Source organism: Rhizobium sp. BK251 (genome assembly GCF_004345245.1).
Classification (GTDB): Bacteria; Pseudomonadota; Alphaproteobacteria; order Rhizobiales; family Rhizobiaceae; genus Rhizobium.
Genome location: NZ_SLUQ01000004.1, coordinates 112,262 through 573,634, shown reverse-complemented (window position 1 = coordinate 573,634; position 461,373 = coordinate 112,262). Strand labels below are relative to the sequence as shown.

Sequence of the window (461,373 nt, the reverse complement as noted above, 5' to 3'; positions counted from 1 at the left end):
CGTGCGGTCATGATGTTACTGTCCCATTCCCAGAATCTTGCCGACGGTAAAGATGTCCTTGTCGCCCCGGCCGGAAAGGTTCATCAGGATAATCTCGTCCTTGCCCATCTTCGGCGCGCGCTTGATGACCTCGGCCAGCGCGTGCGAGGGCTCTAGCGCCGGGATGATGCCCTCGAGGCGCGTCAGCAGCTGGAACGCCTCCAGCGCTTCGTAGTCCATGATCGGCACATATTCCGCACGGCCAATATCGTTCAGCCAGGAATGCTCCGGGCCGATGCCGGGATAGTCGAGGCCGGCGGAAATCGAATGACCTTCCTTGATCTGGCCGTCTCCGTCCTGCAGCAGATAGGTGCGGTTGCCGTGAAGGACGCCGGGCGAACCCGCCGTGATCGAGGCGCAATGCTCGTCACCCTGCAAGCCCTTGCCGCCTGCCTCGACACCGACGATCTTGACGCTCTCGTCATCGAGGAAGGGGTGGAAGATGCCGATGGCGTTCGAGCCGCCGCCAACGGCCGCGATCACGAGGTCGGGCAAGCGGCCCTCGGCGGCAAGCAGCTGCTCCTTCGCCTCGGTGCCGATGACCGACTGGAAGTCGCGCACCATCTCCGGATAGGGATGCGGACCGGCAGCCGTGCCGATCAGGTAATATGTCGTTTCAACGTTGGTGACCCAGTCGCGCAGCGCCTCGTTCATGGCATCCTTGAGCGTGCCGTGTCCGGCCGTCACCGGCTTGACCTCGGCGCCGAGGAGCTTCATGCGGAAGACGTTCGGCGCCTGGCGCTCGACATCGGTCGCGCCCATGTATACCACGCAGGGGAAGCCGAATCGGGCGGCTACGGTCGCCGATGCGACGCCGTGCTGGCCGGCACCGGTCTCGGCGATGATGCGCGTCTTGCCCATCCGCTTGGCGAGCAGGATCTGGCCAATGCAATTGTTGATCTTGTGAGAACCGGTGTGGTTCAGCTCCTCGCGCTTGAAATAGATCTTGGCGCCGCCAAGATGCTGCGTCAGGCGCTCGGCGAAGTAGAGCGGGCTCGGGCGGCCGATATAGTGAGCGCCGAGATCCTTCAGTTCCGCCTGGAACTGGGGATCGTCCTTGGCTTTGTTCCATTCAGCCTGCAGATCAAGGATCAGCGGCATCAACGTTTCGGCTACGAAACGACCGCCGTAGATGCCAAAGCGGCCGTCCTCATCGGGGCCGGAGCGAAAGGAATTTGGTTTCGGCGTCTGGTTCACTTTAAGCTCCCTGATGCCTGCTCGGGGGCGCAGGCCTCTGCAACGGCGTCGAAAAACTCGTCGATCATGGCGACGTCCTTGATACCCGGAGAACTCTCGACACCGGATGAAATATCGATCGCACCCGTCCTGGTCTCGGCCAGAGCGCGGGCGATGTTGTCCTTGTTCAATCCCCCCGAAAGCATGTAATCCACGCTTTCGTCAAGCCAGTGCATCAGCGCCCAGTCGAAAGACACGCCGTTCCCGCCGGGTAATTCCGAGCCCTTGGGCGGCTTGGCATCGAAGAGAAAGCGGTCGGCAATGCCGATATAGGATTCCACGCGCTTCAGGTCATTCTCGTCGCGCACTGGAAGCGCCTTCATGACCTGCACGTTGTGGATTGCCTTGATCGTCAGCACCCGCTCGGGGCTCTCGTTTCCGTGCAGCTGCAGGATGTCCGGCCTGAGAAGCGTCATGATCTCGTCAAGATCGTCATTCGTCGGATCGACGGTGACGGCCACGATCTTGGCCCTGCCGCGGGCCGCCTCCGCCAGCTTTGCGGCTACGTCCGGCTCGATATAGCGAGGGCTCTTCTCGAAGAAAATGAAACCGATATGGGTCGCGCCTCGCGCGAGCGCGCGCTCGATGGCCTCGGGGCTCTTCAACCCGCATATCTTGATGTCGAGTGTCATGGCAGCGAAGTGACACGAAAAGCAAAAAGAGTCGAGCCAATTTACAACAGACGAGCCCGCGGCGGGAGCTGATTTCGTCTTTCAATCGAAATCGATGGCATGGAGCTGGCTGCCGTGACGTTTCAGCCAGGCCTTGGCCTCTTCCATATGTGGACAGAGCTTCCTGCACAGCGCCCAAAAGCGCGGCCCGTGGTTCATTTCCTTGAGATGAGCAACCTCGTGAGCGGCGAGATAATCGATCACCGATGGTGGCGCCATCGCGATGCGCCACGAGAAACTGAGATTGCCTTCAGACGAACAGGAGCCCCAGCGGCTGCGGGTGTCCTTCATGGCGATCGAACGAACCGGCTTGCGGATCGCCCCCGCATGATGGGCGACCAGGCGCTCGAGATCGGCCCGTGCCTCCTTCTTGAGGAAGGTGGCGACCCGTTTTCCGAGATGTTCCGGCAGGCCGCTGACGCGAAGCACCGCCTTGCCGTCGATCGTGGAGACTTCCGTCAGTCCGCGAAGGCTGCCGCTATGCTCGATGCTGTGCATGACGCCCCGGATAGGCACCTCGCCGCCATCGTGAAGTCGGCTCTCCGTCGAGAACTTCGCAAGCTTGGTCAGGAGCCATCCCTGATGACGGTCGAGGAAAGCATTCACTTCCCGCACCGCCAGCCCCGTCGGGATCGTCATCTTCAACGCCCGTCCACCGGGCTCGATCCTGAGGGTAATGCGTGTTGCCCGGTCATGCTGGCGGATGGTCAGGGGCATCGACCGGCCAGCGACGTCGAGCGTGCGGCTTTCCGGTGCGGCCGGTTTCCTTGAAGTCCGGCGAGGCTTGGACAAAAGCGGGAACATGACAGGCTTTTATATGATTCGGTGTCTCATCCGCGAAGGAAAAACCGGCATCGAAAGGATGCCGGCCTCAAAAAGCCATGTCTGCGGTTACGGCGTGGAGAATTCCGGGGCCGGACCATTGTCGTCGCCGTCGCGCTTGCTGTTGCGCCCGCGCATGAAGCGGTCGAACTCTTCCTGATCCTTCGCGCGGCGCAGCTCGCGAACATAGTTGTCGAACTCGGCACGCATTTCGTCCAGCTTACGGCGCTCTTCCTCCAGCCTCTCCAGTTCGGCCTTGCGCCAGTCGTCGAAGGCGACGTTGCCGGTGGAGAAGTGGTTGCGATAGCGGCCCTTTGAACGTCGGCAGCTGGAAAAGAAGCCGTCAGCGCTCTCGTTCACGTCCTTCTTGAACCCTCTCAGGCGTTCGCCGAACATGATATAGGCAAGCATGGCAAGTCCCAGCGGCCAGAAAACCACGAAGCCGAGTATCATCAGGGCAATGGTAGCCGGAGTCCAATCCGGCCGAAGCAATGCTGACTGGTTCATCGTGAGGTATCCTCGCTCTTGGCGCCCGGCTGGATGCCGGAGCGCTGAAATCGATGTGGTTACCCCTACCCCGAGCTTCAAGACGATCGCGCTTGAAATCGGACAAGCCACTGAATCGCAATCGCTAATTCAGTATCACCTAAAGGCGCGCTTGCCTCAGGCGGACTTACCGCCCTTGATGACCTGCTTGACGACCGCCTTGCCAGAGCGCGCGTGCTGCTTCGCAAAGGCCAGGATGCGCGGCACGATCTCACGGCGGAAGCGCGAGCCGTTGAAGACGCCATAGTGACCGACATCCGGCTGCAGATAATGCATCCGCATGTGGTCCGGAATATTGATACAGATCGTATGGGCAGCCTGGGTCTGGCCGACGCCGGAGATGTCGTCGTTCTCGCCTTCGACGGTCAGCAGTGCGACATTGCGGATGGCGGTCGGATCGACCCGGTTGCCGCGATGCATGAGTTCGCCCTTCGGCAAGGCGTGCTTCATGAAGACCATGTCGACCGTCTGGAGGTAGAATTCGGCTGTCAGGTCCATGACGGCCAGATACTCGTCATAGAAATCGCGGTGCTTTTCTGCCGGCTCACCGTCGTTCTTGACGAGGTGCATGAAGAAGTCCTTGTGGGCGATCATGTGCCGGTCGAGGTTCATCGACATGAAACCCGAAAGCTGGAGGAATCCAGGATAGACCGGACGCATGAAGCCCGGCTGCGGCCAGGGCACGTTCATCACGACATTGTCCTGGAACCACTCGAGCGGCTTCTGCTTGGCAAGCTGGTTGACCGCGGTCGGATTGATGCGCGTATCAATCGGTCCACCCATCAGCGTCATCGAGGACGGAACGAGCGGATCACGCGCGTCTTCCATGATGGCGGCAGCGGCAAGGACGGGAACCGAGGGCTGGCAGACGGCGATGACATGGGTGTCGCGGCCGAGGTGGTGCAGCATCTCGATGACGTAGTCGATATAGTCCTCGAGGTCGAAGTTCCCCTCTGTCACCGGGACCATGCGAGCATCCATCCAATCGGTGATGTAGACGTCGGCGCTCGGCAGCAGCGCTTCGACGGTGCCGCGCAGCAGCGTCGCATAGTGGCCCGACATCGGTGCGACGATCAGGAAGCGCGGATCCTGGCCGTGGCCGGAAGGAAGGCTGCGCTCGAAGTGGATGAGATTGCAGAACGGCCGGCTCCAGGCGATTTTCTCGTGGACGGAAACGGTCTTGCCGTCGATCGTCGTCTCGTTCAGTCCGAACTCCGGCTTGCCATAACGGCGCGTGCTGCGTTCGAAGACTTCGAGACTTGCGGCCATCGTGCGGCCCACGACGGTGTGAGAAACGGGATTCAGCGGATTGGCATAGGCCATCCGCATAAGGTCCGCTGCGGCCCGAAAGGGCGCAAGGGCAGCGTGGTTCAGTTCATAAAGCTGATAAAACATGGAAAGCGCTACCTTTCTGAATAGTGCAAAGACAACGCCGCTTTCGGTGAGCGTCAAATTCTCAGAGCATTGGTCTGCCAGACTAGCATGTTTTTGTTGCAGGGCAATAAAGCCCCCGTCGCTTCGTCATACAAAGACAGGCGTAATCCGATTTGCGGAATAAGAATGAATCAAGGAATTCAATGTTCCCTAAAGACGGTAACTTTTCGTTTTGCAACGAAAGTTCGAGTGCGGATGCGAAGATCGCCCAGGCCTTGAAATGCTGCATGGCAAAGCGCGCGTCACTCCTCTCGACGGATAGGATCTACTAGAACAGTTCCTCTCTTGCCGGTCCGAGCGGCACGATACCGTTAGGATTGAGCGAGGCGATGGAATAGTAGCCATGTTTGATATGGTCGAGGTTCACCGTCTCGGCAACTCCGGGCCAGTCGAGCATCCGGCGGCAGAAGGCGCGCAGGTTGCGATAGTCCGACAGCCGGCGCAGATTGCACTTGAAGATGCCGTGATAGGCGCTGTCGAAGCGGACAAGTGTGACGAAAATCCTGATATCGCTCTCGGTCGGATGGTCGGCGAAGAGAAACGCGCGCCCCTCCATCTCCCGCTCGACCTGGTCGAGGCAAGCAAAAACATCCCGCACCGCTTCCTCGTAGGCGCCTTGCGTCGTGGCGAAGCCGGAGCGGTAGACACCGTTGTTCAGAACGGGGTAGATCCGCTCGTTGAAGGAGGTTATCTCCTCGCGCTTGTTAGCCGGGTATAGGTCGATCGCATCGCTTGCGAGCTCGCCGAATCCGACGCTCATCATCCGCAGGATATCAGCGGATTCATTGTTCACGATCGTTGCCGTCTTCTTGTCCCAAAGGACGGGAACGGTTGCGCGGCCCGTGAAATGGGGATCGGCCTTTGTATAGATTTCATGCATGTAGGTTGCGCCGCCGACATGGTCGAGGGTTGCGCCGGGGTAGTCGCCAAACCGCCAGCCCTGCTTGGTCAGGACGGGCTCGACGACGGATAGGGAGATCACGTTTTCCAGGCCCTTGAGCTTGCGACCGATGAGGGTCCGTGATGCCCACGGGCAGATCAGAGCGACGTACAGATGATAGCGGCCAGCCTCGGCGGCGAAGCCCCCCCTGCCCGTCGGGCCTGGTGAACCGTCGGGTGTGACCCAGTTGCGGAAGCTGGAAACCTGACGGATGAAGCGCCCCTGTTCGTCCTTGGCCTGAACAGGCTGCCAGTCCTCGGTCCATTTTCCGTCAATCAGCAAGATTTCGTCTCCTTGCGCTGAGCTCCGCTTATCCGGGACTACTACCCCGTTTTCCCGCGCGCGGGAGGTCCGCATTCTGGAAACACTGCGTCAACCGGACCGCAGTGAGGGCCCAGTTCGCGAATGCCCTCGGGCAATGTTCCACGTGAATCACCGGAGCGATCCACGTGGCATCGGATCAGATATCGAGGTTTGCAACGCTCAGCGCATTGTCCTGGATGAATTCGCGTCGCGGCTCGACCTCGTCGCCCATCAGGCGAGCGAAGAGACCGTCGGCGTCGGTCGCATCATTGACCCTTACCTGCAGCAACGAGCGGACGTTCGGATCGAGCGTCGTTTCCCACAGCTGCTCTGCGTTCATTTCGCCGAGACCCTTGTAGCGCTGCATCGTCAGCCCCTTGCGGCCGCTCGCAAAGATCGCGTCGAGCAGTGCGCGCGGACCGGGGATGTCGAGATTGCCTTCGCGCCGCACGAGTACCGGCGGGGTGCTGTAGACTTCCTTCAGCTTCGGTGAGAGCTGGTCGATATGGCGTGCGTCCGTGGAGCCGATCAACGCCATGTCCAGCGTGATGACTTCCCTGACGCCTCGGACCATCCGCTCGAAGCGCGGTCCGCCCTCGTCGGTGATGCTTCCCGTCCAGCCGCGCTCCGTCTCCTCGGCAATGATGTCGAGGCGTCGCGCGACCTCGGCTGTGAGCTCCGCTGCCCGGCTCGAATCGCTGATGGCGTCGGCATTGAGCGCACCGGCGATTGCCGCCTGCTCGAGGACTGCGCGATTGTAGCGGGAGTGGACGTTGTCGAGCAGAGCCCGCAGCCGCAGTGCGTCAACAATCACTTCCCGCAGATCCTGGCCTGCGCGAACTTCGCCCGAACCCATCTGCAGCGTCGCCTCATCGAGGCCCTGGCTGATCAGGTACTCTTCCAGCGCCTGCTCGTTCTTCAGGTACTGGACGGACTTGCCGCGCGCGACCTTGAAGAGCGGCGGCTGGGCGATGAAGAGATGGCCACGCTCGATCAGCTCCGGCATCTGACGGAAGAAGAAGGTGAGCAGCAGCGTGCGGATATGAGCGCCGTCGACGTCGGCGTCCGTCATGATGATGATCTTGTGATAACGCAGCTTTTCGGCGTTGAACTCGTCCTTGCCGATGCCGGTACCAAGCGCGGTGATGAGCGTGCCGATTTCCTGGCTCGACAGCATCTTGTCGAAGCGCGCGCGCTCGACGTTCAGGATCTTGCCTCGAAGCGGCAGGATGGCCTGGTTCTCGCGCGATCGACCCTGCTTGGCCGAACCGCCTGCCGAGTCGCCCTCGACGAGGAAGAGTTCGGATTTGGCGGGATCGCGCTCCGAGCAGTCGGCGAGCTTGCCAGGCAGCGAGGCGATGTCGAGCGCGCCCTTACGGCGCGTCAGTTCGCGGGCCTTGCGGGCGGCTTCGCGGGCGGCGGCGGCCTCGACCACCTTGCCGACCAGGATCTTGGCTTCGGCCGGATGCTCTTCAAACCAGGTGCTCAGTGCCTCGCTGACAAGGCTCTCGACCACCGGCCGCACCTCGGAGGAAACCAGCTTGTCCTTGGTTTGGGAGGAGAATTTCGGATCCGGCACCTTCACCGAAAGGACTGCTGTCAGGCCTTCCCGGCAATCCTCGCCCTGGAGCGTCACCTTTTCCTTTTTGGTGATGCCCGAACTATCGGCATAGGAAACGACCTGGCGCGTCAGGGCCGCGCGGAAGCCGGCCATATGGGTGCCGCCGTCGCGCTGCGGAATGTTGTTGGTGAAGCAGAGCACGTTCTCGTGGTAGCTGTCGTTCCACCACATCGCCACTTCGACCGTGATGCCGTCCTTTTCGCCACGGATGGCGACAGGCTTATCGACAAGCGGCTTCTTCGCGCGATCGAGGTAGCGCACGAAGGCCTCGAGCCCGCCGTCGTAGAGCATCTCTTCCTGCCTGACGTCCGAGTGGCGCTTGTCGGTCAGGAGGATGCGGACGCCGGAATTGAGGAAGGCAAGTTCGCGCAGGCGATGCTCAAGCGTGCCATAGTCGAACTCGGTCATGGTGAAGGTTTCGGTGCTCGGCATGAAGGTGACTTCCGTCCCCGTCAGGTCGATGACATCGCCCGTGACCTTCAGCGGCGCGTCCGCCACGCCGTGGGTGAAGCTCATCTCGTGGATCTTGCCCTGGCGCCTGATCTTCAGTCGCAGCCATACCGACAGCGCGTTGACGACGGAGACGCCCACGCCGTGCAGGCCGCCCGAAACCTTGTAGGAATTCTGGTCGAACTTACCACCCGCGTGCAGCTGGGTCATGATGACCTCGGCGGCCGAAACGCCCTCGCCCGTATGGATGTCCGTCGGAATGCCGCGTCCGTTATCGGTAACCGTCACCGAGCCATCAGGATTGAGCGTCACGGTAACGATATCGGCGTGACCTGCCAGCGCCTCGTCGATCGCATTGTCCACGACTTCGTAGACCATGTGATGCAATCCCGAACCATCATCCGTATCGCCGATATACATGCCAGGCCGTTTGCGAACGGCGTCAAGGCCCTTCAGAACCTTGATGGAATCTGCGCCATACTCGGCGCTTGCGCCGTTTTCAATCGCGGATGGATCGGTCATATTTTTGAGGTCTTTCCATTTTGACAGAAACAACGCGGCGAGCCTTGCGAATCACCGGTTTTTCCAGTTCGGAATATAGGAAGTTTGAAGGAAGTTCCAAACGCCCGCCCCTGGAATTAAGGCATAAAACAGGGGATTAAGGCGCTTTTCAGCCCCCCTTGGCGGCATTTTCCAGAAGCTTCGAAAGTTCCCTTATGTGGCGCGCATCGAGATGGCGTATCTGGCTCGCAAGACGGTTGGCGAAGGCCGTATATTCCGGGGCCAGACCCGAGGTGTCGATGACCACGCGGGGGTCCGAAGCGCGGGCAAGAAGGAACAATTCCTCGGCTTCATCCCAGATGATGTTGAAGTAGCCCGCGATGCGCTGAAGCAGGTCGAAACTCGGGGTTCCGCGCTTGCCGTGCTCGAGGGCGGAAAGATAGGCCGGCGACACGCCGATCGCGGCGGCCATTTCCTTCTGCGAGACACCCTTGCGCTGCCTCAGCCTGCGGACCGCTTCGCCGAAAGGAGTCATAGCCTGGCTCCACGTTGCCGCGACAGGCGGATGTAGAGAGCGCCCTCGCCGCCGTGATGATGCGCAGCCGTCTCATAGGACGAGATCAGGAAGCGGAATTCCGGTTTCGCGAACCACAGCGGCACGGCCCGTTTCAGTGCGCCTTCGCTGCCCATGGAGCTTCCCTTGCCGGTGATGACGAGCACGTGCCGCAGGCCACGCTCGTGCGCACGCACCAGGAATTCGAGCAGGATGGCGTGCGCCTCGCTCTGTATCAGCCCGTGCAGGTCGATACGGGCTTCGAGAGCCAGGCGCCCCTTGGCAAGCTTGCGCTTCACCGGGCGCTCGAAGGGATGATGTTGTCCCGCCGGTTGCTTCTGTCCGGTCGGCATCGCGGAACCGCCTTCCTCCGCAACGGGTGAGGCCTTTTGCCGTTCCGGAATTATTTCCGTTTCCACCTCGACCAGGAAGGCGTCCAGGGCTTGCATTTCGCCCTTCTTGTCGGGCAACGGATGAGTGCTGCGGGCGACCTTGCCCCAGAGAACTCGTTCCTCCGACGAGAGCTTCCTGTCCTTTGCCATCAGCCGAACCTCGCGGCTGCGGCCTTCGGAATGAGAATGTAGAAATCGGCCTCGTTGCGCACCGTGCCGGCCAGTTCGCCGGCAGCGTCGCCCGAGCCGGTGAAGATGTCGCCGCGGGCCGGCCCGACGATCGCCGAGCCCGTGTCGAGCGCCAGCATCAGCCGCTGGAACGGCCTGCCGCCGATATGCGTCAGGCTCTCGGCGCGGATGAAGAAGGGATATCCGAAGGTGTGGATCAGTCGATCGACAGCAAGGGACCGACCGGCGACCAGCGCCACCTTGGCAGCCGCGACGGGCCCCGTGTCTTCCTCCTGGAAAGGAGTCTCGCGGAAAAAGATATAGGAGCGATTGTGCCAAAGCACCTCGTCCACCTTGTCGGGGTGGGCTGCGAGCCAGGCGCGGATCGCCTGCATCGAGATCCGGGCGGGGTCGATCTCGCCGCGTTCGATCAAGTGCTTGCCGATGCCGGAAAAGGGATGGCCGGCCTTGGCTGCGTAGGTGATCCTCGCCCTGCGCCCATCGGGATAAGCAAGGCGCGCGGCTCCCTGGACGTGGACAAAGAAGAGATCGACCCTGGATTTCGCCCAAGCAATCTCCAGCCCGCGTCCCTGGAGATAGCCTTCGTCGATCGTTCGGCGGTCGGGATATTCCGAGATCACTCCGTCGCGAAGAAGCCCGAAAACATAAGAGGGGTCGAATTCCGCCGGGCGGTTATTGTCGTCGATATCGACGAGGTCATCGGGTCGACGGTAGATCGGAAAGCGAAAATTCACGTCCGGCCCGTCCGAAACCTCGATCTCCGGCTCGTAAAAAGCCGTCACCAGACCGCGTTCGCCATCCTTTCGGGCGATCAGAAAGGGCTGGCAATTCCGTTCAAAGAAGGCGCGCGCCTCATCGGCGCTTTGGGAATTGAGATCTCTTGCCGCCTCGAGCAATGGCAGCAAGTCGTCGGCGGTCAGGCCGAGAGCGCCGGTCCTATAGGGCTTTACGCCGGCAATATGGCGGCGACAGGCCTCCAGAGCGCCAAAGAGATCGGAGGGATCATCATCGTTCCACCCCTCCATGTCTGCGAAGCTGACGGGACGGAGGGAAAAATCCAAAAGTGGCCCGGCGCTCATTGTTCCGATTCGGTCGCCATCAATTTCCAGTTGGGATCGCGAGAACGGGTATCACGCACAAAGATCCAGAGGTCGTTGACCTCGGCGACCGACTCGGCATCACCCTCGATGAGCGTGCCGGCCTTGTCATATGTCGCCGATATCAGCTGCGAGGCCACGCGAACGGTGATCTGCGCCTCGCTACCGCGGACTTCGACATTGCTGATCTCGGCCTTGTCGATTCCCACAAATGTGGACTTCACCGTCTCGCCGCGAGCCTCGCGCTCGGAAATAGCAGCGTCGAAGCCGTCGAAGACTTCGCGGGAAAGCAGGTTTTTCAAAGCCTTCCGGTCGCCGTCGGCAAATGCCATGACGATCATCTCATAGGCCATGCGGGCGCCGTCCACGAATTCCTTCGGGTTGAAGGCCGGATCGACCCTGCTGAGGTTGCGCAACGATTCGTTAAGCGGCGTTCCGGGTTTGGCGAAGGAGTCGACTGCAGCGAAGCGGTCCTCCTCCTCACCTGTCGAATCACGGCGCGGCAAGGTGACGACCTTGCCGGCTTCGGCGCCATCCGGCGCACCGGCAGCATCGCGCGGGCTGAAAATATCGCGTGGAGGCTTCTCATTTCCCGTGCGGCGGCCGAGGACGCTGCGGAGCTGGAGGAAGATCAGTACCGCCGCCACCAGAAAAAACAGAGTGATGAAGTCATTAGAACCCATGTCGTCCCGCAACCGCTGTTAACATTTCCCGTTTCTACTCCCATATAGTCCGCATATACCAATCATTCAAATAGCCTTGCCATATCTTTGGCGAGCATGATGAAAAAGGCCCGAAAGCGGGCCGCAGACCGATAGGACGGACCGATGCGCTTCTCACTCTTTCCGATCGCCGTGATGCTGATGCCGCTGGCCGAGATCGCGGGCTTCGTTATCGTGGGCCGTGCGGTCGGCCTTTGGGCGACACTCGGCCTCGTCATTCTGAGCGTCTTCGTCGGAATCGCACTTCTGCGCCTGCAAGGACCTGGCATTCTGCGCCGCATCGCAGTCGAAAGCCGCAACGGCGCCGTGCCGGGTCGCGACATCATCCATGGCGCGATGATCGTGATTGCCGCCTTCCTCCTGATCATCCCTGGCTTCCTGTCCGATATACTCGGTATTCTTCTCTTCATTCCGCTCGTGCGCGACCTCGCATGGAAGCATTTGAGCCGCCGGATCGTTATACTGGGCTCCGCCGGACCGTTCGGCAATGCCGCTCAGTGCGGACCGGCCAGTCGGGAGGGAGGCAGCGGGCCGGTGGTCGATCTCGATGAAAGCGACTATCATCGCGAGGCAAACAAGAAGAACTCGCCCTGGTCGGACCGGAAGCAGATCGAGGATTGAGGCGCTTCGCACCCGTCGCATGCCAGGGCGGCGCCGCAAGGGTTGTAAGCGCCGATACGAGATGTTAGATGGCGGCACACCATAAAGCCGCGAGGAAAAGCCTATGGCCAATGAAAACACAAACAATGGCGCCACGAGCCCAAGCCTGACAATTCTTGCCCAGTACACCAAGGACCTTTCCTTCGAAAATCCTGGTGCTCCGCGCTCGTTGCAGGCCAGGGACAAGGCGCCGGCAATCAACATCAACGTCAATGTCAACGCGAACCCGCTGTCGGAATCGGATTTCGACGTCGTGCTTTCGCTGACTGCCGAAGCCAAGGATGGCGACAAGATCGTCTTCCACACCGAGCTCGTCTACGGCGGCGTGTTTCGCATCACTGGCTTTCCGCAGGAGCACATGCTGCCGGTTCTCTTCATCGAGTGCCCGCGCATGCTCTTCCCCTTTGCGCGCCAGATCATTGCCGATGTCACGCGCAATGGCGGCTTCCCGCCGCTGATGATCGACCCGATCGATTTCGCGCAGATGTTTACGCAGCGCGTCGCCGAGGAACAGGCTCGCGCAAAAGTTCAGGCTGTGCCGAACTGATCAAGTGCAAAAGCCGAACAGAGTTTCGCCCGGGCCAAAAGCCCGGGCTTTTCAATTCTGCCGGCCATATTTCGCCCAGATGCCCTTCTCGCCCAGCTTTGCAACAAGCGCATCATGAGCCGCGCGCTCGATCGTCGTCAGACGTGGCGCGAGGGGCTCCGGCCGAACCAGGATCGCACCGGCCGCATCGTCGTCCACAGTATCCACTCCCGCCCGGTTTGCGCTGACCGTCGCCAGACCGAGAGCGGTCTGACGACCGCCGATCATCTCGATATAGACCTCGGCAAGCAGCTCCGAGTCGAGCAAGGCGCCGTGCTTGGTGCGATGCGAATTGTCGATACCATAGCGGCGGCAGAGCGCATCGAGCGAGTTCGGCCCCATTGGATGCTTGCGACGGGCAAGCGAAAGGGTATCCGTCACCATGTCGGGCAGGATCGGTGGAAGCCCGAGCCGGGCGAATTCCGCGTTTATGAAGCCCATGTCGAAGGTCGCATTGTGCGCGATCCACTTCGCGCCTTCAAAGAAGCCAAGCAACTCCTCGACAATGTCCGCGAAGGGCGGCTTGTCCTTCAGGAACTCGTCCGTGATGCCGTGAACGGCAAGCGCATCCGGATGAACCTTCTGGTCGCCGGGACTAACGTAGAGATGGAGGCTGCGTCCCGTCGGGAAATGGTTGATGAGTTCGATACCGCCGATTTCGATGATCCTGTCGGTCCGACTATCCAGACCTGTGGTTTCCGTATCGAATATGATCTCACGCATTCCGAGGCGTTCCTTCCATTGTCCGGCGCCGCAGATCCGCCAGGATGTTGCGCACCTCCGCTCGCGCGGCCGCGATGCCGTGACCGGTATCGATGATATAGTCGGCCCGCGCCCGCTTTTCCGCATCCGGTGTCTGGCGGGCGAGAATCATCTGGAATTTTGGCTCCGTCATGCCCGGTCGCGCAAGCACACGCTGCCGCTGAATCTGTGGATCACAGGTGACGACGACGATAACGTCGACCCTTTCGACCGCGCCCGTTTCGAAAAGCAGCGGGATATCGAGCACCACTATGTCGGCAGCCGCGTCGCGCTGCTTGCTCAGGAACTCCTGTTCGCGGCGGCGCACCAAAGGGTGGACGATCGCCTCGAGCCGCTGGAAGCCGTCGGCCCTTGTCGCCAGACGTTCCGAGAGTGCCTTGCGGTCAACCGCGCCGTTCGTCGTCGTCCCCGGAAAGGCCCGCTCGATCAGCGGCGCCGCCTCGCCGGCATAGAGATCGTGAACCACCGCATCGGCATCGTTGACGGGAACCCCCTCCTCCGCAAAGAGCTTCGCGGTGGTCGACTTGCCCATGCCGATGGATCCAGTCAGGCCGATGCGGATCATGGGTGTCTATCCATATCCGCGATGACGAGGCTACGCAGCGCCTCGTCTACAACCGGTCTCCTGCCGAACCATTTTTCAAAACCAGGTACAGCCTGATGCAGGAGCATGCCGAGACCGTCGACGATCGCAAAGCCCTGTTCTTCTGCCTGGGAAAGCAGCGGCGTCTTCAGTGGCACATAGACGATGTCGGTGACGACTGCCCCGCTCATCATCGGCGAGAAATCTATGCTCGGGACTTCACCACCATCCATGCCGAGCGATGTTGTGTTCACGAAAAGGCCGGCGCCGGCCATCACTTCATTGAGCGCGCCGACGGGATGCGCGTGAACATGCGGACCAAATCGGTCCGCCAATTCGCGGGCTCGCTCAACCGTCCGGTTGACGACGTGGATATCATTGACGCCGCGATCGCGCACCGCCTGGATGACCGCGCGGCTTGCGCCACCGGCGCCGAAGATAACTGCCGAGCTGGACCTATCCCAACCGGGGCTGCGTTCGTCGAGATTGGCAACGAAGCCGCGTCCGTCCGTATTCGTGACGCTGAGCCGGCCGTCTTCCAGCCAGAGTGTATTGGCAGCCCCGAGCTCTTCCGAAAGTTCGTCCGGTCGATCCGCTAGGCGGAAGGCGGCCTCCTTGTGCGGTATCGTGACGTTGCCGCCCCGGAATCCGGCGGAGCCGTCCTTCAGCGATGCGATGAATGCGGGGAAATCCGCCGGCGACACCTCATGGGCACGGTAGGTACCGGCCAATCCAAACTTGCGCAGCCAGTAGCCATGGATCAACGGCGAACGCGAATGCTTGATCGGGTAGCCTGTGACGAAGGCGTGCGGCAGGCCGGATGTTTCACGTGAATCATCCATCAATCATATCCAGTTCGCGCAGCTTCCCGAGAAGCGGAAGCATCGGCAGCCCCAATATCGTGAAGTAGTCGCCGTTGATCGCCGAAAACAACTGAATGCCCTCGCTCTCGAGCTGGTAGGCGCCGACGCTGGCAAAGGCCTTCTCCCCGACACGGCTGAGATAGCGGCCGATGAACTGACGGGACAGCGGTCTCATCGTCAGTTCCGCATGGGAGAGATGCTCCCAGATGATGTCGCCGTCCTTTGCCAGGGCGATGGCACTGTTCAGGCGATGCGTCTTTCCCGAAAGTGCCAGAAGGTGGTTTTCCGCCTCCATCAGATTCTGCGGCTTGTGGAAAACGGTCTCGCCGAGAGACATCGTCTGGTCGGAGCCTATGACGAGCGCGCCGGAAAAGCGATCGCTCACTTCCTTGGCCTTTGCCTTGGCGAGCACCAGGGCAACCGCATCCGGTGTCGCTCCATCGCGCTCGAGCGGCGCCTCTATCGCCCGCTCATCGATTTGCGCGCGCACCGCCGCAAAGGCAAGGCCGGCATTTTCCATCAGCATCCGGCGAAAGGGACTCGAGGAAGCAAGGATGAGGGACAGCGTCATGAGATCTCCAAAGCGATTGCTGCTCGCATGCGCCTAGCGCAGCTTGGGCCGAAGCGCAACGATCGCCGCAGCCGTTTCCTCGATCGACCGCCGGGTGACGTCGATGATCGGCCAGTTGTGACGTGCGCAGAGTGAGCGGGCGTATTTCAGTTCCTCGGCGATCGCGGCGCGATCCGTATAGTGACCCGTGTCAAAACCCGTCACCGTTCCGAGAATGCGGTTCTCACGCACCTGCGAGATGCGGTCTGTCGTCGCGACGAGCCCGACGATAAGCGGCTTTGTTGTTGCGAAAAGGCCTTCCGGGAGCGGCACGCCAGACACAATCGGTATGTTCGCAGTCTTGATGCCACGATTGGCGAGGTAGATGCTGGTCGGCGTCTTCGACGTGCGGCTGATGCCAATGATGACGACGTCGGCGTCATTATAATCGTCGGGCATCTGGCCGTCGTCATGATCCATAGTGAAATTGAGCGCCTCGATGCGAGCGAAGTAATCGGCATTCATCACGTGCTGGGCACCCACGCGACGGCTCGAGCGTGCACCGAGATGGGTCTGGAAGACGTTCATCACCGGCTCGAGCACATTGACGCAAGGCACACCCATCTCGCGGCAACGCTCATCGATAAGATCGGCAAGCTCCCGGTCAACGATCGTATAGAGGACGATACCGGGCTCTTCGTCGATCGCCTGAAGCACAGGCAATAGCTGCCTGCGATTGCGAACGAGCGGATAGACATGCTCGATCGGCTGGCTCGACTGGAATTGCGCGGAGGCCGCACGGCCGGCGGAGATGAGAGTCTCGCCGGTAGAGTCAGAAATCAGATGCAGATGGAAGAAGTTCGTCCGGTTCTCCACGCTATTTTCCGTCATCTGTTGATAAGGCGGGACGAGGAGAGCTAATGGCCGGCCGCCTTCCAAGGCAAGGGGAAAAGTCGCGGTTTTTCCACATTCGCGATTTTCGGGACGGCGGCACGAGGACTTTTCGTAAATGTGGAAAGCTTTTGTCTTTCCGTTATCTGTCCACAGCCTGTCCCCAGGCAGCGTCAATTTGACCATCATTTAAAGCTCGGAAATCAAACGATAAATTCTATCTTCACCTGAGTTAGCGCAAATTCACGCTTTTGCATTCGACGAGCGTCTGCAATCAAGGCTTCTGGGGATGGGACGTGGTCTGATTTTAATCCTTGATAGACACCGACTCTAAGAAATAGAAACCTTTTAAATATCCTTTGTTTTATTTAGGGAACGACGACTTGAGTGGAATTCGCCGGAAGGTAATCAGGGTGCTGGAAGGAGAGAGCCTTGCGGTGCCGCCGGTCTGGCTTATGAGGCAGGCGGGACGCTATCTTCCCGAATACAGGGAGACGCGTGCGAGGGTCGGAAGTTTCCTCGACCTCTGTTATTCGCCGGAGCATGCGGTCGAGGTCACCCTCCAGCCGATCCGCCGCTACGGCTTTGACGCCGCCATTCTCTTCTCGGATATTCTCGTCATTCCTGATGCCTTGAAAAGGAATGTGCGTTTCACCGAAGGCCATGGGCCGGAGCTCGATCCGATCGATGAAGACGGAATTCGTGCATTGAAGGCCGACGGCGTGCTCACACATCTCGCACCTGTCATGGAGACTGTGCGGCGCCTGCGCGCCGAGCTACCCGAGGAGACCACTCTTCTCGGCTTCTGTGGAGCACCCTGGACGGTCGCGACCTACATGATCGCGGGCCACGGAACTCCCGACCAAGCGCCTGCGCGCCTCTTTGCCTATCAGCATCCGCAGGCATTCCGGCATCTTCTCTCCATCCTTGCGGAGATTTCTGCCGATTATCTCGTTGCTCAGATCGATGCGGGTGCCGATGCCGTGCAGATATTCGACTCCTGGGCCGGCGTGCTGGGAGAGGAAGAATTCGCAGCCTTTGCGGTGGAGCCGGTCGCCCGGATCATCGCGTCGGTCAAGTCCCGTCGCCCGAAGGCGCGCGTGATCGCCTTTGCCAAGGGTGCCGGCTACATGCTGAAGAATTATCGTTCCGGCACGGGTGCTGATGCGATCGGCCTCGACTGGTCCGTGCCCTTGAGCTTTGCGGCGGAACTCCAGCGCGAAGGGCCGATCCAGGGAAATCTTGACCCGATGCGGGTGGTTGCCGGCGGCAAGGCGCTTGAACACGGAATCGATGCGATCCTCGAGCATTTGGCGCAAGGCCCGCTGATCTTCAATCTCGGCCACGGCATCACGCCCCAGGCGGATCCCGAGCACGTGAAGATGCTCGTCAAGCGCGTTCGCGGGTGGAAGGGCTGACCGATGGCGGGAGAAACAGGCAACGCGCGTCCAGGCGCCTATGCGCGCCGAAGGGCGATGGTTGCGCTCGCGATCTTCCTGTTGCTTGCGATCGGCGTTTTCCTGTGGCGCCGGGACGATCTCTATCTCTGGGCCAAGGCAATCCACATTATCGCCGTGATATCCTGGATGGCGGGTCTTTTGTATCTGCCGCGGCTTTTCATCTACCACGCTGATGCCGAGGTTGGATCGGTTCAGTCCGAGACCTTCAAGCTGATGGAACGGCGGCTCCTGAAGATCATCATGAACCCGGCGATGATGATAAGCTGGATTGCCGGGCTCTATCTTGCCTGGTCCGTTTATGGTTTCCAGGGCGGTTGGCTGCATGCGAAGATCGGCCTCGTCGTGATCCTGACAGGAATCCACGTTTTCTTTTCCCGCGCCGTCGACGCTTTTGCCCGCGACGAGAACCGCCGTTCGGCGCGCTATTGGCGGATCGCCAACGAGGGCCCCACACTGCTGATGATCGCTATTGTCATTCTCGTCGTGGTCAAACCGTTCTGAAGATTGGCCAAGTAGCTAATTTTAGGTGATTTCGCGCACCCCTCTTGCGGGCGTCAAAACGAGTCGCTATTTTCCGCGCATCTCATCTTCGTGGCATGTGTGTAAATTCAGTCGTCTGCGGACCCCCTCGCAGTACCGAATAATCGCCAACATCGCCTTTCCCCCTTCCAGAATAGAGTACGGTCCCCCTTCATGGCTGAAATGAAGCTTCAAGAACTTAAGAACAAATCCCCGACCGATTTGCTGGCGTTTGCCGAATCGCTCGAGGTCGAAAACGCCAGCACCATGCGCAAGCAGGAGCTGATGTTTGCCATCCTGAAGATGCTTGCCAGCCAGGATATCGAGATCATTGGGGAGGGTGTCGTTGAGGTTCTGCAGGACGGATTCGGTTTCCTGCGTTCTGCCAATGCAAACTATCTGCCAGGCCCGGACGATATCTATATCTCGCCTTCGCAGATCAGGCGCTTCTCGCTGAAGACCGGCGACACGGTCGAGGGCCCGATTCGCGGCCCGAAGGAAGGCGAGCGCTATTTCGCCCTCCTCAAGGTCAACACGATCAATTTCGACGATCCGGAAAAGATCCGCCACAAGGTTCATTTCGACAACCTGACGCCGCTCTATCCGAATGAGCGCTTCAAGATGGAACTTGATGTCCCAACGTCGAAGGACCTCTCGGCACGCGTCATCGATCTCGTCGCCCCGCTCGGCAAAGGCCAGCGTGGCCTTATCGTGGCGCCCCCGCGTACCGGTAAGACTGTCCTTCTGCAGAACATCGCTCATTCGATCACGGCCAACCATCCCGAATGCTATCTGATAGTCCTCCTGATCGATGAGCGTCCCGAGGAAGTGACGGACATGCAGCGCTCCGTGCGTGGCGAGGTGGTTTCCTCGACCTTCGACGAGCCGGCGGTTCGCCACGTGCAGGTTGCCGAAATGGTGATCGAAAAGGCGAAGCGTCTCGTAGAGCATGGCCGCGATGTTGTTATCCTGCTCGATTCGATCACGCGCCTCGGCCGTGCCTACAACACCGTTGTTCCTTCTTCGGGCAAAGTACTCACGGGTGGTGTCGACGCGAACGCGCTGCAGCGCCCGAAGCGCTTCTTCGGTGCGGCCCGCAATATCGAGGAAGGTGGCTCTCTGACGATCATCGCGACCGCGCTGATCGATACCGGCAGCCGCATGGACGAAGTGATCTTCGAAGAATTCAAGGGCACCGGTAACTCGGAAATCGTTCTCGACCGCAAGGTAGCGGATAAGCGCATCTTCCCGGCGATGGATATCCTGAAGTCCGGTACGCGTAAGGAAGACCTCCTCGTGCCGCGCCAGGACCTGCAGAAGATCTTCGTGCTCCGGCGCATCCTCGCCCCGATGGGCACGACCGACGCCATCGAATTCCTCATGGACAAGCTGAAGCAGACGAAGAACAACCAGGACTTCTTCGATTCGATGAACACGTGATCTTTGCCGCCCGCGCACCTATAGATGCGCGGGCGCTTTTGACGCTCGGCTTGATAGTGGCCGAATCGATTCGGACTCGAACCGAATCGCGAATTCTGCGCTAAGACGCTGATTTCGTTGAACGTCGGACCCACACAATGTCTTTTACCTCGCACTCTGATACGATTTATGCGCTTTCCAGTGGCGCTTTGCCGTCTGGTGTTGCTGTGGTTCGCATCAGTGGCAAAAAAGCGCTTGCAACGGCGGAACTTCTTTGTGGGTCCGTTCCCGCGTCACGTCAGGCAGCATTGCGAACGATTCGGACTCGTAACGATATCATTATCGATCGTGCACTCGTTCTTCCCTTTCACGGACCGGCCTCCTTTACAGGAGAGGACTGCGTCGAGATCCATCTGCATGGCGGTCGCGCCGTCGTCCAAGCACTGCTTTCGGAACTCGCGAGCTTTGATGGGTTGAGACTAGCGGAACAGGGTGAGTTTTCCCGCCGCGCGCTCGAGCATGGCAAGTTGGACCTGGTGCAGATCGAGGGCTTGGCCGACCTCATCGCCGCCGAAACGGAAATGCAGCGGCGCCTTGCCGTCGAGCAGGCATCCGGCGGATTGTCGACGCTCTACCATTCCTGGGCGGACCGGCTGACGCGCGGCCGCGCGCTGATCGAGGCGGAGCTGGACTTTTCCGACGAGGACGACGTGCCCGGCTCGGTGTCCGAACAGGTCTGGAGTGACCTGCGTGGTCTGCGCGTCGAACTCGACCAGCATCTCCAGGGCGCTTCGGCCGGCGAGATCATCCGGGATGGCCTGAAGATTGTCATTGCCGGGCCGCCCAATGCGGGCAAGTCGAGCCTGATGAATGCACTTGCGCGCCGCGAGGTAGCGATCGTCACGGACATTGCTGGCACGACCCGCGACATTCTTCAGGTGGAACTCGATATCGAAGGGTTTGTCGTCAAGCTCTACGATACTGCGGGCCTGCGAGCTTCCGCGGAGACGGTCGAGCGGGAGGGCATACGCCGCGCCCGAGAGGCGATAGCATCAGCGGACCTGATTCTCGCCCTTGAAGAGATTGGCACGAGTCCCGTCCTGGATGAGGCGCAGCTGGCTCGGCAAGGCGCCAAGGCCTTCCGGATCGGAACGAAGCTCGATCTGCATGTAGAAGGCGACCAGGATGCCTATGACATTGCGATCTCCACCGAGACCGGAGCTGGCCTCGCCGGCCTTCATGCCTTGATAGCCGAGGAGTTGCGCAGTCGCATAAGTGGCATGTCTTCGGCGTTGCCAAACCGCCTGCGGCATGTGCAGAATCTGACTGATGCACGCGCTGCAATCGAGATGGCCCTCAGCGATGAAAATGCCGGACTTGACGTGCGAGCGGAGCACCTGCGTCTTGCCGGCGACTCGCTTGGACGCATCACTGGTCGCGTCGACGTCGAGGGGTTGCTTGATGTGATCTTTTCGGAATTCTGCATCGGGAAATGATTCACGTGAAACACACGTAGGCTGCGTTGAGCTCGAGCGCGGCTGTTTCACGTGAAACGCCTTGACAGATGCAATTTATCCGGCGATGACCGAGCCACTTGCGGAGCAGGCGATATGCGTAGCGAAAACAAATACGACGTTATTGTTATCGGCGGCGGCCATGCTGGTTGCGAAGCTGCGGCTGCGGCCGCACGACTCAGCGCGCGCGTAGCGCTGGTCACGCACAAGCGAAGCACAATTGGCGTCATGTCTTGTAACCCCGCCATCGGTGGACTCGGCAAGGGTCATCTTGTCCGGGAAATCGATGCTATGGACGGGCTGATGGGCCGCGTCGCGGATGCCGCCGGCATCCAGTTTCGGATGCTCAACCGCAAGAAGGGTCCAGCGGTGCGCGGGCCGCGCACGCAGGCTGACCGGAAACTCTATCGCGAAGCAATGCAGGCCGAACTTGCGGAGATTGCGAATCTCGAGATCATCGAGGGAGATGCTTTCGACCTCGGCCTCGCAGGTGACCGTGTGAGCGCGGTCATCATGAAGGATGGCCGCGTATTGGAGACCGGTGCTGTCGTCCTGACAACGGGCACATTCCTGCGTGGGCTTATTCATATCGGCGATGAGAAGATTCCTGCGGGCCGCGTCGGCGAGGACCCTTCTGTCGGGTTGTCGGCCACGCTCTATGGCTTCGGATTGCGGCTCGGCCGTCTGAAGACGGGGACGCCCGCGCGTCTTGATGGCAAGACGATCGATTGGTCGGCTGTCGGGCGGCAGGGCGCGGACGAAGATCCTATTCCATTCTCCTTCATGACCGATCGTATCGTGAATCCACAGATCGAGTGTGGTGTTACGCGCACGACGGCCGCCACCCACAAGATCATCAGTGATAATCTCGCCAGATCGGCCATGTATTCGGGGCAGATCGAGGGTGTAGGCCCGCGCTATTGTCCCTCGATCGAGGACAAGATCGTCAAGTTCGGCGAACGCGACGGACACCAGATATTCCTCGAGCCTGAGGGTCTCGACGACGATACGATCTATCCGAATGGCATCTCGACGTCGCTGCCGGCGTCGATCCAGGCAGAATTCATCAGAACCATTCCGGGTTTGGAGCGCGTGGCGATCCGGCAGCCGGGCTATGCGATCGAATATGATCATGTCGATCCGCGGGAACTCACCCCTGCCCTTGAAGTCAAGCGAGTCCCAGGATTGTTTCTGGCCGGCCAGATCAACGGTACGACCGGATATGAGGAGGCGGGTGCGCAGGGTCTGGTGGCGGGCCTAAACGCAGCGCTTGCGTCCTGCGGCTCGGCGCCTTGCCATTTTAGCCGGACATCGTCTTATATCGGCGTGATGATCGACGACCTGACATCTCGTGGTGTTGCTGAGCCCTACCGGATGTTTACGTCCCGAGCCGAGTATCGCCTGTCGCTTCGTGTCGATAATGCCGACACGCGCCTGACGCCCTTTGGCCTGGCGCTCGGCTGTATAGGTAAGGCACGGTCTGATCGATATGAGGCGCACAACTTAGCGCTCGAACGCGGCCGTGAGCTGCTGAAGGCGCGGAGTCTTACACCTTCTGAAGGTGCGAAAGTGGGCCTGCATATCAACCAGGACGGGCAACGTCGCAGCGCCTACGACCTTCTGTCCTATGCGGAGCAATCGGTCGAAGGCCTGTCCCAGCACTGGCCTGAGCTGAAATCATTGGACAAGCGTGTCGCGTCCGCATTGGAGATCGAAGCGTCGTATGCCGTCTATATGCAGCGACAGTCACGCGACATCGCAGATGCGCGTAGAGATGAAGATAGAGTGCTACCGGGCGACTTCGACTTCGGCTCGCTTGCAGGTCTCTCGAATGAGCTGAAGCAGAAGCTGACCCGGGCTCGTCCCTTCAATATTGCCCAGGCAAGCCGGGTCGACGGGATGACGCCGGCGGCGATCTCGCTGATTCTCGCCTATTTGCGCAAGGGTGATGCGCAATTTCAGCAGTCGGCTTAATCTGCAACAACGCTGGAGAGTCCCTGTATGGAGTTGAACGGAGTACGTGTTTCACGTGAAACACAGGCGCGACTACAGCATTTCGCAGAGCTTTTCCAGAAATGGGCCCGATCAATCAATCTTGTCGCGCCATCCACGCTGCCGGATCTCTGGCAGCGGCACATCGCAGACAGCGCTCAGATTTTCCAGCTTCGTCCGGCGCCGGTGACCTGGATTGACCTGGGAAGCGGGGGTGGTTTTCCGGGCGTGATTACGGCGATTTTTCTGGCCGAACTGGGCTCCGGCTGGGTTCATTTGGTGGAGAGTAATCGGAAGAAAGCTGCATTTCTGCGTCAGGCTCTCAGCGAGACCGGCGCCCGCGGCTCGGTCGAGGCCATGCGGATCGAGGAGGCGCAGCTGCAGCTGCCGGCCTGTGATGCGCTTTCTGCCCGTGCCGTCGCTGAACTCGATCTCCTGCTCGAATATTCGGAGCCGTGGCTTAGCGCAGGAAATAATGCCACCGGCTATTTTCACAAAGGCCGGGATTACGCCTCCGAAATCGAAAAGACGCGTGGCCGCTGGGATTTTGATCTGGTAGAACACAGAAGTGTGGTCGACGCGGATTCGGTCGTTTTGGAAATCCGGAATTTGCGGCGCGGCAGTCAATCTTGATCGGATGGCGGCGATGGTAGGCGAAAAGAACCGGATTATCACTATAGCGAACCAGAAGGGCGGCGTTGGAAAGACAACGACCGCGATTAATCTGGCGACGGCACTCGCGGCGATAGGTGAGCGGGTGCTTATCGTAGACCTGGATCCGCAAGGCAATGCGAGCACAGGCCTGGGGATTGAACGTCGCGAGCGCAAGCTTTCGTCCTACGACCTTCTCATCGGGAGCCATGGCGTACTCGATGCGGTATTGCCGACCGCCGTGCCGAACCTTTTCATCATTCCATCGACCATGGACCTCCTGGGCATCGAGATGGAAATCGCACAGCATGGCGATCGTGTCTTCCGTCTAAAGCGCGCACTATCTGAGGCGGCCGGCTTCGACTATGTGCTGGTCGATTGCCCACCTTCCTTCAACCTGCTGACGATGAATGCAATGGCGGCGGCGCATTCCGTTCTCGTGCCGTTGCAGTGCGAGTTCTTTGCGCTGGAAGGGCTGAGTCAGCTTCTGGAGACGGTCGACCAGGTTCGACGGACGGTTAACCCGAATCTCGATATCCAGGGTATCGTCCTCACCATGTTCGATGCAAGAAACAACCTGGCGCAGCAGGTCGTCAGCGATGTGCGCACGCATCTTGGTGAGAAGGTATACCACACGTTGATTCCGCGCAACGTACGCGTGTCGGAGGCGCCATCCTATGGCAAACCGGCAATCCTGTACGACCTGAAATGCGCGGGCAGTCAGGCTTACCTGCAACTCGCCTCGGAAGTCATCCAGCGCGAGCGCCTTCGTCGGGCCGCCTGAGAGCGGCTTGTCGGTTCTAAGTTCGAGAAAGGGAAGCGATGAACGATGATATGTCGAAGCGGCGGCTCGGCCGCGGATTGGCTGCGCTGATCGGCGAGATGGACCAGACGACTCCGGTCGATACCGGCCGGTCGCTGGTAAGTGCCGATCGCCTTGTGCCCATCGAATTCGTCAGCCGCAACCCCCGCAACCCTCGTCGCCATTTCGATGATAGCGAGCTACACGATCTGGCGAGCTCCATCCGACAGCATGGTATTGTCCAGCCGATCGTCGTGCGCACAATTGGAACCGAGCGTTACGAAATCATAGCCGGCGAACGACGTTGGCGTGCGGCACAGCTCGCGGGGCTCGTCGAGATTCCGGTCATCGTCCGCGATGTCGATGACAAGACTGCGCTGGAGATCGCAATCGTCGAGAACGTGCAGCGTGCCGATCTGAATGCGCTGGAAGAAGCGCTCGGCTATGAGCAGCTCATCGCAGAATACGGCTACACGCAGAACGATCTCGGGGAGATCATCGGCAAGAGTCGCAGCCACGTGGCGAACTCGCTTCGTCTGTTGAAACTCCCTGATCCGGTTCGGGATATGCTCGCTGCGGGCAGCCTGTCGGCCGGTCATGCGCGCGCCCTGGTCTCAACCTCTGATCCCGCGGCGCTCGCCCGCACGATCGTTTCCAAGGGCATGTCCGTGCGCGACGCGGAGAGACTTGCGCAGCACGATATCAAACAGCAGAGTGCGCCACAGATGATGGCCCCCGCGCGCGACCAGAAGGATTCCGATACCTTGGCACTTGAACGCACCCTTTCGGATGCACTTGGGCTCGAGGTGGCGATTAATCACAAAGGCAGCGGCGGACAGGTCCGGATCAACTACAAGTCGCTCGAACAGCTTGAGGAGATTTGCCGGCTACTTGAACGGCACTGAATCGCGCAAGCGCGTTTGTAGTTGCGGTAGCCAATATCGACCACCTCCCCGCTGACCTGCGGCTGGTTTGGTCAAGCCCCGCTCTTCCTGCCGGATTGAAGAGTTGTGGAGAGCAGCGTTTGGAGTGCGATACTGTCCTCCAGGCTCTGACGTTTGCGGGTGGATAGGATCGCGGCCTGCAGGCGGTTCATCTCCCTTGCAATTGCCGGGGACGTCCAGTTTCGTAGCGCCTTCTCGAATACGGGCTTCCTGCGGAAATGCAGATGCCGACCGAGCGTCTGCATCACCTGGCCGGGCTGGAGGCGCTTCTCGTCCATCTCCGCACGCATGACGTCTAGCAACTGAAATTGCCTAAGGCAGCCGCGCAGGACCAGAAAGACGGCGGTCTTGGAGGCGATAATCTTGCGCATTGCTTCGGTAAAAGCCGCCGTATCTCCCCCCAGGATCGCGTCGACAGCGTCATCCACCGAGACGGCGCTCGCATCGCCGATGATTTCGGCCACATGCTCCTCTTCGACGATCGCAAGACCGCGACCGTAGAGCGCCAGCTTCCGTATCTCGTTCCTGGAGGCGATGCGGTCGCCACCGAGCGATTCCAGAAGCCGTTCGCGTGCGGCAGGGCTGATGCGGAGGTTCTCGGCGGCAAGTTCGGCGTCTATTAGCGCGTTGAGGGCGCGAGCATCGTCGGCATAGCAAAGTATCGCCACGACCGTGCGAGCGCTTTCGGCGGCTTTCCGCAGCCCCGATGTCTTCTTGAGGTCGCCGGCCTCGATGACGAGAAAGCTGCCCTCAGGCGGGTTCGCGGCAATTTCCTGAAGCGAATCGATGAGCGCTTTTTCGTTTGCTGCTCCCCGAATCCAGATCAACCGATCGCCACCGAAGAGGCCGAGCGCGTTCACCTCGTCGAGCACGCGTCCGGGCTCTTTCTGAAGGTCGGAAGCCTCCAGCTTTATGACGGAAAAGGGATCGCTGAGCGAGACGCCAGTCTTCGCCGCAATCATACCGGCGCGTTCGGAGACAAGGCCACGGTCCGGACCATAGATGACGAAGATCCGGTAGCTCTGCGTGGCCTTCTGCAGAAATCCCTCGAACTCGTGGGATTTGATTTCGGTCACCGCCCTGCCCTACCGGCCGAGGGCGGCCGCGATATCCGCTCCGACGAGGTCGGCGACTTCGCGGGCCGCGCGGTTTTCACCATCGCGAATTGCGCGGAGCTTGGCGAATTCCTGGACCGGGAAATCGACAAGCGAGATCGCGGAACGGTTACCCGCCTTAATAACCTGCCCGTCACTTGCACGTCTCAGTGTGTAGTCGGCGGTTACGGTGACGCGACCAGCCAGCGATGTGTCCGAGGATTGGACGTAGAGTACGCCGGCTGCAACCGAGCTCACGCGAAGATCGACATTGTATTCGGCCTTCACCGGTTCGCCGGCGCCGCGTCCGGTGAGGAACACGAGCCGGTTGCGCACCTCCTGCCCGACGCGCGAAGCGGGATCGGAGAAGGAAACTGACGACAACTTGCCCGCGACACCATTGGTCTCCGAGTAAAGCGGGCGAACCTGGCAGGCCGAAAGCGCAAAGCCGAGCGCCACGATCGCCACCATTCCCAGCGCGCGGCGCGCCTTCACAGCAAAATCAGACGACAATGTTTACAATCCTTTGCGGAACCACGATGATTTTCTTCGGCGCCTGACCGTTCAATGCATTCTTCACCGCTTCGAGGGAAAGCACTGCCGCCTGCACGGCATTCTGATCTGCGTCGCGCGCGATTGTCAATTCGGCGCGCTTCTTGCCATTGATCTGCACGGGCAGCATCACCTCGTTTTCGGCCACCAACGCCTCGTCGAAGACCGGCCAGTCTGTCTGAGCCAGCAGTCCCGTGTTGCCGATCGTCGCCCAACATTCCTCGGCCAGATGCGGTGTCATCGGCGCCACGATCTGGATGAGGATCTCCGCAGCGTTGCGAACCGCAGCACGATAGGTGGCGTCTGCATCGCCCGCAGCCACCTTGGCGAGCGGCCCGGCCAGCGTGTTGACGAGTTCGTATATACGGGCGACCGCCTTGTTGAACGCAAGCTTGTCGTAGTCGCCCTGAACGGCCTTGAGCGTCCTGTGTGCTGCCTGCGAAACGGCGAGTGCCTCGCCATCCTTAGCCGGATTCGGCTCGACATCGGACAGGCCTTCCGCGGCGTCCGAAATCAGCCGCCAGACGCGCTGGGTGAAACGATGTGCGCCTTCTACGCCTGCCTCGGACCAGATCACGTCGCGGTCTGGCGGTGAATCCGAAAGCACGAAGAAGCGTGCAGTGTCGGCGCCGTAGGAGGCGATGATGTCGTCCGGATCCACGACGTTCTTCTTGGATTTCGACATCTTCTCGATGGAGCCGATGTGGATCTCTTCGCCCGTCGACAGGTGGACGGCGCGGCGGCGTCCCTCGATTTCGTCGATGCTTATTTCGTTCGGCGGGATCCATTCTCGGGTCATGCCTTCGCCGCGGCTATAGGTCTCGTGGACGACCATCCCCTGTGTAAACAGGCCCTTGAAGGGCTCGACCGCATCGACATGGCCCGTTTCACGCATCGCACGCGTGAAGAAGCGAGAATAGAGCAGGTGAAGGATCGCGTGCTCGATGCCGCCAATATACTGGTCTACCGGCAGCCAGCGGTCAGCGGCGGCCTTGTCTGTCGGCTGGGTCTCCCAGGGCGCGGTGAAACGCGTGAAATACCAGCTCGAGTCGACGAAGGTATCCATCGTGTCCGTCTCGCGGCGGGCATCCTTGCCGCAGTTCGGGCAGGAGACATGGCGCCAGGTCGGATGGCGATCCAGCGGATTTCCGGGCTGGTCGAAGGTGACGTCATCCGGCAGCTTCACCGGCAGGTCCTTCTTCGGAACGGGTACGACGCCGCAGGCCTCGCAATGGATGACCGGGATCGGGCATCCCCAGTAACGCTGGCGGGAGATGCCCCAATCGCGCAGGCGGAAATTCACCTTGCGTTCGCCCTGCGGCTGGTTGCCGATCATGGTGCCGGACAGCTTGTCGGCCACGGCCTCGAAGGCCGCGACTGTATCCATGCCGTCGAGAAAGCGCGAATTGATCATCACGCCGTCGCCATCATAGGCAACGTCGCCGACGGTGAAGCTCGCCGCATCGGCATCCCTGGGCATGACGACTGGGACGACCGGAAGATCGTATTTCCGGGCAAAGTCGAGGTCGCGCTGATCGCCGGAGGGGCAGCCGAAGATCGCGCCGGTGCCATAGTCCATCAGCACGAAGTTCGCGATGTAAACCGGCAGCTGCCAGGAAGAATCCAGCGGGTGGACGACGCGGATGCCGGTGTCCATGCCCTTCTTCTCGGCGGTCTCCAGCGCCGCGAGCGAGGTTCCGGCGCGGCGGCACTCCTCGGCGAACGCTTCGATAGCCGGATTCCCGGCCGCTGCTTCCTTGGCGAGCGGATGATCGGCCGCAATCGCCAGGAAGGAGGCGCCAAACAGCGTGTCGGGCCGCGTGGTATAGACGTTAACCTCACGTGTTTCGCCCGGGGCGGTCTCGGGCACGATCTCCCAGCGGATCGTCAGTCCCTCGGACCGGCCGATCCAGTTCTTCTGCATCAGGCGGACCTTCTCCGGCCACTGGTCGAGCGTCTCCAGCGCATCCAAGAGATCCTGGCTGAAATCGGTAATCTTGAAGAACCACTGCGTCAGCTCGCGCTGCTCGACGAGTGCACCTGAGCGCCAGCCACGGCCGTCGATCACCTGCTCGTTGGCGAGAACGGTGTTGTCGACCGGGTCCCAGTTGACCTTCGACTGCTTGCGATAGACGAGGCCCTTATCGAGGAAATCCAGGAACAGGTGCTGCTGGTGCTGGTAGTAGGCCACATCGCAAGTGGCGAACTCGCGACTCCAGTCGAGCGACAGGCCCATGGCCTTCAGCTGGGCCTTCATCGAGGCGATGTTCTGGTAGGTCCAGGTAGCCGGATGTACGCCGCGCTCCATGGCGGCGTTCTCTGCCGGCATGCCGAAGGCGTCCCAGCCCATGGGATGGAGGACGTTGAAGCCGCGCGCACGCTTGTAGCGCGCTACGACGTCGCCCATGGCGTAGTTGCGCACATGGCCCATATGAACGCGCCCGGAAGGATACGGAAACATTTCTAGCACGTAGTACTTTTCGCGCGGATCGGCGTTGTCGGTAACGAAGACCTTTTCCTCGTTCCACTTTTCCTGCCAGCGAGGCTCGGCATCGCGCGGATTGTAACGTTCGGTAGCCATTGTAATCTTGTTTCCGGAAATCAGGGGAGGATTGGCCGTGACCTTCATCATGAAACACCCGAAGCGTCAAGTTTAGAGGGTCGCGGAAGCGTTCAAACTTGGCCCTGGAAGCTGGATTCGGCGGCGGAGGGCTTGGCAAGCGGCGAGCGTCTGTCTAGTTCGTTGTCGATTGAAATTCGGTATTTGAATTGGGACGGCGACAATGGAACTTCAAGATCGGCTGGACGAGGTAAGGGCGCGGATCTCGACGGCGGAGCGGCAGTCCGGGCGCAGTCCGGGCTCGGTGCAGCTGGTCGCGGTCTCCAAGACCTTCGATGCCGACGCCATCCGCCCTGCGATCGTGGCCGGGCAGCGCGTCTTCGGCGAAAACCGCGTCCAGGAAAGCCAGGGCAAGTGGCCGGAACTCAAGGCCGAGACGCCGGAGCTTGAACTGCATCTCATTGGGCCGTTGCAATCCAACAAGACGGCCGAGGCGGTTGCGCTCTTCAATGTGATCGAAACGGTCGACCGCGAGAAGATCGCCCGCGCGATCGCCGAGGAGATGGAGCGCCAGGGCCGCAGCCTGCGCCTCTACGTCCAGGTCAATATCGGGCATGAACCCCAGAAGGCTGGCATCGCACCCGCTGATACGGTCGAGTTCGTCCGCCTCTGCCGCGAGGAGCTTGGTCTTTCGATCGAGGGATTGATGTGCATTCCTCCAGCCGAGGAAAATCCGGGCCCGTATTTTGCCCTGCTTGCAAAGCTCTCGGCGCGTTGCGGTCTCGACAAGTTGTCGATGGGCATGTCCGGTGATTTCGAGACCGCGATCGCCTTCGGCGCAACGAGCGTGCGGGTCGGTTCGGCCATCTTCGGCGCGCGCTGACGCATCGCCCCTTCGTCTTAGGGCTTTCGTCGGGCTTCCTCGCGCCATACTCCTCACCTAGACTGCCGGCATCGGGAGATCGGCCGGCGGAGTTCTGTGGGAGGAGCGCATGCAGAGCAGATATCATCAGGTCTATTCTGCCTGGAAGGAGGATCCTGACGGCTTCTGGCGGGAGGCAGCGGCAGCGCTCGACTGGTTCCGTCCTCCGCGGGAAGTGTTCACCAGCAGCGAGGGCGTCTACGGGCGATGGTTCGCGGGTGGCAAGACGAACACCTGCCATAATTGCCTCGACAGGCATGTGGCGGCGGGCCGCGGGGCCGACAACGCCGTTATCTTCGACAGCGCCATGACCGGAACCAAGGCAGCCTGGACCTACGCCGAGGTGCTTGCGGAGGTGAAGGCGATCGCCGCGGTCCTGCTCGGACTTGGCGTCACTCAGGGCGACCGCGTCATCATCTATATGCCGATGGTGCCGGAGGCCGTGTTCTCGATGCTTGCCTGCGCCCGCATCGGCGCGATCCACTCAGTCGTCTTCGGCGGCTTTGCCGCCCACGAGCTTGCAACCCGTATCGACGATTCCGGCGCGAAGCTCATCGTCACCGCAAGCTGCGGGCTAGAGCCGGGGCGCGTCGTCGCCTACAAGCCGCTTGTCGAACATGCGCTGGAGCTCGCGGAAAACAAGCCGGAGCATTGCCTCGTTCTCCAGCGTCCGCAACTCACTGCCGAGATGGTCCCCGGACGCGACGTGGATTTCGCGGATGCTGTCGCCGCCGCAAGGGCGGAAGGCGCCGACGTTGCCTGCGTGCCGGTCAGCGCCGAGGACCCGCTCTACATCCTCTACACATCCGGCACGACCGGCCAGCCGAAAGGCGTCATTCGCGACAATGGCGGCCACATGGCTGCGCTTCTCTGGTCCGTGACGAATATCTACGGGTTGAAACCCGGTGAGGTGTTCTGGACCGCCTCCGACATCGGCTGGGTGGTCGGCCATTCCTATATCGTTTACGGGCCGTTGCTTGCGGGTGTCACTACGGTGATCTTCGAGGGAAAGCCGATCGGCACTCCGGACGCCGGCACCTTCTGGCGGGTCGTCGACGAGCACGGCGTCAGCGTGCTCTTCACCGCGCCGACAGCCTTTCGCGCCATTCGCCGGGAGGACCCGGAAGGCGAGTTCATCGGCCGCTATCCCATGGAGAGGTTTCGCGCGCTCTTCCTTGCCGGCGAGCGTGCCGATCCGGAGACACTCAAATGGGCGGAGTCGAAACTGAAGGTCCCGGTGATAGACCACTGGTGGCAGACGGAAACGGGTTGGGCGATTGCCGCGAACCCCGCCGGCCTCGGTCTCCTGCCCGTCAAGCACGGCTCACCGACCGTGCCGATGCCGGGCTATGATCTCGACGTGTTCGACGACGAGGGCCATCCCGTCGCGCGTGGCGTGCTTGGCAATATCGTCGTTCGGCTGCCGCTGCCGCCCGGCTGCTTGCAGACCTTCTGGCGTGCGGACGAGCGTTTTCGCAGCGCGTGTCTCTCGGAATTCCCGGGCTACTACAAGACGGCCGATGCCGGCTACCTCGACGAGGACGGCTATGTCTTCGTCATGGCGCGCACCGACGACATCATCAATTGCGCCGGCCACAGGCTCTCGACCGGCGCCATGGAGGAGGTCTGCAGTCGGCATCCGGATGTGGCCGAATGCGCGGTCGTGGGCATCTGTGACGCCATCAAGGGCCAGGTTCCCTGCGGCTTCGTGGTCCTGAAGAAAAATGTTTCCCGTGAAACATCGGCAATCGGCAGGGAGATCGTCGACCTCGTGCGCGAGGAAATCGGCCCTGTTGCTGCCTTCAAGACGGTCGTCGTGGTCGAACGGCTGCCGAAGACACGCTCGGGCAAGATCCTTCGCGGCACCATGCAGAAGATTGCCGACGGCATGCCCTGGAAGATGCCGGCGACAATCGACGATCCAGCGATTCTGGACGAAATCGGCGCTGCGCTGCGTGCCCATGGACTGAGCGAGCTGCCCGCCTAGGCTCTGTCAAAGAAAAGCCCCGGTCCAGGTTTGGCTGGCCAGGGCTTCAAAAGCGCGGGGATCGCGGGAAGATCAGTATTGATCGTCCTCGTCTTCGTCCCGGGTCGTGGACTTCAGCGACTTCAGCTTGGCGAAGACGGCGTCGGCGTCGATTTCCTTTTCCTTCTCCTCCTCGCGCTCGAAGCCTGTCGGAAGCTTCTCGGTCTCGTGCGCGGATTGCAGCGTCGCGCCGATCTCGGCGGCGGTCGGCAGCGGCCGGCCCTTGGCAGCCTTCTCGACTTCCATGTCCAGGTCGATCTGGCTGCAGAGGCCGAGCGTCACCGGGTCCATCGGCGCCAGGTTGGTGGAGTTCCAGTGAGTGCGGTCGCGGATCTGTTCGATGGTCGACTTCGTCGTGCCGACGAGGCGGGAGATCTGCGCGTCCTTGAGTTCGGGATGGTTGCGCACCAGCCAGAGAATGGCGTTCGGACGATCCTGCCGCTTCGAGACCGGCGTGTAGCGCGGACCGCGGCGCTTGGATTCGGGCACGCGGACCTTCGGCTCGGAAAGCTTCAGCTTGTGGTTCGGATTGGCCTCGGCGCGCGCGATCTCGTCGCGGGAGAGCTGGCCAGTCGAAATCGGATCCAGGCCCTTGATCCCCTGCGCCGCCTCGCCATCGGCAATTGCTTTGACCTCGAGCGGATGCAGCTTGCAGAACTGGGCGATCTGGTCGAAAGACAGTGCCGTATTGTCGACGAGCCAGATGGCAGTCGCCTTCGGCATGAGCAGTTGTTGAGCCATGGATATAGTCCTTCTGTCGTCCGCGCCGGTGTCGCGGTCGGTGGGTCTCACCACATTTTTCCGGGAATTAGCGCGCTATATAACCCCTGTGCCACAGAAATGCAAATCTTCATGGTGAACTGACCTTTGTCTAATTGCTGACCGGCGACGACCTGCTATGAATCGTCGGTGAGACACGCCGCGACCCATTTCGAAAGGCCGGCGATCCAGTTCTGCGAGGAGGAGTCCATGTCGGAAAAAGTCTATCCGGTTCTCAAGCCGGTGAAGAGCCGTGCCCTGATCGATCACGCGAAGTACCTGAAATGGTACGAGGAAAGCGTCGAGGATCCGGACAAGTTCTGGGGCAAGCACGGAAAGCGCATCGACTGGTACAAGCCCTACACGAAGGTCAAGAACACGTCGTTCACCGGCAAGGTCTCGATCAAGTGGTTCGAGGATGGTCTCACCAACGTCTCCTACAACTGTATCGACCGCCACCTGAAGACGCATGGCGAGCGTGTTGCGTTCATCTGGGAAGGCGACAACCCCTATATCGACAAGAAGGTCACCTATAACGAGCTTTACGACCATGTCTGCCGACTCGCGAACGTGCTGAAGAAGCATGGGGTCAAGAAGGGCGACCGCGTCACCATCTACATGCCGATGATCCCCGAGGCGGCCTATGCGATGCTGGCCTGCGCCCGCATCGGTGCCGTCCATTCGGTTGTCTTCGGTGGCTTCTCGCCGGATGCGCTGGCCGGCCGCATCGTCGATTGCCAGTCGACCTTCGTCATCACCTGCGACGAAGGCGTGCGTGGCGGCAAGCCCGTGCCGCTCAAGGAGAATACCGACACGGCCATCGACATCGCCGCCAAGCAGTTCGTCATCGTCAACAAGGTCCTGGTCGTGCGCCGCACCGGCGGCAAGACCGGCTGGGCGCCCGGCCGAGACCTCTGGTACCACCAGGAAGTCGCTACCGTTAAGCCCGAATGCCCGCCGGTGAAGATGAAGGCGGAAGACCCGCTCTTCATCCTCTATACCTCCGGCTCGACGGGCAAGCCGAAGGGCGTGCTACACACCACCGGCGGCTATCTCGTCTATGCCGCGATGACCCATGAATATGTCTTCGACTATCACGACGGAGACATCTACTGGTGCACGGCTGATGTCGGCTGGGTTACCGGGCATTCCTACATCGTCTATGGCCCGCTTGCGAACTGCGCGACCTCGCTGATGTTCGAGGGCGTGCCCAACTTCCCGGATCAGGGTCGCTTCTGGGAGATTATCGACAAGCACAAGGTCAATATCTTCTACACCGCGCCGACAGCAATCCGCTCCCTGATGGGAGCCGGCGATCATTTCGTGAAGCGCTCCTCGCGCTCCAGCCTGCGTCTTCTCGGTACTGTCGGTGAGCCGATCAATCCGGAAGCCTGGGAGTGGTACTACAATGTCGTGGGCGATGGGCGCTGCCCGATCGTCGATACGTGGTGGCAGACGGAAACCGGCGGCCACATGATCACGCCGCTGCCGGGCGCCATGGACCTCAAGCCGGGCTCTGCAACCCTGCCCTTCTTCGGGGTCAAGCCGCAGCTGGTCGACAACGAGGGGAAGGTGCTGGAAGGTCCGGCCGACGGCAATCTCTGCATCACGGATAGCTGGCCTGGCCAGATGCGCAGCGTCTACGGCGATCACCAGCGCTTCATCCAGACCTACTTCTCCACCTACAAGGGCAAGTATTTCACCGGTGACGGCTGCCGGCGCGACGAGGACGGCTATTACTGGATCACCGGTCGCGTCGACGACGTGCTGAACGTCTCGGGCCATCGCCTCGGCACCGCAGAGGTGGAATCGGCGCTCGTCTCGCATCATCTGGTCTCGGAGGCCGCGGTCGTTGGCTATCCGCATTCGATCAAAGGCCAGGGCATCTATTGCTATGTGACGCTGATGGCCGGACAGGAGGGCTCGGAGGCGTTGCGCCAGGATCTCGTCAAGCATGTCAGGACCGAGATCGGCCCGATTGCATCGCCTGACAAGATCCAGTTCGCTCCCGGTCTGCCGAAGACTCGCTCCGGCAAGATCATGCGCCGTATCCTGCGCAAGATCGCCGAGGACGATTTCGGCTCGCTCGGCGATACATCGACGCTTGCCGATCCCGCCGTCGTGGACGACCTCATCGCCAATCGCCAGAACAAGGCGAACGCCGCATAAAGTCTCTAGAAACGCCGCTCCGGTCCGCCGGGGCGGCTGCTATTCGTCGCCGGCGCAGGCCACTTTCGGCTTGCGGCCGCCGTCATAGGGCCGGACATAGCCTTCCGAAAGCAGATCCTGAGCCGGATTCCGGCCATCGCCCGTTCTGATATCGGCAAGGATGCGCCCGAAATACTTGTCTCCCGAAATCCTGGTCAGCTGCACTTGCCTGGAGGCCGCCACGAGCTGCTGCAGCTCATCACGGGCACGCAGGCCGGCATTACGGACTTCCTCGCATCGCGAATGGATCTCCGGCGCGTCGATGTCACGCAGGCGCACATAGACCTCGATCGTCTGCTGCGGCCAGGGCATCGCCTCCACCAGCAATGTGTCGCCGTCGATCACCCGCACGATTTCCGCCGAAACAGGTCCCTCGATCTCGTCGCTCGCAAGGGCAGCGGACGAAATCAGCAGTGATAACAGAACGAGAATCGAGAGTGAGCGGGCCATGAAAGGAATAAATTCCGATCTCGGACGGAAGTCAATAGGAATATTTACTTATGTATTAAATCGACATTCGGGATTTTCGCAATATCCCGTTCAGAACACCGTGAACTTCGCTCCGCGCGTATCGAGTTGCCGTGTGCAGACGGCTCATGTCGATCGGTCCCTAGACTTCCCTATCAACCTTCCGGAACTGTTTCGCGCCCTTCTTGTAGTCGGCGCGAGGCGCCGTCGACGGGGTCGCCGTCAAGGCGACATCGAAGCATTCATCGAAAAAGAAGAGGCGCCAGCCAGGAACGGGAGGGGTATTGCTTTCGCCATCCACTTGAAAGGCGTTCATCGCCGGCTTGAATGCGGTCGTGGTGCCTACCGTATGAACTTCGGCGATTCTGGGCAGGCCTTCATATGTCAGGGAGATGCAGACACCCTTATCAAGCGCTTCGATCGCGAGAGCCTTGTTCTGCGCCGCCTGGGCGATGTTTTTGGGTTTGTACGACTTGATCTTCTGAGCAGGGGAACCGCTCCACGAGAATGTATTTCTAGCCAACTGCAATCTCCTGACTCGCCCGGAAATTCCCAACTACCCGATTCTCGATCGCGCTTGCTCAGAAATCGATCGCTCGCCCGTTGATCTCGTAGTCGCCGAAGCGCGAGGGCTCGGCGCCACCGCGTCCGCCGATCTCCGGAGGCAGATCCGCGGGCTTGGCATTTTTCCTGCGCTCTTCGGCCTCGGCCAGCGCGCGCTTAGCGGCAGGCGACAGCGGTTTGCGGGCGGCGGCTGAGGGCAGATCCTCTTCGCTCGCCTGGGTATTGTCGTTGTCCGCTGTCTGCATTGCGCTCTCCACCTGGAAAATATTGAAAACGAGTGGCGAATAACCAAATCATAGTGCGGCGGCGCTGCAATTGAAAAGCCCTTCGCCGAAAACGGGAGATGGAGACACCGATGAACCTCGTTCGCACTGCCATGTTGCTTGCCTTCATGACGGCCCTGTTCATGTTCGTCGGCTTCCTGATCGGTGGGCGCGGCGGCATGATGATCGCCTTCCTCATCGCCGCCGGCATGAATTTCTTCTCCTACTGGAATTCGGACCGCATGGTGCTTTCCATGTACCGCGCCCAGGAGGTCGACGAGCGCAATGCGCCCGAATTCTACCGGATCGTGCGCGATCTCGCGCGCAATGCCGGCCTGCCGATGCCGCGCGTCTATCTCTACGACAATCCGCAGCCGAACGCCTTTGCGACCGGCCGCAATCCGGAGAACGCCGCGGTCGCGGCCTCTACCGGGCTTCTGAGCGCGCTGACGCCCGAAGAAGTGGCGGGCGTGATGGCGCATGAGCTCGCCCATGTGCAGAACCGCGACACGCTGACCATGACGATCACGGCGACACTTGCCGGTGCGATCTCCATGCTCGGCAATTTCGCTTTCTTCTTCGGCGGCCATCGCGAAAACAACAACAATCCGCTCGGTTTCATCGGCGTGCTGGTGGCCATGATCGTGGCGCCGCTTGCCGCCATGCTGGTGCAGATGGCGATCAGCCGTACCCGCGAATATTCCGCCGACAGGCGCGGCGCGGAAATCTGCGGCAACCCGATCTGGCTAGCCTCGGCGCTGGGCAAGATCGCCCGCGGGGCCGCGCATGTGCCGAACTACGATGCCGAGCGCAACCCGGCCACGGCGCATATGTTCATCATCAATCCGCTCTCGGGCGAACGCATGGACAACCTCTTTTCCACCCATCCGAATACGGAAAACCGGATCGCCGCGCTGCATGACATGGCGCGAAATTTCAGCGGCGGGTCGACGGCGGCGGTCCGGCCTGTTAATCCGGTGCGCAAATCGCGCTCGGTGCCCAATGCAGGCCAGGGTGGCGACGGTTCGCAACCCCCTAAAGGTCCGTGGTCTTGAATTCAGACGGCAAAGCCAAGCCTTTCCACAAGAGCAGAAGACACAAGCCTGCTGAAAGGCCACCGCAGGCGGCCCGTGAGGAGAAGCCAGGCTTTGCTGCGCGCGCGACGGCCGCGAAGATCCTTGCCGCCGTTGTCGACCGCAAGACGTCGCTTGACGGCATGCTCGATGCGGAAGGCGGCAATCCGGCGTATCGCGCCCTGGGCGAGAACGACCGCGCGCTGGTGCGGGCGATCCTGAATTCGGCCCTGCGTCACCTGCCGCGCATCGACGCGGCGCTCGCCTCGCTGCTCGATTCACCCCTGCCGGAGGGCGCTCGCGCCTTGCACCACCTGCTGACGGTCGGTGCCGCGCAGATCCTCTATCTCGACGTCCCGGATCATTCCGCAGTCGACCTTGCCGTCGAGCAGGCCAATCAGGACCCGCGCAACAGGCGCTTCGCCGGCCTCGTCAATGCCATCCTGCGTCGGCTGGGCCGCGAAAAGCAGGACGTTCTCCGACGCATAGCCTCCGTGCCCGCCACGCCTGATTGGTTCATCGAGCGCCTGGAAGGCGCCTATGGACGCGAGGCGGCACTAGCGATCGCGGAGGCGCAGCTCGAACCGGCGGCAATCGACATCACGGTCAAATCCGATGCCGAGGGCTGGGCGAGGAGGTTGAACGGTGTCGTGCTGCCGACCGGCGGCGTGCGCCTTGCCGCCTTCGAAGGAGGGATTCCTGCTCTGGAAGGCTACGACGATGGCGAATGGTGGGTTCAGGATGCGGCTGCCGGCATTCCGGCACGGCTCTTCGGTTCGCTCACCGGCAAGCGTGTCGTCGATCTTTGCGCTGCCCCGGGCGGCAAGACCGCCCAGCTGATACTCGCCGGCGGCGAGGTGACGGCGCTCGACCAGTCCGCGACGCGCCTGAAGCGGCTGGAGACCAATCTCGCGCGCCTGCAGTTGAAGGCGCAGACCATGGTCGCCGATATGGCGAAATACCGGCCGGACGAGCTCTTCGATGCCGCGCTCCTCGACGCGCCCTGCTCTTCCACCGGCACGACCCGCCGCCATCCGGACGTGCTCTGGACCAAGGGCATGGCAGACATCGAAAGGCTCGCGGCATTTCAGGAACGGCTGCTGCGGCACGCCCTGACGCTGGTCAAGCCCGGCGGCCTTGTCGTCTTTTCCAACTGTTCGCTGGATCCGCTGGAAGGCGAGGACGTGGTTGCCCGCGTCCTTGCCGATTCGGACGGCGTCGAGCGCGTTCCCGTCAGGGCCGAGGACTGGCCGGGCCTCGAGGACGCGATCTCCCCGCTCGGAGAATTTCGCACCACGCCGGCGATGCTGCCGCTTGGCGAAGGCATTCCATCCGGTCTCGACGGCTTCTTCGCGGCGGTGCTGCGCCGTACCCGCTAAGGCAGGACACGCTATCGCGTATTCCAAAAAGCTCATAAATTGCATCGAACGGGGCGCGGACGGGCCGTCGTTTACGACTTCTTAACCGTCAGAGATAATAAAAAATAAACCATGCAGATTTTCGGCAGGCGGTTATCCGGTTTGTACGTTCGGGAAGCCTGGCGGCGCATCGTTCGCCGCGTCGCGCTCCTGCGCCTGCGTCTCTTCCGCCACACCGTCCGGGCTCCGGAGCGGCTGATCGTTGCGCCGACAGACTTGCGCAGCATCGATCCTTTCGTCGCCGACGAAATCCTGGCCGACCGTTTTCCGCTCGCAGGCCGCCTTCTCGAAACACATGGCAAGTCGCCGTTCTCGCTGAGCCTGCCCTCGCGCACCTTCGCAAGCCGGCTGCACGGTTTCGGCTGGCTGCGCCACATGCGCGCCAACAAGAGCGAGGCGGCTGCGGCCGCGGCACGCTCCGTCGTCAACGACTGGATCGCCATCCATGGTCGCCGGGTCACCGGTATCGCATGGGAACCGGATGTCGCGGCCCAGCGCCTTATTGCCTGGCTTTCCCATTCGCCGGTGCTGCTGCAATCGGGCGATCGCGGTTTCTATCGTCGTTTCATGCGTTCGCTTGCCTTCCAGGTGCGCTATCTGCGGCGAATCGCGCCGGTGGCGCCGGATGGCGAAGTCCTCTTCCGGATCCGCATCGCGCTCGCAGTTGCCTCTGTCGCGATGCCGGCGCGCCCTTCCGTCATCCGCCGCGCCGGACAGGATCTCGACCGAGAGATCGACCGGCAGATCCTTGCCGATGGCGGCCATATCTCGCGCAATCCACGCGTCGGGCTTGAACTGCTGCTCGATCTGCTGCCGCTTCGCCAGACCTATGTGAACCTTGGCCATGACGTGCCGGTGCGGCTCATCCCGGGCATCGACCGCATGTATCCGGCGTTGCGCTTCTTCCGCCACCAGGACGGCGATCTCGCGCTCTTCAACGGCGCCACCTCGACGCCTGCCGGCGAATTGCTCTCGGTGCTGCGCTACGACGAGACCGGCGGCCAGCCCTTCAAGGCGATGCCGCAGACGCGTTACCAACGACTTGCCTCCGGCAAGAGCGTCGTCATCGCCGATACCGGCCCTCCCGCGCCGGGTGGCCTCTCGGCGACCGCCCATGCCGGCTGCCTCTCCTTCGAGATGTCCTCGGGCCGACATCGTCTGATTGTCAATTCCGGCTCGCCGAAGTTTGCCGGCCGCCGCTACGCGCAGATGGCGCGGGCGACCGCCGCCCACTCGACCGTTACTCTCGACGACACCTCGTCGAGCCGCATTACGCAATCGGCTTTTCTCGGCCACGTCATGACTGAAACCGTTCATTCCGTGACCGTCGAGCGCGGCGAGACCGAAGATGGGCGTGATTCCGTCAAGGCGTCTCATGACGGCTATCTGCGCAGCTTCGGTATCGTTCATGAGCGTGAGTTGACGCTGAATGCCACCGGCACGATCCTCACCGGCCGCGACCGACTGGTCGCCGAGGGTGAGCCGAGGCCGAAAAAGGGCGTCCAAGCGACTGCCCGCTTCCACGTGCATCCGGCGATCAACCTGCAGCAGACGGAGCGCGAATCCGTGCTCCTGACCACGCCGGATGGCGAGACCTGGCTCTTCTCCTCTCCGGGCAATGACGTCGTTGTCGCCGAGGATGTGTTCTTCGCGGATGCCTCCGGCATCTGTGCGTCCGAGCAGATCGAGATTGCCTTTTCGCCCGAGGCAAAGCCTGAAATCCGCTGGTTTTTATCGCGGCGCTCCTAGAGTTCTGTTTGCTCCGCGGCCAAGCTGTGCTAACGCGGCGGCCATAGCTTTGGCGTCCTTTGGTGGATGCCTCCCGCATGGCGAACCGGAGAAAGTTCATGGCCGTCGTTTCCAAGAAAATCCCTGCCCCGGACAAGGTCGAAATCAAGACCGCGCTGCTTTCCGTCTTCGACAAGAGCGGCGTCGTCGAGCTTGCACGCGTACTTGCCGAAAGGGGCGTTCGTCTTCTGTCGACGGGCGGCACGTATAAGGCGATCGCGGCTGCCGGCCTTGCTGTGACCGACGTTTCCGATGTGACCGGCTTTCCCGAGATCATGGACGGCCGCGTCAAGACGCTGCATCCGAAGGTCCATGGCGGGCTGCTTGCGATCCGTGATGATGCCGATCATCAGGCGGCGATGAAGGCCCAGGGAATCGAGGGCATCGATCTGCTCGTCAGCAATCTCTATCCTTTCGAGGACGTGCGCGCCGCCGGCGAGGATTACCCGACCACCGTCGAGAACATCGATATTGGCGGGCCGGCGATGATCCGCGCCTCGGCAAAGAACCATGCCTACGTGACGATCCTCAGCGATCCGGCCGACTACGCCGAACTGCTCGAGCAGCTTTCTGTTCATGACGGCAGGACCGCCTATGCTTTCCGCCAGCAGATGGCGGCCAAGGCCTTCGCGCGGACCGCGGCCTATGACGCGATGATTTCGAGCTGGTTCGCCGAGGCGCTGAAGATCGACACGCCGCGCCACCGCGTCATCGGGGGCGTTCTCAAGGAAGAGATGCGCTACGGCGAGAACCCGCACCAGAACGCGGCCTTCTACGTCACCGGCGAAAGGCGCCCCGGCGTCTCAACCGCCGCGTTGATCCAGGGCAAGCAGCTTTCCTACAACAACATCAACGACACCGACGCAGCCTATGAGCTGGTTGGAGAGTTCCTCCCGGCGAAGTCGCCGGCGGTCGCCATCATCAAGCACGCCAATCCCTCCGGCGTTGCGACCGGCCCGAGCCTTGTCGAAGCCTACAAGCGGGCACTCGCCTGCGATCCGGTTTCGGCCTTCGGTGGCATCATCGCGATGAACCGGATGCTCGATGCCGAGACGGCCGAGGAAATCGTCAAGCTCTTCACCGAGGTCATCATTGCGCCGGAGGTTTCCGAGGAGGCAAAGGCGATCGTTGCGAAGAAGCCGAACCTGCGCCTGCTCTCGGCCGGCGGCCTGCCCGATCCGCGCCTGCCCGGCCTGACGGCGAAGACCGTTTCCGGTGGCCTGCTGGTCCAGAGCCGCGACGACGGCATGGTCGAGGATCTGGAGCTGAAGGTCGTCACCAAGCGCGCACCGACGGTGCAGGAGCTGGAAGACATGAAGTTCGCCTTCAAGGTGGCAAAGCATGTGAAGTCGAACGCCGTGGTCTATGCCAAGGACGGCCAGACGGCCGGCATCGGCGCCGGCCAGATGAGCCGTGTCGATTCTGCCCGCATCGCCGGCCTCAAGGCCGAGGAAGCAGCCAGGGCCATGGGACTTGCCGAACCGCTGACGCGTGGCTCTGCAGTGGCTTCGGAAGCGTTTCTTCCTTTCGCCGACGGCCTGCTTTCGATGATCGCGGCTGGCGCCACCGCGGTCATCCAGCCGGGCGGCTCGATGCGCGACCAGGAGGTCATCGACGCGGCAAACGAGCACAATGTCGCGATGGTCTTCACCGGCATGCGCCACTTCCGCCACTGAGCCGAGGGCATACCCCCCGGCCGGCCTCAGGCGGGATCGGCCGGATAGGGCGTCCTGACAAGCAGGATAAGACCGGCTGCCAGGAACAGGATCAGTGTCGCCATGCCCCAGCGGGCAGAATCGCTCCAGTACGTGACGAGCGAGAACAGCAGCGTCGCCATGAAGCTCGTCGCCCGGCCGGAAAGGGCATAGATACCGAAATAGCGGCCGGCTTCCGCAAGGCTGACGCTTCTCGCGAGGTAGGAACGCGAGGACGCCTGCACCGGCCCGAAGGCGATGCCGATCAGCAGGCCGAAGAGGATGTAGGCCTTTTCCGCGGCCGTGCCGAAGAGGTCGCCGGAATCGACCGTCGAGAGCGGCATCAGCCCGAAGAACGTGAAGCCCGGTCCGGTGGAGATGATGCCGATGGTGGCGATCAGCAGCAGCGCGAGGCTGATCAGCACCATCGTCTTCGAGCCGAGCCGGCGATCGAGCCGCCCGGCAATCAGGCAGCTGAAAATCGCAACGATATTGAGGATGATGCCGTAAAGGCCGATCTCGATGGTCGCCCAGCCGAACATGCCGGCGGCGAAGGCTCCTCCGAGGATCAGAAGGCCGTTGACGCCGTCCTGGTAGATCATGCGGGCGATGAGGAATCTGAAAATGCCGGTGCGGTGCCTGAGTTCGCCAAGCGTCGAGCGCAGTTCGGCCAAGCCGGCCCTGATCGCGGGGGCGAACGGCTTGCCGTGGGGCGAATCGGGCGTGAAGAAGAACATCGGCAGGATGAAGACGAAATACCAGGCCGCTGAAATCGGCCCGGTGATGCGCGCATCCTCGCCGAGGTGCGGATCGAGGCCGAAGAGCGGCGTGATCCCGAGGATCGTCCGTCCAGTTTCCGGATTGGCAGCAAGCAGCGTCACCACTGCGATCAGCACGATCATGCCGCCAAGATAACCGAGGCCCCAAGCGGTGTTCGAAAGACGGCCGACCTCCTCCTTGGCGACGAGGCGCGGCATCATCGAATCGTTGAAGACGATGGAGAACTCCGCCGAGATGGAGGCGAGGACCATGAAGATGACCGGATAGATGAGCGGCGAGCCGGGCGCTGCGAACCAGAGGCAGCAGAGGCTTGCGATCTTGATCACCGCGAAAAAGGCGATCCACGGCTTTCGTGCGCCCGACTGGTCGGCGATCGAGCCGAGCACGGGCGAGAGCACGGCGATGATGATCGAAGAGACCGTCGCCATGTTGCTCCAAGCCGTCTGGGCCGAAACCGGATCGTCTGTCAGCCGCGCCACGAAATAGGGGCCGAAGATGAAGGTGGTCACCACCGTAAAGAAGGGTTGTGCTGCCCAGTCGAAAAGCATCCATCCCCAGATGCCCCGCGCCGGCACCTTGGCCGGCGTCTCCTCCGTGGCGGTCGAAACGTTCAAGTTACGCCTCTCTGTTGCGCTGGTACCCGTCTCAGGCGGCGCTGTCGCGGGCAAGATCGCTCAGCAGTCCGGCTGCAACGGTTATGCGGGCAAGGTTGGGATCGCCGCTTCCGCTGAGGCCGGAAAGCTCCTCGGCGATGCGGTTGATGCGGATCCGGTCGCCGGCGTGCCAGGCCTGGACCGGCTGCTTCTGCTGGCGGTGGTTGCTGAGCGCCGAGATCACGATGTCGCGCCGTGCGCCGGCGATCTGGTCGAGGCTGCGGGCCAGCGCGAGGTTTTCGTAGTGGTCGGCGGTGATGATACGGTTACCTGCTGAGAGCAGGCGCCCGATGCGGAACGTGCGCGACACGGTAAAATAGCTTTCAGCTGCCCGGGTCAGTGTCTCCTCGGTGCGCTCGGCGATCTGCATGATCTCCGGCACCAGCGCGAATGCAGGCAGGGTCGAGATGTCGGCGGCAAGCTTCTCCGGCACGCCCGCTTCCTGATATTCCGCCTGTCGGGCGGAGAGGTCGGCGGCGACCTCCGGCGTCGTGTTGCTGACAAAGACCGGGCGAAGCTTCTTGATCGTCGCATGCAGTCTGCTCACCGTCGCCCCGAGGTCGGCCTTCGCGATGCCGGTCTTGAGCAGAAGCCGGGTCAGTACGGTGAATGTCTGGCCGATCTCGCCATAGATGCGGTTCTGCATCTCGCCGGAAATACGTCCGTCCAGCGCATCCGTCTCGTTCCACAGCCGGGTAAGGTCGAACCCGTCGCGGGCAACGATCGCTGCCTTGACGACCTCTGCCGCCGAGGCGGCGGTCGCGTCCATCATTGCCACGGCAAAGCCCGGACCTCCGCGGTTGATCGCTTCGTTGGCGAGCGCGGTCGCTATGATCTCGCGCCGCAGGCGATGGCTTACGATATCGGCCGCATGCGATTTCTGCATCTTCGCCGGGAAATAGGCCGAAAGCGTTGCCGAGAAATAGGGATCGTCTGGCAGGTCGCTTGCGACCAGCGCATCGAAGAGCACGATCTTGGCATAGGAGAGCAGGACGCCGATTTCGGCACGCGTCAGCGGCTTGCCGTTGGCATAACGCTCGGCGAGCGTCTGTTCGTCGGGTAGCGTCTCCACCTTGCGATTGAGCTGCTTCTTGGATTCAAGCACGGTCATGAAGCGGCCGAGCTGCAGCCCGTTTGCGGTGCCCTTGCGCTCCGTCAGCGAAATCGCAAGTGACTGGAGGTAATTGTTGCGCAGCACCAGCATTGCCACCTCGTCTGTCATCGAGGCGAGGAGCTGGTCGCGTTTCGTCCGGCTCAGGCGTTCCTCGCGCATGGCGGAGGCAAGCGCGATCTTGATGTTGACCTCGACGTCGGAGGTGTTGACACCGGCCGAATTGTCGATCGCGTCGGAATTGCAGCGTCCGCCCTTGAGCCCGTAGGCGATGCGGCCCTTTTGCGTCACGCCGAGGTTGGCGCCCTCGCCGATCACTCGCGCCCGCACGTCGTCGGCAGTGACGCGGATCGGATCGTTGGCGCGGTCTCCGACTTCGGAATCGGCTTCACCCATGGCCTTGATGTAGGTGCCGATACCGCCGAACCAGAGCAGGTCCACCGGGCTTTTCAGGATTGCCGTGATGATCTCGAAGGGAGTCGCCACCGTCTTGTCGATGCCGATCGCGGCCACCGCCTCCGGCGTCAGCGTCACGGATTTCATCGAGCGGGAGATGATCATGGCGCCCTTCGAAAGCGCCTGCCTGTCAAAATCCTGCCAGCTCGATCGCGGCAGGTTAAAGAGGCGCCGGCGCTCGGTTAGGGCTTTGGCCATGTCCGGGTTGGGATCGATGAAGATATCGCGGTGGTCGAAGGCCGCAACGAGGCGGATCTTCGGCGAAAGCAGCATGCCGTTGCCGAATACGTCGCCCGACATGTCGCCGACACCCGCAACGGTGAAGGGAGTGGTCTGGATGTCGATGTCCATTTCCCTGAAATGGCGCTTCACGGTTTCCCAGGCGCCGCGGGCGGTGATGCCCATCTTCTTGTGGTCGTAGCCCGCCGAGCCGCCTGAAGCGAAGGCGTCGTCCAGCCAGAAGCCAGCTTCCTGCGCCAGCCCATTGGCGGTGTCGGAAAAGGTCGCCGTGCCCTTGTCGGCGGCGACTACGAAGTATGGATCGTCGCCGTCGATCCTCACCGTATCGCTGGGTGGCAGCAAGCCGTTGACGTCGATGTTGTCGGTGATCGAAAGCAGCGTGCGGATATAGGTCTTGTAGGCCTCACGTCCCGCATTGAAAATCTCCTCGCGGCTGCCGTTGGCCGGAAGCCGTTTGGGATAGAAGCCGCCCTTAGCGCCGACGGGCACGATCACCGCGTTCTTCACCTGCTGCGCCTTGACGAGACCAAGCACTTCGGTGCGGTAGTCCTCGGCCCGGTCGGACCAGCGAATGCCGCCGCGGGCGATCGCGCCGAAGCGCAGGTGGACGCCTTCCACCTCCGCGCCGTAGACGAAGATCTCCCGGAAAGGGCGAGGTTCCGGCAGCCCGTCCAGAAGCATCGGATCGAGCTTGAAGGCGAGCATTGCCTTCGGCGTGCCGTCGACATTGTGCTGGAAGTAGTTGGTGCGCAGCGTCGCATCGACCGCATTGACATAGCGGCGCAGGATGCGGTCGTCGTCGAGGCTCGGCACGTTGGCCAAGGCGGTCTCGATCTGCTGGTGGTGTTCGGCAAGCTTCTTGACCCGAACCTTTTCGGAAAGCCTTGGGACCAGCGTGTCATGGAAGAGCCGGAAGATCGCGGCGGCGATCTGCGGGTACTTGTCGAGCGTGACGGCGATGTATTCGTGCGAATAGGCGATGCCGGCCTGGCGCAGGTAGCGGGCATAGGCCCGCAGCACATTGGCCTCGCGTGCCGTCAGATCGGCCGAGACGATCAACCTGTTGAAGCCGTCATTGTCGATCAGTCCGGCGAAGGCCGCGAGAAAGGCTTCTTCGAGAGCCGGCCCATGCCGGTCGAGGTCGATCATTTCGCTGCCGCGAACTTCGAGCTCCATGTCATGCAGGACGACAAGCGCTGCCGCACCTTCCTTGTTCGGCACATCGATATCGAAGGTCTGCTCGCTGACCACGTTGAAGCCGAGATTTTCGAGAAGCGGCACCCGGCGGGAAAGTGCAAGCTGCCCGCCGGCATGGAAGATCTTCAGCGAAAGCACGGATCCTTCGCCCTCACGGCGATAGAAGGCGATGCGGATCGGCTCGCTCGTGGCGCAGGCGGCGATGTCGGGCAGGTCGGCAACGGTCTCCTCGGGCGTGAAACTGTCCTGGAAGGCGGGGCTCACTGCGATGCGGGGTGCCCCCGGCCCTGCCAGGAGCTCGAAGCGATCGTCCCAGCGTGCCGTGATTGTGCGGATTGCCTCTTCGAGCTTGGCCTGCGGGATGCGCGGCGTCCTGCCGCCCGTGCGGCCTATGATGAAATGCACGCGCGCAACGCCGCCTTCCGGGAAGGCCGGGTAATAGGCGGAGAGACGGCCGTCATAGACGGTCTTCAGGTAGGCGCCGATCTTTTCGCGGACGTTCGAATCATATTCCTCGCGCGGTACGTAGACGATGACGGAAACAAATCGGTCGAAATGGTCGATGCGCGGCAGTGCCCGAACGCGGGGCCGGTCCGTGAGGTCGTTGATCTGCTCGCAGAAGGCAGAAAGCAGGCCGGCGTCGATCTGGAAGAGGTCGTCGCGCGGATAGGATTCGAGCGTGTTCTGCAGCATGCGGCCAGAGTGGCTCGTCGGGTCGAAGTCAAAATGGTCGACGACCTTCTGCACCTTCCAGCGCAGCAGCGGGACCTCGGTAGTCGAACTCGTATAGGCGGTGGAGGTGAAGAGCCCGACGATGCGCAGCTCGCCCGTCACCCTGCCCTCGGCGTCGAAGCGCTTGACGCCGATATAGTCCATGTAGGCGCGGCGGTGGACGATCGACTTGACGTTCGCCTTGGTCACGATCAGGAAATCCGGCCCGTCGAGGAAGGCCAGGATTTCCGGCGTGGTCGTCACCGCGTCCTTGCCCTGCCTCAGGACGAGTACGTCGGGATTGGAAAGGATGCCGAGACCGGCGCCCTTGTCACGCTCGATCCTCGCATCCGTCCCCTTGCCGGAATAGACATACTCGCGCATGCCGAGAAAGGTGAAGTTGTCGTCGCGCAGCCAGGAAAGGAAGGCGAGCGCCTCGTCCCGGTCGGGCTTGCGGCGTCCAGCCTCATGGGTCGAAAGCTCCTCGATCACCGTGTCCAGCCTGGCGATCATCGGTTTCCAGTCGGAAACGGTCACATGCACCTGTTCGAGAACCGTAGAGACGCGCCTGATCAGCTCGTCCGCCTGGTCCGCTGTCAGGGGGGCGAGGTGGAGCTGGATGTGGCTGACGCGCCGGGCGGGATCGCTTTGCCTCTCCGCGGAATAGAGTTCAGGCTTCTTTCCGTCTTCCAGGACAAGGATCGGATGCACCGCCATGAAGAGATCGCGATAGGTGCTGGTGACCTCCCCCATGACAGATTCAAAGAGGAACTGCATGTTGTGGTCGGTAACCGTCAGGATCGAGACGGGGATTCCCTCGGGCTCGACATCGGCGATGGTCGCGATGCTGACGCGCGGAGCGCTGCCGCTCCAGGCAGCAAGTTCGCTCGCTGTGTGGACGGCCGAAAGTGCGAGCATTTCCGGGGTATAGCGCTCGAGGTCGTCGCTGCTGGCGCGGCTGAAAAGAATGCCCGGATCGAGATAGCCATCCCCCGTTGCCGCGGCAATCTTGCGCGCCGCTTCGATCTGTTTTTCCCGTTTCGGGTTGCTCTTGCCGGCCATGATACCCCCCTATGCTGATTTGCGGCAGGTTAGCAGAACATTTCGGGAAAAAACCTGCAAAAAGAGGCTCTTTGCGACGCGATTTGAAGCTTTGCGCCCGGTCTTTCGAAAGAATCCTGCGTGCGGCGCGGATTCGGCCCGGAAATCGATGGAAATCGCAGCCAAAAGCCCGAACCGATGCCGCCAGCCTCACGTTTTCATGGCTTCATGAAGAGCGGTTGACAGATGGCCCGCAAAAGGAGGATCAACGCAGCATTCGAAATCGGAATTCAGTCCATGTCGGAAAATGCCCCTGGGGCCGTCATCGCCATCTCCAGTCATGTCGTCCGGGGAGCGGTCGGCAACCGTGCCGCCGTCTTTGCACTCGAAACCCTCGGCCATCCGGTCTGGGCGCTGCCGACCATCGTGCTTCCCTGGCATCCCGGGCATGGCCGCTCGACGCGATTGACCTTTCCGGAGGCAGATTTCGACCATGCGATTGATGATCTGATCAGGGCGCCCTGGCTTGGCGAGGTCAAGGCAGTGCTCTCCGGCTATTTCGGCAATGCCGCCCAGGCGCGTTCCGTCGCGCGACTCGTATCCGCGCTGCGCGAGCGCAACCCCGATTTCCTCTATGTCTGTGACCCCGTTATGGGCGATCTTGGCGGCCTCTACGTGCCCGAGGCGACCGCCGAGGCGATCCGTGACCATCTGATCCCGCTTGCCTCCCTTGCGACACCCAACCGCTACGAGCTTGCCTGGATGGCCGGCGCGCCGCTGGAGAGCAATACGGCGATCATGGAGGCTGCGCTCGCGCTCGGCCCGGCGCGCATGCTCGTCACCTCGGCCGTCCCGATGATGGCGGGCGGCACGGGCAACCTCTATCTCACCGGCCGCCATGCGCTTCTTGCCGAACACCGCGTGATCGAAAATCCACCGAACGGCCTCGGTGACCTGCTTTCCGCCGTTTTCCTCTCGCGCCTGCTGTCCGGCATGGAGGAGGAACGCGCGCTCCAGCTTGCGACGGCAAGCGTCTACGAAATCCTTGCTCGCACTGCCAAACGCGGCGGCGACGAGCTGACGCTTGCGAGCGACGCATCGAGCCTCTCGACGCCGATGGCGATGGTGCAGATGCGCCGGCTCGTCCATCCGGCCCAGAAGCTCAAAAGATAAAGGCTATGAAATAGAGTGCGGGCGGTCGCGGCCCTTTCGCACTGCAACAGTTGATCTCGGCCGCCTTGCGGGGTAATCCAGAGTCATGCAGCGTTTCCCCACGACACTCCTCGAAGGTTACCGCAACTTCATGAGCGGGCGCTATGCCGACGAGCGCGAGCGCTATCGTCGTCTTGCAGAGGATGGGCAGAGCCCCACGACCTTGATGATCGCGTGCAGCGATTCCCGCGCCGCCCCCGAATTGATCTTCGATGCCGGACCGGGCGAACTCTTCGTTATCCGCAACGTCGCCAACATGGTGCCACCCTACGAGCCGGACGGCCACTTTCACGCGACCTCGGCCGCGCTCGAGTTCGCAGTCCTCAGCCTTAAGGTCAGCGACATCGTCGTCATGGGACATGGGCGCTGCGGCGGCATCCGCGCCGCGCTCGATCCGAATGCGGAACCGCTGTCGCCCGGCGACTTCATCGGCCGCTGGATGTCGCTCGTCAGGCCGGCTGCCGAGCAGATCCAGAGCAACGATGTCATGACGGCTTCCGAACGGCAGACGGCGCTGGAGCGGGTGTCTATCCGCAACTCGCTGGACAACCTGCGGACATTCCCTGAAATCAAGGCACGCGAGGATGCGGGCAAGCTTCAGCTTCATGGCGCCTGGTTCGACATCTCGACCGGCGAACTCTGGGTGATGGACGCGGAGACACGGGATTTCATCCGCCCGGATCTCTGACGATCGGGCGGCGCTGCAGCCGCATTAGGCTCTTTCGGAATGAGAGGCCGGCAGGTCCCGCCTGCCGGATGCCTTTTGTTTATCCGTCGATCTGCGCGCCGATATAGGCGATCGCCTGCTGATAGACACTCGCGGCGTTCCAGCCCTGGATTGCCGCGAAGTTAGGCTCGCCCGGCTGGTAGCCCTGTCCCGGCTGCCATCCGTGCCCACGCAGGAAGTTTGCGGTCGAGGCCAACGCGTCGGCACGCGAGCCCACCATGTCGACCTTGCCATCGCCGTCGCCATCGGCGCCGAAGCGAACGACATTGCGCGGCAGGAACTGCGTCTGGCCGATCTCGCCGTGGGCTGCCCCGCGGGCATTCGGGTTCAGGTAGCCTTCCGAAACAAGCTGCAGGGCCGCATAAAGCTGGTCGGTGAAGTAGTCCGAGCGGCGGCAATCATAGGCAAGCGTCGAAACCGCCGAGAGCGTGTGCTCCTTGCCCATATAGCTGCCGAAGCCCGTCTCCATGCCCCAGATCGCGATCAGCGGACCGGCCGGCACGCCGAAACGCCGTTCGATCGAGGCGAACAGCGCCTGGTTGGAGCGCTTCATGCTCTTGCCGCGAGAGATGATCGTTGCCCCGCCGCGTTTCTTCATGAATGCGTCGAAGGAGAGCTTGAAGCTCTTCTGCCCGCGGTCGGCGCGGATTGTGCTGACGTTGTAGTTCACATTGCTGAAGGCCCGATCGAGAACCGACCGGCTGACGCCGTTCGCCGCAGCCTCTTGCTTGAAGTCGGCCACCCAGGCGTCGAATCCTGAGCCTGTGTTGCCGCAACGGGCGCCTTGCGCCGCTGCCGTGGTACTGAAAAGGGCGGCCATGGCCGCTGCGGCCAGAGCTGTTCTTGTCATGCGCATGAGAATCCCCGAATGTTCATAGCTTGACGACCAAGAACCATGCCAGTCCCGGGCGGGTCTGTCACGATCACGTTTTGGCGAGGCTGCATTTCGCTGCTGCAGTGTCCGGAAAGGCCCGCCGATCAAGGGAAGTCCCGCCCTCCGGAATGCCGGAGCCGGCGGGACCACTTTATTTTTGCAATGGTTTACAAAGCGTGTCAGGCGGCCTGCTTGCGCGGCTTGATGAGGCCGCGGTTGATAAGGAGCTCGGCGATCTGAATGGCATTCAGCGCGGCACCCTTGCGCAGGTTGTCGGAAACGACCCACAGGTTGAGACCGTTCTCGACAGTTGCGTCCTCGCGGATGCGCGAAATGAAGGTCGCGTCTTCGCCGGCGCTCTCGTAAGGGGTGATGTAGCCACCGTTCTCGTGCTTGTCGATGACGAGGCAACCCGGTGCGTCGCGCAGAATTTCGCGCGCCTGATCGGCGGTGATCTCGTTTTCGAATTCGATGTTGACCGATTCGGAATGGCCGATGAAGACGGGCACGCGTACAGCCGTGCAAGTGACCTTGATCTTCGGGTCAAGCATCTTCTTGGTCTCGGCGAGCACCTTCCATTCTTCCTTGGTGTAGCCGTCCTCCATGAAGACGTCTATGTGCGGAATGACGTTGAAGGCGATGCGCTTCGTGAACTTCTTGTTCTCGATCGGATCGGCGACGAAGACGGCGCGCGTCTGGTTGAAGAGCTCGTCCATGCCGTCCTTGCCGGCGCCGGAAACGGACTGATAGGTCGAGACGACGACGCGCTTGATCTTGGCGAAGTCATGCAGCGGCTTCAGCGCGACGACGAGCTGGGCGGTGGAGCAGTTCGGATTGGCGATGATGTTGCGCTTGGAAAACTGCGTGACGGCATCCGGGTTTACTTCCGGAACGATCAGCGGCACGTCGGCGTCGTAGCGCCATGCCGAGGAGTTGTCGATGACGACGCAGCCCTGCTGGCCGATCTTAGGCGAGAACTTCTTGGAAACCTCGCCGCCCGCCGACATCAGGCAGATATCGGTGTCGGAGAAGTCGTAGTTCTCCAGGTTGGAAACCTTCAGCGTCTTGTCGCCGTAGGAAACCTCGGTGCCCTGGGAGCGGGCCGAAGCGAGCGCCACGACCTCATCGGCGGGAAAACCACGCTCGGAGAGAATGTTGAGCATTTCGCGCCCGACATTTCCGGTCGCTCCCGCGACGGCTACTTTGAAACCCATTTCTCAAGCTCTCTTTCTCTTCTCTCCTCGTCCGGTGAGGGGGGAGCCGCGATCAAATCGCAGCGTCCTGTCCCCGACCGAGCCGGGGAGAGAGCGGCAGGCCAGAGACGTCAGACGGTTTTCGTCGTCGTTTTGGCCTTGGTTTTGGAAGAAACCGGAAAACAGAAATCCAGCCCGGCAGCGTGTGCCTGGACAGCGCATTCGCCAACGGCATGTTCGCAACGAAGCATGGACTGGTCCTTTTCCGCCGCTGGTATTAGAAGGTTTTCAGAAAGAGTCAAGCCAATTGGCCGTGTTTGCTGGCGCTTCCGCGCAAGCCGTCGAAGCCGATGAAGCGCTACCCGCAGGCAAAGAAAGTCGAGTAATTTCCGACCACCGCAACTCCTGCGTATCGCATGTTAGGTCGAAGCAGGTTCGTGTTATGGGCCGGGGAATTCCTCCATCCCGAAAAGAGATGCTGTGCATTTTGATATCTGATACCGACGTTTTCCGTGCATACGCCACTGAGACCAGCAGCTTTGGCTTGGGCCGATCTCTCGCGGAAGCCATTGTGGTTGATGGTTCCACGGGCTGCCTGATACTGGCTATGTTGGAGGGCCAAGGCTTTCAACGTGGCATTTTCGGCCAGGGGAGATAGGCCGCGGCTCGTCCTGTAGGAATTGATGAGGGCCAGTGTCTGGGGGCCGAAATCGACCGTCGGGGCCGGCAGCTGCGCCGCACTTGTGCATCCCGAAATCAGAACCGCAATTGCAACCGTCTGCAGAATTTTCATTTTCGGATTTCCCCCTCTTGCCCCGCAACGGTTCGCGCGTGGCGGACCTTCCTCTTAACACAACGCCTGAAAGCTTCAGAGTATCCGGCTCACCTTTGCCAAGGCAATCCTGGGCTGCAACCTTCTCGGACCATAGGCTTGAAGGGTCGTATGGGCATGTCTGCGGCAATTCGCGCGGCGGCATTAGACTAAAGTCATAATCCCAAAGCCGCTCTCTTTCTCGTGCCCATTTTCTGTCACATTTGGCGCAAGCGCGTCGTGTCGATGGCGGACCCGGAGGAGAGTAGGTCGCGGCGCGCGCCGATTCATTCTGTGGAGGACAGACAATGGCAAATGTCGCAAGCGTCGGGGGCTCGAAGGCCGGTCCGATGACAAGCGAGGAGAAGAAGGTCATCTTCGCCTCATCGCTTGGTACCGTTTTCGAATGGTATGATTTCTATCTTTACGGATCACTCGCCGTCTATATCGGCGCCACCTTCTTCAGCCAGTATCCCGAAACGACGCGCAACATCTTCGCGCTGCTCGCCTTTGCCGCGGGCTTTCTCGTGCGCCCCTTCGGCGCGTTGGTCTTCGGTCGCCTCGGCGATCTCGTCGGCCGCAAATACACCTTCCTGATCACGATCCTGATCATGGGCCTGTCGACCTTCCTCGTGGGCATCCTGCCTGGCTCGGCGTCGATCGGCATCGCGGCTCCGATCATCCTGATCGCTCTGCGCCTGCTGCAGGGCCTCGCCCTCGGCGGCGAATATGGCGGCGCGGCGACCTATGTGGCCGAACATGCACCGCATGGCCGGCGCGGCTATTTCACCTCCTGGATCCAGACGACGGCGACGCTCGGCCTTTTCCTGTCGCTGCTCGTGATTCTCTTCGTGCAGTACTGGCTTGGTTCCACCGAATTTGCCGCCTGGGGCTGGCGCATTCCGTTCTTAGTCTCCGTCGTTCTTCTTGGCGTGTCCGTCTGGATCCGTCTGAAGATGAACGAATCGCCGGCTTTCCAGAAGATGAAGGCAGAGGGTAAGGGCTCCAAGGCGCCGCTGACGGAAGCCTTCGGTCAGTGGAAGAATGCCAAGGTCGCGCTGCTTGCGCTTTTCGGCGCTGTCATGGGTCAGGCGGTTGTCTGGTATTGCGGACAGTTCTACGCCCTGTTCTTCCTGCAAAACATCCTGAAGGTCCAGGCGCAGTCGGCGAACATCATGGTCGCCGCATCGCTGCTGATCGGTACCAGTTTCTTCGTCTTCTTCGGCTGGCTCTCGGACAAGATCGGCCGCAAGCCGATCATTATGGCGGGCCTTCTGCTGGCGATGCTCACTTATTTCCCGCTGTTCAAGGCCATGACCAACTTTGCCAATCCGGCACTCGCTGAGGCGCAGGCAACGGTGCGGGCGACTGTCACCGCGGCACCGGGCGACTGCAAGTTCCAGTTCAACCCGACCGGTACGGCAAAGTTCACCACGTCCTGCGATATCGCCACCTCGTTCCTGACCAGGAACTCGGTACCCTATGATGTCGTGGACGGTCCGGCCGGCTCGGCAGCAACCGTGAAGATCGGCGACCAGACGATCACGGGCTATGACGCCGTTGCCGCCGGTGCCGATGCGAAGTCGCTTAACACCGCCTTCGAAAAGAGCATCTTCATTGCCCTGCACGATGCCGGTTATCCGCTGGTCCGGGGCCCTATCAAGGTTCCGGATTCCAAGCTCGACGCTTTCGTCGCCGCCAACCCGGAACTCGGCCTTGATCCGACGGCCGTTCGCGCCGGCGAAAAGACCACGATGACCGCCGACCAGCTCGTCGCGGGCAAGCTGTTGACCGCCGATGAAATTACCGGCGTCAACGACATGGCAGTCTTCACGATCGCCAATGGCGGCGCCTTCACCATGGTGGCCGACCCTGCCCGTGTGAACTGGACAGGCGTCATCGCCGTGCTGACGGTCCTCGTCATCTACGTGACGATGGTCTACGGGCCGATCGCTGCCCTGCTGGTCGAGCTGTTCCCGACGCGGATCCGCTATACCGGCATGTCGCTGCCCTATCACATCGGCAACGGCTGGTTCGGCGGCCTGCTGCCGGCGATGGCCTTCGCCATGAGTGCTGCGGCCGGTGATATCTACTACGGCCTCTGGTACCCGATCGTGTTTGCGGGCATCACGCTCGTCATCGGGATGCTTTTCCTGCCGGAGACCAAGGATCGCGACATCCACGCGATGGATTGAGAACTGCAGGTCCTGAAAAACCTAAGCCCGGCGCTGAAAGGCGTCGGGCTTTTCTTTTCCACGGAAGCCCTAGGTCCACGAAAGCGGGCGGCGCGGTAAGGGAAAACCGTCCGGACCGGTTCTGAACAGCAGACCCAAGCGGGCACAGACGATCGCGATCATCAGCGAGAACCAGCCGCCGAGGGCGAGGCCTGCCGCGACGTCGCTCGGATAGTGCGCCCCGACCATGACCCTGGTCATGCCGAGCCAGAGGGCACAGGCGAGGAAGAGAATGCGGTAACGCGGGAAAAGCAGCGCAAGGGCAGCGAAAAAGGCTCCGATGGTCGTCGCATGGCCCGAGGGAAAGCTCTGGAAGGAGGCATTCGAGAAGGGCGAGAAGCCGAAGATGCCAAGATCCTCGAAATGCTGCGGTCGCGCCCTGCCGATGACGCGCTTCAGGAGATTGGCGAGGAGCCCGGAGAGGGCGATCGAGACAAGGAGATAGGCGCCGATGCGGCTGATTTGCACGGCCTGGCAGCGGTAGCGCACCGAGCGCAGTAGGTGACAGGCGGCCCAGCCCTCGAAGAAGAGGAAGGCGCTCACACAGATGATCCAGCCGGATTCACCGAAATCTGTCAGCATTCGACCGAGCCGGTGCACAGGCGCGGCGATGTCCCTGGCGCCTACGGCGGCATCGAGCAGCATCATCGAGATGAGGACGACGTTTACCGTCACGAAAAGACAGGTCCGCCATCTGAGGGGCGCCATGTCGCGCTGTACTCGCCGCCGCCGTCTATCGAAAGACGCCAGTATCCCCTGCATCTGAGTTCCCATGATTAGCCCGGATGAATATCCGCTGAGAGCTATCAGGGTGATGCGACAATGGTTTTACAACCGTCCCGCCGTCGCTTCAGAAGATTCGGTTGAGACGTGGCATCGGCCAGCCGTTGAGGCCGACGGAAAAGACCAATCCAAAGCGGGCAAAGACAATGGCGGTCGCGAAGGCGAACCACGCGCCGAGCGCAAGGCCGGCGGCAACATCGCTCGGATAGTGTACGCCGATGATTACCCTGGTCGCGCCGAGCCAGAGGGCAAGGCCGAGGAAAAGCAGGCGAAAGCGCGGAAAGAGGAGCGCTAGCGACATGAAGAGCGCGCCGACATGGGCGGAATGAGCGGAAGGAAAGCTCATGTAGAGGAAGTCGCCATCGAAGGGACGGAAACCGAGCACGCCCTCCGTGTTGTAGAGCGGCGGCCTTGCCCGCCCGATCGCGAACTTGAGGATATGCACGACGATGCTCGCGAGGAGCACGGAAAGCCCGGCATAGGAAGCCATCTGCCGGAGGTAGGCCATGCGCAGCCTGCGCCGGACGTTGGAAAGCCGCCTGCTGACGAGATAGCCGGTGACAAGGACCGTGCATGCGGCGGCGAGGATCCAGGCGAGCTTGCCGATATCGGTTACATAGCCGGCGATCGAGATCAGCGGCGGCGGCAGTTCTTTTGCCGTCTGCCCGAGCGGCATGTCGAAGACGAAGAAGGCGATCGCGACGATATTGATCGTCGAAAGGGCGAAGCCGCGCCACGGGACGCGCCGGTGGATCGTCCGGCGGGCGTTATAGCGCCGGGAAAGCTCGGTCCAGAATCTGGGCTTGGCGTAGGCGATGTCCGTCATGGGCTCCCGTCGTGGAATGGCTGTCGGGACCGACATAGGAGCGCGGGGCGGGGAGTTCAATGAAAAGAGCCCCCGGACGTGGAATCCGGAGGCGCTAAAAACTGTTTCACGTGAAATGTCAGGCGGAAAGCGCCTTGAATTCCGAAAGGATGGCGTCGCCCATCTCGGTGGTTCCAACCTGCCTGGCGCCGGCGGCCATGATGTCGGCAGTGCGAATTCCCTTGTCGAGCACGTTGGCGACCGCCTTTTCCAGCCTGTCGGCTTCGGCGACCATGTTGAAGGAGTAGCGCAGGCACATGGCGAAGGAGGCGATCATGGCGATCGGGTTCGCGAGGCCCTTGCCGGCGATATCCGGTGCGGAGCCGTGGACCGGCTCGTAGAGGGCCTTGCGCTTGCCGGTCTTGGGGTCCGGTGCGCCGAGCGAGGCCGAAGGCAGCATGCCGAGGGAGCCGGTGAGCATGGCAGCGACGTCGGAGAGCATGTCGCCGAACAGGTTGTCGGTGACGATGACGTCGAACTGCTTCGGATTGCGCACGAGCTGCATGCCGCCGGCATCGGCCAGCATGTGCTCGAGCTGGACGTCGGAATATTTCGCCTTGTGCGTTTCCGTCACGACCTGGTTCCAGAGCACGCCGGACTTCATAACGTTGCGCTTTTCCATCGAGCAGACGCGGTTATTCCTGGTACGCGCCAGCTCGAAGGCGACCGCGGCGATGCGCTCGATCTCGTAGGTGTCGTAGACCTGCGTGTCGATGCCGCGCTTCTGGCCGTTGCCGAGGTCGATGATCTCCTTCGGCTCGCCGAAATAGACGCCGCCGGTGAGTTCGCGCACGATCAGGATATCGAGGCCTTCGACCAGCTCCGGCTTGAGGGAGGAAGCATCGGCCAGCGCCGGGTAGCAGATGGCGGGCCTAAGGTTGGCGAAGAGCTCCATGTCCTTGCGCAGGCGCAGGAGACCCGCTTCCGGGCGAACTTCATAGGGAACGGCATCCCACTTCGGACCGCCGACCGCGCCGAAGAGAACGGCGTCCGCCGCCATCGCCTTCGCCATGTCTGCCTCGGAAATGGAGGCGCCATGCGCATCGTAGGCAGAACCGCCGACCAGGCCCTTGTCCGTCACGAAGCCGGCATTCATCGCCTCGTTCATGAAGTCGATGATTTTGCCGACTTCGGCCATGGCTTCAGGGCCGATGCCGTCGCCCGGCAGGAGAAGGAGATTGCGCACTGTCATGGGGAAACCCTTTGCGATGAGGATCAAGCTGCGGCGTTCTTAGACCTGCAAATGGGCCTTTTCAAGCGAAGGACTGGTCAAAGCGGTACGCTTTACGTCGCAGCGCGCGGCTTTGCCGCGCAATCAGCGTGGTTGACCGCAGTGGCTTCCGGGAGCAGAAATGCGTCTTCCTTTAACCGCTCCCTGTCTTTCCGGATTCCCCGATGCCAGTCTCTGCCCTTCATCTTAATACACCTCTCCTGCGCAGCGACGCATCCTACAGCGCGAGCGGCAGGCCGCTCTGGCTGAAGATGGACGCGCTGCAGCCTTCCGGCAGCTTCAAACTGCGCGGTGTCGGACGGCTCTGCCGGCATGAGATCGAGAACGGCGCGCGCGAGATCTTCTGTGCCTCCGGCGGAAATGCCGGTATTGCGGCGGCTTATGCGGGTCGTGCGCTTAAAGTGCCCGTCACGATCGTCGTGCCGGAAACGACCTCGGAGGAGGTGCGCGGATCGATCGCGGCGACGGGCGCCTCGGTCCTCGTGCACGGCTCGGTCTTCGACGAGACCAACGCCTTTGCCGTCAAGCTCGCCGCGGAGCGCAAGGCCGCCTATGTGCATCCCTTCGACCATCCCCTGCTCTGGGAGGGCCATGCCACGCTGATCGACGAGGTCGTGGCAGAGGGCGCTGCCTTCGACTGCGTCATTACCAGCGTCGGCGGCGGCGGGCTGATGGCCGGCATCGTCGAGGGCCTGCGGCGCAACGGGCTTTCGCATGTCCCTGTCATCGCGGTCGAGACCGAAGGGGCGGCGTCGCTGAATGCAAGCGTGCTTGCCGGGGAGCGCGCCACCCTGCCGGCGATCACCTCGATCGCCAATTCTCTCGGCGCCCGGCAGGTGGCGGAGCATGTCTTCGAGCTGACGAAGACCCATCCGATCGAGAGCGTGACGGTAAGCGATGCTGCGGCCGTTGCCGCCTGCCTGAAATTCGCCGATGCGCATCGGGTGCTGGTCGAACCCGCCTGCGGCGCGGCACTCGCCGTCGCCGACGTGCATCCCGAACTCGTCGCACGCTTCAGCAATCCGCTGGTCGAGGTCTGCGGCGGCATCGGCGTGTCGCTCTCGAAGCTGGTCGCCTGGAAGGAACGCTTTCTCTAGGCGACCGGATAACAAAAAGCCGGGCGATTGGCCTGGCTCAGACTGCTGACAAACTCTTTACTGACCGGATTTTTGTGATCTGACGGTGCTTCAACCACTGTCGTCATCCCGGCCTTGAGCCGGGATCAAGTGCGATCAAGTCCTTGATCGCAACAGACTCTTCCGCGCGATAGACATCGCGCCGCTGGATGCCGGATCAAGTCCGGCATGACGGAAAAGGATGAGTCGGCTTTCAACAAAGACCTTTGTCAACAACCTGAGCCGAGCGATTGGCTCGGCTTCAAGGATCTGCGAAAGGCCCGAAAGATCACGCCCAGGGGCGTGCGGCGGCATTCGACTTTTCGAAGCTGTCGATAGACGAGGCCTTTTCGAGGGTCAGGCCGATGTCGTCGAGGCCGTTCAGCAGGCAGTGGCGCTTGAACTCGTCGAGCTCGAAGGCGATCGATCCGCCGTCTGGGCCGGTGATTTCCATGTTCTCGAGGTCGACGGTCAGGACGGCGTTCGACCCGCGTGACGCGTCGTCCATCAGCTTGTCCAGCTCTTCCTGGCTGACCTTGATCGGCAGGATGCCATTCTTGAAACAGTTGTTGTAGAAGATATCGGCAAAGCTCGTGGAAATGACGCAGCGGATACCGAAATCGAGAAGCGCCCAGGGCGCATGCTCGCGCGAGGACCCGCAGCCGAAATTGTCGCCGGCGACGAGGATCTTGGCGTTCTGGTAGGCCGGCTTATTCAGCACGAAATCCGGGTTCAGGGTCCCGTCCTCGTTAAAGCGGGCTTCCGCGAAGAGGCCCGCGCCGAGGCCGGTGCGCTTGATCGTCTTCAGGTAATCCTTCGGAATGATCATGTCCGTGTCGACATTGACGACCGGAAGAGGTGCTGCGACACCGGTGAGTTTCACGAACTTGTCCATTGGATCCTGCCTTCGATTACGCTTGATCAGACGAATTGCCCTGCAAATAGAGCAAATCCGTGTGAAAATGAAGGAAAATCTTGGGGCCTTAGAGGTCGATGATCGTGCCGCGGCCGTCGTTCCAGACGCGCATTTCGCGCGGCTGCCGCGCCTTGGCTCGAACCGGCACCGGCTTCATCCGCAAGGAAAGCGCGCGTCCGACCATGAGCACGGTAAGAATACCGCCGACGGCGAATGTCAGCGAGACCGTGAAAAGAGCCATGACGGCAAGGATGGTGAGGCCGGCAAAGGCAAGAAACAGGGAACGGATGCTTTGCATGATCGAAAACCTTTCTTCGGAAAGGATGTGGCCCTTCCATACCCTGTGTGCAAGGGAAGCATGGCATTTTGTTGTCTTGCCCCACCCGGCAAAGCTTGGCACAAATTGTCGCATGACCCGCATTGCCCCGCCCCGTTCCGATCGCCTGCGCCGTTCGGTGCTCAGTGTCCCGGCCATCAATCAGCGTGCGCTCGAGAAGACGCATGAGCTTGATTGCGACGCCGTGATCTTCGATCTCGAGGATTCCGTGGCGCCCGATCGAAAGGCCGAGGCCCACGAAAACCTGAAGGCCTTCCTTTCCGGCAAGCCGCTCGAAGGCAAGGAGAGGATTATCCGCATCAATCCCCTCTCCTCGCCTTTCGGACGTGAGGACATGCAGCTCGTGCTCGATCTCGTGCCCGATGCCGTTCTCCTGCCGAAGGTGGACGAGCCGCAGGATGTGATGGCCGTGGCCGATCTGCTGGCCGAAGCCGACATGCCGGAGGACCTGCGCATCTGGGCGATGATCGAGACGCCGCGGGGCGTGCTGAATGCCGCATCCCTTGCCGAGGCCGGGCGTACGCCCGGAACGCGGCTCGACTGCTTCGTCGTCGGCCTCAACGACCTGCGCAAGGAGACGGGCGTCCTGCCCCAGCCGGGCCGGACCTATCTCGTACCCTGGCTGATGCAGGTGGTATTGGCGGTCGGGGCCTATGGCCTCGATGCGATCGATAGCGTCTTCAACGATTTCAAGAATGTCGAAGGGCTCGAGGATGAATGCGAGCAGGGCCGGGCCATGGGCTTTGCAGGCAAGATGCTGATCCATCCGGCGCAGATCGACGCCGCCAACCGCCATTTCGGTCCGGACGAGGTCGCCCTTGCCGAGGCGCATGCGATCATCGCTGCCTTTGCCGATCCCGCCGCCGAAGGCCTGAACGTCGTCAATATGAACGGCCGCATGGTCGAAAGGCTGCATCTTGCCCAGGCAGAAGGACTGGTCCATAAAGCCCGCCTGATCGCAGCGCGCCGAACGGCGAGACGAAAGACGACGTAATGAAACTCTACCGCTTCCTGACCGGTCCAGACGACGCTTCATTCTGCCACAAGGTGACCGCCGCCCTCAACAAGGGCTGGTCTCTTTCGGGCACGCCCACCTATGCCTTCAATGCGGCGACAGGCGAGATGCAGTGCGGGCAGGCGGTCGTCAAGGACGTCGAAGGCAAGGACTACAATCCCGAGATGAAGCTGTCCGAACAGTAAGTGGACGGGGCTGGGTTCAGCGGGCGGCTGCTTCCTCGGCGCTTGCCTCTATGCGCTCCATGTCCTCGTCGCTCAGGCCGAAATGGTGGCCGATCTCGTGGATCAGGACATGGGTGATGATGTCGCCCAGCGTTTCCTCGTTTTCCGCCCAATAATCGATGATCGGACGGCGATAGAGCCGGATCCGGTTCGGCATTTCACCGGTCTCCACCGTGAAGCGCTCGGAAATGCCTCGCCCCTCGAACAGGCCGAGCAGATCGAAGGGTGTCTCCAGCGCCATGTCCTCGAAGACGTCGTCGTCGGGGAAATCCTCGATAATGATGATCAGGTTGGTGGTCAGCGAGCGGAATTCTTCCGGCAGATGGCTATAGGCTTCCATAGCCAGCGATTCAAACGCATCGATCGTCGGTGCGTGGCGGTCCGCCCAATCCTCGCTCTGGTCAACCTTGGCCATGAAAACTTCCTTCCGTTGCCGCCCATATAGAACCTTTGGAGAGGATTTTCGAGAGCGGAATCAAACAGAGGAATAAATTCACAAAAATGATTGTTGACTCTTCCGCCAAGCTCTGGAATCCATAAGAACATAACAGGAACATTAGCAGATGGAGTGAACGTCATGGCGCGGACGGCCTTGGCGCGCGAGCAGCTTTTTGCGCTCCGCGAAACCATCGCCAGGCTTGAAGGAAAGCCGCTGCCGGCGCTTGCAGCGGCCGAAAGCCAGGCCTTGGCGGAGGAGGAAAAATCGGGAAAGGCGGATGCCACCCCTCGCCTGCCCTTCGGCATCAGCCTGCTTGACGAGGCATTGGAGGGCGGCTTGCCGCTTGATGGCATCACCGAGATCCGCTCCGGTCTGCTGCGGGACGCCGGGGCTTCGAGCGGCCTTGTCCTGGCGCTCGCTTCCCGGCTGCAGCATCGCGAGGGGGGTTCCGGCCAATTTCTGCCCGTTCTCTGGATCGCCGACAGGATTTCCATGATCGAAGCCGGGATGCCCTATGCGATCGGGCTTCGGGATTTCGGCCTGAGACAGGATCATTTCCTGCATGCCGCGCCGCGCAGGCTCGAGGAGGCGCTCTGGCTTGCGGAGGTCGCCATCGAAAGTGGCGCCTTCTGTGCGACGATCCTCGAGGTGTGCGGCAATCCGGCCCATTTCGGGTTGGCGGAGAGCCGCCGGCTCAGTCTGCGTGCCAAAGCTGCCGGCCGGCCCCTTTTCCTGCTGCGGCAGGCGGGAGAAGAGGAGGCAAGCAGCGCCTCCTTCCGTCTTTTCGTTCGACCCGCGCCGGCCGGTCTCAGGCCTCTTCCGGACGGATCGAGGCTTGGCGGCAGCATCGCCGGTCCGGCCTTCCGTCTGACCCTGGAGAAGAGCCGCAATCCGGCTCCCCTCTCCCTTATCCTGGAGTGGAATTCCCATGACCGTCAGTTTGTCCTCGTCGACCGTGCAGAGCACGCTTTCCCTTCAGACGAGCAGCCAGCGCATCCTGGCGCTCAGCCTTCCGCACCTGCCCACCGATCGGGTCGCCCGCAAACGATGGGGGCTCTCCTGGCGTTTGAACGGGCGTCCTGACGAACCACCGATCGTCTGTTCAGGCCGCATCGACAATGCCATGCGCCTGACGGCGCTGGACGAACTGGCCGACGCCCTGGGCCTCAGGAAGGAACAGGGCGTTGCGGAAGCGCGCGCCATGTATCCGACGCTCGATATCGTGGAAGAGGATCTGGTTGCCGACCGGCTGCTCCTGGAGGCCATTGCAGACTGGTGCGATCGTTATACGCCGCTCGTGGCAATCGACGGCCGCGATGGGCTTTTCCTCGACATCACCGGCTGCGCCCATCTTTTCGGTGGCGAAAAGGCACTTCTGAAGGACGTCCTGTCCAGACTTTTCCATATGGGCTTCGATGCGAGGGGGGCGATTGCCTCCTCGCCGGGGCTTGCCTCCGCCATCACTCGCTTCGGCAATGGTGGCGTCGTGGGGGACGATGAGGCGGGGCAGGCGCTGGCGCCGCTTCCTGTCGCAGCACTCCGGTTGGACGAGGACACGGTGACGGCCCTGAAGAAGCTCGGTCTGAAGCGTATAGGTGACATGATCGACGCACCGCGTGCCCCGCTGGCGCGGCGCTTCGGCACAACGGTGCTTCTGCGACTCGATCAGGCGCTCGGCCATGACGAGGAACCGATATCGCCGCGGCTTCCGATCGCGGAGCTCTCGACCGAGCGGCGTCTGATCGAACCGATCGGAACGGAGGAGGATATCCTTGCCGTTGCCGGCCAGATCGCCGTCTCTTTGAAGCCGTCCCTGGAAGCGCGCGGGGCCGGCGGTCGCGCCTTTGAGCTCGTCCTCTTCCGCGTCGACGGCAAGGTGCTGCGCATTTCCGCTGCGGCTTCGCAGCCGCTGAGGGATCCGGTGCGGATCGCCCGCCTCTTCTCTGAGCGGCTGACGGCCCTCCATGACGATCTCGATGCCGGTTATGGCTTCGAGATCCTGCGGCTCAACGTCTTGCGACACGAGGCCTTCGATGCCGTGCAGGGGGATTTCGACGGCAACCGCCAGAAGGATGTCTCGCTTGCTGCCTTCGTCGACCGTGTCTCGGCCCGTCTCGGTCCGGATTGCCTGCAGTCCTTTCAACTGCGCGAGAGCCATGTGCCCGAGCGGGCGGTTGTCGCCTTTGCCGCCATAGAGAGTTCTCCCGCACGTGGGAAGGCCGAGGAAGACAGCATCTCCTTTTCGCGTAGTGAACGGCCCCTGCGGCTCTTTGCAAGGCCCGAACTGGTTGATGCTCTGCTGGCCCAGGTGCCGGACGGTCCTCCGCAGAGCTTTCGCTGGCGACGCATGCAGCATCGTGTCGCCCGAAGCGAAGGCCCGGAGCGGATCGCCATGGAGTGGTGGCTCGATGGCGAGGATGCCCCTACGCGCGACTATTTCCGGGTCGAGGATGATATCGGCCATCGATTCTGGATCTACCGCCAAGGGTTCTATGGCCAGGAGCCCTCCCCCCGCTGGTTCATCCACGGTGTCTTCGCATGAACCCGGTCCCGTCATTTTGCGAGATAGGCGCAAGGACGAATTTCTCCTTTCTCGAGGGAGCCTCGAGGCCGGAGGAGATGGTCATGCAGGCAGCGAAGTTGAAGCTCGGCGGCCTCGGGATCGCGGACCAGAACTCGGTCGCCGGCGTCGTGCGAGCGCATGCGCAGGCGCAGCAGCTTGCCGAGAAGTATCGGAAAAGGCAGTCCGGAGAGGACGATGGCAAGGACGAGCCGGTTCTCGAGCCGATCCGCGTCCAGCCTGGGGCCAGGCTAGCCTTTTCCGATGGAACGCCCGATGTCCTGGCCTATCCGAAGAACCGGCGCGGGTGGGCCAATCTCTGTCGCCTGTTGAGTGCCGGCAACCTGAAGCCGGAGGCGGAGAAGGGACACTGCATCCTGGCTGAGGCGGATCTCATGGAATGGGGAGACGAGATGATGCTCGCCCTTGTCCCCGACCGCTCGGTTGTCGATGATCCTGCCGGTCAGCAGGCGCTGAAGGACCGCCTGCAGCGCTACAGGGAGCGGTTTGAGGCTGCCTTCCATATGGTTCTCGCCCCGGCCTATGACGGGCGCGACAGGCAGGTCTTTGCAGTGATTGCTACGCTCGCCGGCCAAAACCGCATTCCGCTGGTCGCGACCAACCTGCCCCTTTACCACCATCCCGACCGAAGGCCGCTGTCTGATATCGTGATTGCGATCCGCGAGCATGTCCAGATCGCGGAGGCGGGGTTCCTGCTGGCGCCCAATGCCGAGCGCTACCTCAAGGATCCGCGGGAAATGGCGCGCCTCTTCCGCGACTATCCGCAGGCGGTCGAAAATAGCGCGCACTTCTTCGGCAGGCTTTCCTTTTCACTTTCGGAGCTGGAGCACAATTATCCGCCCGAGAACGATCCGGGCGAAACGCCCTACGAGACCCTGGAGCGCCTGACGAGGATTGGGGCCGTGGCGCGTTATCCGAAGGGGGTTCCGGAAAAAATTGCGACGCAGATCGACTATGAACTCAATCTCATCCGCGAGAAGAATTACGCATCCTATTTCCTGACGGTTCATAGGATCATCCATCATGCCCGCTACGACCTCGGCATTCTCTGTCAGGGCCGTGGGTCGGCAGCGAATTCCGTCATCTGCTATTGCCTCGAGATCACCGAGGTCGATCCTGAAAAGAGCACCCTGCTCTTCGACCGCTTCATTTCGATGGACCGCGATGAGCCGCCGGATATCGACGTCGACTTCGAGCACGACCGGCGCGAGGAGGTCATCCAGCATATCTATGGGAGATACGGCATCGAGCATGCGGGGCTGACGGCCGGTGTGACCACCTACCGCACCCGTTCGGCCGGCCGTGAGGTTTCCAAGGCCTTCGGGCTATCGGAAGATATCCAGTCTGCGATCGGCAGCCTGGTCTGGGGATGGTCCGAGGACAATCTGTCGGAGCGGGATGCGAAGGCGGCCGGGCTCGATCTCGCCGACCCGGTGACGAAAAGTGTCCTCAAATACGCCTCCGAGCTTCTCGCCTTCCCGCGGCACCTGACCCAGCATGTCGGCGGCTTCGTCATTACGAAGGATCGCCTCGACGAGGTTGTCCCGATCATGAAGACGGCAATGCCGGGCCGTTACATGATCGAATGGGACAAGGACGATCTCGACAACGTCAAGATCCTCAAGGTCGATATCCTGGCGCTCGGCATGCTGACCTGTCTCCGGAAGGCCTTCTCGATGCTCGAACAGCATTACGACGTGAAGAAGACCCTCGCCGATCTCGGCAACAGGGAGCATGGCGACGAGGGCAAGCCGGTCTATGACATGATGTGCCGGGCCGACACGGTCGGGGTCTTCCAGATCGAAAGCCGGGCGCAGATGAGCATGCTGCCACGGCTGAGGCCGAGGCTATTCTACGATCTCGTCATCGAGGTGGCGATCGTGCGGCCGGGACCGATCCAGGGCGATATGGTGCATCCTTATTTGAAGCGACGGGAGCAACGGGACAAGAACATTCCGATCGAATATCCGAGTGATGAGCTGAAGGCGGTCCTGAAGCGGACACTCGGCGTTCCGCTCTTCCAGGAGCAGGCGATGCAGATCGCAATCACGGCCGCGGGCTTCAAGCCGGCTGAGGCCGACCGGCTACGGCGCGCGATGGCGACGTTCAAGCGAACCGGCACGATCGGCAATTTCGAGGACAGGTTCATCTCGGGGATGGTCTCCAGGAATTATACCCGCGAATTCGCCCAGCAATGCTTCAACCAGATCAAGGGCTTCGGCGAGTACGGCTTTCCGGAAAGCCATGCGGCTTCCTTCGCGCTGCTCGTCTACGCGTCTTCCTGGGTCAAGGCCTATTACCCCGATGTCTTCTGTGCGGCGCTGCTGAATTCGCAGCCGATGGGCTTCTATGCGCCGGCGCAGCTGGTGCGTGACGCACGTGAGCATGGGGTGGAGATCAGATCGGTCGACATCAATTCATCCGACTGGGACTGCCTTCTCGAAGACACCGAATTCGACCGGGGCGCGGTCGATTTCCGGCATTCAGAGATGCGAAGCGTCATCAGGACAGAGAGGGCCGTTCGCCTCGGTTTCCGGCAGGTCAAAGGCCTCTCCGAGGACGACATGAGGATGCTCGTCGATAATCGTGGCCCAGGCTATCGTTCCGTCCGCGATCTCTGGCTGCGATCCGGTCTCGAAAAATCCGATATCGAACGGCTGGCGGATGCAGATGCGTTTACCTCCATTGGCCTTTCACGGCGCGAGGCGCTCTGGGCGGTCCGGGCGCTCGATGCGAAGAGTGCGGCCGAAAAGCTGCCCCTGTTCGATCGGGTCGAGCATTCCGAAATCCAGGTCGAGCCGGCAATGCGCCTACCGGAAATGCTTCCTGGAGAACAGGTCATCGAGGACTACCGTTACCTCTCGCTTTCGCTCAAGGCGCATCCGGTCTCCTTCCTGAGGGAGGAGTTCCGCAGAGACGGAATCACCCGGAATGTCGATCTCCTCTCCGTTCCCAATGGCCGGGTCGTCATCATCGCCGGCCTCGTGCTGGTCCGCCAGCGTCCGGGCTCGGCAAAGGGCGTCATCTTCATGACGATCGAGGACGAAACGGGCGTTGCCAATGCGATCGTCTGGAAAAAGGCGTTCGAGCGCTACAGATCGATCATCATGGGTGCGCGGCTGGTGAAGATCCGTGGCAGGCTGCAAAGTGAAAGCGGCGTCATCCATACTGTCGTCGATCATATCGAGGACATGACGCCGACACTCGGGCTGCTGCAGCGCGAAGCACGCCATTTCGGCGTCAGCGAGCGGGCAGACGAGACATTGCGGCCGACCGCGGACCACAGGCAGAAGAAGATCGCGGCAGAAATCGAGCGCAGGGTGATCGAAAGGCGGATCGCCGGCGGGGACAGGGACGGCGGGGAAGAGACGTCCAAGGTCATGCCGAGGGGGCGAAATTTTCATTGAACGCCGCATCGAAAGCATGTCTCACATCGAAGTGACGGGCTGCGACAATCCGGTTCCCCGATTCTTTCTTGACAATCGCCATCTTCTTTACGAAAACAAGATAGCATATGTCATGTTTTGATGGACTGAGTTCGCATGCTGGTCTGCAGTTGTAATTACATCACCGACAAGGAAATCAGAGAGGTCATATACGAGCTTCTCGATGCCGACTGTTGGCAGCTGATTGTCCCGGCAAAAGTCTATCATGCCATGGAAAAGCGCGGTCGCTGTTGCGGCTGCTTCCCGAATGTCGTCGATCTGATCATACAGACAACCGAAGAGTATCACGCCCGTCGCCACTCGACGGAAGCGGAAATATTTGATTTCATGTCCCGCCTCAGAAAATTCCATGAGGAAAATAGGAGAGCGGACATTGAAAGGCGACAAAAAGGTCATCGAGCGGCTTAACGAGGCCCTGTTTCTCGAACTCGGCGCAGTCAACCAGTATTGGGTACACTACCGCCTTCTCGAGGACTGGGGGTACACTAAGCTTGCCAAGAAGGAACGCGCCGAATCGATCGAAGAAATGCATCACGCCGACAAGCTTGTCGCCCGCATCATCTTCCTCGAAGGCCATCCCAACCTGCAGACACTTGCGCCGCTTCGCATCGGCCAGAACGTCAAGGAAGTCCTCGAGGCTGATCTTGCCGGCGAGTACGACGCGCGCAATGCCTACAAGAAGTCGCGCGACATCTGTCATGAGGCCGGCGACTACGTCTCCATGAAGCTCTTCGAGGAACTCCTGGCCGATGAGGAAGGCCATATCGATTTCCTGGAGACACAGCTCGACCTTCTCGACAAGATCGGCGAGACGAAGTACGGCCAGCTGAACGCCGATTCCGCCGACGAAGCGGAGTGATTGGAGCCAGGCTTTTTGAACCGGCCGATCTCCGCTCTTGAGTTCGGCCGGCCTCCCCGCCCCCACTGATGCCGACGTGGTCCGCTATCGCGTTCCTTCGTTGCAGCAGCGTTGCACGTTGGCCGACCGCTAATCGCCCGCATGCTTTTGAAATGCCACGCGACGACAAGAGGTCGGCGTCGCAGAATCCATCCTGTGGCTCGCCGAGGTATTGGGCAGCGCCGCGCTCTCCCTACATCCGCCTCGGAGACCTCGGCCAAATTTCGAGAGGAAGGCCGACGTTGGGATGCGGCGCTTGAACGGAAGACACGGGGTTATTGGTTTCGGCAGGCAATCAGACTGGCTTTGGGGGAACAACAGGCTTGCCAACCGCTCGGAATGACAGGATGATCCCCTGGTCCGTGTAACTGGCGAATTCAGACGGGGCACCGTCGGGGAGCACGGAGCATAAGAGCCGCTCGCCTGGGCATCCTCCAAATCGAAAGGATGCATGTCCATGTCCACAACTACCGCTCTATTGGGGATTCTCGGCGCTCTCCTGATCGGGGCGATCAGCCCCGGCCCGAGCTTCGTTCTCGTCTCCAGAATCGCCATCACCGCATCTCGCCTCAACGGGCTTGCCGCTGCGCTCGGCATGGGACTTGGCGGGGCCTTGTTCGGTACTCTGGCGCTCGCTGGACTGAGCGCTTTGCTGCTTCAGGTCGAATGGCTCTACATGACGCTGAAGCTCGTTGGCGGAGCCTATCTCGTCTATCTCGGCGTTCGTATCTGGCGAGGGGCAAGCGTTCCGCTCCCGGTCGATACGATCACGACCTTCGAGAGAAAATCGCTCTTCCGGTCATTCGCCTTTGCCTTCGCCACGCAGGTCAGCAATCCGAAAACCGCTGTCGTGTATGGAAGCATCTTCGCGGCGTTGCTGCCGGCTTCCCCACCGCATCGGCTGCTCCTTGCCTTGCCGCCGATGATATTTGTTGTCGAAGCATCATGGTACGCGCTCGTCGCGCTCGCGTTTTCGGCCAGAAAGCCGCGCGCCGCCTACCTCCATTCCAAGAACTGGATCGACCGGACCGCGGGTGCCGTCATGAGCGCGTTGGGCTTTCGGCTGCTCGTGGAGGGTATGCGGGTGCGGCATTCCTGAATTTTGAAGCCCGACTTTTGCGAGATGGCAGCATAGGGTGCCGCCCTTCTCGAGTAACGGAGTTGCCAATCTTGCAATTGACGATGCAGCGCCTATCCCCGCGCCTGCGCGTGGAGCCGCCGAAGGATACGTCCGCTTGGCAACAGGGATGAGCCCGCCGGTCTTCGCCGATGGCAGAGCCGCGCGAGGCGCGACAGCCGGCCGACAGATTGATTGCCGCTGGCGCTCTGAAACCTCTATTCAGCCGTCTTCAGGCCAGCGAGATGGTGGAATTCAGCGACCACCTGCTCGTAGACGGCGCGCTTGAATGGGACGATGAGCGTGGGCAAATCCTGCATCGGCTTCCAGCCCCAGGCGTCGAATTCACGCTCATGGCCGCCGGGCGGAGGGTCGATTGCGATCTCGCTCTCCTCGCCCTCGAAGCGGAAGGCGAACCAGCGCTGGGTCTGGCCCCTGTATTTGCCCTTGAGACCGATGCCAACGAGATGCGCCGGAAGATCGTAGTTGATCCAGTCGCGCGCCTCCGCGAGCAGGCTCACGGTCTTCATGCCCGTCTCTTCGTAAAGCTCGCGATAGGCAGCCTCCAGCGGATCCTCGCCCGCGTCGATGCCGCCCTGCGGCATCTGCCAAAGCTGCGGCGAGCCGTCATATTCCGAATTGCCGACGGGCACGCGCCGGCCGGTCCAGACCAGCCCAGTACGGTTGAGCACCATGATGCCGACACAGGGACGGTAAGGCAGGTCCTCGGCTTTAACAGTTGTGTTCTTGCTCATCAGATCTCTCGCTTCAGGGTCTTTGCGGATCCTCGGCCAGGGCCGAAACGGCGACGATCTCTATGCCGCGCAGCCTTGCTTCCTCGCTCCACTCGTTGATCGCGTCAAGGCTTTCGTCGAAGGCGGAGGCAACACCGATCGCCTGGCCGTTGCGCCGCGCGATGCGCTCAAGCTCGTCGAGCTTCTTCATGATCGCGTCGACATCCAGCTGGCCGTCCAGGCGGACATCGGCAGAGGCATGCGGCGTGTCGACCGCCTTTGCCAGCGTTGCGCTTTGCGATTGTGCCGATGAGCCGTCATCCAGGAAAAGGAGGCCGCGCTTGCCGACGTCGCGCATTACCGGCTCCAGCTTGTCGACGTCGGAAAGCAACCGCCCGCCCATATAGTTCATGATACCGGTATAGTTGGTGATGCGACCCATCGCCTTGTGCAGGTTTTCGAGATTTGCAGCGGGCGCAGCCGAGGTCAGCAGCGTCTCCGGGCCAGGATTGTTATCCGGGTAATCAAATGGTTCCAATGGCACCTGCAGCAGGATCTCGTGGCCGGCACGACGCGCCTCCTGCATCCACCGCTGCAGGCTGTTGCCGCTCGACGCAAAGGCAAGGGTGATTTCCTCGGGCAGCTGCTTTATTGCGCGCTGCGTGCCCGTCTGGCTGAGGCCGAGGCCACTTACGACAATGGCAATGCGGGTGCCGCGCGCGCCAGACCATGGTCGCGCATAGCGGTCCATCGGGCGGCGGCCGTCGGGACCGACGACCGGGAGGCTGCCATAGGGCGACTCTTCCAGCAGGCTCGCGTCGGGGACGGCCGCCATGCGTGGATCCTGGCCGACCTCCCTGGCGTCGATAACAACAGGTCCGCCTCCTGCGCGCGGGCGGGGGCTGAATTTCGTGACAACCGAGCCGTCCTCCAGCTCCGTTCGCTCGACATTCGCGCCTGAGCGCGCATCGGCCAAGGTAGGGCCGGCCGTTGGAATAGCCGGTTTGGTCTGGGTCTCAGCAGTGGCGGGTGGTGTCGGAAGGCCCTCGGACGGTGCCGTAGGCGTGGCCCTCTCCGGCGTGCCGGGGGCAAAGGCCGTATAAAGTGAAAAAGCGCCGATGGCGATCAGGCAGAGACTGGCGATGACGCGGCTAAGCCGGAATATTCGCAACCCAGCAGAACGAGGACCGCGATTCTGGCCCAGCGGCGCATGCAGATCCGTACGCAAATTTTCCGCCCGCCCCAATCGGAAAGCAGTAAGCCCGCGCTGCGCCGGATCCGGGATCCGACACAGCGCGGGCTACCATTACTTGGTTACGACTGCCTTGTCCGGGTTCGGCGGGAAGGCCGGGTCGGTCTTCTTGCCGCGGAGCAGGTCGAGGGCATAGTTCAGCTGGACGTCATCCTTCGGATCCGGCGGCACGTAGGCGACCGAGCCCGAACCGGCATCCGTCTCACTCTGGCCCTTGATATGGCCGCGCAGGCTGGATTCGCCTTCGGTGACGAGCTTGCCCTTCAGTTCATCCGGCAGTGGCTCTTCAACCTTGATGTCCGGCGTGATGCCCGTGCCCTGGATCGAGCGGCCCGACGGCGTGTAGTAGAGCGCCGTCGTCAGACGAAGGGCGCCGTTCTCGCCGAGCGGGATGATCGTCTGGACCGAGCCCTTGCCGAAGGACTGCGTGCCGAGGACCGTGGAGCGGCGCAGATCCTGCAGCGCGCCGGCAACGATTTCCGAGGCCGAGGCCGAGCCGCCGTTGATGAGGACGATGACTGGCTTGCCATCCGTCAGATCGCCCGGACCAGCGTTGAAGCGGCGGGTTTCATCCGGATTGCGGCCGCGCGTGGAGACCACCTCGCCGCGCTCCAGGAAGGCGTCGGAAACATTGATCGCCTGATCCAGAAGACCACCGGGGTTGAGGCGGAGGTCAAGCACATAGCCCTTGAGCTTGTCGGCCGGAACGTCCTTCTTGATCTTCTCGATCGCCTTTTCGAGATCGGGATAGGTCTTTTCGGTGAACGAGATCACGCGCAGATAACCGACGTCATCATCGACACGCGACTTGACGGCGCGGACGGCCACGATGTCACGCACGATCGTCAGTTCGATCGGCTTGTCGGCACCCTTGCGGATCAGCGTCAGCTTGATCGGCGTGTTGACGGCGCCGCGCATCTTTTCGACCGCATCCTCGAGCTTCAGGCCGCGCACGGACTGGCCATCGATCTCGGAGATCAGGTCGCCGGCAAGAACGCCGGCCTTGGCTGCGGGGGTGTCATCGATGGGCGTGATCACCTTTACGAGGTCGTCTTCCATCGTCACTTCGATGCCGAGGCCGCCAAACTCACCCTTCGTCTGGGTGCGCATGTCTTCCGCGTCCTTGGCATTCATGTAGCTGGAGTGAGGGTCAAGCGAGGTGAGCATGCCGTTGATGGCAGCCTCGATCAGCTTGTCCTCCTGGGGCGGGGTCACGTACTGGGCGCGGACGCGCTCGAAAACGTCACCGAAGATCGACAGCTCCTTGTAGGTGGAAGCGCCCGCCGCTTCTGCTGGCGCACCCGCCGAATATATTACGCTCATCGCGGTCGCGCCCATCAGTGCGCCGACGAGAACAAGAGAAGCCCTACGTATCATTGCGTGCCTTTCCAGTATCTTTGGCGGTCCACCAGGGTCGGGAATCGACTGGCTTACCGTCTTTTCGAAATTCAATGTAAAGCGTTGGCCTGTCGGTTTCCAGCGCCAAAGCGGTTGCGCTTGCTACTCTTTTCGCTCCCATTGCAGCGAGCGGCTCGCCGGCAAAGACGAACTTTCCCTGACGGGTCATGATCGTATCCATTCCCGAGAGCACAAGGTGATACCCGTCGCCCGCGTCCAGAATGATCATCTGACCATAACTGCGAAACGCGCCGGCAAACACCACCAGACCATCCGCGGGAGCTGTTACGAGCGTGCCGGGGCTGGTGGCAACGGTCGTGCCCATCGCCGCGTGTTCGGCTCCGTCCGCGTCGCCAAACTGGCGGAGGACATCGCCGGTCACCGGAAGCTCCAGCTTCGCTCTCAGTTCACCGAACGGATATGCGGGCGCAATGCGGTTTTTATCGGGCACGCCGCTCTCCGCCAAGGCCTTGGCCTGGGCCCGCTGTTCCTCGCTCTGCAGGCGTTTGCGCTCTTCTTCCGCACGCGCTGCGGCGGCAGCATCCCGCACCGAGGAAATCTCGCCTTCCAGCGATGCGATGAGCCCTTCGAGGCTCGTGGCCTGACCCGCGAGCTCCTCCGAGCGCCTGCGTTCGGTATCGAGCTGCGCGGTGTTCTGCCGGCTCAGCCTGTCGTTTTCGGTAAGCAGCAGATCCATCCGCCGCTCCTCCTCCAGGCTGTTGGTCATCGTGGTCGTCAGGTCGGCCTTTTCCTTGGAAATTGCAGCCTGAACGTTGGCAAGCTCGTTGAGATCGGCGGCAAGCTTGTCGGTCTCCTTGCGGATGCCGGGCACGACGGCGCCGAGAAGAATGGCGCTGCGCACGGAACCGAGCGCATCCTCGGGTGTGACGAGAAGGGCAGGTGGGGGATTGCGTCCCATGCGCTGCAATGCCGCAAGCACTTCGGCGAGCAGGCCACGCCGCGAATGCAGCGATTGGCGAACCTTGTCCTGCTGCACACCGAGCGTCGCGAGCCGCGTTTCGCTTTCGAGGACCTGCTTTTCCATGGTCTTGCGTCGTGCGGCGGAGTCGATCAGCGCCTGGCGAATGTCCCCCGTGTTCTTCTCAATGGAAGCAATGCCGTCCTGCAACTCTTTCATCTTGTCCGAAGAGAGGCTGATGCTTTTCGACAACGCCTCGAGATCGGCGCGTGTCTGGTCCCGCTTGCGGGACAGTTCAGCCGCCGGATCGGCCGGCGCGGGCTGCATATCGTCGGTGGTCGGGGTGGCAGAGGAGGGGATGTTCCCGGTCTCCTGCGCGCGCGCCAGCGGCGCATCGAAAACCGAGCCTGGAACGAGCAAGGCAACCGCGCCGAGGCATGCCGCAAGATGCGGCAGGAACAGGCGCGAGACCTTGGTCGGAGCAGGGTTCATTCAGGCCTTCCGGCGGAGCGGGTTCGAAGCGCGCGAAGCCTAAGCTGATTTGCTGTGCTTAGCCAAGAAAGATCGCCCATTTCGCCCCTGCGTTCAAAACACGGCTCTGTGAATGCGGGCAATCTGCGACATTTCTATGCCCGGTGGTAGGGATGGCCAGAGAGAATGGTGACGGCGCGATAGAGCTGTTCACAGACCAGGATACGCACAAGCTGATGCGGCCATGTCATCTTGCCGAGGCAGATCGTCTGATCCGCTTCCTGATAGAGAGATGGATCATGTCCATCGGCGCCGCCGATGGCGATCATCAGGTCGCGCTTGCCCTGGTCTCGATAGGTGGCGAGAAGGTTAGCGAAAGCCTCGCTGTCGAGGGCCTTGCCGCGCTCGTCAAGAAGGACGAGCACGCCATTTTCCGCCTGCGCCTTCCGCAGCATGGCAGCTTCGTCTCGCTTTCGTGTCTCGGAATTACCGGCACGGCTTTCGGCCACCTCGGCGACCCTGGAGAACTCTAGGCCGACCGCGGGTGCGGTCTTGGAAAACCTGTCCAGATAGCGGGCCGCAAGATCCTTTTCAGGGCCGGATTTCAACCGTCCCACTGCAAAAAGGCCTATCCGCATCTCCACTCCCGCGCGTGCCGTTACGAGGCCGCAAGGCACCTCTGCGGCCGGACTTCGCCATCCGACCTGATCTTCACCGCGCGGTTCCGGAAAAGTGCTTCCGCGGAGACCGACTAGTGCAACGTGCCCTCATCGATATCCGGCGCAGCCCACATCTTTTCGATGTTGTAGAACTCGCGGATTTCGGGTCGGAACACATGGACAATGATGTCACCGGTGTCAAGCAATACCCAGTCACCACCTTCCAGGCCCTCGACGCGGGCGTTGCCAAGGCCCTCATCCTTCAGGTCGGACATCAGATGGTCGGCTATCGCCAGGACATGCCGGTTCGAGCGTCCGGAGACGACGACCATGTAGTCCCCCAGCGCGGACTTTCCGGCGATGTTGATGGTGACGATATCTTCTGCCTTCGAATCCTCGAGACTTACGAGGACGGCGTGCAGGGCGCGGGCGGCGGCATCAGCGCCACGTTCCGTGCTCTTCGGGATGACGACTGGCGTCCTTCCCTTGGCGTGTACTGTTGTCAGCGTTCTTCCTTTCTTGGATAACAGAACATGCGCGTCTGTGATTTGGACATCTTCCAAATCACCTCAAAGATAGGCACCAATCCATTAACCTTTCAAGACGCCCATTCGGCGGATCCTACGACAAACGGTCATTTCGTAAAAAAGCACAGCGTTTTTCATCGCCGGTGACGATTTTTGGCGCGGGCGGAGGCAGGAATGTGGTGGTTGAGTGCCACATCGGCCGGGCAACGGTGTACAGGCGAAGAAATGCAGCGTAGATTCGCCTCAGCATCAATCTGATTTCTCACCATGCACAAGGCCCAGCAAAGCGATCTTAGACCTGTCCTGCGCATCAGCTTTCCCGGCGAGGACCGCCTGGGGCGCGGCAAGATGGAGCTCTTGGAACATATAAAGGATACCGGCTCGATCTCCGCGGCGGGCCGGGCGATGGACATGTCTTACCGGCGTGCGTGGATGCTCGTCAGCGAGATGAACCGCATGTTCCAGGAGCCGGTGGTCGAATCGCAGCGCGGCGGCCAGAAGGGCGGCGGCGCGGCGCTGACGGTTTTCGGCGAGGAGTTGGTTCAGCGCTTTCGCTCCATGGAAAGGACCGTGCGCTCCGCAATCGCCAACGACCTCGAATGGCTGGACGGCAAACGCAATCACAGCTTCACGCCCAAAGAAAATCCGGGCGAGCATGTCGATCCGTAAGATCTTCTAGGATTCCAGTGCGACGGTCTTGATGATCGCAAAGACAGGCTTGCCCTCTGCCAGCTCGAGCCTTTCGCAGGAAAGAGCGGTGATCAGCGCGAGAACGAGGTCGCCACCGCAATCGACTTGCACTTCCGCGGTGCCGTCCGGGTCGATCTGGATGCGCCGCACGCGACCCTCCAGAATGTTGAGAGCGCTAAGTCCGTCCGGACGCGTCGTCGCGAGCATGACATCGCGTGCCGGAATGCGGACACGAACGATCCGGCCTGGTGCGAGGCCGGCGACCGGAACGGAAAGCGTGGCGTTCTTCAAGCCCACCGTCGTCAGGCGATGCCTCTCGTCGAAGCCGCGAACCACGCCTTCCACCACCGCGCCCGCGTCGCGGCGATCACCTCCGTGAAGCAGGGCCGGCCGGCTCAGCACGTCGACGGCCGGGCCGATCGCCTCGACCTTGCCGTCGTTCATGAAGACCACCCGGTTTGCAAGCCGCGCCACCTCGGCGACCGAATGGCTGACATAGATGATCGGAACATCCATTTCGTCACGCAGCCGTTCGAGATAAGGCAGGATCTCCGCCTTTCTCGGATCATCGAGAGCGGCGAGGGGCTCGTCCATCAACAGCAGGCGAGGGGAGGACAGCAGAGCGCGGCCGATCGCGACGCGTTGCCTCTCGCCGCCGGAAAGCTTGGCCGGTCGGCGATCGAGGAGGGGGGCGATGCCGAGAAGGTCGACGATATGCGGGAAGCTCGTCAAGCGGTCGGCCGCCGGCGCGAACCAACGCCCGTAAGCGAGGTTCTGCTGCACGGTCAGATGGGGAAATAGCCGCGCCTCCTGGAAGACATAGCCGAAGCGGCGGCGGTGCTTCGGAACAAGGATGCCGGCCTGCGTGTCGGTCAGCACTTCGCTGCCCAGGGTGATCCTGCCGCGATCCGGTTTGGTCAGGCCGGCGAGTATGCGCACGACCGAGGTCTTGCCGGAGCCGGAGCGCCCGAAGAGCGCGGTCACGCCGCGGTCCGAGGCGAATTTGGCCTCAAGCACGAAGTCGCCGAAGCGGTGGCTGATATCGACCGCAAGCATCATTCGATATCCATGCGCCGGCCCACGAGGTAGGCGAGGAATTCGGAGGCGAGCAGCGCGGCCATCGAAATGACGATAGCGACGATCGTCAGGCGGAGCGCGCCGAGGTCGCCGCCCGGCACCTGGGTGAATGTGTAGATGGCGGCCGACAGGGTCTGCGTTTCGCCCGGAATGTTCGAGACGAAGGTGATCGTGGCGCCGAACTCACCCATCGCCTTGGCGAAAGCGAGGATCATGCCGGCGATGATGCCGGGCAGGGTGAGGGGCAAGGTAACGGTCAGGAAGACCCAGAGCGGGCTGGCACCAAGAGTGCCTGCGGCCTCCTCGAGCTTGCGGTCGACGGCTTCGAGCGAGAGCCGGATACTGCGTACCATCAAGGGAAAGCCCATGACCGCACAGGCGAGGGCGGCACCGGTCCAACGGAACGAGAAGACGATGCCGAAATATTCATCCAGGAAAGCGCCGATCGGGCCGCGCCGCCCGAAGAGGATAAGGAGAATGAAGCCGGTGACGACCGGAGGTAGGATGAGCGGCATGTGAATGAGCCCGTTCAGCAGCGACTTGCCCCAGAAGCGGCACCGGGCCAGCAGAAGGGCGGCGGCGATGCCGAAAGGCAAGCTCGCGATCATGGCGACGATCGAGACGCGCAGGCTGAGCAGGATTGCCGTCTGCTCCTCGGCGCTTAAGCCTAGCCAGTCCAAACTTTCCGCCCCTGAACGTTTCCTGTCGACGCAAAAGGCCCGCCGCAAGCGGCGAGCCTTCGAAGCATTACGGTGCCTGCTGCCCGGTTCTCATTTGAGAACGGTGAAGCCCTGTTTTTCGAAGAACGGCACAGCCTTAGCCGATTTTACGAAATCGAGATAGGCGGCCGCCTCCGGGTTCTTGCTCTCGGCTGTGATCGCGATCGGATAGATGATCGGCGGATGCGAGTCTGCCGGGAAGGTGCCGACGACGGTGACGCCCGCATCGGCCGCAGCATCGGTCTGGTAGACGATGCCGTAGGGGGCCTCGCCGCGCGAGACGAGGGCGAGGGCCGCACGCACGCTTTCGGCGCCGGCTACCTTCTTTTCGACGGAGGACCAGACGCCAAGCTTCTCAAGTGCAGCCTTGCCGTATTTTCCGGCAGGGACGCTGTCGACGGCTCCCATGGCGAGGCGGCCGTCGCCGAGAAGGGCGGCAAGATCGAAGCCCTGCTTGATATCGACGGGCTTTGCCGCGTCCTTGGTTGCGACCAGCACGATGCGGTTACCGAGGAGATTGGATTCGGTGCCTGCCTTGATGAGCTTCTTGTCGCTAAGGTACTTCATCCAGTCGAGGTCGGCGGAGATGAAAATATCGGCCGGTGCGCCGCCCTCGATCTGCTTGGCGAGTGCGGAGCTCGCGGCGTAGGAGGTCGTGGTCTCCTTGCCCGATTCCTTCTGCCACTCGGCGTTGACCGCATCGAGTGCGTTCTTGAGGCTCGCTGCGGCGAAGATCGTGACCTTTTCCGCAGCTGCTGCAGGCGTCGAAAACGCGACTGCACCGAGGCAGAGTGCGGAGATGGCAGCCGTTGCCCATTTCAACCATTGGCGGCGCTGGATATGCATTTTGTCCCTCCAAAATTCGTAGTATTTACAGGAATATATCGAAGCCTGCATTTTGGCTAGGGATGTATATGCAAAAATATAACCGGGAGCGTGCCGTTCCGATCGAAGGGGCGGCGATCGGGAGTATCTGGCAGGCGTCCGTCTCGACTCTATGCAGTCGTGTCCGACACCAGCATGCGGCTGTCGCGGCCAAGACCTTCGATCGTCTCCCACCAATCGCCCAGGGTGTCCATGAGAGGCAGCAGCCTTTCTCCGGCCGGGGTCAGGTCGTACTCGACGCGAAGCGGGTAACCCTCGAATACGGTGCGCTGGACGATGCCCGCATCCTCAAGCTTGCGCAGCTCCAGCGTCAGCATCTTGTGCGAGATTGTCGGGTTGTCTCGACGGAGGTCGCTGAAGCGCTTGGTGCCCTGTTGCAGGTAATAGACCAGCAGCGTCGGCCAACGGCCGCTGAGAACCTGCATTGCTTCTTCGATCGGGCCTGGCGTTCATCAACACTGGGTTTACCGGCGCGTTTGGCCCGCTCTGGGCGGCGATGGAAATGGTGCCGCCCAATCCGCCGATGCAGTCGGCGCTGAAGGAATGGGGTCGCGAACGCGTGGTCGAGCGTCATGACAGGCTCGAAGAGATGATCGGAGACACGAAGTTCGTCATCGCCGATCGTCCGACTCTTGCGGATGGCGTCCTGATCGGTGTTGCGCGCTGGCTCGATTTCCATGGCGTTGCCGGCAAGAACCGGTGGCCGAAACTTGCCGCGCTGAGGGAACGCATCGAGGCCGATCCGGCTGCCATCTATGCGACCGCGCTGGAGAGCGGGGAGAGGGGGCCGAAAAGCGCCTCCTGCCTCGGCCATGTAGAGCTTGCAGACGTCATAGAGCGGTTTGGCAGCTAGCAATTGCCGCGCGGGCACGGACCTAGGTCTTCTGCCCGCGCGCTTCGATACCGCATCAACAGGCGGCGACCCTAAGCGCTTTCAACCGCACCACGAAGCTTGTGCAATTCCCGTTCTTGCGCTCTCCATCTGACGATGTTGGATGCCGAGTCCGCCAGCGTGGCAAGCGCGTTCCTGTCGTCAGCCTCTAGCACCCTAGGGATCCGATCGATCACGCAGATCGAACCCAACGCGAAGCCTCTTTCGTCCCGAACGGGTGCGCCGGCATAGAAGCGGAAATTGTGAGGCTGGCCGAGAGTAGGGTTTGTTACAAACCGCGGGTCCTCAGCCAGATTCGAAAGAACGGTGAGCTGATTGGCGATAAGCGTGTAGTTGCAGAATGCCCATTCCCTCGGCGTCCGGTCGCCATCAAAACCCGTCTTCGACTTGAACCATTGCTCCGATGAGGTGAGCAGCGTGAACATTGCGATCGGCGCCTGCAGGACTCGAGCCGCAAGCTCGATCAGGCGGTCGAAACTTTCCTCTCCCGGCGAATAAAGCAATCCGGACGCTTCAACGGCGCGCAGTCGCTCGCCTTCGTTGGCCGGCACCGGATAGGGCAAGGTCTTCGGCGGAATCTGGACGGAGCGCTTTTTCATATTGTCGAGAATGGCTTTGACGATGGTTTCGATTTCTTCGGCAAATGCGAAGACGACATGCGGTTTCAGGGCCCGGCTCTCGCTGGCCGCCCCCAGCCCTTCCTCCGTCCGCAAGACGATCAGCGACCTTGCCAGCAAGGGATCGCCTTTCAACTCCTCCAGCAGATTGAGGCGGGTGCGGTCGCCATCATCCTCGATGACTATCACGTCCGGCAGCGTTTCACCGATGCGCACCGCCGCTCGTACCGGATCCTCGACCACTTCGACAGTCAGCCCTGCCCTTTCGAGGGCTTCCCAGCCGGACGCATTGCCTGGCCTTGCGAGCACGAGCGCCGTCGCGCGCCCGATGAGATGGTGCGGTTCCCTGTTGTCGATCAGCGCCGCGACGGCCGAGTGCGGAATCCGGCGATGTCCGCCCGGCGTCTTCCAGGATGGCAGCTGGCCGCTTTCGACCCACAGCTGCGCCGTCCGTACGGACACGCCGAGCAGCCTGGCGGCTTGAGCTGTCGTGAGGATGTCGCCCAATTACACCTCCAAAACATCGCCGATAGCACGGGCGGAAAAAATGTCAAAATCACTTAAAAGTGACAAAAATGATAAAATTGATACTTGTGATATAATCGATAATTTTGGAGCCTAGCCTTGTTCGAAACGCTCCCAATCCTTGAAGGGAACCCCAGATGGAAAAGCAATCGACAACACCCCTAGCTTCCAAGACAGCGACCGCGCTGCGTCCGCTGGGCGCGGTGGAACAATACTTCTGGCTCAGCGACCAGAACAGCCCCAAGCACTTCGCAATGACCCTCCAGGTATCCGGCGAGACGACAATCGATTGCTGGCGAGAAGCCATGGATGCCGTTCGGGTGCGACACCCCCTGCTGCGCGCCATGATCGCGCGCGATATACTGGGTGTGCCGACCTATTACGAACTGTCTGCACAGCCCCTGCCGCTGCGTGTTATCACCGCCGAGGCTCCTCACGACTGGGAAGCCGCGGTGTCCGAGGAGTTGATGAACCCCTTTCCCATCGCGGGGGTACCGCTGGCAAGGGCAACGCTCTTCCACTCCAGGAATTTTTGCACGCTTGTCTTCACTGCGCATCACGCGGTTGCCGACGGAATGTCGGTCGCGTTCGTCCTTCGTGACCTCCTCACCGTACTTGGTGGCGGAAGCCTCCCGTCATTGCAGCTTGCCGCGGCGCAGGACATGATCGCGGCCCAGTGGGCTCCACAGGCTGACGTATCCGATGCCGCGCCCCCACCAGCCCCGCGCCGGATGCTCGACAGAACCGGCACAATGCCGGTGGTATCGGCGTTGCGGCTGTCGGGGGAATTGACGAGCAGCGTTCGTGCGACGGCAAGACGACATGGCACGACCGTGCACGGCGCCGTCCTGGCGGCCGTGATCCTCGCCGGGCGTCGGCTTGACGGCGATTGGGGCGAACGCCCAGTGCGCGCCATCTCACCGGTCAACCTTCGGGGCGTACTTGGGCTCGAGGACGACTGTGTCGTATCGATCGTCTTTCCTGCGAGCGACTATGATCCCGCGGGTCGAACTTCAATTTGGGAGCTGGCTGCCGCTATCAAGACGGACCTTGCGGAGACGAAGTCCCGGCGAGGCGTGCTTGGCACTTTCGGAGTGTTCAAGCAGATCATGGCGACATCGCCTGGCGTATCGGACATTGCCAGGATCGAACTCCAAGCCTGCGCATGCGATATGATGCTGTCCAATCTTGGCGAGGCACCATTCAAGGCCACCTACGGCTCCGTGCGCTTAGAAGCTCTGTGGGGGCCTTCGGTTTTTGCCGGCATCGAGGGAGAGCAGATGATAGGGGCTGCGACCGTCAACGGCAGACTTCATCTCCTCCACACCAGCTTCACGCCGATAAGGTCATTGCTGCAGACGGCCAGCGAACTGCTGGAGGAAGCCATCGCAGAATGATGAAACGGCGGCTCAAGTCGAGAGCGAGCTCCTTGGACAGTATTGGCAGCAGCCATGGATATGATGGAGAACGCCAGAGAGGCTCCAGGGCGCATCGGATGTGCGCAGATGCGGCCGCCTGTCCCTCGAAAGCAGAATTTTTGGGCACAGCCAAATACCAGGATTGCATCCGGCGCATTGCTGCATTGCAGTATGAGCGGTTTATTATCATACAAATTCTGGTAAAACAAAATCATCGAAGCGGCGATCTCCTCCTCCCAAAGCCGCTTTGATTGGATCGGTAACACTCCTCCTCCCAGTTACCGATCAGGTTTGAAGCCCGACGGATCCTCCCCCGTCGGGCTTTTCCCATTCCGGGGGCTTCATTTTTCTGACCCAGCTGTTTTGAAGCTTGCTATTCCGCGGCCGGGCGCATGCCGGGCTTGCCTGTCGCCTTGGCATCGCGCAGTTCCGTCGAACTCAGGGCCGATCGCGGGCCGTGGATGAAGGTCCAGGCCGGCGCCTTTTTCTTCCAGAGAATTTGCGCATCCTCCTCGTCGACCCGGGCGAAATCGAAGGTCTTCGCCATCTTGGCGGACAGGAAGGAAAGCGTCGACCTGGGCCGGTCGATGACGGCGATCGGAAAGGTGCGGGCGATCTCCTGCCACCGTTGCCATTTGTGGAAGGAGCCGAGGCTGTCGGCGCCCATGATCCAGATGAAGCGGACCTGCGGGTTCCGCGCCTTCACCCTCACCAGCGTATCGGCGGTGTAGGTGACGCCGAACGCCGCCTCGAAGGCCGTCACCTTGATGCGCGGATTTCTCGCCAGCTCCTTGCTGAGCGCGATCCGCTCGGCAAGCGGGGCCAGATGACTGCGGCTCTTCAGCGGATTGCCGGGCGTGACCATCCACCAGAGCTGGTCGAGCCCCAGGCGGCGGATCGCGATTTCAGCGACGAGCGCATGGCCGGCATGCGGCGGATTGAAGGATCCGCCGAATAGGCCGACCACCATACCGCGTTCGGCATGGGGCATGCGTAGATAGCGGCGAGGGACCTCTTGCATGGGAGCGTCAGGGTCGGGTCTGGCCGGTGCCGTGCACGCGGTACTTGAACGAGGTCAGCTGTTCGACGCCGACCGGCCCGCGCGCATGCATCTTGCCGGTGGCGATGCCGATTTCCGCTCCCATGCCGAACTCGCCGCCATCGGCGAACTGGGTGGAAGCGTTGTGAAGCAGGATTGCCGAATCGATCTCCGTAAAGAAACGCTCGACCACCTTCGGATCCTCGGCGATCACCGCCTCGGTATGGCTCGAGGAATATTTCTGGATGTGGGCGATGGCGCCGGAAATGCCGTCGACGACGGCAACGGAGATGATCGCGTCGAGATATTCGGTCGACCAGTCTTCCTCTGTTGCGGGCTTCAGCCCCGGCAGCACCTTGAGGACGGTCGCGGATGCGCGCACCTCGCATCCGGCATCCGTCAGCACCGTAACGAGCGGCAGGAGGTGGGTCCCGATAGCCGCGCTGTCGATCAGGAGCGTCTCGGCGGATCCGCAGACGCCGGTGCGGCGCATCTTGGCATTGACGATGATCTTCTTCGCCATGTCGAGATCGGCGGATGCATCGACATAGACGTGGCAAAGGCCTTCCAGATGGGCAAAGACGGGAACGCGGGCCTCGTTCTGCACGCGGGCGACAAGGCTCTTGCCGCCGCGCGGCACGATGACGTCGATTGCACCCTCAAGGCCGCGCAGCATGGCGCCGACCGCCGCACGATCGGTCACCGGAACGAGCTGGATGGCGTGCTCTGGAAGGCCGGCCGCCTTCAGTCCCTCGACGAGGCAGGCATGGATAGCACGCGATGAGCGGCTGGAATCGCTGCCGCAGCGCAGGATGGCGGCATTGCCTGCCTTGAGGCAAAGCGCGCCTGCGTCCGCCGTGACGTTCGGCCGGCTTTCGAAGATGACGCCGATCACGCCGAGCGGCGTGCGGATGCGCTCGATCTTTAGGCCATTCGGTCGATCCCAGGCGGCAATAACCTCGCCGACAGGGTCTTTCAGCGAGGCGATGGTGCGGATTCCTTCGGCCATCTCGGCGATGCGCTTGTCGTTGAGGGTCAGGCGATCGATGAAGGAGGCGAGTGTATCCGTGCCCTCCATGTCCTTGAGATCCCGGGCGTTCTCAGCAAGTATCCGGTCCTTGTGAGCCAGGATGGCATCGGCCATGGCATGCAGGGCCTTGTTCTTGCTTTCGGTAGAGGCGAAGGCCAGCGGTCGCGCGGCGGCCCGTGCCTTGCGGCCGATATCGTTCATCAGGGCGTCAATGTCGGGGCTCTGCGCGACGGCATCAAGCATGGGCTGCGTCCTTCTCCTGCTTCTCCGACTTCGAATTCGACGGACCGGTCATGACTAGGTCATCGCGATGCACCATGGCCGCCCGTCCCGGATAACCGAGGATGGCTTCGATCTCGGAGGATTTGCGGCCGGTGATCTGGCGTGCTTCCTCGGCATCGTAACCGGCGAGGCCTCTCGCGATCTCCCGTCCCGAGGGGGCGATCACGGCGATCGTATCGCCGCGGCCGAACAGGCCTACAATGCGCCGCACACCGGCGGGCAGGAGGCTCTTGCCGGCGCCGAGGGCGGCAACGGCGCCATCATCGACATGAAGTTCGCCGGCAGGCTGCAGCTGTCCCGCGATCCAGGTCTTGCGGGCCGTAACGGGCGTGCCCGAGGGCGCGAACCAGGAAGAGCGGGCGCCGCCTTCGATGGCGCTCAGCGGACGATCGGTCTTGCCGGATGCGATGATCATGGCGCAGCCCGCGGTCGTCGCGATCTTGCCGGCGTCGATCTTGGTGCGCATGCCGCCGCGGGAAAGCTCGGAGGCCGCGCCACCTGCCATCGCCTCGATTTCGGGCGTGATTTCGGCAATCGTTTCAAGGAATTGTGCATTGGGATCGAGATGCGGCGGAGCTGTATAGAGTCCGTCGATATCCGAAAGCAGGATCAGAAGGTCGGCGCCGGTCATGGTGGCGACGCGGGCGGCGAGGCGATCATTGTCGCCATAGCGGATTTCGCTCGTCGCGACGGTATCGTTCTCGTTGATGATCGGCACCGCGCCGATCTTCAGGAGCTGACTTATGGTGGCGCGCGCATTGAGATAGCGGCGGCGCTCCTCGGTGTCGCCGAGCGTCAGCAGGATCTGCCCTGCGACAATACTGTCCCGCGACAGGCTCTCCGACCAGGCACGCGCCAGCGCGATCTGGCCGACTGCCGCGGCTGCCTGGCTCTCCTCCAGCTTCAGTGCCCCTTTCGGCAGGTCGAGTACCGATCGGCCGAGCGCGATGGCGCCTGAAGAGACCACGAGCACGTCGACGCCGCCCTGCTTCAGTGCCGCTATATCGGCGCACATCGCATCGAGCCAGGCCTTCTTCAGCCCAGTGCTGCGGTCGACGAGCAATGCCGAGCCGATCTTGATGACGATGCGGCGATAGCGAGCAAGCGGCTTGCGGCTCATGCTTCCAAGTCTCCCTCCCGGTCGCCTTCTTCCGTGGTGACCACATCGCGATGGCGCGTTTTCGGCGCCTTGGCGGGTCTTTCCCCAGTTTGCGCCGCCACGATGATATCGCGCAGCGCCCTCAGCGCCTCCGTCATTCCCGCGCCGGTCGCGGCGGAAAGGACGAGCGGCGTCCTGCCGCAGGCACGCGCGAGCTCGCGCTTCTTCTTTTTCAGCGTTTCCTCGTCCAGCACGTCGATCTGGGAGAGCGCGACGATTTCCGCCTTCTCGGTGAGATCCTGGCCATAGGCCTCGAGCTCGTGCTTTACGGTCTTGTAGGCCTTGCCGACCTTCTCCTCCTGGGCGGAGACAAGGTGGAGCAGGACACGCGTACGCTCGACATGGCCGAGGAAGCGGTCGCCGATGCCCACACCTTCATGAGCGCCTTCGATGAGGCCCGGAATATCTGCGAGAATGAATTCGTGGCCGTCGATCGTGGCGACGCCGAGATTCGGATGAAGGGTCGTAAATGGATAGTTGGCTATCTTCGGGCGGGCGCGGCTCACTGCGGCGAGGAATGTGGACTTTCCAGCATTGGGAAGCCCGACGAGACCGGCGTCGGCGATAAGCTTGAGCCTCAGCCAGATCGTCTTTTCCTCGCCCGGCAGGCCTGGATTGGCGCGCTCCGGTGCCTGGTTCACCGAGGATTTGAAGTGCGCGTTGCCGAAGCCGCCATTGCCACCGGCGGCAAGACGGAAACGCTGGCCCTCCTCCGTCAGGTCGATGATCAGGGTCTCCTGGTCCTCTTCGAAGATCTGCGTGCCCACAGGCACCTTGAGGGTGACATCCTCGCCGTTCGCGCCGGTACGGTTCTTGCCCATGCCGTGCGTGCCGATCTTCGCCTTGAAATGCTGCTGGTAGCGGAAATCGATGAGTGTGTTCAGGCCGTTGACGGCCTCGACCCAGACATCCCCGCCGCGGCCGCCATCGCCACCATCCGGGCCGCCGAACTCGATGAACTTCTCCCGGCGGAAGGAGACGCTGCCTGCGCCGCCGTCGCCCGAACGGATATAGACTTTTGCTTCATCGAGAAATTTCATGTTGCTTCCAGTACAAGGTATTCAGCTTCGCCTCGATATCGCCGTGCAGCAAGGAGGTCAAAGACTATCGCGAATTGCGCGAGCTATAACATAGGGCGCAGCTTCGGTCTTGATGGCAAATTCGCCAGGCTGAGACATCGCCGGCGATGCGGCGATGTCTCCTTTCGTTCATGGTCTCATGCGGCCTGCTGCTGGCGCAGCGTCCCCGGCCGCAGCATGGTCTCGATATGAGGAACCATGGTGTTGCGCGAGAAGCTGTAGATCTCGCCGCAGCCGGTGATCCGAAAACCGAGCCTTTCCTGGATTTTCAGGGAAGCCTGGTTGTCGGCAAAGACGCCCGAATGCACCACGGTATCCGGCATCCGCCGGGAAAAGCGCTCCAGGGCGGCCAGTGCTGCCTCGGTCATGTAGCCGCGGCCCCAGTAGTAGCGGTTCAGCCAGTAGCCGAGATGCCAGCGGCCGTGCCGGAGTTCGATGGCGACGAGGCCGATGTGGACATCGTCGCCAGCCGTGATGGCAAGCGCCCAGTCGCTGGTGACCCCGGCTGCCCGCGGGACGAGCCAATCGAGCGCATCCTGCCGGTCGTAGGGTGCCGGCACGCGGCTCAACATCCGAGTAACGGCAAAGTCCGACAGCGTTTCGGCGATGCAGTCCGCATCGCCGAGGCGGTGCGGACGCAGCGTCAGCCGTGCCGTCGAGATGACCGGGCAGGGGCCGACCGAAGGCGGCCTTGACTGCTTCCGCTGGAGGAGAGCCGTACTCATGACATGCTCCCCCAGCTTCTCAACGACATCCAGGTCTTGCGGTCGAGCCGGTACCATTCCACCGGCACGTTGCTGGCAAGCGCGAGTGACGCCGCCAGCCCGGAACCCTGGAATTGGAAGCCGCACTTCTGGATGACGCGCCGCGAGGCGACGTTCATCACCCGGCAACGGGCATCGATCTGCTCGACCTGCTCCCGTGTGCGGAAGACCATGTCGACCAGCGCATGCGCCGCTTCCGTCATGTAGCCCTTGTTCCAGAAGGGCTCGCCGAGCCAGTAACCGATCTCGACTGTCTGCTGGTCCGCAAGCGGCTCAACGCCGCAGCAGCCCATGAAGGCACCGTTTTCGGCCTTGGTAATCGCATAGACGCACTTGCCGATCCCGCCATTTTTCGTGCGACGCACGAAGTCGGCAGCATCATTGGCGGTATATGGGTGCGGCATGCGCGATACCATTGTGGCGACTTTGGCGTTGTTGGCGAGATGGGAAAGGGCGTCGATGTCTTCCTCGTGGGGCGCGCGCAAGACGAGCCTTTCCGATAATAAGACAGGGCAATCGGTCCTTAACCGCTCCGGCCTCAGCCGTTCCTTGGGAGACCGTGATTGGTCTTCCCTCAACATTTCGCCTTGCATGGTTCAGTCCTCCTTCGTTGGACAAGAAAAAAGGGAAGATGGCGCCCCATCTCCCCTTTTTTCTGACTGAACCTGGTATGGCCAGCCGGGTCGATGAGACGCCGGCTGTTTTAAAGCGCTACCGGCTTATTCCGCTGCTTCGGCTTTCGGCATTACAGACACGTACACGCGGCCATTGGCCTTCGTACGGTAGTTCACATTGCCGGCCGCAAGCGCAAAAATGGTGTGGTCCTTGCCGAGGCCGACATTGGCGCCCGGATGCCACTGCGTACCGCGCTGACGCACGATGATGTTGCCTGCGATGACGGCTTCGCCGCCGAACTTCTTCACGCCAAGGCGCTTGGATTCGGAATCACGACCGTTGCGCGACGAACCGCCAGCTTTTTTGTGTGCCATTGGTGTTCTCCTTTAAACCCTGAAATCCCGTGATCGATTACTTGGCAGCCACGATGTCCGTGATACGGACGACAGTGTGGTGCTGGCGATGGCCGCGCGAACGCTTCGAGTTCTGGCGGCGCCGCTTCTTGAAGGCGATGACCTTCTTGTCGCGGTTATGCTCGACCACTTCTGCCTTGACGGAAGCGCCCTTGACGAAGGGAGCACCGATCGCAGCGTCGGCGCCTTCGCCGATAACGAGGACTTCGGTAAATTCGATGGAGTCGCCAGCGGTGGCTTCAAGCTTCTCGATGGTCAGCACGTCGTTTGCCGCCACACGGTACTGCTTACCGCCGGTCTTGATGACTGCGAACATATCTTTTCCTTTCATGTTCGATCCGGATCTGCTCGCCGGAAGGCAAGCGTCCGTCTTTTTATCAGTCGAAGTTAAGCAGAAATTCCAAAGAGTTGATGCTTCGAAACAAGTCTGCCGGTGAGGCCTCGCACGAGCGCGAGGCAAGCAGGCGCGGAGTGATCCACGTCTATTGCCGAGCCGAGATACGTGAGCGGCAAAAAACTGTCAAGGCAAAAGCATGACATCGTTACAATTTCGTCTTGCCAGTCCGTCGTTTGATCGCTAAGGAAACGCCCGCGCCGAACAAGCGCCGACCAAAGACTGCGGAGAGGTGGCAGAGTGGTCGAATGCACCGCACTCGAAATGCGGCATGCCTGCAAGGGCATCGTGGGTTCAAATCCCACCCTCTCCGCCATAAGCTCTCTACCATCATATGTGTCGATTGTGCCGCGAGCTGGCGCGCGACGGCAGATGCGTCAAGTAAACTTGTAGGACGCAGCACCGGTTCCGGCGAGCTGGCCGCGGTCGACGATGAGGTATTCCGGGCGTATGGGACGGCCTTCGAAGAAGTCCTGCAGGATTTCCAATGTGCCGGCGGCATAGCGGGCCTGTCCGGAAAGCGAGGAGCCCGACATGTGCGGCGTCATTCCCTGGTTCGGCATCGTCCGCCAGGGATGGTCGGCAGGTGCGGGCTGCGGGAACCAGACATCGCCGGCATAGCCGGCCAGCTGCCCGCTCTCAAGGGCGCGCACGACGGCATCGCGGTCGCAAAGGGCGCCACGGGCGGTGTTGATCAGGTAGGTGCCGCGCTTCATCAGGGCAAACATCCTGTCGTCGAACATCTTCTCGGTCGACGGATAGAGCGGCATCTGCAGGTTGACGACGTCGCAGACCTTGACGAGTTCCTGGGGCGTCGCGTGGTAGGTGAGGTTCAGTTCCTTTTCGACATCGGCCGGGAGGTGGTGCCGGCTGTGATAGTGGAGATGGACGTCGAAGGGCTTCAGCCGCTTCAGGACGGCAAGGCCGATGCGGCCGGAGCCGACCGTGCCGAAATGCATGCCTTCCAGGTCGTAGCTGCGGCTGACGCAGTCGGCGATATCCCAGCCGCCCTTGTTGGCGATCTCATGGGCGGGCAGATAGTTGCGCACCAGCGATAGCACCATCATCACCACATGCTCGGCGACGCTGATCGAGTTGGAGAAGGTTTCCTCGGCAACGGTGATGCCGTGTTCGGCGGCGGCCTTGAGGTCGACGTGGTCAGAGCCGATGCCGGCGGTCAGGGCAAGCTTGAGCTTCCTGGCCTTGGCGATGCGCTCGGCCGTCAGATAGGCCGGCCAGAAGGGCTGCGAGATGACGACGTCGGCGTCCGGCAGATGACGGTCGAATTCCGAGTTGGCGTCCTCCTTGTCGCTGGTGACGATGAGCTCATGGCCGTGGGCCTCGAGATAGGGTCGCAGTCCCAGTTCGCCGGACACGCAGCCGATGAGTTCGCCGGGCTTGAAGCCGAGCTCTCCGCGTGGGGACGGCACGGTCTGGCCGTTCGGATAGACGCTGATCACGGGGATGTCGTCGCGGGCGTATTTCGGCGGATAACCGGTCTTGGGGTCCGGATAAAGGACGCAAAGTATCTTTGCCATCGGGGACTCCTTCGGTGAGATGGGATGTGGGTGGACGGCGGACGCGGCGAAGCTCGGGGCCATGCTTCTCTGCAGGTCGCGCGCCAGGTGGCAACGCCGAACGGACGAACGCTGTGGCTACCGGCCTTGCTGGGGAAGCAGAGGCGCCAGCGTCAGGCATTCCGCTCGAATGCCGTCGCAGTAACTATATTCGGGTTCGTGCGAGGCAAGCCGTCCCGGTTCATTTTTGTCGGATATCTGCCTGGACCTCGGAGGCTGCCGCCACCGCATGTTCAGCCGCCGCCGCCGCGCTTGACGATCGGAGGCCTCCCGACCGGGCTGGCGAAATCGAGGCGCGGAAGATTGGCGTGGCCCAGATGCCCGCAGAACCATCGGCCCAGACTATTGGGTCGGCGCCTCCGTGCTCAGCAGCGTGCGGACCAGGGCGGACTGGCTGCGCACGCCCGTCTTGTCGAAGATGCGCTGCAACTGGGTGCGCAACGTGTTGACGCTGACGCCAAGCAGATCCGAGGCGGCTGCGAGGTCATGACCATCGACGATCAGGCGAGCGAGCCGGGCCTGTGCCGGCGAGAGGTTGAAAACCTCCCGCGCGTTGGCGATCCGGCGTTCAACCGTCTCGGCGTCGCCGAAAGAGACAAGCGCCCTGCCATCCTCGAGCAGGACCCAGCAATAGAGCGGCACGCCCACAGTATCCTCACCAAGCGCCACGGCCCAGGACTGCTTCGGGACGACGTTCAGCGGGCGTTGGCTCTGCAACTCGTGGAAAGCAAGGCGTACCGCGTCTCGCAGCGCGCCGTCGCGTTCACGCCGCCGGGCACGCAGGCGTCCGGCGGCGACCACAAGTCCCGGATAGTCGCGCATGCGCTCCCGCGCCAGCTGGTTCGTCCATAGGACCCGCGCGTCGGCATCGACCTCTATCAACGGGCAGCTCGCCTCCTCTACGGTGCACTCCATCATCACCATGCAGCCGATCTTCCAGGCGCCGTCGACCCTGTGGAGGATCCGAAGCTGGCGCTTTCGATCCTCGCCGGTGTCGCTGCCGATCTGATCGTAGGTCACCCAGGCCATGTTCCCGTCGACGACGACGTTAACCTTTTCCCAGCGGACGCGCTCCGCGAAAGCGTGTTTCTCCGGGAACCGTTCGACGATCTTCCTGATCCGCGCAGCGATCGGGTCCCACCCCTCGTCCACGCGCACGCCGAGCGAGGCCCATGCTTCCATACGGCGGGTCTGCGGCGACTGCACCCAGTGGTCAGCCCACGCCTCGAAGTCCCGTTGCAACCAGGCCTCCGTCTCGGCGCGGATCGCCGCCAGGATCGCCGCCCGGTCAGCCTCGCTTTCGTCCATCGCGCGGTTCCCTGTGGCAACGGATGGCAGCATAGCATGGTCAACCTGGTGATACATGATGGCACCTCATGCCAGGGCGATGCCGGCCAGCAGCAGGATCGTGCCGCCAGTCGTGCCGATGAGCCCAAGCAGCCGCAGCTTCAGACGCGGCAGGGTAACCTGATCTCTGTAGTACCGGTCCTCGGCCGAGGCGCTCATCGGTGGAGGGCGGCGGTCGCGCATGTGCGCCGCGACGAGACTCTGGAAGTCCATCTGTGCCTCCCGGTTCGGAGCTTCATCTGGCTCATCCTCGCACGCATCCGGGCCGGGCTCTGTCATGCAGGCGGATGACATCAAGCCGACTCCCGGCTTGGCGCAATGGAGAGGCCATGCGTCGTGCGCGGCGAATAACAGACGGTCGGCCTACAGACGGCCTCGGGAGATGCCGTGGCCGTACTCTCCCGAAACCTTGCGATCTATGCTCTCGCCAATTGCGTCCGCCTGTGGCGCACAAAACAAAAGGGATCAGTCGCCCCGCGAGGCGACTGACCCCTTGTGCGCGCCGGTCAACGGCGCACGGGTTCCGCTTCCCCGTCAGGCTTATCGGGCAATGCGGTGAATTAGTTCTGCGTGAGCGTCTGCGTGTAATGGCCGAGCCTGCTCTCGATCTCGCTGTTGCTTTGCAGTCCCATTTCCATGAGCTGCTTGATCTTGCCCTGCGCCTGGGGGCGCTGGACGGACGTGATGAACGCATCCCATCCGGCTCCGATCTCCGGATCGGATGGCAGGCTTGCGAAGTCAACGAGCCTCTTGGTGTCGGCGATAGCCGCGCGGTCGAACGACGCAATTCGCGTGGCGAGGGCGTCCACGAAGCCATCAAGCTGGTCATCCGGAAGCGAGCGATTGACGTACCCATACTTCTCGGCAAGATCGCCGTCGATGTCGTTGGCGCCGAGAAGTATTTCCAGTGCTCGTCCGCGACCCATCAGCCGTGGCAGGCGAGCCATCGGTCCACCGCCCGGCACAAGCGCGGCGCCAACTTCCCATTGAGACAGGATCGCCTTTTCGCGGCTTGCAAAACGCATGTCGCTGGCCAGCGCCAGTTCGCTTCCGACGCCGGTTGCCCTCCCGCGGATCAGGCTGATCGAGACGACGGGAGCGCGGGAGAGGCGGACCAGCATGTCGGGAAGCGGATGAAGACCGGTCGGGCCGGAGGGCAAGCCCGTGGAAGCCGACAGCGGCGGAACGAAATCGTAGTGCGTGAGGAAGAACCCCGGAACCGCACTGTCGAACACGACAACCTTGAGGTCCGGATCATTCTCGATCGCTGTGATCACCTCGTTGAGCTGCGGTATCGTTTCCGGCCCGAAGATATTGAACGGCGGATTGTCGAATGTGACGCGCCAATAGGAGGGCGACCGACGCTCGACCCGTATCTCCTTCTTTGCCGAGGAAGTCGTGCCTTCCGCGGAAGGCGCCGGGGCTGTCGAGCTCTTGGAGACTACGGTGGTGCCCGAATTCGAGCTGTCCGCCATCGCCGGCATGGCACCTGCGACGGCCGCCAGAAGAACCGCCGCCGACAAGACGCCGGCCTTGCGTTTTCTGGCGAGAACCGGCAGTCCGGTCGTTTCTGTCCTTGCAGCGGCGGGCTTCGTGTTTTCCGATTTCATGGTCGTTCTCCTGTCTGATTTGCACGGTTCAACGTCGCGTGGGTTCACGCGCGGCGGATCGGTTGGACGATCTGCCGTCTCGGGAGGAGTGCGGGCGGCGAAGCGCCCGCTCATGTCAGATGCCTTGACGCAGTGGCTTGAACGCGGTCCGCAGGTCGGCGGTCAGGAGCGTCGGCTGCTCCCAGGCCGCGAAGTGGCCGCCCTTGGGAGGCCGGTTGTAGAAGATGAGCTTCGGATAGGCGCTCTCGGCCCAGCTCTTCGGCGCCTGGTAGATCTCGTCGGGGAAGGCGCTGACGGCGACCGGGATCTTGATGCCGCGCGGGTCGAAGAAGCCGCCCGACGGGAAATGTGCATTGTCCCAGTAGAGGCGGGCCGAGGAGATCGCCGTGTTCGTCAGCCAGTAGAGGGTGACGTTGTCGAGGATGTCGTCCTTCGTCAGGCCCTCCGGCTTTCCGTCGAAGACGCGGGCGATCATGGCATAGCTGCGGATGTCATGGTCGAGCATCCATGAGGCAAGCCCGACCGGTGAGTCGACGATGCCGTAGAGCGTCTGCGGCCGGTTGTTCATCTCGATGGCGTAGCCGAGGCCATTCTTGTAGAAATCATCGAGCTGCTCATAGGCGCGCTTTTCGTCGGGCCCAAGATTGGCGGGCGGGGTCCCGGCGGATAGCGCCTTCGCGATATCGGCTGGGACGGTGGCCGCCATGTTGGTGTGGATGCCGAGAAGACCAGCGGGCTCCTGGACCGCCATCAGTTCAGTGACGGCATTGCCCCAGTCGCCGCCCTGGGCGACGTATTTCGTGTAGCCGAGACGCTGCATCAGCACAGCCCAGGCCTTGGCGATGCGGGGTGGGGTCCAGCCGGGTTCGGTCGGCTTGCCGGAGAAGCCGTAGCCGGGAAGCGACGGGATCACCACGTGGAAGGCATCGGCTTCGCTGCCGCCATGCGCCGTCGGATCGGTCAGCGGCTCGATGATCTTCAGCTGTTCGATGATCGAGCCCGGCCAGCCATGGGTGATGATGATCGGCAAGGCGTTCTCATGCTTGGACTTCACATGGATGAAGTGGATGTCCAGCCCGTCGATCTCGGTGACGAACTGCGGGTAGGAGTTGAGCTTCTTCTCGATCTTGCGCCAGTCGTAATCCGTTGCCCAGTATTCGGCGAGCTTCTGGATGGTGGCGAGCTGCACGCCCTGTGTGTGATCCTTGACCGTCTCACTATCTGGCCAACGCGTCGCCGCGACACGCTGGCGCAGGTCCTCGAGCTGTTCCTGGGGGAAGCTGACGTTGAAGGGACGGATCGATGCGTCGGCGGCTGCTACGGCGCCCATCATGCCGGGAATCAGGCTGAGCGTCGCGGCTGCAGCAGCGGTGGCGAGCAGTTCGCGCCGCGTCGGCGATAGCGATATTGCTGACATTTGGACCTCCTGTATCCAACCGCCAGTTCGCAGGCGGTTCCGGTTGAGTTCTGGATAGCTGCGGGCCTGCTTTGCCCGACGATGAGAGTTTAGGCCGAGTTGAGACCCGGGGCGAGTTAAGCTCCTTGAGGAAATCTGAAATGTTCTGAAGTGGTGGGAGTGCCGTGGGAACAAGACTGCCTGGGGCGCGCCTGATGATGAGGTTCGCCCATTGTCCTTGCCCGCACGCGGATGCTTGATTAGAGTATCGCCATCCTGAGCAACTGGGACTGTTAGTGCCTTGGGGCAGATCGAACCACGCGTGCTGGAGTCCCGAGGATGGGAAGTTGATCTCGCAAAGCGAGAGCTGCGGGCGCATGGTTCGGCGGTTCCGATCGGCAGCCGTGCCTTCGAGATCATCGAGACGCTCGTGGAGTCGGCCGGCGAACTGGTGACCAAGGACGATCTGATGAGGCGGGTCTGGCCCGGTCTCGTCGTCGAGGACAATACGGTTCAGGTCCATATATCCGCGATCCGCAAGGCGCTCGGCACCGATCGCAGCATGCTCAAGACGATCTCCGGCCGCGGCTACCGGCTGCTCGGCGACTGGACCATTCGGCAGGAGGCTTTGCCGGCACAGCCGCATGCGCCCGAGAGGGTGCGGTCGGCAGCGCATCCTTTCCTCACCAACGTTCCGATCGCGGCCTCGGCTCTTGTCGGCCGGGAGACGGCAGCCCAGAACCTCCGAGATCTCGTCTCCGCATACCGGGTGGTGACCCTGACGGGGCCTGGCGGCATCGGCAAGACCGTGCTCGCGTCGGAAGTTGCCCGCAGCCTGTTCCCGACGCTGGGAGGCGATGTCCTCTTCGTAGAGCTGGTGTCTCTGGCGGATCCCGATCTGGTGCCGTCTACGGTCGCTCACGTCCTCAATCTGCAACTGCAGGGGGACAAAATCTCGCCGGAGCTGGTCGCGCGGGCGATCGGCAGCAGGAGGGTGCTCCTGGTCCTCGACAACTGCGAGCACGTCATCGACGCTGCGGCGACGATGGCGGAAATCGTCGTGCGCATGTGCCCGAACGTGACGGTGCTTGCGACGAGCCGGGAGCTGCTTCGCATCGATGGCGAGTTCGCCTATCGCGTACCGGCGCTGGAAGTGCCGACACAGGATCTGGATGGTTCTGGTACTCTCCTTCAGCACAGCGCCGTGCAGTTGTTTGTCGCGCGGATGCGGTCGCTGCAGGCGGATTTCCTGCCGGGAGGGGACAAACTCCCCGCAATCGTCGCGATTTGCCGGCACCTCGACGGAATCCCGCTCGCCATAGAATTCGCCGCCGCCCGGGCCGCAACGCTCGGCATCCAGCAAGTCGCCGGGCGTCTGGACGATCGCTTCGTGCTGCTCACCGGCGGCCGTCGCACCGCGCTGCCGCGGCACCAGACACTGCGTGCCGCACTGGACTGGAGCTATGAACTGCTGCCCGAAGCGGAACGTCGACTGCTTCGGCATCTCGCGATCTTTCCGGCAGGGTTCACGCTCGATGCGGCTACCGCCATCATGAGCGACACGGAATCGAGCGTTGCACTCGGCATTTCAAATCTGGTCTCGAAATCCCTTGTGGCATTGGACGGATCGGAGGCCGCTCCGCGCTGGCGACTTCTCGAGACGGTTCGCGTGTATTCGCGCGAGAAACTGGTGGAGAGCGGAGAAGACGGGCGGGCGATGCGCCGACTCACGGAGTTCTGCCTGACCTTGTTTGCTCCGTTCGCCAAGGAAAGTGAGCTTCAGACGGCCATCGACGATCTGGGCCGCTATCGCCGTGAGGTTGATAATCTTCGTGCGGCGCTGACCTGGGCTTTCTCGCCAGGTGGCGATGGCGCGCTTGGAGCCGAGCTCGCTGCCACAGCAAGCGATTTCTGGGTCGCCATGTCTCTGGTCGCGGAGGCGAGCGAGTGGGCCGAAAAGGCGCTCGCCCAGATTGGAGACGCCGGCGGAACCCGTGTCGAAATGATCTTGCGATGCGGCCTCGGCTTTGCCCTGATCTATACTCATGGGATGAGCGCCTACGCCCGCGAGGTTCTCACGAGGGCGCTGACTCTTGCGCGCGAATTTGAGGATTTCGACTATCAGCAGCGTGCGACCTGCGGTCTCTGGCTCTTTTCCGCCCGCTCCATGGCTTTGAACGACGCGCTCGCCTTCGCCCGCGAATATGAACAGGTCGCCAGAGGTCGTGACCTCCAATCCCGTGCGACGGCGGCCTGGCTGGTGGGCATCCCGCAGACCTACGTGGCGGCGCATACCGAGGCGAGCGAACGGCTTCAATGGGCAGCCGACCAGTATCCTGCCGCGAGCCGCGGTCTCGACATGATGCGGCTCGGCGCCGATGTGCGCACGTCGGCGCTTGCTCACAACACGGTCAACCTGCTGTCGAAGGGCTTTCTGGAGGCCGCCTCGCAGACGGCAGGAAATACGATCGAAGAGGCGCGCGAAACGAATCAGCCGTTCGTGCTATGCGTTGCCCTCGCGTGGGCAGCCGGCTTCGTCTCGTTGAGCCTCGGTGAGCTGGACAAGGCCAGGGACTATGGCGAGGAACTCATCGATCACGCCTTCAAGCACGGGCTGCGGCCGTTCTACGCGGCCGGCCTCTGCGTGAGGGGCAGCCTTGCGGCAAGGCTCGGCGAACCCGAAGCCGGGGTCGGCTCGCTTCGCTCCGGCCTCGCTGAAATGCAACAGGCAAAATATCTGCTGTTCTACCCGTTTTTTCTGGCGGAGCTGGCTTCCGCGCTGGGCGCAATCGGTCGTTTCGATGACGGCCTCGTCGAAATCGACGAGGCATCGCGCTTCGCGATGCAGACGGGCTATCGGTGGTACATGCCCGAAATCCTGAGGATCAAAGCCGCGCTGCTGATGCAGCGCGGTCCCGACGACGTGGCGTCGATCGAGGATTTGTTCAGGCAGTCGATGAGGCAAGCCGCCGCGCAGCGGGCGGTCTTTTGGGAACTTTCGGCAGCGACCAGCCTTGCAGAGCTTTTGCAAGGTGAGCGCAGAGACATCGAAGCGGCTGCGCTGCTCTCTCCGGTATACGATCGCCTCACGGAGGGTTTCTCCGCATCAAGAGTGAAGCGGGCCAGAGCCTTGCTGGATCGATTGGCGATCTGAAGAGCTGCTGCCATTCCGCCGAGACTTAGGCGGCACGGCTCGGAAATCGCTGCGGTCATTGTGTGAGGGTGAAGAGACCGGCGGCCCACCCTGCAGTCGGCCCCTGCTTACCCCTGCGATCATCTGTCTCATCAGGGTCGCGTGGTGCCTGAAATTGCTGAATTCCCTAACGGTGAGACAGAGGTATACGGCTTGATTGTAACCGGTCCGTCCCGGGCCCATACGCTGCGCGCGGCCGGACCGCTGCCCCACCGGTTTCGACACTGGTTTTTTGCGCAAATTTTGCCGCTGACGCCTCCTTCCTAGCGGAAGTCGCAGAGGTATGGTTGCCAGCGTTTTCCCGAGTGCTGTTGCAGAGCGCCGGTCCCACGACGGGCGCTGGTCGTCGCCCTTGACTTGATGCGGCGAGGCCATAGACTCTTTGAGCAGTGTCTGGAAATCCACCGGAGGCGCTTAGATGAATATGGACCTCTCGCGACGCAGCTTCTTGAAGCTTGCTGGAGCGGGCGTCGCGGCAACGTCTCTTGCGGCTATGGGCTTCGAAGAAGCCGAGGCTGCCGAGGCTGCGCATGTGCGGCCCTTCAAGCTCACAAACACCACGGAAACCCGCAATACCTGTCCCTACTGCTCTGTCGCCTGCGGCATCATCATGTATTCGAAGGGTGACCTTCGCAAAGGCGAGACGGCGGATATCGTCCACATCGAGGGCGATGTCGATCACCCGACGAACCGCGGCACACTCTGTCCCAAGGGTGCGGCGCTCAAGGACTTCGTGAAGTCCCCGACCCGCCTCAAATATCCGATGCTGCGCAAACCCGGTTCCGACCAGTTCGAGCGCATATCGTGGGACGAGGCCTTCGATCGCATCGCGCGTCTGATGAAGGACGATCGCGACGCCAACTTCGTCGCAAGGAATGCGGCCGGCGTGCCCGTCAACCGCTGGACGACGGTCGGCATGTTGGCGGCATCCGCCACCACCAACGAGACGGCCTGGGCGACCTTCAAGTTCGCCAAGGGTTTGGGAATAGTCGGTTTCGATAATCAGGCACGCGTCTGACACGGCCCCACGGTGTCCAGTTTGGGCCCAACATTTGGCCGTGGCGCGATGACGAACGCCTGGACCGACATCAAGAATACCGACCTCGTTGTCGTCATGGGCGGCAATGCCGCCGAAGCACATCCCTGCGGCTTCAAGTGGGTCACTGAAGCGAAAGCGAACCGTGGTGCCAAGCTGATCGTCGTCGATCCGCGCTATACCCGCACGGCATCCGTATCTGACTACTACGCTCCGATCCGGCAGGGCACTGACATCGCGTTCCTGAACGGCGTGATCCGCTACTGCATCGAGAACGACAAAGTCCAGTGGGAATACACAAAGGCCTTCACCAATGCGGCCTACGTCGTCAAGGACGGCTATGGCTACCAGGACGGCCTGTTCACCGGCTATGACGAGGAGAAGCGCGACTACGACCGCTCGACCTGGGACTACGTCATAGGCGACGACGGCTTCGTCGTGACCGATCCGACGCTGCAGAATCCGCGTTGCGTCTGGAACCTGCTGAAAGTGCATGTGGATCCCTACACGCCCGAGATGGTCGAGCGCATCTGCGGCACGCCGAAGGACAAGTTCGTCAAGGTCTGCGAGATGATCGCGGAATGCTCGACGCCGACAAAGACGATGACGTCGATGTACGCACTCGGCTGGACGCAGCATTCGTCCGGCTCGCAGAACATCCGCGCCATGGCGATGTTGCAGCTCATCCTCGGCAATATCGGCGTGCGCGGCGGTGGCATGAATGCGCTTCGCGGCCATTCCAACATCCAGGGACTGACGGACGTCGGCCTGATGTCGCACCTGCTCACCGGTTACCTCACGATGCCGACCGAGAAGGAAACCGACTTCAACACCTACATGTCGACGCGGCAGTTCAAGCCGCTCCGCCCCGGACAGACCAGCTACTGGCAGAACTACAGGAAATTCATGGTTTCCTTCCAGAAAGCGATGTGGGGTGATGCGGCCCGCGCCGACAACGACTGGGCTTACGACTACATCTCCAAGCTCGACGTACCGTCCTACGACGTGCTGCGCGTGTTCGAACTGATGTATGACGGCAAGGTCAACGGCTATCTTTGCCAGGGCTTCAATCCGATCCTGGCCTTCCCGAACCGCGCGAAGGTCACGAAGGGGCTGTCCAACCTGAAGTGGCTGGTCACCATGGATCCGCTCGAGACCGAGACGGCTCGGTTCTGGGAAAACCATGGCGACTTCAACGATGTCGACACGGCCTCGATCCAGACCGAGGTGATCCAGCTGCCCACGACCTGCTTTGCGGAGGAGAATGGATCCCTGACCAATTCAGGCAGATGGCTGCAATGGCACTGGGCCGGTGGTACGCCGCCGGGCGAGGCCCAGCACGATACCTATATCCTTGCCCAGATATTCCTGAGAATGCGTGAACTTTATCGCAAGGAAGGCGGCGCCTTCCCCGATGCGGTCCTCAATCTCTCCTGGGAATATGCCGATCCGAACGAACCGACCGCGGAAGAATTGGCCAAGGAGATCAACGGCCGTGCGCTCTCCGATCTCATGGATCCCGCCGACCCGACGAAGGTGCTCGTGCCGGCCGGCAAGCAGGTCGTCAATTTCTCGCAACTGCGGGATGACGGATCGACCATGTCCGGCTGCTGGATCTATTCGGGCAATTTCAACGAGCAGGGCAACAACATGGCCCGGCGCGACAATCATGACCCGGACGACACCGGCGCCTATCTCGGCTGGACGTTTGCGTGGCCTCTGAACCGCCGCACCCTCTACAACCGCGCGTCGGCGGATCTGGAAGGCAAGCCGTGGGATCCGAGCCGCAAGCTGCTCGAATGGGATGGCACCAAGTGGACGGGCTACGACGTGCCCGACATAGCGCCTAATGCAAAGCCGGGCGATGTCGGACCGTTCATCATGAACCAGGAAGGAACCGCCCGCCTGTTCGCCCGCGGCCTGATGCGCGACGGTCCTTTCCCGGCGCACATGGAGCCGTTCGAATCGCCGGTCGCCAATGTCTTCAATCCGAAGATGCGCGGCAACCCGGTCGCGCGCGTGTTCGAGACGGATGCGGCGCAGTTGGGTACGTCCGACGAGTTCCCGTATGCGGGGACATCCTATCGCCTGACGGAGCATTTCCACTTCTGGACCAAGCACAACCGGGTAAACTCGGTGCTGCAGCCGCAGTTCTTCGTCGAGATCTCGGAGGAGCTGGCACAGGAGAAGAACATTCCGAACGGCAGTTGGGTGCGCGTATGGTCCAAGCGTGGCTCGGTGAAGGCTATCGCCATGGTCACCAAGCGAATCCGGCCGCTCATCTGCGACGGAAAGCCCGTTCATGTCGTCGGCGTCCCGCTCCATTGGGGCTTCACTGGATCGGCGCGAAAGGGCTTCGGTCCCAATTCGCTGGCCGCCTTCGTCGGTGACGCCAATATCGAAACCCCGGAGTCCAAGGCTTTCCTGGTCAACATCGAACCGACCACGCCGCCCAAGGACAAGGAGGTAACAGCATGATGGACAGTCCGCGCACTGCCGTCAGCAATCCGCCGGTCCAGCCGATGGAAAGCAATCTGACCGAGCGTGATCTCATCCGGCGCTCGGCCACCAGCGAGCTGGCGCCGCCGGAACGGCACCTGACGCCGGTGGCGAAGCTGATCGACGTCTCGAAATGCATTGGCTGCAAGGCCTGCCAGTCGGCCTGCATCGAGTGGAACGACACGCATCCGGACATCGAGGAGAACGTGGGGACCTATATGAACCCGCACGACCTCACCGCAAACATGTTCACGCTCATGCGGTTCACAGAATGGGTGAACCCGGAGACGGACAATCTGGAATGGCTGATCCGCAAGGACGGCTGCATGCATTGCGCCGATCCGGGCTGTCTCAAGGCCTGCCCTTCGCCCGGCGCGATCGTGCAGTATTCGAATGGCATCGTCGACTTCATCCACGAGAACTGTATCGGCTGCGGCTATTGCGTGAAGGGCTGTCCTTTCAACATTCCGCGTGTCTCCCAGGTGGATCACCGCGCCTATAAATGCACGCTCTGTTCCGACCGTGTCGCCGTGGGTCAAGGCCCCGCCTGTGCCAAGGCCTGCCCGACGCAGGCGATCGTGTTCGGTACCAAGGACGACATGAAGAAGCATGCGGAACAACGCATCGCCGATCTCAAGTCCCGCGGCTACCAGAACGCCGGCCTCTACGATCCGCCGGGTGTCGGCGGCACGCATGTCATGTATGTCCTGCATCACAACAACATGCCGCATATCTATGCCGACCTGCCCGACAATCCGAAAATCTCGCCGGTCGTTCAGGCGTGGAAAGGCGCCAGCAAGTATGTTGGGCTTGCCACGATGGGCGTCGTCGCCGCCGGCGCCATCCTGCACGGCATCTTCGGCAAGGCGAACAAGGTCCAGCGCGAGGATGAGGAGAACGCGGAACATCTGGTCGAGCGGGCGACGGACCACAGGGAGAACACCTGATGGCTGAGACGAACGACACACAATCCGGAGACACGATCCACCGGGGTCCACCGGTCACGGTTGGCCGCTACGGGCCGATCCAGCGCGTCAACCACTGGATCACCGCGACGAGCCTTATACTGCTCCTCCTGTCGGGGCTCTCGATGTTCCACCCGTCGCTTTTCTTCCTGACGGAGCTCTTCGGAGGCGGCCAGAACACACGCATGCTGCATCCGTGGATCGGCGTCGTGCTGTTCGTCAGCTTCTTTATCTTCTTCTTCCAGCTATGGCGCGCCAACCTGCCGAACCGGGTCGACGTCCAGTGGGTCTCGCAAATCGGCGATGTGGTCGCCGGCCATGAGGAGCGCCTGCCGGAGATTGGAAAGTACAATGCAGGCCAGAAGTTCATCTTCTGGGGCATGGCTTTCTTCATCATCGTGCTTATCGCAACCGGCCTCATTATCTGGGACCAGTATTTTGGCGGGCTGACCTCCATCGGCGTCAATCGGGTCGCCGTCCTGGTTCATTCGATGGCTGCCGTCCTTATCATCCTGCTCTTCATTCTCCACGTCTATGCGGCGATCTGGACGCGGGGTACGCTTCGCGCAATGACGCGCGGATCCGTCACCGGCGGCTGGGCCTGGCGTCATCATCGCAAGTGGCTGAAAGAACTGGCTGGACGCGGCAAAATCGATCCTGCAGAGTAATAGTACTGGAAGCTGTGGCCGGTCGGCCCGCGAGGTAAAATGTCAACATCGTCGCCCCTCCAGCCCGATCCATCGGTAATCGGAGGCATATCGAAGGCAGCCTTCGCCTTCCTGCCCAGCCCGGAGCGATTGTTTTCCGAACGCGCCAAGCGCCTTGACGTGCTGGCGCAGGGCAGTCGCCTGGCACCCTATCTGGAATTCCTGGCGGGGTTGTCGCGCATCCAGGCCGAACTTGCATCAAGCCTGCCGCCGGTCGAAGCGATCCCCACCCAGCAGGTGGAGCGAGCAAGGGAAAGCGCGATGCCGCCTTTGGATCGCCTGGCAATGGCCGCGCAGCCTGGCTACCGGCAGACGATCCGGAACTTTCTCGAGGCTGCCGAAGGGCTGGCCAAACCCGCGGCTGCCGCGGCTGCTCTCGAGGAACTGCGTGCGGCGGATGCGGAGACGATGGATTGGATCATCGGCAATGTCATGGCCGATAGCCTGCCCGCGGAAAGCCTTGCACATCACCTGTACCTTTACGCGGCAACGCAGGTTCATGCCTCCAGGATCGCGGCCCGCCTCGATGCGGCTCGCCTCGTGCCAATTCGTGTCGGTATCTGTCCAGTCTGTGGCGGCCGGCCCGTGGCGTCGATGGTCGTCGGTGTTCCAGGCTCGGAGGGCGCGCGCTACGGCTGTTGTTCGTTCTGCATGACGCGGTGGAACGAGGTCCGGATAAAATGCCTGGCTTGCGGTTCGACGGAAGGCATTGGCTATCGGGCGGTTGAGGTCGCCGAGGAAGATGCAACGGTAAAGGCGGAAGTCTGCGACACCTGTCACAGCTGGGTCAAGATCCTCTACCAAAACAAGAATCCATCGCTCGAACCGATCGCGGACGATGTCGCGAGCGTCGGCCTCGACATGCTGATGAAGGATACCGAATATCGACGAGCGGGCTTTAATCCCTTCCTGATGGGCTATTGAGGAGATGGGGATGGACGAACTCAGAGCGCTACCGTCCGTCGACCAAATGCTCAAGGCGCCGGCATGCTCGCCGCTCGTTGAGCGATACGGCCGCTTGGTCGTGACGGAGGAGCTGCGCAAGGTTCTGGCGGAGATCCGCGCCGCCGCGCGCACCGGAACTGCGATTCCGGACGGAGCGGATATCTTGGCGTCGCTCATGAGCCGCATCGAATATCGCGACCGCTCGAATCTCCGCCCACTCTTCAACCTGACAGGGACCGTGCTTCACACCAATCTTGGGCGGGCTTTGCTGGCGGAGGAAGCCATAGCGGCCGCCGTCGATGCCATGCGCGAGGCGGCCGCACTCGAGCTTGATCTCGATACCGGCCGGCGCGGCGAACGTGACAGCCACCTCCGAGAGCTTCTCTGCGAACTGACCGGCGCGGAGGACGCCACCATCGTCAACAATAACGCCGCTGCCGTGCTGATCGCCCTCGGTACCATCGGGCAAGGGCGGGAGGCGATCGTTTCACGTGGCGAATTGATCGAGATCGGCGGAGCTTTCCGCATGCCTGACATCATGGAACGGGCCGACGTTACGCTTGTCGAGGTGGGCACGACCAACCGCACGCACGCGCGGGACTATGGCAACGCAATCCGTCCCGAAACGGCGCTGATCCTCAAGGTGCATACATCCAATTACCGCATAGAAGGCTTCACGGCAGAGGTGCCGGGCGCGGAGCTGGCGGAAATTGCCAGAGAGGCGGGCATTGCGCTCCTGAACGACCTGGGATCGGGAACGCTCGTCGATCTCACGCGCTTCGGGTTGGCAAAGGAGCCCACCGTTCGAGAGGCGGTTGCCGAGGGCGCGGATCTCGTCACTTTCTCCGGCGACAAGCTGCTCGGCGGCCCCCAGGCAGGCTTCATCGTCGGGCGAAAAGATCTGATTGCTCGGATCAACCGCAATCCGCTGAAGCGCGCGCTGCGTGTCGACAAGATCAGGATCGCCGCCATGGCCGCAACGCTGAAGCTTTACCGCGATCCCGATCGTCTGGCCGAGCGCCTGCCAACGCTTCGGCTGCTAGCGCGTCGGCAGGACGAGATCAGAGCGCAATCGGAAAGGATCGCACCGGCGGTTGCACGGGTTCTGACCGTTCACGGCTATTCGGTGGAGACCTGCATCTGTCACAGCCAGATAGGTTCCGGGGCCCTGCCGGTCGATACCATTCCGAGCGCAGGGTTGAGGATCACCGGGAAAACTGGTGGAGCGCTTGAGAAGCTCGCGGCCGCCTTTCGCGGCCTGCCGCGCCCGGTCTTGGGACGTTTGCAGGAGGGGGCATTGGTCCTGGACTTGCGCTGCCTTGTCGATGAGACAGGCTTCATCGAGAGCCTGTCGCAAGTGGCGAACCATGGGCTGGCTTGACCGCTTCCGGCGAGCGAGGCAGGAGCCTGCCGAGGATGCCATGGGCAGGGCGCTCGCGGCTGCGAACACCGGCGACTATGAGACCGCGCTCGCCATCTGGGAGCCGCTTGCCCGTGCCGGTGTCGCGCGCGCCCGGAACAATATCGGGGCTTGCTTCGCAGAAGGTTTGGGCGTTCCACGCGATCGGATACTTGCCCTCAAGTGGCTGACGCTTGCTGCGGAGGCAGGCGATCCCGTCGGTCAGCGCAACTATGCCGCCTTCCACATGCAGGGCGTCGATGGCACCGATGCCGATTACAAGCTTGCCGCCGAGTTCTATCGCAAGGCCGCCGAGCAGGGAGATGCGCCCGCGCAGGACATGCTGAGCTGGATGCTTCTCGAAGGCGAGGTTGTGCCGCCCGATCCGATCGAGGCTCGTCTCTGGGCAGAGCGTGCGGCCACATCCGGCATCGCCGCCTCGATGACTCGCCTCGGCATGCTCTATCACAATGCCATCGGCGTCGATCGGGATGCCGTTCAGGCAGCCTATTGGTGGGAAAGGGGTGCGATGCTCGGCGATGCCGACGCACAGGCGATGCTCGGCGCTGCATGCCACATGGGCACCGGGATCGCTGCTGATCGCGTGGCGGCGCTCGCCTGGCTCCTGCGCGCAAGGGACGGCGGCAGTCCTCTTGCCGAACCGTTCATCGGGCCGGTGGGCGATGGCCTTTCGAAGGATGAAATCACCGAGGCCGAACGGCGGGCACTCCTGCCGCTTCCGGGAGGCGCCCCATGATCATCGGCACGGCCGGCCATATTGACCACGGAAAAACGTCGCTGGTGAAGGCGTTGACTGGCGTCGACACCGATCGCCTCAAGGAGGAAAAGGCGCGCGGCATCACGATCGAACTCGGCTTCGCCTATACGAAATTCGCCGAGACCATAACCGGCTTCGTCGACGTTCCCGGCCATGAGCGCTTCATACACACGATGCTCGCGGGCGCGGGCGGTATCGACTACGCTCTTTTGGTCATCGCCGCCGACGACGGCATCAAGCCGCAAACGCTCGAGCATCTGGCAATTCTCGACCTTCTGGGGATCAAACGCGGCATAGTCGCGCTGACCAAGGCCGATCTCGCCGATCCGGAACGGCGCGATGTTCTCGTTGCCGAGATCGGAGATATGCTTGCGCCGACAGGTCTGCGCGGGGCTGAAATTGTTCCGGTCTCCGTAGTGACTGGAGAAGGAATCGGACTTCTGAGGGAGAAGCTCGCCGAGGCGGAGCGCCAGACGGTCGCCGCCAGTGCCGATGGACGCTTCCGGCTGGCCGTGGATCGCTGCTTCACGCTTTCCGGCGCCGGGACGATTGTGACCGGGACCGTGCTTTCGGGATCGGTCGCGACCGGTGACCAGGTGATGGTCTCTCCCCCGGGCCTGCATGCGAGAGTCCGGTCGATCCATGCCCAGAACGAGCCGGCCGAGCGCGGCGTGGCAGGACAGCGATGCGCCCTCAACCTCGCCGGAGAAGGTATCGCGAAGGAGAAGATCGCGCGGGGCGACATGATCGTCGATCCGTTCCTCCACGCGCCAACGGACAGGCTGGATGCGGAATTGTCGGTATTGGCAAGCGAGCCGAAGGCGATTGGACAATGGTTTCCGGCCCGGTTCCATCACGCCGGCGCGGAAGCCGACGTGCGCATCGTGCCATTGCAGGAGGCGTTGGAGCCGGGGCGTTCGGGTTTGGCGCAGCTCGTGCTCGACCGGCCGATCGCCGCCACGGTAGGTGATCGCTTCATTCTGCGTGACGTTTCCGCGCAGCGGACAATCGGGGGTGGCCGGCTGGTCGATCTGAGGCCGCCTGCGCGCAAGCGCCGCTCGCCGGAACGGCTGCAGCGTCTAGAGGCCGCAGGGCAGCCCGCGGCGGCGCAAGCGCTCGAGGCACTCCTGAATGCCCCACCCTATCTCGTCGATCTTGACGCTTTCGAACGCGACCGCGCACTTGCGGAAGATCAACTGGTGGCGATCGTCGAACAGGTCGGAGCAGTCGTCATTGCGAGCTCCTCGGCCCGATATGCACTTTCCGCCGGGTTTCGCGCCAAGTTCTGCGATCAGGTCGCAGCCGAGCTTTCAACGTTTCATGCCCTGAACCCCGACCTTCAGGGAATTGGCCGCGAACAGCTGCGCATGAAGCTGACGATCCGGCTGCCGAGTCCGGCCTTCGTCGCCGCCTTGCGGGCGGATGCCGCGGCGAGACGGATCGTGCTGGAAGGGTCTTTCGTGCGCCTGCCAGGGCATGAGGTGCGGCTTACCGAGAAAGAAGAGGGGCTTCTCGAGCTGATCGATCCTCACCTGCGGGGCGATGGGCGATTTCGGCCGCCGCGCGTGCGGGACTTTGCGGAGATGCTCGGTGCCGACGAGAAGGAGGTCAGGCGGGTGCTGAAGCTCTGCGCGCGGCTCGGGCGCGTCGACGAGATACGCCACGACCATTTCTTCTTGCGGTCCACGACCGCGGAAATGGTCGAGGTGATAAGGGATGTCGCCACTCATGCCGAGCATGGGGAATTTGCGGCGGGCGCCTTTCGTGATCGTATCAACAGCGGTAGAAAGGTGGCGATCGAGATCCTCGAGTTCTTCGATCGCCAAGGGATAACGCTCCGGCGCGGCGATGTCCGCCGCATCAACCCGCACAGGCTCGACCTTTACGGTCCGTCTCCTGCAGATGCCGGCCAAGGAGGAGATTCGTCCCCGGTGGGGCGTCCGGACTTCAAATCCGGGTGGGGCAGCGATGCTGTCCTGGGTGGGTTCGACTCCCATTCTCTTCCGCCATCCGGAGAGCGCTCGTGACCTCGCCATCTGCAACGACCGATTTTGACGACTGGATCGTGCGGACATACGCGGAGGCCGGTTCCTTCACGATGCTGTTCGTCCTGCTTCGCATCGGCGAAATACAGGTCGATCTCCTCCGCTCGGCCTACCTGCATGTCGTCGGCGACGAGCTCCGCTGGGAGGAGATGGCCGGCCTTCTCGAAAGTGCGGGCGTGGCCTGGTCGGGCGCCGTCTTCTTTCGTGCCGGACATGAGGGCCTCGTCGAAGATGGCGCAGCCAAGGCCCGCTTGTCGTCGCTGGTGCGCAAGCTGAACGAAGATCGATCCCTGATCCGCGAAGGCGAATTCTTCAATCGAGACGGGCTGCGCCTGATGATAGAGGAGATCAAGGCGCACTGATCCCGGCCACTCGGTGGCGCGTCCGCAATCGAACCTTAGGCGACGACTTCCTTCGATGTTATCGAATAGGCGAAGGTCTTCGGGCTGAGGCAATCGACCTCTCCGCGCGATGTGACTGCGGCCGGATACATCAGGAAGCCTTGGCGCTCGCTGCCGCCGGGCAGCACGAGGTCGCGGGCGCTGTTGTAGGAAACCCAGTTCATTTCCCAGTTGCCGAATGCCTTGCGACGGAATGCCTCCACAGCCGCGTTTTCGAGCGGGAGCTTTTCCTCAAGGACGACCTTGCGCACGTCCGCCGGATCGACGGCTACCCAGCCTTCCGATTCGAGGTAGAATTCCGCGCGGCAGTGCTGTGCCTTCGTTATATCGCCGCTGCGCCCGAGGCTCTTGAAATCGTCCGAGTCCGCCACGCGGATGCCGAAGACATCGCGTGCGGGCAGGCCAGCCGCCCGCGCAAGCGCTACGAAGAGGCTGCTGATATCGGCACACTTGCCGCCGAAGTACCCGCTTTCCAGCATGTCCTTGACGTTGCCCACGCCGCAGCCGGCCACATTCGCATCTCGGAACGTATTGTCGATGACCCAGTCGTAGATGGCGCGAGCCCGGTCCTCCGGCTCTGTGCGGTTCCCGACAATGTGCATGGCCGTCGTCTGGACGATACCGTCGGTCGGCATGCTGGGCGTGCTGCGAAGCTCGCGCTGCAGTTCATCCTGCGAGGCCGGAACGCGATTGGCGGGTCCGCGGTCGCGGGTCGAAACGCGTTGCACGACTTCGATTGACCGATCCTTATCGCCCGGCCACGTGGCGTGAAGAATGCTCGCGCCCGATGCCGGATCCTCTTCGATTGCGATGCTTTCGCTGCTTGAAACCCAACGAGGCTGGTCCGCCTTCTGGTAGTCTCCCGCCGACTGGATGATCGGCAGCCAAAGCTGGGCCGGTCCTTCAACCTCCTGGAGCTTGACGGACGTCGTCACGTCGAACGTGCGCCATGAGCCTTCGGGCTTCGCGAGGTTCTCCGCTGCATGGGCCGCGCCTGAACTGCGCGAAATCCATGCGGCCGCGAGGCCGGCTGCTGCGGCATTCTCAAGAAATCGGCGGCGGTTGATCATCGAACTGGCTCCTCTGCGCTGCATGGCTGAGATGCGTCATATGGGTCAGGCAAAAGATCAGATAGCGCAGTGAGCTCATGTGAAAATGGCGGCCGCACGCTTTTTGGCGGTCAGCATCGCTGCTGGGCAGCGGATGGCGGTGCCGGATTGTCGCTCTCCGATTCCGGCGCCATCGTGAGGTCAAGTCCCCTTGCCGTCGGTGGTTGCCAGGTGGTCGATGCGGCCGTCGCACCGGAAGGGTTCGTGCCGATATGCGCGCCGCCGGTTCCGCCGGTCCAACCGCTCGTGCCGGCATTGTGCGGCGCCGTGCTGTCCGTATTGCCCGGAACCGGGTCGGTGGCCGGCTCCGCCTTGCCAGCATCGACGCATCCCGTGGGCTTCGGCATGTCCTGCGCCAAAGCCGGCGAAAGTGCCAATGTCATCGGGGCAAGTGCAACGGAACCGATGATGAGGTGTCTCATTCGCATTGCAACCTCCTTGCAGTCGATCGGGGAACTGGTCCCGCGTTGCTCAGGTTTCCACCATGACACGAGAGGGGCCGGTCTCTGCGGTGCCGACGATGCTCGCCAGCGGATAGCCTGACGTCCGCGCCGACCCGACCACGTCATCGGCCCGATCGGCGGCACATGCAATCAGGAGGCCGCCGGATGTCTGTGGGTCGGCGAGAAGCATGCGCTGCCAGTCGGGCAGGCCGGGCGGAAGGTCTATATCCTTCTCGTAGCTTACCCAATTCCGGCCGGAGGCGCCCGTGACATAGCCTTCCCGGGCCAATTCTTCGGCCCGGGACAGAAATGGAATGGCGTCGAGCTTGAGTTTCAGGCACACCCGCGACGCCTTTGCCATCTCCAGCGAATGTCCGAGGATGCCGAAGCCCGTGACGTCGGTGATGGCATGGATATCGGGGTCCTCAGAAAGCTCGGCACCGAGGCGATTGAGCAGCGTCGTCGATGCGAGCATCTCGTCATAGGCTTCGGCAGAAAGGGCGTTCTTCTTGATCGCTGCCGAATAGATGCCAACGCCAAGGCCCTTCGTGAGGATCAGTGCATCCCCCGGTTTGACGTCGCTGTTGCGGCGGACCCTTCCGGGTTTGCAGATCCCGATCACTGCCAGACCGTAGATCGGCTCGAGTGAATCGATCGAGTGGCCGCCGGCGATCGGGATCCCGGCCTCGGCACAGATGGAGGCGCCGCCCGCCAGGATCTTGCTGATGGTTTCCGGCTCCAGCTTGCTGATCGGCATGCCGAGGATCGCCAGGGCTAGGATCGGGCGCCCGCCCATGGCATAGACGTCAGAAATGGCGTTCGTGGCCGCGATGCGACCGAAATCCCGTGGGTCGTCGACCATCGGCATGAAGAAGTCCGTCGTCGCAATGACGCAAAGGTCTTCATCCAGCTGCCAGACCGCGGCGTCATCGGCCATATCGTTGCCGACCAGCAGCTGGCTGAATCCGCGGGCTTCCGGCTGGTCCGCCAGGAGCTTCTGCAGGACGGCGGGCGCAAGCTTGCAGCCGCATCCGCCGCCATGGGCGAGATCGGTGAGTCGGAAGGCGGGCTTTTCCATCGACATGCTCCCTGCAGCGCAATCTGACTGAGAACTGGGCTCCAATGGAAGAAATAAAAGCCCTCCGGCGATCTTCAATGCCCGCGGCGCGATGACCCAGGTCGACTACAAGATGGCAAGATGGATGCCAGGCTTCGGAAGGGTGCGGATGAAACGGACCAGCGGCCGGCCGGCAGAGGAATCGGCGAAGATGCGTTTATTGCGGCCCGAAGGCTTCCCGGAGGCTTACGCTCTTGCGTTCGCGAAGGTCGAGGTCGGCCTCGATGTGCGATATGTGGTGAACCATGAGGCGGCAAGCCTCGTCGGCATCCTTGCGCTCGATCGCGGCAACGATGTCGCCATGCTCCGAATGCCCGCAGCTTGAGACGGTCGACTGCCCGTACAGGGCGATCACCAGCGAGGAGCGGGCGACGAGTTCTTCCATGAAGCGCTGCAGGATCGCGTTGCCGGCAATCTGCGCGACCGTGAGATGGAAGTCGCCGGAGGCCTTGATCTCGGCGCGGCGGGCCGGCTGGCCGCGCTCGCCCATCAGGCGGCCTTCCTCCAGGAGCAGCTGCTTGAGGTGCTGGATTTGCGAGGGTGTGGCGCGCGCTACCGCCTCCCGCAGGATGCCGGGCTCGAGAAGGCGTCGCGAGGCGAAGATCTGGCGCGCTTCATCGGGCAGCGGATAGGCGACGAAGGCGCCGCGGTTCTTCTCGACGCTGACCAGGCCCTCATAGGACAGAGCCTGCAGTGCAGCACGGGCAAGGGTGCGACTGACACTGAAGAGACTGCCGACGTCGCTTTCCGAAAGCTTCGTGCCCGGAGCAAGACGCCGTTCGACGATCGCATCACGGATCGAATCTCTTATCTGCGGAACCCCGGCTTCGCCGGATTCGTCGGTCGCTTGAAACACGCTGGAGGAGCACTTTATCTGTTGAATACCACGATAGGGCGGATGATATCGGGCTTCGCCGTAAAAGTTAACCGGAATTTGCGCGCAAACCACGGCGAAATTGTATACGATTTTCTGCATTAATTGAGCACAAACGCCTATTCAATGTGCATGACCAACGATTGCCGCTAAATTAATCTCCGGTGCCTGTCGACGAATCTTGGCGGTTTCGCAAGGGCTTGGCTCAATCGGCGGAAACTGGCACGCGAGATGCATCATCTTTCCCGAACAGGGGAAGACAGAATGTCGAAAGCGGCTGAGATCGATATAGCGTCCGTTTCCAAGGTCTATGGCTCGACGACCGCGGTTCACGCGATCAGCCTGAAGATCCCGGCGGGTTCCTATTGCTGCTTCCTCGGCCCCTCGGGTTGCGGCAAGACCTCGACGCTGCGCATGATCGCCGGACATGAGACAATTTCGTCGGGCGATATCCGGCTCGGCAACGTGGTCGTCACTGATTTTCCGCCCGCCAAGCGCGGAACGGCGATGATGTTCCAGTCCTACGCGCTCTTTCCGCATCTCGATCTCGTCGACAATGTCGCCTTCAGCCTGAAGATGAAGGGGGTGGAGAAGGACGAGCGCCGGGCCAAGGCGCTGGAAATGCTGAAGCTGATGCAGATGGAGGCCTATGCCACCAGGCGCCCGGCCCAGCTTTCCGGCGGCCAGCAGCAGCGCGTGGCGCTGGCGCGTGCATTGATCACCGATCCGGAAGCGTTGCTGCTCGACGAGCCGCTTTCTGCGCTCGACCCGTTTCTCAAGATCCGCATGCGGGCAGAACTCAAGAAGTTGCAGAAGACCCTCGGCATCACCTTCGTGCATGTGACCCACAGCCAGGAAGAGGCGATGGCGCTCGCCGACATCATAGTCATCATGAACGACGGCAAGATCGAGCAGGCGGCGGCACCGCGCCAGGTATTCGAGAAGCCGGCGACCGCCTTTGTCGCGCGCTTCATGGGCGACCACAATGTTCTCTCGGGCCGGGTGACGGGGAACGAGGATGGCGTGCTGACGCTTGTTGTTCCAGAGGGCCAGAGCTTCTCGGTGCGTGGAGAGGGCAGGGCCGTCGGCGAGGCGGTGGATATCGGCATCCGTACCGACAAGGTCCGCCTAGATGCACCCTCCGACAAGACGCTGGGCTTTTCCGGAATCGTTTCGAACATCGAATATCGGGGCTCCTCGGTGAAGATCACCGTGCTTGGAGCCGGCAGCGACGACTTCACCGTGATCGTGAGCGATGCCGACTACTTCAGGAAGCCGGTATCGGTCGGCGATGCGGTCTCGTTGAGTTGGGCCCTGGAGGACGCCGTCCTCCTCGGCCGTGCATGAAATATCGGCATCAAGAAAAGGGGAACTGACATGACCACAGAAACCAAATCCACCGACAAGGCGCAGAAGGGCATATCCCGCCGCTCGCTCCTCAAGACGGGCGCGGCCGCCGTCGGCGCCGTTGCCGGTTCCGGCCTCATCACCGGCTTTCCGACGATCTGGGCGCAATCCAACATCACGCTCCGCCAGTTCGGTACGGGCGTTTCGAACATCAATGCGATCGCCGAGAAGTGCAAGGCCGACCTCGGCATCACGCTTGAGATGACGGCAACGGACTCCGATGCCGCTGCCCAGCGCGCCGTTACCCAGCCGGACAGCTACGACGTTGCCGACATCGAGTACTGGATCGCCAAGAAGGTCTATCCGACCGGCGTCCTGCAGCCGATGGATACGTCGAAGCTCAAGTATTTCGACAAGATCGTGCCGCTCTTCATCACCGGCAAGCTGAAGTCCGACAGCGTGATCGCGCAGGGTACGGCGCCTCACACGGTCGGCTTCGTCGAAGCTCAGGACTCCAAGACCTTCGCCAAGGAACCGACGCAGTGGATGACGATGGTTCCGACGATCTACAATGCCGACACGCTCGGCATCCGCCCCGACCTCGTCGGCCGCGAGATCAGCACCTGGGCCGACATCATGGATCCGGCCTTCAAGGGCAAGACATCGATCCTCAACATCCCGTCGATCGGCATCATGGATGCCGCGATGATCATGGAAGCCACGGGCAACATCAAATATGCCGACAAGGGCAACATGACGAAGGAAGAGATCGACAAGACGATCGAATTCCTGATCAAGGCAAAGCAGGACGGCCAGTTCCGTGCCTTCTGGAAGAGCTTCGACGAGAGCGTCAACCTGATGGCATCCGGCGAAGTCGTCATCCAGTCCATGTGGTCGCCGGCCGTCGCCGCAGTCCGCTCGAAGGGCATCGCCTGCAAATACCAGCCGCTGAAGGAAGGCTATCGTGCCTGGGGCGGCGGGCTCGGCCTTGCCTCGCATCTCAAGGGCGCACAGCTCGACGCGGCCTATGAGTATATCAACTGGTACACGTCCGGCTGGGTCGGCGGCTATCTTAACCGCCAGGGCTACTATTCGGCTGCAATGGATACCGCCAAGGAATTCATGTCCGCCGACGAGTGGGGCTACTGGATCGAAGGCAAGCCGGCACAGGGCGATATCCTTTCCCCGGAAGGCAAGGTCATGGAGAAGGCCGGCGCCGTTCGCGACGGCGGCTCCTTCGAGGAGCGCATGGGGCACGTCGCATGCTGGAACTCCGTCATGGACGAAGACCGCTACATGGTCCGCCGCTGGAACGAGTTCATCGCGGCCTGACGGCAAGATCGGCAGGCGGCGAGGAAGCCTCCGCCGCCTGCCACTACCGCTTACCCGCGCGGGCCAAGACGCAACACTAGGCTCGCGCGGTGCCAGGCAAGGCAATCCCGCGGAAGATTCCGGAGATCAGACATGGCCACGATCGCTTCAGAGCAAACGGTGCCGGCATCGGAGTTGGCCAAGCGTCACCTCCGGTTCGCCCCGTCGGCGATTTCCTACCTGCAATCGACGCCGCTCGTCCTGATCCTCGGCTTCTTCTTCATACTGCCGATCGCCATGATCGCGGTCGTCAGCTTCTGGGACTATGATTTCGCGGGGCTCTATCCCGCTTTTCTCACTATGAACTACACGGAAACGCTGGGTTCGTGGGTCACATGGAAGACTTATCTCAATACCCTGAAGTTCACGGTCATCGTCTGGGCGCTGACGCTCCTCATCGGCTTCTGGGTCGCCTATTTCCTGGCCTTCCACATTCGCAAGACGAGCACGCAGATGATCCTCTTCCTGGTCTGCACCGTGCCCTTCATGACCTCGAACATCATCCGCATGATTTCCTGGATCCCGGTGCTCGGGCGCAATGGTCTCGTCAACACGACGCTCGTCGAAATGGGGCTGGTTCCTCGGCCGATCGAATGGCTGCTCTACTCGGATTTCGCCGTCGTGCTCGCCATGGTGCATCTCTATACGCTTTTCATGGTGACGCCGATCTTCAATACGCTGATGCGCATCGACCGTTCGCTGTTCGAGGCAGCGCGTGACGCGGGCGCCAGCGGATGGCAGGTCCTCTGGAACGTCGTCATCCCGCTGGCGAAGCCGGGCATGGCGATCGGCACCATCTTCGTCGTGACGCTGGTTATGGCCGACTTCTCGACGGTGCAGGTGATGTCCGGCGGCCAGAGCGCGTCCGTTGCGCTGATGATGAAGAACCAGATGTCGTTGCTGCAGTATCCGGCAGCGGCGGCAAATGCCGTCGTCCTGCTGGTCCTCGTCCTTCTGATGGTCGCGGCGATCCTGCGCGTCGTCGATATCCGCAAGGAGCTCTGAGATGTACCGTGAGAAGCGAAGCCTCGAATTCTACGTGCTTGCCGTCTTCTTCACGATCTTCGTGCTCTTTCTCTATGGCCCCTTGTCTGCGATCGTCATCCTTTCCTTCCAGGGGCCGGACGGCGGCCTGACTTTCCCCTTGAACGGGGTTTCGGTCCACTGGTTCTTCAATCTCTTCGAAAAGCAGGCCGTCGGCGATTTCGGCGCATCCTTCAGGCGCTCCTTCACGCTCGGGCTCATGGTGATGGCCGTTACCGTCGTCGTGTCGCTGCTTGCCGGCCTCGCCTTTCGCAGGAAGTTCCGTGGGGCAACGGTGTTGTTCTACGCGACGGTGGCGAGCCTCGTCGTTCCCTCAATCATCATCTCGCTCGGCATCGGCGTCGTCTTCCAGCAGACCGGCCTCAAGCCCGCCTGGTATTCCTCGGCCTTCGGGGCACATCTGACCTGGACGCTGCCCTTCGGCGTCCTGATCATGTTCGCCGTCTTCAACCGCTTTTCCCCCGCCTACGAGGAGGCGGCACGGGACCTCGGCGCCAGCCCCTGGCAGACCTTCCGGCATGTCGTGCTGCCGATGATCGCGCCAAGCCTGGTTGGCGTCGGTCTCTTCGGCTTCACGCTCTCCTATGACGAATTCGCCCGCACGCTCATGACATCGGGCACCTACAACACGCTGCCGCTCGAGATCTACGGCATGACGACCAACGTTACGACGCCGGTCCTGTATGCGCTCGGCACGGTAACGACACTCTTCTCCTTCACCATCATTCTCGTCGCGCTCGGCATCATGACGATGCTGAACCGGCGGCAAGCCAAGATAGGCTGACATGCACCTCCTGCTCATAAATCCGAACACCACGGTCTCGATGACACAAAAGGCCGCGGCGGCGGCCCGGACCGTCGCGGCTTCCGGGACCGAGATCATAGCCGCCACGTCGCGCATGGGGCCGGCCTCGATCGAAGGGCACTATGACGGTGCGCTCGCGATCCCGGGCCTGCTGGCGGAGCTGAGGGAACGGCGGGCTTCGGGTTATGATGCGGCGATCGTTGCCTGTTTCGACGACACCGGGCTCGAAGCGGCACGAAGCTTTTCCGATGTGCCGGTTGTCGGCCTCTGCGAGTCTGCCGTCGCGACCGCCGGGTTTCTGGCGCAGCGCTTCACGGTCGTCACGACATTGGAGCGGTCGCGGGTGCTGATCGAAAACCTCGTCCGTCGCTACGGCATGGGCGAGCGGGCGAAGGTTCGGGCCTCGGATATTCCGGTGCTCGCGCTGGAGGACGTGGCATCGGGCGCTATCGGCAAGCTCAGGGCGGAAATCGAAAGGGCGCTCTCGGAAGACGGTGCCGAGGCGATCGTGCTCGGATGCGCAGGCATGACGGATCTTGCGCGCGAACTGCAGGCGATCTACGGCGTGCCCGTGATCGATGGGGTGGCGGCGGCCGTGAAGCAGGCAGAGGCACTGGTTTCGCTTGGCCTCTCCACCAGCAAGCGTGGTTCCTATTCCGCGCCCCTCCCCAAGCCGTTTGCTGGAGCGATGCGCGAATTCGCGCCCCAGCCGGCGGGCTGAAACCCCTAGATACGCTCGCCGGACGGAGCGCTCCGCCGGCGGGATTCTTCTAACGTGATTGGACTTCCTTAAGACCCGGAGTCATCATCCTCAAGGGTCGGTGTAGGTATTGGCGCGGAACAACCATCGTCTGAATGGGAGTCCAAGATGAAGTATCAAACACTTGAGCAATTAAGGTCTGTCGCGGAAATCGAAGACTATCCGGGGCGGACAATGTCGCGCAGCGAGCGCCTCGTCCGCTGGGCGGAACTTCTTGAGCGAAATCCCCATTGGCGCCTCTCGACGCTGCATCAGACGGAGTACCAACCTCCGGATATGCGGGAAGCGATGCGCAGCGACGATTCGCCGATTTCGGTTGCTTTCAAGGATCCGGTTCTTAGGGCGGCCGGCCTTGCGGACGACAGCTATGGCGAGGCAAAACGCTTCTTCGAACTCGATGACTGGCAGTTGCACGAAGTCATCTGCTATTGCCATTTCGGCGCGACCGTTGCGGCCTCGACTGCGGCGTCCCAGATTCGCGCAATCCTTGCTCCAAAGCGGGCAAGCCTGTTTGAAGTATTGCGGCGGATGCTGGTCGGTTAGCTCGGCTTGCCGAGTTGCTGCCCGCGATGAGAGGCGGTTCGTGAGCGAGCCGCGGCTTTTGCGCGGGAGGATTCCGGTCTGGCAGACGTCCGTTTCTTTAGAGCGTCGCTCGCTCTGTGCGACGCCGGTTAATCATTGACCTAATTTTCCCATTGATCGCTTGGCCTCTTGCGGTTCGGCCGTCGCGCGTGCCGCCGACCGGACCGCTTGGCATTCGCGTCGGATCGAGCGGGCTAACGATCGTCCGCGCCCGTTGATCGGGCCGGCGCGTCGTCGGGATGACCCCCATCATCAACCGGTGGCGTGAGTTGAGGCGGCGGCTTGTGGCCGCGGTAGAGATGTTCCGATATGGAGCCCATCCCCGAACGCGTCATGATCTCATAGGCGATACGCCGGCCGAGCGGATTGTGGAGGCGCACCACTGTTGCGCCGAGAAATTCCGTCTCGCTGTGCTCGAGCGCCTCCAGATGCGGCGCCTCGTCGATCACGGCGCGATAGAAATCGTGAAACTCGCGCTTGCAGACATAGGTCTTGTATTTCGTCATGCAGAAGGCGCGAAACTCGTCGTTCTCCCGCAGGAAATCGGAAACGCCGACCGTCACCTCCGGCCAGCTGGGATTGAAGGTGTCATCGAAGGCGATGACGCCGTGGGGAGCGAGGACTGCACCGGCAAGCGCACTGTCGGCGGCGAGATGCGGCAGCATATGCCCGCCGTCGATGCTGAAAAACCTTACCCGGCCCACCTTCTCCAGGATATCGGCCGGTACGACCCTGCCGCTGTCGCCGGCTATGACGAGTTCCTCGTCGACCGGAAGGCCGAGCTGCGCACCGTTTTTCAGGAATCCCTTGTACTGTTCCGAGACGCCGTCCTCGGCATCGCCTATCTCGAAGAGGTCGATGGCCACGACCTTGTTTTCAGGAGCCGTGATCTTTCGCAGAAGGAAATAGGAGCGGCCGTAGAAGACGCCGATTTCTGCGACGCCCCCTTCGAGCCCGAGGCTCGTCTGCGTTTCGAGCAGGGAGAGAAATACAAGGGCGTCCGGCAGATCAATATATCCCTCGATCCGCTGCAGATCATGGAAGATGAACTTTCGGATGTTGGACATATCAGCGGGCGCCCGTGTCAGCGAAGGAAGATTTTTTATATAGCGTTTCGCTAAATTAGAATGTTTATTTTACCATAGTGTCAACCCGGCCTGCACGGGGATTCGGGTTTCGATCGTAACTGTTCGCCGTCTGCTCGCGTCCCGATCGACATAAGCTGTGTGGTTGCAATACTTGCGTGCGGCGGCCGGACCCGCGAAGAAACGCGAGACTTGGCGCAAAAACTCTGTCTGGTACGCCAACGATCTTTGCACTAAGGTGACCGAATTGAAGCGATGATATTCAGTGCTATCAGTGTTTCCATACGTATTGCGGTGATTGATTTACAATACCGAGGTTAGAAATTGGCGTCAGGAAGAACAGATATACATCGCAGGACCCGGAGAGCGACGGAATCCGCCGGGTTTGACGGCATTGACATCGACAATATCGTCGCACTCTTCCGCCGTCGCTGGAAACCGATGTTCGCCTGCATAGCGGTCGGCATTCTCATCGGCCTGATCTACAGTCGCGTCGCAATTCCCTTGTATTCCGCCCAGGCGACGCTCTTCCTCGATGTCAGCAAGGGCCCGTTGATCAACAGATATGCCGGACAATCCGAAACGCCGGAGGAAACCGACGGCGGCCTCCTGAGCGAGCTTGAAGTAATGCGCTCGAAGGTGATCGGCGGCGCCGTGGTGGACAAGCTGAACCTGACGCAGAACGAGGAGTTCATGTCGTCCCGGGATTCGCTTCTCGATATCGCGATTGGCTGGCTTTCAGGAACGGGGTCCCAGCCTGAAACGGATCCGGCGCGTCTGCGCCAGAATGCCATCGCCAAGCTTCAGGACGGAGCAACGATCACGCGCGTGGCGCAATCCTATATCTTCGACCTGCGTTTTGCGTCGACCTCGCCTGAACTTTCGGCGAAGATCGCGAATGCCCTTGGCGAAGCCTATGTCGCCGACCGCGTGAATTCGACCTATGAATCGATGAGCCTGGCCGGCAACTGGCTGCGGGAGCGGGTGGAAGACCTGCGCGAGAAGACGCGCCAGGCGGACCTTGCGGTGGAGCGGTACCGTTCCGCGAACGGCCTGGTCAGAACCGGAACCGAGCTGCTATCCGACCAGCGGCTGCAGGAGTTGAGCACCGCCCTAGTCGACGCGGGCACCGAAACAGCTAAAGCGCGGGCCAAGTATGAAAGCCTCAAGGCGGTCATAGACTCCGGCCGCGCGGACATCGTCGTGAACGACGTGCTGCAGGACTCGATTTCGAAGCAGCTCCGCACCAAGTACCTCGACGCCTCCAAGCGTGAGGCGGATATCTCGAAGAAGTACGGTGCCGATCACGTTCAGGCGGTCAGGCTGCGGCAGGAGATGCAGGACTACGCCCGGCTGATGTTCGAGGAGCTGAACCGTGTGGCCAATGGCTATCGCAGCAGTCTCGACATGGCCCAGTCGCACGAGAACGAGCTTGCCGCGACGCTCGCCAAGGCGACGGGCAACAGCGAGAATGACGACAGGAACAACGTCGAGCTGCGTGAGCTCGAGCGCACCGAAAACACATACAGGAACATGTACCAGATATTCCTGGACCGCTACCAGGAGTCGATCCAGCAGGAATCCTTCCCGGTCACGAATGCCAGGATCATCTCGTTTGCAGAGGCGCCGGAGAGGCCGAGCTTTCCACGCCTCCAGCTCGTGCTTTTCATGGCGGTGATCTTCAGCGGAACGCTTGCAATGGTTCTCGCAGCCTATCTCGAGACGCGCCGCAGATATTTCCGCAATGAGAAGCAGGTCGCCGATGAGCTCGGCCTCGATTTCCTTGGAACCGCGCCACCGGTCTCCGCCAAGGGCGGCAGCCTCGGCACCTATGCCGCCGATAACCCGTTCTCGCCCGTTTCGGAGACATTGAGGAGCGCCAAGATTGCCGTCGATCTCTTCCTGGGCGCGAAGTCTCCGAAGGTGATCGGGATCGTCTCGGCCTTCGCGGGTGAGGGCGCCTCCTGGATGGCCAGCAACCTTGCCTCACTTCTCGCCAGCCAGGGCGACCGGACGCTCCTCATCGACTGCGACCTGCGCAACAAGAGCGCGACGCGCATGCTCATGGCGCATGCGCGCGCCGGCATCGTCGAGGTTCTCTTGGGTCAAGCCAGGCTGGCTGACGTCGAGACGCTCCATCCGACGGCGAGGTTCCGATTCATTCCGGCCGCCCTGAAGCGTCAGCTTCCGAATTCGTCGCAGCTGCTCGCCTCGCCGATGTTCAAGCAGCTGCTTTCGCAGGCCCGGACGGGCGTCGACTACATCATCCTGGACCTGCCACCCATCTCGGCTGTCGTCGATGCCCGCGCGGTCGCCAACGAGGTCGATCTTTTTATCCTTGTCGTCGATCAACCGCGTACCGAGCGTGCGTCGGTGCGTGATGCGCTTGCACAATCTCAGGTGGTGGCCGAAAAATGCGTCGGCGTGATCCTGAACAAGGTCGATGCGCGGAAATACGAATCACGCGAACGCTCAGACGAGACGCTGCAGGGTCGCGATATGCCTATAGCGGCCGAATAATCATCGATTTTGCAAAGAAATTGCCGGACAGCGTGGGCGGTGTTGTTACCGTTTAATCGCATTTTGCACTGCACCAAAATAGAACCGAACAGCAGCGGGATGCAACTTCGCAAGTTGTAAGTCGATCTCTTGTGACGCCCTCAATTGCGCTTGATAATACTCTCGTTCGTCGGCGTGTTGCAGATTTTCGACTTTAGACAATCTATCAATAATATACTTGGATTTCATGTTGCGCCGCGATAAGCATCATGCAAAGTTATGCCATGGAATTCTTATGGAGCGCTGCAGAAAAGCTTATGTCGATGTCTGAACGCGTAAGCCATATGGGTAAGTCGTCTAAAGAGTGATGCTGTCGTAGACTTGCGGTGAGGGATCGAACATGGTGGCATTTCTCACTGAGATCGAGGATTCTGCGCCGCGCATGGTTGTGTGTTCTTGCACGTTTGGCGTGTTGTCGAGCGCGTTCGGGAGGAGATAGGCGCTCAACGTCGCCGACTGAGTGCGGGCGGTATCGAAATTGCGGAATGCTTCCGCAGAAAGGTGGCTTTCCGTCGGTGGGTATATGATGGGTATTGGGGTGGGGACCAAGTATATCTTCAGATAAGCTTTGCCTTTCGGGGCATTCGCTTCCGGTGTCGAGTCGCTTTTCGTGTGTTTGTCTTAATGATTGTAGCTGAAGAGAGTCAGGGGTCCATCGAATGAGCAGTATCAAGAGCAACGGCAAAGTCGCACTGATTACCGGGGTGACCGGCCAGGACGGCGCTTATCTTTCGGAACTGCTCCTTGAAAAGGGATACAGGGTCCACGGCATCAAGCGGCGGTCGTCGTCTTTCAACACGAACCGCATTGAGCATCTCTACGAAGATCCGCATGTCGAGGATCCGCGCTTCATCCTCCATTTCGGCGACATGACGGATTCGACGAACCTCATCCGCATCATCCAGGAGGTTCAGCCCGACGAGATCTACAATCTCGCGGCGCAGAGCCACGTGGCAGTGAGCTTCGAAACCCCCGAATATACCGCAAATGCGGATGGCATCGGCACGCTGCGCATTCTTGAAGCGATCCGCCTGCTCGGCCTTGTAAACAAGACGAAGTTCTACCAGGCTTCCACATCCGAGCTCTACGGCAAGGTCCAGGCCGTTCCGCAGAGCGAGACGACGCCGTTCTACCCGCGCAGCCCCTACGCTGCGGCGAAGCTCTATGCCTACTGGATCGTCGTCAATTATCGCGAGGCCTACGGGCTGCACGCTTCCAACGGTATCCTGTTCAACCACGAGAGCCCGATCCGCGGCGAGACCTTCGTGACGCGCAAGATCACGCGCGCGGCCGCCGCCATCCACCTCGGCATCCAGGAAAAGCTCTACCTCGGCAATCTCGACGCAAAGCGCGACTGGGGCCACGCCCGCGAGTACGTGCGCGGCATGTGGATGATGCTGCAGCAGGAACAGCCCGACGACTATGTGCTTGCAACCGGCGAAACGTACACGGTTCGCAGCTTCGTGGAGAAGGCATTTGCTAGGGTCGGGACGACCCTCGAATGGAAGGGTGAGGGCGTCGACGAAAAGGGCTACGACACGACGACAGGTCGACCCGTCGTCGAAATCGATCCGGCCTATTTCCGCCCGACCGAGGTCGATCTCCTGATCGGCGACCCGACCAAGGCTCACGAGGTGCTGGGCTGGACGCATGAGACGAATCTCGACCAGCTCGTCAACGAAATGATCCGCGAAGACTTGAAGGTCATGGCCCGCAACGTTCCCCTTCCCGCAAACAACAAGGGCCTGGCCCATGCCTGACGCGATCTACGATCTCTCGGGCAAGAGAGTCTGGGTTGCCGGCCATAGGGGGATGGTCGGCTCGGCGATCGTTCGACGGCTCGCGCAGGAGAATTGCACTGTGCTGACTGTCGACCGGCGCGAGGTGGATCTGACGCGCCAGGACCAAGTGGAAAGCTGGCTCGACAAGACGCGCCCGGATGCGATCTTCCTGGCGGCGGCAAAAGTTGGCGGCATTCTTGCAAACGACAGCTATCCCGCCGATTTTCTTTACGACAACATGATGATGGAAGCGAACATCATCCATGGCGCCCATGTGGTCGGCGTGGAAAAGCTTCTGTTTCTCGGCTCGTCGTGCATCTACCCCAAGTTCGCGAACCAGCCGATCGTCGAGGAGGCTCTCCTTACCGGGACGCTCGAGCCGACCAACGAGTGGTATGCGATTGCCAAGATCGCCGGGATCAAGCTTTGCCAGGCCTATCGCAAGCAGCATGGCAGAGACTTCATCTCGGCCATGCCGACGAATGTCTACGGTCCCGGCGACAACTTCGACCTGAAGTCGAGCCATGTCGTCCCGGCGCTGCTGCGCAAGGCGCATGATGCCAGGATGTCCGGCTCCAGGTCCGTCACGGTCTGGGGAACGGGCACGCCGCGCCGCGAATTCATCCATGTCGACGATTGTGCGGATGCCTGCGTGCACCTCATGAAGGTCTATTCCGATGCAGTGCACGTCAATATCGGGTCGGGCAGCGACGTGACGATCCTCGAGCTGACCGAATTGGTCTGCAAGGTCGTCGGCTTCGAAGGAAATATCGTTCATGACCTCAGCAAGCCGGATGGAACGCCGCGCAAGCTGATGAGTGCCGAACGCCTGCGTGGGCTCGGCTGGTATCCGCGTATTTCGCTCGAGGACGGCCTCGCCGATGCCTACCAGGCGTTTCTGGACGGCAATTACGCCGAACGCGTGCAAGGAACGGCAGCGTGACGCAGCCGGCTGTCGCCCCTTCGCCGGAATCCATCGTGATTCCGCGGCAGGTCGCTTCCCAGCCTACTAGCCATAGCATCCTCATATACGGCATGAACTATGCACCCGAGATGGCGGGGGTCGGCCGCTACACCGGCGAGATTGCCGAGCACCTGGCGGCTCTTGGTTCGCAGGTCACGGTCGTGACATGCCCGCCGCATTATCCCGGCTGGGCGGTCCCCAAGGGATTTCGCAACCGCTATGGCCGGGGCACGGAGGGCGGCGTCAGGGTGTACCGCACGCCTCTCGTGCTGCGGCGGCGCATGGGCGGTGTCTGGCGGCTGATCGCGCCGCTGACTTTCGCCCTGAGTTCGGCGCCCGTTGTCTTCTGGCAGATCCTCAGGCGGCGACCCGATACGGTGATGTGTGTCGAGCCGACGCTCTTTGCGTCACCTGTCGCACTGCTTGCCGCTTCCCTCGTCGGCGCCCAGACCGTCCTGCACGTGCAGGACCTCGAGGTCGACGCGGCCTTCGCTGTCGGCCACCTCGGAAAGGCGAAGTGGCTGGCGGGACTTGCCTATGGCTTCGAACGGCTCGTCCTGCGCAATTTCGACAGGATCATCACGATCTCGGAGCGCATGCGGCAGAAGCTCGCCGAAAAGGGCATTGCGGCCGAAAAACTGGCGGTGCTACGCAATTGGGTAGACTTGGAACATATCTTTCCATTGGAAGGCGATACCTCTTACCGCGACGAACTTGGCTATGCCGCCGGTGATTTCATCGTGCTCTATTCGGGCAATATCGGCGCCAAGCAGGGGTTGAATGTCCTCCTCGATGCTGCGGAGCGACTGTCGGTTTCGCGACCTCATATCAAGTTCGTGATCGCCGGCGAGGGGCCGGTCAAGGACGATCTCGTCAGTCAGTATGGACATCTTCCCAATCTGCGCTTCCTTCCTTTCCAGCCCTATGCCCGGCTGAACGAATTCCTGAACATGGCCGATCTTCATGCGCTTCCCCAAGATAGGGGGGCGGCCGACCTAGTGCTGCCCTCGAAGCTCGGCGGCATGCTTGCAAGCGGCAAGCAGATCGTCGTGACGGCAGAGCCGGAAACGGAGCTCGCGAACTTCCTCGGAGGTTCGACGATCCTGATTGCGCCGGGAGATGCAGAGGAGCTGGCGACCGCAATCGAACGAGCGGCCCGCGGTGTCGTGCAAGACAGGGCGGAGCTGCGGCTGTCGCTCTCCCGCCGGCTTTCGAAGAGCATCGGCATCGCCGAATTTGCGGCGCTGGTAGGAGCCGTGCCTGCGCGCGAATAGGGCTCCGTCCTTCGGCCGGTACCTGTCCTTGCGACGGATGGAGAGAGTAGAGATGTCGTGCAGGAGGCAGAACGTGTTGCAAGAGGGCTCGCCTGGATGAGCGCCACTATCTTCCTTTGGGACAATCTCGGGCCGCCTCACTACGACAGGCTGGAGTCGGCACAGATGTACTTCGGCCCGGACCGAAAGGTGATCGGCGCCGAGATATTCGGCGACAGCAACGAGTATGACTGGAAGAAGGGAGCGGGTGACAGCGCACGGGTGGTGACGCTTTTCGAGGAGCGGTCGGCCTTCGGGACACTGTCATTTCTCAAGAAGCTGGCCGGTCTCGTGCGCCGAGCCAAAGCGCGGCATGTCTTCGTCTGCAACTACGACCGAGGCTATATATTGCTTGCTGCCGCACTGCTGCGCCTGATGGGGCGGCGGGTCTACCTGATGATCGACTCGAAGTTCGACGACAAGCCGCGCCAGCTCTCCCGCGAAATATTGAAGGCGATCTATCTGCTTCCTTATAATGGCGTGCTCGCCGCGAGCGACCGATCGCAGGACTATTTGCGTTTCCTCGGCTTTCGATCCGAGCAGATCCGGGCAGGATACGACACCATCGACGTCGCCCGCCTCCGCGCCCAGTGCAGCTTTTCAGTCCCGGCTTTTGCCGAGCGACCCTTCGTCATCGTTGCACGGCTGGTGGCCAAGAAGAACATTCACACCGCGCTGAGGGCGTTTGCGCTCGCTTTCCGGCAAACGCGAGAGAGGCGGCTGAAGATCTGTGGCTCCGGCCCTCTCCTGGAGGAGTTGAAGGCACTCGCCGCGGAGCTTGGCATCGCGGATCTCGTTGAGTTCACCGGCTTCCTACAGACCGAGGCGATCTCGGATGCGGTGGGGCAGTCCCTCGCTCTCGTCCTGCCGAGCACGGAGGAGCAGTTCGGCCAGGTTGTCGCCGAGGCGGTGGCGCTGTCGATCCCGGTCATGGTTTCGCTTGCCTGCGGCGCCCGCGACGAACTCGTCCGCAACGGCGTGAACGGCTTCATCTTCGAACCGACGAATGTCGAAGGGCTTGCCTATCTCATGAAGCTGATCGCCCGCGATGAACTTCTGTGGCGCGAAATGGCCGAGAATTCGAAGTCCTTCCTGCCGCTCGCGGATAGCGCTCGCTTTGCTGAGGCTGCCGCCAAATTCGTGCAGATGGAATAGTCGTGAGTACCTTTGGCTAAGGTAATGACCCAATTGGATTATAAGTCGACCGGAAAAAACATGATAGATATGGGTTGTTAGGAAGTAACCTTAAGAGCAGGAAGCGTAATAGCAAGATCGACGGAGTTAGCGGCCCCAATTACTATCCGAAAATCCGACGGCAATAGGGATCGACGGCAAAGAAATATGAACAAGAAGTTATCGGTCTGCTTTTCGATAGCCACTATATCCCGCAATGGGGCCGGCGTTGCCGAGTCCGCGCGACTGCAATCTCTCTATCTCGAGAAAGACAATTCCACCGAAATCTCCGTCGTCACGCTCAAGGACGAGCACTTCAGCACAGACGCTCCCTATTGGAATGGCGTGTCGATGACCTCGCATCGGGCGTGGGGGCCGAGCATTCTCGGTTTTTCGCCTCTTGTGTTTTTCTCCCTTCTGCGCGAGAGACCCGATCTCGTCCATGTCCACGGCATTTGGCAGTTTCATTGTCTGTCGGTGTGGTTCTGGTCAATTCTGACCGGAGGCACCTATGTTGTCAGTCCGCACGGCATGTTGGAGCCCTGGATCCGCGCTCGTTCGCCGCTTCTGAAGAAGCTCATCTCCAAGCTCTATCATGATCGCTTTCTGCGGGCGTCCGATGCCATTCATCTTCTGACGGCAAAGGAGCGGAAGGATGTGGCGGAGTTCCTGACCGATCAACCGGTCAAGATCATCCCGAACTACGTGCTACCCATCGAAAACGACAAGCAAAGGCCATCCTGGTGGCGGCCAGGCTTCGACAATTGCAGGATCTTCCTTTTCTTCGGGCGTATTCACGAGAAGAAGGGTTGTCGCGAACTTTGCGATGCCTGGGAGGCGCTCTGTGCCAGCGACAAGACGTTCAGGGAAAGCTCGCAGCTTGTGTTCTGCGGTTGGAACGACGGCCTTGCCGGTTTCGAGCAGAGGATCGCGGCGCTGTATGCCCGCTTCGGGAATATCCATTTCCCGGGACCGCAATACGGTCTGGACAAGAACCGGTCGCTTTCCAATGCGAGCGTTCTCGTGCTGCCCTCGAAGAGCGAGGGCCTGCCCATGACGGTGCTCGAGGCGTGGAGCGCAGGCCTGCCCGTAATCATGACCGAGGAATGCAATCTGCCGGAAGGTTTCGCGGCCGGTGCCGCGCTGAGGACACGAACGGATGTAATATCCCTGAAGCAAAGCCTGAAACAGGCCTCGGGGATGGAACAAACCGATCTGGCACGCATGGCTGCGAACGGCAAAGCGCTGGTTGCAGACAAGTATTCCATTACAAGCGCGGGCCGAGCTTTGCTCGATCTATACGAGGATGCCCAGCAACACCGCGCTTCCAAAACAGTCACATTGTTGCAACGCAAAAAAAACTATTGAATTCGTATGTGAAGTTTCAAATAGATAGATTGATTGCAATTAATACTTTTGGACTAGCCTGGCCCGAAGGAATGAGTGAATGAAAACTGTCTCCGTTATCTATCATTTTTTCCCGCACTATCGTGCGCCAATCATGCGAAAGCTCGCGGCCAGCAAGAAATACAATTATGAATTTTATGGAAGCCTGCATAATACCAGCGGTATCAAGGTCTTTTCTGGCGACGAGAACATAAAGATCAACCCGATCGAATTCGAGCTTCGCGGCTCGCGGTGGGTCCTACGCGGTTTCATGAAGGCAGTGCTGAAGAAGGACGTCGAAGTCGTGATCGTGCACGGCCACCCGAACATGCCGGCGAGCTGGATCATCTCCGTCGTGGCGAGGCTCACCGGCCGCAAGATCATCTACTGGGCCCATGGCTGGCTCTACAAGGAAGTTTTCTGGAAGAGAATTATCCGCAACCTGCACTTCTCGCTCGCAAATGCCGTGATGACCTATGGCGAAAGGGCCGTCACGGTGGCGAAGGAGACCGGATACTGGCGCAACAACATATTCCCGATCGGCAATTCGCTGGATTGGGACAAGCGCTGTGACATCATCGACGACATAGCGAGCCAGACGCAGTATCGCGGGGAGATGACCCGGAAATATTTCGGCTCCGTGGAGCGGCCGCTTATCATCTGCTCGGCGCGGATCACGAAGGAATGCCGGCAGGACATACTGATCGCCGCCGCCCAGATGCTTAAGGATCGCGGCAGGGAGATCAACATACTCCTGATCGGCGATGGGCCGGAGAGACGGGCGATCGAGACGATGGCGCGCGATTTCGGCGTTTCGGTCTATTTTTTCGGCGCCTGCTACGACGAGGAAGTCGTCGGGCTGATGACCTATCACTCCGACATAACCGTTTCGCCGGGCAAGGTCGGGCTGACGGCAATGCAGAGCATGATGTACGGCACGCCGGTAATCACCCACAACGACTTCGACAAGCAGATGCCGGAATTCGAGGCAGTGAGGCAGGGGGTCACGGGCGACTTCTTCGAATACAACGATCCCTCCGACCTGGCGGACAAGATCGAGGGGTGGCTCGCAAGGGCGACGGATCGTGAGGACGTGCGAAGGGAGTGCTTTGCCGAGATCGAGCGGCGCTGGACCCCCGAGAAGCAGATGCAGATGATCGAGCATGTCATCGATTCCGTCGTCGGCGAGTACCCGGTCGGAGAGATGGTGCAGTCCGGCAGCCGCCGCGACTCGGAGCACGTCCTGTGATCACGGCACCCTCGGCACCAGGCAGAGATGTCGCCGGCTGCCGGCTCGACACGGAAGCGGCGGTGGGTGATCGCCCGGGTGGAGCAGCATCGCGGCTGGATCGCGATCCGTCCGAGGCAACAGCGTGACAATTCTGGATGCCAAGCTCTACAAACCGCGCGAGGGAGGTCCGACCTTTCCCCTCAAGCATCGGCTGACGCGGCTTGCCTGGGGGATCGTGTGGAACGGACTCGGAACCTGGACACCGGTTCCCTTCCATGGCTGGCGCCGCTTTCTGCTGAATGCCTTCGGCGCACGCATCGACCCCACGGCGAAGGTCTATCCGCATGTCCGGGTCTGGTATCCGCGCAATCTCGCCATGGCACGCTTCTCCTGCCTCGCCCGCGACGTCAATTGCTATTGCATGGATACGATCACTCTCGGCGAATACGCTCTCGTTTCGCAGGGCGCGCATCTCTGCGGTGGCACGCACGACGTGGACGATCCCGATTTCCCGCTGATCGCGAAACCCATCTCAATCGGCGACAATGCCTGGGTGGCGGCCGAGGCTTTCGTCGGGCCTGGTGTCACGATCGGCAGCAATGCCGTTCTCGGTGCGCGGGCGGTCACGGTGAAATCGCTTGCCGAGGGCATGATTTATGCCGGAAACCCCGCCCGCCCCATTCGTGCACGATCAACAGCAGGCTCCGATGGCTGATATTTCAATTCTCATTCTTACCTACAACGAAGAGAAGCATATTGCCCGCGCGCTGAAATCGGTGGCGCCTTTTGCGAAGCAAGTTTTCATCGTCGATTCCTTCTCTTCCGACGGCACCGTTGAGATCGCGCGTTCGATGGGGGCTGTGGTCCTGCAAAACAAGTTCATCAACTATGCCAAGCAGTTTCAATGGGGGCTGGATAACGCCCCGATCGACACCACCTGGGTGATGCGGCTTGATGCGGACGAGATCATCGAGCCCGATCTTGCGAAGGAAATTGCAGAGCGCCTGCCGCTCTGCGGGGAGGACGTGGCCGGCGTCAACTTCAAGCGCAAGCATATCTTCATGGGGCGGTGGATCCGCTTCGGCGGCCGCTATCCGCTCATCCTGACGCGCATCTGGCGAAGGGGGCAGGGCCGCATCGAGGATCGCTGGATGGACGAGCACATGATCGTGTGGGGCGGCCGGACCGTGACCTTCCAGGGAGGGTTTTCCGACTGCAACATGAACGACCTGACCTTCTTCACGGAGAAGCACAACAGATACGCCACTCGTGAGGCAATCGACGTAATCAACCAGCGCCGCCGGCTGTTCGCGCGCGATGTCGACCTCTCGTCCGACGAAACCTCCTGGCAGGCGGCGATCAAGCGTTTCATCAAGGAACAGGTCTATAACCGGATTCCATTCCAGGTCAGCGCGCTTCTCTATTTCCTCTATCGATATTTCATCCAGCTAGGCTTCCTCGATCGTACCGAGGGGCTGATCTATCATTTCCTGCAGGGCTTCTGGTACCGGTTCCTTGTCGGTGCGAAGATACTGGAGCTTGAGCGCTCGATCGCTCATCTTGAGGACGCCGGACAAATCAAGGTCGAGCTGAGCCGGCTCACGGGCCTCAGGATCGAGTAACGGACCGGCGCTTCAGCCTATTGCGCCCTGCCGGCGAAAGGCAGCGTCGAGATCGTCTGCCGGGTTTCCTCGATCCTGGCCGGAAGCTCTTTTAGCTTTTGCAATGCCTGCGCTTTCGCCGGAATCGATTGCAGTATGGCTGGAAATGTATCGGCGCCATCGATCTTCAGGTTGTCAGCTTCCGTGCCGAGCCCGGCGTTCGCGGGCGGCTCGTAATAGACGAAGGGAACGGTAAGGCTGAGATTGTGCGAAATGGTGTTGTTGATCGGGCTTCCCGGCCGATCGGTTAGCAGCGAAGCGAGGCCAGGGTAACGGCTGGCATAGATCGGGCTCTCATAGGGGACTTCCTCGAGACCGTTCCAGTAGGCGCCGCCCGGCTTCACCATGTCGGCCTGCCAAGTCGTTCCGCGCGAGTCCATCCACACCGGGCTCTTCCGACTGAGGAAAAGGTTGTCCTCGATGACGTTGTCGCGGCCGCCGCCGAGGAGCACGGGATCATCGACATTCTGAAAGACGTTGCGGGAGACGGTTGTGCCGGAGAGTTGGTCGTCGAGATAGACACCCATCACCTGCCCCGGGCCGATCCTGTTCCTGATGTCGTAAAGATAGTTGCCGGCGATGACCGTGCCGCGGCTCGTCCAGTTCCTGCCGGCATAGATCGCCCCCGCGTCCTCGGAGTTCGTCACCAGGTCATGAAGCACATTGCCGCTGATGGAGTGGTTGTTTCCCGAAAAGATGATGCCGGCATGGGGACCGTCGGAAATCTCGCAGGCTTCGATCGTCTGGCCCACGCCGAAGAGACGGATGCCGGGGCGATAGGTCGGCATTTCCTGTCCGAACCGACTTACCTTCGAGTGGCTGACGCTGTGGCCGGCAGGCGCAAGTGTATTGCGATTTCCGCCTGAAAGCTGGATGCCCGAATAACCGGTATCATCGACGACACACCTGTCGATCGTGACGCGCAGCCCGCCCTCGACCAGGATTCCGTCGCCGCCGGTCTTGCCGACAAAGCAATTCGCAAGCGTCACGTCGCGGGCGTTCTCGATCAGGACCGCGGGCCCGATGGATTTCTCGAAGGCGACACCCTCGACGCGAAGGTTGGTCGCATTCGTAACGTGCAGCAGGGATTCGGCAAAGGCTACCTGCAGAGATTGCTCGGCCTCGCCGGCACCGGGTATGTAGAAGACGCGCTTGCCTTCGCTGTCGAGATAATAGGATCCGGGCGAGGACAGCGCATCGGCAACATTGAAAAGGTAGTAACGGGCGCTGTCGCGGGGGGCGTTGACCGGGGCAGCAAAGCGGAGATTTCGCCCATCCACAACCGTGGCCGATGCCGCCTCGAACCACCAGTTCCACGTCCAATAGCCGGCAATCCAGAGGTTGGCCTCGCCGCCGATATCGGTTGCGCTATCGGGAAGACGAAGTTCAGCCTGCCCGTCTCCGCGATCGCTGATAGCCGGTTTGGTGGCATAGCCGGAAGCCGGCCAGCGCGAGGGCTGAAGCCGCCGGCTTCCCTCGAAGAGGAAGAGCCTGCCACGGGGAATTTCCTTCAGCGAGTCCTTGGGCTGGAGGGCCGGCGAGATCCTATCCCATTCGCCTGCAAGGCTTGCCTGCCGGATCTCCGGCAGGAACCGCGCGGGCAGCCGACCGACAATCTGTGATCCATCCTGCTGAACTGGCGCCGTTGCAAGCTCCAAACCGCCGCTGATCACAGAGCCGCCCTCGGGTGCGCCCTGAATGACCAGCGGCGCATCCGCACGACCGGAATCGGCGGCAGTCAACGTTATGGGCCGGTCGAGGACCAGCTGGCGGGGAAGCTTGATGATAATCGTGTCCGTGGGTGCGGCGCTGCGATGCTGCCTTGCTGCCTGGAGCGCATCCTGGATGTCTTCAGCGGTGGCTGCCGGAGAGACCGAAATTTCGAAATCCGCCGCTGTGGCGACGGACGAAAGGCCCGAAAGCAAAAGGCAGAGCGCTGCGAGCGAAGATCGCAAGACCACCACGGATCACCTCCACGCGAAAGTTTTCCCAAGAAAAGCAAGTCGAAGACGATTCTCGCAAAACAATGACGTTGAAATGCAAAATGACAAACTGCTTTCTCGAATCTGATGGAAGCGTCTTCAACAGTCCCGACGCATCATCTGTTGTCGAACTGATTCCATACTTTGTAGCGGGAATGATTCAAACCTAAGAGCTACGAAATTCGCGAAGCAATACTGATTGGATTCAATGCGGCAAGATACCGATCTTGGATATGCTGCGATCTGCGCGGAACTCGAAATTGTTACCGGATTGCGCGAGCAGTCGTCCCGACGAAAGGAAGGCTGTGATGGCAGGCGGAAGTCGCGCCGAGAACCGAGGCGCGACAAATAGCGGTTGAGTTTTGGGATAGCTATCGCGAATAGATCCTGGTGATGTGACGCGATCATTTCGAAATATTCCACACCAAAAATGGATGTGACGTGTCTATACTGCACTGCAACTAAATATCTGGCGCAGCATTTGACTTTGCACTAACATCGCACCTGCGTCGTGCAGGCGTTCATCGGGGATCAATGACCATCGCGGACTTGAAGGCCAAGGGAAACAACATGTGGATCGGCATTCAATCTTAGGGAAGCGCATGCAAGCCAGACCTGCGACGGACAAAGAGAGAATCGTCATATTCAGCAGGACCGAGAACGGTCACCGATCCTCCTATATACGCTTTGTCAGCAGCCTTATTCCCTGCCGGCGCGGCACGATCCGCGACATGATCTTTTCGCGGGCGCCCGTTTTCTTCCTGATGATCGAGGATTCCTTCGAGCTCTATACGGCAATTGCGTTGTGGCGGGCGTGCCTGGGGCGCAGGACTGCGGGCATTCTGATGCGACCGAAGCCGGCGCTGGAGGGCCGGAGCGTGAGACTGCGCATCAAGCGTGCGATGTTGAAGGTGCTGAAGCGCGTTCCCTTCGTCCGCACGATGACGATCGTGCCGTTCCCGGTTCAGCCCTCCTTCGCTGCCATTGCCGACGACTGGATCTATGATTTCCAGCTGTGGGACCTCGGCGAACGGGAAAGAGAGATCATCTCCGTCCTGCCGAAAGGCGATGCGCCACCACAGATGGATGGCCTCTTCAGTTCCGTGCGCGGGGCCGGCGAGGGCAAGCCGATCGTGTCCGCGCTCGGCATCCAGGACCGGCGCAAGGGCTTCGACATCTTCGCGCGCGCCTTTGCGGATGACGAGCAGGTCCGGGCCCGGTTCCATTTCGTATCCGGCGGGCGGGTCGCAACGGACCTCCAGCCTTCCGCCGACAGGCTGCGGAATGCCGGCGGCTTCGTCATCGATCGTCACGTCTCCGATGACGAGCTCGTCGAGCTCTATGCGGCAAGTGACGTCGTATGGGCCCTCTATGCTGCAGACTATGACCAGGCTTCCGGCATCCTCGGACGCGCGGCGCAGCTCGGGATCCCCGCGATTGTGCGCACCGGCTCGCTGTCGCATCGCCTTTGCGAGATCGAGAAGCTTGCGCATCTCGACGCCTCCGAGCAGACGCTCGATCGGCTTTCGTCCTTCCACCCGCTTCGCGACGAGGCGGCAGGCCGGGCGGTAGCGGCGCGCTTCCGGGCGATCAGCGTTCGTCATCTCAATGCCGCGCTGGGGTTGCCGGTCCCGGAGGCGGGAGCCAGATGATCCCTTCGCACCTCAATCTGAAGAAGAACGTCATTTTCGCGCTGATGGCATTCGGCGTGAATATTGCCCTCGTCTTCGTCGGATATCGGCTGATCATCATGCAGGGGGGCATCGAGGCCGTCGGCGTTTGGTCGACGCTTTTTGCCTGGACCTCGCTGATCCGCATCGGCGATGTCGGCATGGCGAGCGCGACGTTGCGGTTTGCGGCAATGCACGACTTGGAGTCGGAGCTTTCCACCATTCGCGACTACATCGAGACGGGGATCATCTCGAACTGCCTGCTGTTCGGGCTCCTGGCCATCGCGGGCTATGCGGTGATGAACACGCAGCTATTGCGACTGATCGGTCCTGCCCATTTCGAGGAGGCGCGGCGCATCCTCCCCGTCATGTTCCTCGGCTTCTTCCTGATGAATTCGGCCAATGTCATCCTCGGCTCCGTTCAGGGCTTGCACCTGGGCTTTGTCAATTCGCAGCTGACGGTCGTCGGAAATATCGTGCAGATCGCGGCCGTCTTCGTCCTCGTGCCGATGTTCGGTCTTCTCGGCCTCGCGTGGGCGCAGGTCATCCAGTACAGCGGCATGGCGATCGTCGCCTGGATCATCGTGCGCAGCAGGATCGGCTCGAGGGCTATCATACCCTTGGGCTTCAGCATGCCGGCGTTTCGTGAGATGCTCGGCTTCAGCCTGAAATCGCAGGCGGTGAATGTCTCCGACGGGCTGTTCGAGCCGCTCTCCAAGATCCTCGTCAGTCATTTCGGCGGCCTGCACATGCAGGGCCTGTACGAGCTTGCCTATAAGACGCTCTGGCTGCCGCGGAACGCCGTTATATCGGGCGTTTCCGCGATGATCCCAACGCTTACAAATCTCCTGAAAACGGACCCGGCGAAGGTTCCGCCGCTCTATCGGCGGTCGGTGACCTATGCCGCGCTTGCCGTCCTGGCTCTCAGCCTCGGCCTTGTTGCCGCTTCGCCGCTCATCTCGTGGATCTGGATGGGTCATGTCGAGATCGACTATACCTATTTCGTCGCCATTTTCGCTGTCGGCGTCGTGCTCAACGCCCTGGGCGCGCCGGCATACAATCTCGCGATCGTCACGGGCCGGCTCGCCAACAACATCACCGTAAACCTGCTGGTTCTTGTGACTCTCGGGCTGGCGGGCGTGCTTGCCGGCAGTTTCTTGCCGGCCCACGCGCTCGTTGCAGTGATCGCCGCAAGCATGGCGATCGGCGGCATTGCCATCAAGACCAGGAACGAGCGGCTGATAGCCTGGGCCGGAGAGCGGGGGGCGGTGGCGCATGTCTGATGCTCAGACCACGCAAAAGCAATACCCGCTGCTTGACATCCTGCGCTTTGCGGCCGCGCTTCTCGTCGCCACGCATCACCTGGTCGGCACGAATACCAAGGATGATTTCTGGCGCCATTTCCTGCCGACGGGTTTCGAGGCGCGGCCCTATTATTCCCACGTCAACGAGATCTGGTTCATCGGCTATGTCGGCGTGGAGATCTTCTTTTCGATCTCGGGCTACATCATCAGCGTCAGTGCGATGAACAGCCGTTCGGCGCCCGACTTCTTCAAGAAGCGCCTGCTCCGCATATTGCCGGCCCTGTGGATCTGCACTGTTCTCGCGACCCTGCTTTATGTGACCTATGACGTCCTTCCAATGGCGGAGATCGTCACGCGGTTCCTGCGATCCATGCTGCTGATGCCGTTCGGCCCCTATATCGACGGCGTGCTCTGGACCATCATTGTCGAAATGGCGTTCTATGCGGCCGTGTGCATATTCATCAGCTTCGTGGCACGGGAGAAGATCGCACTGCTCGGCTATGCGCTGATTGGTGCATCCGCGATCTACTGGACCGCGGTCACGCTGTTTCCTGGCCTGGAGACGCAGCTTGTAATGCAGATCGCACGCCGGACGCTGCTCGAGCACGGCGCCTTCTTCGGCGTCGGCATTCTCCTTTCGGTTTGGAGCCGGCGCCCCTACCGCAATTGGAGCCTGGTCTTCCTGGTCATCGCCGCAATACCAACCTACCTGCAGATCCGCGCCTCTGTTCAGCATGTCTACGTGGACCTCGGCGACTTTGGTGCCACGCTGGACGTCTGGAAGCCGTACCTGTTCTGGCTGCTTTCCGCCGTCCTGCTCTACATCAGCACGGTGCTTGCCGATGCCGGATACTTCCGGGGCAACTATTCGGCCGTGCGTAAGATCGGTCTGATGACCTATCCTCTGTACCTCATTCACTACACGGTGGGGCACTTCTTCTATGCGATGCTTGTGCGGTTCTTCGATTTTGCGCCCTTCGTCAATTCGCTGCTCGCGATTGTCCTGGTCGTGGCGCTATCGTTCTTCATCGCGCGGTATCCGGAGAAATATCTGAGGCGGCTGCTTCAGGGACCGTTCGATGCCCTCTTCACCCGTTTCGGCAGCATTCTCGTCTTGTCCAGCCGATACAGGAAGACGGTCTAGTGGGCAGGGCTGCAGTTTGAGAGTCAGGAAGACATGATTAAGATCGAGACCCTGGAGAAGATCCTGATTTTCCTGGCGGCCGTGGCCGTCCTTTGCCTGCGGCCCTCGGTAGTCGGCGAGGTCTATTCGACGCTCAGCTGCGCGCTGCTTGCGGCCGTGACGGTGGCGCTCTTCATCGTGGCGCTGCACCTGCAGAGGCCGCTCGTTCTGGAGAAATATTCGGCGCTGCAGCTCTCGGTCCTTGTCTTCATCTTCTACTATGTCCTGCTGAAGGCCGTCATCTTCATGCCGACCTACAATTCCGTCACGGAATTCAAGGCGCTCTTCATCTTCCTGTCGCTCGCCGCCGCTGCCCTGTTGCTGCTATCGAATCGGCGCTACGCGACGATGTTCTTCGACTATTTTTGCATCATCCTGATCGCCAGTTGCGCCAGCGTGGTGATAAGTGCGATGCTCTTCGTCGTCGGCTTCCAATCTTACCAGATCACCTTTGCGCATCTGACCTACACCTATTCAACCGGCGGCGACATCGTCTTTCCCTTTACCTTCATCTTCCCGAGTGCCACCACTTGGCTCGGCCCCATTCCCAGGATGAGCGGCATCTTTCGCGAGCCCGGCGTGTTTCCGGTCTATGCCTGCTGGGCGGCCGCCTACGCCTTCCAGCGGGGTTGGATCTTGCCGATCTCGCTGGTCTGCCTGTTCTCGGCGATTGTTTGCCTGTCCTCGATCGGAGCGCCTCTCGCCTTCTACACCGGTGCGATGATCCTGCTGCTGCGCGTCGGGTTCCGGCCGATACCGGCCCTCCTGACGATCGTCGTGCTCGGGCTTCTGACATGGCAAGCTGTATACTACTCCGAGTATTTTGGCATCGCAGCCAAGATCAATTCCGGCAGCGGTTCGTTCGAGGAACGCCAGTATCTGGCGGCCGCCGCGCTCGACGCGCAGGACCTGATCTTCGGCGACGGCTTCGGCTTCAGCATTTTCACGACAGGGCCCATCTCGCTCGTGGCGGCCATCCGCGTCTTCGGACTTGTCTACTATTCGGCCTTCATCCTGACCTACATTCTGGCGGCCGCGGCCAATTTCCGTTTCTGGCTTATCGGGCTCGTGCCGGCGATCGCGACGGTAATGGTCGCCCAGCCCGTCTTCCGGGAGCCTGCGTTCATCATCCTCATGCTCTCGGTCGCGGTCTTCGTGCCGCTGCCGCAGAGGAAGGCGGCGACGCGCAGTGCGACGCCGGCGCCCGGTATGGCAGCCTCGGGTCGCTCCTGATATTCGGAAGCTTTTTGACGAGATTGTTGCAAGCGGCCAGCTGAAATAACGAATTATCTCGATATCCCGATTTTGGTCCTTGCTGATAGACATCAAATACTGCAGTGAAAACCGAAATATATTTCATTGGCGTATTATGCTATCAAAGATTGTATCGATTTTTTTAATTCAAGATCACGGATTGATTGCTTCTCGCTTTCTGTTCTTCTGTACGATCATAATTTCTTTGATTTTTCTTGGTTCCGTCAATGGAATACCATTCCTTATAGTTGCGATCGGCGTATTTGTGAACGCGGCGCTTGCCGCGACGCTTCATCCGCGGTCGCCCGGGGGCGAGTGGCTCGTCCATCTGACGCTTGCGGTTCTTCTCGTGCTGACCGCTTGGATCCTGTTTCAGACAATCCACCTGCCCCTTGCTTTGCCAGTCAATGACGCGTGGCGCGACCTGCCGGCAATCATGGGCCTGTCGGCAAACACTATCTCGGTCGCGCCGGCGGATACCGTCGTGTCTCTGCTGCGTGTCACGATGCCGATGGCCGCCTTCCTGACGGCCTTCCTGATCAGCAGTTCGGACGAGCATGCCATGCAGATCATCCGCAGGCTTGGGGTCATCGGCGGCATGGTCGGCATCTTCGGTCTCGGGCAGTTCCTGTTCTTTCCGCATATGCTGCTCCTCGGGGAAAAGCAGCACTATTTCGACAGCCTCACGGCCGTCTTCACCAACCGGAACACAGCCGCAACTTTTCTCGGCCTTGCGACGCTCATTCTGGTGACCCAGGCCTGGGAGAGGCTTCGGGGCGACACCCATCCGGTGGTGACCAGACCCGCTCGGATGCGTCCGAATTCGCCGCGCAGCGGTCTGGCGATCGGCACTATCCTGTACCTGCTTGCTCTGGCCTGCACCTTTTCCGCACTGATGTTGACGCGATCCCGGGCAGGCGTGGCCAGCACTTTCGTCGCGCTCCTCTACCTTCTCCCCTTTCTTGCCGGCAACTGGCGCCCCAGGGGCCCTGACCGCCTTCTGCCGCGGGATTTTGGCGCATGTGGGCGATATCTTCTCATGGGGCTGGCCGCCCTCGTCACGCTGCTCGGAATTTTGGCTTTCGCGGGCCAGCCGCTGCTACGCACGCTGACCAGGGGCTTCGAGGATGGCCGGTTCTGCGTCCTGCCCGGCGTTCTCGATGCGCTTTCGGCGCACTGGGTCACCGGCACCGGCTTCGGGACATTCACGAGCGTATTTCCCGGCTATCGCGATCCCGCCTGCGGGATTGCCGGGGTATGGGATCGCACCCACAACTCCTATCTCGAAGGATTCCTCGGGCTCGGCTTCGTGTTTCCGCTGGTGCTCTTCGCCGGGCTCGCGACCTTGCTCCGCGTCCTGCAGATCGGCATGGCCGAGAGGCGCAGCCTTCGTCACTATCCGGCGCTCGGCATCGCCTCGCTCATCCTCGTCGCGCTTCACTCCGCGCTGGACTTCTCACTGCAGATCCCGGGCTTTGCGCTTTACTTCTCTGCGCTGATGGGCGCGATCGCCGCCATCTCGCTCGGGCGGCACGGAAAATCGCAGGGATTTAAAGATAGCCCGGCCGAAATTCAGTCATGGTGACCTTCCGTGGAGTCTTTCCGCATATATGCGCTACGTCTTAACTATAATATGGTGAATAAATATATAAAGCTGAAGAGATTTTGACAGTTATATTAACGATATTGTGGTTTCATTGCCACAATAAGAGTCATAATCAAGTTTTGAAATCATTGTTCGACAGCCAGTTTGTAGAAATTGCCGACACCATAGGATAATTCCCTGAGGGGAAAATGGAACGGGCAATTTATGAAAATAAATATCTTTGGCCATAAAGCATATATTGCTGTGCTTTTGACTTTGCTTTCAAGCTGTTCATCGCTTCCCCGGTCTGGACCGGATGGTAAGCTGGTGGATGGTGGTGCAGCAGTCAAAGTTACGACCAAAGATCGTAAGGTCGGCATAGATTATGCTCTCGTCGATCTGAGCAAGAACACGCTGCAGTATTTCGACGAACCCGGCGCCGGTTCCTTCCGCGGCAGCTTCGGTGGAGGGCAGGGCGCCCCCCCGGACATTCCGCTCGGCTATGGCGATATCGTCCAGGTGTCGATATTCGAAGCGCAATCCGGCGGTCTCTTCATTCCGACCGACGCAGGCAGTCGTCCGGGCAACTACATCACCCTGCCGAACCAGACGATCGACCGGGGCGGCACGATCAGCGTTCCCTATGCCGGTCGAGTGACTGCGGCGGGGCGCCTCAAGGAGCAGGTCGAGCGGGATATCGAGGAACGGCTTGCCAACAGAGCGATCGAGCCGCAGGTGGTCATCACAACCGTTACCGGAAATTCGAGCGAGATCGCGGTGCTTGGCGATGTCAAGAACCCGATCAAGATCGAGCTCACGCCGGCGGGCGAGCGAGTGCTGGACGCCATCTCCCAGGCTGGCGGGCTGACCGGGCCGGGGCTCGAGACGACCATCACGCTCCAGCGCCAGGGCAGAACTTCAACGGTCGCCTACGACACCCTGCTCAACAATCCGAGGGAAAACATCTATCTGGCGCCGCGTGACACCGTCTTTGCCGACCACGAACGCCGCACCTTCGTGGCATTCGGCGCTGCCGGCCTCAACGGCCGGTTCGACTTCGAGGATTCGAACCTGACGCTCTCGGAGGCCATCGCTAAGGCCGGCGGGCTGCGCGACGATCTGGCGGAGCCCTCTCAGGTCTTGCTCTATCGCCTCGTCGATCGCAAGACGTTGCAGCGCATGAAGGTCAACACTTCGCGCTTCGCGGGCGACCGGATCCCGGTCATCTTCCGCGCCAACATGAGGGATCCGGCGGGCTTCTTTACCACGCAGAAGTTCGCGATGCGGGACAAGGACGTCCTTTATATCTCGAACGCGAGCTCTATCGAGCTGCTCAAGTTCCTCGATATTGCCAACGCGATTACGTCGACGGCGTCTGGAACAAGTTCCGACATGGTATCTACGAGAGATTCGTTCCGCGATATCGGCGATTGAGTTATAGCCCGTCATAATTAAGCATAGGCGCGGCAGGCTATAACGAATCGTTGAGTTTGTCTTTTCGCTCGTGTAGTCGTTACTTATTATTAACTACTTTCCGCATGAGGTTAATTTATGACAGGTTCCCGGAAGGTGCACAAATACGGTGCGGGTATTCTGCTTTCAATGCTTATATCCTTGACGACCGGGTCCCCTGCTCATTCACAGAACGCAACTGCAGCGGGTTGCTTTCAGCAGCCAGCGCAACTTGGCGAGGCCGAAATCAGCGCGTTCATGTCGTCCCCGTCCCGGCTTCTCAATGACTATGCCGGCGGCCTGCCGCTTTCGACGCGTGTGCGTGCGCTTGCGGGCTCCAGCATGACGACGGTGGACGCGCTGCTTTCGCTCGCCGCCACGGCCTCGAACGAGCAAAAGGCTGCAATCGGCGCAGGCCTTGCGCGGGCTTCGCGCGCCTGCGTCGTGTCGATGCCGGAATATGCGGCCCAGATTCAGCAGAAGGTTGCCGGCTCCGATCTCGGTGATCTGGTTACGGCCTTTATCGCCGCCTCGGATGACGTTCAGACGGCGGCGCTCGGCGCACCCGGCGGCCCGGCAGGCGCTGCGGGCATCGGCACCGGTGGTGTGGCAGGACCGGGTTCCGCCGGCGCGGGAGGCGACGACGGTACACCGACGCAGGGTGGCGGGGACTTTTCAGCCGGCGGCGGCGGAAGGTTCTTCAGGACGGTGGCTGAGTCGGTCAGCCCGTAAGAGGGCCGGCCGTTTATCGCTTGGGGGGTGAGTTATACGAAACACTTCCTATCAAGGAGGCAGTAGTGTTATCGCCTGGCAAGATTGTTACCGAATCCGACGAGGTGTGGGGCGAAGGATCGCGTCGTGAAGTCCTTGACTTCGATCGACTGATCTCGGTCGCCCGTCGCCAGTGGCGCATCGTCCTGGTCTCGGCGCTCGTCTTTGCCCTGCTTGGGGTGGTCTATATCCTGACGGCGGTGCCGAAATTCACCTCCGAAACCAGCGTCCTGATCGATCGCGGCACGAGCGGGCTCGTCAACGAGCTCTCCGATGCCGGCGTTTCCGTCGACGATGAAGGAACGGTCCTCAGCCAGGTCGAAATCCTGAAGTCGGATACGGTTGCACTTGCTGTCGTCGACAAGCTGAATCTGGTTAATGATCCGGTTTTCATGGCGCCGTCCGTGTCGATCTTCAGCCTCGTGAAATCGGTGCTGGATTTCAGGACATGGTTTGCCGATGCCGTGGAAGACGAGGCCGAGGCCAAGCGGCAGCGCGCCGCGGGCATTCTCCAGACCAACATGGCTGTCTCGCGCATTGGCCGCTCCTATGTGCTGTCCATAAGCTATACGTCGACTTCGCCGTCGCTTGCAGCGCATATCGCCGCCGGCCTTGCGGATGCTTATCTGGTCGACAAGCTCAATTCGAAGTACGACGCCACGCGCCGGGCCAGCGACTGGCTGCAGGAGCGCATCGACGAACTGAAGCAGAAGGCGCTGGACTCGGACCTGGCGGTGCAGAAGTTCAGGGCGGCAAACGGCCTCATATCGGCCAAGGAAGGCCTGCTCGTCAGCGACCAGCAGCTATCGGAGCTGAGCAGTGCGCTTATCGTCGCCCAGGCCGATACGGCCCGGGCAAGGGCGAAGTACGACCGCATCAAGGCGATTATCGATTCCGGCCGCACCGATGCGATCGTCACCGACGTGCTCGACAGCTCGATTTCGAACGATCTCCGGCAGAAATATCTCGAGGCCTCGAAGCGCGAGGCCGAAATATCGAGCCGTCTCGGGACGGAGCATGTGCAGGCCGTGCGCCTGCGCGGCGAAATGCAGGAATACCAGCGGCTCATGTTCGAGGAGCTGAACCGCATCGCGGAAAGCTATCAGAGCGAGCTTGATGTAGCACAGACGCGCGAGAAATCGCTGAGCGACAGCGTCTCCCAGGCCACCAATGTCTCAGCCAATGCGGGCGAGATGCAGGTGCAGCTCAGGGAACTCGAGCGGGCGGCAGAGACCTACAGGAACCTCTACCAGACCTTCCTGACCCGCTTTCAGGAAGCGACGCAGCAGCAGTCCTTCCCGATTTCCGAGGCGCGAATCATCACCGCGGCAACTGAGCCGCTGCGTCCGAGCTCCCCGCAGAAGCCCCTGGTTCTTGCGTTCTCGATCTTTCTCGGCCTTATTTGCGGCAGTGGCATCGGAGCCTATCGCGAATTCCGGGACCGCTTCTTCCGTACCGGCGAGCAGGTCCGCGACAGCCTCAATCTCGAATATCTGGGTCTTGCCCCGCTCGTCGATACGGCGGCGCTCTCGCTTCCGGCGACGACGATCGAGCATCCGCGCAGCCTGCGGCGCGTCAACGCCATTTCAAGCTATGTGGTCGATCATCCGCTTTCGGCATTTGCCGAGACGATGCGAAGCGCAAAGATCGCGATCGACCTCGATACCGGCGATCGGAAGAGCAAGGTCATCGGCATCGTGTCGAGCCTGCCGAGCGAAGGCAAGTCGACTATCGCGACGAATTTCGCAGAGCTGCTTGCCATGCAGGGCGCGCGCACGCTGCTGATCGATGCCGACCTTCGCAATCCAGGAACGACCCGCGCGATCGGCCGCCATGCGGAAGTCGGTCTGCTGGAGGCTCTCCTTGAGCACCGACCGATGAAGGAGCTGCTGCTGATCGACGAGAGGACGAAACTTGCGTTCATTCCGGCCGTCGTGAAGCGTCGCGTGCCGCATTCCTCGGAGCTCCTGGCTTCGGCGGCAATGAATGCACTGCTCGACGAGGCTCGCGCGATTTTCGACTATGTCGTTCTTGATCTTCCGCCGCTGGCTCCGGTCGTCGATGCGCGCGCCATCTGCTCGAGTCTCGACAAGGTGGTCTTTGTCATCGAGTGGGGTCGGACATCGCGCAAGATAGTCCGCAGCACGCTCTTCTCCGAACCCGACCTTGCCGAGAAATGCGCCGGCGTCATTCTCAACAAGGTCGATATTGAAAAGATGAAGCTCTACCGGGCCTATGGCTCGAGCGAATACTATTATTCGCGTTATTCCTCCTACTATCATGATGGCTGACGGACGACCCTTTCTTTCCACCCGCTCGATTCCCATCATCGTCTTCGCTCTTCTCACGGCCGCCTTCGCAGTGGCCGCGACGATGCAGTTGGGCGTGCTGGTCCGCTACGGTCACATGTCTGCGCTGGCTGAGCGGCTGGAGAAGAGCGAGAAGATATCCGAGCCGTTGATCCACAGCTATGCATTGCAGGCTGCCGACATTGTCACCGACGGGATCTGCACCTCGGACGTCGTCATGGCCGGTGCGACCGTGGTGCTCGCCGACCTGGACCGGCTGGATCCCGTTGCCGATTATGATCGCTGGGCCGCGGCCCTCGAGGCCGCCGATCGCTATTTCCGGCATGCCGTCTCCTGCTCACCCACCAATGGCAACTTCTGGCTCCGGCTGGCGATGGTAAGGCAGGCGGTCGCCGAGCGTCCCGAGGAGATAGCACGGCTGATGGAGCAGTCGGTTCGCTGGGCGCCGGCAGAGGCCGATATCCTCGTCGGGCGCTTGGTCCTCTGGAACAAGGTCGGTCCTGCGACGCTACTGGCCTCGAAGGCCTTGGTGCAGCACGATCTCGATACGCTGCTCCGTTACGGAGATTCGAGCGAGCTTGCGCCCGTAATTAGGACCGTGAGGAAGAACCTGCTGCCCTATGTCCATGCGATCGTGCTTCTCCTGCCTTCGGACAGGGTCGAGCTGCTCGCGAAGGCAGGTGTCAGCCTGAGCACGCTTCAGTAGCGCCTGCTCGTTAGGCAGCTGCGCATCGGGAGGACTATTGCGTCTCCCGATGCGGCGAGGATGAGCACGCCTAGTGCTGGTTGGTGCGCGTGTGCCAGCCCCAGGCTGAGCGGATGATGTCCGTGAGGTCGTAGCGGGGGACCCAGCCAAGCACCTGGCGCGCCTTGTCGTTGTTGGCGACGAGCGTGGTGGAATCGCCTTCGCGCCGACCGACATACTCCGTCGGGAAAGGGCGGCCTGAGACGTCGGCGATCGTGCCGATCAGTTCCTTGACCGTCGTGCCGGTGCCGGTGCCGAGGTTGAGCGCGACGGACTCGCCGCCGCCGAGAAGATAGTCGACCGCCCGCACATGGGCGTCCGCGAGATCAAGCACGTGAATATAGTCGCGTACGCAGGTGCCGTCGCGGGTCTCGTAGTCGGTCCCGAAGACCTTGAAGCCCGCGCGCCGCCCCAGCGCTGCCTCGATAGCTAGCGGGATGGCGTGCGTTTCGGGGGTATGCCACTCGCCGATGCGGCCCTCGAAATCGGCTCCCGCGGCATTGAAGTAGCGCAGGATAACAGAGCGCATGTCCTTGTAGGTGCCGTAGTCCTTCAGAACCTGCTCGATGATCCACTTGCTGCGACCATAGGGATTGATCGGTGCCTGGCCGTGCGTTTCATCCATCGGCACCCGTTCGGGCAGGCCGTAGGTCGCACAGGTCGAGGAAAACACGAAGCTGGTGATCCCCGCCGAAAGAGCAGCGGAGAGCAGCGTCAGCGAGCCGACGACATTGTTATCGTAGAAGCCGGCCGGATTCTTGACGGATTCGCCGACCTCGATCAGCGCCGCGAAATGCAGGACCGCGGCGGGACGATATTTCGCGAATACCTCGTCCAGGCGCTGCCGGTCACGGATGTCGCCCTGCTCCAGCGGACCCCATTTCACGAACTCGCCATGACCATTGGAGAGATTGTCGTAGACGACAGGCTCATATCCCTGGGATGCGAGCTGCAGGCAGGTGTGGGAGCCGATATAGCCAGCACCGCCAACCACGAGAACCGTTTTTTCAGACATCGATACCTCAATCTAAGACAGGGGGTTGTCTCCAGGCCCTGCGTCCGCCTGCGGGCACACAGACGGTGCCCCATGCGAACGAACGGCCGGCCCGATGAAGAGCCGGCCCTACCGGGTATCGTCAGCCAAATGCGCGGTCAAACACTTTCGACGCTGGTCGTGCCGATGCCGGTATATTTGAAGCCGTGGCGCAGGACCTCGTCCTTGCGGTAGATGTTGCGCAGATCGACGAGAACGGGGCTGCGCATCACCGATTTCAGGCGAGCCAGATCGAGCGCGCGGAACTGGTTCCACTCGGTCACGATCACCAGGGCGTCAGCGCCTTCCGCCGCCTCGTAGGGGCCTTTCGCATAGTCGACATCCTCGATGATCTTGCGGGCATTCTCCGTGCCCTCGGGATCGTAGCCGCTGACCCGCGCCCCGCCATCCTGCAGTGTTTGGATGATCGCAATCGCCGGGCTGTCGCGCATGTCGTCGGTGTTCGGCTTGAACGTCAGGCCGAGGACGGCGATTTTCTTGCCGCGGATCTCGCCGCCGACGGCCGCGATCACCTTCCGCCCCATGGCACGCTTGCGGTTGTCGTTGATCGATATGGTCGCCTCGATGAGGCGCAGTGGGCTCTCGTAGTCCTGTGCAGTCTTGGCCAACGCCAGCGTATCTTTCGGGAAGCAGGAGCCGCCATAACCCGGTCCGGCATGCAGGAACTTCGAGCCGATGCGGCCGTCGAGGCCGATGCCACGCGAAACTTCCTGGACGTTGGCGTCGACGCGCTCGCAGAGATCGGCAATCTCGTTGATGAACGTGATCTTCATCGCAAGGAAGGCATTGGCGGCGTACTTGATCAGTTCGGAGGTGCGTCTTGTCGTGAAGACCAGCGGTGCCTGGTTCAGATAGAGCGGCCGGTAAACCTCCGTCATGACATCGCGGGCGCGATCGTCATTCAGGCCGATGACGATGCGATCAGGCCGCTTGAAGTCCTCGATAGCTGCGCCTTCTCTCAGAAATTCCGGATTCGACACGACAGCGATATCGGCATTCGGATTTGCTTCACGCACAATGCGCTCAACCTCGTCGCCGGTTCCAACCGGCACGGTGGACTTCGTGACGAGCACGGTAAAGCCGGTTATGTGCGCGGCGATTTCGCGCGCAGCAGCATAGACATAGGAGAGGTCGGCATGTCCGTCGCCGCGACGGGAGGGCGTGCCGACCGCAATGAAGACCACGTCCGCGTCCTTGACGCTTGCTTCGAGGTCCTGGGAAAAGGCAAGCCGTCCGGACCTGGCATTCACCTCGACGATCTGGTCGAGGCCGGGTTCATAGATCGGGATGCGTCCCTGGCGCAGCGCCTCTATCTTTGCAAGATCCTTGTCGACGCAGATGACGTCATGACCGAAATCCGCAAAGCAGGCGCCGGACACGAGACCGACGTAACCCGAACCAATCATTGTAATACGCATGTCTTCCTCAACGGCCCGACTACAGCAGGTTATATTGCATTGCAGCAAACATCTTGGTAATAGTGTGTTTCAACAAAAAGACAATCGCTAAGATTCGCAAGTTGATTTTGTGCCGGCAGCATGATCGGAGGCGATAGTAAATCTACCGCATGGCGCCGAAAAGTCTTGTTTTATGCGTGTGGAGACGCGGCGGCGGCAAAGTAATAGTCAAGGTTGCGTTAGATGGGCAATGTTGATCCACTTTCCCGCGAGGTAATGCGTCAATATTAACCGTTCCGATGGCGGAATCTGCCGGTTTCCCGGCAATTGCGTCGTTCATTTCAAGGCAGCGCTACAGATGGCAAAAGTCACTGTGAAGTCGTCAATAATCGCATCGGTTTATTATCAGCCGGAGTCGAAATCGCTCGACGTGAACTTTATGGACGGTCATACGCGGATTTTCTATCAGATACCGGAATCGGTGGTTCACACCCTCGTCACATGCGATTCCCCGGGCACCTTCTACATGAGCAATATTCGCGGCGCCTATCCGCAACAGTAGGATTTGGGTCCGGAAATTCCCGCGCCGGCCGACAAGGCTTGGCTCCCGCCTCTGCTTCACTGATCATCTGTGACTTGAAATCCGAGGCATAACCGCCCTACATCGCTCTTGCCGCCTGATTTGCGCGCGCCCGGTACGGGCCTGCGACGGAGTCGTCAATGACCAACGATCGGATCACACATGCTTCAGCGCAATGAGGACGATGACCAGGCGCTGGTCGATCGCATGCAGCGCGCCGCGTTCCAGTATTTCCTCAATTTCACGAATCCCGACAACGGGCTCGTGGCAGACACGTCGATCAAGGGCAGCCACTGCAGCATCGCCGCGGTGGGCTTCGCACTTTCGAGCTATCCGGTGGCGGTTGAGCGCGGATGGATGGATCGCACCGCGGCCGCCGACCGCGTCGTCACCGCATTGCGCTTCTTCGCGGACAGCCACCAGGGCCGCGAGCGACATGCAAGCGGCTATCGCGGTTTCTACTACCACTTCCTGCATATGGATACCGGGCATCGGGCCTGGAACAGCGAGCTTTCGACCATCGACAGCGCGCTGCTCTTTGCCGGAATGCTCACGGCTGCCGCTTACTTCGACGGAGCCGAGGAGACGGAGCAGGAGATCCGCACGCTTGCATACATGCTCTACGGTCGAGCGGACTGGCATTGGGCGCTCCACGAGGGCGGGACGATCAGCATGGGGTGGAAGCCGGGAAGCGGTTTTCTGCGCTGGAGTTGGCAGGGCTATGACGAGGCGATCATACTCTATGTCCTCGCGCTTGCCTCCCCAACGCATCCGGTGACGGAAGCAAGCTATGCGGCCTTTGCTTCGACCTATTCCTGGATGCCATTCCAGGACGGCCACTATCTCTATGCCGGTCCGCTTTTCATTCATCTTTTCTCGCACGCCTGGATCGATTTCCGCGAAATCAGAGACCGGGCCATGGCGGAGAACGATAGTGACTATTTTCGCAACACGCAGCGCGCGATTGCCGTGCAGCGCGATTATGCGGAGCGTAATCCAGGCAATTTCCTAGGCTATAGCCGCGACATCTGGGGGCTCAGCGCCTCGGATGGGCCGCCGCCCGTCCGTCGCATGCGTGGATCGCGCCAGGCGAATTTCCTCGGTTACGCGGCCCGAGGCGCTCCCCTCGGTCCCGACGACGGCACGCTCGCACCTTGGGCGGCGCTTGCCTGCCTTCCCTTCGATCGCGAGGCGTCCCTCTCCGGCCTGAAGGCCTTGCTTTCAGCCTATCCCGACCTTCTCTATGACGGACGTTTCCCGGGCGGTTTCAACCCGACCGTCAAGAGTGCGCGCGTGGAAGGGTGGGTGGACGACCGGTGCGTCGCAATCGACCAGGGCTTGCTGGTGATGATGGTCGAGAACGAGCGTTCCGACCTGATCTGGAGCCTCATGCGGCAATCGCCGGTCATCAGGCTTGGCCTCGAGCGCGCCGGATTTACCGGCGGATGGCTTGCGGAACCTCTCGCGATCGAGAACGAGGAGACTGCGGCGCAGGCTAGCCGGTCATCCTGAAGATATGCGGCTTGCCGACCACTGACAGTTCGACCTCGTCGCCGACCGAGGGCAGCGAAATGCTCGAGCTCCTCACCATGAACGGTGGTTGCGACGCGGTTCCCGCACCGTTGCCTTCCAGCAGCGAAACCGTAACGGTGCATATCGCGCCGCCGAATTCTATATCCGAAATCGTGCCGTAGCAGCCGGACCGGCTTTCGCCGCCGACGGCCCGCGTCAGGCGGATCTGCTCGGGCCTCAGCATGATCTCGGCCCTGCCTCTCGTGCCGTCCGTATCCGCATCGAGGCGACCAAGGGCGCAGTCGACGAAGCCGTCGCCGAGTTCGGCCGGTAGAATGATGACGTCGCCGAGGAAGGCAGCCGTTTCCCGGTCGCACGGGCTGAGGTAGAGCGTCCGCGGCGGGCCGGCCTGTACGAGCCTTCCCTCGCGAAGCACGGCGACCTGATCGGCAAAGGAAAGCGCCTCTCCCTGGTCGTGCGTGACCAGGATCGTCGTTATGCCTGCAGCCTGGAGCACGCGGGCGACGGCCTTGCGCATGTTCTCGCGCAGGCCCGTGTCGAGGGCGGAGAAGGGCTCGTCCAGCAGCATGAGACGCGGCTTGCGGGCAAGAGCGCGAGCAAGCGCGACACGCTGCTGCTGGCCACCGGAAAGTTGATGCGGCCGCCGCTCGATCATCTCCCGATCGAGCTCGACCATCTCGAGCAGTTCCAGGACCTGCTTCCTTCGATCGGTCGCGCCGCGCGCGATCCCGAAGCCGATATTGTCGCCGACGCTGAGATGCGGAAAAAGTGCGCCATCCTGCGCTACGATCCCGATGCCGCGCCGATGGGCCGGAATTCCCAGCGGACCTTCCGCAAGGACCTCGCCGTCGAGCGAGACCTGGCCGCTGTCCGGCTGCTCGAAGCCTGCGACGATGCGCAGGAGCGTCGTCTTTCCCGAGCCTGAGGGCCCGACGATCGCAGTACGGCTGCCGCTTGCAATCTGAAGCTCGATGCTGTCGAGAGCAGCAACTGGTCCGTAGCGCTTGCTGATGCCCTTGATGGTCAGGAATGTCATTGACCGGCTGCCCGTTTGGATTGTGCGTAGAGCGTGAGAGTGAGCGGCAGCGACAGGACGACCATCAGGAAGGCATAGGGTGCCGCTGCGACATAGTCTATCTCGCTGGTCAGCGACCAGAATTTCGTGGCGAGCGTCTCGATGCCGTTGGGCGAAAGCATCAGCGTCGCCGTCAGCTCGTTGGTGATGCCAAGTGCCGCCAGCGCCACGCTCGCGGCAGCACCGGGAGCCGCAAGCCGCATGGTGATCTGCCGCGCGGCCTGGCCCGGGGTTCGCCCGAGCGCCATGGCGGCCCGCTCCAGCTCGACGGGAGCCTGCGCGATGCTGGCGCGAAGACCGACCATCGCCCGGGGCAGGAAGAGCAGCACATAGGCGACAAGAAGCGTTGCGAAGGTCTGGTAGAGCGGCAGGATGAGGCGGACCGTGATCGTCACCAGCGCAAGTGCGACGATTACGCCCGGAAGTGAGCCTACATAGTAGTGGCATGCCTCGAGGATGCGCTGTACGCGGCCGGGCGCACGCACGGAAAGCCATGCCATCGGTGCGGCCGCAATCGTCGTCAGGATGCCGCCCGCGACTGCGAGAACCATCGTCTGAACGAAGGCATTTCCGACCGTGTCGAGCCGCCAGGCACCGAGACCGCCAATCGCAAGCCAGCGCGCGAGCGTGACGAACGGAACGCCAAGTGTAAGTATCGCGGTGATGAGCGGGATCAGGAGGCAGGGCAGTGTCATTGCACCAAGCCGGCGCGGGGCCGCCGGTCGTGCGGCACCCGAGCCGACACGGGCGTAGCGTTCGTCGCCGCGCAACAGCACTTCGAGCGCAAGCAGGAAGAGGCAGCAGGCAACGAGCACGCCACCCAGCATGTTGGCGGCCGGGCTGTTGTAGGCGGACTGGAACTGGTCGACGATCGCGGTCGAAAACGTGTCGAAGCGGATCATGACGAAGAGGCCGTACTCCGCCAGCAGATGCAGCCCGATCAGCAGCGAGCCGCCGCATACGGCAAGCCTGAGCTGCGGCAGCACGGCGCGGAAGAATACCTGCCAGGGGCCGAGGCCGAGCGAAGCCGCCGCATCCTCGATCGCCGGGTCCAGGCGGCGGAGTGCCGCCGCGACGGGCAGATAGAGAAACGGGAAATAGGCGAGGACGGAGACGAAGACGCCGCTTGCGAGACCGTGCATGCCCGGCAGCAGGCTCACCCAGGCATAGCTGTGGACGAAGGCGGGAACTGCGAGTGGGGCGACGGCGAGCCCCGACCAGAAGCGCGCGCCGGGAATGTCGGTCCGTTCCGTCAGCCAGGCAAGCGCAACCGAAAGCACGATCGCGATTGGAATGGTGCACACTTCGAGCAGGACGGTGTTGATCAGGAGTTCGCCGACACGCGGGCGGAAGACGAGGGCGACCACCGTGTCCCAGCCGACATCGAAGGTAATCCCAATGATGAAACCGAGCGGGATAAGGCTGAGAAGCGAAACCAGGCCCGCAAGCACAAAGACAGGGCCGTAGCGAAGTCGGTTGCGCACCAGACCGATCACCGGGGCCGGCCTCGGACCCGTTGCACCACCGGTCGATGCAAGGAATGTGTTTTTCTGCAGCAAGGCCGGATTGCCTTTTATACGCCGGAACTGGAAGGCACCCGCCATGGGCGGTTGCCGGATATTCGAGATGCCGTACGTTTTTCTTGAGCCAAAAGCAATAGTTTTGGCCGGCCCGCGCCGCAGCGTGAGGGCTTAGAGAAGCCCTGCCGCGGTCATCAGATCGGTGACCTTCTTGCTGTTGAGCTTGGAGGCTTCGACCTTCGGCGCGTCGAGATCCGCGAGCGGCACGAGCTTCGGATTGGACTCCGCGCCGTTGCCGACGGCATATTCGTAGGAGTCGCCGTCCTTCAGGATCTGCTGGCCAGCCTTGCCGGTAACGAACTTGAGGAACGCCTGGGCGTCCTTCATGTGCTGGCTGGACTTCAGGATGCCGCCGCCGGAAACGCTGACAAAGGCGCCCGGATCCTCATTCTTGAAGTAGTGGAGAGCGACATTCTTGCTGTTTTCACCCGTCTTGGCCTGATCGCCGAACCAGTAGTAGTGATAGATGATCGCGCCTTCGATCTCGCCGGCGTTGACCGCCTTCATCGCAACGCTGTTGCCCTTGTAGGGAGTTGCGTTTTCCTTGAGTGCCTTCAGCCAGGCGGCGGTCGCCTCCTCGCCCTTGAGCTCCAGAAGCGCGCTGACGATGGCCTGGAAGTCGGCGCCAGCAGGTGCGGCGCCCCAGCGGCCCTTCCAGTTCGGATCGGCGAGGTCAAGCATGGATTTCGGAAGCTTGTCTTCGCTCAGCTTGGTCTTGTCGTAGGCAAAGACGGTCGTACGGGCGGCAACGCCGGTCCACATGCCGTCGGCAGGGCGATAGTTGTCGGGAAGCTGGGCCAGCGTATCGGCGTCGATGGGTGCGAAGAGGCCCGCGCCGTCGACCAGCGTCATCGCCGGGGAGTTCTCGGTCAGGAATACGTCGGCCGGGGAGGCATCACCCTCCTGGATGATCTGGTTGGCGAACTGCATGTCGCTGCCCTGGCGCATCGTCACCTTGATGCCGGTTTCCTTGGTAAAGGCATCGATCCAGGCGCGGCCGAGGCTTTCGTGCTGGGCGTTATAGACGACGATGCCCTCGGCATCCTGAGCATGGGCTGCGCCGGTGGCCAGCGACGTCGCTGCGAGAAGCGAGGCGGCAAGCGCAAATGCACGGGAAAGACGGCTGGGGAAATTTGTCATTAGGCCCTCCATGGCGGTTTCACCCGGGTCCCCAGGGTGATGGCAGCCCGTATATTTTTCTTGATTGCCGATTTCAAGTTTCGATTGTAAGCCCGCCATCACAAATACTTGAAAATATTGGTCAAGTTTAGAAGCGTTCTAGGTCTTCCGTCGCAGTATCGGTCTCGACAATAAGTGCCGGGCCATCTCCCAAAGCAAAAAAGAGGGCGATGACGCCATGGCGCATCGCCCTCCTTGCCGAAATGCGGCGATTATTCGACGTCGAACTTCACGCCCTGTGCCAGCGGAAGAGTCTTGCCGTAGTTGATCGTGTTCGTGGAGCGGCGCATGTAGGCCTTCCAGGCATCCGAGCCGGATTCACGGCCGCCGCCGGTCTCCTTCTCGCCGCCGAACGCTCCGCCGATCTCCGCGCCGGACGGGCCGAGGTTGACGTTGGCGATACCGCAATCCGAACCCTGCGCCGAGACAAAGGTTTCCGCCTCGCGCATATCGTTGGTGAAGATCGAGGACGACAGGCCTTGCGGCACGGCGTTGTGCAGTTCCAGCACCTCGTTGAAATCGCTGTACTTCATGACGTAGAGGATCGGCGCGAAGGTCTCATCGACGACCGGGCCGGTCTGCGACGACATCTCGACCAGCGCCGGGCGGACGTAGAAGGCATCGGCCGAACCGTTTTCAACGCGCTCGCCGCCAGTCACCTTGCCGCCGGCAGCCTTGGCCTGCCCGAGCGCCGACTGCATCTTGTCGAAGGCCTGCTTGTCGATCAGTGGACCGACCAGCGTGCCGGTTTCAAGCGGATTGCCGATGGTGACGGAACCGTATGCCTTCTGCAGCCGCGGCACGAGCTTGTCGTAGACGCTGTCATGGACGAACAGGCGGCGCAACGTCGTGCAACGCTGGCCGGCCGTACCCATGGCGGAAAACGCGACACCGCGCAGCGTCAGGTCGAGATCGGCCGTCGGGCAGATGATCGCGGCATTGTTGCCGCCGAGTTCAAGGATGGCGCGGGCGAAACGCTGCGACAGGCGGGGACCGACGGCGCGGCCCATGGCCGTCGAGCCGGTCGCCGACACGAGCGGCACCTTGGTGTGGTCGACGAGCACTTCACCGATATCGCGGCCGCCGATCAGCAGCGTCGAGAGGTTGGCTGGCGCCGAGCCGCCTTCGGCGACAAAGCGCTTCAGCGCCTTCTCGAACAGCGCCTGGACGGCAAGCGCCGTCAGTGGCGTCTTTTCCGATGGCTTCCAGGCGGTGGAATTGCCGCAGACCAGCGCCAGCGCCGCATTCCACGACCAGACGGCAACCGGGAAATTGAAGGCCGAGATGATGCCGACGACGCCGAGCGGATGCCAGCTTTCCATCATCCGGTGCTCGGAACGCTCGGTGGCGATCGTCAGGCCGTAGAGCTGACGGGAAAGACCGACCGCGAAGTCGCAGATGTCGATCATTTCCTGCACTTCGCCAAGGCCTTCGGAGGTGATCTTGCCGACTTCGATCGAGACGAGGCGGCCGAGCGCGACCTTGGCACTGCGAAGCTCCTCGCCGAGCAGCCGCACCAGCTCGCCGCGCTTCGGCGCGGGAACGGAGCGCCATTCGAGGAAGGCCTTGTGGGCAGCGTTGATGGCGGCCTTGGTCTCGGGAACCGTATGCTCCTTCAGGCGGCCGATTTCCTTGCCAGTGACCGGCGAGGTGACCGAAAGCGTGCCGCCGGAATAGCGGCCGGCATCGACGCCAAGGTTTTCGAGAAGCTTGGCCGTTTCGGTGGCCAGATCCAGGGTGGCGATGGTCATTGTCGTGTTTCCAACTCTATTGTTCTTAGAAGCGGGCATCGGCGAAGTGGGCGACCTGAGCGCCGGCTTCGTACCATATTTCCTTCAGCGCACGAAAGCTTGGCTCTTGCGGCGTGGTCACTGGCAACGGCATCTCGGCTTCCGAAAGCCTGTCGAGGATGTGATCGGCGAGTGTCTTGCCGAAAACCGTGCCCGGCGCAATACCCCGGCCATTGTAACCGGAAAAGCCGACGACGTTCTGCGCAAACTTGTGGAGGCGCGGCAGGGCGTTGTCGGTCATGCCGATCTTGCCGTACCACTCGGATTCGAATTCGACCGCGCCGATCTGCGGGAAAAGCTTCTTGAGCGACCGCTTCGCCCAGGCCCTGTGCACGGCAAGCCCGGTGTTGCGGAGCGCGCCGACGCTGCCGAAGACCAAGCGGCCGGCATCATCCATGCGGAAGGAGGAAAGAATCTCCTTCGTATCCCAGACGCCTTCGCGACCCGGCAGGATCGAGCGGCCGAGATTGTCGCCGAGCGGCACGGTGGCGAAATTGAAATAGGGCAGATGAACCTGCTCGGCGCGCACCTTCTCCCATGGCCCGGTGCTGTAGGCATCCGTTGCCACGATGATCCAGTCCGCCGCGACCTCGCCCCTTGGGGTCGTGACGGTCCAGCGGTTGCCGTTCTGTGTCGTCGAAACGACCGGGCTCCCGGCATGAAGGGTTGCGCCCGCCTTTGCGACGGCATGGGCAAGGCCGCGCGCATAGGCAAGTGGCTGCAGCGTGCCCGCCCGCATGTCGAGCAGCGAGCCTGCATAGGCATTGCCGCCGACGCGCCGCGCGGTCTCAGCTGCATCGAGCAACGTCACGGGCGCGCCGCGCGCACTCCATTGTTTCGCTCTCGCCTCGATTTCCTTGAGACCGTCGTCGCCGACCGCGCAGTGCAGCGTGCCGTTTTTCGCAAGCTCGCAGGCGATGTCGTGCTTCTCGATCAGCTCCATGACGAGGCGCGGCGCGTTACCGAGGAGGTCGAGAAGCCGCTCGCCGAAGACCGGTCCCAAAATACCGGGGAGGTCGTCGGGCATCACCCACATGCCCGCATTGATCAGCCCGACGTTGCGGCCGGCGCCCCCGAAGCCGAAGTCGACAGCCTCGAGCACGATGACGCGACTTCCCGCTTCAGCGAGATGCAAGGCCGCCGAAAGGCCGGTATAGCCTCCGCCGACGATGACGACATCCGCCGCCTGCGCGCCTTCGAGCGGCGGGGCTATGGGCGCGGGAGGCGCGGTCTTCTCCCAAAGGCCGTGGGAGCGGGGATCACTCAGCATTCGTCGGTCCTGTATCTTCAAACACGCCATTCTAGCGCCGCCCGCTCGCTTCAGGAAGCGGGCGGATCAGGCCACTGTCTTCAATTCGACGCCGGCAAGGCCGAGGGCCTCAAGTGCGGCACGAAGCGATTGCGCCTCGCGCTCGGCATAGAGGTCAAGCTCGTCGCTGACAGTTGCGCCAAGTGCTGCCTCGAAGGCTGCGCGATTGGAGCGCGTGGCGTAGTTCTGCTGCTGGTCGGTGCCGAGGTTCGACTGGAAGATGCCCGCAGCGCTGACCGGCAGGAAATCCTCGTAGACGATGGGGTCGAAGGCAACGTAGCCGCCGGCGATCAGGCTTTCGGTATTGTTCGGCAAAGCACCTCGGGCAGCCGCCGCAACGCCCTCGGTAGTTGCTGTGTAACGGAAGAACGCGAGCCCCTGGCGCCGCAACTCGTTCCAGCTGTCCGGCAATTCGCGGAAGCGGGCGGAAAGCTCGGTATCGTAGTCGCCGGCCTTGGCGCCGCTTGCTCCGACCTGTACCTCGCCACGCACCGAAGCGAGGAGCTTGTCATAGAGCGCGCGGCCCTTGCGTGTCAGCGCCACGCCACGCTGCTCGATCTCGCCGAAGCGGGCCGTATGCGTGCCGCGTGTGCCGTCTGCTTCGCCGAGGAAGCTGATCGGCTCCTCCAGCGCCTTGAAGCTCGTCTGCCGCAGCAGGATATCGCAGGCGCGGCGCGGCGGTCCCTCGATCACCGCCTTCGGCGTGATACCGCGCTCCGGCATGCGCCGTTGCACCATGTCGATATCGAGCGTCCTCGGCGTCAGGTGGTTGATATGCGGGCCCTTGAAGCTGACAACATCGGCAATCAGCCGGTGCGCGTCGTGCAGCCGCTTGTAAGTCTCGGCATCGACCGTCGCCTCGCCATGCCAGCGGAAGGTTTCGAGCGCTTCATTGACGAAATCTTCTGCCTCCTTGCCGGAAAGACCGCCCTGATGCTCATGCCGCTCGATCAGCTCGATGGCACGCGGCGTGAAGATCGAACGGCGGGCGAGGATCGCTTCCGCCTCGGCGCGTAGCGCTTCGTCCTCGATCAGTTCCAGTCGCAGAAGGGAGGTGAAGACGCGGAACGGATTGGCGCGTAGCGCCGCATCGGCGATCGGGCGGAAGCAGGTGGAATGCACCGGCACGCCCGCGACCGAGAGATCGTAGTAGCCGACCGCCTGCATGCCCATCACGGCAAAGAGCCTGCGCATCGTGTGAAGTTCGGCCGCCGTGCCGAGCCGGATCGCGCCATGGCGCTCGATGTCGATGCGGTCCAGTTCTCCTGCGTTTTCGAGCCGCCTGCGCATCTCGGGCTCGCGGGAGAGCACCTCGGCATTCACTTCCGCCACCAACTCCATCAGCGTGCCGTATTGCGGGACCTCGGTGCGGTACATCCGCGACATGGCCTCGGTGAAGAGCGAGCGGATATGATCCGTGGAGACATGCGCCGTCGAGATGGGGGCAGTAGACATCGAAGACTCCGATATTCATTCCATTTCATCAGGATAAGCGTCTTTACAGGGGCGCAATGCTGGTGAATATCGACATTTCTGAAACAGCTCATTCTCAAATGGAATGATCCATGCTTACTGCCCGGCGATTTCTGCCTTCGATTTCCCTGCTTGCCGCCTTCGAGGCGACGGCGAGGCTCGGCAGCGTGACGGCGGCGGCCAGAGAGCTCGACCTGACGCAGAGCGCCGTCAGCCGCCAGATCAAGGCACTGGAGGAGCAGCTCGGCGTCGAGCTCTTCGTCCGCGAGCGCCAGACGGTCCGCCTCACGCTGGCAGGCGACGCCTATGCCCGCGAGATCCGGGAGGCGCTGCGGCGCATCTCCAGCGCCTCGCTCAACCTGCGCGCCAATCCGCATGGCGGTACGCTGAACCTGGCGATACTGCCGACTTTCGGGACGCGCTGGCTCGCTCCGCGCCTCGGCCGGTTCCTGAGCGCCCATCCAGGAGTGACCATCAACCTCGTGACGCGGCTTTCGCCTTTCGACTTCCGCCTCGACTCGATCGATGCCGCGATCCATTTCGGCCATCCACACTGGCCGGGCGCGGAACTCACTTTCCTGATGTCGGAGCGGACGGTGCCGGCCTGCAGCCTCGCTTTCAAGGTCGAGCATTGTATCGAGACACCGAACGACCTGCTTTCCGTTCCGCTTCTCCACCTCACCACCCGGCCGGATGCTTGGGAGCGGTGGTTTGCCGGCAACGACGTCGTCTTTGAGAGCGTGCACGGGATGCTCTTCGACCAGTTCGCCATGGCGGCGCAGGCAGCGATGGCCGGCCTCGGCGTCGCGCTTCTGCCGACATTCCTGATCGGCGACGAACTCGGCCGCGGCGAACTTGTCGCCGCCGTCGACAGAGAGGTGGAGAGCAGCGAGCGCTATTATCTCGCCTCCTCGACGGAGCGGGCGGACTATGCGCCGCTCGCTGCCTTCCGCGACTGGATCGCCGCAGAGGCGGCCGCGGACATGTAGCGACAACGGAACGACTTGCTAAGGCAGCCGGCTTTCGACCATAGTGCGGCGTCTTGAAATCCTCTGCAGGTAAGTCCCATGAAGCCCATCTTCGTCCAGCTCCAATGCGCCCCCGGCAAGACCTATGAGGTTGCCGATGCCATCTACGAGACCGAGCTGGTCTCGGAGCTCTATTCGACCAGCGGCGATTACGACCTGCTGATGAAGGTCTACATCGAGGAAGGCCAGGACATCGGCAAGTTCATCAATGACAACATCGCCAGCATTCCGGGCATCGTGCGCTCGCTGACGACGCTCACCTTCCGCGCCTTCTGAGCCGAAGTAGAGCCGGTTAACCTTCCGCATCGGTCTTCGAGGCCCTTGGGCCCTCCATAAACTGCTTCTTAACGCCGGCGGTGCTCCTGTCAGCGACGGGTGCGGATTTCGTCGCGTTGCCCCGCGCAGCAGGAAGGTTGGCGATGACAGTGCTGGAAAGGCCGGCTCCGACAAGGCAGCAGAGTATCGCTTCGCGGCCGCTTGTCGTGCAGGTCGTTCGCCAGTTTCTGCCGAACCGCGGCGGGCTCGAGGATGTCGTTGCCAATCTCAGCCGCCAGTTGCTGGCGCGGGGCTATCGCGTGCGCGTGGTGACCTGCGATTCGCTGTTTACCGCGCGGAGCGTGAAGCTGCTGCGGCATGAGACCATCGATGGCATCGAGGTGGTGCGCATCCCCTGGTCGGGGTCGAGCCGCTATCCCTTGGCACCCCAGGTACTGCGACAGATCAGCGATGCCGACCTCGTCCATGTGCATGCGATCGACTTCTTCTTCGATGCCCTTGCCTGGACCCGTATGTGGCACGGCCGACCGATGGTCGCGACCACGCATGGCGGCTTCTTTCACACGCCGAAATACGCGGCGATCAAGGCTCTCTGGTTTAACAGCCTCACACGCGCCTCCGCCCGGTCCTATCGCCAGCTTGTCTGCTGCAGCAATTCCGATCATCGGCTCTTTTCCAGGATCGCCGGCGATCGCGCGGTCCTGATCGAGAATGGTGCGGACACCGAGAAATTCGCCGACGCCGCCTCGCGAGTGCCTGTCCGCCGTATTGTCACGATCGGCCGCTTCTCCGAAAACAAGCGGCTCGAGCGCCTGCTCGACGTGATGAAACGACTCGCGACCCGCGGGGAGAGCTGGCACCTCGACATCGTCGGGAGTGCTTCCGATCTCAGCGAGGCGGAACTTCACCGGGAAATAGCCGAGCGGGGATTACGGGGCAGCGTTTCTTTGCATGTTTCACCCGGCAACGACACCATTCGCGACATCATCGGCAAGGCTTCGCTCTTTGCCTCCGCGTCGGAATATGAGGGGTTTGGGCTTGTTGCCGTGGAAGCGATGAGCGCGGGGCTCCTCCCTGTCCTGCACGAAAACGAGGCCTACCGCAGCCTTGCCGAGAGGCACCGGCCGATCCGGCTCGCGAATTTTGGCGATGCGGAAGCCGCCGCCGGGGTACTCGTTTCCGCCTACGATGCTCTGGTCGCGGAGGGTAGTGCGCTTCGCCGTCAACTGACACAGGAAGCCGCAGCCTATTCATGGGACAGCGTTGCCGAGCGCTATGTGGCTGTCTACGAGGCCGCGTTGGCGGGTGTCGAGCGTTAGGTCGCTGTCTCGTAGATCTTGAGATGCGCCTTGGCGATCTCGCTCCAGTCCCGCGCACGCAATTCCCTGGCAAGGATCTCCGGCGACAAGATGCGCTCGACATCATTGTGGGCGATGCGCGTGATGGTGGCCGCGGCATCATCCGGCGCCTGCACCGGGTGCGTGACCACGGAGAGCCATTGCGGCGTCAGCTTCGAGTGGGTCGTCAGGACGCTGACGCCATGGTCGAGGCAGGCAAGGGCCGAACCGCGCTTGTTGGAGACTCCATCCGGGAAGGGCAGGAGTGCCAGCGTGGCCTCGCTCAGAGCAGTCGAGACATCCTCGGGCGGCATGTTCAGCCGCAGGCGGATCGCGTGCCTTTCGGCAGAGGCCTTCACCATGTCGACAAAGGTAGCGTCGGGTTCCACCAGCGCACCGATGATCTCTGCCTCGACCGGAACGGCCGCCGCGCGCAAGCGGGCGACGGTATCGAGGAAGAATTCGATGCCCTTGTTGCGCGAGATCTGGCCGAAATAGACAAGGCGCTCGACAGCCGGCTTGCCGGCCCGCGTCGAGGTTCTTGCGATGTTGTTGCCGATCGGCAGAACGGCAAGCCGGCGCGCCGCCAGGGGGAAGTAACTCCGGAACAGCGTCATCTCGTCCTGGTTGGAAAAGATGATCCGCCTTGAAAGAAGGGCGGTCGGAAGGAAGATCAGTTTCCGCAGCAGATTGAACAGGCGGAACTCGTGCAGCGTCACGAAGGTGTTCGGCAGGAGGAGGGGCAGGAAGCCCGGCGAGATCGAACGCCCGAGATGCAGCGAGGGATATTGCATGTGGAAGACCGTGCGCCGCTCCCTCCCGTATTTTCGTCTGACGGTGAGGAATTCGCTCCAGGACCACTGGTCAAGAAATTCGACGCGCGCTTCAGCGCCAGCGCGCTGCAGGGCTTCGGCCAGTCGTTCCGTGTAATCGGCGACACCGCACATTTCGCCTTTCGCAGAGGCGACCAAAAGAACAATTCTCAACCCGGATCACCACAGACGTCAGCGCGAGGATTGATGGACCATCGGCGGTCGCCGCTTAAGGTTCGGTAAATCGAACGAACGGCGCGGGCGGCAGGGTAAATGCATGGTGACGAATTTACCTGAATTTTCGAGTCGTCTTATGTGCAGAAACATTAAGTTTTCTCGAATAGAAGCGGGGTTCGGGGAAGATCTTGGCCGGCGACACGCTTGACGACCCGCAGCATCTGAGGACGAGACGGACCTTCCATGGCCAAGAGCATCATGGCGAATTCGGCACTGAACGCGGCAGCGGGCATGACCACGCTGCTGACCGGATTCTTCAGCTCCATCGTTGCCGCCCGCCTCCTGGGTCCGGAAGCGAACGGCATCATCGCCTTCTCACTGTGGCTGGTAACGACCGGCGCCCTCGTCGCAGAGATCGGGACCGGCATCACGCTGCTGCGCCTGCTGCCCCAGCTCAAGGTCCAGGGCTATTCGACTGCGGAGCGACGGGGCTTTGCGGCCTATCTGGTGCAGCCGACGATCATTTCCACGCTCGTCCTGCTTCTCGGCTACATCGCATTCTACTGGGAAGGCGAGAGGCTGCACTGGGCAACGAGCGCGCCGTCGATCATCTTCATCACCGGCGTCCTCTTCCTCGTCCAGTCGATCGGCGCCTATACGAAGAACTACCTGATCGGCGAGCAGCAGCTCGGCACGTTCTTCAGGCTCACCGTCGCAAGCTCCGTGCTGCAGATGGCGACGGTGCTGCTCGGTGCGATCTTCTTCGGCGTCGGCGGCGCGCTGACCGGCTATATTCTCGGCCAGGTGCTGATGTTCGCCTATACGCTCCGGATCGCCGCCGCCGCGCGCAATTCCTGCGGCATCGGTGTCTCCTACCTTGTCAGCACCTCCTTCATCCTGTCCCTGGAATACATAAACAGCTCGATCTTCCTCAATCGCATCGAGCTGCTGTTCCTGCAGAAATACTGGGGCGTCGAAGCCGTCGGCTTTTATGCAGTCGGGCTCTCGCTCGCCAATCTCGCTCTGCAGCTGCCGACCCAACTGAGTGGCAGCCTCCTGCCGTACTATTCCGAGAAGATGCACTCGCATGCGACGGGCCGGCTGCCGGTCAGCGTCTTCGAAGGGGTCGTGCGCAGCATTGCCTACATCACGCTGCCGATGAGTTTCGGCCTCGCGGCCATTTCCGGCAATCTCGTCGTTGCGATCTTCGGCCAGCCCTTCGAACCGAGCGGCGGCATGGTGGCGCTTCTCTCGCTCACCGCTGCTCCCTACGTCTTCATGCAGATCTGCACACAGTATCTGTATTCGATGGGCCGGATCCGCGAACGGCTCATCGTCGGCGGCATTGCAAGCGTCGTCATGGTGGTCGGCTGTCTTGCGGCCGTGCCGTGGTATGGCGGCGAGGGTGCCGCGGTCGTGCGTCTTGCAGCCTTTACCGTCATGTGCGGACTGATGGTCCGTCAGATGGAGTTCGAAGGCTCGATGCGCGGCATGTTCGTGACCATGCTCAAGGTCGGCGCAGCCTCCCTGCTTTCGGCCGGTGCCGCCTACGCATTCGTCCATCTGCTGCCGCATGTCGCGGGCCTTGCGGCCGCGATCATCGCCGGCGCGCTCGTCTATGTCGTGGCACTCCGGCTCTTCAATGCCGTGCCCGAAGAGGACATCACCGTCATGAAGGCGATCGCGTCGCGTCTGCCGAAAGCGGCGCACCCGGTTGCCAATCAAGCGCTGGCGCTGCTTGCGCCGCGCCGAGCCTGAAAGGAGACAGCGATGGCCGCCAAAGGCGCCGCCATTAGTGAGGGCGTGGAAAAGCGTGGGAAAGCTGCTGCGTTGCCGGTCACATTCGCCAGCACAGTCGGGCTATTCACGCCTTCGCAGGTGCCGGCCTCGACCGCCGTGCTTTTCCTCAGCCCCTGGGGTTTCGAGGAGATGTGCACGCGCAAGTTCTGGCGCATCCTTGCCGAAAACCTCGCCGATTGCGGTATCCCGAGCCTGCGCTTCGACTATGCGGGCACGGGCGACGCACTCGATGTGTCCGACTATTCCGCCGGGCTGGACGTCTGGCGCGGCACCGCAATCGATGCAGCCAGGCTGCTGCGCTCGCTCTCCGGCTGCAAGCGCCTCATCCTTGTCGGCCAGGGACTCGGCTGCGCGATTGCCTCCGACCTCGCCCCGCGTCTCGATGACGTCGCAGGTATCGCCTTCCTCGCTCCCGTCGTTTCCGGCCGGCACTATCTGCGGGAGCTTTCCATTTGGTCGAAGATGGTCGATGAAAGCATTGGTCTTGCGGAAAACCAGCGGGAGACGGGTGGTGTCTCCGTTGCGGGGCTCAGGATGCCGGATGCGATCGCCGCCTCCGTTCGCAAGCTTGATCTTCTTTCCACCGATAAGCTTCCGGCTGCCGATTGCCTGGTCGTGGAACGTACCGACCGACCCTCGGACCGCGGTCTTGCAAGCCACCTCGAGGCCCTCGGCGCAAGGGTTACCTCGATCGAATACAAGGGCTACGGCGATCTCGTCTCCAATCCGTCGATTGCCGCGATGCCGCTCGAGACCGGCGCCGGCGTGGTCGAATGGGCGCAATCCATTGCAGTGCAGGCGGTGCCGGCCCACGTCGCGGGCAGTGCTGTCACGAGGCCGCTCGCGCTTGTCGGGGATGGTTTTTCTGAAACGCCGCTGCGTTTCGGCAAGGCAAACCGCCTCTTCGGCGTTCTATGCGAACCGGCCGGCCCGAGGCGTGGAGCCACTGTCATCTTGCTCACCACCGCCTATGACCGCCATGCCGGCTGGGGGCGCTCGTCGGTCCTGATCGCGCGGCAGCTGGCGCTGGAAGGTATCGCCTCGCTGCGCTTCGACAATGCCAATGTCGCCGATAGCCCTCCCAATCCGGCTGCGCCGGATCAGGTCCTCTATGCGAGCGAGCAGAACGGGGAAATCACCGAGGCCTTTGACCTGCTCGAGGCGCGCAACCTCCTGCCGGCCATGCTCGTCGGCCGTTGCAGCGGCGGTTATCTCGCTTTCCAGGGCAGCGTCATGGACCCTCGCACCAATGGTCTGGTCGCGGTCAATCCTTACGTGTTCCATTGGGACGAGACGCGATCGGTGGAAGATTCACTGCGCGCTGCACCGCGCTCGCTCGAGACCTACGGCCAGAAGTTCCTCCAGCTCGAAACGCTGAAGCGCCTGTGGCGCGGCACGATCGATGCGAAGACAGCGGCGCGCAATATCGTCAAGGTCGCAGTCCGGCGTTTTGCACGACTCCGTCGTCCGTTCCTCGACACTTTCGCGTTCCTCTCGAAAGAACGCAGTGCGATCATGGGCAGCTTCCAGCTGCTTGCGGCGCGCAAGGTGCGCGTATCGCTGATCTACAGTGCTCATGACGTCGGGCTAGAGCAGTTCAGCCTTCATTTCGGCCCTGAAGGCGCAGGGCTGCGGCGTTTTTCGAACACCCGCTTCACGCTCGTTCCCGATGCCGATCACAATCTGACGCAGGCCCATGCCCAGGCGATCTATCTGAACGAAGTCCGCGCCATGTCACTCCGCATCGGCGCCGGGCACGAGGCTGCGGTGAGCGAGGCGCCGAGCACCGTCATATCTCGAAGATACGCGCGCTAGCGAGAGTCCTGACCTGCCCAGTGGGCGCAGCGTCCGGCTGCGTCTCCGGCCTGCGGAGCAACTCGATCCGTTTCACGGTGCCCGGCGCCAGGTGGAACCAGTCGTCGGCAGGGCGATAGCCTTCCACATCGACATGCACCGATTGCGCCAGCTTTTCGGTCCTGACATCGAGGAACCAGGTCTCGCCCTCGCACGAAAGCGACGTTTCGAGAGGCGTGTCGTGCAGGGCCTCCGCACGGCCCAGCGGAAAGTAAAACGCCTCGGCCACCACAGTTCGTGTGACCAGCGAATGCAGGCGCGCGATGGTCACGTCGTGCGAAGGCGGGCCGAAGCGGAAGGCGTAGGTGGTGTCGAAAAAGGCGCCGAAGAGATCGGTGCTGGCCAGCTTTTCCTTGGTCCTCGGCGCCAGCGAGAGTTCCCGCCTGCCGCTGACGACCTGCTGCTGGCCGGCCCTGAGGCAGACGATTTCCAGCTCGGCATCGAGCGGATCGGCACTCTCGTTGATGACATGGATGTCTAGGCCGTTTGTTCCTTCATCGCTCAGGAGTACTTGCTGCGGTCGGAAGGCTCGGCGCATCGCGTACCAGGCGGGTTTGGGCTCGCCGGTCGAGTCGATAATTCCCCAGCCCGGGCCGGGCAGAAGGTCCTGCAGCGTCCAGACCAAGGCCCCGTTGCAGCTCGATCCGTCGCGGCGCCACTCGGCATAGACTGCCTCGATGACTTCGGCCGTCACGGCGCGGGAAAAGTCCAGATAACGAGGCCCTTCCTGGCGCCGCAGGCGGGCGGGATCGAGGCCATAGAGGTCCTGGAGATAGTGGTCGCGGATATCCTCGAAATCCCAGGATGCGCCGCGGTCGCGGGGCACGCGTGCCTTCCATAGCGGGCTATGCACGGCTGGCGCGGCAAGGTGGCGGTCGAGGGTGCGCTGCTGCGGCACGTGGGCGAAGGCCACGCTTTCTGCGGCGAAGCGCACCTCGGCGCGACGGACATCCTCCAGCGGCCGGCAATAGGCACCGACGCCGTAATAGTGCGTCACGCCCGCATTCGGCGAGAACGGCATCGCGCCGCCATAGGGCGAGTTCGGCACGTAGGGAACATCGGAGCGCAGTCGCCCGGCAATTTCCGGCAGGATTTCGTCCGGAATCGCACCGCCCCAGAATTGCGCGGGCAGGCCGAACATCGCCGCCTGCTGATGGATTTCGCTGCCGCCGCAGAGGACGGCTAGGGAAGGCGACGGCCGGACTGCTTCGAGGAACTGTTCCGCCTCCGCCTGGACATGACCGAGAAAGGCCCGGTCGGTCTTTGGATAGTCGAAGTTGGCAAACATGAAGTCCTGCCACACCAGAAGCCCGAGTTCGTCGCAGAGCCGATAAAAGTCCGGCGTCTCATAGGCCATCGTGCCGCCGACGCGGATCATGTTCATGCCGGCGGCCGCGGCAAGCTCCAGCCATCGCGCGTAGTCCTCGCGACCGCCCGGCAAGCCCACGATATCCGGTGTCGTCCAGACCGCACCGCGGCAGAAGACCCGCTCGCCGTTGATGAGGAGGGCGAAGTCCTGCCCGTCGGCGCCGGTATCGACGGCGATGTGACGGAAGCCGGTGCGTCCGACGAAATGCTCCTCCCCGTCGACGACCAGCGTCACGTCGTGGAGCCGCGGCGTGCCGTGGGTATGCGGCCACCAGAGTGCGGCCTCAGGCAACTTCAGGATCGCGGAATACTGGCCGTCGCCGATCCTTTCGAAGCTTTGCTGCCGGTCGTCGCAGCGCAATATGAGCGTGGGGTCCTCGCGTCCGGTACGCAGCGACATGTAGAGGCAGCGCTCGCCTTCGTCGGTCACCACGGCGCGCCAGCTGAGCTGGCGGAGCACCTCCGGGCCGGAGCGCAGAACCGTGACCGGCCGCCACGGGCCAACGGCGTCAATCTCGGGGCACCAACCCGGCATGTGACCGAGCAGCGTCGTGCGCACGGTGCGCAGTCCCTGCGGGGTGATCATCTGAGGCCGCCAGCGGGCGCGCGGGCCGGGTTCGGCAAGGCGTGGCTCCAGGGCGCGAAAGCAAAGGACCAGATCGTCACCGCCGGCGAGGGTGACCGGCACCTCATGGCTCATGAACATGCTCTCGGAGGAGAGAATGAGCTGGCCGTTCAGGAAGACCTCGCAAAGGGTCGCGAGCCCCCGGAAGCGAAGCACAGCCTCGCCCGCCTGCTCGTCGAAGAGCCGGCAGAAATACCAGGCATCCTTGCCGTTCAGCGGTTCGGGATTGTCCCGGTCGAATTGTCCGGCCCGCTCCAGCGCGGCCGCAACCGTTCCCGGCACCGGCGCTGGAATGAACTGGGACGACAAAGGCACGTCAGCCGGCAGGGCGCAGGCGCCTGCCTCCGTCAGGACGAGGTTCCATCCCTCCGTCAGCGCAGTCTCCGTCGCGCCGATCTCTGTCGCATTCCCCCACATCGCCATACTCCCGCCTTCTGCGTCGCGCGCAATTCAGCGCGCAAAGGACGCAGCCAAAGTTTGAATCCGCACATGTTGCTGACCGAAAACTGGACCCAGTCTTCGGCTCAATGCACGAGAATCACTCCCCCAGCGAAGCCGCCAAGGCATCCCATGCATCGGCGGCGGGATCAAGCGCCGTTCGCAAGGGCTCGAATTTCCGGCGGGTAATGGCGCGTGCGAGCTGGAATTGCACCGATTTTGCGGTGTCGGAAATGCGCCGGGCGGCCGTGGCGGCCCTGGCATGGTCCGGCGAAAGCCAGTCGAGATGGCTTGCAGCGAGCTCGAAATTGGCACCGAGCTGGCGAAGCGTGTTGAAGGCATATTTGTGGAAGAAGCCGAAGGGACGCTCGGCGATCCGCTCGACCTGCTCCGGAAAAATCTCGGCAAAGGCGCGTACGGGATTGGCGGACGGCCGGCGCGCTGAATGGAAACGGAAGAGGCGCTTGGCTGTCGCGCGAACATGATCGGCGTCAGCCGGTCCCGCGGGAAGCTTTGCGAATTCCGTATAGGGTAGGTAGGGCGCATCCTCGGCGGTCAGATGGCTTTTGAACAGACCGTCGAAATCATCGCCTTCGAGGCGAAAGAAGCCGGCATTGTGGAAATAATCGAGTTGCCGGTTTGCGGTGTCGAGCCGGTTGATGGCGATGGTCGTCTTGCCATGCTCCTTCCGGTAGCCGACGCCTTGGGTGTCCGGCATGTAAAAGGAATCCATCTCGACAAGGCAAAGGCGCCCGCGGCCGATCTGCTCCTGGATGTGGCTCTCGACGCGGTCGTAAATTGCGAGTTCGGTGCAGCGGATGCCGTAGAGCGCTTCGAGATCCTCGAGCGGCACCTTGAAGAAGGTGAACTGGTCGCCTTCGAAATCCTGCGTGAGGGTGAAGCCCAGCATGGCTTCCGGCGGCATGCCGAGCGTATTCAGGACCTCGATCCAGAGATCGAGGTAGCAATTGGTCTCCGGCCACATGCGCTCTCCGGAATGGAGGGCATGTGGACGATAGGATTCCGGATCGATGGCCGGGAAGACGGATGGCATCGATCCACTCAGCCCCAGAGCGCCTTGCGCACCTTTTCGGGCCACTGCTTTACGTCCAGGCCATGATGATGGAACAGCGCCAGCGCGATGCGTTCGAGGCCGAAACCGACGCAGGCCGTGTGGGCGACGCTGCCGTCCTCGAGGTTCAGGCCCCACTTCTGGCCGAAGGCGTCCTGGTGATAGTTGAAGCTCATGCAGGCGGTCGGATTTGCGGCCGAGGTGATCGGGATGAGCAGCTCGAACTTCAGGTTCTGGTCGCGCTGGTTGTTGGCCAGCATCTTGCCGGCGCGGCCGAAGAAGGGGTCGTTGGCAACGTCGATGATGACCTCGAGGCCGACGGCCTTCATCATCTCCAAGCCCCGGTCCATCCAGCGTTGGCGGAACTCGGTGACGTGGCTTTCCGTGCCCATGCAGACATATTCGCGCATCCGGAAGAGCTGTTGGCGCGCCGGGTCCTTCGACGGCTCATGACGGAAGCAGTAGGACTGCAGGTCGTAGAGGCCGCCGTTCTTCGGGAGTGCGCCGCGCCGGGCGACTGTCGGATAGAGTGGATAGCAGGCGGCCGGTGTCAGCACGATATCGGTCGCTTCCTGGTTCTTCGTCCAGTCGTCGCCGACCTCCATGCACTGCAGCAGGCTCATATGGTCGAGCTCGCTGCCGCAGAAGCTGTGCACGGTGCCTGCAAGCTGCGGGAAGCTCTTCATGTAGCCGCTCTTTTCGAAGAAGGCGCGGTTCATGCCCGGCGGGAAACGCATTGCCTCGGCGCCATCCGCGCCGCCGAACGTGTCGATCAGGCGCTCGAATGCGGAAATCACGTCCTCGAACTGGCCGCCACGGCCATAGAGGCCGTCAACGCCGGTATCGATCAGCAGACCTGCCTCGAAGAGGCGGTCGAGAAATGAGGTTTGCATATCCATGGCTTGTTACCCCAGAAGGCTCGTATCTTGCTTGTGGACGAGCAGCATCGTCGACGTGTTGGCGAGGATGCGGTCGTTCGAGATCATCAGTTGCGCGGAATGCGCATCGCGCAGATGGCGTCCGAGGCTGTAGGGCGTACCGTTCTTGTAGCCCACGATGCCGCAGATCAGCATGGTCTGGTTGATGATCGGCAGGATCATCTCGGAGGAGGCGATCTTGACGTTGTTCATAGCCACGGCGAAGGCCATGGAGGATAGCTTGTCCGGGTCGGCTTTCGCCTCCTCGTAGACCTTGAGGCCGGCGACGATGTTGGACTTGACCACCTGAAGCAGGCTGGAGACTTCCGCGAGTCGTAGCGCGCCCGGTGGTGGCACGCCCGGCGCCTTGCGTGCGGCGGCCCGCACGAAGGACTGCGCCCGTGCGACGGCGTCGGTCGCGATGCCGTACCAAACGGCACTCCACAGAAGATGAGAGGTAGCCAGCATCGATTGCGCGGCAATCTCGACAAAGGGCTTAGGCAGGATCTGTTCCGCCAGCGCCTCTCCCTTGAACAGGAAGCCGTCCGAGCAGGTGCCGCGCATGCCGAGCGTGTTCCAGGCATGCGTCTTGTCGAGCGTGTACTGGTCCTTGAGAAAGGCCGTCAGCACCTGGTCGGAAGAGGCTGCCTGCGGGTTGGCTCGCGAGGTGATCAGGATCGCATCGGCATGGGCGCCATAGGAGATCACGGTCGCGTCCTTTTCGAGCCGGCAGGTCGTGCCATCGACCTCGATCGCGCAAATGCTGTTGCGGAGGTTGCCGCCGATGCCGCCTTCGGTGGTGGCCGAGGCGAGAAGGAGCTGGTGTTGCGCAATCCGCTGCATGAAGCCGCGATGCCAGCCGCTGTCGGCGCCGTGTTCGACGAGGCTCGATAGCTTGATCTGGTGCATGGCAAAGACCATGGCGCTCGCCGCGCAGGCCTGGCCAAGAAGCGAGCAAAGCTCTGCGATCTCAGTGACCGAAGCGCCGTCGCCGCCGAGTTCGGAGGGGATCTGGATGCCGAGCAGGCGCTCGGCACGCATCGCATCGACCGCCTCGCGCGGGAAGCGCCCGTCCACATCGACCTCGTCCGCATGCCTTGCGGCGATTGCGGCAACCCGGGCGACCCGCGCCGAGAGGCCGCCTTCGGCGATCGTCACCGAGATATTCATCAAGCGACCTTCCGGCCGGCCATGATGATGTTCACGGTCTTCTCGATTGCGGAGATGCTGGCGAAGGACTTGCGGTTCAGCAGATTGTCGGGAAATTCGATGTCGAAGGCTTCCTCGATCCCCAGCATTAGCTGCACGGAAGCAAAGGAGGAGAGCCCGGCCGCATAGAGGTCCGCATCGTCGGCTATCTGGTCAATCGCGACCGGCAACCCGCCGAACTTGGCCACCAAACCACGGATCGTCTCGTTCATCCTTCATTCCTCCAAGATTTTCATGATCCTGACAGGCATGCACTGCCCTATCCTGGAGAGGCTTGTACCGAGGAAAGCAGAAAATTCCGCTAATCGTTGTAGTTAAATATGAATAAGTAAAATATGTTAAATCTTATCCGCGGCGCGGCCTCGTGCGCGCGTGGCAAGCCGAGCCTCGGCGATGTGCTTGATTGCTTGAGTTTGCGGGGCTTTAACCGGATTTCGCGGGTGCAGCACTTGGTATCGCTACAATACAGCAACGGCGCATCAATGCGCCACCAATTGCACAGAAATATCAACTTCAGATTGTGTTCGGCGCGGTTTGCGGTCACCCCTGAGGCGGGTAGGGGTGCACGCCACCGCGATAGTCGGACACGGAATAGCAGCCTTCCCCTGTTCGGCTGATCGCGCCCTCGCCGATCACCGCCTTGCCGTGTCCACCGGGAATGTCGAGGATATAGGTCGGCTGGCAGAGGCCGGATATGCGGCCCCGGAGTGCGGCCACGATCGTCTGGCCCTCTTCGATCGTCAGCCGGAAATGGCTGGTGCCGGGTGCAAGATCCGGATGGTGCAGGTAGTAGGGCTTGATGCGGTTCTCGACGAAAGCCCGCATGAGGTCTGCCAGCACCGCGGGATCGTCGTTCACGCCCTTCAGCAGCACCGACTGGCTGACCATGACGATGCCCGCGTCGACCAGCCTTGCGCAAGCGGCGCGCGCCTCGGCGGTCAGCTCCCGCGGATGATTGGCGTGAAGCGCCACGTAGAGTGTCTTGCCGCTCGCCTTCAACGCGTCGATCAGTTCCGCATCGATCCGCTGCGGATCGACGACCGGCACGCGCGTGTGGAAGCGCAGCACCTTCACATGCTCGATACCGGCAAGTTCGCCCACGATTTCGGCAAGGCGCCGCGGCGAAAGCACCAGCGGATCGCCGCCGGTGAGGATGACCTCCCAGATTTCCTCGTGTGCACGAATGTAGTCGAATGCGGCGGCGAGGGCGGCGGCGTCAAGCGTGCCGAGCCCCTGCGGGCCGACCATTTCGCGGCGGAAACAGAAGCGGCAATAGACGGGGCAGACATGGACCGCCTTCAGCAGCACCCGGTCGGGATAACGGTGAACGATGCCCTCGACGGGGCTATGGACATGGTCGCCGATCGGATCGGCGCGCTCCTCCGGTGCCACGACGAGTTCGGCCACATCGGGGACGAACTGCCGCGCGATCGGATCCTGAGGATCGTTGCGATCGATGAGCTTTGCGACCGTCGGCGTCAACGCGATAGCATAGCGCGCCGCCACATCCTGCAGCGCCAGCCGTTCGGCTTCCTCGATCAGCCCGGCGCTTGAGAGGTCGTCGACGCTCTTGATCGAACGCATGAGGTTCATCGGCCATACTCCGCGACCGGCGCCCACAGCACCTGGTCGACGCGCGAGGCACCTGTCGCCAGCATCACGAGCCTGTCGAAACCGAGCGCGATGCCGCTCGCCTCCGGCATGACTGCCAGCGCCTCGAGGAAATCCTCGTCGAGCGGATAGCGTTCGCCATAGACGCGGTTCTTCTCGGCCATCTCGATTTCGAAGCGATGGCGCTGTTCAACCGCATCGGTCAACTCGCCGAAGCCGTTGGCAAGCTCGACGCCGCAAGCATAGAGCTCGAAGCGCTCGGCAACGCGCGGATCGTGCTCTGAGGGGCGAGCAAGGGCGGCCTCCGAAACCGGATATTCGTCGAGGATCGTCGCGCGGCCGAAGCCGAGACGGGGCTCGACCTTTTCGACGAGGATGCGGCTGAAGATATCCGCCCAACCGTCGTCGTCCGCAACGCGGATCCCGGCGCGCCCGGCCTCCGATGCCAGCCGCGTCCGATCCGTCGATCCGTTGGCCGCGATCGACGCCAGCAGGTCGATGCCGGCGAAGCGTTCGAAGGCCTCGGCGACACTGACGCGTTCAGGTTCTGCAAAGGGGTCGATCTCGAAACCGCGATAGGTGAACTTTCGCGCCTTCGCCGTCTCGGCGGCTAGGGCGAGAATGCCGGCGCAATCGGCCATCAGGCTCTCATAGGTCTCGCCGGTGCGATACCATTCCAGCATCGTGAATTCGGGGTGATGCAGCGGCCCACGCTCGCGGTTGCGATACACATGGGCAAAGCAGCTTATCCGCGGCTCGCCTGCCGCCAAGAGCTTCTTGCAGGCGAATTCCGGTGAGGTGTGGAGGTAGAACGGCTCGGCCTGCCCATCGGTCGTCACCGCGAGTGTCGAAAAGGCGTGCAGATGCGCCTCGTTGCCGGGGGAGACCTGCAGCGTTGCCGTGTCCACCTCGATGAAGTCCTCGGCGGCGAAATAACCACGCAGTGCCGCCTGGATGGCGTTGCGCCCGATGAGGAAGGGGCGACGGTCGGCATGGACTGCCGGCGTCCACCAGGGAGAGGCTTTCGCGCTCGGAGGGTTCATCGCAAGCTTTCTTCGTCGGATCGGCCGGGATGGGGTGGCAATTTCAGCGATTTTAGTTTAGTTCCGCCCCCAACGAAAAAACAATCGCGTCCCGGAGGCCATTTCGCCAGTCCTCTACGACGCCGAAAGCCGAGTTACAAGGAAGTCTTATGGTCAAGGTCATCGCCTCTTCGGTCCGCAAGGGCAACGTGCTCGATGTGGACGGCAAGCTTTATGTCGTTCTCACGGCGCAGAACTTCCATCCGGGCAAGGGCACGCCGGTCACCCAGGTCGACATGCGCCGCATCGTCGACGGCGTGAAGGTGTCCGAGCGCTGGCGTACCACCGAGCAGGTCGAGCGCGCCTTCGTCGAGGACGTGAACTTCCAGTTCCTCTATGAAGACGGCGAAGGCTTCCACTTCATGAACCCGGAGAGCTACGACCAGGTCGTCGTCGATGTCGATACCATGGGCGACCAGAAGGCCTTCCTTCAGGAAGGCATGACCTGCATCCTTTCGATCCATGAGGGCGTACCGCTGGCGATCGAATTGCCGCGCCACGTCACGCTGGAAATCGTCGAGACCGAGCCGGTCGTCAAGGGCCAGACGGCGTCGTCTTCCTACAAGCCGGCAATGCTTTCGAACGGCGTGCGCACCATGGTGCCGCCGCATATCGATGCCGGCACACGTGTCGTCATCGCGACGGAAGACAATTCCTACGTCGAGCGCGCCAAGAACTAAGTTGCGTTGCCTGCAAAATTCGAGCGGCCCGAAGCCTCGCGCTTCGGGCCGCTTTCGTTTGATGAACGCGTTACCGGAAACGAGCAGTTGACCCGGCCCTTGGGCTCGCTCCCATAAGGATGTGGTCAACGAACAACGAGGTGATTCGTGAGCTACTCCGCACAGTTCTTCAGCCCCTCCGAAGCCGCCAGACGGCTCGGCGTTTCCCCCCAAGGCCTTGCGCCTCTATGAGCAACGCGGGCTGCTCGTTCCGGTGCGCACGTCGGCCGGATGGCGCGCCTACGGTCCCGCGCAAATGGCAAGAGGCGCCGAAATTGCCTCGCTGCGCGCACTCGGCCTCAGTCTGGCGCAGGTCGGCCTCGTGCTGAAGGGCAATCCGCAATCCATGGAATCGGCGCTGACGGTCCATCAGGCGGCGCTCGAAGAGCGCATAATCGAACTCTCCGCCACGGTCGCCAAGGTGCGAGCGCTGCGCACCGAAGTCGCCGCCGGTCGGACGGTTGATGCCGGAGATCTGATGCGGCTGATGCGGCAGAAATCTGAGATCGGCACGACGTTCAGGCTTCCCTGGCCGTGGGGTGGCGAGGAATTCGAGCTGCATGACATCCGACCGCTCACCTACATTGTCGGCTCGCTCGGCAGCGGCAAGACGCGGCTTGCCCGCGCTATCGCCGAGAATTTGCCGGAGGCGCTATTTCTGGAGCTCGACCGTTTCCAGGACGAGGCGGCACAAGCCCGTGCAAGGCTAGAGGCGGACGCCGCGTTGGCTCAACGGGTGGAGGAGGTCATGGACTGGCTTATAGAGGAAGGCGCCACGATCTCGCCGCCGCTCGTCGCTCTCGTCGTCGCGCTGGAATCCGATAGCGGTTCAGCGCTGGTGATCGACATGGTCGAGCATGGGCTCGACCAATCCTCGCAGGAGGCCGTTGCCGCATATCTGCGTCATCGCAGAACGGATTCACGGCCGCTTTTCCTGATGACGCGCTCCTGCGCAATTCTCGATCTGAATGACGTCTTGCCCCAGGAGGCGATCATCCTCTGCCCGGCCAATCACAGTCCTCCGGTCTTCGTGGCACCCTATCCCGGAGCGCCGGGCTATGAAGTCGTCGCCTCGTGCCTGGCTCCGCCTGAGGTGCGCGCCCGCACGGAAGGCATGATCGCGTCGCGGCCGCAGGTGGCTTGAAGCGACCGCGGCTGCTGTTGCGCTGGTCTCGTCGATTCAGAGGTGCGGGTTGCGCGGCCGGTACTTCTTTACCAGTCGCTGGTTGATCTCCTTGGCGCCGGGCATGTTGGCACTCAGATAGACCGGCGGATCGCCCGCCTTGGCCAGTTCTGCCGCCACTTCGGCGAAGATCGCGTTGAGGACGGTCACGCCGATCGCCGTAGAAACCGGACCGACCTTTAGATCGCTGCCGGGCAGGCCGATTACCGCGTCGCCCGGCGGCAAGCCGTTGTCGAGGACGATGTCGGCGATATCCGCCAGCCGCCTGCGGCCATTTGCGGCGGCCGTGGAATAAGCGACGGACGTGATCGCAATCACTGTCGCGCCTATCTCGCGTCCGTAGTCGGCCGCCTCGATGGGCGCCGCGTTGACACCCGAATTGGAGGCGATGACCAGCACGTCGCCCGGCTGCATCCCGTAGCGCTCGAAGACGGGTCGGATGAGTCCCTCGGTGCGTTCGTAGACCGAGCTGATGACGGCACCCTCATGCAGCATCGCCGAGCCGACGAGGACAGGGATGGTGAAGGCGAGGCCGCCGGCGCGGTAATGCACCTCCTCCGCCAGCATGTGCGAATGGCCGGTGCCGAAGACATAGACGCGACGATCGTTGCGCGCCGCCTCGCATATTGCCTGCGCCGCGCGCGCCATCGGTTCCGCCAGCGTGTGCTGCAGCGACTGCAGGCGGCCAATGATATCAGCGAAATAGGTCTCGGTGATCGAGCTCATGCCGGTTTCTCCTATTGGCTGGCTGGTCAGGCGGATAGTCGGCCGCTGATCCAGGTCGCCTTCACCTCGATGGCGTCGTTCAGATGCACCAGATCGGCGCGGGCACCGGGCAGCAGATGGCCCCGATCGGAAAGACCGAGGAACCGCGCCGGATAGGTGGTCGCCATCCGCAGCGCCTCGGCGAGCGTCAGCTCCAGATAGGTCACGCCATAGCGGATGGTCGAGGCCATGTCGACGTCCGAGCCGGCCAGCGTTCCATCGGCAAGCACGAGCTTCGAGCAGAAGCCGCCCTTCTCCCGCCGCACGGTCCGGCCGTTCAGCGTGAAGCTGTCCTCCTTCGAACCGACCAGCGACATGGCGTCGGTGACGAAGAAGAGCCGTGCCTCGCCGCGCTTGGCGCGAAGCGCAGTGCGCAGCGCCTTCGGGTCCACGTGATGGCCGTCAGCGATGATGCCACACCAGACTGCAGGGTGGTCGATCGCCGCCCCGACGAGGCCGGGTGCGCGGTGGCCAAGCTGGCTCATGGCATTGAAGAGATGGGTGACGCCGCGCGCGCCGGCATCGAAGGCGGCATCCGCCGCCACGCTGGTGCAATCCGAATGGCCGATGCTGACGATCACCCCGGCCTCGCTGAGCGCCTGGACCTGGCGAGGCGTGACCTGTTCGGCGGCCATGGTCACGAGCAGCGCGCCGATCGCCTCGCGCGCCCGGATGAAGGCCTTGACGTCGCGGTCCTCGACGGGCCGCATGAGTTCGGCGAGATGTGCCCCCTTGCGAGCCGGAGCGAGATGCGGTCCTTCGAGATGCAGCCCGGCGACACCGCGATCGGCCTTCACCGCCTCGACCGCTGCCTCGATTGCCGCCGCCGTCGCCTCACCGGTGTCGGTGATCAGCGTGGGCAGCAGCGAGGTCGTCCCGTAGGGCCTGTGGCCCTCGGCGATCATGTACATCGAGGCCGGCGAAGGCTCGTCGTTCAGCATCCGGCCGCCGCCGCCATTGACCTGGGCATCGATGAAGCCGGGCGAAAGCACGCCGCCTTCGAGACGAACGACTTCGGCGCCGGGCGGAACATCGTTCGCAGCGGCAATCGCCTGCACGCGCCCGCTGCCGACGACGAGAACGCTATCGTCATGGAAGCGTTCGCCGTCGAAAATGCGTGCGCCCGAAAAGACCTGGTACGTCATCAGACGGTCTCCGTGACCTTGAGGAGATTGGCCGGCTTGTCGGGATCGAAGCCCTTGCGGCGGGTGACCGCCTCGATGAGGCGATAGTAGCAGAGCAGGGCGACGAGCGGGTCGATGAGGCCGTTGCCAGTCGAGGGCATGTGCAGATTGACGCCGGCGAGCGGCTGGGTCGAGAAGGGTACTGTGGTGGCGCCGAGGCCCCGCAGACGCTCCAATGCCTTGGCGTTGTTTTCAAAGGCCGCATCGTCAGGAGCGAAGGCGACGATCGGGAAGCCCGGCTGCACCAGCCGCATCGGGCCGTGCATGAGTTCGGCAAGCGAGAAGGCTTCCGCATGCAGCCCCGCCGTTTCCTTTGCCTTGAGAGCGGCCTCCAGCGCGATCGCAAAGGCCGGGCCGCGGCCCGATGTATAGAGCGAAGAGGCGTTGAAGAGCACGTCCTCCGCCGCGCTGGCGTCGATGCCTGCGGTGGCGGCCAGTGCCTCGGGGAGCTTGTCCAGTGCTGCCTTCAGGTCGTCCTTGCCGGAGACCGCCGCCGTGACGGCGCTCAGGGCGGCGACCGAGGCTATGAAGGATTTCGTGGCCGCGACGCTCTTTTCCTGGCCGGCGTTCAGCCCCAGGACGATATCGGCCTGCTTGGCAAGCGGGCTGTCGGTGACGTTGACGACGGCGATGGTGGTCGCGCCGCCGCGCTTGGCGGCCTGCTGCAAGGCGACAATGTCAGGGCTTGCACCGGATTGCGAGACCGTGAAATGGATGCCGCCCTTAAGACTGAGTTCTGCGCCGTAGACCGAGGCAATGGAAGGGCCGATCGAAGCGACCGGCACACCACAGGCGATCTCGAAGAGATACTTGAAGAAAGTGGCTGCGTGGTCGGAAGAACCGCGCGCTGCTGTCGTGACGACAGGCGGGCGGGCGGACGCAAACAGCCTGGCGATCTCCGCAAGGGCCGGTCGGTCCTTCTCGAGAAGGGCGGCGACGACCGCGGGCGACTCGCCGGCTTCCGTCAGCATCAGGGACTGGGTCTCACTCATAGCTCATCTCCAATTCTCAATTCTGCAACGAAATCATAAGCATCGCCACGATAGTGCGAGCGGGTGAACTCGACGACGCGCTGGTCCTCCAGCCGCGAGACGCGTTCGATAAGGAGCGCGGGTGCGCCGACCTTGACGTCCAGCATGGCGGCTGACGACGGATCGAGCGTCACGGCGGTGAGCCGCTGCAAGGCCCGTACGGGACGGTATCCGTTGCCGGCGAGCGCGTCGTAGAGGGAGCCGTCGCCGGCAGCATTCTCGCCCAGGAACTTGACGGGAATGACGGCACGCTCGATTGCGAGCGGCAGATCGTCGGCAAGCCGCAGCCGGTCTAGCCGCAGCACTTCCTCGTCAAGGCCCAGGCCGAGGAGGAAGGCCTCCTCCGGCGAGGGCTTGCCGATGGCTTTCGACAGGATCCTGGCAGATGGCGAACGGCCGCGCGAGCGCATGTCCGCAGAGAAGGAGGAAAGCCGCCAGAGCGACTGCTCGATCCGCTCTACCTTCTGCGAAACAAAGGTGCCGCTGCCGTGACGGGATTCCAGCGCGCCGGACGTCATGAGTTCGCGATAGGCCGTGCGGATCGTGACGCGACCGAGCTGCAGAGCCTCGGCAAGATCGCGCTCCCCCGGCAAGGCGGCGCCCGGCTTCAGCAGGCCCTCGTCGATCAGGCCTGTCAGCGCCGACGCGAGGCGCTTGTAGAGCGGCCCGTTCGAACCGCCTTCGGCAAGGCCTCGCCCTCTCAGCTCCGCTATCAAACTGGTTCTATCCATGGAAAGATAATAGAACCTATTTAGTACCAGTTTGCAAGGAGGTTCCGAAAAGAAAAACGCCGCCCTGAGGGAGCGGCGCTGGTCGGAAGGGCTAAAAGAGCGTGAGGCCTGCCTGGCCTGTCGACCGCCTCAGTTTTTCGAGAAGATGTAGTCCGTTTCCTGCCGCAGCACTTCGCCCGGACGAAGCACGGCGTTGGGGAAGCCCTCGTGATTGATGGCATCCGGCCAGACCTGGGTTTCAAGGCAGAAGCCGGCAAACGGGCCGTATTTGCGCCCATCGTGTCCGGGAACCGGGACGTTGAGCTTGAAGCCTGCGTAAAACTGGACGCCCGGCTCGGTGGTGCGGACTTCCAGGGAAACACCGGAACTGACGCTGCGGGCGAGGACCACCGAACGCTTGGCGGTGCGTTCCGGCGAGAGGCAGAAGTTGTGGTCGTAGAGCATCTGCTCGCCGTCGACGAAGCGCTTCATCGGCGACATCTCGCGGAAATCGAAGCCGGTCCCGTCCACAGGGCGAACCTCACCGGTCGGAACCTGCTTTTCGTTCGTCGGCAGGTAGTGGTTTGCAGCAATCATGATGTCATGGTCGAGCGTGTCTTCGCGGTCGCCCAGATTGAAATAGGCATGCTGGCAGATATTGGCGAGCGTCGGCTGGTCGGTCGTCGCCTCGTAGTTGACTGTCAGCTCGCCATTGCCATGGACCCAGTAGGTTGCCAGGATCGTGCAGTTGCCGGGATAGCCGGCGCGGCCGTCGGGATCGACGATCTTCAGCACGACGCGGTCCGGGTCGTGTTCGACGATCGTCCAGTTGCGCTTGGCCGTATTGTCCTTGCCGCCATGCAGATGCGTGACGCCCTTTTCGTTGAGTTCCAGCTGGTAGGCCTTGCCGTCGAGCGTGAACTTGCCGTCGCCGATGCGGTTGGCACAGCGGCCGGGCGTGGCGCCGAAATAGGAGGAGTGAGCGGGATAGCTGTCGAAGTCGTCGAAGCCGAGCAGCAGCGGCGCGGCGTGACTCTCGAGCCTCAAATCCTGGATCACGGCACCCCAGGTCATGACCTTTGCCGTCAGGCCACCGCCCTTGATCTCAACGCGATAGACGGGTTCGCCCGCTGCCGTGTGTCCGAAAACTTCCCGTTCCATCGTGCTCTTGGTCATGTCTCACCATCCACTGCTTCATCGAAATCGCAAGGCTGGAACGTGCCTCCATTCGCCGGAAACCGCAATCGGTCCGTCGGGAAAAATGATTGAGGCCGCCGCCTTGCGGTTCCCACAAGACAGCCTGTTCAAGACAGGTGAACTACCTCAGGCCTTGGTTCCGATCTCTTCCAGATCATAGGGCGTCGTCTGGTAGATCTCGTTGATCCAATTGCCGAAAAGGAGATGCGCATGGCTGCGCCAGCGGTTCTGCGGCTGCAGCGCCGGATCGTTGTGCGGGAAATAGTTGTGCGGCATCTTGATCGGCACGCCAGCGTTGACGTCGCGAAAATATTCGTCGGCGAGCGACGTGGAATCATATTCGACGTGGTTGAACATGTAGAGCCGGTTGCCCGCGGTCTCCTGGACGAGGCATATCCCCATCTCGCTCGATTCCATCAGGATCTGCAAAGCCGGCACCTTTTCGATGTCCGTGCGGCGAACCTCCGTCCAGCGCGACACGGGAACGGCGAAATCGTCCGAGAAGCCGTTCAGATAGATCGAAGAGGGCTTGAGGTTCTGGTGCCGGTAAACGCCGAAGGCTTTCTCCTTCAGCTGATACTTCGGCACACCGTGGAAATGATAGACCGCCGCCATCGCACCCCAGCAGACATTCATCGTGGAATGCACGTTGGTCGTGGTCCAGTCCAGGATCTGCTGCATCTCCTTCCAGTAGGTGACCTCTTCATAGGGCAGCGTCTCGATCGGCGCGCCGGTGATGATGAAGCCATCGAACTTGCGATGCCTGACCTCCTCCCAGGTCTCGTAAAAGGCGAGCAGGTGATCCTCGGAGGTGTTCTTGGCCTTGTGGCCGCCGATACGGATCAGCGAAAGCTCCACCTGCAGCGGCGAGGCGCCGACGAGGCGCGCCATCTGCACCTCCGTCTTGATTTTGTTCGGCATGAGGTTCAGAAGCCCGATCTGCAGCGGACGGATGTCCTGGCGGATTGCCACCGTTTCGGTCATGACCCGCACGCCTTCGTGGGCGAGGGTCTCGAATGCGGGGAGCGTATCGGGGATCTTGATGGGCATGGCATCACTCGTTCAAAAACAAAAAACCGGCGGCGATAAAAATCGCTACCGGTCCGCACGCGGCCCTTTAGCGACTTATTTAACGTGGCTGCAAGCCGGCCGGCCAAATCACCACGGAGTGCATTCAATAACCCCAGATGGCCGGAGAATCAATCGCTACCTCTTTGAGTGGCGCAGGGCCGCCCTTCTACGCCGGAAAAAGGCCTTGTGTTCTCGCTCGCATATGGCACTCTTCCCCCAGAATCTGGGTGTTCGCGGCGGGTGATTCTCGACTGCGGCGAATGACAAAAGAAAAATAGAGCCCGCCCGGACGTGGCTTGCCGATGGCCAATTGAGAACGTTCCCATTTCGAGCGGTTTCGCGTCCGATGGGCCTGAGTGCGATGCGCGCTTGAGGCATGGCTGCGCGTGCGCGGGTTTGGCGGTCGTCCGCCCCGCGAAATATCAGGGCGGTATTTCCCAAGCGCGCGGCGGGCCGGTGCGCTATATGAAAGAGGAGATCATTGGTCCCGCGTAGGCAAATTGGGACCGCCGGGTAATCAGAAGAAGACTGGGAACGGGGAGGACCGTTCGTTGAAATGAAGGCGCGTGGTGCTTACCTGAGGCCCTGTATGGGGCGGGCTGGATGAGCCGGAAGCAGCGCCCCGCCTTGCCGGCAGGAGTGCGACGACAAGCGCTCCGCCGATGCCCGGGAAGGAGATAGCCTTCGGCGGCCCAAGGGATCGCCGAGCCGCGTGACGCGGCGAGAGATTTCAGCCTGGCGGACATTTTCCGTCGTGCCTGTCCGGCTGACTGCAGATTCCGCGGATGGACAACACCTTCCGCCGTGATATCTGATGGGAATAGACGTACGGGAAAGTGTTCATGGCAGATGAGGTGCAGCAGGTAAGGCCGAGTATTCAGGGAGCAGATAGGGTCGGCTACGACCTCAGTCTCCTCGATCGGCTCAAGGTTATGTTCTCCGCGTTTTGGGCCTCCGAGGTGCGCCACAAGGTTCTTGTCCTTTCGACAACGCTTTTGGCAATCATCCTGGCTACAGCCTACGCGCAGGTCATCCTCAACCAATGGAACGCGCCCTTTTACGATTCTCTCGAGCGTCGTGACCTCGGGGAATTCTTCTACCAGCTGCAGGTCTTCGGCCTGATCGTCGGCTCCCTTCTTCTTCTGAACGTCGCCCAGGCGTGGCTCAACCAGATGACTTCGCTCTACATGCGCGAAGGGCTGTCTCGGGATCTCGTCGACCAATGGCTGCAGCGCAAGCGCGCCCTTCGCCTTGCTTCCTCGGGCCTTATCGGGGTCAATCCCGACCAGCGTCTCCATGAAGATTCCCGCAACCTGGCGGAAAGCACGACGGGCCTCACGATCGGCCTCGTGCAGTCGACGATCCTGCTCGTCAGCTTCATCGGCGTACTCTGGGAGCTTTCGGCCGATTTCGTGTTCCATGTGTGGGGCGAGAGCTTTTCCATCCCCGGATACATGGTCTGGGCAGCCATCCTCTATGCGGGGTCAGCCTCGATCCTCAGCAAGATCGTCGGCCAGAAGCTGGTGAAGCTCAATGCCGACCGCTTCTCGCGGGAAGCCGAGCTCCGCTTCTCGCTGATGCATGCCAACGAGAACATGCCCTCGATCACGATTGGCCGCGGCGAGGAGAACGAGCGGCGGCGCATCAATGGCGACCTCAGTTCCGTGCTCGCCGTCATCCGCCGCCTTGCCATCGCCAACACCAACCTGACCTGGGTTTCGGCGAGTTATGGCTGGCTGGTGCTGATCGTGCCGATCCTGGTCGCGGCGCCGGCCTATTTTTCCGGCGGCCTGACCTTCGGCGAGCTGATGATGTCGGTCGGCGCCTTCAACCAGGTCAACACCGCGCTGCGCTGGTACGTCGCCAATTTCGGCCCGATTGCCGAATGGCGCGCGACCCTGATGCGCGTTACCGATTTCCGCCAGGCGCTTTTGGAGATGGATGCCGGAATCCATTCGAAGGATGCGATCGTCTACGAGGATTCCCCGAAGGGTACACTGACGCTCAAGGATCTCAGCATTTCGGCAAAATCCAGCGAAGGCCTGTCCGAAGGCGGCTTCCGGTTTCGCGAACATGACGTGTCGATCAAGACCGGTGAGCGGATCATGGTCAACGGCGACCACAGCGTGAATCGGAAGCTTTTGTTCCAGGCGCTTGCGGGACTCTGGCCCTGCGGCGGAGGAACGATAGGGCTGCCTCCTGCCGAAGACATGCTCTTCATGCCGCAGGTCGCCTATGTTCCCGGCGGCACGTTGCGGCAGGCGATCGCCTTTCCGAACGACATTAGCGCCTATGGCGATGCCGAAGTGCTCTCGGCGCTGGCCAAGGCCGGTCTCGGCCGGCTGAAGGGACGGCTGGATACGCGGGCCCGTTGGGACAAGATCCTCGACAACGACGAGCAGAAGGCCGTCGCCTTCGCGCACCTCATACTCGCGAAGCCCCGTTGGGTCATATTCGACGAATTCCTGGAAGGCCTCGAGCCCGAGTTCCAGAGGGCTCTTGCCGAGCTGCTCACTGAAATGCCGGGTACGTCGATGATCTATATCGGCCGCTCGGAGATCTATCTCGAGGTCCTGAAGCCGCGCGTCCTGCATCTGGAGGCGATCCCGGCAGAGACGGAAAGAAGGGTCGGCAGCCTCGTCTAGGCCGCCGACACCAAGCACATAATCGTTTAGGCGGCCACGTCCCACACGGGCGCAAGACCATCGGGACTTACGATTCGGCCATTCCCGTGCGCCAGTGCGGAGACCGCCGCCATCTCTCCGCTTGTCAGCGTGAAATCGAAGATGGCGAGATTTTCCGTCGCGCGCGCTTCCGAGACCGTCTTGGAGAGCACGGCAATGCCCTGCTGTACGACCCAGCGCAACACGATCTGCGCGACCGATCTGTCGTGGGCTGCCGCAATCTCCCGCAGCACAGGCTCGGCGAATACCTTGCCGTCAGCCATCGCATAATAGGCCGTCAGGGACATCCCCGCCTCGCGGGCGGCGGCAATGACGGGCGACTGGTCGATATAGGGATGATACTCGATCTGGTTGGTGACGAGCGGTGCAGGGCTCAGGGCGACGGCTTCGTTCATCAGCGCCGTGTTGAAGTTCGAAACGCCGATGTGGCGGACCTTACCTGCGTTGCGAACCTCGTTGAGTGCATCGATCTGCTCTGCAAGCGGAACCGCCTCGTTTGGCCAATGCAGGAGAAGCAGGTCGACATAATCTGTCTTCAGCTTCTTCAGGCTCTCATCCACCGAGGAGAGGAAGGCCTTGCGAGGATAGTTGTCGACCCAGACCTTGGTGGTGAGAAAGAGGTCGGCGCGGGCGATGCCGGAGCGCAGGATGCCGTCGCCGACCTCCGCTTCGTTGCCGTAGATCTGGGCTGTATCGACATGACGGTAGCCGGCCTTCAGCGCGTGGGATACCATTCTCTCGGTATCCGGGCCGGATACGCGGAAGGTGCCGAAGCCGATCGCGGGAATAGTAGCGCCGTTGGCGTTTATGAAGTTCATGGTCTTTCCTTTCATGTGGCGATTGGTGTGATTCACTCGGCGGGCTGGGCGACGAAGCTGCCGGAGCGGCGGTCAAGCGCACCGCTCCAGAGCGTGAGGAGGAGGGCCACGGCGACGAGAATCGCGCCGACCCAGGGAGTTGCACCGAGGCCGAGGGAGGACTGGACGATCAGTCCGCCGATCCAGGCGCCTGCGGCAATGCCGAGGTTGAAGGCCGCGATATTCAGCGCCGAGGCGACGTCGACGGCCGCCGGTCGATACTGGCGGGCAAGCTCGACCACGTAGAGCTGCAGGCCGGGCACGTTGGCGAAGGACAGGAAGCCGAGCGCGGCAAGTGTCGGGATCGTCAGCCACGGCGAAACGGCGGTGAAGCTGAAGATGACGAGCACCAGCGCCTGCAGCATGAAGAGGCCTGTCAGCGCCTTCACGGGACTGCGATTGGCCAAGCGGCCGCCCACGACATTGCCGATTGCGATCGCAACACCGTAGAGCACGAGGATCAGGCTGACGCTCGAGGCGGCAAAGCCGGTGACTTCCTCGAGGATCGAGGCGAGGAAGGTGAAGGTGACGAAGGTGCCGCCATAACCGAGCGCGGTCATCGCAAAGACCATCAGCAACCGGCCACTGCCGAGCACGCGCACCTGGTCAAGGAGACTTGCCGGTGGCGCCTTCTTGAGGGTTGCGGGCAGAAGGATGGCAATTCCGGCAAAGGCGACGAGGCCAAGCACGGCCACGGCCGCGAAGGTCGAGCGCCAGCCGAAGGTCTGGCCGATGAAGGTGCCGAGCGGCACGCCGGTCACGATCGCGACGGTCAGGCCCATGAACATCATGGCGATGGCCGAGGCGCGACGGTTCTCCGGCACGAGGTCCGCTGCGATCGTCGAACCGACCGAGAAGAACACGCCGTGAGCAAAGGCGGAGAGCACGCGGGCGACAAGCAGCGGCGCGTAGCCCGGGCTCAGCGCCGCCATCGCATTGCCGAGTACGAATAGGGCCATGAGGCCGAGCAGCAGCGGCTTGCGCTCGATGCGCCCGGTGAGCGCGGTCAGGATGGGTGCGCCGAAGGTGACGCCGAGGGCATAGACGCTGACGATAAGTCCCGCCAGCGGCAGCGTGATGTGGAGGTCGTTTGCAACGGTCGGCAGAAGGCCGACAATGACGAATTCGGTGGTGCCGATGGCATAGGCCGCGATGGTCAGCGCGAAAAGTGCGGGCGGCAGGCCCAGAGATTTTCCGGCCATGATCAAACTCCGTAAAAACCGGGTTTCGGTCGAGGCGGCCCATGCCGTCTCATTCGCCAAGCAATATGGTTCGGATAGATTGGCTTGATAATCGGGTGGAATAGAACGACACTGGTGAAGAAAATTCACGTCGGAAAATGGCCATGGACAATCGCGCTGGCGAAATGGAAATCGTCGTAGAAGCGATCAGGCAGGGAAGCTTCGCGCTTGCAGCCAGGCAGCTGGCTCTCTCTCCCTCGGCGGTGAGCAAGACGGTGACCCGCGTCGAAGAGCGGCTCGGAGTGCGGCTGCTCATGCGTTCGACCCGCGCGCTGCAGCTGACCCCGGAGGGTGAGATCTATTTCCGCCAGGCGCAGCGTATTCTCGCCGACATAGACGAGACCGAGCGCATGGTGGTTTCCGGCGGGAAGGCGGTGCCGCGCGGGCGCCTGCGTGTCAGCGCCACCGTTGGTTTCGGCACGCGGTTCGTCGTGCCGCTGGTGCCGCAGTTTCTGGCCCGCTATCCCGAGGTGGAGCTCGACCTTTCCCTCAGCGACGGCGTCGTCGACCTGATCGGAGAGCGAACCGATGTCGGCATCCGGGCGGGCATTCTGAGCGACTCCGGCCTGAAGGCCCGCAAGCTGATCGAGAGCCAGCGCGCAGTCATCGCCTCACCGGCCTATCTGGAGCGCCACGGCCTGCCCAAGCGTCCGGAGGACCTCGCATCCCACAATTGCCTCGGCTTCAACTTCAGCCAGGCGATGAGCCTCTGGCCTTTCCGAGATCCGGCGACGGGAGAGCGCCTGGAGATCCCGGTGCACGGCAACTTCCTGGCAAATAGCGGTGCCACGGTGCGGCAGTTGGCGCTGGCTGGGCTCGGTATCGCCCGCATCGGCCAGTTCCACGTCCAGGACGATATCGACAGCGGCCGCCTTATCAACCTACTCGAGGCCTTCAGCCCCGGCGACAAGGAGCCCGTGCATGCGGTTTTCCTTGGCCATGCCCACCTTGCGCTGCGCATCCGCGCCTTCGTCGATTTCCTGGTCGATCACATCGCAAAGCGGGCCCGTGGGAGCTGAATGGGGGCGGACGCGCTCCATTCCGGCCTTGCGGGATACGCGGAATCATCGCGCGAAACGGTCGAATAGTGCGAGAAACCGTCACGTGGCTTGCCGAGCAGGCGAATCATGTTCTATTCGTTGCCATCCCCCAAGGCGCGCCTTGCGCATTCCCCCAAGGATCACTGCATCATGGAAATTTTCACGTCGGCCGGATTGCTAGCACTTTTTCAGGTCATCGCGATCGACCTGGTGCTCGCCGGAGACAACGCCGTTGTCATCGGTCTTGCCGCAGCGGGCCTCCCGCCCGTACAGCGCAAGAAGGCGATCCTGGTCGGCATCGTGGCCGCAACCATCCTGCGTATCGCGCTTGCGAGCGTTACGGTCCAGCTCCTGGAGATCATCGGCCTGCTTCTGGCCGGCGGCCTTCTGCTGTTGTGGGTGTGCTGGAAGATGTGGCGCGAATTGCGGGAAAGCGCAGCCGCACATGCAGAGGGCGCCGGCGACGAGTCACTGGCACCGAAAAAGACCTTCTTCCAGGCGGCGGTCCAGATTGTGGTTGCCGACGTCTCCATGTCGCTTGACAACGTGCTGGCGGTTGCGGGCGCCGCTCGCGAACACCCGACCATCCTCGTGATCGGTCTTGTCTTCTCGATTGCCATGATGGGCGCGGCCGCCAACATCATCGCGCGCCTTCTCAACCGCCACCGCTGGATCGCCTATGCCGGTCTCGCGATCATCCTCTATGTCGCGCTCCACATGATCTATCGCGGCGCGGTCGAGGTATGGCCGCATCTCATGCCGGTGGTCGCCTCGCTCGCGAACTGAATTCCACCCGAGGCGGCAACCCGGTATTCCGATCTCACATCGGAGGCGCGACGCCGTTCTTGCCGACCACGAGCTGGGTGGCGCTCATCGTGCCATCTGCGCCGCGCTCGGCCTGCATGAAGACGGGCGCGCCCGGCTTGAGGTCGGCCGAGGAAGCGGGGGCGAGGGCCACGATAGGCGCGCTGGTGGGGATCGTGATCTTCTTCTCCTTGCCCTGGTAGGCGAGCGTGATCGTGTGTCCTGCGACGGCCTTCACCGCATTGGCGACGGTGGCGTTGGTCATGGTGCTGTTCGGCTTAAGGTCCCAGGGGCGGCTTCCTTCGCCCGTGCCCTTCATCGAAGCCGGAAATATCACGACCTCCAAGGCCGCGTCGCCCGTGGCACCAGGCAGCGACGCGATGCCGACGAAGTCTCCCGGCTTGATGTCATCGGCGGAGGCCTTCCGGACGGTACCGACCCTAAAGCCGGACTTGAGGGCCACCGCCGCGGTCGTGCCCTCGCGCGTCTTGACCGTCAAGGTGCTGCCGGCGAGGTTTTCGATCGTGCCGCGCACGCGCACCCGCTGCGCATTGGCATCCTGTGCCTGTGCGGCCGGCAGGGCACCGAAGGTGACGAATGCACCAAGGGCGAGGGCGACGGCGGTCTTCGAGAAACGCACTGAGAGCATGGCTGTATCCTCGTGTGGAGTGCCGGAGGTGAGATGGCCGGATCGACGGCAATCTATGCGTGGGCCGGCAGACTGACCAATCAAGGAATGGTGAGTTTCCAGGTGCGAAGGGAGCGGTTTTCGCTATCCTTCGAGTTCCTCGCGCAGCATCTCCAGTTCCAGCCACTCCTCTTCCATCCTGAGGAGCCCTTCGCGCAGCTTTTCCATCTCCGCCGCAAGCCGGTTGAAGGCAGCCGGATCCTTGGAGAAGAGGTTGGGATCGGCCATCTTCTTCTCGCGGGCCGCGATTTCGCCCTCGGCCTTCGCCATCTCCTTCGGCAGGTTCTCGAGAGCGAACTTCTGCTTGAAGGAGAGCTTGGCCTTGCTCTTCTGTGCATCGCCCGGAGCTGCCGGCGATGTGGCCCTCGGCTTCTCTGCGGTTCTCTCGGCCTTCTTCCGTTCCTCGATGGCGCCGCGGCGCTGGGCGAGCATGTCGGAATAGCCGCCGGCATATTCGATCCAGCGGCCATCCGGGCTCTCCGGATTGGCCGGCGCGATCGTCGAGGTCACGGTCCGGTCGAGAAAATCACGGTCGTGGCTGACAAGAATGACGGTGCCTGCAAAGCCCGCGACGATTTCCTGCAGCAGGTCGAGCGTCTCGATATCGAGATCGTTGGTCGGCTCGTCGAGGATCAGGAGGTTGGTCGGGCGCGACAGGATGCGGGCGAGCATCAATCGCGCGCGCTCGCCGCCTGAGAGGTTCCTGATCGGCGTACGCGCCTGTTCCGGCTGGAAGAGGAATTCCTTCATGTAGCCCGTCACATGGCGCTGCTCGCCGTTGACGAGGAGGTTCTCGCCGCGGCCGTCGGTGAGATAGTGCGCGAGCGTTTCTTCCGGGTTCAGGTCCTCGCGCTTCTGGTCGAGCGTGGCGATCTCCAGATTGGTGCCGAGCTTTACGGTACCGCTATCAGGCGCAAGCTGCCCGGTCAGCATCTTGAGCAACGTCGTCTTGCCCGCGCCGTTCGGCCCGACGAGACCGATGCAATCGCCGCGATGGACGCGGATCGAGAACGGGGCGACGATGATCCGCTCGCCATAGGCCTTGGTGATCTTCTCAGCCTCGATAACGAGTTTGCCGGATTCCTGGGCGTCGGATGCACTTGCCTGCACGGAACCCTGCGGCCCCTTGTGGCCGCGATATTGGGCCCGCATGCCCTGCAACTCGCCAAGGCGGCGCATATTGCGCTTGCGCCGCGCGGTGACGCCGTAGCGCAGCCAGTGTTCCTCGCGCTCGATCGCCTTGCCGAGCTTGTGCTGTTCCAGTTCCTCGGCTTCGAGGACCTGGTCGCGCCAGGCCTCGAAATACCCGAATCCCTTGTCGAGGCGGCGCGACATGCCGCGGTCCAGCCAGACGGTGGCCGTGGAAACCTTTTCGAGGAAGCGGCGGTCATGCGAGATGAGGACGAGAGCGCTGCGGGTCTTCTGCAACTCGCCTTCCAGCCATTCGATGGTCGGCAGGTCGAGATGGTTGGTGGGCTCGTCGAGGAGCAGAATATCCGGCTCCGGTGCCAGCACGCGGGCAAGAGCCGCACGGCGTGCCTCGCCGCCCGAGAGCATCGTCGGGTCTTCCTCCCCTGTGAGCCCGAGATGGGACAGGAGATAGGTGACGCGATAGGGATCGTCACCGGGGCCAAGGCCCGCCTCGGCATAGGAGGCGACCGTCTTGTAACCGGCGAAATCGGGCGCCTGTTCCAGATAGCGGATCGTGGAGCCGGGGTGACGGAAAACTTCGCCCGACTGCGCTTCGACCAGGCCGGCGGCAATCTTGAGGAGCGTCGACTTGCCGGAACCATTGCGCCCGACCAGACAGATCTTGTCCCCGGGCTCCACCTGCAGGTCTGCGCCGGCAAGCAGCGGCGTGCCGCCGAAGCTCAGGAAGATGTCGTCGAGTTTGAGGATCGGGGGTGCCAAGATCAGGCTCCAGTCATGTCATAGGGGCGGGCGAGCACGATCGCCCGGCCGCTTGCAAGCGCAATGCGCACCGTGCCTTCGGCCACATTGGAAATGGTGCGGGAAGAACCGAAGGGCAAATGGAAATCCTCAAGCGGATAGCGGGCGTTCGTTATGAAAAGGCCGGAAAGCTCGCTGAAGCCGAGGATGGAAAAGAGCGAGCCTGCAGGCAGGACAAGCTCGGTGCTGCCGGGAAGGAGCGGCGTCGCCTCCTCCTCGCCGGAGGTCATCATCACGTCGTAGCCCTGCTCGGCGAGTTCGACGCCATAGAGCAGGTGCTGAAGCGCGTGATCGGAACGCTCGCCGCCGAGCGCGCCGGCAAGAATGAGGTGCCTTGCACCGCGTGCGATAGCCTCCGAAACTGCAATCTCGCCATCCGTAGCGGCCTTGGCAATAGGATAGGGCTGGCGCGGGACCTGCGGAAAGGCATCTCGGAGATCGGGCGTCGTCGAATCGAAGTCGCCGACCCAGAGTTCCGGCACCACGCCGAGCGTTACCGCATGGCGCATGCCGCCGTCGGCAGCAATGAAGCGGCTGTTCTTGACGGCGGCGTGCAGCCTGTCGGTCAGGCTTAGCGGGCCGCCCAGAAGAATGGTGAAGCTGGATTGGCTCATGCGCATTGCCCATAGCGCAAACGGGGGGTGAAGGGGAAGAGGCGTCGGGGCCAGCACCCAGTGTCAGAAGCGATAGGTGCGTTCGAGCAAGATCAAGGCAGCCGCACTTTTCGTCAGCCGGGCGTATCCTTGTCGCGCGACTGGAAAATCGCCTCGTAGCCGTCGATAAACTTTTCGAAGAGCACCGCGAAGTGATCGACCTCTTCCTGTGGCCAATCCTTGACGACCTCCGAAACGAGGGCGAGCTTCTGGGCCTTGATCTCCGCCATGAGCTTCTCGCCGAGCGGCGTCATCACCACCACAATGCGGCGCGCATCCGCTTGCGAAGCCTCGCGGCGGAGAACGCTGCGGCCCACCATGTCGGCAACCACCCGACTTGCCCGCGACGGATCGATGCGCAGCATCTCGGCGATTGTGCCGACCGTTACCTCGCCGCAGGGGCGCGCACGGCGCACGGCATCGAGCACGTCGAGATGCGACAGTTCGAGGCCGGGAGCGGCATTCTGGATTGCCATGCGCCCTATCAGGCGCCGTCCGGTCATCAGCCGCATGCGCGTCATGCTGTGGCCGATGCGGGGTACGCCTTCATCTTCAGGCTCCGCGGTTTCTGCCGCGCGTATCTTGGTCAGGGTCTCATTCATGGCCGAACCATAACAGAGACGGAGCGGAAATAGAATATGCCAATGTCAATAATGTGATATTGACAAATATGTGCTATTGTCACATAAATGTACTTACAACGTCGGAATTACAATCCATGAACATGCAAGTCGCTGCCGTGCCGCTCGTGGCGGATCCCCGTCGCAGGCTCATCCTCTTCTTCTTCCTGATGACCGCCATGTTCATGGCGACGCTGGACAACCAGATCGTCTCCACCGCGCTGCCCACTATCGTCGGCGAGTTCGGGCATCTCGAGCGCTTCGGCTGGATCGGCTCGGCCTATCTTCTCTCGCTCAGCGCCGTCATGCCGGTCTATGGAAAGCTCGGCGACCTGTTTGGCCGCAAATACGTGATGATGACGGCAATTGCGATCTTCACCGTCGGTTCGGCCGTCTGCGGCCTCGCGGTGTCGATGAACACGCTGATCGCAGCGCGCGTGCTGCAGGGGCTGGGCGGTGGCGGCATCCTCGTTTCGATTTTTGCGGTCAATGCAGATCTCTTCGAGCCGCGTGAACGCGCCCGCTACCAGAGCTATTCGAGCCTCGTGCTGATGGCCTCCGGTGCGATCGGGCCCGTCCTGGGCGGCACGATGAGCGATCTCTTCGGCTGGCGCTCGATCTTTCTCGTCAACGTGCCGATCGGCTTCATCGTCCTTGCCGGTCTCTTCACGATGCTGCCCTACAGAAAACCGCACCGTCGGCCGAAGATCGACTATGCCGGGGCGATCCTGCTTGCCTTGACGACCACCTCGATCGTGCTGGCGGCCGACGGCAGTGAACTCTTCGGATCGCTCCTGTCTCCGCAATGCCTCGGCATCATCGCCTTCGGCGCCGCCTGCGCCGCGGCCTGGGTTTTCGTAGAGCGCCGCGCGCCGGAGCCAATCGTACCGCTTGCGCTCTTCCGCAACCCGACCTTTGGCCTGCTTCTCGGTATCTCGGTGATGAGCGGCGCAGTCGCAATCGGCATGGTCAACTATTTCGCGCTCTTCCTGCAGACGACGACGGGGCTTTCGCCCTCTATGGCCGGCCTGCTCTTCATCCTGCTTACCGGCGGCATCGTCTGCGGCTCGCTCACGGCCGGCCGCGCCATCTCGATGACAGGTCGCTACAAGCCCTTCGCGATCGCCAGCCTTACCTGCAGTGCGATCGCCTTCGCGGTGCTGAGCCAGGTCCCTGTCGGCACGCCCGTCATCCTGATCGGTCTGTTGATGATGATGCACGGCATCGGCATCGGTCTTGCACAACAGGTACCCGTCATCGGCGTGCAGAATGCCGCCTCGGCCGGCGATGTCGGTGCCGCGACCGGAGCGGTGACACTGTCGCGCATGGCAGGCGCCTCGATCGCCATTTCCATCTACGGCGCAATCATCGCCTCGAAGCTTTCGAACGTCGGCGTCTCGATCGCCGGGGTCGCCAATATCGAAGAGCTGACACCGAAGATGATGGCGGCCCTGCCTGACGCAACGCGGGAGGCGGTGGCCGGCGCCTACGAGGCTGCTTTCTCACCCCTCTTCCTGACGGCATCGGCCATCTGCCTCTTCGGGCTCGTCATGGCGCTTGCATTGAAGCCGGTCCAGCTGCCTCGCACCCAGGAAGCGAAAAGGCCCGACAGCGCCGCCGCATAGGCGGCATCGGCTGCCTCGCTGCTCGACCTTGCCTCTTGTCATAATCGGCGCACCCCGTTAGATGTTCGAATGCTCTAACGGGGTGCCCGATGTCTGTTTCACAGTCGTCCGGCTGAGAGGTTTGTCACAGACCAACCCGCGGAACCTGATCCGGTTAACACCGGCGGAGGGATTAGACGCGTGATATCGCACAGCGCCCTTTTCTCCGTTCAACCGAAACACATGGAGGAGGCGCAATGCCAGCCCGACCGTTCAAGACAATTCTTTCCGGAATGCTGCTTGCCGCGGCGACGATGACGCTTTCGGCGGGCGGCGCTGCGGCCGCGGGCAAGACGCTCACGGTCTATACCTACGAAAGCTTCACGTCCGAATGGGGTCCAGGCCCGAAGGTGAAGGAAGCCTTCGAGAAGACCTGCGATTGCACGGTCAATTTCGTCAGCGTCGCCGACGGCGTGGCGTTGCTTTCACGGCTGAAACTGGAGGGGGCTTCCTCGAAGGCCGACGTCGTTCTCGGCCTCGACACCAACCTCGTCACCGAGGCGAAGGAGACCGGGCTCTTCGACGCACATGGCATCGACGCCAGCGCCGCCAAGGTTCCCGGCGGCTATTCGGACGACGTCTTCGTGCCCTATGACTACGGCCACTTCGCCGTCATCTATGATACCGAGACAATCAAGAACCCGCCGACGAGCCTCAAGGAGCTGGTGGAAGGCGATCCGTCCCAGAAGATCGCGATCGAGGATCCGCGCACTTCGACGCCCGGTCTCGGCCTGCTGCTCTGGGTGAAGTCGGTCTACGGCGACAAGGCGCCGGAGGCCTGGGGCAAGCTCAAGGGACGCATCCTGACAGTCACGCCCGGATGGTCGGAGGCCTACGGCCTCTTCACCAAGGGCGAGGCGCCGATGGTGTTCTCCTACACGACATCGCCCGCCTATCACATGGTCGCCGAGAATACCGAGCGCTATCAGGCCGCTGCCTTTTCCGAGGGCCACTATATCCAGATCGAGGTTGCGGGTCTCATGAAGAACGCGCCAAGCAAGGACCTGGCGCGGGATTTCCTGAAGTTCATGGTCACGCCGGCATTTCAGGACACGATCCCCACCAATAACTGGATGATGCCGGTCTCCGCCACGTCCGAGCCGTTGCCGGATGCCTTCGGCAAGCTGGTCAAGCCGGAGAAGACCTTCCTCATGAGCCCGCACGAGGTGGCCAGGAACCGCAAGGCCTGGATCGACGAGTGGCTCGCGGCCATGAGCATGAATTGATGCTGACTGCGGCCGAAGACAGGAGCGCCATTGCCGGCGGGGCTTTCAGCCTCGTCGGCATCGTGCTCTTCATCGGCCTTGCAGTATCCGCGCTGCTTCTCTTCGGCGGTGGCCTTTCGCCCGGTGACCTGCTTGGCGATCCCTATATCCTGCGCGTGGTGCGCTTCACGCTGCTCCAGGCCGTTCTCTCCACTCTGCTTTCGGTTGTCCTCGCCATACCGGTGGCCCGGGCGCTGGCGCGTCAGCCGCACTTCCCGGGCAGGATCTGGATCGTGCGGTTGATGGCAGTGCCGATGGGCCTGCCCGTTCTGATCGGTGCGCTCGGTCTCATCGGGATATGGGGTCGACGCGGCATGCTGAATGGCGGGCTTGCCTATCTCGGCCTTTCCGAGCCGATTAGCATCTATGGGCTTTCGGGAATTCTGCTTGCTCACGTCTTTTTCAACCTGCCGCTCGCCTGCCGGCTGATGCTTGCCGGGCTGGAGCGCGTGCCTGCCGAATACTGGTTGGTCGCGGGTGGGCTCGGCATGCGGCCTGTCGCCGTCTTCCGCTTCGTCGAATGGCCGGTGCTGCGCCATCTCATACCCGGCATCGCCGGGTTGATCTTCATGCTTTGCGCGACGAGCTTCACGCTGGTGCTCATCCTCGGCGGTGGGCCGGCGGCGACGACGATCGAGGTCGCCATCTACCAATCGCTGCGGTTCGACTTCGATCCCGGCCGCGCGGTCGCGCTCTCGCTGCTGCAGATCCTCGTGACGGCGCTCATACTCGGTGCAATGACCCTGCTCCCGGCGCCGGCCGACCACGGGCTGACGGCCGGCAAGGCAGTGCGGCGGCTCGACGGAAGGACGGTTGCCGCGCGGGCGAGGGACGGCGCACTCTTGCTTGCCGTCCTGCTCTTCATCGGTTTGCCCTTGGCCGCGGTTGCGGCCGCCGGCCTGAAGGCCGATCTCCTGAAACTCGTCGCCGAGCCGATTTTTCGGCGCGCGGTCTGGACCAGTCTCGGCATCTCGCTCTTGGCGGCCTTGCTCTCGCTTGCGGTCGCCTTCGCGGTGATCCGCGCCCGGCACGCGATTGCTGCGCGACGCCGCATCGGCCGGGGCTCGCGGATATTCTCAGGCTCGCTCTCGGCCGCCTCGTCGATCGTCCTGCTTGTGCCGCCGGTCGTGCTTGGCACGGGCTGGTTCATGGCGCTGCGGCCCCTTGGCGACGCCACGCCATTCGCGCCAGCGTTGATCATCTGCATCAACACGCTCATGGCGCTTCCGTTCGTCGTCCGCGTGCTGCAGCCCGCCTATGCGGTCCACCGGTGCAGGACCGAGCGGCTTGCTGCAAGCATCGGCCTTGCGGGCTGGTCGCGGCTGAGGCTCGTGGATTGGCCGGGCCTCAGGAAACCCTTCTTCATGGCGCTTTCCTTCGCGATGGCGCTCTCGCTCGGTGACCTTGGCGCCGTTGCCATCTTCGGTTCGGACGAGCTCGTAACGCTTCCCTGGCTGATCTACAGCCGCATGGGCAGCTATCGGACCAATGATGCCGATGGTCTTGCCCTGATTCTTGGCCTGATATGCCTGCTGCTCACCATTGCCGGCACGGCCGGGCAGACAAGCAGGGAGGACGGCGATGAGCGTGGCTGAGGCGGCCGGTATCACCATGCGCGGGGTGCGGCTGCGGCTTGGGACCCACGTGTTCGACTTTGACTGTGCGCTGCCGGCCGGTGCCGTGACTGCCGTCACCGGTCCCTCGGGCTCGGGCAAATCCACGTTCCTGAATCTCGTCGCCGGTTTTGAAGAGCCGGAATTCGGTAGCATTTCGATTGCCGGGCAGGACGTCGGCAAGCTGCATCCCTCCAAGCGACCGGTCTCGCTCGTCTTCCAGGATAACAACCTGTTCGCTCATCTCGACCTCTTCACGAATGTCGGCCTCGGCATCAACCCGTCGCTCAGGCTTTCCGCCGACGACCGGAAGAACGTGTCGGAGGCGCTTGCGAGGGTCGGGCTCGGCGGTTTCGAAAAGCGCTTGCCCGCGACACTTTCGGGCGGTGAACGGCAGCGTGCCGCCTTCGCCCGCGCGCTCGTGCGCCATCGGCCGGTCCTCCTGCTCGACGAGCCCTTTGCGGCGCTCGACCCCGGTCTGCGCGCGGGTATGGCGGACCTGCTTCTCGAACTGCACCGGGAAACGAAGAATACAGTCCTGATCGTCTCGCACGATCCCGACGAGGTGCGCCGCATCGCCGACCATGCGATCTTCATCGATGGCGGAAGCATCAGGCTCTCCGCGCCAATCCGTCCATTTCTGGAGCATGACGACATCGCTGCGCTAACGGTATTTTTGCGCCACTGAGAGATATGTCGAGATTTGGCGCAACTTTCGCCATATTTTCGTTGTTGCGAATAACGGCGGAATTACAATGATATTCTTGCTAATATAAAGCGCCGCTATATTTAAGACAGAGTCTCGCTATGCAACAGGTGCGGAGATCGGCTAAAGCGGAGGCCGAGCCATCAGTGCGGAGCGAAGGAGCGACCGGGGTGGGCGCAGATATTGAATAGAAGCGGCAATGAGCGGCGCAGGCCGGTACCGGAATGGCACATCAGCAGGACAGGTTGGAATAAGGCACTGGATAGGCTGAAGCGCTCGAGGCAAGAGAGTTGCCCTCGCCGGGCCTCCCGCCGCCCGATCTTTGCTCGTATCCGTGTTTTTACCCTGACAGCGCTCGCCGCGACCGGGCTCAACAGCTGCCAGTCGCTTCTCGACCAGTCCTACCAGCCGACCGTTGCGCCCTCGAGCAATCCCCAGATCGTCGAAGAGGTGCAGAAGAACGATCCGCGTGCCCAGATGGGCGCCCGGGAGCATCCGCGCATCGTTGCGAGCTATGGCGGTGAATACAAGGACGCGAAGACAGAGCGGCTCGTGGCCCGCATTGCCGGTGCGCTCACCAGCGTTTCCGAAAATCCGAGCCAGTCTTATCGCATCACCATTCTTAACTCGCCGGCGATCAATGCCTTCGCCCTGCCGGGCGGCTACCTCTATGTGACGCGCGGCCTTCTGGCGCTCGCCAATGATGCCTCGGAAGTCGCAGCCGTGTTGTCGCACGAGATGGGGCACGTGACGGCCAATCACGGCATCGAGCGGCAAAAGCGGGAAGAGGCGGAGGTAATCGCAAGCCGTGTGGTGGCGGAGGTGCTTTCCAGCGATATCGCCGGGAAGCAGGCGCTCGCCCGCGGCAAGCTGCGGCTCGCGGCCTTCTCCCGCCAGCAGGAATTGCAGGCCGATGTCATTGGCGTCCGCATGCTCGGCGAGGCAGGCTACGATCCCTATGCGGCGGCACGGTTCTTGGATTCCATGGCCGCCTACAGCCGCTTCATGGCGGTCGATCCGGAGACGGACCAGAGCCTGGACTTCCTTTCCAGCCATCCGAACTCTGCACAGCGCATCGATCTTGCCCGCAGTCACGCGCGCGCTTTCGGGCAGGAGGGCAAGGTCGGCGACGCGGGGCGGAACTACTATCTCGACGGCATCGACGGGCTTCTTTACGGCGACAGCCCCGAGGAGGGTTATGTGCGCGACGAGACCTTCCTGCACGCCGGTCTCGGCATCCGTTTCGACGTGCCCCCGGACTTCCGCATCGACAACAAGGTGGAGGCGGTGCTTGCAACCGGCCCCGGCGAAGTGGCGATCCGCTTCGACGGCGTGGCGGACACGCAGAAGCAGAGCCTGACCAACTACATCTCCAGCGGCTGGGTCACGGGCCTCGACCCCTCGACAATTCGTCCGATTTCCGTAAACGGCATGGAGGCGGCAACGGCGCGTGCGTCGGCCGACCGCTGGGATTTCGACGTCACGGTGATCCGCAACGGCGAGCAGATCTTTCGTTTCCTGACGGCCGTGCCAAAGGGAAGTGCTGCTCTTGAGCCGACGGCGAACGTACTGCGGTCAACCTTTCGCCGGATGACGCCGCAGGAGATGGCGTCGCTGAAGCCCTTGCGCATCCGTGTGGTCACGGTGCGACCGGGCGACACCATAGCAACGCTTGCCGCACGGATGATGGGTACCGACCGCAAGCTCGATCTCTTCAAGCTGATCAATGCGATGCCGGCCGCCGCCTCAGTGGCACCGGGCGACCGGGTGAAGATCATTTCCGAATGAGAAAGCCCCGCTGGGCGGGGCTTTCGTGTCTCAAGGGCGCAAGGGACACCGCCTCAGGCGTGTGAAGCCATCTGCGGATCGGCCGATACGAGTGCGGAGCGAAGCTTTTCCAGAGCGCGGCTTTCGATCTGGCGCACGCGTTCCTTGGAAATGCCGAGGTCGGCACCGAGCTCCTCCAGGGTTGCGCCGTCTTCTGCGAGCCGCCTTGCGCTGATGATCTTCATCTCACGCTCGTTCAGGTGCTTCAGCGCCGAGGCCAGCCAATTGCGGCGGCGTTCTCCGTCGATCATGTTGGAGACTTGTTCGTCGGGAAGAGGATCGTCGCTGACGAGGAAGTCCATGCGCTCGGCACTCTCGGCGTCGCCAAGTACAGACGGCGCCTGCAGGGATGCGTCATTGCCGGAAAGGCGCGCGTCCATGGTCTGCACATCCGCGAGGCTGACACCAAGAGCCGCCGCGATCTCCTGGTGGATCGACTGTACGGTCAGCTGGCTGTCGCCACGGGCGAGCTTGGCGCGCAGGCGGCGGAGATTGAAGAAAAGAGCCTTCTGGGCCGAACTCGTCCCACCACGAACGATCGACCAGTTGCGCAGGATATAGTCCTGAATAGACGCGCGGATCCACCAGCTGGCATAGGTGGAGAAGCGCACGTCGCGCTCGGGCTCGAAGCGAGCTGCAGCCTCGAGCAGGCCGACATAGCCTTCCTGAACGAGATCGCTCATCGGCAACCCGAAATTGCGAAACTTTCCGGCCATGGAGATCACCAGCCGCATATGGGCCATGGCGATGCGGTTGCGTGCATTCCTGTCGTCGTGGTCCTTCCACCGGATGGCGAGATCGTGCTCTTCTTCCCGGGCCAGATAAGGAGCGGCCATTGCAATCTTGATCATGCGCCGGTCTGCGGACATGTTCTTCATACCATTCTCCTTCTTGTCCGACGACGGACAGCCATGCGGGCGCATGAAAACGCTTCCGCACATTGCTGCGTGGACGTACTTGAAAAGTGAAATGCAATCGGAGCCCTAAGACCCCCGAACCATTTATGGTGTCAGCGCAGTTTCGATAAAAACCATGCGTGCGTATTGGATATTCGGATCACGAAGAAGGTCGGAATCGCAATGCATGTTCCGGTCCTATTTCAGGTTCAACGGCCAACAGGTCCGCCGTGGGAGCGTTTCCTGCCGCGGGTCCGCAGATGTGATCAATAAACGCAGCAGCTCGGGAAAAGTTCCAAAGAAAAACCCGGCTCGATGGCCGGGTTTTCAAAGAAGTTGGTCCTGGAAAGATCAGGCCGCTTCGTCCTGGGATTCGTCTTCCTCGACGACCTTGCCGCGCTTGGGACCCTTGTTGAGATTGGTCTCGACAAGGCGTACGGCTTCCGTCTCGGACATCTTGTTCACGGCTGCGATTTCGCGGGCCATGCGATCGAGGGCAGCTTCATAGAGCTGGCGCTCGGAATAGGACTGTTCTGGCTGATTTTCCGCGCGATAGAGATCGCGAACAACTTCAGCAATGGCAATCAGATCGCCTGAATTGATCTTGGCGTCATATTCCTGAGCGCGGCGCGACCACATGGTACGCTTCACGCGAGCTTTCCCCTGAACGACCTTTAGAGCGCGTTCGACGAAATCCGTCTCGGAAAGCTTGCGCATGCCGATGCTCATGGCTTTTGCCACGGGAACCTTCAGGCGCATCTTGTCCTTCTCGAAGTCGATTACAAAAAGCTCGAGCTTCATGCCCGCAACTTCCTGTTCTTCGATAGCGGTGATGGTGCCTACGCCATGAGCCGGATAAACGATTGCTTCGCCGGTCTTGAAACCATGACGTGCTGAAGGCTTTTTCTGCTGGGTTGTCATTCGATTCAAAAACTCCCTGTTACGCACCCGGCCTAAGCCGGGGCCGGGTCAGTCAGGCCCGGATGAGACGGGGGTACCGTCGGGTGACCTCATCCTGGTCCGTCCAGATATGGCAACAACAAACACGCTTATCGCGATCAGAGACCCGACAACTCAAGGCTTTGATATGTCACGGAAACCGCGTGCGGATTTGTCTATTGCTTTCGTGGTGGTTTGGGGCATGCAACATGCCGCAAATGGATCAGTGTCCAAAACCTACCATAAAAATATGAGGAAATCAATAATTTGGTTTGAGTGAGTCGCGCGCGCAACAACCCGCGCACCATACGCCTCATTCAGAGATATGTGCGACTACACTTCACTATTTCCTAATTTACCGCATTACGCAACGTAGGGAAACGAAAATATCAATCGCCGGAACCGGGGTTCGGAGAGAAGTACTTGTCGAACTTGCCCTCTTCGCCATCCATCTCCTTGGCCTCGGGCAAAGGATCGCGCTTGACAGTGATGTTGGGCCAGATGCTGGCGTATTCGGCATTGACCTTCAGCCACTTGTCGAGACCCGGCTCGGTGTCGGGCTTGATCGCCTCGGCAGGACATTCCGGCTCGCAGACGCCGCAATCTATGCATTCATCCGGATGAATAACCAGGAAGTTTTCGCCTTCGTAGAAGCAGTCGACAGGGCAGACTTCAACGCAATCGGTGTATTTGCAGCGGATGCAATTGTCGGTCACGACATATGTCATGAAGCACTCCAGGACGTATCTCTTGTGTCGGGAAGGGCAAGCTGGAACCTCGCGCCTTTCCCTTTTGGCCGAATGCGGCGCACACGACCTTCAGGGCCGATGCGCCCTCCGGCGGATCGCTTGTGAGGTATCGGCTTTGTCCGCTGAATTCAAGGAGAAACAATCCCGAAATCGCCGGGAAACGGGGAGAGTTTTCCATGCTGCGGGGTAAAGCGGCAGCGGGTTGCTATTCATCGTCCGGGATCAGCCGGTCGATGGCACGGCGATCCTTCTTCGTGGGGCGCCCGGCGCCAGCTGCGCGGGTCGCCTGCTCGTAGGGGGTGAGGCGTTTTGTCTCATCCGGCGGGGGGCTCAGGTCCTCGTAGAGAAGCCGTGCTTCTTCGAAAGGACCACGTCGTGTCCCGGGGGCGCGGACGACGAGAACAAGATCGCGGCGCTCGAGCACGAGTTCGATCCGGTCGCCGACCTTGACCTGCTGGCTCGGCTGCAGAGCGCGCTCGCCATTGATGCGCACATGGCCCGATTGGATGTGGGCCTGTGCGAGCGAGCGCGACTTGAGCATGCGGGCGAAGAACAGCCACTTGTCGATACGCTGGCGCGAACCGGTTGATGGCTGTTTTTCGTCGGCCATGGCTACTTCTTCATCTGCTCCTTGAGCGCAGCGAGCTTGGCGAAGGGCGAATCCGGATCGATCGGCTTTTCCTTGCGCGGAGGCTTGGCCTCGAAGCGGAGGGGCTGCGAGTTGCCACGACCGCCATTGCGGTCGTTGCGATCCTTGCGATCACCCCGATCCTGCCGCTCACCTTGCTGCTCGTTGCGGCCGCCCTGATGACGCGGCTTGCCGCCATCCCTGCCAGGGCGCTGGGAACGCTCGTCGCGTCCTTCTCGCCCTTCGCGCGCGGTTTCGCCTTCCTGGCCACCATGGCGGCGATTGCCTTGCTGGCCCTGGCCGCGGCGATCGCCGGGGCCGCGCGCCTGACGCTGGTTGTCGGTGCGGCCGCCAAGGCGCCATAGAAGAACCGGCTTTGGCTCGGCGATCTCTTCAGCAGCAACCTCTGAAGTCGCCGTGTCTTCGAGGGCGACAGCTTCCGCAGAGGCGGCTTCTGCGACAGGTGCGGGAGCTATTTCGGTGGCCGGCTCGTCCGAGCCGGCGTCGGCGTCGTCGTGCTCGGTCGTTTCGCTCGTGGTAGCTTCGGCTGCCTCGGTTGCGGCCGGGGCGGCGGTCGCGTCCTGCTGCGCGAGGAATGACGAAGCCTCTTCGGCCTTCACCTGGTCGGCGCGATAGCCGAGGCCCTTGAGGATTTCTTCCATGTCCTCCAGCGTTGCGCCGAGGATCGAAAGCATTGCCGTCGTTGTCGTGAAGCGGCGGCCGTCATAGGCACCGTCCGGACGCGAGGCCTGGCCCGGCTTCCACTGCAACAACGGACGGATGATATCCGCCAGGCGTTCAAGGATGTCGATGCGCACCGCCCGCTTGCCGAGGAAACGGAATCCCGCAAGCTTGTAGAAGGTGCGTTCGAAACTCGGATCCGTGACGACCGACGTGCGGCCGGCAGCAAGGACCGGGATCAGATCGCCGTAGCCCGGCTTGTCGAGGCCGTCGTTCTTCAGCGCCCAGAGCAGCGTGATGAGCTCGGCCGGAGCCGGCTTCAGAAGCGCGGGCACGAAGATGTGGTAGGCGCCGAAGCGCACGCCATAACGGCGCATCGAGGCGCGCGCATCCTGGTCCAGCGACTTCACTTCCTCGGTGACGTCGCGACGGAAGAGAACGCCGAGGTTCTCGACCAGCTGGAAAGCCAGCCCCTTGGCGAGCCCCTGCAGGTCCTCGGCGCGCGACAGGTCGTCGAGCGGCTTCAGGACCGTGCTGATATGATGATTGACGAAGCGTTCGAGCCGCGCGGCGACATGATCGCGCGCATTGCCGGTGAGCTGCTCATCGGCAAAGAGGATCAGGCGCGGGCGCATGATATGGTCGCTTCCGGCCAAACGGCCGACCGGATCGCCGAGCCAGCGGACGAGGCCGTCAGCGCTGATCGCCAGATCGCTATTGCCCGCGGCATGGAGACGCGCAGCGCGCGCCTCGAATTCCAGGGCAAGCGCCTTCTGCGATGCGGTCTGCACAGCCTTCGCGTCCGGTCCCTCGGCGCCCGAGATGGGCGTGAACCGAAACCCGGTCAATTGTCCCACATGATGTCCTTCCACAAAGACATCACCATTCACACTGATTTCAGCTTCCAGCATCGCATTCTCTCTCAGGCGCTTCATGAGCACAGATGTCCTGCGATCAACAAAGCGTTTCGTCAACCGTTCATGTAACGCATCGGACAATCGATCTTCGATTTCCCGCGTCTTTTCCTGCCAGTGTGTCGGATCGGCAAGCCAGTTCGGCCGGTTCGACACGTAAGTCCAGGTCCTTATCTGCGCGATTCGCGCCGAAAGCGTGTCAATTTCGCCATCGGTTCTATCTGCGCGATGCACTTGCTCCGCCAAAAAGTTCTCATTCACCGTGCCATACCGCACGAGGTCGGAAAAGAGGGTGGAGATAAGATCGGCGTGTTGTGCAGGCGCAATGCGTCGATAGTCGGGAAGAGCGCAGGCTTCCCACAGTTTTTCTACGCGCTCCGGGGTCGTCGCAAGATCCTTGATTTCGGGATGATGCGACAGGTGCTCGAGCGCCTGCTGATCGACCGCGGGAAGGGCGCGTGTCAGCCCGGCAACCCGCGGAGGTGCCTCAAGGCTTTGTCGCAGTGCGGAGAGGGACGAGAAATCGAAATTCTTGGTGCGCCATTGCAGCACCTTGACGTTGTCGAACTCGTGCGCCTCGATGCGATGCACGAGTTCGTCGTCGAACGGGTCGACCTGGCCGGTGACGCCGAAGGTCCCGTCTTTCAGATGACGTCCGGCGCGGCCGGCGATCTGCCCGAGTTCGGCCGGGTTCAGGTTTCGGAACTGATAGCCGTCATATTTGCGGTCCTGGGCGAACGCAACGTGGTCGACGTCGAGGTTGAGGCCCATGCCGATGGCATCGGTCGCAACGAGATATTCGACGTCTCCGGCCTGGTAGAGGGCAACCTGGGCGTTGCGCGTGCGTGGGCTGAGCGCGCCGAGAACGACGGCGGCACCACCGCGCTGGCGACGTATCAGCTCGGCGATCGCATAGACCTCGTCAGCCGAAAAGGCGACGATGGCAGTGCGCTGCGGGAGGCGTGTGATCTTCTTCTGGCCGGCATAGTAGAGTTGCGACAGACGCGGCCGCTCGACGACCGTGATGCCCGGCAGGAGATGCTCGAGGATCGGGCGCATGGTGCCCGCCCCGAGAAGAAGCGTCTCGTCGCGGCCGCGCAGATGCAATATCCGGTCGGTGAAGATGTGGCCGCGCTCGAGGTCGCCGGCGAGCTGCACCTCGTCGATCGCCACGAAGGAGGCGCGGGTTTCGCGCGGCATGGCCTCGACGGTGCAGACCGAAAACCGCGCATTGGGGGGCGAAATTTTTTCCTCGCCGGTGACGAGCGCCACATTATGGGCACCCACCTTCTCCACCACCCGGGTAAAGACCTCACGGGCGAGCAGCCGAAGCGGCAGGCCGATCACGCCGGTGCCATGCGCCACCATGCGCTCGATCGCATAATGCGTCTTGCCGGTATTTGTCGGACCGAGCACCGCGGTCACGCCGCGACCGCTCAATATCTTGGTCTCAGATGTCAGGGTCATTCGTACGTTCAAGGATGGGTGTGCGAAGGGCTCAGGTCAAGTCGGCTGTTTCCGGATGAAAGTTCAGAACACATGGCCAGCGCGGCGGGCAAAGGCAAGGGCCGATCCAAAAAAGCCTGTCGATCGCCAGGAAAAGTCGCCGATTTTCGCCATCCCGGAGCGCGATTCCTGAAGGCAATTCACGAATCGGAACAGTCTGCGAACGAATCGGAGACGAATCGCTGACTCCGCCTGATTCAGGATTTGTTCACCGCTATATATTGATCCAGATGCGAATTCTGGCACCACATGCTGAATCGGGATTTTGAAGCGAAGCTGCAACCTCTGATTCCTCCGCTTCTCAAAAACGAGTCAAGCCCATTGAATCTCTTTTGGTGTTAACCCCTTGTCTATTCGCTGGAAACTCTTGAAGGATCCGGCCTGCATTCCGCGGCCGGCTCCCAAAGCGACGGAAATCGCTTGCGAATCCTAGATTGCATTCCGTCTTTCTGTCGCCTGCCACAATATCTAGTGCCGGCAACTCGTCCGCTCTGCCTCATAGCGTTCGGACGAGACTTAATGCGTTGATCCGCACGCGGTGCGGGGTCGGACGTCCTCTCGATGCACTTCGGTTTGCCTGCGCGGCGATTGGTTAGCGACCACTTCGAAGCCTGCGATGCGGCGCGGAGACCTCATCAGCTAACGGCGATTAACGTTCCGATCAAAAACGGAACGAATCGCTTACGAATCGCGGACATGGGTGTCTTCCTGATTTGTTCACGCCCAACCTATTGTAGGAAAAAGATTTTTTAACCATAGGCGCGTTTTCGCAGCGTCTCTGCTGCGTAACATTGCGGCCGTCGTTTCGGCCGCGTTTTCCCGCGATCGGTATCAGAAACGGCATGTCAAATGACACGCGCAAAATTTCGGCCGGAACAAATTTCCGCGCAGCATGTTTCTTGCAGCAAGTCATCTATCAGCGAATACGGGAAGGAAGACGCGCGATGCTCGGCACAATATTACTGATAATTCTCATCCTGCTCCTGATTGGCGCACTGCCGAACTGGGGTTACAGTTCCGGTTGGGGTTACGGTCCTTCCGGGGGGCTGGGCCTTGTGGTTGTGATCCTTCTCATTCTCATATTAATGGGGCGCATCTGACCAAAGGACTACTCAGTAAGAACCATCAAAGGGAGACACAGGCATGAAAAAAGTTATTCTCATCTGCGCCCTTGTCGGCTCGCTCGCGTCGTGCACGGCGACGGAGAAGGGGACGGCGATCGGCGCAGGTTCGGGTGCTGTGATCGGCGGCCTCGTGACAGATAGTTGGGGCGGTGCAGCAGTCGGCGCCGTTGCGGGCGGCGTTGCCGGCGCCCTGATCGGAAGGTCGACCGAGCGCAGCGGCTACTGCGTCTATCGCGACCGGAACGGCCGCCGCTACGAAGCGCGCTGCCGATAAGACGAGACGAGTTCGTGTTGTTACGGAGGCGGGCGTTAGCGCCCGTTTTCTTTTTGACGCCTCGGGATGCAATCGGGAACGTCAACGCCACGTTGACAATGGGTCATGAAAGTCAAATCTACCGCGCGGGAAATGCGTGGCGCATATTGAGTTCGATGAACAACGGGAGCCGTGACGAGAGGTCCGGCGAGCCGAGCCACAAAGGAACGCCCAAATGCTGGAAGCTGTCCTCAATAGTTTAACAGTCGTTCTCATCGCCTCAGCCTTCTTCACGACCGCGCTTGCAGCCGTGCGCGGCAGGGATGTCCAAGACAAATCGTTGCAGAAAGTGCCAGTCAGAGTGAGTTCGCGACGTCGCCAGAATGGCTGATGCGATGCGGCAGCCACCACGGGGTTGAAATCACTGTGTCTGGATTCCCATCTCATTCATGCAAGGCATCGCAACATCAGGATGCTTGATGCAAAGGATCGAGACGATGACCAGGATTTTGGCCGCAACGGCAGTTTTCGCCCTCATTGCCAGCCAGGCGTTCGCAAGCCCCTATGAGGGTAACTTCTTTCCGGAACTTCCGTCCCCGCCTCAGACCAGGGACGTTCAGCCAGACCGCAGCATCAATACCAACAGCATCGCGAAGCCGCCGCTTCGCAAGGGCGCTACCAGGCCTGCCAAAGGCACGGTCTGGCCGAACGGCGAGCGTAGCCGAGACATGGGCGAATAGCGGCCGCGCCTGCTGAATCGGGCGCTGGCCGCCTTGTCGCAAGGGTTGCCTAGACGAAGAGCTGGCCGCCGTTGGCGCTGAGCGTTGAACCCGTGACAAAACCGGCCTCGTCCGACGCAAGGAAAACGACGCAACGCGCCACCTCCTCGGGTTGACCGAGCCGCCCGACGGGTATCTGCGGGAGGATCCGTTCCTTGAGCACGTTTTCCGGCACGGCGAGGACCATTTCCGTGGCGATGTAGCCGGGGCAGATCGCGTTGACGGTGATGTTCTTGGCAGCACCCTCCTGTGCGAGCGCCTTGGTGAAGCCGAGATCGCCGGCCTTCGCCGCGGAGTAGTTGGCCTGGCCCATCTGGCCCTTCTGGCCGTTGATCGAAGAGATGTTCACGACGCGACCGAAGCTGCGCTCGCGCATGCCCGACCAGACGTGGTGCGTCATGTTGAAGAGGCCGGTCAGGTTGGTGTTGATGACCTCCTGCCACTGCTGCGGCGTCATCTTATGGAACATGGCATCGCGCGTGATGCCGGCATTGTTGACTAGGACGTCGACGGGGCCGAGATCGCTCTCGACCTGGGCTATTCCCGTGCCGCAGGCCTCGTAGTTGGAAACGTCCCACTTGTAGACCGGGATTCCGGTTTCCTCGTGGAAGGCGCGAGCCTTCTCGTCATTGCCTGCGTAGTTTGCCGCCACCGTGTAGCCGGCATCCTTCAAAGCCGTGGAGATCGCAGCGCCAATGCCGCGCGAGCCCCCGGTAACCAACGCTACCCTGCCCATATTCCGCTCCCCATTTTGTTACTTCTTGGTGCCTGGACCGGCCGCGTTCCTAGCCGAACGAGCGCCGGGATCGTATGTGGCGCGGCATCTCCTGCCGCGCTACGCATTGAAGCACGGATCACCGGCCGTTCAAAGAGCCTCGAAGCACATGGCGACGCCCATGCCGCCACCGATGCAGAGCGTGGCGAGGCCCTTCTTTGCGCCGCGGCGCTTCATCTCGAACAGCAGCGTGTTCATGATGCGCGCGCCCGAGGCGCCGATCGGATGGCCGATTGCGATCGCCCCACCATTCACGTTGACGATCGACGGATCCCAGCCGAGGTCCTTGTTGACGGCGCATGCCTGGGCTGCGAATGCCTCGTTGGCTTCCACCAGATCGAGATCGTTGACCGACCATCCGGCCTTCTCCAGCGCCTTTCTCGAGGCCGGGATCGGCCCCGTGCCCATGACCTGCGGATCGACGCCGGCGGTTGCCCAGGAAACGATGCGTGCGAGCGGGCGAATGCCGCGGCGCGTGGCCTCGGCCTCGGTCATCAGCACGGCGGCGGCGGCACCGTCATTGATGCCGGAGGCATTGGCGGCTGTGACGGAGCCGTCCTTGTCGAAGGCTGGTCTCAGCTTGGCCATGGCGTCAAGCGTGGCGCCGTGGCGGATGTATTCGTCGGCGTCGACGGTAACGTCGCCCTTCCGGGTCTGGATCAGGTAGGGCACGATCTCGTCCGTGAAGCGGCCGGCCTTCTGTGCCGCCTCCGCCTTGTTCTGGGAAGCGACGGCGAACTGATCCTGATCGTCGCGCGTAAGCTGCCACTGACGGGCGACGTTCTCGGCAGTAACGCCCATGTGATAACCGTAGAAGGCATCGGTCAGGCCGTCCTTGATCATGGTATCGACCATCTTCAGGTCGCCCATCTTGGTACCGCCGCGCAGATGCGCAGCATGCGGCGCCATGGACATGGATTCCTGCCCACCCGCAACGATGATCTTCGCATCTCCGGTTGCGATCTGCTGCATGCCGAGCGCGATGGCGCGCAGGCCGGAACCGCAGAGCTGGTTGACGCTCCAGGCGGTCGCCTCCTTGGGTACGCCCGCCTTCATGGCGGCCTGACGCGCAGGATTCTGGCCCTCGGAGGCCTGGAGAACCTGGCCGAGGATGACTTCGTCGACTTCGGCGGCATCGACGCCGGCACGCTCGAGCGAAGCCTTGATGGCAACGGCGCCGAGTTCGTGCGCAGCCACCGTCGCGAACGCTCCGTTGAATGACCCTACGGGCGTACGGGCTGCGCTGGCAACGACAATTGAAGGATTGCTCATCGGGGTCTCCTCGTTTCCCACCTCATATGAGTGAAACCTGTCAAAGCTTGCTGCGCGAGTCAAACGCCAAGAAGGAGGGAGCGATTTCTCGGAATGGCCCGCAGGCGAAATTCATGCGTCTTTGAAAGGAGTTGCCGCGCCGCACAAAGAGATTGTCACAGCCCTTCTTTTGCGTTTACAGTCTGTAATGGAGGAGCATCCATATAATCAGACGGGGTGAGGAAGACTGATATGGCGAAGAATAACGGCCAGATCGTAATCAAGAAATATGCCAATCGACGCCTCTACAATACAGGCACCAGCACCTATGTGACGCTGGATGACCTGGCGGAGATGGTGAAGAAGGGGGACGAATTCACGGTTCAGGACGCAAAGAGCGGCGAAGATATTACGCACTCGGTCCTGACGCAGATTATTTTCGAGCAGGAATCGAAGACCGGGAACACGTTGCTGCCCATCTCCTTCCTGCGTCAGCTGATCGGCTATTACGGCGACCAGATGCAGATGGTCGTGCCGAGCTTCCTCGAGCATTCGATGCGTGCCTTTACCGAGCAGCAGAGCCAGATGCGCGAGCAGATGAATCGCGCCTTCGGCGAAACGCCGCTCGCCAAGAACCTGCAACTGCCGATGCAGATGGTCGAGGATCAGGTGCGTCACAACACCGAGCTCTTCCATCAGGCGATGCAAATGTTTTCACCCTTCATGAAGCCGGCTGCCAAAGAAAGCCGCAAGGCGGAGGCGAAGGATATAGACGAGCTCAAGGAGCAATTGCGCGCATTGCAGAACAAGCTCGACAATCTCTGAGCAGCAATCCCGGGCGCCGAGAGCAGGATCACTGCAACTCGGCGGCCCTTCGCAGGATGTCCAACCTATAATCCGATGGAAACGTCGCGTCCGGCCGAGCGGATCGAGACGGCAAAGCCGCCGACGACATCGATGAATGCAATGATCATCAGGATGAAGAAGACCTGGGTCGCAGCATCCTGCACAAGCAGAAACTCAACCAGGAACGCGACGAAGACCAGCATCGACAGCATGTGGTTGGCAAGGGAACCGTTGCCGTTGCGCGTGGCCTTCAGGATTTCGAAGAGAAGCACGACGAGCGCGATGACGATGATGAGGTCGCCGAACGCCATGCTCCACATCGCGCCCGAAAGCATGGGCAGCACCAGGACGTCGTTGTGGAGTGCCGCAATTCCCCCGCTCCCCATCAAGCCAAGCATGGCGAGATTGTAGAGCGCAAGCGGAATAAGCATGATCGGAAATGCGGCCATCATCTTCGCCAGGTCCCCTGAATAATCCGACTGGAAGTATTCGGATTAATTCATAGCTAAACCCGGCTAGCCTGCAAGAGCAGGAACGCCAAAAAGAAAGGCCGGCAAAGCGCCGGCCTTCTACCTGTCCCGCCTATTTCAATGCCCAGCTATCAGCCGTTTTCCTTCGGCGTCAGCACCTGACGACCGCGGTACATGCCGGTCTTCAGGTCGATGTGATGCGGACGGCGCAGTTCGCCGGAATTCTTGTCTTCGACGTAAGTCGGAGCCTTCAGAGCGTCAGCCGAGCGGCGCATGCCGCGCTTGGACGGGCTCGTTTTTCTCTTCGGTACAGCCATTCTCGTTACTCCACTTGACGGGCAAAACATGAGCCCCGGCCAGACTGGCGGCCGAAACGGGCATGCCTCTATTTCGGAAATTTGGCGGGCTTATACATGCCTTACCGGGCTTTGACCAGTACCCCGGCGCATTTTTTGCATTTAAGACGCTGCCGGTCCGCTCACGCTTCGTCCTCGGGAACGATCCAGGGCTCGGCACGGCTTGCCGCCTCCCATTTGCGCCAGGCGGGATGCGTTTTCATCGCCGTCATATAGGCAAGCGTGTCGACGGACTGAGCGACATCGTAGACATCGAGACGGTTGACCACCGGGGCAAACATGGCGTCGGCGGCCGAAAAAGTGCCGAAGAGGTAAGGACCGCCGGAGGCTGCCCGTCTGGTGCGCCAGATCGTCTCGATGCGGGCGACATCGTCCATGACGCCGTCCGGAAGCTCGATGCGACCCTTCGGGCGCCGAATGTTCATCGGGCAGGCGTTGCGCAGTGCCCTGAAGCCGGAAAGCATCTCCATGGAGATCGACCGCGCGACGGCCCGGTCACCGCGATCCTGAGGCCAGAGGCCGGCCTGCGGGAAGAGTTCGGCGACGTATTCGATGATGGAAAGCGACTCCCAGATGCGCAGCTTTCCGTGGTGCAGCACGGGCACCCGCCCTGTGGGCGAAAATTCTCTGAAGCGCGGGTTGCCCGCCGGAAAATCGAATGGGGTCAGCACTTCCTCGAAAGGAATGCCGCAGGCTTCCATCGCGATCCAGGGACGGAACGACCAGGAGGAATAGTTCTTGTTGGCTATGTAGAGTCTCAGCTGATCCATCGGCCCTGCCCCTTCCGATCCTCGCGACGACCCCAAATCCATGGCAGAAAATCAGTTCAGCGACCAACAAATATTGGAAGTTCAATCATCAAGACATTTGATGTAGTCGCCGGAATTCTGCGCCCGTCTCTCGATGACGGACGCAAGCCGCCGCAGGCCGCGTCCGGGCTTGCCAGCGTTTCTATCGAACGGATTGGGCAGCGAAACGGCGAGCAGCGCCGCCTGCCGACGCGAAAGCTGCGATGCCGGCACGTTGAAATGATAGCGGGCCGCGGCGTCGACGCCGTAAACGCCCGGACCCCATTCGGCGATGTTGAGATAAATCTCCATCATGCGCCGCTTGGTCCAGACGAAATCGGCGGCGACGGCGAGCGGCAGCTCAAGCCCCTTGCGCACGAAGGAGCGGCTGTTCCACAGAAAGAGGTTCTTGACCGTCTGCATGGGAATGGTGCTGCCGCCGCGCGTTGCCTCCCCACCCATCGTCTCCTGGACCAGCATGCCCAGCTCCTCCCAGTCGACGCCGCCGTGGAAGCAGAATTGCCCGTCCTCGGACATCATCACCGACCGCACCAGCACGGGGGAGATCTCATCGAGCGGGACCCAATTCCGATCGTAGCCGCGCAGGAGGACGAGGTCGCGGATCATCAGCGTCGAGATCGGGTGCACGAAGGACGGAAAATAGAGCGGGATCAGAAGATAGGGCAGGAGCAGCAGCCCGATGACCGCGATGGCGATCCGGCGCAGGCTTGGCGATCTGCCGAGCCAGGCCCTCGCGCCGCGGCGTTCGGCCATGTCCGTCTCTCCATGTGCTTCTGGCGCTATATCCAAATTCCTGGCCCACGATATCCCAAGACTTCATAACGTCTGTCCGTTTCCATTGCCAGTGAGCAAGGCAAAACTTATCCGTCGGACAGACAAATCCATTGCCACTCCCCAGCCGCCATGCCAAACAGCGCGCATGGACACGGCGGCAGGACAATTCCAGGAACGGATGAGGCGCGCGGCGGCGGACGTCGAGGCGCTGCTTGCCGGCCTGCTTTCGGACGACACGCGCGCCTGCGAGGTCGTTCGCCCGCCCTATCTGCTTGCGGCGATGCGGCACGGCGTGCTGAACGGCGGCAAGCGGCTGCGTCCGTTTCTTGTCGTCGAGAGTGCTGCGCTTCTCGGCGGCGTTCGCGATGCTTCTCTGCGCGTCGGCGCGGCGCTCGAATGCGTTCACTGTTATTCGCTGGTGCACGACGACCTGCCTTCGATGGATGACGACGATCTGCGGCGCGGCAAGCCGACGGTCCATGTCGCCTTCGACGAGGCAACCGCCATTCTTGCAGGCGACGCGCTGCAGACCTATGCCTTCGACCTCATTGCGTCGCCCGAGACGCAGTTGCCCGACAAGGCCAAGACGGAACTCGTGCTGGCGCTTGCCCAGGCGGCCGGGCTTGGCGGCATGGTGGGCGGGCAGGTGCTCGACCTTGCTGCGGAGAAGAAGACGCCGGACGAGCAGGGGATCATCACCCTGCAGGCGATGAAGACGGGCGCGCTCATCCGTTTTGCCTGCGAGGCCGGCGCGATCGTCGCCGGCGCGGGGCAGGAGGATCGACTTCGCTTGCGAAGCTTCGGTGAAAGGATCGGGCTTGCCTTCCAGCTGGCCGACGACCTGCTCGACCTGACCGCCGATACGCAGACCATGGGCAAGGCAACGGGAAAAGATGCCGCACGCGGCAAGGGCACGCTTGTTGCCTTGCACGGGCAGGTGTGGGCGGAGGCAGCACTTTCGCGCCTCGTGCAGGAGGCCGAAGAACTTCTCATGCCTTACGGAGACCGGGGTGCAGTCCTAGTCGAAACGGCCCGTTTCGTCGCCAACCGCAGAAACTGAACGCTCATGAGCAAGTACTGGTCGCCGATCGTCTCCACGCTGAAGCCCTATGTTCCGGGTGAGCAGCCGCGCATTGCCAATCTCGTCAAGCTGAACACCAACGAAAGCCCGTACGGACCGTCCGAGAAGGTCTTGAGTGCCATCCGTAGCGCGGCCAATGCCGACCTAAGGCTCTATCCGGATCCGTTGGCCGTTTCGCTACGCGAGGCGATCGCTGCCCGCCACGGGCTGGACGCGGAGCAGGTCTTCGTAGGTAACGGTTCGGACGAGGTCCTCGCCCATGCCTTCGTCGCACTATTGAAGCACGACGCGCCGCTTCTCTACCCGGATGTCTCCTATAGCTTCTATCCGACCTATTCCCGGCTCTTTGCAATCGATGCGGTCGAGGTTCCGCTCAATGCAGACTACCGCATCGACATCGCCGATTATCAGCGCCCCTGCGGCGCAATCATACTGCCCAATCCCAATGCGCCGACCAGCATCGGCTTGCCGCTTGCAGAGATCGAGCGGCTTGTCGTGGCGCATTCGGAGCAGCCGGTCGTCATCGACGAAGCCTATGTCGATTTCGGCGGTGAAAGCGCTATTGCGCTCGTCCCGAAATATGCAAACCTGCTTGTCATCCAGACCTTTTCAAAATCGCGCGCGCTCGCCGGCCTGCGCGTCGGCTTTGCGATCGGCCAGCGGCCGCTGATCGAGGCGCTGGAGCGGGTCAAGGACAGCTTCAATTCCTATCCGCTCGGCCGGCCGGCACAGGCCGGCGCCAAGGCAGCGATCGAGGACGAGGAATGGTTCGAGGAAACGCGCGGCAAGATCATCGCCTCGCGCGCCCGCCTGACCGGGGAGCTGGTCAACCGCGGCTTCGAGGTGCTGCCGTCCCAGGCGAATTTCATCTTCGCGCGCCACCCCGCCCATGCGGGTGACGCCCTGATGAAGGCGCTGCGCGATCGTGCGGTATTGGTGCGCCACTTCGCCAAGCCGCGCATCGCAGACTTCCTGCGCATCACCATCGGCACCGATACAGAGTGCACGCGGCTGATCGAAGCGCTCGACGAGATCCTCTGACATTTGGCAAGCGTCAGCCTTCGTGGCCTTGCAAGCTTTTTAGTTTATGACCGGGAGGCTGGACCTATTCGGCAGCCGTCTTCTGGCCGAAACGCTTCTCGATATAGTCGATAACGAGGGCTTCGAAATCAGAGGCGATATTCGGGCCGCGCAGGGTCATCGCCTTCTTGCCGTCGATGAAGATCGGTGCGGCGGGCGTTTCACCGGTTCCGGGCAACGAGATGCCGATGTCGGCGTGCTTGCTTTCTCCCGGACCGTTGACGATGCAGCCCATGACGGCGACGTTCAGCGCTTCGACACCCGGATATTTCTCGCGCCAGACAGGCATGTTCTTGCGGATGTCGTTCTGAATGTTCTGGGCCAGTTCCTGGAATACCGTCGAGGTCGTGCGTCCACAGCCGGGACAGGCCGCGACCACAGGCACGAACTGGCGGAAGCCCATGACCTGCAGCAGTTCCTGGGCTACCTGGACCTCTCGGGTGCGGTCGCCGTTCGGTTCCGGCGTCAGCGAGACGCGGACCGTATCGCCGATGCCGTGCTGAAGCACATAGCCCATCGCAGCGGAGGACGCGACGATGCCCTTCGTGCCCATGCCCGCCTCGGTAAGGCCGAGATGCAATGCGTGGTCCGAGCGTTCCGAGAGCATGGAATAGACGGCGATGAGATCCTGGACCTGGCTCACCTTCGCCGAGAGAATGATGCGGTTGCGCGGCAAGCCCATCTCTTCGGCCAGGTTCGCCGAGATTAGGGCAGACTGGACGATCGCCTCACGCGTCACCTGACGAGCCGACAGCGGCGATCCTTCGGCCTGGTTCCTGTCCATCAGCGCCGTCAACAGGTCCTGGTCGAGCGAGCCCCAGTTGACGCCGATGCGCACCGGCTTGTCGTAGCGGATCGCCATTTCGATGATCTCGCCGAACTGCTTGTCCTTCTTGTCCTTGAAGCCGACATTACCGGGATTGATGCGATATTTCGCAAGCGCCTCGGCACAGGCCGGATGGTCGGCGAGCAGTTTGTGGCCGATATAGTGGAAGTCGCCGATAAGCGGCACATCCATCCCGAGGCGCAGCAGACGCTCGCGTATCTTCGGCACGGCCGCTGCGCTCTCGTCGCGATCGACGGTGATGCGGACCAGCTCCGAACCTGCCCGGAAGAGCGCGGCCACCTGTGCGACGGTCGAGTCCACATCGGCGGTGTCCGTGTTGGTCATCGACTGGACCACGACCGGGGCGCCACCGCCGACGATGACGCCGCCGACATCGACCGCAACGGATGCGCGGCGCGGTTTCGGATCGAAATCTGTTGCTGCAGACATGGGGGAGCCCTTGGTCGCCTCTAATCAAGTGCCATTCAGGTGGATCATGGCCAAGGCCTTGTCAACCGTCCAGCCGCCAATTTTGGCCCGGCGCCCGTCAGTGACTGACGGAGCCGGAACCATCGGCATAGCGGGCGAGCCCGGAGAATGCCAGGACGACAAGAAGCAGTACCGGTAGCGCCATGAACACCGCCGAAAAGCCGGTGTGCTCGGCGATGAAGCCGATCGCGGACGGTGCAACGAGGATGCCGGAATAGCCCATGGTCGTGACCACCGAGATGCCGATGCCGGGTGCAAGGCCGGGGATATTGCCCGCAGCCGAAAACGCGATCGGCACCATGTTGGAAATGCCGATGCCGCAGATGGCGAAGCCGATGATCGCGAGTTCCGCGCTTGGTGCGACGGCTGCGATCAGCATGCCGGTGATCGCGAAGGCGGTGCAGACGCGGAATGTCTTCACCGCGCCGAAACGGTCGCGCACCAAGTCGCCGGCAAAGCGCATGGCCGCCATGGTCAGCGAGAACGCCGCGAAGCCGAAGCCGGAGAGCGCCACCGAGGCACTCATCTCCTGCCGCAGGTAGAGGGCGCTCCAATCAAGCACGGCACCCTCCGGGATCATGCAGAAAAGCGCCATCAGGCCGAGCAGCCACGGAAGCGGCACCAGCGGCAGACCTGACTTCGCCTTCTCCTCGCTCGGATGCGGATGATCTGCAAGGACCATCGGCCAGGCCGCGGCGAGCACCAGTACGGCAAGTACCGTAGCGAGCACGGAGTGACCAAGCACGCCCCAGCTCGCGATAAGCAGCCCGCCGAGCGCCGAACCGATGAGGCCGCCGAGGCTCCAGAACGCATGGCAGGAGGACATGATGGCACGGCGCATCGAGCGCTCGACCGAGACCGCGTTGGCATTCATTGCCACGTCCATGGCGCCGATGAAGCCGCCGAAGAGGAAGATGGCAATCGCACCCGTCCAGACGTTCTGAACAAGCGTGAGCGCGAGCAGGCTCGGCAACAGAAGCACGCCCGTGACCTTCGCGACGCGGCTCGATCCGTATCGCGCGATCTGCGCACCGGCCAGCGGCATCATGATCAGCGATCCGATGCCGAAGACGAGGATCATCAGGCCAAGCTCGAACTTGGTGAGTTGCAGGCGCTCGGCAAACTCCGGGATCTTGGGCGCCCAGCAGCCGACCATGAAGCCGTTCACCAGGAAGAGCAGCGAGACGGCAATTCTCTCCCTCGGAACAAGGGTGCGCCGGGCGGCGGGCGCGGTGTGCAGGTTCTGGTCCATCATCCCTCCCAGGGGTCTTGGTGGCGACCGGCGAACGGCCGCATCAATCTTCAATTCAGTTCACGTCGCTTGCGACGACGACGTGGCAGCCGCGCTTCCGATATGCCTCCAGCAGAGGCTCGTCGCTCTGGCTCTCGACGATCAGGATATCGCAGCGCTCGGCCGGGACGACCGCATAGGGTGCAGCCGTGCCGAATTTCTCGGCCGTGGCGGCAATGAGGATCCTGCGGCTGCGCGAGGCGGCAAGCCGCTTGAATTCGGCATCCTCGAAGCCGAAGGTCGTGACGCCGGCGTCCAGGTCGACGCCGCAGGCGCCGAGGATGCAGAGATCGGGCGAAAGCAGCTCCATGTCTCGCATCGCGCGCGAGCCCACGGCCGCGCTCGCCTGGCGGTCGATCCGGCCGCCGATGAGAATGACCTCGATTTCGGGACGGTCGAGCAACGCGGCCGCAATCATCGGCGCGTTGGTCACGGCCGTTAGGGCAATGTCGTCAGGCAGGGCGGCTGCGACTGCCAGGTTGGTGCTCCCGGCATCGAAGAAGACAGTGGAACCCGGCGCTATCTGGGTTATGGCAGCGCGGGCAAGTACGGCCTTGCGGTCCGGCGCCACCGCCATGCGCTGCTTCAGGTTGCCGCGCGCGGAAGAGACCGGCAACGCCCCGCCATAGACGCGTTCGCAAAGGCCGGCGGCCGCCATCTCGCGCAGGTCGCGGCGGATCGTATCCTCCGACACGCCGAATTCCTCGGCGAGTTCGGCAGCAAGGACGCGTCCCGACGTAAGCAGCCTGTCGCTGATGACGCTCTGTCGTTCCTTTAGCAGCAATTCCTGTCCCGACATCCTTCCTCCGTGCATCACTGTGCGTGATCGTGCATAAACGTGCATAAATCGATACACGTTCATATGCAAGGGTGCTTAACTCAAGTTTTTTAACGGGGCGCAATAATCGCAAAACCACGGCGTGCCGGGAAATGAGAAAAATATTCGCAATTGCCCGTTTCTTTCGCAGTATTCTACGCTTCATCTGCATCAATTTTCTGCGATTGATGCGGGCATCAACCGCATCAGTAACGGAAAGAAAAAATGAACTGGTTCAAGATCGTCACTGCCGCCGCCCTGCTCCAGGCCGCCGCGCTTCTCCCGGCCCAGGCTGGCGAGAACCTCAACGCCATCAAGTCCGCGGGTGTGCTGAAGATCGGTACGGAGGGGACATACGCGCCCTTTACCTATCATGATGCGAGCGGCAAGCTGGTCGGCTTCGACGTCGAAATCGGCGAGGCGGTTGCCCAGAAGCTGGGCGTGAAGGCACAGTTCCTGGAAGGCAAGTGGGACGGCCTGATCGCCGGCCTCGACGCCAATCGCTACGACACGGTCATCAACCAGGTCGGCATTACCGAAGCCCGCAAGCAGAAGTACGACTTCTCCGAGCCCTACATTGCCTCGAAGGCGGTGCTGATCGTTCGTGCCGACGACGACAGCATCAAGGGCTTCGCGGACCTGAAGGGCAAGAAGGCGGCACAGTCGCTGACGAGCAACTTCGGCAAGCTGGCGACGGAATCCGGCGCCGAACTCGTCGGCACGGACGGCTTCGACCAGTCGATCCAGCTGGTGCTGACCAAGCGCGCCGATGCCACGGTCAACGACAGCCTCTCCTTCCTCGACTTCAAGAAGCACAAGCCCGATGCGAATGTGAAGATCGCCGCCGAGCAGGAAAATGCGGACTATTCCGGCATCATCATCCGCAAGAACGAGCCGGAACTGCTGGACGCGATCAACAAGGCGCTCGCGGAGATCAAGGCCGACGGCACCTACCAGAAGATCGCCGACACCTATTTCGGCACCGACGTATCGAAGTAAGCGTCATTCGCGGCGGTTCCGTCCGCCGCGACCTTCCTCTATAAGGGTCTAACGCGCTCAGGGGCATCTCCTGGGCGTGTTTTGTCGCTGAAAGGTGCAAGCCCGTGCCGCACTGGTTCCAATTGATGGCGGATGCACTGCCCTCCCTGCTTTGGGCAGGGCTGGTGTTCACCATTCCGCTCACGCTGCTTTCCTTCGCCTTCGGGCTCGTTCTCGGCCTTCTGACCGCTGTTGGGCGGCTTTTCGGCCCTAAGCCGGTAGCCGCCATCGCCCGCTTCTACGTCTGGGTGATCCGTGGGACACCGCTTCTCGTCCAGCTGTTCGTGATCTTCTACGGCCTGCCGAGCATCGGCATCCTGCTGGACGCTTTCCCCGCGGCCCTGATCGGCTTCACGCTGAACATAGGCGCCTATAGCTCCGAGATCATCCGCGCGGTGATTTCCTCGGTTCCGCGGGGGCAGTGGGAAGCGGCCTATTCGATCGGCATGAGCTGGCGGCAGGCGATGAGCCGTACGATCCTTCCGCAGGCCACGCGCGTGGCCGTGCCGCCGCTCTCGAACACGTTCATTTCGCTCGTCAAGGACACCTCGCTTGCCGCCGCCATCACCGTGCCGGAGCTTTTCCAGGCGGCGCAGCGCATTGTCGCGACCACCTACGAGCCGCTGATCCTCTACATCGAGGCGGCGCTGATCTATCTTGCGCTGAGTTCCGTGCTCTCGGCGCTGCAGGTGCGGCTCGAGCGCCGCTTCGGGCGCTACGGCGGCATGCTGGAGGCAAATGCATGATCGAGCTTTCGCATATCGAAAAGCGCTTCGCCGATGTCGTCGTGCTCAGGGACATCACACTCAGGATCGGGGAGGGAAGCGTCACCGCGCTCGTCGGTCCTTCTGGCGGCGGCAAGAGCACGCTGCTGCGATGCATCAACCTGCTCGAGGTTCCAACTGCCGGCCAGATCCGCCTGGGCGAGGAGAAGATGACATTCGTGCCAGGTCAGAAAGCTAGCTGGCAGGCGATCCAGAGGATTCGCCGGCAGACGGGCATGGTCTTCCAGAACTTCCAGCTCTTTCCGCACCAGACCGCGATCGAAAACGTCATGGAAGGGCTGGTCACGGTGCTGAGATGGCCGGCCGCGCGGGCGCGCGAACGCGCCATGGAACTGCTGACCAAGGTGGGCATGGCTCACAAGGCGGATGCCTGGCCCTCGACGCTTTCTGGCGGCCAGCAGCAGCGCGTGGCCATCGCTCGGGCACTTGCGCCTTCGCCGCGGGTATTGCTCTGCGACGAGCCGACCTCGGCGCTCGATCCGGAACTTGCGGCGGAAGTGGTCGACGTCCTTGCACGCCTGGCCAGCGAAGGCACGACCATGGTGATGGCGACACATGACCTTCGCCTTGCCTCGAAGATTGCCAACGAGGTGGTTTTCCTGGAGGCTGGAGCGATCGTCGAGACGGGTTCGGCACGCAACATCTTCGGCGCGCCGGAGCGTGAGCGCACCAAGCGCTTCATCTCGACGCTGAACTCCGGCCTCAGCTACGAGATCTGATCGACGTCGCCAGGCCCGTTGCGCCGGCGGACCGCGGGGGCACGTGTCCCTGCGATCCGCGCGTCCGTTGATCCATCTTCTCCTCAGGCCTGATCCTCGCCCGTCACGGCCAGCGCCTGCATGTCCATCCAGGCGGGTTCGAAGACGTGGCCGTCGGGATCCTCGAAACTCCGGATATACATGAAGCCCATGTCCTGCGGTGCACGACAGTCGGCCTTTCCGCCGGCGGCGCCGGCCGCTTCGGTGATCGCGTCCACCTCCTCCCGGCTGTCGCGCGACAGCGAGATCAGCATCGCGACCGCGTCACGCGCCGTCGCGATGGGTTTGGCAGCGAAGGTCGAAAAGTAGTCCCGCGTCAGAAGCTGGAACGTGATCGTGTCCGACCAGACCATCGAAGAGGCTTTTTTATCGCTGAACTGCTCGTTCTTCTCACAGCCGATCGCTTCGTAGAAGCGGGTCGAGACGGCGAGATTGCTTACAGGCAGATTGATGAAGATCATCTTGGGCATTGCGGTTTTCCTTCCGGACTTTGAAGAGCGAGATCGGGTTGTACAAGCTCCTGCACGATCGTCTCACTGGGGTGAATGCAGACCAGTTCCAGCCGTCCGGAACCGACATTCTCGAAGCGATGGGGAATATTGGCAGCGGCGACGACGACGTCTCCCGCGAAGGCACGCGTCTTCTCTGCCCCCACAGTGAATTCGACCTCGCCCTTTCGAACGATCCAGGTTTCCGAATAGGGATGCAGATGCAGGGCCGAACCCTGTCCCGGCTCGTTGTCGATCAGGAAGAACGACACCGGTCCGCCGAGGTGACGTCCCTCGTATCGGACGGTACGGCTTTGACCGAGCCGCGGTTCCTGATGGCGCTGGATATGGAACATCCTGTCCTCCCTTGAACATCTCGTATCACGGCGAAAGTATCTTCATGAGAAGATACATGATCCAAAACTATCTTCCCGTCAAGATATATCTCTTCTCGCCAAGATATCTTTGCGAGCCAGGATCGTGAAGCGTATGCTCAGACTTCACAATGGGCAGTCGGAGCAGTGCATGGAAGATCGAACAGGCGGACGGGGCGAAAGCGGGACGGAGGATCATGTGGACCGGTTGCGCCGTCAATGGGAGCGGGAACTGCCCGATCTCGACACGGAACCCATGGCGATCCTTGGCCGAGCGTTCCGGCTTGGCAACCTGGTGCGTCCCAGCATCGAGGCGACATTCGCCGGCCTAGACCTCGACCGGGGAGAATTCGACGTGATTGCAACGCTGCGCCGCTCCGGCCCGCCTTACCGGCTGACGCCCACCGAGATGTATTCCTCGCTGATGATCTCGTCCGGCGGTCTGACCCATCGGCTGGACCGCCTGGAAAGGGCAGGCCTTATCCGCCGGGAGAAGTCATCGCACGACGGGCGCAGCGTGCAGGTGGCTCTGACCGAGGCCGGCGTAGCGCGTGCGGAGGAAGCCTTCCGCAAGGACATGGCGAGCGAGGCCGTCTTCCTTGACGGACTGGATGATGCGGAGCGCGCAACGCTCGCGGGCCTGCTTCGCAAGCTGGTCGGTCGCATCGAGCGCGCATCCGTGCAAGACGGGGAGCCGAACGCCGGCGCGACCTGACGAGTCAAGACGACGCGGCGTCATCAGGCTCGACGGCCGTCCGGCCTCCGGGATTGCTTCAACCTTAGCCGTAGACCAGCAGCAGGTCCTTCGCGTCGATCTGGTCCCCGGCGCGGACGAGGACCTCGGTGATCGTGCCGTCCTTTTCGGCGTGCAGGGCCGTTTCCATCTTCATCGCCTCGATGGACAACAGCACGTCGCCAGCCTTGACGTTCTGTCCGGGCGTGACGGCGACGGTCGAGATGACGCCCGGCATCGGCGCGCCGAGATGCGCGGCATTGCCGGTCTCGGCCTTGCGGCGCGCGATGCTGCTTGCGGCACGGTTGCGATCCGGAACCTTGATGAGGCGCGGCTGGCCGTTGAGCTCGAAGAACACCTTGACCATGGCCTGCTCGTCCGGCTCGCTTTTTGCCTGGTGCAGGATGACGAGGCTCTTGCCCTTCTCGATTTCCGGCAGCAGCTCCTCGCCGGGTGAGAGCCCGTAGAAATAGGCCGGCGTCGGCAGTACGCTGACCGGGCCATAGGTCTCGGCGGCGAGTGCGTAATCGGTGAAGACCTTGGGATACATCAGATAGGAGGCGAATTCGAAATCGCTGACGGCGCGGCCGAGTTTCTCCTCGATCGCCTTGCGCTCGGCGTCGAGGTCGGCGTCCGCAAGCAGCGAGCCCGGACGGTCCGCATAGGGCTTTTCACCCTTCAGCGCCTTGCGCTGCAGGCCTTGCGGCCAACCGCCAGGGGGCTGGCCGAGATCGCCCTTCAGCATGGAGACGACCGATTCAGGGAAGGACACTTCCTTGTCCGGATCAACGACGTCCTCGACTGTCAAGTCCTGGCTCACCATCATCAGCGCCATGTCGCCGACCACCTTGGAAGACGGTGTCACCTTGACGATATCGCCGAACATCTGGTTGGCATCCGCGTAGGCCTGCGCCACTTCGTGCCAGCGCGTCTCGAGGCCGAGCGAGCGGGCCTGCTCCTTGAGATTGGTGAACTGGCCGCCCGGCATTTCGTGCAGATAGACCTCGGAGGCGGGCCCCTTCAGGTCGCTCTCGAAGGCGGCATACTGGTTGCGCACCGCCTCCCAATAGAAGGAGATGCGACGGATCCATTCAGGATCGAGCCCGGGATCGCGTTCCGAGCCGCTCAGGGCCTCCACGATCGAGCCGAGGCAGGGCTGCGAGGTGTTGCCGGAGAAGGCATCCATCGCCGCATCGACGACGTCCACACCGGCATCGACGGCGGCAAGCACGGTGGCCGCCGAAATTCCGGATGTATCATGGGTATGGAAGTGAATTGGCAGGTCGGTCGCCTCGCGCAGCGCCTTGAAGAGGACACGCGCCGCAGCCGGCTTCAGAAGGCCTGCCATATCCTTGAGCGCGATCATGTGCGCTCCGGCCTTTTCCAGTTCACTCGCCAGCGCCGTATAGTACTTCAGATCGTACTTCGGGCGGGCGGAGCTCAGGATATCGCCCGTATAGCAGATCGCCGCCTCGCAGATCTTGTTCTCCTCGGCGACCGCGTCCATCGAGACGCGCATGTTGTCGACCCAGTTCAGGCAGTCGAAGACGCGGAAGACGTCGATGCCGCCCTTGGCCGCCTGTCTGACGAAATATTTGACGACATTGTCGGGATAGTTCTTGTAGCCGACGCCGTTTGCGCCGCGCAGCAGCATCTGCAGCAGCACGTTCGGCGCAGCCTCGCGCACAAGCGCAAGCCGCTCCCAGGGATCCTCCGTCAGGAAGCGCATGGAAACGTCGAATGTCGCACCGCCCCAGCATTCCAGCGAAAAGAGGTTCGGCAACGCGCGGGCATAGGTGTCGGCGACACGCGCGATGTCGTAGGTACGCACGCGTGTTGCCAACAGCGACTGATGGCCGTCGCGCATCGTCGTGTCGGTTATCAGCACGGGCTTTTCGGCCCTGACCCATTCGGCGAATTTCTTCGGCCCGAGTTCGTCCAGCTTCTGCTTGGTGCCCGGCACGATATCGGTCGCGATATAGGGCACGACGGGCTTTGCCGCATCCGCGCTCGGCTTCGGCCGACCCTTGGCCTCCGGATGGCCGTTGACGGTGACGTCGGCGAGGTATGTCAGGAGCTTGGTGGCGCGGTCCTGGCGCCGGACCTGCTGGAAGAGCTCCGGCGTCGTGTCGATGAAGCGGGTGGTGTAGGAATAGTCCTTGAACTTCGAATGCGTAATGATTGCTTCGAGGAATGTCAGGTTGGTCGCCACGCCGCGGATGCGGAATTCGCGCAGAGCCCTGTGCATGCGCGCAATCGATTCATCCGGCGTTGGTGCCCAGGCGGTCACCTTCACGAGCAGCGGGTCGTAGTAGCGGGTGATCACCGCGCCCGGATAGGCCGTGCCGCCGTCCAGGCGGATGCCGAAGCCCGATGCCGAGCGGTAGCCGGTGATGCGGCCGTAATCGGGAATGAAGTTCTGCTCCGGATCCTCGGTCGTGATGCGGCACTGCATCGCGTGGCCGTTGAGCTTGATGTCTTCCTGCTTCGGAACGCCCGATTCCGGCGTTCCGATCGCGAAACCGTCGAGAATGTGTATCTGCGCCTTGACGATATCGATGCCGGTGACGACTTCGGTCACCGTGTGCTCCACCTGGATGCGCGGATTGACCTCGATGAAGTAGAACTTCCCGGTGTCGGCATCCATGAGATATTCGACGGTGCCGGCGCCGATGTAGTTTGTCGCCTTGGCGATCTTCAGCGAATAGGCGGCAAGCTCCTGGCGTTGCGCCTCGGTGAGGTACGGAGCGGGTGCGCGCTCGACGACCTTCTGGTTGCGCCGCTGGATGGAGCAGTCGCGCTCGAAGAGATGCACGGCATTGCCATGCGTGTCGCCGAGGATCTGGCTTTCCACGTGGCGCGCGCGCTCGACCAGCTTCTCGAGATAGACCTCGTCCTTGCCGAAGGCGGCCTTGGCCTCGCGCTTCGCCTCGATGACCTCGCGGGCGAGATCCTTCGGGTCGCGGATGGCGCGCATGCCGCGGCCGCCACCTCCCCATGAGGCCTTCAGCATCACCGGATAGCCGATTTTTTCGGCAAGCTTGGCGACTTCGGCCATGTCGTCCGGCAGCGGGTCTGTCGCCGGCACGACGGGAACGCCGACCGAAATTGCGAGATTGCGGGCCGCGACCTTGTTGCCGAGCTGCCGCATGGTGTCGGCCTTCGGGCCGATGAAGATGATGCCGGCCTTGTCACAGGCATCGACGAATTCCGGGCTTTCCGACAGCAGCCCGTAGCCGGGATGGATTGCGTCGGCACCGGAAAGCTTGGCAACACGGATGATCTCATCGATCGAAAGGTAGCTCTCGATCGGCCCGAGATCTCGCGTCAGGTGCGGGCCACGGCCAACCGGATAACTTTCGTCCGCCTTAAAGCGGTGCAGTGCGAGCTTGTCTTCTTCCGCCCAGATCGCGACCGTTTTTATCCCGAGTTCGTTGGCTGCACGGAAGACGCGGATTGCGATTTCGGATCGATTGGCAACAAGTATTTTGGAAATGGGCAAGACGCTCTCCTCGCGACGCGGAATGTGGTTTGCTGCACCCGCGAAGGAAATTTTTAGCGCCTTGTCACGGAAAGTTCAATTTCCCCCTGCCGCGCTCCGCGATTTTGTTTTAGCGGCTATGAAATCAGCCCGTAACGGAAAGCGAAGGCCACCACCTGCTGCCTGTTCTTTGCCTTGAGCTTGTCCTGGATGCCGTTCATGTACCAATCGACGGTGTGGTTCGAAATCTTCAGGAGCTTGCTGATTTCCATCGAGGTCAGGCCGTCGGCGAGATAGTGCAGAATCTCCATCTCGCGACGGGTGAGCTGCGTGTCGATGGCGGAGGCATCCTCCATGATCGCGGACTCGCCGCGAAGGTCGAGCATCCGCCAGAAGACCTTCTTGGCGACCGCATCGAAGAGCGTCGTTTCCGCCGGAGAGAGATCGACCACGGTCCCGCCGCCGATCGTCATGTTGCCAAGCAGGCCGTTGCGGCCGTGGATCGGGAAGATGTAGCCGTCGATCAACCCGTGATTGCGCGCATCGATCATCATCTGCTCCATGCGCCGGCGATGCGGGTCCGTGCGGAAGGCAACCACCGTGTCCCGCCAGCGGAAAGGGCGCTGGGCACGGGCGAGATAGCGGATGGTCGGATCGATGACCACGTATTTCTTGGAGATATAGACCTGGGGCCATTTCTCCGGCCAGCGGCCGGCAAGCACAAGGCTCATTGGGTCGGTGTTCGGCTTGGGCTGCCTCAGGAGGCCATAGAAATCAAACTTGTACGACCTGATGACGCGCTCCAGCTCCGCCACCAGCTTCTCCGCCGTGTTGCACTCCTCAACCACGACAAGCAATTGTATCAAGGAATGGATATTCACATATACCCCCTACTGGATTGCGCTTTTTCGTCCGCCCGCGACATCGCCGTCAAAGCAGCCCCACGCCCGACGGCACAAAAGTATACTTTCTCGGTCAAAATTTTTATAGCTAGCTATACATTAACATCCTACATCCCAGCAATTGCCCTGCGGTAGCAGGTCGGCTTCCTGTACACAACCATTGTAGCTCCGATACTGTCATTCGCTCAGTGCGAGCGAGCGCCATCCTCAATTTTTTTACCGGGAGCCTGGGCAAGCCAATTCGTTAATCGCAGGTTCAGGTAACAAATTGTAGCATCGCACCATCGGAATTTCGCAGATGCACAAGAGGTATCGAAGTGTCACTGTTCAAGGTCTATGCAAGAGCTTTGAGGTATCTTGGCGCGTACAAGCTCCGGGTATCCGTGGTCGTGATCGCGAACATCATCCTGGCCGCCATCACGATCGCCGAGCCTATCCTGTTCGGCCGCATCATCGATGCCATTTCGGGCAAGGGCGAGGTCAAGCCGATCCTCATCATGTGGGCCGGTTTTGCCGTCTTCAACACGATAGCCTTCGTGCTCGTGGCGCGTGAGGCCGACCGCCTTGCGCATGGTCGCCGCGCGACCCTGCTGACAGAGGCTTTCGGCCGCATCATTTCCATGCCGCTCGCCTGGCACCATCAGCGCGGCACGTCGAATGCGCTGCACACGCTGCTGCGCGCCTGCGAGACGCTGTTCGGCCTTTGGCTGGAATTCATGCGCAACCATCTTTCCACGGCCATCGCGTTGGTCTTGCTGGTACCGACGGCCCTGGCGATGGATCTCCGCCTTTCTGCCGTCCTGATCCTGCTCGGCATTGCCTACTGGATCATCGGGCGCGTCGTCATGAGCCGCACCAAGGATGGCCAGGCTTCGGTCGAAAGGCATTATCACACCGTTTTCTCGCATGTGAGCGACGCGATCAGCAACGTTTCGGTCCTGCACAGCTACAACCGCATCGAAGCTGAAACCAGCGCTCTGAGGTCGTTTGCCGACCGTCTGCTGGCGGCCCAGTATCCTGTTCTTGATTGGTGGGCGATTGCAAGTGCGCTCAACCGCATGGCATCGACGATCGCCATGATGGTCGTGCTGATCATCGGTACCGTGCTTGTCCAGGCTGGCGAACTGCGCGTCGGCGAGGTCATCGCCTTCATCGGCTTCGCAAACCTGCTGATCGCCCGGCTCGACCTGATGCGCCAGTTCGCGACCCAGATATTCGAGGCACGCTCCAAGCTCGAGGACTTCTACGCGCTCGAGGACTCGGTCCGTGAGCGCGAGGAGCCCGCCGGCAGCGGCGAACTCAACGAGGTCAAGGGCGCCGTCGAGTTCCGCAACGTCTCCTTCGGCTTCGCCAACACGTCGCAGGGTGTCCATGACGTTAACTTCTCGGTCAAGGCTGGCCAGACTGTTGCCATCGTCGGCCCGACGGGTGCAGGCAAGACGACGCTCGTCAATCTGCTCCAGCGCGTCTACGATCCGCAGAACGGCCAGATCCTGGTTGATGGCGTGGATATCACGTCGGTCACGCGCAAGTCGCTGCGCCGGCATATCGCAACCGTGTTCCAGGATGCCGGTCTCCTGAACCGCTCGATCAGCGAGAACATCTGCCTCGGCCGCGAAGGTGCCACCGAGGAGGATATCATGCGGGCGGCAGAGGCTGCGGCGGCATGCGACTTCATCGAGAGCCGCGAAGACCGCTACAACACGCCGGTCGGCGAGCGCGGCAACCGTCTGTCGGGCGGCGAGCGCCAGCGCATCGCCATCGCCCGCGCGATCCTAAAGAACGCACCGATCCTGGTGCTCGACGAGGCAACCTCCGCGCTTGACGTGGAGACCGAGAACCGCGTCAAGGCGGCTATCGACAACCTGCGCCAGAATCGCACGACATTCATTATCGCACACCGTCTGTCGACCGTGCGCGAGGCCGACATGGTCCTCTTCCTGGACAGCGGCCGGATCGTCGAGAAGGGCAGCTTCACGGAACTCAGCCAGAGCAATGGCCGGTTTGCAGCCCTGCTGCGCGCAAGCGGCATCCTGACGGACGACGAAGTCCGCAAGGCGCATACGGCGGAAACCGAAGCCGCCTGATCCGGCGACGGTACACATCGAATATCAGACCACCATGCGCCGGGGGAGCAATGCTCTCCCGGCTTTTTGATTGTGCTTTCCGCCTCGCGGGCGATACTTCTGAGGCTGAGCCACGGAAGCGCGCCGATGCAGAGCTTTTCGGATCAAGCTGTCTCGGGAAGAATACCGCGACGCTAGAGGAGGGAGTGAGATGGCCGTCAGGCGTATCGTAGCCAATATCGCCGCGCCGGACATCGCCGCGGCCAAACAGTTCTATCAGGACATCCTGGGTCTCGACCTTCTGATGGATCTTGGCTGGATTGCCACCTTCGGCTCCGGCCGCATTGCCTCTGTCCAAGTGAGCATTGCCACCGAGGGCGGATCGGGAACCGTGGTACCGGACATCTCGATTGAGGTGGACGACCTGGAGGGCGTCCTTGGAGCAATGCGGACGGCAGGGTTCCGGATCGAGTACGGGCCCACCAACGAGCCCTGGGGTGTCAGGCGCTTCTACGTGCGCGACCCCTTCGGCAAGCTCATCAACATTCTTGTTCATCGCTGAGGGGCAAAGAAAACCGCCGTCCGGCTGGTGCGGGACGGCGGCATAGGGGGCTGGCTGGATCAGATCGAGAGTGCCTGCCTCAGACCTTGGGCGCCTGCATTACCGGCGCGGCCGGTCGAAGCGGCGACCTTCGTCGACCCGGACCGGAACGGTGACGGCGCCTGGTTCGCCGCCAAGCGGCCGCTCGCCGCGGCTGACGGCACGCTTCTGCTCCAGATAGGAGGCATAGGCGAGCTGGACCATGATCCCTGCGATGACGAAGAGCGGGCCGACAAATGGGTTCTTGTTGGTGATGTAGAGCGCCACCTGGCCGACCATCGCAAGGATGGTACCTGCGACGAATATGCTCAGCGAATGCCGGCCGAGGACGGCAAGCGGATTGCCGGGCGGTCGGCGCAGGAGCCTCGAGAGGCTCGGAATGCTGACGACGAGATAAGCGAGCGACAGCACGTGCAGCAGGCGCGGCAGCGACAGGAAGGTCTTGTCGAAGCCGGTTATGACGACAGGCAGGCCCAGTGCGGCGAGGCTCTCTCCGGCGCTCCAGAGCTGTCCGGTGACCCAGACCAAGGAAAGCGTGACGTAGCCGGTCGCAAGGATGAAGAGGATCGGGTGCTGTGGAAGGCGTCCACCCTCGCGGACATGCATCACGGCGACGATGCCGATCGCAAAGAGGAACTGCCAGGAGAGCGGGTTGAGGAACCAATCGCCCGAGATCAGCATGTTGTGCGGCGCGACGCGATAGATGCCGGCGAAAAGCCAGAGACCACCCGAGACGGTCAGCAGCAGCAGCGGGCTGATCGATCTCAGCCCGAGCATGATCGGCACCATCAACAGGAGCGCACCATACATGGGCAGGATGTTGTTGTAGCCGATCTGATGCCCCAGCAGCAGCAGCGCCGGGATGCCATCCTTGAGATTGGTCAGTACGGCCAGGATATTGATCTCGACCAGGAGGCCCGGCCGCTGGAACAGCCACGCCCCGCAGATGAACAAGGCCAGCGTTATGAAGGTCGTGATCATGTGGGCGAGATAGAGGGTAAAGGCGCGTCTTGCCGCCTTGATGGCCGTCGTCAAGCGCTCGCCCGGCCGGAAACGCCGGCCGTAGGCGAGGCCGACGGAAATGCCGGAAATAAGCACAAAGGCCTCGGCGGCATCCGAGAAGCCGAAATTCTTGGTGGTCAGATATTCGAAGAGCTGACCGGGTACGTGATTGATGAAAATTGTTATGAGAGCCAGTCCGCGAAGCACGTCGAGCCGAGTGTCGCGTGCCGCATTCGTCCCGATCTGGAGGCTATTCTGGGCAGCGGCAGTGGGCTGGCCAATGGTTTTTGCCATTCGTCATCTCCTGTTCCGGTCAATGAATGCACCTGCGGCCAAAGGGTTCCCCCTCTGGCCGCTGCGATCGATAGGAATTCAGCGCTGGAAAGTGACGCTAACCGATCGGGAAACCGTCTCCAGGATTGGAGACGAAAGTGCCGTTGACGGTCAGACTATAGCCGGCCGGGTCGGGCGATTTTGAGACGGAAATGCGGTATTCCCGTCCTGCAAGCTGGAGTTCGGCGGCAAAGCCATCCCACTCCCCGGGGATGGCTGGGCGAACATGGAGCCGGCCGTCCTTGACGCGGATGCCAAGGAGACCCTCGACGGCCGCGCGATAGAGCCAGCCGGCCGAGCCCGTGTACCAGGTCCAGCCGCCCCGCGACGTAAGGTCGCCATGGCCGTAGACATCAGCCGCGATCGCATATGGCTCGACGCGGTAGAGATCGGCGGCGGCCCGGTTGTGCGCGTGGTTTATCGGGTTCAGGAGCTTGAAGCATCTCCAGGCGTCGTCGCCCCGGCCGAGTTCAGCCAGCGCCATGACGACCCAGGTGGCCGCATGGGTGTACTGTCCGCCGTTTTCGCGCACGCCCGGCGGATAGGCCTTGATGTAACCCGGGTCCCTGTTCGAGTTGGCGAAAGGAGGCGTGAAGAGACGGATGATGCCCGCCTCCTGATCGACCAGCTGCGAAAGCACCGCGTTCATCGCCGTCGTGGCGCGAGCGGGATCGCCTTCGCCTGACAGCACGCTCCAGGACTGGGCGATGGAATCGATCTGGCACTCGAGGCTCTCCTTCGAGCCGAGCGGACTGCCATCGTCGAAGTAGCCACGCCGATAGTGGCCGCCGTCCCAACCGGCAGTCTCGAGCGCCTTCTTCAACACATCGAGATGCGCGGTCCAGCGGTCGACGCGACCCTGGTCGCCGCGCTCCCTGGCATAGGGAGTGAAGCTGCGCAGTGCGCCGGCAAGGAACCAGCCGAGCCAGACGCTCGTGCCGCGACCCTGGAGGCCGACGCGGTTCATGCCATCGTTCCAGTCGCCGCCGAGGAAGAGCGGCAACCCGTTCTCACCCTTGCGGTCGATTGCGAGATCAAGGGCGACAGCGGCGTGCTCGTAAAGGCTCGCCTTGTCTTCCGAGAGCTCGGGTCGATAGAAGGAATCGTGCTGTCCCGGCAGAAGCGGCGCGCCTTCCAGGAAAGCGAGCTGCTCGTCGAGGAGGGCCTTGTCGCCGGTCGTCGTGCAATATTCGTGGATCGCATAGGCAAGCCACACAACGTCGTCGGAAATATGCGTCCGCACGCCGGCACCGGTACCCGGCAGCCACCAGTGCTGGACGTCGCCTTCGCGGAACTGGCGCGAGGCGGCATTCAGGATCTGGTTGCGGGCAAGCTTCGGATCATGCAGCAGGAAGGCCAGCGTATCCTGAAGCTGGTCACGGAAACCGAAAGCGCCGCTCGCCTGGTAGAAGGCCGTGCGAGCCATGATGCGGCAGGCCAGCGCCTGATAGGGCAGCCAGACATTGACCATGTGGTTCAGCGCCTGATCCGGCGTCGATATACGCAGACGGCCCGTGAAGCCTTCCCAGAAGCTGCGATTGGCCTGCAGGATGGCGTCGAAGTCATCCTTGCGGATATCCGCGATCAGAGCCTGTGCCTCCTCCGTCGATCCAGTATCGCCGAGGAAGAAGCAGATGTCGCGTTCTTCCTCGGGAGCCAGGACGATGTCGATCGCAAGGCCCGCGCACGGGTCGCCGTCGATCTCCAGCGAGCCGGAAAGCGGCGCGGCGGAAGCGACGGACTGCGGCAGCTGGATAGTGCCGAAACGCCCGATGAATTCGCGTCGGCTGGACGTCACGCTCGCAGGTTTTTCGCTCGCCGCGAAGAAGGAGACGCGGCCGAAATAGTCGATGCTGTAGGGGTTGCGGGCCATCAGGGCGCCGGATTCCTCGTCCTGCGTGGAGACGATGAAGGGCACCGTCCTCTGTGGATTGCTGCCGAGAATCCATTCGACATAGCCGTAGAGGCGCAGGCGTCGGGCACGTTGGCCGGTGTTGCGCAGTCGCAGCCGCTGGAGTTTCACAGGCCGCTTGCGATCGACGGTCTGAGTCAGCTCAAGTGCGATATCGTCCTGAACGCTGGAGAAGACCGAGTAGCCCAGCCCGTGGCGCGCTTCGAAGCGCGTGGCGGGATTGCGCGAAAGCGCAGCAAAGGGTGTCAGCACCGCACCGCTTTCGACGTCGGCCACATAGATCGCCTCGCCCGGACGGTTGATGACAGGATCGTTCGTCCATGCGCTCAGCTGGAAATCGCGCGAGTTACGACTCCAGGTGAAGCCGGAGCCTTCCGCGGAGACATGGAAACCGAAGTTCTCGTTCGAAATCACGTTGATCCACGGATGCGGGGTCGACTGTCCTCCAAACAGGCGAACGGTGTATTCGTGCCCGTCTCTTGCGAAGCCGCCATAGCCATTCCAGAAGTCGAGGTCGCCGGCTTCCTCGAAGGAGGCGGCCGCGAAGGTGCGAGCGTCGGAAAGAATAGGCGCCGGACGGCGCGTTTCCTCGACGGCCTGTTCAACCTGCTTTGCCGGTGCCACCAGCGAAGCCGCGCGGTTGATCTGGTCGACGATCTTGCCGTTGCGCGCGTGGAAGGTGGCGCGCGAGGCGGCCATCAGCGCGTGATAGGTCGATTCCTCCATCAGATCCTTGCGCACCGCGAAGATATGCTGGCGCAGGCCGTCGGCCTGGCCGAGGCGACGGACGTTCTCGCACATGGCGTCGAGCGCATGCTGCATGTCCTGCGCATAGGAGGACGCGCGCTCGTTCATGATGACGAGATCGGCGGTGACGCCGCGCGAGCGCAGGTACTCTGCCGCGAGCAACGCCTCGCGGGCGATTTCGAGGTCCATGTCATCATTGATGCGCAACATGAAGATCGGGAAATCGCCGGATATCGCAAGCGGCCACAGGGCGGATTGCGACTGAAGCCCGGCCAGGACGGTTGCGCCATCGGCGCGAAGATGCATGTCGGGATAGACGAGATAGCGCGCAAGGTTCTGGAACGCGGCCGCCTGCTGCGAAGTCACGCCGACATGGCGCATCTGCACCTGCGTACGCGTCCAGGCGTGGACGAGTTCGTGGCTGAAGGCATCCGGATGGCGGTAGCGGTCTATCGCCTTGTCCAATTCGTTGCGGCCGGGCGCAGCGATCGTCCAGAAGATCACGCTGACCTTCTTGCCGGCGGGCACCCGCACGGTGCGGCGCAGCGAAAATACCGGATCGAGCGTGAAGCCGTCGGTTCCGGAGAGCGTTGCGCCCGGATCGAAGGCTGCCGCTTCCGCAAGGGTCCTGCCGCGACCCAGGAACCGGCGCCGATCGGTCTCGAACTCGGTGTGACGGGTCGTTCCGGCGTTGTCGACAATGAGGTGGGCGATCACCATGTCGGGTTCGTTCGGATCGCGCTTGTTGCGCTCTGCCCTGATCACGTCACCGCGACGGCCGATCTCGGTCTTCACGAACATACGCGCGAAGGCCGGATGCGCATTGTCGGTGTCATCAGTGGTGATCACTGGCTCCAGATAGGAGGTGACCTCGATGAAGCGGTCTTCGGCGCCCATGTTGAGTAGGGTCACGCGGCGGCCTTCGGCATCGTGTTCGGTGGCGACGATGCATTCCATCTCGCTTGTCAGGTCGCCGACGGTCTTGGTGAACTCCGCCTTGTCATCGGTGAAGAGGACCTTGACCTTCTCGCCTGCAATACTGCGCGGTTCTGCCGCCGCCGACCACCATTCGTTCGTGGCGGTATCGCGCAGGAAGACGAAGCTTCCCCACCGATCTTCCGTGGGATCCGGCTTCCAGCGAGAAACGGACTGGCCGTTCCATCGCGAATAGCCGGCACCGGTCGCCGTCAACATAGTGGAATAATGGCCGTTCGACAGGAAGACGAGCTCGCGGTCCTGCATGGCGGGATCGTTGATCTTGCGAACTTCAGCACGCAGCAAGTCGTCCTGGATGCTCGCCGGAGCGTCGGATTCGTGCTTGGCGCTCATGACCGGGATGTCGCGCGGCGCCTTTTCCTGCAGCAGAAGCTCGGCAGCCTCGATCACAGGATCGGAGTGGAAGAGCTCGCGCAGGTGGCCGTTGAAGGCGACGTTCGCAACCGCTGCAATCGACATGCCGTGGTGGTGTGCGTAGTAGTTGTAGACGACTGCGCTTCTCTTGCCTTCCGGAACGCGGGTCGGCGTGAAATCGACCGCGTCGTGGAAGCCGTACCTGCCGAGGGCGCCGAGTTTGCGCAGGCGCTGCAGGTTTTCCAGCGCACCTTCCGGATCGTACTGGCTGGCGAGCAGCGAGGCGTAGGGTGCGATCACCGCATTTTGTCCCAGTCCGCGCTTCAGGCCGAGCGAAGGCACGCCGAAATTGGTGTACTGGTAGTTCAGCTGATGGTCGCGGGCGTTGAAGGCTGCTTCAGAGATGCCCCACGGAATGCCCAGACGGCGCGCGTAATTCATCTGTTCGATGACGATCAGATTGTTGGTCTGGTTGAGGATGCCGCCCTGGCGCTCCTGCATGACGAGCGGCGGCATCAGGTATTCGAACATGGAGCCCGACCAGGAGATAAGCGCGCCGCGCGAACCGACAGGCACGACCTGGCGGCCGAGACGATACCAGTGCTCGGTCGGCAGATCACCCTTGGCGATGGCAAACAGGCTGGTCAGGCGCGCCTCGGAAGCGAGCAGGTCGTAGCAGGCAAGGTCGAGCTCACCGCTGTCGACACGGAAGCCGATCGAAAGCAGGCGACGTTCCGGGCGGAAGAGGAAGCCGAAATCCATCGAGAAGGCCAGGTCGCGGGCGCGATCGCGCAAGGCGGCGAGGCGGGGGCGAAGTGCGTCGATGTTGGCAAGATCAAAGACGCTGTCGGCGATGTGTGCTTCGCAGGCCTTGATGAGCGAGGCGGCCCAGCGGGTCACTTCGCCGCTCTGGGACGACTTGACCTCGTGGTCGAGGTTGGCGGCAAGCTTCTCGATGTCGCGCGCAAGCACCGAAAGATTGATGATGCGGATCGAGGCGAATTCATGCTCGCGCTTTACGGCGGCGAGCGCATTCTGGAAGCCGATGATGCGCTCCTCGAGGCGGCGGCGCAGCGGGCGCACGGTCTTGCGGTCGTCCGGCAGGGCGTCGAGCACTTCCTGCAGGATGCCGGAAATGTCGCCGATGCCATCGAGATTGCCCTGCATGTGTGCCGAGGGCGCCTCGGCCCAGTTTCGGCAGGCCGACGAAACGGCGATCAGGTGGCCCGCAAGGTTGCCGCTGTCGACGGCCGAGACATAGCGCGGGCCGAGGGGCTGCAGGCTGTCGGTATGGTACCAGTTCAGCAGGTGCCCGCGGAACTTCTCCATGCGTTCAACGGTCGTGATCGTCTGTTCCAGGCGTTCGATGGTCTCCTCGAAGGAAATCCAGCCGAAATGACGCGCAGAGACGACCGACAGAAGGTAGACGCCGATGTTGGTGGGCGAGGTACGGGTCGCCACCGTCTGGTGGGGCGTTTCCTGGACGTTGTCCGGCGGCAGGTAGTTCTGCTCGGGAACGACGAAGGCCTCGAAATAGCGCCACGTCCTGCGGGCGATCTTGCGCAGTTCGAAGGATACGCTTTCGGGAACGACGAGCCGGTCTTCAGTCTCCGCCGACTGGCTGACGTACCAGGCAACGGCCGGCGAGAGGATCCACAAGACGGCGAAGGGAATGCCGACGAGGAAGGCGTTGTCGCCGGGAAGCGCTGCGAAGGCGAGCGCCAGGAGGGCCAGCGCCGGGGCGTGCCACATGACGCGGTAGTAGCCGAGCACCGTGGTCTGAGCGCTTGCCTGCACGCTTGCGGCGGTGCGCCACTGCAGCATCAGCTTGCGGCTGACGAGCAGGCGATAAAGCGAGCGGCCGATGGCGTCGGCCATCATGCAGGCGGAATCGGCGATGAAGACGATACGCAGCGCAACCTGCGCGTTGGCGGCACGGATGTCCGACCAGACGGTATAGAGATGCGCGCGTGCCACGATATCGCTGGTGCGCGGCACGATGCCGGAAATGAGCGACAGGGTCGGAGCCACGAACAGGCAGAAGATCAACAGGATCTGCCAGACGAGCGCCGCCAGCGGTCCCATGAAGTACCAGCCGAGAACCGAGGCGAAGAACCAGGCGATCGGGGTCAGCGAACGGCGCAGGTTGTCGAACATCTTCCAGCGGCCGAGGGCAGAGACGCCGCGTGCCGGATTAAGGATATAAGGCAACAGCTGCCAGTCGCCGCGGGCCCAGCGATGCTGACGCGAGGCCTCCACTTCGTAGCGGATCGGGAAATCCTCGACCAGCTCCAGGTCGGTCACGAGAGCACAGCGGGCCATGGAACCTTCGAGAAGGTCATGGCTGAGGACGGAGTTTTCGTCGATCCGGCTCTTTAGCGACGCCTCGAAGGCATCGACGTGATAGAGGCCCTTGCCCGTGAAGGTGCCTTCGCCGGCAAGGTCCTGATAGACGTCCGAGACGGTGAACACGTAAGGATCGAGACCACGATTGATCGAGAAGACACGCTGGAAGACCGAAGCATCCTTGCCGGTGGTCAGCGAAGGCGTCACACGCGGCTGGAGGACGCCGTAGCCGCTCTCGACGCGGCCGGTCTTGACGTTGATGACGGGTCGGTTGATCGGGTGATAGAGCTTGCCGACGAGCTTGGTGACCGAGTCGCGCATCAGGCGGGTGTCGGCGTCGAGCGTCATGACATATTGGACGTTCGGGGGCACCATGTTGGCACCCGGCAGATAGGTCGTGTCCTTGTCGCCGCGCAGCAGCATGTTCAGCTCGTGCAGCTTGCCACGCTTGCGTTCCCATCCCATCCAAACACCTTCGGACGGGTTGTAGAGGCGGCGGCGGTGCAGGAGATAGAAGCGCGTCTTGCCATCAAAAGCGTAGCGGGCCGAAAGATTGGCAATTTCCCGCTTGGCGTAATCCAGCACCTCGAGATCGGCGTCGCTCTCCTCCAGGCTCGAATCCGGCCAGTCGCTCAGAAGCGCGAAATAGATCTCTCCGTGCGGATTGGCGAGATAATGGACCTCGATATTGCGGACCAGCTCGTCGACGCTGTCGCGGTTGGAGATCAGGCAGGGGACGACGAGCAAGGTGCAGGCGTCGTCGGGTATGCCTTGCTTGAATTCGTAGCCGACCAGCCTTGTCGGTATGACGAAGAAGGTGGCGAGCGTATTGAAGAGGCCTGTCGCTCCTTCTGATGCCGGAAGGGAGAACATCAGAAGCAGGACGATCGTTTCGGCGGCGCCCATGCCGGCATGGACCATGAACCAGCCGACGAGAGCCATAGCGAGGATTGTGAGCAGCACGACGGGGGCTGCCACAGCTAGCCAGTTCAGCTTGCGCACCACCCGCACGCAGCGCTGGATAATCGTCGGGCGGTAGCCGATCGCCTGCTCCAGTTTCGGCCGGTGCATGCCGACGAGGAAGCCGCCGACATTGGGCTCATGCGGCTGCGGTTCCGTTGACTGGCGTGCCGCCTCCGTCAGGTCGATGGCAACCTGCGTCGTCTCCATCTCCGTCTTCGTCGATCGCTTGGCGAGCCGCTCGATCTGCTTTCGGTAAGTGTTGCGCGACCCTGAATCGAGTGCCGCGTAGTCCGTCTTCTCCCAAAGCAGCTTGTCGACGTGGCTGACTTCCTCGACCCAGACCGACCATTCCGTGTCGTCTATCTCGCGCAGGCTGCGGATGATGTTGCCCATCGTCACGTTGCCGGACGACAGCCGGTTGTGCTCCGCCATCGTGGTTTCTTCGGCGTCCGTGCCGGCGCGCTCGAGCCGTTCGTCGAGCCAGGAAATGGCGAGGCTCGATGTCTGCGAGCCGTCGCGCAGCCGATAGAGGAACTGCGTCGCGAAGGTGTTGTCGTTGGCGAGCGATTCGAGCGTCTTCAGGTATTCGGCGCATCTTGCCGGGTCGCCGAGGCGGATCAGTTCGTCGGCCGCCTCATTCGCCTTGCGCCGCATCCAGCGGCTGCGCTCGACGCGGCTGGAAATGCGCCGCAGATTCTCGACCAGGATGTAGCGAACAAGCGAGGGAAGGGCCCAGAGTTCGCCGATCTTCAGCGTCTCATGCGCCTGGAAGCCATCGACCAGCGCGGTCAGGCTTTCGTGCGATACGGTACTATGCGTATGGGCAACGTAGAGCCAGGCGAGCACCATGGTTCTCGGTATGCGCGTACCTTCGAACTCGACCGTCGGCAGCTCGCGATAGAAGCGCCGGGGAAAGTCGCGCCGGACCTCCTGGATCGCCTCTTCGACAATATAATGATTGTCGAGCAGCCATTCGGCAGCGGGCGTGATGGTTTCGCCGGCCTCGACATCCGCGGCGGTGGAGCGGTAGACCCGAAGGATCTCCTTTTCGTTCTCCCGATGGCGCGCGAAGAAATCAAAGGCCTTGAAAGCAGGAAGTCTCGTGACTTCACCGAGGGCGACGGACTCCCCGACCGCCTTCATGTCTCCAATTGTCAGGTAAGTGGAACGGATCGAATCGTTATGATCGATCTGCTTCGCCTCAGTATCGCGCTGCGTGGTATTCGGCATCAAATCAAGAGACATGGGGTCGGTTCTGTATCCAAACAGGTTTATTGGCGGTCGAGCCTAGCCTTTTGCACCGTCAAACATGACTGCCACATGAATGAGCCTTTTCGTACCTTTCTCAGGCTGGAAACGGCGGACGCGGGACCGTTCACGGGACAAATAGATCTAAGCGTAGAATGCACGTGGCTTGGTCAGGAGCATGGCAAATTTTAGCCACGATCCGCAAAGCAATGGCGAAAACTTGGACACCATCCCGACAATTCGAGTCAAGGCATAAAGATGGGCGAGGTTAGGTGAGAACGGATATTAGCCCCATCGGCGCAGTGTCATGGGGTGGAGTGAGGGTGCAATCTCGGCGGAATGCCATGCCGCATGAAAAATCCGGCGGCTCTTAAGGCCGCCGGATCCTGAACCTGGAACTGTTCGTGTCGTCACGCCCGACGCATAAGGCGTGCGACGATGGATATGATGAACAGCACCAGGAACAGGAAGAAAAGGACCTGGGCGATCGATGCCGATACTCCGGCCACGCCGCCGAAACCAAGGACGCCGGCAATGAGCGCTACCACGAGGAATACAAGCGCATAGTAGAGCATTGTGATCTCCTTACTTTGATGAGCGTTAAACGAAGAGTGTTTGCGGTTGGTTCCATCAACCTGAAAAAATCATTGCGATTCAACGGGTAAAAGGAAGGGCGCATGGGAAGGCCCCGTGCGCCCGGCGGCGGATCAAGTGGCTGGTGCCACACGCCTACTTTCAGGGGATCGGCTCAATGCCGACAGCGCAGATCCCGATAGTGGGACTGCGAGGTTTCCGGCCCTGACCGTCAAACGACGTGAAAGACGTAAAGGAGAATGATGATCGGAATCGGGATACCGAGCAGCCAGAGTAAAATGCCTCTCATGATCTGTTTCCTCCAACAGTTGCTTGAAGAAGGAATGTCGTCAAAGGCTGATTGTTCCCGGGATGCTCGCGCGAAAATCTTGCGAGCCTCAGGAACGGGACCGAAACCGTTTTGGATCAGTGTGGAAATTTGCGGCTCAACCGCTATTCGGCCCGGTCATCTATGCCGGGCATCCAGGGCCATTAGGGGGCAAAGGCGCCCTTAGCCGACGAGACCGCAAACAATCGCGGTGACGAAAAGAAACGCACCAGAAAAAAGCGCTACGTGAAATACTGTACGGAACCGCTCCCGGGCCGTTGCCTGAGCACCTGCACGGCGGCTGGACGAAGAACCATGATAACGGTTTACATGAGCACTCGAGATACCTAGATCCGCCATGTGTTGCCTCCATTGTCCTTGTTTTTTATGTGCCCGGCGAGCCGGAAGCACCTTTATCGACAGTCTATATATTCTCTATCTGATAGGTAGAGATAAATTTCCCTCAACCACTCGGCTGGGAGAAAATTTGACCTTCGCTAGGCAGCGGGAGATAAGCTCAGCACAAGATCCGCCACGCCCAAAGAAGCGACCGTTCTGCAATGCTCTCGCGAGGTGCGGGCGTTTCCTTCGTGGTGATCTGACGCCGACTCTGCTCTTCCGGCAGAGCAACGCTTGACTGTTGCAAGTGTTCCGGACGGCCAGGAGGAATCAGGTAGCCCATGGTCATGCCGCCCTGGAAAAACATCCTCACCTCCTGATCACGAAAGCTAACAGTCGTTAACAGGATCATGACAGATCGACGTTGACTGTCAATAGTCTATCGCTTTAGTCGTCTTTTAAGGTGGCGTTAACCATGAAAAAGGCGGGTCAGCTGACGGTTTCCGCGGGCGCTCCCCGACGCACGAATCCCTTGCTCGCCAGCATGAGATTGCGCGTATACTCCTCGGAAAGCGCACCTTTTGCGAGGTTCTCCGAGGAAAGCCGTTCCACGACGGCGCCGTTGCGCATCACCGCCAGGCGCTCGCACATATGCGTGATCACGCCGAGATCGTGGCTTACCATCACGAATGTCAGGTTTCGCTCGGAGCGAATCTGCTCGAGGAGATTGAGCACCTCCGCCTGGACGGAAGCATCGAGCGCCGAGGTCGGCTCGTCGAGCAGCAGGATCGAAGGTTCGACGATGAGCGCGCGGGCAATCGCGACGCGCTGGCGCTGGCCGCCGGAAAGCTGGTGCGGATAGCGGAAGCGGAAGCCATTACCGAGCCCGACTTCGTCAAGCGCACGCGAAATGCGCCGCTCGCCGTCGGCGATGCCATGGATTGCGAGTGGTTCGAGCAGCAGCCGGTCGACCGTCTGGCGCGGATGCAGGGAGCCATAGGGATCCTGGAAGACCATCTGGACGCGCCGGTAGAATGCCTTGCTGCGCCTGGAGCCGACGAGCGGTTCTTCATGGATGCTGATGCTGCCCCCGCTGACCGGCGCAAGCCCTGCAACAGCGCGCAGCAGCGTGGATTTGCCTGACCCGGATTCGCCGACAAGGCCGAAGGATTCGCCGGTCGACACCTCGATGTCGACATCCTTCAGCGCATGGAAATGGTCGTAGACGACGCTCAGATTGTCTATGGCAAGCGCAGCTGTCATGAAAGCCACTCCGGCTTGCGGTCAAGGACCGGCAGTGGATGACGGCTCTCGCCGATCTGCGGCATGCAGTTCAGGAGGCCTTGGGTATAGGGGTGCTTCGCGTTGGCGAGTTCGGAAGCGGCGATTTCCTCGACGATCCTGCCGGCATACATGACGATGACGCGGTCGCAGAAGGAAGAAACGAGCCTGAGATCGTGCGAGACGAAGATCAGGCCCATGCCGCGCTCGGCGACGAGCTTGTCCATGATACCGAGCACTTCGAGTTGGACGGTGACGTCGAGCGCCGAGGTCGGCTCGTCCGCGATCAGCAGTTCAGGCCCTGCGATCACCATCATCGCTATCATGACGCGTTGGCCCATGCCGCCTGAAACCTCATGCGGATGGAGGTCGAAAACGCGCTTCGGATCACGGATCTGAACGGCTTCCAGCATGTCGAATGCCCGTTCGCGCGCTTCCGCCTTCGTGACCTTCTCATGCGTGCGCAGCGTCTCGCAGATCTGACGGCCGATCGTCATCACCGGATCGAGTGAATATTTCGGGTCCTGCAGGATCATGGCAATGCGCTTGCCGCGTAGCGCACGTCGCTGGCTCGGCGACGCGGCAAGCAGGTCCATGCCAGCAAAATCGAGGCGATCGGCGGAGACGATGCCGTGAGACTGGGTGAGCCCCATGATCGCGCGTCCGGTCTGGGATTTGCCGGAGCCGGATTCGCCGACGATGCCGAGCCGCTCGCGCCCAAGGGTGAAGGAGACACCGCGCACGGCCTCGATGACACCGGTGCGCGTCGGATAGCGGACGCGGAGGTTCTCGACGGTGAGAAGCGCGCTCATTGGCCGCTCTCCTTCGGATCGAGCGCGTCACGCAGGCCGTCGCCGAGCAGGTTGAAGCCGAGGCTGACGACCAGGATGGCAATACCGGGCATGGCCGCGACCCACCATTGGTCAAGGATGAAGCGGCGGCCGGAGGCGATCATCGCGCCCCATTCCGGTAGCGGCGGCTGCGCGCCGAGGCCAAGGAAGCCGAGGCCCGCCGCCGTCAGGATAATGCCAGCCATGTCGAGCGTGACACGGACGATCAGCGAGGATATGCAGAGCGGCATGATGTGCCGGAAGACGATGCGCAGCGGCGATGCGCCCATCAGCCTCACCGCGGAGATATAGTCCGAACGACGAACCGTCAGCGTCTCGGCGCGGGCTATGCGGGCATAGGGCGGCCATGAAGTGATGGCGATCGCGATGATCGCGTTCTGGATACCCGGACCGAGGGCGGCGACGAAGGCGAGGGCGAGCACCAGCTTCGGAAAGGCGAGGAAGATGTCGGTGATGCGCATCAGCGTCGCATCTACCCAGCCGCCGGCATAACCAGAGACCGTGCCGATGAGGAGGCCAATGGGTGCCGCGATGATCGCGACAAGCACGATGACCAGCAGCGTCAGCCGAGAGCCGTAGATGAGGCGCGAATAGATGTCGCGGCCCTGATCGTCGGTGCCGAGGAGATAGCCGTCCGTGCCCGGCGGCAGAAGCCTGGCATTTTTCAGGTCGCCGATAACCGGCGAATGGGTTGCCAGCACGTTGGCGAAGACGGCAATCAGCAGGAGGGCGATGATGATCGCCAGGCCGAGCAGCGCCAGCCTATTCTCAGAGAATTGCCGCCAGGTGATGTAGGCACGCCCGAGGCGTGCCTGCATGCGCGATTGAGGACGATCGGAAAGCAGCCATTCGCGGCGGCTCATCGGCGCCTGTTGTGTAGCGGGAGCCGTCATTTGCTGCGCGTCCTCGGGTCAAGCGTCCGGTAGAGCAGATCGGACAGCAGGTTGATGCCGATGAAGACGGTGCCGATGACGATGGTGCCGCCCAGCACCGCGTTCATGTCCGCGTTCTGCAGCGAATTGGTGATGTAAAGGCCGATCCCCGGCCAGGAAAAGACCGTCTCCGTCAGGACGGATCCCTCGAGAAGCCCGGCATAGGAAAGCGCGATGACCGTGACGAGCGGGACTGCTGCATTGCGCAGTGCATGCGTCCAGATCACCCGCGTCTCCGACAGACCCTTGGCGCGGGCCGCGACGATATATTCCTGGGAGAGCTCGTTCAGCATGAAGCTGCGCGTCATGCGGCTGATATAGGCGAGCGAGAAATAGCCGAGCAGCGACGCCGGCAGGATGATGTGCCGGAAGACATCGTAGAAGACGTCCCACTGGCCCTGCATGGCGCTGTCCAGGAGATAGAAGCCGGTGACCGGCGTGAAACTGTATTCATAGACAATGTCGATGCGGCCCGGGAAAGCGACCCACCGCAGCTTGGCGTAGAAGATAACGAGCGCGATCAGAGCGAGCCAGAAGATCGGCACGGAGTAGCCGACGAGGCCGATGACGCGAACCACCTGATCGGTGAAGCTGCCACGACGGACGGCCGCAAGCACACCGAGGGGCACGCCGATCGCTGCGCCGATGATCGTTCCAAGCGTTGCGAGCTCGATGGTGGCCGGGAAGACGCGGCGGATATCGGTCATGACAGGGTTCGTCGTCAGCACCGAATTGCCGAAGTCTCCGGAGAGGATGCCCTTCAGATAGATGTAGAACTGCTGGTAAAGCGGCAGGTTGAAGCCCATTTCCTCGCGCACGCGCTCGACGACATGGGTCGGCGCGCGGTCGCCGAGGATGGCGAGCACTGGATCGATCGGCACGACGCGGCCGATGAAGAAGGTGACGGCCAAGAGGCCGAGATAGGTGGTGACGGCGGCAAACAGAAAACGACCGGTCGCCTTGGCAAAGGAAGCGGCACGGCCCTTTCGGGGCCGTGCTTCCTGTCTGGTTTCGAGTACGGTCACGGCACTAATCCTGCCGGATCATTCCTTGCCGATCGGGCCGACGTAGTTGGTGTCGAAGCTCGGTCCAAGCTTGAAGTCCTTCAGGCTCTTGCGATAGCCGGCAACTTCGATCTGCTGGAAGATGACGACGAAGGGGCTGTTGGCCAGGAACTTCTTCTGGACGTCTTCGTACATGGCGGCGCGCTTGGCGGCGTCACGCTCCAGCAGAGCAGCCTTGGTCGTCTTGTCGAGCTCCGGCGCTTCCCACGTGTTGCGCCAGGCGAGCGTCTTCACCGTGCCCTCGTCGGAATTGTCCGGGTTGGAGGTGAAGGTGTCGGCGTTGGAGTTCGGGTCAAAATAGTCCGAGCCCCACTGGCCGATATACATGTCGTGCGTACGTGCACGGAACTTGGTCAGCGTCTGCTTGCCGTCGCCGGGGATGATCTCCAGCTTCACGCCGGCCTGGGCAAGCGTCTGCTGCATGGATTCGGCGATGCCGGTTACCGGCTGCGTGTTACGAACGTCCATGGTGACCGAGAAGCCATCCGGCAGGCCAGCCTTGGCGAGCAGTTCCTTGGCCTTGGCCACATCGAGCTTGTAGGGATTGTCGTTGAGTGCACCGAGCTGGCCCTCGGGCAGGAAGGTCTGGTGGATCTCGCCGATACCCTTGATGAGGGTCGCGCCGATCGCGTCGTAATCAACGAGATATTTGAAGGCTTCCTGGACTTCAGGCTTCTTCAGGTTCTCGTTCTTCGAGTTGAGACTGACGTAGTAGACGGTGCTCTTCGGCGCGCTGGTCGTCGCGAGCTCGGCATTCTTCGAAATCGCGTCGAGATCGCCGGGCTCCAGGTTGCGGGCGATGTCGATATCGCCTGCCTCAAGCGCGAGGCGCTGGCCCGAGCTTTCCTTCATATAGCGATAGATGACGCGGGCGAGCTTCGGCTTTTCGCCGTAGTAGTTGTCGTTGCGCTCCAGCACCACGACTTCGTTGGCGCGCCATTCACGCAGCTTGAAGGCGCCCGAACCGGCATAGCCGGTCTTCAGCCACTCGTTGCCGAAGTCGTTGTCGTACTTGTGCTCGGCGTCCACGTTGACAGGCTTCACATGGTCCAGGACCAGTTTCTTGTCGACTACGGAAGCGACGGTTGCAGTCAGGCAGTTCAGCACGAAGCTCGGTGCATAGGCCTTGTCGACGGTGAAGGTGAAGGTGGTCGGATCGGTGGCCTTTGCCTTTTCGGTGACATTGTCGCCGGTGAGGCCGAACTGGGTGAGGATGAAGGCGGGGCTCTTGTCGAGCTTGACGGCACGCTCGAAGGACCATGCGACGTCCTCGGCGGTGATCGGGTTGCCCGAGGCGAACTTCAGGTCGGGCTTAAGCTTGAAGGTATAGGTCAAGCCGTCATCGGAAACGGTCCAGCTCTCGGCGAGATCGCCCACGATCTTCGACGTGTCGTTCATGTCGAGACGCACGAGCAGGCTGTAGGTGTTGCTCGTCACTTCTGCGGTCGAAAGCTCGAAGGCTTCACCTGGGTCCATGGTGATGATGTCGTCGATCGCGAAGCCTTCGACGAGCGTGTCGGCCGGCGTCACAGCGAATGCGGCAGGCGCTGTCATCATCAGCAGCGACATGGCGGCGCTTGCGGAAAGAATGCGGACGGTGCGGCTGACTTTATTGATGATCATTTTTGTTCCCCTTTTATTTGAATGCCTATCTGTAACTCTGTTCAAGCGGCTCCGGCGACGTTCTCCCTCCACGCCGAAGCCAGGATGCGAAGCCAGTTCTCCCGGGCCAACTTCGTCAAATCCGCGTCACCATATCCAACGCTTTTGAGGGCGGCAATCAGCTTTTGGTTGCCGGCGGCGTCGCCGATTTCCTCGGGTATCGTGGCTCCGTCAAAGTCCGATCCGAGAGCGACATGATCGATGCCAATCCGCTCGACGAGGTAGTCGATGTGGCGGATCATGTCTTCCAGAGGCGTTGCCGCATCGGAGCGGCCGTCGGCGCGCAGCATGGCGGTTGCGTAGTTCACGCCGACGAGCCCGTTGCTCTCTCGGATCGCATCGAGCTGCCTGTCGGTCAGGTTGCGGGCGACGGGCGTCAGCGCATGGGCATTGGAATGGCTCGCGACCAACGGCTGGTCGGTGGTCTTAGCCACGTCCCAGAAACCCTTTTCGGTGATGTGCGCGAGATCGATGAGGATACCGAGCCGGTTGCATTCGCGCACGAGGGCGAAGCCGGCTTCCGTCAGGCCCGGGCCGGTATCCGGCGTCATCGGATAGGCGAAGGGCACGCCATGGCCGAACACATTGTTGCGGCTCCATACGGGGCCGAGGGATCGCAGGCCGGCGGCATGGAATGTTTCCAGGGCGGCAAGGTCGGGATCAATCGCCTCGCAGCCCTCGATATGCATCACCGCCGCGAAGATGCCGCTGTCCATTGCCCTGCGGATGTCGCGGGTCGAGCGGCACAGACGCCATGCGCCAGCCCGGTCCAGCCTCAGGGCGATGGCCGCCATTTCAAGGGCTATATCGAGAGAGGGGCTGCGCTCGAGCGGAGCGGCAAGCGGCGTCGCATAGTGACCGCGAAAATCCGGATCTGCAAAGACGAGGTCCCCGGAGGGAACGTAAATTGCGCAGAGACCGCCGGCGAGCCCACCTGCTCGGGCCCGGGGACCATCGATGTGCCCGGCTGCCGTTCCTTCCGCGAATTCGGCGATTGGGTCCGAACCCTCGCGCATATGCGTCCAAAGTCTCAGGAGAACGTCGTTATGACCATCGAATACGGCTTGCATGTCTTATCCTGGCAGGGGCTCAAGCGAGTAGATGAAAGGCGCCAGAATAAGCACGATGAGAGGATTCGCCAGACCTATTTTTTAGTAGGTTCACTGGTCGGCGCCGCAGACTCAAAAACGCCGCAGGCGGGGTAAGCCCCGCCTGCCACTGATATTCGATGGGCTCGCGCGTCAATGTTTTGCGCGTTTCTTCTGTCGGTAGACGTCGATGACAACGGCCGCGATGATGATGATGCCCTTGACGATCTCCTGGTAGTAGGCGTCGACCCGCAGGAAGGTGAAGCCGGAAGTCATCACGCCCAGGATGATCGTGCCGATCACCGTGCCCGTGATACGGCCAACGCCGCCGGTCAGCGAGGTGCCGCCGATGACCGTGGCGGCGATCGCGTCCAACTCGTACATCACGCCCATGCCCGCCTGTGCGGTCTGGGCGCGCGCCGCCGTGACGACGCCGGCCAGACCCGCAAGCAGGCCGGCGATCGCGTAGACCTTGATCAGGTGCGCCTCGATGTTGATGCCGGAGACGCGCGCAGCCTGAACGTTCGCGCCGATCGCATAGGTGAACTTGCCGTAGCGGGTGTAGCGCAGCGCGATGTGAAAGATCAGGGCGACGACAAGAAAGACGACCACGGGCCAGACGCCGGTGCCGATGAAGTTGAACTGGTCGGTCAGTCCGGAGACCGGTTGGCCCTTCGTGTACCATTTGCAGACGCCGCGTGCCGACACCATCATGCCGAGCGTGGCGATGAACGGAGGGATTTTCGTCCGCGCGATCAGCTGACCGTTGATGTAACCGGCGGCAAGCCCGATGAGCAGGCCGACCCCGATCGGAATGAAGAAGGGCAGATCGGTGAGAGACGGATAGAGGGCGCGGGGCCAGGTAGATGCCTGGGCAAAGCTCGCCGCGATCATTGCCGTCATGCCGACGACGGAACCCGAGGAAAGGTCGATACCGCCGGTAATGATGACCTGCGTGACACCCACGGCGATGATGCCGATGACGGAAACCTGCAGGATCATGATCGTCAGGCGCTGCGGATTCATGAGGAAGCTCTGGCCGATGAAGATCCAGCCGAGGACCTCATAGACGAGCGCAATGCCGATCAGCACCAGGAAGATGTTGAACTCCGGGGGAACCCTTCGGCGCCTCGTTCGCGTTATCAGCGGGGCGGTGCTCTCCGCAGCTTTCGTACTCATGTCATTCCTCCCTTTCGTGAGGGCCTGCGCGCGATCACTGCGCAGCCAGTTCCATCACCTTGATCTGGGTTGCTTCGGCGCGGTCGAGAAAGCCGGTGACCCGACCCTCGTGCATGACCATGATGCGGTCGCTCATGCCGAGCACTTCCGGCATTTCCGACGAGATCATGATCACCGCCACGCCGTTGCGCGCCATCTCCGTCACCAGTCGATGAATCTCCGCCTTGGCGCCGACATCGATGCCGCGCGTCGGCTCGTCGAGGATCAGGATGCGCGGATTGGTGAGCAGCCAGCGACCGATCAGCACCTTCTGCTGGTTGCCGCCCGATAGGTTCTCGACGCGCTCGTCGAGGTTCGGCGTCTTGACGCGCAGTTTGGCCGCCATGTCCTCGCAGGTCGCCTCGATAGCGCTTTCCTGTACGAAGCCGCCCTTCACGAACTTGTCCTGCAAGACCGCGATCTGCATGTTCTCAAGGACGTTCAGGATCAGAAGACAGCCGGTGTCCTTGCGGTCTTCGGTGAGGAACGCCATGTGGTGCTGGATGGCGACCGTCGGCGAAGTGATGTCGACCGGCCTGCCGTAGAGCTCGATGCTTCCCGAACTAGCGGGTGTGACGCCGAACAGCGTTTCGGCGACATTGGAGCGGCCGGAGCCGACCAGACCGGCGACGCCGAGGATCTCGCCGGCCCGCACATCGAAGGATACGTTCGAGAAGATGCCCTTGAGGGAAAGGTCCTTCACGGAGAGGACCACGTCGCCAATCGGCACTTCCTCCTTGGGGAACATCTGGGTGATCTCGCGGCCGACCATCATGCGGATGATGTCGTCGCGGGTCACATCGGTCGATGCGTGCGTGCCGATATATTTGCCGTCGCGGAAGACGGAGAATTCGTCGGCGATCTCGAACAACTCATTCATCTTGTGGGTGATGTAGACGATGCCGATGCCGCGCGCGCGCAGGTCCCGGATGATCTGGAAGAGATGGTCGACCTCGTGCTCGGTGAGCGCCGATGTTGGCTCGTCCATGATGAGGACGTCGGATTTGTAGGAGACTGCCTTGGCGATCTCGACCATCTGGCGGTTCGCGACCGAGAGGTGGCGAACCTCGATATCCGGATCGAGCGCGATGTTCAGCCGGTCGAAGAGTTCCTCGGTCATGCGGTGCATCGCACCGTGATCGATGAAACCGAAGCGGTTCTTCGGCTCGCGGCGGATCCAGATATTCTCCGCAACCGTCATGAAGGGCATCAGGTTCAGTTCCTGATGAATCATGGCAATGCCGTTTTCCAGTGCATCGAGGGGCGACTTCAGGCGGATATCCACGCCCTTGAGGTGCACCTCGCCCTTGTCCGGCGTGTAGATGCCGGCGAGAATCTTCATCAATGTGGATTTGCCGGCGCCGTTTTCGCCCATCAGGGCGTGCACGGTGCCGCGCTTCAGCTTGAATTGCACGTCGTCGAGGGCGACGACGCCGGGAAACTCCTTGCGGATGCCTTCCGCGGCCAACAGGAATTCGGCGTTGGGAATAGCGCCGCTTTCGCGCACTGCTGCCATGGTGGACGGGCTGACGGCCATCTCAGTTCCCTCCCGGAACACGTCTCAAAGCGGGGATGCGGGCGCGAGCGCCCCCATCCCCGGTCTCGCAATCAGTTCTTCGCGACGAAGTCCTTGACGTTGTCGGGCGTGACGAGCTGGAAGGGGATGTATACCTTCTTCTCGACCGGTTCGCCCTTGACGAGCTTCAGAGCCGTGTCCACCGCGCCCTTGCCCTGGCCGGCGGCGTCCTGGAAGACCGTTACGTCGAGGTCGCCGGCCTGCATCGCTGCGAGCGCATCCTGCGTGGCGTCAACACCGCCGATGATCACGGTGTCCATGCCCCTGCCGGCCGCCTTGAGAGCCTGGATGGCGCCGATCGCCATCTCGTCATTGTTGGAGATGACGGCGTCGAACTCGATGCCGCTGGAGAGCCAGTTGGTCATCAGGTCCGAACCTTCCGTGCGCTGCCAGTTGGCTGTCTGCTCTTCGACGATTTCGATGCCCTTGCATTCGTCCGTCGCCACGACGTCATGCACGTCCTTGGTGCGCATCCGGGCAGCCTGGTTCGAAAGTTCGCCCATCAGGATGACGGCCTTGCCCTTGCCGCCGAGCAGCCGGCAAATTTCCTTCGCCTCTAGGGTGCCGGATTCAGCTTCGTTCGAAGCAACGAAGGCTTGCTTGTCCGGAAGGCTGTCAACGTTGACAGGTTCGCGGTTGACGTAGACGAGCGGTATGCCGGCGTCGGCGGCGATCTTCGACATTGCGGTCGTCGCGTCCGTATCAACCGGGTTCACGACGATCGCGTCGACGCCCGCGGCGATGAAGTTCTGGATCTGGCTCTGCTGCTTTGCGACGTCGTTCTGGGCGTCTTCGATCTGCAGCGTCACGCCGTTGAGGGTCTTTGCGTAGTCGGACATGCCGTTGCGCAGAACCGTCAGGAAATTATCGTCGAACTTCGACATCGAAACGCCAACCGTCTCGGCGTGAGCGGCCGTCGACAGGACGAGCACCATCGCGGTGCCCAAGAAAAACTTCTTCATTTTATCTCCTCCACAAGCGGTGTCCGGCCCACCTCCAATTGCCGGATCCCGCCGTCGAACGGCGGGCAAAGTCTGTACGATCAAGCGCCACTCCCCGGAGCGTCGAGATCGAAACGGAACAAACAAACCGAAAAATTTGTCTCGCGGAATATTCATTCCATTTTCTGGCGCGAACGTCAACCCTGTTTGGAGTCTAAGGCACTGCCGGACCTGCCGGACGGACGAAAATAAGATCGCGGCAGATAGGGTGCGCTCCCTCCCGTTGTAACTGATCTCAGCGTCGCCTATCTGCATGCCGCAGAGGGAAACCTCGCCGTCGCGAGGCTGGTCGAGCCCTCCGACGCGGCTCTTCACTTTGGGGAAAACAACCATGTCCATTTCGATGTACCGCATGACCGTGCCGGTCTTTCAGCGCGGCCTCGCCAATCTTGCCGTCTATCTGGACAAGGCCGAGGCGCATGCGAGGGAAGCGGGTGAAAACGTCGACGCGCTGGTCGCCGTGCGCCTGGCCCCCGACATGCTCGGGCTTGCCGGGCAGTATCAACGGGCTACCGACACGGCGAAATTTGCTATCGGTCGTCTGACGGGGATTGAGGCACCTCGTTTCGAGGACAACGAGGCGACGGTCGCGGAGTTGCGCGAGCGTGTCAGCAAGGCAAGGAATTTCCTCGCTTCAGTGGCGCCGGAGGCTTTCGAGGGCAGTGATGCGCGGGAAGTGACGATCTCGCCCGGTGGCACCAAAACCGTGTTGCGCGGTGACGAATATGTGCTGACCTTTGCCCTGCCGAACTTCTTCTTCCACGTAGCGACGGCCCACGCCATCCTGCGCCACAAGGGCGTCAGCGTCGGCAAGATGGACTATCTTGGCAGCTTCGCCTGAGATGCTTCAGGGCCGGTAACTGACCGGCCCCTTCTCGGTAAGCTCCGTATAGGCGAGCGTCTGGTCGAGATGCCGGGCGCGCAGCGACAGGAGCTTCTCGGCATATTCCAGCCTGACGGCCGCATAGGCCGGGTCGGTGGCGCGGTTTTCGAGCTCCATCGGATCGTTCTGGAGGTCGAAGAGCAGGGCCGGCAGGCCGGCGAAATGCACGTATTTGAAGCGGTCGTCGCGAATGACGGCGAGATTGCATTGGTTCGACCGCAAGCCAAAGTGCCGCTCCGCCTCGCCATTGGCGATGTCACGGAAATCGAACTCCCAGAAGGCCGCGTCGCGCCATTGCGACGGCTCCTGCCCATCCAGAAACGGCATCAGCGTGTCGCCGTCGACATGGTTGCCCGGTGCTGCGCCGATATAGTCGGAGAGCGTGGGGAAGATATCGGCCGCGCTGGTGAACCGATCGATCTGGTGCCCGGCGGAGGAAGCGCGTTTCGGATCGCGAATGACGAGCGGCACGTGATAGCTTCCGTCGAAAAAGCCTCCCTTGCCGAGAGACCAGTGGTCGCCGGCCATCTCCGCATGATCGGAGGTAAAGACGATGAGCGTATCCTCCCAGGCGCCGCTATCTTTCAGCGCCTGCCAGATGCGGCCGAGCTGCGCGTCGACCTCGGCGATCATGCCGTGGTAGATCGCGCGGATCGCCGCAAAATCCCCTGCATCCCAGTCGCCGGCCGGGCCTTGCGCGCCATGAATGAAGCTCGACTTGTTCAGGCCCTCAATCGCGTAGGCGAGATAAGGATGTGCGGCAGCCTCGGTCTCGCGCTTTGGGGCCCGTGCGATGGTCCCGTCCGTGGACGGGTCGAACATGGTGTTATAGGGCGCCGGAACGGAAAAGGGTGGGTGCGGCCTCAGGAACGAGACATGGGCAAACCATGGCGCATCCTGTTCGCCGAGCCAGCGAATGAACTCGCCGGTCATGAAGGCGGTCTGGGTCTCGTCCTTGGAGTAGGCGGGCGCCTTGTTGGAGATTTCGCCCGGCCGAGCGCCGACTGGAATGTGGATATCGCGGCTCGTGGCATCGGCATGGCCGCGCTCGCGCAGCCAGGAGAGCCACTGCTTTTCATGCTCGGGCAGAAGCTGGCGCGCCGTGAAGCCGGGCAGGACGCCCTCGTAGGTCGTCAGATGCGGGTCGTTCGCATCCATGCCGCGCGGATCGGGCGCAGTGTCGGTATAGCCAAAAAGGGTCGGGTCGTAGCCGGCGCGTCGCGCCGCAAGTGCCAGATTGTCGAAGCGTGCGTCGAGCGGCGAGCCGTTGCGGCAGACGCGATGGTTCATCTGGTAGAGGCCGGTATAGAGCGTCGCGCGGGCCGGCGAGCAGGGTGCGGCACCGGCAAAGTGCCGGCGGAACAGCACGCCCTCGCGGGCGAGTGCATCGACATTCGGTGTCTTCATTCTGGGATGGCCGACGGCCGAGAGGCAATCTCCGCGCCATTGATCCGCGGTGATAAGCAGAATGTTCGCCATGCGTAGTCCTCTTCGCCGAATCCCGTCAATCCGCGAAGGCTTAGACGAGTTGGACGACCGGAGGAAGACGGGCACGCTTCGAGCGGGATCAACCGGCGTCAGGAATCGAGAGCAAAAGCATCGCTCTCTCCAGGGACGAGCTCAAGCGGCCAGATCGTGTTGCGGGCACCCTTCGGATAGGAATCGGCATAGGCGGGCATCGTGGCAAGCAGGGTTTCGGCGAGCTCGACGCCGAGATCACGCAGCGACATGCGAAAGCAGGTGAGCGTCGGCTGCAGGAATTTCGCGCGCGGTTCTTCGCGGAAGCCGATGACCGCGAGATCACGGCCGGGCACGATCCCTGCCTCGACGAGACGGCGATAGAGCCCGATGGCCATCAGCTCGTAGATCAGGATGATCGCGGTCGGTTTTTCCTGGATCATCAGGAGCTCGTGTCCGGCCTGATAGCCTCCCTGCTCGCTGGATTTTACACGGATTACAAGCTCCGGATCGTAGTCGATACCGTGCCTCTCCAGCGCCTGCCGATAGGCGTCGACGAAAACGTAGCCGAGATTGATGTCGGTCGACGGTGCGGCGATCGCGATGCGGCGATGGCCCTTGGCAACCAGCCGGTCGACAGCGGAGGTCGCGACACCCTCGAAATCGAGGTCGATCCAGGTGTAGCTGTCGCCGCCGGAGGAACTGCGGCCAAGCCCGACGAACGGAATCTTTGCTTTGACGAGCAGGTCGATGCGCCGGTCTATCCGCTGGGTGGCGGAGATGATCATCGCATCGACCACCCGCCGCGCCACCATGCGCTTCAGATATTCGTAAGGGTCTTCGTCGCTCGGGCAAGGAAGCATGACGAGATCGAGGTTGTGGCGAGCGAGCACGGTCTGCAGGCCGCCGGTGACGCCGAGAAAGAAGTTGTCGCTGTTCTCGACCGTCTCCTTGCTCGATTCGATCATAAGGCCGATGACATTGGTCGTCCCCTGCCGGAGGCTGCGCCCGGATTGGTTTGCGACGTAGCCGAATTCCTCGGCGGCGGCGAGGACGCGCTTGCGCGTCTCCTCGTTCACATCCGACTTGCCGTTTAGCGCACGTGAGACGGTCCCGATCGAGATGTCGAGATGCTTGGCAAGCTGACGGATTCCCTTCATCTGTGGCAGGCGCTCCTCCTGAGGATTTCTACTCCTTTATTGCCATAGGAAAACGTTTACGGAAAGTGTCCCCATGGAGCGGTGGATCGCCAACTGCACCCGATTGTGCCTTGCGGTCACGACCAGGGAAGATTCTTTTTTGCCCGGCCGGTGGCTGCATCAGGCAAAGACCCGGCGATAGCAATGATTTACATCGCAATTTCGATATATCGAGCTGCTATTGACAGCAGTAAACGTTTCCGATTAGTGTCGTAAACGTTTACGGTAGCGCTTTGGGAGGAAAACTGAAGCGCCCTGCTGGAGGAAATCGTGAAATTCAATGCCGTTCTCTGCGGGTGCGGAGCTATGTCCAAGGGCTGGCTGCGCGCCATCAAGGAAAACCAGACCCTCGCCGAAGCGATGGAGGTCAAGGGTCTTGTCGACGTCAATCCGGCGGCTGCCGAAAAGCTCGCCGCGGAATTCGGTCTCGGCGATGCCGTCATCGGCAGTGACCTTGCCGACGTAATTGCGAAGACCAAAGCCGACATCGTGTTCGACGTCGTTATCCCCGCCGCCCGTTTCGACGTCGTTTCGACGGCACTCAAGGCGGGTTGCCACGTGCTCAGCGAGAAGCCGATGGCGACCTCGCTTGGGGAAGGCGCGGCGCTCATCGATCTTGCGGCCGAGACCGGCCGGATCCACGCGATCATCCAGAACCGCCGCTTCATCTCGGGCGTCCGGCGCATGCGCCGCTTCGTCGAAAGTGGTGCGATCGGGGAACTGACCGGCATCCATTGCGACTTCTTCATCGCTCCGCATTTCGGCGGTTTCCGCGAGGAGATGGACAACGTGCTGCTCCTCGACATGGCGATCCACACCTTCGATGCGGCCCGCTTCGTCGCCGACAAGAAGCCGCTCGCTGTGTATTGCGTCGAGAAGAATCCGAAGGGTTCCTGGTATCGCCACGGCGCGACTGCCAATGCCACCTTCGAATTCTCGGACGATGTCGTCTTTACCTATCGCGGCTCCTGGTGCGCCGAAGGCGAGCGCACGAGCTGGGAGAGCCAATGGCGCCTCGTCGGCTCCAAGGGAATGCTCACCTGGGACGGTGGCGATACCTTCAGCGCTGCGGTGGCAGGGCAGGAGCCCGGACTTCTGCACGGCTTCTCACCGGTCGAGGTGCTTTCACCCGCCGACGAACAGGAAACGCATGGCCATGCCAGCGTCATCGCAAGCTTCGTTGAAGCGATCAGGACCGGCAAGCGGCCCGAGACCGCCAGCTCCGACAATATCAGAAGCCTAGCCATGGTCTTCGGCGCAATCGAGAGCGCCAAGACAGGCAAGCGTATCGAAATTTCAGCATAAGGATCGAGATCGTGAGTAACCCAGCAAAGTCCATTCGCATCGGTACCATGGTCAGCGCCACCAAGGGCGGCGCCGACAAGCGCATTTCCCAGATCGCAGACCTCGGTTTCGAGAGTTTCGAACCCTTCTTCTGGCAGACCACCAACGGGCAGGATATTGCCGAGCTCGGCAAGCGCTGCGTCAATGCCATCGGCGACCGCGACATCACGATTTCGACGCTCGGCATGTTCGGCAATCCGCTCGAGGACACCGAGATCGACCAGCAGACGCTGCAGGGCTGGAAGGACTGCATCGACAACGCCCATCATTTCGGGGCCACCTGCGTTGCGGGCTTCACCGGCCGCATCCGCAACAGGCCACTGACCGACAGCCTGCCGCGCTACCGCAAGGTCTGGAGCGAGCTTGCCAAGCGCGCAGCCGACAAGGGCGTCAAGATCGCCTTCGAAAACTGCGCCATGGATGGCAACTGGGCGACCGGTGACTGGAACATCGCGCACAATCCCGACGCCTGGGAGCTGATGTTCAACGAGACGCCGGACGACAATATCGGCCTCGAATGGGAGCCGTGCCACCAGATGGTCTATCTGATCGAGCCGCTGCCGCAGATCCGCAAATGGGCCAAGAAGATCTTCCATGTGCACGGCAAGGACGCGACGATCCGCTGGGATGTCATCAAGGAGCACGGGATCTTCGGCAAGGAGAAGTTCGTCTTCATGCGCACGCCGGGCTTCGGCGACAGCAACTGGACGGACATCATCTCCGAGCTGCGGCTTGCCGGCTGGTCCGGTTCGATCGACATCGAAGGCTGGCACGACCCGGTCTACCGCGATGCGCTCGAGATGACCGGTCAGGTCCACGGGCTGAACTACTTGAAGCATGCCCGGGGCGGCGATTTCGTCGTCGATCCGGTCTGATGAAATCGCAGCCGGCGAGGAGGTATCGCCGGCTTCCGACAGGATAACCACCAAGGAGGAGAACCATGGGTATCCGCAAATTCGCAATGATAGGCGCCCTCGCGCTGGCAGGCGTCTCGCTTTTCGGTCTTGCCGCCAAGGCGGAAGACGTGACGCTGACGCTCTGGTCTCTGGACAAGGACATCCAGCCGGCACCGAACCTCGTCAAGGAATTCAACGCCCAGAACAACGGCATCAAGATCGAATACCGTCTGATCCAGTTCGATGACGTCGTCACCGAAGCGATGCGCGCCTACGCGACGGGCCAGGCACCCGACATCATCGCGGTCGACAATCCGGAGCACGCGCTGTTTTCCTCGCGCGGCGCCTTTCTCGATCTCACCGACATGATCTCGAAATCGACGGTCATCAAGCCGGACAATTATTTCCCCGGTCCGCTGAAGTCGGTCGAGTGGGACGGCAAATACTACGGCATTCCTAAGGCGACGAACACGATTGCCCTTTACTACAACAAGGACATGTTCAAGGCGAAGGGCCTCGACCCGAACAAGCCGCCGCAGACCTGGGACGAGCTCGTCGAGGATGCGCGCAAGCTGACGGATCCGGCCAAGAACGTCTATGGCCTGGCATTCTCCGCCAAGGCGAATGAGGAGGGCACCTTCCAGTTCCTTCCCTGGGCGCAGATGGCTGGCGGCAGCTACGAGCATATCAATTCCGACGGTGCCGTGAAGGCGCTCGAGACCTGGAAGACCATCATGGACGAGAAGCTTGCCTCGCCGGATACGCTGACACGCGGTCAGTGGGATTCGACCGGCACCTTCAATTCCGGAAACGCGGCCATGGCGATCTCGGGTCCGTGGGAACTCGACCGCATGATGAAGGAAGCCAAGTTCGACTGGGGCGTTGCGCTGCTTCCGGTCCCGACGGAAGGCGCCGAGCGCTCGTCGGCCATGGGTGATTTCAACTGGGCCGTCTTTGCCAGCACGAAGCACCCGGCCGAGGCATTCAAGGCTCTCGAATTCTTCGCCTCGCAGGACGACAAGATGTTCAAGAACTACGGCCAGCTTCCGGCCCGTTCCGACATCACCATTCCGGCGACCGGCGAACCGCTCAAGGATGAGGCGCTCAAGGTCTTCATCGAGCAGCTGAAGTATGCCAAGCCGCGCGGCCCGCATCCGCAATGGCCGAAGATCTCCAAGGCGATCCAGGACGCCATCCAGGCTGCCCTGACTGGCCAGATGAGCCCCAAGGACGCGCTTGATCAGGCTGCCGAAAAGATCAATGCCGTGCTCGGCTGATCCCCCAGCATAACCGGATGGCTCCTGGGCCATCCCGTCATTTCCTCCCGACGGGAGCTGTCTTGAGGCGGAAGCGCAGGGCAGCCCCGTTCGGAGTATCGGAGGACCGATGAAAAGGATTCTTTCCAGCGTCAGGGACGGCCGCGGCTTCGATATCGCGCTTGTCGCCTTTCCGCTCGCCTTTCTATTCGTCATGGCGGGCCTGCCGCTCATCTACAATGTCGTGATGAGCTTCCAGGAGGTCGACATGTTCAGCCTCGGGACCTTCTCGCGTCCTTTCGTCGGCTTCAAGAACTATACCGACCTCTTCGCGCAGCCGGAAACCTGGCCGATTTTCCGCAACACCGTGATCTTTGTCGTCGGGTCCATTGCCGGCCAGTTCCTGATCGGCTTCGGCCTGGCGCTGTTCTTCTGGGTCAACTTTCCCGGCGCGTCGTGGCTGCGCGGGCTGTTTCTGGTGTCCTGGGTCATGCCCGGTCTCGTCGTCGGCGCGATCTGGAACTGGATTCTTTCAGGCGATTTCGGGGTCCTGAATTTCATCCTGAAGGAAAGCGGCATCATCAGCAGCAACATCTTCTGGCGCTCGGACCCTCATTTCTCGCTCTATGCCGTGATCATCGCCAATGTCTGGCTCGGCACCGCCTTCAACATGATCCTGCTCTCGGTTGGTCTTTCCGGCATTCCCGGCGATCTCTACGAAGCGGCCGAACTCGACGGCGCCAATGCCTGGCAGCGCTTCTGGACGATCACGCTGCCGATGATGCGCTCGACGATCGGCGCCATTGTCGCCCTCGGCCTGATCTTTACGCTGCAGCAGTTCGACCTCTTCGCGGCGATCACGTCAGGCGGACCGAACAATTCGTCCAACGTCACGCAATACTGGGCCTGGGATCTGTCCTTCCGCCAGTATGATTTCGCCAAGGGCGCGACGATCTCCGTTATCATGATCGTGTTCGTCATGTTCGCCTCTGTCGTCTATGTCCGCTCGACACGCCATGAGGTGCGCGGATGACCGAGACAATGCGCAACCGCCTGATGCTCGCGATCGCCATTGTCATGGCGGCGATCTACCTCTTCCCCCTCTACTGGATGTACATCACGGCGCTGAAGAGCGGCTCCGAGATGTTTGCCACACCGCCTAGCTTCTGGCCGAGCGATCCCCAATGGGGCACCTACGGCTATGTGTGGGAAAGTCGCGGGATGGGGCGCTATCTCTGGAACTCCCTGGTCATCGCGCTCGGCTCGGTGACGCTCATCACCGTACTTGGCGTCGGCTGCGCCTACGTGCTGGCGCGTTACCGCAACATCTGGGTCGATATCGGCCTCTTCCTCATCCTGATGCTGCAGGTTCTGCCGGCATCGCTGATGGTGACCCCGATCTTCGTCGGCTTCTCGCAGCTTGGCATGCTGGACTATCCGCGGCTCGCCGTGGTGATCTCGATTGCCGCCAAGAGCATGCCCTTCTTCGTCGTGCTGGTGCGCGCCACCTTCATGGCGGTGCCGATGGAACTCGAGGAGGCAGCCCTCGTCGACGGCAATTCCCGCGTCGGCGCTTTCTTCAACATCGTGCTGCCGCTTGCCCGCAACGGCATCCTCGTCAGCGCCATCCTCATCTTCATGCAGGCCTTCGGCGAATTCGTCTATTCGAAGTCGATGATCCAGGCGGCCGAACTTCAGCCGGCGAGCGTCGGCCTCAATTCCTTCATGGGGCCGAATACCAATGAGTGGAACAACATCATGGCCTACGCCACGATGTATGTGACGCCGATCCTTGCCATCTTTGTTCTCTTGCAGCGCCGCATCGTATCCGGCCTCACCTCTGGAGCCCTCAAATGACCAATCAGATCGAGCTCAGCGGCGTCAACAAGCATTACGGTGCGTTTCACGCCCTGAAAAACATCAACCTGTCGATCGCCAAGGGCACGTTCGTCGCCCTGGTGGGTCCGTCGGGTTGCGGGAAGTCCACTCTTCTTCGCTCCCTCGCGGGCCTGGAAACCATCACCGAGGGCGAGTTGAAGATCGCCGGCGAGCTGATGAACAATGTGCCGCCGCGCAAGCGCGACGTCGCCATGGTCTTCCAGTCCTATGCGCTCTATCCGCACATGACCGTCGAGGAAAACCTGACCTACAGCCTGCGCATACGCGGCGTCGCCAAGGCCGAGGCGAAGAAGGCGGCCGAGGAAGTCGCCGCCACCACCGGGCTTTCGCGCCTCCTGAAGCGCTACCCGCGCGAGCTTTCCGGCGGCCAGCGCCAGCGCGTCGCCATGAGCCGCGCGATCATCCGCCATCCCAAGGCCTTCCTCTTCGACGAGCCGCTGTCGAACCTCGATGCGGCGCTGCGCGTCCACATGCGCAAGGAGATCCGCGCCCTGCATGATCGCCTGCATGCAACCTCGGTCTATGTCACCCACGACCAGATCGAGGCCATGACCATGGCCGATCACGTCGTGGTCATGAGGGAAGGCGTCATCGAGCAGCAGGGGCAGCCGCTGGATCTATATGATAAGCCGGCTAATAAATTTGTCGCGGGCTTCATTGGTTCGCCGGCGATGAACTTCATTCCGGCGACGGTCAATGAAGATGGAAAGAGCCTCTCGCTCGATCTTGGCACCATCCGACAGAAGGTCGCGATCGACCACCAGCTCCAGCCGGGACGCAAGGTCACGGCTGGGATCCGGCCTGAGCATATCGGCACGACCGGTGCCGGGCAGGGCAGTTTCGACGTTCCGATCGCGGTGGTCGAATCGACGGGCTCGTCTACCTTCCTGACTGCTGCGACGACGCCGGAGCTGACGATCGTAGAGACGGGCCGCGGGAAGGTCCATGCCGGCGAGACGATCGGCCTGATCGTCGAATCCTCGCAGCTGCATCTCTTCGATCAGACAAGCGGCATGCGAATCTAAGACCAGAGGCCGCAGAGCCCAGGCGTCGTCAGCCTGCGGTCGGCGGCGTGACGCCCAGCCGTTCGGCATGAGGCCGGAGCGAGGGCATGATGGCAGGAAAGAGCGGTACGCCCTCTGCCTGCGCTTTGCGCTTTTTGGCAAGGCCGTTTTCGCCGGGAAGGCGGACACGCGCCACGCCCGGGCGTGGAGGATTGTCGTGGCAGGCCGCTGCCAGCCAGCCGGTCTGCTTCAGGAACGCCTCACGGCCGCCAAAGGCATCGGGATCGAAGACCTGCACGGTGACGGCGGCGCTCGTCCCCTTCGGCGAATCCGCACGGCCATAGCCGGCGAGACCCTGCGTAAAGGCTTCCACATGCAGTGCCATCCCATATCCCTTCTGGCCATGGTCCAGCCCACCGGTCGGCAGCAGCGTGCCGCCGCGCTCGATCGCGCGGGGATCGCGCGTCGGATTGCCGTTCTCATCCAGCAGCCATTCGTGCTCATACTGGCGGCCGTCGCGGATGAGACGTTGCGCCATGTTGACCGTGGTGATCGAGGCGCTGATATCGATGAGGATCGGATCTCCCGGCGTCGGGATGCCATGGGCGACCGGGTTCGGCGTATAGATGCCCCGGGTGCCGCCGAAAGGTGCGACCTGAGCGCCGGATGGGCTGGAGCTTGCGATACTCACCATGTAGCCTCGATCGGTTGCGATTGTGAGGTAGGCGGCAAGGCAGCCGATATGATGGCTGTCGGCGATGGTGACGGTTGCGGTGCCGAATTTCGCGGAGCGCTCGCAGGCAAGCTTTACCGCCTCCGACGTCAGCCACGCCCCGGGGAGCCGCTGGCCGTTCCAGGCGACCGCGGGGCCCCGATCCGAGATAACCTCCGGTGCCCCCGAGCCCTTCATGACGCCATCGGCGATACTCTGCAGATACCAGCCGGCAAGGGCGAGGCCATGGGTCGTGTGGCCCATGAGGTCCGCTTCGACGAGATAGCGGGCAACGGACGTTGCCTTGTCCTCATCGAGGCCCGCCGCGGAGAACAGCGATTTCGCGAATGCTTCCAGCGCAGTGGCGGAATAGCGAATGTCGGAAACGGCGTTGTCGGCCATGGAGACCTCCTCTTGGCGTCGGATGGTGTTCAGCGAGCGAGGACGCGGGGTGCCAATTCCTCGCCGCACAGCGTCGCCAGTACGTTTTCGGCGGCCATGACGGACATGGCGCGCTTGGCGTCCAGCGTCACGCCGGCCACGTGCGGGGTGACGATCGTGTTGGCCAACCTGAACAGCGGATTGTCCTGGTCGGGTGGTTCGACGGCAAAACTGTCCAGACCCGCTCCCGCAAGGTGTCCGTCCGTCAGGGACTCGATCAGCGCCGCCTCGTCGACGACCTCGCCGCGTGCCGTATTCACAAGATAGGCGCCGCTCTTCATGAGCCTGATGCGGCGCGCATCGATGAGATTGCGTGTTTCGGGCGTAAGCGGACAGTGGAGGCTGACGATATCGGCTTCGGAAAGCAGCTTGTCGAGGTCTGTCTCCCGTGTGACGCCGTTTCGAAAGGCCTCCGCAGGCGTATGCGGGTCAAAGGCGGAAATCCGCATTCCAAGGGCCGCCGCCATGCCGGCAAGCGTCTGGCCAATGAAGCCGTAGCCGACGAGACCGAGGCGCTGACCCCGCAGTTCGCGGCCCTGGTACTGGCTCTTGTCCCAGACGCCGTCACGGATGAGGGCGTCCTGTCGCGAAAAATCCTTCACAAGAGCCATGATGAGCGCCAGCGCGTGCTCGGCGACCGAATGACCGTTACTGCCCGTCGTCATCGAGACGGGGATGCCGAGTTGGCTTGCCGCCCGCAGGTCGATGTCATTGGTGCCGACGCCGTGCTTTGCGACGTGCCGCAGGCGCCCGCCGGCCTGCATCTCCTCTGGTCCCAAAATCTCCGCAAGCAGGCGGACGATAACCGCCGCCGGCCTGTGTTGTGTCATCGCCGCGATCACGGCCTGCCGGTCGAGATAGGGTTTTGTCGCGATGACCGCGACGCCTGCATCTTCGAGAATTGCCCGGCCCTCGGGGGCGAGCTCTCCGCCCAGAACCACCACCGTTTCCCTCATTGCCGGTCCTCCTCGAAGATGCAGGGTTGCGCCCTCCTCAAGAGAGCTCGGGTGCTTTCGCCTGTTGCCTCGGCGACTTCGCCATCAGCCGTGCATAGGCGATCGCCGAAAGCATGTTGACGTGGTTCGCCTTTCCGGTGCCGGCGATGTCGAAGGCCGTGCCATGGTCGACCGAGACGCGATCGATCGGCAGGCCGAGCGAGACGTTGACGGCGGTTTCGAAGGCGACGAGCTTGATCGGGATATGGCCCTGGTCGTGATACTGGGCGATCACGAGATCGAAGGCGCCGTTATAGGCCCGCGCAAAGACCGTATCGGCCGAGATGGGGCCAACGACATCGATGCCCCTGGCTCTTGCCTGCTCGACGGCGGGCGCGAGAAATTCCATGTCCTCGGTGCCGAAAAGCCCGTTCTCGCCGCAATGCGGGTTGAGCCCGGCGACGGCGATGCGCGCCTTCTTGCCGAGACGCATGAAGTGGTTGTGCCCGGCCTCGATGGTGGCGAGCACGCGCTCGGTCTTTGCCCGCTCGATTGCGCCCCTCAGCGACACATGCGTCGAGACGTGGATGGTGTTCAGGCGCTCGGAGGCAAGCAGCATGAAGGAGCTTTTGGAGCCCGTCAGATGCGCGAGCAGGCCCGTATGGCCATCGAAATGATGGCCGGCGAGGTTCATGGCCTCCTTGTTGATCGGCGCGGTGACGATGACGTCCGCCTTGCCGGTCATGGCAAGATCGACGGCACGGGAGATGTATTTCACCGAGGCGTCGCCCGCGATCGGACTGACCTTGCCGATTTCCGGTAGCGGCGCGCCAAGCGGCACCTCGTCGACGGCAATGGTGAGTCCGTCATCGGAAGCCGAGGGCGCGAAGCGCAGGTCGATGCCGGTCGCGCGACCCGCGCGCTCCAGGGCTTCGGTATTGCCGACGATGACGAAATCACGCCGTTCCTGCGCCGGCATCGCCGCCAGCGCCTTGACGATCACCTCCGGGCCGACGCCGGCCGGGTCGCCCAGCGTCACCGCCACTTTCGCATTGCTCTGCATCAGTCGTGCTCCTCTCGAAAGGCCAGCGATCTTAGAACGCTGCCTCGTAGATCGAACGGATATCATCGCGCGACAGGTCGCGCGGATTGTTGTCAAGCAGCCGGCGGATGGCAAAGGCATCGTCTGCCATCGCATCCAGATCGCTCTCAGGCACGCCAAGGCCGGAGAGCTTCATCTCGATACCGAGATCGGCGCAGAAAGCGTAGGCGGCATCGAAGACGGACTTGATGTTCTCCGAGGCAGGATAGCCGAGAGCTTCCATGATCGCCTGTGTCTTTTCCGGCACGGACGGGGTGTTGAAGGCCAGAACATGCGGGAAGATAAGCGCGTTGGCCGCGCCATGCGCCACGTGCCAGCGCGTTCCAAGCGGATAGGCAAGTGCGTGGCCGCCGGCTGTGTTGACGGGACCGAGGCAGAAGCCGCCATAGAGGGAAGCAAGCGAGAGGCCAGCACGCGCTTCGGCATCGGATCCGTTCCTGACGGCACGGGCAAGATACTTTCCGACGAGCCGCGTGCCCTCGATCGCATAGATGTCGATCATCGGATGCGCCTTGCGATTGGTGAACGCCTCGACACAGTGGGCCATGGCATCGACGCCGGTCGCCGCGGTCGTTCGCGCGGGAACCGTGAATGTGAGTACCGGATCGACCACGGCGATGTCGGCGAGCATCAGCGGGCTTTCAACCGCGAGCTTTGCCATCGTCGAAGGATCGGTAATGAGGGCGCGAATGCCGGCCTCGCTGCCCGTGCCTGACGTCGTCGGCACCTGGGCAAGGGCTACCTTGCGGGGTCCGCGGACCTTGTTCGGTCCGACGACCTCATGCAGCGTCTGGGAGGAGCCGGCGAGAACGGCAGCAAGCTTGGCAAGATCCATGGCGCTGCCGCCGCCGAAGCCGACAATAAGATCCGCATTGACTGCCTCCGCTGCGGCGAGCACGCGGTCGAGATTACCGATATCGGGTTCGGGCGTGACTTCGGAAAAGACCGAAACCTCGCCGCGAAGCTCGAGCACATCGATGCGGGAAGCGTTGAAGGCATCGGAGATCACCAGTGTGCGGCGACATCCCTTGTCAGTCGCCCATTTGCCCAGCCGGCCGGCGGTACCCACTCCGAATTCAATCAGCTGCGGCCGGACGATCGTGATAGGCGAATCCAAACTGACCATTAGAGCGGCCTCCCGATATAACGGCGGATCGCAGCCGCCAATGATGTAAAGTTGTTATATCAAGCAGAGCTTTTTGACAAGAATGAAGGCCGATTTTTCTTACCATGAGCTTCGAAATTCATGGCAGTGAAGTCCTTGGAAAGCGTCAAATATCCAGTAATGTATTGATTTTGAAAGAATAATCAGATCGTTGCAGGCGGCTAATTTCCAGCGCAACGCAAGATGGCTTGAAGACGTTTATTTGTAAACAAAGTCAGTCCAAACGGGGCTTGGCCAGGCGCATGTGCGCCCAGCCGTTTCGAAAGTCCTTACTAATGCTATCTTGCCTCAAGCGGCTGATTTTGCTGGCAAACGCACGTATTTGATCGCCCGGCGATAGTAGGTATAGGCGATGTGCAATGCTCCATCCGGACCTTCGATGATTGTCGGATAGGAGAATTCCCGATTGACCATGTCTTTCGAGTTGTTGCTGAGGCAGTAGCCGTCGCCGGTGTCCAGATCGATGCGCCGCCCGAAGGTCTTGCCGCCATCGCTCGAAACTGCAAGGCTGAGCGGCGCGCGCGGCACTCCCCAGACGGCCTTGCGCCCGACAGGCTGCATGACTGCCGGCTCGGGGGCCTTGCCATCCTCAATTTCGTCGTAGAGGGACAGGCGCCGCGCGTCGGAGGTCGCTACATTGCTGTGATTGTAAACCATTGCAATTCTTCGATCTTCAAGCATCGTCGCCTGGATCGAGGAGTTGTTGTTCGGCAGATTGACGGGTTCCGGCGCGCTCCAGCTTTGGCCATCGTCTGTCGATGAAGACGACAGGACATTCTCCGAATAGCGATTGCGGAAGAAGGCAACCATGTTGCCGTTGTCGGACTTCAGGATGTTCATGTGCACGGCGCCGAGACTGCCCGGCACGTCACGCATCTGCCACGTCCTGCCCTGGTCGCCGGAGATCAGGACGCCGGCCGTATCGGCATCTCCGCTCCACCGCTGGCCCGGCAGGCTCACACAGCGGAACGTCGGCAAGAGCCAGTGACCCTTACCATTGACCACGATCGGCTGGCGCACAAAGGTTCCGGGCAGGTCGCAAAGGACCCGAGTTGGGCCGAATGTCTCGCCGCCATCCTCGGAGATACGACATTTGACAATCGCGCCGTCCTGGTCGCCGGAGGTCTGCGAGGTGTAGAGCAGCCACACGCGCCCGTCCGGCGCGTTGAAAATCAACGGGTTTTGCTCGGACTTGGCCTGATCGTCGGACATCTTCTCGGGCTTGGACCAGCGATCGGAACCCTGGCGAAGCCGCGACATGTAAATTGAGATGTCGCCCATCCCCTCCATCGTGCCGCCAAACCAGACACAGGTCAGCGTGCCATCCGGCAGGAAAGCGAGGTTTGCCGCATGGTTCTGTATGCAGGGAGAGGGCAGGTAGGCGTCCCGGCGGCCGGGCTGTGCATCATTGGCCTCGAGCATGCCCGTCATTCGGGCCGGAACGGCTTCTGGCGACAAACCTGTAAAATTCATGACGCCCTCCTTCACTGCAGTTTTGCGTAGCCTTCGGCAAGGGCGGCATATTCGGTGTCGCTGATCGGCATCAATGGCGGCCGCGTGCGCTTCCAGACGGGATTGCCCGTCTTCAGGCCGACCATGGCCTTGATCGTCGGGATCTGCACATAGGAGTTCGACAGCGTGCGATAGGCGGTGATGCGCGCCTGGGCTGTCTCGACGGCGGCGGCATGGCTCTCGTCATGGACGTGGTCGTAGACCGTGCGCAAGGAGTCGGCGACAAGGTTCGACGTGGCGGTGATGCAGCCCGCGCCGCCGGCCTTCAGGAGCGGCAGCAGCAGCGGATCGGCGCCGCAGAGGACCGAGAATCCCGGACACTCGGCGATGATCGCCTGCATGTTATTGAAATCGCCGGCAGATTCCTTGATGCCAACGACAGTCTCGGGAAATGCCTTTATCAATCGGCTGATCAGCGGGATCGACAGCGGAACGCCGGAGACCTGTGGGATATGATAGAGGATGACCTGCAGGCGGTTGTCGCCGAGCTTCTCGAAGATCTGGGCGTAGGAGGCAAAAAGACCTTCGTCGGAAACGCCCTTGTAGTAGAAGGGCGGCAGCATGACCACTTTCGTCACGCCGAGCGACAGCGCGTGCCGCGTCAGCTCCACGGTTTCAGGAATGGCCGCAACGCCGGTGCCCGGCAGGAGCTTGTCGGCCGGAACGCCCGCCTTCAATGCGGCCTCAAGCATCGCACGGCGCTCGGCGCTGGAGAAGGAGTTCGCCTCTCCGGTCGTCCCCAAAAGTGCTACGCCGTGACATCCTTCCGTGATGAGGCGATGGCAATGTTCGGTGAAAAGTCCGAGATCGGGGCTGCCGTCGGCATTGAGAGGGGTGGTGGCGGCGCTGAAAACGCCTGTAATCCGGTGCTTGCTCAACTTATCCTCCTCTTCATGCCGAGGGGTCTCGGCAGGTCCTATCATGCCGTATTCACCGCAATAAGGCCAAGTTGTCAATCTTACAACTTTGGCCGAAACAAGTCGCAATTGAAAAACCATTGATATTTAACGATAAATATTTTTGCCCTCACGTTGTCCGGTGTTTTTCGTTATTTTTGATTGACAGATTTACAATATCGCGCAACTCTCCAGATCATGATGCGTCTCCTCGGGGAGGGTCTTTCGAGCGGCGCACTGCTTGCTACGGAGGAGAAAATGACAATTCGCAATGACGATACCATTTCGCAGATGTCGCGACGCGATGCCCTGAAGCTCGGGCTCGCCGCCGGCGTCGGCATCACCCTTTTCGGCCTGAACGCACGCATCGTCATGGCGCAGGACGGTCAGGTCCTGAAAGCCATCAACCCTGCATTTGACCAGGATTGGTCGCCGCTGCGCGGCGGCGGCAGAACCTTCCGCTGGAATTCGTTCTGGTGGGCGTCGCCGATGTATTTCGACGCCGCCGGCAAGATCCAGCCCTATGTCTTCACGAGCTGGGAATCGCCAGACAACAAGGTCTGGACCTTCAAGATCGACCCGAAGGCGGTCTTCTCCGACGGCAGCAAGATCACCGCAGCAGACGTGAAGGGTTCCTGGGAAGTCGCTTCGATGCCGAATTCCAAGAGCCAGCGCGCCGACCAGGTGTTGAGCCACGTGCAAGGCTTCAAGGAGATCGCCTCCGGCTCGGGCAACGAGCTGACAGGTGTCACGACGCCGGACGAGGGCACGGTCGTCTGCACGCTGACCGACGCGGACCCGATCTTCTTCATGCGGCTTGCCAACCACATCATCCCGATCACCAAGGCGTCGCAGTCCCGCGGGAGCGATGGCGAGGAGATTGCAGACTGGTACACGCCCGATAGCGGTGCCGTCTATTCCGGCCCGTTCAAGCTCACTGCCCTCGATATCGACGCAGGCACGCTGACCTTCGAGCCCAACGAGAACTTCTTCGGACCGAAGCCGAAGCTCGCCCGCATCGAGATCACCTCGGTCGAGGACAACGTCACCGCGACGCAGCTCATCAAGTCGGGCGAGTATAATGCCCACACCGAACTTGTAACCTCGACGATCATCCAGGATCTCGGTCCAGAGTTTTCGGAAGGGCCGATCATTCCGACCAGCCAGCATTTCTGGTTCAACATCACGCGCGCGCCGATGGACGATCCGAAGGTGCGCCAGGCATTGATCATGGCCGTCGACCGCGACGGCCTCTTCAAGGCCTCCTATCCGGACGGGCCGCACAAGAAGGCCGACCAGATCCTCAACTCCGTGCCCGGAGCGGACGATTCCGGCTTTGTGCCCTATCCCTACGATCCGGAAGGCGCGAAGAAGCTTCTCGCGGAATCGAGCTATGGCGGTCCGGAGCGCCTGCCGAAGATCATGTTCGTCGGTGTCTCGGCGCCGGCGATCCAGGCCGCGGCGCAGTTCATCGCCGAGCAATGGCGCCAGAACCTCGGCATCACGGCGGTGGACATGAAGCCCCAGCAGGACGCCTATGCAGGTCCGGACCAGAATTCGGTCCAGATCTTCCGCGACGACGTCGGCACGCGCGTTCCCGATGCCGTGTCCTATCTTGCCGGCTCCATCGCCTCGACCTCTTCCAACGCCCAGAACAAGCTCGGCGGCTACAAGAACGACAAGGTCGACAGCCTGCTTGCTGAAGCCGCAACCAAGGCGGCGGACGATCCGCAGCGCGCCAAGCTTGCCCAGGAAGCGCAGAAGGCGTTCCGCGAGGATTGGGCCTTCATTCCATGGTATTCTCAGGCCATGTCGCGCTGGGCGACGAAGGACGTCAAGGGCATGGAGAAGAACCTCGACTGGCAGGTCGTGACGCCCTGGGACGTTTCCATCGGTTGAGGAGGACGTGAAGGGATCCCATCGCGGCTCCCTTCATGAAAACCGCGCGAAGACCTCAAGGCCTTCGCGCAAGCTTCAAGAGTGAAGTAGGTGCAGCCCGCGGGTACGCTCACGGGTCGCGCCGAAGAACAGGTGGGAGGTGGCCTTGCTTCGCTACGTGCTAACGCGGTTTGCCATCTGGATTCCGTCGGTCCTGGTCGTCATGATGGCGGTCTATGCGATGGCCTTCTATGGCGCCGGTGATCCGATCAAGCTGATCTTCCTGCGGGCGCCCGGCGATGTCGCCTACAATCCGCAGCGCATCGAGGCGATCCGCGAGAGCGCGGGCCTCAACAAGCCGTTCATCGAGCAGTTCGGCGTCTATATCTGGAACCTGCTGCATGGCCAGTTCGGCAATTCGCTGACATCGGGTCGCTCGGTCTGGTCGATGGTTTCGGCCGCCGCCCCGGTTTCTTTCCAGCTGGCGCTCTGTTCCATCGTGCTGACCGCGGTCATCGCGATTCCGCTCGGCATGATCGCGGCAATGAACCAGAATTCGCGTATCGACTACACGATCCTCGGCTCGGCCCTTTTCCTCTGGGCGATCCCGGCCTATGTCGCAGGTCCGCTGCTCATGGTGGCCCTCATCGTGCTCCTGCCGATGATCAAGGTGCCCTACGGTTGGGGCGGCGTCTTCGACGTGCGGATCCTGCTGCCGCTGATCGTGCTTTCCTTTCAGCCGATAGCGCTCATCGTGCGCCAGACGCGCGCCGCCGTCATAGAGGTGCTGTCAGAGGATTTCGTGCGGACGGCTCGCGCCAAGGGTGTGCCGGAAGTCATCGTCGCGCTCCGGCATATCCTGCGTCCGGTGCTGACGCCGATCGTGACCCAGCTCGGCCTCATCATGATCACCATCGTCAACGGCGCGATCTTTGTGGAGCTCGTGTTCGGCCTTCCCGGCCTTGGCCGCCTGACAGTGCAGGCGCTCACAAATTCGGACTATCCCGTCATCCTGGCGATCACACTCATCGGATCCTTCCTGGTGATGCTGTCGAACCTTCTCGTCGACGTGCTTTACCCGATGCTTGATCCGCGTGCCAACGACGCAAGAAGGAGCCGTTGACCATGTCCGCCATTCCTCTCTCGATTATCGACAATGCCGAGGAGCCGCCGGTCAGCCTCTGGCGCGATGCCTGGTATCGCCTGAAGCGCAACAAGCTTGCAATCTTCGGCCTCATCGTCGTGCTGATCCTCGCCTTCGCCGCGATCTTCGGACCCTACCTGACGCCGCAGGACTACCTCAGCCAGGATCTTGCCGCCCGGAACGCGTCGCCTTCGCTCGCGCATCTGTTCGGCACGGACGATCTCGGGCGCGATGTCTTCAGCCGCGTCGTCTTTGGCACGCGCACGGCCTTTCTCGTCGCGGTGATCGTCACCTTCATCGCGGTCCTGATCGGGCTTACGCTCGGCGCGATCGCCGGCTTCTTCGGTAATCCCTTCGACCGCGCCATCATGTGGCTCACCGATGTCACGATGTCGGTTCCGAACCTGCTTCTCGTCGTCGTCATCAATGCTTCGCTGAAGACGCCGATCACGAGGTGGATGGAGGCGCGCTATCTCGAGACGCTCAATCCCTTCTACCGCCAGACGATCTGGGTGGATTTCCTGCTTGTCTTCGGTTCCATGGCGCTGATCTCGTGGCCGCCCTATGCCCGGCTCGTGCGTGCCCAGGTGCTGTCCATCCGCAACCGCCCCTACATCACGGCGGCGCAGGCGCTCGGTCTTTCGAACTGGATCATCATCAAGCGCTATATCGTGCCGAATGCGCTCGGGCCGCTCATCGTTTCTGTCAGCGCCGGTCTCGGCACTGCCATGGTCCTTGAAAGCGCCTTCAGCTTCCTTGGCGTCGGCGTCAATCCGCCCACGCCCAGCTGGGGCAACATGATCTCGGATGGTCTGCGCGTCTGGCAGCACTATCCGCATCTCCTTGCCGCTCCGGCGGCGGTGCTGGGCCTTGCCTCGGTTGCCTTCAGCTTCCTCGGCGACGGTCTCAATGATGCACTCAACCCGCGGGGGAGCAAGTGATGAACTCCAAGACGAACGAACGCCTGCTGGACGTCCGCGACCTCACGGTCGAGATCGACGGCCGCAATGGCCCGGCAGTCGTGGTCGACGGAATCGACCTCTACGTCAACAAGGGCGAGACGCTGGGCGTCGTCGGCGAATCCGGCTGCGGCAAGAGCCTGACGATGCTGAGCCTCATGCGGCTTCTTCCGAACAAGATCAAGGTGACCAAGGGGACCGCAAATTTCGATGGTCGCGACCTGCAGAGGATGTCCAATTCGGACCTGCGCAAGGTGCGCGGCGGCGACATCGGCTTCGTCTTCCAGGATCCGATGACCTCGCTGAACCCGGTCATGCGCGTTGGCGACCAGATCTGCGAGCCGCTGATCTATCACCGCAAGATGTCGAAGGCGGATGCCCGCGTCCGGGCAATCGACCTTCTTCGCCTCGTCGGCATTCCCGGGCCGGAAGAACGGCTGATGGCCTATCCGCACGAGCTTTCGGGCGGCATGCGCCAGCGCGTTATGATAGCGATCGGCCTTGCCTGCGATCCGAAGCTCCTGATCGCCGACGAACCGACCACCGCGCTCGACGTCACGATCCAGGCGCAGATCGTCGATCTCGTGAAGGACCTCCGCGCGAGGCTCGGCATGTCGGTCGTCTGGATCACCCATGACCTTGCGCTGATCGCGGGCCTCGTCGATCGGGTTGCCGTCCTTTATGCCGGCACGGTCGTCGAGGACGCGCCGGTCGACGAGCTCTATGCGCGGCCGAGCCATCCCTATACCCGCGGCCTGCTTGCCTCGATCCCGAAGCTTTCGGATGCGCCTACGAGCAGGCTCTCCTCGATCGGCGGGACACCGCCGGAGCCGGGTCGCCGTCCGAAGGGTTGCCCCTTCGCGCCGCGCTGCCCCCTTGTCGAAGCGGTCTGTCATGAGCGGGTGCCGAAGCTCGAACCGCTTGCCGGCGCAGGTGGCCATCGCGCCGCCTGCTTCGTCGTCCAGAAAGTACAGGAGGCCGCGTGATGGGTGCTGAACCGCTTCTCAAGGTCGAAAACCTGGTCAAGCACTTCCACGTCAAGCTCGGCGCCTTCGGCGACCGCGCGGCGACGGTCTATGCACTCGACAATGTCGACCTCGACATCATGGAGGGCGAGACTCTCAGCCTCGTCGGTGAATCCGGCTGCGGCAAGTCGACGACCGGCTTCACGATCCTCAACCTTCATCGGGCAACGAGCGGCCGGGTCGTCTACAAGGGCCAGGATCTGGCCGTGCTCAACGAAAAGCAGATGCGGCCCTTCCGCCGCGACCTGCAGATCGTCTTCCAGGATCCCTACTCCACGCTCAATCCGCGCATGACGATCGGCGAGGCGATCGCCGAGCCGATCCTCTTCCACAAGCTTGCGACCAAGGCTGAGATAAAGAACAAGATTGGTGCGTTGCTGACGGATGTCGGCCTGCCGCCGCGCTTTGCGCAGCGCTACCCGCACGAGCTTTCGGGTGGCCAGCGGCAGCGTGTCGTCATCGCTCGTGCCCTTGCGTGCCAGCCGAAATTCATCGTCTGCGACGAGGCGATCTCTGCGCTCGACGTATCGATCCAGGCACAGATCATCAATCTCCTGCTCGACCTGCAGGAGAAATACGGGCTGACCTATCTCTTCATCGCCCATGACCTGGCGGTTGTCCGCCACATAAGCACGCGCGTCGGCGTGATGTATCTCGGTCGCCTGGCGGAGCTTGCGACACGCGACGAGCTCTTCGAGAACCCGCTGCATCCCTATACGAAGGCGCTTCTTTCCGCCGTGCCGGAGACCGATCCCGAGCACGAGCGCGGCCGCCAGCGCCAGATCCTGCAGGGCGACGTGCCGAGCCCGCTCAACCCGCCGAGCGGCTGCCGTTTTCACACGCGCTGCCCGATCGCCATGGAGGTCTGCGGCAAGGTCGTGCCCGAATGGAAGGAAGCAAAGCCAGGCCATCTCGTTGCCTGCCATGCGGTCAATCCGGGGCAGGATGCATGACGCTGAAGGCTGCCATCATCGCCGATGATCTCACCGGAGCGCTCGACACGGGCACGCCCTTTGTCGAAGCCGGCCTTTCGGTGGCCGTTGCCGTTGATGTGAATGCAGCGGAGGAGGCGGTGAGGACCAGGGCGGACGTGGTCGTTATCAACACGGCGTCACGCGCTCTCGGCGAGAACGAGGCAGGAGAGGTCGTGCGCAAAGCTGCACGGGCGTTGCTTCCCGCGTTGCCTTCGATCGTCATGAAGAAGATCGACTCTCGCCTGAAGGGAAATGTCGCCGCCGAAAGCATCGCACTTGCGGAGATGCTCGGGATGACGGGCATCCTCGTCGCCCCGGCCATCCCCGATCAGGAGCGGATCACCTATCGCGGCTGCGTCGTCGGTCGCGGCGTCGAAACGCCGATCCCTGTTGCAGACCTTTTTTCCGGTTGCTCTCAGACAGTAACGGTTGCCGATGCTGAGGACGACGCGGATCTCAATCGTATTGCCGCGCGCAACGACTGGCGTCGGGTCCTCGCCGTCGGCGCGCGCGGTCTCGGCGCTGCCCTCGCCCGGCGCCTCGGCAAGGTTGCTGGACGGGGGCAGGCATTTCGCCCGGAGCCGAAGACGCTGTTTGCCTTCGGCTCCCGCGACCCGATCACCGCCCAGCAGATGGAGCAGCTCGAAGCGTCCGGTGCCCTCGCCAGGGTCGTGGATGCGCCGATGGGTGGCGTCGGTCGCGACAGTCGCGCCGTGCTGCCGATGCTCCTCCGCTGCACTGGGGAGGTGTCGAGCGATGCGGCCATCGTGGCGACCCGCTTTGCAACGGGCGTTAAATTAGTCATAGACGAGACAAGACCTGATATGATCATGGTCGGCGGGGGTGATACTGCGCTCGCCATCTTTCGCGAACTGGGCGTCAGGGTGCTGATGCCAAAGGGCGAAATCGAGGCCGGAGTTCCCTGGTTCGATGTTGCAGACCCCGACGGCCGGCAATTCCGGTGCGCAGTCAAGTCCGGGGGCTTCGGCAATTCCAATAGTTTGCTAAAACTGATTCCGCGGAATCAGGCGGCATAAACAGATGCCGGCGAGGAGAATGAGCGTGGATGAAGCAAATGGCGCACCTGCGAATGGCGACGCGGCCCAGACGCCTCGGCCCGAGCGCGGCAAGGCCACCAAGCTGGTGGATCGCGTCTTCAACCAGTTGATGGAACGCATCCGGGCCGGCAATTATCCGCCGGACTCACGCCTTCCCGGCGAGCATGAGCTCGCTTCCCTGCTTGGTGTCTCGCGTCCCATCGTGCGCGATGCGCTGGCGCGGCTGCGGGAGCAGGGTATCGTCTACGCACGACAGGGCGCCGGCACCTTCGTCAGCGCTCACGGTTCGCCGACGACGCAGCTTGCCTATTCGCCGGTCAAGACGATCGCCGATATCCAGCGCTGCTACGAATTCCGCCTGACAATCGAGCCGGCTGCGGCCTTTTTCGCGGCCAAGCGGCGCGACGATGCGGCGATCCAGAAGATTGCGTCGGCACTGGCGGACCTGCGGGAGGCGACCAGCCACCAACTCCACCGTGCGGACGCCGATTTCATTTTCCACCGCTCGGTCACGGAAGCGGCCAACAACCACTACTATACCGCGTCGATCGACGCGCTGAAGGCGCACATCGCCGTCGGCATGCATCTGCACGGGCTGTCGCTCCTCGGTCCGCGGCAGGGGCTTGAGCAGGTGTTCCAGGAACACAACGCGATCTACAAGGCGATTGCGGACGGCCGAGCCGAAGACGCCCGCGACCTGATGCAGACTCACCTCGAAGGATCGCGAGACCGCCTCTTCGAAGGCCGTGTGCTCGACCTCTCCTTCTAGAGCAATTCCAGCAAAAGTGCGGAGCGGTTTTGCGTCCGGAATTGCGTAAAAACAAAGAGATAGAGCATTTCTGTAATTCGGGGAAAGACGGAAATGCTCTAGATCTGCCGAAGCGCCGCTCCGGCGCGATCGCTAGCGAAGCCTGTCGCCCTTCACGTCGAAGAAACGGCGGTCTGCGGGCGCGCAGCCGAGTTGCAGCGTGTCGCCGGGCCGAACGGGAGCTTGCGAGCGGTATTCCACGGTCACCGACTGGCCGTCTTCCAGCTGGCAATAGAGATACTGCGTGCCGCCGAGATATTCGGAGAAATCCACCTTGGCGCCGAGTGTTTCATCCGCCGCGGAAGAGGGCGTCAAATGTTCTGGTCGTATGCCAAAGGTCAGCTTGTCGCCAGAAGCGAGACCCACGCCTGAGATCGAAGCCGACAGCCTGCTGTTGCCGATGCGAACCGTTCCGTCTCCAATCCATTCCGCCGTCAGCATGTTCATCCGCGGTGAGCCGATGAAGCCGCCGACGAAGACGTTGGCCGGATTCTCGTAGATTTCCCGCGGCGTCCCGGCCTGCTCGATACGACCCTCGCGCAGGACGACGATCTTGTCGGCCAGCGTCATCGCCTCGGTCTGGTCGTGGGTCACGTAGATCATCGTATTGCCGAGTTCGCGATGCAGGCGCGCGATCTCGATACGCATCGAGACGCGCAGCTCGGCATCGAGGTTGGAGAGCGGCTCGTCGAAAAGGAAGACATCCGGCTTGCGCACGATGGCGCGGCCGATTGCGACGCGTTGGCGCTGGCCGCCGGAAAGCTGCCCCGGCCTCCGATCCAGCAGGTGGTCGATCTTCAGGATGGCGGATGCAGACTTCACCCGGGCTGCGATTTCGGTTGCATCCGTATGGGCCATCTTCAGGCCGAAGGCGAGGTTGTCGCGCACGCTCATATGCGGATAGAGCGCATAGGACTGGAAGACCATGGCAATGCCCCGGTCGGATGGGTCGAGATCGGTGACATTGCGGCCCTTGATCTCGATCTCTCCGTCGGTCACTTCCTCGAGGCCTGCTATCATCCGCAGCAGTGTCGACTTTCCGCAGCCCGAGGGGCCGACGAAGACCACGAAGGAGCCCTCGTCGATCGAAAGGTCGACACCATGGATCACATCGAGGCTGCCGAAACTCTTGCGAATTCCGGTCAGCACGACGCCGGTATCAGCCATGTCATTCCCCACGCGCTTCGCCCGCCCTTACCCATACCAGCATTTCGCCGGGCTCGCGATTGTCCCAGAAGGGATAGGGCACGAAGCGGGCCGTCGTTTTCTTCCTGCTTGGCGGAGAGGTGCGGTAGAGAGACGTACCCCAGTTGGGCTCGTCGCGCGTCGCCGGCAGGTCGAGTGCGACCACGCCGCGCAGCCCGGGAACTTCAGTCAGCTTGGCCGAGGAGACGTCGGAAGCAAGCGCGATGCCGTTGAGGCCCTCGCCATTGTCGGTCGTCTCGACACAATAGACCAGCGGCCCGCGCATCAGCGCCGTGCGGCCCGCATCCTGGCGCACCAACGGGTTCGCCCAGATCGCGCGCGGCCTCAGCGGAATGTCGAGCTCGACCCTGTCGCCATTCTTCCATTCGCGCTGGATGCGGGCATAGCCGTCGACGGTGACCGTCGCCAGACCGAGCGTTTCGCCGTTGACCTTTATGCCGGCGCCCTCGGCCCATTCCGGGATTCGCAGCGACAGGGCAAATCGTGCCGGCCTGTCGAGGGAGACGGCAAAGCGAACCGCGCCGTCCCAGGGATAGCGCGTTTCCTGCGAAAGCTCGACCTTTGCGCCGGCGATCTCGAAACGGGCCTTGCTCTCGCCGTAGAGATGGACGGCGATCTCGTCGGCGGCGAGCGCATACATGTAGGAGCCGACGGAAGTCAGCAGGCGGGCGATGTTCGGCGGGCAGCAGGGGCAATGGTGCCAGATCCAGCGATGGTGCTTGCCGGCGCTTTCGAGCGGGTTCTCATAGAAGAAAGTCTTTCCGTCGAGGGAAAGCCCGGACATTGCGCCATTGTAAAGCGCCTGCTCCATAATGTCGGCGTAGCGCCGGTTCGGGCCGCGGCCGAGCATGCGGTTCGCCCAGAAGACGAGGCCGACCGAGGCGCAGGTTTCGGCATAGGCACTCTCGTTCGGCAGATCGTAGTAGTCGGTAAAGCCTTCGTTGGAGGCCGCAGGTCCGATGCCGCCTGTGACGTACATCTGCTTCGTCGTCAGGTCGTCCCAAAGCGTCTCAAGGGCAGCAGTCAGGCTGTCGTCGTTGTATTCCGTGGCGATGTCGGCCATGCCGGAATAGAGGTACATGGCACGCACCGCGTGACCGACGACCTTCTTCTGCTCGCGCACCGGCTGATGTGCCTGGCCGTATTCATAGGTCTTCTGGTGGAAATCGGCGGCATCCCTGCCATCCCGGATCGCTTCCGCGGTGAAGAAATGCGGCTCGGTGCCGCGCTCGTCGATGAAGAATTTCGAAAGGTCTAGATATTTCTTCTCGCCCGTCACGCGCGCGAGCTTCACTAGCGCCAGCTCGATTTCCTCGTGGCCGCAATAGCCGGGCATCTGCCCCTCGCCATGGCCGAAGACCTTGATCATGTAGTCGACGTACCGGCACATGACATCGAGCAGCTTGCGCTTGCCGGTCGCCTGGTAGTAGGCGACGGCTCCCTCGATCAGGTGGCCGGCGCAATAGAGTTCGTGATGGTCACGCAGGTTGGTCCAGCGGCGGTCGGGCTGGACGCGCTGGAACCAGGCGTTCAGATAGCCGTCCTCGTCCTGCATCTTTTCGTACATGTCGACGATGGCGTCGACGCGGGCCTCCAGGTGTGGGTTGGGCTTCCTGTAGAGCGAATAGGCGATGGTCTCGATCGACTTGCCGAGATCGCTGTCCCAGAACATCTGCGTGGTGCCGCCCCAGGGCTGGATCGGAATGACGATGCCCGGGCTTGGCTGGCTGGTGTCGATGGCCTGCAGCATGCCGGCCTTGACGCAGCGGTCCAGCAGGATCTCGGCGGTCGCATCGCAGATGGCTTCCTGCCGGTCGCCGAACAATCCGCCGAGCGTGACGCTCGGAACGGGGAGGGGGCGGAACTGGCGGTCTCTTTTCAGCTGGTTCATTGTCTCATCCATTTCGTTCGGGATCATTTGACTGCGCCGGCCATCAGCCCGCGCATGTAGTAGCGTTGCAGGAGCAGGAAGACGATCAGGCAGGGGATCGTCATGACGACGACGCCCGCCTGGACCGCACCCCAGTTGATGGCGCCGAGGCGACCGGCGCGCACCGCCGTCATCAGGACGGGCAGCGTGTATTTCTCATTGCTGGAGAGCAGCACGAGGGCCGCAAGGAACTCGTTCCAGGCATTGAGGAAGGCAAAGATCGCCACCGTCGCCACACCCGGCAGCACCAGGGGCAGGAGCACGCGCACCAGCAGTTTCAGGTCGCGCGCCCCGTCGATGCGGGCGGCTTCCTCGATCTCCTTGGGCACTGCGTCGAAAGCGTTGCGCATCATGAAGACCGAGAAGGGAAGCTGCAGCGTCACGTAGACCAGCGTCAGGCCGAGCAGCGAGTTGTTGAGGCCGAGCTTTGCCAGGATGATGAAGAGCGGCGTCAGGATCGATTGGAACGGGATCATCAGGGTGGCAATGATCAGCACGAACAGCACGTTCTTCAGCGGAAAACGGTAGCGCGAGAAACCGTAGCCGGCGAGCAGGCTGACGGAGACCGTCAGCACGACCGTCCCGAGGGAAACGACCAGCGAGTTGACCATGTGCTGCCAGATGCCGGCCCCGAAGGTGTCGAGCAGCGCATAGGCATCGAAGCTCACCCCGTTTGTCGGCCATGGTGGCAGCGGCGGAAGACTTGCCTCCGTACCGTGGCGGAAGGAGGCAAGGAGCGAGATGATGAAGGGCGCGAGGAAGAAAATCGCAATGATGAGGCCGGTGCCGTGATAGGCGGTTGCGGCCCTGAACGCCTTTCTCGCTCGGCGCTGCCTGGAGGAGATCATGGGCGTTCCTCCCCGACGCGCAGCAGCCAGAGCTGCGCGATGCTGATGACGACCAGGATCGCGAGCAGCACGATCGAAAGTGCGGCGCCATAGCCGAGATTGAAGGACACGAAGGACTGGTTGAAGATGTAGTAGACCACCGAGATCATCCGGTTCTGCGGCCCGCCGCTCGTCATGATGTAGAATTGGTCGAAGGCGAGGATCGAGCCGGTCACCGAGACGATCAGTGCGAGCGCAATCGTCTTGCGCATCAGCGGCAGGGTCAGATGCCTGAAGCGTTGCCAGCGGCCGGCGCCATCGATGCGCGCCGCCTCGGTCAGTTCCGAGGGAATGGCCTGGAGGCCGGTCAGCAAGATGATCATGGTGAAGCCTGCGATCTTCCAGACGACCATGACGACGATCGTCGCAAAGGCTGTATCGAAGTTTGCCATCAGGTTGGGGCTCTTCGCCACAAGCCCGAGCGCACGCAGCGCCGGGCCTATGAAGCCGCTGTCGACATTGGCGAGCCAGACCCAGAGAAGCGAGGAGGTGGCGAGGCCGACGACGACAGGCAGGAAAATGATCGTGCGATAGGCGCTGACGAAGCGGCGATGCTTTTCGACGAAGATCGCGAGAGGAAAGGCGACTGCGAAGATCGCTATGGTGACGATCACCGTATAGTAGGCGGTGAAGTTCAGCGCCAGTATGAACCGGTTGTCGTTGAACATGCGGATGTAGTTGTTGAAACCTATCCAGCGCGATGCGCCCATCAGCGGCCAGTTGTGCAGGCTCATCCAGCCTGTGAAGAGCACCGGCGCCACGAAGAAGACGATGACGAGCAGCATTGCCGGCGCGATATAGAGCAGGCCGCGCCACTGCGATCTCCGCCGCCGCTTTCGCGGGGGCGATAGTTGCCGCCGATCAGAGCCAGTCATCCACAAACTCCAAATTCACTGGGAAAGTCGGCCGGAGGGCCATCACCACCCTCCGGCCACGGCCAGAAGAGAGATTATTGGCCGCTGTCGATGATGGACTGCATTTCCGACTGGGCATTGGCGAAGGCACCGTCGACGTCTTCACCGAAGATGGCGGCATTGGTGAAGGTGGCCCAGGGGCCGTTGGCGCTGTTGATCAGGTCGTTGAACTGCAGCGTATAAGGCGTCTTGGCGACGCTGATCGCCTTCAGGCCAACCTCCATGCGCGGATCCAGACCGGTCAGCACCTCTTCGGCGATATCGCCACGCGTCGGCAGGCTTCCGTATTTCGCCATGATCTTCTGGCCGTCCATCGAATAGATGAACTGGAGGAAGTCCTTTACCGCGTCGATCTTCTTGGTGCCCTTGGTGATGACGAAGTTATCGCCGCCGGCAAAGGACGAAGGCTGGCCATTGACGCCGGGGATCAGCGTCACGCCGAAATTGATCTCCGGATGTTGAGTGACCAGCGTGCCGATAGCGAAGGCGCCGAGGCTCTGCTGGCCGATCTTGCCGTTCGTGAAGCTGAGGAAGCTCGTGCCGTTGTCACTCGCCGAGCCGGCGGGAACCACATCCTTCTTGACCATGTCACGGTAATAATTGACGGCCTTGCGCATCTCAGGCGTGTCGAGCGTCGCCGTCTTGCCGTCAGCGGAGAGGATGTCGGTGCCTGCGCCCCAGACCAGCGGGGTGAAGGTGAAGATCATGCAGCCGCCGCAACCGCCACCCGAGAAATAGAAGCCGTAGGTGTCGTCACCGAGAGCGCGGATCTTTTCCGCGTTGGCAGCGATCTCTTCCCAGGTGGTCGGCGCCTTTTCAGGGTCGAGGCCGGCCTTCTTGTAGAGGTCCTTGTTCCAGGCGAACACCGAGGTCTCGACCGAAAGCGGCAGGCCGTAGATCCGGTCCTGATAGGTACCGAGGCGAACATGCGAGGGCGAGAGCGAATTGAAGTATGGAAGTTGCTTTGCCCAGTCTGTCAGGTCCTCGAGCTGGCCCGCAGCGGCGAAGGCCGGATTGTAGATCAAGTCCATCGACAGTGCGTCCGGCGCCTGGCCTCCGGCGATTGCCGTCGCGTATTTCTGCACGAGTTCGGAAAAAGGCACTTCGGTGACGACGACCTGGTTCTCGTGGCTGCCGTTGTAGGCTTCAACGACCTTGTTGAACGCATCGCCGATGCCGGTGCGTACCCACATTTCGATCTTGTCGGCGGCCGAGGCTGCGGACGTCATGCACAGTGTGGCGACACTTACTGCCGCCAGTAGACGCTTGATCATGTATTCCTCCCATCGTGGCGCGTCTCCTTCGCGCCTGTTCCTCAGTCTTCGGGGCTTTCACCCCCACATGATTGCCGCACGACCAGACGGCACGGCAATTTCCTCAAGCCCGGCTCCACCGCCTGCCCCTCTGCAAGCGCCAGAACCGTCAATCCCGCCTGGCGCCCGAGCTCCTTCAGGCACATGTCCACCGTCGTCAGCGGCGGCCGTGTCTGAGCCGCCACGATCTCCCAGTTGTCGAAGCCGACAACGGAAACGTCCTCGGGAACCCTGATGCCGCGCTCACGCAGCGCATCCACGACACCGCGGGCGATCTGGTCGTTGCCGCAGAAGATTGCATCCGGCTTCTCACCGTCCTCGCTCCAACGCCGCGCCACCGCCTCGTGCCCCCAGACCTCCGACCACACGCCGTACATCACCGGTTCGCGGCTACCCGCCACGTCCCGATAGGCATTGGCGCGTTCGCGAACCGAGAAGAAATTCTCGGGTCCCGTGATATGAGCGATCCGCCGCCGTCCGATCTGCACCAGCCATTCCACCGCCAGCCGTGCACCCTGCTCGTCGTCCGACATGAAGGTGACACTGTCGGGCGTACCTTCCGTGAACGCGTAGACCACCGGTACCGGCAGGTTCGACAGATCGACCGGCAGGCGCCTGTCGAGGCGCTTTCCGGTGGCGATGATGCCGTCCACCTGCTTGTCGAGCATGGCATCCACGTGGGTCTGCCCGAGCGCCGGGTCATCCTCAATCGCGCAGAGGAAGACCGAAACGCCGTGATCGACGAGGGCCTCCGAAATGCCCGCCATGACCGGGAGTGTGAAGCGTCCGTAGGTATCGTTCGTCAAAAGCCCGACGGTAAAGCTCCGCTTGCTCAGCAAGCCGCGCGCAAGCGCATTCGGCCGGAAACCGATTTCGCCCGCCACCCGCTTCACCCTCTGGCGCGTTTCCTCTCCCATGCGGCCGGTGTTGTTCAACGCTTTCGACGCCGTCGAAATGCTCACGCCGGCGGCAGCCGCAACGTCGTGGATGGTCACTCGACCGCTTCTTGCTTGCCCGCTACTCAGCACTTCCTCCCGCTTGATGCGCAGAGAAAACCTTTTCTCACATGACGAGTCAACATGAGAAAAGGTTTTCTCGAAAATTTCATGGAAGACGGGCCTTGCATCAGCAAAGTCGATAGGAAGGTCTCAGCGACCCCTGCCGATGCTTGCATACATCCCTGTCGTGCGGAACTCGGTCGGGTTGGTGCCGTAAATGCGGCGGAACACCTTGGAGAAATAATTCGCGTCCTCGAAGCCGCACATGATGGCGACTTCCTTGACCGGCAGGAAATCGGCCTTAGTGAGGAGCTTGGCGGCGCGCTGCAGGCGCTGCTGGAGAACGTATTCCGCGGGCGGCACGCCTTCGCTTTCCGCAAAGCTGCGCGAGAAATGCGCCCGGCTGAGCCCCACGATGGTCGCAAGTTCGCTGACGGGGAGCGGTTTTTCCAGGTTGGTGTTGATGTGATCAATGACCGGCTGCATCGCGCTCTGCTCGGCCATGAAGGCGGGCGAGCCGAACACATCGTCATAGAGCGCCATCGCGGCTTCATAGGCAACGGCGGATGCGGCACCCGGCGTGGTCGCGCCCTTGAGAAGCCGAAGGCTGCAGTCGGCAAGGTGATCGATCGTCGAAGGCTTCAGCCGGAGAACCGGCCCGGCGAGTGCCAGCACCATCTTGTGAATGCGCAGCGTCTCCTCGCCGTTTACCGAGATCCAGAAATACTCCCAGCGTTCGCCCTTTTCGAGCCAGTAGCGGTGATTGTGCGGAACGAGCACCATCATCGTATCGCCACCCTGGAGCTTGTAGTTCCTGTTCTGGTAACGAAGCCGCCCGGTGCCGCTGATCGTGTGCTGGAGCACGGTGAAGGGCGTCTGCCCGCGCCGGCGCCCATCCCAGTCATAGGGCTCATTCTCCCTGACTTCGTAACCCGCGCTTGTGGGCATGGCGTGGAGGCGCTGTCGTCCGCGGGGCAGCGAGACGGTTCTCATTCCCTGGCCATTGGCAATCAAATCGTGCAGCACAAAATTACCCGCAAAAGCATAATCGTTCTCTGTTCGGCTCCGAAAATCTGGGCATAATCGCCGTCGACAAGAGGAAGAGAGTACAGCCGGACGGAGCGGCTGGGAGGAAAAAAGACCAGTTTTGAAGCTTTTTCGACCACATGCACGCGCATGTTGGCTTTTCCTCCCTTGCCGCCTTCTTTTTAGCATCTGATCGAATTGAGGTGAAGGTCATGAGTTTCAAAATCGCTATCATCGGCGCCGGCAGCATCGGTTTCACGAAGAAACTGTTCACGGACATCCTGTGCGTGCCGGAATTCAAGGACATCGAGTTCGCGCTGACGGACCTGAGCGAGCACAATCTCCAGATGATCAAGGCGATCCTCGACAAGATCGTCGAATCAAACAATCTGCCGACGAAAGTCACGGCGACGACGGATCGCCGCAAGGCAATCGAGGGCGCGCGCTATGTCATCAGCTGCGTGCGCGTCGGCGGTCTCGAAGCCTATGCCGACGACATCCGCATCCCCCTGAAGTATGGCATCGACCAGTGCGTCGGAGATACGATCTGCGCCGGCGGCATTCTTTATGGCCAGCGCAACATCCCGGTCATCCTCGACTTCTGCAAGGACATCCGCGAAGTCGCAGAACCGGGCGCGAAATTCCTGAACTACGCCAACCCGATGGCAATGAACACCTGGGCGGCGATCGAATACGGCAAGGTCGACACGGTCGGTCTCTGCCACGGCGTCCAGCACGGCGCAGAGCAGATCGCCGAGGTGCTCGGCGCGAAGTCGGTAAAGGAGCTCGACTACATCTGCTCCGGCATCAATCACCAGACCTGGTTCGTCGATCTGCGGCTCAACGGTCGCAAGATCGGCAAGGATGAGCTGGTCGCTGCCTTCGAGGCGCATCCTGTCTATTCGCAGCAGGAGAAGCTCCGCATCGACGTGCTCAAGCGCTTCGGCGTCTATTCGACGGAGAGCAACGGGCACCTTTCGGAATACCTGCCGTGGTACCGCAAGCGGCCGGAGGAAATCACCAAGTGGATCGACATGTCCGACTGGATCCATGGCGAGACTGGTGGTTATCTCCGCCACTCGACGGAAACCCGCAACTGGTTCGAGACGGAATTCCCGCAGTTCCTCGAATCGGCTTCCAAGCCGATCGATCCGGCCAAGCGCTCCAACGAGCATGCGAGCCACATTCTTGAAGGACTGGAAACAAACCGAGTTTATCGCGGCCACTTCAACGTGAAGAACAACGGCGTCATCACCAACCTGCCGGCCGATGCGATCATCGAATCGCCGGGCTTCGTCGACCGCTTCGGCATCAACATGGTCTCCGGCGTCACCATTCCGGAAGCCTGCGCTGCCACCTGCATTTCCTCGATCAACGTCCAGCGCATGTCGGTCCATGCGGCCGTCAGCGGCGACATCGACCTTCTGAAGCTAGCGGTCCTGCACGATCCGCTGGTCGGTGCCGTCGCGACACCCGAGGAGGTCTGGCAGATGGTCGATGAAATGGTCGTCGCGCAGGCACGCTGGCTGCCGCAATATGCCGATGCGCTGCCGGCTGCCAGGGAAAGGCTGTCACAGGCCAAGGTGAAGACCCGCGACTGGGCAGGTGCGGCGCGGCGCAACGTGCGCTCCATCGAGGAGCTGCGGGCTGAAAAGGCCGCGATCAAGCAGGCTGTCTGATCTTCCGGGAGGACGGGTGGCGCTGAGGCTCCGGGAGGGAGCCCATCGCAGCCCGTCACCGGACCGTTTGAGGAGAACCGGGGCAACCGAAAGGCGTCCCGAAGCAAGAGGGAGAGACGATGAAAAATTTCCGTAAAATTGGCGTCCTGGCCGGACTGACGCTCAGCGTCTCGGTCGCAGCCTTGAGCGCCTATGCCTCCGAGCCGACAGCACCGCCTGTTCCACCGCAGTTTCCGGCGGAAGGCAAAATCAAATACGTCGCACGCGACTCCATCCTCGAATTCAAGGCGCTGCCCGAATATCATGAACCCGATTGGGTGACGACGAAGTTCGTCGAGAGCGGCAAGCTGCCGCCGGTCAAGGATCGCCTGCCCAAGGAGCCGCTCGTCTTCAAGACGGAAAACATGGTCGACGGCGTCGGCGTCTACGGCGACACGATGCGCCACGTCATCGGCGGACGTCCGGAAGGCTGGAACTACGGCGCTGGCCAGACGCAAGGCTGGGGCGGCATCGACATCGGCCTGTCCGAATGCCTGACGCGCACTGCACCCCTCTTCCAGGTCGAGGCGAAGGACACCGAACCGTTGCCGAACCTCGCCAAAAGCTGGGAATGGTCGGAGGACGGCCACAAGCTGACCATGCATCTCGTCGAGGGTGCGAAGTGGTCGGACGGCGTGCCCTTCGGCGCTGACGACATCATGTTCTACTGGGAAGACGAGGTGATCGACCCCAACGTCTCGCCGCTCGGCGGCGGTGCCTCGCCCGAAGCCTTCGGTGAAGGCACGACGCTGACGAAGATCGACGACAACACCGTCCAATGGACCTTCAAAGAGGCCTTCCCGAAGCAGTACCTCTATGCAATGGCCTATCCGAATTTCTGCCCGGGACCATCGCATATCCTGAAGCCCCAGCATCCGAAATACTCGAAGAACACCTACGACCAGTTCAAGAATGCCTTCCCGCCGGAATTCATGAACATGCCCGTCATGGGCGCGTGGGTGCCGGTCGAATACCGCTCCGACGACATCATCGTGATGCGCCGCAACCCCTACTACTGGAAGGTCGACGAGAAGGGCAACCAGCTCCCCTATCTCAACGAGCTGCACTACAAGCTCTCGACATGGGCTGATCGTGACGTGCAGGCCGTTGCCGGCTCGGGCGATATCTCGAACCTCGAACAGCCGGAAAACTTCGTGGCATCGCTGAAGCGTGCGGCCGAGAAGACGGCGCCGGCGCGCCTTGCCTTCGGCCCGCGCCTTATCGGTTACAACATGCGCATGAACCTCTCCGGCAACGGCTGGGGCGATCCTGACGCACGCAGCCAGGCAATCCGCGAGCTGAACCGCAACGAAGACTTCCGCAAGGCGGTAACCATGGCGCTCGACCGCAAGGCGATCGGCGACTCCCTGGTCAAGGGCCCGTTCACCGCGATCTATCCGGGCGGCCTGTCTTCGGGCACGAGCTTCTACGACCGCAACTCCGTCGTCTATTACCCTTATGATCTCGAGGGCGCCAAGGCCCTGCTTGCCAAGGTCGGCCTGAAGGACACCGACGGCGATGGCTTCGTGAACTTCCCGGCCGGAGCCGAGGGCGGCAAGAATGTCGAGATCGTGCTTCTCGTCAACAACGGCTACGCCACCGACAAAAGCCTTGCCGAAGGCGTCATCGGCCAGATGGAGAAGCTCGGCGTCAAGGTCATTCTTAATGCCCTCGATGGTCCGAAGCGCGACGATGCCCACTATGGCGGTCGTTTCGACTGGGTCATCCAGCGCAATACGCCTGAGCTGGCATCGGTCGTGCAGAACACCGAACAGCTTGCTCCTGTCGGTCCGCGTACGAGCTGGCAGCATCGCGCCGGCAAGGACGGCAAGGTCGACCTGATGCCCTACGAGCAGGAGATGGTGGACATCGTCACCAAGTTCCAGACCAGCCAGAACAATGACGAGCGCGTCGACCTGATGAAGCAGTACCAGAAGGTGGCGACGGAGAACGTCGATACCGTGGGCCTGACGGAATATCCGGGCGCGCTGATCATCAACAAGCGCTTCTCGAACGTGCCCGAGGGTACGCCGATCTTCATGTTCAACTGGGCCGAAGATTCCGTCATCCGCGAGCGCCTGTGGGTGGCCGCCGACAAGCAGGGCAAATACGAGCTGTTCCCCGAGCAGCTGCCCGGCAAGCCCGGCGAGAAAGGCCCGATCAACTAAGAGTTCCCTCCCAGTGAAACGAGACATTCCGGCCGCGCGTGAAGCGCGGCCGGGCAAGACCAACAAGCCGGCCGCACCAACGGGCGCGACTGGCGGCAAAGAGAAGCGAACCGTCCGATGTTGCGATTCCTGCTCGTGCGCATAGCCTCCTCGATCCCGGTCCTGATCATCCTCAGCGTCGTGACCTTCGCGATCATCCAGGCGCCGCCCGGCGACTATGCCGACTACCTCCGTTCGCAGCTGATCAATCAGAGCGGGGCCTCGTTTGCACAGGCAGAGGAACAGGCGCAGGCCTACCGCGTCGCCCACGGTCTCGATCAACCGATCGTCGTCCAGTACTTCGCCTGGATCAAAGGCATCGTCACCCAAGGCGATTTCGGCTACAGCATGTATTACAACAAGCCGGTGGCCGACGTCGTCGCCGAGCGCCTGCCGCGGACACTGTTGCTCGCGCTGGTCTGCCATCTCTTCGCATCCGTGCTCGGCATCGGCTTCGGCATCTGGGCCGCGACGCGGCAATATTCTTGGATCGACAGCCTTCTCTCCGGCGTCTCCTTCCTCGGCATGACGGTGCCGCGCTTCCTGATGGCGCTGATCATCGTCTACCTGCTCGTATTCCAGTTCAACGTCTCGGAGATCGGCAGCTTCTTCTCGCCACAGTATGGCGGAGCGCCGTGGTCCTGGGCAAAATTCGTTGACCTCGTCAGCCACGTCTGGCCGGTTGTCGCGATCGCCACCTTCGGCGGGCTCGCCTACAACATGCGCGTGATGCGCGGCAATCTGCTCGACACCTTGAACGCGCAATATGTGGAGACCGCGCGCGCCAAAGGGCTTTCGGGCGGGGCGGTGGTGATGCGCCATGCCGTGCCCAACGCCCTGCATCCGCTCGTCATGTATCAAGGGGTCGTGCTTCCCTACATGCTGACCGGCGAGATCGAGACCGCGATCATCTTCTCGCTGCCGACAGTCGGACCGGCGATCGTCGGATCGATGGCGGTCGGCGACGTCTACGTGACGGCAACCTTCATGATGGTGCTGTCGGCCACGCTGATCGTCGGCAACATCATCGCCGACATGCTGCTTGCCATGCTGGACCCCCGCGTCCGCACGTATGGAGGAGCCTGATATGCTAGCCTTCGATTCCGCTCCCCCGCCACCGCATGAAGAAACCGTCAGACACGCGCCGCACGGCAACGAAAGCTACATGGCGCTGGTCTGGCGCCGGCTGAGGCGCTCCTGGACCGGCATGATGGGCCTCGTGCTCGTCGGACTGCTGCTGCTGATGGCGATCTTTGCAGATTTCTTCGCGCCGATGGATCCGAAGGCGACCGACGTGGGCTTCGCACCGCCGCAGGTGATGAGCTTCCACGACAAGGACGGCAACTTCGTTTTCCAGCCCCGCGTCTACGGACAGACCGAGTCGGACGAGCTCGATCCAGTGACCTTCCAGCCGATCGTCGGTCCGGACTACGACAATCCCAATCTTCTCGGTTTCTTCGTGAAGGGGGCCGAGTACAAGCTGTTCGGCCTGATCCCGACGGATCGCCACTTCTTCGGTTCCACCACGGGCCAGCCTGTGCATTTCCTCGGCACGGACAAGTTCGGCCGCGACGTGCTTTCCCGCGCCATCATCGGTTCGCGGATTTCGCTGACGATTGCACTGACCGTCGTCTTCATCGTGACGGTCATCGGCACCACGGTCGGCATGGTGTCCGGATATTTCGGCGGCTCCTTCGATACGTGGGTGCAGCGTTTCGTCGAAGTGGTGCTCGCCTTTCCGCAGCTGCCGCTCTATCTGGCGCTGACCTCGCTGATACCGGTCACAGCTCCGACCAATGTCTTCCTCGGCTTCGTCATTGTCGTCATGTCGGCGCTCGGCTGGGCGCAGATGTCGCGTGAGGTGCGCGGCAAGACGCTGGCCCTCGCACGCATCGATTACGTGAGGGCGGCCATGGCCGTCGGTGCCACCGATCGGCGCATCATCTTCCAGCACATCTTCCCGAACGTGATGAGCCACGTGATTGTCGCGGTTACCCTGCACATCCCGAGCGTCGTGCTGCTGGAATCATTCCTCGGCTTCCTGGGCTTTGCCGTGAAGCCGCCGCTGATCTCCTGGGGTCTAATGCTGCAGGACACCGCGAACTACTCCGTCATCGGCACCTATCCCTGGATTTTGGCGCCGGTCGGTTTCGTGCTGATCACCGTCTTCGCCTTCAATGCGCTGGGCGACGGTCTGCGCGATGCAGTCGATCCCTATTGAGGTGACCAAGATGGCTCTCGCACTCGTCAACTCCTTCGCTCCGCCCGTCCGCCTCGATCACCAGGGACGTTCGGAAGACCCGGTTATCGACGCCCGCAATGTCGCGGTGAATTTCAAGGTCGAGCACGGCATAGTCGAGGCTGTGAAGGACATCTCCTTTCAGCTCTATCGCGGCGAGACCATCGCCATCGTCGGCGAATCCGGTTCCGGCAAGTCGGTTACCGCGCGTACGGTCATGGGGCTGCTGTCCAAGCGCGCCGTCGTCTCGTCGAAATCCACCGTGACCTATGACGGCGCCAACATCCTGAAGTTCTCCGAGCGGGAACGGCGCAAGCTGCGGGGCGACCGCATTTCGATGATCTTCCAGGAACCGATGAGCTCGCTGAACCCGATCTACACGATCGGCAGCCAGATCGTCGAATCGATCCGCGTGCATCGCAGGATGAGCAGGAGGCAGGCCGAGGCGAGGGCGCTGGAGCTGCTCAAGCATGTGCAGATCCCGGATCCGGAAGCACGCCTCAGGCAGTATCCGCACCAGCTTTCAGGCGGCCAGCGACAGCGCGTGATGATCGCCATGGCGCTCGCAAACGACCCGGACGTGCTGATTGCCGACGAGCCGACAACGGCGCTCGATGTGACGGTGCAGGCGCAGATCCTGAACCTCATTCGCAACCTGCAGAAGGAATTGCGGATGGCGGTGATCCTGATCACCCACGACCTGACCGTGGTGCGCCAGTTCTCCGACTATGTCTACGTGATGCAGCATGGCGAGATGCGCGAGCACAACACGACCGAACGGCTGTTTGCCAATCCGCAGCACGCCTACACCAAGCATCTGCTCGGTTCCGAGCCGCGCGGCCAGGCCAATCCGCTGCCGGAAGGGGCTGACGTCATCCTCGACGCCAGAGGCGTGCGCGTATCCTTCATGATGCGCCATGGCGGCTTCTTCAAGCCGGAATTGAAGGAGCTTGTCGCCGTTGACAGCCTGAACCTGACGCTTCGGCGCCATGAAACGCTCGGCCTCGTCGGCGAATCCGGTTCGGGCAAAACGACCTTCGGACAGGCGCTTGTCCGGCTGAACGATCCGGATACCGGCGAAATCTACTTCGACAGCCAGCCGATCCATGGCCGCTCACGCTCGGAAATGCGGCCGCTGCGCTCGCGCATGCAGATCGTCTTCCAGGATCCGTTCTCGTCGCTCAATCCGCGCATGACGATCGGCCAGATCATCGAGGAAGGGCTGGTGGTCAACAAGCTCGGCGCAACGAAGGCCGAACGGCTCGATCGTGTCCGCGAGGCGCTGATTGCGGCGGGCATGCCCGGCAATATCCTGTCACGCTTTCCGCACGAGTTTTCCGGCGGCCAGCGGCAGCGCATCGCGATTGCCCGTGCCATCGCGCTGGAGCCCGAATTCATCCTGCTCGACGAGCCGACGTCCGCGCTCGATCTCTCTGTTCAGGCGCAGATCATCGATCTTCTGCGAAAGCTGCAGGACGAGCGGGGTCTCAGCTACCTCTTCATTTCGCATGACCTCAAGGTCGTGCGTGCCCTCTGCCACCGGGTGATTGTCATGCAGCATGGCAAGATCATGGAAGAGGGACCCGTCAACGAAGTTCTCACCAATCCCAAGACCGCCTACACGGAACGGCTCGTCAAAGCCGCTTTCGAGGTAGCCTGATTGCCCATGCTGGAGGATATAATGGCAAGAAATCCCAAGATCACCTTTATCGGAGCTGGCTCCACCGTTTTCATGAAAAACATTGTTGGCGACGTGCTGCAGCGCCCGGCACTGTCCGGCGCGACGGTCGCCCTGATGGATATCAATCCGCAGCGCCTCGAAGAGAGCGCCATCGTCGTCAACAAGCTGATCTCGACGCTCGGCGTCAAGGCAAAGGCAGAGACCTTTTCCGACCAGCGCAAGGCACTGGAAGGCGCCGATTTCGTGGTGGTGGCCTTCCAGATCGGCGGCTACGAGCCCTGCACGGTGACGGATTTCGAAGTGCCGAAGAAATACGGCCTGCGCCAGACGATCGCCGACACGCTCGGCGTCGGCGGCATCATGCGTGGGCTTCGCACCGTGCCGCATCTCTGGAAGATCTGCGAGGACATGCTCGCTGTCTGCCCGGATGCGATCATGCTGCAATATGTCAACCCGATGGCGATCAACACCTGGGCGATTTCCGAGAAGTATCCCACCATCAAGCAAGTCGGCCTCTGCCATTCGGTACAGGGCACCGCGATGGAGCTCGCCCACGACCTCGACATTCCCTACGAGGAGATCCGCTACCGCTCGGCCGGCATCAACCACATGGCCTTCTATCTGAAATTCGAGCATCGCCAGCCGGACGGTTCCTACAAGAACCTCTATCCCGATCTCGTGCGCGCCTACCGGGAAGGCCGGGCGCCCAAGCCAGGCTGGAACCCGCGTTGCCCGAACAAGGTGCGCTACGAGATGCTGACGCGCCTCGGCTATTTCGTGACCGAAAGCTCGGAGCACTTCGCCGAATACACGCCCTACTTCATCAAGGAAGGCCGCGAGGACCTGATCGAGAAGTTCGGCATCCCGCTCGACGAATATCCGAAGCGCTGCATCGAGCAGATCGCCCGCTGGAAGGGCCAGGCGGAAGCCTATCGCTCGGCCGACAAGATCGAGGTGGCACAGTCGAAGGAGTATGCTTCCTCGATCATCAACTCGGTCTGGACCGGCGAGCCCTCGGTGATCTACGGCAATGTCCGCAACAACGGCTGCATCACCTCGCTGCCGGAAAACTGCGCCGCCGAGGTGCCGTGCCTGGTCGATGCTTCCGGTATCCAGCCGACTTTTATTGGCGACCTGCCGCCGCAATTGACGGCGCTGATCCGCACCAACATCAACGTCCAGGAACTGACGGTACAGGCACTGATGACCGAAAACCGCGAACATATCTACCACGCCGCGATGATGGATCCGCATACGGCAGCAGAGCTCGACCTCGACCAGATCTGGTCGCTGGTCGACGAGTTGCTCGCCGGGCACGGTGAATGGTTGCCGGAATGGGCGCGCACCGCCCGAAAAGTTCAGGCCGCCTGACGATTCTCTCCCTGTCAGGGCCTTAGGGAAGTCCCGTGGCGTGTGGCCGCCGCGGGACTTCTGCCATGTCGGGCGGGCGTCACGCAGCAGTCCGGGGACGAAGCAATTTCGCCGTCAACAGCGGATACGTCTCGGAATGTTTCAGAATTCTGGGAGAAACTGGAGCGGGCGAAGGGATTCGAACCCTCGACCCCAACCTTGGCAAGGTTGTGCTCTACCCCTGAGCTACACCCGCTCATTCCACAGCGGTCCGGGGTAGTAAGCTGGACCGTGGGTGCCGTCTTGCGGCGACGGGCGCTATATGGCCCAACCGATTTTTAAATGCAACAGGGAAATGACGGAAAGGCGCATAAAAATCGCCGGCGTGGAAAAGTGTCGCGATGGCGTGCGGGAAATCGATCGGCGCGGGTGGCTCTGCAGCGATTGCCAATTGCTGGCGGGGGACGTATCAAGGGTTCCTCACTTGTTTTCCCAGCCTGCCAGCCGCAAAGAGACTGCCATGAGCGCTACCTCCTTCAAGAGCCGCGAGGATCTTTTCCGTTTTCTCGACGGACTCGGCGTGAAACATCTCACCAAGGAACATGCACCGGTCTTCACGGTCGCCGAGTCGGTGTCGCTGCGCGACGAGATCGACGGTGGCCACACCAAGAACCTGTTCGTGAAGGACAAGAAGGACAATTTCTTCCTGCTGACGGTTGAGGAAAACGCGGTCGTGGACCTGAAGACGGTTCATGCTATCATCGGTGCGGCGAGCAAGGTTTCCTTCGGCAAGCCGGAGAAACTGATGGAATATCTCGGTGTCGCCCCCGGCTCGGTGACCGCATTCGGTGCGATCAACGACACGGAGAAGAAGGTAACCTTCATCCTGGACGCCGATCTGATGACCCACGAGATCATCAACTGCCATCCGCTTTCCAATGACGCCACGACGTCCATCGGGCGGGATGACCTTATTCGCTTCATGGAGGCGACGGGTCATGCGCCGCTTGTCTTGAAAGTGACGTCCTGACATACGATTTTAGCGCTATCGATACCGGTCAAAGAACCGGCAAGGCGGGAGATGCATATGAGCAGTACCGACAATCCCTATGGCGGTTCCTACGGCGGACAGATGTCCGCGTCGGCAAACTACGGCGCGGCGCCGGCGGCTGAGTCCTACATCAAGGACACGACGACGGCGAATTTCACGCGCGACGTGCTGGAGGAATCTCGCCGGCAGCCGGTTCTCGTCGATTTCTGGGCGCCCTGGTGCGGTCCTTGCAAGCAGCTGACGCCCGTGCTCGAGAAGGTCGTCAACGAGGGCCGCGGCCGCGTCAGGCTCGTGAAGCTGAATATCGACGACCATCCCGCGATCCCCGGCCAGCTCGGCATCCAGTCGATCCCGGCGGTCATCGCATTCGTCAACGGCCGTCCGGCCGATGGTTTCATGGGTGCAGTACCCGAGAGCCAGGTGCGGCAGTTCATCGACCGGCTGGCTGGTCCCGCCGGTGCGGACGATGCGGCTGAGATCGAGGCGATCCTGCAGGAGGCTGCAACACTGCTTGCAGGCGGCGATTTCAACGGCGCTGCCGAGCTCTTTGGTGCGGTGCTTCAGGCCGACCCGGAGAATGCCAAGGCACTTGCCGGCATCGCCGAGTGCATGATCGCAGCCGGCCAGAGCGACCAGGCGCGCGAGGCTCTTGCCGAACTGCCTGACGCGCTTGCCAAGGATGCGGGAATCATTGCGGTGCTGAAGAAGCTCGACCAGATCGACGAGGCACGCAAGCTCGGAGACCCTGTGGCGCTGCAGAATGACCTTGCGCTCAACGCCGATAACCACGAGGCGCGCATGAAGCTTGCCAAGATCCTCAATGTCGAGGGCAAGCATGAAGAGGCAGCCGACCATCTCCTGCTCATCATGCGTCGCGACCGAACCTTCGACGACGATGGAGCCCGACGCCAGCTGCTGCAATTCTTCGAGGTATGGGGCCCGAAGGACCCGGCAACGATCGCGGCGCGGCGCAAGCTTTCCTCGATCCTCTTCTCCTGACGATTCGCCCGGAAATCCCCTTGTGTTTTCCGCAAGGGGCACCACATCTTTCGTCAGGGTGGAGTTCGTGACATCGCCTGCCGCAAGAGAATTTGGGATAAATCTTCATGCAAGTGGGGAATGCGAGATACCTGAAGCCCAGCGATCTGCCTGAAACCATCGCGGTCTTTCCCCTGACGGGTGTGCTGCTTTTGCCGGGCGGTCAACTTCCCCTGAATGTCTTCGAGCCGCGCTACCTTGCCATGTTCGATGCCGCACTGGCCGGAAACCGGCTGATCGGCATCGTCCAGCCGGCCCTTGGCGATCATGGCGGCGAGGAAAGCCCGGCCGGCAATCCGGCGCTGGCGCCCGTCGGTTGCGTCGGGCGTATCACTTCCTTTGCCGAAACCGGCGACGGGCGCTACATCGCGTCCCTGACCGGGATCTGCCGCTTCCGACTGCTGGAGGAGAGAACGACCTCCGAGCCCTACCGCATCTTCCGCAATGTGCCCTTCATTGCCGACCTTACTTCGCGCAACGAAGAGGACACGGTCGATCGCGCCGCGCTTCTGGCCGCCTTCAAGGCCTATCTTGAGGCCAACAAGCTCGAGGCGGACTGGGAGAGCGTCGAGCGCGCCGGCAATATGACGCTCGTCAATTCGCTGGCGATGATGTCGCCCTTCGGCCCGGCGGAAAAACAGGCGCTTCTGGAGGCTCCCGACCTGAAGACCCGGGCGGAGACGCTGATCGCCATAACCGAGATCGTGCTCGCCCGCACGTTCGGCGATTCCGATTCGGTGCTGCAATAGGAGCTGCAGGTGGACGAGAACATCAGCAAAGTCGATCCAAAGCTGCTCGACCTCCTCGTCTGTCCCCTGACACAGGGCAGACTCAGCTACGACCGGGAGAAGAACGAGCTCGTCTCTGAGAAGGCCAAGCTCGCCTATCCGATCCGTGACGGCATTCCGATCATGCTGGTTTCCGAGGCGCGGCGGATCGAGGACTGACGCCCTCAGATCGCCTGGCCGGTCAGCAGCCGCGGGCTGCCGCGACCGGCGGTGCCGGCAGCCTGTCCGATGAAATAGGATTTCAAGCCCGGCAGGCGGTCGACCAGCCCGAGACCGAAGTCGCGCACGACGCGGAGCGGCGTGACATCATTCGAGAAGAGGCGGTTCAGGACATCCGTGGTGACGCCCATGCGGAATGTGTCGAAGCGACGCCAGGTCTGGTAGCGCTCGAGCACGTTTACCGAACCGATGTCGAGCCCGAGACGATCTGCCTCGACAATGGTTTCGGCAAGTGCCGCCACATCCTTGAAACCGAGATTGAGGCCTTGGCCGGAAATCGGGTGAATGCCGTGAGCGGCATCGCCCGCAAGGGCAAAACGCGGCGCGACGAAATCGCGGGCGAGAGTCAGTCCGAGCGGGAAGGCGCGCCTGTCTCCCACGACATGCAGCGCGCCGAGCTTGTGGCCGAAACGGCGCTCGAGCTCTTCCTCGAAAACGAGGTCATCGGAGGCGACGAGCCGTTCGGCATCGGCGGCGCGCTCCGTCCACACCAGCGAGGACCGATTGTTCTTCAGAGGAAGGATCGCGAACGGGCCTGACGGCAGGAAGTGCTCCTCGGCGCAGCCGTTGTGCGGCCGTTCGTGCTCGACGGTGACGACGATGCCCGATTGTCCGTAGTCCCAGCTTACCGTCTTGATGTGCGCCATGTCGCGCAGTCGCGAGCGCACGCCATCGCAGGCGACCAGCAGACGGGACTCGATTGCACTGGCGTCGGAGAAGGTGGTCGAGACGCTCACTTCGCCGGCCGTGAAATTGGTCGCGGCAATGCCCTGGCGGATTTCGATGCCGAGGCGTTCGCAGGCGCGGCGCAGCGCGCCGACAATGACTGAGTTCGGAATCATATGGGCAAAGGGCTCGCCGTCGCGCACCTCGCCGTCGAAGGTAAGGAAAACCGGACGCACGGGATCGCCCGTCTTCGAATCGGTGACGATCATGCGCGTGATCGGCTCGGCCTCGGGATGGATCTCGTCCCAGATGCCGAAGACCTGCAGCATTCGCGTTGCGGCTGCGATGATCGCGGAGGCCCTCAGATCCTTCTCCCAGGCGCCCTTCGGCGCCCCGTCTGCGACCGTCACGTCAAGATGGGGCGCTGCCTGCTTGACGGCGACGGCGACGGCAAGTCCCACATAGCCCCCACCAACAACCAGCATGTCCTGCATCCCTGATCTCCTGCCTTCCGTGACAAACACAGGATCTATATAGATCATCCACCGTCCAGTTCCTACCACCGGAGACTGTCCAAGATGTCGCGAGAGACCGGCAAGCCGACCGCCATGGAACAGCTCATCGAGACGCTCGACCTGGAGCAGCTGGAGGTCAATCTCTTTCGCGGACGCAGCCCGCAGGTCGGCTGGCAGCGTGTCTTCGGTGGACAGGTGATCGGCCAGGCGTTGGTGGCGGCCCAACGCACCGTGGACGCCGATCGCAGCGTGCATTCGCTGCATGCCTACTTCATGCGTCCCGGCGATCCCGCGGTGCCGATCATCTACCAGGTCGAGCGAATCCGGGACGGATCGAGCTTCAATACGCGCCGCGTTCTCGCCATCCAGCACGGCAAGGCAATCTTCGCCATGTCGTCATCCTTCCAGATCGAGGAGCCGGGTTTCGAGCATCAGATCGCCATGCCAGATGTGCCGCCGCCCGAAAAACTCCTCGACGAGCAACAGATCAAAGCGCAATACCTTGCCCATGCGCCAGAGGCGGTGCGCAAATACTGGCAACGCGAACGACCCATCGAAATCCGCCCGCTGTCGCTTGCCCATTACTTTTCCCGGGAGAAGCTGGAGCCGCGTCAGGACGTCTGGGTGCGGACCACCGGGCCGGTCCCGGACGACCGGATCTGCCAGGCAGCCGTGCTTGCCTATCTTTCGGACATGACCCTGCTTGACGCTGCGCTCTATGCCCACGGTACGTCCATCTTCGACCAGAGCATCCAGGCTGCGAGCCTCGATCACGCCATGTGGTTTCACCGGCCGAGCAAGCTCGATGACTGGCTCCTCTATACGCAGGACAGTCCCAGCGCATTCGGCGCCCGTGGCCTCACGCGCGGCAGTCTGTTTGACCGTTCCGGTGTCTTGATTGCGTCGGTTGCGCAGGAAGGACTGATTCGGAAAAAGGCAAATGATTAAATAATACGCTATTTTATAAATTTGCTCATTATTTGTGCGCTCGTTGGCCGCTCAACTGCACTTTTATTGGCGCCTTGCGGCATAGTCTTTACTTTTCAATAACTTACATACCCATTCGAATCTGGCACGCCCTTTGAATGTCTGTTTCCGGTCGCTGCACAATTTGAGCGTCAGCGGCAAGGAGAGTTCGGCTCCGCGCCGAGTAAAAAGGATGGGAAACCAGATGAAAATTGTGATGGCCATTATCAAGCCGTTCAAGCTGGATGAGGTCCGCGAGGCCCTCACGGCGGTCGGCATTCAGGGCCTGACCGTGACCGAAGTGAAAGGCTACGGACGTCAGAAAGGGCATACCGAGATCTATCGCGGCACCGAATACGCCGTGAGCTTTCTTCCCAAGCTGAAAATCGAAATCGCGGTTGCGTCCGAGATCGTCGACAAGGCAGTCGAAGCGATCGCCGCGGCGGCCAAGACCGGCCAGATCGGCGACGGCAAGATCTTTGTCTATTCGATCGACCATGCCGTCCGCATCCGCACTGGCGAAACCGACGCAGAAGCGCTGTAAGACCGACTGATCAGGGAGTTCTTTCTAATGTCATTTTCCAAATCTTCTTCCACACTTGCCCGGGCGGGCGCGACTTTCGCGGCACTGCTCGCGCCAGTCATGGCCTTCGCACAGGATGCCGCTCCTGCTGCCGCTCCTGCCATGACCATGGACAAGGGCGACAACGCCTGGATGCTGGTCTCGACCATCTTGGTTCTCTTGATGACCATTCCGGGTCTCGCCCTCTTCTATGGCGGCCTCGTGCGCGCCAAGAACATGCTTTCCGTGCTGATGCAGGTTTTCATGATCACGGCCGTCGTCATGATCATCTGGGTCACCTACGGCTACTCTCTCGCCTTCACCGACGGCGGTTCGCTGAACAGCTTCGTCGGCGGCTTCTCCAAGGCCTTCCTCGCAGGCGTCGACACCACCAGTCTCGCCGAGACCTTCACCAAGGGCGTCGCCATTCCGGAGCTGACCTTCGTCTGCTTCCAGATGACGTTCGCCTGCATCACGCCGGCGCTCATCGTCGGTGCCTTCGCCGAGCGCATCAAGTTCTCGGCCGTGATGCTCTTCGTCATCCTGTGGGTCACCTTCGTCTATTTCCCGATGGCGCACATGGTCTGGTTCTGGGGCGGCCCCAGCGCATATGACGGCCCGTCCGGCCTGATCTTCTCCTATGGTGCGATCGACTTTGCAGGCGGCACGGTTGTTCACATCAACGCCGGTATCGCCGGCCTCGTCGGCGCCATCATGCTCGGCAAGCGCACCGGCTACAAGAAAGAGATCATGGCTCCGCACTCCATGACGCTCACCATGGTCGGCGCTTCGCTGCTCTGGGTCGGCTGGTTCGGCTTCAACGCCGGTTCCAACCTGGAAGCCAACTCCTACGCCTCGCTCGCGATGATCAATACCTTCGTGGCAACGGCCGCAGCGGCTGTCTCCTGGTGCATCGTCGAAAGCTTTGCTCGTGGCAAGGCCTCGATGCTCGGCGCGGCCTCCGGTGCGGTTGCCGGCCTCGTCGCCGTCACCCCGGCTGCCGGTTTCGTCGGCCCGATGGGCGCGATCGTCCTCGGTCTCATCGTCTCGCCGATCTGCTACTTCTTCGTCGACGTGGTGAAGAACAAGTTCGGCTATGACGACAGCCTCGACGTCTTCGGCGTCCATGGCATCGGCGGTATCATCGGCGCCATCGGCACCGGTATCCTCGTCAACCCGGCTCTCGGCGGCGCAGGCATCGTGGACTACTCCACGCCGGACTTCGCTGCTTCCTATGCAGGTACGGCAACGCAGGTCTGGGCGCAGCTCAAGGGCGTTCTCACAACGGTGATCTGGTCGGGTGTCGGTTCGGCAGTCATCTTCAAGATCGTCGATGTCGTCATCGGTCTGCGCGCATCCGTCGAAGCCGAGCGCGAAGGCCTCGACCTCGCTTCCCACGGCGAAGCCGCCTATCACGCCTCCTAAGATTTGTGGCGCCGGGGGAATTTATCCCGGCGCCGCTCAACAGCCCGTCGCGGCCTATGCAAATAGACGCCGCTCTTGGCCCGGACCCTTCGGTTCGGGCCTTTTTTATTGGGTTCCCGGCGGCCACCCCACCTGCCGGCGATCTGGTATGCCATGGTTAATGGCCCATTAACCCGCATCTGATTAGTTGGAGTCTACCTAGTGGCAATCCGGCCGGGGACCCGGCTGATTCGCCGGAATTCCGAACGACAGCGGGCGGGGCAATATGGGCAGAAGCATATCGGCAGCAATGGACGGCCGTGCCGGCCGCACGACGCTCTCGACGTTTGTTTGGCGAAAGATCCTCGCGCTGGCGGGGCTGCTTCTGTTTGCGCTCCTGGCGCTTGCCGTTGCGGCGCTGGCGAGCTGGAACGTGATGGATCCCAGCTATTCCTATGCCACGAGCAACGCGCCGGCCAACATACTCGGCTATAGCGGCGCGGCCTTTGCCGACGTCATGATGCAGTTCCTGGGGCTCGCCAGCGTTCTCGCCATGCTGCCCATCGTCGCCTGGGCACTGGCGCTTGTTTCCGGGCGCCGCATCAGCCGGTTGCCGGCGCGTCTTTGCGCCTGGGGCGGCAGCGCCCTTCTCGCTTCGGCCGTCGCAGGCTGTTTCCCTCCGCCGCTGACCTGGCCGATCCCCAACGGCATCGGCGGCGTCATCGGCGACATGATCCTGCGCTTTCCGGCACTTTTCGTCGGCACCTACCCTACCGGGACCTTTGCGATCGTGCTTGGCTGCATCCTCGCCGTGCCGACCGGGTGGCTCATGCTCTTTGCCGCCGGTATCGTGGGCAAGACGGCGGTTGAAGAGGACGCACAGGAGATCGACGAGCCTCCGAGCCGGGCGATGGCGGTCGGCGCCGACGACGAGGAGGACGAAGGCACCTTCGCGGGTCTTCTTGCCGCTTTCGGCGGGCTCACTCATTCCTGGTACACCGCGCATGCGCGCATGCGGCGCATCTTCGGCCTGGGGCCGCGCAAGCGCCGCAGCAGCGACTTCGATGCGCCCTACGACTTCAACGACGACGAATTCGGCACGCTGAACGAGCCGATACGCGCCAAGGCGTCGCCGGCGCGCGGCGAGCGCGTGGAGCCGTCCATGGACGCGCGAAACGGCTCCTCGCGGCGCATCGTTTCAGCCCCCGCACTTTCCCTCGATGGCGATGATGACGAAGACGACGACTCGCCCTTCGGTTCGGGCATGCCGCGCCGTCCGGCCGACATCCTCCCGGATGAAGACGATGATGATGACGGCTGGTCGATGCGAGCCGTACCGGCAAAGGGCGGCGGCCGGCCGGAGCCACGCGTCGTAGCACCGGCGCCGCGACCGAAGCCCGGCGCAAGGGCCGAGCGTGAGGCGCAGGGCTCCTTCATCCGCCCGGAAGGGTTCCAGCTGCCCTCCATCCATCTTCTTGCCGAGCCGAAAAGCGTGGTGCGCGATTCGACGCTCACCGCCGACGCACTGGAGCAGAATGCCCGCATGCTCGAGGGCGTGCTGGAGGATTTCGGCGTCAAGGGTGAGATCATCCATGTCCGCCCCGGCCCGGTGGTCACGCTCTACGAACTCGAGCCGGCGCCAGGCATCAAGTCGTCACGCGTCATCGGCCTTGCCGACGACATCGCCCGCTCGATGAGCGCGATCGCCGCTCGCGTCGCCGTCGTGCCCGGCCGCAACGCAATCGGCATCGAACTCCCGAATGCGACGCGCGAGACCGTCTACCTGCGCGAGATGATCGCAAGCCGCGATTTCGAAGGCAGCAAGGCGAAACTCGGCATGGCGCTCGGCAAGACTATCGGCGGAGAGCCGGTCGTCGCCGATCTCGCCAAGATGCCGCATCTGCTCGTCGCCGGGACCACCGGCTCCGGCAAGTCGGTGGCCATCAACACGATGATTCTCTCGCTGCTCTACAGGATGACGCCGGAGCAGTGCCGCCTGATCATGATCGATCCGAAGATGCTCGAACTCTCCGTCTATGACGGCATTCCGCATCTGCTCTCGCCGGTCGTCACCGATCCGAAGAAGGCCGTCGTCGCGCTGAAATGGACCGTGCGCGAGATGGAAGAGCGCTACAAGAAGATGTCGAAGATCGGCGTGCGCAACATCGACGGCTTCAACACCCGCGTCGAGCAGGCGATCGCCAAGGGCGAGGCAATCACGCGCACCGTGCAGACCGGTTTCGACCGGGAGACGGGCGAGGCGATGTACGAGACCGAGGAATTCGACCTACGGCCCATGCCTTACATCGTCGTCATCATCGACGAGATGGCCGACCTGATGATGGTCGCCGGCAAGGATATCGAAGGCGCGGTGCAGCGCCTTGCGCAGATGGCGCGCGCCGCAGGCATCCACGTTATCATGGCCACGCAGCGCCCGTCGGTCGATGTCATCACCGGCACGATTAAGGCGAACTTCCCGACGCGCATCTCTTTCCAGGTGACATCGAAGATCGACAGTCGTACCATTCTTGGTGAGCAGGGCGCCGAACAGCTGCTTGGCATGGGTGACATGCTCTATATGGCGGGCGGCGGCCGCATCCAGCGTGTTCACGGTCCTTTCGTTTCCGACACCGAGGTCGAGGAAATCGTTGCCTACTTGAAATCGCAAGGGTCGCCCCAATATCTGGATGCAATCACGGCAGATGACGACGAGGATGGCGGGGTCGGCGGCCCGGCGGGCACCTCGAACCTGGCAGAGTCCGACGATCCCTACGATCAGGCCGTGGCAATTGTTCTGCGTGACGGCAAGGCATCGACATCCTACGTCCAGCGTCGGCTCGGCATCGGCTACAACCGGGCTGCGTCGCTGATCGAGCGCATGGAGCAGGAAGGCATCATCGGCCCTGCCAACCACGCCGGCAAGCGAGAGATACTGGTGCCGACCGAGGATGACCTCGATCGCTAGGGCGCTGCCCCAGCAACTGGCCCATCGGGACCTTCACGGAAACCTGATCGGCCTTCGCCCGTTATGTTCCGGGCGTACAAAGTGCGTGTCATGATGGCGCCGTCTTTCGGCGTCAAGCAGTCCGCCACAAAGGAGAATTAGATGAAAACGACCGATTCACGCCTTCAGGCTGGCTCGTTTGGCAGCTGGCAGATGACGCGTCGCGATCTTCTGGGTGGCCTTGCCGCCGCCGCTGTCGCGGCTGCGCTGCCTTTTCCCGCGCACGCTCAGGCCGGCTCGCAATCCTCCGGCACGGCGCAAGCGATCGCAGATCATTTCTCCGGCGTCACGACCATGCAGGGCGAGTTCGTCCAGTTCGGTCCTCGCGGCGAGCAGACGGGCGGCAGGTTCTTCATCGAGCGCCCGGGCAAGATGCGCTTCAACTACGAAGATCCGTCGCCGATGCGCGTTATCGCTGACGGCAGGAATGTGGCGATCGGCAACGTCAAGCTGAAGACCTGGGATCTGTATCCGCTGTCGAAGACGCCGCTCACGCTGCTGCTTGCCAACAAGATCGACCTTTCGGCGGGCATGGTGCGCGGGGTGAAGGAAGAACCGGATCTTACGACGATCGCGCTCGGCAACCGCACGATCTTCGGGACGTCACTGATCACCATGATGTTCGACCCGAAAACCTATGACCTGCGCCAGTGGACGATCACCGATAACCAGGGCAAGAATACTTCGGTCATGATCTTTAACGTCAAGACCGGTGTCAATTTCGACGAGAGCGTCTTCCGGATCCCCTACAGCGATATCCATAACGTCAACGGCCGAGATCGGTAGCCTGTCGGCGCCATCAACGTTGAAGGCGACGCCGTTATCGATGGCGTCGCCTTTTGCATCTCTGCCCTGTTGATCGCTGACAGCCTTGTTTCCTTTCCCTTCGTGGCGGGCTAAACCCGTGGCATTGAGCGCGAAAGGAATATTGCATGAGCTTTTCCATCACGACCTGGAACATCAATTCGGTCAGGCTGCGCATGGATCTCGTGGAGCAGTTCGTGCTGCGCCACCGGCCGGACATCCTCTGCCTGCAAGAAACCAAGGTCCCGAACGAGCTGTTCCCGGCTGCTCCCCTTCGCGCCATGGGTTTCGACCACATCATCATCCACGGCCAGAAGGGCTACCATGGTGTTGCGATCGCCTCGCGCATACCGCTCAGCGAGGACCACCGGCAGGACTATTGCGGCGTCGGCGATGCCCGTCACATCTCGGCCATCTTCGAGCGCGGCGGTCGCCGGATCCGGTTGCACAATTTCTACGTCCCGGCCGGCGGTGACGAGCCGGATCGCTCGATAAACCCGAAGTTCGGCCACAAGCTCGATTTCATCGACGAGATGAAGCAGTTGAAGGCCGAGGGCGAGCCGAACGTCTCGGCAATCCTCGTCGGCGACCTCAATATCGCGCCGCTGGAGCACGACGTATGGTCGCATAAGCAGCTCCTGAAGATCGTCAGCCATACGCCGGTCGAGACCGATGGTCTGACCGAGGTCATGAAGCGCGGCAAGTGGCTGGATCTCATGCGTCAGAAGGTGCCGGCGAGCGAGAAGCTTTATACCTGGTGGAGCTACCGGGCGAAGGATTGGGCCGCCGCCGATCGCGGCCGCCGGCTGGACCACATCTGGTCCTCCTCCGACCTTGGACCGCTCTTGCAGCGCATCGAGGTCCTGAAGGAGGCGCGCGGCTGGGAACGGCCGTCCGACCATGTGCCGGTAACGGCACACTTCAATCTTTGAGAGAGGTGCGTCCGGCTGCCCGCCAACGCTCAGGAAAAGCGGTGGAGAAGGGCAGCGGCCTGTTTTGCCATCGTGGCGAAGTTCTGCCGGATGCGGTCTTCGATCAGCCTTGCCGCGTCCGGATATTCCTCCAACAGCCGATGGAACAGTGAACGCGTGATGCGGATCACGTCGGAATCCTCGGTGGCGGTCGCCGTGAACTTGCGTTCGACCAAAGTTACCAGCGCAAGTTCCGAAAGCAGCGCACCGGCCTTTACCGCCGCCTCGCGGCGCGGTTTGCCGCCCTCGCCGATGACGGTCAGCTCGAAACCGCCGCTCACGACGACATAGGCGCACTCCGCCGGCGATTTTTCGCGGAACAGCATCTGCCCCGCCGCGATGTGGCGGCGATCCGCCCCGAAGGCGATCAGGCGCAACTCCTCGTCACCCATACCCCTGAAGAGGGGCAGTTGCGAAAGCACGCGGATGTCATCTGCCAGGGCCATTGCAGTTTTCTATCGTCAGGGGATGATCTTGTAGCCACCGTTTTCCGTTACCAGTATCTCGGCATTGGAAGGGTCGCGCTCGATTTTCTGCCGCAGTCGGTAGACATGCGTCTCAAGGGTGTGCGTCGTCACGCCCGAATTGTAGCCCCACACTTCCTCGAGCAATATATCGCGGGTCACCACCTTCTGATCGGCGCGATAGAGATAGCGGATGATTGCCGCTTCCTTCTCGGTGAGCCTGATCTTCTGGCCGTTATCCGTGGTCAACAGCTTCTGGCTCGGCTTGAAGAGATAGGGGCCGACCGTGAAGGTTGCGTCCTCGCTGTGCTCATGCTGGCGCAGCTGCACACGAATGCGGGCCAGCAGCACCGCGAAACGGAAGGGCTTGGTGACATAGTCGTTTGCCCCGGCCTCAAGCCCGAGCACCGTATCAGAATCGGTATCGTGGCCCGTCAGCATGATGATCGGCGCCTTGAAGCCGCCCTTGCGCAGGATCTTGACTGCTTCCCTGCCGTCCATGTCCGGCAGGCCAACATCCATGATCAGCAGATCGATAGCCGTCGAACGCGCGGTCTGAACACCCTTGCCGGCGGTTGCTTCCTGCAGAACAGTGAACTCCTCGTACAGAGACAATTGTTCGCTCAGCGTCTCGCGCAAATCGTCGTCGTCGTCCACCAGAAGAATTGTCCGTGCTGTCATGCGGCTCTGTTCCTTGCGGTTAGATCCCATACGTCCTACGCCAAAATCTGCCCTTGGCAAAGTTGGGTGACGAAGGGCATCCCTTGTCCTGCGATGCAAAATGCGGTGATCTGAGTTGAAATCACACACCAATCAAACACAAGTGAAAAATGGCTAAAGCAAGTTCATCATGCAAAACAGTGGCTTCGACCATTCTTGTTCGCCCGGCGCCGGGGGCCCGCAGCCGCGCACTGCTTCGTTTCGGAACGGTCACCGTGACCGCGGCGATCGGCCGTTCCGGCCGCAGCTCACGCAAGCGCGAGGGTGATGGCGCCACGCCGCTTGCCGCCATGAGGCTCATCCACGGCTATATTCGCGGCGATCGCCTGGCATCTCCCGCAACCCGGCTGCCTCTCAGGCGAATCGCCCGCGGCATGCTCTGGTGCGACGAGCCGAGAAACGCAAACTACAATCGACTGGTCAGGGCACCTTTCCGGCCCAGCCACGAGGACATGATGCGTCCGGATGGTCTGTACGACATCTGTGTCGTCATGGATTGGAATATCTCATCACGCCGTCGCAATGGCGGCTCCGCTATCTTCTTTCATGTCGCCAAGCCGGGCTTCGCGCCGACCGAGGGCTGCGTCGCGGTCAGCCTCAAGGACATGAAGCGGCTCGTCCGCTACATGCGAAAGGGCACCGTCGTCAGGGTCTTGTAGAATCCTGCCCTTTTCGCCTGATGTGATTTGCCGAGAGCGGCAGGGTGCCAAGCGCGGCGGATTGTCGTATAGTCCTGCGTGCAACCGTCCACCGTCCTGGTGGAGCCAGGAATCCCAAAATTCAATTTTATGCGGGTCTCCGCATAGGGCGGCTGCCGTCCATTTGGAGAAATATCATGACCAATCAGCCTTTGATCGCATTTCATGACGGACATAGCATTCCCCAAGTCGGTCTCGGCGTCTGGCAGACGCCTCCGGACATCGCGGCGCCGACCGTGCGTACGGCGCTTGCCGCCGGCTACCGCCACATCGACACGGCTTCCGGCTATGACAACGAGCAGGGGGTGGGCGAGGGTATCCGCGCCTCGGGCCTCGACCGCAAGGACGTCTTCGTAACCACCAAGCTGCGCAACAACGACCAGGGCTATGATTCGACGCTGCGGGCGTTCGAGGGCAGCCTGAAGAAGCTTGGCACCGACTATGTCGACCTCTACCTCATCCACTGGCCGTCGCCGCATCGCGGCCTCTACGAGGAAACCTGGAAGGCTTTCGTCCGCATCCGCGAGGAGGGTCGTGCGCGCTCCATCGGCGTTTCAAACTTCTATCCGATCCATCTGGAACGCATCATCGGCGAGACCGGCGTTGTGCCTGTTCTCAACCAGATCGAGCTGCATCCCGACTTCCAGCAGAAGGCGGCGCGGGAAGCTCACGCCAAGCTGAACATCGTCACCGAATCGTGGAGCCCGCTCGGCCAGGGCCGGTTCCTATCCAACCCGGTCATCGGCGAGATCGCCAGGAAGCACGGCAAGACGCCGGCCCAGGTCATCATCCGCTGGCACATGGACAGCGGCCTTGTCGTCATTCCGAAGTCGGTGACGCCGTCGCGCATCGAGGAGAACTTCAAGGTGTTCGACTTCAAGTTGGATGCCAACGACATGGCGGCGATTGCGCCGCTCGACAACTCCGCTGGCCGCATCGGGTCGGATCCGATGACGGCAACGTTCTAAGCAAGGAAAGGGCGGCTTGGCCGCCCTTTTTCATTCCCTCGTCTTTCAGGAGATCGTGTCCGGTGTCACGAAGCGCTCCAGATGGCCGGTCCCCGCGACAATCTCTTCCCAGCTATCGCCTTCAAAATCGATCACGACGAGACCGCAGGTCGGGAATTTCTCCAGAAGGCGCTGGCGCACCTCGGCATCGCCTCGGCCGAGCAACTGCACGGCGAGCGCCGGAATGCCGGGATTGTGGCCGACAAGCATGAGCGCCCGCACTTCCGGAGGGACGGCGCGGATGATCTTGAAGAGGTGGTTGGGCGAGGCCGCATAGAGTTCGGATACATCGCGCTTGGCCATGTCCGGCCCAAGGGCGGCGCCGAGCAGGCTCCAGGTCTCCTCGGTGCGGAGCGCCGTCGAAACGAGGGTGAGGTCCGGCAGAAGATTCTCGCGCCTCATATAAGCGCCCATCTGTGGCGCCGCCTCGCGTCCGCGCTCGGCAAGCGGCCGGTCGCGGTCGGCGGCGCTTCCCGGCCTTGCGGCCTTGGCATGACGCAGCAGCATCAGGCGTCTTTCATGCGCGGAATGACCAGCTCCCGGATTGTCGACCATCTTCAACACCCATGCGCGACCAAACAGGCAATCCTGCAGCCGTCATTGTGCCACCGAACGGGCAAGCTGTCTTTATTTTAGCGTGGGAGGGAGTCAGTAGGTCGCCGCACAGGCGGTGGGCCGCCTCCCTGGGTCGGGAGGCGGCGAAGCGAGCGTTACTTCCACTCGCGGATATCGACGAAGTGGCCGGCAACTGCCGCGGCGGCAGCCATGGCCGGCGAAACGAGATGCGTGCGGCCCTTGAAGCCCTGGCGACCTTCGAAATTACGGTTCGAGGTCGAAGCGCAGCGCTCGCCCGGCTTCAGGCGGTCGTCGTTCATGGCGAGGCACATCGAGCAGCCCGGCTCGCGCCAGTCAAAGCCGGCCTCCTTGAAGATCTTGTCGAGCCCTTCGGCTTCTGCCTGCTCCTTGACGAGGCCGGAGCCCGGCACGATCATCGCGTCGACGGTCGAGGCGACCTTGCGCCCCTCCACGACCTTGGCAACCTCGCGCAGATCCTCGATGCGACCGTTGGTACAGGAGCCGATGAAGACGCGATCGAGCTTGATGTCGGTCATCTTCGTGCCCGGCTTCAGACCCATATAGTCGAGCGCGCGCCATTTGGAGGTACGCTTCGTCTCGTCATGGATATCGTCAGGATTGGGAACGATGCCCTGGACCGAGACCACGTCTTCCGGCGAGGAACCCCAGGAGACGATGGGCGGAAGGTTGGCGGCATCAAGCGTGACGATGCGGTCGAAGTGGGCGCCTTCGTCCGTGTGCAGCGTCTTCCAGTATTCCACCGCCATGTCCCAGGCCGCACCCTTCGGCGCGCGCGGCTTGTCCTTCACATAGGCGAAGGTCGTCTCGTCGGGGGCGATCAGGCCGGCGCGGGCGCCGCCTTCGATCGACATGTTGCAGATCGTCATGCGACCTTCCATCGACAGCGCGCGGATCGCTTCGCCGGCATATTCGATGACGTAGCCGGTACCGCCGGCCGTGCCGATCTCGCCGATGATGGCAAGGATGATATCCTTGGCGGTGACATGCGGCGGCAGCTTGCCGTCGACGCGCACCAGCATGTTCTTCGCCTTCTTCTGGATCAGCGTCTGGGTGGCCAGAACATGCTCCACTTCCGACGTTCCGATACCGTGGGCGAGCGCGCCGAAAGCGCCGTGCGTCGAGGTGTGGCTGTCACCGCAAACGATCGTCATCCCCGGCAGGGTGAAGCCCTGTTCGGGGCCGACGATGTGGACGATGCCCTGGCGGATGTCGTTCTCCGAGTAGTATTCGACACCGAAATCGGCCGCGTTCTTTGCGAGCGCCTCGACCTGGATCCGGCTTTCCTCGTTCTTGATGCCGTTCTTGCGATCCGGCGAGGTCGGCACGTTGTGGTCGACGACGGCAAGCGTCTTTTCCGGATGGCGAACCTTGCGGCCGGTCATGCGCAGGCCCTCGAATGCCTGCGGCGAGGTCACCTCATGGACGAGGTGGCGGTCGATGTAGAGAAGACAGGTGCCGTCGTCCTGTGCGTCGACGAGGTGGTCGTCCCAGATCTTGTCGTAAAGGGTACGGGGTGCGCTCATGGCTGCAAATCCATATTGATGCTTGTGGAGTCAGGAAAATGGCGGTTGGCTCCGCCGGCCGTCATTCGATCAACGAAGTCGGCTGCTGAGCGCACCAGTGACGCTCGAAAAAAAGCGCGCAGGCAGGCGGTAATGGTCCTGCAATACGAAGATATGCGCGCCGATGCATTTGAACTTGGATTCCATGGCTCTGCATATAGCGATTTTTCACCGCAACGGCAATTCGAATCATCGGGCCTATCGCTCGTGAACCCTGCGCATTCGCGCCTCCACCTGCCTGAGCATCAGGGAGAGCCCGATCGTCAGGATCAGATAGATGTAGGTCACGATCGAATAGGTCTCGAAGAAGCGGAAGGAGCCCGAGGCGTAGACCTTGCCCATCTGCGTGATGTCGGCAACGCCGAGGACGGAGACGAGGGAACTGTCCTTCACCATCGAGACGAAATCGTTGGAGAGCGGCGGGAATATCACCCGGATCGCCTGCGGGAAGATCACAAGGCGAAAACGCTGGTAGCGTGACAGGCCAAGCGCCTTGGCCGCCTCGATCTGGCCCGCGTCGACGGATTGGATGCCGGCGCGGAAGATTTCTGCGATAAAGGAAGAATAGCCGATCATCAGCGCGATGATGGCCCGCCACATGAGCGAGACGTCGCGCACGAGCACGGGCTCCGTCAACCCTGCCTTGACGAGTGGCGTCGTCAGGAAATTGTAGGCTGCCACGAGGCCCGGCGCGCCGACGAAGGCGATGTAGAAGAGCAGCACGAGGATGGGGATGCCGCGGATCATCTCGATGTAGAAGCGCGCGATCTGGCGCAGCACCAGACTGTCGGAGAGCCCGAGGAGGGCGATGCAGAGGCCGAGCGCCGTTGCCAGTGCAAAGGCGACGACCGTTACGAAGACGGTTACCCAGGCGCCGGTGACGACAGTGCGGAAAACCTGGGCATAGATATCGTTGGTGACGATGACGATGGCGAGCGCCACACCGATCAAGGCAAGGGCGACCAGCCACCAGGGATAGTCGCCCTTTGTTTGTCCGCCCGGAGAGGGCTGCAGTGCCATTACAGGCTACTCGGAAAGCGGCTCATTCGCCCATCTTGTAGTCAAGGAACCACTTCTTGTTCAGGGTGTCCAAGGTTCCGTCGGCCTTCAGTGCGGCAATCGCTGCATTGACGGGTGCAACGAGATCGGATCCCTTCGTGAAGATGAAGCCGAAATCCTCGGTGCCGAGCGGCCCGCCGACAAGCTTGAGCGCGCCGTTCGAGGCATCGACATAGCCCTTGCCGGCAGTGCCGTCAGTCAGCACGACATCGACATCGCCGGTCTTCAGCGCCTGCACGGTTGCGCCGAAGGTCTCGAAGAGCTTGATGCGCGGGTTCTGCTCGTTGCCGTCGAGAACCTCATAGACGGCGGTGTAGAAGGGCGTGGTACCCGGCTGGGCACCAACCAGCCCGTCCTTCAGGCCGGCAAAGGACTTCGCGTCGGTGAAGCGGCTCTCGTCGCCGCGCACGAGCATGAACTGCTGCGACCGCATGTAGGGATCGGAGAAGTCGACCTTCTCCTTGCGGTCGTCCTTGATGGTGATGCCGGTCATGCCGATGTTGTACTGGCCGTCGGAGACCGCTTGGATCATCGCGTCCCAGCTCGTGTTCTGGTACTCGACCTTGAAGTTCAGCCGCTTCGCGATCTCGTTCATCGCGTCATATTCCCAGCCGATCGCCTGGCCCGACTTCGGGTCCACGAACTGCAGTGGCGGGTATGCGTTCTCGGTCACGACGACGACCGTCTTGCCGCCGAGATCAGGAAGGTCGGCCGCAAAGGCGGTCAGCGGGGCGAGGACGAGGGCGGTCAATCCTGCAAGGACGGAGCGGCGGAACGGCATTCTAATGTCTCCCGAAAAAATGATCGCAGGAAAGTGTCATAGTTGCAAAGCCGATGGCAAGACCGTTCGCCCCGCGCCAGCCGGAAAAAGCCGCAAAGATGCCCCAAAATCGGCATCGTTGAAGAAAAGTCCTTCCAAAGGCATTCGAGGGACCCGAGGTCTTCAAGGTGCGGTCGAAAGTCGCAGCCCTCGTTCGCCAGTCCTGCACAGTTTCGCCACAACACACGCCTAGTATAAACTCTCGGTTGCAGGAGGAAAGTCCATACCGGGGACGGTTTGTGTTGAATCAATAGTACGAGATGATTGGCACTCTTACGCCCGATGACATCTTGTACAGCCTGCATCGGAGTTAATATTTACAATGTCTAATTTATAACAAGTAGAGAAATGCCAGATTTTCGGCATTCGCTCACCGGGCCGCGGGGGGCTACGCCGCGCAGCCGGCCTGCTTTGCGGGCGGCCGCATTGATCAAGCTCTATCTTCCCCCGAAAGACATTCATGTTTTCGAAGCTTCTCGACCTGTTCCGTGCGAACAAGGCTGCGCATCGCGCAATCATCGTGCCCTTTCCCGCGCTAGAGGACGTTGCGTCCGTGTCGGCGCCGCCGCCGGGTGAAATCGTGGCTTTCTTCACGCCGAATTCCTTCTACGAGCAGGAGGCGGCGCGCATGGCGGCCTCGGCCTTCCGGCTCGGTCTCAGCGTAGCGACGACCGCGGTCAGTAGCGCGGGAAGCTGGGTGCGGAACGCTGCCCTGAAGCCGACCTTCCTGCTGAAAGAGCGGCAGGCCAAACGAGGTCGGTTGCTGTATGTCGATGTCGACGCCGTCTTTCATCGCAATCCCTGGCCGGCGTTGGCGTCCTATGATTGCGACATTGCCGTCTATCGCGAGAACGGAAGGCTGATATCGGCGACAATACTCTTCAACGACACGCCGGCAGCCCTGCGGCTCCTCGAGGCGTGGAAAGCGGAATGCGACCGTGATCCCGATATCTGGGACCAAGTGGTGCTGCAGCGCATTCTCGACGAGGATCAGGCGAAAGCCGAGCCGCAGTTCCGCGTGGTCGCCCTGCCGGCCTCGTTTTGCTGGATCTTTGACCGGATCGGCAACGCAAAGCCCGATGCCATCTATGTCGAGCAGCTTCAGGCCAGCCGTCAGGCGAAGGTCGAGAAACGCTTCGGCTTCGAACGCTCGAAGCTCAGACGGCGCAGGCGCCGCATTGCCGACATCGAGCGGATACTCTCCGAGAGCGACAGCCGCTCGGCATCTTCAGCCAGCAGATAGCAGTTCGGCTGCGGCGCCGTCGCCATGACAGCGCTGCCCGGAAACGAAAATCGCCGGGACAAGTCCCGGCGATAAACAGTTTGGAAAGCTGTGCTGCGTCCGAAGGCGCCGGCCAATTATTCTGCGGCCGGCTCTGCAGCGGCTGCCGCTGCAGCTTCGGCTGCTGCCTTGGCTTCCGCGGCCTCGGCTGCTGCCTTTTCGGCTGCGAGTGCCTGAGCTGCTGCGACCTTTTCAGCCTCGAGACGTGCCTTCTCATCGGCAACAGCCTGACGCTCGGCGTCGTTGAGCTTGCGGGCGCGCGTGCCAGTGTTCTCGACGATACGGGCGGACTTGCCGCGACGGTCGCGCAGATAGTAGAGCTTGGCGCGACGGACCTTACCGCGACGAACGACTTCGACGCTTTCGATCATCGGGGAGTAGATCGGGAATACGCGCTCGACGCCTTCGCCGTAGGAAATCTTGCGGACCGTGAAGTTTTCCTGCAGACCGCCGCCGGAGCGGGCAATGCAGACGCCTTCATAGGCCTGGACGCGGGTACGGTTGCCTTCCGTGACCTTCACGTTGACGCGGACGGTGTCGCCCGGGGAGAATTCGGGAAGCGTGCGCTTGGCTTCGATCTTCGCGGCCTGTTCGGCCTCGAGCTGCTGAATGATGTTCATCGTCTTAACCTTTTGGTTCTTCTGAAACAGCCAGAGCGCTCGACACTTATCCTTCGGCCATTGCCTCCGGATTTTGCCCTTGCGGGCGGGAGCGGATTCGCCATTCTTTGTTTGCTGGCAGACGGGGCATGCCCCATTTCCGGGTGGGCCAATACACGAAACGGCCGGCCTTGTCATCCCTTGGGAGACATTTTTGTGAAGGCGAAGTGTCGATTTCGCCGCGTCTGGTGCGATTATCAGCCTTTCCTGATCGTCGCAGCCTTTGCAAGAAGGTCCGGCCGGCGTTCCTTGGTCAAGCTCAGCGCCTCGTCGCGCCGCCAGCGATCGATGGCGCCGTGGTTTCCCGAGGTGAGGACGGCCGGTATCTCGCGGCCTTCCCATTCCTGCGGTCTCGTGTACTGCGGGTGTTCGAGAAGTCCGCCCTCGAAGCTTTCATGCACCCCCGAAAGGTCGTTGCCCATGACGCCCGGCAGGATGCGGACGATGGCATCCAGCAGGACAAGTGCTGCCGGCTCGCCGCCGGAGAGGATGTAGTCTCCGATCGAGACTTCCTCCAGCGCTCGCGCCTCTATCACCCGCTGGTCGATGCCCTCGAAGCGGCCGCAGACGATGGTGACGCCGTCGCCCGACGCAAGTTCGCGCACGCGCTCCTGCGTCAGGGGCCGCCCGCGTGGGCTCATCAGCAGACGGGGCCGAGCGTCGTCGCCGGACGCGTGATCGATGGCACGGCCTAGCACGTCCGGCTTCAGCACCATGCCGGCTCCACCGCCGGCCGGCGTGTCGTCCACCGTGCGGTGGCGATCGGTTGCGAAGTCACGAATCTGCACGGTGTCGAGCGTCCAGTCTCCGCGTGCGAGAGCCTTGCCGGCGAGCGACAGGCCGAGATGCCCCGGAAACATCTCGGGATAGAGTGTCAGGATCGTCGCCCGGAAGCTCATGGCCGGCTCATTTCTTGCCGCGGCGCGGCGGCTTCGGGCCCTTGAGCTTGGCAACTTCCTCTTGGTCGTCGACCAGGCCGGCCGCAACGGGATCGATAAGGATCTTGCCGTTCTCGAGATCGATTTCGATCACGGCCGTCTCGGAGAAGGGGATCAATACCGGCCGTTTGCCCGGCCCCTTGAGCTCGAGGAGATCACCTGCTCCGAAATCGTAGATGCCGCTGACGATGCCATAGCCGGTGCCGTTCGCGTCCACGGCCTCTAGACCTTCCAGATCGGCATAAAAGAATTCGTCGTCTTCCAGTTCCTGATCAGGCAGATTGTCGCGCTCGATATAGAGGTCGAGGCCATTCAGCGCCTCGGCGGCGTTGCGGTCATTGATACCGCGGAAGCGCACGATGGCGACGTTCTTCGCTTCGCGGATCTCCAAAATCTCGAAACTGCGCCCGTCGAGACTATGAAGATTGCCGTAGTCGCCGAGCGCGGTCGGGTCTGAAGTGTAGGTCTTGGCACGCACTTCGCCGCGCAAGCCCTGCGCGCCGCCAATGGTTGCCATCAAAACCGGATTTTCGAGCTTGGCCATGAGTTCGCCGTCGTCGGGTTCAAACGAAGATCAACCCCTCATAGGAGATGTTTCGACAATTGGAAATGAAAAACGGGCGGCATGTCGACATGCCGCCCGTCCAATCGGTGAAATGCTGCGAATTATTCCGCGGAGGCAGCTGCAGCGGCGTCAGCGACCTTCTGGGCCTTTTCGGCAGCGCGCTCCTGGGCCTTCTTGCCCGGCTTTGCCTTTTCCGGGTTGCTGCGGGCTTCGCGCTTGGCAAGGCCGGCCTCGTTCAGGAAGCGCAGGACGCGGTCGGTCGGCTGTGCACCCTGGTCGAGCCAGTGCTTGATCCGGTCGGCGTTGAGTTCGACGCGCTTTGCGTCTTCCTTGCCGAGCATCGGGTTCCAGGCGCCGAGCTTTTCCAGGAAGCGGCCGTCGCGCGGGCTGCGAGCGTCGGCAACGACAACATGGTAGTACGGGCGCTTCTTGGAGCCACCGCGGGCGAGACGAATTTTCAGTGCCATTTCTTTACTCCTTAGGCTTTTCTTGACCGCTTCTTTTCGCGGTATGGTTCATTTTGCCGCGGCGTGATCCGCTGCGATCTGCTCATGGTGCCGGATGACTTCCTTGATGACGAAGTTCAGAAACTTCTCGGCGAAATCCGGATCCAGATTGGCGTCCTTCGCCAAGTGGCGAAGACGGTCGATCTGGTATTCCTCCCGCGCCGGATCGGCCGGCGGCAGGTTGTACTTTGCCTTCAACACGCCGACTTCCTTGGTGCAGCGGAAGCGCTCGGCGAGCATGTGGATGAGGGCTGCGTCGATGTTGTCGATCGACTGACGGTAGCCAGCAAGCTGGCTTTTCACATCGGTATCATTGGTGGCCACGGGGGGTCCTTTCACTTCTTCTTCGGCAATCCGGGCAGACCCGGAAAGCCACCGCCCAGACCTGGAAGCTTCGGTCCCCCCAGACCTGGCAACCCGCCTGGCATTCCGCCACTCAGGCCGGACAGCCCGCCCGGCTTGAGGCCCGAGGCTTCTGCTTGCTTCTGCAGCGCCTCAAGCTGTTTAGGGTCGATCTTCGAAAGATCGGGCATGCCGCCCATGCCGCCCATGCCACCAAGACCCATCTTGCCCGCAAGGCCGCCCATCATCTGTTTCATCATGCCGCCCTTGCCCTTGCCGCCCATCATTTTCATCATGTCCGCCATCTGGCGGTGCATCTTGAGCAGCTTGTTGATGTCGGCGGCGTCCGTGCCGGAGCCGGCAGCGATGCGCTTCTTGCGGGAATGCTTCAGTATGTCGGGGTTGGTACGCTCGGCCTTGGTCATCGAGGAGATGATCGCGATCTGGCGACCGAACAGCTTGTCATTGAGGCCGGCGGCCGACATCTTGTCCTTCATGCCGGCCATGCCGGGCATCATGCCCATGATGCCGCCCATGCCGCCCATTTTCTGCATCTGGCGAAGCTGGTCGGCGAGATCGTCGAGGTCGAACTTGCCCTTGGCCATCTTCTCGGCCATGGCGCGCGCCTTCTCGGCGTCGATATTCTCGGCCGCCCTCTCGACGAGCGAAACGATGTCGCCCATGCCGAGGATGCGGTCGGCGATGCGGCGGGGATGGAATTCCTCCAGCTCGCCCATCTTTTCGCCGACGCCGATGAGCTTGATCGGCTTGCCGGTAACGGCGCGCATCGAAAGGGCCGCGCCGCCGCGACCGTCGCCGTCCATGCGGGTCAGAATCAGGCCGGTGATGCCGACGCGCTCGTCGAAATTGCGGGCCAGGTTGACGGCGTCCTGACCGGTCAGGCTATCCGCCACCAGCAGGATTTCATGCGGGTTCGACTTCTTCTTGATGTCGGCCATCTCGACCATCAAGGGCTCGTCGATATGCGTGCGGCCGGCGGTATCGAGGATGACGACGTCGTGGCCGCCGAGCTTGGCCGCCTGGACTGCGCGGGCAGCGATATCTGTCGGGGACTGGCCGGGAATGATCGGAAGAGTATCGATATTGGTCTGGACGCCGAGCTGGCGAAGCTGCTCCTGCGCGGCCGGGCGGCGCGTATCGAGCGACGCCATCAGCACCTTTTTCTTCTCGCGCTCGGTAAGCCGCTTGGCGATCTTTGCCGTCGTCGTCGTCTTGCCCGAACCCTGCAGGCCGACCATCATGATGACGACCGGAGCCGCCGCATGCAGGTCGACGCCCACGCCTTCGCCACCGAGCATCTCGATCAGCTCGTCATGGACGATCTTGACGACCATCTGGCCGGGCTTGATCGACTTCAGGATCTCGGCGCCGACGGCCTTCTCGCGCACGCGGTCGGTAAAGGAGCGGACGACCTCAAGCGAGACGTCGGCCTCGAGAAGCGCACGGCGAACCTCCCGCAGCGCCGCGGAAACATCGTTTTCCGAAAGCGCGCCACGCCCTGTCAGTCCATTCAGGATGGATCCAAGACGGTCCTGGAGGTTTTCAAACATTGGCTCTTCCTTGGTAACGTTTCGGGCTTTTGCGATAGCCGAAACGTCGTGCTTTTCCTTGACGAAAACAAGACGCAAAGCCAAAAAGCACCCGAGGGCGCATCGCGCTGTCGGGTGTTGACCTCCGGGATCTCTTTATACCTTGGCGGGTCCCGGTCGGTGGCTCGGAGGCTGTCGCTCGTCGCAGATCGCCGCGATAAACAGGAAAGCGTGGTCAAAGTCAAGCGATGAGCGGCAAATTGCCTCTTGCCTGCCCGGGGGAGGGGCTTCAGCCCCCGTTCGTGCCGGCTCCATGTGCATTGACGATGGCGTCAGCCTCCTTGCCGTAGAGCTCTTCGAAGTGGTCGAAGGTCTTGGTGAAGTAGCCTATGCCCTGCGTGGCCGAGCGAAGCGAGCGGGCCAGCTCTTCCAGCGCACTGCCGGGAACAAGCGCCCGGAAGATATCCCATCCCTTGGCGCCCTCGTCGCGGTCGAAGCCGAGCACCTGGCCCTTCAACGAGGAGACGATGGCGACCAGGCCGCCCGAATAGACGGAGGGAATGTGGATCTCGACGCGGACCACCGGCTGCATCAATACGGCCGAGGCCTGCGACAGCGCCTGGCGGACGCCCATCTTCGCCGCTGCGCGGAAGGCGAAATCCGAGCTGTCGACGGAATGATACTGTCCGTCAGTCAGCGTCACCTCGACATCGATGACCTGAAAGCCGAGCGGGCCCTTTTCCATCGCCTCGCGAGCGCCCGCTTCCACTGCCGGAATGTAGTTGCGGGGGACCGTGCCGCCCTTGACGGTCTCACCAAAGGTGAAGCCTTCGCCGCGGGTATTCGGCCGCACGCTGAGCTGCACGTCGGCGAACTGCCCGGCACCGCCCGTCTGCTTGCGATGGCGGTAGTGAACATTGGAAGGCTTCGAGATCGTCTCACGGTAGACGGGGCTCGGCGAACGCTCCGCAACCTCGACGTGGAATACTTCCGAAAGGGTCCTGCGCACGTCGCGCAGGTGCACCGGTCCCTGGGCGCAAATCAAGGGGGCGCCGGTTCCCTCCTCCTGCATCACGCGCAGCCCGCGATCGGTCTCGACGAGCTTCGCCAGGGTCGCCGAGAGCTTGGTCTCGTCACGTTCGCTGCCCGCGACCAGGATACGCTCGAGCATCGGTGTCGGCGGCGCCGTCCATTCGGGCGGCGGCAGCACCTGGTTGGGCGTCAACAGGGCCGGCGTAGGCAGGTGGTCCGATTTTACTGCGGCGAAGACATAGCCTTCGCCCGGCGATCCGCCGGCAACGGGCTTGCCGGTCGTCGCCTCCTGCACCGAGCCGAGCCCGCCGCCGGCCAGAACGGAACCCTGTTTCAGGCCGTTGCCCAGCGCGCGAACGAGAACGGTCTTGCCGATGTTCGCGCGGTGATAGGCCTGGAAACTCACGGCCGAAAGCGTGCCCTCGCTCACGCCCGCTGCCTCGGCAAGCCGCTTTCGCAGCGCCGTGACGGGGGGTGCCTCATGGCGCAACGCCTTCATCAGCCGCAACATGCCGTTGCTATGGCTGGCCGAGCCGAACAGCACGGGAACAATCCTGTTTTCCCTGAGAACGCGCGAGGAGATCGAATAGAGCGCGTCGCTTGCCGGTTCGCGGTCCTCAATGAGCTCCTCCAGCAGCCAGTCGTCGAACTCGGACAGATGCTCCAGAAGCTCGGTCCTCGCTTCCTGTTCGCGCTCGGTAGCGCTCGCGGGAAGCTCTATCAGCGACGAGGGCTGGCCCTCGCGGTAACGCCAGGCGCGCTCCGAAATAAGATCGCAGCTGCCGACGACCTTGTCCCCCTCCCTGATGGGCACCTGCCGAAGCACCAGCGCGTGGTTGCAATAGGATTGAAGCGAGGCAATGACATCGCGCAGGCGGCCGCGCGGCTCGTCCATCCGGTTGACGAAGAGGATGCAGGGTGTTCCCGAGGCCTCGATCGCGCGCAGATAAGGGGCGGCGAGTACGGCCTCCTCGGGTACTGGGGACACGCAGAGTATGCAGGCGTCGCTTGCCAGGAGGGCATCCTGAGCATAGGCGATCGCTTCGTTGGTGCCGGGCGTATCCAGCGCGCACCAGCTTTCATCCATGAATTCGAATTCGGTAAGACCTGATCCCGGTGGTGAGACTGACTTCGCTGGCCGACCCTCGAGCGCTGCCAATTTGGCGACGAGTGTCGATTTTCCCGTTTGCGACGGTCCAAGCACGGCAAAGCAGCGCATCGGCAATCCTCCCATAGCCATAAGCACGCATCCGAACCTCCAGAATGCCCCGAACTGGCAAGAAGCGCTAGACACTTGCAGGTTTTCTTGATTGCGGGTGGTCGGCAAAGGCGCTTTCGGCCGGCCCTGATGGCGGTACTGGTAATTCCCGCGGCTTTCCGCCATATACTGGCCAAGAGACATGGAATGGCCAAATGAGCAGCAGTACGGTTGAATTCGCGAAGATGAATGGACTTGGCAACAAGATCCTTGTCGTCGACATGCGTGGCCGCACCGACAAGGTGACGCCAGCAGCTGCAATCGCGCTCAATGCCGATGGCGAGACCCAATTCGACCAGATCATGGCGATCCATGATCCGAAGGCCCATGGCACCGATGCCTTTATCGATATTCTCAATTCCGATGGCTCCAAGGCGCAGGCTTGCGGCAACGGCACGCGCTGCGTCGTCCAGGCGCTCTCGGCCGAGACCGGCAAGAAGGTGTTCACCTTCCAGACCGTCGCGGGCATCCTGAATGCCGTCGAGCACGAGGACGGCACGATCTCCGTCGACATGGGCAAGCCCATCTTCGAATGGGACAGGATCCCGCTCGCCGAGGAATTTTACGACACAAGTCGTATCGAGCTTCAGATCGGGCCGATCGACAATCCGGTGCTCCATTCGCCTTCGGCCATGTCGATGGGCAACCCGCACGCAGTCTTCTGGGTCAACAAGGATGTGATGTCCTATGATCTCGTCCGCTTCGGCCCGCTGCTCGAAAACCATCCGATGTTTCCGGAGCGCGCGAACATCACGCTGGCCGAAGTCACCTCGGATTCCTCGCTGCGCACCCGCACCTGGGAGCGCGGTGCCGGCTTGACGCTCGCCTGCGGCTCGGCCGCCTGTGCCGCTGCCGTCAGCGCTGCCCGTACCGGCCGCACCGGCCGCACGGTCAAGATCGACGTCGCCTCCAGCCCGGTTCGCCAGCCGCTCATCATCGAGTGGCGCGACGACGACCATGTCGTGATGACCGGCCCGGCCGAATGGGAATGGTCCGGCACGGTCGACCCTACGACCGGTTCCTGGTCGCGCGATGCCGAACAGGGAGCCGAGACGCGGTGAGCGGCGTCGAGGTCATCACCTTCGGCTGTCGCCTCAACACCTATGAATCCGAAGTGATGAGGGCGCAGGCGGAAAAGGCCGGGCTCAACAATGCCATCCTGGTCAATACCTGTGCCGTGACGGGCGAAGCCGTGCGCCAGGCCCGTCAGGCGATCCGCCGGGCGCGACGCGAAAATCCCCATGCCCGCATCATCGTCACCGGCTGTGCGGCGCAGACCGAAAAGCAGACCTTCGCTGAAATGGCCGAGGTCGATGCCGTTCTCGGCAATGAGGAGAAGCTGAAGAGCGCCTCCTATCGCGGACTGCCGGATTTCGGCGTTTCGGCGGAAGAGAAGCTGCGCGTCAACGACATCATGAGCGTCCGGGCAACGGCCCCGCAGATGGTGAAGCACATAGATGGCCATGTCCGCGCCTTCATCCAGGTCCAGAACGGCTGTGACCACCGCTGCACCTTCTGCATCATCCCCTACGGCCGCGGCAATTCGCGCTCGGTGCCGATGGGCGCCGTCGTCGAGCAGGCCCGCAGTCTCGTCGAGGGTGGGTACCGCGAGATTGTCCTTACGGGTGTCGATGCCACCAGCTACGGCGCGGATCTTCCCGGTCAGCCGAGCCTCGGCTTTCTCGCCAAGACCCTATTGAAGCAGGTTCCCGAGATACGCCGCCTGCGGCTCTCCTCGATCGACAGCATCGAGGCGGACCGGCATCTTCTCGACCTCATTGCCGACGAGCCGCGTTTCATGCCGCATCTGCATCTCTCGCTGCAGCATGGCGACGACATGATCCTGAAGCGGATGAAGCGGCGGCATCTGCGTGCCGACGCGCTTGCCTTCGTCGAGGAGGTGCGCCGTCTTCGACCGGAAACGAGCCTGGGCGCGGATATGATCGCCGGCTTTCCGACGGAGACCGAGGAGATGTTCGCCAATGCCGCCAGCCTGGCGGAGGAAGCGCGCATCGCGCATCTCCACGTCTTCCCCTACAGTCCGCGTCCCGGCACGCCGGCAGCGCGCATGCCGCAGCTCGACCGCGCGCTCGTCAAGGAACGCGCCGCACGGCTCCGGGAAACGGGGCAGCGGCTGCACCAGGCTCATCTCGACGGCATGGTGGGCAGCAGGCAATCGCTGCTTGTGGAGAACAACGGTCTCGCCCACACGGAAAATTTCACGCTTGTTGCCGCACCCGGCCTGAGGCCGCGCGATCTTGTGCCGGTTACGATCACCGGCCACAATGGCAGGCATCTCAACATGCAATCGATGGCCGCCGACGCGGCCTGACTTTCACGGAAACCCCATGGCGCTCAGTTTCATCAAAAAGGTCTTCACCTTCGGCAGGGAAAAGCCGGTGGAGCAGCAGCCCGTGGCCCCGGGAGAGATCTCGCCTGACGTGACCGACGCGCCGCCTGCCGCCGAGAAAACCTTCGAGCAGGCGATCGAGGCTGAGCTGGAGCCGCGTTCGCGGCATGAGGACCTGCCCGTCGCCGAAGACCCGGTGCTGACGCAGGAGATGGAGACGGCAGGCGGGCCGGCCGCCGATCTGGCGGAAGAGGATGCCGATGAAGACGACGTTTCGGTCAGTCTTCCCGTCGCTGAGCAGACGAGCGAGATCGGGCTGATACCGCTTTCGCTGCTTGAGGCCGAAGCTGCTGCCGAGACCGCCGAAGACGAACCCGTGGCCGTTGACGACGACGACCGAGGCGGGGCCGAATTGCACGATGCACCGGCGCCCGAGGCATCGTTCGAGCCGCCGGTCGAAAACGCCAGCGAGACCGCAGACGCGGACGAGGTGCCAGTCGCCGAGCCCGTGCTGCCCAAGGGCTTTGCGACCGGTCCCGCCGCCGTCGAGCCGGAAGCGCCGAAGCAGAAGCTCTCCTGGTTCCAGCGGCTGCGTGCAGGTCTTGCCCGCACGTCGTCGCAGCTGACAGGCCAGATCGCCGCGCTCTTCACGAAACGCAAGCTAGACGACCAGACGCTGCAGGATCTCGAGGACCTGTTGATCCAGGCCGATCTCGGCGTCGAGACCGCCATGCGCGTTACCGACACGCTGGCCTCCGAGCGCTACGGCAAGGATGTGACCGGCGAGGACGTGAGCCGCATCATGGCGTCCGAAATCGCCAAGGTGCTGAAACCGGTCGCAAAACCGCTGCAGCTTGATCTCTCCCACAAGCCGCATGTCATCCTCGTCGTCGGCGTCAACGGCACCGGCAAGACGACGACGATCGGCAAGCTCGCCGCCAAGCTCTCGGGCGCCGGCCTGAAGGTGATGGTCGCTGCCGGCGACACGTTCCGTGCTGCGGCGATCGAACAGTTGAAGATCTGGGCCGACCGGACGAAGTCGGAGTTCATCGGCACCAAGCTCGGTGCCGATGCCGCCGGCCTTGCCTATGATGCCTTCCAGCAGGCGCGGGAGCGGAAGAGCGACGTACTGATCATCGATACCGCTGGACGCCTGCAGAACAAGGCCGAACTGATGGCCGAACTCGAAAAGATCGTGCGCGTCCTCGGCAAGCTCGATCCCGATGCGCCGCATACGGTGCTGCAGACGCTTGACGCCACCACCGGCCAGAATGCGCTCAACCAGGTCGAGATTTTCCGCAATGTCGCAGGCGTGAACGGGCTCATCATGACCAAGCTCGACGGCACGGCACGCGGTGGTATCCTTGTGGCCATTTCCGCCAAGCACAAGCTGCCGGTCTATTTTATTGGTGTCGGTGAAGGGGTCGACGATCTGGAGCCCTTCGAGGCGGAAGACTTCGCCCAGGCGATCGCCGGCCTCGGCTAGCGCCGGTCACAGATATGCCATCGAATTCCTTCATTCGCGACAACGAAAGCAACAGGTTCTTCCATTCATGACCACCGGCCAGACCGATATCACCCCGACTGCTGCCGACAGGCACCACCCCATGCTCAAGCTCGCGCTCGAGCTCGGGCCGCTGCTCGTTTTCTTCTTCGGCAATCTGCGCGGGCCGTGGCTCGTCCAGGAGTTTCCGGCGCTTGCCGAGCTCGGCGGCCCGCTTTTCGTGGCCACTGCCCTGTTCATGGCCGCAACAGTGATCTCGCTGGTCGTCTCCAAGATCGTGCTCGGGCATCTGCCGATCATGCCCTTCGTATCGGGCATTGTCGTCGTGATCTTCGGGTCTCTGTCGATCTATCTGCAGAACGAGACCTTCATCAAGATGAAGCCGACCATTGTCAACGCGCTGTTCGGTTTCGCGCTCCTCGGGGGCCTCGCCTTCGGCAAGTCGCTGCTCGGCTACGTCTTCAACGCCGCCTTCCAGCTCGACGAGGCCGGTTGGCGCAAGCTCACCATCCGCTGGGGCATCTTCTTCCTCTTCCTGGCGGTGCTGAACGAGGTCATCTGGCGCAACTTCTCCGATGATTTCTGGGTTGCCTTCAAGGTCTGGGGCACCATGCCGATCACGATCATCTTCACGCTGGCGCAGATGCCGCTGATCATGAAGCATTCGGTGACGCCGATCACCGCGGATGCCGAAAAGTGACGACAGCGTCCGACCTGCGCCACGATCGGCAATCCGGATACTTCTGGCTGTTCGCCTGCGCTGCAGTCATTGTTGCGCAGGTCACGGCGGAATATTTCATGGGCCGCATCCCCATCTGCGAATGCGGATACGTCAAGCTCTGGGAGGGCGGCGTCAACACCAGCGGCAATTCGCAGCACCTCTCCGACTGGTACACGCCGTCGCACATCATCCACGGCTTCCTCTTCTACGGCCTGGGACATCTCCTCCTGCGTGGGAAGCCGCTCGCTGCGAGGCTTCTTCTGGCGCTCGTCATCGAATCCGGCTGGGAGCTCCTCGAAAACTCGCCCATCATCATCGACCGGTACCGCACGGCGACCATTTCCCTCGACTATTACGGCGACAGCATCCTCAATTCGGCGATGGACACCGTTTTCATGGTGCTCGGCTTTCTCTTCGCCTGGCGCGCGCCGGTCTGGCTGACCGTGACCATCGCAATCTTCTTCGAGGTCTTCACCGGATACATGATCCGCGATAACCTGACCCTGAACGTATTGATGCTGGTCTGGCCGGTGGAGGCGATCAAGGCGTGGCAGTCCGCGCTCGGGTGACGTCAGCTATCGGAACGATACAGGCGCAATTTTGTTAACGGGGGACCGATATCCTGGTACCTCTACGCGGCACGAGGCAATATCTCCCTCGCCGATACTTGATGGTGCTGATGGATAATTTCGCATTCCTGCTTCCCTTTTTCATGACGGTTTTCGGGGTGCTTTTCCTCCTTGCCCGGTTCTGGAGCGGCGTATCGGCGACGCAATGGGGTCTCGGGTTTCTGGCCGCCGCCGCCGGCTTCTGCGTGCCGCTCATGTCCTTCGCGCCGGTGGTGGTGCAGGCGCTGCTTGCTGATTTTCTGTTCCTCGCGGCATTCTTCCTTTATGGCGAAGCCCTGCTCGTCCGCTTCGGCAAGAGCCTCACCCGACCGCTGCGGCTCTCCCTTGCTAGCATCGGGTACTTGGCCATTGCTTTCGCCGTCGTCGTGTGGGGAGACCTCAGGAGCGAGCTGATCTTCAGCGATATCGCCTGTGCAGTCCTGATCGGCGTGCCGGTCATTCAGGTGGTGCGCGCGCCGCGTCGAAGGATCGACGTGGTGCTGGTCGCGATCTGTGGCCTGGTCCTTGTCGAGACGGTCACGAGAGTCAGCCTGTTTGCGCTGCTGACGTCATCCGGCGACGGCTTGTCGCTCGAGTCCTACATGCAATCCGCCTATGCCTACTATTCTCAGCTAGGCGCGAGCATAATCGCCTTCCTGCTGGCCCTTGCGGTTCTCGGCACGGTCGTCTCGGATGTCATCGGCCGCTATCGGCACGCTGCCGAACACGACGCATTGAGCCTTCTCCTCAACCGCCGCGGGTTCGACCAGAGAATCCCGAAGCAGCCGCAAGGGGCGATCGTCGTGGGCGACATCGACAATTTCAAGGATATCAACGACCGCTTCGGCCACGCGATCGGCGACCTCGTCATCAGCAGCTTCGCTGAGCTGTTGCGCCAGCATTTCCCGAAGCAGGCGATCATCGCCCGCTTCGGTGGCGAGGAGTTCGTCGCCTTCCTGCCCGATCATTCCGCCAATGAGGCAGGCACTGCCGCGGAGAAATTCCGCAAGGCGCTTGGTGCGCATTCCTGGGAGGGTATTCTCTCGGACCGCCAGATCAGTGCGAGCTTCGGCGTGACGGCAATCGCGAAATCCGACTTCGCGCTCCAGGACGCCATAAGCCGGGCCGACGCCTATCTCTATGACGCGAAACGAAACGGCCGCAACAGGGTGATCGTCGAAGGCACGAAACAGTTCGACCACATCAAATTGGTTCACGCCGCACCGGCGCGCTGATCAGCTTGCCTTCAAGGCTTTCTCGATCGCCGGCATCAGTCCGTCCTGCACCGACTGCGGATCAAAGGGGCCGACCTTCTTGTAGACGATCGTGCCGTCGGGCGCGACGAGATAGCTTTCCGGGATACCGTAGACGCCCCAGTCGATCGCCGCCTTGCCGTTCGGATCGACGCCGATCGCCGTATAGGGATTGCCGAGCTCGCCGAGGAAGCGGAGGGCATTCTCGCTCTTGTCCTTGTAGTTGATGGCAACGATATTCAGCCGCCCATCCTTGGCGAGTTCTTTCAGGAGTGGGTGCTCCTCCCGGCAGGGAAGACACCAGGAGGCGAAGACATTGACGAGGGTCAGCTTGCCCTTGATCGCTGCATCGGTGAGCGGTGGCAGATTGGAGCCTTCGAGCGGCGCAAGCGCAAGCGCGGGCGCCTTGGTGCCGATCAGCGCCGAGGGGATTTCCGAGATATTCTTCCCGTGGAAATCCTGGTCATAGAGCATCTTGGCAGCGGTCCCCGCGATGACTCCGAACACAATGAGCGGCAGGAGCGCCAGTGCGTAGCGGCTGAAGCGGCGTGGCTTCGGGGCGTCGTTGCCTTCGGTTTGCGTGCTCATTCCTTGACGTCGTCCCTCGGCCGCTGCGAACGGCGGCGGATGCCGGCCGCCTCGAGCTCGGCGAGCTCCCTCTGCCGCAGGCGGCCATCGGCCCAGGTCCAGAGCGTCACCGCGATTACGAGCACCGCGGCGAAGCCATAGGAGCCGTAGACGTAGAAAGCGTGTGCCATGCTCAATCTTCCCGGCTGGCCATGCGGGCGGCAAGGCGACGCTGCGCGGCGACGCGGCGGCGCCAGATCTCGTTGCGCATCGCCATGACGTGCAGCGTGAAGAAGAGCGCGGTAAAGGCGATCGCCATCACAAAGAGTGGCCTCAGGAACTCCGGATCGATGGTCGGGCCGCCAAGGCGCATGATACTGGCCGGCTGGTGCAGCGTGTTCCACCATTCGACCGAGAACTTGATGATCGGGATGTTGACGAAGCCGACCAGGATCAGCACTGCCGTCAGCCGTGCCGCCCGGGAAGGATCGTCGATCGAGCGGCTGAGCGCGATCAGGCCGAGATACATCAGGAAGAGAATGAAGACAGAGGTCAGGCGCGCATCCCAGACCCACCATGTGCCCCACATCGGCTTGCCCCAGAGCGATCCGGTGACGAGCGCGAGGAGCGTGAAGGCGGCGCCGAGGGGCGCGGCGGCCTTGGCCGAAACGTCGGCGAGCGGGTGGCGCCACACCAGCGTGCCGATCGCCGAAATGCTCATGATTGTGTAGCACATCATGGCAAGCCAGGCCGCCGGCACGTGGACATACATGATGCGGACGGTGTCGCCCTGCTGGTAGTCGCCTTCGGTTGTAAAGCTGAGATAGAGCCCTATCGCGAAGCAAAGACCGGTCAGCAGAGCCATCCACGGGATCACGCGTGCGGCAAGCGCCAGAAACCGCGTCGGATTGGCGAGATCGCTGAATTTCGTGATGGCAAGGCCCGTTTCGCTCATGCTCGCTTCCTTACCCTGATCCGCTGCCCGCGGCAATCGAAGCGCCAATCAATCCGCCGTGTTTCTGAGCGCCAGCGCGGCGGCCACCGGGCCGATGACAGCGAAGAACAGCGTAAGGGCGATCAGAATGAGAAAAGGCGGCAGAAACGGGGCGGGATCCTCGACCGCGGCATAGCTCGCGCTGACGCCGAAGATCAGGACGGGGATGGTAAGCGGCAGGACGAGGATCGAGACCAGCAGGCCGCCGCGGGGTAGCGCGACGGCGACGGCTGCGCCTGCCGCGCCGATGAAGGCTATGGCGGGCGATCCCACGAGGAGCGTCAGCATGGTGGCGCCAATCGCCGTCTCGCTCATGTTCATGAACAGGCCGAGTAATGGCGACGCGATGACCAGCGGCAGGCCGGTCGCTACCCAGTGGGCAAGGCACTTGACGAGGACCGTCAGCACGAGCGGTGTCGGCTGCATGAGCAGCAAATCCAGCGAGCCGTCGTCGCGTTCGGCCTGGAACAGGCGGTCGAGGCCGAGGAGCGTCGCGAGAAGGGCGCCAATCCAGACGATTGCCGGGCCGATGCGGGAAAGAAGGTTGAGGTCCGGGCCGACACCAAACGGGATGACGGCGACGACCGCGAGGAAGAAGAGGATGCCGATCAGCGCCCCGCCACCTGCGCGCACCGAGAGCTTCAGATCGCGGAGAAAGAGGGCGGTCATGCGGCGCAGTTCCCGGAGGAAGCGGCAGTACAGAGAAACATCAGCCCCATACCCCCTGATCCATGCCGACAAAGCCGGTCATCTGCAGCTCCCGCGCATTGTCGAGCCCGAGCGGCTGGTGCGTTGCCGCGAGCACGATGCCACCAGCCATCTGATGGGCGGAAACGAGTTCGGCGACCATCCGGTCGGCCCGGAGATCCAGCGCGGCTGTCGGCTCGTCGAGGAGCCATATCGGCCGATGTGCCACCAGGAGCTTGGCGAAGGCGAATCGCCGCTGCTGGCCGGCGGAGAGATAGCCGAAGGGCAGGTGCGTGATCCCGCCGAGCCCGACGGCATCGGCTGCTTCCTCGACGGAGATGCCGGGGGGGCTGTGCGCGGCGCCCAGGAAGGAGCGCCAGAAGGCGAGGTTTTCGGCAACGGTGAGCTCGCTCTTCATGGCGTTGCGGTGGCCGAGATAGTGGCTCATCTCGCAAGGGCGATTCTCCGAGCGCCCTTGCGAATCAGTGAAGGCGAGGCGTCCCTTTTCGGGCGTCAGAAGGCCCGCCACGACACGCAGCAAGGTGGACTTTCCGGAGCCGTTCCGACCGGTCAGGACGAGTGCCTCTCCCGCCGCCAGATGGAAGGAAATTCCCGAGAAAATAAGGTCGTCCCCACGCCTTGCGGCGAGGTCATCCGCGTCGAGATGCATGGCATTGCCTTTGTTTAAGATTCTAGTCATCGCGACGCAAAAAAATGTCCAAAATGGCTGCGAGCTGGTCTGGCACCTTTCTTAGAAATTATCTATAAGACCCGCAACCACGCCAGCGGCCGGCGTGAATTTCATCCTTGCGCCGAACATGGGGTTTTCTCTCCACGTACGGACAGCGGAAATGGCCGCACCCGCATCCTGATGTGCATAAAGTGCATAGGCGTCCGCACGATTGTGTTCGCTATCAGAAACGGGGTATCTCGTGTCTAAATCTCTTGACAGCTTCAATTGTCGTTCCACGCTTTCCGTGAACGGGAAGGACTATGTCTATTACAGCCTGCCGAAGGCTGAGGCGAACGGTCTGCCAGGCGTTTCGAAGCTTCCCTATTCGATGAAGGTCCTGCTCGAGAACCTGCTGCGCTTCGAGGACGGGCAGTCCGTCACCAAGGAACACATCCTGGCTGTCGCCGAATGGCTGAACAACAAGGGTGCCGTCGAAAACGAAATCGCCTATCGCCCGGCGCGCGTGCTGATGCAGGACTTCACCGGCGTTCCCGCTGTCGTCGATCTTGCCGCGATGCGTGACGCGATGGTCTCGCTCGGCGGCGACCCGGAAAAGATCAACCCGCTGGTTCCCGTCGACCTCGTCATCGACCACTCGGTCATCGTCGATGAGTTCGGCACGCCGCAGGCCTTCGCCCGCAACGTCGAGCTGGAGTACCAGCGCAACGGCGAGCGCTACCGCTTCCTGAAGTGGGGCCAGCAGGCATTCAAGAACTTCCGCGTCGTTCCTCCCGGCACCGGCATCTGTCACCAGGTTAATCTCGAATATCTCGGCCAGACCGTCTGGACGAAGGAAGAGGACGGCGAGACCATCGCCTATCCGGACACCTGCGTCGGTACCGACTCGCATACCACGATGATCAACGGCCTCGGCGTTCTCGGCTGGGGTGTCGGCGGCATCGAAGCCGAAGCCGCCATGCTCGGCCAGCCGGTCTCGATGCTCCTGCCCGAGGTCATCGGCTTCAAGCTGACCGGCAAGCTCAAGGAAGGCGTTACCGCGACCGACCTCGTTCTGACCGTCGTGCAGATGCTGCGCAAGAAGGGTGTCGTCTCCAAGTTCGTCGAGTTCTTCGGCCCGGGCATGGACAACATGCCGCTCGCCGACCGCGCGACGATCGGCAACATGGGTCCGGAATATGGCGCGACCTGCGGCTTCTTCCCCGTCGACGGCGAAACCATCAACTACCTGACCATGTCCGGCCGTACGCACGACCGGATCGCGCTCGTCGAAGCCTATTCGAAGGCCCAGGGCATGTGGCGTGAAGGCGACGGTTCCGATCTCGTCTTCACCGACACGCTGGAACTCGATCTCGGCGACGTCGTTCCGTCGATGGCCGGCCCGAAGCGTCCGGAAGGCCGCATCGCACTCGAGAACATCGCAACTGGCTTCGCCGGTTCGATGGATGCCGACTACAAGAAGCCCGGCCAGCTCTCCAACCGCTATGCGGTCGAAGGCACCGACTTCGACCTCGGCCATGGCGACGTTGCCATCGCCGCTATCACCTCCTGCACCAACACCTCCAACCCGTCGGTGCTGATCGCGGCCGGCCTCCTCGCCCGCAGCGCCGTTGCCAAGGGCTTGAAGACGAAGCCGTGGGTGAAGACCTCGCTGGCACCGGGATCGCAGGTCGTCGGTGAATATCTCGCCAAGTCCGGCCTGCAGGCCGACCTCGACAAGCTCGGCTTCAACCTCGTCGGCTTCGGCTGCACGACCTGCATCGGCAACTCCGGCCCGCTGCCGGCGCCGATCTCGAAGACGATCAACGACAAGGGCCTCATCGTTTCGGGCGTGCTCTCCGGCAACCGTAACTTCGAAGGCCGCATCTCGCCTGATGTCCAGGCAAACTATCTCGCGTCTCCTCCGCTCGTCGTCGCCTACGCGCTTGCCGGTACGGTCCAGAAGGACCTGACCAAGGAGCCGATCGGCGAAGACAAGGACGGCAAGCCGGTCTATCTCAAGGACATCTGGCCGACCTCGAAGGAAGTCCAGGAATTCATCCTGAAATACGTCACCCGCGAACTTTACGAGACGAAGTACGCAGACGTCTTCAAGGGCGACGAGAACTGGCAGGCCGTGCAGGTTCCTCCGGGCCAGACCTATGCCTGGGACGACAACTCGACCTACGTCCAGAACCCACCCTACTTCGTGGGCATGGGCAAGAAGGGCTCGGGCGTTTCTGACATCAAGGGTGCGCGCGTTCTCGGCCTCTTCGGCGACAAGATCACCACCGACCACATTTCGCCGGCCGGTTCGATCAAGGCGGCTTCGCCTGCAGGTGCCTATCTGATCGACCACCATGTCGGCGTTGCGGATTTCAACCAGTACGGCACGCGCCGTGGTAACCATGAAGTCATGATGCGCGGCACCTTCGCCAACATCCGCATCCGCAACCACATGCTCGGCCCGAACGGCAAGGAAGGTGGCTACACCATCCATTATCCGTCTAAGGAAGAGGAATCGATCTACGACGCGGCCATGCAGTACAAGGCCGAAGGTGTTCCGCTCGTCATCTTCGCAGGTGTCGAGTACGGCAACGGCTCGTCGCGCGACTGGGCTGCGAAGGGAACGAACCTGCTCGGCGTGAAGGCCGTCATCGCCCAGAGCTTCGAGCGCATCCATCGCTCGAACCTGGTCGGCATGGGCGTCATCCCCTTCGTCTTCGAAGAGGGCACGACCTGGCAGAGCCTCGGCCTGAAGGGCGACGAAATCGTTACTATCGAAGGCCTGTCGGACATCAAGCCGCGTGAAAGGAAGATCGCCAAGATCACCTACGGCGACGGCACGGTGAAGGAGGTTCCGCTGCTGTCGCGCGTCGATACGCTCGACGAGGTGATCTACCTCAACAATGGCGGCATCCTGCAGACGGTCCTTCGCGATCTCGCAGCCTGACCGTCGTTACGACAAATATACAGACCGCCGGGATGCAAGTATTCCGGCGGTTTTTCTTTGCGTGGCGCAACCTCGCGTCGATTTCACGACGTTGTGCTTTATACACAGCGAGGGTGTCTGCACCTCACCCCATCGTGACTTTCCGTTGATACGGGGAAAGACTATCTCTAGCTTGTAATCGATCGGGCGCGAGCGCAATGGCGGGATTTGGTGCTCGCTGCCTGAAAAAGAGGTGCCAGTTATCATGACCCCGAGGTTTGTTGTTTTGCTCGCGGCGAGTGTCGCTTTCGCGGGTTCAGTCCATGCGCAGGATGCCGCGCAGCCGAAGGGCGTCGTGGAGCTGTTTACGTCGCAGGGCTGCTCGTCCTGTCCGCCGGCCGATGCGGCTTTCCAGAAGATTGTGGGTCGCGGCGATGTCGTGGCCCTGGCCTACCACGTGGACTACTGGAACTACCTCGGCTGGGCCGACACGCTGAGTTCGAAGGAGAACACGGCGCGCCAATATGCATACGCCCGGGCGCTCGGCCGCAGCAACGTCTATACGCCCCAGGTCGTCGTCAACGGTCGTGACCACATGAGCGGCGCGAACCTCGACGCAATCGACCAGAAGGTCGATACCTTCGCAGGCGACGGCAAGGGCCTGGACGTACCGGTCAGCGCCAAGATCAAGGGCGAGGAGATCGAGATCAACATCGGTGCCGGCCAGGGCAAGGCGAATGTCGTGGTCGTCTATTTCGACAAGGAAAAGAAGGTAACGGTCGAGAAGGGCGAAAACAGCGGCCGCGAGATCTCCTATCTGCACAGCGTCACGGATGTCGAGACGGTCGGAATGTGGGACGGCAAGGCGACGAACATCACGCTGCCAGCAAGCGTCATGGAAAACCCCGAACTCGAAGGGTGTGCCGTGCTTCTCCAGTCGTCCACGCCGCAGGGCGACCCTGCCGCAATCATCGGTGCGACGGTGCTGATGTCAGGCAAGAACATCTGACCGGACTATCCGGTCGACCCGCAAAACGGGGCGGCCCGGCAAGAGCGCACTCGGGGCTGGGGTTAAGGTCGATACGCTCCCGCCGGGCCGTTTGGCGCGCAGGCGCCAAACTTTAAGTTATCATTTCCTGCAAATGCGGCGCTGTTTTGTCTAAATTGCGATGCCCGACAAAAGCTTGTTCGGTTGTCGCACATGTTCCGCCGGACTTGCTTTTTGCCGTGGCTAAGGCAAACTGTCATCCTCCTGTCATGAGCCGAGGCCTTGGGAATTGATGACTGACGAGACGGATTTGTCACATGGCGAAGGCCGCCCCCTGGACAGCAATACCTCCGGCGTCATCGACCTAAAAGCCTACCGGCAGAGCCGTGATGAGCCGCAAGTTACCTTTAATCGCAGAGAGTTAGACTCGATCCTGTGGATCTACGGCCGGATGGTCGGAGAGGGCGAATGGCGGGACTACGCCATCGACCACCTCAAGGACCGGGCAGTCTTTTCGGTGTTCAAGCGGGCCGGCGAGGTGCCGCTCTACCGTATCGAGAAGAACCCGAAGTTCGCTTCCAAGCAGGGTGCCTTCAGCGTGATGAACGCCCACGGGATGATCCTGAAACGTGGCCACGAACTGCCACAAGTGCTCAAGGTCTTCGACAAGGTGCTGAAACTTGTCGACAAGTGATTCGCGCTGATTCGCCACCCGCTACTGTCGAAAGAGCGTCCCTGGATAGACCGACGGATCCGGTTCGGTTGTCTTCCCGTCGCCGAGCTGTCGCTGCATGATCATCGTATCGAGCCAGCGTCCATGCTTGTAGCCGGTGCCTTTGAGAAGACCCGTATCCTCGAACCCCGCCGAGCGATGCAGGGCGACTGAGGCTGGGTGGGCTCCGCCGACAATGGCCACCATCTGCCGGAAACCGAGCGCCGTGGCGCGCTCTATCAGGTCCGCGAGCAGGGCCTTGCCGACACCCTTGCCGCGTGCTGCGGGCGCCAGGTAGATCGAATCTTCGACGATCCAGCGATAGGCCGGTCGCGTCCGGAAGGCAGAGCAATAGGCATAGCCGAGCAAGGAGCCGTCCTCGCCGATCGCCGCCGTATAAGGATAGTCCTGGCTGGTGATGGCGCTGAAGCGGGAGGCCATCTCATCCCCGGAGGGCGGTGTGATCTCGTAGCTTGCAACGCCGTTCAGGACGGATTCGCGATAGATCTCGGTAATGAAGGGAAGGTCCGCCGGCGTGGCGGAGCGTATCGTGAAGGACATGTGGGCGGGCTGCCTGATGATGAAACCGAAGGACGATAGAGGCATCCGTCATCGCACAAGGCAACAAAAAAGGCGGCCGAAGCCGCCTTTTTCCGATTGGTGTGTCTCGCTTACCTGCGGTTGCCCATGAATTGCAGCATGAACATGAACAGGTTGATGAAGTCGAGGTAGAGCGTCAGCGCGCCCATGATCGCCTTGCGGCCGGCAACGGCCACTTCATCGGCTTCAAAATACATCGACTTGATGCGCTGCGTGTCGTAGGCGGTCAGGCCGGCGAAGACCAGGACGCCGATCGCCGAGATCGCAAACTGCAAGGCCGAGGAGGCCAGGAAGATATTGACGATCGAGGCGATGATCAGGCCGAAGAGACCCATGATCAGGAACGAGCCCATCGCCGAAAGATCTTTCCGCGTCGTGTAGCCGTAAAGCGACAGGGCGCCGAAGGAGGCGGCCGTGACGAAGAAGGTCTGTACGATGCTCTGGCCCGTGTAGATCAGGAAGATCGCCGAGAGCGAGAGGCCGACGAGGGCCGCATAGATCCAGAAGGTCGCCTGCGCGGCAGCGACGCTCATCGTGTTGATCCTAAAGCTCAGGAAGAAGACCAGAGCCAGCGGTGCGAGGATGACGACCCACCGCAGCGGGCTTGCGTAGATGGCCTGACCGAAAGCGGTCAGCTGTCCGTCCACAACTGCGAATTGGAACGCCAGGTAAGCGGCGACGCCCGTGATCGCCAGACCGAGCGCCATCAGATTGTAGACCTTGAGCATATAAGCGCGCAGGCCTTCATCTATCATCGCGCCGGACTGCGCACCTGCGCGAGCCGCCCGGTTTTGGTAATTGCGAAAGTCAGCCATTTTTTCCTCTTACAAGCTCCGATGTGAATACGGTTTCGAAACCGGGGTTCCGGGGGCCGCTGCGGAGCTCCAGCATGCTAGCCAAGAATATGATGCTTTCAGGCGTTGTACACAAGGCCCGTCTCGCCCGAAACGCGTTAAATTGCCGTAAGGTAGGCCGCTTGCAGCGCGATCCTGCAAGGCCTTTCGTCAAAGCTCTCGCAGCACTGGCGCAGCCTTCTGGCCCAGGATACGCCAGGTGCCGATCAAGCCGATGCCGACGGTCAGCACGAGCGCGATCACCAGTGTCAGCACCGCAACGTCGGGCATGAAGGTCGAGGGAAGGCGCATGATCCGGGTGACGACATACCAGGCAGCGACGCCGCCCGCGAAGAGCGCAAAGATGGCGGTTGCCGCGCCGAGAATGACATACTCGTAGCTGAAGGCGCGGATCAGCATCGCGCGTGTCGCGCCGAGGGTCTTCAGCACCACGGCATCATGGGTTCTCGCCCGGTTTCCGGCCGCAAGCGCTCCGGCGAGAACCAGCACGGATGCAATCAGCGCCACCGAGGCGGCGGCGCGGATCGCGGTTGCGAGCTGCGCCACGAGCGTATTGACGACATCGATCGCATCCTTGACGCGCACGCTCGTAATCGTCGGGTAGGCATTGGTGACGGTCTTGAGCACGGCGGCTTCCTCCGCGGCTGTCGCCGGCGGATCGGTGAGCGTGGCAAGCCAGGCGTGCGGTGCGCCGCGGAAGGTGTTGGGCGAGAAGATCATCACGAAGTTGATCGAGAGCGATTCCCATTTCACCGTGCGGAAATTGGCGATGCGTGCGGTGATGTTGCGGCCGAGCACGTTGACGGTGACGGTGTCGCCGATCTCGAGGCCGAGTGCCTTGGCCTCCTCGAAGGAGAACGAGACGAGCGGCTCGCCCGTATAGTCCTTGTTCCACCAGGTTCCCCCGGCGAGCGCTGCGTTCTCCGGAAGATCCTCGGAATAGGTGATGCCGCGGTCGCCGCGAAGGACCCATTGTCCGCCGGGCGGCACGGTCATCTTGGTCACATCCTGTCCATTGAGGGCGATGATCCGGCCCCTCAGCATCGGCACCTCCACGAGCTTGCCATCGGGCGCCTGGCTGCGGACGACATTGCGGAAGCCATCCAGTTCACTCCCCTGGATGTCCACGAAGAAGAAGTTCGGCGCATGTTCGGTCATGCTGCCGGTCAGCTGGCGCCTGAGATTGCCGTCGATGAGGGTGAGCGTGACGAGGAGCGTCAGGCCGAGGCCGAGCGACAGCACCACGGAGGGCGTCAGCGCGCCGGGGCGATGGATATTGCCGATGGCGAGCCTCAGGGCCGGCGAGTTTACGCGGGGGCTGCGCCGCGCAAGCCAGCCGACGAGGGCGGCGACCAAGCGAAGCAGGATGAAGGAAAAGGCGGTCGCCACGACAAAGACAGTCGCGATGAACCGGTCGTAGGCGACGGCTATGGCAAGCGCGGCGAGCGCGGCCATGAAGATGGCGGCGGCGACGAGGTACGGCCAGGATGGCAACCCCTTCGGCTCGAAGCCCTGCTCGCGAAAGAGCGCTGTCGCCGGGACCTCGCGGGAATGGCCGAGGGGCAGCACCGCAAAGGCCAGCATGGTCAGGATGCCGAACGCGGCGGCCAGCGCGAGCGCGCCCGGATAAAGGGTCGGGTCCGTCGAGACCGGCAGGAACTGCGCGAGAAACTGGGCAGCGAGTATCGGTGCCGCCGCGCCGACCAGGAGGCCTGCGACAATTCCCGCAAGTGCGATCAATGAGATCTGGATGAGGTAAATGGCGACGACGACCGAGGCCGGTGCGCCGAGGCATTTGAAGGTGGCGATGGTCGTGCGCTTGGAATCGAGGAAGGCGCGCACGGCATTGGCGACACCCACGCCACCGACGACGAGGGCAGTCAAGCCGACAAGCGTCAGGAACTGCGAGAAGCGCGTTACGTTTTCCGTGAGCGAGGGTGCGGCGCGATCGCTGGTGCGGATCGACCAGCCCGCCGAGGGGAACGCGGCGTTTGCGCGCTCGCGGATGGTTCTGATGCCGGAGGCGGCATCATCCATCCTGATCTTGTAGACGTTCTCGACAAGGCTGCCTGTCTGGATAAGGCCGGAGGCAATCAGTGCGGCGCGCCCGACCAAAAGCCGGGGTGCAAAATTGAAGCCGTCGGAAAGGGCGTCCGGCTCGTTTGCGACCGTGCCGGTGATGCGCAGGCGGGTATTTCCGAGCAGGACTTCCTGACCGACCGAAATGCCGAGACGCTCCAGCAGGAGCGGCGCAGCGACCGCGCCATAGATCCCGCTGTCATCGGCGAGAAGAGCGGAGAGCGGGCGATCGGGCTCCGCCCGGAAGGTTCCGTAAAGCGGGTAGGCGCCATGGACGGCCTTGACCTCCACCAGGGCCTGGTCCGATCCATTTGGCAGCCGCGCCATTGAGCGAAGGCCGGTGGAGACCGAAACACTCCCCAGCCCTTTCAGGAAGGCCATCTCTTCGGGCAGCGCCTCGCGATTGTTCAGCTCGAAACGGACGTCGCCGGCGAGAAGCTCCTGCCCCTGCGAGGAGATCGAATCCGTGATCGACTGGGAGACGGAATTGACCGCCGCGATCGCTGCGGTTCCGAGCGCGATGCAGGCGAGGAAGATGTAGAAGCCGGAAAGGCCGCCTCGCAGCTCGCGCAATGCAAAACGAAAGGCGAGGCCGAGATAGGGACTCGCCCCGCTCATGCAATCGCAGCCTCGGCCCGGCGCGGCGTGGCGCTGTCGCTTTCGATGCGGCCGGAACGAACCCGGATCTGGCGGGAGCAGCGTGCAGCAAGCGACGGATCATGGGTGACAAGCAGAAGGGTCATGCCTCGCTCCGCCTGCTTGGCAAAGAGCAGGTCGGCAATCTGGCGGCCGGTATCGGTGTCGAGGTTGCCCGTCGGCTCGTCGGCAATCAAAAGGGCCGGCGACGGCGCAAGTGCGCGGGCGATGGCGACGCGCTGTTGCTCGCCTCCCGACAGCTGGCCCGGATAGTGACTGAGCCGCTCGCCGAGCCCGACCGCTTCAAGCTCGCGCCTGGCCACCTCGAAAGGGTCGCTGATGTTGGCGAGCTCAAGTGGCACCGCAACATTTTCCAACGCCGTCATGTTGGCGATCAGGTGGAAGGACTGGAAGACGATACCGATATTGCGGCCGCGGAAGGCGGCGACCTGGTCTTCGCTCATGCGGTGGAGCGGCGTTTCCTTGATGACGATCTCACCGCTGTCGAGGCGCTCGAGGCCTGCAAGAACCATCAGCAGCGTCGACTTGCCGGATCCCGACGGACCCAGGATACCGACCGACTCGGCAGCGGAAACCGTCAGGTCTATACCCTTCAGCACATGAACCGAAGCGGCGGCGTTGCCCAGCGTCAGATCTGCGCCCTTGAGCTCGATGATGGTGTCTGCCACTGGAATCGCCCTATATAAGCCCATGAAATGGTGGAGCCGGTCGCGGTTGGACAACCTCCTCTGGCAATCTAGGGAATGGATGATGAGATTTAAAGCTACCGCGCTTCAAATCGGCGTCATTGCCGCAAGTCTGCTTTTCGGGGCGATGACTGGAATGGCGAAGGCGGCAACGATCAACCTCGTCGGCTTTGGCGACAGCCTCATGGCGGGATACCAGCTGCCACCCACTGACGCCTTTCCGGACAAGCTGCAGGCCGCGCTGAAGGCGAAGGGCCTGGATGTCGCCATCAGCAACGCCGGGGTGTCCGGTGACACGACATCGGGCGGGCTGGCGCGCATCGACTGGTCAATACCGGACGGGACGGATGGCGTGATCCTGGAGCTCGGGGCGAACGATGCCCTGCGTGGCATCGCGCCGGAGGAGACCGAGAAGAACCTCGACGCCATGATCGCGAGGCTCAAGGACCGACACATCTCCGTCCTTTTGGTGGGCATGCTGGCGCCGCCGAACATGGGAGAGGACTATGCCGCACGCTTCAATCCGATCTATAGCCGGCTTGCCAACAAATACGACTTACCGCTCTACCCCTTCTTCCTAGATGGTGTCGCGGCCCAGGCAGCCCTACAACTGGAGGATGGGATGCATCCCAACGCCAAGGGCGTCGATGTCATGGTTGAGCGTATGATGCCGGCTGTCACGGATTTCATTGGGATGATTTCTTCTGTGAAGAAATAGGGACTTGCGCTCAAATTGATTGCATGATTCGCTGTTAGCATCTGCAAAAGATTCGGGGAGGCTCGTTATGCCGAGACTATTTACCGCCCTCGAAATTCCGCGCAACGCGGCTATGAGCCTGTCGTTACTTCGCGGTGGTCTTCCCGGTGCAAGGTGGATCGACGTAGAGAACTATCACATTACTTTGCGCTTCATCGGTGACGTCGACGGACGGACGGCAGACGAGATTGTCGGGCGCCTCGACCGGATCGACAGGCCGGAATTCCAGCTCAGGCTCGAGGGGATCGGTTCGTTCGGATCCAAGAAGCCGCACTCGGTCTGGGCCGGTGTCTCCCAGCCCCCCGAGATGTACGCGCTCCAGGCGGAGATCGAGCGGATATGCCAGCGGATCGGCCTGCCGCCGGACCCGCGCAAGTTCACCCCGCATGTCACCTTGGCGCGCCTCAAGTCATCGCGCGTCGACGACGTGGTCCATTATCTTTCCGGGCGCGGGAACTTCTATACCGCGCCCTTTACTGTTTCACGCTTCGTGCTGCTTTCGTCGCGCGAATCGGTCGGCGGTGGCCCCTATTTGACGGAAGAGGTGTTCCCGCTGAACGAGGGCCATGTCTTCCCGATGCCTTCGGCGAGCCTGCTGCAGCCGGCGAAGAGCATGCTGTAGACCGCCTCGAAGGCGTCCATGTCGCCGTAATAGGGATCGGGTACATCCTCGATCGTGCCTTGGGCGAGACTGCTGAAGAGGTGGATGCGCTCCCGCGCGCCGGGCGGCGCGGTCTTGGTGAGTTCCGCGAGATTGTTGCGATCCATCGCCACGATGACATCGAACCGGTCGAAGTCGTCCCGGCGAATCTTTCGTGCCCGCTGATTGGAAATGTCGAGGCCGTGACCGCGGGCAACGGCAATCGATCGCCGGTCCGGCGGTTCTCCCTCGTGCCAGCCACCCGTGCCGGCCGAATCGACGTCGAAACCTTCGATACCGTGCTGCCTGCCGACCAAATGCAGAAAGATGCCCTCGGCCAGTGGCGAACGACAGATGTTTCCCATGCAAACAAAGAGGATGGAAATGCGTTTCATGATAGAGTTCGGCTGACGAAAGAGGAGCGAATATCGCATGAAATACGAGAAACTGGAACGGTCCGCCATTGCCCAGAGCCTCTCGGCAATGGATGGATGGACGCTTAACGAAACTGGAACGGCGATTTCAAAGAGCTTCAAGTTCCGCAATTTCGTCGAGGCCTTCGGCTTCATGACCGAGGGCGCGCTGGCTGCAGAAAAGCTCAATCATCATCCGGAATGGTCCAACGTCTATTCGCGCGTCGAGGTGACGCTCAATACGCATGATGTCGGCGGCTTGACCGAGCTGGATTTCCGCCTCGCCGCGGCAATGGACAAGGCGGCCGGTCGCCGGGCGGATTGAATTGCCGCCTGGCATCGCCATATGTTTCTGTGAATTCGCAGGGGTGAGTGGAATGGATGAAGTAAAGTTCGGTGAGATCCTGCTGCCAGGCGACGACGATACGCGTGAGCGGCGGGAGAAATCGGTGCGGCGCAAGTTCTGGCCGACGTTCCGCAGGGCAGTGAGGCAGATTCCTTTCTCGCGCGATGTCGTTGCCGCCTTCTATTGTGCGCTCGATCCGCAGACGCCCACTCGTGTACGAGGCATACTTCTGGCCGCGCTCGGCTATTTTGTCATGCCCGTCGACGTGATCCCCGATATATTTGCCGTCATCGGATTTTCCGACGATATCGCGGTACTTTCGGCCGCCTTCGCGATGATCAGCGGGCATATCCGAGAGCGCCATTATGAAGCGGCGGACAGCGCGCTGGCCGACGGCCCCGAAGGGGTGGCGGGAGCTCGCTAGCGCTCAGATATGCCCCTTTCGGATTCCTCCCTTTATTTCGGTGTCTTAACCGGCTGCGATGCGCGCAGCCAAGGTCAAACTCTTGCCTGAATCTTTATGTCTTAGATTCTCGCGAAGGGATGGCATCTCGCCACCGGGCCTCGAAAATTCTCCACGACGCGATCGTCACGCCGAAAAGTTGACACGTGAGCGAAAAAGACACACGCAGAAGCACGTCATCGCCACTGTTGACGGTTTGGTAACCTGAATTAAGTCAAAATAAAGCAAATCGTGAACGAACTTCGTCCATCGAAAATCATTCGGGCCCTGGATCGCAGAAAACCGGCAGGAAATCATGTTTGTTAAAAGTACAGCAACCGCTCTTATCCTCATTCTAGCTACAGCCGGCGTTGCATCTGCCCAGTCACCGACCCGTATCCAGCAATTCCAGGCCTGGGGCGCCTATTCCTACCAGTCTGGCGGCGGAAAGGTGTGCTACGTCCTCTCCGTGCCGACGACGAAGGAGCCGGCAAGCGTGGACCACGGCGACAACTTCTTCATCGTCTCGCAGCGCCCAGGTCAGAATATCTCTTACGAGCCGCAGGCCATGATGGGTTACTCCCTCAAGGAGAACTCGAAGGTCAATGTGAACATCGACGGCAAGGTCTTTGTGATGTTCACCAAGGACAAGGCCGCCTGGGTGGAAAATGCAGCCCAGGAACCGGCGCTGGTGGCGGCGATGAAGGGTGGTCATTCGATGACCGTGACTGCGGTGTCGAAGAAGGGCACCGGGACGTCCTACGCCTACTCGCTGTCGGGCATTTCGGCTGCGCTGAAGCAAATCGAAAGCTGCAAATAGCTTTTTCGGCAGTGATCACGGGAACGTGATCCGATTGTCATCACAAGCAAAGCCGGCCGTCGCGCCGGCTTTCATTTTTCGGCGGGGATGACGCGCCGCGAATTTAGTGCTAAAGGGCCGCGTAAAGCTGCCGGCTGACCGCGATACTGATCGCCGCGCCGCGCCATTAACACTCTGCCAATGTGCCTTCTGCGCCCGCAAAGTCTTCCGGCTTACCGCGGCCCCGGCATGTTGAATTCGGGATTTAAGACTATGTCCGTCATGGATGCGATGACCGTTATCAAGCCTGCTGGCGCGCAGATGCGGGGCGAAGCCTTGCCGAAGCCCTCGCTGATCGGCCTCAGCCGGGAGGAGATGCGTGCAGCACTCCGCGAAAAGGGCGTGCCGGAGAAGCAGATCAAGATGCGCGTCAGCCAGTTGTGGAACTGGATCTATGTGCGCGGCGTCTCCGATTTCGATCACATGGCCAATATCGCCAAGGACATGCGTGAAATGCTGAAGCAGCATTTCACGATCTCGCGGCCCGAGATCGTCGAGGAGCAGGTCTCAAACGACGGCACCCGCAAGTGGCTGCTGCGCTTCCCGGCGCGCGGTGCGGGCCGTCCGGTCGAGATCGAGGCCGTCTATATTCCGGAAGAAGGCCGCGGGACGCTCTGCATTTCCAGCCAGGTCGGCTGCACGCTTACCTGTTCCTTCTGTCACACCGGCACGCAGCGCCTGGTGCGCAATCTGACGGCCGAGGAAATCCTTTCCCAGCTTCTGCTTGCCCGCGACCGGCTGGGCGATTTCCCGGATCGCGAAGCGCCGCAGGGTACGATCATGCCGGCCGAAGGCCGCAAGGTCAGCAACATCGTCATGATGGGCATGGGCGAGCCGCTCTACAACTTCGATGCGGTGAAGCAGGCGCTGTTGATCGCGACCGACGGCGACGGGCTGTCGCTGTCGAAGCGCCGCGTGACGCTCTCTACCTCAGGCGTCGTGCCCGAGATCTTCCGCACGGGCGACGAGATCGGCGTCATGCTGGCGATCTCGCTGCATGCCGTGCGCGACGACCTGCGCGATATTCTCGTGCCGATCAACAAGAAGTATCCGCTGAAGGAACTGATCGAGGCCTGCCGGAAGTATCCGGGTCTTTCGAATGCCCGCCGCATCACCTTCGAATATGTGATGCTGAAGGACGTCAACGACAGCCTGGAAGATGCCAAGGGGCTCATCCAGCTGCTCAAGGGCGTGCCGGCGAAGATCAACCTCATTCCGTTCAACCCCTGGCCGGGCACCAATTACCAGTGTTCGGACTGGGCACAGATCGAGAAGTTCGCCGATTTCATCAACCAGGCCGGCTATGCCTCGCCGATCCGCACGCCGCGTGGCCGCGATATCCTTGCAGCCTGCGGCCAGCTGAAGTCGGAATCAGAGCGCATGCGCAAGACCGAGCGCCTGGCCTTCGAGGCGATGATGATCGCCAACCACGGCGCGGACGACTGATCCGCGCCCGGCCTATCGGGCCTGCGTGAGGAAGATCTTCATGGCGAAGACCGAGAAGACGCCGGCGAAGGTGTAGTCCATCCCGCGCAGTACCTTCTTGTTGTTCTGCAGCCATCCGGCCAGCCAATCGGCCGCGAAAACCACGGCGGCGTTGACCGGCATGCCGATCAGGATGAAGCAGAAGCCGAGGAAGAGCAGCTTGTGCGTGACGGCGGGATCGCCGGCGCTGACGAACTGCGGCAGGAAGGTCATGAAGAAGATGATGACCTTCGGGTTCAGCAGGTTCACCCAGAACCCGGATGAGATGTTCGAGAGAGCCGTGCCCTTCGGCTCTTCCACCTTGGCGATCGAGAGCTTGGAACCGAAGCGGATCGCCTGGACGGCGAGCCAGAGCAGATAGGCAGCGCCACCGGTCTTCAGGATCAGGAAGGCCGTCGGCGAGGCCGTGATCAGCGCCGAAACGCCGAAAGCGACCAGCATGGTATGGACGACGATGCCGAGGCTGGTGCCGAGCACGACGAAGAGCGCGGCCTTCTTGCCCTGTGCCAAAGCGCGGCTGATCGACAGGGTCATGTCCGGGCCGGGGGTTGCGGCAAGCAGCAACGTCGCCGCAGCGAAGGCGATAAGGGTGGGCAGGCTCGGCAGGAAATCCATGGTTACACTCTGAAAGCCGGAAAAACGTCGACGAGTTCTATCCGGCTTTCAGAAAATTACCAATCAAACCTTGTGATGCGGCCGATTACTTCTGTTCAAGGAAGGCCTTGAACTTCTCGGCATAGTCAGGATGCCAGCGCGAGAGCGGCGGGCGGTTTTCGATGACATCGCCGATGGCCCAGGCCATGCGGCGCTCATCGACCGGGCGGGCAACGTCGTTGTCGGGGCAGAGAATGTAGAAGTCGTCGCCGCCAAGGCTCTCGATCATGAAATCGACCGTTTGCTCCGAGGTCCAGGCGGCGGCCGGCTTTTCGGCGCGGTCACCCTTGGTGAGGCCGGTGAAGACGAAGCCCGGGATGAGCAGATGGGCGGAAACCTTGCAGCCCTGAGTGTTGCGCAGCTCGTGCTGGAGGGCTTCCGTGAACACCTTAACGCCGGCCTTCGAGACGTTATAGGCGGGATTGCCGGGCGGGGTGGTGATGCCCTGCTTCGAGCCGGTGTTGATGATGAGTGCAGGTTCGCCATGAGCGATCATGTGCGGGCCAAAGGTGCGTGTGCCGTTGATGACACCCATCAGGTTTACGCCGAGGATGCTGTCCCAGTTCGCCTGGGCGCTGAAGATCGACGTTTCCGGGCCGATGCCCGCGTTGTTCATGAGAACGTGTACGCGCCCGAAACGCTGAATGACCGCGCGTTCGAGTGCCTCGAGGTCTTCCTTGCGGCTGACGTCGGTTTCGGCAGCCATGACATGCTCTTCACCGGCTATCGCCTCGAGTGCTGCGCGTGCCTCGGCAAGCTTCTCGCCGCCGAGATCGGCAATCACCACACTCATGCCTGCCTTGGCGAAGTGCTGTGCGGCGGCAAAGCCGATGCCGGACGCACCGCCGGTGATGACGGCAACATTGGACTTCTTGAAAATCTCTTGAATATTGGCCACGGATAAACTCCTCCTGCAGCATTGTAAGCTCGCTGCCGAATATGGTTCCCGCTCGCGCACTGTCAAACACTATCGGCGCGCGGAAGACGCGTCACTTTCCCTTGCGCCTCGCGATAATCTCGCTAAAAGTGCCGCGATATCGGACATGCGGCACTTGCCGCCGGCTCCCATTCAAACGGAACCTCATCATCATGGCATCGTACAAAGACGTGAAGAAAGTCGTTCTCGCCTATTCCGGCGGTCTCGATACCTCGATTATCTTGAAGTGGCTGCAGACGGAGCTTGGCGCCGAAGTGGTCACCTTCACCGCCGATCTCGGCCAGGGCGAAGAGCTCGAGCCGGCGCGCAAGAAGGCCGAAATGCTCGGCATCAAGGAAATCTATATCGAGGACGTGCGCGAGGAATTCGTTCGCGACTTTGTCTTCCCGATGTTCCGCGCCAATGCGGTCTATGAGGGCGTCTACCTGCTCGGCACGTCGATCGCCCGTCCGCTGATCTCCAAGCACCTCATCGATATCGCCAGGAAGACCGGCGCCGACGCGATCGCCCATGGCGCGACCGGCAAGGGCAACGACCAGGTTCGCTTCGAGCTCTCCGCCTATGCGCTGAACCCCGACATCAAAATCATCGCGCCCTGGCGCGACTGGTCGTTCAAGAGCCGCACCGACCTGCTCGAATTTGCCGAGAAGCACCAGATCCCGGTTGCCAAGGACAAGAAGGGCGAAGCGCCGTTCTCGGTCGACGCCAACCTCTTGCACTCCTCTTCCGAGGGCAAGGTCCTCGAGGATCCGGCCCAGGAAGCACCGGAATACGTGCACATGCGCACGATTTCGCCGGAAGCCGCTCCGGACAAGGCAACCATCATCAAGGTCGGCTTCGAGAAGGGTGACGCGGTTTCGATCAACGGCGTGCGCATGAGCCCGGCGACTCTGCTCGCCACGCTCAACAACTACGGCCGTGACAACGGCATCGGCCGCCTCGACCTCGTCGAAAACCGCTATGTCGGCATGAAGTCGCGTGGCGTCTACGAAACGCCCGGCGGCACGATTCTTCTGACGGCGCACCGCGCAATCGAGAGCATCACACTCGATCGCGGTGCCGCGCATCTCAAGGACGAGATCATGCCGCGCTACGCGGAGCTCATCTATTACGGCTTCTGGTTCTCGCCGGAGCGCGAAATGCTGCAGGCGCTGATCGACAAGAGCCAGGAGCATGTCGAAGGCGAAGTGACGCTGAAGCTCTACAAGGGCAATGTCATGGTCACTGGCCGTGAGAGCCCGAAGTCGCTTTATTCCGACAAGCTTGTCACCTTCGAGGACGACCAGGGCGCCTACGACCAGAAGGATGCCGCGGGCTTCATCAAGCTCAATGCGCTGCGCCTGCGCACACTCGGCAAGCGCAACCTGACGAAGTAAGGCCGATCCATCCCTACCGGAGAGCCCGCCGACTCTGCCAAGCGGGCTCAGACTGTCGACAAACCGATTGCGGTTCGAGGCCCATTGATCCTCCGTCATTCCGGCCTTGAGCCGGAATCCAGCGTGATTAAGTCCTTGATCGCGGGAGACTCCCTCGCCGCGCAGACGCGCGACGGCCGGATTCCGGCTCAAGGCGGGAATGACGGCGACGGGGTACTTTGCCGCTCTTCAAATAATGAATCCGGTTGGCGGCTTTGCCAGTGGTCTATGCCCGGCGTACCGCATGCGGCTTGATGCGCCTTGACCGGGTGTCTGCCGCGCATAAGCTGGGGCGGTCATCATCCGGAGTATTTCCATGACGCAATCCCTGCTGTTCGGCGCTTTCCTGGCGGCGCTTTTCTATGTGCTTATTCCCGGTCCGGCTTTCCTGCAGCTTCTCGGCATCGGCGCGGGGCAGGGGCGCAGGGCGGGTGCCCTGTTCATGATGGGGCATCTCGTCGGCGACCTGATCTGGTCGTCACTTGCGCTTGTCGCCATCATCGGCGCGAAGACGATCGGCACTTTCGTCTTCGACGCGCTGGGATTGCTTTGCGGCTTCTATCTTGCCTGGATCGGCTGGAGCGCGGTCAACGCCAAGCCGAAGGCCGACGGGCAGGCGCTGGTGACGGTCGAACGGCCCTTTCGCCGCGGGCTGATTTTCGGGGTTACCAACCCCAAGGGCTATCCAGTGGCGCTGGCCACATTCACGGCGCTGGTCGCGGGCTCGGCAGGCGCGCTTGACTTCGACACGTTGCCCTTGCTGCTCTGCGTATCCTTCATCGGCTTCGTCGTCGCCGATATCATCCTGATCGGCATCATTGGTGCGGGCGTCGTGCGCCGCTTCTACCGCGCCAACGAACGGCTGATCGTGCGTTGCTCAGGCGTGCTCTTCATGGGCTTTGCCGCCCAGGCGCTTTGGCACGCGACGCCGGGGCTTCTCGGCTGGCGCAGAGCCTAGGCGTTGCCGTTGAGAAAATTGACCACGGACTGCAGCGTCGAGATCGTCGCGGAATCGCCGATCGAGTTGGCGATCTCCAACTGGTTGTGAAAGTAGTCGACGAAATTGAAGCTCGTTCCGTCGGTTACTTCCGACAGGTCGATGAGATTGCCCCGGGCATCGATCGCGCGCATCGGCAGGGGCTCGGAGAGCGCGGCAAAGGTGTCCTGGTCTATTATGCCGCTATCGAGGCTCTGGCGTGCATAGCTGCGCAATTGGCCGGGGCTGATAGAGGTGAAGTTTGGTCCCCCGGCCACGTCTTCCAGCTGAAACGTCGTGGAATTGCCGGAGGCTGAATCGATTGCAAAATCAGCGGTCTTCGCATTCTTCGCGTTGTTGGCATTATTCTTGTAGAGTAAATTCTGAGAAGACCGCACAGAGAAGATCTCCATGCGAATACCCTTTGTTAATATGCCGTAAAAACTATCGCCATGGTTGCGGGCGCGTCAACCGCCGATACCCCTCAAAGCACCGTTTGCGAGAAGTCATCCCCAACTTCCCGCGCAGCCACATTTCAACGCTCGCGGGCGCCATACCAATCGGCCATGCCTTTGCCTATATAGGCAGGCGCAACAGTTTCAGAGGATCTGCGAATGGCTTCCACCAGTGACTTCAATCCGGCGCTCATCGAATGGAACGGCCTGCATGGCCTGCCGCGGTTCGACGCGGTGCGGGATGGCGATTTCGCCGCCGCCTTCGAGATGGCGCTCGCCGGACACGAGGCCGAAATCGATGCCATTGCCAACAATCCGGCCGAGGCAACCTTCGCGAACACGGTGACGGCGCTTGAACTGGCTGGGGACGAACTCTCGAAGGTATCTTCGCTCTTCTGGAACCGGGCGGGCGCGCATACCAACGAGGTCATCCAGGCGCTCGAACGCGAGATCGCGCCGAAGATGTCGCGCCACTATTCGAAGATCGGCATGAATGCAGAGCTTTTCGGCCGCATCGATGCCCTGTGGGAGAAGCGCGAGGCGCTGGGCCTGACACTGGAAGAGACGCGAGTGCTGGAGCGCCATTGGAAGGGCTTCGTCAAGTCCGGCGCAAAACTGCCCAAGCCCGAGCAGGAGCGGCTGGCATCGGTCAACGAGCGGCTTGCGGCACTCGGCGCTCACTTCGGACAGAACGTGCTCGCCGATGAAAAGAGCTGGGCTCTCCTCGTTTCCAACGAGGCGGATCTGGTGGGCATTCCGGATTTTCTCCGCGACTCTATGGCCGCGGCCGCCCGCGAACGCGGCGAGGAGGGCAAGTATGCCGTCACCCTCTCGCGCTCGATCATCGAGCCGTTCCTGACCTTCTCGGAGAACCGCGAACTGCGCGAGCAGGCCTTTAAGGCCTGGGTGGCGCGCGGTGAAAACGGCGGCGAGACGGACAATCGCGCAATCATCGGCGAAACCCTTGCGCTGAGAGCCGAAAAGGCAAAGCTGCTCGGCTACGGCAACTACGCGGAACTCAAGCTCGACAACACCATGGCAAAGACGCCGGTGGCCGTGAACGACCTCTTGAAGAAGGTCTGGGTGAAAGCTGCTGCGCGCGCCCACGAGGAGGAGGCCGATATCGCGGCCCTGATCGCCGAGGAGGGCAGGAACCACGAGGTCATGCCATGGGACTGGCGCCACTACGCCGAAAAGATCCGCACGCGGAAGTTCGATTTCTCCGAGGCGGAGCTGAAGCCCTATCTGCAGCTCGAGAAGATCATCGACGCCTGCTTCGATGTGGCGGGTCGCCTTTTCGGCATCCGTGCCGTCGAGAAGAAGGGCGTGCCGGCCTATCATCCGGACGTGCGCGTCTTCGAAATTCGCGACCGGGAGGATCGGCTGATCGCGCTTTTCCTTGGCGACTACTTCGCGCGGCCGTCGAAGCGGTCGGGCGCCTGGATGAGCTCCTTCCAGTCGCAGCACAAGCTTCCGCTCAAGGACGGCACGACGGGCGAGATTCCGATCGTTTATAACGTCTGCAACTTTGCCAAGCCTGCCGAAGGCAAGCCGGCGCTGCTTTCGCTCGACGATGCGCGCACGTTGTTCCATGAGTTCGGCCATGGCCTGCATGGCATGCTTTCGAACGTGACCTACCCTTCCGTTTCCGGCACCGGGGTCTCGCGCGATTTCGTGGAACTGCCCTCGCAGCTCTACGAGCACTGGCTGACGGTGCCGGCAATCCTGAAGCAATATGCTGTGCATTTCGAAACCGGTGAGCCGATGCCGCAGGCGTTGCTCGACAAGGTTCTGGCGGCCCGCACCTTCAATTCCGGCTTTGCAACCGTCGAATTTACCTCGTCGGCCCTCGTCGACATGGCGTTCCATACGCGGGACGCGGTCGAGGATCCGATGGCAGTCCAGGCGGAGGTTCTGGCGGAGATCGGCATGCCGAAGTCGATCGTCATGCGGCATGCCACGCCCCACTTCCAACATATCTTCGCCGGCGACGGCTACTCGGCAGGCTACTATTCCTACATGTGGTCGGAGGTGCTGGATGCGGACGCCTTTTCCGCCTTCGAGGAAACGGGCGATGCATTCAACAGCCAGATGGCGAAGAAACTGAAGGACAACATCTATTCCGTCGGCGGATCGATCGACCCGGAAGACACCTACAAGGCCTTCCGGGGCAAGCTGCCGAGCCCGGATGCGATGCTGCGGAAAAAGGGCCTTGCCACCTTTGAGGAGCTTTCCGGCGCCGACGCCTAGCGCCGGCAGGACCGGCAAATCGGCAGGCGTTTGGTGCAGGTGGGCGCGTCAAACGCCTCGTGGAATGGCCAGCCCCCTTTCGCAAACGCAAAAAACAGGGTATGAGCGCGCCAAATGAAATTGGCGCATTCTCCCAACGTCGCGCCTCAGCCCCTGAGAACGAAACAAAATGGCACTCCGCAACATCGCGATCATCGCGCACGTTGACCATGGGAAAACGACCCTTGTCGACGAGCTTCTGAAACAGTCCGGCTCGTTCCGTGACAACCAGCGCGTCGCCGAACGCGTGATGGATTCCAACGACCTGGAAAAGGAACGCGGCATCACCATCCTCGCCAAGGCGACCTCGGTCGAGTGGAAGGGTGTCCGCATCAACATCGTCGACACCCCCGGCCACGCCGACTTCGGCGGTGAAGTCGAGCGCATTCTCTCGATGGTGGACGGCGCGATCGTTCTCGTCGACGCTTCCGAAGGCCCGATGCCGCAGACGAAGTTCGTCGTCGGCAAGGCGCTGAAGGTCGGCCTTCGCCCGATCGTTGCGATCAACAAGATCGACCGCCCGGACGGGCGCCACGAAGAAGTCATCAACGAAGTCTTCGATCTCTTCGCAAACCTCGATGCGACCGACGAGCAGCTCGACTTCCCGATCATGTACGGTTCTGGCCGCGATGGCTGGATGAACGTCAACCCGGAAGGTCCGAAGGACCAGGGTCTGGCACCGCTTCTCGACCTCGTGCTTGAGCATGTTCCGGAACCGACCGTTCACGAAGGTCCGTTCACGATGATCGGTACGATCCTCGAGGCGAACCCCTTCCTCGGCCGCATCATCACCGGCCGCATCAATTCCGGCTCGATCAAGCCGAACCAGGCCGTCAAGGTTCTGCACGCTGACGGCAAGACAATCGAAACTGGCCGTATCTCCAAGATCCTTGCCTTCCGCGGCATCGAGCGCCAGCCGATCGATGAAGCGCATCAGGGCGACATCGTCGCGATCGCGGGCCTTTCCAAGGGCACGGTTGCCGATACCTTCTGTGATCCTTCGATCACCGAGGCGCTGCAGGCGCAGCCGATCGATCCGCCGACCGTCACGATGTCCTTCATCGTCAACGACAGCCCCTATGCTGGCACCGAGGGCGACAAGGTTACGAGCCGCGTCATCCGCGACCGCCTGTTCAAGGAGGCCGAAGGCAACGTCGCGCTGAAGATCGAAGAATCCTCCGAGAAGGATTCGTTCTTCGTGTCCGGCCGCGGCGAACTTCAGCTGGCCGTCCTGATCGAAACCATGCGCCGTGAAGGCTTCGAGCTTGCCGTATCGCGTCCGCGCGTCGTTATGCACAAGGACGAAGCGACTGGCGAGATGATGGAGCCGATCGAGGAAGTCGTCATCGACGTTGATGAGGAGCATTCGGGTATCGTCGTTCAGAAGATGTCCGAGCGTAAGGCAGAAATGGTCGAGCTGCGTCCGTCGGGTGGCGCTCGCGTTCGCCTGAAGTTCTTCGCGCCGACGCGCGGCCTGATCGGCTACCAGTCGGAGCTACTGACGGATACGCGCGGTACGGCAATCATGAACCGCCTGTTCCACGACTACCAGCCCTACAAGGGCGAGATCGGCGGCCGCGTTAACGGTGTCCTGCTTGCCAACGAAGCTGGCGAGGCAGTTGCCTACGCTCTCTTCAATCTCGAAGATCGCGGCCCGATGATTATCGACGCCGGCGAGAAGGTCTATGCCGGCATGATCATCGGCATCCATTCGCGCGACAACGACCTCGAGGTGAACGTGCTGAAGGGCAAGAAGCTCACCAACATCCGCGCCGCCGGCAAGGACGAGGCCGTGAAGCTGACCCCGCCGATCCGCATGACGCTCGATCGCGCTCTCTCCTGGATTCAGGACGACGAACTCGTGGAAGTGACGCCGAAGTCGATCCGCCTGCGCAAGATGTATCTCGATCCGAACGAGCGCAAGCGCTTCGAGAAGGCTCGTTACGCCTAAGCCTTTCAGACGAGTTTTGGAAATGCGACCCCGGCCTCTGGCCGGGGTTTTTATTTGTGCGCTGTCGGGTTTTCCGCCTTGTCGCAAAGCTTAAAAAAGCGTTAACTTTCACCCATCGTCCACATTTAAAGGCTGTGGGCAATTGGCCAATTCATAACCCTTATGGATGGTTAAATTGCCCTGTTGGGACCAGAGTAAACGTTATGAAGACGTTGTTGATTGATGTCCGGCGTGCCGAGCCGCATGATGCACGGGCCATATCTGAGGTGCATCGTGCCTCGTGGAAATATACCTATGCCGGTATCATTCCTCACCGTGCGCTGACGCAGATGATCGAGCGTCGTAACGAAAACTGGTGGCGCAAGGCCACCCGTGGGCCCGCCACCCTTCTGGTCCTGGACGTTGCCGGTACGATCGCCGGATATGCGACTCTCGGGCTGAATCGCGCGCGCGCTCTTCCCCAGGAAGGGGAGATATACGAACTCTACCTGCGTCCGGAGTATCAGGGCATCGGGCTCGGCCGGCTGCTGTTCGGCGAGGCGCGACGCCTGCTGAAATCCCTTGGCTGCAAGGGCCTGGTCGTATGGTGCCTCGAAGAGAATGAAAACGCTGACCGCTTCTACAGGGGCCACGGCGGCGTCGACTTCTGCGAAGGCGTCGAAACCTTCGAAGGCAAGCAGCTGAAGAAGATCGGCTTCGTCTGGAGCTGACCTAGCCCCAAATCATTTCAGGCGGCTTGCGCCCGATATCGGGCGCAAAGTTATTTGTTTGGACACCCGCCGCCCCTGCCGAAAAAGCAAGCTACAGCATTTCAGCCCGCAATGGCGTCGGCTGCATCCATCACACGCGCGGAGTAAACGAGGGCCGCGCCGGCATTAACGGAGATGGCAACGCCGAGAGCCTCGGCGATCTCCTCCTTCGTGGCGCCGTGCTTCTGTGCTTCGGTCGTATGGATGACGATACAGCCGTCACAGCGGAGCGTTACCGCAACGCCAAGCGCGATGAGTTCGCGCTGCTTCGCGTCGAGATGATTGGTCTTCTGGCCAGCGGCGGACAGGGTCTGATAGCCTTTCAGCGTCTCAGGTGAGAGCTTGGCGATTTCGCCGACGCGGCCGAGGAGTTGCGTGCGGTATTCTTTCCAGTTCAACATCATAGGCTCCTGAAGCAAGACAGCGGACTTGATTGCCTCGTCCGTCGGATTGGAATATGAGCCTTCGGCGTGATATTTTTAATGCTCAATTTGCTCATACTCTAGTGCGATCGTCTCATGGATGTTCTCAGCCGCATTATTGAACTCGCCCGCCTTCGCCCAATTCTCGACCTGCGTTGCCGCCTGCAGGGCGCGTTCGACATCGATCATCCGGTTGTCGAGGCGGATCAGGTCCCCTTTCACCTCGTGCTCGAAGGAAGCTGCATGATCAGCATCCACGGCCGCAGGCCGCTGATACTGCAGGCGGGTGATTTCCTGCTGCTGCCGAAGGGCGACGCGCATGTGATCTCTGCGATCAAGAAAGGACCGCCATCTGCGCCGATGCGTCTCTCCCATGCGGGGATGCTGCCGCTGCGCCAGAACGGCGAAGGCGAGCCCGATCTCGATCTGCTCTGCGGCCATTTCGCCTGTGACGGCGGCGCCTCGTCGATGCTCCTCGACGCGCTTCCGGACCCTTTCCATGCCTCTCTCTCGGCGGTGCAATCCGAGAGCACGCTGAAGGCGCTTGCCGGGATGCTTCGCGACGAGACGGTCGGCGAGCGCCCCGGCGCCCTGGCTGTCGCGACAGGCCTCTGCCTCGTGCTGCTGGCACTCGCGCTCCGTGCGCAAGGCACCGCAGGCCCAGACATGCCGGGGCTGCTTTCGCTTCTTGCAGATCAAAGGCTGTGGAAAGCGCTGCAGGCCATGGTGCGGGAGCCCGGCAGGGACTGGACGATCGACGGGCTGGCAGCACTTTGCGCCATGTCGCGGCCGACCTTCGCGCGGCACTTCAAGGAGAGTGCGGGGACGAGTCCCCACGCTTTCCTGAGGGACCTGCGCATGTCCATCGCGGGCGACGCGCTTGTCCACACGCGGCGCAGCATTGCGGATATCGCCGCCGATGTCGGCTACGCCTCTGAAGCTGCATTCGGCAAGACGTTCAAGGCGAGCATGGGCATCACGCCGGCGCGGTTCCGCCACCGAGATGCGCGTACCGTCTGAGGGCAGGGAAGCGCCCCCTGTCGTCGAGGAGTTTGCCAATTTCGGCCGGCAGTCCCAACTTCTGCCTTGAATCTATCTATACGTGCGGGAGTTCGCGCGGCCAGCGATCACATTGACTGCGACACGGCAAAGCCTTGTTGCGTTGCGAAAGGTTTCTGATTATCTGGCTGCCGGAAAACCATTCTCTAGGGGATTTAATATGCGCATTGACGCCATTGCAATTGGCAAGAACCCGCCTGAAGATGTCAACGTCATCGTCGAAGTTCCGGTGGGCGGTCATCCGATCAAGTACGAGATGGACAAGGACGCCGGCACGCTGGTGGTCGACCGTTTCCTCTACACGCCGATGACTTATCCGGGCAATTACGGCTTCGTTCCGCATACGCTGTCGGACGATGGCGATCCGATCGACGTGCTGATCGCCAGCACGCGCCCGCTCGTTCCCGGCTGTGTCATCAACGTGCGCCCGATCGGCGTGCTGATGATGGAAGACAATTCCGGCAAGGACGAAAAGATCATCGCCGTGCCGTCGCCGAAGCTGACGCTGCGCTATGAGAAGGTGCACGAATACACCGACCTGCCGGAGATCACGGTGAAGCAGATCGAGCATTTCTTCGAGCACTACAAGGATCTCGAACCCGGCAAGTGGGTCAAGATCTTCGGCTGGAGGGGTTCGAAGGAAGCCGGTGAACTCATCGTCGAAGCGATCGAGCGCGCCAAGGCTGCCAAGAAGGCCTGATCAGGGTCGAAGCAGAGCATCGAGTTTTCTTGAAAGGTCCTCCGGGTCGCCATCGATCCGGAGGATTTTTTTGCGTGCAGTGTCGCCGGATATCAGGGTGACCGACGATTTCGGAACGCCGAGCGCCTTTGAAAGCAGGGCGATCAGGGCCTTGTTGGCCTTGCCCTTCTCCGGAACTGCGGCAACCCGCGCCTTCAAGTAGCTTTCTCCGGCAGCGTCCGCCTCGATGCCGTCGATCGCGTCGCGACCGCCGTTTGGGACAAGCCGGACCGAGATGCGCAGATGATCGGCAAATCGCTGGTGGGGAAGGCTCACGCGAGAAGCGGCTACAGCGTGTTCCACATCAGCGAGCGGATGAAGAAGATGATCAACAGCAGGATGATCGGCGAAATGTCGATGCCGCCGAGATTCGGGAGCACGCGGCGGATCGGCCTGAGCAGCGGTTCGGTGACGTTGTACAGGAACATGCCGACCGAGTTGACGAACTGATTGCTCGAGTTGATGACGTTGAACGCATACAGCCAAGAGAAGATGGCGCTGGCGATAAGCACCCAAGTGTAAAGATTCAAAGCCAGATCAATGGTTTGAAACAGCGCGAGCATATGAGTCTCCAATTCGTTGTTGACAGACATGTAGACATTGGCGACTAAACGGGCAAGTACTGTGCGCCGCGGCGCTGCCATTCATGCTTAACGGGCCTCCGACTGTTGCGGATCGGCCCGTTTCCCTTGGGAAGTTTACTTATGTTATCGCGGGCTCCAGGCCACCGCTTTGCCGCGTTTCGGCATGTTTCGTACTTTCGATTCTTCTTCGCACGCTTCCTTCTCTCGTTCTCGATCCAGGTCGTCAGCGTCTCCGTCGGCTGGCAGATGTACGACCATACCGGCAGTGCCATCTATCTCGGCCTGATCGGCCTTGTTCAGTTCCTGCCGTCGCTCCTGCTCATCCTTGTCACGGGGGCCGTCGCGGACAGGCACAATCGCCGTGCGATCGCCGCCTTCTGCTCCCTTGTCAGCGCCCTGTGCTCCGCGGCCCTGCTGGCACTGACGCTGACAGGAGCCTTTTCTCCGCTGCCGGTCTTCCTCATCCTGGTCGTGTTCGGCATCGAGCGGGCCTTCATGGCACCGGCCGTGCAGTCGCTGGCGCCCAATCTCGTTCCGCCGCAGGATCTTTCGAACGCGATTGCGTGGAATTCGTCTTCATGGCAGACGGCGGCAATTCTCGGCCCGGTGGCGGGCGGCCTTCTCTATGGCGTCAGCGCTACCGTCGCCTATTCTGTCGCCGTGGCACTCGCAGTCGTCGGCTCGATCCTGATGTACATGGTCCCGAAGCCTGCGCAGCGCATCAGCGCACAGGCAAAGAGCTGGGATTCGCTCCTTGCCGGCTTTCGCTTCATCCGATCGGAAAAGGTGGTGCTCGGGGCGATATCGCTCGATCTTTTCGCGGTGCTGCTCGGCGGTGCCGTGGCGCTCATGCCGATCTTCGCGCGTGATATCCTGACACTTGGCCCGTGGGGCCTCGGTCTCTTGCGTGCAGCGCCCGGCGTGGGAGCGATCACCATGGCGATCTTCCTGGCGAGCTATCCCCTGCGCCATCGCGCCGGCTTATACATGTTTTTCGGCGTCGCGCTGTTCGGCGCCGCGACCGTGGTCTTCGGCCTTTCGCAAACGCCCTGGGTGTCGATCATCGCGCTTGCGGTGATGGGCTCGGCCGACATGATCTCCGTCTATGTGCGCGAGACGCTGATCGCGCTGTGGACACCGGATGAGGTGCGTGGCCGCGTGAATGCAGTCAATACGGTCTTCGTCGGCGCTTCCAACGAACTCGGGGAATTCAGGGCCGGCACGATGGCTGCGGTCTTCGGTGCCGTGCCGGCGGTGATCATCGGAGGCATCGGCACCCTTGCGGTGTCAGTCATCTGGGCGATGACTTTCCCAAAGCTTCGCCGGATCGACAGCCTCGACGCACCGTCGAGAGATCATCCCTGATCGGAAGATACCAATCCGCCAGTCAGAGTATTGGCTGCCTTGCCCTCGAAAACGATGTCGAGGAATTCCGTCAGCCAGGCCTTGAGAGGCGCGTCGAACAGCATGCGCCCTTCCAGGTGATCGCGGCCCTGCTGGGCATTGGGCATGATGAAGCGATGCTCCCCGTGAACCACCCAGCGATGCATCATGATGCGGGTCAGCTCGGCGTGAAACTGCAGGCCCCAGGCATTGCTGTTGTAGCGGAAGGCCTGGTTCGGATAGGCATCGCCTTCGGCCAGCAGTTCGGCGCCGCGCGGCAGGTCGAAGCCCTCGCGGTGAAAGTGGTAGACCATTTTCGGCCAATGCATCAACCGGCGGCCCTTGTCGGTCGGGCGAAGCGGGTACCAGCCGATCTCGGTCAGGCCGTTCTCGTGTGACTGCACCTTGCCGCCGAGATGGTTGACGAGCATTTGGGCACCGAGGCAGATGCCGAGGAAGGGGCGATTTTCCTTCAGGGGCACGTTCAGCCAGTTGGTTTCGGCTTTCACGAAGTCGTCGGGGTCATTGGCGCTCATCGGGCCGCCGAAAACCACCGCGCCGGCATGGCCAGCCAATGTGACAGGAAGCGGATCACCGAGCACCGGGCGGCGGATGTCGAGTTCGTAGCCCTTCTTGACAAGCAACTGGCCGACGCGCCCTGGGCTTGAGCGCTCCTGATGCAGCACGATCAGGATCGGACGCTTCTTGCGCGACATGCTTGCTGCGTCAGTCGGCATCATCGCCTTCCTTGTCGCGATCCGAGAGGCGGGCGGCTGCCTCCTGCCGCTTCATGATGCGCTCGCGGGCGGAAACGCCGAGCAGGTCGGCGATACGCCAGATGACGTGATCCTCCATCTCGCTGCGTTCGCCGTCGGCATAGACGATATCCCAGAGAATGCCGATCAGCTCGAGGCGCTGCTCGTTGTCCAGGTGACGCTTGAGGTCGGAAGTGAACCGGAAGTAATCGACGGCCGAACTCTCGGCCTCTTGCCCGGCCGCGATCAGGGCATCGAGCTGCCTGCCGTCGAGCGAGTATTGCTCCTTCAGGAGCTTGCGCAGACGCTTCTTCTCGCTGTCCTGTATCGTCCCGTCCGCTTCCATGACCTGCATACAGAGCGCCGCTACGGCTATTCGCGGATCGTCGGGCGCAAATCCGTTCTTGGGATGGTCGGCGGTGAGATTCTGAAAGAACTCTTGAAAGCGTTCGAACATGCGTTTCGGTTTCCGTTTCAGAAAAGCCGCAACCGGGTCTTGGGCTCCGGTTCGGCCTTGGGATCGCGAACACCCGGATCGTCCGGCAGGCCGCCGAAGAACGGCTGCGCCTCGGACTCGGCGGGCACGGGTGAGGCCGGACGTGCCGGCGGGCTCGTGGAGGGCCGCGCGGCCTCGGCAATCGCGGCAGCGCGCTCAAGCTCGATGATGCGGTGGTCGTCAGTCGCCTCGGTGTGGGCCGTGGTGCGAACGGGCGGCAGGCTGCGAAGAGCCTTGTCGACGGATGTGGTCGCCGAAGCCTCCTCCAGCGGTCCTTCGACCTGGCCGAAAGGCGCCTTCCATTCAAAGGCATCGAGGCGCCCGCTGACGGGCGACGCCGGTAGCCATTTGTCCGAGACGAACCCATCGGCAACCCAGGCGGGGTCGCGCGGGGCGCGCAGCGCCTGTGCAAGCCAGTGCCGGACGCGGCCCTCATCGCCTGTTTCGGCTTCCTCGATGTCAGCAAGCAGCAGGAAAGCGCCCTCGCGGGCATCGATCCGTGCCGCAGCCTCGGCCTTCGTGCGCGCCCTCGGGAAATCCTGTGCGTCGAGTGCCGCGCGGGCAACGAGAAGCAGCGATTCGATGTTGTTCGGCTTCAGGGATTCAAGCCTCTCGGCGCGCTTCAGCCGGTCGACGGCGGAATCGCCGTTGCGGGCACGCACGTAGGTGCGGCCGATCTCGGGATGCGGCGTGCTCTTCCAGATCTGTTCCAGCATCGAGCTTGCCTTGCGTGTCTTGTCCTCACGGAAAAGAGCCCTTGCCGCAATGAGGGCGGCCGGCACGAAGTCCGGCGCCAGCTTCAGGGCGTGGAGCGCGTCGTCACGGGCGCCTGAGGGATCAGCCTCCAGCCTGTCGCCCGCGCGAGCCGTCAGCAGGACCGCACGCAGGCGCGCCGCTTCCTTCTTCTCGACGACGTGGGCCAGCTTCTGCTTGTCCAACAGATTGAGCGCCTCGTCCCAGCGGCCGGCGCGGCAGCGGTATTCGAGCGTCGCCTGTGCTGCCCAGGGCAGGTATGGCGCCTTGTCGGCAGCGCTTTCGGCGTACTGGCGGGCGGCCTCATTGGCGCCGAGCCGCTTGGCTTCGAGGTAGAGGCCGCGCAGACCGAGCTCCCGCGTCTCGGGGTCGTTGGCCATCTGCTCGAATTTCTTGCGCGCCTCGTCGTGCTTGCCTTCGATCAGGGCTGCCTGTGCCTCGAGGAGATGGATGAGCGGCTCTTGGTCGGCACTGATGAGGCCCTGCGTGCGCGCCACCATCTTCCGGGCGAGCAAGGCGTTGCCAGCACCTGCGGCGATGAGGCCCGTCGATAGCGCCTGATAGCCGCGGTCGCGCTTGCGGGCACGGAAATAGCGCGTCACCGAATGCGGCGAGGTCCAGACCGTGCGGATGATCCACCAGGCGAGCATGACCGCCGCAATGAGCGCGATCAGGAAGCTTGCAGCGACGATGAGCTTCGTCTCGTAGAGCTGGCCTTCCCAGACGAGGGTCAGATCACCGGGACGATCGGCAAGCCAGGAGAAAACGTAGCCGAGACCCAGAACGACAGCGGCGAAGACGAGTAGCTTGACCATGAGCCTTCTCACCTCACCCTTGCTTGCCGGTGCCGGAAACGGCCTTCGAAAGCGCGCCCGCGACCAGATCCTCGACGCGGATACGCGCGTCGAGCGACTGCTTGAAAGCCGCCGACGCGGTCTTGCCGGCCTCGGGAAGGTTGTTCCATTCGGCGGCCGCGCCCTGGAGGTCGCCGGCTTTCAACTTGTCTTCCATGCGCGCGGCAACGGCCTCCACCGTGTCGCCCTCGACATTGCCGACAGGACGCACCTTGACCAGCGACTTCGCGCCGGCAACCAGCCTCTCCGTCCAGCTCTGGTCGGGTGGCGGCTGGTTGGCCGCATCGACGATTGCCGTCGCGACGTCCGGGGCCTCGCCGATGAGCTCGGCACGGGACGGAACGCCCGTGGCGGCAAAGCTCCTCAGGTCGGCGACTGCCGGATCGTCCGGTGCAACCCCGGCAAAGGTATCGAGTTCGGGAAGGAAGGGACCGCCGCGATCGATCGCAGCCTTCAGGGCTGCGGCCGCAATTGCCTTGGCAACTGCCACGTCTTCGCGCGGTTCGTTCAGCTTGCGCTCGGCATCATCGAGCCTTTTCGTGACGTCGGCATCATTCGATGCCTGGCTCTGTGTGAGCTTGTCGACGCTGGCCTGCAACTGCTGGATCTGGCCCGTCAGGTCGGCGATCTTCTGGTCGGCTGCGGCGTTCGTGGTCCCGCTTGCAGCAGCTGAGGTGTTCTTTGCTACCTCGGCTTCGAGTGTCGCGATCCGCGCGAGCAGCGCCTCGTCCGGTTGTGCCGGAGGCTGGTCTGCGTCGTCTGCCGCAAGATTGGCAACCGCCTGCTTCACTCCATCGATCTCGGCGGAAAGGGCGGCTGTCTCCTCGTTCTCGGCACGGGTGGCCGTTCCCGGGAGCAAGCCGGCATACTGGATGCTTCCGGCCCCGAGAAGGGCCACGAGCCCGCCGACGATGCCTGCCGCAATGAGGGTCGAGGTACTTGTCTGCCGCGACTGGACGGGTTCGTGTACCGAGCGCCTGGGCGGGGTGTCCGCCTGTGGCGGCGGAGGCACATTCTCGTGCGCATCGGTCGCCCGCTCGCTCTCATGCTCGGTCAGGGGCTCGCCTTCGCTTTCAGCCGGGAACGCCGCCTTCTCGGCAGCAACTACCTCGGGATCCGGCGACGCTGGGTGTTCGACTGCCTCTTCGAAGGCTGCCGCGGGGGCGGATTCATGTGCCTCCAGGTCAATCGTGACCGGCTCGTTAGCCGTTTTTGATCGGCGCGGCGGCTTTCCCGATACCATGATGTCCTCATCATCCTGCATTGCGACGAACCTAGTCAGTGAAGTGCATAATGGAAAGGGGCCACATCAAAAATGGACGTCAAGCGTTGCCCAGGAGGGCAAGGAGGCTTTCTTCCTCGGGCGTCGCCGCGATCGAGATATTGCGGCGCAATTGATCCGGAACGGCAGCGGCAACGGCCGCGCTGAGGCAGAGAATTCGGCTTCCATCAAGAATGTCAGAGTTCGACCTGACGACGGAAAGCCTAAAGAAACGCTCGGCATTCTCGCGGGAATACAGCAGCACGGCACCTACCGGCTCCGCAAGAAACATCTGGCTCAAATGCTCGTGTTCATGCTCCACCTCAGCCATATAATAGCACTCGGCGACCACGAAAGGGACCTGCAGTTCCTGCAATCGCGTCTCGAAGCCGGATGCACGGGGCAGGCCGGCAAGATAAACGACAGGAAGTTCGGAATCGGACCGGCCGAGAGCGGCCGATATGAATTCACCAAGCGCGCGGCCGTCTCCTTCGGACGTCGAGACCGCCGTAAACCCTGTTCTCGCAGCCTCCTGCGCCGTTGCCCTGCCGACGGCAAAGAGCCGTCTCGAAAGATACGGGGAAAGCTCGGCGTGGAGTTCTGCGGCGCTGCGGATCGCCTCTGCGCTGGTAACGGCAATTGCACCCGCATGTTCCGCCAGTGCCGCGCGCACGGCGGCCGGGTCATGTACCGCCCGCGACAGGGGCAGGAGAATCGGCTCATGGCCGCGCTCGCGCAGGATGCGGGCCGTCTGCTCGCCGGAATGCGTTGGCCTTGTGACGACCACGCGCATCGGCATCAGCTCCAATCGTCGAAGAAGATGGTGCCCGCCTTTTCCCTGATCTCGGTGCCGGCCAGATGCCCAAGGGCGGTCGCATCGCGCCGATTGCCCTCGATCTCGACGCTGTGTTCCTTGCGGCCGTCTGGCGTGAGGACGAGGCCCGAGAATTTCAGGTGGTCGCCTTCGCAGATGGCATAGCCGGCAATCGGCGTTCGGCAGGAACCGTCAAGCGCGGCGAGGAAAGCACGCTCGCAGGAAACGGTATCGAAGGTGAGAGGGTCGTTGACCGCGGCGACAAGCTCCGCCGTGCGGGCGTCGCCGATGCGGCTTTCGATGCAGATCGCCCCCTGGGCGGGGGCCGGCGGAAATTCCTCGGGCGCCAGGATCTCGGTCAGGACGCCGACCTTGCCGAGCCGCTTCAGGCCGGCGAGCGCCAGAAGGGTCGCATCGACCTGCCCTTCCTGGAGTTTACGCAGCCGCGTATCGACGAGGCCGCGAAAGGTCACCACCTTTATATCCGGCCGCATGCGCCGGATGAGCGCCTGGCGGCGGAGTGAGGAAGAACCGACCGTCGCCCCCTGCGGCAGCTCTATCAGCCTCGGGGCGCTGCGGCCGATGACGACGTCGCGGATGTCCTCGCGCGGCAGAAAGGCGGACAGATGAAGCCCGTCGGGCAGCTTGCTCGGCATATCCTTGGCGGAATGGACGGCGATATCCAGTTCGCCGGAAGCGAGCTTGAGTTCCAGCTCTTCCGTGAACAGGCCCTTGCCGCCGATCTCCGCGAGCGACCGGTCGGTGATGCGGTCGCCTTTCGTCGTCAGCACCACGATTTCGAACATTTCCTCTGGCAAGCCATGCGCAGCCATCAGCCGCGCGCGCGTTTCGTTGGCCTGCGCCAGCGCGAGCGGGCTGCCGCGCGTGCCGATCCGGAAAGGTTTTGTTTGCATCCACATTGATCCGTTGTTACCGACAGTCCTCGTACCCAGATTTAGGCCTTACCGCAATCAACGACCAGCCCATGACATCCCTGTTGCGCATCCTTGGCATCGAAACCAGCTGTGACGAGACCGCGGCAGCTGTTGTCGAGCGCCATGCGGACGGCACGTCGCAGGTGCTTTCGGACGTTGTGCTCAGCCAGTTGGAGGAGCACAGCGCCTATGGCGGCGTCGTGCCCGAAATCGCAGCGCGTGCCCATGTCGAAGCGCTTGATACGCTTATCGAAGAGGCGCTGAAACGCGCCAATATGTCGCTCGAAGATGTCGACGCGATTGCGGCCACTTCCGGGCCGGGGCTGATCGGCGGGCTGCTCGTCGGATTGATGACAGGCAAGGCAATTGCGCGTGCGACCAACAAGCCGCTCTATGCCATCAACCATCTCGAGGGGCATGCGCTCACGGCACGCCTGACGGACGGGCTTTCCTTTCCTTACCTGATGTTGCTCGTTTCCGGCGGTCATACCCAGCTCATCCTCGTGCGCGGCGTTGGTGAATACGAGCGCTGGGGGACCACGATCGACGATGCGCTCGGCGAGGCCTTCGACAAGACGGCGAAGCTGCTCGGCCTGCCCTATCCGGGTGGGCCGGAGGTCGAGCGGGCCGCAAGGTCGGGCAATCCCGATCGCTTCGATTTTCCGCGGCCGCTCGTCGGGGAGGCGCGGCTCGACTTTTCCTTCTCGGGCCTGAAGACCGCAGTCCGCCAGGCCGCACTTGCAATCCAGCCCCTGAACGAACAGGATATCGTGGATATCTGCGCTTCTTTCCAGAGGGCGATTTCCCGGACACTGAAGGACCGCATCGGCAGGGGACTGCAGCGGTTCAGGGCCGAATTTCCGACCTTTGCGGGAGAACCGGCGCTGGTGGTTGCGGGCGGAGTGGCGGCGAATCTCGAGGTTCGCGGTACTCTGCAGGCACTTTGCGACAAGGAAGGCTTTCGCTTCATCGCCCCGCCGCTGCGGCTTTGCACCGACAATGCGGTAATGATTGCCTGGGCCGGGCTGGAGCGCATGGCGATCGGTACCGCAGCCGATGACCTCGAGGTGCAGCCGCGGACGCGGTGGCCGCTCGATGCGACGGCGCAGACACTGATCGGTCACGGAAAACGAGGAGCCAAGGCATGAGCAACGAACGCATAGCAGTCGTCGGCGCCGGCGCGTTCGGCACCGCACTCGCCGCCGTCATCGCCCTCGAGGGGCGGAGCGACGTAACGCTTGTCGCCCGCGATCCCTCGCTCGTCAACGACCTGAGGGCAGAGGGCGTTCATGACGACGCGCTGCCCGGAATTCAACTGCCTGACCGGCTCGCCTATTCCGCTGAACCCGATGCGATCAGCGATGCGGATATCGTGCTCTTTGCTATGCCGTCGCAGGCACAGGCAGACGCGGCCGAACAATACGGTCCCTTTCTCGCGAAGGACGCGATCGTCGTGACCTGCGCCAAGGGGATCGACCGTGCGTCCGGCCAACTGCTGACGGACGTCATCGAAGCCGAGCTGGGTCACAATGTTGTCGCCGCGCTTTCGGGCCCGGGCTTTGCCATGGACATCGCCAAGAGCCAGCCGACTGCGATGGTTGTCGCAGCCCCGGACATGGCGACGGCAGAGCGCCTGGCACAGGCGATTTCGACGCCGACCTTTCGATTGTATGCCTCGGCCGACCGCATCGGCGTACAGCTCGGCGGGGCATTGAAGAACGTGCTTGCGATCGCCTGCGGCATCGTCGAGGGGGCAGGTCTTGGCGATTCGGCCCGTGCTGCGCTGATTGCCCGCGGGCTTGCCGAGATGTCGCGTCTCGTCGCTGCAAAGGGCGGGCAGGCGGACACGGTGCGTGGGCTCTCTGGCTTGGGCGACCTGGTGCTTACGGCGACGAGCCATCAATCCCGCAATCTCAGATTCGGGATCGCGCTCGGACGCGGCGAGGCGGTGGACCCCACGCATGGAACGCTGATCGAGGGCGCCTTTGCAGCGGCCGTCGCCTCGAAGCTTGCCAAGGAATCGGGCGTCAGCATGCCCATCACCGATGCCGTCGCCGCTATAATCGAGGCCAAGCTCGATGTTGCAACGGCTATCGAACAGCTGATGACGCGGCCCATCACAACCGAATGACATTTCCGGATTCCAACAAGGAGAATTCCCGCGATGCTTTTTGCCTTCCTGTGCACGGATAAGCCGGGCCATCTGAATGTGCGCATGGACACGCGTCCGGTGCATATCGAATTTCTGAACAAGCTGAACACGGAAGGCACGCTTAAGATGGCGGGTCCGTTCCTCGATGGCGAAGGAAAGCCCTGCGGCAGCCTGGTCGTCGTCAAGGCGGAGTCGATCGAGGCCGCGCGCGCCATCGCCGACGCCGATCCCTATGCCAGGGCCGGTCTCTTCGAAAAGGTCGAGGTGAAGCCCTTCAATTGGGTCTTCAACAGTCCGGAGGGCTGAGGCACATGGCCCACTGGCTTTATAAATCCGAGCCCTCGTCCTGGTCCTGGCAACAGCAGAAGGATGCGGGCGAGAAAGGCACCGAGTGGACGGGCGTGCGCAACTATCTGGCACGCAACAACATGCGTGCCATGAAGATCGGCGACAAGGGCTTCTTCTACCACTCCAATGACGGGCTGGAGATCGTCGGCATCGTCGAAGTCTGCGCGCTTTCGCATCCGGACTCGACGGCGGCGGGCGACGACCGCTGGGACTGCGTCGATATCCGCGCCGTCATGGACGTGCCGACTCCGGTGTCTCTGAAGGAGATCAAGGCCAATCCGAAGCTCTCGCAGATGGCGCTCGTGACCTCCATGCGCCTGTCCGTGCAGCCGGTGACCGATGATGAATGGGCCGAGGTCTGCCGGATGGGCGGCTTCGACAAGCCTCCGCAAAACGACTGATGCCGCAGAGTTGCATCGCGGCCCGTCTCTTCCCATGGCACCATGCAGGAGGAAGAGACGGGCGTGAGCGGGGCGTATTGCCGTGAAGACCGATCCGGAGACATTCATCCTCAGGAATACGAGCGTCATGGCGCCTCCACATGTGCCGGAGATCAGCCTGCATCTGGCGAGCGAAGCGCATGATCTCTGGCTGAAGACCGAGGAGGAGCTGGAGGAGATCGGCCTGCCGCCGCCCTTCTGGGCCTTCGCCTGGGCCGGCGGCCAGGGGCTCGCCCGCTATGTCCTCGACCACGCCGAAATCGTGCGCGGCAAACGCGTCCTTGATTTTGCGACGGGCTCCGGAATAGTCGCGATTGCGGCGGGGCTTGCCGGGGCCGCCGATGTGCTCGCCGCCGACATCGATCCCTGGGCGGAAGTGGCCGTGCGCCTCAACAGCCGCAGGAACGGAGTTTCGCTCCGCTTCACCCGCGAGGACCTGATCGGCCGCTCGACCGATGCTGATGTCGTGCTTGCCGGTGATGTCTTTTATGACCGGGACTTTGCCGCTGCGCTCGTGCCCTGGCTTGCCGATCTCGCCCGGGAGGGGCGAACCGTGCTTGTGGGCGATCCGGGGCGTGCCTACCGTCCCGGGGACCGGCTGCAGTCCTGCGCAGTCTATGAAGTGCCCGTCACCCGCGTTCTTGAAGACAGCGAAGTGAAGAAAACGACGGTGTGGCGCTTTCTCGCGGAATAGCTATGGGCGGATGACGCAGACGCCTGCCTCGTATGAGCAGCCCGCGGAAGGCCGCCTGGCGACGTCGATGATCTTTGCCCGCGGGGCGAGGCGTACCTGCCTCCTTACCGGATAGCCGCCATAGCCGCCGGAGACGACATAGGTACCGCCGTCGCCGCCGTAGGCATAGGAGGTGCCGGCATAGGTTCCGTCGACGCCGGACATCGGAGTGTCGCCGACCACGATCGTAAGGCTGTTGCTCGCAATGTTGGCCGAACCTGACACCCCGTACGGTGCTCCGTAGAGATAGGGCGCGCGGTAGAGGTAGGGTGCACCATAGAGGAACCGATCCCGGCGGCGATCGAAGCCGAATCCGAGGGCGAGCCGCCGATCCTGGCGGGCGATCAGGTCGGGACGGTAGCTCCCGGCGGTTACCCAATGCGGCCGCTCGAAGAAATGCCGGCGCTGAAAATCGGGACGTCCGCGATAGTCGCCGGCGACGGCCGGCAAAGCAACCGCCACGCAGGCTGTCAGCAGAAAGGCGCTCGCGATACGCAGGACCATGTTTCGCCTCCGGATTTCCAATCGTTAACAAAGCGTTAACGACACATTGCGGCAAAAGCCGCAAATTGTCCATGGGGATGGTGATCCGGCAAAAGCGGAGTGGAAAGGAAGACTCCTTGCGCAAGTGTAAGTTCTGCGCAACCCCAATCGATTAAATTGGAGGCATGCAGCAATAGTGCTTGTCGTTCCGCATTTCGGTGATTAAACGTCGCCAATGACGCGACGCACACAAGATTTTGTCATTCGTGTGGTCGCTACGGGCGTGCCCGAAATTCGACGCGCAGCAAAACGCCGCGAGGTTCTGATGGCGAATGTGACAAATAACCGGCCCCTGTCGCCGCATCTGCAAATCTACAAGCCTATTCCAACCATGGTCATGTCGATCCTGCACCGCATCACCGGCGGCGCACTCTATGTCGGCACGATCCTGATTGCGTGGTGGCTGATCGCGGCTGCGACGGGCCAAGCCTATTACGACTGGGTCAACTGGATCCTCGGCAGCATTGTCGGCAAGCTCATCCTGCTTGGATATACCTGGGCATTGTTGCACCATATGCTGGGCGGCCTGCGCCACCTGATGTGGGATCTCGGCCATGGTTTCGAGAAGGAATTCTCCACCAAGCTTGCGAAAGCCAACATCATCGGATCGCTCTGTCTGACCGTCTTGGTCTGGGTGATCGGCTTCCTCATTCGCTTCTGAAGGCAAATCACATGGATATGCGCACCCCCCTGGGCAAGGTTCGCGGGCTTGGCTCTGCCAAGGACGGCACAGACCATTTCTGGCGCCAGCGCCTGACCGCGGTCGCCAACATTCCGCTCATCATCTTCTTCGTCATCTTCATGATTGCCTATGCGGGAGCGCCCTATTCGGATGTCGTTCACGCGCTGTCGCACCCGCTGGTCGCGGTCGTCATGGGCCTGGTGGTCGTCTCCGGCGTCATCCATATGAAGCTCGGCATGCAGGTGATCATCGAAGACTACGTGCACGGCGAATTCGGCAAGGTCATCCTGCTGATGCTCAACACCTTCTTCTCGATCCTGATCGCTGGCCTCTGTCTCTTCGCCATTCTGAAAATCGCATTCGTAGGATAACCGTATCATGGCACCGTCTTCACCCGCTCAGAATGGGAAGGCCTACAAATATGTCGATCACTCCTATGACGTGATCGTCGTCGGCGCCGGCGGCGCGGGGTTGCGCGCCACGCTCGGCATGGCCGAACAGGGTTTCCGCACCGCCTGCATCACCAAGGTATTTCCGACCCGCTCACACACCGTCGCCGCCCAGGGCGGCATTGCGGCCTCGCTGCAGAACATGACGCCGGATAGCTGGCAGTGGCATCTCTACGACACGGTCAAGGGTTCCGACTGGCTCGGCGACGTGGACGCCATGCAATACATGACCATGGAAGCGCCGAAGGCGGTCTATGAGCTCGAGCACTACGGCGTGCCCTTCTCCCGCAACGAGGAAGGCAAGATCTACCAGCGCCCGTTCGGCGGCCACATGCAGAACTACGGCGAAGGTCCGCCGGTGCAGCGCACCTGCGCCGTTGCCGACCGCACCGGCCATGCCATCCTGCACACGCTCTATGGCCAGTCGCTCCGGCACAATGCCGAGTTTTTCATCGAGTATTTCGCACTCGACCTGATCATGTCCGACGACGGCAGCCGTTGCACCGGCGTCGTCGCCTGGTGCCTCGACGACGGCACGATCCATCGCTTCGCCGCCAAGATGGTGGTGCTGGCGACCGGCGGTTATGGCCGCGCCTATTTCTCGGCAACGTCAGCCCATACCTGCACCGGCGACGGCGGCGGTATGGTGGCACGTGCCGGCCTGCCCCTGCAGGACATGGAGTTCGTGCAGTTCCATCCGACCGGCATCTACGGTTCGGGCTGTCTCATCACCGAAGGCGCGCGCGGCGAAGGCGGTTACCTCGTGAATTCCGAGGGTGAACGCTTCATGGAGCGCTATGCGCCTTCGGCGAAGGACCTTGCCTCGCGCGACGTCGTCTCGCGCTGCATGACGCTGGAAATCCGCGAAGGCCGTGGCGTCGGCAAGAACAAGGACCACATCTTCCTGCACCTCGACCATCTCGACCCGGCCGTGCTGCACGAGCGCCTGCCGGGTATCTCCGAGAGCGCCAAGATCTTCGCCGGCGTCGACGTGACGCGCGAGCCGATCCCGGTCCTGCCGACCGTTCACTACAACATGGGCGGCATTCCGACGAACTATTGGGGCGAAGTGCTGAATGCCGACAGCAACAATCCGGAACGGGTCATCCCCGGCCTGATGGCCGTTGGTGAAGCCGGTTGCGCCTCGGTGCATGGTGCCAATCGCCTCGGCTCCAACTCGCTGATCGATCTCGTTGTCTTTGGCCGTGCGGCCGCCATCCGCGCCGGCGAGGTCATCGACCGTGCAGCACCGGTTCCGCATCTGAACGTGGCGGCCTGTGACAAGATCATGGATCGCTTCGACGGTGTGCGCCACGCCAGCGGCGGCACGCCGACGGCTGCGCTGCGCGAGAAGATGCAACGCGCCATGCAGGAAGATGCGGCCGTCTTCCGCACCCAGGAAACCCTGGAATCCGGTTGCCGCCGTCTTTCGGAAATCTGGAGCGAGCTCAAGGACGTCAAGGTCACCGACCGCTCGATGATCTGGAACTCCGACCTCGTCGAAACGCTCGAGCTGCAAAACCTGATGGCCAACGCGATCACGACGATCTACGGCGCCGAGGCCCGCAAGGAGAGCCGCGGCTCGCATGCCCGCGAAGACTACACCGGCGGGCCATTCGCTGGTCGCGACGACGTCAATTGGCGCAAGCATACACTCGCCTGGGTCAATGAGGCCGGCGATGTGAAGCTCGACTACCGTCCGGTCCACACCGACCTCATTGCCGAAGGCATCGATCCGCACAAGATCGAGCCGAAGGCGCGTGTTTATTGATCATGGCGGCGGCGGACGCGGGATATTCCGGAACGCCGCTTGTCAGGAAATTGGGTTTCAAGCCCGGCATGACGGCAGCGTTCATCGCGCTGCCGGAAAGCCTGGAAGAGCTTGCTGCCTCAGTTGAATTTGCCACCTGCGACCGGCTTTCCTCTTGGGAAGCGATCCAGGCGGCAGACAAGGTTTACGATGCGATCCATGCCTTCACGATCATGAGGGCGGAGATCGAAAACGAGCTTTCCGGCCTTCAGGACCGGATCACGCCGGATGGCATGATCTGGGTCTCGTGGCCGAAGAAGGCTTCGAAGGTTAAGACGGACGTGACCGAGGATGTCGTGCGCGCAGCGGCCCTCGATCTTGATCTGGTGGATGTCAAGGTGGCCGCAGTCGACAACATATGGTCGGGGCTGAAGCTGGTCATTCGCAAGGATCGGCGCAAGGAAAGAACGGACAGGTCGCATGGTTGAACTCGCTCTCCCCAAGAACTCCCAGATCCGCGAAGGCAAGGTCTGGCCGAAGCCGGCTGGCGCCACGAATACCCGGGAATTCCGGGTCTACCGCTGGAGCCCGGACGACGGCCAGAACCCTTCGATCGACACCTACCACATCGACCTCGACGATTGCGGTCCGATGGTTCTCGACGGCCTGCTCTACATCAAGAACAAGATCGATCCGACGCTAACGCTGCGCCGCTCTTGTCGCGAGGGCATCTGCGGCTCTTGCGCGATGAACATCGACGGCACGAACACGCTCGCCTGCACCAAGGGTCTCGACGACATCAAGGGCACGGTGAAGATCTATCCGCTGCCGCATCTGCCTGTCGTCAAGGACCTCGTTCCGGACCTTACCAACTTCTACGCCCAGCACCGCTCGATCGAGCCGTGGCTGAAGACGGTCTCACCCGCGCCGGCCAAGGAATGGAAGCAGAGCCACGAGGATCGCCAGAAGCTCGACGGCCTCTACGAATGCATCCTCTGCGCCTGCTGCTCGACCTCCTGTCCGAGCTACTGGTGGAACGGCGACCGTTACCTCGGCCCGGCCGTCCTTCTGCAGGCCTATCGTTGGTTGATCGACTCCCGAGACGAAGCGACGGGCGAGCGTCTCGACAACCTCGAGGATCCTTTCCGCCTCTATCGCTGCCACACGATCATGAACTGTGCGCAGACCTGCCCGAAGGGTCTGAACCCTGCAAAGGCCATCGCAGAGATCAAGAAGATGATGGTCGAGCGCAGGGTGTGAAGCCTTCGTTCTTTCATATGCGAAGAGCCGTCGAATACCGGCGGCTTTTTGCGTATCTGGCGCGTCCTAGGCGCGAATCACATCGAGGCGGCGCCAACTCAGGGTACCTGTCCGTGCCGTGGTGGCGCATGCTGAGCCCTTGAATTGTTTGAAAATGCGCCAATTTTGCCTCAGGGTTGCCCAAAGGTTCCGCGATACGGATCATTCTGATCGTGACTGGCTTGATTCGACTTGGCCTTTCACGATAATTCGGCCGCTATTGCGCGCCAGCTTCAGGGGCAGGGTCGAAATTTCGGGAGTGTGATGATGCAATTTAGATATGCGGTGACGGGTGTGGCGATCGTTCTCTCGCTTGCCGGCTGCCAGCGTACAAGCTACTCGGGCTACAACTCCGGTTACTCCGCTGCTCCGCTCCAGGCGCAGCCCGTTCCCAGCGTGCAGGCCGGGCAATTGCCGGCTCCGGGAGCCGGCGGCTCCCAGTTTCCCGCCGCTCCCGCCGCCGCGCCGAACGTCGCGTCGATGCCGGGTGCCGATCAGCTGGGCGCAACGGCGCTCGATGTGACGAAGGAATCGATGGTCGGCAGCTGGCGCGTTTCGAGTGCCGGCAACACCTGCGACATGTTCCTGACGCTTACCAATCTCGGAAGCGGCTCCCGCGGCGGTACCCGCGGCTGCGTCGGCGAGTTGACGGCCATGGGCTCGTGGGAAGTCGAAGGCAAGCAGGTCCTGCTCAAGGATCGCAGCGGCAACCCGATCGGCCGGGTCTACAAGACGGCGGATTCCCGTTTCGACGGTTCCACGAACTCCGGCCAGCCGATCAGCCTCAGCCGATAAAGGCAGGCGGCTCTGCCGTCCCTTGACATACAGGCGGATGTTTCTTCATGCAGCCCATGCCTGACTATTCCCTGAGCGTTGCCGAGCAACTGAAATCGCTGACGGCTTCCGGCTCGCTCCAGGTGGATGCCGCGCAGATGGACGTGGCCGATCGCCTCGACCGCGTGCTTTCCGCACTCAAGAGACGCCGTCCGGCCGCCAAGACGAGTGCGCTCGGCTGGCTCTTTGCCGCGCGGAAAAAGCCCGCCGACAGCGTGAAGGGGCTCTACATCCACGGCAGCGTCGGCCGCGGCAAGACGATGCTCATGGACATGTTCTTCGCCATGGCGCCCTGCAGCCGCAAGCGGCGCGCCCATTTTCACGAATTCATGGCAGATGTGCACAATCGCATCGCCGCCCATCGCCTGAAGCTCAAGAACGGCGAGACGAAGCAGGCCGATCCGATGCCGCCGGTTGCCGCCGATCTCTTTGCCGAGGCGGAGTTGCTGTGCTTCGACGAGTTTTCCGTCACCGACATTGCCGACGCCATGATCCTGTCGCGGCTTTTCTCGGAGCTTTTCGCGCGCGGTTGCGTGCTCGTCGCGACCTCCAACGTGGAGCCGGACAATCTCTATCATCAGGGCCTCAACCGTGGCCTCTTCGTGCCGTTTATTGCGCTCCTGAGGTCCCATGTCGATGTCGTGTCCCTGGACTCGCCGACCGACTACCGCATGGAGAAGCTGAGCAGCCAGCCGGTTTACCTCTCGCCGCTCGACGAGCGCGCCGACATGGCGATGGATGCGTCCTGGGCGCAAGCGCTCCACGGGCGCAAGGCGCAGCCGCTCGACATTCCGCTGAAGGGGCGTAAAATCCACGTGCCGCTGGCAGTTGACCGAATGGCGCGGTTTTCGTTCGCGGATCTTTGCGAACAGCCGCATGGCGCTGTCGATTTTCTGGCAATCGCCGAACGTTTTGACACGATCTTCCTGGATCATGTGCCGATGCTCGGCCCGGAGAAACGGAACCAGACGAAACGATTCATCATCCTCATCGACACGCTCTACGATCACGGTGCCCGTCTTTTCGTCTCAGCTGCGGCCATGCCTGAACACCTTCTGACCGGAAGAAAGGGCACGGAAGGCTTCGAGTTCGATCGCACCGCCTCCCGTCTCTTCGAGATGCGAAGTGCTGAATATCTTGCGCTCCACCACGCCAAGCGGGCTGCAGAATGACAAACTCATGACGACGTGAGTTACGTTTACGTAAGAATTTTAATATCTAACCGATTGAAATTGTTCGTCATAAAATAATGCATTGCCATTTTTTGGCTTTGGGTCTATGCGGTTGACGGCAATGGCGACGCGTGACCGCGCTGCTATGGGTTTTGACGGTACAAGGAAACACCGAAATGGCGCGCAACAAGATCGCACTTATTGGTTCTGGCATGATCGGCGGCACGCTGGCGCATCTCGCCGGCCTGAAGGAACTGGGCGACATCGTTCTCTTCGACATCGCCGATGGCATTCCTCAGGGTAAGGGCCTCGACATCGCACAGTCCTCCCCGGTCGAGGGCTTCGACGTCAACCTGACGGGCGCCAGCGACTATTCCGCGATCGAAGGCGCAGACGTCTGCATCGTCACGGCCGGCGTCCCGCGCAAGCCGGGCATGAGCCGCGACGACCTTCTCGGCATCAACCTCAAGGTCATGGAGCAGGTCGGCGCTGGCATCAAGAAGTACGCGCCGAACGCATTCGTGATCTGCATCACCAACCCGCTCGACGCCATGGTCTGGGCGCTGCAGAAGTTTTCCGGCCTTCCGAGCAACAAGGTCGTGGGCATGGCCGGCGTTCTTGACTCCTCGCGCTTCCGCCTCTTCCTCGCCAAGGAATTCAACGTTTCCGTGCAGGACGTCACGGCATTCGTTCTCGGCGGCCATGGCGATACGATGGTGCCGCTCGCCCGCTATTCGACCGTCGGCGGCATTCCGCTCACCGACCTCGTCACGATGGGCTGGGTTACCAAGGAACGCCTCGAAGAAATCATCCAGCGCACCCGTGACGGCGGCGCCGAAATCGTCGGCCTGCTGAAGACCGGTTCGGCCTACTACGCACCGGCCGCCTCGGCGATCGAAATGGCCGAAGCCTACCTCAAGGACAAGAAGCGCGTCCTGCCCTGCGCTGCGCACCTCACGGGCCAGTATGGCGTCAAGGACATGTATGTCGGCGTTCCGACGGTGATCGGCGCCGGTGGCGTCGAGCGCGTCATCGAGATCGATCTGAACAAGGCCGAGAAGGAAGCCTTCGACAAGTCGGTCGGCGCGGTTGCCGGCCTCTGCGAAGCCTGCATCAACATCGCGCCGTCGCTCAAGTAGTCGGACCGGGCGCCGAAGTAATCAAACAGGAACAGACCCATGAATATTCATGAATATCAGGCCAAGGCTCTGCTGAAGGGCTATGGCGCGCCGGTCGCGGAAGGTGTGGCTATCCTCAAGGTCGAGGAGGCCGAAGCTGCCGCCAGGTCGCTTCCCGGCCCGCTTTACGTGGTCAAGAGCCAGATCCACGCCGGTGGCCGCGGCAAGGGCAAGTTCAAGGAACTCGGCCCTGACGCCAAGGGCGGCGTTCGCCTGGCGAAGTCGATCGAGGAAGTCGTTGCCCACGCCAAGGAAATGCTCGGCAACACGCTGGTAACGGCGCAGACGGGCGAAGCCGGCAAGCAGGTCAACCGCCTCTATATCGAAGACGGCGCCGACATTGCCCGCGAACTCTATTGCTCGATCCTGGTCGATCGGTCAGTCGGCAAGGTCGCCTTTGTGGTTTCCACGGAAGGCGGCATGGATATCGAAGCCGTCGCCCATGACACGCCGGAAAAGATCCACACGATCGCCATCGATCCAGAAGCCGGTGTCACGGCTGCCGATGTTGCCGCGATCTCCAAGGCTCTCGAGCTTTCGGGTGCCGCCGCAGAAGATGCCAAGTCGCTGTTCCCGGCGCTTTACAAGGCCTTCGGCGAGAAGGACATGGCTCTCCTCGAGGTCAACCCGCTGATCGTCATGAAGGACGGCCACCTGCGCGTCCTCGATGCCAAGATGTCCTTCGACGGCAACGCGCTGTTCCGTCATGACGACGTCAAGACGCTGCGCGACGTGACTGAAGAAGACGCCAAGGAAATCGAAGCCTCCAAGTGGGACCTCGCCTACGTTGCCCTCGACGGCAACATCGGCTGCATGGTCAACGGCGCGGGCCTTGCCATGGCAACCATGGACATCATCAAGCTCTACGGCAAGGAGCCGGCGAACTTCTGTGACGTCGGTGGTGGTGCCGGCAAGGACAAGGTTGCTGCGGCCTTCAAGATCATCACGGCTGACCCGAAGGTCGAGGGCATCCTCGTCAACATCTTCGGCGGCATCATGAAGTGCGACGTCATCGCCGAAGGCGTTGTCGCAGCGGTTCAGGAAGTCGGTCTCAAGGTGCCGCTCGTCGTTCGCCTCGAAGGCACCAATGTCGAGCTCGGCAAGAAAATCCTCAACGAGTCGGGTCTTGCGATCACGGCCGCCGACGACTTGGACGATGCTGCCAAGAAGATCGTCGCTGCGATCAACGCCTAATTTGAGGACCTGATACATGTCTATTCTCGTCAATAAGAATACCAAGGTTCTCGTTCAGGGCCTGACCGGCAAGACCGGCACCTTCCACACCGAACAGGCTCTCGCCTACTACGGCACCAAGATGGTCGGCGGTATCCACCCGAAGAAGGGTGGCGAAACCTGGACCGGTTCCAAGGGCGAAACTCTGCCGATCTTCGCGACCGTTGCCGAAGGCAAGGAAAAGACCGGCGCCGATGCGTCCGTGATCTACGTTCCGCCGGCTGGTGCCGCGGATGCGATCATCGAGGCGATCGACGCCGAGATCCCGTTCATCACCTGCATTACCGAGGGCATCCCGGTCATGGACATGGTCCGCGTCAAGGCTCGCCTCGACCGCTCCAAGTCCCGTCTGCTCGGCCCGAACTGCCCGGGCATCCTGACGCCGGAAGAATGCAAGATCGGCATCATGCCGGGCTCGATCTTCCGCAAGGGTTCGGTCGGTATCGTGTCGCGCTCCGGCACGCTGACCTATGAAGCGGTGTTCCAGACGTCCAACGAGGGCCTCGGCCAGACGACGGCTGTCGGCATCGGCGGCGACCCGGTCAAGGGCACCGAGTTCATCGACGTGCTTGAGATGTTCCTGGCCGACCCGGCCACGACCTCGATCATCATGATCGGTGAAATCGGCGGCTCGGCTGAAGAAGACGCAGCCCAGTTCCTGATCGACGAAGCCAAGAAGGGCCGCAAGAAGCCGATGGCCGGCTTCATCGCGGGCCGTACGGCTCCGAAGGGCCGCACCATGGGCCACGCCGGTGCTGTCGTTTCCGGCGGCAAGGGCGACGCAGAATCGAAGATCGCGGCGATGGAATCGGCAGGTATCAAGGTGTCGCCGTCTCCGGCTCGCCTCGGCAAGACGCTGGTTGAAGTCCTCAAGGGCTGAACCAATCTATGTGGTCGGGCGGCAGAGGCATCCGCGCCTGCCGTCCGATTTCGAACTTTTGATGCGGATGCGTCGCTGACGGGCGGCGGAAAAGAAATGCGACGGCCGGCGCAAAGCGACCGGCACCAATCAAGTCAGGAGGCGGACGGAGCAGTCCGCGCATCATCATGGCAAGGCAAGAAGCCAACGAGCAATTTCAGATAACCTCGTTTCTCGACGGCGCGAACGCAGCCTATATCGAGCAGCTCTACGCTCGTTACGAGGACGATCCGAACTCGGTATCGGACGAGTGGCGCTCCTTCTTCAAGGCGCTCGAGGACAGTCCGGATGATGTGAGGAAGGCGGCCAAAGGCGCTTCCTGGCAGCGCAAGAACTGGCCGATCGCGGCAAACGGCGAGCTTGTCTCGGCGCTCGACGGCAATTGGGGCATCGTCGAAAAGGCGATCGAGACCAAGGTAAAAGCCAAGGCAGAGGAAAAGGCTGCGGCAACCGGCGTGGCCGCCAGCCCGGCCGACGTTCATCAGGCGAGCCGCGATTCGGTGCGCGCCATCATGATGATCCGTGCCTATCGCGCCCGCGGCCATCTGCATGCCAAGCTCGACCCGCTCGGGCTGGCGGCGCCGGTCGAGGACTATAACGAGCTGTCGCCGACTTCCTACGGCTTCACCGAGGCCGACTACGACCGCAAGATCTTCATCGACAACGTGCTCGGCCTCGAATACGCAACCGTGCGCGAGATGATCGAGATCCTGGAGCGGACCTACTGCTCCACCATCGGCGTCGAATTCATGCACATGTCCAACCCCGAGGAGAAGGCGTGGATTCAGGAACGCATCGAGGGCGCGGACAAGGGTGTTGCCTTCACGCCGGAAGGCAAGAAGGCAATTCTTTCCAAGCTGATCGAGTCGGAAGGCTTCGAGCAGTTCATCGACGTCAAGTACAAGGGCACGAAGCGCTTCGGCTTGGACGGCGGCGAATCGCTCGTCCCTGCGCTGGAGCAGATCATCAAGCGCGGCGGCCATCTCGGCCTCAAGGAGGTCGTTTTCGGCATGGCCCATCGCGGCCGCCTGAACGTGCTTTCGCAGGTGATGGCGAAGCCGCATCGCGCGATCTTCCACGAATTCAAGGGCGGCTCCTACGCTCCCGACGAAGTCGAGGGCTCGGGCGACGTGAAGTATCATCTCGGCGCTTCGTCGGACCGCGAGTTCGACGGCAACAAGGTGCACCTGTCGCTGACGGCCAACCCGTCGCATCTCGAAATCGTCAATCCGGTCGTCATGGGCAAGGCGCGCGCCAAGCAGGACATGAGCGCCACGGTCTGGGAAGGCGACGTCATTCCCCTGCATGAACGCGCCAAGGTCATGCCGCTTCTCATCCACGGCGATGCCGCCTTTGCAGGCCAGGGCGTCGTGGCGGAAGTTCTTGGCCTTTCCGGCCTGCGCGGCCATCGTGTCGCCGGCACCATGCACGTCATCATCAACAACCAGATCGGTTTCACCACCAATCCGGCCTTCTCGCGTTCGTCGCCCTATCCGTCGGATGTGGCGAAGATGATCGAGGCGCCGATCTTCCACGTCAACGGCGACGATCCGGAGGCGGTGGTCTATGCGGCGAAGGTCGCGACCGAGTTCCGCATGAAGTTCCACAAGCCCGTGGTCCTCGACATGTTCTGCTACCGCCGCTTCGGTCATAACGAAGGCGACGAGCCTGCGTTCACGCAGCCGAAGATGTACAAGGTCATCCGCGGCCACAAGACCGTCGTGCAGCTCTATGCAGCGCGGCTGATCGCCGAGGGCCATCTCACCGAGGGCGAGGTCGAGAAGATGCGTGCTGATTGGCGCGCCTCGCTCGAGCAGGAATTCGACGCCGGCCAGTCCTACAAGCCGAACAAGGCAGACTGGCTCGACGGCGAGTGGTCGGGTCTGCGCGTCGCCGACAATGCCGACGAGCAGCGCCGCGGCAAGACCGCGGTGCCGATGAAGCAGCTGAAGGAGATCGGCCGCAAGCTGTCGGAGATCCCGGCTGGCTTCAACGCTCATCGCACGATCCAGCGCTTCATGGAAAACCGTGCAAACATGATTTCCACCGGCGAGGGCATCGACTGGGCGATGGCGGAAGCACTCGCTTTCGGGTCGCTGTGCGTCGATGGGCACAAGATTCGTCTCTCCGGCCAGGACGTCGAGCGCGGCACGTTCTCGCAGCGCCATTCGGTTCTCTATGATCAGGAGTCCGAAGAGCGTTATATCCCGCTTGCCAATCTCTCCCCCACCCAGGGCCGTTACGAGGTCATCAATTCGATGCTCTCGGAAGAGGCGGTGCTCGGCTTCGAGTACGGCTATTCGCTGGCTCGTCCGAATGCGCTTACGCTCTGGGAAGCGCAGTTCGGCGACTTCGCAAACGGCGCACAGGTGATCTTCGACCAGTTCGTCTCGTCCGGCGAGCGCAAGTGGCTTCGCATGTCCGGTCTCGTCTGCCTGCTGCCGCATGGCTATGAAGGGCAGGGTCCCGAGCACTCCTCGGCCCGCCTGGAACGCTTCCTGCAGCTTTGCGCGGAAGACAACATGCAGGTCGCCAACGTCAGTACGCCGGCGAACTATTTCCACATCCTGCGCCGCCAGCTGAAGCGCGACTTCCGCAAGCCGCTCATCCTGATGACGCCGAAGTCGCTCCTGCGCCACAAGAAGGCTGTTTCGAGCCTGGCGGAGATGGCCGGTGAATCCTCCTTCCATCGCCTGCTCTGGGACGACGCGGAGGTCATCAAGGATGGACCGATCAAGCTGCAGAAGGACAACAAGATCCGCCGCGTGGTCATGTGCTCCGGCAAGGTCTACTACGACCTTCTCGAGGAACGCGAAAAGCGCGGCGTCGACGACGTCTACCTGCTGCGCGTCGAGCAGCTCTATCCGTTCCCGGCCAAGGCTCTGATCAACGAGCTTTCCCGCTTCCGCAATGCGGAAATGGTCTGGTGCCAGGAAGAGCCGAAGAACATGGGCGCGTGGTCGTTCATCGATCCGTACCTTGAGTGGGTTCTCGCCCACATCGACGCCAAGTATCAGCGCGTGCGCTATACCGGACGTCCTGCCGCCGCCTCGCCGGCGACGGGATTGATGTCCAAGCATATGTCTCAGCTCGCCGCATTCCTCGAGGATGCGCTGGGCGGCTAAGGGGAGGCTGGCGCAATGGCATATTTCCTCATGAGACTTATGCCGCCGCGCCCTTCTTTTCCGCATGACGGGACCGGGGAGGAAATGGCGGCAATGAAACGCCATGTCGAGTACTGGCACCAGAAGGCGCTTTCGGGATCGGCGATTGCCGTCGGTCCCGTTTTCGAGGCCCAGGGTGCCTGGGGTGTTGCGATTGTCGAGGTCGAGGATCAGGCGGAAGCGCAGGCGCTTTCCGACGGCGATCCGATCATCGCCTCGGGTTTCGGCTTCCGCTTCGACATCCTGCCCATGCCGTCGATCATCCTGCGGCCGTCCGCCGCGCGAAATGCATAAACGAAAACACACGTAATCAGGATTTGAACAATGGCCACAGAAATCCGCGTTCCAACCCTCGGCGAATCTGTCAGCGAGGCAACCGTCGGCACCTGGTTCAAGAAGGTGGGTGACGCCATCAACGCCGACGAACCGATTCTCGAACTGGAAACCGATAAGGTGACCATCGAAGTTCCCGCGCCTTCGGCCGGCGTTCTCTCTGAGATCGTCGCCCAGGCTGGCGAGACCGTGGGCCTCGGCGCCCTTCTTGGCCAGATTGCGGCCAATGGCGCAGGTGTCGCTGCTCCGGGCGCAGCTGCAAAGGCCGCCGAGCCCGTTGCGGCTGCCGCCCCCGCCGCACCGGCGGTCGCTGCTGCCGCTCCGGTTGCAGCTACCGTCTCCGCCATGCCGCCTGCTCCGGCAGCAGCCAAGCTTCTGGCGGACAACAATCTCTCGGCCGATCAGGTCGATGGCAGCGGCAAGCGCGGCCAGGTGCTGAAGGGCGATGTGATCGCCGCCGTCGCCAAGGGCCTTTCAGCCCCTGCGCCGGCAGCGCCCGCACCCGTTGCGGTCCGCGCTCCCACCCCGGTCGAGGATGCACCGCGCGAAGAGCGCGTGAAGATGACCCGCCTGCGCCAGACGATCGCCAAGCGTCTCAAGGACGCCCAGAACACTGCCGCGATGCTCACCACCTACAACGAGGTGGACATGAAGGCGGTGATGGATCTGCGCAACCGCTACAAGGACATCTTCGAGAAGAAGCACGGCGTGAAGCTTGGTTTCATGGGCTTCTTTACCAAGGCCGTGACGCACGCCCTGAAGGAACTGCCGGCCGTTAACGCCGAGATCGACGGCACCGACATCATCTACAAGAACTACTGCCATATCGGCGTTGCCGTCGGCACCGACAAGGGCCTTGTCGTTCCGATCGTCCGTGACGCCGACCAGATGTCGATCGCCGAGATCGAGAAGGAAATCGGCCGCCTCGGCAAGGCTGCCCGCGATGGCCAGCTTTCGATGGCCGACATGCAGGGTGGTACCTTCACGATCTCCAACGGCGGCGTCTACGGCTCGCTGATGTCGGCCCCGATCCTGAATGCACCGCAATCCGGCATCCTCGGCATGCACAAGATTCAGGAGCGTCCGGTCGTGATCGGAGGCCAGATCGTCATTCGCCCGATGATGTATCTCGCTCTTTCATACGACCACCGGATGGTCGACGGAAAGGAAGCGGTTACCTTCCTCGTTCGCGTCAAGGAAAGCCTGGAAGATCCAGAGCGCCTCGTTCTCGATCTCTAAGCGGGGACGTGCGCGCGATGCGGTACCGGACGATGCAAGCGGCGGCACTACTTTCGTGCGCCGTCGCGAATCTGCCGGTGCCCGCACGGGCTGCCGATTGCGCGCAGTTGGATGCGATCTATACCGATCCTTCGGGCACGTATGAACTGAGGTTCGTGCCCTTGAATTCGGAAGCTGCCGCCGCAAGCGGCCGCTTCCATCTGACGGTTGCGGGGCTTGGTACCGCCATGGACGGCTTCGTGATGCCGGCCGACGATCCAACATCGTCCGACGGCATTCTCATGTTCGGTTGCCCGCAAGGCGACGCGACGGGTGCCGAAATTTCTGCCTGCACGGTCTGGCAAGGCAAGATTCACGGCACGACGGGCGAGGGACTAGCCAGTGACCTTCAAGCTGAGAATGGCCGGGCCATAAGCGGCGTCGTTCTGACTGGATTCGGCAAGGCGATGCGCCTGTCGCGTCTGTGGAGCGAAGGCAAGGTAAGCGTGGTGCCAGGGGATGTCCTGACTTTCAAGGAGTGCGCAGGATGAGTGATGCACCGGTTCTCCTCGTGACCGGCGGAAGCCGCGGCATCGGGGCCGCCGTTTCGCTTGGTGCGGCCCGCCAGGGCTGGCGCGTCGCTGTCAACTACGCCTCCGCCAAGGCTGCTGCCGACGATGTCGTGGCAGCGATCAAGGGTGCGGGTGGCGAAGCCATCGCCATCCAGGGCGATGTCGGCATCGCGGCGGATATTTCGGCCATATTTGCGGCAGTAGACAAGCATTTCGGCCGCCTGGACGGTCTCGTCAACAATGCGGGCATCGTGGCCACGGTGGAGCGCGTCGACGAAATGTCGCCCGAGCGCATCGAGCGGATGCTGCGCGTCAACGTCGCCGGTTCAATTCTCTGCGCCGCCGAAGCGGTCCGCCGCATGTCGAGCAGGCATGGAGGCAAGGGCGGCGCGATCGTCAACATCTCGTCGATGGCTGCGGTTCTCGGATCGGCCTCCCAATATGTCGACTATGCGGCTTCGAAGGCTGCCATCGACACGTTCACCATCGGTCTTTCGCGCGAAGTGGCGGCGGAAGGCGTGCGCGTCAATGCGATCCGGCCGGGCGTAATCGAGACTGACCTTCACGCTTCGGGCGGATTGCCGGACCGGGCGCGGGAACTCGCGCCGATGATACCGATGAAGCGCCCGGGAACGCCTGCGGAAGTCGCCGATGCGGTTCTCTATCTGCTTTCGCCTGCGGCATCCTACGTCACGGGCGCCATCCTCAATGTGAGCGGCGGTCGATAGATCTATGCTGTCGGCGTCGCCACTTTCCTCACAGCCAGTTTGGCCCGCGATCACGCGATCGCCGCGGCCACTGAGTCAACCGATTGCCGGGGCCGCGTCTGCCGGCGCCGGGCTTCGTCTCGCTACATGGCGGGGCGATCTAAAGAGATAACGTAAAAGGGAAATCAACAATGGCCTATGATGTCATCATTATCGGTAGCGGCCCGGGCGGCTATGTCTGCGCCATCAAGGCGGCCCAGCTCGGCCTGAAGGTCGCGGTCGTCGAAAAGCGCGCGACCTTCGGCGGCACCTGCCTGAATATCGGCTGCATACCGTCCAAGGCGCTGCTGCACGCTTCCGAAATGTTCCATCAGGCCGGCCACGGCATGGATGCGCTCGGCGTCGAGGTCGCTGCGCCGAAGCTCAATCTTTCCAAGATGATGGCGCACAAGGACGCGACGGTTAAGGCCAATGTCGATGGCGTCGCGTTCCTCTTCAAGAAAAACAAGGTCGATTCCTTCATTGGCACCGGCAAGATCGTCTCGGCCGGCAAGGTCGCGGTGACCAACGACAAGGGTGAAGTGCAGGAGATCGAAGGCAAAAACATCGTGATTGCCACCGGCTCGGACGTTGCCGGCATCCCGGGCGTTCCGGTCCAGATCGATGAGAAGGTCATCATTTCGTCGACCGGCGGCATCGCGCTGGACAAGGTCCCGGCTACGATGATCGTCGTCGGCGGCGGCGTGATCGGCCTCGAGCTCGGCTCCGTGTGGTCGCGTCTTGGCGCCAAGGTCACCGTCGTCGAATACCTCGACATGATCCTCGGCGGCATGGATGGCGAAGTCTCGAAGCAGTTTCAGCGCATGCTTGCCAAGCAGGGCATCGACTTCCACCTGGGCGCCAAGGTCGTTGGCGTCGAGAAGGCCGGCAAGGGCGCCAAGGTCACGTTCGAACCCGTCAAGGGTGGCGACAAGGTTGTCCTTGATGCCGATGTCGTGCTCGTCGCCACGGGCCGCAAGCCGTTCACCGAGGGCCTCGGCCTTGAAGGTGCCGGCGTGAAGCTCGACAATCGCGGTCGCGTCGAGATCGACGGCCACTACAAGACCAATGTCGACGGCATCTATGCGATCGGCGACGTGGTGAAGGGGCCGATGCTCGCCCACAAGGCGGAAGACGAGGGCGTTGCGCTCGCCGAAATCCTCGCCGGCCAGCACGGCCATGTGAACTACGACGTCATCCCGAGCGTCGTCTATACGCAGCCGGAAGTCGCCTCCGTCGGCAAGACCGAGGAGGAGCTGAAAGCCGCAGGCATCGCCTACAAGGTCGGCAAGTTCCCCTTCACGGCGAACGGCCGCGCCCGCGCCATGCTGGCGACCGAAGGTTTCGTGAAGATCCTTGCGGACAAGGAAACCGACCGCTTGCTCGGTGGCCATATCGTCGGTTTCGGTGCCGGCGAGATGATCCACGAGATCGGCGTGCTGATGGAATTCAGCGGTTCTTCGGAAGATCTCGGCCGCACATGCCATGCCCATCCGACCATGTCGGAGGCCGTGAAGGAGGCAGCGCTCGCCACCTTCTTCAAGCCGATCCACATGTGATCCGGGATTAAATCTCTGTCATGTTGCGGGCCGCAGCTTGTTAGCGAAGCTGCGGCCCGTATAGTTTCCATGGCTAAGATATTGAAATGGGTGGAAAATGGATAGTGATTCTCCAGTTTCCTTTTCTCTTTCTCAGCGTGTGGTGCATTGGGTCACCGCGCTGCTCGTATCGTTCAATCTGCTGTTCTCAGACGGGATGGAGCAGTGGAATCGCGCCATGCGCCGCACCGGGAGCGCTACCGCCGACCAGATTGCCAGCGCCAACATCCACGCCTATGTGGGGATCGCGATCCTGATCCTCGTCGCGCTTCGCCTCGTCCTTCGCTTCAAGTCGGGCGTGCCGGTCGCGCCGCCGGAAGAACCGGCCATCTTCAGGCTCGGCGCCAAGCTTGCCCATGCGCTGCTCTACCTGTTGCTGATCGCCATGCCGTTCACGGGAATTGGCGCCTACTACTTCGGGAACGGCGCAGCGGGCGGCCTGCATGCGGATGTGTTGAAGGTCCTGCTCTGGATCGTCATCGTCGCGCATGTGTTCGGCGCGCTTGTCCATCAGTTCTACTGGAAGACCGACGTGCTGCGCCGAATGACCGTCGGTTGATGTCGCAGCCGGTTCAGCGTACCGCCGTCACTGCAAATCCCTGCTTGCGCAGCAATTCCACAAGACCCTGGTCGCCCGGCAAGTGCAGCGCGCCGACGGCCATGAAGACATTGCCTTTCGCGAGGATGGGCGCTGCGCGCTCCGCCATTACCTTGTTGCGGTCGAGAATGATGCGCTGCTCGAAAGCCGCATAGTCGCCGCCTTCGTCCTTGGCGTTGCCTCCGCCTGCAGGTTCGACCGTCTCCAGCATCGGCATGGTCATGCCGATGTCTCCGGAAAGATAGAGATCGGTCATGGTCTCGACCACGTCGTTCATCCTGTCGCCGAGTTCGAGCGTCTCGATGAGCGATTTGAGGTGGAACTCCACAGGTAGCTCCGCCATGGCCGAAAGCTGTTCGGCAAGCGTCTCCAGTCCTTTGACATCCTTGCCTTCGGCTACGGCGTCGGCCGCGATCTTCTGGTCGAGGAATGCGGCACCCTTGGCCTTCCGGGCGAGTTCGCAGGCCGGCAGCGAGACCACGCTGGCGATCATCCACGGGCGCATCCGCGAAACGGCAGCGAGTGGTATGCCGCGTTCCTTCAGCCCGCTTTCGAGGCGGGCGTTTTCTTCCGGAGACAGGAGGGAGGCGATTGTCGTCCCATCGGTGAACATCGTCAGTTCAGGCTTGGCGAGCAGGGCGATGGCTGCCTTCTTCTCGTCCAGTATTTCGTCGGATTCGATAACGATCGTATCTGCGGCGTCATGGGCGTTCGCCGCGCCTGCGGGCATCACCAGAACGCGCGGATCCGTGACATGCATGGTTCCGAGCAGCCAGGAGGGTTTCAGTCCCGGCTTCTCGATCTGCCAGAAGATCGACTTCCCGTTTGGCGTCTCGTCGCCTTCCTTCATCACGGCTGCATACCGGGCAGGGTCCTGCTGCTGCAGTTCGATCAGGAGGTTCTTGCCGCCGCAGGCGGCATCTGCCGTCTCGGCTGCGCGCGCCGGCGAGAGCGTGAGTAGCACCGCGATCAGCGCCGCGGCAAGCAGCATCGGGAGGGCTGCAACGAGCCACAGTGCGATGTCCGCCAGCCGTGGCTGCGCAAGGTGGAAGCTCTTCTGGCCGATCGCGATGATCATCGTCTCTTTCCGGTTCGTTGCGCGCCGACACTAGGTTCTCGCTGCGCATATTCCCTTAACATCGTCGGTTAACGCTTCCTTGTCGCGCGATGCGGCCAAATGGAGGCGGGAAGTGCCGCAACCCGCTCAGGCGCGCGGATGCGCCTTGTCATATACCTCCAGCAGCCGCGACGAATCGACGCCAGTATAGATCTGCGTCGTCGACAGGCTGGCGTGCCCGAGCAGTTCCTGAATGGTCCTGAGATCGCCGCCGCCCGCAAGCAGGTGGGTTGCGAAGGAATGCCGCAGTGCATGAGGCGTCGCGGTTTCCGGCAGGCCGAAAGCACTTCTCAAACCCTGCATCGCCCGCTGGATGATGGCCGGCTGCAGCTTCCCGCCTCTTGCCCCGCGAAAGAGCGGCTCGGCCGGCTCGAGATGGTAGGGGCACAATGCCCGGTATTTCTCCACAGCTTCGACAACGGCCGGCAGCAGCGGCACAAGCCGCGTCTTGTTGCCCTTGCCGATGATGCGCAATGCGGAGGCGCCGGAACGGAGATCTTCCGGCGTCAGGGCCAACGCCTCCGAGATTCGCAGCCCGCAGCCGTAAAGCAGCGTCAGGACGGCGGCATCGCGGGCCGATATCCAGGGCTCGTCGTGCAATTGCGAGCCGTCGTTCACCACGGTCAGCGCCTGGCCGTCCGAGAGGGGCTTCGGCAGCGATTTCGGCTGCTTCGGCGAGCGGATCGCTGCTGCCCCCGCCGCATTCACCAGACCCTTCCTTTCGAGGAAGCGCAGGAAGGAGCGCAGGCCGGCAAGATTGCGGCCAAGCGAGCGGGCGCCGGAGCCTGCTTTGCGTCGCGCCGCGAGAAAGGCTCGAAGATCGGCGGGGCGCAGCGTCTGGATATCCTTGATCGTCGTCGGGCCACCCAGGTGGCCCGTGAGGAAGGTAAGAAACTGCCGTGTATCGCGCTCATAGGCGTCGAGCGTATGCCCGGAAAGTCGCCGTTCTTCACCGAGACTGGAAAGCCAGAATTGACGCTCAGCGAGGACGATCGAATCGGCGATGATCAGCAGTTCATTCATGGCACGGACTCTTGAATTTGCTCTCCTGCTGCCAATCTGATTGAGGTAGGTTATGGAATTGATAATACCTGCCAAGTGTTTGTCATGCTTCGATCATAATAGACTGCAATAGCTGGGCTCTCCGTCAAAACAGGATGTTTCATGGCACGACGCGATTCCATGACAGCTTTCGGTCAGCTTGCGGAAGCGATCGCTCTTGTCTCCCATGGGAAGCCGGGTCATATCGTCGATACGTTGATTGCCGAGCGCGGCCAGCGGATCGTATGTCATCCACTCTGGCCGGTGATGCGGCCTTTCCTCTACACGCTGCTGCGCTACAACAAGGCTCTGGAATTCGCCAATTCGGTGGCGAACATACCGGGCTTCCAGTCCTTCGAATATCTCAGCAATGAATTGAAGCTCCAGATTGACGTGGTCAACGGCGAGCGCATTCCGTCGTCGGGCGGTTTTATCCTCGTCAGCAACCACCCGACGGGTATCGCCGATGGTGTCGCCGTGTTCGATCTCCTGAAGTCTCGGCGGCCAGACATGATGTTCTTTGCCAACCGGGATGCCGTGCGCGTCAATCCCCGCTTTGCGGAGATGATCATTCCGGTCGAGTGGCGCGAGGAGCACAAGAGCAAGCTCAAGGCGCGGGAGACCCTGAAGCTCACGAACTGCGCGGTGAGGGAAGGCAAGGCAACCGTGCTCTTTCCTTCCGGACGCATCGCCTACTGGGCGAACGGCAGGCTCAACGAGCGACCATGGAAAACATCGGCCGTCGGGCTTGCGCGCAAGTACAACCTGCCGATCCTGCCGATCCACATGTCCGCGCGCAATTCCGGCCTCTTTTACTGGTTTGCAAAATGGTCGACGGAACTGCGTGACATGACGGTGTTCCATGAACTCCTGAACAAGCGCGGCGACCGTTTCGATTTCGTCGTCGGCGACCTCATTCCGGTCGAGCATCTCGATGGCGATCTGAACGAGGTGACCAAGGCACTGGAGAAGCACACAGTCTTCGACATCGCCGCCGACGGCAACGCCCGGTTCGTGCCGGTCGGCGCCGTATCCAATACATCGGAGGCACTCTCCGTGGCTGAGCCGGCCGTGTAGAGAGATATCCCAGTAGTTCCAATTCCTGCGATTTGCGGGCATGGTCTCGCGCAATGAGCACAGATTCGTCCGATCTCTTTGGCGCGCTTTTCGAAGCCCCGCCCGTGGTCCGTACCGTGCCGGTTCTCGTGCCGATGCCGGCGGCCACGCCCTATTCCTATTCCGTGCCGGAAGGCATGGCGGTCGAGGCAGGCTCGGTCGTCCAGGTGCCGCTCGGGCCGCGCCAGGTGATCGGCGTCGTCTGGGACGGCGGTGACGGCGGCGGCGTAGATCCGAAGAAGCTTCGCCCGATCACACATGCCTTCGATTGCCCGCCGCTCAACAAGGAGATGCGCGATTTCATCGACTGGGTGGCCGGCTACACACTTTCGCCGCCCGGGCTTGTCGCGCGCATGGCGCTGAGGGCGCCGAACGCCTTCGAGCCGGAACCGATGGTCGAGGGCCTGCGCTTCGTGGGCGGAGAGCCGGAGCGGATGACGCCTGCCCGTGCGCGGGTGCTGGACACGGCCTCCGACGGGCTTTCCTGGACGCGCAGCGGCCTTGCGCATGCCGCCGGCGTCTCGCCCAGCGTCGTCGACGGGCTGATCGCACAAGGCATCTTCGAGACGGTGTTCCTGCCGCCGCCGCCCGTTGTGGCGCAGCCGGATCCGGATTTTGCCGTGCCGCGGCTGGAGGGGCCGCAACGCCAGGCGGCGCAGGACCTGCTGGAAAACGTCCGCCGCAAGGAATTTTCGGTTTCCTTGATCGACGGCGTCACCGGATCGGGCAAGACGGAGGTCTATTTCGAGGCCATCGCCGAAACCCTGAAGCAGGGCAGGCAGGTGCTTATCCTCTTGCCCGAGATCGCTCTTACGGCAAGCTTCCTCGAACGGTTCCAGGATCGCTTTGGCGCGAAGCCCGCGGAATGGCACTCCGAACTCGCACCCCGCATGCGGGAAAAGGTGTGGCGGCAGGCGGTGACGGGTGAGGTGCGTGTTGTTGCCGGCGCCCGCTCGGCGCTCTTCCTGCCTTTCGAGGATCTCGGTCTCATCATCGTCGACGAAGAGCATGATCCCGCCTACAAGCAGGAAGACAGGGTTTACTACAATGCCCGTGACATGGCGGTGGTACGTGCCAGGATCGCGGATTTTCCCGTTATTCTCGTCTCGGCGACCCCCTCGGTCGAGAGCCAGGTCAACGGCCAGAGTGGCCGCTATGGCACCGTGCACCTGCCGACCCGCTTTGGCGACGCTGCACTTCCCGATCTGCACCTGATCGACATGCGCCGGCATGCGCCGGACAGGGGCGGCTTTCTCTCGCCGGTGCTGCTGCGCGCGATCGGCAAGACGATCGAGCGCGGCGAACAGTCGCTGCTCTTCCTCAACCGGCGCGGCTATGCCCCGTTGACGCTCTGCCGTGTCTGCGGTCACCGCTTTCAATGTCCACAGTGCTCGAGCTGGCTTGTCGAGCACCGCTTTCGCGGCCAGATCCAATGCCACCAGTGCGGCTATGCGGAGACTACGCCGGAAGCCTGCCCCGAATGCGGGACGCTCGATCATCTGGTCGCCTGCGGCCCCGGCGTGGAACGCATCGCCGAGGAGGTGGAGCGGCACTTTCCCGATGCGCGCACGATCCTGCTTTCGTCCGATCTCATGGGCGGAGTGAAACGACTGCGGCTGGAACTCGAGGCGATTGCCAAGGGCGAGGCGGACATCGTCATCGGTACGCAGCTGGTCGCCAAGGGGCATAACTTTCCCCTTATGACGCTCGTCGGTATCGTCGATGCGGACCTCGGGCTTGCGAATGGTGATCCGCGTGCCGCCGAGCGAACCTTCCAGCTCCTGTCGCAGGTGACGGGACGTGCGGGGCGCACTGGCCTCAAGAGCCATGGCCTGCTCCAGACCTACCAGCCGCAGCATCCTGTCATGCAGGCGATCGTCTCCGGCGATTCGTCGGCCTTCTATGATCGCGAAATTGCCGAGCGGGAGCGGGCGGTGCTGCCGCCGTTCGGCAGGCTGGCCTCGATCATCGTTTCGGCCGACACGCGCCAGGACGCGGAAGGTCATGCCCGCGGCATTCGCAACGCCGCTCCGAAGGTGCAGGGCATCTCGGTGCTGGGACCGGCCGAAGCGCCGCTGGCGCTGATTCGCGGCAGGCACCGCTTCCGCCTCCTCGTCCATGGACGCCGCAATTCCGACATGCAGGGCTTTCTGCGCACGATGCTGGCGCAGGGTCCGAAGGAGCGCGGCTCCGTCCATGTCCAGCTCGACATCGATCCGCAAAGTTTCCTCTGAACTCTGCCGGATAGACCTCGCTTTATCTTCCCCTTTTCCGCCTCTTCATGCCATAAGTCGGCTCACTGCTTCGGGTGATTTGGGGACGATCGATGGAATTCTATTTTCCGACGGAATTCGGGGAGCAGCTCGCCTTCGGCGCAGCCGCCTTCACCGCGCTCATGGGGCTGGTGATCATGTTCGCGCCCGGTTCCGCATTCCGCGCCTTCGGGCTGCTGGCGCGTGAAGGCAGGCCCGACGCCTATGCGGCGGCGCGCTCGACGATGGGCGGCTTCTATCTGGGGTTCGGCCTTTCGGCGGTCCTGCTTGCCCAACCCATGGTCTATCTCGCCTTCGGTGCGTCCTTCGCCATGGCTGCCTTCGCCCGCATCATATCGATAATGTCGGACAGGGGGAGCACGATCCTGAACTATATACTTCTGGTTGTGCAGACGGCCTTGGCTGCATTGCCGCTGCTCTATGTATTCGGCTTTGTCTGACGATTGGTAAGACGTCCCGCTCCATCGAATTGGGGCGCTCCCCGCGTTTCTGCGATTTTGCCATCAGAAATTCACGGGAAAGGCTTATTCGGTGAATACGCGTGTTGCGAGTCTCAACATCCTATGTTAGACGGACCCCGAATTCGGAAGCAGCGGGAGCCCTCTCCTGCGATTTCTGGGGGAAATCAGAACGAATTCAAGGGGGTAGGGTAACCGCTCGCCGGAACCCTAATTCTTGAGTCCTAATCAGGGAAAATTGTGCCCGTGGCAGACACATCCCAGCTAATTTCTGGCGTTGCCGAAAGATACGCTTCATCGCTTTTCGAGCTGGCATCGGAGCAGGGCGCGGTTGAAGCCGTGACCGCCGATCTCGATCGGTTCCAGGCGATGCTGGATGAAAGCGACGATCTTAAGCGCTTTGTCGCCAGCCCCGTATTTTCCGCCGAAGAACAGCTGAAGGCCATCGCAGTGATTGGCGAGAAGGCTGGCTTCGGAGCTCTCTTTGCCAGCTTCCTCAAGGTCGTTGCCGGTAATCGCCGCCTTTTCGCGCTGCCCGGCATGATGAAGTCGTTCCGCCGGATCGCTGCGCGGCAACGCGGTGAAATCTCCGCCGAGGTGACCTCGGCTCATGCGCTGACGCCGGCGCAGGAAAATGAACTGAGGGCGGCGCTGAAGAGCGTCACGGGCAAGGACGTGGCGGTTGTCGTCACGGTCGACCCGTCAATTCTCGGCGGCCTGATCGTCAAGGTCGGTTCCCGCCAGATTGACACGTCTCTTCGCACCAAACTCTCTACCCTTAAGCTTGCATTGAAAGAGGTCGGCTGATGGATATCCGCGCCGCGGAAATTTCCGCAATTCTCAAGGACCAGATCAAAAATTTCGGCAAAGAGGCAGAGGTCTCGGAAGTCGGCCAGGTTCTCTCCGTCGGTGACGGTATCGCCCGCGTCTACGGTCTGGACAATGTCCAGGCCGGCGAAATGGTCGAATTCCCCGGCGGCGTGCGCGGCATGGCCCTGAACCTCGAATCCGACAATGTCGGCGTCGTTGTCTTCGGCTCCGACCGCGACATCAAGGAAGGCGACACGGTCAAGCGCACCGGCGCGATCGTCGACGTTCCGGTCGGTCCGGAACTGCTCGGCCGCGTGGTTGACGCGCTTGGCAACCCGATCGACGGCAAGGGCCCGATCAACGCGACGCGCCGTTCGCGCGTCGACATCAAGGCTCCGGGCATCATTCCGCGCAAGTCGGTTCACGAGCCGATGTCGACCGGCCTCAAGGCGATCGATGCGCTCATCCCGGTTGGCCGCGGCCAGCGTGAGCTCGTCATCGGCGACCGCCAGACGGGCAAGACCGCCATCATCCTCGACACCTTCCTGAACCAGAAGCCGATCCACGACAACGGCCCCGACGCCGAGAAGCTCTACTGCGTCTACGTCGCTATCGGCCAGAAGCGTTCGACCGTCGCTCAGTTCGTCAAGGTCCTCGAAGAGCGCGGCGCTCTGAAGTACTCGATCATCATCGCTGCGACCGCTTCCGATCCGGCGCCGATGCAGTACCTGGCACCGTTTGCCGGCTGCACCATGGGCGAATATTTCCGTGACAACGGCATGCACGCCCTCATCGGCTATGACGACCTCTCCAAGCAGGCCGTTGCCTACCGCCAGATGTCGCTGCTGCTGCGCCGCCCGCCGGGCCGCGAAGCTTATCCGGGCGACGTCTTCTACCTGCATTCGCGCCTGCTCGAGCGCGCTGCAAAGATGAACGACGACCAGGGTGCCGGCTCGCTTACGGCTCTGCCGGTCATCGAAACCCAGGGCAACGACGTTTCGGCCTTCATTCCGACCAACGTGATCTCGATCACCGACGGCCAGATCTTCCTCGAAACGGACCTGTTCTACCAGGGTATCCGCCCGGCCGTTAACGTCGGTCTTTCGGTTTCCCGCGTCGGTTCCGCCGCACAGATCAAGGCGATGAAGCAGGTTGCCGGCTCGATCAAGGGCGAGCTCGCCCAGTATCGCGAGATGGCGGCGTTCGCACAGTTCGGCTCGGACCTCGATGCCGCGACCCAGCGCCTGCTTAACCGCGGTGCGCGCCTGACCGAACTCCTGAAGCAGCCGCAGTTCTCGCCGCTGAAGACGGAAGAGCAGGTCGCCGTGATCTTCTCCGGCGTCAACGGCTACCTCGACAAGCTTCCTGTCAGCCAGGTCGGCAAGTTCGAGCAGGCTCTGCTTTCCTACCTGCACTCGGAAGGCAAGGACATCCTGGATTCGATCCGGACCGAAAAGACCATCAGCGACGCTACAAAGAGCAAGCTCACCGCTGCTCTGGATACCTTCGCCAAGTCTTTCGCCTGATCGGGTCTAACGAGGACGGACAAGGATGCCTTCACTCAAAGACCTGAAAAACCGGATCGCCTCCGTCAAGGCGACGCAGAAGATCACCAAGGCGATGAAGATGGTCGCCGCGGCGAAGCTTCGGCGTGCGCAGGAGGCGGCCGAAGCGGCACGCCCGTATTCGCAGCGCATGGGCGCCGTCCTGGCGAACATCGTCCATGCAACGACCGAAGCTGACGGCGCTCCGGCGCTGATGACCGGCAACGGCAAGGACGACGTGCACCTGCTCGTCGTCTGCACCGCCGAGCGCGGCCTTTGCGGCGGTTTCAACTCGCAGATCGCCCGTTTCGCGCGCGATCACGTCCGCAAGCTGCTCGGCGAAGGCAAGACGGTCAAGATCTTCACGGTCGGCAAGAAGGGTCATGACATCCTTCGCCGCGAATTTGCCTCGCTGATCGTCGAGCGGAAGGAACTGCGCGAGGTCAAGAAGATCGGCTTCGAGAATGCCGATGCGATCGGCCGCCGCATCATCGAGATGTTCGAGGCGGGCGAATTCGACGTCTGCACGCTCTTCTATTCCGAGTTCAAGTCTGTGATCAGCCAGGTCCCGACCGCGCTGCAGCTCGTGCCCGCTTCGGCGGCCGAAGGGGTGGTGGAAGACGAGGAGCATGCTGGCGCGGTCTACGAGTATGAGCCGGACCCGGCGTCGATCCTGGAAGACCTGATCCCGCGCAATATCTCCGTGCAGATCTTCCGTGCGCTTCTCGAGAATGTCGCAGGCGAGATGGGTGCCAAGATGAGCGCGATGGACAATGCCACGCGCAACGCCGGTGAGATGATCAACAAGCTGACGCTCAGCTACAACCGCCAGCGTCAGGCCCAGATCACCAAGGAACTCATTGAAATCATTTCGGGCGCCGAGGCGCTCTGAGGTAAGAGAAAGAGGGTATGAAAATGGCTAGGGCAGCTACCCCGAAGGCGGCAGCGAAGACCGCCGCTAAGACGACCGCCACGGGCTCCGTGGGCAAGGTCACACAGGTTATCGGCGCCGTCGTCGACGTTGCTTTCGAAGGCGAACTGCCGGCGATTCTGAACGCGCTCGAAACCGATAACCATGGCAACCGGCTCGTCCTCGAAGTTGCCCAGCACCTCGGCGAGAATGCCGTGCGCACGATCGCGATGGACTCCACGGAAGGCCTCGTTCGCGGCCAGCAGGTCACGGATACCGGCGCTCCGATCTCGGTTCCGGTCGGTCCCGAGACGCTCGGCCGCATCATGAACGTCATCGGCGAGCCGGTTGACGAAGCTGGTCCGCTGGTCACGGCTTCCAAGCGCGCCATCCACCAGGATGCGCCTGCCTATGTCGAGCAGTCCACGGAAGCACAGATCCTCGTCACCGGCATCAAGGTCGTCGACCTTCTCGCTCCTTACGCAAAGGGCGGCAAGATCGGCCTCTTCGGCGGCGCCGGCGTCGGCAAGACGGTTCTGATCATGGAACTGATCAACAACGTCGCCAAGGCGCACGGTGGTTACTCGGTCTTCGCAGGCGTGGGTGAACGCACCCGCGAAGGCAACGACCTGTACCATGAAATGATCGAATCCGGCGTCAACAAGCGCGGTGGCGGCGAAGGCTCGAAGGCAGCCCTCGTTTACGGCCAGATGAACGAACCGCCGGGCGCTCGCGCTCGCGTCGCTCTGACCGGTCTGACGGTTGCCGAAAACTTCCGCGACCAGGGCCAGGACGTTCTGTTCTTCGTCGACAACATCTTCCGCTTCACGCAGGCAGGTTCCGAAGTGTCGGCTCTGCTTGGTCGTATTCCTTCGGCCGTTGGCTATCAGCCGACGCTGGCGACCGACATGGGCCAGATGCAGGAGCGCATCACGACAACGACGACCGGTTCGATCACCTCGGTCCAGGCCATTTACGTTCCGGCCGACGACTTGACCGACCCGGCGCCGGCAACCTCGTTCGCCCACCTGGACGCAACGACGGTTCTGTCGCGTTCGATCGCTGAAAAGGGTATCTACCCGGCTGTCGACCCGCTCGACTCCACCTCGCGCATGCTCGACCCGCTGGTCGTCGGCGAGGAGCACTACGGGATCGCCCGTAAGGTTCAGTCGACGCTGCAGCGCTACAAGGCCCTGCAGGACATCATCGCGATCCTGGGCATGGACGAGCTTTCGGAAGAGGACAAGCTGTCCGTTGCTCGCGCCCGCAAGATCGAGCGCTTCCTGTCGCAGCCGTTCTTCGTGGCTGAAGTCTTCACCGGCTCGCCCGGCAAGCTCGTCGCGCTCGAGGACACCATCAAGGGCTTCAAGGGTCTCGTCGACGGCGAATACGACCACCTGCCGGAAGCAGCCTTCTACATGGTCGGCTCGATCGAAGAAGCCATCGAGAAGGCCAAGAAGCTCTCCGCGGCCGCTTGATGAAGTCGGATACGGCGCGCTGGTGTTTGCCAAGCGCGCCGTCGCATGTTTCAAAGACAATCGAGAAGTAAAACGTCATGGCTGACAATTTCAATTTTGAACTCGTGTCTCCGGAGCGTCTGCTTCTGTCGGAGATGGTGACCGAAGTTGTCATCCCGGCAACCGAAGGCGAGATGACGGTCATGGCGAATCATGCGCCGACCATAACGACGATCCGTCCGGGTGTTGTCAGCGTTCGCTCCGTTTCCGGCTCGAAGCAGGACTATGTGGTTTTCGGCGGTGTTGCCGATATCCTCCCGACGGGCTGCACCTTGCTCGCCGAATCGGCTGTTCCGGTGGAAGAGCTCAACAAGGACGAGCTCACCCGCCGCATCGAAGATGCGCGCAAGGAGCTCCAGGATACCGAGCATCACGAGCACAAGTCGCGACTTGAACATTTCATCATGGAATTGTCGCATCTGCGGGGCGTCGTCACTCAGGACTGAGGTTCCGGATCGGGCAAGAAGAAGCGGCCATGGGCCGCTTTTTTTGTGTCTGAAACTCTTCCCTTGCTCGGCAAGGCGGCCGGGCGAGTCTTGCGCTGGGGCACCCGTCCATCTTTCGAACACTCAGAAGCCGGTGCCGCCACGAAACTCCGAGGCGACCGTTCCCGCGATGATCTTCAGATCCAGCCATAAGCTGAAATTTCGCACGTAGAAGATATCGCAGGCGATACGGGCACGCGCCTTGGCGGCGCGATCGGTCGGCCCGCGCCAGCCGCGCATCTGCGCAAGGCCGGTCATGCCGGGTCGCATGGCGTGACGACGGTGGTAATCGGGAACGAGCTCCTCATAGAGCCTGCCGGCGGCGCGCATGTTGATCGCGTGGCAGCGGGGCCCGACGAGCGACATGTCCCCCTTGAGGACATTCAGTAGCTGCGGCAGTTCGTCGAGATTTGTGCGGCGAAGGACGGCGCCGAGGCGCGTGACGCGAGGATCTCCCCTGACCGTCTGGCGCACGCCGCTCGGGTCGCCAAGCTCCGCCCGCATCGACCTGAACTTGTATACCTTGATCCGCTTTCCATTCAGACCCCAGCGAAGCTGCCTGAAGAGTACGGGCCCACCGCTATCGAGCTTGATCAGCAGAGCTAGAACCAGGAGCAACGGCAGGAGCACGACGAGCGCGATCGTTGCGACGGCGATATCGAAGGTTCTCTTTATCCCCAGCTGCACGCGAACCTGCCGCAGAGCGAAGGAAACAATCTCGGGTGACGCGATATTGGAGTTTGCGCTTGTGTATTTTTGGTACTCCGACGACTCTTTGAAAGAATATTTTCCAACTGTACTCTTTCGTTCAGACATACTCGCACCGTCTGTTGGCCACAAAACACACAATCACGTCGTCGGCGCATGATAAATACATGCCCGAAATCTGCTTGTCATTCGCGCGGTTAATATTTGGTTAATATGGTAATAGCCAAAACGAGGAGTATTATGTCGCACAATACTCCAGAAGGATGATAGTTATCCTGAGTTATTCTGCTGTGAGCAGGTGTTGGTGCAGTAGAGCCGCTTCCGGTGAAAGTGACCGAAAACGGGGCATTCCGAGGTAGTATCCGAAGCCGGTCTCGACTTCCGCGGCGCCGAGGCGAACCAGCGCCCCGGACGCCAGGTGTTCCTCGATGAGACCGATGCTGCCGAGCGCAACGCCCTCAGCGCCCAGTGCGGCCTCCACTGCCATGATGTAGGTCGAGAAGGTCAGTCGCGGATGCGGCAGCCTTTGCTTCGGCGGGCTCGGAATACGACCGAACCATTGCCGGAACGAGATCCAATGGGCATTGGCGCGTTCGTAGTCGATGAGATCGAGCCCTGCGATTTCCGTGACCGTGACGGTGTCCGCGACGAGACCGCGCTGGGCGACATAAGCGGGAGACGCGACGGGGACGAGCACTTCCTTCATGAGAAGCGTCAGGTTCCAGCGCGGATGCTCGCCGGTCGAATAGAGGATCACGAGATCATTCGTCTCCGAAGCAAGCTCGGAGGGTGTGTCGGTCGTCAGCAGGCGGACGGAGATGTTCGGGCTCGCCTTGCCGAAGTCCTTGAGCCGCCTGCCGAGCCAGAGATGCGACACGGAGCCGCTGGCGGCAATGGAGATGGGCTGCGGCACGCCGCCCCGAAACGGCTCGAGACTTTCCTCGAGATATTCGATAGTGGCCCGTACTCGCTGGAACAGGCGTTCGCCATCGGGCGTGAGCGCAAGATTGCGTCCCCGGCGCGTGAAGAGCTGAGCGCCCAGGTGATCCTCCAGCCCCTTGATGCGGCGACTGACGGCCGCCTGCGTAATGTGCAGTTCCCGCCCGGCTCGCGAGAAATTCATGTGCCGACAGGCGGCATCAAAGACGCGGAAGGCTTCCAGTGGAATGCGTTCGAGCAAGGATCTCTCCATAACTTGAAATCATCAATTTGACTGAGAATTGCCGAGATTTGAATAGTTGAAATTGTGATGCATGAATATTGCGAGATAACCAGTTCACGAGCGACACATGCAGTTCTCAACTTCCTTCATTCCCGAGATCCGGTTTGGGCAGGGTGGCTTTGCGGGCCTTGCCAAGGCAGCCCAGAGTTTCGATGGCGTCACAACGGCAGCGGTCGTAATCGACAGTTTTCTTGCGCGATCGGGCCTCGCCGAAACCGTGCGTCACTCGCTCGCCGAGGTGGGGATCGAGGCACGGATTTTCTCCGATTTCAGCGGCGAGCCAAAGCTCGATCATCTTCGCGCGGCAATCGCGGCCTCCCGGAGCGCACAGCTCGTCATCGGTATCGGCGGCGGCTCGGCGCTTGATATCGCCAAGATCGTGGCCTGTTGCGCGGCCTCCGGCGAGGATCCGATGCATTACGCCTTGGCCGCCAATCCCCTGCCAAGGAATCCGTTGAGGAAGATCATGGTCCCGACGACGGCCGGCACCGGCTCCGAGACCTCGGCGACCAACATCTTCTCGGGACCTGAGGGCAGGAAGCTCTGGATCTGGGGCGCCGAGACGAAGGCCGATCTCGTCATCCTCGATCCGGCTCTGACCACGAGCCTGCCCGCCGATCTGACCGCCTGGTGCGGGCTCGACGCCTTCATCCACGCCTTCGAGGCTGCGACGAACCGCAATACCCATGGTGGCGCCCAGCTCTATGCGCATGAGGCGCTGCGGCTGATTTCCGGCGCGCTGGAAACGGCCGTGAGAGAGTCGGGCAACATGGAGGCGCGTGGCCGGATGCTGCTTGGCTCCTGCTATGCCGGCATTGCGATCGACAATTGCGGAACTGCGATCGCCCACAACATCAGCCACGCCCTGGCCGGTCTGGCGCCTGTTCATCACGGTCTGGCGACCGCTCTCGGCTTTGAGGCAACGCTCTCCTGGCTTGTCGAGGCGGATACGGCGGATCTGAACGCCGCCGCGAAGGCCTGCGGTTTGGCGCGCGCGGCGGAGTTGCCAGCGTTTGTCTCCGGCCTCATGGACCGCTGCGGCATTCGCAGGGAACTCCCGAAGGGCTTTGCGCTCTTTACGGCCGATGATCTCGCAAGGGAGATGCGTGCGGTCGAGAACCAGCCCATGCGCCGCTCGACGATCCGCGAGCTGTCTGAGGCCGACATAGATGGATTTGCGGCTGCCGTCATGGCGCTGCCGAAGGGGAATTGAGATGGCCACCGAATATACCCGCGCCTATTGGGAAAACGTCCTTTCAGAGCTGCGGCCGGAAGGCCGGCATTTCATCGATGGGGCACTGAGACAAGCGACGTCCGGCGCCACCTTCACCCGTATCCGCCCGATGGACGGCAAGCCCGGGGCGGTGCTCTCGCGTGGCAACGCGGCCGATATCGACACGGCGGTTGCTGCCGCGCGTGCGGCCTTCGAGAGCGGCGTCTGGCGCAAGAAGGAACCGCTCGAAAAGAAGAAGGTCATGCTCAGATGGGCAGAGCTGATCCGTTCGCATGGCGAGGAACTGGCCATGCTGGAGACGCTCGATGTCGGGAAGCCGATCCTGGCCTCGCTCAATGTCGACGTGCGCCTGTGCGCGGACGGCATCCAGTATTACGGCGAGATGATCGACAAGATGTATGACGAGATCGCGCCAACAGGTCCGAATGCGCGCGCGCTGGTCCGAAAGGTACCGCTCGGCGTCATCGGTGCGATTACACCGTGGAACTATCCGATGATCATCGAGGGCTGGAAGCTCGGCCCCGCGATCGCCGCAGGCAATTCAGTCGTGCTGAAGCCGGCGGAGCAGTCCTCGCTTTCTGCGATCCGGCTGGCGCAACTGGCTTTCGAAGCCGGCCTGCCCGCAGGCGTGCTCAATGTCGTCACCGGCCTCGGGGAAGAGGCGGGTGCGCCGCTCGCGCTGCATATGGACGTCGACATGATTGCCTTTACCGGCTCGACAGAGGTCGGCAAGCTGATCATGGGATACGCCGCACAGTCGAACGTCAAGCGCGTGGCGCTGGAACTCGGCGGCAAGTCGCCGCTCGTCGTCTTCGAGGATGCCGACCTCGACGCCGCCGCGGCAGCGGCGGCTTGGGGCTGCTTCTACAATTCCGGTGAGACCTGCCATGCCTCGACGCGCCTCATCGTCCACCGTTCGGTGCAGGACGAATTGATCCGGAAGATCGAGGATGTCACCAGAAACGACATTGCGCTCAAGCATCCGCTGGAGCCTTCAGCACAGATCGGCGCGCTGATCGAGGAGGAGCACATGCGTAAGGTGCTCGACATGATTGCTGCCGGGGAGAAGGAAGGCGCCCGCCGCGCCTTCGGCGCCGAGCGCGTGATGAGCGAGACCGGTGGCTACTACATCTCCCCGGGCGTCTTCGTCGACCTGACCAACGATATGAGCCTTGCGCGGCAGGAAATCTTCGGGCCGGTGCTGGCCGCCATTCCCTTCGATACGGAAGATGAGGCGCTAAGGATCGCCAATGACACCATCTACGGCCTTGCCGGGGCTGTCTTTACGCGGGACATGAATCGGGCCCATCGATTCTCGGAAGAGATCCATGCCGGAACGGTCTGGATCAACACCTATGACATGTCGAGCTTTGCCACGCCCTTTGGCGGCTTCAAGCAATCCGGTTTCGGGCGCGACCGCTCTGTGCATGCGATCGACAAATATTGCGACTACAAGACCATCTGGCAGCAATTCGGCTGAGACACGGGGAGAAAGCCGTCATGAGCAAGATCGTCTCGATCCAGATCACCCATCATCGCCTGCCACTCGACCCGCCCTTCAAGGCGAGCTGGGACGGACGGCCGCGTCGGCATTTTGATGCGACAATCGTTCGAGTGCGTGACGACGAAGGTCGTGAGGGTGTCGGCTCCGGCGACCTCATGAAGGGGTTCGAAGGGCACGAGGAGCTCTTCATCGGCGAGGATCCGCGTCACGTCGAGCGACACTACGAGGTGCTGTCACATATCAACTTTCACTACGGCAGGTGCTGGCCGATGGACCTGGCGCTGTGGGACCTCGCGGGTAAGATCACCGGCGAGCCCGTCTGGCGCCAGCTCGGCGGTCGTTCCAGTCGTGTCCGGCTCTATGCGTCGTCCGGCGTATTGCGCGAGCCTGCGGCAATGGCCGAGCAGGCCGAGCGCTACGTCGACCAGGGCTTTCCCGCGATGAAAGTGCGCTTCTCTTCGTCGGCGGGCGGTCGGGACAGTTGGCGCGACGATGTCAGGGCGCTGGAGGCGATCCGCGCCCGCGTCGGCTCGAAGCTCGAGCTCATGGTCGACTGCAATCAGGGCTGGCGCATGCCGTGGGACACGACGCTCTCCTGGACCTTCAAGGACGCGCTGGCGGTAGCCCGGGAGCTCGAACGGCTCGGCGTCTACTGGATGGAGGAGCCACTCCACCGCTCCGATCGCAAGGGCATGAAGGAACTCCGGCAGGCGACCAGCGTGCGTATTGCCGGCGGGGAGATGACCCGCGAGCTTTACGAATTCCGCGACATCATCGAGGAGCGGGCGCTCGATGTCATCCAGCCCGATGTCGCGCTTGTCGGCGGCATTACGGGTTGCCGCAGGCTCGTCTATCAGGCACGTGAGGCCGGCGTCCAATTTACGCCGCACTCGTGGACGAATGGTATAGGCGTGCTCGCGAATGCGCATCTGACCGCTGGTATTGGCGACGCGCCTTGGCTCGAATATCCGTACGACGATCCGGAATGGAGCGAGGCTCGCCGCGATTACCCGATGGCTATGCCGCTCAGGCACGAAAAAGGGTGGCTGGAACTGGGGCTTACTCCCGGCCTCGGCGTCGTCCTCGATGAGGAAAGACTGAAGGCTACCCTTGTCTGAGCTGCAACGGTTCGGGTTGTGTCATTCACTTGGCGGGCACTGTTTCCCACCTCCCTTGCCGCCCCGCGGATTCCGTCGGGGCGGTTTTTTGTGCCGCGCCTGACGGGAAACCGTCACGCGGCGCGCCGATGTGAAGCTCAGCCCACCGTCATCTCAAGGCGTTCCGGCTGCTTCAGCCTCATGTGGCAGTAAAAGCCGAAGGCGGAGGCAGAAAGCGCAAGCGCCTCGCCGATGGCCAGGCGGTTGTTGGAATTGCTGAGCAGCGTCATCGCGAAGAAGAAGATCAGCGTGGCATAGGCGCTGAATACCGTCGGCGCCACGATACCGGCCCTGCTTGCACGCCAGACGGCAGTGAGGAACGCGCCGAGCATGACGGCGAAAACCAGGACGCCGAACAGGCCGTGGCGGACGAGGATTTCAAGGTATCCGTTATGGAGCAGGGTGAAGGGGACGCTGGCATACGCGGTGTGATGCCACTTCGTGAGCCATTCATTGCCCGATCCGAAGATCGGTGCAGTCTGGAAGACTTCCCAGGCATTCGCCCAGAGCATCAGCCTCTCCCGCATGGCTTCCGGTGTATTCGGCGAATTAATCGCACGCACGACTAGTTGTCCCAGGCTGCCGCCCTCCTGGACACCGTCAGCGATCACGGCGGTGGCGGAAACGGTCGGACCGGCCACGGAATAGAGGTGCGAGCGCGTGGCATATATGCCACCGGCGACGATGATCACGGCGAATGCAGCAGCAACGGCAAACTGCTTCTGCAACTTGCCGATCAGGAAGAAAACCACAACAGGCGATGTCAGGAGCAGGGCAAGCCACACGCCCTTGGATTGAGCGCCGTAGATGCAGACGAGGGACATTGCCATCACGAGCGGCGCTACGACCTTTGAAAGCCGAGCAATCGACGACGACGCATCTTCTGACGTCAAGTTGTGGAAAAGCCAGAAGAGCGCTCCGATGAGGAGCATGCCGCAGGCGACCGCGCCATGGATGCTGTTGTGCATGATCAACGGCATGCCGCGAGTGCCCGAGAGGATCGCCGCATAGGGTGCCGTTGCAACCAATGCGATCATCGCCACAGTAAAGAAGACGGCGACCATCGTGCGCAGGTGCCGGAAGCACAGACCGAGCGACACGCCGAGAATCGGGAAGAACACCGGAAAGAAATACAACCATTCCGAACTTCCCCGCTGGTGATCCGGAGAGGCGAGATAGATGACAAGGAAGCGGGCCAGCGCATAGCCGCTCCAGCCAAGACAGAGCCAACCGAGCCAGTCGGTCTTGGGCGGCGCAGGGCTGCGATAATAGAAGAACAAGGCAATTGCGGCCAACAGGATGGTCGCATAGCGGTAGGCGTCGGTTTCGATCAGAAGTGGGGAGGCTACTATCTCCCAAAGTACGCTTGCGATCACAACGACCTGGGCCGAAACGCGCTGGGACATCGCTCATCCTTCTACGGGCAGAATTATCATTCGCCTAAAGCAATCGCCCCATCGAGGCAATGGGATCGCGTTCGCAAGCAAACACAAAAACAGTCACTGCGTATGGTGGCGGCGAAAATGCCACATGCTGCAGGCAGTTCGGGATGCTTGACGTTTCAATTTGTGATTGTTGCCGCTTTCCTGTCATAAACAGGTCCGCGGGCGCGCAAAAACGCTTGATTTGAAGGCCGCCGGAAAAAGCCTTGATGCAGAGAGACTACGCTCCGGTTGTGCCGCATTTGCGGGACCCACTTTGCAGCGTGCATCTGCTATGGTATGGCGCGCTTATATGACAGAATTGCACAGATTCCAGGATATGCCTGCAATTCGGATTGAGTGCCCAAGAGAGACAGGATGTCCGAACAAAAACTTTCGGTCTATGTAATCACCATCGAGCGAGCCGCCGAACGTCTCAATGAAATCGTGAAGTATGCGAGTGCCAGCGAGATCGAAATTGTGCGCGTCAACGGCGTCGACGGCTCACTGATACCGCGTGAAGCGTGGGTGGACGTGGACCATCAGAGCTTCACCAAGCGTCACGGGCGTACCATCCTTCCCGGCGAATACGGCTGCTATCGCAGCCATCTTGCAGCGCTCCACCAGTTTCTTGCGAGTTCGCGCGAGGCGGCGATCATCATTGAAGACGACGTGCTGCTGGACCGGCAGCTTCTAGGCCGCGCGAAAGCAGCGCTGGACGCTGCTCCGGGCGCCGAAGTGATCAAGCTCGTCAACCACCGCTGGAACGGCTTCATGCCGCGCGCCAAGTCGGCAAGCGGCGATATCCTCGGACGCTGTCTTTTCGGTCCGCAGGGTTCTGCCGCCTGCTATCTGGTCACTCGTGCCGGGGCTGAACGGCTCGTCACATCGCTCAAGACAATGTCGCTGCCATGGGACGTGGCGCTCGAACGCGGTTGGGCGATCCAGGCGTCCATATTCTCGACGCGAAGCAATGTCCTCGAATTCGTCAATGGACGGACGACGACCATGATCGGGACTCGCGTCGACTATCGCCGCGCGAAACTTGCCCCCTGGCGGCGATTCAGCACCTATCTCTTTCGGGTGGTGGATTTCTTTCGGCGCATCTTCTACGTGCTCTCGGCCCGGTAGCTCCTTTCGTTTTTCTTGATAGGATGATAGACGGAAAGGGGCGCAATCCCTTGACGACGTGAGACATCCTGCGCCGAGGAGGACTTCGTGTTTCACCCGAAGCTGTTTGAGAATCGCAATGTCGTCGTGACGGGCGCGGGCAGGGGAATTGGCCTTGAGGTGGCGCGACAGTTCCTTGATTGCGGCGGTCATGTGCTGGTCCACACCGGCCGCGATTCCGACCGCCAGCTCCCCGATTTTCTGCTTGTTGCCGAGGAAGAGCGCCGAGCATTCCTGGTTCCCGGCGATTTCAGCTCGCATGACGGTGTGCGCCTGTTTGCGGCGGCCGCAGCAGCCCTCTTCGAGCGTGTCGACGTCCTCGTCAACAATGCCGGGACGATGGTCGGGCGCTTTCCGGCTGGTGACCTCACGGATGAACAGTACGAAACGGTCGTCCGGCTGAACCAGACCTCGGTGGTGGAAATCACACGCGCCCTGCTGCCCCAACTGAAGGCTTCCGGCCAGGCGGCGATCGTCAACACGATCTCGATTTCCGCATTGACCGGCGGCAGCCCGGGCTCTGCCGTCTATTCAGCATCGAAGGCCTTTGTCGCCACCTATTCCAAGGCGCTGGCGCGTGAACTTGCGCCGGACGGTATTCGCGTCAACTGTGTTTCTCCTGGTACGATCGCGACTGACTTTCACGAGCGTTATTCTTCCAGGGAGAAGCTGGAGCAGACCCGCAAGTCCATCCCGCTGCAGCGGCTCGGCACGCCCGAGGACTGTGCTCCGGCCTACCTCTTCCTCGCCTCGCCGCTTCTTTCCGGCTACATCACCGGTCAGACCGTCGAGATCAATGGCGGCCAGCTCATCTGCTGAATTTCTTGGACTTTTTTTGGTGTTTCGACAGATTTGCCCGGTTCCTGTCGGCAGGTATGCTATTATTACAATTGATATATTTGCCCGTTTGGGACTGTTGAATGCCATTACCGAGACTAAAACCGGAAACATCCGGCGAGGAATTACATGATCTAGCCGGGGAGGCGCGCAAGGCGGCGGACCTGCTGAAGGTTCTTTCCCATCAATCTCGGCTTTTGATTCTCAGTATTCTTGCGGACGGCGAAAAGACCGTAGGGGAGATCGAGATTCTTCTCGGCGTTCAGCAGGCAATGGTCTCGCAGCAGCTCGCCCGTCTTCGCATGGAAGGGCTCGTCACCGCACGGCGCGCAGGTCGGCTTGTCTTCTATAGCATTGCAAGCCCCGAAATTACTGTGCTTGTCTCCTCTCTTCTCTCCATGATGCGTAAACCCGGCGAATTCGAGATGTGATGATCTTCGTCGTGTAGGCCCGTGCTCGCAGACCCTGTCTGTGCCCCTGGTCTTGCGTGCCATGTCACAACCCGCCAAGATCGCGCGAAGTGACAGGTGCGCGCAGGAAGCGGAATGATCGACAAGCTGGAATTTTTCATTGCGCTTGCCAACGAGAAGCACTTCGGCAGGGCCGCCGAAGAATGCGGAATATCGCAGCCGACGCTTTCTGCCGCGATTCGCCAGCTCGAGGATCAACTCGGCGTCATGCTCGTCCAGCGCGGCTCGCGTTTCCAGGGGCTGACGCCGGAGGGGCAGCGTGTGCTCGAATGGGCGCGGCGGATCGTCGGTGATGCGCGCACGATGCGGGAGGAGATGCGCGCCGCTCGCAGGGGCCTTTCGGGCCATATCCGGCTTGCGGCCATTCCAACGGCGCTTGCCATGGTTCCGCTGATAACGACGCCCTTTCAGGAGCGGCATCCGGACGTGACCTTCTCCGTGGCGTCGCGCAACTCCCTGCAGGTGCTGGGGATGCTCGAGAATCTCGAGATCGATGCGGGTATCACCTATCTGGAAAACGAGCCGCTCGGGCGGGTCACCAGCGTGCCTCTCTACGCAGAGAAATACCATCTCATCACCGCTGCCGGCAGCCCGCTTTCGGATCGCGACAAAGTGACGTGGCGTGAGGTCGGTGATCTTCGGCTTTGTCTATTGACAGCCGACATGCAAAATCGGCGCATCATCAATCGCCACCTCAACGAAGCGGGCGTGATCGCCCATCCGACGCTCGAATCAAATTCGATGATCGTGCTGTTCTCGCACGTCCGCACCGGCCGGTGGGCGAGCATCATGCCGCGCAACGTCGCAAAATCCTTCGGTTTTCCGGCGGAGATCCGCATGATACCAATCGTCGAGCCCGAAGCGCACCATGTCGTCGGCCTCGTCGCCACCCATCGCGAGCCCTTTACACCGCTCGTTTCCGCCTTGTTGCATGAAGCAAGAATACTCGCGGAAGACGCAGACGTTTGATAGGTATTTTCTATCGTCCAACGGAAGAGCATTATTGATCCGGGCCGGTATCCCTGCGAAATTTCCCAAATCGAGTGGAAGTGGCGGCATTTGCCCATTGCAGCATTCCGAGGAGGGAATGTTTCAAGACCGCGCCTCCAGCCGCACATAGCATAGGGTGGAGGATTGCCCATGAATGTTCATATCCCCGGCGATACGCTCTCCCGCGCAACAGCCATCATCGAAAGCATGAAGTCGCTCGAAGGGCCGCTCCTGCCGATCCTGCACGAGATGCAGTCGGAATTCGGCTACGTGCCTCAAGAGGTTCTGCCGGTCATTGCCAAAGCGCTGAACCTGTCGCGCGCCGAAGTCCACGGCGTCATGACTTTTTACCACGACTTCCGGGAACATCCGGCTGGTCGCCATGTCCTGAAGCTCTGTCGTGCCGAAGCCTGTCAGTCGATGGGCGGGGACGAGATTGCCTCACGTGCCAAGCAACTGCTTGGGATCGATTGGCATCAGACGACGCTCGACGGCGATGTGACCCTCGAACCTGTTTACTGTCTTGGCCTTTGTGCCTGCGCCCCCGCAGCGATGCTGGATGGTGAATTGCGCGGTCGGGTCGATGACGAAGCGGTAGCGGAACTTGTCGCGGAGGCGCGCCTATGACCGTGAAGATATTCGTTCCGCGCGATGCCGCTGCGCTGGCGCTCGGAGCCGAGAAGGTGGCAAAGGCAATCGCCCAAGAGATTGCTGCCCGCGGACTCGACGCAAAGCTGGTGCGCAACGGCTCGCGCGGAATGTTCTGGCTTGAGCCGCTGGTCGAAGTGGAAGCCGACGGCAAGCGCATCGGTTACGGACCCGTGAAGGCACGGGACGTGCCGGCGCTCTTCGATGCCGGAATGTTCAACGGCGCGACCCATGAACTCTGTCTCGGGGAGGTCGAGAACCTCCCGTTCCTCAAGCAGCAGACCCGCCTGACATTCGCCCGTTGCGGCATCACCGATCCGCTTTCGCTTGCGGACTACGAGGCGCATGACGGCCTCAAGGGCCTGCGGCGCGCAGTCGCCATGTCGCCTGCGGACGTCGTCAAGGAAGTCACCGACTCGGGCCTTCGCGGCCGTGGCGGCGCCGGTTTCCCGACAGGCATCAAATGGAAGACGGTGGCCGATGCCGCCGGTCCGCGCAAATACATCGTATGCAATGCCGACGAGGGCGATAGCGGCACATTCGCTGACCGCATGATCATGGAAGGCGATCCCTTCGTGCTCATCGAGGGCATGACGATTGCCGGCATCGCCACAGGCGCGAGCAAGGGCTTCATCTACATTCGCTCGGAATACCCGCAGGCGATCGAGGTGATGACGGAAGCCGTCGAGGTCGCGCGCAAGGCCGGTATCCTGGGCGCATCCGTTCTCGGTTCCGGTAAGCCCTTCGATATCGAAGTGCGCACCGGCGCCGGCGCCTATGTCTGCGGCGAGGAAACGGCGCTGCTCAACAGTCTCGAAGGCAAGCGCGGCATCGTCCGCGCCAAGCCGCCGCTTCCGGCGCACAAGGGTCTTTTCGGCTGTCCCACCGTCATCAACAACGTGATCTCGCTCGCCTCCGTGCCGGTGATCATGGAAAAGGGTTCTGCCTTCTATCGTGATTTTGGCATGGGTCGTTCCCGCGGAACGATCCCGCTGCAGATTGCCGGCAACGTCAAGCATGGCGGCCTGTTCGAGACCGCCTTCGGCCTCTCGCTTGGTGAAATCGTCGACACGATCGGCGGCGGCACGGCGACCGGCCGACCGGTCAAGGCAGTGCAGGTCGGCGGCCCGCTTGGCGCCTATTTCCCGCGCGCGCTGTTCGACACGCCCTTCGACTACGAAGCCTTCGCGGCGAAGGACGGGCTGATCGGGCATGCCGGCATCGTCGTTTTCGACGAGACGGTCGACATGCTGAAGCAGGCGCGTTTTGCAATGGAGTTCTGCGCCGTCGAAAGCTGCGGCAAGTGCACGCCCTGCCGCATCGGCTCCACCCGCGGCGTCGAGACGGCAGACAAGATCGCGCAAGGGATCGAGCCCGAAAAGAACCGGGCGCTGCTCGCCGATCTCTGCAACACCATGAAGTTTGGTTCGCTGTGCGCCCTCGGCGGCTTCACGCCCTATCCCGTCGTCAGCGCCATGACGCATTTCCCGGAAGATTTTTCGCCGGCGCCGGTCATGCAGGCAGCGGAGTAGGATCATGCAAGTATTTGAACATATCCGGTTTCTTGCCCCCAGCGCAAATCCTCTCCCCGAGTGGGGGGAGGCATTGAGCAGCGAAATGGGTGCGGCGGGAAACGAGTTTTCAGAGGAGTAAAACATGCCTCTCGTATCTGAGATCGATTTTGGAACGCCGGCCTCGACGTCGGAAAAGATGGTGACCCTCACCATAGACGGCCGCGAGATCTCCGTGCCGGAAGGCACATCCATCATGCGCGCCTCGATGGAGACGGGGATCCAGGTGCCGAAGCTTTGCGCGACCGACATGGTCGATGCCTTTGGCTCGTGCCGCCTTTGTCTCGTCGAGATCGAAGGTCGCAACGGTACGCCTTCCTCCTGCACGACGCCTGTTGCGCCGGGTCTCGTCGTCCACACGCAGACCAGCCGGCTGAAGGATATCCGCCGCGGCGTGATGGAGCTCTACATCTCCGACCATCCGCTCGACTGTCTGACCTGCGCCGCTAACGGCGATTGCGAACTGCAGGACATGGCAGGCGCGGTCGGCCTTCGCGATGTGCGCTACGGCTATGAGGGCGACAACCACGTCAAGGCTCGCAACAATGGCGAGATCAATCTGAAATGGATGCCGAAGGACGAATCTAACCCCTACTTCACCTATGATCCGTCGAAGTGCATCGTCTGCTCGCGGTGCGTGCGCGCCTGCGAGGAAGTGCAAGGCACGTTTGCGCTGACCATCGAGGGTCGCGGCTTTGGATCGCGTGTGTCCCCCGGCATGCACGAGCATTTCCTCGATTCCGAATGCGTATCCTGCGGCGCCTGCGTGCAGGCATGCCCGACGGCGACGCTCACGGAAAAGTCCGTCATCCAGATCGGCCAGCCGGAACATTCGGTCGTCACGACCTGCGCCTATTGCGGCGTCGGCTGTTCCTTCAAGGCGGAAATGCGCGGCGAAGAGCTGGTGCGCATGGTTCCCTACAAGGACGGCAAGGCCAATCGCGGTCATTCCTGCGTCAAGGGCCGCTTTGCCTATGGCTATTCCACTCACAAGGATCGCATTCTCAACCCGATGATCCGCGAGAAGATCACGGATCCCTGGCGCGAAGTCACTTGGGAAGAGGCCTTCTCTCACATCGCGACCGAGTTCCGTCGCATCCAGTACCAGTACGGCCGTGAATCGGTCGGTGGCATCACGTCCTCGCGCTGCACGAACGAGGAGACCTTCCTCGTCCAGAAGCTGGTGCGTGCCGGTTTCGGCAACAACAACGTCGACACTTGCGCCCGCGTCTGCCACTCCCCGACCGGCTATGGCCTCGGCCAGGCCTTCGGTACGTCGGCAGGCACGCAGGACTTCGACAGCGTCGAAAAGAGTGATGTCATCGTCGTGATCGGTGCCAACCCGACGGATGGCCACCCGGTCTTTGGTTCGCGCATGAAGAAGCGGCTGCGCCAGGGTGCCAAGCTGATCGTGATCGATCCGCGCCGCATCGATCTCGTCAAGACGCCACACGTTGAAGCCTCCTATCATCTGCCGCTGCAGCCGGGCACCAACGTTGCCGTGCTGACGGCATTGGCGCATGTGATCGTCACCGAAGGCCTCTTCGACGAGACGTTCATCCGCGAGCGTTGTGACTGGTCCGAATTCCAGGACTGGGCAGCTTTCGTTGCCGAACCCCAGCACAGCCCCGAGGCCGTCGAAAAGTTCACGGGCGTTGCGCCGGAACTGATCCGCGGCGCCTCAAGGCTTTATGCGACAGGCGGCAACGGCGCGATCTATTACGGTCTCGGCGTCACCGAGCACAGCCAGGGCTCGACGACCGTCATGGCGATCGCGAACCTTGCAATGGCGACCGGCAATATCGGCCGTCCGGGCGTCGGCGTTAACCCGCTACGCGGCCAGAACAATGTGCAGGGCTCCTGCGACATGGGCTCGTTCCCGCACGAGCTGCCGGGCTACAGGCACATCTCGGACGATGCCACGCGCGACGTCTTCGAGAAGCTCTGGGGCGTCAAGCTCAACAACGAGCCCGGTCTCAGAATCCCGAACATGCTGGATGCGGCCGTCGACGGCACCTTCAAGGCGCTCTACGTCCAGGGCGAAGACATCCTCCAGTCCGATCCGGACACGAAGCATGTCGCGGCCGGCCTTGCCGCGATGGAATGCGTCGTCGTCCACGATCTCTTCCTGAACGAGACCGCGAATTACGCCCATGTCTTCCTGCCGGGCTCCACCTTCCTCGAAAAGGACGGCACGTTCACCAATGCCGAGCGCCGCATCAACCGGGTGCGCAAAGTCATGACCCCGCGCAACGGCTACGCTGACTGGGAAGTCACCCAGAAGATGGCGCAGGCCATGGGTCTCAACTGGAACTACACTCATCCGTCCGAGATCATGGACGAGATTGCAGCGACCACGCCGAGCTTTGCACTGGTCTCCTATGAGCACCTCGACAGGGTCGGTTCCGTCCAGTGGCCCTGCAACGAGAAGGCCCCCGAGGGTTCGCCGATCATGCATGTCAACGGCTTTGTCCGTGGCAAGGGCAAGTTCATCCGCACCGAATATGTGGCTACCGACGAGCGCACCGGCCCGCGCTTCCCGCTGCTGCTGACGACCGGCCGAATTCTCAGCCAGTACAATGTCGGCGCGCAGACCCGCCGAACGGACAATGTCGTCTGGCACGAGGAGGATCGCCTGGAGATCCATCCGCACGATGCCGAACAGCGCGGCATTCGTGAAGGCGATTGGATACGGCTTGCCAGCCGGTCCGGCGAGACCAGCCTGCGCGCACTGGTGACCGATCGTGTTGCGCCGGGCGTCGTCTACACGACCTTCCACCATCCCGACACGCAGGCGAACGTCATCACGACCGACTTCTCCGACTGGGCAACGAACTGCCCGGAGTATAAGGTGACTGCGGTGCAGGTCTCGCCCTCGAACGGCCCCTCCGAATGGCAGATCGAGTACGAGGAGCAATCGCGTCAGTCCCGCCGTATCGTCGGCAAGCTGGAGGCTGCGGAGTGAACTTCAAGACCACGGCTCGAGCCGCTGAAACCGCGCGCCGAAAGGGCATCGTCCAGCCCGGTTTTCGTAGCGTGCCGGAAGAAACGCCGATCGCCTTTTCCTATGGCGGCAGTTCGCATGCCGTCATGATGGGGACGCCTGCCGACCTCGAGGATTTCGCGGTCGGCTTCAGCCTGACGGAAGGCATCGTCTCTACGCTCGAAGAGATCGAGACCATCGAACTCGTCGAGGACGAGAAGGGCATCGATGTCCAGGTCGTGCTGGTCGATGAAGTGGTCGATGCATTGCGCGCCCGCCGTCGCAGCATGGCAGGCCCGGTCGGGTGTGGTCTCTGCGGCATCGAGTCGATCGAGCAAGCGGTTCGCAAGGTGCCGAACGTTTCGCGTTCGGCGTTGAAGCTTTCGCATCAGGATATCGTCAAAGCGATCGCGCAGCTTAATGAGCTGCAGCCTTTGCACATGGAAACGCGGGCCGTGCACGGCGCCGGCTTCTACGTGCGGGGAAGGGGCATCGTTGCCGTGCGCGAGGATGTCGGCCGCCACAACGCGCTCGACAAGCTGTGCGGCGCCGTGATGCGCTCCGGACATCGCGGTGCAGAAGGCGCCGTTGCCGTGACGAGCCGCCTCTCCGTTGAAATGGTCCAGAAGGCTGCGATCCTGGGCGCGCCCGTGCTGATAGCAATTTCGGCACCGACGGCGCTGGCCATTCGCACCGCCGAGGAGGCGGGCATGACATTGATTGCGCTCGTTCGCGGCGAGGATTTCGAGATATTCACGCATGCCGACCGCATCGTTCCGGGAAATATTGCCGATGTCGCATGACAAGACGCGTGCCAAGCTGATCTACATGGCCAACCAGATCGCGACCTTCTTCTTGACGCAGCCGGAAGCCGAGAGGGCTCAAGGCGTGGCGACGCATATCAACAAGTTCTGGGAGCCGCGCATGCGCCGCCAGCTCTTCGAGCACATCGACGCGGGTGGCGAAGGCCTCAAACCGCTGGTGCTTGAAGCTGCGGCCAAGATCCACCGGCCGGAGCCGTTGCCGGCTCACTGAGCGCCCCGGAAGCTTTTGATTTCCCTGCAGCCTCTGCTATGGATTGGGGAACGCGGACACAACAGCCGCGGGAGGAGAAATGGTACAGGCAGAGGTCACGCGAAAAGCGGTGGAGGCAGCGCGCGATCCTGAATTCGGCCCCTGGCTGGCTCAGGCATCCATTCTGATCGTCGACGACGAACCGGGTATGCGCAACTTCCTGGTCCGTACGCTCGGGCCCCGATGCAAGCGCATCGAGGAAGCGGCCGATACGGACGAAGCCTCCCGCAAGCTCGACACGCAGCATTTCGACGTTGTCATCCTCGACAACATCATGCCCGGCAAGAACGGCGTGGACTGGCTGGCGGAGCAGCGGGCGATCGGCTTTTTCGCCGATGCCATCCTGATCACCGCCTATGCCGATCTCGAGACCGCGATCCAGGCACTTCGGGCGGGCGCGGTCGACTTCGTGCTGAAGCCCTTCCGTTCGAACCAGATCCTCAATGCCGTCGCCCGCTGTCTCGATCGTGTCCGCCTGCAGCGAGAGAATTTCGTGCTGCGCTATGAGCTGCGTTCCACGTCGGACCACCTGCTGCTGCGGGAAAAGCTGATCGGCGAGTCGACGGCGATCCGCCAGGTACGCGAGACCATTTCGCGGGTGGCGCCGCTTCCGACTTCGGTGCTCCTGAGCGGCGAATCGGGGACCGGCAAGGAGGTCGCGGCTCGCTCGCTCCATTCACTTTCCGATCGGGCCGACAAGCCGTTCGTCCCCGTCAACTGCGCTGCCATCCCGCCTGAAATGATCGAGAGCGAGCTCTTCGGTCATATCAAGGGGGCTTTCACCAGCGCAGAGGCGGCGCGAGAAGGGCTCTTCGTCCATGCCCAGGGTGGGACGCTGTTTCTGGACGAAATAGGCGAGATGCCGCTTGCGACCCAGAGCAAGCTCCTGCGTGTGATCGAGGACCGCCGCGTGCGCCCCGTGGGCGCCGAGCGCGAGGTTCCTGTCGACCTGCGCTTCATTTTCGCGACCAATGCCGACCTTCACGCGCAGGTGGCGAAGGGGCGCTTCCGCGCGGATCTCTTCTACCGCATCAACGTGATGCAGCTCTACCTGCCGCCGCTCAGGGAGCGCGGCGACGACGTGCAGGCCCTTGCCGCCCTCTTCATGAGCAAGCTGTCGCAGCAGCTCGGCATGCCGCCGGTGCAGATCGATGCATCTGTTCGCGCTGCCCTGGCGCGCTACACCTGGCCCGGAAATGTGCGCGAGCTTCGCAATCTGATCGAACGCTCCCTCATCCTCGGCAAGTTTCCGGAGGATTTCCGCGCAAGCACGTCCCCTCAACCGGACGGAGCGGCCGGAACGCTGGATGAGGTCGAGCGGCGGCATATTCTTGCCGTCCTGGAAGAGGTCTCCGGCAACCGCGACGAGGCGGCGCGGCGCCTCGGTGTTTCGCGGAAGACCATAGATCGGAAGTGTGCTGCCTGGAATGTCTGAGGCATCGGCAAAGCCTGTCCGCACGCGTCCGGGCCGATCAATCCGTTTCAGGCTGCTCGCCATCGCGCTTCTGCCGACGCTCGTCATCCTGCCTCTGCTGCTCGGCGCCACCATGGCGCGGTGGAACGCGAAATTCGACTCCCTGCTGATTACGAAGGTCAACGGCGACCTGACGATCGCCCATCAATACCTCTCGCGCATCCTGGAAAACACCGGCGAGCATGTCCAGGCGCTGGCGCTGTCGGCTCGGTTCAAGGAGGTGGCGGCGACCGGCGGCGAGCGCCAGATGGCCGATTTTCTCGAAGCGAGCCGAGTCGAGCTCGGCCTCGACTTTCTCTACGTGGCGGACGGCCAGGGACGGGTCGCGACCTCGGCCAGCGGCATTTCGGAGGGGTCCGCAAAGGCGGATTGGCCCGTTCTACAGTCGGCACTTGATGGCAGGGCATCGACCGCCATCGATATCTTCTCCGATCGGGAACTGACCCTGATCTCCCCTCGGCTCGCCGAACGGGCCCGCATCGAGCTGGTCTCCACGCCCAACGCGGTCCCTTCCGATCGAACAGTCGAGATGCGTGGCATGGTCGTCCACTCGGCAAGCCCGGTCACGCTCGACGGTGGCGAGGGCGCGCTTGTCGGAGGCATACTTCTCAACCAGAACCTCGTCTTCATCGACACCATCAACGACCTGGTCTACAGCGACGCCAGCCTGCCCGAAGGCAGCCAGGGCACGGCGACGCTCTTTCTCGATGATGTCCGCATCAGCACGAACGTGCGCCTGTTCGAAAATCGGCGCGCGCTCGGCACGCGCGTTTCCAGCGCTGTGCGTTCGGCCGTGCTTGACGAGGGGCAGACCTGGCGCGACAGCGCCTTCGTGGTCAATGACTGGTACATTTCCGCCTACGAACCGATTACGGACAGCTTCGGCAAGCGGGTCGGCATGCTCTATGTCGGATTTCTGGAGGCGCCGTTCTCGCGCGCGAAATACCAGACGCTGCTCACCGTCGCGCTCGCCTTTCTTGCCGTCGCCGCTGCAAGCGTACCGATCTTCCTTCGCTGGGCGCGGGGGATCTTCCAGCCGCTGGAGCGGATGACCGGGACCATCGCGAAGGTCGAGGGCGGCGATCTCGGCGCACGGACGCATCTGCGGCAGGCGGACGACGAAATCGGCCGCGTGGCAGGCCACCTCGACGGCTTGCTCGATCAGTTGCAGCAGCGCGATCGCGAACTCAGGGCATGGAACGAGGAGCTGAATGCGCGCGTCGAGGAGCGCACCCACGAGCTCGAGCTCGCCAACCGGCAGCTCGAAGCAGCCACCAAGCAGCTCATCATGTCGGAGAAGCTCGCAGCAATCGGCGAGATCACGGCGGGCGTTGCGCACGAGATCAACAATCCGATCGCGGTCATGCAGGGAAACCTCGATGTGGTGCGCAGCCTGCTGCGCGAAGAGATCGCGCCGGTCAAGACCGAGTTCCGCCTGATCGACGAGCAAATCCACCGGATCAGCCAGATTGTCGCCAAGCTCCTGCAGTTCGCCCGGCCAGAGGAATATGCGGGCTATGTGGAGCGCACCTCGCCCGGCGACGCGGTTTCCGATTGCATTCCGCTCGTGCAGCATCTTCTCGGCAGCGCGGCAATCGTCCTTCAGCGGGAGGACAAGGCGTCTCGCCTTGTCGCCATGAACCGCACCGAGCTGCAGCAGGTGCTCGTCAACCTGATCGTCAATGCGATCCACGCCATGCCGGATGGCGGCAAGCTCTCCATTCGCACCTTCGACAAGGATGGAGAAGAACGGCCCGGAATCGCCATCGAGGTCAGCGATACGGGGATCGGCATGAGCTCGGAAACGATGGAGCGGATATTCGACCCGTTCTTCACGACCAAGCGCCGCGAGGGAACGGGCCTCGGCCTCTCGATAAGCCAGACGCTGGTTACCCGGCAGGGCGGGCACATCACGGCCACCAGCACGCCAGCGAAAGGGACGACCTTCACCATCTGGCTTCCGGAAGCCGACTGACGCGCTTTGGACAATTTGTCCGCCTTGTTCTGGACAATCTGTCCATAGGCAACCCTCCTGCACCGCTAACTCATTGAATTAGCTCATGCTGCCAATTGGCACGGCCATTGCAACCTGCCTAGGGCAGGTTGTCGGTGATCGTGAGGAAGAACGCGCGCCCCATATGATGGCCTGCAAATCGGGGATTGAGAATGCCGCAGGCAACGGCGGCTGGGAGGAAAATTGAATGTCTGCAACGACTGAAACACTAGGCGGGCTCGCGGGATCAGGCATCCTCGACCGCGAACGGATCATCGCAAGGCCTGGCTTCAACCGCTGGCTGGTTCCGCCGGCCGCACTTGCCATCCACCTCTGTATCGGCATGGCTTATGGCTTCAGCGTGTTCTGGCTGCCGCTTTCGCGATCGATCGGCATCACCGCGTCCGCAACCTGCGCCGATCTCACGCTTCTGTCGGCGCTCTTCACGACGAGCTGCGATTGGCGTGTTGCCGATCTCGGCTGGATCTACACGCTCTTTTTCGTCCTGCTGGGTTCCTCGGCCGCGATCTGGGGCGGCTGGCTCGAACGTGCGGGACCGCGCAAGGCCGGTGTCGTTTCGGCTTGCTGCTGGTGTGGCGGCATTCTCATTGCCGCGGTCGGCGTCATCTCGCACCAGCTCTGGCTGATGTGGCTCGGCGCAGGCGTCATCGGCGGCGTCGGTCTCGGCCTGGGCTACATCTCCCCGGTTTCGACCCTCATCAAGTGGTTTCCGGATCGCCGCGGTATGGCTACCGGCATGGCCATCATGGGCTTCGGCGGCGGCGCGATGATTGGCGCTCCGCTCGCGAACCTGCTGATGAACCACTTCAAGACGGATGCCTCCGTCGGTGTCTGGCAGACCTTCGTCGTCATGGCCGTCATCTATTTCGTCTTCATGATGGGCGGCGCCTTTGGCTATCGCATCCCGCCGGCGGGCTGGCGCCCGGAAGGCTGGACGCCGCCTGCAGCCAAGAGCACGATGATCACGCATCGCCACGTACATCTGCGGGACGCGCACAAGACGAAGCAGTTCTGGCTCATCTGGGCAGTCCTCTGCCTTAACGTTTCGGCCGGCATCGGCGTCATCGGCATGGCGTCGCCCATGCTGCAAGAAATCTTCGCAGGTTCGCTGATCGGCCTGCCGGATCTCACCTTCTCGCAGCTCGACGCCGGCCAGAAGGCGCAGATCGCAACCATCGCCGCCGGCTTTGCCGGGCTGCTCTCGCTCTTCAACATCGGTGGCCGCTTCTTCTGGGCGTCGCTTTCCGACAAGATCGGCCGCAAGAACACCTACTTTACCTTCTTCGTCCTCGGCATCGTGCTCTATGCGGTGGCCCCTTCGCTTGCCGACATGGGTAACAAGGCGCTCTTCGTCCTCGCGTTCGGTATCATCCTGTCGATGTATGGCGGTGGCTTCGCGACGATCCCGGCTTATCTTGCCGACATCTTCGGTACGCAGTTCGTTGGCGCGATCCATGGACGTCTGCTGACGGCCTGGGCGACGGCCGGCATCGTCGGTCCGGTCGTGGTGAACTATATCCGCGAAGCGCAGATCGCCGCCGGTGTTGCTCCTGGCCCGGCGCTCTATACCGGTACGATGTATATCCTTGCGGGCATGCTTGCCCTCGGCCTGATCGCCAATGCGCTTGTGCGGCCGCTTCCGGAGAAGTGGTTCATGTCCGACGAGGAGGTCTCCGCGCTGCAGGCAAAGTCGGTCGCGGCAAATGCCGGCCCGACGGGATCCTTCGGCATCGGCACGGGCGGTCTGGATGGGAAGGCTGCCCTCGCATGGGCCGCCGTCGGTATCCCGCTGCTTTGGGGTATCTGGGTGACGGTCCAGAGCGCATACAAGCTGTTTGGCTAAGCCCTACGGCTGCAAATTTGAGCAAAGGGAAGCGGCCTCATGGGCCGCTTCTGCTTTTCGGAGGGACCGGAGACTTCCGCAAAAAGCAAAGCCGCCCCGAAGGTCGGAGCGGCTCAAGGTCGGATGGAGCGGCGTAGTATTCTCCGCTCAGGCTGCCAGTTCGTCCTGTTCGTTTTCCTTGAACATCTTGGCGAGGTTCAGGAAGCAGATCATGCCATTCTCGGTGGCGATGATGCCCTCGCAAAAGGCGCGATCGAAGGAAGCGGTGACTTCCGGGACCGGCTGCACCTGGTTCGAGGCGATGGTGAGGATGTCCGAGACACGATCGACGAGCATGCCGATGACCATGCTGTGGACTTCGGCAACGACGATGGCGCTGCGCTCATTGGCAACCGTGCTCTTCATGCCGAGCTTGTAGGCGAGGTCGATGATCGGAATGACCGAGCCGCGCAGGTTCATGACGCCGATGACATCGGCCGGCGCATGCGGGATCGGCGTGGAAGGCGCCCAGCCGCGGATTTCGCGGATGGTGGTCGTCTTGACGCAGAATTCCTGGTCGTGCAGGCGAAAGGCAATGATTTCCAGTGTATCGCCGCTGAAGCTAGTCGAATTGATCGTGGCCATTAGAACTCTTCCCAACTATCCTGAACCTGAGCAGCAGCGCCGCCACCGTTGGCGCGGGCGACCTTTGCCAGAAGATTTCGCGCTGGCGATGCCATCGGGCGATGGGCATCGGGACGCACTTCCGAAAGCCTAGCGGAAGAATGTTGCCCAAACCTAAATTGCGACAGCAGATTCCTAAGGGTTTCGGCCTGCCGGGCCAGGCTGTGGCTGGCAGCCGTCGTCTGCTCGACCATGGCGGCGTTCTTCTGCGTGCCCTGGTCCATGGCGTTGACCGCCTTGTTGATCTCGGTCAGTCCGGTGGACTGCTCACGGGTGGCTTCGACGATTGCGGCGACGTTGCTGTTGATCTCGGAAACCTGCGTGACGATCTTCCGCAGAGCCGTACCGGTCTCACCGACCAGGGCGACGCCGTTCTTGACGTGGCCCGAGGAGGCGGTGATCAGGGCCTTGATCTCCTTGGCGGCGGTGGCCGAGCGCTGTGCGAGCTCGCGAACCTCCTGTGCGACGACTGCGAAGCCCTTGCCTGCCTCGCCGGCGCGGGCAGCCTCGACACCGGCATTCAGCGCCAGAAGATTGGTCTGGAAGGCGATTTCGTCGATGACGCTGATGATGTTGCTGATCTCGCCTGAAGATCGCTCGATCTGCCCCATCGCATCGACGGCGTTGCGGACGACCTCGCCCGAATGCTCCGCGTCCTGTTTCGTCTGAGACACAAGGTTGCCTGCCTGCTCGGCCCGGCGGGCGCTGTCGGCGACCGTCTGCGTGATCTCGTCGAGTGCCGCGGCTGTCTCCTCGACAGCAGCGGCCTGCTGCTCGGTGCGCTTGGCGAGATCGTCAGAGGCCGAAAGGATCTCGCGGGAGCCGGCAGCGATCGCCTCGCCGTTCTCGCCGACCGTGCGCATCGCCAGCTGGAGCTTTTCGATAGAGGCGTTGAAGTCCGTGCGGACCTTCTCCAGCGTCGGGATGAAGGGCTGGTCGATGCGTGTCGTCAGGTCGCCGCCGGAAAGCGCGGTGAGGCCGGAAGCCAGATCGTCCACGGCGCGGACACGCTCCGTGATGTCGGTCGCGAACTTCACGACCTTGAAGACCTTGCCGTTCATGTCGAAGATCGGGTTGTACGAGGCTTGGATCCAGACGATCTTGCCGCCCTTTCCGATCCGCTTGAACTCCTCGGCGACGAATTCACCGGCGGCAAGCTTTGCCCAGAAGCGGCGGTAGTCCTCGCCCTGCACATAGTCAGGATCGCAGAACATCCTGTGGTGCCTGCCGACGATCTCCTCCAGCCGATAGTCCAGGACGGAAAGGAAATTGTCGTTCGCCGTCAGGATGGTGCCGTCGGGTGTGAACTCGATCACGGCCTGGGCGCGGGACAACGCGCTCAGCTTTCCCTCGTCCTCGGCGGATTTCAGCTTGGCGGCGGTGATGTCGGTCGCAATCTTCACCACCTTGTAAGGCTTGCCGCCGGAGAGTACCGGATTGTACGAGGCCTGGATCCAGACTTCCTTGCCACCCTTACCAATGCGCTTGTATTCGCGTGCATCGAACGTGCCGCGGCCGAGGTTCGCCCAGAATTCCCTATAGGCAGGAGAAGCGGCATAGGCTGGATCACAGAAGATGCTGTGGTGCTTGCCCTTGATTTCCGAAAGGCTGTAGCCCATCGCGCGGCAGAAGTTCTCGTTGGCGCTGAGAATCCTGCCTGTCATGTCGAACTCGATGATCGCCTGCGACCTGTGCAGTGCGCCGATGATTGCCTTCGGATCGCTGCCGAAGCCTGCCAATAGTACACTCATGCGTTCTCCATTCCCGTGCCGTTGGCCGGCCCTTGGCGCATGCGGAGCGGTACCGACCGGACGAGGACGCGCCTTCGCGCGCCGATCCGTTGCCGATGGCGGTCGCTTCCCGCGTGCTTGGGGCGGGCGGTAATTTCATGAGGGTGGTTACATGCCGGCTTAATCCGGCGTCGTGGCAGCGCATCATGCGGGCGGGCGCATCGACGCCTAGGCGAAAATTAGCCTTACGTCATGAATAAATATTTAATGAACCACGGATTTTTAGGGGTTTGAATACGCGCCAGATGGGGAGGCCGGCTGGTCCGACTCCCCGTCACTTTTTTGGCGTTCAGGTGCCCAATACCCGCGCGATCTGCTCGACAGACCAATCGACCTGCGCCCTGGTGATGATGAGGGGCGGCGCCAGTCGGATCGTGTGCTCGTGCGTGTCCTTGGCGAGGAGACCAAGGTCCTTGAGCGCATAGCAATAGGAGCGCGCGCCACCGGCCTCGGGTTCCAGTTCCACCGCCATCATAAGGCCGCGGCCTCGAACATCCTTCACGATGTTGGAGCGAATGGAGCGCAGGCCGTCCATGAAATATTCGCCCATCGTCGCGGCATTTTCGATCATGCCTTCCTCGGTCAGGACGCGGAGTGCGGCACGCGCCACGGCACAGGCGAGCGGATTGCCGCCGAAGGTCGAACCATGCTGGCCGGGCTTCAGGACGCCGAGCACCTCGGAATTGGAGAGAACCGCGGAGACGGGATAGAAACCGCCCGACAGTGCCTTACCGATCAGCGTCACGTCGGCCTCGATGCCTTCGTGCTCTTCGGCAAGCATTTTCCCGGTGCGCCCGAGGCCGGTCTGGATTTCGTCCAGTATCAGCGTCACCTTGTTTGTCGTGCAGAGTTCGCGGACGCGGGTGAAGTAGCCCGCAGGCGGAATGATGACGCCCGCTTCGCCCTGGATCGGCTCGATGAGGGCCGCGACCGTGTTCTCGTTGATGGCGGCTGCAAAGGCATCGGCGTCACCGAAGGGCACGATCCGGAAACCCGGCGTATAGGGGCCGAAGCCCGCGCGCGCATCCGGATCGGTCGAGAAGCTGATGATGCTGAGCGTACGGCCGTGGAAATTGTCGGCGCAGACGATGATCTCCGCCTTGCCCTCCGGGACGCCCTTCACCTCGTAGCCCCATTTGCGGACGGCCTTGATGGCAGTTTCGACCGCCTCGGCACCGGAATTCATCGGCAGGACCTTGTGGGATCCTGTGAGTGCGGCGACTTCCTCGTAGAAATGGGCGAGCTGATCGTTGCGGAAGGCGCGGGAGGTGAGCGTCAGCCTGGCGGACTGCTCGATCATCGCCTCGCGGATCTTCGGGTGGCAGTGGCCCTGGTTGACCGCGGAGTAGGCGGAAAGGCAATCAAGATAGCGCTTGCCGTCCGTATCCCAGACATAGACCCCTTCGCCACGCGTGAGCACCACGTCGAGCGGTTTGTAGTTATGTGCACCGAGGCGCTGTTCGGTGTCGATGAGGTTTGTCGCGTTCATTGCCCTGCCTCCCTTGATGTCATGCGGCGCGCGTCGGCCGGTCGAAGATGCGGCGGCCGAAGAGGCTTGCCGTCAGCTCGACCAGGATGCGGGCGCTCTTTCCCCGGTCGTCGAGAAAAGGATTGAGTTCGACGAGATCGAGTGAGGACACCAGGCCGCTGTCCGAAAGCATCTCCATCACGAGATGCGCCTCGCGGAAGGTCGCACCGCCCGGCACGGTCGTGCCGACGCCCGGCGCGATATCCGGATCGAGGAAATCCACGTCTAGGCTGACATGCAGCAGACCGCCGGCCTCGCCCACGGTCTTGATGACGTCGCGTATGGTGGCGGCCACGCCCTGCTCGTCGATCGCGCGCATGTCGAAGACGTTGACGCCGTGCTTGCGGATCTCTTCCCGCTCATGCGGATCGACGGAGCGAATGCCGACCTGGAAGACGTTCTTGGGCGCGACAAGCGGGCGGTCCTTCGGCAGGATTTCGGCAAATTCCGCTTCCCCGCAGAAATAGGCGACCGGCATGCCGTGAATATTGCCGGAGGGCGAGGTCGCGGGAGAATTGAAATCAGAATGGGCGTCGAGCCAGAGCACGAAGAGCGGACGGCGCATTTCGGCGGCATAGCGTGCCATGCCGGAAACGCTGCCCATCGAGAGGCTATGGTCGCCGCCGAGGATCAGCGGGAAGCGGCCGGATTTCGCGGCGTCATAGGTTGCGGCCTCGAGCGCCCGGGTATAGGCGCCGATGATCCGCAGGTGATGCGCCTTCGGATGGTTGGGCAGGTCCATGGCCGGCACCACGCGCAGATCACCAAAGTCGGCGACGTCATGGCCGAGATCGACGAGCGTCTGGTCGACCCCGGCAATGCGCAGCGCTGCGGGGCCCATGGCGGCGCCCCTGCGTCCGGAACCCTCCTCGAGGGGAACGCCGATAAGGGTGACAGATCGCGATTGTGAATCCATTGCGGGGGCTCCGTTCTGAGGCCTGTTTCGGCCGATATTGAAATATTGCGGTGGCGGCAAAAAGATGGAAAAATGCCAGAAATGCATTATGATTACGCAAACTGATAACACCGATTTGACAAAGTGAAAACGTGGACGACCTCGATACCGAACTCCTGAGTGCCTTGCGCCACAATGCCCGAATCTCGGTCTCCTCGCTGGCTTCAATGACGGGTGCCTCGCGGGCGACGGTTGCCGCGCGCATTGAGCGGTTGGTGGCAAGCGGCACGATTACCGGCTTCACGATCCGCACCGGCCACGAGACTCGCGCCGCCGGCGTGCGCGCCATCGTGCTGATCGAGGTTCTCGGCAAGCTCGCGGACAAGGTGGCCGATCAGCTTCGCGGCCTGCCGCAGGTGAGGGCGCTCCACAGCACGAACGGCAAATGGGATTTCATCGCCGAGCTCGAGGAACGGGATCTTCCCGCCTTCGACGCGACCCTGCGGCGCATCCGGCTGATCGACGGTATCAACTCCACGGAGACGAACATTCTCCTGAAGACGAGCAAGACCGGCTTCTAGAAACTGCCCACAGTGCCGGGGACGATGCGCTTAATATTCGCGCTCGTAGACGATGCCCGCTTCGCCTGAGCCATTCGCGCCCGCCGCGCCGCGCAGCTTGAAGCCGCGGCCGACGTCGAGGTTGATGATGGCCTTGCTGCCGCTGCTGCCGCCCTGCTGCAGCTCAAGATAGGTCCGGTCGTTGATGTAGCGCCCGGCGCTGACGCGGGTCTGGCCCCTCGCGTCGGTCGAAACGTCGAGATCATCGATGCCGAGGTTGCTTCGCAGTCCTTCGAACAGCGAGGTCGACCGGCCCCCCGCAAGCTGGCTGACGGCATCTGCCAGCTGTGCGATCTGTATGGGCGAAAGCCGCGACATCGACTGGCCGAAGATGAGCTGTGCCAGGACCTCGTCCTGCGGCAGTGCCGGCGAGGAGGAGAAGGTGATCGAGGGATCGGTGGCAAGGCCCGACACATCGATGATCAGCGTCGTCGATCCGGAACTCGAGGTTGCCTCCATGTCGAGCGTCGGGGTGAGATCGCCGCCGAAGGTGATCCGGCTCCTGTCGGCGAAATCGAGCCTGCGGCTCAGGATGGTCATCCGGCCGCGGCGCATGGTGAAGCCGCCGGAGACGATGGGCGCTGCCGCCGTGCCGCGGATGGTGACGCTGCCGCCGAGTTCGGCGTCGATGCCGCGACCGCGTACGAAGATGTGCGAGGGTGCATCGATCTTAAGGTCGAGGCCGAGGGAGGAGGATTTCGCGCTGGCCTGCGCAGGTTGCTCGTCGCGCAGCTGAGCCCGGACGGCGGGCGGCGCGTTCACGTGCCTGACGTTGATCTCCGCCAGAGATGCCGGCAGCCGCTCGGGTATGGTGATCGAGGCGCGCTCGAGCCGCAGTGAGCCGCTGACGACGGGAGATGAGACGAGCGGGCCACGGATGGCGACCGTGCCGTTGACGGTCGCGACAACCAGCGTACCGTCGACATAGGTGGCGTTGTCCAGCCGGATCGAGATGTCGGCGGGGAAGCCGGCTTCCGGGCGGATGCCGATGGTTCCGCTCGCCGAAACGCTGCCGCCGCTCGCGAGCCTGCCGGAGAAGCGTGAAATGGTTGCCTGCTGCCCGTTGAAGGTGATCGTTGCCGCGAGGCTGTTGATGGCGAGGTTGCGGCGGACGTCGATCACTCTGCCGCCATCGGTGGTGATCGTGCCGTTGATGATCGGCGCGGCTGCCGTCCCGCTGATTGCGAGGTTCACGTTGGCATTGCCCTCCATCACCATGCCCTGCCGTGCTAGCTGGGCCGCGGCGAGGCCGAATGGCAGGTTGCCGTTGAACCTCAGGTCGAGCGCTCTTTTACCTGCGAGGGAAACGCTGCCGCCGCCTCTCAGCGAAAGTCCCCGGTCGCCCGTCAGGGTAATGTTGATCGTCACCCTGTTGTTCTCGAAGTGGCCGTCAGTTGCGATGCTGAATGGTGCGACGCCGGCGCCCCTGGTCTGGGTCGTTGCCGCGCCGGCCCAATTGGCCTTGAATGTGACCGCGGGTGCGGCCGACCGACCCGTCACGTTTGCCGTGCCGGAAACAACGCCTTCGGCGCCGAGATTGGGCACGAAGGTATTGGCAAGGCTTGCGGGGAGATTCGCGACCCTTGCGTTGATCCTCAGGTTCTGGCCCGCCGTTCCGTCGACGGTCAGCGATCCGGCTCCGGTCGCGATGTTGATCGTTCCGAGCGTCGCCGTTCCGGCCCGCAGTGTGATCTGGGCCGGCGCGGTGAGCCTTACCGGGATCTTGCGCGGCGTGGCCGAGAAGCTGTCGAGTCTCACCAGCATCTGCCCATCGCGATTGTCGACGCTACCGGAGGCGAGGAGCGGCGCTCCGTCATAGGCAGCCTTCAGGTTGAAACCCGTTCTGGTGCCGCTCTGCGTGAAGTCGACCGCAAGCCCCGAAATGCGATTGGCGCCCATTGCGAATTCGTCGGCCCGGACATTGCCGCTGGCGGAGAATGCCTTGAGGTCGGCAATGGTCAGGTTGATGTTCGGCCTGGCGATCGACAGCTCGTTGCTGCGTATGCCGGAGCCGGTCGCGTTGAGCTTGATGGCAATCCGTCCACCATTGCTCGTGACATTGGCCGAGCCCTTGAGGTCGCCGCTTGCCTTCTGTCCGCCGAGGGCGGCCAGCAGGCCGATATTCGGAAAGTCGAAGGTGAGCGCCCCCGTCGGTTCAAAGGTGGGCGAGAATTCAAGCTTGCCCTGCATCCTGTTGGCACCGACATCCACGGTGAGAGCAGGAATATTCGTGCGGCCGTCGGTGGAAAGGACGTCGGCGTCGATGTTGATCGGCTGGCCGTCGAGCGTGCCGGTCGCGCGCAGCGTTCCCTTCGGCGCCTTCGGATCGGCGGTGCCGGTGAGGTTCATCTCCAGGCTGCCAAGCGTCCGTCCGACCATCTTCGCGCCGGTTGCCTTGAGGTTGGCGTCGATCGCGAGTGCGCTCAGCGGGCCCTTGGCACTGACCGAAAAGTCCGCTTGTCCTTCTGTGTTCTCCAGGATCCGGGTGAGGTTGAGGATCCTGCCGCCAAGTTCCGCCGTCAGCGTCTGGTCATTGAGCGCGACGTTGCCGCTCATGTCCAAGGTTCCCGATTTCAGGCTGAGACCGGAAATATTGACCTGCGACGGAAGCGTACCGGCGATCTTGCCCTGCAGTTCGATGGGGCCATCGAACTTCGACGCTGCCGCGTCCGGCAAGGCCGATGGCTGGATCGAGAAGCGGAAGTCGCCGTCGAGCGCCTTGCTTGCCAGCGCATAGGAGCCACCGACGCCGCCCTTGATGCCGCCGCTCTCGAGCGTCGTTCCGTTGAATGCGATCGCGTCTTTGGAAATCCGGAGCGGAGCCGCAAGGGCGACCGGCCCGCGGACTGCGCGGTTGAGGTCGGGATTGACGAAGTAGGTCTCGCCTACGTCAAGCCGGACCTGCAGCGGCCCAGAGACGCCCGGCAGGTCGAAACTGTCGCTCGTGGCCGCAAGCTTGATGTTGCTGAGTGAGCCCTGCGGCAGTGTCGCGGAATCGAGAGAAACGGACAGGTCCATCCTGGCGGCTGCGGCGGCACCGGTCATCTGCAGGTCGGCACCGGAGAACAGAACGCGTGCCTCTCCGCCCTCCATCGGCCAGCCGAACTCGACAGGGCCTGCGGCGCCCACGAGATTGGCCTTTACGTCCTTGCTGCCGGCCGGATCGAGCGTGCCAGAGGCAACGATCGTGCCCGAGATCGCGCCCTGTGCCGAAAGGTCGGGCAGGAAAGTGCTGGCAAGGCTAGCCGGCAGTTCCTTGATCCTGGCATTGATGTTCAGGTTCTCGCCGACGGAGCCGTCGACCGTTACCGATCCGGTGCCGGTGCCGATCGTCAGTTCGCTGAAGCTCGTCGTTCCTCCGCTGATGACGATCTGGGCCGGGGCGGCGAGCCTGACTGGGATCTTGCGGGGCGTGGCCTCGAGATCGTCGAGGCGCACCAGCGTCTGGCCGTTGCCCGTCTCGACACTGCCCGAGGCTTTGAGGGGCGCATCGTCGTAGTTTGCCTCAAGAGCAAAGCCGGTCTGCGTGCCGTTCTGGGTAAAGCGCAGTGACGGTGCGGCAATCCGGTTTGCCCCTGCAGCGATCTCGCCGGCGGATATGGTCCCGCTTGCCGCCAGAGCCGTGAGATCGCTGACCGCGACGTTGATATCCGGCTTCACGATTGTGAGGTTGTCGCGGTTGATCCTGCTGCCTGCGGCTTTCACCGCGAGACCGATCTTGCCGCCTCCGCTGGAGATGTCGACGCTGCCCTTGAGATCGCCACCGACCTCCTGTCCGCCCAGTGCTGCCAACAGGCTGATATCCGGGAAGTCGAAGGTAAGCGCGCCCGTCGGCGCGAAGGTCTGGGAAAGCTGCATTCTGCCCTGCAGCCGGTTCTTGCCGACGTCGACGGAAAGCGCGGGCACCTGGGTGCGCCCTTCGCGGGAGGTGACGTCGGCATTGACGGCGATGGCCTGGCCGTCGATCGTGCCGGTGGCGCGTACGTTGGCTTGTGGCGCGGCCCTGTCGGCGGTACCGGCGAGATTGATGTCGAGGGCGCCGATGGTGCGTCCCGCCACGCCAATGCGCTCCGACCGAACGTTTGCGGCGATGCCCAGCTGATCCAGCGGCCCCTGCGCGGTGATCGTATAGTCGGCCTGGCCGCTCAGCTTGTCCACGAGCCGCGAAAGGTCCAGCACCCTGCCGCCCAGATTGGCCGTCAGCGTCTCCCCGTCGAGCACGACGCTGCCGCTCGTTTCAAGCGTGCCGGACTTCAGGCTCAGATTGGAGAGATTGATCTTCGAAGGCACTGTGCCCGCGACCTGGCCCTCGACCGCGATCGTCGTGGTGAACTTGCCGGCAAGCGCATCCGGCAGCACCTCTGGCAGGAAGAAGAAGCGGAAGTTGCCGGTCAGTGCGTCCGTGGGGAGGGTGAGCGCGCCATTAATGCCGCCGCCGATACGGCCGCTTTCCAGCGTGGTGCCGTTGAAGCCGATTGTTTCCCGCGAGATCTGCAGTGGCGATGCGAGCGTGATCGGGCCACGGATCGCCCGGTCGATGTCGGCGTTCGTGAAGGAGGTCTCGCCGGCGACGAGGCGGACCTGCACCAGTCCGGCGCGATTGGCGAGGTCGAAGGCGTCGCTCGCCGCAGTGATCTTCACCCTGCGCACCGTGCCGGTCGGCATCGTCGCGGATTCGAGGCTGGCCGACATGCCGAGCTTCGCCGCATTCGCCGCGCCGGTGAGCTGAAGGTCAGCCCCCGAGATCAGAAAGCGCGCTTCTCCGTCATCGAGGGGCCAGCGGAAGTCGACCGGCCCGGAGGTGCCGAGCAGGTTTGCGTTCAGGCTGTTGTTGCCGGCCGGGTCCAGGGTTCCGGATGCCGCCAGAACGGCGCTGCCGGTCGCCAGATTGCCGGTCTGGATGTCGATCTTGCCGGTTCCGTCAAAGCTTGCCGAAAGGTCGAGATTTGTCTGGCCGGCAAAGAGCGGCCTGAAGTTCGGCGGCAAGAGGGAGCTGAGGTCGCCCCCACCCTTGACCTGGACCTGATGGACGCCCTTGTCGGTCATCGTGTGCCGCCCCTCAAGGGTCGCACGGGCCTGGCCATCGAGCGCCGCTTGCAGCTTGCCGCTCCAGTTCGACAACGGACCTTCGCCCGACAGGTCGATATCCATCGCCGGATCGCCGGGCAGATGCAGGATGCCGGCCAGGAAGCCACCCTTCGGTTCGCTGAGCTGCGCGTTCAGGCCCAGCCTGTTCTGCGACGGCGCAAATGAAATGTCAGCGGAAAGGCGCGCGTCCGGCACATCCCAACGATTGACATTGAGCTTCAGGTCGATTGCCGTGTTGTCGGCATAGACCTTGCCGGAGGCGGCAAGCGGAAAAGGCTGGCCCGCGAGTTCCTTGCCGATCCGCACGTCCGGTAGCGCAAGGCGCTCGATGTCGATAGCAACCGGCAGGGAAAATCTGCTGCTCTCCGTTTGGTCCGCCGGCGTTTCGGGCGGGGAGGGCAGCGTCGTGACGGGCGCGCGAGTGACCTCGACCACCTCGGCCGATATGTTGGAGGCACGGAACCGGCCGGATAGAAGAGCGAGAGGCGACCAGTCGATGGCGAGGCCGCGGACCTCCGCGAACACGCCCCTGGTATCCGCCACACGTATCTCGCGGGCACGCAGCTTGCCCGTCAGCAGGCCCGCGGGTTCGCTGATCGTGATGACACGGTCGGGCGTCGAGGCAAGGCTTGCGATCTTGTTGACGATGAGCGTCGTGCCGAAGGAAGTAAATCCGACAATGAGAACAGCCACCACCGCAGCAACGAGGATCGCCCCCACTGCGTAGCCAAGAAGACGCACAATCGCCTTTGTTGCCCGAATCATGATGTTCATAAGCGCGACATTAAACCGCATTTGTGACTGCATGCAGGCTGGGCCGTCATGGAAATGATCTCACTTAGAAAGACTGTCCTATTCCCGCATAGATACCGTATTCCGTTCCATCCTCGAATCTGTTCAGCGGCACCGCGAAATCGAGCCTGAGCGGACCGAAGGGCGTAGCGTACCGGATACCGATACCGGCACCGGGGCGCACGTCGGAGAAGTCCGGGAAGGTGGTGTCCGTCACGCTGCCGACGTCGATGAATGGGACGATCCCGATCGTCTCGGTAATGCCTATTCGCGCCTCGAAGGAGCCGGTCACGTAGGAACGGCCGCCGGTCGCCTCGCCTGCCGCATCGTAGGGCGAGATTTCCTGATAGCCGTAACCGCGTACCGAGCCGCCGCCACCCGCATAGAAGCGTCTGGTCGTCGGAATGTCGGCAAGGTCGTTGCCGCCGACGAGGACGCCGCCTGCGACCTTCGCCGCGAGCACGATGGTGTCATCCGCGTTGATGGCCTGATAGCCTGAGACCGACGTTTCAAAGGAGGAAAAGACCGTGCCCATATAGGCCTCGTAGCTCGGCTTCGTGGAGGCCGTGAAACGATAACCGTCGGTCGGGTTCAGCTTGTCGTTGCGGGTGTCGCGAATGTATTCGAAAGGCAGCGAGAAGGTCAGGTAATGGTGATCGCCGAATGCGTCCTCGGAGTCTTCCCAACTGACTTCGCCACCGCCCGAAATCAGGTCCTGGTCCGTGAGTTCATAGACGAGGCCGGTTGCGCCGGTCACGGTGGAAGCATTGTAGGGATCCGGATGCTCGGTTTTCGCAACGATGCTCGCGTTGAAGGTCGCGGACGGGAAGAACGCGCCGGGCTTGGAAAACAGGATCCCGGCCGAATAGTCGAAGCGGCCGATGTCGGATTCTTCCCCGATACGCGCGATTCCGCCTTCAATACGCAGGGACTCGGCCTGGCCGAAGAGGTTGCGGTGACCCCAGAATCCGGAAAGCCCGAGGCCGTCGATCGTCGAATATTGCGCGCCGAAGCCGAAATAGCGCTGCTTGCCCTCGGAAACCTCGATTGTCATGGGAATCGTGCCGTTCGGCGCCAGTTCACTTGCCTCGCGAATGGTCACGCTCGAGAAGACGCCGAGCTGGCGCAGACGGTCGGAGGCCTTCTTCAGCGCCTCGGGCGAGTAGGGTCGGCCGTCGTTGAGGCGCGAATAGCGACGGATGAAATCCGGATCGACCGATCTCTGGCCGGCTATGCCCACGTTGCCGATCGGCGCGACCGGGCCGCCCTCGGCGGTAAGCGTCACGTCGATCCTGTTTGTCGCGTGATTGGCGACGACCTCGCGGTTTTCCAGTTTCGCCAGCGGCCGGCCCTCGCTTTTCAGATCCTCGACGATCTTTGCGCTTGCCTTCAGGATGGTGAGCGAGCCGGCGTTGCCGCCAGGCACGAGGCCGTAGCTTTTCGCATTCTTGCCCGCGGCGGCACCTTGCAGCCGGACCGTGCCCAGAGTGAAGGTCGGGCCAGGGTTGATGCGGACGACCACGGGCACCGGTTTCGAATGGTTGAAGGTCGGGTTGGGCGGCAGGTTGTCGAGATTGACGCCGTTGATGGTGATGTTGACGACGCCGCCATAGCGGGCGTGCTCATAGAGCGTGGCGATCAGCCTTTCCCGGTCGTCGCGCGCCTTGATCACGACGCCCAGGTCGCCGGAAACCGGCTTGCCCTTGTCACCCACGAGCAGCGAACTGGTCTCCAGCGCTTCCCTCAGTTCCTTGTCGGCGTTGCCCGTCTGAAAGTCGACGGTGTAATTCACCGGATCGATGACCTCCTCGGTAGGTTCCTCCTTGCCGAAGATCGTCATGCCGAAGAGCTTGAAGGCAAAGGCGTCCTTCACGGAAAATGACGCGAGGGCCGCTGCCACGATCGCGGCTACGGCTCCGGTCTTCCGATACGCGGTACCAATCTTCGGGCCGGTGTTTCTAATCCTCATGAGCCGCTTTTGGGTTATATTAGAAAATTCTCAGTTTCGCGTTTATCTTTCGTTAACGCGCGCCGGGTTGGGGGTGGAAAGCCCGCCCCCTGTATCATTTTAAGATCGAGGATGCCAATCCAAAGCCGGAAAAGAAAAACCCCGGGGCGTTTCCGACCCGGGGCTTTGCAATGTGAGCGAGGAGGAATCAGTAGCCGCCGCGCGGGCAATCGTCGATGTAGCGACGTCCGTAGCGGTCGCGGTAGTAGCACTGGCCGGGCTGCTCGGCGACGCTGCCGATTAGGGCGCCCGAAACGCCGCCAATGGCCGCGCCGACGGCGGCTCCGCGAACGTCGCCGCTAATGGCACCGCCGATGATGGCACCGGAAGCGGCGCCGATGCCGGCACCCTTTTCGGTCGGCGTGCAGCCCGCAATCGACAGACCAATCAACAGAAGCGCAAGGGCTTTCTTCATTCATATCTCCAACGTTAAACAAAGCCGGTTCCCCGGCGGACGTCGTCCCCAATTCTTCAATCGCGCCAAGATGCTGTCTTCGCAGCATGGTCGCCCAAAGAAAATATACGGGGAAAAGTGGTTGTCCACTGGTCGGCTGCGCTTTTTGAAAGATGATCGCGCCTCGGCGATGTCGGTGCGCAAGCAACAGCACGCTTGTGCTTTGCATCACAGGCAAAATTGACCGCGCCCTCGAAAGTAGTGGTTGATTCCGCTGGGGAAAGGTCAAATGATAGCCTTGTGTCTGGAGGAGACACGAGGAGGAACACAATGGCGAAAGTGACATTGACCGTAAACGGGCGAACCGTCAGCGGCGAGTGCGAGGAGCGTACGCTTCTTGTCCACTTCATTCGGGAAAAGCTTGGCCTGACAGGCACTCATGTCGGGTGCGATACTACGCAATGCGGTACCTGCGTGATCCACATGGACGGCAGGTCGGTCAAGAGCTGTTCGATCCTTGCCGTGCAGGCCTCCGGCTCAACGATTACGACCATCGAAGGGCTTGCTGCAAACGGAGAGCTGCATCCGGTCCAGGCGGCCTTCCGGGAACATCACGGGCTCCAATGCGGGTTCTGCACGCCGGGCATGGTCATGACGGCGGTCGACATGATTGCGCGCCATGGCGGCCAGCTCGACGAAAAGACGGTCAGGGCCGAGCTCGAGGGCAATATCTGTCGCTGTACCGGCTACCACAACATCGTCAAGGCGGTGCTTTCCGCCAATGCGGAAATGCATGCCGTCAAGCAAGCTGCCGAATAATTCACCGGGTCGGCAGGGTAGCCGCCAGGTTGGACTTTCCCCAGCGGACTGCCGTGCCCGAGACCCCATCGGGAGGTAAACATGGGTGTTGAAGGTATTGGTGCGCGCGTCGCACGCAAGGAAGACAAGCGATTTCTGACCGGCAAGGGGCGCTACACGGACGACATGGTCGTCCCGGGCATGAAGTATGCCTATTTCGTCCGCAGCCCGCATGCACACGCCAGGATCAGAAGCATCGACGTCTCCGCGGCCGCGGCGATGCCGGGCGTGATCGGCGTGCTTGAAGGCAAGCAGCTGCAGGCCGACGGAATCGGGAACCTGATCTGCGGTTGGATGATCCATTCCAGGGACGGATCGCCCATGAAGATGGGCGCATGGCGGCCTCTCGCCGACGGGACGGTTCGCTATGTCGGCGACGCGGTGGCGATCGTCGTTGCCGATTCGCTCGGCGAGGCGCGCGATGCGGCCGAAGCTGTCGCCGTCGACTACGAAGTCCTGCCGGCCGTCACGGAGGCCGTCGCGGCGCTGAAGTCCGGCGCCCCGCAGCTCCACCCGGAAGCGGCCGGAAACCTGATCTTCGACTGGGAACTCGGCGATGGCGCCGCCACCGACGCGGCAATCGCCAAGGCGGCGCATGTGACCGAAATCGAGATCACTAACAACCGGCTCTCGCCCAACGCCATGGAGCCGCGCGCCACGCTCGGGATCTACGATTCGGCCGAGGATCACTACACCTGCTACACGACGAGCCAGAACCCGCATGTGGCACGGCTCGTGATGAGCGCCTTCTACAATGTCGCCCCTGAAAACAAGCTTCGTGTCATCGCCCCAGATGTCGGCGGCGGCTTCGGCTCTAAGATCTATATCTATCCCGAGGAAATCGTCTGCCTCTGGGCCTCGAAGAAGACCGGCGTGCCGGTCAAGTGGACAGCCGATCGCACGGAAGCCTTCCTTACCGATGCGCACGGACGCGACCACGTCTCCAAGGTGAAGATGGCCTTCGACGGCGACAATCGCATCATCGGGCTGAAAGTCGATACGATCTGCAATCTCGGCGCCTACATGTCGCTCTTCTCGTCGGCCGTGCCGACCTATCTCTATGCGACGCTGCTTTCCGGCCAGTACGACATACCGGCGATCCACGCCAATGTCCGTACCGTCTATACCAACACCGTGCCGGTCGATGCCTATCGCGGTGCGGGGCGTCCCGAGGCGACCTATCTCCTCGAGCGGACCATGGAGACGGCCGCGCGTGAACTCGGCATTTCGCCTGCCGAACTTCGCCGCAAGAACTTTATCCGCTCCTTCCCGCACCAGACGCCGGTCATCATGAACTACGACGCCGGTGACTACGACGCTTCGCTCGACGCCGCCATGCAGGCGGCCGACTGGAACGGCTTTTCCGCACGCAGAAGCGAGGCGGCACAGCGCGGCATGAGACGCGGCATCGGCATGAGCTGCTACATCGAGGCCTGCGGCATTGCTCCATCGCAGGCGGTGGGGTCGCTCGGCGCCGGCGTCGGGCTCTGGGAATCGGCCGAGGTCCGTGTGAATGCGGTCGGCACGGTCGAAGTGCTCACCGGCTCTCACAGCCACGGCCAGGGCCATGAGACGACGTTCGCGCAGCTCGTCGCCGACAGGCTCGGCGTGCCCATCGACAGTGTTTCCATCGTGCACGGCGACACCGACAAGGTGCAGATGGGCATGGGCACCTATGGCTCGCGCTCGGGCGCCGTCGGCATGTCGGCAATCGTCAAGGCCTTGGACAAGGTCGAAACCAAGGCAAAGAAGATCGCCGCGCATCTGATGGAAGCGGACGAAAGCGACATCGTGCTGGAGGACGGCGCGTTGAAGGTGGCGGGTACGGACAAGACGCTGCCCTGGTTCCAGGTCGCCCTTGCCGCCTACACCGCGCATAACCTGCCGGCCGGCATGGAGCCGGGCCTGAAGGAGACGGCTTTCTACGATCCGTCGAACTTCACCTTCCCGGCCGGATGCTACATCTGCGAGGTCGAGGTCGACCCGGAAACGGGCAGGACGGAGATCGTGCAGTTCGTCGCGGCCGACGATTTCGGCAATATCATCAATCCGATGATCGTCGAGGGACAGGTGCACGGCGGAATCGCGCAGGGTATCGGACAGGCGCTGCTCGAGGGCGTGCACTACGATCCCGAAACTGGTCAGCTGCTGACGGCGAGCTTCATGGATTACGCCATGCCGCGTGCCGATGACCTGCCCTCCTTCAAGGTCTCGCACCAGAACACGCCGTGCCCGAACAATCCGCTCGGCATCAAGGGGTGCGGAGAGGCGGGCGCCATCGGTTCGCCGCCCGCACTCATCAATGCGATCACGGATGCGATCGACAACAACATGCTCTCGATGCCGGCCACGCCCCAGAAGGTGTGGGAAGCGGCACGCGCGGTTCATTGAGGAGGAACGGCCATGTATGCAACCAACTATCATCGTGCCTCCTCGGTCGACGAGGCCGTCAGGCTGCTCGCTGGTACGCCGGAGGGCAAGTACGTCTCGGGCGGCATGACGCTGATCGCGACGATGAAGCAGCGCCTTGCCTCGCCGAGTGATCTCGTCGATCTCCGGCATATTCCATCGATGAAGGGCATTCGCGTTGAGGGGCGCAAGGTCACGATCGGTGCCGCCACAACCCATGCGGAGGTGACGCAATCTGCGGCCATCAGGGCCGTTTGTCCGGCACTCTGCGAGCTCGCCGGCCTGATCGGCGATCCACATGTGCGCCATATGGGAACGATCGGCGGTTCCATCGCCAACAACGATCCGGCTGCCGACTATCCGGCCGCGATGCTGGCGCTCGGCGCGACGATTGCCACCGACAGGCGGGAGATCTCGGCGGACGACTTCTTCACCGGCCTGTTCGAAACGGCACTGGAAGAAGGAGAAGTGGTGACCGCGGTCTCGTTCGAGGCGCCGGAAAAGGCTGGCTATGCGAAGTTCGCCAATCCGGCCTCGCGCTATGCCATGACGGGCGTCTTCGCGGCGAAGCAGGCAGGCGGCGCGCGGGTGGCCGTGACGGGGGCGGGCGGCGATGGCGTCTTCCGGCAGAAGGCGATGGAATCGGCTCTTGCAGCGAATTGGTCGTCCCAGGCGATCGCCAATGTCACTGTCGACCCGTCGAACCTGATGTCCGACCTTCATGCCACCGCCGAGTATCGCGCTAACCTGGTGAAAGTGATGGCGAAACGCGCCGTCGCCGCTGCCGGATAGGTTGCGCCTCGAACTCTCGAGGGGGTGGTCTTTCCACCCCCTCGAATCGCTTCGGTAAGGCGCCGGCAACCATTTTTCATTTGCAGCAACCGCCTTTTTTTGTTTGGAATAGTTCGAAACTATGCGCCTTTTGCCGCAGCCGGGGCGCAAACCGGCTTCCAGGGGTTGACGACCGGTCCCGCAGTAACCAAAACGGGGTCACGGTTCTGGAGAACATCATGGATTTCGAGGCATATTTCAAAAGCGAGCTGAACGGGCTTCACGAGGAAGGCCGCTATCGCGTTTTCGCCGATCTGGAGCGCCGCCGCGGCCAGTTTCCGCGCGCGATTCGCTACGCGGCGGACGGCACGCCGCAGGAAGTCACGGTCTGGTGTTCCAACGACTATCTCGGCATGGGCCAGCATCCGAAGGTCGTCGAGGCGATGAAGGAAGCCATCGATCACTGTGGCGCGGGTGCGGGAGGCACCCGGAATATCTCTGGCACCAACCACTACCACGTGCTTCTGGAGCGTGAACTTGCCGATCTGCATGGCAAGGAATCCGCGCTCATCTTCACGTCCGGCTATGTTTCCAACTGGGCGGCCCTCGGCACGCTCGGCGCCAAGATTCCCGGCCTCATCGTCTTCTCCGACGCATTGAACCATGCCTCGATGATCGAGGGCATACGCTATGCAAAGTGCGAAAAGGTGATCTGGCGGCACAACGACATCGCGGATCTCGAAGCGAAGCTCGCTGCCGCCGATCCTAAGGCTCCGAAGCTGATCGCCTTCGAATCGGTCTATTCGATGGACGGCGATATCGCGCCCATCAAGGAGATCTGCGATCTCGCCGACAAGTATGGCGCCATGACATATCTCGACGAGGTGCATGCAGTCGGCATGTACGGTTCGCGCGGTGGCGGCATCGCGGAGCGCGAAGGCCTGATGGACCGGTTGACCGTCATCGAAGGCACGCTCGGCAAGGCTTTCGGCGTCATGGGCGGCTATATCGCCGGCTCGGCCGCACTCTGCGACTTCATCCGCTCCTTTGCGTCCGGCTTCATCTTCACGACGGCACTTCCGCCAGCGCTTGCTGCGGGCGCCGTCGCCTCGATCCAGCACCTGAAGGTCAGCCAGTTCGAACGCGCCCGGCATCAGGACCGCGTGCGCAAGGTGCGCGCGATGCTCGATGCCAACGGCATTCCGCATATGGCGAACCCGAGCCACATCGTTCCGATCATGGTGGGCGATGCTGCCAAGTGCAAATGGATCTCCGACATCCTGCTCGACAGCTTCCACGTCTATGTGCAGCCGATCAACTATCCGACGGTGCCGAAGAAGACCGAGCGCCTGCGCATCACGCCGACGCCGCTGCATTCGGATGCCGACATCGAGCATCTGGTCGAGGCGGTACATTCGCTCTGGGCGCGCTGCGCGCTCGCTCGCGCCGTGGCCTGACGGGGCGAATATCCCAGCCTCTGGATTGACGGCCGCGTCCTGCGCGGCCTCAGGCCGCCGGCAAAGCCATCAACTCGATTGACTCTTTAGAGAGCGAAAATACCCTCCCGCCGTCATACCGGCCTTGAGCCGGTATCCAGCGCGATCAAGTCCTTGATCGCGAAAGACTCTTTCGCCGCGCAGAAGCGCGGCGGGCTGGATTCCGGCTCAAGGCCGGAATGACGGAGAATCAAAGTGTGTCGAACCGCAGAGGTTTGTCAGCAGTCCGGGCCGCGTCTTACGCGGCCTTTTCCTTTTGCAGGACGATTTCGCCGGCGCGGCGGCGGGCTTCGGCATCGGCGGCGAAGACCTCGCTCATCGTCGTGGCGCTGCCGGCGTCCGCCATCAGGTCCATGACCGCCTCGGCGATAGCAGCCATGTCGAGGAAGCCGACGCGGCTCTCGACGAAGGCCTGGAAGGCAACTTCCTCCGCGGCATTCATGATCGCACCCTGCAGGCCGCCGCGCTCGAGTGCCGTGCGTGCCAGCCGAAGCGCTGGGAAACGAACCTCATCCGGAGCCTCGAAATCGAGGCGCGCCAGCTTGGCGAAGTCCAGGCGCTCGACGTTCAGCATGGGCCGTGTCGGATAGTTCAGCGCATAGCCGATGGCGGTCCTCATGTCCGGGCAGCCGAGCTGCGCCAGCACCGACCCGTCGGTATAGCCGACCATCGAATGGATCACGGATTGAGGATGGATGATGACCTCGATCTGCTCGGGCCTCACATTGAAGAGATGCTTGGCCTCGATCATCTCGAGGGCCTTGTTGAACATCGACGCGCTGCCGATCGAGATCTTCAGCCCCATGGACCAGTTCGGATGCGCGCGGGCGACCGCGGCAGTGACATTGGCCATCTGGTCGCGGTTCCAGGTCCTGAACGGGCCGCCGGAAGCAGTCAGGATGATGCGCTCGAGGGCATGGAACTGGTCGTCCTCCAGCGCCTGGAAGATGGCGCTGTGCTCGCTGTCGACAGGGATCAGCCTTCCGCCGCCTTCCTTGACCGCGCGCACGAAAAGCTCACCCGCCGAAACGAGGCATTCCTTGTTGGCAAGTGCGATATCGGCGCCGCGCTCGGCGGCGGCGAGCGTCGGTGCAAGACCCGCCGTGCCGACGATCGCCGCCATCACCCAGTCGGCGTCCATCGAGGCGGCCTCGAGGAGCGCCTCCTTGCCGGCAGCCGCGGCAATACCCGTTCCCGCCAGCGCGCTCTTCAGCGCCTCGTACTGGTTCTCGCTTGCGGTGACGGCAAGCCTTGCTCCGCAGGCCTGTGCCTGGCGGGCGAGGAGCTCGATATTGTCGTTGCCCGTAACGGCGGCGATCTCGAATTCCTCGCGCCCGCCCAGCTGCTCGATCACGTCGAGCGTATTCTGGCCAATCGAGCCGGTAGAGCCGAGAATCGTGAGGCGGCGCGGTCTCTTGTTGCCCGTGTTCATGGAGAAAATCCGCAAATTCGCTTTCTTGCCTGTGGCGTCTACAGGGGATTGACCGGTGCGGCAAGTGTGCGCTGCAGCACAAATATGGGTCCCAGGGGTTTACAAGCTGTCCCTTGGATGTGACTATTATAACATTCAATCGAATCCCCGAAGCGCGGCAGAGTTTCTGCCCATGCCCGAGGCATGGAGTTTCGGGAAGCGCCTTCTGGCGCGAGACAACCGGCGCAGATCGCCACCGGGCACAAGCCTGACAAGATTTCAGATTCGGAAGGCGAGGCATCTTGCCTGCCTTATTGCGTTCAATTTGAGCGCTTCATCCCGGCGAGGGCCGCAAACACCGGACCCGCGTCGATTGAAACGACGGATTGCGATGATGACTTTTGACCGCCCAGCCGCATTCATGCTTGCAGTCTCCTCTTTCTGCTTCATTGCCGCACCGGCCGCGGAGGCCGACAACCTGCTCATCTGGTCGCCGGCGAAGGTTTCGCCCAACACCTACCAGGCGACCGTGGGTTTCCGGCTGCCGATGACCTGGGAGACGAGCGCCGGCGCCGATCTCGGCCTCGGCGCGACCCGTGCAGGCGCACTCCTGCCGGATGCCGAGCGGGCGACCCTCTGGGGCAAGCTAGCCGACGAAAATGTGACGCCGGCAAGCCGGGCCCGGCAGGAGGTCGCCGTGCGCGTCGATACGCTGCGCGGAAGCGGCACGCTTCTTCTCAGCCGCTCGCGCAACTTCATCTTTTCGGAAAACCTGGACATGGAATTGTCGCGCGCCCTGAGCGTCGGCTATGCCAAGGCCGACACGCGCCCCGCATCGCTCGATGTTTCCCAGGCGATCAAGCTCATCTATCCCTGGACGGGCACCGCGCTTTCCGCCCGCGGTGCGGTGACCGATACACGCGGCGATTTCTCGACCACGCTGGCGATCAGCCAGAACATCCTCCCCAACCTCGATCTCAGCGCCTCCCTGACCGACCCGATATCGTCCGGAAAGACCGGCGACGTGCGCCTGCGCTACCAGGTGCGGTGGTAGGCGGTCGCTGGGATAGTGAAACCGATTGGCCGCCACCGGCGTTTCCTCACAAGATGGCTCAAAGGGAGATGGCTCGGATGGTCTTCAAGGCAGCAACATTTCACGGACTGGCGCCCGAGGTCGAAATCGACCACTTCACCCGCGCGGCACTGGAGACCGCTGTCGCCAACGCACTTGCCGCGGCAGGAGGCATCGATGCCTCGGATGTCACGGTGACAGTGGTCGGGGATGGAGAGGTCGTGCTTGCAGGTACGGTCGGGACACTCGCCGAAATCGAGCGTGCGACGACGGTTGCGCGGTCCGTGGACCGCGTCGAAACCGTCAGGAACGATGTCCTGGTCGGATAGGTATTAGAGAAATGGTGATCCCGACGCGATTCGAACGCGTGACCCCCAGATTAGGAATCTGGTGCTCTATCCTGCTGAGCTACGGGACCACTTAGCGCATCCATACAAAAGGCTTGGCTTCAAGCCAAGCCTTTTGTGCCGCCGTGGCGATCGAATTGGCGGCTCAGTCGGCGAGCCGCTGCTCGGCGAGGCGTACCCAGTAGGAGATGCCGTGGGCGATCGCCTCGTCGTTGAAGTCGTATGACGGGCTGTGCAGCCCCGCCGTGTCGCCGTTGCCGATGAAGATGAAGGCCCCGGGCCGCGCGTTCAGCATGTAGGAGAAGTCCTCGCCGCCCATCAGCGGGTCCGCATTGGCATCGACATTCTGGGAGCCGACTATATCGGTCGCGACGGCGACCGCATGGCCGGTTTCGGCCGGATGGTTGTAGGTGACCGGATAGTTGCGGTGGAAACCGATATCCGCGGTTGCGCCATGGGCGGCAACGAGCCCCTGCACCACTTGCTTCAACCGGTCCTCTGCTAGATCGCGCACGGCGGAATCGAGCGTGCGCACCGTGCCGGCGAGCGCGGCCTCGTTCGGGATGACGTTATGGGCGAAGCCCGCATTGAACTTGGTGATGGAGACGACGACCGAGCGCAGGGGATCGACGGTCCGCGAGGAGATAAGCTGCAGGTTCGAGACGATCTGCGCGCCGATGGCGATCGGGTCGATCGTCGTGTGCGGCATGGCTGCGTGGCCGCCGCGGCCCCTGACCGTGATCGTGAATTCGTCCGTCGCCGCCATGATGGCGCCCGTCCGGATCGCGAACTTGCCCACCGGCAGGCCCGGCAGGTTGTGCATGCCGTAGACTTCCTCGATGCCGAAGCGCTCCATCATGCCGTCCTTGACCATGAGGTTGCCGCCGCCGCCGCCTTCTTCGGCCGGCTGGAAGATCACCGCGACGCTGCCGTTGAAGTTGCGGGTCTCGGCCAGATACTTGGCAGCACCCAGCAACATCGCCGTGTGTCCGTCATGGCCGCAGGCATGCATCTTGCCGGGCGTAGTCGAGGCCCAGGGCTTGCCGGTGATCTCAGTCAGCGGCAGCGCGTCCATGTCGGCGCGAAGGCCGATCGCGCGGCTGCTGCTGCCATTGCCGCGGATGATGCCGACAACGCCCGTGCGGCCGATGCCGGTCACGACCTCGTCCGCGCCAAACTCCTTCAGCTTTGCAGCGACGAAGGCGGCGGTATTCTCGACCGCGAAAAGCAATTCGGGCCGCGCGTGGATGTGTCGGCGCCACTCGGTCACTTCGTCCTGAAGTTCGGCGGCTCTGTTCAAGATCGGCATGCTTGGTTTCCTGCTGGTCGAATTGCAAAAAGGACACTTCATTGCATCACAAACGCGTGACGCCCAAGAAATAACTTAGTCAATCACCTTTGCCATGTCCTAGCCATATAGGATAAATAGGCGAAGCTTTCGAGACATTTCCGGAATTTGAAGGACCGACCGTGCCAGCGAACCAGAACCGTTTGTTTGCAGCCCTGAAGCCGTTTTCGCTTGCGGCGACGGCGGTTGCTTGTCTTCTCTCGACTGCGGTCGTTGCCGAGGCCAATCCCTATATCCTGGTCGATGTGCAGAGTGGGCGCGTGCTGGAGCATCAGGAGGCCTTCCGCAAGTGGTATCCGGCTTCGCTGACCAAGCTGATGACGGTCTACACGGTTTTTCGCGCGATCCAGGCGGGCGAGATCGCGCTCGACACGCCCATTGCCATGAGCAAGAACGCCGCAGCCCAGCCGGCCGCCAAGATGTATTTCAAGCCCGGCCAGAAGCTGACGCTCGATAGCGCGCTGAAGATCGTGCTCGTCAAGTCGGCCAATGACGTTGCCGTTGCGCTCGCCGAGGCCGTCGGGGGCACGCAGGACGCCTTCGTCACCCGGATGAATGCCGAGGCGTTGCGGCTCGGCATGACCTCCTCGCATTTCGTCAATCCGAACGGCCTGCCCGGCAAGGGCCAGTATACGACGGCGCGCGACCTTGCGATCGTTGCGGTGGCTCTCAGGCGCGAGTTCCCGCAATATGCCGGCTATTTCGCGCTCGACGGTTTCACGACGGGAACGGCTGCCAAGCCGGTTCCGAACCTCAATCTCCTGATCGGCCGCTTCGACGGCGCTGACGGCATGAAGACCGGTTTCATCTGTGCCTCCGGCTTTAACCAAGTGGCTTCGGCTACGCGCAATGGCCGCACGCTCGTTTCCGTCGTGCTGGGCACGGACAGCCTTGCCGCACGCGCCGACCACTCGGCTGATCTGCTGCAGGCCGGGTTCACGACTGCGCCCGCCACTAACGACACATTGGCGAGCCTCAAGCCCTACGGCCCCTGGCAGGACGAGGTCGCGGACATCAGCGCCGACATCTGTAGCGCCAAGGGTGCCAAGGTCCGCAGCGAAACGCGCGACGAGGTGGGTCGCATGAAGGTTCGCTCTCCCTATATACATGAGATGACGCAGCCGCCGCAGTTCGTCTTTGCCGGGTTGATGCCGGGCCAGACGCCACCGCCGAGCAACAAGGTGGCTGCAGCCGATGCCGGCGACGTGGCAGATGTTCCGATCCCGCTGCCGCGTCCGACATCCTTTTGAGGACATCGATAAATGAGCCTTCCACGTGACCGGATTCCGGTTTCCATCCTGACGGGCTTCCTCGGGGCCGGGAAATCGACGCTGCTCAACCGGATCCTGAAGGATCCCGCAATGACGGATGCAGCCGTCATTATCAACGAGTTCGGCGATGTCGGCATCGACCACCTGCTGGTCGAAAGCTCGGGCGATGCCGTCATCGAGCTCTCCGACGGCTGCCTCTGCTGCACCGTGCGCGGCGAGCTTGTCGATACGCTTGCCAATCTCGTGGACGGCATCCAGACCGGCAGGTTCCGGCCGTTGAAACGGGTCGTGATCGAGACGACGGGTCTGGCCGATCCGGCGCCCGTCATGCAGGCGATCATGGGCAATCCGGTGATCGCCCAGAACTTCGAGCTGGACGGTGTCGTCACCGTCGTCGACGCGGTCAACGGCGGCAGCACGCTCGACAACCATGAAGAGGCGCGCAAGCAGGTCGCGGTCGCCGACAGGCTGATCCTCGCCAAGGCATCGCTGACAGACGAGGGCCAGCGCCGGGCGCTGGAGGCGGAACTGCGTGCCCTCAATCCGCGCGCGCCACTGCTGGACGCGGACGAGGACGAGAGCGGGAGAGCCGCGATCCTGGTCAACGGTCTCTATGATCCGGCCACGAAGATCGCCGATGTCCATCGTTGGCTGCGCGACGAGGAGGCCGCCGACGGAGACGATCACCACCACGAACACCACCACCACCGCCACGACCACCACCATCATGGCGACGGACACGGCCATCGCGCCCACCAGCATCCGCACGACGTGAACCGCCACGACGAGACGATCCGCTCGTTCTCGATCGTGGAGAGCCAGCCGATCGATCCGGCAGCGCTCGACATGTTCATCGATCTCCTGCGCTCGGCGCATGGGGAGCGCCTGCTTCGCATGAAGGCGATCGTTGCCCTTTCCGACAAGCCGGAGCGGCCGGTCGTCCTGCATGGCGTGCAGAACATCTTCCATCCGCCGGTGCGCCTGCCGGCCTGGCCCGATCCGACCGATCGCCGGACCCGGATGGTGATCATTACGAAGGATTTGCCGGAGGCCTTCGTGAAGAACCTTTTCGATGCCTTCCTCGGAAAGCCTCGGATCGACCAGCCGGACCGTGCGGCCCTGCAGGACAATCCTCTCGCCATCCCCGGCATGAAGATCTGAAATTTGCGGCGGGTGTCGCCCGCGCTATCCCTTGCGAATGACGAAGCGATGGCCGCTCGCGGTCTTCGCCGTCTCGACGAGCTCGTGACCGTTCTCGTTGCAGAAATGCGGGATATCGATCGTCGCGAGCGGATCGGTCGTCTCGATGCGGAGCAGGTCGCCAGCCTGCATGGAGGCGAGCTTCTTGCGCGCCTTGAGGACCGGCAGAGGGCATTTCAGCCCGCGCAGGTCATAGAAGGCGGCCTCCAGGCCGCTCATTGCTTGGCCCAGAACTTCCAGAAGGGTTTCTTTTCGGCCACCTGCACCGCAGCGGCCGGCGGCGGTGCATTCTGCTGGTCCGCAGCAGCGGCCTCTGCCGGAGCAGGGGCGGGCTGCGTGGACGCCGCTGGGGCCGGAGCGGCCGCGGGCACGACGGCTGGCCGTGTTGCAGCGGCCGGTTGAGCGTCACCGCTTGGCGCGGCGGGCGTCGCTGCGATTGCGGGTGCCGCAGCAGCGGGTGCCGGAGGTGCATCTTCCCTGCCCCAGAAGCGCCAGAAGGGCTTCTTGGCTGCCGCCTGCGTCTCAGCCTGCGGCTCTGGCGCGAATGCCAGCGGATTGGGCTTGGGCACGGGAATGCTCGAAGGTGTGGCGGTAGCGACCATGGTGGCCGCGCCGTCCTGTTGTGCGGCTGGGGCTGCCGGCTCGCTGCCTGCCGCCGGTGCCGTCGGCACGACGCGCGTCGGGGCGAGCGCAGTCTTCGCACTCGGCAGCGGCTTTCCGGCCGCGGCGGCGGCCGACTGCTTGTCCGAGATCTGCTCAAGTTCTGCGACCTTGACCAAGCGGCCGGCTTCGAGCGCCGTACCTGTCGGCGCGTACGCCAGATCGCGGCCCTTGCGCAGCTTTGCAACGACCGCCTTGCGCTCGGCTTCGGTCGGGTCGTACCAGGCCATGCCGTCGAACTTGCTCATCGCCTTGGCGTAGCCGCGCTGGTAGTCCTTGTCATAGGCGGAAAGCGCGGCCATGAGCGCGGGGGGCGTCGACATGGCCGGGCATGCGCCGGCGGCGTTGAATGTCGTCCCGTCCGCTACCTGCTGGTTGAAGACGTATTTCTTCTCGCAGACGTTTACTTCCGGCGGACGCTTGGTGACCTCGAAGTTGTCGTAGCCGACCTTCAGCATCTTCCAGAAGTCGTAATGCGGGCTAAGGCGGTGCTTTACCATGTTCTCCGCGGTCATGCGGAAGGGGAAGGCCTCCAACTGGACGGATTTCTGGCCGCCCTTGAAGGCGTCGCGGGCAAAGGCATAGATCTCCAGGACCTGCTCGTCGGTCATGGAATAGCAGCCCGAGGACGAGCACGCGCCATGGATCATCAGGTTGGCGCCGGAACGTCCGTTTGCCTGGTCGTAGCGGTTCGGAAAGCCGGTGTTGATGGCGAGGTAGTATTTCGAATAGGGATTGAGGTTGGCCGGCGTCAGATTGTAGAAGCCTTCCGGCGCCTGCCGGTCGCCTTCCTTGACCTTCGGACCGAGACGGCCGGACCATGCGCAAATCTTGTAGTCGGCGATCTTTTCGAAGCGGCTGTCGGTCTTCGCCTTCCAGATCTCGAGAGCGCCTTCTTCCTTGAAGATGCGGATCATGATCGGGGAATTGCGATCCATCCCTTTCGTGCGCATTTCAGCGAGGATGCGCGGGGGGAGCGGCTGTTCGACCTTGTCCTTGACTTTCGACAGGTCGATCGCAGTCGTCGCGTCCATAGCGTCATTGCAGCCAGCAAGGGCCAGCGCCATCAGCGATATATAGGCGATATGACGTAAGCGCATTCAAGAAAGCCCATAAACAGGATGCGGAACACAAAACCGGTCGACACACGAGACGGAATCATAGACCGCTTATAGTTCACAAATGGTTATCAGCCTGTGACGCATGCGCAAGCGCCCAGCAAGCGCAAATGCTAATGATAACATCATTGTGGCCAAGATTTGGCCGCAATTTCGCCAAGCCGTCGCGCAGCGCCTAAAGATTGCGTCCCATGTTCAGGAATTTCTGGCGCCGGTCGCTGCGCAACTGGTCGCCCGGGCGACCGCTAAAGTCCTGCAAAGCCCCGGCAATCACGTCGCCGGTCGCGGCGATGACGGTCTTCGGATCGCGATGCGCACCGCCGAGCGGCTCCGGAATGATGCCGTCGATGACGCCCAGCGATTTCAGGTCTTCTGCCGTGATTTTCATGTTCGTCGCGGCTTCCTTGGCGCGGGTCGAGTCGCGCCAGAGAATGGATGCGGCCCCTTCCGGGGAAATGACGCTGTAGATCGAATGCTCGAGCATGTAGATGCGATTGCCCGTGGCGATCGCGATCGCGCCGCCCGAACCGCCCTCGCCGACGATCACCGAAACGATCGGCACTTTCACGTTCAGACACATTTCCGTCGAGCGGGCGATCGCCTCGGCCTGGCCGCGCTCCTCGGCGCCGACGCCCGGATAAGCCCCAGCGGTATCGACGAGCGTGATGATCGGCAGGCCGAAGCGGTCCGCCATCTCCATCATGCGGATCGCCTTGCGATAGCCTTCGGGCCGGGCACTGCCGAAATTGTGCTTGAGGCGCGACTTGGTGTCGTTGCCCTTTTCCTGGCCGATCACCGCGACAGGCTCGCCGCGAAAGCGGGCGAAGCCAGCCTGGATCGCCGCGTCCTCGGAAAACTTGCGGTCACCGGCGAGCGGCGTGAATTCGCGGAAGAGCTCTTCGGCATAGTCGACGAAGTGCGGGCGCTGCGGGTGGCGCGCGACCTGCGTCTTCTGCCAGGGATTGAGCTTGGAGTAGATGTCGAGCGTCGCCTCCCGGACGCGCACCTCCAGTCGCGCGATCTCGTCCGACGTGTCGATGCTCTCGTCTTCGGCGGCAAGTTTCTTCAGTTCAAGAATCTTGCCTTCGAGGTCCGAGATTGGCTTTTCGAAATCGAGATAGTTGTGCATGAGATGCGTTTCCGATCCTTCTGCCTGCAACGTCAGGCTGGCTTCTCGCCTTTTCGCCGTCCTATTCCTGTTTTTTGGCCTGTTTGGCAAGAGGGTGATGCGTCTGAACCAGTTGCTGGAGCCGCTCTTCCAGAACATGAGTGTAGATTTGTGTCGTCGAAATGTCCGAATGACCGAGGAGTTCCTGCACCACGCGCAGGTCGGCGCCGTTCTGCAGCAAGTGGCTGGCGAATGCATGGCGCATGACGTGCGGCGAGATCAGGGAGGGTGTCAGCCCGGCACGGATCGCGAGATCCTTCAGGTTGCGCGCAAAAACCTGGCGCGGCAGGTAGCCCTCTTTTGAATCGGCCGGAAAGAGCCAAGGGCTTTCGTCCGGCCTTGCCTCAAGCGCGCTTTCCTCGGCTCGCTTCCTGCCATAGGCCCTGAGTGCCGCGACGGCCGATTGCGAGAGCGGCACGAGCCGTTCCTTGTTGCCCTTGCCACGGATGAGAAGGAAACGGCCCTCCTGATCGAGAACGCGTGCGGGCAGGGAGACTAGCTCGCTGACGCGCATGCCGGTCGCGTATAGCAATTCCAGGAGCGCGAGCATCCGTAGCCGCTGCAGCTGGCCGGGCGCCGGGCTAGCCGCCTCGTCCTCCGCCTGTCCGAGCAGTCGGCTCACCTCGTCGATGCCCATTGTCTTCGGGAGCGCGCGCGCCTTCTTCGGCGCGTCCAGTATCCCAGTCGGATCGTCGCCCCGCAGTCCTTCCGCATAGAGGAATTTATAGAACTGGCGCATGGCGGAGAGCCGGCGCGCCTGGGAGGTGGCGGCAAAACCCTTCTTGGAAAGGTTGGCGAGATAGGCGCTGAGATCCTCCGAACGGGCTTCGATCAGGCGCACGCTGCGATCCTGGAGAAAGGAGAAAAGGTCGTCGAGATCGCGCTGGTAGGACTGCAGCGTGTTGGCGGCCGCCCCGCGCTCGGCGCTCATCATCTCCAGGAATGCCTCCGTGTGGATGCGGCCCGTGTCCCTCACGACTGAAGTTCCCACCCGTTCAATTGCGCACCGTGCCGGTTGCCGGCGGGTTCACCCGCTCGGAGGGAATGCGGATCGTGACATCGCGTTCCTGCGGCACGACAAAGGTGACGAGCGCAACCATCGCCCCGTAGATCGATCCGGCGATGACCGCACAGACCACCAGGAAGCGGAAGAGGGTTGGCATCCGGCATCTCCTTGAGTTTTCCCGGCTTCCTATATGAAGAAGCCTGTTTGCAAGTGCAAGAAGCGGCCAACGTGGTCATGTTTCCGGCGCTGCGCGACTTGACGCTACCGGTGCATTTGTCGATACCGTTTGCAAAGAAATAGTGAACGGGCCGATGAGTGAAACAGTCCTGACCCTTGCCGACAACCTGAAAGACCGCGCGCGTGCGGCTCTCGGTTCGCGCAATTTGATCCTTGTCGGGCTCATGGGTGCCGGAAAATCCTCTGTCGGCCGTCTTGTCGCCGGCCAGCTCGGCATACCCTTCATCGATACCGATGCGGAGATCGAGCGCGTATCGCGCATGACGATCACCGACCTCTTCGCCGCCTATGGCGAGGAGGAGTTCCGTTCCCTCGAGGCGCGCGTGATGAAAAGGCTGCTCAAGGGCGGGCCGCGCGTCGTCTCCACCGGCGGCGGCGCCTTCATCAACGACCGCACGCGCAAGCACATCAAGCGCGGCGGCCTTTCGATCTGGCTGAAGGCGGATCTGGACGTGCTTTGGGAGCGCGTCAGCAAGCGAGACACGCGACCGCTTCTCAAGACGGAAAACCCGAAGCAGACGCTCGAAAACCTGATGAATGCGCGCTACCCGGTCTATGCGCAGGCGGACGTCACCGTCCTGTCGCGCGACGTGCGCAAGGAGGTGATGGCAAGCGAGGTCCTCGCCGCGATCGCCTCGACCTCTGTTGAAAGTCCGAAGCCATGAATGCGATCGTTTCCACATCCGCTGAACGCCTCGTCCACGTCCCGCTCGGCGAACGCGCCTATGATATCCTCATCGGGCCAGGCCTCATCGCGCGCGCCGGTAAGGAAATCGCCTCGCGCCTCAAGGGCCGCAAGGCTGCCGTCATCACCGACGAGCATGTAGCACCGCTCTATCTCGATGCGCTTGTCGCAAGCCTCAGGGCGGAAGGCATCGAGGCGGCGAGCCTCGTGCTGCCGGCAGGCGAGAAGACGAAGAGCTTCGAGCATCTTATGTCCGTCTGCGATACCGTGCTGGCCGCTCGCATCGAGCGCAATGACACGGTGATTGCCCTTGGTGGCGGCGTCATCGGCGATCTCGCGGGTTTTGCCGCCGGCATCGTGCGTCGCGGGGTGCGTTTCATCCAGGTGCCTACCTCGCTGCTTTCGCAGGTCGATTCCTCCGTCGGCGGCAAGACCGGCATCAACAGCCGCCACGGCAAGAACCTCATTGGCGTTTTCCATCAGCCCGACCTCGTGCTCGCGGATACCGACGTGCTCAATACGCTGAGCGAGCGGGAGTTTCGCGCCGGCTATGCCGAAGTCGCGAAATACGGCCTCATCGACAAGCCCGACTTTTTCGCCTGGCTGGAAGGCAACTGGCGTGACGTCTTTGCCGGTGGCGCCTCGCGGATAGAGGCGATTGCCGCAAGCTGCCAGGCCAAGGCCGATGTTGTCGTCGCCGACGAACGCGAGAACGGGCGCCGGGCCCTTCTCAACCTCGGCCATACATTTGGCCATGCCCTGGAGGCAGCGACAGAATACGACAGCCGCCGCCTGGTGCACGGCGAGGGCGTGGCGATCGGGATGGTGCTGGCGCACGAATTCTCGGCTCGCCTCAATCTTGCGAGCCCGGACGACGCGGGGCGGGTGGAGGCGCATTTGACGACGGTTGGCCTTCCCGTGCGCATGTCGGACATCCCGGGCACCCTTCCGCCGGCCGAGGTGCTGATGGACGCGATCGCCCAGGACAAGAAGGTAAAGGGCGGCAAGCTTGCCTTCATCCTGACGCATGGCATTGGGCAGTCCTTCGTCGCCGACGACGTGCCGGCTTCGGAAGTCTTGCGTTTCCTCAAGGATAAGCACCCTCAATGACGCTCGAAGCCACGCTCGAGATTCTGGCCCATTATTGGCCCGAGATCGTCTCGATCCTGGTGCTGGTCCTGTTTTCGGCCTTCTTCTCCGGTTCGGAGACCGCGTTGACGGCGGCTTCCCGCAGCCGCATGCACACGCTGGAGGCCAATGGCGAAGTGCGCGCGGGTATCGTGCGCCAGCTCATCGAGCGTCGCGACCGCCTCATCGGCGCGCTTCTGATCGGCAACAATCTCGCCAATATTCTCTCCTCGTCGCTTGCGACGAGCGTCTTCCTCGGTCTCTTCGGCAATTCCGGCGTCGCGCTTGCGACGCTTGCCATGACCGTCATCCTGGTCATCTTCGCGGAAGTGCTGCCCAAGAGCTGGGCCATATCCGCCCCCGATCGTTTCGCGCTCGCCGTTGCCGCCCCCGTTCGGCTTTTCGTTGCCGTAGCCGGCCCCTTGTCGAGCTTCGTCAACGCCATCGTGCGGCGGATTCTGGCCGTCTTTGGCGTGAGCCTCTCCAAGGAGGTGTCTATGCTCTCGGCCCACGAGGAACTGCGCGGCGCCGTCGATCTCCTGCATCGGGAAGGTTCGGTAGTGAAGGCCGACCGCGACCGGTTGGGCGGCGTGCTCGATCTGGGCGAACTCGATCTTTCCGACATCATGGTCCACCGCACGGCAATGCGGGCGATCAACGCCGACGACCCGCCCGAAGCGGTCGTCAAGGCCATCCTCGAAAGCCCCTATACGCGCATGCCGCTCTGGCGTGGCACGATCGACAACATCATCGGCGTCGTCCACGCCAAGGACCTTCTACGCGCCCTTGCTGAACCCAATGTCGAGCCGGAGAACCTCGATATCGTCAAGATCGCGCAGAAACCCTGGTTCGTGCCCGACAGCACCAACCTGAAGGACCAGTTGAACGCCTTCCTGCGCCGCAAGCAGCATTTCGCCGTCGTCGTCGACGAGTATGGCGAGGTGCAGGGCATCGTCACGCTGGAAGACATCCTGGAGGAGATTGTCGGCGACATTGCCGACGAGCACGATCTCGATATCCAGGGCGTGCGGCAGGAGTCGGATGGCTCGATCGTCGTCGACGGCTCGGTGCCGATCCGCGACCTCAACCGTGCGCTCGACTGGCATCTGCCGGACGAGGAAGCCACGACGATTGCCGGCCTCGTCATCCATGAATCGATGACCATTCCCGAAGAGCGCCAGGCCTTCACGTTTCACGGCAAGCGGTTCATCGTCATGAAGCGGGAAAAGAACCGCATCACCAAGCTGCGCATCCGCCCGGCTGAGGAAGAGACGAAGCCGGCCTGACTTGGATCGGCAGGCTTCGATCACCATATAAGCGTCGAACCTGCTACCAGCGGACGGGCTCGCCCGGTGCCGCCGGTTCGACAGCGAGCGCGTGCAGCCCTGCATCCAGTTCCGGCTTCAGCAGTTCGGTGATGGCGCGATGGCGGGCGAGGCGGGGCATGCCGGCAAACGCCGCGGACACGATTCTGACCCGCATATGGGTTTCCCCGGTTCCGGTCATGTCCGGCTGGTGGCCCGCATGCAGGTGGCTCTCGTTGATGACCAGGAGGCGCTCCGGCGAGAAGGCCTGCCTGAGTTTTTCCTCGATGCTGGATTGAATCGTCATTTGCGGCACGCGGCTTCGCTGGCTGTTCACGAAAAAGGGTTCACAAAGCCAGCAACAATCGTGTTTGTCAATTCTTGTTGTCGCCAGCCGGGAGCACCATAATTAGCGCCATGGGACTCGACTCAAAATACTTCGATCGCATCCGCACCCGCCGCAAGCGGCCGCAGGAGGCCGAGCATGTGGAACCGACCTGTCAGTGGGACGGCTGCGACAAGAATGGCACCCACCGCGCGCCCGTCGGGCGCAATGCGGAGGGGCAATTCTTCCTGTTCTGTTTCGAGCATGTGAAGGAATACAACAAGGGCTACAACTACTTCTCCGGCCTCTCGGACGGCGAGATCGCGCGCTACCAGAAGGAGGCGATCACCGGCCATCGGCCCACCTGGACGGTTGGCGTCAACAGTGCGGCGCGCAACAGCCCGCTGCATTCCGATATTCGCTCCGGTGCCTATTCCCGCGTCAAGGATCCCTTCGGCTTCGTGGCACAGGGACGCGGCAATGAGTCGCGCGTCGCGCCGCAGATGCGCAAGCTGAAGTCCCTGGAGGCAAAAGCCTTCGACACGATGGATCTTTCCGCCGGTGCCACCGCCAAGGAGATCAAGAGCCGCTACAAGGAACTGGTGAAGAAGCACCATCCCGATGCCAATGGCGGCGATCGCGGCTCGGAGGAGCGGTTCAGGGCCGTCATCCAGGCCTATCAATTGTTGAAGCAGAACGGTTTTTGTTGAGCCGCGTCCTTGCTCTCGCGTCCGGATAGGGTATGTTCCCAAGCGGTCAGGATCGTCCGGCATCCGCCGAGGGTTTTCGCGTGTCCGCCTGGACGAGACTGAACCACCTTCCGGACGCGGCGTTTCTTGTCCGGGGCTCTGTCCAGAGAATGCTCGCAGGCACCAGCCGGTCCCGTCGATGCTTCGTTTCAGTCCCGGAGAAGAAGAGCCGACGTCCCGGTCCGCACGGGCGGTATGAATCCGTGGCGCTGCGGTTGCGAGATATGCAAGATATTTGGCCGGGTGGCGTTCACCCGCCTTGGAGACATGATGAGCAAGATCGATCTAGATATTTCCGAAGTTCCCGATACGACCGTTTCAGTGCGTGAGGTTTTCGGTATCGACTCCGATATCCGCGTGCCCGCCTATAGCAAGGGCGATGCCTACGTGCCGGATCTCGATACGGACTACCTCTTCGATCGCGAAACGACGCTCGCCATTCTTGCAGGCTTTGCCCATAACCGACGCGTCATGATCTCCGGCTATCACGGAACCGGCAAGTCGTCGCACATCGAGCAGGTCGCTGCCCGGCTCAACTGGCCTTGCGTGCGCATCAACCTCGACAGCCACGTCAGCCGTATCGATCTCGTCGGCAAGGATGCCATCGTCGTCAAGGACGGGCTGCAGATCACCGAATTCAAGGACGGTATCCTGCCCTGGGCCTACCAGCACAATGTCGCTCTCGTCTTCGACGAATATGATGCCGGCCGCCCCGACGTGATGTTCGTCATCCAGCGCGTGCTCGAATCCTCCGGCCGCCTCACCCTGCTCGACCAGAGCCGCGTCATTCGCCCGCATCCCGCTTTCCGCCTGTTTGCGACGGCAAATACGATCGGCCTCGGCGATACGACCGGCCTTTATCACGGCACGCAGCAGATCAACCAGGCGCAGATGGACCGCTGGTCGATCGTGACGACCCTGAACTATCTGCCGCACGACCATGAAGTGAACATCGTCGCATCCAAGGTGAAGAGCTTCGGCAAGGACAAGAATGGGCGCGAAACCGTGTCCAAGATGGTCCGCGTTGCCGATATGACGCGCGCTTCCTTCATGAACGGCGACCTCTCAACGGTCATGAGCCCGCGTACGGTCATCACCTGGGCCGAGAACGCGGAAATCTTCGGCGACATTGCGTTCGCCTTCCGCGTCACCTTCCTCAACAAGTGCGACGAACTGGAGCGTCCGTTGGTTGCCGAGCATTACCAGCGCGCCTTCGGGGTCGAGCTGAAGGAAAGCGCCGCCAACATCGTGCTTGAAGCCTGAGAGGAAGAGCGCGGAACTCATGGCTGCCCGTGGTGACAATTCAAAGGCCAAGCCTGGCGCGCCGGTGGACATGGAGCCACTGCGCCGGGCCATAACCGGCTGCGTGCGCGCGATCGCCGGCGACGCGGACGTCGAGGTTGCTTTTGCCAATGAGCGTCCCGGCATGACCGGGGAGCGCATCCGCCTGCCCGAGCTTTCCAAAAGGCCGACCGCCCGCGAACTGGCCGTGACCCGCGGCCTTGGCGATTCCATGGCGCTGCGGATTGCCTGCCATGACGCGCGCGTTCATGCGACCATGTCTCCGCAGGGCAGCGATGCGCGTGCGATCTTCGATGCCGTGGAGCAGGCTCGCGTCGAATCGATCGGCGCGTTGCGCATGAGTGGCATGGCGTCCAATCTCAGTTCCATGCACGAGGAGAAGTACGCGAAGGCGAACTTTACCGGCATCGAGCGCCAGGAGGAGGCGCCGATCGGGGAGGCGGTGGCGATGCTCGTGCGCGAGACGCTGACCGGCCAGAAGCCGCCGGCCTCGGCCGGGAAGGTGCTCGATCTCTGGCGGCCCTTCATTCAGGAGAAGGCGGCCGGCGAGCTTGCAAACCTCTCCACCGCGATCAACGACCAGCAGGCCTTTGCGCGCGTCGTGCGCAATATGCTTTCGGCCATGGAAATGGCCGAGGAATATGGCGATGAGGATAGCGATCCTGATTCCGAGGAGAATTCCAGCGACGAGGACCAGCCGAGCGGCGAGGACCAGGACCAAGAGGAGGTCGAGGAGGACGCCGGTTCGGACAGCGCTCCCGTCGAGGACAGCGAGACCTCCGAGGAGCAGACCGAAGAAGGCGAGATGGACGGCGCCGAGATCTCCGACGACGACATGGTCGAGGAGGGCGAGGACGAGTCCGAGACGCCAGGCGAAACCCGCCGGCCCAATACGCCTTTCGCCGACTTCAACGAGAAGGTCGACTATCACGTCTACACCGAGGAATTCGACGAGATCATAACGGCCGAGGAGCTGTGTGATACCGCGGAGCTCGAGCGGCTGCGCGCCTTCCTCGACAAGCAGCTTGCCCATCTGCAGGGTGCCGTCGGCCGGCTGGCGAACCGCCTGCAGCGGCGCCTGATGGCGCAGCAGAACCGCTCCTGGGATTTCGACCTGGAAGAGGGCTATCTCGATCCGGCGCGTCTGACGCGCATGATCATCGACCCGATGCAGGCGCTGTCCTTCAAGATGGAGCGCGATACGCAGTTCCGCGATACGGTCGTCACGCTGTTGATCGACAACTCCGGCTCGATGCGCGGCCGGCCTATCACGGTCGCCGCAACCTGCGCGGACATCCTGGCGCGCACGCTGGAGCGTTGCGGCGTCAAGGTCGAGATCCTCGGCTTTACGACGAAAGCCTGGAAGGGCGGACAGGCGCGCGAGAAGTGGCTTGCCGGCGGCAAGCCGCAGACGCCGGGCCGTCTCAACGACCTGCGCCATATCATCTACAAGTCCGCCGATGCCCCATGGCGTCGAGCACGCTCCAATCTCGGGCTGATGATGCGCGAGGGCCTGCTCAAGGAGAATATCGACGGCGAGGCGCTGATCTGGGCGCATAACCGGCTTCTCGGACGACGCGAGCAGCGGCGCATCCTGATGATGATCTCCGACGGCGCGCCGGTCGACGATTCGACGCTCTCGGTCAATCCGGGCAATTATCTGGAACGGCACCTGCGCGCCGTGATCGAGCAGATCGAAACGCGATCGCCGGTCGAACTGCTGGCGATCGGCATCGGCCACGATGTCACTCGCTACTACCGCCGAGCCGTAACCATCGTCGATGCCGATGAACTTGCCGGTGCGATGACCGAACAGCTCGCCTCGCTTTTCGAGGATCAGTCGATACAGCCGCGCGGCGGCCGCTTGCGTCGGGCAGGATAAGGGTGGCTCACACGAGCCGCCCGCGCCAATTGTGATATCAAGAGGAGAACGCCGCGGAATGCGTCTGAAACGTCTCTCGCAGTCCGTTGCGCTTTCCATTTCCCTTGTCTCAGCGATCCCTGCAGCCTTTGCCGGCGAAAGCGCACCCGTCGACAGTCGTGCGATAACGGAATTCAGGATCGGTCGGCCAGAGAAGGTTTTCGGCCGCCTGGAATTCCTCGGCGGCCTCGAGCTCTATTCTCGCAACCGGCTTTTCGGTGCGCTCTCGGCGATCCGCTTCCGGGAGGATGGCAGGCATTTCGTCGGCGTGCTCGACACGGGCCATTGGCTGACCGGCCGCGTCGTGCGCGATGCGGAGGGCCGTCTTTCAGGCGTCGAGGACGTGGTCATTACGCCGATGAAGGACCGCACCGGCCGTACCTACGAAGGCAAGGGCCGCATGGACGCTGAAAGCATGGCGCTGCATGGCGACAGCATTCTGGTCGGCTTCGAGCAGCGGCACCGCATCGAGGCCTATCCCGATCCCGGGTTCGAGGATTCCCCGTCGACCCGCTCCGTTCCTATCCTCATTCCGCCGAACTCGCTGCGCGGCAATCGCGGCCTGGAGGCCCTGGCCGTTGCGCCACAGAATGGCCCGTTGAAGGGCGGCACCGTCGCCGTGTCCGAGAAGAGCCTCGACCGGCAGGGCAATCTTCTGGCTGCAATCCTCGACGGGCCGCTTCAGGGGCGCTTCAGCGTGCGACCGGACGGGGAGTTCGACGTGACCGATGGCGCCTTCCTGCCGAGCGGGGACCTGCTACTGCTGGAGCGCCGCTTCAACATGGCAAGCGGCATCGGCATGCGCCTGCGGTTAATCAAGGGCGGCGATATCAAGCCCGGCGCGGTGGTCGACGGAGAGGTGCTCATCGACACCGACTTCGGCTACCAGATCGACAATATGGAGGGCCTGGACGTCTTTCAGGCCGCCGACGGCAGCACCCACCTGGTGATGGTCTCAGACGACAACCACTCGATCCTGCAGCGGACGGTGATGCTGGAATTCCAGCTCGAGCAGGAACCGCTTACCCGATAGCACCATCCGCAGCGCCGCCGCGGATGGTGACCTGACCCAGGTCCGTGCGTCAGGCAGCCCGGATAGGCTGCATCGGCTTCAGCACGTTCATCAGCGCGCCATAGGGCAGCAGCATGACGAGGCCGACGATCATCTTCACCGAGAAGTCGCCGATCGCCCAGGAGATCCAGCGCGGAGCCTCTGCGGACAGGATGCCGAGGATCGGCGCCTGTTCGAGCGCGAAGGGCTCGTTCGGGCCGAGGAAGACGAAGAAGGCGGCAAAGGCGAAGGAGAAGAACATCAGCGTGTCGAGCGCCGAGCCGATCAGGGAGCCGACGAGGGGTGCCCGCCACCAGGCCTGCCGGCGCAGGCGGTTGAAGACCGAGATGTCCAGAAGCTGGCCGGCAAGATAAGCCGAACCCGAGGCGATCGCGATGCGCGGAACGGCCGTGAAGAACGACAGGCCGACGCCGACCACGAAGCCTGCAAAGACAACGCGGCGCGCGGCCTTCGGGCCGAACTGCCTGTTGGTGAGGTCGGTGATGAGGAAGGCCACCGGATAGGTGAAGGCACCCCAGGTGAGGATGTCACCCAGCTGGATGCCGAACAGCTCGCCGTTCAGCGGAAACTGGACGAGAAAGTTCGACGCGACGACGACGAGCGTCATCAGGAGAACGTAGGCAAGGGTAAAGCGGGTCATCTGCATTTTTTTATCCTGGGTGATGCCACCAGTTGGAGAAGCGAACCGGCAAAGCAAAAGGCTTGTCCGGATGTCTCCGTGCAAGCCTTTGAAGCCGTATGAAAGAAGATCAGTCGAAGCTTAGGCAGCTACTGCAGCTTCGGCGGTCTT

406 protein-coding genes, 4 tRNA genes, 3 pseudogenes and 3 riboswitches (2 of these 416 only partly in view) are annotated in these 461,373 nt (G+C 62.0%); of the genes and pseudogenes, 212 read left to right on the top strand and 201 right to left on the bottom strand.

Going from position 1 to position 461,373, the window contains the following annotated elements; genetic code table 11:
- From trpA to EV286_RS12600, 12 genes are all read right to left on the bottom strand, one after another.
- Positions 1-11, bottom strand: the start of a protein-coding gene (gene trpA / locus EV286_RS12655; RefSeq protein ID WP_132957471.1) for a tryptophan synthase subunit alpha. 829 nt of this gene lie to the left of the window's left edge; only the first 11 of its 840 coding nucleotides appear in the window; the start codon lies at positions 9-11; its stop codon lies off the left edge, out of view.
- Positions 12-15: 4 nt separating this feature from the next.
- Complete coding sequence (gene trpB / locus EV286_RS12650; protein ID WP_132957470.1) at positions 16-1,236, bottom strand: tryptophan synthase subunit beta; 1,221 nt, start codon at positions 1,234-1,236, stop codon at positions 16-18.
- Entirely contained in the window at positions 1,233-1,907 is a 675-nt protein-coding gene (locus EV286_RS12645; protein ID WP_132957469.1) for a phosphoribosylanthranilate isomerase, read from the bottom strand. The genes trpB and EV286_RS12645 overlap by 4 nt, the downstream gene beginning before the upstream one ends.
- An 81-nt stretch (positions 1,908-1,988) precedes the next feature.
- Positions 1,989-2,750 carry a M48 family metallopeptidase gene (locus tag EV286_RS12640; RefSeq protein WP_132957468.1) on the bottom strand — a complete coding sequence of 254 codons (762 nt, stop codon included), beginning with the start codon at positions 2,748-2,750 and terminating at the stop codon, positions 1,989-1,991.
- Positions 2,751-2,837: 87 nt separating this feature from the next.
- Positions 2,838-3,275: a DUF2852 domain-containing protein gene (locus tag EV286_RS12635; RefSeq protein WP_132957467.1), complete on the bottom strand. Its 438-nt coding sequence runs from the start codon at positions 3,273-3,275 to the stop codon at positions 2,838-2,840.
- Positions 3,276-3,431: 156 nt separating this feature from the next.
- Positions 3,432-4,709 (bottom strand): polyhydroxyalkanoate depolymerase, encoded by a 1,278-nt coding sequence (gene phaZ, locus EV286_RS12630; RefSeq protein WP_132957466.1) that lies wholly within the window; start codon positions 4,707-4,709, stop codon positions 3,432-3,434.
- A 307-nt stretch (positions 4,710-5,016) separates the two neighbouring features.
- Positions 5,017-5,970: a glutathione S-transferase family protein gene (locus EV286_RS12625; protein ID WP_132957465.1), complete on the bottom strand. Its 954-nt coding sequence runs from the start codon at positions 5,968-5,970 to the stop codon at positions 5,017-5,019.
- 178 nt (positions 5,971-6,148) lie between these two features.
- Complete coding sequence (gene gyrB / locus EV286_RS12620; protein ID WP_132957464.1) at positions 6,149-8,584, bottom strand: DNA topoisomerase (ATP-hydrolyzing) subunit B; 2,436 nt, start codon at positions 8,582-8,584, stop codon at positions 6,149-6,151.
- A gap of 148 nt (positions 8,585-8,732) precedes the next feature.
- Positions 8,733-9,098, bottom strand: coding sequence for a helix-turn-helix transcriptional regulator (locus EV286_RS12615; RefSeq protein WP_132957463.1), 366 nt, complete (start codon positions 9,096-9,098; stop codon positions 8,733-8,735).
- Complete coding sequence (locus EV286_RS12610) at positions 9,095-9,658, bottom strand: Smr/MutS family protein (protein ID WP_132957462.1); 564 nt, start codon at positions 9,656-9,658, stop codon at positions 9,095-9,097. Before EV286_RS12610 ends, EV286_RS12615 begins: the two co-directional genes overlap by 4 nt.
- Positions 9,658-10,776 (bottom strand): murein transglycosylase A, encoded by a 1,119-nt coding sequence (locus tag EV286_RS12605; protein ID WP_132957461.1) that lies wholly within the window; start codon positions 10,774-10,776, stop codon positions 9,658-9,660. The genes EV286_RS12610 and EV286_RS12605 overlap by 1 nt, the downstream gene beginning before the upstream one ends.
- Positions 10,773-11,477 carry a Tim44/TimA family putative adaptor protein gene (locus tag EV286_RS12600; protein WP_132957460.1) on the bottom strand — a complete coding sequence of 235 codons (705 nt, stop codon included), beginning with the start codon at positions 11,475-11,477 and terminating at the stop codon, positions 10,773-10,775. Before EV286_RS12600 ends, EV286_RS12605 begins: the two co-directional genes overlap by 4 nt.
- Before the next feature lie 144 nt (positions 11,478-11,621).
- Between EV286_RS12600 and EV286_RS12595 the strand changes: the two genes are divergently transcribed.
- Both EV286_RS12595 and secB read left to right on the top strand, forming a co-directional pair.
- Positions 11,622-12,137: an FxsA family protein gene (locus EV286_RS12595; RefSeq protein ID WP_132957459.1), complete on the top strand. Its 516-nt coding sequence runs from the start codon at positions 11,622-11,624 to the stop codon at positions 12,135-12,137.
- Positions 12,138-12,240: 103 nt separating this feature from the next.
- On the top strand, positions 12,241-12,723 hold the full coding sequence (gene secB, locus EV286_RS12590) for a protein-export chaperone SecB (protein ID WP_132957458.1): 483 nt from the start codon (positions 12,241-12,243) through the stop codon (positions 12,721-12,723).
- A gap of 51 nt (positions 12,724-12,774) precedes the next feature.
- Here secB and dnaQ read toward each other — a convergent pair whose 3' ends face one another.
- Genes dnaQ through EV286_RS12565 form a run of 5 tightly spaced genes read right to left on the bottom strand, consistent with a single transcriptional unit; the run spans position 12,775 to position 16,396 of the window.
- On the bottom strand, positions 12,775-13,485 hold the full coding sequence (gene dnaQ, locus EV286_RS12585; RefSeq protein ID WP_132957457.1) for a DNA polymerase III subunit epsilon: 711 nt from the start codon (positions 13,483-13,485) through the stop codon (positions 12,775-12,777).
- On the bottom strand, positions 13,478-14,089 hold the full coding sequence (gene coaE, locus EV286_RS12580) for a dephospho-CoA kinase (RefSeq protein WP_132957456.1): 612 nt from the start codon (positions 14,087-14,089) through the stop codon (positions 13,478-13,480). Before coaE ends, dnaQ begins: the two co-directional genes overlap by 8 nt.
- On the bottom strand, positions 14,086-14,949 hold the full coding sequence (locus tag EV286_RS12575) for a shikimate dehydrogenase (protein WP_132957455.1): 864 nt from the start codon (positions 14,947-14,949) through the stop codon (positions 14,086-14,088). The genes coaE and EV286_RS12575 overlap by 4 nt, the downstream gene beginning before the upstream one ends.
- Positions 14,942-15,541 carry a Maf-like protein gene (locus tag EV286_RS12570; RefSeq protein WP_132957454.1) on the bottom strand — a complete coding sequence of 200 codons (600 nt, stop codon included), beginning with the start codon at positions 15,539-15,541 and terminating at the stop codon, positions 14,942-14,944. Before EV286_RS12570 ends, EV286_RS12575 begins: the two co-directional genes overlap by 8 nt.
- Positions 15,542-15,574: 33 nt before the next feature.
- Positions 15,575-16,396 (bottom strand): pyruvate, water dikinase regulatory protein, encoded by an 822-nt coding sequence (locus EV286_RS12565; protein WP_132957453.1) that lies wholly within the window; start codon positions 16,394-16,396, stop codon positions 15,575-15,577.
- 398 nt (positions 16,397-16,794) lie between these two features.
- On the opposite strand from EV286_RS12565, the gene hemE reads away from it, so the two are divergent.
- The 8 genes from hemE to EV286_RS12525 all read left to right on the top strand — a co-directional run bounded on the left by hemE (position 16,795) and on the right by EV286_RS12525 (position 25,673).
- A complete protein-coding gene (gene hemE, locus EV286_RS12560) occupies positions 16,795-17,829 on the top strand; it encodes a uroporphyrinogen decarboxylase (RefSeq protein WP_132957452.1) in 1,035 nt (344 codons plus the stop codon).
- Positions 17,830-17,832: 3 nt separating this feature from the next.
- Entirely contained in the window at positions 17,833-18,372 is a 540-nt protein-coding gene (gene hemJ / locus EV286_RS12555) for a protoporphyrinogen oxidase HemJ (protein ID WP_132957451.1), read from the top strand.
- 192 nt (positions 18,373-18,564) lie between these two features.
- Entirely contained in the window at positions 18,565-19,830 is a 1,266-nt protein-coding gene (rho, locus tag EV286_RS12550; protein ID WP_132957450.1) for a transcription termination factor Rho, read from the top strand.
- 137 nt (positions 19,831-19,967) lie between these two features.
- Positions 19,968-21,305, top strand: coding sequence for a tRNA uridine-5-carboxymethylaminomethyl(34) synthesis GTPase MnmE (gene mnmE, locus EV286_RS12545; protein WP_132957449.1), 1,338 nt, complete (start codon positions 19,968-19,970; stop codon positions 21,303-21,305).
- 114 nt (positions 21,306-21,419) lie between these two features.
- On the top strand, positions 21,420-23,297 hold the full coding sequence (gene mnmG, locus EV286_RS12540) for a tRNA uridine-5-carboxymethylaminomethyl(34) synthesis enzyme MnmG (protein ID WP_132957448.1): 1,878 nt from the start codon (positions 21,420-21,422) through the stop codon (positions 23,295-23,297).
- A gap of 27 nt (positions 23,298-23,324) precedes the next feature.
- A complete protein-coding gene (gene rsmG, locus EV286_RS12535) occupies positions 23,325-23,948 on the top strand; it encodes a 16S rRNA (guanine(527)-N(7))-methyltransferase RsmG (RefSeq protein WP_132957447.1) in 624 nt (207 codons plus the stop codon).
- Positions 23,949-23,961: 13 nt separating this feature from the next.
- Positions 23,962-24,750: a ParA family protein gene (locus EV286_RS12530; RefSeq protein ID WP_132957538.1), complete on the top strand. Its 789-nt coding sequence runs from the start codon at positions 23,962-23,964 to the stop codon at positions 24,748-24,750.
- Positions 24,751-24,788: 38 nt separating this feature from the next.
- On the top strand, positions 24,789-25,673 hold the full coding sequence (locus EV286_RS12525; protein ID WP_132957446.1) for a ParB/RepB/Spo0J family partition protein: 885 nt from the start codon (positions 24,789-24,791) through the stop codon (positions 25,671-25,673).
- Positions 25,674-25,744: 71 nt separating this feature from the next.
- Here EV286_RS12525 and holA read toward each other — a convergent pair whose 3' ends face one another.
- The 3 genes from holA to leuS are packed head-to-tail and all read right to left on the bottom strand — an operon-like array spanning position 25,745 to position 29,939.
- Positions 25,745-26,788 carry a DNA polymerase III subunit delta gene (gene holA / locus EV286_RS12520; RefSeq protein WP_132957445.1) on the bottom strand — a complete coding sequence of 348 codons (1,044 nt, stop codon included), beginning with the start codon at positions 26,786-26,788 and terminating at the stop codon, positions 25,745-25,747.
- A 9-nt stretch (positions 26,789-26,797) separates the two neighbouring features.
- Positions 26,798-27,319, bottom strand: coding sequence for an LPS assembly lipoprotein LptE (lptE, locus tag EV286_RS12515; RefSeq protein WP_207909809.1), 522 nt, complete (start codon positions 27,317-27,319; stop codon positions 26,798-26,800).
- A complete protein-coding gene (gene leuS / locus EV286_RS12510; RefSeq protein ID WP_132957444.1) occupies positions 27,309-29,939 on the bottom strand; it encodes a leucine--tRNA ligase in 2,631 nt (876 codons plus the stop codon). Before leuS ends, lptE begins: the two co-directional genes overlap by 11 nt.
- Before the next feature lie 202 nt (positions 29,940-30,141).
- Here leuS and EV286_RS12505 point away from each other — a divergent pair, with 202 nt between their 5' ends.
- Together EV286_RS12505 and EV286_RS12500 are read left to right on the top strand one after the other, a co-directional pair.
- Positions 30,142-30,801 carry a YggS family pyridoxal phosphate-dependent enzyme gene (locus tag EV286_RS12505; RefSeq protein WP_132957443.1) on the top strand — a complete coding sequence of 220 codons (660 nt, stop codon included), beginning with the start codon at positions 30,142-30,144 and terminating at the stop codon, positions 30,799-30,801.
- 109 nt (positions 30,802-30,910) lie between these two features.
- Positions 30,911-32,827 carry a propionyl-CoA synthetase gene (locus EV286_RS12500; RefSeq protein WP_132957442.1) on the top strand — a complete coding sequence of 639 codons (1,917 nt, stop codon included), beginning with the start codon at positions 30,911-30,913 and terminating at the stop codon, positions 32,825-32,827.
- 72 nt (positions 32,828-32,899) lie between these two features.
- Here EV286_RS12500 and EV286_RS12495 read toward each other — a convergent pair whose 3' ends face one another.
- Positions 32,900-33,607, bottom strand: a complete 708-nt coding sequence (locus EV286_RS12495) for a DUF1013 domain-containing protein (RefSeq protein WP_132957441.1) — start codon at positions 33,605-33,607, stop codon at positions 32,900-32,902.
- A gap of 228 nt (positions 33,608-33,835) precedes the next feature.
- Between EV286_RS12495 and acs the strand changes: the two genes are divergently transcribed.
- Positions 33,836-35,794: an acetate--CoA ligase gene (acs, locus tag EV286_RS12490; protein WP_132957440.1), complete on the top strand. Its 1,959-nt coding sequence runs from the start codon at positions 33,836-33,838 to the stop codon at positions 35,792-35,794.
- A gap of 39 nt (positions 35,795-35,833) precedes the next feature.
- Here the strand turns inward: acs and EV286_RS12485 are convergent, their stop codons facing one another.
- From EV286_RS12485 to EV286_RS12475, 3 genes are all read right to left on the bottom strand, one after another.
- Positions 35,834-36,283, bottom strand: a complete 450-nt coding sequence (locus EV286_RS12485) for a thermonuclease family protein (RefSeq protein ID WP_132957439.1) — start codon at positions 36,281-36,283, stop codon at positions 35,834-35,836.
- Between the two features lie 160 nt (positions 36,284-36,443).
- Positions 36,444-36,824, bottom strand: a complete 381-nt coding sequence (locus EV286_RS12480) for a hypothetical protein (protein ID WP_132957438.1) — start codon at positions 36,822-36,824, stop codon at positions 36,444-36,446.
- 58 nt (positions 36,825-36,882) lie between these two features.
- The gene (locus tag EV286_RS12475) at positions 36,883-37,110 is read right to left on the bottom strand and encodes a DUF1674 domain-containing protein (RefSeq protein ID WP_132957437.1); all 228 of its coding nucleotides are present in this window, start codon (positions 37,108-37,110) and stop codon (positions 36,883-36,885) included.
- A 110-nt stretch (positions 37,111-37,220) separates the two neighbouring features.
- Here EV286_RS12475 and htpX point away from each other — a divergent pair, with 110 nt between their 5' ends.
- The 4 genes from htpX to purH all read left to right on the top strand — a co-directional run bounded on the left by htpX (position 37,221) and on the right by purH (position 43,083).
- The gene (htpX, locus tag EV286_RS12470) at positions 37,221-38,183 is read left to right on the top strand and encodes a zinc metalloprotease HtpX (RefSeq protein ID WP_132957436.1); all 963 of its coding nucleotides are present in this window, start codon (positions 37,221-37,223) and stop codon (positions 38,181-38,183) included.
- Positions 38,174-39,580 (top strand): RsmB/NOP family class I SAM-dependent RNA methyltransferase, encoded by a 1,407-nt coding sequence (locus EV286_RS12465; protein ID WP_207909807.1) that lies wholly within the window; start codon positions 38,174-38,176, stop codon positions 39,578-39,580. The genes htpX and EV286_RS12465 overlap by 10 nt, the downstream gene beginning before the upstream one ends.
- 111 nt (positions 39,581-39,691) lie before the next feature.
- Positions 39,692-41,368: a heparinase II/III family protein gene (locus tag EV286_RS12460; RefSeq protein ID WP_132957434.1), complete on the top strand. Its 1,677-nt coding sequence runs from the start codon at positions 39,692-39,694 to the stop codon at positions 41,366-41,368.
- Between the two features lie 98 nt (positions 41,369-41,466).
- A complete protein-coding gene (purH, locus tag EV286_RS12455) occupies positions 41,467-43,083 on the top strand; it encodes a bifunctional phosphoribosylaminoimidazolecarboxamide formyltransferase/IMP cyclohydrolase (protein WP_132957433.1) in 1,617 nt (538 codons plus the stop codon).
- A gap of 26 nt (positions 43,084-43,109) precedes the next feature.
- On the opposite strand, the gene EV286_RS12450 is transcribed toward purH, so the two are convergent.
- Both EV286_RS12450 and EV286_RS12445 read right to left on the bottom strand, forming a co-directional pair.
- Complete coding sequence (locus tag EV286_RS12450; protein WP_132957536.1) at positions 43,110-44,429, bottom strand: MFS transporter; 1,320 nt, start codon at positions 44,427-44,429, stop codon at positions 43,110-43,112.
- A 97-nt stretch (positions 44,430-44,526) separates the two neighbouring features.
- The gene (locus EV286_RS12445) at positions 44,527-49,311 is read right to left on the bottom strand and encodes an NAD-glutamate dehydrogenase (RefSeq protein WP_132957432.1); all 4,785 of its coding nucleotides are present in this window, start codon (positions 49,309-49,311) and stop codon (positions 44,527-44,529) included.
- Between the two features lie 276 nt (positions 49,312-49,587).
- Between EV286_RS12445 and pdxY the strand changes: the two genes are divergently transcribed.
- Positions 49,588-50,463, top strand: a complete 876-nt coding sequence (gene pdxY, locus EV286_RS12440; protein ID WP_132957431.1) for a pyridoxal kinase PdxY — start codon at positions 49,588-49,590, stop codon at positions 50,461-50,463.
- A gap of 85 nt (positions 50,464-50,548) precedes the next feature.
- Positions 50,549-51,190: a carbonic anhydrase gene (locus EV286_RS12435; RefSeq protein WP_132957430.1), complete on the top strand. Its 642-nt coding sequence runs from the start codon at positions 50,549-50,551 to the stop codon at positions 51,188-51,190.
- A gap of 79 nt (positions 51,191-51,269) precedes the next feature.
- Here EV286_RS12435 and EV286_RS12430 read toward each other — a convergent pair whose 3' ends face one another.
- The 3 genes from EV286_RS12430 to EV286_RS12420 all read right to left on the bottom strand — a co-directional run bounded on the left by EV286_RS12430 (position 51,270) and on the right by EV286_RS12420 (position 54,089).
- A complete protein-coding gene (locus tag EV286_RS12430) occupies positions 51,270-52,085 on the bottom strand; it encodes a lytic murein transglycosylase (RefSeq protein ID WP_132957429.1) in 816 nt (271 codons plus the stop codon).
- Positions 52,086-52,282: 197 nt separating this feature from the next.
- Entirely contained in the window at positions 52,283-53,317 is a 1,035-nt protein-coding gene (locus EV286_RS12425) for an aspartate-semialdehyde dehydrogenase (RefSeq protein ID WP_132957428.1), read from the bottom strand.
- A gap of 337 nt (positions 53,318-53,654) precedes the next feature.
- On the bottom strand, positions 53,655-54,089 hold the full coding sequence (locus tag EV286_RS12420; protein ID WP_132957427.1) for a CAP domain-containing protein: 435 nt from the start codon (positions 54,087-54,089) through the stop codon (positions 53,655-53,657).
- A gap of 326 nt (positions 54,090-54,415) precedes the next feature.
- Between EV286_RS12420 and EV286_RS12415 the strand changes: the two genes are divergently transcribed.
- Positions 54,416-56,302 carry an MFS transporter gene (locus tag EV286_RS12415; protein WP_132957426.1) on the top strand — a complete coding sequence of 629 codons (1,887 nt, stop codon included), beginning with the start codon at positions 54,416-54,418 and terminating at the stop codon, positions 56,300-56,302.
- A 69-nt stretch (positions 56,303-56,371) separates the two neighbouring features.
- Here the strand turns inward: EV286_RS12415 and lpxE are convergent, their stop codons facing one another.
- The 3 genes from lpxE to leuB form a co-directional block, all read right to left on the bottom strand.
- Positions 56,372-57,103 carry a lipid A 1-phosphatase LpxE gene (gene lpxE / locus EV286_RS12410; RefSeq protein WP_132957425.1) on the bottom strand — a complete coding sequence of 244 codons (732 nt, stop codon included), beginning with the start codon at positions 57,101-57,103 and terminating at the stop codon, positions 56,372-56,374.
- Between the two features lie 88 nt (positions 57,104-57,191).
- Positions 57,192-57,950 (bottom strand): phosphatase PAP2 family protein, encoded by a 759-nt coding sequence (locus EV286_RS12405; RefSeq protein ID WP_132957423.1) that lies wholly within the window; start codon positions 57,948-57,950, stop codon positions 57,192-57,194.
- A gap of 118 nt (positions 57,951-58,068) precedes the next feature.
- On the bottom strand, positions 58,069-59,181 hold the full coding sequence (leuB, locus tag EV286_RS12400) for a 3-isopropylmalate dehydrogenase (protein ID WP_132957421.1): 1,113 nt from the start codon (positions 59,179-59,181) through the stop codon (positions 58,069-58,071).
- Positions 59,182-59,384: 203 nt separating this feature from the next.
- On the opposite strand from leuB, the gene EV286_RS12395 reads away from it, so the two are divergent.
- Complete coding sequence (locus tag EV286_RS12395; protein ID WP_132957419.1) at positions 59,385-60,317, top strand: pyridoxal-phosphate dependent enzyme; 933 nt, start codon at positions 59,385-59,387, stop codon at positions 60,315-60,317.
- Between the two features lie 307 nt (positions 60,318-60,624).
- On the opposite strand, the gene leuD is transcribed toward EV286_RS12395, so the two are convergent.
- The gene (gene leuD, locus EV286_RS12390) at positions 60,625-61,230 is read right to left on the bottom strand and encodes a 3-isopropylmalate dehydratase small subunit (protein WP_132957417.1); all 606 of its coding nucleotides are present in this window, start codon (positions 61,228-61,230) and stop codon (positions 60,625-60,627) included.
- 88 nt (positions 61,231-61,318) lie between these two features.
- The gene (locus EV286_RS12385) at positions 61,319-61,549 is read right to left on the bottom strand and encodes a hypothetical protein (protein WP_132957415.1); all 231 of its coding nucleotides are present in this window, start codon (positions 61,547-61,549) and stop codon (positions 61,319-61,321) included.
- A 112-nt stretch (positions 61,550-61,661) separates the two neighbouring features.
- Here EV286_RS12385 and EV286_RS12380 point away from each other — a divergent pair, with 112 nt between their 5' ends.
- Both EV286_RS12380 and EV286_RS12375 read left to right on the top strand, forming a co-directional pair.
- A complete protein-coding gene (locus EV286_RS12380; protein ID WP_132957413.1) occupies positions 61,662-62,582 on the top strand; it encodes a CoA ester lyase in 921 nt (306 codons plus the stop codon).
- On the top strand, positions 62,582-62,788 hold the full coding sequence (locus tag EV286_RS12375; RefSeq protein ID WP_132957411.1) for a DUF1737 domain-containing protein: 207 nt from the start codon (positions 62,582-62,584) through the stop codon (positions 62,786-62,788). Before EV286_RS12380 ends, EV286_RS12375 begins: the two co-directional genes overlap by 1 nt.
- A gap of 16 nt (positions 62,789-62,804) precedes the next feature.
- Here the strand turns inward: EV286_RS12375 and EV286_RS12370 are convergent, their stop codons facing one another.
- Positions 62,805-63,242, bottom strand: a complete 438-nt coding sequence (locus EV286_RS12370; protein WP_132957409.1) for a metallopeptidase family protein — start codon at positions 63,240-63,242, stop codon at positions 62,805-62,807.
- Positions 63,243-63,404: 162 nt separating this feature from the next.
- Here EV286_RS12370 and EV286_RS32480 point away from each other — a divergent pair, with 162 nt between their 5' ends.
- The 6 genes and pseudogenes from EV286_RS32480 to EV286_RS12345 all read left to right on the top strand — a co-directional run bounded on the left by EV286_RS32480 (position 63,405) and on the right by EV286_RS12345 (position 71,290).
- Entirely contained in the window at positions 63,405-64,349 is a 945-nt protein-coding gene (locus tag EV286_RS32480; RefSeq protein ID WP_245500688.1) for a hypothetical protein, read from the top strand.
- Complete coding sequence (locus tag EV286_RS12365) at positions 64,333-65,808, top strand: DNA polymerase Y family protein (RefSeq protein WP_281041085.1); 1,476 nt, start codon at positions 64,333-64,335, stop codon at positions 65,806-65,808. The genes EV286_RS32480 and EV286_RS12365 overlap by 17 nt, the downstream gene beginning before the upstream one ends.
- A complete protein-coding gene (locus EV286_RS12360; RefSeq protein ID WP_132957406.1) occupies positions 65,805-69,254 on the top strand; it encodes an error-prone DNA polymerase in 3,450 nt (1,149 codons plus the stop codon). The genes EV286_RS12365 and EV286_RS12360 overlap by 4 nt, the downstream gene beginning before the upstream one ends.
- 47 nt (positions 69,255-69,301) lie before the next feature.
- A pseudogene (locus EV286_RS12355) lies at positions 69,302-69,701 on the top strand ((2Fe-2S)-binding protein).
- A complete protein-coding gene (gene bfr, locus EV286_RS12350) occupies positions 69,667-70,152 on the top strand; it encodes a bacterioferritin (RefSeq protein ID WP_132957404.1) in 486 nt (161 codons plus the stop codon). Before EV286_RS12355 ends, bfr begins: the two are co-directional and overlap by 35 nt.
- Before the next feature lie 393 nt (positions 70,153-70,545).
- A riboswitch (ZMP/ZTP riboswitch) is annotated at positions 70,546-70,627 on the top strand.
- Positions 70,628-70,648: 21 nt separating this feature from the next.
- Positions 70,649-71,290: a LysE family transporter gene (locus EV286_RS12345; protein ID WP_132957402.1), complete on the top strand. Its 642-nt coding sequence runs from the start codon at positions 70,649-70,651 to the stop codon at positions 71,288-71,290.
- Between the two features lie 236 nt (positions 71,291-71,526).
- On the opposite strand, the gene EV286_RS12340 is transcribed toward EV286_RS12345, so the two are convergent.
- From EV286_RS12340 to rsfS, 6 genes are all read right to left on the bottom strand, one after another.
- Positions 71,527-72,063, bottom strand: coding sequence for an RNA pyrophosphohydrolase (locus tag EV286_RS12340; RefSeq protein WP_132957400.1), 537 nt, complete (start codon positions 72,061-72,063; stop codon positions 71,527-71,529).
- Positions 72,064-72,076: 13 nt separating this feature from the next.
- On the bottom strand, positions 72,077-73,270 hold the full coding sequence (locus EV286_RS12335; RefSeq protein ID WP_132957398.1) for a divergent polysaccharide deacetylase family protein: 1,194 nt from the start codon (positions 73,268-73,270) through the stop codon (positions 72,077-72,079).
- A 78-nt stretch (positions 73,271-73,348) separates the two neighbouring features.
- Complete coding sequence (locus EV286_RS12330; protein WP_132957396.1) at positions 73,349-74,671, bottom strand: S41 family peptidase; 1,323 nt, start codon at positions 74,669-74,671, stop codon at positions 73,349-73,351.
- Positions 74,661-76,073, bottom strand: a complete 1,413-nt coding sequence (locus EV286_RS12325) for a murein hydrolase activator EnvC (RefSeq protein WP_207909816.1) — start codon at positions 76,071-76,073, stop codon at positions 74,661-74,663. The genes EV286_RS12330 and EV286_RS12325 overlap by 11 nt, the downstream gene beginning before the upstream one ends.
- A gap of 164 nt (positions 76,074-76,237) precedes the next feature.
- A complete protein-coding gene (rlmH, locus tag EV286_RS12320) occupies positions 76,238-76,720 on the bottom strand; it encodes a 23S rRNA (pseudouridine(1915)-N(3))-methyltransferase RlmH (protein ID WP_132957393.1) in 483 nt (160 codons plus the stop codon).
- A gap of 113 nt (positions 76,721-76,833) precedes the next feature.
- Complete coding sequence (rsfS, locus tag EV286_RS12315; protein ID WP_245500687.1) at positions 76,834-77,304, bottom strand: ribosome silencing factor; 471 nt, start codon at positions 77,302-77,304, stop codon at positions 76,834-76,836.
- Positions 77,305-77,535: 231 nt separating this feature from the next.
- On the opposite strand from rsfS, the gene EV286_RS12310 reads away from it, so the two are divergent.
- Complete coding sequence (locus EV286_RS12310; protein WP_132957391.1) at positions 77,536-77,937, top strand: winged helix-turn-helix domain-containing protein; 402 nt, start codon at positions 77,536-77,538, stop codon at positions 77,935-77,937.
- A 6-nt stretch (positions 77,938-77,943) separates the two neighbouring features.
- Here EV286_RS12310 and modC read toward each other — a convergent pair whose 3' ends face one another.
- From modC to EV286_RS12290, 4 genes are all read right to left on the bottom strand, one after another.
- Positions 77,944-79,017, bottom strand: coding sequence for a molybdenum ABC transporter ATP-binding protein (gene modC / locus EV286_RS12305; protein WP_132957389.1), 1,074 nt, complete (start codon positions 79,015-79,017; stop codon positions 77,944-77,946).
- Entirely contained in the window at positions 79,014-79,715 is a 702-nt protein-coding gene (modB, locus tag EV286_RS12300; RefSeq protein ID WP_132957387.1) for a molybdate ABC transporter permease subunit, read from the bottom strand. The genes modC and modB overlap by 4 nt, the downstream gene beginning before the upstream one ends.
- 90 nt (positions 79,716-79,805) lie before the next feature.
- Entirely contained in the window at positions 79,806-80,600 is a 795-nt protein-coding gene (modA, locus tag EV286_RS12295; protein ID WP_132957386.1) for a molybdate ABC transporter substrate-binding protein, read from the bottom strand.
- A gap of 149 nt (positions 80,601-80,749) precedes the next feature.
- Entirely contained in the window at positions 80,750-81,064 is a 315-nt protein-coding gene (locus tag EV286_RS12290; RefSeq protein WP_132957384.1) for a helix-turn-helix domain-containing protein, read from the bottom strand.
- On the opposite strand from EV286_RS12290, the gene EV286_RS12285 reads away from it, so the two are divergent.
- The gene (locus EV286_RS12285; protein WP_245500686.1) at positions 81,064-81,492 is read left to right on the top strand and encodes a glutathione binding-like protein; all 429 of its coding nucleotides are present in this window, start codon (positions 81,064-81,066) and stop codon (positions 81,490-81,492) included. The two genes, EV286_RS12290 and EV286_RS12285, sit on opposite strands and share 1 nt — an antisense overlap.
- 71 nt (positions 81,493-81,563) lie before the next feature.
- Here EV286_RS12285 and EV286_RS12280 read toward each other — a convergent pair whose 3' ends face one another.
- Complete coding sequence (locus EV286_RS12280) at positions 81,564-82,655, bottom strand: helix-turn-helix domain-containing protein (protein WP_132957382.1); 1,092 nt, start codon at positions 82,653-82,655, stop codon at positions 81,564-81,566.
- 155 nt (positions 82,656-82,810) lie between these two features.
- Here EV286_RS12280 and EV286_RS12275 point away from each other — a divergent pair, with 155 nt between their 5' ends.
- Entirely contained in the window at positions 82,811-84,070 is a 1,260-nt protein-coding gene (locus EV286_RS12275; protein ID WP_132957381.1) for a condensation domain-containing protein, read from the top strand.
- A 394-nt stretch (positions 84,071-84,464) separates the two neighbouring features.
- Here the strand turns inward: EV286_RS12275 and EV286_RS12270 are convergent, their stop codons facing one another.
- The 8 genes from EV286_RS12270 to rplU all read right to left on the bottom strand — a co-directional run bounded on the left by EV286_RS12270 (position 84,465) and on the right by rplU (position 90,788).
- A complete protein-coding gene (locus tag EV286_RS12270; RefSeq protein ID WP_132957379.1) occupies positions 84,465-85,112 on the bottom strand; it encodes a nicotinate-nucleotide adenylyltransferase in 648 nt (215 codons plus the stop codon).
- A 7-nt stretch (positions 85,113-85,119) separates the two neighbouring features.
- Positions 85,120-86,403 carry a glutamate-5-semialdehyde dehydrogenase gene (locus EV286_RS12265; protein ID WP_132957377.1) on the bottom strand — a complete coding sequence of 428 codons (1,284 nt, stop codon included), beginning with the start codon at positions 86,401-86,403 and terminating at the stop codon, positions 85,120-85,122.
- Positions 86,396-87,562, bottom strand: a complete 1,167-nt coding sequence (gene proB, locus EV286_RS12260) for a glutamate 5-kinase (protein WP_132957375.1) — start codon at positions 87,560-87,562, stop codon at positions 86,396-86,398. The genes EV286_RS12265 and proB overlap by 8 nt, the downstream gene beginning before the upstream one ends.
- Positions 87,559-88,641 (bottom strand): GTPase ObgE, encoded by a 1,083-nt coding sequence (gene obgE / locus EV286_RS12255; RefSeq protein WP_132957373.1) that lies wholly within the window; start codon positions 88,639-88,641, stop codon positions 87,559-87,561. Before obgE ends, proB begins: the two co-directional genes overlap by 4 nt.
- Before the next feature lie 176 nt (positions 88,642-88,817).
- A complete protein-coding gene (locus EV286_RS12250) occupies positions 88,818-89,405 on the bottom strand; it encodes a GNAT family N-acetyltransferase (protein WP_132957371.1) in 588 nt (195 codons plus the stop codon).
- A complete protein-coding gene (locus tag EV286_RS12245) occupies positions 89,402-90,037 on the bottom strand; it encodes a GNAT family protein (RefSeq protein WP_132957369.1) in 636 nt (211 codons plus the stop codon). The genes EV286_RS12250 and EV286_RS12245 overlap by 4 nt, the downstream gene beginning before the upstream one ends.
- Positions 90,038-90,163: 126 nt before the next feature.
- Positions 90,164-90,433 carry a 50S ribosomal protein L27 gene (gene rpmA / locus EV286_RS12240; RefSeq protein WP_132957367.1) on the bottom strand — a complete coding sequence of 90 codons (270 nt, stop codon included), beginning with the start codon at positions 90,431-90,433 and terminating at the stop codon, positions 90,164-90,166.
- A 37-nt stretch (positions 90,434-90,470) separates the two neighbouring features.
- Positions 90,471-90,788: a 50S ribosomal protein L21 gene (rplU, locus tag EV286_RS12235; protein ID WP_132957366.1), complete on the bottom strand. Its 318-nt coding sequence runs from the start codon at positions 90,786-90,788 to the stop codon at positions 90,471-90,473.
- A 304-nt stretch (positions 90,789-91,092) separates the two neighbouring features.
- On the opposite strand from rplU, the gene EV286_RS12230 reads away from it, so the two are divergent.
- A tRNA-Ser gene (locus tag EV286_RS12230) sits at positions 91,093-91,182 on the top strand.
- Positions 91,183-91,243: 61 nt separating this feature from the next.
- On the opposite strand, the gene EV286_RS12225 is transcribed toward EV286_RS12230, so the two are convergent.
- The 5 genes from EV286_RS12225 to EV286_RS12205 all read right to left on the bottom strand — a co-directional run bounded on the left by EV286_RS12225 (position 91,244) and on the right by EV286_RS12205 (position 96,817).
- Positions 91,244-92,404, bottom strand: a complete 1,161-nt coding sequence (locus tag EV286_RS12225; protein ID WP_132957364.1) for an NAD-dependent formate dehydrogenase — start codon at positions 92,402-92,404, stop codon at positions 91,244-91,246.
- Between the two features lie 381 nt (positions 92,405-92,785).
- A complete protein-coding gene (locus EV286_RS12220) occupies positions 92,786-93,808 on the bottom strand; it encodes a LuxR family transcriptional regulator (protein WP_132957363.1) in 1,023 nt (340 codons plus the stop codon).
- A gap of 9 nt (positions 93,809-93,817) precedes the next feature.
- Positions 93,818-94,003 (bottom strand): hypothetical protein, encoded by a 186-nt coding sequence (locus EV286_RS12215; RefSeq protein ID WP_132957362.1) that lies wholly within the window; start codon positions 94,001-94,003, stop codon positions 93,818-93,820.
- 347 nt (positions 94,004-94,350) lie between these two features.
- Complete coding sequence (locus EV286_RS12210; protein WP_132957533.1) at positions 94,351-95,274, bottom strand: enoyl-CoA hydratase/isomerase family protein; 924 nt, start codon at positions 95,272-95,274, stop codon at positions 94,351-94,353.
- Positions 95,275-95,515: 241 nt separating this feature from the next.
- Positions 95,516-96,817, bottom strand: a complete 1,302-nt coding sequence (locus tag EV286_RS12205; protein WP_132957360.1) for an epoxide hydrolase family protein — start codon at positions 96,815-96,817, stop codon at positions 95,516-95,518.
- Between the two features lie 280 nt (positions 96,818-97,097).
- Here EV286_RS12205 and EV286_RS12200 point away from each other — a divergent pair, with 280 nt between their 5' ends.
- From EV286_RS12200 to EV286_RS12160, 10 genes and pseudogenes are all read left to right on the top strand, one after another.
- Positions 97,098-99,950 (top strand): winged helix-turn-helix domain-containing protein, encoded by a 2,853-nt coding sequence (locus tag EV286_RS12200; protein ID WP_132957359.1) that lies wholly within the window; start codon positions 97,098-97,100, stop codon positions 99,948-99,950.
- Positions 99,951-100,407: 457 nt separating this feature from the next.
- Positions 100,408-103,503, top strand: a complete 3,096-nt coding sequence (gene fdnG / locus EV286_RS12195; RefSeq protein WP_132957357.1) for a formate dehydrogenase-N subunit alpha — start codon at positions 100,408-100,410, stop codon at positions 103,501-103,503.
- Positions 103,500-104,471: a formate dehydrogenase subunit beta gene (fdxH, locus tag EV286_RS12190; RefSeq protein ID WP_132957355.1), complete on the top strand. Its 972-nt coding sequence runs from the start codon at positions 103,500-103,502 to the stop codon at positions 104,469-104,471. The genes fdnG and fdxH overlap by 4 nt, the downstream gene beginning before the upstream one ends.
- Positions 104,471-105,157, top strand: a complete 687-nt coding sequence (locus EV286_RS12185) for a formate dehydrogenase subunit gamma (protein WP_132957353.1) — start codon at positions 104,471-104,473, stop codon at positions 105,155-105,157. The genes fdxH and EV286_RS12185 overlap by 1 nt, the downstream gene beginning before the upstream one ends.
- Positions 105,158-105,196: 39 nt before the next feature.
- Positions 105,197-106,120 carry a formate dehydrogenase accessory protein FdhE gene (fdhE, locus tag EV286_RS12180; RefSeq protein ID WP_132957351.1) on the top strand — a complete coding sequence of 308 codons (924 nt, stop codon included), beginning with the start codon at positions 105,197-105,199 and terminating at the stop codon, positions 106,118-106,120.
- A 10-nt stretch (positions 106,121-106,130) separates the two neighbouring features.
- Positions 106,131-107,522 (top strand): L-seryl-tRNA(Sec) selenium transferase, encoded by a 1,392-nt coding sequence (selA, locus tag EV286_RS12175; RefSeq protein WP_132957350.1) that lies wholly within the window; start codon positions 106,131-106,133, stop codon positions 107,520-107,522.
- A complete protein-coding gene (locus EV286_RS12170; protein ID WP_132957348.1) occupies positions 107,509-108,297 on the top strand; it encodes a tetratricopeptide repeat protein in 789 nt (262 codons plus the stop codon). Before selA ends, EV286_RS12170 begins: the two co-directional genes overlap by 14 nt.
- A pseudogene (gene selB, locus EV286_RS12165) lies at positions 108,294-110,117 on the top strand (selenocysteine-specific translation elongation factor); the annotation flags it as partial. The gene EV286_RS12170 and the pseudogene selB, both read left to right, overlap by 4 nt.
- A 114-nt stretch (positions 110,118-110,231) precedes the next feature.
- Positions 110,232-110,327, top strand: a tRNA-Sec gene (locus EV286_RS31940).
- 14 nt (positions 110,328-110,341) lie between these two features.
- On the top strand, positions 110,342-110,725 hold the full coding sequence (locus EV286_RS12160) for a hypothetical protein (RefSeq protein ID WP_132957345.1): 384 nt from the start codon (positions 110,342-110,344) through the stop codon (positions 110,723-110,725).
- Between the two features lie 35 nt (positions 110,726-110,760).
- Here the strand turns inward: EV286_RS12160 and EV286_RS12155 are convergent, their stop codons facing one another.
- The 4 genes from EV286_RS12155 to EV286_RS12140 all read right to left on the bottom strand — a co-directional run bounded on the left by EV286_RS12155 (position 110,761) and on the right by EV286_RS12140 (position 114,307).
- Positions 110,761-111,834 carry a transglutaminase family protein gene (locus EV286_RS12155; protein WP_132957343.1) on the bottom strand — a complete coding sequence of 358 codons (1,074 nt, stop codon included), beginning with the start codon at positions 111,832-111,834 and terminating at the stop codon, positions 110,761-110,763.
- Between the two features lie 110 nt (positions 111,835-111,944).
- Entirely contained in the window at positions 111,945-112,301 is a 357-nt protein-coding gene (locus EV286_RS12150) for a hypothetical protein (protein WP_132957341.1), read from the bottom strand.
- A gap of 43 nt (positions 112,302-112,344) precedes the next feature.
- A complete protein-coding gene (selD, locus tag EV286_RS12145) occupies positions 112,345-113,394 on the bottom strand; it encodes a selenide, water dikinase SelD (protein WP_132957339.1) in 1,050 nt (349 codons plus the stop codon).
- 196 nt (positions 113,395-113,590) lie between these two features.
- Complete coding sequence (locus EV286_RS12140; RefSeq protein WP_132957532.1) at positions 113,591-114,307, bottom strand: GntR family transcriptional regulator; 717 nt, start codon at positions 114,305-114,307, stop codon at positions 113,591-113,593.
- Positions 114,308-114,571: 264 nt separating this feature from the next.
- Between EV286_RS12140 and EV286_RS12135 the strand changes: the two genes are divergently transcribed.
- The 6 genes from EV286_RS12135 to EV286_RS12110 all read left to right on the top strand — a co-directional run bounded on the left by EV286_RS12135 (position 114,572) and on the right by EV286_RS12110 (position 120,177).
- On the top strand, positions 114,572-115,654 hold the full coding sequence (locus EV286_RS12135; protein ID WP_132957337.1) for an ABC transporter ATP-binding protein: 1,083 nt from the start codon (positions 114,572-114,574) through the stop codon (positions 115,652-115,654).
- A gap of 30 nt (positions 115,655-115,684) precedes the next feature.
- Complete coding sequence (locus EV286_RS12130; RefSeq protein ID WP_132957335.1) at positions 115,685-116,986, top strand: PotD/PotF family extracellular solute-binding protein; 1,302 nt, start codon at positions 115,685-115,687, stop codon at positions 116,984-116,986.
- 132 nt (positions 116,987-117,118) lie between these two features.
- A complete protein-coding gene (locus tag EV286_RS12125; protein WP_132957333.1) occupies positions 117,119-118,030 on the top strand; it encodes an ABC transporter permease in 912 nt (303 codons plus the stop codon).
- 1 nt (position 118,031) lies between these two features.
- A complete protein-coding gene (locus EV286_RS12120; RefSeq protein WP_132957332.1) occupies positions 118,032-118,853 on the top strand; it encodes an ABC transporter permease in 822 nt (273 codons plus the stop codon).
- 1 nt (position 118,854) lies between these two features.
- Positions 118,855-119,595, top strand: a complete 741-nt coding sequence (locus tag EV286_RS12115) for an aspartate/glutamate racemase family protein (RefSeq protein WP_132957330.1) — start codon at positions 118,855-118,857, stop codon at positions 119,593-119,595.
- A 147-nt stretch (positions 119,596-119,742) separates the two neighbouring features.
- On the top strand, positions 119,743-120,177 hold the full coding sequence (locus EV286_RS12110) for a hypothetical protein (protein ID WP_132957328.1): 435 nt from the start codon (positions 119,743-119,745) through the stop codon (positions 120,175-120,177).
- Positions 120,178-120,410: 233 nt separating this feature from the next.
- Here EV286_RS12110 and EV286_RS12105 read toward each other — a convergent pair whose 3' ends face one another.
- Positions 120,411-121,283 carry a class I SAM-dependent methyltransferase gene (locus tag EV286_RS12105; RefSeq protein ID WP_132957326.1) on the bottom strand — a complete coding sequence of 291 codons (873 nt, stop codon included), beginning with the start codon at positions 121,281-121,283 and terminating at the stop codon, positions 120,411-120,413.
- A gap of 342 nt (positions 121,284-121,625) precedes the next feature.
- On the opposite strand from EV286_RS12105, the gene EV286_RS12100 reads away from it, so the two are divergent.
- The 9 genes from EV286_RS12100 to EV286_RS12060 all read left to right on the top strand — a co-directional run bounded on the left by EV286_RS12100 (position 121,626) and on the right by EV286_RS12060 (position 133,330).
- Positions 121,626-123,821: a polysaccharide biosynthesis tyrosine autokinase gene (locus tag EV286_RS12100; RefSeq protein WP_132957324.1), complete on the top strand. Its 2,196-nt coding sequence runs from the start codon at positions 121,626-121,628 to the stop codon at positions 123,819-123,821.
- A gap of 698 nt (positions 123,822-124,519) precedes the next feature.
- Positions 124,520-125,620 carry a GDP-mannose 4,6-dehydratase gene (gene gmd / locus EV286_RS12095; protein WP_132957322.1) on the top strand — a complete coding sequence of 367 codons (1,101 nt, stop codon included), beginning with the start codon at positions 124,520-124,522 and terminating at the stop codon, positions 125,618-125,620.
- On the top strand, positions 125,613-126,584 hold the full coding sequence (locus EV286_RS12090) for a GDP-L-fucose synthase (RefSeq protein ID WP_132957320.1): 972 nt from the start codon (positions 125,613-125,615) through the stop codon (positions 126,582-126,584). The genes gmd and EV286_RS12090 overlap by 8 nt, the downstream gene beginning before the upstream one ends.
- Positions 126,581-127,879 (top strand): WcaI family glycosyltransferase, encoded by a 1,299-nt coding sequence (locus EV286_RS12085; protein WP_245500684.1) that lies wholly within the window; start codon positions 126,581-126,583, stop codon positions 127,877-127,879. The genes EV286_RS12090 and EV286_RS12085 overlap by 4 nt, the downstream gene beginning before the upstream one ends.
- Positions 127,880-127,975: 96 nt before the next feature.
- On the top strand, positions 127,976-129,073 hold the full coding sequence (locus tag EV286_RS12080; protein WP_132957318.1) for a glycosyltransferase: 1,098 nt from the start codon (positions 127,976-127,978) through the stop codon (positions 129,071-129,073).
- 186 nt (positions 129,074-129,259) lie between these two features.
- Positions 129,260-130,459: a glycosyltransferase gene (locus tag EV286_RS12075; RefSeq protein WP_132957316.1), complete on the top strand. Its 1,200-nt coding sequence runs from the start codon at positions 129,260-129,262 to the stop codon at positions 130,457-130,459.
- 79 nt (positions 130,460-130,538) lie between these two features.
- On the top strand, positions 130,539-131,726 hold the full coding sequence (locus tag EV286_RS12070) for a glycosyltransferase family 4 protein (protein ID WP_132957315.1): 1,188 nt from the start codon (positions 130,539-130,541) through the stop codon (positions 131,724-131,726).
- A 124-nt stretch (positions 131,727-131,850) separates the two neighbouring features.
- Positions 131,851-132,423 carry a putative colanic acid biosynthesis acetyltransferase gene (locus tag EV286_RS12065; RefSeq protein ID WP_132957313.1) on the top strand — a complete coding sequence of 191 codons (573 nt, stop codon included), beginning with the start codon at positions 131,851-131,853 and terminating at the stop codon, positions 132,421-132,423.
- Positions 132,416-133,330 carry a glycosyltransferase family 2 protein gene (locus EV286_RS12060; RefSeq protein WP_132957312.1) on the top strand — a complete coding sequence of 305 codons (915 nt, stop codon included), beginning with the start codon at positions 132,416-132,418 and terminating at the stop codon, positions 133,328-133,330. The genes EV286_RS12065 and EV286_RS12060 overlap by 8 nt, the downstream gene beginning before the upstream one ends.
- A gap of 17 nt (positions 133,331-133,347) precedes the next feature.
- Here EV286_RS12060 and EV286_RS12055 read toward each other — a convergent pair whose 3' ends face one another.
- Positions 133,348-135,333, bottom strand: coding sequence for a right-handed parallel beta-helix repeat-containing protein (locus EV286_RS12055; RefSeq protein WP_132957310.1), 1,986 nt, complete (start codon positions 135,331-135,333; stop codon positions 133,348-133,350).
- Between the two features lie 620 nt (positions 135,334-135,953).
- Between EV286_RS12055 and EV286_RS12050 the strand changes: the two genes are divergently transcribed.
- The 9 genes from EV286_RS12050 (at position 135,954) to EV286_RS12010 (ending at position 147,585) form a co-directional block, all read left to right on the top strand.
- Positions 135,954-137,003 (top strand): hypothetical protein, encoded by a 1,050-nt coding sequence (locus EV286_RS12050; RefSeq protein WP_132957309.1) that lies wholly within the window; start codon positions 135,954-135,956, stop codon positions 137,001-137,003.
- Entirely contained in the window at positions 137,000-138,304 is a 1,305-nt protein-coding gene (locus EV286_RS12045; protein WP_132957307.1) for an oligosaccharide flippase family protein, read from the top strand. The genes EV286_RS12050 and EV286_RS12045 overlap by 4 nt, the downstream gene beginning before the upstream one ends.
- A complete protein-coding gene (locus tag EV286_RS12040) occupies positions 138,297-139,469 on the top strand; it encodes an acyltransferase (RefSeq protein ID WP_132957305.1) in 1,173 nt (390 codons plus the stop codon). The genes EV286_RS12045 and EV286_RS12040 overlap by 8 nt, the downstream gene beginning before the upstream one ends.
- A gap of 33 nt (positions 139,470-139,502) precedes the next feature.
- Positions 139,503-140,741 (top strand): hypothetical protein, encoded by a 1,239-nt coding sequence (locus EV286_RS12035; RefSeq protein ID WP_132957304.1) that lies wholly within the window; start codon positions 139,503-139,505, stop codon positions 140,739-140,741.
- 286 nt (positions 140,742-141,027) lie between these two features.
- Positions 141,028-142,347 (top strand): O-antigen ligase family protein, encoded by a 1,320-nt coding sequence (locus EV286_RS12030; protein ID WP_165932830.1) that lies wholly within the window; start codon positions 141,028-141,030, stop codon positions 142,345-142,347.
- A gap of 225 nt (positions 142,348-142,572) precedes the next feature.
- On the top strand, positions 142,573-143,781 hold the full coding sequence (locus EV286_RS12025) for a polysaccharide biosynthesis/export family protein (protein ID WP_132957300.1): 1,209 nt from the start codon (positions 142,573-142,575) through the stop codon (positions 143,779-143,781).
- Positions 143,782-144,057: 276 nt separating this feature from the next.
- Entirely contained in the window at positions 144,058-144,531 is a 474-nt protein-coding gene (locus tag EV286_RS12020) for a hypothetical protein (RefSeq protein ID WP_132957299.1), read from the top strand.
- 65 nt (positions 144,532-144,596) lie between these two features.
- Positions 144,597-146,861 (top strand): polysaccharide biosynthesis tyrosine autokinase, encoded by a 2,265-nt coding sequence (locus EV286_RS12015; RefSeq protein WP_132957298.1) that lies wholly within the window; start codon positions 144,597-144,599, stop codon positions 146,859-146,861.
- Complete coding sequence (locus tag EV286_RS12010) at positions 146,854-147,585, top strand: hypothetical protein (RefSeq protein WP_165932829.1); 732 nt, start codon at positions 146,854-146,856, stop codon at positions 147,583-147,585. Before EV286_RS12015 ends, EV286_RS12010 begins: the two co-directional genes overlap by 8 nt.
- A gap of 70 nt (positions 147,586-147,655) precedes the next feature.
- Here EV286_RS12010 and galE read toward each other — a convergent pair whose 3' ends face one another.
- A complete protein-coding gene (gene galE / locus EV286_RS12005; RefSeq protein WP_132957294.1) occupies positions 147,656-148,639 on the bottom strand; it encodes a UDP-glucose 4-epimerase GalE in 984 nt (327 codons plus the stop codon).
- A gap of 137 nt (positions 148,640-148,776) precedes the next feature.
- Positions 148,777-150,096, bottom strand: coding sequence for a UDP-glucose/GDP-mannose dehydrogenase family protein (locus EV286_RS12000; RefSeq protein ID WP_132957293.1), 1,320 nt, complete (start codon positions 150,094-150,096; stop codon positions 148,777-148,779).
- 721 nt (positions 150,097-150,817) lie between these two features.
- On the opposite strand from EV286_RS12000, the gene EV286_RS11990 reads away from it, so the two are divergent.
- On the top strand, positions 150,818-152,167 hold the full coding sequence (locus EV286_RS11990) for a glucoamylase family protein (RefSeq protein ID WP_132957290.1): 1,350 nt from the start codon (positions 150,818-150,820) through the stop codon (positions 152,165-152,167).
- Here EV286_RS11990 and EV286_RS11985 read toward each other — a convergent pair.
- The 6 genes from EV286_RS11985 to EV286_RS11960 form a co-directional block, all read right to left on the bottom strand.
- On the bottom strand, positions 152,151-153,224 hold the full coding sequence (locus EV286_RS11985; protein WP_132957289.1) for an ABC transporter ATP-binding protein: 1,074 nt from the start codon (positions 153,222-153,224) through the stop codon (positions 152,151-152,153). The two genes, EV286_RS11990 and EV286_RS11985, sit on opposite strands and share 17 nt — an antisense overlap.
- Positions 153,221-154,867 carry an iron ABC transporter permease gene (locus EV286_RS11980; protein ID WP_132957288.1) on the bottom strand — a complete coding sequence of 549 codons (1,647 nt, stop codon included), beginning with the start codon at positions 154,865-154,867 and terminating at the stop codon, positions 153,221-153,223. Before EV286_RS11980 ends, EV286_RS11985 begins: the two co-directional genes overlap by 4 nt.
- 87 nt (positions 154,868-154,954) lie before the next feature.
- Positions 154,955-155,983 carry an iron ABC transporter substrate-binding protein gene (locus EV286_RS11975; RefSeq protein ID WP_132957287.1) on the bottom strand — a complete coding sequence of 343 codons (1,029 nt, stop codon included), beginning with the start codon at positions 155,981-155,983 and terminating at the stop codon, positions 154,955-154,957.
- Between the two features lie 251 nt (positions 155,984-156,234).
- Entirely contained in the window at positions 156,235-157,773 is a 1,539-nt protein-coding gene (locus tag EV286_RS11970; RefSeq protein WP_132957285.1) for an aldehyde dehydrogenase family protein, read from the bottom strand.
- A 25-nt stretch (positions 157,774-157,798) separates the two neighbouring features.
- Positions 157,799-159,082 (bottom strand): FAD-binding oxidoreductase, encoded by a 1,284-nt coding sequence (locus tag EV286_RS11965; RefSeq protein ID WP_132957283.1) that lies wholly within the window; start codon positions 159,080-159,082, stop codon positions 157,799-157,801.
- Between the two features lie 66 nt (positions 159,083-159,148).
- Positions 159,149-160,576: a VOC family protein gene (locus EV286_RS11960; RefSeq protein ID WP_132957281.1), complete on the bottom strand. Its 1,428-nt coding sequence runs from the start codon at positions 160,574-160,576 to the stop codon at positions 159,149-159,151.
- Between the two features lie 110 nt (positions 160,577-160,686).
- Between EV286_RS11960 and EV286_RS11955 the strand changes: the two genes are divergently transcribed.
- The 3 genes from EV286_RS11955 (at position 160,687) to EV286_RS11945 (ending at position 163,217) form a co-directional block, all read left to right on the top strand.
- Complete coding sequence (locus tag EV286_RS11955) at positions 160,687-161,583, top strand: LysR substrate-binding domain-containing protein (protein WP_132957279.1); 897 nt, start codon at positions 160,687-160,689, stop codon at positions 161,581-161,583.
- A 78-nt stretch (positions 161,584-161,661) separates the two neighbouring features.
- The gene (locus tag EV286_RS11950; RefSeq protein ID WP_132957277.1) at positions 161,662-161,898 is read left to right on the top strand and encodes an Lrp/AsnC ligand binding domain-containing protein; all 237 of its coding nucleotides are present in this window, start codon (positions 161,662-161,664) and stop codon (positions 161,896-161,898) included.
- A 143-nt stretch (positions 161,899-162,041) separates the two neighbouring features.
- Positions 162,042-163,217: a glycosyltransferase family 4 protein gene (locus EV286_RS11945; RefSeq protein WP_132957275.1), complete on the top strand. Its 1,176-nt coding sequence runs from the start codon at positions 162,042-162,044 to the stop codon at positions 163,215-163,217.
- Here the strand turns inward: EV286_RS11945 and EV286_RS11940 are convergent.
- Positions 163,214-164,221 carry a glycosyltransferase gene (locus tag EV286_RS11940; protein WP_132957274.1) on the bottom strand — a complete coding sequence of 336 codons (1,008 nt, stop codon included), beginning with the start codon at positions 164,219-164,221 and terminating at the stop codon, positions 163,214-163,216. The genes EV286_RS11945 and EV286_RS11940 overlap by 4 nt on opposite strands.
- Before the next feature lie 246 nt (positions 164,222-164,467).
- Between EV286_RS11940 and EV286_RS11935 the strand changes: the two genes are divergently transcribed.
- Entirely contained in the window at positions 164,468-165,982 is a 1,515-nt protein-coding gene (locus EV286_RS11935) for a polysaccharide biosynthesis C-terminal domain-containing protein (RefSeq protein ID WP_132957273.1), read from the top strand.
- A gap of 12 nt (positions 165,983-165,994) precedes the next feature.
- The gene (locus tag EV286_RS11930) at positions 165,995-167,839 is read left to right on the top strand and encodes an alpha/beta fold hydrolase (RefSeq protein ID WP_207909805.1); all 1,845 of its coding nucleotides are present in this window, start codon (positions 165,995-165,997) and stop codon (positions 167,837-167,839) included.
- Here EV286_RS11930 and EV286_RS11925 read toward each other — a convergent pair.
- The 7 genes from EV286_RS11925 to epmA all read right to left on the bottom strand — a co-directional run bounded on the left by EV286_RS11925 (position 167,814) and on the right by epmA (position 176,161).
- A complete protein-coding gene (locus tag EV286_RS11925) occupies positions 167,814-170,288 on the bottom strand; it encodes a glycoside hydrolase family 2 protein (RefSeq protein WP_132957272.1) in 2,475 nt (824 codons plus the stop codon). The two genes, EV286_RS11930 and EV286_RS11925, sit on opposite strands and share 26 nt — an antisense overlap.
- Positions 170,289-170,409: 121 nt before the next feature.
- On the bottom strand, positions 170,410-171,363 hold the full coding sequence (locus EV286_RS11920) for a DUF1839 family protein (protein WP_207909803.1): 954 nt from the start codon (positions 171,361-171,363) through the stop codon (positions 170,410-170,412).
- An 8-nt stretch (positions 171,364-171,371) separates the two neighbouring features.
- Positions 171,372-172,280 carry an amino acid--[acyl-carrier-protein] ligase gene (locus EV286_RS11915; protein ID WP_132957271.1) on the bottom strand — a complete coding sequence of 303 codons (909 nt, stop codon included), beginning with the start codon at positions 172,278-172,280 and terminating at the stop codon, positions 171,372-171,374.
- A 6-nt stretch (positions 172,281-172,286) separates the two neighbouring features.
- Positions 172,287-173,468, bottom strand: coding sequence for an acyl-CoA dehydrogenase family protein (locus tag EV286_RS11910; protein ID WP_132957529.1), 1,182 nt, complete (start codon positions 173,466-173,468; stop codon positions 172,287-172,289).
- Complete coding sequence (locus tag EV286_RS11905) at positions 173,468-173,719, bottom strand: acyl carrier protein (protein WP_132957270.1); 252 nt, start codon at positions 173,717-173,719, stop codon at positions 173,468-173,470. The genes EV286_RS11910 and EV286_RS11905 overlap by 1 nt, the downstream gene beginning before the upstream one ends.
- A gap of 328 nt (positions 173,720-174,047) precedes the next feature.
- Entirely contained in the window at positions 174,048-175,100 is a 1,053-nt protein-coding gene (locus tag EV286_RS11900) for a lysine-2,3-aminomutase-like protein (protein ID WP_132957268.1), read from the bottom strand.
- Positions 175,097-176,161: an EF-P lysine aminoacylase EpmA gene (gene epmA / locus EV286_RS11895; RefSeq protein ID WP_132957266.1), complete on the bottom strand. Its 1,065-nt coding sequence runs from the start codon at positions 176,159-176,161 to the stop codon at positions 175,097-175,099. The genes EV286_RS11900 and epmA overlap by 4 nt, the downstream gene beginning before the upstream one ends.
- A gap of 149 nt (positions 176,162-176,310) precedes the next feature.
- On the opposite strand from epmA, the gene efp reads away from it, so the two are divergent.
- Together efp and EV286_RS11885 are read left to right on the top strand one after the other, a co-directional pair.
- Complete coding sequence (gene efp / locus EV286_RS11890; RefSeq protein WP_132957264.1) at positions 176,311-176,880, top strand: elongation factor P; 570 nt, start codon at positions 176,311-176,313, stop codon at positions 176,878-176,880.
- A gap of 253 nt (positions 176,881-177,133) precedes the next feature.
- Complete coding sequence (locus tag EV286_RS11885; protein WP_245500695.1) at positions 177,134-178,063, top strand: MerR family transcriptional regulator; 930 nt, start codon at positions 177,134-177,136, stop codon at positions 178,061-178,063.
- Between the two features lie 36 nt (positions 178,064-178,099).
- Here EV286_RS11885 and EV286_RS11880 read toward each other — a convergent pair whose 3' ends face one another.
- From EV286_RS11880 to metA, 6 genes are all read right to left on the bottom strand, one after another.
- Positions 178,100-178,828, bottom strand: a complete 729-nt coding sequence (locus EV286_RS11880; protein WP_132957261.1) for an SIS domain-containing protein — start codon at positions 178,826-178,828, stop codon at positions 178,100-178,102.
- Positions 178,829-178,854: 26 nt separating this feature from the next.
- A complete protein-coding gene (nagA, locus tag EV286_RS11875) occupies positions 178,855-180,012 on the bottom strand; it encodes an N-acetylglucosamine-6-phosphate deacetylase (RefSeq protein ID WP_132957259.1) in 1,158 nt (385 codons plus the stop codon).
- The gene (locus tag EV286_RS11870; protein ID WP_132957257.1) at positions 180,012-181,043 is read right to left on the bottom strand and encodes an SIS domain-containing protein; all 1,032 of its coding nucleotides are present in this window, start codon (positions 181,041-181,043) and stop codon (positions 180,012-180,014) included. The genes nagA and EV286_RS11870 overlap by 1 nt, the downstream gene beginning before the upstream one ends.
- Positions 181,040-181,813 (bottom strand): GntR family transcriptional regulator, encoded by a 774-nt coding sequence (locus EV286_RS11865; RefSeq protein WP_132957256.1) that lies wholly within the window; start codon positions 181,811-181,813, stop codon positions 181,040-181,042. The genes EV286_RS11870 and EV286_RS11865 overlap by 4 nt, the downstream gene beginning before the upstream one ends.
- A 129-nt stretch (positions 181,814-181,942) precedes the next feature.
- Positions 181,943-182,968, bottom strand: coding sequence for an aldose epimerase family protein (locus EV286_RS11860; protein WP_132957255.1), 1,026 nt, complete (start codon positions 182,966-182,968; stop codon positions 181,943-181,945).
- A gap of 147 nt (positions 182,969-183,115) precedes the next feature.
- Complete coding sequence (gene metA / locus EV286_RS11855; RefSeq protein WP_132957253.1) at positions 183,116-184,039, bottom strand: homoserine O-succinyltransferase; 924 nt, start codon at positions 184,037-184,039, stop codon at positions 183,116-183,118.
- Between the two features lie 47 nt (positions 184,040-184,086).
- A riboswitch (SAM riboswitch) is annotated at positions 184,087-184,164 on the bottom strand.
- 738 nt (positions 184,165-184,902) lie between these two features.
- Between metA and EV286_RS11850 the strand changes: the two genes are divergently transcribed.
- Positions 184,903-186,705, top strand: coding sequence for an ABC transporter ATP-binding protein/permease (locus tag EV286_RS11850; protein WP_132957251.1), 1,803 nt, complete (start codon positions 184,903-184,905; stop codon positions 186,703-186,705).
- A 26-nt stretch (positions 186,706-186,731) separates the two neighbouring features.
- On the opposite strand, the gene EV286_RS11845 is transcribed toward EV286_RS11850, so the two are convergent.
- Positions 186,732-187,562, bottom strand: a complete 831-nt coding sequence (locus EV286_RS11845; protein WP_132957250.1) for an aldo/keto reductase — start codon at positions 187,560-187,562, stop codon at positions 186,732-186,734.
- A gap of 32 nt (positions 187,563-187,594) precedes the next feature.
- Positions 187,595-188,782 carry an MFS transporter gene (locus EV286_RS11840; RefSeq protein WP_132957528.1) on the bottom strand — a complete coding sequence of 396 codons (1,188 nt, stop codon included), beginning with the start codon at positions 188,780-188,782 and terminating at the stop codon, positions 187,595-187,597.
- Between the two features lie 164 nt (positions 188,783-188,946).
- Here EV286_RS11840 and EV286_RS11835 point away from each other — a divergent pair, with 164 nt between their 5' ends.
- Both EV286_RS11835 and EV286_RS11830 read left to right on the top strand, forming a co-directional pair.
- Positions 188,947-189,861 carry a LysR substrate-binding domain-containing protein gene (locus EV286_RS11835; RefSeq protein ID WP_132957248.1) on the top strand — a complete coding sequence of 305 codons (915 nt, stop codon included), beginning with the start codon at positions 188,947-188,949 and terminating at the stop codon, positions 189,859-189,861.
- Positions 189,862-190,032: 171 nt separating this feature from the next.
- A complete protein-coding gene (locus EV286_RS11830) occupies positions 190,033-190,668 on the top strand; it encodes a TerC family protein (protein ID WP_132957246.1) in 636 nt (211 codons plus the stop codon).
- Positions 190,669-190,702: 34 nt separating this feature from the next.
- On the opposite strand, the gene EV286_RS11825 is transcribed toward EV286_RS11830, so the two are convergent.
- From EV286_RS11825 to EV286_RS11810, 4 genes are all read right to left on the bottom strand, one after another.
- A complete protein-coding gene (locus tag EV286_RS11825) occupies positions 190,703-191,335 on the bottom strand; it encodes a hypothetical protein (RefSeq protein WP_132957244.1) in 633 nt (210 codons plus the stop codon).
- Between the two features lie 123 nt (positions 191,336-191,458).
- The gene (locus EV286_RS11820) at positions 191,459-193,285 is read right to left on the bottom strand and encodes an ABC-F family ATP-binding cassette domain-containing protein (RefSeq protein ID WP_132957242.1); all 1,827 of its coding nucleotides are present in this window, start codon (positions 193,283-193,285) and stop codon (positions 191,459-191,461) included.
- Positions 193,286-193,287: 2 nt separating this feature from the next.
- Complete coding sequence (locus EV286_RS11815; protein WP_132957241.1) at positions 193,288-193,938, bottom strand: thiamine diphosphokinase; 651 nt, start codon at positions 193,936-193,938, stop codon at positions 193,288-193,290.
- A 113-nt stretch (positions 193,939-194,051) separates the two neighbouring features.
- Entirely contained in the window at positions 194,052-194,579 is a 528-nt protein-coding gene (locus tag EV286_RS11810) for a MarR family winged helix-turn-helix transcriptional regulator (protein ID WP_132957239.1), read from the bottom strand.
- Positions 194,580-194,695: 116 nt separating this feature from the next.
- Between EV286_RS11810 and EV286_RS11805 the strand changes: the two genes are divergently transcribed.
- The 5 genes from EV286_RS11805 (at position 194,696) to EV286_RS11785 (ending at position 201,633) form a co-directional block, all read left to right on the top strand.
- The gene (locus EV286_RS11805) at positions 194,696-196,222 is read left to right on the top strand and encodes an MDR family MFS transporter (RefSeq protein ID WP_132957237.1); all 1,527 of its coding nucleotides are present in this window, start codon (positions 194,696-194,698) and stop codon (positions 196,220-196,222) included.
- Positions 196,223-196,290: 68 nt separating this feature from the next.
- Positions 196,291-196,411: riboswitch (TPP riboswitch) on the top strand.
- A 104-nt stretch (positions 196,412-196,515) separates the two neighbouring features.
- The gene (thiB, locus tag EV286_RS11800; RefSeq protein ID WP_245500694.1) at positions 196,516-197,487 is read left to right on the top strand and encodes a thiamine ABC transporter substrate binding subunit; all 972 of its coding nucleotides are present in this window, start codon (positions 196,516-196,518) and stop codon (positions 197,485-197,487) included.
- Positions 197,487-199,121: a thiamine/thiamine pyrophosphate ABC transporter permease ThiP gene (thiP, locus tag EV286_RS11795; protein WP_132957234.1), complete on the top strand. Its 1,635-nt coding sequence runs from the start codon at positions 197,487-197,489 to the stop codon at positions 199,119-199,121. Before thiB ends, thiP begins: the two co-directional genes overlap by 1 nt.
- Positions 199,108-199,827, top strand: coding sequence for an ATP-binding cassette domain-containing protein (locus EV286_RS11790; RefSeq protein WP_132957233.1), 720 nt, complete (start codon positions 199,108-199,110; stop codon positions 199,825-199,827). Before thiP ends, EV286_RS11790 begins: the two co-directional genes overlap by 14 nt.
- A 336-nt stretch (positions 199,828-200,163) precedes the next feature.
- The gene (locus EV286_RS11785; RefSeq protein ID WP_245500693.1) at positions 200,164-201,633 is read left to right on the top strand and encodes a M48 family metalloprotease; all 1,470 of its coding nucleotides are present in this window, start codon (positions 200,164-200,166) and stop codon (positions 201,631-201,633) included.
- A 53-nt stretch (positions 201,634-201,686) separates the two neighbouring features.
- On the opposite strand, the gene EV286_RS11780 is transcribed toward EV286_RS11785, so the two are convergent.
- The 5 genes from EV286_RS11780 to EV286_RS11760 form a co-directional block, all read right to left on the bottom strand.
- Complete coding sequence (locus tag EV286_RS11780; RefSeq protein WP_132957232.1) at positions 201,687-202,550, bottom strand: RNA polymerase factor sigma-32; 864 nt, start codon at positions 202,548-202,550, stop codon at positions 201,687-201,689.
- A gap of 369 nt (positions 202,551-202,919) precedes the next feature.
- The gene (locus tag EV286_RS11775; protein WP_132957231.1) at positions 202,920-203,489 is read right to left on the bottom strand and encodes a CarD family transcriptional regulator; all 570 of its coding nucleotides are present in this window, start codon (positions 203,487-203,489) and stop codon (positions 202,920-202,922) included.
- 407 nt (positions 203,490-203,896) lie between these two features.
- Entirely contained in the window at positions 203,897-204,235 is a 339-nt protein-coding gene (fdxA, locus tag EV286_RS11770) for a ferredoxin FdxA (RefSeq protein ID WP_132957229.1), read from the bottom strand.
- 226 nt (positions 204,236-204,461) lie between these two features.
- On the bottom strand, positions 204,462-204,866 hold the full coding sequence (locus EV286_RS11765; RefSeq protein ID WP_132957227.1) for an RNA-binding S4 domain-containing protein: 405 nt from the start codon (positions 204,864-204,866) through the stop codon (positions 204,462-204,464).
- A gap of 2 nt (positions 204,867-204,868) precedes the next feature.
- A complete protein-coding gene (locus EV286_RS11760; RefSeq protein WP_132957225.1) occupies positions 204,869-207,946 on the bottom strand; it encodes a helicase-related protein in 3,078 nt (1,025 codons plus the stop codon).
- A 983-nt stretch (positions 207,947-208,929) separates the two neighbouring features.
- Here EV286_RS11760 and EV286_RS11755 point away from each other — a divergent pair.
- The 3 genes from EV286_RS11755 to EV286_RS11745 all read left to right on the top strand — a co-directional run bounded on the left by EV286_RS11755 (position 208,930) and on the right by EV286_RS11745 (position 210,102).
- Positions 208,930-209,085, top strand: coding sequence for a DUF3309 family protein (locus EV286_RS11755; RefSeq protein WP_132957526.1), 156 nt, complete (start codon positions 208,930-208,932; stop codon positions 209,083-209,085).
- A 43-nt stretch (positions 209,086-209,128) separates the two neighbouring features.
- On the top strand, positions 209,129-209,383 hold the full coding sequence (locus tag EV286_RS11750; protein ID WP_132957224.1) for a YMGG-like glycine zipper-containing protein: 255 nt from the start codon (positions 209,129-209,131) through the stop codon (positions 209,381-209,383).
- A 476-nt stretch (positions 209,384-209,859) separates the two neighbouring features.
- Complete coding sequence (locus tag EV286_RS11745) at positions 209,860-210,102, top strand: hypothetical protein (protein ID WP_132957222.1); 243 nt, start codon at positions 209,860-209,862, stop codon at positions 210,100-210,102.
- A 49-nt stretch (positions 210,103-210,151) separates the two neighbouring features.
- On the opposite strand, the gene EV286_RS11740 is transcribed toward EV286_RS11745, so the two are convergent.
- Positions 210,152-210,877, bottom strand: coding sequence for a beta-ketoacyl-ACP reductase (locus tag EV286_RS11740; RefSeq protein ID WP_132957220.1), 726 nt, complete (start codon positions 210,875-210,877; stop codon positions 210,152-210,154).
- Positions 210,878-211,006: 129 nt separating this feature from the next.
- Entirely contained in the window at positions 211,007-212,188 is a 1,182-nt protein-coding gene (locus EV286_RS11735; RefSeq protein ID WP_132957219.1) for an acetyl-CoA C-acetyltransferase, read from the bottom strand.
- 231 nt (positions 212,189-212,419) lie between these two features.
- On the opposite strand from EV286_RS11735, the gene phaR reads away from it, so the two are divergent.
- Complete coding sequence (gene phaR / locus EV286_RS11730; protein ID WP_132957218.1) at positions 212,420-212,992, top strand: polyhydroxyalkanoate synthesis repressor PhaR; 573 nt, start codon at positions 212,420-212,422, stop codon at positions 212,990-212,992.
- Positions 212,993-213,057: 65 nt separating this feature from the next.
- On the opposite strand, the gene EV286_RS11725 is transcribed toward phaR, so the two are convergent.
- The 4 genes from EV286_RS11725 to mtgA form a co-directional block, all read right to left on the bottom strand.
- On the bottom strand, positions 213,058-213,465 hold the full coding sequence (locus EV286_RS11725) for a hypothetical protein (RefSeq protein WP_132957217.1): 408 nt from the start codon (positions 213,463-213,465) through the stop codon (positions 213,058-213,060).
- 149 nt (positions 213,466-213,614) lie between these two features.
- The gene (gene rpmF / locus EV286_RS11720) at positions 213,615-213,800 is read right to left on the bottom strand and encodes a 50S ribosomal protein L32 (protein WP_132957216.1); all 186 of its coding nucleotides are present in this window, start codon (positions 213,798-213,800) and stop codon (positions 213,615-213,617) included.
- Between the two features lie 161 nt (positions 213,801-213,961).
- A complete protein-coding gene (locus EV286_RS11715; protein ID WP_132957215.1) occupies positions 213,962-214,609 on the bottom strand; it encodes a glutathione S-transferase family protein in 648 nt (215 codons plus the stop codon).
- A gap of 81 nt (positions 214,610-214,690) precedes the next feature.
- Entirely contained in the window at positions 214,691-215,401 is a 711-nt protein-coding gene (mtgA, locus tag EV286_RS11710; RefSeq protein WP_132957214.1) for a monofunctional biosynthetic peptidoglycan transglycosylase, read from the bottom strand.
- 166 nt (positions 215,402-215,567) lie between these two features.
- Between mtgA and EV286_RS11705 the strand changes: the two genes are divergently transcribed.
- Both EV286_RS11705 and hisC read left to right on the top strand, forming a co-directional pair.
- Positions 215,568-216,482, top strand: a complete 915-nt coding sequence (locus EV286_RS11705) for a polyprenyl synthetase family protein (protein WP_132957213.1) — start codon at positions 215,568-215,570, stop codon at positions 216,480-216,482.
- Between the two features lie 6 nt (positions 216,483-216,488).
- Positions 216,489-217,544: a histidinol-phosphate transaminase gene (hisC, locus tag EV286_RS11700; RefSeq protein ID WP_132957212.1), complete on the top strand. Its 1,056-nt coding sequence runs from the start codon at positions 216,489-216,491 to the stop codon at positions 217,542-217,544.
- 64 nt (positions 217,545-217,608) lie between these two features.
- Here hisC and ispG read toward each other — a convergent pair whose 3' ends face one another.
- The 3 genes from ispG to EV286_RS11685 form a co-directional block, all read right to left on the bottom strand.
- Entirely contained in the window at positions 217,609-218,859 is a 1,251-nt protein-coding gene (ispG, locus tag EV286_RS11695; RefSeq protein WP_132957211.1) for a flavodoxin-dependent (E)-4-hydroxy-3-methylbut-2-enyl-diphosphate synthase, read from the bottom strand.
- Between the two features lie 97 nt (positions 218,860-218,956).
- Positions 218,957-220,150: an MFS transporter gene (locus EV286_RS11690; RefSeq protein WP_132957525.1), complete on the bottom strand. Its 1,194-nt coding sequence runs from the start codon at positions 220,148-220,150 to the stop codon at positions 218,957-218,959.
- Between the two features lie 55 nt (positions 220,151-220,205).
- Entirely contained in the window at positions 220,206-220,988 is a 783-nt protein-coding gene (locus EV286_RS11685) for a DeoR/GlpR family DNA-binding transcription regulator (protein ID WP_132957210.1), read from the bottom strand.
- Positions 220,989-221,231: 243 nt separating this feature from the next.
- Here EV286_RS11685 and EV286_RS11680 point away from each other — a divergent pair, with 243 nt between their 5' ends.
- The 3 genes from EV286_RS11680 to EV286_RS11670 all read left to right on the top strand — a co-directional run bounded on the left by EV286_RS11680 (position 221,232) and on the right by EV286_RS11670 (position 223,548).
- Positions 221,232-222,005: an amino acid ABC transporter substrate-binding protein gene (locus EV286_RS11680; protein WP_132957209.1), complete on the top strand. Its 774-nt coding sequence runs from the start codon at positions 221,232-221,234 to the stop codon at positions 222,003-222,005.
- A 104-nt stretch (positions 222,006-222,109) separates the two neighbouring features.
- On the top strand, positions 222,110-222,790 hold the full coding sequence (locus tag EV286_RS11675; RefSeq protein ID WP_132957208.1) for an amino acid ABC transporter permease: 681 nt from the start codon (positions 222,110-222,112) through the stop codon (positions 222,788-222,790).
- The gene (locus EV286_RS11670) at positions 222,787-223,548 is read left to right on the top strand and encodes an amino acid ABC transporter ATP-binding protein (protein WP_132957207.1); all 762 of its coding nucleotides are present in this window, start codon (positions 222,787-222,789) and stop codon (positions 223,546-223,548) included. The genes EV286_RS11675 and EV286_RS11670 overlap by 4 nt, the downstream gene beginning before the upstream one ends.
- A gap of 83 nt (positions 223,549-223,631) precedes the next feature.
- Here the strand turns inward: EV286_RS11670 and EV286_RS11665 are convergent, their stop codons facing one another.
- Positions 223,632-224,057, bottom strand: coding sequence for a VOC family protein (locus EV286_RS11665; protein WP_132957206.1), 426 nt, complete (start codon positions 224,055-224,057; stop codon positions 223,632-223,634).
- The gene (locus EV286_RS11660; protein WP_132957205.1) at positions 224,045-224,431 is read right to left on the bottom strand and encodes a cupin domain-containing protein; all 387 of its coding nucleotides are present in this window, start codon (positions 224,429-224,431) and stop codon (positions 224,045-224,047) included. Before EV286_RS11660 ends, EV286_RS11665 begins: the two co-directional genes overlap by 13 nt.
- A 169-nt stretch (positions 224,432-224,600) precedes the next feature.
- Between EV286_RS11660 and EV286_RS11655 the strand changes: the two genes are divergently transcribed.
- Positions 224,601-225,164 carry a MarR family transcriptional regulator gene (locus EV286_RS11655; RefSeq protein WP_132957204.1) on the top strand — a complete coding sequence of 188 codons (564 nt, stop codon included), beginning with the start codon at positions 224,601-224,603 and terminating at the stop codon, positions 225,162-225,164.
- 64 nt (positions 225,165-225,228) lie between these two features.
- Here EV286_RS11655 and pyc read toward each other — a convergent pair whose 3' ends face one another.
- Positions 225,229-228,684: a pyruvate carboxylase gene (gene pyc / locus EV286_RS11650; protein WP_132957203.1), complete on the bottom strand. Its 3,456-nt coding sequence runs from the start codon at positions 228,682-228,684 to the stop codon at positions 225,229-225,231.
- Positions 228,685-228,800: 116 nt separating this feature from the next.
- Positions 228,801-229,544: an autoinducer binding domain-containing protein gene (locus EV286_RS11645; protein WP_132957202.1), complete on the bottom strand. Its 744-nt coding sequence runs from the start codon at positions 229,542-229,544 to the stop codon at positions 228,801-228,803.
- Between the two features lie 338 nt (positions 229,545-229,882).
- Here EV286_RS11645 and EV286_RS11640 point away from each other — a divergent pair, with 338 nt between their 5' ends.
- Positions 229,883-231,652, top strand: a complete 1,770-nt coding sequence (locus EV286_RS11640; RefSeq protein ID WP_132957201.1) for a glucan ABC transporter ATP-binding protein/ permease — start codon at positions 229,883-229,885, stop codon at positions 231,650-231,652.
- Between the two features lie 190 nt (positions 231,653-231,842).
- On the top strand, positions 231,843-232,193 hold the full coding sequence (locus EV286_RS11635; RefSeq protein ID WP_132957200.1) for a VOC family protein: 351 nt from the start codon (positions 231,843-231,845) through the stop codon (positions 232,191-232,193).
- 99 nt (positions 232,194-232,292) lie between these two features.
- Here EV286_RS11635 and opgC read toward each other — a convergent pair whose 3' ends face one another.
- The 13 genes from opgC to EV286_RS11570 all read right to left on the bottom strand — a co-directional run bounded on the left by opgC (position 232,293) and on the right by EV286_RS11570 (position 254,007).
- Positions 232,293-233,528 (bottom strand): OpgC domain-containing protein, encoded by a 1,236-nt coding sequence (gene opgC, locus EV286_RS11630; RefSeq protein WP_132957199.1) that lies wholly within the window; start codon positions 233,526-233,528, stop codon positions 232,293-232,295.
- Between the two features lie 97 nt (positions 233,529-233,625).
- Positions 233,626-242,130, bottom strand: coding sequence for a glucoamylase family protein (locus EV286_RS11625; protein WP_132957198.1), 8,505 nt, complete (start codon positions 242,128-242,130; stop codon positions 233,626-233,628).
- Positions 242,131-242,543: 413 nt separating this feature from the next.
- Complete coding sequence (locus EV286_RS11620) at positions 242,544-242,708, bottom strand: DUF1328 domain-containing protein (RefSeq protein ID WP_132957197.1); 165 nt, start codon at positions 242,706-242,708, stop codon at positions 242,544-242,546.
- A gap of 843 nt (positions 242,709-243,551) precedes the next feature.
- Positions 243,552-243,740: a hypothetical protein gene (locus EV286_RS31935; RefSeq protein WP_165932828.1), complete on the bottom strand. Its 189-nt coding sequence runs from the start codon at positions 243,738-243,740 to the stop codon at positions 243,552-243,554.
- A 122-nt stretch (positions 243,741-243,862) separates the two neighbouring features.
- Positions 243,863-244,636, bottom strand: a complete 774-nt coding sequence (locus tag EV286_RS11610; protein WP_132957195.1) for an ABC transporter ATP-binding protein — start codon at positions 244,634-244,636, stop codon at positions 243,863-243,865.
- The gene (locus EV286_RS11605) at positions 244,633-245,466 is read right to left on the bottom strand and encodes an ABC transporter ATP-binding protein (protein ID WP_132957194.1); all 834 of its coding nucleotides are present in this window, start codon (positions 245,464-245,466) and stop codon (positions 244,633-244,635) included. The genes EV286_RS11610 and EV286_RS11605 overlap by 4 nt, the downstream gene beginning before the upstream one ends.
- Positions 245,463-246,398 carry an ABC transporter permease gene (locus EV286_RS11600; protein ID WP_132957193.1) on the bottom strand — a complete coding sequence of 312 codons (936 nt, stop codon included), beginning with the start codon at positions 246,396-246,398 and terminating at the stop codon, positions 245,463-245,465. Before EV286_RS11600 ends, EV286_RS11605 begins: the two co-directional genes overlap by 4 nt.
- Positions 246,395-247,462, bottom strand: coding sequence for an ABC transporter permease (locus tag EV286_RS11595; RefSeq protein WP_132957192.1), 1,068 nt, complete (start codon positions 247,460-247,462; stop codon positions 246,395-246,397). The genes EV286_RS11600 and EV286_RS11595 overlap by 4 nt, the downstream gene beginning before the upstream one ends.
- A gap of 18 nt (positions 247,463-247,480) precedes the next feature.
- Positions 247,481-249,124: an ABC transporter substrate-binding protein gene (locus EV286_RS11590; RefSeq protein ID WP_132957191.1), complete on the bottom strand. Its 1,644-nt coding sequence runs from the start codon at positions 249,122-249,124 to the stop codon at positions 247,481-247,483.
- Positions 249,125-249,165: 41 nt separating this feature from the next.
- Positions 249,166-250,233 (bottom strand): dipeptidase, encoded by a 1,068-nt coding sequence (locus tag EV286_RS11585; RefSeq protein WP_132957190.1) that lies wholly within the window; start codon positions 250,231-250,233, stop codon positions 249,166-249,168.
- Positions 250,234-250,404: 171 nt separating this feature from the next.
- Complete coding sequence (locus EV286_RS11580) at positions 250,405-251,430, bottom strand: ABC transporter permease (protein ID WP_132957189.1); 1,026 nt, start codon at positions 251,428-251,430, stop codon at positions 250,405-250,407.
- Between the two features lie 34 nt (positions 251,431-251,464).
- Positions 251,465-253,006, bottom strand: a complete 1,542-nt coding sequence (locus tag EV286_RS11575; RefSeq protein ID WP_132957188.1) for a sugar ABC transporter ATP-binding protein — start codon at positions 253,004-253,006, stop codon at positions 251,465-251,467.
- A gap of 71 nt (positions 253,007-253,077) precedes the next feature.
- Positions 253,078-254,007: a sugar ABC transporter substrate-binding protein gene (locus EV286_RS11570; protein WP_132957187.1), complete on the bottom strand. Its 930-nt coding sequence runs from the start codon at positions 254,005-254,007 to the stop codon at positions 253,078-253,080.
- 370 nt (positions 254,008-254,377) lie between these two features.
- Here EV286_RS11570 and EV286_RS11565 point away from each other — a divergent pair, with 370 nt between their 5' ends.
- Positions 254,378-254,887, top strand: a complete 510-nt coding sequence (locus EV286_RS11565) for a DUF1993 domain-containing protein (RefSeq protein WP_132957186.1) — start codon at positions 254,378-254,380, stop codon at positions 254,885-254,887.
- 6 nt (positions 254,888-254,893) lie between these two features.
- Here the strand turns inward: EV286_RS11565 and EV286_RS11560 are convergent, their stop codons facing one another.
- Entirely contained in the window at positions 254,894-256,408 is a 1,515-nt protein-coding gene (locus EV286_RS11560) for an alkaline phosphatase family protein (RefSeq protein WP_132957185.1), read from the bottom strand.
- A 98-nt stretch (positions 256,409-256,506) separates the two neighbouring features.
- Positions 256,507-257,547 carry a substrate-binding domain-containing protein gene (locus tag EV286_RS11555; RefSeq protein ID WP_132957184.1) on the bottom strand — a complete coding sequence of 347 codons (1,041 nt, stop codon included), beginning with the start codon at positions 257,545-257,547 and terminating at the stop codon, positions 256,507-256,509.
- A 309-nt stretch (positions 257,548-257,856) separates the two neighbouring features.
- Between EV286_RS11555 and EV286_RS11550 the strand changes: the two genes are divergently transcribed.
- From EV286_RS11550 to ugpC (EV286_RS11525), 6 genes are all read left to right on the top strand, one after another.
- On the top strand, positions 257,857-258,891 hold the full coding sequence (locus EV286_RS11550; protein ID WP_132957183.1) for a Gfo/Idh/MocA family oxidoreductase: 1,035 nt from the start codon (positions 257,857-257,859) through the stop codon (positions 258,889-258,891).
- Positions 258,892-258,902: 11 nt separating this feature from the next.
- Positions 258,903-259,805 carry a sugar phosphate isomerase/epimerase gene (locus EV286_RS11545; RefSeq protein WP_132957182.1) on the top strand — a complete coding sequence of 301 codons (903 nt, stop codon included), beginning with the start codon at positions 258,903-258,905 and terminating at the stop codon, positions 259,803-259,805.
- A 65-nt stretch (positions 259,806-259,870) separates the two neighbouring features.
- On the top strand, positions 259,871-261,103 hold the full coding sequence (locus tag EV286_RS11540; RefSeq protein WP_132957181.1) for a sugar ABC transporter substrate-binding protein: 1,233 nt from the start codon (positions 259,871-259,873) through the stop codon (positions 261,101-261,103).
- 109 nt (positions 261,104-261,212) lie between these two features.
- Positions 261,213-262,115: a sugar ABC transporter permease gene (locus EV286_RS11535; protein ID WP_132957180.1), complete on the top strand. Its 903-nt coding sequence runs from the start codon at positions 261,213-261,215 to the stop codon at positions 262,113-262,115.
- Positions 262,112-262,939 (top strand): carbohydrate ABC transporter permease, encoded by an 828-nt coding sequence (locus tag EV286_RS11530; RefSeq protein ID WP_132957179.1) that lies wholly within the window; start codon positions 262,112-262,114, stop codon positions 262,937-262,939. The genes EV286_RS11535 and EV286_RS11530 overlap by 4 nt, the downstream gene beginning before the upstream one ends.
- Positions 262,936-264,006, top strand: coding sequence for a sn-glycerol-3-phosphate ABC transporter ATP-binding protein UgpC (gene ugpC, locus EV286_RS11525; protein ID WP_132957178.1), 1,071 nt, complete (start codon positions 262,936-262,938; stop codon positions 264,004-264,006). The genes EV286_RS11530 and ugpC (EV286_RS11525) overlap by 4 nt, the downstream gene beginning before the upstream one ends.
- Positions 264,007-264,034: 28 nt before the next feature.
- Here the strand turns inward: ugpC (EV286_RS11525) and EV286_RS11520 are convergent, their stop codons facing one another.
- From EV286_RS11520 to EV286_RS11495, 6 genes are all read right to left on the bottom strand, one after another.
- Positions 264,035-265,099: an Ldh family oxidoreductase gene (locus EV286_RS11520; protein WP_132957177.1), complete on the bottom strand. Its 1,065-nt coding sequence runs from the start codon at positions 265,097-265,099 to the stop codon at positions 264,035-264,037.
- Between the two features lie 29 nt (positions 265,100-265,128).
- Complete coding sequence (locus tag EV286_RS11515) at positions 265,129-266,094, bottom strand: hydroxyacid dehydrogenase (RefSeq protein ID WP_132957176.1); 966 nt, start codon at positions 266,092-266,094, stop codon at positions 265,129-265,131.
- Between the two features lie 37 nt (positions 266,095-266,131).
- Positions 266,132-267,136, bottom strand: a complete 1,005-nt coding sequence (gene pdxA, locus EV286_RS11510; RefSeq protein WP_132957175.1) for a 4-hydroxythreonine-4-phosphate dehydrogenase PdxA — start codon at positions 267,134-267,136, stop codon at positions 266,132-266,134.
- A 31-nt stretch (positions 267,137-267,167) separates the two neighbouring features.
- Positions 267,168-268,301, bottom strand: a complete 1,134-nt coding sequence (locus tag EV286_RS11505) for an iron-containing alcohol dehydrogenase (protein WP_132957174.1) — start codon at positions 268,299-268,301, stop codon at positions 267,168-267,170.
- A gap of 327 nt (positions 268,302-268,628) precedes the next feature.
- Positions 268,629-269,813 (bottom strand): exo-alpha-sialidase, encoded by a 1,185-nt coding sequence (locus tag EV286_RS11500; protein ID WP_132957173.1) that lies wholly within the window; start codon positions 269,811-269,813, stop codon positions 268,629-268,631.
- A gap of 11 nt (positions 269,814-269,824) precedes the next feature.
- On the bottom strand, positions 269,825-270,730 hold the full coding sequence (locus tag EV286_RS11495) for a dihydrodipicolinate synthase family protein (protein WP_132957172.1): 906 nt from the start codon (positions 270,728-270,730) through the stop codon (positions 269,825-269,827).
- A gap of 276 nt (positions 270,731-271,006) precedes the next feature.
- On the opposite strand from EV286_RS11495, the gene EV286_RS11490 reads away from it, so the two are divergent.
- The 7 genes from EV286_RS11490 to EV286_RS11460 all read left to right on the top strand — a co-directional run bounded on the left by EV286_RS11490 (position 271,007) and on the right by EV286_RS11460 (position 278,555).
- A complete protein-coding gene (locus tag EV286_RS11490) occupies positions 271,007-272,647 on the top strand; it encodes an ABC transporter substrate-binding protein (RefSeq protein ID WP_132957171.1) in 1,641 nt (546 codons plus the stop codon).
- A gap of 145 nt (positions 272,648-272,792) precedes the next feature.
- Positions 272,793-273,749: an ABC transporter permease gene (locus EV286_RS11485; RefSeq protein ID WP_132957170.1), complete on the top strand. Its 957-nt coding sequence runs from the start codon at positions 272,793-272,795 to the stop codon at positions 273,747-273,749.
- 2 nt (positions 273,750-273,751) lie between these two features.
- Positions 273,752-274,711: an ABC transporter permease gene (locus EV286_RS11480; RefSeq protein ID WP_132957169.1), complete on the top strand. Its 960-nt coding sequence runs from the start codon at positions 273,752-273,754 to the stop codon at positions 274,709-274,711.
- A complete protein-coding gene (locus EV286_RS11475; protein WP_132957168.1) occupies positions 274,711-275,715 on the top strand; it encodes an ABC transporter ATP-binding protein in 1,005 nt (334 codons plus the stop codon). Before EV286_RS11480 ends, EV286_RS11475 begins: the two co-directional genes overlap by 1 nt.
- On the top strand, positions 275,715-276,707 hold the full coding sequence (locus EV286_RS11470) for an oligopeptide/dipeptide ABC transporter ATP-binding protein (protein ID WP_132957167.1): 993 nt from the start codon (positions 275,715-275,717) through the stop codon (positions 276,705-276,707). The genes EV286_RS11475 and EV286_RS11470 overlap by 1 nt, the downstream gene beginning before the upstream one ends.
- Positions 276,704-277,765 carry a four-carbon acid sugar kinase family protein gene (locus tag EV286_RS11465; protein ID WP_132957166.1) on the top strand — a complete coding sequence of 354 codons (1,062 nt, stop codon included), beginning with the start codon at positions 276,704-276,706 and terminating at the stop codon, positions 277,763-277,765. Before EV286_RS11470 ends, EV286_RS11465 begins: the two co-directional genes overlap by 4 nt.
- Before the next feature lie 19 nt (positions 277,766-277,784).
- Positions 277,785-278,555, top strand: coding sequence for a FadR/GntR family transcriptional regulator (locus tag EV286_RS11460; RefSeq protein WP_132957165.1), 771 nt, complete (start codon positions 277,785-277,787; stop codon positions 278,553-278,555).
- 132 nt (positions 278,556-278,687) lie between these two features.
- Here EV286_RS11460 and ugpC (EV286_RS11455) read toward each other — a convergent pair whose 3' ends face one another.
- The 8 genes from ugpC (EV286_RS11455) to EV286_RS31930 all read right to left on the bottom strand — a co-directional run bounded on the left by ugpC (EV286_RS11455) (position 278,688) and on the right by EV286_RS31930 (position 287,020).
- Positions 278,688-279,761, bottom strand: a complete 1,074-nt coding sequence (gene ugpC, locus EV286_RS11455; RefSeq protein WP_132957164.1) for a sn-glycerol-3-phosphate ABC transporter ATP-binding protein UgpC — start codon at positions 279,759-279,761, stop codon at positions 278,688-278,690.
- 1 nt (position 279,762) lies between these two features.
- The gene (locus EV286_RS11450) at positions 279,763-281,691 is read right to left on the bottom strand and encodes a glycoside hydrolase family 127 protein (RefSeq protein WP_132957163.1); all 1,929 of its coding nucleotides are present in this window, start codon (positions 281,689-281,691) and stop codon (positions 279,763-279,765) included.
- A 23-nt stretch (positions 281,692-281,714) separates the two neighbouring features.
- Positions 281,715-282,578, bottom strand: coding sequence for a carbohydrate ABC transporter permease (locus EV286_RS11445; RefSeq protein WP_132957162.1), 864 nt, complete (start codon positions 282,576-282,578; stop codon positions 281,715-281,717).
- A complete protein-coding gene (locus EV286_RS11440; protein WP_132957161.1) occupies positions 282,575-283,492 on the bottom strand; it encodes a sugar ABC transporter permease in 918 nt (305 codons plus the stop codon). Before EV286_RS11440 ends, EV286_RS11445 begins: the two co-directional genes overlap by 4 nt.
- A gap of 74 nt (positions 283,493-283,566) precedes the next feature.
- Positions 283,567-284,805, bottom strand: a complete 1,239-nt coding sequence (locus EV286_RS11435) for a sugar ABC transporter substrate-binding protein (RefSeq protein ID WP_132957160.1) — start codon at positions 284,803-284,805, stop codon at positions 283,567-283,569.
- A 41-nt stretch (positions 284,806-284,846) separates the two neighbouring features.
- On the bottom strand, positions 284,847-285,893 hold the full coding sequence (locus tag EV286_RS11430; RefSeq protein WP_245500691.1) for a LacI family DNA-binding transcriptional regulator: 1,047 nt from the start codon (positions 285,891-285,893) through the stop codon (positions 284,847-284,849).
- Positions 285,894-285,992: 99 nt separating this feature from the next.
- Positions 285,993-286,868, bottom strand: a complete 876-nt coding sequence (locus tag EV286_RS11425; protein ID WP_165932827.1) for an AraC family transcriptional regulator — start codon at positions 286,866-286,868, stop codon at positions 285,993-285,995.
- Positions 286,853-287,020: a hypothetical protein gene (locus EV286_RS31930; RefSeq protein ID WP_165932826.1), complete on the bottom strand. Its 168-nt coding sequence runs from the start codon at positions 287,018-287,020 to the stop codon at positions 286,853-286,855. Before EV286_RS31930 ends, EV286_RS11425 begins: the two co-directional genes overlap by 16 nt.
- 60 nt (positions 287,021-287,080) lie before the next feature.
- On the opposite strand from EV286_RS31930, the gene EV286_RS11420 reads away from it, so the two are divergent.
- The 6 genes from EV286_RS11420 to EV286_RS11395 all read left to right on the top strand — a co-directional run bounded on the left by EV286_RS11420 (position 287,081) and on the right by EV286_RS11395 (position 296,084).
- Positions 287,081-288,547 carry an alpha-glucosidase/alpha-galactosidase gene (locus EV286_RS11420; RefSeq protein ID WP_132957157.1) on the top strand — a complete coding sequence of 489 codons (1,467 nt, stop codon included), beginning with the start codon at positions 287,081-287,083 and terminating at the stop codon, positions 288,545-288,547.
- Positions 288,548-288,666: 119 nt separating this feature from the next.
- Positions 288,667-290,754, top strand: coding sequence for an ABC transporter substrate-binding protein (locus tag EV286_RS11415; protein WP_132957156.1), 2,088 nt, complete (start codon positions 288,667-288,669; stop codon positions 290,752-290,754).
- 117 nt (positions 290,755-290,871) lie between these two features.
- Positions 290,872-291,879: an ABC transporter permease gene (locus EV286_RS11410; RefSeq protein WP_132957155.1), complete on the top strand. Its 1,008-nt coding sequence runs from the start codon at positions 290,872-290,874 to the stop codon at positions 291,877-291,879.
- Position 291,880: 1 nt separating this feature from the next.
- Positions 291,881-293,014, top strand: coding sequence for an ABC transporter permease (locus EV286_RS11405; protein ID WP_132957154.1), 1,134 nt, complete (start codon positions 291,881-291,883; stop codon positions 293,012-293,014).
- A 10-nt stretch (positions 293,015-293,024) separates the two neighbouring features.
- On the top strand, positions 293,025-294,692 hold the full coding sequence (locus tag EV286_RS11400; RefSeq protein ID WP_132957153.1) for an ABC transporter ATP-binding protein: 1,668 nt from the start codon (positions 293,025-293,027) through the stop codon (positions 294,690-294,692).
- Positions 294,693-294,713: 21 nt separating this feature from the next.
- The gene (locus EV286_RS11395; protein ID WP_132957152.1) at positions 294,714-296,084 is read left to right on the top strand and encodes an alpha-glucosidase/alpha-galactosidase; all 1,371 of its coding nucleotides are present in this window, start codon (positions 294,714-294,716) and stop codon (positions 296,082-296,084) included.
- A 160-nt stretch (positions 296,085-296,244) separates the two neighbouring features.
- Here EV286_RS11395 and EV286_RS11390 read toward each other — a convergent pair.
- Positions 296,245-296,319, bottom strand: a tRNA-Gly gene (locus tag EV286_RS11390).
- A 264-nt stretch (positions 296,320-296,583) separates the two neighbouring features.
- On the opposite strand from EV286_RS11390, the gene EV286_RS11385 reads away from it, so the two are divergent.
- The 4 genes from EV286_RS11385 (at position 296,584) to EV286_RS11370 (ending at position 299,099) form a co-directional block, all read left to right on the top strand.
- Complete coding sequence (locus tag EV286_RS11385) at positions 296,584-297,093, top strand: prolyl-tRNA synthetase associated domain-containing protein (protein WP_132957151.1); 510 nt, start codon at positions 296,584-296,586, stop codon at positions 297,091-297,093.
- Between the two features lie 57 nt (positions 297,094-297,150).
- On the top strand, positions 297,151-298,113 hold the full coding sequence (trxA, locus tag EV286_RS11380; RefSeq protein ID WP_132957150.1) for a thioredoxin: 963 nt from the start codon (positions 297,151-297,153) through the stop codon (positions 298,111-298,113).
- Positions 298,114-298,220: 107 nt separating this feature from the next.
- Positions 298,221-298,901 carry an LON peptidase substrate-binding domain-containing protein gene (locus EV286_RS11375; RefSeq protein ID WP_132957149.1) on the top strand — a complete coding sequence of 227 codons (681 nt, stop codon included), beginning with the start codon at positions 298,221-298,223 and terminating at the stop codon, positions 298,899-298,901.
- A 9-nt stretch (positions 298,902-298,910) separates the two neighbouring features.
- Positions 298,911-299,099 carry a Trm112 family protein gene (locus EV286_RS11370; RefSeq protein ID WP_132957148.1) on the top strand — a complete coding sequence of 63 codons (189 nt, stop codon included), beginning with the start codon at positions 298,911-298,913 and terminating at the stop codon, positions 299,097-299,099.
- 5 nt (positions 299,100-299,104) lie between these two features.
- Here the strand turns inward: EV286_RS11370 and EV286_RS11365 are convergent, their stop codons facing one another.
- On the bottom strand, positions 299,105-300,319 hold the full coding sequence (locus EV286_RS11365; RefSeq protein ID WP_132957147.1) for a ubiquinone biosynthesis hydroxylase: 1,215 nt from the start codon (positions 300,317-300,319) through the stop codon (positions 299,105-299,107).
- 84 nt (positions 300,320-300,403) lie between these two features.
- Here EV286_RS11365 and tesB point away from each other — a divergent pair, with 84 nt between their 5' ends.
- From tesB to EV286_RS11335, 6 genes are all read left to right on the top strand, one after another.
- Complete coding sequence (gene tesB / locus EV286_RS11360) at positions 300,404-301,288, top strand: acyl-CoA thioesterase II (RefSeq protein ID WP_132957146.1); 885 nt, start codon at positions 300,404-300,406, stop codon at positions 301,286-301,288.
- Between the two features lie 211 nt (positions 301,289-301,499).
- Positions 301,500-301,850, top strand: a complete 351-nt coding sequence (locus EV286_RS11355) for a P-II family nitrogen regulator (protein WP_165932825.1) — start codon at positions 301,500-301,502, stop codon at positions 301,848-301,850.
- Between the two features lie 27 nt (positions 301,851-301,877).
- Complete coding sequence (locus EV286_RS11350) at positions 301,878-303,293, top strand: ammonium transporter (protein WP_132957145.1); 1,416 nt, start codon at positions 301,878-301,880, stop codon at positions 303,291-303,293.
- 265 nt (positions 303,294-303,558) lie between these two features.
- Positions 303,559-306,237 (top strand): DNA translocase FtsK, encoded by a 2,679-nt coding sequence (locus tag EV286_RS11345; RefSeq protein WP_132957144.1) that lies wholly within the window; start codon positions 303,559-303,561, stop codon positions 306,235-306,237.
- Positions 306,238-306,378: 141 nt separating this feature from the next.
- Positions 306,379-307,062, top strand: a complete 684-nt coding sequence (locus EV286_RS11340) for an outer membrane lipoprotein carrier protein LolA (RefSeq protein ID WP_245500682.1) — start codon at positions 306,379-306,381, stop codon at positions 307,060-307,062.
- Between the two features lie 146 nt (positions 307,063-307,208).
- Positions 307,209-308,012, top strand: coding sequence for an exodeoxyribonuclease III (locus EV286_RS11335; RefSeq protein ID WP_132957143.1), 804 nt, complete (start codon positions 307,209-307,211; stop codon positions 308,010-308,012).
- A gap of 29 nt (positions 308,013-308,041) precedes the next feature.
- Here the strand turns inward: EV286_RS11335 and EV286_RS11330 are convergent, their stop codons facing one another.
- Together EV286_RS11330 and EV286_RS11325 are read right to left on the bottom strand one after the other, a co-directional pair.
- A complete protein-coding gene (locus EV286_RS11330) occupies positions 308,042-308,497 on the bottom strand; it encodes a cyclic nucleotide-binding domain-containing protein (protein WP_132957142.1) in 456 nt (151 codons plus the stop codon).
- A 15-nt stretch (positions 308,498-308,512) separates the two neighbouring features.
- A complete protein-coding gene (locus tag EV286_RS11325) occupies positions 308,513-309,196 on the bottom strand; it encodes a response regulator transcription factor (RefSeq protein ID WP_132957141.1) in 684 nt (227 codons plus the stop codon).
- A 179-nt stretch (positions 309,197-309,375) separates the two neighbouring features.
- Between EV286_RS11325 and EV286_RS11320 the strand changes: the two genes are divergently transcribed.
- Both EV286_RS11320 and EV286_RS11315 read left to right on the top strand, forming a co-directional pair.
- Positions 309,376-309,894 (top strand): L,D-transpeptidase family protein, encoded by a 519-nt coding sequence (locus tag EV286_RS11320; RefSeq protein ID WP_245500681.1) that lies wholly within the window; start codon positions 309,376-309,378, stop codon positions 309,892-309,894.
- Between the two features lie 176 nt (positions 309,895-310,070).
- Positions 310,071-310,901 carry an aldo/keto reductase gene (locus EV286_RS11315; protein ID WP_132957139.1) on the top strand — a complete coding sequence of 277 codons (831 nt, stop codon included), beginning with the start codon at positions 310,071-310,073 and terminating at the stop codon, positions 310,899-310,901.
- A gap of 45 nt (positions 310,902-310,946) precedes the next feature.
- Here the strand turns inward: EV286_RS11315 and EV286_RS11310 are convergent, their stop codons facing one another.
- From EV286_RS11310 to EV286_RS11290, 4 genes are all read right to left on the bottom strand, one after another.
- The gene (locus EV286_RS11310) at positions 310,947-311,495 is read right to left on the bottom strand and encodes a histidine phosphatase family protein (RefSeq protein ID WP_132957138.1); all 549 of its coding nucleotides are present in this window, start codon (positions 311,493-311,495) and stop codon (positions 310,947-310,949) included.
- 155 nt (positions 311,496-311,650) lie between these two features.
- Positions 311,651-313,060 carry a 3-isopropylmalate dehydratase large subunit gene (leuC, locus tag EV286_RS11305; protein ID WP_132957137.1) on the bottom strand — a complete coding sequence of 470 codons (1,410 nt, stop codon included), beginning with the start codon at positions 313,058-313,060 and terminating at the stop codon, positions 311,651-311,653.
- A 237-nt stretch (positions 313,061-313,297) separates the two neighbouring features.
- On the bottom strand, positions 313,298-314,119 hold the full coding sequence (locus tag EV286_RS11295; RefSeq protein ID WP_132957135.1) for an amino acid ABC transporter permease: 822 nt from the start codon (positions 314,117-314,119) through the stop codon (positions 313,298-313,300).
- 22 nt (positions 314,120-314,141) lie between these two features.
- Positions 314,142-314,939: a basic amino acid ABC transporter substrate-binding protein gene (locus tag EV286_RS11290; protein ID WP_132957134.1), complete on the bottom strand. Its 798-nt coding sequence runs from the start codon at positions 314,937-314,939 to the stop codon at positions 314,142-314,144.
- 499 nt (positions 314,940-315,438) lie between these two features.
- Between EV286_RS11290 and EV286_RS11285 the strand changes: the two genes are divergently transcribed.
- Positions 315,439-316,221, top strand: a complete 783-nt coding sequence (locus tag EV286_RS11285) for a putative nucleotide-diphospho-sugar transferase (RefSeq protein WP_132957133.1) — start codon at positions 315,439-315,441, stop codon at positions 316,219-316,221.
- A gap of 116 nt (positions 316,222-316,337) precedes the next feature.
- On the opposite strand, the gene rplS is transcribed toward EV286_RS11285, so the two are convergent.
- The 7 genes from rplS to EV286_RS11245 form a co-directional block, all read right to left on the bottom strand.
- Positions 316,338-316,880 carry a 50S ribosomal protein L19 gene (gene rplS, locus EV286_RS11280; protein ID WP_132957132.1) on the bottom strand — a complete coding sequence of 181 codons (543 nt, stop codon included), beginning with the start codon at positions 316,878-316,880 and terminating at the stop codon, positions 316,338-316,340.
- A 236-nt stretch (positions 316,881-317,116) separates the two neighbouring features.
- Complete coding sequence (gene trmD / locus EV286_RS11275; protein WP_132957131.1) at positions 317,117-317,818, bottom strand: tRNA (guanosine(37)-N1)-methyltransferase TrmD; 702 nt, start codon at positions 317,816-317,818, stop codon at positions 317,117-317,119.
- 7 nt (positions 317,819-317,825) lie between these two features.
- The gene (gene rimM / locus EV286_RS11270) at positions 317,826-318,401 is read right to left on the bottom strand and encodes a ribosome maturation factor RimM (RefSeq protein WP_132957130.1); all 576 of its coding nucleotides are present in this window, start codon (positions 318,399-318,401) and stop codon (positions 317,826-317,828) included.
- A gap of 122 nt (positions 318,402-318,523) precedes the next feature.
- Positions 318,524-318,889 carry a 30S ribosomal protein S16 gene (gene rpsP, locus EV286_RS11265; RefSeq protein ID WP_132957129.1) on the bottom strand — a complete coding sequence of 122 codons (366 nt, stop codon included), beginning with the start codon at positions 318,887-318,889 and terminating at the stop codon, positions 318,524-318,526.
- A 48-nt stretch (positions 318,890-318,937) separates the two neighbouring features.
- On the bottom strand, positions 318,938-319,252 hold the full coding sequence (locus EV286_RS11260; protein WP_132957128.1) for a chorismate mutase: 315 nt from the start codon (positions 319,250-319,252) through the stop codon (positions 318,938-318,940).
- An 11-nt stretch (positions 319,253-319,263) separates the two neighbouring features.
- On the bottom strand, positions 319,264-320,841 hold the full coding sequence (gene ffh, locus EV286_RS11255; RefSeq protein WP_132957127.1) for a signal recognition particle protein: 1,578 nt from the start codon (positions 320,839-320,841) through the stop codon (positions 319,264-319,266).
- 268 nt (positions 320,842-321,109) lie between these two features.
- The gene (locus EV286_RS11245; protein WP_132957126.1) at positions 321,110-323,071 is read right to left on the bottom strand and encodes an elongation factor G; all 1,962 of its coding nucleotides are present in this window, start codon (positions 323,069-323,071) and stop codon (positions 321,110-321,112) included.
- 194 nt (positions 323,072-323,265) lie between these two features.
- Here EV286_RS11245 and dapF point away from each other — a divergent pair, with 194 nt between their 5' ends.
- From dapF to EV286_RS11215, 6 genes are all read left to right on the top strand, one after another.
- Positions 323,266-324,171: a diaminopimelate epimerase gene (gene dapF / locus EV286_RS11240; RefSeq protein ID WP_132957125.1), complete on the top strand. Its 906-nt coding sequence runs from the start codon at positions 323,266-323,268 to the stop codon at positions 324,169-324,171.
- Entirely contained in the window at positions 324,168-325,442 is a 1,275-nt protein-coding gene (mtaB, locus tag EV286_RS11235) for a tRNA (N(6)-L-threonylcarbamoyladenosine(37)-C(2))-methylthiotransferase MtaB (protein ID WP_132957124.1), read from the top strand. Before dapF ends, mtaB begins: the two co-directional genes overlap by 4 nt.
- A gap of 16 nt (positions 325,443-325,458) precedes the next feature.
- Positions 325,459-326,946, top strand: coding sequence for a signal recognition particle-docking protein FtsY (gene ftsY / locus EV286_RS11230; protein ID WP_132957123.1), 1,488 nt, complete (start codon positions 325,459-325,461; stop codon positions 326,944-326,946).
- Positions 326,947-327,013: 67 nt separating this feature from the next.
- Positions 327,014-327,664: a septation protein A gene (locus EV286_RS11225; RefSeq protein ID WP_132957122.1), complete on the top strand. Its 651-nt coding sequence runs from the start codon at positions 327,014-327,016 to the stop codon at positions 327,662-327,664.
- Positions 327,665-327,678: 14 nt separating this feature from the next.
- Positions 327,679-328,254, top strand: a complete 576-nt coding sequence (locus tag EV286_RS11220) for a DUF2585 domain-containing protein (RefSeq protein ID WP_132957522.1) — start codon at positions 327,679-327,681, stop codon at positions 328,252-328,254.
- Positions 328,255-328,364: 110 nt separating this feature from the next.
- Positions 328,365-329,528, top strand: coding sequence for a GGDEF domain-containing protein (locus tag EV286_RS11215; protein ID WP_165932824.1), 1,164 nt, complete (start codon positions 328,365-328,367; stop codon positions 329,526-329,528).
- On the opposite strand, the gene EV286_RS11210 is transcribed toward EV286_RS11215, so the two are convergent.
- The 5 genes from EV286_RS11210 to ccmA are packed head-to-tail and all read right to left on the bottom strand — an operon-like array spanning position 329,529 to position 332,464.
- Positions 329,529-330,134 (bottom strand): DsbE family thiol:disulfide interchange protein, encoded by a 606-nt coding sequence (locus tag EV286_RS11210; RefSeq protein WP_132957120.1) that lies wholly within the window; start codon positions 330,132-330,134, stop codon positions 329,529-329,531.
- Positions 330,131-330,304 carry a heme exporter protein CcmD gene (gene ccmD / locus EV286_RS11205; RefSeq protein ID WP_132957119.1) on the bottom strand — a complete coding sequence of 58 codons (174 nt, stop codon included), beginning with the start codon at positions 330,302-330,304 and terminating at the stop codon, positions 330,131-330,133. Before ccmD ends, EV286_RS11210 begins: the two co-directional genes overlap by 4 nt.
- A 2-nt stretch (positions 330,305-330,306) precedes the next feature.
- Positions 330,307-331,068, bottom strand: a complete 762-nt coding sequence (locus EV286_RS11200) for a heme ABC transporter permease (protein WP_132957118.1) — start codon at positions 331,066-331,068, stop codon at positions 330,307-330,309.
- Between the two features lie 48 nt (positions 331,069-331,116).
- A complete protein-coding gene (gene ccmB / locus EV286_RS11195; RefSeq protein ID WP_132957117.1) occupies positions 331,117-331,776 on the bottom strand; it encodes a heme exporter protein CcmB in 660 nt (219 codons plus the stop codon).
- A 40-nt stretch (positions 331,777-331,816) separates the two neighbouring features.
- Positions 331,817-332,464, bottom strand: a complete 648-nt coding sequence (gene ccmA / locus EV286_RS11190) for a heme ABC exporter ATP-binding protein CcmA (protein WP_132957116.1) — start codon at positions 332,462-332,464, stop codon at positions 331,817-331,819.
- 262 nt (positions 332,465-332,726) lie between these two features.
- Here ccmA and acnA point away from each other — a divergent pair, with 262 nt between their 5' ends.
- The 3 genes from acnA (at position 332,727) to EV286_RS11175 (ending at position 337,078) form a co-directional block, all read left to right on the top strand.
- Positions 332,727-335,417 (top strand): aconitate hydratase AcnA, encoded by a 2,691-nt coding sequence (gene acnA, locus EV286_RS11185; protein ID WP_132957115.1) that lies wholly within the window; start codon positions 332,727-332,729, stop codon positions 335,415-335,417.
- A gap of 244 nt (positions 335,418-335,661) precedes the next feature.
- Entirely contained in the window at positions 335,662-336,405 is a 744-nt protein-coding gene (locus EV286_RS11180) for a thioredoxin family protein (RefSeq protein WP_132957114.1), read from the top strand.
- Between the two features lie 271 nt (positions 336,406-336,676).
- On the top strand, positions 336,677-337,078 hold the full coding sequence (locus EV286_RS11175; RefSeq protein ID WP_132957113.1) for a DUF2794 domain-containing protein: 402 nt from the start codon (positions 336,677-336,679) through the stop codon (positions 337,076-337,078).
- Positions 337,079-337,099: 21 nt separating this feature from the next.
- On the opposite strand, the gene EV286_RS11170 is transcribed toward EV286_RS11175, so the two are convergent.
- The 4 genes from EV286_RS11170 to EV286_RS11155 form a co-directional block, all read right to left on the bottom strand.
- Positions 337,100-337,657, bottom strand: coding sequence for a GNAT family N-acetyltransferase (locus EV286_RS11170; protein ID WP_132957521.1), 558 nt, complete (start codon positions 337,655-337,657; stop codon positions 337,100-337,102).
- Between the two features lie 110 nt (positions 337,658-337,767).
- Positions 337,768-338,511, bottom strand: a complete 744-nt coding sequence (locus tag EV286_RS11165; protein WP_132957112.1) for a Bax inhibitor-1/YccA family protein — start codon at positions 338,509-338,511, stop codon at positions 337,768-337,770.
- A gap of 189 nt (positions 338,512-338,700) precedes the next feature.
- The gene (locus tag EV286_RS11160; RefSeq protein ID WP_132957111.1) at positions 338,701-341,247 is read right to left on the bottom strand and encodes an ABC transporter permease; all 2,547 of its coding nucleotides are present in this window, start codon (positions 341,245-341,247) and stop codon (positions 338,701-338,703) included.
- Positions 341,244-341,954 (bottom strand): ABC transporter ATP-binding protein, encoded by a 711-nt coding sequence (locus EV286_RS11155; RefSeq protein ID WP_132957110.1) that lies wholly within the window; start codon positions 341,952-341,954, stop codon positions 341,244-341,246. Before EV286_RS11155 ends, EV286_RS11160 begins: the two co-directional genes overlap by 4 nt.
- 82 nt (positions 341,955-342,036) lie before the next feature.
- Here EV286_RS11155 and EV286_RS11150 point away from each other — a divergent pair, with 82 nt between their 5' ends.
- The gene (locus tag EV286_RS11150; RefSeq protein WP_132957520.1) at positions 342,037-342,690 is read left to right on the top strand and encodes an arylesterase; all 654 of its coding nucleotides are present in this window, start codon (positions 342,037-342,039) and stop codon (positions 342,688-342,690) included.
- A 67-nt stretch (positions 342,691-342,757) separates the two neighbouring features.
- A complete protein-coding gene (gene thpR / locus EV286_RS11145; protein WP_132957109.1) occupies positions 342,758-343,351 on the top strand; it encodes an RNA 2',3'-cyclic phosphodiesterase in 594 nt (197 codons plus the stop codon).
- Here the strand turns inward: thpR and EV286_RS11140 are convergent.
- Positions 343,258-343,764 carry a low molecular weight protein-tyrosine-phosphatase gene (locus EV286_RS11140; protein WP_132957108.1) on the bottom strand — a complete coding sequence of 169 codons (507 nt, stop codon included), beginning with the start codon at positions 343,762-343,764 and terminating at the stop codon, positions 343,258-343,260. The two genes, thpR and EV286_RS11140, sit on opposite strands and share 94 nt — an antisense overlap.
- 37 nt (positions 343,765-343,801) lie before the next feature.
- Here EV286_RS11140 and EV286_RS11135 point away from each other — a divergent pair, with 37 nt between their 5' ends.
- From EV286_RS11135 to rlmN, 4 genes are all read left to right on the top strand, one after another.
- The gene (locus EV286_RS11135) at positions 343,802-344,107 is read left to right on the top strand and encodes a 4a-hydroxytetrahydrobiopterin dehydratase (protein ID WP_132957107.1); all 306 of its coding nucleotides are present in this window, start codon (positions 343,802-343,804) and stop codon (positions 344,105-344,107) included.
- Between the two features lie 52 nt (positions 344,108-344,159).
- On the top strand, positions 344,160-344,552 hold the full coding sequence (locus EV286_RS11130; protein WP_132957106.1) for a YkvA family protein: 393 nt from the start codon (positions 344,160-344,162) through the stop codon (positions 344,550-344,552).
- 334 nt (positions 344,553-344,886) lie between these two features.
- Positions 344,887-345,390, top strand: a complete 504-nt coding sequence (locus EV286_RS11125; protein ID WP_132957105.1) for an invasion associated locus B family protein — start codon at positions 344,887-344,889, stop codon at positions 345,388-345,390.
- Between the two features lie 252 nt (positions 345,391-345,642).
- Positions 345,643-346,875, top strand: coding sequence for a 23S rRNA (adenine(2503)-C(2))-methyltransferase RlmN (gene rlmN, locus EV286_RS11120; protein WP_132957104.1), 1,233 nt, complete (start codon positions 345,643-345,645; stop codon positions 346,873-346,875).
- A gap of 12 nt (positions 346,876-346,887) precedes the next feature.
- Here the strand turns inward: rlmN and EV286_RS11115 are convergent, their stop codons facing one another.
- Both EV286_RS11115 and EV286_RS11110 read right to left on the bottom strand, forming a co-directional pair.
- Positions 346,888-347,529 carry a LysE family translocator gene (locus EV286_RS11115; protein WP_132957103.1) on the bottom strand — a complete coding sequence of 214 codons (642 nt, stop codon included), beginning with the start codon at positions 347,527-347,529 and terminating at the stop codon, positions 346,888-346,890.
- An 85-nt stretch (positions 347,530-347,614) separates the two neighbouring features.
- Positions 347,615-348,466 carry an SDR family NAD(P)-dependent oxidoreductase gene (locus tag EV286_RS11110; RefSeq protein WP_132957102.1) on the bottom strand — a complete coding sequence of 284 codons (852 nt, stop codon included), beginning with the start codon at positions 348,464-348,466 and terminating at the stop codon, positions 347,615-347,617.
- Positions 348,467-348,657: 191 nt separating this feature from the next.
- Here EV286_RS11110 and EV286_RS11105 point away from each other — a divergent pair, with 191 nt between their 5' ends.
- Together EV286_RS11105 and EV286_RS11100 are read left to right on the top strand one after the other, a co-directional pair.
- Positions 348,658-349,881: an argininosuccinate synthase gene (locus EV286_RS11105; protein WP_132957101.1), complete on the top strand. Its 1,224-nt coding sequence runs from the start codon at positions 348,658-348,660 to the stop codon at positions 349,879-349,881.
- Positions 349,882-350,236: 355 nt separating this feature from the next.
- Positions 350,237-350,878, top strand: coding sequence for a LysE family translocator (locus EV286_RS11100; RefSeq protein WP_132957100.1), 642 nt, complete (start codon positions 350,237-350,239; stop codon positions 350,876-350,878).
- On the opposite strand, the gene EV286_RS11095 is transcribed toward EV286_RS11100, so the two are convergent.
- A complete protein-coding gene (locus EV286_RS11095) occupies positions 350,875-351,309 on the bottom strand; it encodes a hypothetical protein (protein ID WP_132957099.1) in 435 nt (144 codons plus the stop codon). The genes EV286_RS11100 and EV286_RS11095 overlap by 4 nt on opposite strands.
- A 201-nt stretch (positions 351,310-351,510) precedes the next feature.
- Between EV286_RS11095 and EV286_RS11090 the strand changes: the two genes are divergently transcribed.
- The 3 genes from EV286_RS11090 (at position 351,511) to EV286_RS11080 (ending at position 356,301) form a co-directional block, all read left to right on the top strand.
- Positions 351,511-353,601 carry a M3 family metallopeptidase gene (locus tag EV286_RS11090; RefSeq protein WP_132957098.1) on the top strand — a complete coding sequence of 697 codons (2,091 nt, stop codon included), beginning with the start codon at positions 351,511-351,513 and terminating at the stop codon, positions 353,599-353,601.
- Positions 353,602-353,770: 169 nt separating this feature from the next.
- Entirely contained in the window at positions 353,771-355,591 is a 1,821-nt protein-coding gene (gene typA / locus EV286_RS11085) for a translational GTPase TypA (RefSeq protein ID WP_132957097.1), read from the top strand.
- A gap of 203 nt (positions 355,592-355,794) precedes the next feature.
- The gene (locus EV286_RS11080) at positions 355,795-356,301 is read left to right on the top strand and encodes a GNAT family N-acetyltransferase (protein WP_132957096.1); all 507 of its coding nucleotides are present in this window, start codon (positions 355,795-355,797) and stop codon (positions 356,299-356,301) included.
- Positions 356,302-356,402: 101 nt separating this feature from the next.
- Here the strand turns inward: EV286_RS11080 and EV286_RS11075 are convergent, their stop codons facing one another.
- Complete coding sequence (locus EV286_RS11075; protein ID WP_132957095.1) at positions 356,403-356,741, bottom strand: carboxymuconolactone decarboxylase family protein; 339 nt, start codon at positions 356,739-356,741, stop codon at positions 356,403-356,405.
- A 117-nt stretch (positions 356,742-356,858) separates the two neighbouring features.
- On the opposite strand from EV286_RS11075, the gene EV286_RS11070 reads away from it, so the two are divergent.
- Both EV286_RS11070 and ppa read left to right on the top strand, forming a co-directional pair.
- Positions 356,859-357,782, top strand: coding sequence for an AraC family transcriptional regulator (locus tag EV286_RS11070; RefSeq protein ID WP_132957094.1), 924 nt, complete (start codon positions 356,859-356,861; stop codon positions 357,780-357,782).
- A 199-nt stretch (positions 357,783-357,981) separates the two neighbouring features.
- On the top strand, positions 357,982-358,521 hold the full coding sequence (gene ppa / locus EV286_RS11065) for an inorganic diphosphatase (RefSeq protein ID WP_132957093.1): 540 nt from the start codon (positions 357,982-357,984) through the stop codon (positions 358,519-358,521).
- Here the strand turns inward: ppa and EV286_RS11060 are convergent, their stop codons facing one another.
- Positions 358,522-358,836, bottom strand: coding sequence for a DUF167 domain-containing protein (locus tag EV286_RS11060; RefSeq protein ID WP_132957092.1), 315 nt, complete (start codon positions 358,834-358,836; stop codon positions 358,522-358,524). It lies immediately after the preceding gene.
- An 11-nt stretch (positions 358,837-358,847) separates the two neighbouring features.
- Positions 358,848-359,153 (bottom strand): YggT family protein, encoded by a 306-nt coding sequence (locus tag EV286_RS11055; protein WP_132957519.1) that lies wholly within the window; start codon positions 359,151-359,153, stop codon positions 358,848-358,850.
- 111 nt (positions 359,154-359,264) lie between these two features.
- Here EV286_RS11055 and EV286_RS11050 point away from each other — a divergent pair, with 111 nt between their 5' ends.
- Positions 359,265-360,509: an MFS transporter gene (locus tag EV286_RS11050; protein ID WP_132957091.1), complete on the top strand. Its 1,245-nt coding sequence runs from the start codon at positions 359,265-359,267 to the stop codon at positions 360,507-360,509.
- Here the strand turns inward: EV286_RS11050 and EV286_RS11045 are convergent.
- The 6 genes from EV286_RS11045 to hemC are packed head-to-tail and all read right to left on the bottom strand — an operon-like array spanning position 360,500 to position 366,374.
- Positions 360,500-361,267: a glutamine amidotransferase gene (locus EV286_RS11045; protein WP_132957090.1), complete on the bottom strand. Its 768-nt coding sequence runs from the start codon at positions 361,265-361,267 to the stop codon at positions 360,500-360,502. The two genes, EV286_RS11050 and EV286_RS11045, sit on opposite strands and share 10 nt — an antisense overlap.
- The gene (locus EV286_RS11040) at positions 361,254-361,739 is read right to left on the bottom strand and encodes a TerB family tellurite resistance protein (RefSeq protein ID WP_132957089.1); all 486 of its coding nucleotides are present in this window, start codon (positions 361,737-361,739) and stop codon (positions 361,254-361,256) included. Before EV286_RS11040 ends, EV286_RS11045 begins: the two co-directional genes overlap by 14 nt.
- A 17-nt stretch (positions 361,740-361,756) precedes the next feature.
- The gene (locus EV286_RS11035) at positions 361,757-363,346 is read right to left on the bottom strand and encodes a heme biosynthesis protein HemY (protein ID WP_132957088.1); all 1,590 of its coding nucleotides are present in this window, start codon (positions 363,344-363,346) and stop codon (positions 361,757-361,759) included.
- A gap of 13 nt (positions 363,347-363,359) precedes the next feature.
- On the bottom strand, positions 363,360-364,649 hold the full coding sequence (locus EV286_RS11030; RefSeq protein ID WP_207909801.1) for a mitofilin family membrane protein: 1,290 nt from the start codon (positions 364,647-364,649) through the stop codon (positions 363,360-363,362).
- Between the two features lie 58 nt (positions 364,650-364,707).
- On the bottom strand, positions 364,708-365,439 hold the full coding sequence (locus EV286_RS11025; protein WP_132957087.1) for a uroporphyrinogen-III synthase: 732 nt from the start codon (positions 365,437-365,439) through the stop codon (positions 364,708-364,710).
- Positions 365,440-365,444: 5 nt separating this feature from the next.
- The gene (hemC, locus tag EV286_RS11020) at positions 365,445-366,374 is read right to left on the bottom strand and encodes a hydroxymethylbilane synthase (protein WP_132957086.1); all 930 of its coding nucleotides are present in this window, start codon (positions 366,372-366,374) and stop codon (positions 365,445-365,447) included.
- A 71-nt stretch (positions 366,375-366,445) separates the two neighbouring features.
- On the opposite strand from hemC, the gene tsaD reads away from it, so the two are divergent.
- The 5 genes from tsaD (at position 366,446) to EV286_RS10995 (ending at position 370,029) form a co-directional block, all read left to right on the top strand.
- Positions 366,446-367,543, top strand: a complete 1,098-nt coding sequence (gene tsaD, locus EV286_RS11015; RefSeq protein ID WP_132957085.1) for a tRNA (adenosine(37)-N6)-threonylcarbamoyltransferase complex transferase subunit TsaD — start codon at positions 366,446-366,448, stop codon at positions 367,541-367,543.
- Positions 367,540-368,526, top strand: coding sequence for an NAD(P)H-dependent glycerol-3-phosphate dehydrogenase (locus tag EV286_RS11010; RefSeq protein ID WP_132957084.1), 987 nt, complete (start codon positions 367,540-367,542; stop codon positions 368,524-368,526). The genes tsaD and EV286_RS11010 overlap by 4 nt, the downstream gene beginning before the upstream one ends.
- A 33-nt stretch (positions 368,527-368,559) precedes the next feature.
- Positions 368,560-368,853 (top strand): YciI-like protein, encoded by a 294-nt coding sequence (locus EV286_RS11005; protein WP_132957083.1) that lies wholly within the window; start codon positions 368,560-368,562, stop codon positions 368,851-368,853.
- Positions 368,854-368,858: 5 nt separating this feature from the next.
- Entirely contained in the window at positions 368,859-369,296 is a 438-nt protein-coding gene (locus EV286_RS11000) for an EVE domain-containing protein (protein WP_132957082.1), read from the top strand.
- 82 nt (positions 369,297-369,378) lie between these two features.
- Entirely contained in the window at positions 369,379-370,029 is a 651-nt protein-coding gene (locus EV286_RS10995) for a methyltransferase (protein WP_132957081.1), read from the top strand.
- Here the strand turns inward: EV286_RS10995 and EV286_RS10990 are convergent, their stop codons facing one another.
- Positions 370,030-370,572, bottom strand: coding sequence for a hypothetical protein (locus EV286_RS10990; RefSeq protein ID WP_132957080.1), 543 nt, complete (start codon positions 370,570-370,572; stop codon positions 370,030-370,032).
- A 304-nt stretch (positions 370,573-370,876) separates the two neighbouring features.
- Between EV286_RS10990 and sdhC the strand changes: the two genes are divergently transcribed.
- From sdhC to EV286_RS10905, 17 genes are all read left to right on the top strand, one after another.
- Positions 370,877-371,272 carry a succinate dehydrogenase, cytochrome b556 subunit gene (gene sdhC, locus EV286_RS10985; protein ID WP_132957079.1) on the top strand — a complete coding sequence of 132 codons (396 nt, stop codon included), beginning with the start codon at positions 370,877-370,879 and terminating at the stop codon, positions 371,270-371,272.
- Between the two features lie 11 nt (positions 371,273-371,283).
- Positions 371,284-371,664, top strand: coding sequence for a succinate dehydrogenase, hydrophobic membrane anchor protein (gene sdhD / locus EV286_RS10980; RefSeq protein WP_132957078.1), 381 nt, complete (start codon positions 371,284-371,286; stop codon positions 371,662-371,664).
- A 7-nt stretch (positions 371,665-371,671) separates the two neighbouring features.
- Positions 371,672-373,513: a succinate dehydrogenase flavoprotein subunit gene (gene sdhA / locus EV286_RS10975; protein WP_132957077.1), complete on the top strand. Its 1,842-nt coding sequence runs from the start codon at positions 371,672-371,674 to the stop codon at positions 373,511-373,513.
- A gap of 2 nt (positions 373,514-373,515) precedes the next feature.
- Positions 373,516-373,980, top strand: coding sequence for a DUF3052 family protein (locus tag EV286_RS10970; protein ID WP_132957076.1), 465 nt, complete (start codon positions 373,516-373,518; stop codon positions 373,978-373,980).
- Complete coding sequence (locus tag EV286_RS10965) at positions 373,973-374,752, top strand: succinate dehydrogenase iron-sulfur subunit (RefSeq protein ID WP_132957075.1); 780 nt, start codon at positions 373,973-373,975, stop codon at positions 374,750-374,752. Before EV286_RS10970 ends, EV286_RS10965 begins: the two co-directional genes overlap by 8 nt.
- A 306-nt stretch (positions 374,753-375,058) precedes the next feature.
- On the top strand, positions 375,059-375,586 hold the full coding sequence (locus EV286_RS10960; RefSeq protein WP_132957517.1) for a protease inhibitor Inh/omp19 family protein: 528 nt from the start codon (positions 375,059-375,061) through the stop codon (positions 375,584-375,586).
- A 47-nt stretch (positions 375,587-375,633) separates the two neighbouring features.
- A complete protein-coding gene (zapE, locus tag EV286_RS10955; RefSeq protein WP_132957074.1) occupies positions 375,634-376,797 on the top strand; it encodes a cell division protein ZapE in 1,164 nt (387 codons plus the stop codon).
- A gap of 176 nt (positions 376,798-376,973) precedes the next feature.
- Positions 376,974-377,936, top strand: coding sequence for a malate dehydrogenase (gene mdh, locus EV286_RS10950; RefSeq protein ID WP_132957073.1), 963 nt, complete (start codon positions 376,974-376,976; stop codon positions 377,934-377,936).
- Positions 377,937-377,975: 39 nt separating this feature from the next.
- The gene (gene sucC, locus EV286_RS10945; protein WP_132957072.1) at positions 377,976-379,169 is read left to right on the top strand and encodes an ADP-forming succinate--CoA ligase subunit beta; all 1,194 of its coding nucleotides are present in this window, start codon (positions 377,976-377,978) and stop codon (positions 379,167-379,169) included.
- Positions 379,170-379,185: 16 nt separating this feature from the next.
- A complete protein-coding gene (gene sucD / locus EV286_RS10940) occupies positions 379,186-380,088 on the top strand; it encodes a succinate--CoA ligase subunit alpha (protein ID WP_132957071.1) in 903 nt (300 codons plus the stop codon).
- Positions 380,089-380,255: 167 nt separating this feature from the next.
- Positions 380,256-383,252: a 2-oxoglutarate dehydrogenase E1 component gene (locus EV286_RS10935; RefSeq protein WP_132957070.1), complete on the top strand. Its 2,997-nt coding sequence runs from the start codon at positions 380,256-380,258 to the stop codon at positions 383,250-383,252.
- Between the two features lie 15 nt (positions 383,253-383,267).
- On the top strand, positions 383,268-383,585 hold the full coding sequence (locus EV286_RS10930) for a YciI family protein (protein WP_132957069.1): 318 nt from the start codon (positions 383,268-383,270) through the stop codon (positions 383,583-383,585).
- Between the two features lie 30 nt (positions 383,586-383,615).
- The gene (odhB, locus tag EV286_RS10925; RefSeq protein WP_132957068.1) at positions 383,616-384,863 is read left to right on the top strand and encodes a 2-oxoglutarate dehydrogenase complex dihydrolipoyllysine-residue succinyltransferase; all 1,248 of its coding nucleotides are present in this window, start codon (positions 383,616-383,618) and stop codon (positions 384,861-384,863) included.
- Positions 384,864-384,880: 17 nt separating this feature from the next.
- On the top strand, positions 384,881-385,393 hold the full coding sequence (locus EV286_RS10920) for a hypothetical protein (protein WP_245500680.1): 513 nt from the start codon (positions 384,881-384,883) through the stop codon (positions 385,391-385,393).
- The gene (locus tag EV286_RS10915; protein WP_132957067.1) at positions 385,390-386,142 is read left to right on the top strand and encodes an SDR family oxidoreductase; all 753 of its coding nucleotides are present in this window, start codon (positions 385,390-385,392) and stop codon (positions 386,140-386,142) included. The genes EV286_RS10920 and EV286_RS10915 overlap by 4 nt, the downstream gene beginning before the upstream one ends.
- Before the next feature lie 170 nt (positions 386,143-386,312).
- Entirely contained in the window at positions 386,313-387,719 is a 1,407-nt protein-coding gene (gene lpdA, locus EV286_RS10910) for a dihydrolipoyl dehydrogenase (RefSeq protein ID WP_132957066.1), read from the top strand.
- Positions 387,720-387,816: 97 nt separating this feature from the next.
- On the top strand, positions 387,817-388,317 hold the full coding sequence (locus EV286_RS10905) for a cytochrome b/b6 domain-containing protein (protein WP_132957065.1): 501 nt from the start codon (positions 387,817-387,819) through the stop codon (positions 388,315-388,317).
- Between the two features lie 13 nt (positions 388,318-388,330).
- Here the strand turns inward: EV286_RS10905 and EV286_RS10900 are convergent, their stop codons facing one another.
- Entirely contained in the window at positions 388,331-389,434 is a 1,104-nt protein-coding gene (locus tag EV286_RS10900; protein WP_132957064.1) for a TraB/GumN family protein, read from the bottom strand.
- Positions 389,435-389,560: 126 nt separating this feature from the next.
- The gene (locus tag EV286_RS10895; RefSeq protein WP_132957063.1) at positions 389,561-390,496 is read right to left on the bottom strand and encodes a tyrosine recombinase XerC; all 936 of its coding nucleotides are present in this window, start codon (positions 390,494-390,496) and stop codon (positions 389,561-389,563) included.
- A gap of 141 nt (positions 390,497-390,637) precedes the next feature.
- Between EV286_RS10895 and EV286_RS10890 the strand changes: the two genes are divergently transcribed.
- From EV286_RS10890 to EV286_RS10855, 8 genes are all read left to right on the top strand, one after another.
- Positions 390,638-391,591 (top strand): 1-acyl-sn-glycerol-3-phosphate acyltransferase, encoded by a 954-nt coding sequence (locus EV286_RS10890; protein WP_132957062.1) that lies wholly within the window; start codon positions 390,638-390,640, stop codon positions 391,589-391,591.
- A gap of 53 nt (positions 391,592-391,644) precedes the next feature.
- Complete coding sequence (locus tag EV286_RS10885) at positions 391,645-393,864, top strand: primosomal protein N' (RefSeq protein ID WP_132957061.1); 2,220 nt, start codon at positions 391,645-391,647, stop codon at positions 393,862-393,864.
- A 92-nt stretch (positions 393,865-393,956) separates the two neighbouring features.
- Entirely contained in the window at positions 393,957-394,343 is a 387-nt protein-coding gene (locus EV286_RS10880) for a DUF4345 domain-containing protein (protein ID WP_132957060.1), read from the top strand.
- A 258-nt stretch (positions 394,344-394,601) separates the two neighbouring features.
- Positions 394,602-395,168, top strand: a complete 567-nt coding sequence (locus EV286_RS10875) for a F0F1 ATP synthase subunit delta (protein WP_132957059.1) — start codon at positions 394,602-394,604, stop codon at positions 395,166-395,168.
- A complete protein-coding gene (atpA, locus tag EV286_RS10870; protein ID WP_132957058.1) occupies positions 395,168-396,697 on the top strand; it encodes a F0F1 ATP synthase subunit alpha in 1,530 nt (509 codons plus the stop codon). Before EV286_RS10875 ends, atpA begins: the two co-directional genes overlap by 1 nt.
- A 25-nt stretch (positions 396,698-396,722) precedes the next feature.
- Positions 396,723-397,607 (top strand): F0F1 ATP synthase subunit gamma, encoded by an 885-nt coding sequence (locus EV286_RS10865; protein ID WP_132957057.1) that lies wholly within the window; start codon positions 396,723-396,725, stop codon positions 397,605-397,607.
- Between the two features lie 23 nt (positions 397,608-397,630).
- Positions 397,631-399,103 carry a F0F1 ATP synthase subunit beta gene (gene atpD / locus EV286_RS10860; protein WP_132957056.1) on the top strand — a complete coding sequence of 491 codons (1,473 nt, stop codon included), beginning with the start codon at positions 397,631-397,633 and terminating at the stop codon, positions 399,101-399,103.
- Between the two features lie 77 nt (positions 399,104-399,180).
- Positions 399,181-399,588: a F0F1 ATP synthase subunit epsilon gene (locus EV286_RS10855; RefSeq protein ID WP_132957055.1), complete on the top strand. Its 408-nt coding sequence runs from the start codon at positions 399,181-399,183 to the stop codon at positions 399,586-399,588.
- 123 nt (positions 399,589-399,711) lie between these two features.
- On the opposite strand, the pseudogene EV286_RS10850 reads toward EV286_RS10855, so the two are convergent.
- Together EV286_RS10850 and EV286_RS10845 are read right to left on the bottom strand one after the other, a co-directional pair.
- A pseudogene (locus tag EV286_RS10850) lies at positions 399,712-400,320 on the bottom strand (sugar transferase); the annotation flags it as partial.
- 295 nt (positions 400,321-400,615) lie between these two features.
- Entirely contained in the window at positions 400,616-401,515 is a 900-nt protein-coding gene (locus EV286_RS10845) for a LysR substrate-binding domain-containing protein (RefSeq protein WP_132957053.1), read from the bottom strand.
- Positions 401,516-401,624: 109 nt separating this feature from the next.
- On the opposite strand from EV286_RS10845, the gene EV286_RS10840 reads away from it, so the two are divergent.
- Genes EV286_RS10840 through EV286_RS10830 form a run of 3 tightly spaced genes read left to right on the top strand, consistent with a single transcriptional unit; the run spans position 401,625 to position 405,413 of the window.
- A complete protein-coding gene (locus EV286_RS10840) occupies positions 401,625-402,770 on the top strand; it encodes an iron-containing alcohol dehydrogenase (protein WP_132957052.1) in 1,146 nt (381 codons plus the stop codon).
- 1 nt (position 402,771) lies between these two features.
- Positions 402,772-404,271 carry an aldehyde dehydrogenase gene (locus EV286_RS10835; protein WP_132957051.1) on the top strand — a complete coding sequence of 500 codons (1,500 nt, stop codon included), beginning with the start codon at positions 402,772-402,774 and terminating at the stop codon, positions 404,269-404,271.
- Between the two features lie 20 nt (positions 404,272-404,291).
- Positions 404,292-405,413 (top strand): mandelate racemase/muconate lactonizing enzyme family protein, encoded by a 1,122-nt coding sequence (locus EV286_RS10830; protein WP_132957050.1) that lies wholly within the window; start codon positions 404,292-404,294, stop codon positions 405,411-405,413.
- A 137-nt stretch (positions 405,414-405,550) separates the two neighbouring features.
- Here EV286_RS10830 and EV286_RS10825 read toward each other — a convergent pair whose 3' ends face one another.
- Positions 405,551-406,858 (bottom strand): O-antigen ligase family protein, encoded by a 1,308-nt coding sequence (locus EV286_RS10825; RefSeq protein WP_132957049.1) that lies wholly within the window; start codon positions 406,856-406,858, stop codon positions 405,551-405,553.
- 393 nt (positions 406,859-407,251) lie between these two features.
- Here EV286_RS10825 and EV286_RS10820 point away from each other — a divergent pair, with 393 nt between their 5' ends.
- The 12 genes from EV286_RS10820 (at position 407,252) to EV286_RS10765 (ending at position 421,947) form a co-directional block, all read left to right on the top strand.
- Positions 407,252-408,004 (top strand): glycosyltransferase family 25 protein, encoded by a 753-nt coding sequence (locus EV286_RS10820; RefSeq protein ID WP_132957048.1) that lies wholly within the window; start codon positions 407,252-407,254, stop codon positions 408,002-408,004.
- Positions 408,005-408,091: 87 nt separating this feature from the next.
- Positions 408,092-408,862 (top strand): SDR family oxidoreductase, encoded by a 771-nt coding sequence (locus tag EV286_RS10815; protein WP_132957047.1) that lies wholly within the window; start codon positions 408,092-408,094, stop codon positions 408,860-408,862.
- A gap of 101 nt (positions 408,863-408,963) precedes the next feature.
- Positions 408,964-409,311 (top strand): metalloregulator ArsR/SmtB family transcription factor, encoded by a 348-nt coding sequence (locus EV286_RS10810; protein WP_132957046.1) that lies wholly within the window; start codon positions 408,964-408,966, stop codon positions 409,309-409,311.
- A gap of 114 nt (positions 409,312-409,425) precedes the next feature.
- Complete coding sequence (locus tag EV286_RS10805; protein WP_132957045.1) at positions 409,426-410,319, top strand: LysR family transcriptional regulator; 894 nt, start codon at positions 409,426-409,428, stop codon at positions 410,317-410,319.
- Positions 410,320-410,490: 171 nt separating this feature from the next.
- The gene (locus EV286_RS10800) at positions 410,491-410,967 is read left to right on the top strand and encodes a formate dehydrogenase subunit gamma (RefSeq protein WP_132957044.1); all 477 of its coding nucleotides are present in this window, start codon (positions 410,491-410,493) and stop codon (positions 410,965-410,967) included.
- The gene (locus EV286_RS10795; protein ID WP_132957043.1) at positions 410,964-412,520 is read left to right on the top strand and encodes an NADH-quinone oxidoreductase subunit NuoF; all 1,557 of its coding nucleotides are present in this window, start codon (positions 410,964-410,966) and stop codon (positions 412,518-412,520) included. The genes EV286_RS10800 and EV286_RS10795 overlap by 4 nt, the downstream gene beginning before the upstream one ends.
- A 124-nt stretch (positions 412,521-412,644) precedes the next feature.
- Positions 412,645-415,524 (top strand): formate dehydrogenase subunit alpha, encoded by a 2,880-nt coding sequence (gene fdhF / locus EV286_RS10790; RefSeq protein ID WP_132957042.1) that lies wholly within the window; start codon positions 412,645-412,647, stop codon positions 415,522-415,524.
- A complete protein-coding gene (gene fdhD, locus EV286_RS10785; RefSeq protein ID WP_132957041.1) occupies positions 415,521-416,345 on the top strand; it encodes a formate dehydrogenase accessory sulfurtransferase FdhD in 825 nt (274 codons plus the stop codon). The genes fdhF and fdhD overlap by 4 nt, the downstream gene beginning before the upstream one ends.
- A complete protein-coding gene (locus tag EV286_RS10780; protein WP_132957040.1) occupies positions 416,335-416,577 on the top strand; it encodes a formate dehydrogenase subunit delta in 243 nt (80 codons plus the stop codon). Before fdhD ends, EV286_RS10780 begins: the two co-directional genes overlap by 11 nt.
- A gap of 79 nt (positions 416,578-416,656) precedes the next feature.
- Positions 416,657-418,051, top strand: a complete 1,395-nt coding sequence (locus EV286_RS10775) for a sigma-54 dependent transcriptional regulator (protein WP_132957039.1) — start codon at positions 416,657-416,659, stop codon at positions 418,049-418,051.
- Positions 418,044-420,065 (top strand): cache domain-containing protein, encoded by a 2,022-nt coding sequence (locus EV286_RS10770; protein ID WP_132957038.1) that lies wholly within the window; start codon positions 418,044-418,046, stop codon positions 420,063-420,065. Before EV286_RS10775 ends, EV286_RS10770 begins: the two co-directional genes overlap by 8 nt.
- 226 nt (positions 420,066-420,291) lie before the next feature.
- Positions 420,292-421,947, top strand: a complete 1,656-nt coding sequence (locus EV286_RS10765) for an OFA family MFS transporter (protein WP_132957037.1) — start codon at positions 420,292-420,294, stop codon at positions 421,945-421,947.
- A gap of 147 nt (positions 421,948-422,094) precedes the next feature.
- Here EV286_RS10765 and EV286_RS10760 read toward each other — a convergent pair whose 3' ends face one another.
- The 4 genes from EV286_RS10760 to rocF all read right to left on the bottom strand — a co-directional run bounded on the left by EV286_RS10760 (position 422,095) and on the right by rocF (position 426,844).
- Complete coding sequence (locus EV286_RS10760) at positions 422,095-422,571, bottom strand: chemotaxis protein CheW (protein ID WP_132957036.1); 477 nt, start codon at positions 422,569-422,571, stop codon at positions 422,095-422,097.
- A complete protein-coding gene (locus EV286_RS10755; protein WP_132957035.1) occupies positions 422,571-424,361 on the bottom strand; it encodes a PAS domain-containing methyl-accepting chemotaxis protein in 1,791 nt (596 codons plus the stop codon). Before EV286_RS10755 ends, EV286_RS10760 begins: the two co-directional genes overlap by 1 nt.
- Positions 424,362-424,689: 328 nt before the next feature.
- The gene (rocD, locus tag EV286_RS10750; protein ID WP_132957034.1) at positions 424,690-425,889 is read right to left on the bottom strand and encodes an ornithine--oxo-acid transaminase; all 1,200 of its coding nucleotides are present in this window, start codon (positions 425,887-425,889) and stop codon (positions 424,690-424,692) included.
- Between the two features lie 19 nt (positions 425,890-425,908).
- Positions 425,909-426,844, bottom strand: a complete 936-nt coding sequence (gene rocF / locus EV286_RS10745) for an arginase (protein ID WP_132957033.1) — start codon at positions 426,842-426,844, stop codon at positions 425,909-425,911.
- A gap of 131 nt (positions 426,845-426,975) precedes the next feature.
- Between rocF and EV286_RS10740 the strand changes: the two genes are divergently transcribed.
- Positions 426,976-427,404 (top strand): Lrp/AsnC family transcriptional regulator, encoded by a 429-nt coding sequence (locus EV286_RS10740; RefSeq protein ID WP_132957032.1) that lies wholly within the window; start codon positions 426,976-426,978, stop codon positions 427,402-427,404.
- 30 nt (positions 427,405-427,434) lie between these two features.
- Here EV286_RS10740 and EV286_RS10735 read toward each other — a convergent pair whose 3' ends face one another.
- The 3 genes from EV286_RS10735 to EV286_RS10725 all read right to left on the bottom strand — a co-directional run bounded on the left by EV286_RS10735 (position 427,435) and on the right by EV286_RS10725 (position 435,746).
- Positions 427,435-433,296 carry a translocation/assembly module TamB domain-containing protein gene (locus tag EV286_RS10735; RefSeq protein WP_245500679.1) on the bottom strand — a complete coding sequence of 1,954 codons (5,862 nt, stop codon included), beginning with the start codon at positions 433,294-433,296 and terminating at the stop codon, positions 427,435-427,437.
- 73 nt (positions 433,297-433,369) lie between these two features.
- The gene (locus EV286_RS10730; RefSeq protein WP_132957030.1) at positions 433,370-435,292 is read right to left on the bottom strand and encodes an autotransporter assembly complex family protein; all 1,923 of its coding nucleotides are present in this window, start codon (positions 435,290-435,292) and stop codon (positions 433,370-433,372) included.
- A gap of 187 nt (positions 435,293-435,479) precedes the next feature.
- Complete coding sequence (locus EV286_RS10725; RefSeq protein ID WP_132957029.1) at positions 435,480-435,746, bottom strand: YMGG-like glycine zipper-containing protein; 267 nt, start codon at positions 435,744-435,746, stop codon at positions 435,480-435,482.
- A gap of 309 nt (positions 435,747-436,055) precedes the next feature.
- On the opposite strand from EV286_RS10725, the gene EV286_RS10720 reads away from it, so the two are divergent.
- The 4 genes from EV286_RS10720 (at position 436,056) to hemA (ending at position 441,220) form a co-directional block, all read left to right on the top strand.
- On the top strand, positions 436,056-436,544 hold the full coding sequence (locus EV286_RS10720; RefSeq protein ID WP_132957028.1) for a (2Fe-2S)-binding protein: 489 nt from the start codon (positions 436,056-436,058) through the stop codon (positions 436,542-436,544).
- Between the two features lie 81 nt (positions 436,545-436,625).
- On the top strand, positions 436,626-438,974 hold the full coding sequence (locus tag EV286_RS10715; protein WP_132957027.1) for a xanthine dehydrogenase family protein molybdopterin-binding subunit: 2,349 nt from the start codon (positions 436,626-436,628) through the stop codon (positions 438,972-438,974).
- A 12-nt stretch (positions 438,975-438,986) separates the two neighbouring features.
- Complete coding sequence (locus EV286_RS10710) at positions 438,987-439,784, top strand: xanthine dehydrogenase family protein subunit M (protein ID WP_132957026.1); 798 nt, start codon at positions 438,987-438,989, stop codon at positions 439,782-439,784.
- Positions 439,785-440,002: 218 nt separating this feature from the next.
- The gene (gene hemA, locus EV286_RS10705) at positions 440,003-441,220 is read left to right on the top strand and encodes a 5-aminolevulinate synthase (protein ID WP_132957025.1); all 1,218 of its coding nucleotides are present in this window, start codon (positions 440,003-440,005) and stop codon (positions 441,218-441,220) included.
- Between the two features lie 277 nt (positions 441,221-441,497).
- Here hemA and dxr read toward each other — a convergent pair whose 3' ends face one another.
- On the bottom strand, positions 441,498-442,691 hold the full coding sequence (gene dxr, locus EV286_RS10700; RefSeq protein ID WP_132957024.1) for a 1-deoxy-D-xylulose-5-phosphate reductoisomerase: 1,194 nt from the start codon (positions 442,689-442,691) through the stop codon (positions 441,498-441,500).
- A 400-nt stretch (positions 442,692-443,091) separates the two neighbouring features.
- Between dxr and EV286_RS10695 the strand changes: the two genes are divergently transcribed.
- Positions 443,092-443,724 carry a hypothetical protein gene (locus tag EV286_RS10695; RefSeq protein ID WP_132957515.1) on the top strand — a complete coding sequence of 211 codons (633 nt, stop codon included), beginning with the start codon at positions 443,092-443,094 and terminating at the stop codon, positions 443,722-443,724.
- A 77-nt stretch (positions 443,725-443,801) separates the two neighbouring features.
- Positions 443,802-444,071 carry a BON domain-containing protein gene (locus tag EV286_RS10690; RefSeq protein ID WP_132957023.1) on the top strand — a complete coding sequence of 90 codons (270 nt, stop codon included), beginning with the start codon at positions 443,802-443,804 and terminating at the stop codon, positions 444,069-444,071.
- Between the two features lie 12 nt (positions 444,072-444,083).
- On the opposite strand, the gene EV286_RS10685 is transcribed toward EV286_RS10690, so the two are convergent.
- Positions 444,084-444,160: transfer RNA gene (locus tag EV286_RS10685), tRNA-Arg, on the bottom strand.
- 74 nt (positions 444,161-444,234) lie between these two features.
- Positions 444,235-445,398: a M20 aminoacylase family protein gene (locus EV286_RS10680; protein WP_132957022.1), complete on the bottom strand. Its 1,164-nt coding sequence runs from the start codon at positions 445,396-445,398 to the stop codon at positions 444,235-444,237.
- Positions 445,399-445,559: 161 nt separating this feature from the next.
- Here EV286_RS10680 and EV286_RS10675 point away from each other — a divergent pair, with 161 nt between their 5' ends.
- The gene (locus tag EV286_RS10675; protein ID WP_132957021.1) at positions 445,560-446,687 is read left to right on the top strand and encodes a D-alanyl-D-alanine carboxypeptidase family protein; all 1,128 of its coding nucleotides are present in this window, start codon (positions 445,560-445,562) and stop codon (positions 446,685-446,687) included.
- A gap of 12 nt (positions 446,688-446,699) precedes the next feature.
- The gene (locus tag EV286_RS10670) at positions 446,700-447,869 is read left to right on the top strand and encodes a GTP-binding protein (protein ID WP_132957020.1); all 1,170 of its coding nucleotides are present in this window, start codon (positions 446,700-446,702) and stop codon (positions 447,867-447,869) included.
- 24 nt (positions 447,870-447,893) lie between these two features.
- On the opposite strand, the gene EV286_RS10665 is transcribed toward EV286_RS10670, so the two are convergent.
- The 5 genes from EV286_RS10665 to EV286_RS31925 all read right to left on the bottom strand — a co-directional run bounded on the left by EV286_RS10665 (position 447,894) and on the right by EV286_RS31925 (position 452,017).
- On the bottom strand, positions 447,894-448,127 hold the full coding sequence (locus tag EV286_RS10665; protein ID WP_207909799.1) for a sulfurtransferase TusA family protein: 234 nt from the start codon (positions 448,125-448,127) through the stop codon (positions 447,894-447,896).
- Positions 448,124-449,668: a murein L,D-transpeptidase family protein gene (locus EV286_RS10660; RefSeq protein WP_132957019.1), complete on the bottom strand. Its 1,545-nt coding sequence runs from the start codon at positions 449,666-449,668 to the stop codon at positions 448,124-448,126. The genes EV286_RS10665 and EV286_RS10660 overlap by 4 nt, the downstream gene beginning before the upstream one ends.
- A 193-nt stretch (positions 449,669-449,861) precedes the next feature.
- Complete coding sequence (locus tag EV286_RS10655; protein WP_132957018.1) at positions 449,862-450,815, bottom strand: acetyl-CoA carboxylase carboxyltransferase subunit alpha; 954 nt, start codon at positions 450,813-450,815, stop codon at positions 449,862-449,864.
- A 61-nt stretch (positions 450,816-450,876) separates the two neighbouring features.
- Positions 450,877-451,830 carry a site-specific tyrosine recombinase XerD gene (xerD, locus tag EV286_RS10650; protein ID WP_132957017.1) on the bottom strand — a complete coding sequence of 318 codons (954 nt, stop codon included), beginning with the start codon at positions 451,828-451,830 and terminating at the stop codon, positions 450,877-450,879.
- 19 nt (positions 451,831-451,849) lie between these two features.
- Positions 451,850-452,017, bottom strand: a complete 168-nt coding sequence (locus EV286_RS31925) for a hypothetical protein (RefSeq protein ID WP_165932822.1) — start codon at positions 452,015-452,017, stop codon at positions 451,850-451,852.
- A 154-nt stretch (positions 452,018-452,171) separates the two neighbouring features.
- Here EV286_RS31925 and EV286_RS10645 point away from each other — a divergent pair, with 154 nt between their 5' ends.
- Genes EV286_RS10645 through EV286_RS10635 form a run of 3 tightly spaced genes read left to right on the top strand, consistent with a single transcriptional unit; the run spans position 452,172 to position 455,196 of the window.
- Positions 452,172-452,762 carry a shikimate kinase gene (locus EV286_RS10645; protein ID WP_132957016.1) on the top strand — a complete coding sequence of 197 codons (591 nt, stop codon included), beginning with the start codon at positions 452,172-452,174 and terminating at the stop codon, positions 452,760-452,762.
- Positions 452,759-453,892, top strand: a complete 1,134-nt coding sequence (aroB, locus tag EV286_RS10640; RefSeq protein ID WP_132957015.1) for a 3-dehydroquinate synthase — start codon at positions 452,759-452,761, stop codon at positions 453,890-453,892. The genes EV286_RS10645 and aroB overlap by 4 nt, the downstream gene beginning before the upstream one ends.
- A complete protein-coding gene (locus EV286_RS10635) occupies positions 453,889-455,196 on the top strand; it encodes an HlyC/CorC family transporter (protein WP_132957014.1) in 1,308 nt (435 codons plus the stop codon). Before aroB ends, EV286_RS10635 begins: the two co-directional genes overlap by 4 nt.
- Positions 455,197-455,239: 43 nt before the next feature.
- Here EV286_RS10635 and EV286_RS10630 read toward each other — a convergent pair whose 3' ends face one another.
- Positions 455,240-455,521: a BolA family protein gene (locus tag EV286_RS10630; protein ID WP_132957013.1), complete on the bottom strand. Its 282-nt coding sequence runs from the start codon at positions 455,519-455,521 to the stop codon at positions 455,240-455,242.
- A gap of 110 nt (positions 455,522-455,631) precedes the next feature.
- Between EV286_RS10630 and EV286_RS10625 the strand changes: the two genes are divergently transcribed.
- The 4 genes from EV286_RS10625 (at position 455,632) to EV286_RS10610 (ending at position 460,544) form a co-directional block, all read left to right on the top strand.
- On the top strand, positions 455,632-456,249 hold the full coding sequence (locus tag EV286_RS10625) for a J domain-containing protein (protein ID WP_132957012.1): 618 nt from the start codon (positions 455,632-455,634) through the stop codon (positions 456,247-456,249).
- 309 nt (positions 456,250-456,558) lie between these two features.
- Positions 456,559-457,551: a cobaltochelatase subunit CobS gene (gene cobS, locus EV286_RS10620; protein ID WP_132957011.1), complete on the top strand. Its 993-nt coding sequence runs from the start codon at positions 456,559-456,561 to the stop codon at positions 457,549-457,551.
- 19 nt (positions 457,552-457,570) lie between these two features.
- Positions 457,571-459,472 (top strand): cobaltochelatase subunit CobT, encoded by a 1,902-nt coding sequence (cobT, locus tag EV286_RS10615; protein ID WP_132957010.1) that lies wholly within the window; start codon positions 457,571-457,573, stop codon positions 459,470-459,472.
- Positions 459,473-459,530: 58 nt separating this feature from the next.
- A complete protein-coding gene (locus EV286_RS10610; protein WP_132957009.1) occupies positions 459,531-460,544 on the top strand; it encodes an esterase-like activity of phytase family protein in 1,014 nt (337 codons plus the stop codon).
- Positions 460,545-460,593: 49 nt separating this feature from the next.
- Here EV286_RS10610 and EV286_RS10605 read toward each other — a convergent pair whose 3' ends face one another.
- Complete coding sequence (locus EV286_RS10605) at positions 460,594-461,229, bottom strand: queuosine precursor transporter (protein WP_132957008.1); 636 nt, start codon at positions 461,227-461,229, stop codon at positions 460,594-460,596.
- A 114-nt stretch (positions 461,230-461,343) separates the two neighbouring features.
- Positions 461,344-461,373 carry the final stretch of a 50S ribosomal protein L28 gene (gene rpmB / locus EV286_RS10600; RefSeq protein ID WP_132957007.1) on the bottom strand. Its footprint extends 270 nt past the window's final position, so 30 of the gene's 300 nt are visible here — the last part of the coding sequence; its start codon lies off the right edge, out of view; its stop codon occupies positions 461,344-461,346.

Bases quoted from the DNA above. Each gene is read 5' to 3' on its own strand.
- EV286_RS12645 (WP_132957469.1), bottom strand. From the start codon at position 1,907: ATGACACTCGACATCAAGATATGCGGGTTGAAGAGCCCCGAGGCCATC.
- EV286_RS12640 (WP_132957468.1), bottom strand. From the start codon at position 2,750: ATGTTCCCGCTTTTGTCCAAGCCTCGCCGGACTTCAAGGAAACCGGCC.
- EV286_RS12635 (WP_132957467.1), bottom strand. From the start codon at position 3,275: ATGAACCAGTCAGCATTGCTTCGGCCGGATTGGACTCCGGCTACCATT.
- phaZ (WP_132957466.1), bottom strand. From the start codon at position 4,709: ATGTTTTATCAGCTTTATGAACTGAACCACGCTGCCCTTGCGCCCTTT.
- gyrB (WP_132957464.1), bottom strand. From the start codon at position 8,584: ATGACCGATCCATCCGCGATTGAAAACGGCGCAAGCGCCGAGTATGGC.
- EV286_RS12615 (WP_132957463.1), bottom strand. From the start codon at position 9,098: ATGACTCCTTTCGGCGAAGCGGTCCGCAGGCTGAGGCAGCGCAAGGGT.
- EV286_RS12610 (WP_132957462.1), bottom strand. From the start codon at position 9,658: ATGGCAAAGGACAGGAAGCTCTCGTCGGAGGAACGAGTTCTCTGGGGC.
- EV286_RS12605 (WP_132957461.1), bottom strand. From the start codon at position 10,776: ATGAGCGCCGGGCCACTTTTGGATTTTTCCCTCCGTCCCGTCAGCTTC.
- EV286_RS12600 (WP_132957460.1), bottom strand. From the start codon at position 11,477: ATGGGTTCTAATGACTTCATCACTCTGTTTTTTCTGGTGGCGGCGGTA.
- EV286_RS12595 (WP_132957459.1), top strand. From the start codon at position 11,622: ATGCGCTTCTCACTCTTTCCGATCGCCGTGATGCTGATGCCGCTGGCC.
- secB (WP_132957458.1), top strand. From the start codon at position 12,241: ATGGCCAATGAAAACACAAACAATGGCGCCACGAGCCCAAGCCTGACA.
- dnaQ (WP_132957457.1), bottom strand. From the start codon at position 13,485: ATGCGTGAGATCATATTCGATACGGAAACCACAGGTCTGGATAGTCGG.
- coaE (WP_132957456.1), bottom strand. From the start codon at position 14,089: ATGATCCGCATCGGCCTGACTGGATCCATCGGCATGGGCAAGTCGACC.
- EV286_RS12575 (WP_132957455.1), bottom strand. From the start codon at position 14,949: ATGGATGATTCACGTGAAACATCCGGCCTGCCGCACGCCTTCGTCACA.
- EV286_RS12570 (WP_132957454.1), bottom strand. From the start codon at position 15,541: ATGACGCTGTCCCTCATCCTTGCTTCCTCGAGTCCCTTTCGCCGGATG.
- hemJ (WP_132957451.1), top strand. From the start codon at position 17,833: ATGGCGGGAGAAACAGGCAACGCGCGTCCAGGCGCCTATGCGCGCCGA.
- rho (WP_132957450.1), top strand. From the start codon at position 18,565: ATGGCTGAAATGAAGCTTCAAGAACTTAAGAACAAATCCCCGACCGAT.
- mnmE (WP_132957449.1), top strand. From the start codon at position 19,968: ATGTCTTTTACCTCGCACTCTGATACGATTTATGCGCTTTCCAGTGGC.
- mnmG (WP_132957448.1), top strand. From the start codon at position 21,420: ATGCGTAGCGAAAACAAATACGACGTTATTGTTATCGGCGGCGGCCAT.
- rsmG (WP_132957447.1), top strand. From the start codon at position 23,325: ATGGAGTTGAACGGAGTACGTGTTTCACGTGAAACACAGGCGCGACTA.
- EV286_RS12530 (WP_132957538.1), top strand. From the start codon at position 23,962: ATGGTAGGCGAAAAGAACCGGATTATCACTATAGCGAACCAGAAGGGC.
- EV286_RS12525 (WP_132957446.1), top strand. From the start codon at position 24,789: ATGAACGATGATATGTCGAAGCGGCGGCTCGGCCGCGGATTGGCTGCG.
- leuS (WP_132957444.1), bottom strand. From the start codon at position 29,939: ATGGCTACCGAACGTTACAATCCGCGCGATGCCGAGCCTCGCTGGCAG.
- EV286_RS12505 (WP_132957443.1), top strand. From the start codon at position 30,142: ATGGAACTTCAAGATCGGCTGGACGAGGTAAGGGCGCGGATCTCGACG.
- EV286_RS12500 (WP_132957442.1), top strand. From the start codon at position 30,911: ATGCAGAGCAGATATCATCAGGTCTATTCTGCCTGGAAGGAGGATCCT.
- EV286_RS12495 (WP_132957441.1), bottom strand. From the start codon at position 33,607: ATGGCTCAACAACTGCTCATGCCGAAGGCGACTGCCATCTGGCTCGTC.
- acs (WP_132957440.1), top strand. From the start codon at position 33,836: ATGTCGGAAAAAGTCTATCCGGTTCTCAAGCCGGTGAAGAGCCGTGCC.
- EV286_RS12485 (WP_132957439.1), bottom strand. From the start codon at position 36,283: ATGGCCCGCTCACTCTCGATTCTCGTTCTGTTATCACTGCTGATTTCG.
- EV286_RS12475 (WP_132957437.1), bottom strand. From the start codon at position 37,110: ATGCAGACAGCGGACAACGACAATACCCAGGCGAGCGAAGAGGATCTG.
- htpX (WP_132957436.1), top strand. From the start codon at position 37,221: ATGAACCTCGTTCGCACTGCCATGTTGCTTGCCTTCATGACGGCCCTG.
- EV286_RS12460 (WP_132957434.1), top strand. From the start codon at position 39,692: ATGCAGATTTTCGGCAGGCGGTTATCCGGTTTGTACGTTCGGGAAGCC.
- purH (WP_132957433.1), top strand. From the start codon at position 41,467: ATGGCCGTCGTTTCCAAGAAAATCCCTGCCCCGGACAAGGTCGAAATC.
- EV286_RS12450 (WP_132957536.1), bottom strand. From the start codon at position 44,429: ATGCTTTTCGACTGGGCAGCACAACCCTTCTTTACGGTGGTGACCACC.
- EV286_RS12445 (WP_132957432.1), bottom strand. From the start codon at position 49,311: ATGGCCGGCAAGAGCAACCCGAAACGGGAAAAACAGATCGAAGCGGCG.
- pdxY (WP_132957431.1), top strand. From the start codon at position 49,588: ATGTCGGAAAATGCCCCTGGGGCCGTCATCGCCATCTCCAGTCATGTC.
- EV286_RS12435 (WP_132957430.1), top strand. From the start codon at position 50,549: ATGCAGCGTTTCCCCACGACACTCCTCGAAGGTTACCGCAACTTCATG.
- EV286_RS12430 (WP_132957429.1), bottom strand. From the start codon at position 52,085: ATGCGCATGACAAGAACAGCTCTGGCCGCAGCGGCCATGGCCGCCCTT.
- EV286_RS12425 (WP_132957428.1), bottom strand. From the start codon at position 53,317: ATGGGTTTCAAAGTAGCCGTCGCGGGAGCGACCGGAAATGTCGGGCGC.
- EV286_RS12420 (WP_132957427.1), bottom strand. From the start codon at position 54,089: ATGAAAATTCTGCAGACGGTTGCAATTGCGGTTCTGATTTCGGGATGC.
- EV286_RS12415 (WP_132957426.1), top strand. From the start codon at position 54,416: ATGGCAAATGTCGCAAGCGTCGGGGGCTCGAAGGCCGGTCCGATGACA.
- lpxE (WP_132957425.1), bottom strand. From the start codon at position 57,103: ATGCAGGGGATACTGGCGTCTTTCGATAGACGGCGGCGGCGAGTACAG.
- EV286_RS12405 (WP_132957423.1), bottom strand. From the start codon at position 57,950: ATGACGGACATCGCCTACGCCAAGCCCAGATTCTGGACCGAGCTTTCC.
- leuB (WP_132957421.1), bottom strand. From the start codon at position 59,181: ATGACAGTGCGCAATCTCCTTCTCCTGCCGGGCGACGGCATCGGCCCT.
- EV286_RS12395 (WP_132957419.1), top strand. From the start codon at position 59,385: ATGCCAGTCTCTGCCCTTCATCTTAATACACCTCTCCTGCGCAGCGAC.
- leuD (WP_132957417.1), bottom strand. From the start codon at position 61,230: ATGGACAAGTTCGTGAAACTCACCGGTGTCGCAGCACCTCTTCCGGTC.
- EV286_RS12385 (WP_132957415.1), bottom strand. From the start codon at position 61,549: ATGCAAAGCATCCGTTCCCTGTTTCTTGCCTTTGCCGGCCTCACCATC.
- EV286_RS12380 (WP_132957413.1), top strand. From the start codon at position 61,662: ATGACCCGCATTGCCCCGCCCCGTTCCGATCGCCTGCGCCGTTCGGTG.
- EV286_RS12375 (WP_132957411.1), top strand. From the start codon at position 62,582: ATGAAACTCTACCGCTTCCTGACCGGTCCAGACGACGCTTCATTCTGC.
- EV286_RS12370 (WP_132957409.1), bottom strand. From the start codon at position 63,242: ATGGCCAAGGTTGACCAGAGCGAGGATTGGGCGGACCGCCACGCACCG.
- EV286_RS32480 (WP_245500688.1), top strand. From the start codon at position 63,405: ATGGCGCGGACGGCCTTGGCGCGCGAGCAGCTTTTTGCGCTCCGCGAA.
- EV286_RS12360 (WP_132957406.1), top strand. From the start codon at position 65,805: ATGAACCCGGTCCCGTCATTTTGCGAGATAGGCGCAAGGACGAATTTC.
- EV286_RS12345 (WP_132957402.1), top strand. From the start codon at position 70,649: ATGTCCACAACTACCGCTCTATTGGGGATTCTCGGCGCTCTCCTGATC.
- EV286_RS12340 (WP_132957400.1), bottom strand. From the start codon at position 72,063: ATGAGCAAGAACACAACTGTTAAAGCCGAGGACCTGCCTTACCGTCCC.
- EV286_RS12330 (WP_132957396.1), bottom strand. From the start codon at position 74,671: ATGATACGTAGGGCTTCTCTTGTTCTCGTCGGCGCACTGATGGGCGCG.
- rlmH (WP_132957393.1), bottom strand. From the start codon at position 76,720: ATGCGGATAGGCCTTTTTGCAGTGGGACGGTTGAAATCCGGCCCTGAA.
- EV286_RS12310 (WP_132957391.1), top strand. From the start codon at position 77,536: ATGCACAAGGCCCAGCAAAGCGATCTTAGACCTGTCCTGCGCATCAGC.
- modC (WP_132957389.1), bottom strand. From the start codon at position 79,017: ATGATGCTTGCGGTCGATATCAGCCACCGCTTCGGCGACTTCGTGCTT.
- modA (WP_132957386.1), bottom strand. From the start codon at position 80,600: ATGCATATCCAGCGCCGCCAATGGTTGAAATGGGCAACGGCTGCCATC.
- EV286_RS12290 (WP_132957384.1), bottom strand. From the start codon at position 81,064: ATGCAGGTTCTCAGCGGCCGTTGGCCGACGCTGCTGGTCTATTACCTG.
- EV286_RS12275 (WP_132957381.1), top strand. From the start codon at position 82,811: ATGGAAAAGCAATCGACAACACCCCTAGCTTCCAAGACAGCGACCGCG.
- EV286_RS12270 (WP_132957379.1), bottom strand. From the start codon at position 85,112: ATGCAAGAGGTCCCTCGCCGCTATCTACGCATGCCCCATGCCGAACGC.
- EV286_RS12265 (WP_132957377.1), bottom strand. From the start codon at position 86,403: ATGCTTGATGCCGTCGCGCAGAGCCCCGACATTGACGCCCTGATGAAC.
- proB (WP_132957375.1), bottom strand. From the start codon at position 87,562: ATGAGCCGCAAGCCGCTTGCTCGCTATCGCCGCATCGTCATCAAGATC.
- obgE (WP_132957373.1), bottom strand. From the start codon at position 88,641: ATGAAATTTCTCGATGAAGCAAAAGTCTATATCCGTTCGGGCGACGGC.
- EV286_RS12250 (WP_132957371.1), bottom strand. From the start codon at position 89,405: ATGAGTACGGCTCTCCTCCAGCGGAAGCAGTCAAGGCCGCCTTCGGTC.
- EV286_RS12245 (WP_132957369.1), bottom strand. From the start codon at position 90,037: ATGCAAGGCGAAATGTTGAGGGAAGACCAATCACGGTCTCCCAAGGAA.
- rpmA (WP_132957367.1), bottom strand. From the start codon at position 90,433: ATGGCACACAAAAAAGCTGGCGGTTCGTCGCGCAACGGTCGTGATTCC.
- rplU (WP_132957366.1), bottom strand. From the start codon at position 90,788: ATGTTCGCAGTCATCAAGACCGGCGGTAAGCAGTACCGTGTGGCGGCA.
- EV286_RS12225 (WP_132957364.1), bottom strand. From the start codon at position 92,404: ATGGCAAAGATACTTTGCGTCCTTTATCCGGACCCCAAGACCGGTTAT.
- EV286_RS12220 (WP_132957363.1), bottom strand. From the start codon at position 93,808: ATGTATCACCAGGTTGACCATGCTATGCTGCCATCCGTTGCCACAGGG.
- EV286_RS12215 (WP_132957362.1), bottom strand. From the start codon at position 94,003: ATGGACTTCCAGAGTCTCGTCGCGGCGCACATGCGCGACCGCCGCCCT.
- EV286_RS12210 (WP_132957533.1), bottom strand. From the start codon at position 95,274: ATGCCGGCGATGGCGGACAGCTCGAATTCGGGCACCACCGTAGTCTCC.
- EV286_RS12205 (WP_132957360.1), bottom strand. From the start codon at position 96,817: ATGTCAGCAATATCGCTATCGCCGACGCGGCGCGAACTGCTCGCCACC.
- fdxH (WP_132957355.1), top strand. From the start codon at position 103,500: ATGATGGACAGTCCGCGCACTGCCGTCAGCAATCCGCCGGTCCAGCCG.
- EV286_RS12185 (WP_132957353.1), top strand. From the start codon at position 104,471: ATGGCTGAGACGAACGACACACAATCCGGAGACACGATCCACCGGGGT.
- fdhE (WP_132957351.1), top strand. From the start codon at position 105,197: ATGTCAACATCGTCGCCCCTCCAGCCCGATCCATCGGTAATCGGAGGC.
- selA (WP_132957350.1), top strand. From the start codon at position 106,131: ATGGACGAACTCAGAGCGCTACCGTCCGTCGACCAAATGCTCAAGGCG.
- EV286_RS12170 (WP_132957348.1), top strand. From the start codon at position 107,509: ATGGGCTGGCTTGACCGCTTCCGGCGAGCGAGGCAGGAGCCTGCCGAG.
- EV286_RS12155 (WP_132957343.1), bottom strand. From the start codon at position 111,834: ATGATCAACCGCCGCCGATTTCTTGAGAATGCCGCAGCAGCCGGCCTC.
- EV286_RS12150 (WP_132957341.1), bottom strand. From the start codon at position 112,301: ATGCGAATGAGACACCTCATCATCGGTTCCGTTGCACTTGCCCCGATG.
- selD (WP_132957339.1), bottom strand. From the start codon at position 113,394: ATGGAAAAGCCCGCCTTCCGACTCACCGATCTCGCCCATGGCGGCGGA.
- EV286_RS12135 (WP_132957337.1), top strand. From the start codon at position 114,572: ATGTCGAAAGCGGCTGAGATCGATATAGCGTCCGTTTCCAAGGTCTAT.
- EV286_RS12130 (WP_132957335.1), top strand. From the start codon at position 115,685: ATGACCACAGAAACCAAATCCACCGACAAGGCGCAGAAGGGCATATCC.
- EV286_RS12125 (WP_132957333.1), top strand. From the start codon at position 117,119: ATGGCCACGATCGCTTCAGAGCAAACGGTGCCGGCATCGGAGTTGGCC.
- EV286_RS12120 (WP_132957332.1), top strand. From the start codon at position 118,032: ATGTACCGTGAGAAGCGAAGCCTCGAATTCTACGTGCTTGCCGTCTTC.
- EV286_RS12115 (WP_132957330.1), top strand. From the start codon at position 118,855: ATGCACCTCCTGCTCATAAATCCGAACACCACGGTCTCGATGACACAA.
- EV286_RS12110 (WP_132957328.1), top strand. From the start codon at position 119,743: ATGAAGTATCAAACACTTGAGCAATTAAGGTCTGTCGCGGAAATCGAA.
- EV286_RS12105 (WP_132957326.1), bottom strand. From the start codon at position 121,283: ATGTCCAACATCCGAAAGTTCATCTTCCATGATCTGCAGCGGATCGAG.
- gmd (WP_132957322.1), top strand. From the start codon at position 124,520: ATGAGCAGTATCAAGAGCAACGGCAAAGTCGCACTGATTACCGGGGTG.
- EV286_RS12090 (WP_132957320.1), top strand. From the start codon at position 125,613: ATGCCTGACGCGATCTACGATCTCTCGGGCAAGAGAGTCTGGGTTGCC.
- EV286_RS12080 (WP_132957318.1), top strand. From the start codon at position 127,976: ATGAGCGCCACTATCTTCCTTTGGGACAATCTCGGGCCGCCTCACTAC.
- EV286_RS12075 (WP_132957316.1), top strand. From the start codon at position 129,260: ATGAACAAGAAGTTATCGGTCTGCTTTTCGATAGCCACTATATCCCGC.
- EV286_RS12070 (WP_132957315.1), top strand. From the start codon at position 130,539: ATGAAAACTGTCTCCGTTATCTATCATTTTTTCCCGCACTATCGTGCG.
- EV286_RS12060 (WP_132957312.1), top strand. From the start codon at position 132,416: ATGGCTGATATTTCAATTCTCATTCTTACCTACAACGAAGAGAAGCAT.
- EV286_RS12050 (WP_132957309.1), top strand. From the start codon at position 135,954: ATGCAAGCCAGACCTGCGACGGACAAAGAGAGAATCGTCATATTCAGC.
- EV286_RS12045 (WP_132957307.1), top strand. From the start codon at position 137,000: ATGATCCCTTCGCACCTCAATCTGAAGAAGAACGTCATTTTCGCGCTG.
- EV286_RS12040 (WP_132957305.1), top strand. From the start codon at position 138,297: ATGTCTGATGCTCAGACCACGCAAAAGCAATACCCGCTGCTTGACATC.
- EV286_RS12035 (WP_132957304.1), top strand. From the start codon at position 139,503: ATGATTAAGATCGAGACCCTGGAGAAGATCCTGATTTTCCTGGCGGCC.
- EV286_RS12025 (WP_132957300.1), top strand. From the start codon at position 142,573: ATGAAAATAAATATCTTTGGCCATAAAGCATATATTGCTGTGCTTTTG.
- EV286_RS12020 (WP_132957299.1), top strand. From the start codon at position 144,058: ATGTCGTCCCCGTCCCGGCTTCTCAATGACTATGCCGGCGGCCTGCCG.
- EV286_RS12010 (WP_165932829.1), top strand. From the start codon at position 146,854: ATGGCTGACGGACGACCCTTTCTTTCCACCCGCTCGATTCCCATCATC.
- galE (WP_132957294.1), bottom strand. From the start codon at position 148,639: ATGTCTGAAAAAACGGTTCTCGTGGTTGGCGGTGCTGGCTATATCGGC.
- EV286_RS12000 (WP_132957293.1), bottom strand. From the start codon at position 150,096: ATGCGTATTACAATGATTGGTTCGGGTTACGTCGGTCTCGTGTCCGGC.
- EV286_RS11990 (WP_132957290.1), top strand. From the start codon at position 150,818: ATGCTTCAGCGCAATGAGGACGATGACCAGGCGCTGGTCGATCGCATG.
- EV286_RS11985 (WP_132957289.1), bottom strand. From the start codon at position 153,224: ATGACATTCCTGACCATCAAGGGCATCAGCAAGCGCTACGGACCAGTT.
- EV286_RS11980 (WP_132957288.1), bottom strand. From the start codon at position 154,867: ATGGCGGGTGCCTTCCAGTTCCGGCGTATAAAAGGCAATCCGGCCTTG.
- EV286_RS11975 (WP_132957287.1), bottom strand. From the start codon at position 155,983: ATGACAAATTTCCCCAGCCGTCTTTCCCGTGCATTTGCGCTTGCCGCC.
- EV286_RS11970 (WP_132957285.1), bottom strand. From the start codon at position 157,773: ATGACCATCGCCACCCTGGATCTGGCCACCGAAACGGCCAAGCTTCTC.
- EV286_RS11965 (WP_132957283.1), bottom strand. From the start codon at position 159,082: ATGCTGAGTGATCCCCGCTCCCACGGCCTTTGGGAGAAGACCGCGCCT.
- EV286_RS11960 (WP_132957281.1), bottom strand. From the start codon at position 160,576: ATGTCTACTGCCCCCATCTCGACGGCGCATGTCTCCACGGATCATATC.
- EV286_RS11955 (WP_132957279.1), top strand. From the start codon at position 160,687: ATGCTTACTGCCCGGCGATTTCTGCCTTCGATTTCCCTGCTTGCCGCC.
- EV286_RS11950 (WP_132957277.1), top strand. From the start codon at position 161,662: ATGAAGCCCATCTTCGTCCAGCTCCAATGCGCCCCCGGCAAGACCTAT.
- EV286_RS11945 (WP_132957275.1), top strand. From the start codon at position 162,042: ATGACAGTGCTGGAAAGGCCGGCTCCGACAAGGCAGCAGAGTATCGCT.
- EV286_RS11935 (WP_132957273.1), top strand. From the start codon at position 164,468: ATGGCCAAGAGCATCATGGCGAATTCGGCACTGAACGCGGCAGCGGGC.
- EV286_RS11930 (WP_207909805.1), top strand. From the start codon at position 165,995: ATGGCCGCCAAAGGCGCCGCCATTAGTGAGGGCGTGGAAAAGCGTGGG.
- EV286_RS11925 (WP_132957272.1), bottom strand. From the start codon at position 170,288: ATGTGGGGGAATGCGACAGAGATCGGCGCGACGGAGACTGCGCTGACG.
- EV286_RS11920 (WP_207909803.1), bottom strand. From the start codon at position 171,363: ATGCCATCCGTCTTCCCGGCCATCGATCCGGAATCCTATCGTCCACAT.
- EV286_RS11915 (WP_132957271.1), bottom strand. From the start codon at position 172,280: ATGGATATGCAAACCTCATTTCTCGACCGCCTCTTCGAGGCAGGTCTG.
- EV286_RS11910 (WP_132957529.1), bottom strand. From the start codon at position 173,468: ATGAATATCTCGGTGACGATCGCCGAAGGCGGCCTCTCGGCGCGGGTC.
- EV286_RS11905 (WP_132957270.1), bottom strand. From the start codon at position 173,719: ATGAACGAGACGATCCGTGGTTTGGTGGCCAAGTTCGGCGGGTTGCCG.
- EV286_RS11900 (WP_132957268.1), bottom strand. From the start codon at position 175,100: ATGAACCTCATGCGTTCGATCAAGAGCGTCGACGACCTCTCAAGCGCC.
- epmA (WP_132957266.1), bottom strand. From the start codon at position 176,161: ATGAACCCTCCGAGCGCGAAAGCCTCTCCCTGGTGGACGCCGGCAGTC.
- efp (WP_132957264.1), top strand. From the start codon at position 176,311: ATGGTCAAGGTCATCGCCTCTTCGGTCCGCAAGGGCAACGTGCTCGAT.
- EV286_RS11880 (WP_132957261.1), bottom strand. From the start codon at position 178,828: ATGAGCTCGATCACCGAGACCTATTTCGCTGATATCATTGGCCGCCTG.
- nagA (WP_132957259.1), bottom strand. From the start codon at position 180,012: ATGACGTACCAGGTCTTTTCGGGCGCACGCATTTTCGACGGCGAACGC.
- EV286_RS11870 (WP_132957257.1), bottom strand. From the start codon at position 181,043: ATGAGTGAGACCCAGTCCCTGATGCTGACGGAAGCCGGCGAGTCGCCC.
- EV286_RS11865 (WP_132957256.1), bottom strand. From the start codon at position 181,813: ATGGATAGAACCAGTTTGATAGCGGAGCTGAGAGGGCGAGGCCTTGCC.
- EV286_RS11860 (WP_132957255.1), bottom strand. From the start codon at position 182,968: ATGACCAAGAGCACGATGGAACGGGAAGTTTTCGGACACACGGCAGCG.
- metA (WP_132957253.1), bottom strand. From the start codon at position 184,039: ATGCCCATCAAGATCCCCGATACGCTCCCCGCATTCGAGACCCTCGCC.
- EV286_RS11850 (WP_132957251.1), top strand. From the start codon at position 184,903: ATGGCAGATGAGGTGCAGCAGGTAAGGCCGAGTATTCAGGGAGCAGAT.
- EV286_RS11845 (WP_132957250.1), bottom strand. From the start codon at position 187,562: ATGAACTTCATAAACGCCAACGGCGCTACTATTCCCGCGATCGGCTTC.
- EV286_RS11835 (WP_132957248.1), top strand. From the start codon at position 188,947: ATGGACAATCGCGCTGGCGAAATGGAAATCGTCGTAGAAGCGATCAGG.
- EV286_RS11830 (WP_132957246.1), top strand. From the start codon at position 190,033: ATGGAAATTTTCACGTCGGCCGGATTGCTAGCACTTTTTCAGGTCATC.
- EV286_RS11825 (WP_132957244.1), bottom strand. From the start codon at position 191,335: ATGCTCTCAGTGCGTTTCTCGAAGACCGCCGTCGCCCTCGCCCTTGGT.
- EV286_RS11815 (WP_132957241.1), bottom strand. From the start codon at position 193,938: ATGAGCCAATCCAGCTTCACCATTCTTCTGGGCGGCCCGCTAAGCCTG.
- EV286_RS11810 (WP_132957239.1), bottom strand. From the start codon at position 194,579: ATGAATGAGACCCTGACCAAGATACGCGCGGCAGAAACCGCGGAGCCT.
- EV286_RS11805 (WP_132957237.1), top strand. From the start codon at position 194,696: ATGAACATGCAAGTCGCTGCCGTGCCGCTCGTGGCGGATCCCCGTCGC.
- thiB (WP_245500694.1), top strand. From the start codon at position 196,516: ATGACGCTTTCGGCGGGCGGCGCTGCGGCCGCGGGCAAGACGCTCACG.
- thiP (WP_132957234.1), top strand. From the start codon at position 197,487: ATGCTGACTGCGGCCGAAGACAGGAGCGCCATTGCCGGCGGGGCTTTC.
- EV286_RS11790 (WP_132957233.1), top strand. From the start codon at position 199,108: ATGAGCGTGGCTGAGGCGGCCGGTATCACCATGCGCGGGGTGCGGCTG.
- EV286_RS11780 (WP_132957232.1), bottom strand. From the start codon at position 202,550: ATGAAGAACATGTCCGCAGACCGGCGCATGATCAAGATTGCAATGGCC.
- EV286_RS11775 (WP_132957231.1), bottom strand. From the start codon at position 203,489: ATGACAACCCAGCAGAAAAAGCCTTCAGCACGTCATGGTTTCAAGACC.
- fdxA (WP_132957229.1), bottom strand. From the start codon at position 204,235: ATGACATATGTCGTGACCGACAATTGCATCCGCTGCAAATACACCGAT.
- EV286_RS11765 (WP_132957227.1), bottom strand. From the start codon at position 204,866: ATGGCCGACGAAAAACAGCCATCAACCGGTTCGCGCCAGCGTATCGAC.
- EV286_RS11760 (WP_132957225.1), bottom strand. From the start codon at position 207,946: ATGACCCTGACATCTGAGACCAAGATATTGAGCGGTCGCGGCGTGACC.
- EV286_RS11755 (WP_132957526.1), top strand. From the start codon at position 208,930: ATGCTCGGCACAATATTACTGATAATTCTCATCCTGCTCCTGATTGGC.
- EV286_RS11750 (WP_132957224.1), top strand. From the start codon at position 209,129: ATGAAAAAAGTTATTCTCATCTGCGCCCTTGTCGGCTCGCTCGCGTCG.
- EV286_RS11745 (WP_132957222.1), top strand. From the start codon at position 209,860: ATGACCAGGATTTTGGCCGCAACGGCAGTTTTCGCCCTCATTGCCAGC.
- EV286_RS11740 (WP_132957220.1), bottom strand. From the start codon at position 210,877: ATGGGCAGGGTAGCGTTGGTTACCGGGGGCTCGCGCGGCATTGGCGCT.
- EV286_RS11735 (WP_132957219.1), bottom strand. From the start codon at position 212,188: ATGAGCAATCCTTCAATTGTCGTTGCCAGCGCAGCCCGTACGCCCGTA.
- phaR (WP_132957218.1), top strand. From the start codon at position 212,420: ATGGCGAAGAATAACGGCCAGATCGTAATCAAGAAATATGCCAATCGA.
- EV286_RS11725 (WP_132957217.1), bottom strand. From the start codon at position 213,465: ATGATGGCCGCATTTCCGATCATGCTTATTCCGCTTGCGCTCTACAAT.
- rpmF (WP_132957216.1), bottom strand. From the start codon at position 213,800: ATGGCTGTACCGAAGAGAAAAACGAGCCCGTCCAAGCGCGGCATGCGC.
- EV286_RS11715 (WP_132957215.1), bottom strand. From the start codon at position 214,609: ATGGATCAGCTGAGACTCTACATAGCCAACAAGAACTATTCCTCCTGG.
- mtgA (WP_132957214.1), bottom strand. From the start codon at position 215,401: ATGGCCGAACGCCGCGGCGCGAGGGCCTGGCTCGGCAGATCGCCAAGC.
- EV286_RS11705 (WP_132957213.1), top strand. From the start codon at position 215,568: ATGGACACGGCGGCAGGACAATTCCAGGAACGGATGAGGCGCGCGGCG.
- hisC (WP_132957212.1), top strand. From the start codon at position 216,489: ATGAGCAAGTACTGGTCGCCGATCGTCTCCACGCTGAAGCCCTATGTT.
- ispG (WP_132957211.1), bottom strand. From the start codon at position 218,859: ATGTCTGCAGCAACAGATTTCGATCCGAAACCGCGCCGCGCATCCGTT.
- EV286_RS11690 (WP_132957525.1), bottom strand. From the start codon at position 220,150: ATGGACCAGAACCTGCACACCGCGCCCGCCGCCCGGCGCACCCTTGTT.
- EV286_RS11685 (WP_132957210.1), bottom strand. From the start codon at position 220,988: ATGTCGGGACAGGAATTGCTGCTAAAGGAACGACAGAGCGTCATCAGC.
- EV286_RS11680 (WP_132957209.1), top strand. From the start codon at position 221,232: ATGAACTGGTTCAAGATCGTCACTGCCGCCGCCCTGCTCCAGGCCGCC.
- EV286_RS11670 (WP_132957207.1), top strand. From the start codon at position 222,787: ATGATCGAGCTTTCGCATATCGAAAAGCGCTTCGCCGATGTCGTCGTG.
- EV286_RS11665 (WP_132957206.1), bottom strand. From the start codon at position 224,057: ATGCCCAAGATGATCTTCATCAATCTGCCTGTAAGCAATCTCGCCGTC.
- EV286_RS11660 (WP_132957205.1), bottom strand. From the start codon at position 224,431: ATGTTCCATATCCAGCGCCATCAGGAACCGCGGCTCGGTCAAAGCCGT.
- EV286_RS11655 (WP_132957204.1), top strand. From the start codon at position 224,601: ATGGAAGATCGAACAGGCGGACGGGGCGAAAGCGGGACGGAGGATCAT.
- EV286_RS11635 (WP_132957200.1), top strand. From the start codon at position 231,843: ATGGCCGTCAGGCGTATCGTAGCCAATATCGCCGCGCCGGACATCGCC.
- opgC (WP_132957199.1), bottom strand. From the start codon at position 233,528: ATGGCAAAAACCATTGGCCAGCCCACTGCCGCTGCCCAGAATAGCCTC.
- EV286_RS11625 (WP_132957198.1), bottom strand. From the start codon at position 242,130: ATGTCTCTTGATTTGATGCCGAATACCACGCAGCGCGATACTGAGGCG.
- EV286_RS11620 (WP_132957197.1), bottom strand. From the start codon at position 242,708: ATGCTCTACTATGCGCTTGTATTCCTCGTGGTAGCGCTCATTGCCGGC.
- EV286_RS31935 (WP_165932828.1), bottom strand. From the start codon at position 243,740: ATGTTTTTCCAGGGCGGCATGACCATGGGCTACCTGATTCCTCCTGGC.
- EV286_RS11610 (WP_132957195.1), bottom strand. From the start codon at position 244,636: ATGACAGCTGCGCTTGCCATAGACAATCTGAGCGTCGTCTACGACCAT.
- EV286_RS11605 (WP_132957194.1), bottom strand. From the start codon at position 245,466: ATGAGCGCGCTTCTCACCGTCGAGAACCTCCGCGTCCGCTATCCGACG.
- EV286_RS11600 (WP_132957193.1), bottom strand. From the start codon at position 246,398: ATGACGGCTCCCGCTACACAACAGGCGCCGATGAGCCGCCGCGAATGG.
- EV286_RS11590 (WP_132957191.1), bottom strand. From the start codon at position 249,124: ATGATCATCAATAAAGTCAGCCGCACCGTCCGCATTCTTTCCGCAAGC.
- EV286_RS11585 (WP_132957190.1), bottom strand. From the start codon at position 250,233: ATGCAAGCCGTATTCGATGGTCATAACGACGTTCTCCTGAGACTTTGG.
- EV286_RS11580 (WP_132957189.1), bottom strand. From the start codon at position 251,430: ATGAGTACGAAAGCTGCGGAGAGCACCGCCCCGCTGATAACGCGAACG.
- EV286_RS11575 (WP_132957188.1), bottom strand. From the start codon at position 253,006: ATGGCCGTCAGCCCGTCCACCATGGCAGCAGTGCGCGAAAGCGGCGCT.
- EV286_RS11570 (WP_132957187.1), bottom strand. From the start codon at position 254,007: ATGAAGAAGTTTTTCTTGGGCACCGCGATGGTGCTCGTCCTGTCGACG.
- EV286_RS11565 (WP_132957186.1), top strand. From the start codon at position 254,378: ATGTCCATTTCGATGTACCGCATGACCGTGCCGGTCTTTCAGCGCGGC.
- EV286_RS11560 (WP_132957185.1), bottom strand. From the start codon at position 256,408: ATGGCGAACATTCTGCTTATCACCGCGGATCAATGGCGCGGAGATTGC.
- EV286_RS11555 (WP_132957184.1), bottom strand. From the start codon at position 257,547: ATGAAGGGAATCCGTCAGCTTGCCAAGCATCTCGACATCTCGATCGGG.
- EV286_RS11540 (WP_132957181.1), top strand. From the start codon at position 259,871: ATGGGTATCCGCAAATTCGCAATGATAGGCGCCCTCGCGCTGGCAGGC.
- EV286_RS11535 (WP_132957180.1), top strand. From the start codon at position 261,213: ATGAAAAGGATTCTTTCCAGCGTCAGGGACGGCCGCGGCTTCGATATC.
- EV286_RS11530 (WP_132957179.1), top strand. From the start codon at position 262,112: ATGACCGAGACAATGCGCAACCGCCTGATGCTCGCGATCGCCATTGTC.
- ugpC (WP_132957178.1), top strand. From the start codon at position 262,936: ATGACCAATCAGATCGAGCTCAGCGGCGTCAACAAGCATTACGGTGCG.
- EV286_RS11520 (WP_132957177.1), bottom strand. From the start codon at position 265,099: ATGGCCGACAACGCCGTTTCCGACATTCGCTATTCCGCCACTGCGCTG.
- EV286_RS11515 (WP_132957176.1), bottom strand. From the start codon at position 266,094: ATGAGGGAAACGGTGGTGGTTCTGGGCGGAGAGCTCGCCCCCGAGGGC.
- pdxA (WP_132957175.1), bottom strand. From the start codon at position 267,136: ATGCAGAGCAATGCGAAAGTGGCGGTGACGCTGGGCGACCCGGCCGGC.
- EV286_RS11505 (WP_132957174.1), bottom strand. From the start codon at position 268,301: ATGGTCAGTTTGGATTCGCCTATCACGATCGTCCGGCCGCAGCTGATT.
- EV286_RS11500 (WP_132957173.1), bottom strand. From the start codon at position 269,813: ATGAATTTTACAGGTTTGTCGCCAGAAGCCGTTCCGGCCCGAATGACG.
- EV286_RS11490 (WP_132957171.1), top strand. From the start codon at position 271,007: ATGACAATTCGCAATGACGATACCATTTCGCAGATGTCGCGACGCGAT.
- EV286_RS11480 (WP_132957169.1), top strand. From the start codon at position 273,752: ATGTCCGCCATTCCTCTCTCGATTATCGACAATGCCGAGGAGCCGCCG.
- EV286_RS11475 (WP_132957168.1), top strand. From the start codon at position 274,711: ATGAACTCCAAGACGAACGAACGCCTGCTGGACGTCCGCGACCTCACG.
- EV286_RS11470 (WP_132957167.1), top strand. From the start codon at position 275,715: ATGGGTGCTGAACCGCTTCTCAAGGTCGAAAACCTGGTCAAGCACTTC.
- EV286_RS11465 (WP_132957166.1), top strand. From the start codon at position 276,704: ATGACGCTGAAGGCTGCCATCATCGCCGATGATCTCACCGGAGCGCTC.
- EV286_RS11460 (WP_132957165.1), top strand. From the start codon at position 277,785: ATGAGCGTGGATGAAGCAAATGGCGCACCTGCGAATGGCGACGCGGCC.
- ugpC (WP_132957164.1), bottom strand. From the start codon at position 279,761: ATGGCTGATACCGGCGTCGTGCTGACCGGAATTCGCAAGAGTTTCGGC.
- EV286_RS11450 (WP_132957163.1), bottom strand. From the start codon at position 281,691: ATGAACCAGCTGAAAAGAGACCGCCAGTTCCGCCCCCTCCCCGTTCCG.
- EV286_RS11445 (WP_132957162.1), bottom strand. From the start codon at position 282,578: ATGATCTCCTCCAGGCAGCGCCGAGCGAGAAAGGCGTTCAGGGCCGCA.
- EV286_RS11440 (WP_132957161.1), bottom strand. From the start codon at position 283,492: ATGACTGGCTCTGATCGGCGGCAACTATCGCCCCCGCGAAAGCGGCGG.
- EV286_RS11435 (WP_132957160.1), bottom strand. From the start codon at position 284,805: ATGATCAAGCGTCTACTGGCGGCAGTAAGTGTCGCCACACTGTGCATG.
- EV286_RS31930 (WP_165932826.1), bottom strand. From the start codon at position 287,020: ATGCGCGTGCATGTGGTCGAAAAAGCTTCAAAACTGGTCTTTTTTCCT.
- EV286_RS11420 (WP_132957157.1), top strand. From the start codon at position 287,081: ATGAGTTTCAAAATCGCTATCATCGGCGCCGGCAGCATCGGTTTCACG.
- EV286_RS11415 (WP_132957156.1), top strand. From the start codon at position 288,667: ATGAAAAATTTCCGTAAAATTGGCGTCCTGGCCGGACTGACGCTCAGC.
- EV286_RS11410 (WP_132957155.1), top strand. From the start codon at position 290,872: ATGTTGCGATTCCTGCTCGTGCGCATAGCCTCCTCGATCCCGGTCCTG.
- EV286_RS11405 (WP_132957154.1), top strand. From the start codon at position 291,881: ATGCTAGCCTTCGATTCCGCTCCCCCGCCACCGCATGAAGAAACCGTC.
- EV286_RS11400 (WP_132957153.1), top strand. From the start codon at position 293,025: ATGGCTCTCGCACTCGTCAACTCCTTCGCTCCGCCCGTCCGCCTCGAT.
- EV286_RS11395 (WP_132957152.1), top strand. From the start codon at position 294,714: ATGGCAAGAAATCCCAAGATCACCTTTATCGGAGCTGGCTCCACCGTT.
- EV286_RS11385 (WP_132957151.1), top strand. From the start codon at position 296,584: ATGAGCGCTACCTCCTTCAAGAGCCGCGAGGATCTTTTCCGTTTTCTC.
- trxA (WP_132957150.1), top strand. From the start codon at position 297,151: ATGAGCAGTACCGACAATCCCTATGGCGGTTCCTACGGCGGACAGATG.
- EV286_RS11375 (WP_132957149.1), top strand. From the start codon at position 298,221: ATGCAAGTGGGGAATGCGAGATACCTGAAGCCCAGCGATCTGCCTGAA.
- EV286_RS11365 (WP_132957147.1), bottom strand. From the start codon at position 300,319: ATGCAGGACATGCTGGTTGTTGGTGGGGGCTATGTGGGACTTGCCGTC.
- tesB (WP_132957146.1), top strand. From the start codon at position 300,404: ATGTCGCGAGAGACCGGCAAGCCGACCGCCATGGAACAGCTCATCGAG.
- EV286_RS11355 (WP_165932825.1), top strand. From the start codon at position 301,500: ATGGGAAACCAGATGAAAATTGTGATGGCCATTATCAAGCCGTTCAAG.
- EV286_RS11350 (WP_132957145.1), top strand. From the start codon at position 301,878: ATGTCATTTTCCAAATCTTCTTCCACACTTGCCCGGGCGGGCGCGACT.
- EV286_RS11345 (WP_132957144.1), top strand. From the start codon at position 303,559: ATGGGCAGAAGCATATCGGCAGCAATGGACGGCCGTGCCGGCCGCACG.
- EV286_RS11340 (WP_245500682.1), top strand. From the start codon at position 306,379: ATGAAAACGACCGATTCACGCCTTCAGGCTGGCTCGTTTGGCAGCTGG.
- EV286_RS11335 (WP_132957143.1), top strand. From the start codon at position 307,209: ATGAGCTTTTCCATCACGACCTGGAACATCAATTCGGTCAGGCTGCGC.
- EV286_RS11330 (WP_132957142.1), bottom strand. From the start codon at position 308,497: ATGGCCCTGGCAGATGACATCCGCGTGCTTTCGCAACTGCCCCTCTTC.
- EV286_RS11325 (WP_132957141.1), bottom strand. From the start codon at position 309,196: ATGACAGCACGGACAATTCTTCTGGTGGACGACGACGACGATTTGCGC.
- EV286_RS11315 (WP_132957139.1), top strand. From the start codon at position 310,071: ATGACCAATCAGCCTTTGATCGCATTTCATGACGGACATAGCATTCCC.
- EV286_RS11310 (WP_132957138.1), bottom strand. From the start codon at position 311,495: ATGGTCGACAATCCGGGAGCTGGTCATTCCGCGCATGAAAGACGCCTG.
- leuC (WP_132957137.1), bottom strand. From the start codon at position 313,060: ATGAGCGCACCCCGTACCCTTTACGACAAGATCTGGGACGACCACCTC.
- EV286_RS11295 (WP_132957135.1), bottom strand. From the start codon at position 314,119: ATGGCACTGCAGCCCTCTCCGGGCGGACAAACAAAGGGCGACTATCCC.
- EV286_RS11290 (WP_132957134.1), bottom strand. From the start codon at position 314,939: ATGCCGTTCCGCCGCTCCGTCCTTGCAGGATTGACCGCCCTCGTCCTC.
- EV286_RS11285 (WP_132957133.1), top strand. From the start codon at position 315,439: ATGTTTTCGAAGCTTCTCGACCTGTTCCGTGCGAACAAGGCTGCGCAT.
- rplS (WP_132957132.1), bottom strand. From the start codon at position 316,880: ATGAACATCATTCAGCAGCTCGAGGCCGAACAGGCCGCGAAGATCGAA.
- trmD (WP_132957131.1), bottom strand. From the start codon at position 317,818: ATGAGCTTCCGGGCGACGATCCTGACACTCTATCCCGAGATGTTTCCG.
- rimM (WP_132957130.1), bottom strand. From the start codon at position 318,401: ATGGCCAAGCTCGAAAATCCGGTTTTGATGGCAACCATTGGCGGCGCG.
- rpsP (WP_132957129.1), bottom strand. From the start codon at position 318,889: ATGGCACTGAAAATTCGTCTCGCCCGCGGTGGCTCCAAGAAGCGCCCG.
- ffh (WP_132957127.1), bottom strand. From the start codon at position 320,841: ATGTTTGAAAACCTCCAGGACCGTCTTGGATCCATCCTGAATGGACTG.
- EV286_RS11245 (WP_132957126.1), bottom strand. From the start codon at position 323,071: ATGCGCTGCTTTGCCGTGCTTGGACCGTCGCAAACGGGAAAATCGACA.
- dapF (WP_132957125.1), top strand. From the start codon at position 323,266: ATGAGCAGCAGTACGGTTGAATTCGCGAAGATGAATGGACTTGGCAAC.
- ftsY (WP_132957123.1), top strand. From the start codon at position 325,459: ATGGCGCTCAGTTTCATCAAAAAGGTCTTCACCTTCGGCAGGGAAAAG.
- EV286_RS11225 (WP_132957122.1), top strand. From the start codon at position 327,014: ATGACCACCGGCCAGACCGATATCACCCCGACTGCTGCCGACAGGCAC.
- EV286_RS11215 (WP_165932824.1), top strand. From the start codon at position 328,365: ATGGATAATTTCGCATTCCTGCTTCCCTTTTTCATGACGGTTTTCGGG.
- EV286_RS11210 (WP_132957120.1), bottom strand. From the start codon at position 330,134: ATGAGCACGCAAACCGAAGGCAACGACGCCCCGAAGCCACGCCGCTTC.
- ccmD (WP_132957119.1), bottom strand. From the start codon at position 330,304: ATGGCACACGCTTTCTACGTCTACGGCTCCTATGGCTTCGCCGCGGTG.
- EV286_RS11200 (WP_132957118.1), bottom strand. From the start codon at position 331,068: ATGAGCGAAACGGGCCTTGCCATCACGAAATTCAGCGATCTCGCCAAT.
- ccmB (WP_132957117.1), bottom strand. From the start codon at position 331,776: ATGACCGCCCTCTTTCTCCGCGATCTGAAGCTCTCGGTGCGCGCAGGT.
- ccmA (WP_132957116.1), bottom strand. From the start codon at position 332,464: ATGCATCTCGACGCGGATGACCTCGCCGCAAGGCGTGGGGACGACCTT.
- EV286_RS11180 (WP_132957114.1), top strand. From the start codon at position 335,662: ATGACCCCGAGGTTTGTTGTTTTGCTCGCGGCGAGTGTCGCTTTCGCG.
- EV286_RS11175 (WP_132957113.1), top strand. From the start codon at position 336,677: ATGACTGACGAGACGGATTTGTCACATGGCGAAGGCCGCCCCCTGGAC.
- EV286_RS11170 (WP_132957521.1), bottom strand. From the start codon at position 337,657: ATGTCCTTCACGATACGCTCCGCCACGCCGGCGGACCTTCCCTTCATT.
- EV286_RS11165 (WP_132957112.1), bottom strand. From the start codon at position 338,511: ATGGCTGACTTTCGCAATTACCAAAACCGGGCGGCTCGCGCAGGTGCG.
- EV286_RS11160 (WP_132957111.1), bottom strand. From the start codon at position 341,247: ATGAGCGGGGCGAGTCCCTATCTCGGCCTCGCCTTTCGTTTTGCATTG.
- EV286_RS11150 (WP_132957520.1), top strand. From the start codon at position 342,037: ATGAGATTTAAAGCTACCGCGCTTCAAATCGGCGTCATTGCCGCAAGT.
- thpR (WP_132957109.1), top strand. From the start codon at position 342,758: ATGCCGAGACTATTTACCGCCCTCGAAATTCCGCGCAACGCGGCTATG.
- EV286_RS11140 (WP_132957108.1), bottom strand. From the start codon at position 343,764: ATGAAACGCATTTCCATCCTCTTTGTTTGCATGGGAAACATCTGTCGT.
- EV286_RS11135 (WP_132957107.1), top strand. From the start codon at position 343,802: ATGAAATACGAGAAACTGGAACGGTCCGCCATTGCCCAGAGCCTCTCG.
- EV286_RS11130 (WP_132957106.1), top strand. From the start codon at position 344,160: ATGGATGAAGTAAAGTTCGGTGAGATCCTGCTGCCAGGCGACGACGAT.
- EV286_RS11125 (WP_132957105.1), top strand. From the start codon at position 344,887: ATGTTTGTTAAAAGTACAGCAACCGCTCTTATCCTCATTCTAGCTACA.
- rlmN (WP_132957104.1), top strand. From the start codon at position 345,643: ATGTCCGTCATGGATGCGATGACCGTTATCAAGCCTGCTGGCGCGCAG.
- EV286_RS11115 (WP_132957103.1), bottom strand. From the start codon at position 347,529: ATGGATTTCCTGCCGAGCCTGCCCACCCTTATCGCCTTCGCTGCGGCG.
- EV286_RS11105 (WP_132957101.1), top strand. From the start codon at position 348,658: ATGGCATCGTACAAAGACGTGAAGAAAGTCGTTCTCGCCTATTCCGGC.
- EV286_RS11100 (WP_132957100.1), top strand. From the start codon at position 350,237: ATGACGCAATCCCTGCTGTTCGGCGCTTTCCTGGCGGCGCTTTTCTAT.
- EV286_RS11095 (WP_132957099.1), bottom strand. From the start codon at position 351,309: ATGGAGATCTTCTCTGTGCGGTCTTCTCAGAATTTACTCTACAAGAAT.
- EV286_RS11090 (WP_132957098.1), top strand. From the start codon at position 351,511: ATGGCTTCCACCAGTGACTTCAATCCGGCGCTCATCGAATGGAACGGC.
- typA (WP_132957097.1), top strand. From the start codon at position 353,771: ATGGCACTCCGCAACATCGCGATCATCGCGCACGTTGACCATGGGAAA.
- EV286_RS11080 (WP_132957096.1), top strand. From the start codon at position 355,795: ATGAAGACGTTGTTGATTGATGTCCGGCGTGCCGAGCCGCATGATGCA.
- EV286_RS11075 (WP_132957095.1), bottom strand. From the start codon at position 356,741: ATGTTGAACTGGAAAGAATACCGCACGCAACTCCTCGGCCGCGTCGGC.
- EV286_RS11070 (WP_132957094.1), top strand. From the start codon at position 356,859: ATGGATGTTCTCAGCCGCATTATTGAACTCGCCCGCCTTCGCCCAATT.
- ppa (WP_132957093.1), top strand. From the start codon at position 357,982: ATGCGCATTGACGCCATTGCAATTGGCAAGAACCCGCCTGAAGATGTC.
- EV286_RS11055 (WP_132957519.1), bottom strand. From the start codon at position 359,153: ATGTCTGTCAACAACGAATTGGAGACTCATATGCTCGCGCTGTTTCAA.
- EV286_RS11050 (WP_132957091.1), top strand. From the start codon at position 359,265: ATGTTATCGCGGGCTCCAGGCCACCGCTTTGCCGCGTTTCGGCATGTT.
- EV286_RS11045 (WP_132957090.1), bottom strand. From the start codon at position 361,267: ATGATGCCGACTGACGCAGCAAGCATGTCGCGCAAGAAGCGTCCGATC.
- EV286_RS11040 (WP_132957089.1), bottom strand. From the start codon at position 361,739: ATGTTCGAACGCTTTCAAGAGTTCTTTCAGAATCTCACCGCCGACCAT.
- EV286_RS11035 (WP_132957088.1), bottom strand. From the start codon at position 363,346: ATGGTCAAGCTACTCGTCTTCGCCGCTGTCGTTCTGGGTCTCGGCTAC.
- EV286_RS11030 (WP_207909801.1), bottom strand. From the start codon at position 364,649: ATGCAGGATGATGAGGACATCATGGTATCGGGAAAGCCGCCGCGCCGA.
- EV286_RS11025 (WP_132957087.1), bottom strand. From the start codon at position 365,439: ATGCGCGTGGTCGTCACAAGGCCAACGCATTCCGGCGAGCAGACGGCC.
- hemC (WP_132957086.1), bottom strand. From the start codon at position 366,374: ATGCAAACAAAACCTTTCCGGATCGGCACGCGCGGCAGCCCGCTCGCG.
- tsaD (WP_132957085.1), top strand. From the start codon at position 366,446: ATGACATCCCTGTTGCGCATCCTTGGCATCGAAACCAGCTGTGACGAG.
- EV286_RS11010 (WP_132957084.1), top strand. From the start codon at position 367,540: ATGAGCAACGAACGCATAGCAGTCGTCGGCGCCGGCGCGTTCGGCACC.
- EV286_RS11005 (WP_132957083.1), top strand. From the start codon at position 368,560: ATGCTTTTTGCCTTCCTGTGCACGGATAAGCCGGGCCATCTGAATGTG.
- EV286_RS11000 (WP_132957082.1), top strand. From the start codon at position 368,859: ATGGCCCACTGGCTTTATAAATCCGAGCCCTCGTCCTGGTCCTGGCAA.
- EV286_RS10990 (WP_132957080.1), bottom strand. From the start codon at position 370,572: ATGGTCCTGCGTATCGCGAGCGCCTTTCTGCTGACAGCCTGCGTGGCG.
- sdhC (WP_132957079.1), top strand. From the start codon at position 370,877: ATGGCGAATGTGACAAATAACCGGCCCCTGTCGCCGCATCTGCAAATC.
- sdhD (WP_132957078.1), top strand. From the start codon at position 371,284: ATGGATATGCGCACCCCCCTGGGCAAGGTTCGCGGGCTTGGCTCTGCC.
- sdhA (WP_132957077.1), top strand. From the start codon at position 371,672: ATGGCACCGTCTTCACCCGCTCAGAATGGGAAGGCCTACAAATATGTC.
- EV286_RS10970 (WP_132957076.1), top strand. From the start codon at position 373,516: ATGGCGGCGGCGGACGCGGGATATTCCGGAACGCCGCTTGTCAGGAAA.
- EV286_RS10965 (WP_132957075.1), top strand. From the start codon at position 373,973: ATGGTTGAACTCGCTCTCCCCAAGAACTCCCAGATCCGCGAAGGCAAG.
- EV286_RS10960 (WP_132957517.1), top strand. From the start codon at position 375,059: ATGCAATTTAGATATGCGGTGACGGGTGTGGCGATCGTTCTCTCGCTT.
- zapE (WP_132957074.1), top strand. From the start codon at position 375,634: ATGCAGCCCATGCCTGACTATTCCCTGAGCGTTGCCGAGCAACTGAAA.
- mdh (WP_132957073.1), top strand. From the start codon at position 376,974: ATGGCGCGCAACAAGATCGCACTTATTGGTTCTGGCATGATCGGCGGC.
- sucC (WP_132957072.1), top strand. From the start codon at position 377,976: ATGAATATTCATGAATATCAGGCCAAGGCTCTGCTGAAGGGCTATGGC.
- sucD (WP_132957071.1), top strand. From the start codon at position 379,186: ATGTCTATTCTCGTCAATAAGAATACCAAGGTTCTCGTTCAGGGCCTG.
- EV286_RS10935 (WP_132957070.1), top strand. From the start codon at position 380,256: ATGGCAAGGCAAGAAGCCAACGAGCAATTTCAGATAACCTCGTTTCTC.
- EV286_RS10930 (WP_132957069.1), top strand. From the start codon at position 383,268: ATGGCATATTTCCTCATGAGACTTATGCCGCCGCGCCCTTCTTTTCCG.
- odhB (WP_132957068.1), top strand. From the start codon at position 383,616: ATGGCCACAGAAATCCGCGTTCCAACCCTCGGCGAATCTGTCAGCGAG.
- EV286_RS10920 (WP_245500680.1), top strand. From the start codon at position 384,881: ATGCGGTACCGGACGATGCAAGCGGCGGCACTACTTTCGTGCGCCGTC.
- EV286_RS10915 (WP_132957067.1), top strand. From the start codon at position 385,390: ATGAGTGATGCACCGGTTCTCCTCGTGACCGGCGGAAGCCGCGGCATC.
- lpdA (WP_132957066.1), top strand. From the start codon at position 386,313: ATGGCCTATGATGTCATCATTATCGGTAGCGGCCCGGGCGGCTATGTC.
- EV286_RS10905 (WP_132957065.1), top strand. From the start codon at position 387,817: ATGGATAGTGATTCTCCAGTTTCCTTTTCTCTTTCTCAGCGTGTGGTG.
- EV286_RS10900 (WP_132957064.1), bottom strand. From the start codon at position 389,434: ATGATCATCGCGATCGGCCAGAAGAGCTTCCACCTTGCGCAGCCACGG.
- EV286_RS10895 (WP_132957063.1), bottom strand. From the start codon at position 390,496: ATGAATGAACTGCTGATCATCGCCGATTCGATCGTCCTCGCTGAGCGT.
- EV286_RS10890 (WP_132957062.1), top strand. From the start codon at position 390,638: ATGGCACGACGCGATTCCATGACAGCTTTCGGTCAGCTTGCGGAAGCG.
- EV286_RS10885 (WP_132957061.1), top strand. From the start codon at position 391,645: ATGAGCACAGATTCGTCCGATCTCTTTGGCGCGCTTTTCGAAGCCCCG.
- EV286_RS10880 (WP_132957060.1), top strand. From the start codon at position 393,957: ATGGAATTCTATTTTCCGACGGAATTCGGGGAGCAGCTCGCCTTCGGC.
- atpA (WP_132957058.1), top strand. From the start codon at position 395,168: ATGGATATCCGCGCCGCGGAAATTTCCGCAATTCTCAAGGACCAGATC.
- EV286_RS10865 (WP_132957057.1), top strand. From the start codon at position 396,723: ATGCCTTCACTCAAAGACCTGAAAAACCGGATCGCCTCCGTCAAGGCG.
- atpD (WP_132957056.1), top strand. From the start codon at position 397,631: ATGGCTAGGGCAGCTACCCCGAAGGCGGCAGCGAAGACCGCCGCTAAG.
- EV286_RS10855 (WP_132957055.1), top strand. From the start codon at position 399,181: ATGGCTGACAATTTCAATTTTGAACTCGTGTCTCCGGAGCGTCTGCTT.
- EV286_RS10840 (WP_132957052.1), top strand. From the start codon at position 401,625: ATGCAGTTCTCAACTTCCTTCATTCCCGAGATCCGGTTTGGGCAGGGT.
- EV286_RS10835 (WP_132957051.1), top strand. From the start codon at position 402,772: ATGGCCACCGAATATACCCGCGCCTATTGGGAAAACGTCCTTTCAGAG.
- EV286_RS10830 (WP_132957050.1), top strand. From the start codon at position 404,292: ATGAGCAAGATCGTCTCGATCCAGATCACCCATCATCGCCTGCCACTC.
- EV286_RS10825 (WP_132957049.1), bottom strand. From the start codon at position 406,858: ATGTCCCAGCGCGTTTCGGCCCAGGTCGTTGTGATCGCAAGCGTACTT.
- EV286_RS10820 (WP_132957048.1), top strand. From the start codon at position 407,252: ATGTCCGAACAAAAACTTTCGGTCTATGTAATCACCATCGAGCGAGCC.
- EV286_RS10810 (WP_132957046.1), top strand. From the start codon at position 408,964: ATGCCATTACCGAGACTAAAACCGGAAACATCCGGCGAGGAATTACAT.
- EV286_RS10805 (WP_132957045.1), top strand. From the start codon at position 409,426: ATGATCGACAAGCTGGAATTTTTCATTGCGCTTGCCAACGAGAAGCAC.
- EV286_RS10800 (WP_132957044.1), top strand. From the start codon at position 410,491: ATGAATGTTCATATCCCCGGCGATACGCTCTCCCGCGCAACAGCCATC.
- EV286_RS10795 (WP_132957043.1), top strand. From the start codon at position 410,964: ATGACCGTGAAGATATTCGTTCCGCGCGATGCCGCTGCGCTGGCGCTC.
- fdhF (WP_132957042.1), top strand. From the start codon at position 412,645: ATGCCTCTCGTATCTGAGATCGATTTTGGAACGCCGGCCTCGACGTCG.
- EV286_RS10780 (WP_132957040.1), top strand. From the start codon at position 416,335: ATGTCGCATGACAAGACGCGTGCCAAGCTGATCTACATGGCCAACCAG.
- EV286_RS10775 (WP_132957039.1), top strand. From the start codon at position 416,657: ATGGTACAGGCAGAGGTCACGCGAAAAGCGGTGGAGGCAGCGCGCGAT.
- EV286_RS10770 (WP_132957038.1), top strand. From the start codon at position 418,044: ATGTCTGAGGCATCGGCAAAGCCTGTCCGCACGCGTCCGGGCCGATCA.
- EV286_RS10765 (WP_132957037.1), top strand. From the start codon at position 420,292: ATGTCTGCAACGACTGAAACACTAGGCGGGCTCGCGGGATCAGGCATC.
- EV286_RS10760 (WP_132957036.1), bottom strand. From the start codon at position 422,571: ATGGCCACGATCAATTCGACTAGCTTCAGCGGCGATACACTGGAAATC.
- EV286_RS10755 (WP_132957035.1), bottom strand. From the start codon at position 424,361: ATGAGTGTACTATTGGCAGGCTTCGGCAGCGATCCGAAGGCAATCATC.
- rocD (WP_132957034.1), bottom strand. From the start codon at position 425,889: ATGAACGCGACAAACCTCATCGACACCGAACAGCGCCTCGGTGCACAT.
- rocF (WP_132957033.1), bottom strand. From the start codon at position 426,844: ATGGATTCACAATCGCGATCTGTCACCCTTATCGGCGTTCCCCTCGAG.
- EV286_RS10735 (WP_245500679.1), bottom strand. From the start codon at position 433,296: ATGATTCGGGCAACAAAGGCGATTGTGCGTCTTCTTGGCTACGCAGTG.
- EV286_RS10730 (WP_132957030.1), bottom strand. From the start codon at position 435,292: ATGAGGATTAGAAACACCGGCCCGAAGATTGGTACCGCGTATCGGAAG.
- EV286_RS10725 (WP_132957029.1), bottom strand. From the start codon at position 435,746: ATGAAGAAAGCCCTTGCGCTTCTGTTGATTGGTCTGTCGATTGCGGGC.
- EV286_RS10720 (WP_132957028.1), top strand. From the start codon at position 436,056: ATGGCGAAAGTGACATTGACCGTAAACGGGCGAACCGTCAGCGGCGAG.
- EV286_RS10715 (WP_132957027.1), top strand. From the start codon at position 436,626: ATGGGTGTTGAAGGTATTGGTGCGCGCGTCGCACGCAAGGAAGACAAG.
- EV286_RS10710 (WP_132957026.1), top strand. From the start codon at position 438,987: ATGTATGCAACCAACTATCATCGTGCCTCCTCGGTCGACGAGGCCGTC.
- hemA (WP_132957025.1), top strand. From the start codon at position 440,003: ATGGATTTCGAGGCATATTTCAAAAGCGAGCTGAACGGGCTTCACGAG.
- dxr (WP_132957024.1), bottom strand. From the start codon at position 442,691: ATGAACACGGGCAACAAGAGACCGCGCCGCCTCACGATTCTCGGCTCT.
- EV286_RS10695 (WP_132957515.1), top strand. From the start codon at position 443,092: ATGCTTGCAGTCTCCTCTTTCTGCTTCATTGCCGCACCGGCCGCGGAG.
- EV286_RS10690 (WP_132957023.1), top strand. From the start codon at position 443,802: ATGGTCTTCAAGGCAGCAACATTTCACGGACTGGCGCCCGAGGTCGAA.
- EV286_RS10680 (WP_132957022.1), bottom strand. From the start codon at position 445,398: ATGCCGATCTTGAACAGAGCCGCCGAACTTCAGGACGAAGTGACCGAG.
- EV286_RS10670 (WP_132957020.1), top strand. From the start codon at position 446,700: ATGAGCCTTCCACGTGACCGGATTCCGGTTTCCATCCTGACGGGCTTC.
- EV286_RS10665 (WP_207909799.1), bottom strand. From the start codon at position 448,127: ATGAGCGGCCTGGAGGCCGCCTTCTATGACCTGCGCGGGCTGAAATGC.
- EV286_RS10660 (WP_132957019.1), bottom strand. From the start codon at position 449,668: ATGCGCTTACGTCATATCGCCTATATATCGCTGATGGCGCTGGCCCTT.
- EV286_RS10655 (WP_132957018.1), bottom strand. From the start codon at position 450,815: ATGCACAACTATCTCGATTTCGAAAAGCCAATCTCGGACCTCGAAGGC.
- EV286_RS31925 (WP_165932822.1), bottom strand. From the start codon at position 452,017: ATGCCAACCCTCTTCCGCTTCCTGGTGGTCTGTGCGGTCATCGCCGGA.
- EV286_RS10645 (WP_132957016.1), top strand. From the start codon at position 452,172: ATGAGTGAAACAGTCCTGACCCTTGCCGACAACCTGAAAGACCGCGCG.
- aroB (WP_132957015.1), top strand. From the start codon at position 452,759: ATGAATGCGATCGTTTCCACATCCGCTGAACGCCTCGTCCACGTCCCG.
- EV286_RS10635 (WP_132957014.1), top strand. From the start codon at position 453,889: ATGACGCTCGAAGCCACGCTCGAGATTCTGGCCCATTATTGGCCCGAG.
- EV286_RS10630 (WP_132957013.1), bottom strand. From the start codon at position 455,521: ATGACGATTCAATCCAGCATCGAGGAAAAACTCAGGCAGGCCTTCTCG.
- EV286_RS10625 (WP_132957012.1), top strand. From the start codon at position 455,632: ATGGGACTCGACTCAAAATACTTCGATCGCATCCGCACCCGCCGCAAG.
- cobS (WP_132957011.1), top strand. From the start codon at position 456,559: ATGAGCAAGATCGATCTAGATATTTCCGAAGTTCCCGATACGACCGTT.
- cobT (WP_132957010.1), top strand. From the start codon at position 457,571: ATGGCTGCCCGTGGTGACAATTCAAAGGCCAAGCCTGGCGCGCCGGTG.
- EV286_RS10610 (WP_132957009.1), top strand. From the start codon at position 459,531: ATGCGTCTGAAACGTCTCTCGCAGTCCGTTGCGCTTTCCATTTCCCTT.
- EV286_RS10605 (WP_132957008.1), bottom strand. From the start codon at position 461,229: ATGCAGATGACCCGCTTTACCCTTGCCTACGTTCTCCTGATGACGCTC.